The following is a 449,792-nucleotide window of genomic DNA, read 5'->3' on the forward strand; positions in this document are numbered from 1 at the left end:
CGTAGTGACCCTGTACTGATCTGGCGCGGGACGCGACGCGCTCTGCGCGTCGCCCCACACGTTGCTGCGCAACGCGTGGGCCCCTCCCTTTGCCGGCCTCTCCCCGCCCCTGTCGGGGCAGCCCCTCAACAGAGGGGCTTGATCCTCCAGATGCATCACGGGAGATCCGCGCGGTGCGATGCGCGGCGGGAATCACGCCGTAGTGACCCTGAACTGATCTGGCGCGGGACGCGACGCGCTCTGCGCGTCGCCCCACACGTTGCTGTGCAACGTGTGGGCCCCTCCCTTTGCCGGCCTCTCCCCGCCCCTGTCGGGGCAGCCCCTCAACAGAGGGGCTTGGTCCTCCAGATGCATCACTGAGATCCGCGCGGTGCGTGGATGCTGTTCCTGCTGGCAGGCTCATCCACGCATGACGTGGATCTACCGGGGATATCCGTGCGGACGCTGCGGGTTACCATGTACGCATCACCTGCTGGAGCTTTTCCCCATGACCGCTGAAATCCTCGTTCCCGTTTCTTTCGGCGAGCTGCTGGACAAGATTTCGATCCTGCAGATCAAGTCCGAGCGCATCAGCGACGAGGGCAAGCTGGCCAACGTGCGCAGGGAGCTGTCGGCGCTGGAGCAGACCTGGATGGCACACCCGGCGGCCGTGAAGGACATCGCCAGGCTGCGTGCCGAGCTGAAGGTGGTCAACGAGCAGCTGTGGGAGATCGAGGACGACATCCGGCTGAAGGAGAAGGCGCAGGCGTTCGACCAGGGCTTCATCGACCTGGCGCGCAGCGTGTACCTGCGCAATGACGAACGCGCGCGCATCAAGAAGGCGATCAACCTCGCACTGGGCTCGGCGTACGTGGAGGAGAAGTCCTATCAGGATTACGCGCAGCGCGTGTAATCCCGGGCGGCCTGCCGCTCACCCCAGGTGGTCGGCGACGTAGCGTTCGAAGGCAGCGATACCGTCTTCCACGGTGATCAGTTCCATCACATCGTCGAACTCGATCTTGGTGCCCCACTTCAGATCGGTGGCCTGCTTGGCGAGGTATTTGCGTGCCGCATCGTCGTAGCGGTCCACGCAATAGCGACGATCCGAGTACGGGCCGCTGCGGTTCGGATTGCTGGCCGCATGCAGGCCCAGCACCTTGGCGCCCATCGCGTTGGCGATGTGCATCGGGCCGGAATCGGGCGTCATCACCAGGTTGGCGCGGGCCAGCAGGGCGGGCAGCTGCTTCAGCGTGTCCTTGCCTACCAGGTCCAGCGCCGGCGTGTGCAGCTGTGCCTGGATGGCGTCGGCCATGCTGCGCTCAAGTTCGCTGCGGCCACCGCACAGCACCACCTGCCAGCCGCGCGTGACCGCGTGGTTGGCCACGGCGGCGTAGCGGTCGGCGTACCAGTTGCGGCGCACGTGGCTGGAGCAGGGCGAGATCATCAGCACCGGGCGACCATCGTCGCGCCACTGCGCGGCGGCCCACTCATATGCCGACTGCGGCACGGCCAGGTCCCAGCTGACCTCGGTCTGGCGCACGCCCAGCGGTTCGCAGAAGCTGCCGATGGCATCGAGCACATGGATGCCGGGACGGTCGGGAATGCGTTCGTTGATGAAAAGCCCATGCAGGTCCTTCGAGCGGCTGCGGTCGTAGCCGATGCGGCGCTCGGCCGGAATGAAGGCCGACAGCAGGTTGGCGCGGAACGCGACCTGCATCTGCAGCAGCGCTTCGAAGCGCCCCGGCGGCAGCTGCCTGCGCAGTTCCTTGACCCCGGCCATGCCGCTCTTCTTGTCGTAGGCATGGAAGGTGACGCCGGGCAGGCCGTCGAGCAGCTTGTGGCCGACCTTGTCGATGATCCAGTGGATCGGCGTGTCCGGGCGCGCGGCCTGCAGGGTACGCACCAGGGGCACCACGTGGGTGACATCGCCAAGTGCGGACAGGCGCAGGAGGCACAAGGAGGAGGACGCTGATGCCATGTGTTGTTAGACTCAATGAAATGGTCGCATTCGACGCCAATGAAGCGCTGACGCCATGCCGCGAGGGTCGCGGCATCGGGGCCATTCTGTTCGACCGCGAGCGGCTGCGGCAAGCCGAGATCGGCCTGTTCTCGCCCCAGCACTGGGGCAGCAGGGCCCGGCCGGTGGGCGAGGGCGGCCGCGGCAGCGCCTGGTTCGTCGATGCGCCGTTCGGTGCCAGCGTGCTGCGCCACTACCTGCGCGGCGGCATGGCGGCCCGTATAAGCCATGACCAGTACCTCTGGCGCGGATCGGACCGGACCCGCAGCTTCGCCGAATTCCGCCTGATGCGCGCCCTGCGCGAGAAAAAGCTGCCGGTGCCACGGCCGATCGCCGCGTTCTACATGCGCGAGGGCCTGCGCTACCGGGCGGCGATCCTGATGGAGCGGATCGAGGGCGTGCGCTCGCTGGCCGACCGCGCACTGGTGGCCGGCCGGGGGGCTCCCTGGGAGGAGACCGGGCGCCTGATTGCCCGTTTCCATCGTGCCGGCCTGGACCATGCCGATCTCAACGCGCACAACATCCTGTTCGATGGCAGCGGCCATGGCTGGCTGATCGATTTCGACCGCGGCGTGATCCGCATCCCAGCGACCGCCTGGCGCGAGCGCAACCTCAAGCGCCTGCTGCGCTCGCTGATCAAGCTGCGCGGCGAGCGCAGCGTGGAAGACGTGCAGAAGGACTACGCGCGGCTGCGCCGTGCCTATGACATGGCCTGGAACCGGGGCACCTGATGGACTGGGCGTTGCGTTTCCTCGGCGTCGGCAATGCGTCGGCGGTCGAGCTGGGGTCGCCGATGTCGGTGATCGAGCGCGATGGGCGTCCATGGCTGACCATCGATTGTGGTGGCGAAGGACTGACCGCGTTCAAGGCGCACTACGGGCAGATGCCGCAGGCGCTGTTCGTCACCCATGTGCACCTGGACCACGTGGCCGGCTTCGAGCGCCTGTTCGTGGATACCTTCTTCAATGCGCACCGGCGCGGCAAGGTGCGCCTGTACGTGCCCGCCACGGTGGTGCCGCTGCTGCACAAGCGCATCGGGGATTACCCGAACGTGCTGGCCGAGGGCGGTGCGAACTTCTGGGATGCCTTCCAGCTGATCGTGGTGGGCGAGGCGTTCTGGCACGAGGGCGTGCGCCTGGAAGTGTTTCCGGTGCGCCACCACTGGCCGGAGACGGCCTATGGCCTGCGCCTGCAGGGCGCGCTGACCTGGAGCGGCGATACCCGGCCGATTCCGGAGATGCTGGCACGCTTTGCCAGTGACAACGAACTGATCGCTCACGATTGCGGCCTGCACGGCAATCCCTCGCATACCGGCGTGGACGATCTGGAGCGTGAGTACAGCGCCGAACTGCAGGCGCGGATGATGCTGTACCACTACGCCAGCGCGGCCGATGGTCTGGCGCTGGCTGCGCGTGGGCACCGCGTGGCGCAGCCGGGGCAGTGCGTGCCGCTGGCGAGCCCGACCGCCCCGCACGTGCTGGTCCAGGACCCGCCGTGAGCGGTACCGGCCAGCCCGCAGATGCGGCGTTGGCTGCCGGGCTGGAGGCGCTGGAGCGCGCACTGCATGCGCCGCAGGTGCGTGCCGACCGCGAGCAACTGGCCGCATTGCTGGATGAGGATTTCAGCGAGATCGGCAGCTCCGGCCAGTGCTACGACCGTGCGGCCGCGCTGGTGGAGATTCCGCTGGAGCGTGCCCAGGTGCAGATCGAATCGGAGCAGTACGCCGTCTGGCTGCTGTCGCAGGACCTGGCCCAGGTGCGCTACCGCAGCCGCCATCACCTTGATGGGCAGCTGCAGCACTGGGTGCTGCGCAGTTCGCTGTGGCGCCGGCACGGGGACAGATGGCGCATGGTGTTCCACCAGGGCACGCCCGAGGCAGGGTAGCGCGGCGCCATGCCGGGCCAAGAATGCGAAGCCGGGGTCAGATCCCTTTGCCATGCAAAGGGATCTGAGCCCAGTGCGGAAAAGGCGGTGGCCCCGCCGGCTGACCTCGGCGCCCGCGTCGATCGATACCGTTGCTGCCTTCCGGCCCTGGCGGGGTTTTCGACCTAGCGTCGCGAGGGGCCGACGGGGCCACCATAGAGACGTTGGCCGCCCGGTGGGCGGCCAGTTCACGGATCAGGGGAAACAGCGCGCGGCGCGCCGGAGACCACAGCCGGACTGCACATCGGGCTGGCCGATGGCAGACGCGCATTCTAGCGCAGACGGGCCCATCGACGCCAGCTTCATGCACTGAATCGGCTGTAACCCGCTCCCGGCGGCAGCGGCCGGTACCCACCCCCGTTGCTAGAATGCCGGCCAGGAGGAACGACCTCCCCCACATCGGGAACCAATGACCAGGACGGCCTGGCCCTACCAAGAGGAGGGCCGTCATGGCCTGGATCTATCTGTTGTTTGCCGGCCTGCTGGAAATCGTCTGGGCCGTGTCCATGAAGCAGTCCGAAGGCTTCACCCGGCTCACCCCCACCGTAGTCACCATCATCGGCATGATCGCCAGCTTCTGGTTGCTGGCGGTGGCCATGCGCAGCCTGCCGCTGGGAACCGCCTATACGATCTGGACCGGCATCGGCGCGGTCGGGGCGTTCGTGGTTGGCATTGTGTTCCTGGGCGAGCAGGTCAGCCCGATGCGGATCGGTGCGGCGGTGTTGATCGTTTCCGGCCTGGTGCTGATGAAACTCTCCAGCAGCTGAATTTATTTACTCATGGCGGGGAATGGATTCTCCGCCACACGCAGCAATATGCATTTTCGGCAAAACCATTTTGTCCGCCCCTGTTATTTGACGCACGTCATAAAAATAGCGCGCGTGATTCACATGCCGCTGGCACCGTCGGTCGCACAGTGCCGCCATTCGTCGGGCGAAATCGGGGAGTTTTCGGCTTGACGGACGCGCTGGCGCACCTGTCCCCGGGTGCGATCGCGTGAAGATGTGAAGATTTTCAGGAGTTAATGCCTTCAGGCCTTGTTCCCGTTCGGGGAGCCGGGGTGGGCCGCATTGTCTCCAAAAAACCTGCCAGCTGTGCCATCCGGTCTTTTCATGGAGATTTACCGATGAACCGCATTTACCGTCTGGTTTTCAATCATGCCCTTGGGGTAATGCAGGTTGCTTCGGAGGTCGCCCAGAACCCCGGCGGAAGCGCGGTCAGCGCAGGGCGGGTGCCGCGATTGCGGGCGCACCAGCTGGCGGCGGCTTTGGCCGCCACACTGGCCAGCGGATCGGCATTCGCAGCGTGCACCGGCACCACAACCGTAAACTGCGACAGCACCACCAGCATCAACAACTACTCCAACGCGACCAACGGCCTCACGCTGAACATCGACGCGGGTGCATTGCTGCGTACGCCGCCGATTGTAGGCGGCGGCAACGCAGCAACGCTGACCGGCGACAACGTGACGGTCAACAACAATGGCACGATCGATCCGAGCTCGATCATCCTCGCCTCGCCCGGCCTGGTCATCGGCAATGGTTCTGCCAACAACAGCGCGATCGTCGTCAACAACAACGCCAGCGGACAGATCAAGGGTGTCGTCAACATCGCAACGCTGTTGGGCTTCGGTGGACAGGCGCTGGTGGCACAGAATGTCAACGGCACCACCACCATTAACAACGCCGGCCTGATCAGCACGTCGCTGATCGGTGCAGGCAGCGTTTCCGACGCGACCACGGTGGTGACCTATGGTGGTGCAGCCGCCAATGTGACCAACACAGGCACCATCGACGGACGCGTCGGCCTGGGTGCTTCTGGCGGTAACACGTTCCTCAATGCGGGGGCGGTCAGTGGCAGCGTTCACCTGGGTGATTCAACCGGCGGCAACACCTTCACCGCAGTGTCGGGTTCCAGCGTTGTGAGCGGCGGCGGCAGCGCTCTTGCCGGCGTGATTACCGGTGTCACCGGGGTAAAGGTTGCGGCTGCGGGATCGGTCGACGCCGGTACCGGCAGTGGTGCGGCCAACAACACGCTGGTGTTGCAGAACGTCGTCAGCGGTCCGGGGTCCGGCACCGGCGGAGCGGTGACCACGCTGGGCTGGAACCAGTACCTCAACTTCCAGAAGCTCACCGTCAACAGCGGCACCTGGAACCTGCAGGGGGCGTGGGCGGGTGCGGGTACGACCACGCTCAATGATGGCCTGGTCAATTTCAACAATGCCGGTTCCTTCGGCACAGGGCTGTTCACCGCCAACGGCGGTGCCATCGCCTCTGCCACGGCCGGTCTGAACCTGGCCAACGCTTTCAGCCTTGGTGGCAATCTGTCCCTGGCAGGGACCAATGCGTTCAGCCTGGGGGGCTTGCTGTCCGGTACTGGCGGGCTGACGGTCAACAACACCGGCATCGTTACTCTCGGCGGCGCAAACCTGTTCTCCGGCGGCGTCAACCTCAATGCCGGCGGCCTGGTACTGGGCAATGCCGGTGCACTGGGCAGCGGCAACCTGACCGTGGGTGGCAGCGCTTCACTGGATACGACGGCGGGCTTCACCCTGGGCAACAATCTGGTGATCAATGGCGGGGGCTCGCTGAACCTGCTCGGCAGCAATGCGTTGTCATTGAACGGTTCGATCTCCGGTGCCGGCAACCTGACCAAGAGCGGCGCCGGCACCCTCACCTTGAACGGCGCCAATGCGCTGACCGGCAGTTTCAACCTGGCCGGAGGCGCGTTGGCGCTGGGCGCGGGCGGCAGCCTGTCACCCACCGGTGCGATCACGGTCGGCGTCGGTACCACCCTGGACCTGTCGGCGGCCGCCAACCAGACCATCGGTTCGCTGGCGGGCCTCGGCGGTTCGGTCAACCTGGGCAGCCACACGCTCACCCTCGCGGGGCTGGGCGATACCAGCTACAGCGGCACGTTCGCCGCAGGCACGGGTGGCCTGGTCAAGCTGGGCACCGGCGTGCAGACCTTGTCGGGCGTGAACAACCTCAGTGGCGGCGTGGCACTCAACGGCGGCGGCCTGCTGCTGGGCAATGCTGCTGCGCTGGGCAGCGGTGCGCTCAGTGTCGGCGGCAACGTGACGCTCGATGGAACCACGGGGGCGCTTGCACTGGCCAACGCGGTCAACCTCGGTTCGGGTGCCAGCCTCAATCTGCTCGGCAACCAGGCGTTGACGTTCAACGGCGTGATCGGTGGCGCCGGTGGCCTGGTCAAGAGCGGTGCGTCGTCGCTGACGCTCAATGGCGCCAACACCTTCGGCGGCGGCGTGGCGTTCAATGCCGGCAGCCTGGTGCTGGGCAACGCTGGAGCACTGGGAACCGGTGCGCTGAATGTTGGTGGCGTGGTGTCGCTCGACACCAGCGCGGCGCTTGCGGTCGGCAATGGCATCACGCTGGGCGCGGGTGGCTCGCTCAATGTGCTGGGCTCGAACGCATTGACGCTGGGCGGCGCCATCGGTGGCACCGGCAGCCTGGTCAAGAACGGTGCCGCCACGCTTACGCTGGGTGGCGCAAATACCTTCACCGGCGGCCTGGCGATCAATGCCGGCAAGGTTGCGGTGGGCAGCGGCGGAAGCCTGGCCGCCGGCGGTGCGGTCAGCCTGGCCGGCGTTGGCGCGGACCTGGACATCTCGCTCGGCGGCAACCAGACCATCGGCGCGCTGTCCGGTATTGCCGGCAGCACGGTGACGCTGGGCAGCAGCACGCTCACCTTCGGTGATGCCACCAACCAGACGTTCGCGGGCGTGATCGGTGGTACCGGCGGCCTGGTCAAGCAGGGCACGGGCATCCAGACGCTGAGCGGCGCCAACACCTTCAGTGGCGGCGTGAATCTGACGGCGGGCGGCCTGCTGCTGGGCGACAGCAGTGCGATCGGCAGCGGGGCGTTGACGGTCAGCGGCAACGGTTCGCTGGATACCACGGCAGCGTTGAACCTGGGCAATGCGATCAACCTCGGCGCGGCCCTGACCCTGCCGGGCAGCCAGAACCTGGCCCTGGCCGGCAACATCACGGGCACCGGCAGCCTGGTCAAGAACGGCGCGGCGACACTGTCCTTGAACGGTACCAACACCTTCAGTGGTGGACTGAACGCAAACGCTGGCGCCCTGCTGCTGGGCAACAGCGGCGCACTCGGCACGGGGACGCTGGGCATCGGTGGCAACGTCTCGCTCGACGGCAGTGCGCCGCTGAACCTGGGCAACAACGTGGCACTGGGTGCAGGCGCCGCGTTGTCGCTGCCGGGTTCGCAGTCGATCACGCTGGGTGGGGTGGTGTCCGGTGCGGGCAGGCTGGTGAAGAACGGTGCCACCACCTTGACCCTCAATGGCGCCAACAGCTTCGGCGGCGGGCTGACCGTCAACGGCGGCGGCCTGCTGCTGGGCAATGCCGGCGCGCTGGGCACCGGTGCATTGTCGGTGGGGGCCAATACCACGCTGGACAGTTCGGTGGCGCTGGACCTGGCCAACAGCGTCAACCTCGGCGCCGGTGCGGTGCTGGATCTGCTGGGCAGCCAGAACGTGTCGCTGGGGGGCGTCATCAGCGGCACCGGCGGGCTGGTCAAGAACGGTGCGGCGACACTGGGGTTGAACGGCGCCAATACGTTCAGCGGGGGCGTCGGGATCAACGCGGGCGTACTGCAGCTTGGCAACGCACAGGCGCTGGGTACCGGCCAGCTGGACGTGGGCGGCAACGCTTCGCTGGATGCCACTGCGGCGCTTTCGGTGGGCAACACCCTCGGCCTCGCCGCCGGCGCCAACCTCACCGTGCTGGGCAGCAATGACCTGACGCTGACCGGTCCGGTGTTCGGCGCCGGCGGGCTGATCAAGGATGGCGCGGCGCGCCTCACGCTGTCTGGCGCCAACACGTTCGGGGGTGGCACCACCGTCAACGCCGGCACGCTGGCGCTGGGGGCCGGTGGCAGCCTTGCCGCGGCCGGTGCGGTGGATCTTGCCGGTGCCGGTGCGACGCTGGACATCTCCGCAGCCGGTGCCGCGCAGACCATTGGCGCACTCAACGGCGTCGCAGGCAGCCAGCTGGCGCTGGGCGCGCAGTCGCTGACCTTTGGCGGCGCCGGCAACGGCAGCTTTGCCGGCGTGATCGGTGGCACTGGCGGCCTGGCCAAGACGGGTACCGGCGTGCAGACGCTGTCCGGTGCCAACACCTTCAGTGGCGGTGTTGCACTCAACGCGGGTGGCCTGATCCTCGGCAATGCCAGCGCGCTCGGCACCGGTGCGCTGGGCATCGGTGGCACTACCACGCTGGACAGCACGGTGGCGTTGAACCTGGCCAATGCAGTGAACTTCGGTGCGGGCACGCAGCTGACGCTGGGCGGCAGCAACGATGTCACGCTCGGTGGCGTGGTGGCCGGCAATGGCAGCCTGGTCAAGAACGGTACGGGCCTGCTGACCCTCAACAACACCAACACCTTCGGTGGCGGCCTGACCCTGAACGGTGGTGGCCTGGTCGTCGGTGCGGATGGTGCGCTTGGTACCGGCGCGCTGGCGGTGAATACCAGCACCACGCTGGATGCGGGCGCGGCAGTGACGCTCGGCAATGCGGTCACGCTGGGCTCGGGCGTTGCACTGACGGTGCCGGGCAGCAATGCGCTGACGCTGTCGGGCGTGGTCGGCGGCAATGGCAGCCTGATCAAGAACGGCGCTACCACGCTGACGCTGTCCGGTGCCAACACCTACACCGGCGGTACCACCATCAATGCCGGCACGCTGGCGCTGGGCACGGGCGGCAGCCTGGCCGCGGCGGGTGACGTCACGTTGGGGGCGGGCGCCGGCTTCGATATCTCCGGTGCCGGCAGCAGCCAGACCATCGGCGCACTCAATGGTCTGGGCGGCAGCACGCTGGCGCTGGGCGGAAACTCATTGACGTTCGGTACGGCCGGCAACGCCGCGTTCGACGGCGTGATCAGTGGCGGCGGGGGGCTGGTCAAGGTGGGCGCGGGCGTACAGACGCTGTCCGGTGCCAACACCTTTGGCGGCGGCGTGACCCTCAATGCAGGCGGGCTGGTACTCGGCAATGACGCGGCGCTGGGCACCGGTGCATTGACGGTCGGCGGTGCTGCCACGCTGGATACCACCGGCCTGGCAACGCTGGCCAACAACATCGCGCTCAACGCCGGGCTGACTGTGCTCGGGACCAACGCACTGACGCTCAACGGCGTCCTTTCCGGTGCCGGCAGCCTGACCAAGAACGGCAGCGCGACGCTGACCTTGAATGGCATCAACAGCTATACCGGTGGCACCAACATCAACGCCGGCACGCTGGCGCTGGGGGCCGGTGCCAGCCTGGCGGCGAGCGGTACCGTGAACCTCGCCACAGGTGCCACGCTGGATCTGTCTGCCGGCAGCGGCACGCAGGTGTTCGGAACCCTGGTCGGCAACGGTACGGTGAACCTCGGCGCCAACTCGATCGAAGTCGGCGGCGCCACCAATGGCACCTTCAGTGGCTCGATCGCAGGCACGGGTGGCCTGACCAAGGTCGGTACGGGCATCGAGACGCTGACCGGTGCCAACACCTACAGCGGCGGCACCTTCATCACTGCCGGTACGCTGGCGATTGGTCCGGGCGGCAGCCTTGCAGCCACCGGCGCGGTGACGCTGAGCGCTGCAGGCACCGGCTTCGATATCTCCACCGCAGGTGCCAACCAGACCATCGGCTCGTTGAACGGCGTGGCGGGCTCGACGGTGAGCCTGGGTGCACAGACGCTGACACTCGGTGGTGTGGGCAACAGCCTCTTCGATGGCGCGATTTCCGGCACCGGTGGCCTGGTCAAGAATGGCGCCGGCGTCCTCACGCTGGGAGGCGCCAATCTGTTCAGTGGTGGCGTCGCACTCAACGGTGGTGGCCTGGTGGTCGGCAACAACGCTGCGCTCGGCAGCGGTGCGCTGGCAGTGGGCGGCAACGCGACGCTGGATGCATCGACAGGCGTCAACCTGGCCAACAACATCGGGCTCGCAGCGGGCGCGAACCTCGACCTGCTTGGCAGCCAGGCGCTGACACTGGGCGGTGTGATTTCCGGTACCGGCGGCCTGGTCAAGGACGGTGCGGCCACCGTGACCCTGAGCGGTGCCAACACCTACACCGGTGGTACCACCATCAACAACGGCACGCTGGCGATCGGCGCGGGTGGCAGCCTCGCCGCGACCGGCGCGGTGAACCTGGCCGGTGCCGGCACGTTCGACATTTCGGCGGGCAACCAGGCCATCGGCTCGCTGGCCGGCGTCGCCGGCAGTACGGTGGCGCTGGGTGGCAGCACGCTGACCCTGGGCGGCAACGTGGACAGCACCTTCAGCGGTGCGATCAGTGGCAACGGCGGTCTGGTCAAGAACGGCGCAGGCGTGCAGACGCTCAACGGCGGCAGCACCTTCAGCGGCGGCGTAACGCTCAACGCCGGCGGCCTGGTGGTCGGCAACAATGCTGCGCTGGGCACCGGTGCGGTGACGGTCGCAGGCGCTGCGACGCTCGATTCGAACACAGCGGTCACCCTCGCCAACAACTTCACCCTCAACAACGCGTTGACCGTCCTCGGCAGCAACAACCTCACCCTCAACGGCAACCTGAGCGGCACCGGCAGCCTGACCAAGGAGGGAGCCGCAACGCTGACCCTGAACGGCACCAACACCTACACCGGTGGCACCAACATCAACGCCGGTACATTGGCACTGGGTGCTGGCGCGAGCCTGCACGCCAGTGGCATCGTCAACCTGGCCTCGGGTGCGATCTTCGATCTGTCGGCGGGCAGCGGCACGCAGCAGTTCGGCACACTGGTCGGCAACGGTACGGTGAACCTGGGGGCCAACACGCTGACGATCGGTGATGCCAGCAATGGCACGTTCAGTGGTTCGTTGGCCGGCTCGGGTGGCCTGATCAAGGAAGGCTCGGGGACCCAGACGCTGACCGGCACCAACACCTTCACCGGGGGTACCACCATCAACGCCGGCACGCTGGCGATCGGCGCCGGTGGCAGCCTGGCGGCGACCGGTGCGGTGAACCTGGCCAATGCCGGTACCACCTTCGACATCAGCGCGGGTGGTGCGCAGGCGATCGGTTCGCTGGCAGGCGTGGCGGGTTCGACCGTTGTGCTGGGCGGCAGCACGCTGACCCTCAATGGCGTGGGCAATACCACGTTCGCCGGCACCATCGGAGGGGCCGGTGGCCTGGTAAAGAACGGCGCAGGCATCCAGGGCTTGACTGGCGTCAACGTCTTCACGGGCGGCGTGACCCTCAATGCCGGTGGCCTGCTGCTGGGCAACGACGGTTCGCTGGGCACCGGCGCGCTGACCGTGGGCGGCAACGCCAGCCTGGACGGCACCAGCGCGCTGACCCTGGCCAACACCGTGCAGCTGGCCAATGGCACGCTGACCCTGGCGGGCAGCAACGCGCTGACCTTGAATGGCCCGATCAGCGGCGCTGGCGGCCTGCTGAAAGATGGCGCGGCAACCGTCACCCTGGGCGGCGCCAGCACCTACACCGGTACCACCACCATCAACAGCGGCACGCTGGCGGTGGCGGCCGGTGGCAGCCTGTCCGGTGCCAGCACGGTGAACCTGTCCGGTGCCGGCACGTTGGACATCAGTGCCGGTGGCAGCCAGAGCATCGGTGGCCTGGCCGGCGTGACCGGATCCAGCGTGGTGCTGGGCGGTGCGACCCTGACCACCGGCGGCAACAACGGCAGCACCACCTTCGGCGGTGTGCTCAGTGGCACTGGTGGCCTGGTGCAGAGCGGCACCGGCACGCTGACCTTGAGCGGCGACAACGTCTATACCGGCGGCACCACCATCAATGGTGGCAGCACGCTGCAGATCGGCAACGGCGGCAGCACCGGCTCGGTGCTGGGCGACATCACCAACAATGGCAGCCTGGTCTACAACCTGGGCACGACGGCAACCGTGGGCGCGGTGGTCAGTGGCAGCGGCGGCCTGACCCAGGCCGGTAGTGGCACGCTGGTGCTGACCGGCAACAATACCTACACCGGCGGTACCACCATCAATGCCGGCGGCACGCTGCAGGTGGGCAATGGCGGTGCGACCGGCGCGATCGTCGGTGACATCACCAACAACGGTGCGCTGGTGTCCAACGTGGCCGGCAACACCTTGCTGGGCGGCACCATCAGCGGCACCGGTGGCCTGACCCAGGCCGGTGCCGGTACGCTGACCCTGACCGGCAACAACACCTATACCGGCGGTACCACCATCAATGCCGGTGGCACGCTGCAGGTGGGCAATGGCGGTGCCACCGGTGCGATCACCGGCAATGTCGCCAACAACGGCAGCCTGGTCTTCGACGTCGCGGGCAACACCACCGTCGGCGGCGCGATCAGTGGCAGTGGTGGCCTGACCCAGGCCGGCAGCGGGGTGCTGACCCTGGTCGGCAACAACACCTACAGCGGCGGTACCACCATCAATGCCGGCGGCACGCTGCAGGTGGGCAATGGCGGTACAACCGGCGCCATCGCCGGCGACATCACCAACAACGGTGCGTTGATTTCCAACGTGGCCGGCAACACCGCGCTGGGCGGCACCATCAGTGGCAGTGGCGGCCTGACCCAGGCCGGCAGCGGTACGCTGCTGCTGACCGGCACCAACACCTACACCGGCGGTACCACCATCAATGCCGGTGGCACGCTGCAGCTGGGCAATGGCGGTGCGACCGGTTCGATCGTCGGTGATGTCACCAACAATGGCACGCTGCTGTTCAACGTGGCCGGCAACACCACGCTGGGCGGCACCATCAGCGGCAGTGGCGGCCTGACCCAGGCCGGCAGCGGCACGCTGACCCTGACCGGCAACAACACCTATACCGGCCCGACCACCATCAACGCCGGTGGCACGCTGCAGGTTGGCAATGGCGGTGCGACCGGTGCGATCGGCGGCAGTGTCGTCAACAACGGCAGCCTGGTGTTCAACGTGGGTGGCAACAGCACCGTCGGCGGCGCCATCAGCGGCAGCGGCGGCCTGACCCAGGCCGGCACCGGCACCGTGGTCCTGGCCGGCAACAACACCTATACCGGCGGCACCACCATCAACACCGGCGGCACGCTGCAGGTCGGCAACGGTGGCGCGAGCGGTGCGATCACCGGCAACGTCAGCAACAACGGCAGCCTGGTGTTCAACGTGGGTGGCAACACCACCGTCGGCGGCACCATCAGCGGCAGCGGCGGCCTGACCCAGGCCGGCACCGGCACCGTGATCCTGACCGGCAACAACACCTATACCGGTGGCACCACCATCAACGCCGGTGGCACGGTGCAGGTCGGCAACGGTGGGGCCAGCGGCGCCATCACCGGCAACATCACCAACAACGGTGGCCTGGTGATCAACACCGGTGGCACCACCACGCTGGGCGGCAGCATCAGCGGCGGCGGCAGCATCGTGCAGGCCGGCCCCGGTGGCCTGAACCTCGGCGGCAACAGTGGTGGCTTCAACGGTACCGGCCAGGTCACCGGCGGCGGCCTGAATGTCACCGGCACCATCGGCGGCCAGTGGACCATCGGCAGCGGTACCACGCTGTCCGGCACCGGCACCATTGGTGGCACCGGCGGTGGCGTGACGGTGTCCAGTGGTGGCGTGCTGTCGCCGGGTAATGGCCCGGGCAACGGCAGCGGCACAGGCAATGGCACCGGCACGATCACCGTGGGTGGCAACCTGACCCTGTCGCCGGGCAGCACGCTGGGCATCGATCTGGGTGCCAGCGGCAGCGATACGGTACAGGTGGGCGGCAGCGCCAACGTGGGTGGCAGCACCGTAAAGGTGAACACCATCTCGCCGAGCACCAGCTACCAGCAGGGCCAGCAGTACACGGTGATCAACGCGGGCGGTGGGGTGAGCGGGCAGTTCGCCTCGGCGAACTCGCCGTCGGCCTTCCTGACCATCACCCCGGTCTACACCGCCAACACCGCCAACCTGCAGATCGACGTGGCGCAGACGGCGGCGTTCACCACCGTGGCCAACACGCGCAACCAGTACAACACCGCTGCGGCGCTGGACAGCCTGCCGCAGAGTGGCGCGGCGCTGGGCCTGTACAACACGGTGCTGCTGTATGACGCCAGCACTGCGCGCAGCGCATTCGACCAGCTCTCCGGCGAAGTGCACGCGGCCAGCCGCGCGGTGCTGCTGTACGACAACTACCTGGAAGAGGGCATCCGCCAGCGCCTGGGCAGTGAGCTGCCGACCGTGCGTGGTGAGCGTGCCTCGGCCTGGCTGGCTGGTAGCGGCAAGGTGTTCAAGCAGGATGGCGATGGCAATGGCGATGAGATCCGTTCCAACCGCAATGCGGTGATGGCGGGTGTGGACTGGCAGCTGGGTGAACACGTGGTGCTGGGTGCGGCGGCCGGCAACGAACGGCTGGATACGCGCCTGTACGATCGCAGTTCGCGCGCCCGCCTGCGCGGCAACACGTTCGGCCTGTATGCACAGGGACAGTGGAACAACGGCTTTGCGGTCGGTGGCAGCGTGTCGCGCGGTGACTACCGCACGCGCACCACGCGTGAAGTGCCTCTGCTGGGCCAGACCCTGTACAGCCGCCAGGATTCGGACGTGACCATCGCCCAGGTCGAAGGCAGCTGGACCTGGACCCATGGCAGGACCCAACTGCAGCCGTACGTGCAGTTCACCCGGCACTGGGTCGACAGTGATCGTGCGCTGGAGCAGGGTGGCAGTGCCGCACTGGTGCTGGAAGGTGGCAAGGACACGCTCAACGTCAGCACGGTGGGCGTGCGGGGCCGCTGGGACGTGGGTAGCGGCGCGCGCTTCCCGGCGCAGCTGACCGTCGGCCTGGGCTGGCAGCATGCATCGGGTGACACCGATGTGGCCAGCCGCAACCGCTTCGCGGTCGGTGGCGATGCCTTCGATGTCTACAGCGCGGTGATGGCACGCAATGCGCTGGTCAGCCAGCTCGGCGTGGCGGTCGGCCTGGGTCGCAACAGCCAGCTGTCGATGTTCGTGCAGGGCCAGCACGGTGATGGCCGCCGCGATGTCGGCGGGCAGATCAACCTGCGGGTAGGCTTCTAAGGGGGGCGGGCCAGCGGTAGATCCACGCGCTGCGTGGATCTACCGGCGCGGAGGGAGTGAGACCTCCCGCGCCACGGTGTCGGCACTGCAACCACCTCGCTCAGTTCGCCGCATCCTGCGTGCGTCGCCGCAATCCGGCGGGCGGGTCGAACAGGCTCGACGGCACCTCATCGAATGTGACCTCGGTAACCCGCAGGCCGCGTTCGGTACGCTGGTTGCCGGTGCGTCCGCGGTAACCCAGCAGCAGGCCCGTGCGGGTATCGATCCACAACGTGCCGGAGGTGGTGCCATCAGGGCCCTGCGCATTGTCATAGCGCCAGCCGGCAGCGAGGCGACCCAGGATGAACTCGCCGGGTGCGGGAGAGCAGCGCCCTCCGATCGTGTGGCATGGGGCGGCAGGATCGTACCAGTAGGGACCACTGGCGTCGGCGACCGGCAGCGTGTAGTTGCCGCGCTCGCTCACCAGCCATGCCCGGCCGCGCTGGCCCTGGGTGGTCAGCCATGCATCGGGCGCATTGTCGCCGCGGAAATCAATACGGATGGCAGGCCCGCGCAAACGGATCTCGACCTCGACCTCACCACCAGGCGAACTTGGACCGAGTGGGCCCAGGCCATAGGCGCGTGCCAGCAATCGCGCCTGTGGAGGTTCGTTGTCAGCAGCGTCCGTGGATTGCGCGGCGACGGCCCAGGTTGCTGCCATCAACAGGCTGGCCAGCAGCACCTGCATGTCAGCGCGCCAGGTTGTTGCTGTCATGCACGGGGCTCTGCATGCGGACGATCGCGTAGGACTCGATCGGCATGCGGCGATGGCCGGTGATCGGGTCCTCGATCAGCATCGAGGCCGGGCGGAAGCTGTCGCCTTCGCTGACCAGGTCTGAAAGACCGGCAATCACCCGGTCGGCAAAGGGAACGATCAGGGGCATCGGATAGGTGACCTTGATCTTGAGGATGTTGGCGTCCTGCACGCTGACGCGGCTGCTGCCGACACGTGCATCGCGGAAGGCAAGATTGTCGTTCGGCAGCGCATAGCGCCCATCGAACTGGCGCTCGCGGAACTCGTTGTACGCCGCGCGGCTGGGTGAAATGACCTCGATCTTCGGTGACAGCAACGGGTTCTTCCACAGCAGGGCGACCTTGGCGCGGGCGGCGACGGCACCGGCGGCATCCGGCGAGGTCGCGTACAGGGGAGCCATTGCCATTTCCAGTGCGCTGCGCATCTCGGAATGATTGACGCCACTGACCGCGCCGGCACGCGCGGCCTGCAGCGTGGCGAAATCCAGCAGCGACTTGGCGCGATAGATCAGGACGAACTGGAAGATGACCAGGATGAGGAAGACGAAGGCCGGAACCACGATGCAGAATTCAATCAGCGATTGGCCCCGCTGCTGGCGGATGGATGTGCGGATGTGCTTCATTGCAACGCCCTCGTGGATGGCGGTGCCGCAGGCGGAGAAGGGCACCATTGGAACGTCTCGCCCAGCACCGGAGCAATATGCCTGAGGCTGTCCACCGGCATTTCCAGCGTCGAGTAGGCGCCGCGGCACCAGGCGCCGCGCCATGGGCGCACGGCCTCGCGCCAGCCAACGGCGCGCTGATCGCGGTCCAGGAACAACAGGTCGAGTGGATACCCCATGGCCAGGGTGTGCACGCTCGAGCAGGGGGTTATCAGCAGGCCTTGCCCAGGCTGGAGTGGCGCGCGCAACAGCAGGCCGCGCAGCCGCTGGTGCCAGCGATCGGCATGCCAGACGCAGCTGAGCAACTGCTGGTGGTCGCGGATCAGGGCGCCGGTTCTCATGTGCGGGGACTCACAGGATGCCCTGCTGCTTCATCTGCAGGAAGATGAAGTAGGCCAGGACGACGAAGATCAGCGGGAAGAAGAACAGCACCAGCGGCAGCATCATCTTCACCGGCGCTTCCAGGGCCAGCTTCTCGGCGCGAAGGAAGCGCTCTTCGCGGCGCTGCATGGCCTGCGAGCGCAGTGTGTCACTCAGGCTGGCACCCACCCGGTCCGCCTGGATCAAAGCGCTGGTGAAGCTGGTCACCTGGGAAATGTCGGCGCGATCGGACATGCGCCGCAGCGCTTCGGCACGCGGAAGGCCGGCGCGCAGATCACGCAACATGCGCGAGAACTCCTGTGACAGCGGACCGGGTGGACCCTTGTCGACGGACTGTTCGATCGCACCGGTGATGTTCAGGCCCGCTTCGACGGCCATGGTGATGAAGTCGAGGAAGATAGGCAGGTCGCGGATCACATGCTTGGAGCGCGCTTTCCGCCGTTCGCCCAGCCACAGCGTGGGATACATCCACCCGAAGGGTGCGCCGAATGCCAGGGCCATCAGCACGGAGCCGACTCCGAACCGGCCCAGCAGGATGATGGTGAGCAACAGGAAGGTACTGGCCACGGCGGCGGAGACGATCCGTGCGCCATACAGTTCTTCCGGTGACAGCACGAAGTCCTGGCCGGCCGACTGCAGGCTGCGATGCGCGCGCTCCAGCTGTGCCGAGGACAGGCGCGGCCCGGCCAGGCGCGTAGCGACCGTAATCAGCGGCCACAGGATGCGCAGCAGCAGCGGCAGCGGATCCTGGTAGTTGCGCTGGTCCACCTCGACCGACTGCACCAGTCCGCGCAGCGCGAATGCAAGCAGCCCAACAGCGGCAGCGGCAAGCAGTGCGACCAGGATGAGCAGGGCGTTCATATATCGATCGTCATGATTTTGCGGCACATGCGGTAGCCGAGGTATTCCAGTACCCCGATCAGGGCCATGACGCACCAGCCGATGAAGGTGTGGAACATGGGGTTCATCGTTTCTGGATAGAACAGCACGAGGAAGCCGACAAGGCCGGCTGGCAGCATCGCCATGACGATGCCCTGCAGGCGCCCCTGCGCGGTAAGTGCCTTGACCTTGCCTTCCATGATGAGCTTGCGCCGCAGCGTTTCGGCGAGCGTGGAGAGGCTCTCGGCGAGATTGCCACCAACCTCGCGCGAAATGCTGACGGCGGCCACGAACAGCTTCACGTCGGCAATGGGCACGCGGGCGGCGAAGTTGTCCAGCGCCTCCTCCGTGCGCACGCCCATGTGCTGCTCGCGCAGTACCAGTGCCAGCTCCTGGGCCAGCGGAGGCAGGCCGTCATGGGCCAGTGCTTCCAGCGCAGGATTGAAGCCGACGCCGGCCTTGAGGCTGCCGGCCAGCATCAGCAGCCCGTCGGGCAACTGCTGCTGGATCTGGTCGAGGCGGCGCTGCTTCAGCCACAGGTAGATCTTGCGTGGCGCTATGGCCAGCAGGATCAGGGCCAGGATCGGCAGCAGCAGGTTGCCGCCGGTGACGATCCACAGCAGCACGGGAATCGCCAGCAGCATCAGGACATTGGTCCTGAACAGCACGCGCGGGTCGACGAACAGGAACATGTCGGCCAGATTGACCCGCGCCTGGTCCATGAAGTTGGCGCGGTAGCGGTCCATGAAGCCGGAGCTGGCACGCGCCAGCAACAGCACCGAGCCCGTCACGCAGGCAAAACACAGCAGGGCGATCAGCAGGATGTCACTCATTCCGCCGTCCCCCGGTACGGAAAATGTCCAGGTCAACGGCGACGCCGCGCTCGGCAAGCTCTTCATAGAACTCCGGCACTGCACCGGTCGCGACGAACTCGCCCACCACCTTGCCATCGCGTCCGGCAGTGGAGCGTGCCTTGAACAGGAACACATCCTGCAGCTGGATGGTTCCGCTTTCCATGCCCGTCAACTCAGTGATGTGGCTGACCTTGCGCGAACCGCAGGGGAAGCGCTTCTGGTGCACGATCAGGTCCACTGCCGACGAGATCTGTTCGCGCACCACCGTCATCGGCAGCTCCATGCCGGACATCATGACCATCACTTCCAGGCGCGACAGCGCCTCGCGCGGATTGTTGGCATGGGCGGTGGTCAGCGATCCTTCGTGGCCGGTGTTCATGGCCTGCAGCATGTCCAGTGCTTCGCCGCCGCGGCACTCGCCGACCACGATGCGGTCCGGGCGCATGCGCAGCGCGTTGCGTACCAGGTCGCGGATGGAAATGTGGCCCTTGCCCTCCATGTTGGGAGGACGCGCTTCCAGGGCAACCAGGTTGGGCTGGACGAGCTTCAGTTCGGCCGCGTCCTCGATGGTGACGATGCGATCGGTATCGGGAATGAAGTTGGAAAGGATGTTGAGCAGGGTGGTCTTGCCGGAGCCGGTGCCGCCGGTGACGACGATGTTGCGCCGTTCGCGCACCGCAACGATCAGGAATTCCAGCATCGGCTGGCTGAGCGAACCGAAGGTGAGCAGGTCCTTTCCTTCCAGCTTGCGCTTGGCGAACTTTCGGATGCTGATGCTCGGACCGCGCAGCGCCACCGGCGGAATGATGGCGTTGACGCGGGAGCCATCCTTCAGCCGCGCGTCGACCATCGGCGAGCTTTCGTCGATGCGGCGACCGAGGGGCGTCACGATGCGCTCGATGGCTGACAGCACCGCGCGGTCACTGGTGAAGACAATGGGGGACCGTTCGATCCGGCCCGCACGTTCAATGAAGATCTGGTCGTGCGCGTTGACCATGATTTCCGTCACCGTCGCATCGTCGATCAGGTCTTCCAGCGGGCCCAGGCCGATGGCCTCATCGAGCACCTCCTTGGCCAGCCTGCGTGGGTTGATCGTCTTGGGCAGCTCGGAGAACTCCCGTTGCATCACCTCATCGATCAGCTTGATCGTGGCGTTGCGCAGCGACTCATCGTCCATGCTGCGCACGTCAAGCCGGCGCAGGTCCATCTGCTTGACCAGCGAGGCATGCAGCTTTGCACGATAGACCGCCATGTCCGGCGGCAGCTGCTCCGGCCGCGCCAGCTGGCGTTCGCTGGATGGCTGCGCCGGTGCGGGTGCCGGTGCGGGCGTGACGTCCACCGGTACATCGTTGGCCGCGCCCGCATTGAAACTTCCAGCATCGGCGAGGGGTTCGGCCGGCGGGTCGTCGTCCACCACCTGCAGCAGGTAGTCGCCGATCTGCACGCGGTCACGGCTGGTGAGCGGGCCACGGCTGCCTTTGACCTGTTCGCCATTCACCAGTACCGGCGAGCGGCCTCCCAGGCTCTCGATGAAGATGCCCTGGTCCTCGCGCTTCAGCGCCGCATGGCGTTGGGCGATGCTCCAGCCCTGCAGCACCACCAGGTTGCCGTCGCCACGGCCGATCCCGCATTCACGGTGCAGGCAGCGGACACGTCGCTGGTCGCGGTTGGGTGTGTCGATGAGGATGTTGAACATGCGACGGCTCCGGTCACTGCACGAAATCTTTGTTCCGGCGCGGCATGGCCTGCTGGCCGCGCTCCTGGATCTGTCGCGCACGCTCCAGGCCATCGAGGTTTTCCTGCGAGCCCGGCGTCACCACGCGCGGAGTAACGAACATCACCAGCTCGGTACGGTTGCCACGGAAGCCATCGGAGCGGAACAGCTTTCCGAGGATCGGGATATCGCCCAGCAGCGGCAGGCGCTTGGCATCCTGCTGCGCGCTGGAGTCGATCAGCCCGGAGATGACGATGGTTTCCCCTGCGTGGACGTTGATTTCCGACTCGGTGCGGCGGGTGGTGAAGCCAGGCACGCCCTGCACGGTCACCGTCGGATCGACGCGGCTGACCTCAGCCAGGATGCGGGTGGAGATGTCCTGGTTGAAGTTGACCAGGGGCTCGATGTCGAGCTTGATGCCGTATTCCTTGTAGTCGACGGTGACCTGGCCGAAGCCCTGCGGAACCGGGATCGGCACTTCGCCGCCGGCCAGGAACTTGGCCTGCCCGCCGCTGCGGGCGCTGAGTTGGGGCGAGGCCAGCAGGAACGCCTTGCCCTTGTTCATCATCAGGTTGATCGCCGAGCCGATCTGCGTGGCGATGCCAAAGAAGGCCTGGGTTCCCTGCAGCTTGTTCGGCAGCAGCACGCCGTTGGCCGGGCTCTGCTCGGGGTTGATGCGGTAGTAGTTGTTGTTGGTGAAATCCTTGACGATGCCCGCCACCGGGCCACGGATGACGTTGTCCCACTGGATGCCGAGTTCTTCCAGCGCATTGGTGTCGAATTCCATGATCTTCACGTCCATCTGCACCATCGGGCGCATGCCCACCGGGTCGGCAGTAGTGAAATTCAACACCGTCGGGTAGATCTTCTGGATCGCATCAATGCGGCTGCCGATGCCCGGGTTGATGTCCTGGCCGGTAATGACCACACGGTCGGCGACCGCATGCACATTGATCTTTTCCACGTCGGCCAGCAGGGTACGGATGGTCTCGGCCAGGCTGACGGCATCGTTCTCGGAGATGTCCACCTGCACCTGCAGCTGCTTGCCGTTCTGCAGCCACAGGTGAACCGTGGTGGAGCCGGGCTTCATGCCCATCATGATCAGGTCGCGCGGGCCGACGTTGGTGACCTCGAGCATCTCGCCACTACCGACGGCCACGCGCTTGAGCCCGCTGGGCAGCGTGTAGACGGCGGCCTGGCCGGCATAGATCCGGGCGCGGGTGGGCAGCGGCACCGCAGGCATGGCCGATGCGCTGGTGCGATAGGCGGGATCGGGAACCGGCGCCGGGAAGGCGCTCTGCCCACCGGGTACCGGTGCATGGTTGGTGTTGGGCTGCGGTTGCGCCTGGACAGCAGGGCGCGGTGCGGCCATGACCGGTACCGGGGTCAGCTGGGTGCCGGTGGTCTGTGCCACGGCCAGCAGTGGCGAGGTGACAACAGCGATGGCCGCAGTGGCGGCGATGAGGCTGCGGATTCCATTATTGCTGCGCATTCGTCGACCCTTTGCCCCCAATGATGAATTGCACGCCAGCACGACCCTGCGTGCCGTTGCCGAGCAGTTCCCTCTGCGTCATGCCACTGAGGCCGAACGCACCACGATCCTCCACCTGGCGAAGCATCACCCGCATCGAACCGGCCTTGGCGGCGACCGTGAGTCGCTGCGCCTGTGCCGGTGTCAGTTCCAGAGTGATGTTCGAATAGCCCTGCTGGTCTTCCGAGGCCGGCGTTTCGCCGACGCGGTTGCCGGTTGCCAGAACGTTGATGTCCTCAAGCAGCGGCAGCACCCGGGCACCGGTCTGTTCCTGCTCGACGGTGAGCAGGATGTCGACGTGATCTCCGGGAGCAATCATGCCGGAGATCGAGTTCGTCTCGTCCACCTGGAGGGTGTAGCCCACGTTGCCCTTGGCGATCACGCGCGAGAACTGGTCGTACAGCGGTACCAGTGCACTGGCACCCAGCGGTGCACCTTCGCGGATCGGCGCGCGCAGCATGCGGCCGCTGTACTCGGACACATTGTCCGGCGTGATCGCATCGGCAGGCGGCAGGTCGGCGGGGACTTCGCGCACTGCAAGGTCGGCAACGGTGACAATGCTGCCCGGCTCCATGTCGGTCTTGGGCACGGCTACCGGCACCATTTCCACCGGCGGAGCGGCACGCTCGTTCACTGCCTTCTGCACGTAGCGCACGGCGACCAGGGCCGCGAACAGGCCGAGCGCGAGGGCGATGATGATGAAGACGACGTTGCGGTTGGCTTTCAGCGGGAGCGCCTTCATACGACTCCCATCGACAGCATATAGGTGAACCCCTGGTACGCCTTGCGCAGTGAATCGATCAGCTCGAGCACGATGTTCGGCTCGGCGACCAGGACCAGGACACCGACGGAAGCGACCACGGCGTACTCGATCAGTGCGGCCCCGCGCTGGCGGCGTAGGGACGTGGGAATGCGTTTTCTCATGGCGGTGGTCTCAGTGCTGCGACTGGTTGACGACAATCGAGGTTCCCTGCTCGTGCCGGTTGAAGGTCATGGTCATTTCCTGGCTGCCCTTGCTGTAGCGGACAACGCACTGCAGCGCGATCATCGAACACCCCGCAGGGCCGGAACTTCGGCTCCAGCCGTCCGCAGGGAGGCGGCTGGCATAGAAGGCATCGGTCTGGAACGGAGACAGCGTGCTTTCCATGGACAGGCTGCGCCCGGGCGTGTCCAGGTAGGTGATGTCATTGATCACCTGCGTCCCGGACGGTTTCGGGAAATCGGCGCCGGCCGCGGCATCGGGCTTGCGCTTGAGCAGGCGTGTAATGCCGATCTGTGACTGGCTGCCACTGCCCTTGGCCGATACCTCGATGGTCACGTAGTACTCGCCGTGTGCGTGGCCGATCACGGTCTTGCCGCCGACCTCGTTGATCACGGTCTGCCCGGGCCATTCGCGGTTGTAGTAGCTGACGATGGACGACACCGGCAATGCGGACGTGAAGCGCGAGATGCGCATGGGCAGGCCGTTGTAGAGCATGTCCTTGGCCACCCACTCGCTCTGCGCGCCCTCGGGCTCGGGAATGTCCGGCCAGGACGCGGCCAGCGCAGGCCAGGCGAACAGCAGCGCGGCCAGTGCCGCCAGCAGGTCAACGCGACGGCGCATAGGCAGGCAACTTGTCGACAGGCACCACGTCGGGCGCGATGTAACCGGGATCAAGCCTGCTCAGCGTCCCGATCATCGGGATGCCGGAGAGGCCGTCAAACGCCTTGGCGATGCCCGCCATGTGCTGGGATGGCACCAGTGGCTTGACCTGCGCGATCACCGAGCGTGACGAGTTGACCTTGAGCCCGGAACCGGCTGCATTCCAGGGGTCGGCCAGCACCACATGGGTGGCCTGCAGCTTCAGGCCCAGCGAATCGAAGGGTTCCAGATAGGCGGCAGCACTGCCGTTGGCACTTTTCAGATCCTGCACATCCAACCGCAGCTGGGCCTGGGTCAGGCCGTTGCGGTTGGGCGGGAACGAACCGAACATCGAGGTCACGTCGCCGATCTTCTTCATCATGCCGCCTGCCGACGTGCTGGTGTAGGAGACCAGGGCGAGGTCACCGCGCCGCACCAGCGGCTGGTTGGAGAAGGTATTCATCAGGACGTCGCCGACGGCGGCATCGCGTGCGCCGGTCTGCGCTTGGCTGACGATGGGATCGTTGGCACGCCCGAAATAGCGGTCGACGGCAAGATCGCGCTGGCGGCCGCTGGCCGGCAGCTTGTAGTCCGGCGATACGGTGGCTTCCCAGGCGATCGCGCGCGCGGCCTGCTGGGTGGCCTGGCGGGCGTGGATGTACTTGGCCAGGATCGGGATCAGCAGGAAGATCGGCACCAGCACGGCGCAGAGCACGGCGACTTCGGTGAGACTCTGGCCGCGCTGGCGACGCGCGCCGCGGAATGGGCGTTCCCTGTCCATGGCTACCTCAGCAGGTCATCGTTGGGAGGACGGTTCGCGCGGTACCTCGAGGTCGCCGCGTTCAAAGGGTTGGCCCACCGTCATGCGCTGCGTGGTCAGGCGGGTGCCATTGCCGTCGAGGGGTTCCTGCTCCAGGACAATGGCGTAGCGGCTCGGCCGGTAGTCGTTCAGTGCACCGGGGGTGAAGCCCCAGCTGGCACCAGCCGACCACACGCACTGGCTGAACCGTCCGTTCTCGTCCTTCCACACGTTGCACGGCTGGCCAGCGACCCTGCGGTTGCCCGCGCGCTGGAAGCCCGGCGAGGCGCTGCCTTCGTCGGCTTCGGCGGCAAAGCGGGTGAGCCCGTCGCTGTCGGCGGGGGACTGGCTACGCTCTCCCGTTGCCAGATCGACCTGCTCCACGCCGGAGGCGCTCTGGGTCTCCTGCAGGCCGGTAGCCTCCAGCCGGAACTGGCAGCTGGTCGCAGGGCCATCGTTGAGCAGGCGCCACTCGCGGGTACGGAACACTTCCTCTTTGCTGGAAAGCCAGGCTTCGTAACGAACGGTTCCCAGGCGGGCGACATCGGCGTCATCCAGTGCGCGGGTCGGCAATCCTGCCGCCTGGCAGTCGCTCAGTGCCTGCTGGTAGCTGGTGCGCGCCGCGTTGCGTCCATCCACCAGGGTTTCGGCAATCTGGTCAAGATGGATGCCCGGCATGTTCCTGGCAGCGGCGGGCTCGCCGTTGTCCGCCGCGCTGCCACAGCCGCTGATCAGCAGTGTGGCGATCGACAGGTGCAAGCGATTGAAAACAGCAAACGTCATGGCATCAAGGCTCCGGCTGCCGCCAAGGCAGCCTTGGTGGTGGCATCGGTCTTGACCAGTCGTGCCTGCCAGTAAGGGCTGAACAGGTTTCCGGTTTCACGCTTGCGGTCATCGCGGCTGAACATGCGCAGCTGCACCGGGCGGTCGAAGAACACCTGCGCGGAGGAAAGTGCGGCGATCTTGTTGTTGGCCATCCTGTCCGGCAGTTCCATCTGCGAGCCGGCCGGGGCGCCGATGCCGGCGCCGGACGTGGTGCGCGCGCTGGTGCCGGCGGTCTCGGCATAGATGGTGAAGACCGGGCCGACCTTGTCGCGGTCACGATCATTCTCGGCGTAGGGCTGCAGTGCCTGCCCGGCCTTGACGTCGTGATAGTCGCGCAGGCCGTTGTAGCCGGTGAAGAAGGCCTTGCGATGCTGGCCATTGGCGAAGCGCACGTTGGCATCCTGGCTGCGGTCGACAATCCACGCCGCGCCACGATTGCGGCGCACCGCTTCGCCATACGGGCGGTAGCGGCGGCGGTCCCAGTCCGAGTACCAGCCGTTGCCGTTGCCGAAGCCGTTGAGGAAGCGCTGGTTGCGATAGCTTTCCACGGCCTGCGCACCGCCCCAGCCGACCGGAATATCGATATCGGAAAGCGGCCATGGCAGCGGAAGCTCGACGGCCATGGTATCCAGCGCTGCCCATCGGTTGTAGTCGACCATGTCGGTGCCGCCGGACTGCACCAGGAAGCCGAGGAAATCATCGCTGCGGCTCTTGCTGAAGCCATCACGCGACTGCATCACCACATTGCGGAAGCGGTCGGCGCCCTGGCGCTGCGTGGCCGAGCCACCGTTGGCGGTACGGGGAATGCTGTAGCGCTGCAGCAGCCGGTTCTCGGCCGTGGCCAGTTGCGTGCCGAGCACCGCGGTTCCGATGGTGCCCAGTTGTGCCTGCGGTGAGTTCCGCTGCAGCACATCCTTGGCGATGGTGTAGCTGTCCAGCCGCGATACGCCCTCGATGACGAGCTGCACCGAGGCGGCGAACATCATGTTGAGCTTGTCGATGGCGATGATGGCCGCCTGCGCGACAGGCTGGAACGTCTGGCGGGTGACCTTGAGAATGCGTTCGGCGACCTTGAAGGCGGTTGCCAATGCCTTGAACACCACGCCGATGTAGGGAATGGCGGAGAGCACATCCAGCGTGGTGCGGATGACGATGGAGGTGGTGTGCATCTGGTTCAGCCACGAATAGAGGCTGATCGTCTGTGCCACGGCCACTTCGTTGGCAACGCGGGCACGGTTCATGTAGGCCGCGTAGTTCAGTGCGCGTGCCTGCTGGATCGCAACGCTGTAGGCGGCGGCGTCAGCCGCATTGACCAACTCCACCTTCTTGTTCACCACCTGCCCTGTGTTGAACAGCAGGACAATCCCGATGCATAGAACCAGAATGAGTGCCAGCCCGAGAACCATTGCTTGGCCGGCGACCGTTCGGTGGCTGGAAACGCCCCGGGCCGCACGGCTTCGTGCCAAAGCCAATGCGCTGCGCATAACGAATTCCTGGGCCGGAGGCCATGGCTGCCCGTCGCGCGCCGCGTGCGGTGCGCGCAGGGAGATTATGCTGGGAGGGCCCTGGCGGCTTCATGCCGCCAGGGCTGGGGTATTACTTGTTCTTGTACGCGTCCATGCCCTTGGTCTTGTCAGCTTCCTGCTGGGCGCTGTTGGCCTGGTTCTTGGCGCGGTTGATCGACTGCGTCGCGCTCTGGCCGGAAAGTTCCTTCGACATGCCTGCCACCTGGCTGCGAACCGTGCCTCCGAAGAAGGTGACGGCTCCGATCGCGGCGATGGCGATCAGCGCGGTGATGATGATGTACTCGGTCATGCCCTGACCGGCCTGCTTACGGGAAAAACGGATGTGACGACGGCTGCGTTCCATGTATTTCCTCCTTGATGGCAGGAATCCTCCCGGGTGTGCGGGATATTCGGCGTGTCCGCTGGGGGATCCTGATTAATGGCAGGGCGAGGTAAAGACAGGAAGCTCACACCCTGGTTCGTCGAAAATTTGTCGCTTGTTCGAGAACGGGGTCAAGCCTATCGACAGAAAATTGACGATACAAGTCAGGTTTTTCCGATATGCAATGAAATATTTGAAAATGTGATGCACATTGCAGATTAACAATTGTCTGCACATAATCACGTCAAATTTGAGCTAGATGCACCGCTTTTCGTTAAGGAAATTAACACTTAACTGACATATTTGTGTCACGCAGGCGGCTTGTGGTGCCGGAATATTGGCGCGCTACAGAGGGCGCGTGCACGGCCTGCTTCTTGTTCGAACGGGATGAGAGATCCGCGTGTTTTTATCTCGTTGCATCCGCGGCAAAACAAATGACCGTGCGGCGCGGAAAAGAAAAAAGCACATGCAGGGCATGTGCTTTTTCCGGAGTGCTTCAACGCAGTAACGTCGTGGTGATATCAGCGCTTGACCAGTTCCACGCGACGATTGGCGCGGCGCCCTTCTTCGGTTGCGTTGTCGGCGACCGGCTGGCTCTGCCCATAGCCTTTCGCGCTCAGGCGTTCGGCTGCGATTCCACCGCCGACAAGACGCGTGCGCACCGACTCCGCACGCGCCTGCGAGAGCGTCTGGTTGTGCGATTGGCTGCCGCTGTTGTCGGTGTGTCCTTCAACGGAAAGGCGAAGCTGTGGGTCGGCCTTCAACAGCTGGGTGACCTGTGCGATCTGCGGTTCCGAATCGGGCAGGATCTCGGCCGCGTCGGTTGCGAAGTTCACCTGGATGGATACCTTGCCACTGCTGTCCAGTGCCTGTTTCAGCGTGTCCGCTTCAATGACCTTGGCCGTGATCTGCACCGGTTTTGTCTCTGCGACGAGCAGGCCGCCGGAGTTTCCACCCGAGCCCAGGTGAATCCAGATATCGCGATCTTCGCGATGGATGACATAGGTTTCTGCGGGTTCGTTGTAGATGTCGCCGATGCCGCCGACATAGGTGGTCGCCGCCTTGCTGTTGCCGATGTCACGCGATGCATCGGCCGGTATGGTGCCGGAGAAAATGCGCTTGCCCCCCAGGGCCTCGACCAGGCTCTGTACATTGCGGCTGAGCTCCAGCTGCGAATAAGGGTGATCGCTGCTGCTCTGCAGGACCGAAGAATGAACCTTGCCTTCAATCCATTCCACGCGATCGCCGGTCCAGAACGGTACGCGATCGAATTCGCTGTCTACGACGTCCTGGCTGGTGTAGCCCTGCGGCAGTCCGAGATAAGGGAAGCTGCCGATCGTTGCCTGCGATACGGGCAGCTCGGCAACATTGAACGCTGCGGCCTTCTGGCTTCCATCCGTGGCCGCAGCCGCCTGCGGTGATGGTTCGGCTGCGGTGCTGGAAGGTGCGGCCGAGGAAGCGCCACCCTCTGCAGGCGCTTCGCCAGCGCGCTTGCAGGCACCCAGTGCCAGTACCAGGCTGGCGGCCAACAGGCTCGCGCGCACTGCGGACATCGTCGATCCGTGCTTCTGCGTCATGAACGCACCTGCTTCATCAGTTCGTTGCAGACTTCGCTGGTGGGCTTGTACTGGCCCTTCTTCCAGGCATCGGTGATCTTCTTCTGTGTCTGCGCTTCGGCCGTGTCATAGGCCTGGTCGAAGCCTGCTTCGGCGCCGAACACGGTTTTTGCCTGTGCCTTGTGGCTTGCGCGCAGCTTGGCGGCCTGTTCCGGGGTTGCGCCGCACGCCAGGGCATTGCCTGCATGCGTGCCTCCCAGTGCGCCGAACTGCGCCGCACCGCCGCCCTGTGCGACTGCGGTGCCGCTGCCGATCAGCAAGGCGGAGGTGATCACTAGCTTCGTCATGAAATACCGCATGTTGATGTTCCTCATCCGGCCCGATAGCGGGCATCAATCCCCTGTGGCCCGAGCATAGCAACAGGCAGTGAGTGCCAGCGTGTCGTTGCATCGCCACGGCACGGCCAGTGGTCAGGGCGTGGACAGGAAGCGCGGGGTGCCACGACGTGGGGCAGATCCTGTCGTTGGACGGCCATCGAACGTGGAAGCGGGACGGTCGACCAGGCATCCCCGCACGACGGAAACCCATTGATGGATCTGGAGCAACAAGCCCCTCTGTTGAGGGGCTGCCCCGACAGGGGCGGGGAGAGGCCGGCAAGGGGAGGGGCCCGAACGTTGCGCAGCAACGTTTGGGGCGAAGCGCGCGCAGCGCACTTCGCATCCCCCGCCAGATAACTGAAAAAGGCTGCCCGAAGGCAGCCTTTTTCAGTTATCTGGCGGAGAGAGGGGGATTCGAACCCCCGAAGCGCGGTTTAGACGCTTACACACTTTCCAGGCGTGCTCCTTCAACCACTCGGACACCTCTCCGGATCCCTGCCATCGGCAAACGCCTCAGCAGGGGCGCAGATTCTAGCGGGCGGCGCGGCCGGACACAAGCACCCCGATCGACGGCGTATCCATGGCCATGGGTGGCGAGGGGGCTGGACAGGCATGGCACAATGGAACATCCGATGGAAAACGGTGGCCTGATGTCCTATCTCGTCCTTGCCCGCAAGTGGCGTCCGAAGCGTTTCGCCGAGCTGGTGGGCCAGGAACACGTGGTCCGTGCGCTCAGCAACGCGCTGGACAGCGGCCGGGTCCACCACGCGTTCCTGTTCACCGGCACCCGCGGCGTGGGCAAGACCACCATCGCGCGCATCTTCGCCAAGTCGCTGAACTGCGAGCAGGGCACCAGCGCCGACCCCTGCGGCCAGTGCGCGGCCTGCCTGGACATCGACGCCGGCCGCTACATCGACCTGCTGGAAATCGACGCCGCGTCCAACACCGGTGTGGATGACGTGCGCGAGGTGATCGAGAACGCGCAGTACATGCCCTCGCGCGGCAAGTACAAGGTCTACCTGATCGACGAAGTGCACATGCTGTCCAAGGCGGCGTTCAACGCGCTGCTGAAGACGCTGGAAGAACCGCCGGAGCACGTGAAGTTCCTGCTGGCCACCACCGATCCGCAGAAGCTGCCGGTCACCGTGCTCAGCCGCTGCCTGCAGTTCAACCTCAAGCGCCTGGATGAAGACCAGATCCAGGGCCAGATGACCCGCATCCTGGCGGCGGAAGCGATCGAGGCCGATGGCAGCGCCATCGTGCAGCTGGCCAAGGCCGCTGACGGCAGCCTGCGCGATGGCCTGTCACTGCTGGACCAGGCGATCGCCTATGCCGGCGGCGCGCTGCGTGAGGACGTGGTGCGCACCATGCTGGGTACCGTGGACCGCACCCAAGTGGCGGCGATGCTCGATGCGCTGGCCGACGGCGATGGCCCGCGCCTGCTGCAGGTGGTAGCCGCGCTGGCAGAGTTCTCGCCGGACTGGAGTGGTGTGCTGGAAGCGCTGGCCGAAGGGCTGCACCGCATCCAGGTGCAGCAGCTGGTGCCGGGCGCTGCCGCGGCGGAAGCTCTGGATGTCGCCGTATTCGCCGAGCGCCTGCGCCCGGAAGTGGTGCAGCTCTGGTACCAGATGGCCTTGAATGGCCGCCGCGACCTGCCGCTGGCACCCAGCCCGCGCGCGGGCTTTGAAATGGCCGTGCTGCGCATGCTGGCGTTCCGTCCGGCCGCAGCGGTACCGCCGGTGCCGAAGGCCGTCGACGGTGCGTTGGGCGGCACGCCGGGTGGCAACGCTGCCGGTGGTGGCGCCGGTACCGGTAGCCACGATGCGACGCCGGCCGCTGCTGCCGCTTCGGGCAGCCCGGCGGTAGCGGCGCAGGCCGCCGCGCCGGTGCAGGCCGCGCCGCGCGAACCTGAACCCGAGCCCGAACCGGCCCCGCAACCGGAACCAGATCCGACGCCGGAGCCCGAGCCGGTTCCGGTGGAAGAGTCCGTGTCGCCGCCGCCGGTGAAGGCTGAGCCACAGGCGCCGGCGCCTGCCGTCACTGCAGAGGCAGGCGACGACCTGCCGCCGTGGGCCACTGACGAAGCCGAGGCGCGTGACGAGGCATTGGCGGCCGAGATGTCCGGCCCGGACGCCGCCATGGCTGCGCCCTGGCACGAACCGCCGGCTCCCGTCGCGGCTCCCAGCGAGCCTGCGCCGCCCGAGCGCCCGTTCCGCGCCGAAGGCATTGCCATTGCGCCGGCCGAACATGCCAAGCCGGCCCCGGCGCATGCCGCCGCGCCGCAGGAAGGTGTCAGCGAGCTGGCCACTGCCGAAGACTGGCTGGACCTGGTCGCCAACAGCGGCCTCAGCGGCCCCTCGCGGCAGCTGGCCGCCAACGCCGCGTTCATCAGCTGCCAGCACGGGACCTTGAAACTGGGCCTTTCGCCCGGATTTGAATACCTGCGCTCGGAGCGCGCGCTGGCTGCCTTGGGCGAGATGCTGCAGAAGGCCCTCGGCCAGGCGCCGAAGATCGTGGTCGAGACCGTGGAAACCGAACACGTTCCGGCCGAGACCCTGCATCAGCGGGCCGACCGCCAGCGTGGCGAGCGGCAGCAGGTGGCAGAGGCCGTTTTCATGGACGACCCGGAAGTGCAGGTGCTGATCCAGCAGCACGGTGCCCGGGTTGTTCCCGATTCCATCCGTTCTTTTGACGAGTAAGACACCATGCGCGGAAACATCGCCCAACTGATGCAGCAGGCCCAGAAGATGCAGGAAAACCTGCAGAAGGCCCAGGAAGAAATCGCCAAGATCGAAGTGACCGGCAGTGCCGGCGGCGGCATGGTCAGCGTGACCCTGACCGGTGCCAAGGAATGCCGCAAGGTGCGCATCGACCCGTCGCTGACCAGCGACCCGGAGATGCTGGAAGACCTGATCGCCGCCGCCTTCAACGACGCTTCGAACAAGATCGACGCCGAGTCGAAGTCGAAGATGGGTTCGGCCACCGCCGGCATGCAGCTGCCGCCGGGCATGAAGCTGCCGTTCTGATTGCCAGCGTGGCACCCGTGCAAGCGGGTGCCACAGAATCTGTAGCTGTCGAGCCTGCTCGACGCCATGAAAGCATGCCGCCGTGTCCGCACCCCTGCTTGAACAATTGATCGACGCACTGCGGGTGCTGCCTGGCGTGGGCCAGAAGACCGCACAGCGCATGGCGTACCACCTGCTCGAGCGCGAGCGCGAAGGTGGCCAGCGACTGGCCGAAGCCCTGGCGCTGGCGGTGGAGCGCATCGGCCACTGCGCGCAGTGCCGCGACTTCAGCGAAACCGAGCTGTGCCCGACCTGTGCCAACAGCAGCCGCGAGCGCAGCCAGCTGTGCGTGGTCGAATCGCCGGCCGACCGCCTGGCCATCGAAAACGCCACCGGCTTCCGCGGTGTCTACTTCGTGCTGCAGGGCCGGCTGTCGCCGCTCGATGGCATCGGCCCGCGCGAGCTGGGCCTGGAGCAGCTGGAGCAGCGTCTGGCCGAAGGTGAGGTGCAGGAGCTGATCATCGCCACCAGTGCCACCGTCGAAGGCGAAGCCACCGCGCACTACCTGGCGCAGCTGGCGCGCGCGCGCAAGGTGCAGCCCAGCCGCCTGGCGCAGGGCCTGCCGCTCGGCGGCGAGCTTGAATACGTTGACCGCGGCACGCTGTCGCACGCGTTCGGCACGCGCAGCGAATTCCGCGATTGAGCGCCACCCGGGCATCGCCCGGCGCGGCCGGCCTACAATGCGGAAGACACTCCCGCCGAGGCCGACCATGAGCAACGAAACCCTCTTCAGCAAGATCATCCGTCGCGAGATCCCGGCCACCATCGTCTACGAGGACGACGAGGTGCTGGGCTTCAAGGACATCGCACCGCAGGCGCCGGTGCACGTACTGTTCATTCCGAAGAACGAGATCATCCCGACCCTGGACGACCTGCAGCCGTCGCAGGCGCACCTGATCGGGAAGCTTGCCCTGGCTGCCGCCGAATATGCGCGCCGCGAAGGGTTCGCGCAGGACGGCTACCGCATCGTGATGAACTGCCGCGAGGATGCCGGGCAGACCGTGTTCCACATCCACATGCACCTGCTGGCCGGTGCGCCGCTGGGGCATTTCGGTACGCCGGGGCGCTGAGCGCCCGGCATCCACCATTGCCCGCAGTGGATCCATGCGATGCGTGGATGAAAAAAAGGCCGCCCGAAGGCGGCCTTTTTCGATCACGCATGGCCGGTGGCGATCACCACCAGCCCCAACGGCCGTAACCACCCCAGTACGGGCCATACGGGCCCGGGCCCCACGGGCCATAGGGGTAGGGCACCACATCGACCTGGCGCTGTTCCGGCCACAGGTAGATCACATCGGCCGACAGCTTCGGCAGGCGATAGTCGTACTCCCCGATGCGGGTGTTCTGGTAGCCGTCGATCTTGCCGATGAAGGTCACGTCGCGGCCGGCTTCAAACACGGCCGGGTCGTAGAAGCCGGCGCGGCAGGCAATGAAGCGGCCGTCGCTGGCGTCGGACGAGGTGGTGTTCGGGCGGCCACTGGCGTTGAGGGGGCGCGAGATCATCTGGAAGCAGGTCTCGCCCTGGCCGGGCTTGGTCTCAATGATGCGACCACCCCATCGGACCGGCGTGCCGACCTGCTGGGTGGCGACCGAGTCGCGCGGGGAGACCAGGCTGAACTGTCCCTGCAGCGGCTTGGGGGCCGTGGCGCAGGCCGACAGGGCCAGCGTGGCCACAGCGGTGAGGAGGAACTTGGTGTTCATGGGGAGGCTCCGGAAGTCGGGCGATGCCTGCGCAGGTCCCGCAATAATGAAGCGAGGTCGGTGCAAGTTCCAGCGTAACGCGCGTCGGCGAAACGCTGGCTGAGTGCCAGCAGGGCGGGGTCGGGGCGCACGGCGTGTACCCGTCGTGACCAGTCGCATGCCGTCTCGTGGGGTACGCGGGCCAGGCCAAGGCGTGCATAGCGCCGCCCCAGCCGGTGCCAGGCGCGCAGCAGCGGGTCGCGCTCGCGCTCGCCGCGGGCCAGCAGCCAGGCCATCCATGCCAATGCCAGCAGTGCGGCGACCACGAAGCCGGCCACCAGCTGCGCCGGCCCGAGATCATCCAGCCCGAACGGCCTGAGCAGCTGCTGCTGACGGCGTGCGTCGAAGGAAAGCACCAGGTCGTTCCAGCCACGGCGCAGCCAGTCACCCATCTGCCCCAGCTGCAGCCAGCGCTGCTGCAGCGGGGTGTCCGTGCCGGCCTGCAAGCGGTCGTCCAGCGTGTCCAGGATGCGTTCCGGTGCCACGGCCGCAGTCGGGTCCACCCGGACCCAGCCGCGCTGGGGCAGCCAGACTTCGGCCCAGGCGTGGGCGTCCATGCGCCGCACTACCCAGTAGTCCCCGATGCGGTTGCGGGTGCCACCTGCGAAGCCGGTCACCACCCGGGCCGGAATGCCGGCGTTGCGCATCAGCACCACGAAGGCCGAGCTGAAGTGCTGGCAGAAGCCGGCCTTGTAGTTGAACAGGAAATCGTCGACCGGATCGCGCCCGGCCACCGGGGTATCGAGCGTGTAGGAGAAGTCGCGGGTGATCCACTGCAGCGCTCGGCGGACGATGGCTTCGTCATCGTTGCCGGCCTCCTGCCGCCATTGCCGTGCCAGCTGGGCGGTGCGCGGATTGAAGCCGGGGGGAAGCTGCAGCGCGGCACGGCGCAGGTAGGGCGACAGATCGGTGTCGAACCGTTGCGGAGGCGCCGAATGCAACCGCCAGCGGCTGAGCGCGGACAGCGTGCGGTCGCTGCGCAGGCTCATGTCCGCATCGAAACTGCTGCCTTCCGGTGCGCGGCTGGGCAGGTCCAGGGCCACCAGCAGGCGACGGTCGGTGGGTTCGTAGTCGATCTGGTAGTCCCATCCCTGTGCGGCGGCTTCGACCACGGGGGCGGGGCGCCGGGCCGTCGCGCGATCGCGGCTCCAGCGGTGGCCATCGAAGGAAGTCAGCACCGGGCCGCGCCAATAGCGCTGCGCGGGCTCGGGCACCGCGCCGAAGAACTGCACGCGCAGCGCCGGGGTGTCGTCGGCCATCAGGTCCAGCCATTGGTCCGGCGCCATGCTGTCAGCCAGGCCGGGTGTACCCACCGCTCGTTCGGGTACGCCCCACAACGGCGTGGACAAGCGCGGGAACAGCCAGAAGCAGGCCAGTGCCAGCGGCAGGCCGATGCCAAGCAGGCGGCCGACGCCGCGCAGTTGACCGTGCAGTGGCAGGCGTGGGCTGCGGCCCTCGTCCTGGGCCAGGCGTTGCAGGGCCAGCAGTGCGGCAACCGCGGCCAGCGCAGCCAGTCCCGTGGTCAGCGGGCCCTGGTCGAGCAGGAAGGCCGCGAACGGCGAGAACAGCGCGAAACCGAGCAGGCTGCGCGCATCACGCAGGTTGCGCAGTTCGCTGGATTTGATGGCCAGCATCGCCGCCAGCAGCGCACAGCCGGTATCACGCCCCGGCCGCACCATGCCCATCTGCCAGACAATGGTGGCGAGCATGGCCAGCACCAGCAGCAGGCGCACCGGCATCGGCAGCACCCGCCGCCAGGAAAGCGCAGCGGTCAGCACGGCGGTGATCGCGATCACGACGGCCAGCACCGGCGGCAGCTGCAGCAGCAGTGGCAGCAGTGCCAGCGCTGCGCTGGCCAGGGTCCAGCTGCGGGCGTTGCGATCGAGCAGGACGGCAGGCTCAGTCATGGGGCATCAGCGCCAGTGCGCGCAGGCACAGGTGGTGGTGGCTGGCGCCCTGGCCGGGCCCGAACGGGGGATGGGCTGGAAGCAGCAGCGTGTAGCGCCGGCCTTCGCGCTCGGCCATGTCGACCCAGCGTGCCAACCGCGCGATGCGTGCTTCATGGCCCAGCGGCGCCAGCGTGCGCCAGTCCAGCACCACTTCGATGCCGATCGGCTTCTCGTATTCGCGTACCAGCAGGCTGTCGCGGCGTGCCGAGTGTTTCCAGGCAATGCTGCGCGGGGCGTCGCCGGCACGATAGGGGCGCAGCTGGTGCAGCTCTTCGCCACTGGCATGGGCGCGGGTGTGCAGTGGATCGCTGCCACTTTCCGGAAGGGGTGGTGCCAGTGCCTCGGCCAGTGGATAAACCAGCAGCGGCTGCTCCGGCCACACCCACGACCATGCCCGCACCAGCCCCAGCGGCTGCGTGCTGGACAGGCGGATGCGCGGCAGTTCCAGCCAGCCGCGGCGCTCGCTGGGGACATCCAGCTCCACTTCGCCGCGACCGTGTGCAGGCAGTGCGACCCACGCCTCGCTTGCGCCCAGCTGCAGGTGCAGCCCGTGGCGCGCGCGCGGGTCGCGCAACGACAGGTCCACGCGCAGGCGCAGGGGGTGCTCGGCCGGAACCGGCTCGGCGGAGATTGCATCGATCTGTATGCCGGACAGCTGCAGGTGCGCGGCAATGGCGCTGGCGATCGCTGCTGCGGCCAGCAACAGTGCCAGCAGCAGGGCCGGGTTGTTGTTGTAGTTCAATGCGCCCAGCAGCATCGCCGACAGCAGGGTGGCGACGAACAGGCCGAAGCGCGTCGGCAGTACATAGATGCGATGGCGATCCAGTCGCTGCGGCAGGGCTTCGGGCCTGCGTGGGCGTGCCAGCAGCTGCATGCGTGCCCAGCGTGTGGCCACCTTCAGTCCACCGCGACGGTCTGCAGGATCGCCCGCGCCAGTGCCGGCCCGGAGCTGGATTCGGCCTCCGCCACCAGGCGATGGCCGGCCACTGCCACGAACAGGGTCTGCACGTCTTCGGGCACCACATGCCCGCGGCCGAGCAGCAGTGCATGCGCCCTGGCGGCACGCAGCAGGGCCAGCCCGGCGCGCGGTGACAGGCCCACGCGTACGCCGGCATGCTGGCGGCTGCGGGTCAACAGTGCCTGCACGTAGTCGATCAGCGCGTCGCTGGCGTGTACCTGGCCAACGGCTTCACGCAGCGCACGCACCTGGGTGTCATCCAGCTTCGGCACCGCGCGGGCGATCAGGTCGCGGCGATCGCTGCCACGCAGCAGCTCGCGCTCGGCCTGCACGCTCGGGTAGCCCATCGCCAGCCGCAGCAGGAAACGATCGAGCTGCGAATCCGGCAACGGGAAGGTGCCGGACAGGTCGACCGGGTTCTGCGTGGCGATCACGAAGAATGGATCGGGCAGTGGATGCGTCTGTCCATCCAGGGTGACCTGCTGCTCGGCCATTGCCTCCAGCAACGCACTCTGCGTGCGCGGCGGTGCGCGGTTGATCTCATCGGCCAGCAGCACGTGGGTGAACACCGGGCCGGGGTGGAACTGGAACTGGCGGCTGCCGGCCTCGTACACCGATACGCCCAGTACGTCCGCCGGCAACAGGTCGGAAGTGAACTGCACGCGCTGGAAGCTGAGGCCGAGGCTGCTGGCCAATGCATGCGCCAGCGTGGTCTTGCCCAGCCCAGGCAGATCTTCGATGAGCAGGTGGCCGCCGGAAAGCAGGGCGACAAAGGCCAGCCTGACTTCCGGCACCTTGCCCAGTACCAGTGCGTTCACCTGATCCTGTGCCTCCCGCAGGGCCTGGCGCAGTTGATCGGTTAGCATGCTGGGATTGGGGGACGAGGCTGGCATGATCGTCTCAGGTCTGGAATCCACTCGATTATCCATAGAGCAATGCAAGGCGAACAGCGCGCGCGGGCAATATTTCTCTGGTTATGGACGCTGATCACAGCGGCCAAGCTGGTGGTGGCTGCACGCCTGCCGCTGTTCGTCGATGAGGCGTTCTATTGGCAGGAAGGCCAGCACCTGGCTGCTGCCTATTCCGACCTGCCGGGGTTGACAGCATGGCTTGCACGCCTGGGCGTGGAAATCGGTGGCCATCACGTGCTCGCATTGCGCCTGCCGTTCCTGGCCATCGGTGCGTTGCTGCCGTTGCTGGTGGTGCGCATCGCCACGCGCTGGTTTGGCAACGTCGCAGGGTGGCAGGCGGGCAGCCTGACCCTGCTGATGCCGCTGTCGGCCACGCTGGGCCTGCTGGCCGTGCCGGATGTGCCGATGGCGCTTGCGGCGGTGATCTGCCTGCACGCCGGTGCGCGCCTGCTGCACAACGTGGATGCGTCGTCGGCGATGAAGCTGGCGCTGGGCCTGCTGATCGGTGCGCTCAGCCACTACCGTTTCATTGGCGTCATCGGTGTCGGCTTCATTGCGCTGCTGGCGCTGCCGCAGGGCCGCCGCATGCTGGCCGACCCGCGCGTATGGGTGGCGCTGGCGGTGGGTGTACTGGCCTGGCTGCCGTTGCTGGCGTGGAATGCGGACAACCATGATGCCGGCCTGAAGTTCCAGGTGGTCGAGCGCCACCCGTGGACGTTCGAGTGGGAAGGGCTGTGGTTCCTGGTGATCCAGCCGATGCTGGTGACGCCGATCCTGTGCATCGCGATGTGGAAGGTCGCCCTGGCGGGTACCCGCAGCGGTGGTGGTGTGCGGGTGCAATGGCGCTATTTCGGCCTGGTGGGCGGGGTGTCGACGCTGGGCATCTTCCTGCTGGGCTTCTTCACCGATGTCGAGCGGATCAGTTTCCATTGGCCGTTGCCGGGCTACCTGGCGCTGCTGGTGGCCGTGCCGGTGGTCCTCAACGGCTGGCCACGCTGGCTGCGCCGCACCGGCTGGTGGCTGGCAGCTGCAGGCACCGTACTGGCTTTCGGCTACTACCTGATGGCGTCCACGCCGGCGCTGCGCGAGCAGATGGCCGGCAGCAAGTACTACCCGCGCAACTTTGCCGGCTGGCAGCCGCTGGCCGTGGCGGTGCGCGACGAACTGCGGCAGATGCCGCCGGGCACGCGTGTGCTGGCGGGCAACTTCAAGGTCGGTGCCGAACTGGGCTTCCAGCTGGGCAACGGTGATATCGAGGTGCTGCCGCACCCGCTCAACGACAAGCATGGGCGGACCGCACAGCTGGCACAGTGGGGCCTGCTGCACGAAGGCCCGCGCAGTGCGCCGATGCTGCTGGTGCTGTCACCCAGCGACCAGCGCTACCGCGATCTGCTGGCGCGCTATCACGCGATCTGCGAGCAGGTGGGGCCGTTGCCGGCGCCGCGCGTGGTCAGCAGCGATCATGGTTTCCAGCGCTTCCTGCTGTTCCGGCTGCCGGTGCAGCGCGCGCAGGGGCCCTGCGTGACGCCGGCAATGGCCTGGCTGGATGCACCGTCCAACGGTGAGAAGGTCTCCGGAACGCTCGCCATCAAGGGCTGGGCATTCAAGGATGGGGTGGGGTTGGCGCGCATCGAAGTGCTGGTCGATGGCCATTCGATTGGCGATGCGCGCTACGGGCGCATGTTCGACATCCGCCACACCTGGCCGGACAGCACCGATCCGCAACATCCGGCGGTGGGCTTCGACGCATCGCTGGATACCACCACGCTGGCGCCGGGGCGGCATTGGCTTGGCCTGCGCCTGCACGGCCGCGACGGCAGCGTGGAGGCGTGGCAGGAGCAGCCGTTCGAAGTTCGTTGAGGTCCCCTGGTCCTGTAGAGCCGAGCCGATGCTCGGCTGCTTCTGCTACAGATGGCGGGCAGCCTAAAAAAAAGACGGCCGAGCAAGGGCTCGGCTCCACCGTTCACGGCACCGCGAATCCAGCCCTGCGCAGCAGGCCGCACACCGCGATCAGTGGCAGGCCGACCAGCGCGGTCGGGTCGCGGTTGTCGATTGCCTCGAACAGGCTGATGCCCAGGCCCTCGCACTTGAAGCTGCCGGCGCAGTCCAGCGGCTGCTCGGCGGCGACGTAGCGGATGATTTCCTGCGGGTCCAGCACGCGGAAGCGTACTTCGGTCAGATCCAGGGTGGCGAGGGATTCTCCATCCCGCCTGAGACTGATTGCCGTGTGAAAGCGCACCGTCTGTCCGGACATTGCCGCCAGCTGCGCACAGGCCGCCTCCGCCGTGCCCGGCTTGCCCAGCGGCTGGCCGTTCAGGTCGGCCACCTGGTCCGAGCCGATCACCCAGGCGCCCGGATGGCGGGCGGCCACGTCGGCGGCCTTGACGGCGGCCAGGCGCGTGGCCAGGGCCAGCGGGGTCTCGGCGCCCAGAGGGGTTTCATCCACGTCCGGGCGTGCGCAGTCGAAGGGCAGGCCCAGCCGTTCCAGCAGTTCGCGACGGTAGCGGGAGGTGGAGGCCAGGACCAGTGACATGTGACAATACCGGGGCAGGGCGCGGCAGTCTGGCCCCTCCACGGCGCCAGCGGCAAGTCCTGCAGGGCGGGCATTTGACAGCGGGCGGTGCGATCCTTAGTATTCAGCGGCTTATGTCCGCGAACGTGCCCGAAACGCTGGATGCCTGGCGGATGGTTGTAGCGCGAAGGCGCTTCGACGGTCAGGTCTCCCTGGCTGAATTGACCCGCCTGCAGGGGTTGGTCGCAGATACCGACGGCGAGTGTGTCTACTCGCTTGAATTCGGTCGCGACGACGTCTTGCGGGTATCCTATGTGGAACTGACCATCGACACCGCGCTGCCGCTGACCTGTCAGCGCAGCATGCAGCGATTCCTGTTGCCGGTGAAGGTGACCCAGAGGCTTGGCCTGATCCGCGACGAGGACGAGGAATCGTCCCTGCCGGAGGAATACGAGGCGTTGCTGGTGCCGGAAGACGGCCAGCTGCGTCCGCTGGATCTGGTCGAGGACGAATTGGTGCTGGCGGTGCCCGTGGTGCCGCTGTCGCCCGACGGTGAAGCAGTCGACAAGGACTGGGCACCGAGCGAAGAAGAAACGAAGAAGGCCAACCCGTTTGCGGCGTTGGCAGCACTGAAGAAACAATAGCAGCCGGATTGTCGTCGGCGGCTGCGGCGAAAGCGAAAGTGTGCTGGGCGCTGGCGTCCTGCGCGACGATACGACGAAGCAAATCGAACCGAGTTTGGAGCAATCCCATGGCTGTGCAGAAATCCCGTGTCACCCCGTCCCGCCGCGGCATGCGTCGTGCCCACGACGCCCTGAGCGCCAAGCAGCTGTCGACCGACCCGACCACCGGCGAAGTGCACCTGCGTCACCACATCACTGCCGACGGTTTCTACCGCGGCAAGAAGGTCATCCAGACCAAGACCTCGGCCGTCGAAGAAGATTGATGTGCCGGGAAGGCCGCTGCCTCCGGGCAGCGGCCTTTGCCTTCTTTCCCGGGCGTGCCGGTGATCGGCGGCCCGCGCAACAGGAAACATGATGAGCAAGCGGATCTATTCGAGGATCGCGGGCACCGGTAGCTATTTGCCGGAAAAAGTCCTGACCAACGCCGACCTGGAAAAAATGGTCGAAACCTCGGATGAGTGGATCCAGTCGCGCACCGGCATTCGTGAACGGCACATCGCGGCCGAAGGCGAAACCACCAGCGACCTTGGCTACAACGCCGCCCTGCGCGCGCTTGAAGCCGCAGGCATCGATGCCTCGCAGCTCGACATGATCGTGGTCGGCACGACCACCCCTGATCTCATTTTCCCGTCCACCGCGTGCCTGATCCAGGCCAAGCTCGGTGTGGCCGGGTGCCCCGCCTTCGACGTCAACGCAGCCTGTTCCGGCTTCGTGTTCGCGCTGGGCGTGGCCGACAAGTTCATCCGCTCCGGCGACTGCAAGCACGTGCTGGTGATCGGCACCGAAACGCTGACCCGCATGGTCGACTGGAACGATCGCACCACCTGCGTGCTGTTCGGCGATGGCGCCGGCGCCGTCGTGCTCAAGGCCGACGAAGACACCGGCATCCTCAGCACCCACCTGCATGCCGATGGCAGCAAGAAGGAACTGCTGTGGAACCCGGTCGGCGTTTCGACCGGCTTCAAGGACGGCGCCAACGGTGGCGGCACCATCAACATGAAGGGCAACGACGTGTTCAAGTACGCCGTCAAGGCGCTGGACTCGGTCGTGGACGAGACCCTGGCTGCCAACGGCCTGGACAAATCCGACCTGGACTGGCTGATCCCGCACCAGGCCAACCTGCGCATCATCGAAGCCACCGCCAAGCGGCTGGAGATGTCGATGGACCAGGTCGTGGTGACCGTCGACAAGCACGGCAACACCTCCTCCGGCTCGGTGCCGCTGGCGCTGGATGCCGCGGTGCGTTCGGGCAAGGTCGAGCGTGGCCAGTTGCTGCTGCTGGAGGCCTTCGGCGGCGGCTTCACCTGGGGTTCGGCCCTGCTGCGCTATTGATAGTGCAAGTTACGACAATGTGAAGTCTTGTCGTTACGGCCCCTCCGGGGCCGTAACGCGTTTAAGGAGGACCTGTCATGGTTGAGCCCATCGTCATCGAAGGGCAACGTGCCTGGCTGAAGCAGTACGGCAAGGGAAGCCGGGCAATGGCCCTGGGCCTGCTCAATTTTGTTGCGCGCCGTTTCCATCTGGATGCGCTGCGCCCGCCGCCGCACCGCGGTGGCGACGCCGCACGCGAAACCGAGGCCCGCCGCCTCGCGGAACTGCAGGCGCAGGGTGTGAACGTGCCGGACGTACTGGGCACCGGTCATGCCGCGCTGGTGATCGGCGACAACGGCAGCTCGTTCAACACCTGCCTGCGCGAAGCCGACGAAGCCGGTCGCGATCAGCTGGTGATGGCGGCGATGCTGGCCATTGCTGAAGCTCATGCCCGCGGCGCCTATTTCGGGCAGCCATTGCCGCGCAACCTCACATGGGATGGCGAGAAGGTCGGCTTCATCGATTTCGAGGAAGATCCGCTGGAAGTGATGGATCTGTCCGAAGCGCAGGCCCGCGACTGGCTGATGTTCGGCTACGGCGTGGCCAAGTACTACGCCGACCGCCCCGGGCACCTGCAGGCGATGATGGCCGAGGCGATGGGTGACGTTCAGGCACCGGTGCGCGAGCACGTGCATGCGGTCAGCGGCCGCCTGCGCAGCCTGGCCCGGGTCTGCATGAAGCTGGGCCGTTCGGCGCGCGCGCTGGCCCATTCCATCTTCATCGCCCACGGCGCCAGCACCGCCGGCGTGTTGATGCTGGTGGGCCTGTGCGTGGATTTCCTCGCCGACGGCGACCTGGACGTCCTGCAGCTGTTCTGCTGAGGCTGATAGGGGTCAGATCCCTTTTCCGCAGGAAAAGGGATCTGACCCCGTTGCGCTTGCCCGGCCATTCACCATACGCGTGCATACGCGCACGTACAGACGACACGGCATGTTCCCCCTTATCATGGCCCGCTTCGATTGCAACAAGCGGATGACCGCGTGACCGTATCCACCCTCGCTTTTGTCTTCCCCGGCCAGGGCTCGCAGTCTGTGGGCATGGTGGCCGAGCTGGCCGAACTGCACCCACAGGTGCGTGAAGCCTTCACCGAGGCATCCGATGGTGCCGGCGTCGACCTGTGGGCGCTGTCCCAGGGCGGCCCGGAGGAAATGCTCAACCGTACCGAATACACCCAGCCGGCCCTGCTGGCCGCGAGCATCGGCGTGTGGCGCGCCTGGAACGCCGTGGGCGGTCCGCGCCCGTCGGTATTGGCCGGCCACAGCCTGGGCGAGTACACCGCCCTGGTTGCCGCAGGCGCACTGAGCCTGCATGACGGTGCGCACCTGGTGCGCCTGCGCGGCCAGCTGATGCAGGAAGCCGCACCGGCCGGTGTCGGCGCCATGGCCGCCGTGCTCGGCGCTGAAGACCAGCTGGTGCTGGACGTCTGCGCCGAAGCGGCAGGCAGCCAGGTGGTGGTGCCGGCCAACTTCAATTCGCCGGGCCAGATCGTGATCGGTGGCGACGCCGACGCGGTCGACCGTGCGCTGGCGCTGCTGGCCGAGAAGGGCGTGCGCAAGGCGGTCAAGCTGGCCGTCAGCGTGCCCTCGCACACCCCGCTCATGCGCGAAGCCGCCAACCGCCTGGCCGAAGTGATGGCCGGCCTGTCCTGGCACGCGCCGCAGCTGCCGGTGGTGCAGAACGTCGACGCCCAGGTGCACAGCGGCATCGACGCGATCCGCACCGCGCTGGTCCAGCAGCTGTACCAGCCGGTACAGTGGACCGGGTGCGTGCAGGCGCTGGCTGCCCGTGGCGTCACCCGGATCGCCGAGTGCGGCCCGGGCAAGGTGCTGACTGGCCTGGTCAAGCGCATCGACAAGGCCATCGACGGCCGTTCGCTGGCCACGCCGGGCGACTTCGAAGCCGCCCGCGAGGCATGGTCGGCCTGATCCCCCCTGTTCCTGCCGACCGTACCGGTGGCCGCGGCAAGCGGCACGGGTGCGGCGGTCGCCCCAGCCTGAGGAAAACATCATGAGCAAGCCCCTGCAGGGTGAAATCGCACTGGTCACCGGCGCCAGCCGTGGCATCGGTGCCGCCATCGCCGATCTGCTGGCCGCCCAGGGCGCCACCGTCATCGGTACCGCCACCACTGAATCCGGCGCTGCCGCGATCGGCGAACGCCTGGCCGCCCACGGTGGTCACGGCCGCGCGCTGAACGTCACCGATGCCGCCGCGCTGGACAGCGTGCTCGATGGCATCGCCAAGGAATTCGGCCCGATCTCGATCCTGGTCAACAATGCCGGCATCACCCGCGACAACCTGCTCATGCGCATGAAGGACGAGGACTGGGCGTCGATCATCGACACCAACCTGACCAGCGTGTTCCGCACCAGCAAGGCGGTGATGCGCGGCATGATGAAGGCGCGCAAGGGCCGCATCATCAACATCGCATCGGTGGTGGGCGTGACCGGCAATGCCGGCCAGGCCAACTACGCCGCGGCCAAGGCGGGCATCATCGGCTTCAGCAAGTCGCTGGCCAAGGAAATCGGTTCGCGCGGCGTCACCGTCAATGTTGTCGCACCTGGCTTCATCGACACCGACATGACCAAGGCGTTGCCGGAAGAAGCGCGCACCGCGCTGATCAACGACATCGCCCTCGAACGCCTGGGGTCGCCGGAAGACATCGCCCATGCGGTGGCCTTCCTGGCCAGCCCGGCTGCCGGTTACATCACCGGCGAAACCCTCCATGTGAACGGCGGCATGTACATGCCGTAAGCAAGGGGCGCAGGGATTGCGCCGCAAGTGGTTGATCTGCGGAGGTTTTTGCTGCAATGCATGGCCGCGCCGGTTTCCACTACACTATCCCACGGCCATCGCCTTTGATGGCGACCACTTTTGAACCACAACTCCATCTGGAGCGAGATCCCATGAGCACCATCGAAGAACGCGTCAAGAAAATCGTCGTCGAACAGCTTGGCGTCAAGGAAGAAGAAGTCACCAACAGCGCATCGTTCGTCGATGACCTGGGCGCTGACTCGCTGGACACCGTCGAGCTGGTGATGGCCCTGGAAGAAGAATTCGAGTGCGAGATCCCGGACGAAGAAGCCGAGAAGATCAGCACCGTGCAGGCCGCCATCGACTACATCAAGGCCCACGTCAAGGCCTGATGTCAGACGGCAGTGCGCGCGCGGGCCCACGCTCGCCGCGCACCGCACCCCATGGGGCCGCAGTTGCGGCCCCGTGTGTTTGAGCATCACACCGAAGCAAACCGAGTTGCCCGTTGAAATCAGCCGGGTCAGGAGAATCAGCAATGAAGCGTCGCGTCGTCGTAACCGGCCTGGGTATCGTCTCGCCGTTGGGCAATGATCTGGCCAGCAGCTGGGAAGGCATCACCCACGGTCGTTCGGGCATCGGTCCGCTGACCAACGTTGCGGATGCCTATCTGGATCGGTTCACCACCAAGATTGCCGGTGAGGTCAAGGGATTCGACATCACCGCCGACAATGAACTGTTCGGCAAGTTCCGGGTCAGCGGCAAGGATGCCAAGAAGATGGACCCGTTCATCCATTACGGCCTCGGTGCCTCGTTCATGGCCCTGCACGACTCGGGCCTGGAGATCACCGACGCCAATGCCGAGCGCATCGGCGCCATCGTCGGCGCCGGCATCGGCGGCCTGCTCGGCATCGAAGAGCAGACCATCGAGTTCCACGAGGGCAAGAAGATCTCGCCCTTCTACGTGCCCAAGACCATCATCAACATGCTGCCGGGCCAGCTGAGCATCATCACCGGCCTGAAGGGCCCGTCGTTCTCGGCGGTGTCGGCCTGCGCGACCTCGAACCATTCGATCGGTACCGCGATGCGCATGATCCAGTACGGCGACGCCGACGTGATGGTGGTTGGCGGTGCCGAACGTGGCTCGTCGCCGACCGCACTGGGTGGCTTCTGCGCGATGAAGGCCATGAGTACCCGCAACGACGCCCCGGAACAGGCCTCCCGCCCATGGGACAAGGACCGTGACGGCTTCGTGCTGGGCGACGGCGCCGGCATCCTGATCCTGGAAGAGTACGAGCACGCCAAGGCGCGTGGCGCGAAGATCTACTGTGAACTGGCCGGCTTCGGCGCCAGCTCCGACGCGTACCACATGACCGCACCGAGCGAGAACGGCGAAGGCGCCGCGCGCTGCATGGCCATGGCCATGAAGGACGCGGGCGTGACCCCGGAACAGGTGGGCTACCTCAACGCGCACGGTACCTCCACGCCGCTGGGCGACCTGGGCGAGACCATGGCGATGAAGACCGCCTTCGGCGACCACGCCTACAAGATGATGGTCAGCTCCACCAAGTCGATGACCGGCCACCTGCTGGGTGCTGCCGGCGGCGTGGAAGCGATCTTCTCGGTGATGGCACTGCAGGACAACGTCATCCCGCCGACCATCAACCTGCAGCAGCCGGGCGAAGGCTGCGACCTGGACTACGTGCCCAACGAAGCACGCCAGGCCAAGGTCGACGTGGTGATGTCCAATGGCTTCGGCTTCGGCGGCACCAACGGCACGCTGGTCTTCAAGCGCGTCTGACCGAGTTGTAGCGTCGGGCCATGCTCGACGCCGCGTTCTACGGAGCCGCCGCAAGGCGGCTTCCGTGCATCTGAACCCCAGAACTGGCTGCCATGACCCACGCACCGCTGATCCACCCGCTGCCGCACCCGATCGATCTGCTGGCCCTGCAGCAGCATGACCCGGCGCGCTTTCCGCTGCTGATGGAATCCACTGCCTCGGGCACCGCGCAGGGCCGCTGGAGCCTGCTGCTGGCCGCGCAGGGCGATGGCCTGCGACTGGATGCGGATGGCCAGGTGCGCGACCAGCACGACGCGGTGCACGCCGGCAGCTTCCTGCAGGTGCTGGACCGTGCCTGGCAGCGCGAACGCCTGCCGCATGACGGCAGCCACAGCCTGCCGTTCCGCGGCGGCTGGGCGTTGATGCTCGATTACGAAGTGGCCAGCCAGATCGAACCGGTGCTGCCGGCGCGTGCGCGCGAGGACGGCCGCCCGACCGCGCTGGCGCTGCGCTGCCCGGCCGCGGTGCTGCATGACCATCACAACGGCGCCAGCTTCGTCATCGCCGAGGCCGGCGAGCAGGCGTTGCTGGATGCGCTGGTGGCACTGGCCTCGGCCGCGCTGCCCGAGGCCGGGCAGGGCTGGCAGCCGCCGCAGGCGGTGGGCGAGGATGCGCCGCAGCGCTTCACCGACGGCGTGCGTCGGGTGATCGAGTACCTGCGTGCCGGCGACGTGTTCCAGGTGAACCTGTCGCGGCGCTGGAGCGCGCAGTTCGCTGCGCCGGTCAGCCCGCAGGCGCTGTACGCGCAGCTGCGCCGTGCCAATCCGGCACCGTTCGCCGGCCTGTTCAGCGCCCACGGCCGCCATGTGGTCAGTTCCTCGCCGGAGCGGCTGGTGTCGGTGCATGCCGGCCACGCGCAGACCCGTCCGATTGCCGGTACGCGTCCGCGCTTCGAGGGGGACGATGATGCCGCACGCATCCAGGAGCTGGTCGGCCACCCCAAGGAGCGCGCCGAGCACGTGATGCTGATCGACCTGGAGCGCAACGACCTGGGCCGCATCTGCATGCCCGGTACCGTGGTGGTCGACGAGCTGATGACCGTGGAGAGCTACGCGCACGTGCACCACATCGTCAGCAACGTCAGCGGCCACCTGCGCCCGGAGGTCACCCCCGGCGAGGTGATCGCCGCCACGTTCCCGGGCGGCACCATCACCGGCTGCCCCAAGGTGCGCTGCATGCAGATCATCAGCGAGCTGGAGCAGGTGCCGCGTGGTGCCTACACCGGCGCGTTCGGCTGGCTGAACCGCGATGGCGACCTGGACCTGAACATCCTGATCCGCACCGCCGAAGTGGATGGCCACCAGGTCAGCTTCCGCACCGGCGCCGGCATCGTGGTCGATTCGGACCCGGACAGGGAACTGGACGAGACCCGCGCCAAGGCCCGCGGCCTGCTGCGCGCGCTCGGCCAGCAGGGCTGATCCGGTCGGGGTCGGATCCCTTGCGCACCGCGCGAGGGCTCTGACCCCCGCAGTCATGCCGCCGGGCGTTCATCCACGCATGGCGTGGATCTACTGATCGACCGTTGGTCGGCACGCAGGCGCCACCCCGGTCATGACCCCAATCCATCGGCACGGTATCCTGCACGACGGAATCGAGTTCAGAGGTAGTCCATGGCGCGAGCCAAGCGCGGGTGTCTGTTCGTGGTAACGCTGGTGGTGGTGCTGGCCGCCGTCGTGGCCGGCGCGGGCGCGTGGTTCTTCTACCAGCAGACCCGCTTCGCCGACGCCCCGATCACCCCGACCGCCGAGAGCGTGGTCATCGCCAGCGGCGATGGCATGAACAGCGTGCTGCGCAAGCTGCGCGATGCCGGCGTGGACGAGGGCCAGGACACCCAGTGGCAACTGCTGGCGCGCCAGCTCGATGCGGCCGGCAAGCTGAAGGTGGGCGAGTACGCGCTCAGTGGCGAGCTGACCCCGCGCGAGCTGTTGCTGCGCATGCGCGCCGGCAAGGTGCTGCAGCACCGCGTCACCATTGTCGAGGGCTGGAACATCCGCCAGCTGCGTGCCGCACTCAAGCGCGCCGAGCCGCTGCTGCACACCACCGATACCCTGGATGACGCCGCGTTGATGCAGCGCCTTGGCTTCGGTGGCCAGCACCCGGAAGGCCGCTTCCTGCCGGAGACCTACGTTTACCAGCGTGGCGACAGTGATCTGGACGTGCTCAAGCGCGCCCACGCCGCAATGGAAAAGGCGCTGGACGAAGCCTGGGAAAGCCGCGCGCCGGACCTGCCGATCAACACGCCCTACGAACTGCTGACGCTGGCGTCGATCATCGAGAAGGAAACCGCGCTGGCCAGCGAGCGCCCGCAGATCGCCGGCGTGTTCATGCGCCGCCTGAAGATCGGCATGCGCCTGCAGACCGACCCGACCGTGATCTACGGCATCGGTGCCGCGTATGACGGCAACATCCGCCGCCGCGACCTGACCACCGATACGCCGTACAACACCTATACCCGTGCCGGCCTGACCCCGACCCCGATCGCCATGCCCAGTCGCGACGCGCTGATGGCCGCGGCGCAGCCGGCCGCCGGTGATGCGCTGTACTTCGTCGCCGCGGGCGACGGCAGCGGCGCGCACGTGTTCTCGCCCAGCCTGGACCAGCACAACGCCGCCGTAGCCCGCTACCTGCAGCAGCTGCGCCAGCAACGTACCCAGGAGACCCCGGCGCAATGAGTCCCGCGCTGCTTCGCCACCCGCGTTTCGTCAGCCTGGAAGGCGGCGAGGGCGCAGGCAAGACCACCGCCATCAATGCCATCCGTGACTGCCTGCGACGCCACGGCCACGAGGTGGTACTGACCCGCGAGCCGGGCGGTACGCCGCTGGCCGAGCGCATCCGCGGCCTGGTGCTGAAGCCCGATGCCGAGATCGCCGCCGAACCGCTCAGCGCCGAAGCCGAGCTGCTGCTGGTATTCGCCGCGCGCGCGCAGCATGTGCGCCAGGTGATCCGGCCGGCGCTGCAGCGCGGCGCCTACGTGCTGAGCGATCGCTTCACCGATTCCAGCTACGCCTACCAGGGCGGTGGCCGCGGGCTTGACCCGCAGTGGATTGCCGACCTGGAGCGCCGCGCGGTCGGCCTGCTGCCGGGCCTGACCCTGCTGCTGGATGTGGACGTAGCGGTCGGTCGCGCACGCGCCAATGGCCGCGACCTGTGGCCGGACCGCATCGAGAGCGAGCAGGACGATTTCTTCCAGCGCGTGCGCGCCGTGTTCCGCAGCCGCGCACAGCAGGACCCGCAGCGCTTCGCGCTGATCGACGCCGGCCAGGTGCAGGAACGCGTGGCCGCCGATGTGGTCGCACGTATCGAGCGTTGGCTGCAGGACGGGGAGGGCGCATGAGCACGTTTTCGCCGTGGCAGCAGCGCGCGTTCGACCAGACCGTGGCTGCGCTCGACGCCGGTCGCCTCGGTCATGGCCTGCTGATCTGCGGCCCGGCCGGGCTGGGCAAGCGCGAGGTCGCGCTGGCGCTGGCCGACCACGTGCTGGCGCAGGGTGATGCAACGCACGCCACGCGTACGCGCCAGCTGATCGCCGCCGGCACCCATCCGGACCTGCAGCTGGTCAGCTTCATTCCGAACAAGAGCGGCGACAAGCTGCGTACCGAGATCGTCATCGAGCAGGTGCGCGAGATCACCGACAAGCTGGCGCTGACCCCGCAGTACGGCGTGGCGCAGGTGGTGATCGTCGATCCGGCCGATGCGATCAACCGCTCGGCGGCCAATGCGCTGCTGAAGACCCTGGAAGAGCCGCAGCCCGGCCGCTACCTGTGGCTGATCAGCAGCGACCCGGCACGCCTGCCGCAGACCATCCGCAGCCGTTGCCAGCGACTGGAATTCAAGCTGCCGCCGCAGCACGAAGCACTGGCCTGGCTGCAGCAGCTGGGCCACAGTGAAGCATCGGCGCGCGAAGCGCTGGAGGCCGCCCGCGGCCATCCCGGCCAGGCCGACAACTGGCTGCGCGAAGACGGCCTGAGCCTGCGCCGCGAAGTTGGTCGAGATCTGGAACAGCTGGCCGCCGGCAAGACCGGCGCGGTGGAGCTGGCGCAGAAGTGGTGTGGTGATGACAACGCGGCGCTGCGCCTGCGCTTCGCTGCCGACCTGGCGCTGGCCCAGGCCAGCACCGATGCCTTGACCACGCCGGAGCGATTGCACAAGCTTGCAGCCTGGTTCGATGCGGCCAACCGCACCCGCGACCTGCTGCGCACCACGGTGCGTGCAGACCTTGCGGTGGTCGAGTTGCTGCTGGCCTGGAACAAGGTGAACGAGCGGCCTGCCGCAAGGGGAAATCGATGAGTGCCAGCAACGCCCGCCAGGGCATCCTGTCCCTGGCTGTGAAGGACAAAGCCGCGCTGTACAGCGCGTACATGCCGTTCGTGAAGAATGGCGGCATCTTCGTGCCCACGCCCAAGCGCTACTTCCTGGGCGACGAGGTGTTCCTGCTGCTGACGCTGCCCGATTCCAGCGAGCGCCTGCCGGTGGCTGGCAAGGTGATCTGGGTGACCCCGGCCGGCGCGCAGGGCAACCGTACCGCCGGCATCGGCGTGCAGCTGGCCGACGGTGCTGAAGGCGAGGGCGTACGCCACAAGATCGAGACCCTGCTGGCCGGGCTGACCGGTTCGGACAAACCGACCCATACGATGTGATTCCGGTAGCGTCGGGTCATGCCCGGCTGCGTGCCCCGAAATGCCCGTGAACACGACTGTGAAAAACTGTTGACGGCCTCTGAAAAGCCCCTATAATGAGCGGCTCAGCAACACACCGGGCGGTTAGCTCAGCGGTAGAGCATTGCCTTCACACGGCAAGGGTCACAGGTTCGATCCCTGTACCGCCCACCATGTTGCAGAACGAAAAAAGCCTCCAGCAATGGGGGCTTTTTTGTTGCCTGCGATCCAGCAGGATCAGCCGGAAGCGCACACCCTTTCAGCCGTGCCGCTCCAGCAGCTCGCGCGCGATCATCGCCGTAGCATCCAGCAGGTCGTGGCCGCTGCCGGCCTGCACCACCACCGCCAGCAGAGTCCGGCCCACCTCGGCATTGCCGCTGGTCAGCTCCATCTCTGCTTCAAAGCACAGATCGGCCAACCATTCGTTGGCCTGTTGCAGCCCGCGCTTGCGGACGCGGCGGAACTCCGCGAGCAGCTTCGCCTGGCCGGCCTCCTGCTCGCCATCGGCCAGCAGGCCGATGGCACCGCCGTGCGCCGCGCGCCAGATGGCCGGTAGCGGGCGACCGTTCGCGTCCACCACGTCCGCCGAGAACTGCGCGCAGTACATTTCGTAGCGCTTGCCCGCTGTGCTGCGGGGCACGATGCCGGCTTCGGCGAGCAGGCGTTCGGCTTCATCCAGTGTGCTGAACTTCAAGCGCAGCAGTGCAGGGCGGCTCAGCTGTTGCGCCAGCGCGTGTTGGTTGGCCGCGAACCAGACGTTCCAGCCCACGGTTGCGCGGCCTTCCAGTGCGGCCTTGAAGTACTCCAGGTGTTCGGCGTCCATTGCGGTCTCCTGCGCTCCCTGCGCGATTGTAGCGGCAGCACATCCGGGCCGGTCAGGCATCGCCGCTGAAGAGGCAATGATGCGCCTCGCGCACCAGCTGTCGTGCGGCCACGATCAGTCCGTCGATATGGAAGGCGCCCAACTGTTCGTCCGGGCCGCCTTCGTTGCGCGCATGATCGGCGGCCTGCAGCAGATCGAGCAATGCGCCGAGCCCGGATAGCGAGCGGCGCAACGAAGCGTGATTGCTGGCGCCGAGGGTGAGGCTGATGCATGGCTGTCCGTCATCGCCGTCAGCATGGTTGATCGCATTGAGACGGGCGAAGAAAGTGGGCAGCTGCGCGGGCAAATTCTGTGCGTTCAGGGCGCACTCGATCTCGCGTGCGAGGTCTTCCGGCACATCGGTTGCGACGTCGCCGATCAGGGTGTGCAGGCGGGGATGGACGGCGGTGCGGTTGGTCATGGCGAAACCCTCACTGGCGTAGGGCCACCTTCAGGAGTGAAGGTGGCGGACGGTGCGGGTTGGCGTACCAAGGCAAACAAGCTTCAGGGGAGAAGAATGCCTGGCGGATCTGGCGATCCCCACGCACCGGCCGCCATTGAAGGCAGTCGGTGCATTCTCTCTGCTGCGATTGTTCCTGCAGCCCCTAAATCTTGTTTGTTTATTCGAGACGCCAATCCCGGCCAAGGCGTCTTGCCTCGGCGCGGCGATCTTCAAGCCGGGCAATCACATCGGTCTGTAAGGAAAATTCTCAACTGTCCCTAGGCAGGCCAGATGTTTCCCAATGTGTGCAGTCCAGCACCCGCGAGTAGTGCGGCCCATCACTGATGGCGCACATCGCCGCACCTGCCGACCGTGCACGAGACGACTCCACAGCGGAGCCACCACGGCAATCGCGTCACCCCGCGCGGCGGAGGCGGGACCATGCCACGCATGGAGCCAGAGGGTTCCATCCCTGTGCTGTCCCACCGCCTTGGGCAGGCGTAGTCTCAGCCCATTGCCGTGCCCATCCACCCCGGAGTACCACCATGCCGCTCGCCCGCATCGATCTTCGCAAAGGTAAATCCGCCGACTACCTGCAACGCGTCGGCGAAACCATCTACCAGGCCATGCGCGCGGTGGGCGTGCCGGAAAACGACCGTTTCCAGATCTTCCAGGAACACGCGCCCGGCACGCTGATCTACGACCCCGGCTACCTGGGCGTGGACCGTACCGATGACTTCATCTGCATCCAGATCACCTGGAACGAAGGGCGCACGCTGGAGCAGAAGAAGGCGTTGTACCTGGGCATCGCCGACGGCCTGCATGCGGCGGTGGGCATCCGCCGCGAAGACGTGTTCATCAATCTGGTGGAAGTGAAGAAGGAGAACTGGTCGTTCGGGAACGGTCAGGCGCAGTACGTGAGTTGATGCGGGTGCGCTGCGCTGTTTCTTTAGGGCGTGCCAAGGCGCTGTGCTACTTGGCGAGCGGACGGGATTCGTGAATCAGCATCCTGGCGCTTGCGCCACGAAGCGGTGCGATGTCTTCAACCGTGCTGATCTGGACGCGGTAGCGACGTCGCGCCTGCAACGGCAGCAGCGCGACATGGAGTCGATAGGCCCCGTCGCTGCCTCGTTGGGTCTGAGCGTAGTTCAGTCCCGCATCGCGGTGCCAGTCTGGCAGTGGCTGGCCAGATTGCGACTGTGCGATCTGGTAGGCGTCGGGGCTTGCCAGCGACTGCCACGTGCCGCCGGACCATTGCTGAAGTCCGACGCGTAAAGGAATGTGCAGGTCGCGCGGAGAAGCAGCATCTGGCGATGGGGAGAGGTGCTGCAGATCCAGCTCCACCGCATATGTAAGGTAGCTGGCAAAATTGCGCGCCGTGGTTTCGAACTCGAACTGCACCTGCTGGCCGGGCGTGTCCACGGCGATGGGCTGTGAGAGTTCCAGCGGCTCTGGCGGTGGGGGCGGCCCCTTGTCGGCGCAGGCGGCAAGCAGCGCGGTCAGGCCGAGCAGGCTGATGCGCAGCCGGTGTGTGATTCGGGTGGTCATGCCGATCCCTCTGGCTCCTTGCCGTGGCCATCTGAACCCTAACGTTGGCGAGGCGGGGCCTGCAAGCGCAGGGACCGCGGTGCGTTGCATTCACATGTCGCCGCTGGAGGCGAACCCCTGCGTCACCGTGTCGCAGGGGCCAAACCCTGAACGGGGTCCAAGGTTGGCCATGGCCCCGTAGAATGGCGGCGTGCGCCGTTCTGCTCTCCACCGCCGGTTCCAGGCCCTGGCATGGCTTGCCATGCTGCTGGTGCTGCTCGCCCCGCTGGTAAGCCGCTGGCTGGCGCATGGTCACGTGGCTGCCGCTGCGCCGGTGGCAGCCATGGACCATGCGATGCACGCAGAGCATGCACAGCACGCGATGGAAGGGCACCACGACCATCACGCGATGGCGATGCCGCACGGCGGGGCCACGAAGAAGCCGCCCGCCGATCCACATGCCGATCATGAGATGGGCGTGGACTGCGATTACTGCCTGATCGCTGCACGGCTGATCACCCTGCTGGTGGCGGCCGTGCTGCTGTTGGCGCCGATGGCACCGGTGTGCCGCGCACTGCGCGGCGCGGTGCGGGCGTTGCCGCAACGGATCAGCGGCACATTGGGCGCGCGTGGGCCGCCGGCCTTGATGGCCGCCTGAGCCGCACGCGCGCTGCATTGAACGTTCTTCCATGAGGTTGCCGGCCACGGCCGGTGCCCGCACGCGCGTGTCTGTCCCTTTCTGATTGCTGCCCTGCCATTGCGGGGTGGCCTTGCATGCCGTGAAAAAATGAAAACGAACCCCAACTCCGCGCGCCTGCGCCGGGCGACGCTGCCTGTCCTGTGCGCGTTGCTCCTGCACACCACCCCCGTACTTGCCGCTGACGCGGCCCCACCGACCACGCTGGATACCGTGCGGGTGGTCGATACCCGCAGCGGTGAACTGTCGTCCACCGCCAGCGCGGGCTCTGCGTTGGGCCTGAGCGTGTTGCAGACACCGGCCAGCCTGACGGTAATTTCGCGCGAGCAGCTGGAGCAGCGCGGCGACAGCAACCTCAACGATGCGATCAGCCGGGCGGGTGCGATCAGTGCCATGCCGCATCCGGGCAATGGCCTGAGTGCGCTGTCCAGCCGCGGCTTCACCGACGGTGCCTCGGTGATGCGGCTGTACGATGGGCTGCGCCAGTACGGCGGCGTGGGCATCACGTTCCCGTTCGATACCTGGTCGATCGAGCGCATCGAAGTGCTGCGCGGCCCGGCCTCGGTGATCCATGGCGACGGGGCGATCGGCGGCGTGATCAACATCGTGCCGAAGAAGCCCACGCGCGGCGCCATCGAGAACCAGATCAGCATGACCGTGGGCAGCGAGGACACCGCGCGGCTGGGCTTCGGCAGTGGTGGCGCGCTGACGCCTGAGCTGGCCTATCGGGTTGATGTGAGCGGCAACTACAGCGGTGGCTGGGTTGATCGTGGACGCAACAGCGACGCGACTTTCTCCGGTGCGTTGCTGTGGCAGCCACGTGCGGATCTGCAGCTGACGCTCACCCATGCGCAGGGCTACCAGCAACCGATGCGCTACTTCGGCACGCCGCTGGTCGAGGGCCGCCAGCTGGAGGCGCTGCGCCACCGCAACTACAACGTGGACGACAGCGAGATCCGCTTCCGCGACCGCTGGACCCAGCTCGATGCACTGTGGACACCGAACGCAAACGTGGAATGGCGCACGCGCGTCTACCAGATCGACAGCCAGCGCGATTGGCGCAATGCCGAGGCCTATGTCTACAACCGCGCTACCGGCCTGATCGATCGCTCTGGCAATACCGAGATCACCCACAACCAAGACCAGACCGGACTGACCTCGACGCTGCGCGTGCAGGGAATGGCGGGTGGCCTGCAGAACAGCTTCGCGGTGGGCCTGGACGCGAACCGCGCGCACTTCAAGCACACCAACAACACCTATGCCGGCAGCTCGGGCCCGGTCGATCCGTTCGATCCTGTCCCGGGCCAGTTCGCCAGCGACGCGCCGAACCTGCCGCGCTACCGCAACCTTGCCGAGCAGTACGCGCTGTTCGTGGAAGACCGGCTGGCGCTGAGCGAGCGCTGGTCGGTGCTGGGTGGCCTGCGCCACGACCGCGCGCGCATCGATCGTACCGATCTGATCAGTGGCCAGAATGCGTTCTCGAAGACCTACAGCAGCACAGGCTGGCGTGCGGGTACGGTACTCGCGCTGCAGCCGACGCTGAGCCTGTATGCGCAGTATTCGCAGGCGGCGGACCCGGTCAGTGGCCTGCTGATGATCAGCCCGGCCAACGGCGCCTTTGACCTGGCCAAGGGCCGGCAGATCGAGGTTGGCCTGAAGCAGGCCTTCGACGGTGGCGAGTGGACGCTGGCGGCATACCGCATCCGCAAGACCGGGCTGCTCAGCCGCGATCCGCTGGTGCCGGATCGCCGCGTGCAGGTGGGCGCGCAGACCTCGCGCGGTATTGAAGCGTCGTTGAACTGGAACTTCGCGCCGCGCTGGTCGCTCGATGCCAACGCGACGGTGCTGAAGGCCGAGTTCGAGGACTTCCTGGAAACCACGGGTTCGCCGGCGGTGCTGGTATCGCGCGACGGCAACGTGCCGCCGAACGTGGCCGAGCGCCTGGCCAGCGTGTGGCTGAGCTGGCAGTTCGCACCGGACTGGAGTGCGGCGGGTGGCGTGCGTTACGTCGGCAAGCGCTACGCCGATAATGCCAACACGCTGGAGTTGCCCGGTTACAGCACCACCGACCTCGCCCTGACCTGGCAGGCGGCACCGCGCACTCAGCTGTCCGCGCGGTTGTTCAACGTGTTCGACAAGGCGTACTACGCCACCGCGTACTACACCAGCACGCAGTGGCTGCTGGGTGCGGACCGGCGCGTCGAATTCACCGTCGACCATCGCTTCTGAGGGCGCTGGCGATGACGCTGCGATCCACCGCCAAGCGCTGGACCTACTTGGTGCATCGCTGGCTGGGCATCGGCGGATGCCTGCTGATGCTGCTGTGGTTCGTCAGCGGCATGGTGATGCTGTTCATTGGCTACCCGAAGCTGACGCCCGACGAGCGGCTGGCGGCGTTGCCGGTGCTGGATGAGGCCCGCGACCTGCAGGGGCTGTCGGTACTGCCTGCCGCCGTGCAGGCCGAGCCGGAGGCTGTGGCGTTGACCACGCTGCGTGGAGCGCCTGCCTATGTGGTGCGAAGTGGCAGCAACGTGGGCGCCTGGTCTGCCGTGACCGGCCAGGCGCTGCTGCCGGTGTCGGCACAGCGCGCCGAAGCATCCGCTGCGCAGTTCGCGGGCGGCCAGGCCTTCGTGGGTGCGATGCGCGTGAATGAGGATCGTTGGACGCATTCGCGTGCACTGGACGCGCATCGGCCGCTGTATCGGGTGGAGGTGGGCGGCGCGCAGCCGGGCGACCTGTATGTGTCCTCGCGTACCGGTGAAGTGGTGCTGGACGCCCCGCATGTGCAGCAGCGCTGGAACTATGTGGGCGCCTGGCTGCACTGGCTGTACTTCCTGCGCATGCAGTCGGTCGACCCGGTGTGGACGTGGGTGGTGATCGTGCTGTCCGCACTGTGCACGGTGGCGGCGATCAGCGGCATCGTGGTGGGCGTATGGCGCTGGCGTTTCCGTGGGCACTATCGTTCCGGTGCGAAGACGCCGTACGTGGAGTCGTGGATGCGCTGGCACCATCTGATCGGATTGTGTGCTGCGGCCTTCGTGTTCACCTGGATCTTCAGCGGGCTGATGTCGATGAATCCGCTGCAGGTGTTCAGCAGCCCGGCGGATGCGACGAATGCCGAGCGTTATCGCGGTGCGGTGGTGGCGCTGGATGATGCGCTGGCCCAGCCGCAGGCGTTGCTGGCCTCCGCGGCACGGGCGGGGTTTGCGCCGGTGGAGATCCAGTGGCGGCGTATCGATGGCCAGCTGTTTGCGGTGCTGCTGGACGGGCAGGGCGGTACGCGCATCGTCTCGCGCGTAGATGGGCAGCTGCAGCTTGCGAAGCAACTGCCGGTGGCGTGGCTGCAGCAGCGTGCACCGGTGTTGGGCACCGCACCGCTGCGTGCATTCACGATCCTGCATACACCGGATGCCTGGTTCTATCCCCGCGCGCCTGAGGCGATGAACGGTGCGGCGGTGCGGCGCTTCCCGGTGGCGGTGGCCGACTTCGGCGATGAACACGCCACGCGGGTGTACATCGATCTGGCCACCGGCGATCCGTTGCTGATCCTGGGCCATCGCGAACGCGTCGGCCGCTGGCTGTTCTACTTCCTGCACAGCTGGGACCTGCCGGGCATGCTACGGCAGGAGAACACGCGGCTGGGCGTGCTGTTGCTGCTGAGCGTCGCGGGTACGGGGCTGTGCGCGACTGGCGTGGTGATCGGCTACCGTCGCCTGCGGATGAAATTCGGCCGGCCGCGCCAGCGAAGGGGATGATGGCGGCCGGTCTCGCGTGGTGATACGCCCGTGCGTGATGATCGTTGCCACAGTCATTGTCATCCGCCTTCGCTATGATGGGTCGATCTGAAGTGGGTACGCATATGGAAGTACGACTCACGCGCGAGCAGGTACTCGCGCTTGCGCCGGATGCGGCGTCGGCCAAGGCCGGCGGCGGCCTGGCCATCGATGGCAAATGGGGCCTGCTGGGTGCCGATGACGAGGCGCTGTGGGGCGAATGCCAGGGCAGCGGTTCCAAGCCCTACCAGACCCAGGTGGACCTGGCCGCGCTGGTCAGCCGGTGTTCCTGCCCCAGCCGCAAATTTCCCTGCAAGCACGGGCTGGCCCTGCTGCTGTTGTATGCCGCCGGCAACCCGCGCTGCGTGCCACAGGCGCGACCGGCGTGGGTGGACGAATGGCTGAACGGACGCCGCGACCGCGCCGCGCGCAAGGAGGCTGCCGTGGAGGCGGCCGCTGTTGCGCCGCCCCCGGATGCGCAGGCGCAGGCCGCGGCTACCGCCAAGCGCGAGCAGGTGCGCTGGGGCCGCATCGAAGCCGGTGCAGCCGAGCTGCAGCGCTGGATTGCCGATCAGTTCCGCCATGGCCTGGCCAACCTGCCCGCCGATTTCCACGCGCAGGGCCAGACCATGGTCGCGCGCATGATTGATGCGCAGGCGCCGGGGCTGGCCAGCCAGCTGGAGGCTGCGCTGGGCGAGGGCATACCGGGCCTGGCTGGCCTGGGCGAACTGGGCGCGCGGCTGGGGCTGCTGCAGCTGCTGACCCAGGCCGTGGCACGCCGTGCGCAGTACGAACCGGCGCGACTGGCCGACCTGCGCGCCGCGCTGGGCTGGCCGGTAGACCGCGAGGCGGTGCAGCGCGATGGCGAGGCGGTGCACGACCGCTGGCACGTGCAGGGGCAATGGCTGCTGGAACAGCCGGGCAACCTGGTCGAGCGCCGCGTCTGGCTGCATGGGCTGGACAGCGGGCGCAGTGCGCTGGTGCAGGATTTCAGCCACGGCGGTCGCGGCTGGCAGGAACAATGGCGCACTGGCAGCGTGCATGCGGCGCGGCTGCATTTCCATGCCGGTAGTGTGCCGCTGCGTGCTTTGGTGAGCGAATTCGAAGCGGCCCGCGCTGAAACCACCACGCCCCGCACCGATACCTTCGACGCGGCCTCGCAGGCGTACGCGCGCAACCCCTGGTTGCCGCAGGTGCCGATGCGCCTGCAGGACGTCCACATCGCCCATGACGGCACGCAGTGCTGGCTGCAGCATGCCGAAGGCGCGCTGCCGCTGCAGCTGCCGGGCCTGCAGGCGTGGGCGTTGATGGCGTTTGCCGGTGGCCATCCGGTGTGCGTGATGGGTGAGTGGGACGGCCAGGTGCTGTTGCCACTGTCGGCATGGAATGCGCGCGACGAGCGCTGGGAAAGGAGTGCCGCATGAACCAGGCCTGGTTGAAGCCGGCGTTGCTGGGCATTGACCGCCCGCAGGTGATTGCCGTGGGTGGCGCGCTGGATGTGCTGCTGCAGGCGGTAGCCGATGCGGACGAACCGGCATTGGCCTACAGCCGCCAAGTGGGCGTGCTGGCCGCCTGCGAGCGCGCCGCCGTGCGCACGGCCGCAGCGGTGAGCGTGCCGCCACCAGTGGCGGATGACCCGCTGCAGCTGGCGGCCGACCACCCGTGGGTTGCGTTGCTGGCCACGGTGTTCCAGCCCGGCCAGTTCTCGCCTTGGGGCAAGCGGCTGCGGCTGCAGGCCTGCGCGCAGCTGGCCGCGCACGGCCGGCACCTGCCGGTGGCGGTGCTGCCACAGGCGCTGGAGGCAGGCGCGCGCCTGGCCGTGCTGCGCGAGGCGCTGCGTGCGGTGCTGGGGGTGCGCGGTTACTGGCTGGCGGCCTGCAATCCGGAGTGGCGCTATGCGTCTGCACCGCTGGAAGCGCAGGCCAGCGCGGAGGAGGTCGAGCAGGTCTGGAACGAGGGCAGCAGCGAGGCACGCCTGGCCGTGTTCCAGCAGCAGCGCCTGGAGGATGTAGCGGCGGCGCGTACGCGGTTGCAGGACAGCCTGAAGGAACTGCCCGCACGCGAGCGTGCCGCGTTCGTGGCCGCGCTGCAGGCGGGCCTGGGCGCGGACGATGCGCCGCTGTTGCAGGCCTTGTTGAAGGACCGCAGCCGCGAGGTGCGCGCGCTGGCCGGGCCGATGCTGGCGCGACTGCCCGACTCGGCGCACGCGGCATACCTGCAGGCGCAGATGGCGGCGTTGCTGCAGCAGTCGCGCAGCGGCCTGCTGCGTCGCCTGGCGTGGACGCTGGAGGCGCCGGCCACGCTTGACCCGGGCTGGGCCGAAGCGGCGATCGACGGCAAGCGGCCCAACGGCGAAGTGCTGGGCGAGCGGGCCTGGTGGCTGTACCAGCTGGCGCGCCAGCTGCCGCTGGCCTGGTGGTGCCGCACGCTGGAAAAGCCGGCCGCCGAGGTCGTGGCCTGGGCGCGCGAGGGCGACTGGTACCAGGCGTTGCTGCGCGCGTGGCTGGAGCGCGTGGATGCCAGCGAACCGGAGTGGGTGGAAGCGCTGGTCGCGCTGAAGGAAACCCATGCGCGCAAGAGCGAGCTGCTGGCGTTGCTGCCTGCGGCGCAGCGCGAGCGGTACTGGCCGGCCAAGCTGCAGGACCTGATCGCACAGGGCGTGCTCGATGATGTGCTGGACAGCACCGGCGCGGCACAGTCGTTGAGTGCGGCCTATTCGCAGGCGCTGGCCCCCAGCGTGGGCGCACTGTTCGGCGATGAACGCCTGCGCTACGACTACCTGCTGCGCGACCGCCTGCTGGAACTGCTGGCGGTGCTGCATCCGTCCACGCTGGCCGGCGTGCAGATCGCCGAGCCGCCGGCCACGGCCACCGACGCGATGCTGCACTGCGCGCAACAGGCGCGTGCGCTGCTGGCCCTGCGCCAGGCCCTGTATTCCCCCTTCTGATCGAACCCCTTACACACGGAGCCACCATGACCACTGCCGTCCTGCGCCAGCACGCCGAACACCAATACGCCGAGGAACTGGAGGAGCTGCGCCGCCAGGACAACCGCCAGCGCCCGGCCAACTGGACGATGTCGCCGTGGGCGGTCGTCACCTATCTGGTGGGTGGCACGCTGGACAACGGCTTCGTGGTCAGCCCCAAGTACATCGGTGACCGCCGGCTGATGGAAATCGCCGTGGCCACCATCGCCACCGACCGCGCGCTGCTGCTGTTCGGCGTGCCGGGCACGGCCAAATCCTGGGTGTCCGAGCACATGACCGCGGCCATCAGCGGTGATTCGACCCTGCTGGTGCAGGGCACCGCCGGCACCAGCGAAGAGCAGATCCGCTACGGCTGGAATTATGCGCAGCTGCTGGCCAACGGCCCCAGCGAAAAGGCCCTGGTGCCCAGCCCGATGATGAACGCGATGCGCCTGGGCAAGATCGCCCGCATCGAGGAACTCACCCGCATTCCTGCCGACGTGCAGGATGCGCTGATCACCGTGCTTTCGGAAAAGACCCTGCCGGTGCCCGAGCTGGGCAGCGAAGTGCAGGCCGTGCGCGGCTTCAGCGTGATCGCCACGGCCAACAACCGCGACAAGGGCGTCAACGAGCTGTCGAGCGCACTCAAGCGCCGCTTCAACACGGTCATCCTGCCGGTGCCGTCCCGCGAGGAAGACGAAGTGGCCATCGTGCTCAAGCGCGTGGGTGAACTGGGTACGGCGCTGGACCTGCCGGCCGAGCCGCCGGCGCTGCAGGAAGTGGCGCGCGTGGTGCGTATCTTCCGCGAGCTGCGCAACGGCGTCACCGAGGATGGCAAGTCGAAGCTGAAGAGCCCGACCGCTACGCTGTCCACCGCCGAGGCCATCTCGGTCATCAACAATGGCATGGCGCTGGCCGGCCACTTCGGCGATGGCGTGCTGCGCCCGGCGGACATGGCCGCTGGCATGATCGGCACCATCGTCAAGGACCCGGTGCAGGACGCGCTGGTGTGGAAGGAATACCTGGAGACGGTGGTGAAGGAACGCAGTGAGTGGAAGGATCTGTACCGCGCCTTCCGCGAACACGCCTGAGCAGGCCCGCGCCGATGAGTGAAGGGACTTCCCTGTTCGGCATCCGTCACCACGGCCCGGGCTGCGCGCGCAGCCTGCTGGCCGCGCTGGACGCGTTGCAGCCGGACTGCGTGCTGATCGAGGGTCCGGCCGGTACCGAGGACCTGTTGCCGCACGTGCTGGATGCGGCCATGCAGCCCCCCGTGGCCCTGCTGTCCTACCGCGTGGACGACCCGCAGCTGGCGGTGTTCCATCCGTACGCGCTGTACTCGCCGGAATGGCAGGCCCTGCAATGGGCCGCGCGCAATGCGGTCGAGGTGCGCTTCATGGACGTGCCACCGGCGTTGTCGCTGGAGTGGCTGGAGCAGGCGCGGCAGGCGCCGCCGCAGGACGAGGATGCCGAGGATGCCGAGGCAGACGATGCTGCTGAGGCCGCCGCCGAAGAGGCCGCCGAGGAGCGCCCGGCCGATCCGCTGGACTGGCTGGCACGGGTCGCCGGCCACGCCGATGGCGAGGCCTGGTGGAACCACATGGTGGAGGAACGCGGCGATGGCCAGGGGCTGTTCGAGGCGATTGCCGAAGCGATGACCGCGCTGCGCGAACACACCCTGGATTATCCCGGCCGCCGCGGCGAGCAGGAAGCGATGCGCGAGGCGCACATGCGCGCGGCACTGCGCGCGGCAAGCAAGAACTTCAGCCGCGTGGCCGTGGTCTGCGGCGCGTGGCACGTGCCGGCGCTGCAGCCGGCGGCGCTGCGCGCCAACAGTGCGGCTGCCGACAACCGCCTGCTGAAGGGCCAGAGCCGGCGCAAAACGCAGAGCACGTGGGTGCCGTGGACCTACCGCCACCTGAGCGCAGGCAGCGGCTACGGCGCCGGTGTCGATGCACCGGGCTGGTACGACCACCTGTGGCGCAATGCCGGGGTGCATGGCCAGCGTGCGGTGGGCTGGTATGCGCGGGTGGGCCGCCTGCTGCGCGAACACGGCCTGGACTGTTCGTCCGCGCATCTGATCGAGGCGACACGCCTGGCCGATACCCTGGCGGCCCTGCGCGGGCGCCCGGCGCCTGGCCTTGAGGAGATCGGCGAGGCCAGCCGCAGCATCATCTGCAATGGCGACGATGCGCCGATGCGGTTGATCCGCGAGCAGCTGCTGATTGGCAATGCGCTGGGCCAGGTGCCTGACGGCGTGCCGGTGGTACCGCTGCAGCGTGACCTGGAAGCGCAGCAGAAGCGCCTGCGGCTGAAGCCCGAGGCACTGGAAAAGACCCTCGACCTGGACCTGCGCAAGGACAACGATCTGGCCCGCAGCCACCTGCTGCACCGCCTGCGCCTGCTGGGCATTGAATGGGGCCGGTTGGCGCGCTCCGGCCACGCTGCACGTGGCACCTTCCACGAACTCTGGCAGCTGGCCTGGCAGCCGCATTTCCTGGTGGCGCTGGTGGAAGCCAGCCGCCATGGACAGACGCTGGTGGATGCGGCGTCGAACCTGGCGGTCAGCCAGGCACGCGCAGCGGCTGACCTGCCGGCGTTGTCCGAGCTGGTCGACCAGGTGCTGCTGGCCGATCTGCCGCAGGCCGTGCAGGCCATTGCGGCCGAACTGGAAGCGCGCGCGGCCACCGATGCCGATCCGCTGGCCCTGCTTGGCGCGCTGCCGCCGCTGGCCAACATCCATCGCTATGGCAACGTGCGGCAGACCGAGGGCGTGCAGGTCGCGCACCTGTTTGACAGCATGCTGGAACGCGCGGTGATCGGCCTGTCGCTGGCGCTGACCGGACTGGACGAAGCACGCGCGGAAGCGGCCCGCGAGGTCGTGCTGGCTGCCGAGCGGGCGATCAGCCTGCGCGACGATGCCGACGGCCGCGATGCGTGGCGGCAGGCGCTGCGCCGGGTCGCGCTGTCGCAGGCCAGCACGGCACTGCTGCGTGGTGTCAGCCTGCGCCTGCTGTTCGATACTGGCGCGCTGGACGCCGGCACCGTGCACACCCAGTTGCAGCAGCAGCTCTCGCCGGGTGCCGAGCCGCTGCAGGCCGCGCAGTGGCTGGATGGCTTTCTCAACCGCAACGCTACCGTGCTGCTGCATGACGATGCGGTGTGGCGGATGATCGATGACTGGGTGGTGAGCCTGGATGAAACCCAGCTGGTGCGCGTGCTGCCGCTGGTGCGGCGCACCTTTGCCGCGTTCGAGGCGGCTGACCGCCGCGACCTGGGCACCCGGGTTGCGCGGGCCACTGTGACGAAGGCGGTGGCCAGCGAAGCCCCGGACTGGAACCTGGCACGCGCCGAGCGCGCGCTGCCGATGCTGCGCGAACTGTTGGGGATTGCCGGATGAGCACGCCAGACGACCTGTCCAATGACACAGTGGGCCAGCTGCCCACCACGCGCGAACAGCGCTGGCGGCTGATCCTGGGCCAGCAGGCCGATGGCAGCTGCGGCGCACTGCCCAAGCCCCTGCAGGGCATCGACCAGGCGCTCTCCGCGCTATACGAACCGGAGGGCCAGGGCGGCCTCAACCGGCGCGGCGGGCGAGGTGGATCGGCGCCGAACGTGGCGCGCTGGCTGGGCGACATCCGCCGCTACTTCCCTTCCTCGGTGGTGCAGGTGATGCAGCGCGATGCCCTGCAGCGGCTCAACCTGACCCAGATGCTGCTGGAGAAGGAAATGCTGGAGCAGGTGCAGCCGGACGTGCACCTGGTGGCCAACCTGATCGGCCTGGGCCAGGTCATCCCGGCGGAGACCAAGGACACCGCGCGCATGGTGGTGCGCGCGGTGGTCGACGACCTGCTGCGGCGGCTGGAAGAGCCCATGCGTTCGGCGGTGACCGGTGCACTGGACCGTACCCGCCGCAACCGCCGGCCGCGCCTGGCCGAGATCGATTGGCACCGCACCATCCGCAGTAACCTGCGGCACTGGCAGCCGGAACTGCGCACGGTGGTGCCACAGGAACTGGTGGGTTATGGGCGCAAGGCGCGCAAGCCGCAGCGCGAGGTGCTGCTGTGCATCGACCAGAGCGGCTCGATGGCGGCTTCGGTGGTGTATTCGAGCATCTTCGGTGCGGTGATGGCCTCGCTGCCGGCAGTGTCCACGCGGCTGGTGGTGTTCGACACCGAAGTGGTGGACATGAGCGAGCAGCTGGACGACCCGGTCGATCTGCTGTTTGGCGTGCAGCTCGGCGGCGGCACCGACATCCATCGCGCGGTGAGCTATTGCCAGGGGCTTATCCGCGAACCACATGGCGCGATCCTCGTGCTGATTTCCGATCTTTACGAAGGTGGAGTGGAGGACAAGCTGCTGGCGCGTGCGCACGAGCTGGTGGAGTCGGGCGTGCAGTTCATCGTGCTGCTGGCGCTGAGTGATGAAGGTACGCCGTCCTACGACCAGCAGCTGGCAGGCAAGCTGGCCGCGTTGGGCGTACCCTCGTTCGCCTGCACGCCCGATGCGTTCCCCGGCCTGATGGCTGCTGCCATCCGACGCGATGACATCAACCAGTGGGCCGGCGCCAATGGCCTGCTGGCGACCCGTGGCCGCTGACGCGGCGCAATGACCGAACCCGATTGGATTTCATCGCATGACCCCCGCTGTCCATCACCGCCTGCGTATTGCCGGCGACCAGTACACCCGCCAGAAAGTGGTCGACCAGCAGTTCCATGAGTGCGATTTTTCCGGTGCCGACCTGACCGCCACCGAGTTCATCAACTGCAGCTTCTACGATGCCGACAGCCGCAGCGGCTGCCGCTTCAATGGCGCCACATTGAAGGAGGCCAGCTTCCGCAGCTGCGACATCAGCATGTGCCACTTCAACTTCATCAAGGCGCTGGGCCTGGAGATCAGCGAGTGCCGCGCGCAGGGTGCGGATTTCAGCAACGCCAGCTTCATGAACCAGATCACCACGCGCAGCTGGTTCTGCAGCGCCTTCATCAAGAAGTCGAACCTGCGCTATGCCAATTTCTCGCGGGTCACGCTGGAGAAATGCGAACTGTGGGAGAACCGCTGGGACGGTGCAAACGTCAGCGGCGCCAGCTTTGCCGGCTCGGACCTGTCCGGTGGCCAGTTCGAGGGAATCGACTGGAACAGCGCCAACTTCACCGACTGCGACCTGACCAATTCCGATCTGGGCGAGCTGGACCTGCGCAGCACCAACCTGCGTGGCGCCACGCTGGATGTCCAGCAGGTGGCGCTGTTGATGCAGCGCATCGGCATCACGGTGGTGCCGTAGGCATCAGCCGGCGTACGCCACCCAGCCCTTGAAGCTGAAGCCCGCATAGAACAGCTCCACATCGTCGAAGCCGGCCTCCTGCAGCAGCGTCACTTCCTGTTCGGGGGCCAGCAGCGGCAGCCGCTCGGCAATGGCGTCGATCGCGCGCTGTGCATCGGCGTGGGCAACGCCGGAGGCTTCGGCGAACGCGGCGTAGCGCTGCAACCAGCGCAGCTTGCCGGCCGGATCCTGCGGCACGCTGTGGTGGGCCACCACCAGCGGCGCACCGGGCTGCAGGCGCCTGTGCAGCTCCCGCAGCGTGTGCAGGCGCTGCGCGCCGTCGAGGAAGTGCAGGGTCAGCAGGCAGCTGGCACCATCGAAGCGCACGTCGGGGGCATCGTCGATGTAGCCTTCCAGCAACTGCACGCGCGACATCAGCGGGCCCAGTGTCTGTTCGGCCAGGGCCAGCATCGGTGCAGCCGGGTCCACGCCCAGCAGCTGCCAGCCCGGCTGCGCCTCGGCAAATGCCTTCAGCTCCAGCCCGCCACCGGCGCCCAGCACCAGCACGCGGCCCTGCGCAGGAACGTGTTCGGCCAGCAACAGGCGACTCATCTGCTGCAACGCGAGGAAGCCCGGCACCTGGCGCAGCGGGCCCTCGGCATAGCGGGCAACGGCCTGCGGATCGGAGAACGAAGACATGCGTGCATTCCTGCAACAGGGACATACCACTGTACCGTGGCATGCAAGTGCCTTTGCCGCGGGTCGCTCCTGCCTGCGCTGACCGGCTTGCATCCAGCTCAGCGCAACGCCCGCGCCAGCACCTGCCAGATCCTCGGGTCCTGGCACTGCGAGACGTTGAAGCGCAGATAGTCGGCCGCGCGCTGCGACTGGCTGAACGCGTTGCCCGGCGCCAGCACGATGCCCTCGCGCAGGCATTGCCGCGCCAGTGCGGCGGCGTCGCGGCCGTCGGGCAGCTGGCACCACAGGAACAGGCCGGCTTCCGGCTGCAGCCATGGCGTGATGCCCAGCGCCTGCAGTTTCCGCAGTGTGTGCCGGCGTGCATCGGCCAGGCGCGAACGTATCGACTGCATGTGGCGGCGGTAACCGCTATCGGTCAGCGCGATGTGCATCAACTGCGCGGCCAGATGGCCGCCGCCAAAGCTGGTCGCCAGCTTCAGGTCGGTCAGTGCTTCTATCCAGTCGTGGCGCGCAGCGATGTAGCCGCAGCGCGACGCTGCCGACAGCGTCTTGGAGAAACTGCCGACGTGGATCACCCGTGACAGTCCATCGAGCGCGGCCAGCCGCGGTGCCGGCTGCAGTTCGAAGTCGGCGAAGATGTCGTCCTCGACGATGATCAACTCGCTGCGTTCGGCCAGGCCCAGCAGGCGGTGCGCGGTGTTGGCCGAAAGCACCGCGCCGGTCGGGTTGTGCAGGCCGGAATTGGTGATGTACAGCCGCGGCGAATGCGCCTGCAGGGCTTGCGCGAACGCCTCCAGGTCCGGGCCGCTGTGCGTGTACGGCACGCCGATGGCCTGCACCTGGTGCGCCTTGAGCAGCGCGTGGTAATTGAAGTAGCTCGGGTCATCGACCAGCACGCAGTCGCCGGGCTTGAGCAGGAAACGGCAGAGCAGATCGACCGCGTGCGTACCGGATTCGGTCAGCAGGATCTGCTCCATCGGTGCATCGATGCCAAGCGTGGCGCTGCGCCTTTGCAGCAGCTGGCGCAACGCGGGCAGCCCGAGCGGACCGGCGTAGTCCACGAGTTGCATGGCATCGGCACGCGCCAGCCGGCGCAGGCCGCGGCGCACGCCATCGTGATACAGCCAGTCACTGGGCATCCAGCCGCACCCTGGCTTGAGATCGCCCGCGGGCGTTTCCAGCGATTGCCGTGATACCCACAGCGGATCCACCGCGCGATCCAGCCGCGGCTCCATTTCAGCCAGCGCCAGCGGTGCGGCCGGGCCACTGACGTAGAAGCCCGAGCCTGCGCGCGCACTGATCAGGCCTTCGGCCGCCAGGCGCTCGTAGGCCTCGACCACGGTGGAGACTGAAACCCCCATGGTCGCCGCCTGCGCACGTACCGAAGGCAGGCGGGAGCCGGGGCCATCCACCCGTGCACTGATGCGGGTGCGGACGGTCTGGATGACCGATTCGATGCGGGTGAGCGGGCGCGGCATGGTGGAACCGTAGTGGAAGTGTGGGCAGTACAGTTACTTGCGGCTGTACTGGATTGTAGCTGGGGTCGTTCCGCGCCGGATGCTTCCATACAGCTGCAGCCGGGCATCGTCCGGCACCTTCAGGAGTACAGGCGTGGAACGGTCGGCGAGTGGTTGGATCAATGGCTTCATCGGTGTGGTGATCTTCGCCGGCTCATTGCCGGCCACCCGCCTGGCGGTGCTGCAGCTGGATGCCGGGTTCGTCACCGCCGCACGCGCCACCATCGCCGCGGTGCTCGGTCTGGGGCTGCTGCTTCTGCTGCGCCAGCCATGGCCGCGGCGCGGCGACCTGCCGGGGCTGGTGGTGGTCAGCCTCGGCGTTGTGGTCGGCTTCCCGCTGCTGACCGCGCTCGCGCTGCGTCACGCGTCGTCGGCGCACACCATCGTGTTCCTTGGCCTGCTGCCGTTGAGTACAGCGGTGTTCGGCGTGCTGCGCGGTGGCGATCGGCCGCGCCCGGCGTTCTGGCTGTTCTCGTTGCTGGGCAGTGCCTGCGTGGTCGGCTATGCCGCGCGCAACGGAATCGAAGCCTCGTTGCAGGCCGACCTGCTGATGCTGGCGGCGATCGTGGTGTGCGGGCTGGGCTACGCGGAAGGTGGTCGGCTCGCCCGTCATCTGGGCGGCTGGCAGGTGATCAGCTGGGCACTGCTGCTGGCGTTGCCGGTGATGCTGCCGCTGACGGTGCTGATGCGCCCGGCCTCGTTCACCGCGGTCGGTGCCTCGGCGTGGTGGGCACTGGGCTACGTGGCAGTGTTCAGCATGCTGATCGGCTTCCTGTTCTGGTACCGCGGGCTGGCCCAGGGCGGCATCGCTGCCGTCGGCCAGCTGCAGCTGCTGCAGCCGTTCTTCGGCCTGGCCCTGGCCGCGCTGCTGCTGCACGAGTCGGTCAGCCTCAGCATGGTGCTGGTGACTCTGGTCGCGGTGATCTGCGTCGCCGGCGCGCGCCGCTTCATCCGCTAGGAAAAAGGGGACGGAGGGGATTAAGTCGTTTCAGGCACAGCAGGACCAATTACGACTTAATCCCCTCCGTCCCCTTTTCCGGGCGGAAAAGGTGCGCAACGGCGTAGTCGATGAACACCCGCAAGCGTGCACTGGGATGGCGCCCGCCGGGCCACAGCAGCGAGAACTGCCCCTGGTGCGTGGGCAGTGTGGGCAGCACCTGTTGCAGGCGGCCATCGGCCAGCGCGTCAGCGGCGAGGAAGTCAGGCATCCAGGCCAGGCCCATGCATCCGATCGCAGCGGCCAGCACGGCCTCCATGTTGTTGCAGGTCATCGCCGTGGGAAGGCGCGCCCCGGCGTCGCCTTCGATGCCGGGCAGCTGCCACGGATGCAGCTTTCCGGTGGTGGGGTAACGGAAGCGCAGCGCGGTATGTATGCGCAGGTCGCCCACATCGCCGGGCGTTCCATGCATCTGCAGATAGCCCGGCGCCGCACAGAGGATGAAACGAAAACCCCCCAGCCGCCGTGCGGTCAGGCTGGAATCAGCCAGTTCGCCACTGCGTATCACCGCATCCAGGCCTTCGCTGACCACATCGACGATGCGGTCGTTGAAGTCCAGTTCCAGCTGCACCTGCGGATAGCGTTGCTGGAAGCCGGGCAGCACCGGCAGCAGGAAGCGGTAGCCGATGGTGGGCAGGCCGATGCGCAGCAGCCCGCTGGGGGCGTGCTGTCGCTGCGCCAGGTCCGCCTGTGCTTCGGAAAGCTCGTCCAGCGCACGCCGGCAGCGTTGCAGCAGCAGTTCGCCTTCGTCGGTGAGATGCACGCGGCGGGTGGTGCGCTGGAACAGGCGCGTGCCGAGTTCCTGTTCAAGCCGGGCGATGCGCTTGCCGACGGCCGAGGCTGACAGGCCGAGTACGCGGGCGGCACCGACAATGCTGCCTGACTCCGCGGTGCGGACGAAGGCGAGCAGGGCGGAGATGGAGTCCATGCTTGGATGATTGCGGAACATCTCGCCGCAATCAACGTCCACCGAGCCTGTTTTTCTGGAATAGCGGCCTGTCCATCATCAATGCCCCTGATGGATGGAGGCCCGCATGGCCCCGGATTCGATGCTCCCTGTACCTGTCCGCGCGCAGCAGCGCTGGGCGCTGCTTGCGGTCTGCCTGGCCGCGCTGGCGTTGCCGTTGTCCTTCTCTGCCGGTGCAGTCGCGGTGCCGGCGCTGGCCCGTTCCGCGGCGGCATCGCCCACCGCGCTGGCCTGGGTGACCAACGCCTTCATGCTCACCTTCGGCAGTCTGTTGCTCGCTGCGGGCGGCTTGGCCGATCGATATGGCCGTCGGCGGCTGTTCCTGCTGGGCACGGCGGGCTTCACCACCGCCACCGCCGCCGTCTGCCTTGCTCGCACGCTGCTATGGCTGGATCTGGCGCGCGGGTTGCAGGGCGTTGCCGCGGCGGCGGCGCTGGCATCCGGCACGGCGCTGCTGGCACAGGCCTGGCAGGGGCCGGCGCGTGCCCGTGTCTTCGCCCTGCTGGGCACCACGTTCGGCATGGGGCTGGCGTTGGGGCCCCTGCTCGCGGGCCTGCTGCTGCAGACATTGGGATGGCGCAGCGTGTTCGCCGCGGGCGGTGTGCTCACGTTGGTGGCCTTCGGCCTGGGGGCACGCGCGTTGCCTGAAAGTCATGGCGAGCGCCGACCGCTGGATATCGACGGCATGCTGATTTTCAGCCTGACGCTGGCGGCGTTGACCCTGGCGCTGCTGTGGCTGGGCGAGTTCGGCCTGCATGCCGCGCGCGTGCGGCTGGCGCTGCTGGTGACGCTGCTGTTGGGCGGGGTGTTCGTCTTCATCGAACGGCGGCACCCCTCACCGTTGCTGGACCTCTCACTGTTCTCACAACCGGCGTTCCTCGGTGTCCAGCTGCTGCCGGTGGCGACCTGCTTCGGCTACGTGGTGCTGCTGGTCGTGTTACCTGTGCAACTGCTGGGCGTGCATGGCCAGAGCGCGACGCTGGTGGGACTGCAGATGCTGGCGCTGTCCGCGCCGATGCTGGTCCTGCCGATGCTGGCCGCGCGTTGGGCGGAGCGCGTGGGAAGTGCGCGGCTGTGCACGCTGGGTCTGCTGGTGTGTGCCGCCGGCCTGTACCTGTTGTCGCGGCAGGCGTCGCACCCGTCGCCCTTGCAGTGGGTGCCGCTGCTGATGCTGGTCGGCGCAGGCACGGCTTTGCCGTGGGGGCTGATGGATGGACTGTCGGTGAGCGTGGTACCGGTGCAACGTGCCGGCATGGCCGCAGGCATATTCGGAACCGTGCGGGTGGCCGGCGAAGGCATCGCGTTGGCCGCAGTCACTGCCTTGCTTGCGCTGCTGATCGGCCGTCAGCTGCAGGGCGCGTCGCCGGCATCGCTGGTGCGTGCCGGTGCCTATCTGGCCACGGGGGCGCGGGAACAGGCGCAGGCACTGCTACCGACGATGAGCCGCATGCAGCTGCAGCACGCCAGTAGTGATGCGCTGGCGACACTGCTGCGCGTACTGGCGCTGCTGACCGCCGCCTGTGCCGCCGTGTTGCGCCTGTTGCTGCGGAAAAGGACAGGTGCCTTGGTCGGGAACTTGGTGTAGCTGGCTCATCGCCGCCTCCGCCGTCATCCCGTTGTCGTGTCCCGCTCACGCCGCCTATGCCCACCCGGGCCTAGTGTTGATCGTCCCCGTCCCCCACGGAGACCCGCCATGTGGCTGCTCGACCATCTCTGGCCCAGCCGTCGACCCCTTCCTCCCCCGGTCGAGGACGCGCCACAGGCACCGTCACGCCGGCCCTGGCTGAAACGCCCGGCGCGGGCCGGGCGCAGCGGCATGGCGCCCTGGCAGAAGGTGGCCACGCCACCGCGGCGCATGCGCCACTAGCCGGTGCGGTCTGATGGGTGGTTGACCCCATCGCTGACCGGGATCACCCCCAGCGCGAACGGGTCGATGCCCTCCAGGCAGGCCACGTTGTAGCCGTACTGGTCGGGGTTGGAGCGGCGCCGGTGATGGGTGTAGATGCCGCACACCCCGCAGAAGTAGTGCTCGGCCACATGGGTGTTGAACTGGTACTTCTGCAGGTGATGCTGCCCGCGCACCACCTGCAGGCCCTGGCGGGGGACGCTGGCGGCGATGGCACCCCGGCGCCGGCACATCGAGCAGTCGCAGCGGCGCGGGTCGACGATGCCGTCCGGGAGGTCCAGCAACAGCTCGACCGTGCCGCAGTGGCAGGTGGCGCGGTGCTGGGGTTGGACCGGAACGCCGGCCACGGAAGTGATGCCCATCGTTGCTCCTGTGAGGTGAACCTGGCCGCATGGACCGCCGCAGACGGTGCGCCGCGGTCCCTGAACGGGCCGTAGATGCCACGGTGAACCCGCTTGTGGCTAACTATGCGGCTTCGGGACCGCGACAGGATGCCAGTGAGAGCCGCAGGACGTTGGATGACAGGAAGTGCCATGGCGCTGGCAGCGTTGTGGGTGACCGGGCTGCTGGCCTATCAGATGCCGGGGCCGGGCTGGCTGGCCAATGGCATTGCGGTGCTGTGGCTGCTGGTTGCGCTGTGGGCGTCGTGGCAGGTCGCGCGTGGCCGTGGCCATCGTCGCCTGGGCATGGCGTTCGGCGCGTCGCTGGCGCTGGCCGGCCTGTGGTGGCTGCTGCTCACCCCGCGCCAGGACCGCGTCTGGGCCGATGACGTGGCCCAGCGCCTGCACGTGGTGTCCTTCGACGGGCGCCACGTGGTGCTCGACAACGTGCGTGATTTCACCTGGCGCAGCGAGACCGACTACGACGCGCACTGGGTGCGCCGCGCGTACGACCTGGACCAACTCCGCTCGGCCGATCTGGTGCTGTCGTACTGGATGGGCCCGGCGATCGCCCACACCCTGATCTCGTTCGGTTTCGAGGATGGGCGCCACGTGGTGTTCTCGCTGGAGATCCGCAAGGAACGCGGCGAATCGTTCTCGGCGCTGGGCGGCTTCTTCCGCAAATTCGAGATGACCCTGGTGGCCGCGGAGGAGACCGACATCATCCGCACCCGCGCCAACGCGCGTGGCGAGGATGTCTACCTGTACCGCCTGCACGGCATGGACCAGGCGCAGCTGAAGCAACTGTTCGCCGCGTACATCGCGCAGGCGCGCGAACTGGATGCGAAGCCGGGCTTCTACAACACTCTCACCAGTAACTGCACCACCATCGTCTTCGATCTGGCCCGCCACATCGCGCCGCGCCTGCCGCTGGACTACCGCCTGCTGCTGTCCGGCTACCTGGCCGAATACGCACAGGAGGTCGGCGCGCTCACGCCGGGCGTGCCTTATGCCGAACTGCATGACAAGGGCCGCATCACCCAGCGTGCGCTGGACCTGGGCAGCGGCGACCACTTCTCCACCGTGATCCGCCAGGGCGTGCCCGGCACCGAGCAGGACCCGCAGTAATGACCCGACTCTTCCTGATCCGCTGGCAGCGCGCGCTGCCGGTGTTGTTCGCCGCCTTCCTGCTGCTGGGCAGCAGCGGCTGCGCGATGGTGACTGTCAAGCAGGTGAAGTCCAGCGATTCGCTGGTGAACAAGCGCGCCGATGTGCTCAACACCGGCAAGCTCAGCCCGGCCGCGCGCGAGACGCTCAGCGCGGCGGGCCTGGATGAGTCGCAGTGCGAGAAGGACTTCCTGGTCTGCCGCAGCACGTTGTTGATGACCGATGACCTCAACGTCGAGCAGCGGCTGTCGGCGCTGTCCGAACTGTGGGTGAAGGCCGCACTGGCGCTGACGCCGAAGAAGACCGCCGCCGGCGATCCGCCGATGAGCGATGCGGCGCTGGATGCCTGGCTGGAAGCCGCGCGCTATGCCTATGCCTACCTGTTCTACAGCGGCCGCTCGCCGTCCGACCGCGCCTTCGAGGACCGGCAGACGCAGGTGCGCGACTACTACAACTACGCCGCCGAGAAGGCGGCGGTGGTGCTGTTCGTGCGCGCGCGTGCAGCGGCACTGGCCGGCGAGGACTATACGAAGCCGATCTCGGTCGGCAGCTGGTCGCTGGCCTCCAACTACCAGCAGTTGAACCTGAAGAGCATTCCGGCGCAGCTGGTGCCGGCCGGCACGGTCAGCTTCGTCGGCCTGCGCAGCACCTATCGCCGCGATGGCTTCGGTGCCGAGCTGGTGATGGTGATGGACCCGCCCAAGCTGGTCGCGCCGGTGATCGCGGGCGATGGGCCGAAGGCGGAAACAGCGGCGGATGATGCTGACGACGAGCGCCGTGGCCGCCGCCATCGGCATGACGATTCGGTGCCGGAATTCAGCGAGATGTCCTCGATCAACGTCACCGCGCTGCTGCGTTTCGAAGGCAGCAGCCTGGAAGACGTGATGCGCACGCGCCGGGTTGAACTGGACGCCTATTCGCCGGAGGCCACTGAACGCATCACCCTGCACGGCGAACAGGTGCCGCTGGCCGGCAATTTCACCGCTGCCTACGGCCTGTGGCTGGCGCAGAGTGGCTTCGCCCGGCAGTCACTGCGCACCCTGTTCGGCATGAGTGAGGGCATCGGCGAACCGCACATCTACCTGATGCAGCCGTGGGACCCGAACCGCCGCATCATCTTCATGCTGCACGGCCTGGCCAGCAGCCCGGAAGCCTGGGTGAACCTGGCCAACGAGATCATGGGCGACCCCGAGCTGCGCCAGCAGTTCCAGGTGTGGCAGGTCTACTACCCGACCAATGCACCGATCGCGCTGAACCGCTACGAGATCGCCAACGCGTTCAATGACACGCTCAAGCACTTCGACCCCAACGGCAGCACACGCGCATCGAAGGACATGGTCTATATCGGCCACAGCATGGGCGGCGTGCTCGCGCGGCTGTTGGTGAGCGACTCGGGTGATGTGCTGTGGGATGACCTGCTGGCCAACTATGACCTGAAGGGCGAGCGGCTGAAGCGGGTGCAGGCCAAGCTGGGGCCACTGCTGCATTTCAAGGCGCAGCCGAACGTGGAACGCGCGATCTTCATCGCCGCGCCGCACCAGGGCACGGATATCGCAGGCAACAAGGTCGGGCGGCTGATCGGGCGCCTGGTACGCCTGCCGCTGACCATTCTCGGCAAGTTCGAGGACGTGTTCATGGCGCTGGCACAGGCCGAGCAGCAGGTCGACGGCACCGCCAAGCCGAAGATTCCCAACAGCATCGACAACCTCAAGGCCAGCGATCCGTTCGTGAAGGCCGCCGCACAGCTGCCGATCGAAGCGGGCCTGAAGTACCACTCGATCATCGCCCAGCGCAAGCCGGAGCTGCCGGTGGAGAAGTCCGATGACGGGCTGGTGCCGTACTGGAGCGCGCATCTGCCGGGCGCGCTGTCGGAGAAGGTGATCATTTCCGGCCACAGCGTGCAGGAGACCCCGCAGGCCGTGCTGGAAGTGCGCCGCATCCTGCATCGGGATATCGATGATGTGGGAGCCGGTACACGGTAATGCCGGCCTCTGGCCGTCGCCATCATGGGATTCCCGCGTGCGCGGAGGTTGCCGGCCAGCGGCCGGCACTACCGGAATCCGGCGGCGCTACACCCGCCGCGCGATCACTGCGGCCAGCACCGCCAGACCGAAGGTGATGGCCAGGCACAGCAGGTAGCCGGTGTGCGGCGCGCTTTCCACGAACATGGCGAACAACGCGCCGGACACCGCCAGCGCGGTGGTCACCGACAACGCCTCGCTCAGCTGCAGCGCCGAGGTATTGGCACCCTGCTCATGCGGTGCTGACAGCGACAGGGTCAGCACCGACAGGCTGGCGTAGATCATGCCCATGCCGAAGCCGGTGACGGCCCAGCCGACCAGCGCGACCGGCAGCGGCATCGGGTTGAACAGCACCGACAGCGTTGCGGCGATGCCGAACGTCATCATCACCGTGCCAACGCGCAGCAGCTGCTGGCGTGACCAGCCACGCTGCTGGTGGCCCTGCAGCCATGAACCGGCGAACCAGCCCAGCGCACCGAGGCTGAGCACGGCGCCTGCCCAGCTGGGCGAGAGCCCGCGTTCGCGCTGCAGCAGCAGGGGCAGATAGGCCTCGCAGGCGAAGAACGCCGCTGCAGCAATGCCGCGCAACGCGATCACGCTGGGCAGGCCGCGGCGCAGGATCAGGGTTCCGGCCGGCAGCAGCCGATGCACGCAGAACAGCAGCGCCAGCATCGCCACGCCGATGCAGAGCAGGGCGGCCATGCCCTGTTGCTGGCCGCCGACGTAGAGCAGTAGTGCGGCCAGTGAGGCGCCAGAGGCCCAGCGCACCACGTTGCTGCGTTCGCCATCGTTGCAGACCGCAACGGGAGGTTGCATGCGCGCCAGTGCCGGGCGCAGCAGCAGTGCGGCCGGTATCGCCAGCAGTGGCACTGCCAGGAATACCCAGCGCCAGCCCAGGTGCTGCACCATCAGGCCACTCAACGCCGGGCCGACCATCGAGGGCACCACCCAGCCTGCGGAGAACGCCGCGAACACCTTCGGCCGCAGGTGTTCGGGGTAGCTGCGGCCGACCATCACGTACAGCGAGACCGAAATCGCGCCCGCGCCCAGGCCCTGCATCAGGCGCCCGGCCACCAGCATGCCCATGCGCGTCGCAAAGCCGGCCAGCAGCAGGCCCAGCACGAAGCAGCCCAGGCCGTACCAGAGTGGCCGCGCGGGGCCGTGGCGATCGGCCCAGCGCCCGGCCAGGGTCATGCCGATCACACTGGTGGCCAGGGTGCCGCCAAAGGCCAGTGCGTACAGGCGCAGTCCATCGAGTGCTTCGGCCACGGTGGGCATCGCGGCCGCGACGGCCAGTGCTTCGAAGGCGTGCAGCGCGACCAGTGCGACCATGCCGATGGTCGTGGCGCGGTAGCGCGCGGACAGGATCGAGCTGTCAGCCGGCAGGTGGGTGTCGGCGGGAGAGAGGGTCGGGGTCATACGGGTCAGGTGCAGGCCGCGCTTGTCAACGGGCGGCGAAGGTAGCAGCATGCCACCTCAACTGTAGTTGAGGTCAAGCAATGGCATCCCAGGAACTCAGCGTTGGCGAGGTCTCCCAGCGCAGTGGCGTGGCCGTTTCCGCACTGCATTTCTACGAGCGCAAGGGGCTGATCAGCAGCCTGCGCACCTCGGGCAACCAACGTCGTTACAGCCGGGACGTGCTGCGCCGGTTGGCGGTGATCCGCGTGGCGCAGCGGGTGGGCATGCCGCTGGAAGCAGTCGGCCGTGCCTTCGAAAGCCTGCCTGACGGACGCGCACCGACCAAAGCGGATTGGGCCAGGCTGTCCGCGCGCTGGCGCACCGAGCTGGAAGAGCGCATCCACATGCTGCAGCTGCTGCGCGACGAACTGACCGGCTGCATCGGTTGTGGCTGCCTGTCGCTGCAGCATTGCCGCCTGGCCAATCCCGGCGACGTCCTCGGCGAACGCGGCGACGGCCCGATGCGCTGGGAGTGAGCGACAAAAAGGGGACGGAGGGGATTATGTCGTTTGTGCACTTGCGACTTAATCCCCTCCGTCCCCTTTTTCTTACCAGACCGTGATCGTCTCGCCGCTCTGGATGCCTTCCACCGCGCGCTGGAAGGCCAGTGCCGCGCGCTGTGCGCTTACCGCCTCGAAGCCCGGGAAGTAGGGGCCGTAGGCGGCCATCGATTCGATCAGTACGTTCGGGCTGACCACGTTGATGCGCAGGCCGCGCGGCAGCAGCTCCAGTGCGGCTGCGCGCACGAAGCCTTCCAGTGCGGCATTCACCGAGGTGGCGTTGACGCCGTCGCGGATCGGTTGTGCGCTGACGATGCCGCTGGTCAGGGTGATCGAGCCGCCGCTGTTGAGATGATGCTGCGCGGCCAGTGCCAGCCTCACCTGGCCCAGCAGTTTGTCCTGCAGGCCGAGGTTGAACTGCGCCGGCGTCATCTGCTGCAGCGGGCCGAAGTGCAGCTTGCCGGCGGTGGAAATCACCGCATCGACCGGGCCGGTACGTGCGAACAGTTCGGCGACGCTGGCGTCATCGGTCAGGTCCACGCGCAGTTCGCCGCTGCTGCGGCCGGCGGCGAGAATCTGATGCTGTTGGCCGAGCTGGCGGGCGACTGCCTGGCCGAGGGTGCCGCTGGCACCAACGAGGAGGATCTTCATGGCCGTTCCTTGCGTAAGGGAGTGAGCGCAGTCTGCGCCCTCACAATGGGGTTAGGTAAGCGGCGTATGATTCGCAGATTCCTAACTAAGGATTAGTAATGGATACCCTTCGATGCATGCAGGCCTTCGTTGCCGTGGCCGAGCGTGGCAGCTTCGCCGGCGCCGCCGAACAGCTGCAGGTCTCGGCGGTGATGGTGGGCAAGTACATCCAGCAGCTGGAGGCGCATCTGGGTACCGCGCTGCTGCAACGGAACACCCGCCGCCAGCGCCTGACCGAAGCCGGCAGCGCCTATCTGGCCGGATGCCGGCAAGTGCTGGAGCAGGTGCAGCAGGCCGAGGCCGATGTGGCCGGTCTGCAGGTACAGCCGCGTGGCCTGCTGCGGGTCAGTGCGCCGACCACCTGGGGCAGCTGCGTGCTGGCGCCGCAGCTGGCCGGCCTGCTGCGCGCGCAGCCGCAGTTGAACATCGAACTGGATCTGAGCAACCGCCGTGTGGACCTGATCGAGGACGGCTTCGACGTGGCGATCCGGGTCGGGCCGTTGCCATCGCAGGAGGTGGTGGCGCGGCCGCTGCCGCCGTATGCGATGAGCCTGTGCGCGGCGCCGTCTTACCTGCGCAGGCGCGGCACGCCACGCACGCCGGCGGACCTGCAGGGGCATGATTGCCTGAGCCATCTTGCCTGGCGTGGTGGCCATGGCTGGCAGTTGGCCAACGGTGAACAGGTGGATTGGGAGGCGCGGCTGACCTGCAACGACGGGTTCGCGCTGCGCGAAGCCGCCGTGGCCGGGGCCGGGTTGGTGTTGCAGCCCACCGCGCTGTTGGCGGGGGAGATCGCAGCAGGGCGCCTGAAGCCGCTGCTGCGCGACTACCTGCCCGAACCGCGACCGATGCATCTGATCTACCTGCCGGATCGACGGCCGCGCCCGCGGCTGCAGTGCTTCGTCGATTTCGTCATGGCCACATTTGGGCAATGAGCATCCACGCCATGCGTGGATGATGGTAGGTGCCGACCGTTGGTCGGCACACATCGGGATCAATCATTCGCCGCAGACAATTCCTGCCCGCGCACCTGCGCAGCACGCAGCGCGTTGTCCACCAGCACTTCGAAACCTCCGGCCTGGAAGCTCTCGATCGCGGCCTGGGTGGTGCCGTTCGGCGAGGTCACACGGCGGCGGAGCTCGGCGGGGCTTTCGCCGGCTTCATCCAGCATGCGCGAGGCGCCCAGCAGGGTCTGCACCACCAGCGTGCGCGCGGCGTCGGCCGGCAGGCCCTGGGCAATGCCCGCCGCTTCCATCGCTTCGGCCAGCAGGAACACGTAGGCCGGCCCGCTGCCGGACACGGCAGTGACCGAATCCATCAGCGCCTCGCGCTCGATCCACACGGTACGGCCGGCACTGGCCAATACCTGTTCGGCCTGCGAGCGCTGCTGTGCATCCACCGACGGCGTGGCATACAGGCCGGTCACGCCGGCGCCGAGCAGGGCCGGCGTGTTGGGCATTGCACGCACCACCGGCAGGTTGCCGCCCAGCCAGCGTTCCAGCTGCGCGCTGGTGATGCCGGCGGCGATCGACACCACCAGTGGCCGGCTTGCCTGGGCCAGTGCCTGCAGCGACTGGCAGACCTCGCGCAGCACCTGTGGCTTCACCGCCAGCAGCCAGGTGCGGCCCTGTGCGGCGGCATCGGCGGCATTGTCGTGCACCTGCACGCCGAAATCGGTGGCCAGCGACTCGCGCAGTGCTGCAACCGGTTCGGCCACGTGGATGTGTGCGGCGGGCACGCCCTGGCGGATCAGGCCAGCGATCAGGCTGCGCGCCATGTTGCCGCCGCCGATGAAGGTGATGGAATCAGCTGTCATGAAACTCTCCTTGCAAGATCAGGCCGGGCGAGGACGCGCGCCGAACAGGGCGGTGCCGATGCGCACCAAAGTGGCGCCCTCGGCGATGGCGTCGGCGTAGTCGCTGCTCATGCCCATCGACAGCGTGTCGACCTGCGCGTGCTGGGCGGCCAGCGACTGGAAAAGTGTGCGCATGCGCACGAACGCATCCCGACGGCGTTCCGCCTCGGGCCATGGCGCGGGAATCGCCATCAGGCCACGCAGGCGCAGGGTGGGCTCGGCGGCAATCGAAGCGGCCAGCACCTCGACATCCTCCGGCGCACAGCCGTGCTTGCTGGATTCATCGTCGATGTTGACCTGGATCAGCACATTCAGCGGACCACGCGCTGCCGGGCGATGGCGCGCCAGCGCCGTCACCAGCTTGGGCCGGTCCACGCTCTGCACCCAATCGAAGTGGGTGGCCACGGCCTCGGCCTTGTTCGACTGCAGGTGGCCGATCAGGTGCCACTCCAGCGCCAGGTGCTGCAGCGCCTGCATCTTGGCCAGCGCTTCCTGCACATAGTTCTCGCCGAAGGCCTGCTGGCCCTGCGCGGCCAGCGCAGCCACGGCCTCGGCCGGTTGGGTCTTGGAAACGGCCAGCAGGCGCGGATCGGCCCGGCCGGCCGCCTCGGCGGCGGCATGCAGGTTGCTCAGGATCTGGGGCAGGGGAGTGGCCACGTAACGCGTTCCGTTGAATCAGGAGGCTATACTGCCGCCCGGGGAAAGATCCTTCCAGTCGAAGCCGTTATTGGGGAGTAGCCGCTCATGGATATCGCCGAACTGCTGGCGTTTTCCGTAAAGAACAAAGCGTCCGACCTGCACCTGTCCGCAGGCCTGCCGCCGATGATCCGCGTGGACGGCGACGTTCGCCGGATCAACATCCCGGCCCTGGACCACAAGCAGGTCCATGCGCTGGTGTACGACATCATGTCCGACAAGCAGCGCCGCGATTACGAGGAATTCCTCGAAGTGGACTTCTCCTTCGAGATCCCGTCGCTGGCGCGCTTCCGTGTGAACGCGTTCAACCAGAACCGTGGCGCCGGTGCGGTGTTCCGTACCATTCCGTCCGAGGTGCTCACCCTCGAGGACCTGGCCTGCCCGCCGCTGTTCCGCGAGGTGATCCAGCAGCCGCAGGGCCTGATCCTGGTGACCGGCCCCACCGGTTCGGGCAAGTCGACCACGCTGGCGGCGATGATCGACTACATCAACAAGAACGAATACGGCCACATCCTCACCGTCGAGGATCCGATCGAATTCGTGCACACCTCGCAGAAGTGCCTGATCAACCAGCGCGAAGTGCACCGCGATACGCATGGCTTCAACGAAGCGCTGCGCTCGGCACTGCGTGAGGACCCGGACATCATCCTGGTGGGCGAACTTCGCGACCTGGAAACCATCCGCCTGGCACTGACCGCCGCGGAAACCGGCCACCTGGTGTTCGGAACCCTGCACACCAGCTCGGCGGCCAAGACCATCGACCGCATCATCGACGTGTTCCCGGCCGGCGAAAAGCCGATGGTGCGTTCGATGCTGTCCGAGTCGCTGCGTGCGGTGATCTCGCAGGCGCTGCTGAAGAAGGTTGGCGGCGGTCGTACCGCAGCGTGGGAAATCATGGTCGGCACCCCGGCCATCCGCAACCTGATCCGCGAAGACAAGGTGGCGCAGATGTACTCGGCCATCCAGACCGGCCAGCAGTACGGCATGATGACCCTGGACCAGCACCTGCAGGACCTGGTCAAGCGCAGCCTGATCACCCGCAACCAGGCCCGCGAGTACGCCAAGGACAAGCGCCTGTTCGAGTAAGGCGGGACAACCACGGGCGGCGTGCACCAGTGCGGCGCCGTCCCCGTGCCGTTTCCTCCACCGACCGTTTCCTGGTACATGCCCTCTTGGGAGCCCGCCGTGAACAGCACCGCGACCACCATCGATTTCACTTCGTTCCTCAAGCTGATGGCGCACCAGCGCGCCTCGGACCTGTTCATCACGGCCGGCATGCCGCCGGCGATGAAGGTCAACGGCAAGATCTCGCCGATCACCCAGACCCCGCTCACGCCGCAGCAGAGCCGCGACCTGGTCCTCAACGTGATGACCCCGGCGCAGCGCGAGGAATTCGAGAAGACGCACGAATGCAACTTCGCCATCGGCCTGTCCGGCGTCGGCCGCTTCCGCGTCAGCTGCTTCTACCAGCGCAACCAGGTCGGCATGGTGCTGCGTCGCATCGAGACGCGCATTCCGACCGTGGAAGAACTGAGCCTGCCGCCGATCATCAAGACGCTGGCGATGACCAAGCGCGGCATCATCCTGTTCGTCGGCGCCACCGGTACCGGTAAATCGACCTCGCTGGCAGCGATGATCGGTTACCGCAACCAGAACTCGACCGGCCACATCATCACCATCGAAGACCCGATCGAGTTCGTGCACAAGCACGAGGGCTGCATCATCACCCAGCGCGAAGTCGGCATCGATACCGACAGCTGGGAAGCCGCGCTGAAGAACACCCTGCGCCAGGCGCCGGACGTGATCATGATCGGCGAGGTGCGTACCCGCGAAGGCATGGATCACGCCATCGCGTTCGCCGAAACCGGCCACCTGGTGCTGTGCACCCTGCATGCGAACAACGCCAACCAGGCGATGGACCGCATCGTCAACTTCTTCCCGGAAGACCGCCGCAACCAGCTGCTGATGGACCTGTCGCTGAATCTCAAGGGCGTGGTCGCGCAACAGCTGGTGCCGTCGCCCGATGGCCGCTCGCGCAAGGTGGCGATGGAGATCCTGCTGGGCACGCCGCTGGTGCAGGACTACATCCGCGACGGCGAGATCCACAAGCTGAAGGAAGTGATGAAGGACTCGGTCCAGCTGGGCATGAAGACCTTCGACCAGAGCCTGTTCGAGCTGTACCAGGCCGGCGAGATCAGCTACGAGGACGCGCTGCGCTACGCCGATTCGCAGAACGAGGTGCGCCTGCGCATCAAGCTCAGCCAGGGCGGCGACGCACGTACCCTGTCGCAGGGGCTGGACGGCGTGGAGATCTCCGAGATCCGTTGACCTGGCCGGCATCGGTCGTGGCTGGATTGATGAATTCCGGTCATGACCGACTGCGGCCGGGCTGGCTCAATCCAGCGCCACCACAGGCGTATCGTCATCACTCCCCCTCTGGAGCACGACGATGCAGACACGCGAACTGGGCCGCAGTGGCCTGAAGGTTTCCGCCCTCGGCCTGGGCTGCATGGGCCTGACCCATGCCTACGGTCAGCCGGTGGAGCAGGGCCAGGGCATCGCCCTGCTGCAGGCCGCCGTCGAGCGCGGCGTGACCTTCTTCGACACCGCCGAGGTGTATGGTCCGTACACCAACGAAGACCTGCTCGGCCGGGCGCTGGCGCCCTACCGCGACAGGCTGGTGATTGCCACCAAGTTCGGATTCAAGGGCGCGCGCACCGATGACGGCCTGGACAGCCGCCCCGAGAATATCCGTGCCGTTGCCGAAGCCAGCCTCAAGCGCCTGCGCACCGACCATATCGACCTGTTCTACCAGCACCGCGTCGACCCGAACGTGCCGATCGAGGATGTGGCTGGCACCGTGCGCGACCTGATCGCCGAAGGCAAGGTCGGCCACTTCGGACTGTCCGAGGCGAGCGCTGCCACCGTGCGTCGCGCGCATGCGGTGCAGCCGGTTGCCGCCGTGCAGAGTGAGTACTCGCTGTGGTGGCGCGAACCGGAGCGCGAGTTGTTGCCGACGCTGCAGGAGCTGGGCATCGGCTTCGTGCCATTCAGCCCGCTTGGCCGCGGCTTCCTCACCGGCACGATCAACGCCGACACCACCTTCGATGCCAACGATTTCCGCAACAGCGTTCCGCGTTTCGAAGTGGAGGCGCGCCGCGCCAACCAGGCGCTGGTGGATCGCATCAGTACGATTGCCGCAGCACGGGGCGCGACGCCGGCGCAGGTGGCGCTGGCCTGGCTGCTGGCACAGGCGCCGTGGATCGTGCCGATCCCAGGCACCACCAAGATCCATCGCCTGGAAGAAAACCTGGGCGCGGCCGACCTGCAGCTGGCACCGGAGGAGCTGCAACGCATCGCACAGGCGCTGGACGAAGTGTCGATCGTCGGCGAGCGCTACAACGCGCAGCGTGCCGCCCAGGCCAAGGGCTGATCACCAGCTGGGTGCGGACCGTTGGTGGTGGGTGCGGACCGTTGGTCCGCACGCCTTGCCCCTCACCCCAGCGGCCCGCGCAGCGCATCAAGCACCGTGCGCATCGCCACGGTGACGTGGCGGCGCGACGGGTAGTACGCGTAGTAGCCATCGAAGTGCGGGCACCAGTCGTCCAGCACCGACTGCAGGCGGCCATCGTCCAGCATCGGCTGCACCTGGTCTTCCGGCAGCCAGGCCAGTCCGCTGCCGGCCAGCGCAGCGGCGCGGGTCATGCCCATGGTGTTGAACGTCCATTGCCCGCCAACGCGCACACTCAGTTCGTTGCCATCCTGGCCGAAATCCCACGGCATCAGTCCCCCATGCGTAGGCAGGCGCAGGGTCACGCAGTTGTGCTTGGCCAGGTCGTCCGGATGCTGCGGCACCACGTGCTGGCGGAAGTAGCTGGGTGCACCGACCACGCGCATGCGCAGCGGCGGGCTGATCGGCACCGCGACCATGTCGCGCGCCAGGCGCTCGCCGAGGCGGATGCCGATGTCGTAGCGCTCGGCGACGATGTCGGCCAGGCCATAGTCGGTGGTCAGTTCCACCTTCAGGTCCGGATAACGCTGCAACAACGGCGCCAGCCGCGGCCAAGCGATGTACTCGGCGGCATGGCCGGTGGCATTGATGCGGATGGTGCCGGCCGGGCGTTCGCGGTACTCGGCCAGTGCGGCCAGCCCGTCCTCGATCTCGGCCAGGCGTGGGCCCAGGGTGTCGAGCAGGCGGGCACCGGCTTCGGTGGTCGATACGCTGCGGGTGGTACGGGTCAGCAGGCGCACGCCCAGGCGCTGTTCCAGGCCGCGCATGGCATGGCTGAGCGCGGACTGGGACACGCCCAGCTGGGCGGCGGCCCGGGTGAAGCTGCCCTCGCGGGCAACGTGGACGAAGGCCTGCAGGTCGTTGAGGTTTTCGCGGGGCATGCTGGAATGATACGGCCGGGCTGCGCCCGGCACCTGCCGAAGCAACGTCAACGGCCACGTCAACTTCAAAAACTGGCTATCCGTGAGATGGCGGGGTGGGCCCGGTTGAGGGGGACGCCGTAAACCCATCCATGAGGGCTTGGTCGCGGCATCCATGCCGCTCACACCCCCTCAACCGGACCCACCCCGCCTTCGACAGTTGGCTGCGGCCTGTCGGGCGAGGCGGGGTCGGACGTTTGGGTGTGTCGATTTCTGCGTCTGTGGTTCGTCGAATGAATGACTTCAACGGGAGCTGCACATGAGCACTGACACCAAGCCGAAAGGCCCGGCCTCGTATTTCCCCTCCATCGAGAAGACCTACGGGCAGCCGGTGGCGCACTGGTTCGGGTTGCTGGCCGGGAAGAAGGGCCTGAAACACATGGAACTGGTCAGCTTCCTGAAGAGTGAACATGGCTTGGGCCATGGCCATGCCAACGCACTGGTGGCTCACCATCTGGCCGGCAAGGGCTGAGCAGCGCCGAGCCCGGGGCAGTGCGAGGCGCATTCAGCTGAACGATTTCATCTGCAACTGTCATGCAGATCGTGTCTAATACCGCTCCCCACCTGCTGTTCCCCCACCGCATGTCCCTTCCTTCCCATGGCCCCGCGCCGTGCGACGACGCTGACGGCCACCTGGTCACCGCCGGTCCGCTGACCCCGCCGCCCGACAGTGCTGGCACCACCGCCGACGAAAAAGCGCTGCGTCACTCGATCGCCGAGGACGTGCAGGGCATGGTGCTGGCCACGATGGTGGCCTCGCTGGGCCTGGCCATCTTCGCCAAGGGCGGGCTGATGATCGGCGGCATGGCGGGCATGGCCTTCCTGCTGCACTACGCGATGGGCTGGAACTTCGGCCTGGTGTTCGTGCTGGTCAACCTGCCGTTCTATTGGGTGGCGCTGCGGCGCATGGGCTGGGAATTCACCCTGAAGACCTTCGCTGCGGTCACCGCCTGTGGCGTGCTGACCGACCTGCTGCCGCGCTGGATCGACTTCTCGCACATCAACCCGCTGTATTCGGCGATCGTCGGTGGTGCCTTGTCCGGCCTCGGCATCCTGTTCTTCATCCGACACCGCGCCAGCCTTGGCGGCATCGGCATCCTGGCGGTATACCTGCAGCGCACCCGAGGCTGGAGCGCCGGCAAGGTGCAGATGTCCTACGACGCCTGCCTGATGGTGGCCGCGTTCTTCGTGCTGTCGCCATCGAAGGTGCTGTACTCGGCCATCGGCGCGGTGGTGCTCAGCCTGGTGCTGATGTTCAACCACCGCCCCGGCCGTTACATGGGCGTGTGACCGTTCAACGGGGTTGCCGGCCAGCGGCCGGCACTACCGGCATCCACGCGCGGAGATCCCTCAGCGGACGGCGGCCTGCAACCACGGCGGCGACAGCGTCAGCAGCCGCGCATGCACCGGGCAATCCTCGGCGTGCGCGCCGGGCAGGTAGCCCAGGCTCATCAGGAACTCGCCGGTGATCTCGCCACCGGTGAAGCGGAAGGTCTTCTTGAACAGCTTCACCCAGTCGGCCTTGCTGCGCGGGTGATGCGCATCCAGCCACGCCGCGAAGCTGCCATGACTGGCCCGCAGCTGCTGGATCACCTGCGCGTTGTGGATGGCGGCCAGTACCTTCAGCCGGTTGCGGATGATGCCCGCGTCCGATAGCAGGCGCTCGATGTCCTGCTCGGCATAGGCCGCCACGCGGTCGACATCGAAGCCGTCATAGGCCGCGCGGAAGCCCTCGCGCTTTTTCAGGATCGTCTCCCAGCTCAGCCCGGCCTGGTTGATTTCCAGCACCAGCCGCTCGAACAGTTCGCCCTCGTCACGCTGCGGGAAGCCGTACTCGTTGGCGTGGTAGTAGTCGTGCACCGGATGGCCCGGGGCGATGAGGCAGTAGCCGCTCATGGGGAAGACTCGCTGGATTCGGGTTCGGGATCGATGGCCACTGCGGGGCGCCCACCAATGGACAGCATCGGCCAGCGCGGCGGTTCAAGAGTGAGTTTGCCATCACGCAGCGCCTGGTTGATCGCCTCGGCCTGGCCGCTGGCGGTGCCGAACAGCGAACCGGCCCGGCGCCAGTGGTTGTCCCTGCCACGTGCGTACAGCACGCAGTCCGGCCCACGGATGGTGTACAGCTCGCACAGCAGCACGTCGGTGTTCCCGTCGCCATCCAGATCGCGATGCACGATCAGGCAGTCGCGCTCGCTCTGGGCGCAGGATTCGCCATCGATCGCGCGCGTGGCCAGTGCCTGCCACCAGTCGTCCGGTGGCGAGCTGGATCCCTTGGCCAGCTTCAACGCGCGCTGCAGGGCGACGACGTCCTGCGGCCCCTTGTCGAGGCGCTGGCCGTCATCCCAGCGCGAGGTACGTGCCAGCGCGGCAGCGATCACCTGTGGCGCGTTGGCATCGGCGGTGATGGCTGGATCACGCTGCAGTTCGCGCAGCGCCCGCACGCCGCGGTGGCCAAGATCGAAGCGCAGCACGTTGACGTCACTGCTGGTGATCGCGGGCGGGTCGGCACGCAGGCGCGCCAGCTGGCTGGACAGGGTCAGCCGCACCGGGTCCAGCAGCGGCGAGTTGCCCAGCAATGCCAGTGCCAGCACCGCCCAGCACATCCAGCGGTTGACCGGCTCCAGCATCTGCAACCAGCGGCGCTGCCGGCGCAGCACCGCCAGCGCGTAGCCCACGGCATAGCCGGCCACGGCCACTGCGACGAGTACCGCCCAGAACCGGTCCACGGTCCAGCCGTACTGCACCACGCGCAGCCCCAGTGCGTACAGCGCCAGTGCGGCGTAGACCGGCAGCGCCAGCAGGCTGGCTTCAACCAGACGGCGCAGCACGACGGGGTAGGGCGCGGTGTCGTCCCCCTGCTGGTAGACCGCATTGGTGAACGTCAACAGCAACAGCGACAGCACCAGCAGCAGGCTGGCGGCCGAGCGGGTCTTCCACAGCGGTTCCAGCCCGGTAAGCGGCAGGCTCAGCACGAACAATACGGCGATGAACGAGAGCAGCGGCAGCAGTCCGCGGCAGATCGCGAACAGCACCTGGCGGGTGATCTGGATCGCGCGGTGCTGGGTGCGCCCGATCAGCACGCCGAACCCGGCCAGGCTGCCGGTAGCCAGCGCAATGAAGGCATCCTGGCGGAATAGGTCGCGGAAGACGGTGACCTCCAGCAGCTGGAACAGCGCCGCCCACAGCCACAGCAGCAGCCAGGTCAGCCCGGTGAACAGTGCCGCCAGGGCGAGGGTCAAACCGTTCTGCCAGGCGCGCTCGAACAGCTCGGGGTAGCTGGCGCGCCAATGCCCGTGCTGCAGCTGGAACTGCCACCAGGGCAGGGCCACGAACACCGCCACGGCGATGCCCAGGGTCAGTGGAAACTGCAGCGCGCTCGACTCCAGCGCGGTCTCGCCAGTGAGGTTCCAGCCGATCCAGGCGGCCAGCGCCAGCACCACCGCCGAGCCGAGCACGGCCTGCAGCCACAGGCGGCGCTGGCCCAGGTCGACCAGGCTCAGCGCCACCGCGCTGGGAATGGCCAGCACCCAGGCGTACCAGCAGTAGCGCCAGCCGATATCGCGGAACGGCCACGCATCGGACAGTTCCTGCGCGGCATACAGCATCAGACCCTGCAGCAGGGCAATCAGGACGATGGCGCCGCGTGCCGGCAGGGTCAGGGGCGATGAAGACTGCATCGATGACCTTCCATGGCAAAGCACCATCCTAGCCCATCGCGGTTCGCCGCCTTTGCGCGACCATCCCGCCCCCAGCAGGTAGAATGGGACCATGCCTGTAACGCCGACCTCCCTCGCCGATCACCTCCTCGTCGCGCTGCCGTCGCTGCTCGACGCGACCTTTGCCCGCAGCGTCGCGCTGATCTGCCAGCACGACGAGAACGGGGCGATGGGCGTGCTGGTCAACCAGCCTTCCGAGTACACGCTGGGTGAAGTGCTTGCACAGATGGACATCACCACCGGTGACGGCGACCTGCAGGCGCGCATGGTGCTCAACGGCGGCCCGGTGCATCCCGAGCGCGGCTTCGTCATCCATGACGACGCGCGCGCGTGGGATTCCAGCCTGATCGTGGGTGACGGCCTGTACCTGACCACTTCGCGCGACATCCTTGAAGCGATGGCGCGTGGCGAAGGCCCGGCCAATGCCGTGGTCACCCTCGGCTGTGCCGGTTGGGGCGCAGGGCAGCTGGAAAGCGAGCTGTCCGAGAACAGCTGGCTGACCGTGCCGGCCGATGCCGAGCTGGTGTTCCAGCTGCCACTGGAGCAGCGCTGGCAGGGTGCGGCCTCGCGCATCGGCGTGGACCTGTTCCGGCTGACCGACTACAGCGGCCATGTCTGAGCCGGCCACGCCCGTACCGGCTCCTGCTGCCCCGGCGATCCGCCGTGACGGCACCGTTCTGGGTTTCGACGTCGGCTCGCGGCGGATCGGCGTGGCCATCGGCAGTGCCTTCGCTGCGCATGCGCGCGCGGTGGCGGTGGTCGATGTGCACGGCAATGGCCCGGACTGGACCGCGATCGAACGCCTGCTCAAGGAATGGAAGCCCGACGGCCTGGTGGTCGGCGACCCGCTGACCCTGGACGGCCAGGACCAACCCAACCGCAAGCGCGCGCAGGGCTTCGCCCGCCAGCTGCGGGAACGTTTCAAGCTGCCGGTGGTGATGATCGACGAGCGTTCCAGCTCGGTCGAGGCCGCCCGCCGCTTCGCCGTCGAGCGCGCCGAAGGGCGCAAGCGCCGCCGTGATGCGGCCGCGCTCGATGCCGTGGCCGCGGCGGTGATCATCGACCGCTGGCTGTCGTCCCCCGACGACGCCACCCCCATTCCCTGACTGCCCGACACCGCCATGACCGCCCAGCAAATCGATGCCTCCGGACGCCTGCGCCACCTGCTGACCCTGGAGGGCCTGCCGCGCGGGACCCTGCTGCAGCTGCTTGACCGGGCAGGTCAGATCCGCGATGCCGCAGTCGGCCGCGTCGGCAACAAGCGCCACGTGCTGGCCGGTTCGGCGGTGTGCACGCTGTTCTTCGAGCCGTCCACGCGCACCCGCAGCTCATTCCAGCTGGCCGCGCAGCGCCTGGGCGCCGATGTGCTCAACTTCGATGCCTCGACCTCGTCCACCCGCAAGGGCGAAACCGCCTGCGATACGCTGCGCAACCTGGAAGCGATGGGCGTGCGCGGCTTCGTGGTGCGCCACCCGGAGGATGGCGCGGTAGCCGCACTGGCAGAAGCGGCGGGCGAGGGCACCGCACTGATCAACGCCGGTGACGGCCGCAGCGCGCACCCGACCCAGGGCCTGCTGGACATGCTGACCCTGCGCCAGGCCAAGGGCCCGGATTTCTCGAAGATGAAAGTGGTGATCGTCGGCGACGTGAAGCACTCGCGCGTGGCCCGCACCGACCTGCATGCGCTGCGCACGCTGGGCGTGGGTGAGATCCGCGTGTGCGGCCCGCAGTCGCTGCTGCCGGACGATGAGACCCTGAAGGGCTGCGTGGTCGGCGATGATTTCGACGCGATGCTGGAAGGCGTCGACGCGCTGATGATGCTGCGCCTGCAGCGCGAGCGCATGGAAGAAGGCCTGGTGCCGTCGCTGGAGCAGTACCACGCCCAGTACGGCCTGACCCGCGAGCGCCTGGCGCGCGCCGGCAAGGATGCCGCGGTGCTGCACCCGGGCCCGATCAACCGCGGCGTGGAAGTGACCGACGACGTGGCCGACGGCCCGCAGTCGTGGGTGCTGCGCCAGGTCGCCAACGGCGTCGCCGTGCGCATGGCCGTGCTGGAAACCCTGCTGGGCTGACCACCCGCTCTGGTAGGTGTCAACCTTGGTTGACACACTTGCCGCGCGGCTTGTCCGCGCACCGCTCTGGTAGATGCCAACCTTGGTTGGCACTATCCATCCGCGCCCAAGTTGTCGAGCGGATCACACGAAGCCCCAAGCTCCCATTCGCACCATGCATGGGGATATTGCCCAAGCCGCGTCGCCAGTCCGGCCCTGATCGGATTTCCCATCAGGTACATCGCACGCCGGTGCAACGATTCGTCAGAGCGGATCGCATGATCGTGATAGCAGGCCTGCCAGAAGCGCCCGACTCGCCCCAGCAACCGGTTTGCCTGCTGGGCTGTGCGCGACTTGAAACGCTTCATGACGGTTTCCAGCGTTCCCGCACGTAGTTCGACCAGCCAGTGGATGTGGTCGGGCATGACCACGTACGCAATCGAGCGGGTGAAGCCTTCCTGATCCAGTCGCTGGAATTCGCGGACTGCCAAGGCGGCCGCTGCGGCGTTGGTGAAGAGCGGCGCGCGGTCATGGACGACGGCGGTGAGGATATAGCTGAGGCCGATGCTGGAGCGACGACCGAGCAGGAGACGTGTGTTCTGCATGGAGCAAGCATGGACGGGCCTGCTTCCAGTGAACATCGGGGAATGGGTTGGTTTCAGGTAGGCCAGTGCCAACCAAGGTTGGCAACTGCCAGGGCAGTCAATGCCAACCAAGGTTGGCAACTACTGAAGCTGCGGCTCAGCGCTTCTGCGCGAACAGCCATGCCCACATCGCCGGGTCGGCGTAGGTGGCGTCCCAGGCATTGTGGTTGCCGTCCGGGTACTCGGTGTAGCGCACGTCGCGTGCAGCGGCGCTCCGGAATGCGGCGTGCAGTCTGCGATCGTCGTCCGGTGGCACTACATCATCCAGCGCACCGTGGAAGATCCAGATCGGCGTGCCTCTCAGGCGCTGGGCGATGGCCGCATACGGATCGGTTTCCTGGGCGACCTGCTCGACGAACAGGGTCGGGCGCACCGCGCGTGGCGCCAGCACCGCGCCGCACACGGGCACGATCGCGGCGAAGCGCCCGGGGTCATCCAGCGCGATGTTCCAGCTCCCATAGCCGCCCATCGACATCCCGGTCAGGTACTGCCGTGAGGGATCGGCACCGAACTCGGCGATGGTGGCGTCCAGGGCGGCCAGCGCAACGCGGTTGTTGCGCCCGCTCCATTCCTGGTGGCCCGGCACCTGGGGGAATACGGCCAATGCGGGGAAGTCGGCCGCGTGCCTGCGCAGGTGCGGCCCCAGCCCCGCATGGGTCTGCTTGACACCGTCGCCGCCACGCTCGCCGGAGCCGTGCAGGAACAGGATGACCGGGAGTCTGGTGGGAGCGGTGGCCTGAACGCCGGCCGGAATGAACACCTGGTAGTAGGCGGTCTCGCCGTCCACCTTCACTGCGCGGCCCTCGAAGCGGCCGCGCGCGCTGTCCGGCAGCGAAGTGCAACCGCTCATCATCAGAAAGGCCAGCAGCAGCAGCCAGCGCGACATCGATCGGACCATGGGATTTCCCGGGGCGGCAGGGTCAGCTGCATCCTAGCCCGCCGCAGGTCAACGCGGCATCGTGCGGCGCGTCACTCCGGTCGCGGGAAACTGGCAATGATGTCCAGCTGCTCCTGCGCTTCGGCATTGCCCTCGGCGGCGGCCGCCTGCACCTGCGCGATGTCCGGATGCAGCACCACCAGCAGCGGGTTCTCGCAGACCGGGCAGGCGTACTCGGTGGCGTCCTCGTCCAGCTCCATCTCCATGGCACGCGAGCTGCCCTTCCATTCGCAGGCCGGGCAGGTGTGCTGCTGGTCGCGCCAGCCGGGCTGGAAATAGTTTTCGATCGTTGTTGCCATGGGTGTTCCAGTTGGGATCGGACCCTGCAGGGTTCAGTGCAGCAGCACCAGCGTGGCCAGGCCGAGGAAGGTGAAGAAGCCCATCGAGTCGGTCACGGCGGTCAGGAAGATGCCGCTGGCCAGCGCCGGGTCGAAGCCGAAGCGTTTCAGGGTCAGTGGCACCAGCACGCCGGCCAGTGCGGCGAACAGCAGGTTGCAGGTCAGCGCGATGGCGATCACTGCCGACAGCCCGGGCGAGTGGAACCAGGCCAGCACGATCAGCCCCAGCACGGAACCCAGCATCACGCCGTTCAACAAGGCGACCCGCACCTCCTTCCACAGCAGCGTGCGTGCGTTGGACGCGCCCACCTGGCCCAGTGCCAGGCCGCGCACCATCAGCGCCAGCACCTGGGTACCGGCATTGCCGCCCAGGCCCGCCACGATCGGCATCAGCACGGCCAGCGCCACCAGCTTGTCGATGGTGCCTTCGAAGTGGCCGACCACGCTGGAGGCCAGGAAGGCGGTGCACAGGTTCACCGACAGCCACATCAAGCGTCGGCGCATGGCGCGCCAGACCGGGCTGAACAGGTCTTCGTCCTCGTCCAGGCCGGCGGCGCCCAGTGCCTGGTGCTCGGCCTGGCCACGGATGATGTCGACCACGTCATCGATGGTGATGCGGCCGATCAGGATGTTGTTGTCGTCCACCACCGGCGCGGAGATCCAGTCATGGTCGGAGAACTGGCGGGCGACCTCCTGGTCGCTCTCGCCGACGTCAATGGCCGGCTGCTCGTCGTCGATCAGGCGGTTGATCGGGGTGGTGTCCTCGTGGGTCACCAGTGCCGCCAGCGACACCCGGCCGAGGTACTGATGGCGCCGGCTGACCACGAACAGGTGATCGGTATGGTCCGGCAGTTCGCCGCGCAGGCGCAGGTAGCGCAGCACCACGTCGACATTGACGTCGGCGCGCACGGTCACCACGTCCGGGTTCATCAGGCGGCCGGCGCTGTCCTCGGGATAGGACAGCACCTGCTCCAGGCGCTCGCGGTTCTCGCGGTCCATCGACTTGAGGACCTCGTCGATGACCGTATCGGGCAGGTCTTCGACCAGGTCGGCCAGGTCGTCGATGTCCAGGTCTTCGACCGCGGCGATGATCTCGTCCGGGTCCATGTCCGCGAGCAGGCTCTCGCGCACGTCTTCGCCGACGTGGACCAGCACCTCGCCGTCATCTTCCGGATCAACCAGGCCCCACACCACCTCGCGCTTGCCCGGCGGCAGCGATTCAAGCAGGTTGCCGATCTCGGCCGGGGCCAGGGTGTTGACCAGCCGACGTACCGGGCCCAGCCGGCCGCTGTCCAGTGCATCGGACAACATCCGCAGTTGGCGCGCAGTCTTGTCGTGGCGTACAGCTTCAGCCATCGCAGCTCCCGCGGGATAAGAAAAGCCGCGATCCCGGCAAGGATGCGGCAACAGGGGTGTTCAGCGCGTCATTATCGCAAGGGGATGTTTCAGCGCATAGCCGCCGGGTGGCGGTAGTGCCGGCCGCTGGCCGGCAACCTCTTGGCCTTCAACGAGACGGGGCCAGATCCCTTTTCCCGCGGAAAAGGGATCTGACCCCAGGCGTGCATGCCCGGCGAGCGGGTGGTGTCAGGGCGTATCGGCCACCAGCGCCAGCCAGCGTTCGATGGCGCGGCGGTCGCGCGCGGCCAGCAGCTTCGGGGCACGGGCGCGCAGCGCACCCAGATCGGCTTCGCGGATGGCACGGCGCACCTCCAGCAACGTACCGGGATGCAGGCTGAACTCGCTCAGGCCCAGCGCCAGCAGCAACGGGGTCATCCGCGCATCACCGGCCATCTCGCCGCAGACCGCCACCGGAATGCGGTGGCGTGCGCCGGTCTCGATCACCATCTGCAACAGCCGCAGCACCGCCGGGTGCAACGGTGAATACAACTCACCCAGCGCCTCGTTGTTGCGGTCGGCGGCCAGCAGGTACTGCACCAGGTCGTTGGTGCCGATCGACAGGAAATCGACCAGATCGATGAAACTCTCCAGCGCCAATGCCGCCGCCGGGACTTCGATCATCGCGCCCAGCGGCACGTGCTCGGACACCATATGGCCTTCGCTGCGCAGCTGTTCGCTCAGCTTGAGCATGCGCCGGCGCACCGCCAGCAGTTCCTCGCGGGTGCTGACCATCGGCACCAGCACGCGCAGCTTGCCGTAGGCCGAGGCGCGCAGGATCGCGCGCAGCTGGGTGTCGGCCACCTTGGGCCGTGCCAGCGACAGGCGCACGCCGCGCAGGCCCAGTGCCGGGTTCTCTTCGTTGCTCAGGGTCAGGCCGGTACGATCGGCCTTGTCCGCACCCAGGTCGAGCGTGCGGATGGTCACCGGCCGGCCGCTCATGCCCAGTGCGGCATCACGGTAGGTCTGGAACTGTTCTTCTTCGTCCGGCAGCTCGTTGCGCTGCAGGAACAGGAATTCGGTGCGGTACAGGCCCAGCCCCTGCGCGCCCAGCGCATGCGCCTGGGTGACGTCCTCCAGCGATTCGGCATTGGCCAGGAGGGCAATGTCGACCTGGTCGCGGGTACGGCTGGGCTTGCTGCGCAGGCGGCCAAGCTCGCGCTGCTCGCGCGCGTGTTCCTTCAGGCGTGCGCGGTAGTCACGCAGGTTGTCGGCCAGCGGGTTGACGGTGATGCTGCCGTCGGCACCGTCGATGATCAGCACGTCGCCGTCGGCGACGCGGCTGAGCAGTTGCGGCACATTGACGATCAGGGGCAGGTGCAGGCTGCGCGCCAGGATCGCGCTGTGCGACAGCGCGCTGCCGGCGGCGGTGACGATGCCGACCACGCCCTGCGCCTGCAGCTGCGCCAGTTCGGATGGGGCGATGTTGTCGCAGACCAGGATCTCGCCGGCCAGGCCCTTCATCACCGGCGGGCGTTCGGGTTGCAGGAAGGCGTGGATGCGGCCGATCACATGGTCGAGATCGTCCATGCGGCTCTTCAGGTAGGCATCGTCCATGCCATCGAAGACCTTGGCCAGGCGGTCACGCTGCAGGCGCAGCGCGTAGCCGGCACTGTACGGGCCGCTGCGGATCAGTTCGTCCAGGCCATACAGCAGCTCGGGGTCGTCCAGCAGCAACGCGTGCAGGTCGAGGAACTCGCCCACTTCCTGGTTCAGTGCGCCATGCAGGCGCTGACGCAGTTCGTGCATTTCCGTACGCGCGGCATCCAGCGCACGGTGCAGGCGGGCCAGTTCGGCCTCGACCTGGTGGGCGGCCACGCGTTGCTCGGCCACTTCCAGTGCATGCGGCAGCCGCACGCGCGCCCGGCCCATCGCCGTTCCGCGCGCCGCGCCATGGCCGGCCAACAGCTGTACCGGCCGTTGGCCGGAAGGGAGCTGGCCGGCGCGTGCGCGTGGCACGCTCAGCTGTCCTCGTCGAAGCGGCGTTCGAACAGGCCCACCACCGCCTCCATCGCGGCGGCTTCATCTTCGCCGTTGATGCGCACGGTGACCGGAGTGCCCTGGCCGGCGGCCAGCAGCATCACGCCCATGATGCTCTTGGCGTTGATCTCACGGCCCTTGGCGGCCATGGTCACGTTGCAGCGGAACGGCGCCAGGGTCTGCACCAGCTTGGCGGTGGCCCGGGCATGCAGGCCCAGGCGGTTGCTGACGGTGAGTTCTCGTTCAAGCATCGTCGACTATCGCTCCATTACGGGTACCCGCCGCGGCTGTGGCGGGCAGTTGATCCAGTCCCTGTTCCGGATAATTCATCACCCGCAGCAACATCGGCAGGCTCAGTGCCGACACCCGGCGAACCGGGGTCCCCAGCCGGGCCAGCTGCCCTGCAAGGTTGGCGGGGCTGGCGCCGTACAGGTCGGTCAGGATCAGCACGCCCTCACCACTGTCGACCCGCCGCAGGGCGGCCGAGGCGAGCGGGAGCAGGGCGTCCATGTCTGCGTCGAACGGTACTTCGAAAGCTTCGGTTTTCAGCGGCAATTGCCGCAGGAGCCGGGTCGCCACGTCAAGCAGGGCGGTCCCGACCCCGGGATGTGTTACGAGGAGAATGCCACAGGTCATTACTGCACGTTAACAGGTCAAGGTGAATCGGCGATAGCAGCAGATGAGGGGCACTGTGTCCCGTATTCAGCGTTATCGGGGTCAGAGCCCTTTTCCCCTGGAAAAGGGATCCGACCCCATGCGTTTTTCGATGCCTGGCAGCGATTCATCCAGGCATGGTGTGGATCCATCGTGTCGACCAAGGTCGACACCTACCAACAGCGCACGGAATCTGTCAGAGGCGGGGCGGTGTGGGTAGGCAGGACCGTTGGCGCCATCGAGCCCCCATGGGTGAGGGCGCTTTGCTTGCGAAGCACTGCTTCGCAAGCGCCCGAACGCCCAGCCGCCAGCGGCTGGGCCGGACCCCGGAGGGGGGTTCACGGCGTGTCCTGCCTACCCACACCGCCCCGCCATCCCACGGAATGCCGCTTTTGCTGTTGCTGTTGCTGTTGCCGGCCAGCGGCCGGCACTACCGACGGGTGTCGGGCGCAGCCCGGCCGGCCACCCTCAATCCTGTTCGCGGTGGTACGTCGCCACGTCCTGCCAGCCCATCTCGCGGGCATGCCGGGCCATGCGCTCGGCCAGGAACACCGAGCGGTGCTTGCCGCCGGTGCAGCCGAACGCCACGGTCACGTAGCTGCGGGTGCCATCACCCAGTTTCGGCAGCCAGGTATCGAGGAAATCCATCAGCTGGGCCAGGTAGCGCTGCACGTCCGGTTGCGCTTCCAGGTAGTCGCGCACACCCGGTTCGCGGCCGCTGAGCGCACGCAGGTCCGGGTCCCAGTGTGGATTGGGCAGCACCCGCGCATCGAACACGAAGTCCGCCTCGGCGGGTACACCGCGCTTGTAGGCGAATGATTCGAACAGCAGCGACAGGCCGGTGGCATGGTCCATCGCGAACTCGGTGATGATCCGCCGCCGCAGTTGGTGCACGTTGAGGTTGCTGGTATCGATCACCGCATCGGCCTCGCGGCGCAATGGCGCGGTCAGCTCGCGCTCGCGGGCGATCGCCTCGGGCAATGACAGGCCCAGCTGGCTCAGCGGATGGCGGCGGCGGGTGTCGGCATAGCGCTTGAGCACCGTTTCGTCGCTGGCCTCGAAGAACAGCACCTTCACTTCCACGCCGGCGTCGGTGGCCAGCTGCCGCCAGTCGCCCAGCTGGCTCAGGTCGGCCTGGCCGCGCACGTCGATGCCCACCGCCAGCCGGCGCGGCGCGCTGCCATCGTGGTTGGCCAGCAGGCTGCGCACGAAGTCCGGCAGCAGGTGGATCGGCAGGTTGTCCGAGCAGTAGTAGTCCTGATCCTCGAAGGTCTTCAGGGCGACGGATTTACCCGAGCCGGACAGGCCGCTGACGATGATCAGGGTCGGGGCGGAGGGGGTGGCGGTGCTCATGGACAGGCTCTTCGAGGGGCAGGGGAATCAGGGTGTTCGCCGTTCCAGCAGATTGCTGTGGCGGGCGATGAACATCGCTGCCGGATCAATGCCCTTGGTGCGCAGGATGTGCAGGCGGGTGGCGGCTTCGGTCAGCACGGCCAGGTTGCGGCCGGGCATCACCGGCAGGGTGATCAGCGGAACGTCGAGGTCCAGCACATGGCGGGTGCCCGAGTCGCCGGTCAGGCGCTCGTAGCCATGCGGGGTGGGTTCGGTCATCGGCTTGGTCAGGTGGACGATCAGCCGAAGGTACTTGTTCTTCTTTACAGCCGTGTCGCCGAACATCTCGCGCACATTCAGCACGCCCAGGCCGCGCACTTCCAGCAGGTCCTGCAGCAGTTCGGGGCAGGTGCCGTCGAGCACGTCCGGGGCGATCTGGGTGAATTCGGGCGCATCGTCGGCCACCAGGCGATGGCCGCGGCTTAGCAGCTCCAGCGCCAGCTCGCTCTTGCCCGACCCGGCCTCACCGGTGATCAGCACGCCGATGGAATAGATCTCCATGAACACGCCATGCAGGATCACCCGCGGCGCCAGCGTGCGCGCCAGGTGGTAGGACAGGTGGTTGAGCAGTTCGTGGCCGCGCTTGGGCGACAGCCACAGCGGTGTACCGGATTCATCGGCGGCCGCGCGCAGGTCTTCCGGGCACGCCTGGTTGCGGGTCAGCACCAGCGCCAGCGGATGCGACTGCATGATCTTCTCGATGGTCTCCCAACGCTGGCGGGGTTCCAGCGCGTCCAGCCAGGACAGTTCCTCGGTGCCCAGGATCTGCACCTTGTTGGGATAGATCGCATTGAGGTAGCCGGCCAGCGACGGACGCCGCGAGACCGTGTTGCCGGCCTCCAGCTCGCGTTTCTCACCGGATTTGCCAGCGGCCCAGCGCAGCCCCAGCCGCTCGCGCTGCTGTTCGAACAGTTCACGGGCGGTGATGCTGGTATTCATGCGGCACTCGCAGGTGGGGTCATCTCCAGCGCCTCGCGCAGCGCCCGGGCATCGCCGGCTTCGCGCAGGGCCTGGCGGATGTCCGGTGCGGAAAACAGCTCGGCCAGCTCGGACAGCAGCATCAGGTGCTGGTGGGTGTAGTGGGCGGGGACGGCCATCGCGAACACCAGGTCCACCGGTTCGTCGCCGCCGAAATCGACCGGGGTCGCCAGTCGCAGCAGGGCGCCACGGGGGCGGTCCAGGGTCGGCGCGCGGCCGTGGGGGATGGCGATGCCGTGGCCGATCGCGGTGCTGCCCAGGGCTTCGCGCTGGCACAGGTTCAGATAGATCTGTTCGGCGTTGGCCTGGCGGCAGGCCAGCAACCCGGCGGCGGCCTGCAGGACGCTGTCACGGTCGGTGGCCGTGCAGAGCTGGGTCTGCACGGCCGCCAGGAGGTCAGTCAGGGGCATGTCTGCGGGGAACGGTGGCGATCAGCCACCATTGTCGCCCACCGGCAGCGGTGCGTGCTGCTGTTTTTTCTCCTTGTGCTTGATGACCAGGCGGTCAAGCTTGTCCGCGAGCAGGTCGATCGCGGCATACATGGTCTGGCCGCCGGCCTCGGCGTGCAGGGTCTGCCCCGGAATGTTGAGGCTCGCGTCGACGTGGTGTTCGGTCTTCTGCAGCTTGAGGGTCACCCGCGCTTCGCAGTGCTGGTCGAAGTGTTTTCCGATCCGGGCCAGCTTCTCCTCTACATAGGACTGCAGGGCCGGGGTGACTTCGACGTCTTTGCCAAACGTTTCGATGCGCATCGGGTTTCTCCTGTGTTCGGATGTGCCAATGAACCTCTCCGCCGGGCGCGGCGGCGCGTCAAGCGATTCTGACCCTTTCGTGCGAGGCGGAAATGTTCATGGCTTCACGATACTTCGCCACGGTGCGTCGCGCTACTGGAATTCCCGACGATTTGAGCAGGTCAGCCAGCTTGGCGTCAGAAAGCGGCTTGCGCGGGTTCTCGTCGTCGATCAGGCGGCGGATCATCGCCTGGATGGCCGTGCTGGACGCCTCGCCACCGCCTTCGGTATCGATACCCGAGGCGAAGAAGGCGCGCAGCGGCAGGGTGCCGCGCGGCGTGCGCACGTGCTTGCGGGCGATCGCGCGCGACACCGTGGATTCGTGCAGGCCCAGCTCGGCGGCGATCTCGCGCAGGGTCAGCGGGCGCAGCGCCTGCTCGCCGAATTCGAGGAAGCCGGCCTGTTGCAGGATCAGGCTGCGCACCACCCGCAGCAGGGTTTCGCCGCGCTGCTGCAGGCCCTTCAGCAGCCAGCGCGCCTCCTGCAGCTGGCCGCGCAGGTAGCCGGCGTCGGCCTCGCCACAGCGGCGGATCAGCTGTTCGTAGCCACGGTGGATCACCACCTTCGGCCCGGCATGGGCCGCCAGCGCTGCGCGCCAGATGCCGTTCTGCCGCCACACCACCACGTCGGGCACCACATAGGTGTCCTGCGACAGCGGCGCGATCTGCGTGCCCGGACGCGGGTCCAGCGAGCGCAGCAGCGCGACCGCCGTCTCGACCTCGTCCAGCGGCTGTTTCAGTTCATGCGCCAGCCCGGAGACGCCACTGCGCGGCAGCCGTTCCAGCGGGCCTGCGGCAATCTGTCGCGCCAGCGCCAGCCCCGGCGTGTCGGCAGGCAACACGTCCAGCTGCAGCTGCAGGCACTCGCCGAGCGTGCGCGCGGCAACGCCGACCGGGTCGAAACGCTGGATGCGATGCAGCACCGCGAGGATTTCATCCTCACCGGCATGGACCGCCGGCAGCAGGGTTTCGGCGATGGTGGCCAGCGGTTCGCGCAGGTAACCATCGTCGTCCAGCGCATCGATCAGTGCAGCGCCGATGCTGCGGTCATGCGTGGAAAGATGCGACAGGTGCAGCTGCCACAGCAGGTGGTCGGCCAGCGTTTCGGTTTCCGCCACGCGCTCGGCGGCACTGCCGGTGTCATCGTCATCGTCGAAGCTGCCACCACTGCCGGCGGCACTCCAGTCGAGTTCGGCCGGCGCCCAGTCGTCGCCGTTGTCGGTGCGTTCGGCGGGCGCGTCGGCATCGGTGCTGTCGCTGGCCTCATTGGCGGCACTGCTGTCGTTGCTGTCGGCCCAGTCCAGCAGCGGATTGCTCTCCACGGCCTGGGCGATTTCAAGCTCCAGCTCGGTCGTGGACATCTGCAGCAGCTTGATCGCCTGCTGCAGCTGGGGCGTGAGCACCAGCTGTTGTCCCAACGATGTCTGCAGCCGAGTCTTCATGCCTGTGCCGAACGGAAGGAAAGGGACCCGGCGCCTGCGGTCACAGCTTGAAGGAATCCCCAAGGTAGACGCGACGTACGTCGGCGTTGTCCAGGATCGCCTCCGGCGAGCCCTGGGCCAGCACGGTGCCCTCGGCGAGGATATACGCGCGGTCGCAGATTCCCAAGGTCTCGCGCACGTTGTGGTCGGTGATCAGCACGCCGATGCCACGCTGCTTGAGATGGGTGACGATGCGCTGGATTTCACCCACCGAGATCGGGTCGACACCGGCAAACGGTTCGTCGAGCAGGATCAGGCGCGGCTGCGCGGCCAGTGCGCGGGCGATCTCGCAGCGACGACGTTCGCCACCGGACAGGCTGGCGCCGAGCTGGTCGGCCACATGGCCCAGCTGCAATTCGTCGAGCAGGCTGTTCAATTCGCGTTCGCGGCCGGCCGAATCCAGGTCTTCGCGAAGCTCCAGTACCAGGCGGAGGTTGTCGGCCACCGTCAGCTTGCGGAACACCGACGGCTCCTGCGGCAGGTAGCCCACGCCCTGCTTGGCACGGGTGTACATCGGATCGCTGGTGATGTCCTTGCCGTCGAGCACGATGCTGCCGGCATCGGCGGCGACCAGGCCGACGATCATGTAGAAGCAGGTGGTCTTGCCGGCACCGTTGGGGCCGAGCAGGCCCACCACTTCACCGGCGTCGAGGGTCAGCCCGAAGTCCTTCACGACTTCGCGCTGCTTGTAGCGCTTGCGCAGGCCCTTGGCGACGAGCATTACTTCTTGCTCCCGGCCGGCTTGGCCGACGTGCTGGCCGGCGCCGCCGCCTTGGGCGTGGCCGCCGGCTGTGCCGCCGCGTTCTTGTTCTTCGGCGGAATGACGGTGCGCACGCGGCTGCCATCGCCACCGGAATTCATTTCGCCGCTACGGGTGTTGTAGACCATGCGCTGGCCGGCATTAGTGCCGCGCGCGCTGGTGACCTTGTAGTTGCCGGTCAGGGTGATGATCTCGGTCTTGATGTCGTAGTCGATGCGATCAGCCACCGCGTCCATCCAGGTGCCATCGTCGAGCTGCTGCTTCATCGTGGCCTGCTTGCCGGTGAACACCGCACGCACGGCCTCGCCGTCCTTCAGGTAGATCTCGGCTTCGGACGAGCGGATGTCCAGCGAGCCCTGGGTGACGGTCACGCCCTGCGAGAGCACGGTCTTGCCATCGCCGGTGAGCACGCCCGACTGCGCGCCGGAGTCGATGTTCATGTTCTCGTTGCGGTCGGTGGACTTGGCAAAGGCAGCGCTGGGAACAAGGAGACCGAGCGCGAGTACGGCTGCAAAGGGAATCTTCATCGGGGTCCGTTCTACCGGTGGGGCCGCCCGGGAAACCGGGGGCGGATGGGTGGGCTGCCTGCCTTGCGCCTGTCCGGGGACGTCGCAGGAGGGCGGCGGAATCAGCGTCGGGGCGTGTAACGGCCCTTGGACTGGCTGAGGAAATGATACGTGTTGTTCTTCGAATCCACCTCGAAGCCAACGCCGGACTGTTCCATGCCGGGGCGGGTCATGGTGACCAGCGCATCGGTGCGGGCACGGTTCTCCTTCGGGAACACGTCCAGGTGGTCGGTGCGGAAGGTGGTCGGCACCACGCCCGGATCGGCCGGGCTGTCGCCGGCGACATTGCCGCGCAGCTTCATCTGGTCGCCCTTGGCGCTGAGCCAGCCCGTCTCGGCACGCAGGGTCCAGTGCTTGCCATCCTTGTCCGGCATCTCGAACAGCGGCGTGGCGATGTTGATGGTCTGGTCGCCACGCTGGCGCTCCAGCAACGGTGCGCGCAGGGTGGTCGATTCCTTGCCGTGCTCATCCAGGGCGACGACCTGGAAGTCGTGCAGGACGTAGTCCACGCCGACATCCTGGCCGGCAGTGGCCGGACCCTTGTCGCGGTTGCGCAGGGCCGCCCAGCTGCTGAGCAGGGCCGCCAGCAGCAGGCCGATGCCGAGCAGGGTGCGCCAGTTCAGGCTCGGCAGGTTCATGCGCCGAACCTCGCCAGGACCGCGTCCACATGTCCCTGCGCGGCCAGCAGGATGTCACACAGCTCACGGGCTGCACCACGTCCGCCATCGGCGCGGGTCTGCCAATGCACGCGCTCGGCGATCCACGGGTGGGCGTTGGCCGGCGCCACCGCCAGGCCGACCGCGCCCAGCGGTGCCAGGTCCGGCAGGTCGTCGCCCATGAAGGCCACCTGCTCCAGGCCGATGCCGTGCTGCGCACACAGCGCCTGCACGCTGGCCAGCTTGTCGCCCACGGCGATCTGGGTATCGATGCCGAGGTCGGCGCCGCGCCTGAGCGCGGACTGGCTGTTGCGCGCGGTGATCAGCACGGGGTGGATGCCGTGCTGCTGCAGCAGTTTCAGGCCCAGGCCATCCTGCACGAAGTACGCCTTGCTCTCGTTGCCGTCCTTGTCGTAGTACAGCCGACCGTCGGTGAGGGTGCCGTCCACGTCGAAGCAGGCCAGGCGGACGCGGGCCGCGGCGGCATGCAGGTGGGCGGGGAAGGCGGGCAGGGGGGACCAGGGCATCAGGGTGGCAGGCTCGGTGGATTCGGGTTGGGACGGTACAGACTGAATGGGGTCTACGGACTGTCGGTTAAACCACCCGGGCCCGCAACAGGTCATGAATGTTCAGGGCACCGACCGCCCGGCCCTGGTCGTCAACCACGATCAGGCCCGTGATCTTGTGGGTCTCCATCAGCCGGGCAGCCTCCACCGCCAGCTGGTCGGCGCCGATGGTACGTGGGTTGCGGGTCATCACATCGGCGATCTTCGCGGTGCGCACGTCCAGCGCGCTGTCCAGCGCCCGGCGCAGGTCACCGTCGGTGAACAGGCCGATCAGCACACCGTCGGCATCGACCACGGCGGTCATGCCCAGCCGCTTGCGGCTCATTTCGACCAGCGCCTCGCTGAGGCTGGCGTCGGCCCCCACGCTGGGCAGGTCCTCCCCGGTGTGCATGACGTCGGTGATATGCAGCAGCAGGCGGCGGCCGAGGCTGCCGGCCGGGTGCGAGCGGGCGAAATCGTCGGCGGTGAAGCCGCGTGCGTCGAGCAGGGCCACGGCCAGCGCATCGCCCATCGCCAGCGAGGCGGTGGTGCTGGAGGTCGGCGCCAGCGCCAGCGGGCAGGCCTCGGCCGGCACGCTGACGTCCAGGTGGATATCGGCGGCGGTGGCCAGGCTGGACTGCGGGCGGCCGGTCATGGAAATCAGCACGTTGCCCTGGCGCTTGAGCACCGGCAGCAGCATCAGCACTTCGTCCGATTCGCCCGAATAGGACAGCGCCAGCACCACGTCGGCCTCGGTGATCATGCCCAGGTCACCATGGCCGGCTTCGCCCGGATGCACGTAGAACGCGGGAGTGCCGGTGGAGGCCAGCGTAGCGGCGATCTTGCGGGCGATGTGCCCGGACTTGCCCATGCCGGTGGCGACCACCCGGCCGCGGCTGGCCAGGATCGCCTGGCAAGCCTGCTGGAAGGCCTCGCCGAGGCGGTCGGCCACGGCATCCAGCGCCTGCCGCTCGATCTCGAAGACGCGGCGGCCGCTGGCGACCAGGCCGGCAGGGTCGACGGAACGGGGGGGCAACAGGGATTCGGCCATGCGGACGCCACGCAGCGGAAGTAGAATGGAGGCACATTTTATTAGGAAAGCCCGTTGGACGCCGACACCATCCGCAACCTGATCGAAACCGGCCTGCCCGGCGCCCGCGCCGACGTGCAGGGCGACGATGGCGTGCATTTCGAAGCGACCGTGGTCTGCGAGGCCTTTGCCGGCAAGATGCCGCTGGCCCGCCACCGGATGGTCTATGCCACCCTGGGCGACCTGATGGGCGGCGCGATCCACGCGCTGGCGCTGAAAACCGTGACCCCGGCCGAAGCCGGCTGAACCGCAGAAGATCCCGAATACATGGCCAAGATCGTTGTGACCGGCGGCGCTGCGCTGCACGGTGAAGTGAGCATCTCCGGCGCCAAGAACGCCGTCCTCCCCATTCTCTGCGCGACCCTGCTGGCCGATGCGCCGGTGGAGATCACCAACGTGCCGCACCTGCACGATGTGGTCACCACGGTGAAGCTGCTGGGTGAACTGGGTGCCAAGGTCACCATCGACCAGGGCACGCTGTCGCGCGGCAGTGCGATCGTGGTCGACCCGCGTCCGGTCAACCAGCATGTTGCCCCGTACGAGCTGGTCAAGACCATGCGCGCCTCGATCCTGGTGCTGGGCCCGCTGCTGGCCCGCTTCGGCGCGGCGGAAGTGTCGCTGCCCGGCGGCTGCGCGATCGGCTCGCGTCCGGTCGACCAGCACATCAAGGGCCTGCAGGCGCTGGGCGCCGAGATCGTGGTCGAGAACGGCTTCATCAAGGCCACGGCCAAGCGCCTGAAGGGCGGCCATTTCACCTTCGACATGGTCAGCGTTACCGGCACCGAGAACGTGCTGATGGGCGCGGTGCTGGCCGAAGGCACCACCATCCTCGACAACTGTGCGATGGAACCGGAAGTGACCGATCTGGCGCATTGCCTGATCGCGCTGGGCGCGAAGATCGAAGGCCTGGGCACTGCCCGCCTGGTCATCGAAGGCGTCGAGCGCCTGTCCGGCGGCCGCCATGAAGTGCTGCCCGACCGCATCGAGACCGGCACCTTCCTGGTGGCTGCGGCGATGACCGGCGGCAAGGTCACGGTCAACCGTGCGCGCCCGAACACCATGGACGCGGTGCTGTCCAAGCTGGTCGAAGCCGGTGCGAAGATCGAGACCACCGACGACACCATCACCCTGGACATGCAGGGCAAGCGGCCGAAGGCGGTCAACCTGACCACCGCGCCGTACCCGGCGTTCCCGACCGACATGCAGGCGCAGTTCATGGCGCTCAACTGCGTGGCCGACGGCGTCGGCGTGATCAACGAAACGATCTTCGAAAACCGTTTCATGCACGTCAACGAGTTGCTGCGCCTGGGTGCGGACATCCAGGTCGAAGGCCACACCGCCATCGTGCGGGGCAGCGAGCACCTGAGTGGCGCACCGGTGATGGCCACCGACCTGCGTGCCTCGGCCTCGCTGATCCTGGCCGGCCTGATGGCCAGCGGCGAGACCACCATCGACCGCATCTACCACCTTGACCGTGGCTACGAGAACATCGAAGAGAAGCTGTCTTCGCTCGGTGCCACCATCCGGCGCGTGCCATGATCCTGCGCGGCAAGTTCAGCCCGCGTCGCAAGGCGCTGCTGGCGCTGGTGCTGATCGTGCTGGCGTGGCTGGGCTACGCCTGGTACGCCAACATCGCCATCACCCAGGGCATCGAGCAGAAGGACATGGACTGGAATGGCGATGGCACGGTCTCGCGCGACGAGATCATCGAGTCGTTCTATGCGGTTGCGGTGAATGACAGCCAGGACGGCAACCGCCATTGCCGCACCTTCGTCTGGCGCAGCACCGGCGAGCAGATCCGCGTGGACTGCCGTACCGAGTTCAAGCCGGCGGCGGCCGAAGAAAAGAAGTAAGAAAAACGCCCGCGAAAGCGGGCGTTTTCTTTTCGCGGGGCCTGGGGTCGGAGCCCATCCCCGAGGGAATGGGATCCGACCCCGGCACTCAGTTCATCGCCTTGATGGTCAGGTCCAGTGCATCGCGGTCGTTCTCCCGCTGCAGCATGCGCGCCGGCACCGGGAACTCCGGCACGATCCAGGCGATCAGCTCCTTGTTGCCGTCGGCACGCGAGACCTTGGTCGCTTCGTAGCTCTTGCCGCCCACGGTGATCGACTCCTTGCCGATCACGCGGTAGGTCATGTTCTTGATGCGGCCTTCGTCGACCATGCGATAGGTCAGCGGCTTGCCGGCGGCGAGGTCACGGGCGATCGCCAGGTTGATCAGCAGCGCGTCCATGTCACCGGATTTCAGTGCGATAGGTCCAGCGCGGTCCGGCTTGATGTCGCCGGTCCAGGTGGCCTGGTTGCTGGTCCAGTTGTAGTTGGCCTGCACGTTGCGCTTCTTCACCAGCAGCGCCGAACGGTCCTGGCTGCTGAGCGGGCGCAGCTGGCCGCGCACTTCTTCGAACACGGTGCTCTGGCTCAGGTCGGCCAGCTGGTTCTTCACCTGCAGCGTGTAGCGCCACTTGTTGGCACCCTCGCTGCTCAGCGTCATGCTGCCATTGGCCTGCATGCCCATGTAGCTGGCCAGGTAATCGGCCTTGAACGGCTGCAGGGCCATGGCCGGCAGGCTGGCCACCGACAGCGCGGCTGCAGCGATCCAGGTGAGGGGGCGGGTCAGGGTGCTCATGCTCAGACTCCTTGGTATTCGATCAGGCGCAGATCGACGCGGTCTTCGCCGTCTTCGCGTTGCAGGATGCGCACCGGGGTGGGGACACCGTTGGCGATCCAGAGGATGGTTTCGTTGTTGCCGCCGTTGGTCCGGTAGACCCGCAGCGCGTTGTAGGACAGGTCGCCGACCTCGACGTTCTCGGTCTGCGGCGCGGCCTGGTAGTCGTGCTGGCGGACCTTGCCCATGTCCACGTAGCGGTAGTGCATGGTGGCACCCGGACGGGCATCCCGCATGATCGCCAGGTTGATCAGCAGGGCGCTCTGGTCGCCCGGCTGCAGCGGAATCGGCTGCGCACGCTTCTTCTCGACGTCGCCGGTCCACTGCGCGGTACCGGCCTGCCAGTTGTACGTGCCGACCGCCTTCTTGCCCAGGAACAGGCCCTTGCGCACCGTGCTCTGGCTCAGCGGTGCATAGGCGCCGGCGCGCTCCTCGAACACCGTGCTCTGCTCGATGTTCAGGCCCAGCACGCTGGCAAAGCCGCGGCGGCCGACCACCTGCATGTCGACCCGCCACTGGTTGCCGCCGGTATGGGTGACCTGCATGCTGGCGTCGCCGGCCTCCTTGCCTTTGTAGAAGGCCTGGTAGGTGGCGCTGAACGGCTGCAGCGGCGGCGGTTCCCACGCCAAGGCCGGCAGGGCCGGGGCCGCCGCTTCGGCCGGCGGTTGCACCGCTGGCACCGGCGCCGGAGCCGGCGAGGCGGCAGGCGCCTGCGCCTGGCCCCAACCCACGCCGGGGAGCACGACAAGCGACAGCAGCAGCGAAGTGGACAGCAGGGTCGTGGTCTTCATGGAAGAGAGGAGCCGCAGGAGGTGGGCAGGATGCCAGCCCCGCAGTCAGCGGGGCGTGTGCGTGGGCGTTACCGGTTCAGGTTCCCGGCGGAATCTAGGGCCAGCGGGCTAAACAGGGGGTGACCGTCCAGTTGCGGCTGGCCCTCCCGTTCAGTCAGGCGGCCGGCGCACAGCAGCTGCAGCGTGGCGATCAGCAGGGGATGCTCCACCGCCAGCACACGCGCGGCCAGGGTGTCCGCGTCATCGCCGGGCAGCACCGGTACCCGCACCTGGGCCAGCACGGCGCCGGCGTCCAGCTCGGGTACGACCAGGTGCACGCTGGCACCGTGCTCGGCATCGCCTGCATCCAGTGCCCGCGCATGCGTGTCCAGCCCCTTGTGCAGCGGCAGCAGCGACGGGTGGATGTTGACCAGGCGGCCATTGAAGCGCTGCACGAAGGCGGCGCCGAGTATGCGCATGTAGCCGGCGCAGACGATCCAGTCCGGTGCGACCGCGGCCAGTGCGTCGCCCAGTGCCTGCTCGTAGGCGGCGCGGTCGTCGAATTCCTTCGGCGCATGCGCCCAGCGCAGGTTGGCGCTGACCCGCTGCAGCGCGGCGGCGGCCGGGCGGTCGGAAAATACGCCGACGACCTCGGCGCGCAGGCGTCCCGCAGCGATGGCATCGAGGATGGCCTGCAGGTTGCTGCCGCGGCCGGAGGCAAGCACGGCAATGCGGGTGGGCGCGGTCATTGCGGGGTACTCCGGCGGATCAGCGGCCAGGTCAGCAGGCTGCCCACGGTGGCCATCAGCATGTCGGCATGGGCGTCCCACATGTCGCCCTGCTGCCCGTTGTAGGCCTCGGCGGCGTCCGGCGACAGGGCGAGCGCGATGGCCCATTCGAACCACTCGTAGACCAGGCTGGCGCACATCACCGTCATCACCGCCAGGGCGAAGGCCTGGCCGCGGCGCAGCGCCGGCCAGGCGTGACGTGCCAGCTGCAGCAGTGCCGGCGTGAAACAGACGCCGAACAGGAAGTGGATGAGGCGGTCGAAATGATTGCGCTGCCAGCCGAACGCCGCATTCGGCGACCAGCCGATCAGCGCCTGCGTCCACGCGTCGTAGGGAACGTTCGAGTACAGCCAGCGGGCGGCCACACAGTGCAGCGCGATGAAGCCGCAGATCGCGATGAAGGCACCGTTGCCCAGCCAGCCACCCCGGCGGTCGACCCACAGCAGGGCGCCCAGGCCGATCACGGTCAGCGTGCTGTGCAGCGCCTGCTCGGTGGGCCACAGCGGCTGGATCCAGCTGACCGCGAATACCGCCAGTACGGCAGCGAAGGCCAGCTTCTTGGGGCGCGAGACACGGAAGGCGCTGGGTGAAGCGGTCGTGGGGAGGGCAGGCGCGGACATGGGAAGTCGATCAGGAAAGGGCGGGGCGTCTGCCGGGAAGTTCAGACGCGGAGATGGTCGCCGCGGTCGAACAGGGCGGCCATGTCAGGCTTGGACAGGAACACCCAGGCATAGGCGGTCAGGGCCATGCCCAGCGGGCCGGCCAGCACCGCCAGCCAGGCCGCGCGCTGGCACCAGGCCAGCCCGGTGCGGCGCGACAGCAGGCGCGCGGTGTGCAGCTGCACGAAGCCCAGCGCGGCAGCCAGCGCTGAAACGACGCCGTACACGGTGGCCAGTACCGCGCCATCGTCCAGCCCGCGCGAGCTGGCAACCAGGCCGATGAAACCGAGGAAGGCCAGCGCGGCCATCCAGTGGAAAACCGCCAGCGCGTAGAACAGCACCTTCAGCGTCTGCAGGTGGCTGCCCAGCTGAAGGTGCGCCAGGGTCTGCTGCGGCAGCGGCGGCGGTGCGCCCGGGCTCGTCATGCCGCCGTGCCCGCTGTGTCGAACGCGGCCTTGACCTGCGGACGCAGCAGCGTGATCAGGCTGAGTACTCCCAGCACGGTACCGATCGGCGTGAACAGACAGGCCAGCCCGGCCACGATCAGGCACAGCAGGTAGCGGCGGCGGCGGGCCAGGCAACGGCCGGCGTAGGCCACGAACGCGCCCAGGGTGACGCCACCGAACACGATGACACAGCCGATCACGACGAACATCCAGCCGAACACGCGCTGTTCGGCCGGCGACGAGGGCTGGCCGCCGGAGTTCATCGGCAGGTTGCCGGTGAGCGCGGTGACGCCGAGCACGATGTGGACGATGAAGATCAGCGAGAACAGCGCGATCAGGCCGCCGACCACGTAGTGCGCGATTGACAGCATGCGCAGGTGGTCGGCGTCCTGGGGGCTGAACGCCGGTACCGCCGTCGTTGGCGGCGGCACGGGGGTAGGGGGCAGCGGGGGCATTGCGTCCATGCGGGCTCCTCGGGGCCGGGTTCAGCCGATGTGGACGCGCTCGGCGCCTTCAGCAGTGACCACCTGGCCGATGGTCCAGTGGTCCAGGCCCTGCGCCTTGACCGCCTCGGACACGGCGGCGACCTGGTCGGCTGCCACGATCAGCACGAAGCCGATGCCGCAGTTGAAGGTGCGCCACATCTCGCTGTCGGCCACGGCGCCTTCCTTCTGCAGCCACTGGAACACCGGCGGCAGGGTCCAGGACGAGGCCTGGATGTCCAGGCCGAGGCCGTCGGGCACCACGCGGATGATGTTCTCGGTCAGGCCGCCACCGGTGATGTGGGCCATGCCGTGGATGGCCTCGCCGTGCGACTTCAGCAGTGCCAGGATCGGCTTCACGTACAGGCGGGTCGGTGCCATCAGCGCGTCGACCAGCTTCACGCCGCCCTCCAGCTCCAGGTCGGCCGGGCGGCCGGCGCGGTCGTAGATGCGGCGCACCAGCGAGTAGCCGTTGGAGTGCGGGCCGGACGAGGCGATGCCGATCAGCACGTCGCCGGCGGCCACGCTGGCGCCGTCCTTCAGCTCGCTCTTCTCGACCGCGGCGACCGTGAAGCCGGCCAGGTCGTACTCGCCCGGGGCATACATGTCGGGCATTTCAGCGGTTTCGCCGCCGATCAGCGCGCAGCCGGCCTCGGTGCAGCCGTTGGCGATGCCGCCCACGACCGCTGCGGCGGTGTCGATGTCCAGCTTGCCGGTGGCGAAGTAGTCCAGGAAGAACAGCGGCTCGGCACCCTGCACCAGCACGTCGTTCACGCACATGGCGACCAGGTCGATGCCGATCGTATCGTGGCGGTTCAGCTGGTGGGCCAGCTTCAGCTTGGTGCCCACGCCATCGGTACCCGACACCAGCACCGGCTCGCGGTACTTGTTGGACAGGTCGAACAGGGCGCCGAAGCCGCCCAGGCCGCCCATCACTTCCGGGCGGAAGCTGCGCTTGACCAGGGGCTTGATCCGCTCGACCAGCGCGTTGCCGGCGTCGATGTCGACACCCGCGTCACGGTAGGTGAGGGGGGAAGGGGCGGAAGACGGGGTGTTGGTCACGGGCGTCGGCGCTGGCAGGGGTTGAATGAGCGATTTTAACAGGCCGCATTGGCGCAAAGGCCGTATTCGGGCAACAATTCCCCCGGATTCGTCGAGCCAATGGATGTCCTGATGCGCCGCAGCCTGATTCTGACCCTGCTCCTTGCACTGAGCCTGCCGGTGGCCACGATGGCCCAGAGCGGCCTGCGCACCGAGGGAGATGTCGCCACCGCTTCGGGGGCCTACGAGGCCGAAGTGCCCGTCAACAGCCAGGCCGAGGCCGATCGCAACGGTGCCCTGGCCCGTGCCCTGAGCGTGGTGCTGGGCAAGCTGTCCGGCGACCGCAACGTGATGTCACGCCCCGGCGTGGTGCAGGCGCTGCGCAATGCCAAGGACTACGTGGCCAACTACGACTACAAGCAGGACCAGAGCGTGGGTGCCAGCGGCGCACCGAGCTTCCGGACCCTGCTGGTGGCCCGCTTCCGCGAGGATGACGTCGATTCGCTGGTCTCGGCGCTGGGCCTGCCGCTGTGGCCGCAGCCGCGACCGAAGCCGGTGCTGTGGCTGGCCGTCGACGACGGCAGTGGCCCGCGCCTGGTCAGCGTGCAGCAGGCCAATGCCGCCCGCCCGCTGCTGAACCGCGCCATCGAGCGGGGTTACAAGCTGGGCCTGCCCAGCGGCGGTGCTGCCGAACAGGCCCTGGCCGGTGCCATCTGGCGCCAGGACAGCGCGGCCGTGGCCCGTGCCTCCTCGCGCTACTCGCCGCCGATGCAGCTGATCGGCAAGCTGTACCGCGCCAACGGTGGCTGGCAGGCGGACTGGGTGTTCGTCGACAACGGCCGCGAACTGAACAAGTGGACCAGCAAGGACGCCAACGCCATGCGCGCGATGGCCGCCGGTGCCGACGGTGCCGCCGATGCGCTGGTCAAGCGCTATGCCAAGGCCGGCGTGGCCGTCGGCCAGGCCGGCACCTACCGCCTGGTGGTGACCGGCATCAACAGCGCCGATGACTACCTGCGGCTGGCCGCTGGCCTGCGCGAGGTGCCGGTGGTGCGCAACGTCACCCCGCTGCACGCCTCGGCCGGCCAACTGGAGCTGAGCGTGGAGATGACCACCGGCCTGGCCGGCTTCAACCGCATGCTTGGCGACAACGGCGTGCTGGTGCCAAGCGCGCCGCTGCCGGCCCTGCCGACCCCGATCGATGACACCACCGGTGCCCCGGTGGCCGCGCCGGTCAGCAACGAGTACCGCCTGCGATGATCCTGAGCCCGGAAGCTGAAATCGCGCAGTTCCTGCGCCGGCTGAAGTACATCCTGTTCGCCGGCCTGATCGGCTGGGTGGTGTGGCTGCTGGCGCCGATCCTGACCCCGTTCGTGCTGGCACTGGCGCTGGCCTGGCTGGGTGACCCCCTGGTGGACCGCATCGAGGCCACCGGCCGCTCGCGCATGACCGGCGTGGTGCTGGTGTTCGCAGCGATGGTGCTGGTGATCGTGGCACTGCTGCTGGTGCTGGTGCCGATGATCGAGCGCCAGATCACCACCCTGATCGCGGCCGCGCCGCAGGCGCAGGCGTGGCTGATGCAGACCGGCATCCCCTGGTTCGAGCACAAGACCGGCCTGGAAGTGATGCAGTGGCTGGATCCGGACCGCCTGATCGAATGGGTGCGCAGCCATTGGCAGCAGGCCGGCGGCTTCGCCACCACGTTCATGGGCTACGTCTCGCGTTCGGGCTTTGCGATGGTGACCTGGGTGGTCAACATCCTGCTGCTGCCGATCCTGGCGTTCTACTTCCTGCGCGACTGGGACAAGCTGGTCGAGCGGGTGGCCTCGGTGATTCCGCGCAACCAGATCGGCACCATCAGCGCGCTGGCGCGTGAATCCAACGAGGTGCTGGGTGCGTTCATCCGTGGCCAGTTCCTGGTGATGCTGGCGCTGGGCGTGATCTACGCCGGTGGCCTGTCGCTGGTCGGCCTCAAGCTGGGCCTGCTGATCGGCCTGATTGCCGGCCTGATCAGCTTCATCCCGTACCTGGGCGCGACCACCGGCGTGCTGATGGCGGTGATCGCCGCGTTGGTGCAGGCGCAGGGCTTCGACCTGAAGCTGCTGATCCTGGTCGGCGTGGTGTTCACCGTGGGCCAGCTGCTGGAAAGCTACGTGCTGACCCCGCGCATCGTCGGCGACAAGATCGGCCTGCACCCGGTGGCGGTGATCTTCGCGGTGATGGCCGGCGGCCAGCTGTTCGGCTTCCTCGGCATGCTGCTGGCGCTGCCGGTAGCGGCGGTGACCAACGTGCTGCTGCGCTATGCCCACCAGCGCTATCGGCAGAGCGAACTGTACGTGGGCGAGAAGCCGGCGATCGTGCTTGATGGCGTGGTCGACGCGCCCCATATCATCGTTCCGGACGACAAGGGCCCCGACCTGAAGTGATGGGTGTGCCGCAACTGCCGCTGGCCCTGCATTACCCGCGGGACCAGCGCCTGGAGACCTTCATCGGCGCGCCGGATGGCGCGCTGGCGCAGCTGCGCGCGATCGCGGTTGGCGCCAGCCACGACTGGGTCTACCTGGAAGGTGCGGCGGGAACCGGCAAGACCCACCAGGCGCTGGCGATGTGCTCCAGCGCCGAGCAGGCCGGACGGTTGCCGACGTACGTGCCGCTGGCCAGCGCCGCCGGCCGTGTCCGTGCGGCGCTTGATGGGCTGGAAGCGCGCGAACTGGTGGCGCTGGACGGCCTGGACGAGGTTGCCGGCAACCGCGAGGATGAGATCGCGCTGTTCGATTTCCACAACCGTGCGCGCGCTGCGGGCGTGACCGTGCTGTACACGGCACAGAAGGCGCCGGGCGAACTGGGCTTGGTGCTGCCGGACCTGCGCTCGCGGCTGGGCCAGTGCGTACGCGTGCTGCTGCAGCCGCTGGATGAGGAAGGGCGGGCGGCCGTGCTGCGCGAGCGTGCACTGCGACGCGGCCTGGCCATCGACGAAGCGGCCATCGAGTGGCTGCTGTCGCACACCGGCCGTGAGCTGGGTGGATTGATCACCCTGCTGGACTGGCTGGACCGCGAATCGCTGGCGGCGAAGCGGCGGATCACCGTGCCGTTCCTGCGCCAGGTGCTGGAAGAAGGCCGGCCTCGTTACTGAGGGATGTTGTTCGGCAGGGCTGCGCCCTGCACCCGCGGTAGTGCCGGCCGCTGGCCGGCAACGTCAACGTCAACGGCAGAAGTGGCTTCCTGAGGGGGGCGGGGTGGCTCAGGTTGCGGGGGACGGCGCAAGTACGTCCCTGTAGCCTCGGTCGCGCCATCCATGGCGCTCACGCCCCCGCAACCTGAGCCACCCCGCCTTCGACAGGTTCCCGCGGCTGTTGGTGGGTGTCGACCTTGGTCGACACCCGAGCAAGCGCAGCGAAGCGACCCGCTTTTGCTTTTCTTTCTTTCTTCCGTGGCTGGACGCGCACGGAAACTGTCAGAGGCCGGGCGGGTGGGCCATGCAAGGGCGTTGGCGCCATGGATGGCGCCATCGAGCTTACAGGGGTGAGGGCGCTTTGCTTGCGAAGCACTGCTTCGCAAGCGCCTGAACGTACAGCCGCCAGCGGCTGGGCCGGGCCCCGGAGGGGTACTTGCAGCGTCCCCTGCATGGCCCACCCGCCCGGCCAAGCACGCGATCCGCTCTACGCGACCAACCACGAGGGGCTCAGCCGTTCGCCGCCAACTCCGCATCCAGCGCGCGCAGGCGATCCACGGTGCCGACGTCGGTCCAGCGCCCGCGATGGTGCTGCCCGGTCATCAACCCCTGCGCCATGAAGTGCTTCTGCAGCGGCACCACCGAGAACTTCGGTGGCAGCCGCTCGCTGCCCGGCGCATCGCCGATCACCGCGCGCCAGTCGGCCACGATCGAAGGACGGTACAGGCCGATGCCGGCATAGGTCAGGCACGGTCCTTCGCGATCGTGGTGCAGGAACCCCTGTGCATCCAGGCGGTAGTCACCATTCGGGTGCTGAACCGGATTGTCGACCAGCACCAGGTGCGCCTGGCCCTGCGGCTCGCGCGGCAGCGTGGCGAAATCGAAATCGGTCCAGATGTCGCCGTTCACTACCAGGAACGGGGCATCGCCCAGCACCGGCAGGGCGTTGAGGATGCCGCCGCCGGTTTCCAGCGGGGTCTGCCCTTCGTACAGGAAATGCAGGCGCAGGCCCCACTGGCTGCCATCGCCAAGCGTCGCCGGGAACTGTTCGGCCAACCATGCGGTGTTGACCACCACCTCGCGCACGCCGAGTGCGGCCAGGCGTTCCAGGTGCCAGACGATCAACGGCTTGCCAGCTACTTCCAGCAGCGGCTTGGGCGTGTGCAGGGTCAAAGGGCGCATGCGCTCGCCGAGGCCGGCGGCAAAGACCAGTGCCTTCATCGGGCCACGCGCATCGGTGCACCCAGCTCGGCCAGCGCCGGCTTGATGCGGTCGTCCAGCAGCTGCTGCAGCGGTGCCAGCTCGCGGTAGCGCGGCAGCACTTCATCCAGATAGGTGATGAAGCGCGGTGCGTCGTCGAGGTAATGGCCCTTGTTGTCGCGGTAACGCAGCCGGCAGAACAGGCCCAGGATCTTCACGTGGCGCTGGATGCCCATCCAGTCGGCATCGCGCAGGAAGGTGGCGCGGTCGGGCACCGGCAGGCCGGTGTCGCGGGCGCGCTCGTGATACTGCGCCAGCCATTCGTCCACGCGTTGCAGTGGCCAGCTCAGGAAGGCGTCCTTGAACAGGCTCACCGCATCGTAGGCGATCGGGCCGCGCACCAGGTCCTGGAAATCCAGCACTGCGGGGCCATCGTCGACCGGCATCAGGTTGCGCGGCATGTAGTCGCGATGGGTCATCAGCTGGGCCTGGCCCAGCGCGTTGTCCATCAGGCGGCGATGCACCAGCTGCAGGCCTTCGATCTCGCCGCAGTCCAGTTCAAGGTTCAGGTGGCGCTGCAGGAACCATTCGTCGAACAGGCCGGCATCGCGCTGCAGCAGTGCTTCGCCGAACTGGCCGAAGTCGGCCGGCACCGGGATCGCCTGCAGGCGCAGCAGCTGCTCGATCGAACGACCGAACCATTCGTCAGCGTTGCGCTCGTCGAGGATCCTGGCCAAGGTCGGGCCGCCGAGATCTTCCAGCAGCAGGAAGCCGGCATCCAGGTCCTGCGCGAGCAGCATGGGCACGCGCAGACCGTTGTCGTGCAGCAGGCCGCGCATGCGCAGCCACGGCCGCGGATCTTCCAGCCCCGGCGGGGCGTCCATCACGATGTGGCTGCCGCGCGTGCTGGTGGCGCGCCAGTAGCTGCGCATGCCGGCGTCAACCGAAGCGCGTTCGACCACCGCGTTGGCATCATCGAGCTGGGTACGGGCCCACTGCAGGCGCTGCGCGCTGCGCTGGGGATCGGAGGCGGGTTCGGTCATGCGGGCATATCCGGGCGCGCCGGGCGCGCCAACGTCGGCAACAGGAAGGGAAGGGGGAGCGGCGTCAGCGGCGACCGCTGAACAGGCGCAGGACGGCCAGCACGGCCACCGCGCCCACCACCGCGCCGAGGAAACCGGCCGGTTCGCCGGGGGCGTACCAGCCCATGTACTGGCCGAACCAACCGGCCAGCAGGGCACCAAGGATGCCCAGCACGATGGTCAGCAGGCAGCCCATGCGGTTGTTGCCGGGCATGAAGAAACGCCCGAGCAGGCCGACGAAGAAGCCGACCAGCAGGATGTACAGCCAGCTGCTGCTGCCGAACAGACCATTCATGCGCGCGGATTCCGCTTGAGTGTGGACGCAGCCTAGCAAGGCCAGGCTGCGTCCGTCACGAGTGCCGGATCAGCAGCAGCCGTGGTCGCCGTGGCGGGTGCCGCTGTCGGCAGCCACCGGCGAGCCGCTGGTCTCGCCGCGCAGGCTGGCGGCGTAGTGCTCGCTGATCACCTTGGACACGCAGGCGGTGACCTTCTTGCCCATCGGAATGTGCAGGAACTCGTTCGGGCCATGCGCATTGGAGTGCGGGCCGAGCACGCCGGTGATCATGAACTGCGCGCCCGGGAACTTCTCGCCCAGCATGCCCATGAACGGGATCGAGCCGCCTTCGCCCATGTACATCGCCGGCTTGCCGAAGAAGGCCTGGCTGGCGTCGTCGATGGCCTGGGTCAGCCACGGCGCCATCGCCGGGGCATTCCAGCCGGTGGAGGCCTTTTCCAGGTCCAGGGTGACCTGCGCGCCGTTCGGCGGGTCGCGCAGCAGTGCTTCCTTCAGCAGCTCGCCGCAGGTCTTGCCATCGGCGGTCGGCGGCAGGCGCAGCGACAGCTTCACCGAGGTCTGCGGACGCAGCACGTTGCCGGCCGATTCCAGCGGCGGCATGCCACCGACGCCGGTGACCGACAGCGCCGGGCGCCAGGTGCGGTTGAGCACCAGCTCGGTCAGGTCCTCGTTCATGGGGCGCAGGCCGTCGACCATCGGGAACTTCTCGAAGATCTCGGTATCCACCACTTCGGCGGCACGCTTGGCCTGTTCCAGGCGCTCGGCCGGGATCTCCACGTTCATGCCGTCGATCAGGATGCGGCCGGTATCCTGGTCCTCGATGCGCGAAAGGATCTGGCGCAGCAGGCGGAAGCTGGACGGGATCACGCCGGAGGCATCGCCGGAATGCACGCCTTCGTTGAGCACCTTCACGGTGAAATTGCCGCCGGTCAGGCCGCGCAGCGAGGTGGTGCACCACAGCTGGTCGTAGTTGGCGCAGCCCGAATCCAGGCAGACCACCAGCGACGGCTTCCCGATGCGGTCGGCCAGGTGGTCGACGTAGGCCGGCAGGTCATAGCTGCCGGACTCTTCACACGCTTCGATCAGCACCACGCAGCGGGCGTGCGGCAGGCCCTGGGCCTGCAGTGCCAGTACCGCAGCCAGCGAGCCGAAGATCGCGTAGCCGTCGTCCGCACCGCCGCGGCCATACAGCTTGTCGCCGCGCAGGACCGGGGTCCACGGGCCGAGGTCGTCGTCCCAGCCGGTCATTTCCGGCTGCTTGTCCAGGTGGCCATAGAGCAGGATGGTGTCGTCGCCGGTTTCGGCGCCGGTAGCCGGAATTTCCAGGAAGATCAGCGGGGTACGGCCTTCCAGGCGCACCACTTCAACCTTCAGGCCGGGCAGCTGCTGGGCCTTGGCCCAGTTCTCCATCAGGGTGACCGCCTGTTCCATGTAGCCGTTCTGCACCCAATTGGCGTCGAACATCGGCGACTTGTTGGGAATGCGGATGTAGTCGACCAACTGCGGGACGATTTCGCTGTCCCACTTGTCATTGACGAATTGGCCGAGCTTGGCGCTGTCCATCTGAAACTCCGGTTGCATGGGCTGATCCGGCCATTCTACGCCTGTGCCGCGGGTAGGGTTTTTCCTACATCACGTCGGGTATTTGGCTGGCTTACGGAAATCCGGGAAACCGATAGGCTGTGCACATGTGGTGACGGACACTGTTCCTGCCGACGGGATTGCCGGTCGGGGCGGCCAGAATCACAGGGAGATACACGTCGTGCCTTGGTTTGTCGTGTTGAGGGCGCTGGTGCTGGTAGTGGGGATCGCTGGGGCGCATGCCGCCGAACCGATCGACATCAACCGCGCCGATGCCCAGGCGCTGCAGCAGGGATTGACGATGGTCGGAGCCGCCAAGGCCGAGGCGATCGTCGAGCACCGGCGCAGACACGGCCCGTTTCATCGCGTCGAGGACCTGACGCAGGTGAAGGGGATAGGGAAAGCGATCGTCGAACGGAATCGACAGCGGATCACCGTAGGCAACAGGTTGTTGCCGGCGGATCCGGTACCCGGATCGGTACCGGTGCGGACCGTACCCAGGCGCTGACAGCAGGAATCGTCGGAACCGGCAGGAGGCTGGTTCACCGGTCACGGACAGGAAGGCTGTGACCACCGACCGCCGCAGGACGCGGCACCAATCACCAGGATGGTGGCATCACAGACCTGTGGAAGGGGCTGAGATACAAACAGGACAGACGCGGCCGCGTGCAGGATGCAACGCTACCCCCACAGCGCAGGATGCGAGGGGGCGGCAGCAGGCCGACAAGGACGTAACGATTGCCCGGTACGACACATGGCTGTGTCGCCGGGCAATTTCATTTCCGGCGCTTGGTTTTGCCGCGGCCACCACGGGCCGATGGTGTACGGTGGCCGCTCCGCATGGAAAGGACCCCGCTGGATGCTTGCGCACCGCCCCACGACCCTGATGCTCGCCCTGGCACTGACCCTGCCACTGCTGGCCCATGCCGCTGCGCCGACGCCGACAGCCAAGCCTGCGGCCGAAGCCAGCACCGCTGAAGTGCGCGGACCGACCGACCTGAAGCCGGGCGAGTACCTGTGGCATCCGGAAATCTCACCGACCGGCCCGATCGTGCTGGTGGTCAGCCTCGATGAGCAGCGCGCCTACGTGTACCGCAACGGCATCGCCATCGGCCTGACCACGATCAGCTCGGGCAAGGCCGGGCACGAGACGCCGACCGGCGTGTTCACCATCCTGCAGAAGGACAAGGACCACAGGTCCAACCTCTACAACAGCGCGCCGATGCCCTACATGCAGCGGCTGACCTGGGATGGCATCGCCCTGCATGGCGGCAGCCTGCCCGGGCATCCGGCCTCGCATGGCTGCGTGCGCCTGCCGCAGGCGTTCGCGCAGAAGCTGTTCAGCGAAACCCAGCGCGGCGATACGGTGGTGGTGGCCGACGCCAAGAGTTCGCCGATGACCCTGGCCTATCCTTCGGTGCTGGCCCCGGTCAACGCGCGCGGCCAGGCTTTGCCGGAAACCGAGGGCGGGGCCCCGGCGCAGGCCTGGTGGGACGACAGCGCAGCCCCGGCCGGGCAGGTCGGCATCCTGGTCAGCCTGCATGACCAGCGCCTGTACGTGCTGCGCGATGGCGTGATGATCGGCGAGTCGCCGCTGAAGGCCGACGCCCTGCCCGCATTCCAGGGCACCACGCTGTTCGTGATGGGGCAGGGCTACAGCGATACGCCCAGCCCGCTGGACGTGAACCAGCGCCTGCACCAGTGGACGGCCTATCCGCTGCTGGGCCAGGATCGTGCCCAGGCCACCCCGGACCTGCTGGCCACGCCCTCGTTGCCAATGGCGCTGCCGGCCGATTTTGCCCGCCAGCTGTACCAGGTGCTGGTGCCGGGCACGACCCTGCTGGTGACCTCGTTGCCGGCGGTCCGCCCAAGCCCGGCTGAATCCGGAATGCAGCCGGTCTTGGAATCCGAGCCGCCAGGGTCCACCCTCAAGGGCAACTGAGTCCCCTCGTTGTGCCCATGACTGCATCCCGCCTGTGCCGGCTGGCCGCGTTCGGCCTGCTGGCGACCTCGGCCAGCGCCCCGGCGCTGGCACAGACGCCCGCCCTTGCCACCAGCGCTGATGATCTGGCTGCCTTGCTGTCGCGCAGTGCGCCCAAGGCTGACCGCCACGTGTTGCAGCTGGCGGCGCACGCCATGCGCTGTGCGTTGCAGCGTCCGGAGCTGGGCATCAACGGTGATCGTCTCAGCGTGATCGATTATTCGCGGCCGTCCACCGAGCCGCGCCTGTGGGTGTTCGACCTGGCCCACCAGCGCCTGCTGTTCGAGGAATGGGTGGCGCATGGCCGCAACAGCGGCGAGAACCGCACCCAGCACTTCTCCAACCGCGATGGGAGTTTCATGTCCAGCCTCGGCGCGTTCACCGCGCAGGAGACCTACATGGGCGGTAATGGATATTCGCTGCGCCTGGCCGGGCTGGAGCCGGGCTTCAACGACCGTGCGCGCGAACGCGCGATCGTCATCCACGGTGCGCCGTACGTGAACCCGGCCACCGCGCAGCTGCAGGGGCGCTTGGGTCGCAGCCTGGGTTGCCCGGCGGTGCGCCTTTCGGTGGCCAAGCCGCTGATCGATGCGTTGCGTGGCGGCACGATGGTGTTTGCTTACTACCCTGACCAGGATTGGCTGAAGCACTCGCAGCTGCTGGCCGGCGGATGCGGTGGCCAGGGCACGCTCGCTACGCGGTGATGCATGATGGCGCGTGGCGTGATGCAATGCGCCGATGAACGTCGACTCCCAGTTGCACACTCCGAGCCAGGTCATTTCCAGCCTGGACTATCGTCGCGAACGCTGGCGGAATGGACTTGGCTGGACCCGCGAGATCCTGCGCCTGCCCGCACAGGGTGATGACTGGGCGCTGCGCCTGTCGGTGGCCGAGATCGAGCAGGACGCTGCGTTCTCCACCTTCCCCGGCGTGGAGCGAGAACTGGTGCTGCTGCAGGGCAATGGCGTGCGCCTGCGTTTCGAGGATGGCCGCGTGGCCCAGGTGCTGCCGCCGCACGGGCGGGTGCGCTTTGCCGGTGAAGAAGCGCTGCACGGTGAACTGGTCGATGGCACCACCCACGACTTCAACCTGATGTGGAAGCGCGAGCTGCTGCAGGCCGAACTGCTGCACCGGCCGCTGGTGGGATCGATGTTCTTCTTCTGCGAACCGGGCGTTGCGTGGGCGCTGCATCTGCTGGCCGGACAGGCGCAGTTCGGTGCCGATAGTGGCCTGCCGGCGCTGCAGGCGGGAGACACCGCGTGGTTGGCGGCGGGCGAGAGGCAACGGCATGCGCTCAGCGGTGGTGGCGAGTTGTTGGCGATACGGGTGAGCGCGGCGGGGGCATGATTCCTGGGCGCCGGTGGGCGCCATCCACGCATGGCGTGGATCTACTGCTGTGCGGTTGCCACCATGCCTGGGCACGCCGTCATGGTGCGGCTGTGGTTGGGGTCAGAGCCCTTTCCTGCGGAAAGGGAACCGACCCCGACGGTTCGTTCAATACACATCGCGGCGGTAACGACCGGCCAGCAGCATCGCTTCCTTGCCTGCGGTACCCAGCACCCGCTCGATCACTGCATCCACGCCCGGGGCCATGCCCTGCAGGCTGCCGCAGACCAGGATCGTCGCGCCTTCATCGACCCACTGCCGCAGCGTCGCCGCTTCGGCCTGCAGCCGGTCCTGCACATAGCGATGCGCGCCGCCGTCGCGGCTGAACACTGCATCCAGCCGTGCCAGCGTGCCGCTGGCCAGCATCGCCTGCAGTTCTTCGCCGAAATGGAAGTCGTGCGCGGCGGTGCGCTCGCCGAACAGCAGCCAGGTGCGGCGCGCGCCGCGCTGGGCACGTTCGTGCAGGTGCGCGCGCAGGCCGGCGATGCCGGTGCCGTTGCCGATCAGCAGCAGCGGTACATCGGCGGGCACGCCATGGAAATTGTCGTTGCGGCGCAGCCGCAGTTGCACCGGTTCGCCGATGGGCGCGTGGTCGCACAGCCAGCCGCTGCCGATGCCGGGTGTACCGTCGGCGCGCAGTTGGCGGCGCACCAGCAGCTCCACCGCGCCGTCGGCCATCACCGAGGCGATCGAGTACTCGCGATGCGGCAGCGGTTGCAGGGTTGCCAGCAGTGCGGGCAGATCACCCGGGGGAACCAGCGAGGGCAGATGCGAGCGCTCGATACGGGCCAGCAACGCCTGCCCGTCATCCAGCATGGTGTCTGCATTGAAGCCCTGTGCATCGAGCCAGGCGCGCGCGCTGTGGCGTGGGTGCTGCGGGCCGATCTCGGCGATGTCGCCGGCCTGCCACTGCACATCGACGCCAGGCGGTGGCTGCAGGCGCACCCAGTACACCGGGCCGCCGGGGCTGCCCGGATTCAGATGCTGGCGTTGCAGCAACGTCCACGGCTGATACTCGGCCGGGCTCCAGTCGGGCAGTTCAGTGGCGCCTCCGCCAAGTTGTCCCAGCAACTGCTGCCAATGTCGCAGCGCCGCCGGATCGGCATTGTCGACCTCGATCGCATCGAACAGCGGGTGCGCGCCATGCTGGCGCAGCCACTGGTCCAGCTGGTGGCCGAATCCGCAGAAGTGGCCATAGCTGCGGTCGCCCAGCGCGAGCACGCCGTACTGCAGATGCTGCAACGGAGGCGGCGTGGCCATCACCCCGCGCAGGAACGGCAGGGCGTGGTCGGGCGGATCGCCTTCGCCGGTGGTGCTGGCAATGAACAGCGCGCGCTGGCTGTCGGCCAGCAATGCGGCGTCGACCTCATGCAGCCCGCGCACACGCACCGGCACGCCGGCACCACGCAGGGCCTCGGCACTGCGTCCGGCCAGTTCGCGGGCAAAGCCGGTCTGGCTGGACCAGACCAGCAGGAGCGGTGCGGTATCGGCGGACGCCGCGTCATCGCGCGGACGAGTGCGCCACCACAGGGCTGCGCAGGCCAGCGCGTACAGCGCGGTGGCGATGATGGCGATCTGCGATTGCCGTGCCGGCGGTGCGCCCTGCCACCAGGCTTCGCCGAGGTGCAGGCGCAGCAGCGCCCAGGCGATCAGCGCCAGTACGATCAGTACAAGTGTGTTGCCGAGCCACGCACGCGATGGCCGAGTGCTCATGCGTCCTGCCCGTCGAGCAGGCGCTGGAAGGCGCTGCTGAGAAATTCCTGCGGGGCGTCTGCGGTGCGTTGCAGGTAGCGCGCGGCCAGTCCTTCGCGCTCGGCCAGCGCCATGCCCTGTTCGCGACCCAGCACGGTCAGTGCGGTAGCCCAGGCATCGGCGTGCATGGCGTCGTCGGCCACGACGGTGACCGCTGCGGCGACCTGCTGCACCGGCCTGCCCGTACGCGGGTCGAGGCTGTGGCTGTAGGCCTCGCCATCGGCCTGGTACTGGTGCCAGCGATCGCCCGAAGTGGCCACCGCCTTGCCGTCCAGCGCCAGCACCCGTGGCGGGGTTTCGGTGTGCACATCCTCTTCCGGTGCGGATTCCACCAGCACGCGCCACGGTTGGCCGTCCGGTTTTCTGCCGTAGCCGGCCAGTTCGCCACCCACTTCGATCAGCGCCGCCCCAATCCCTTGCCTACGCAGCCAGGCGGCGACGTGGTCGACGCCGAAGCCCTTGGCGATCGCAGAGAGATCCAGTTCCAGCCGGCCCGGTTGCAGCAGCGCATCATCCTGCCACTGCAGGCGCTGCCAACCGCAACGCTCACGGGTGGCCTGCAGGGTAGCGGCGTCGGGCTGGCGGCGTTCACCGGCCTGTGCACCGAAGCCCCACAGTGCAACCAGCGGACCGATGGTGGGATCGAAGGCGCCGTCACTGGCGGCAGCGATGGCCTGTGCGCAGGTCACAACGTGGCGGGTCTCCGCCGGCAGCACGCACCATTGGCCAGCGTCGGCGCGGTTGTAGCGGCTCAGATCCGAGCCGGGCTCCCAGGTGCTCATCTGCGCGACCACGTCGTCCAACCGCGCCTGGATGCCGGCGTGCAGCGGGTGCAGGTCGCGCTGGCGCGACGCGACCAGCGACACGCTCCAGGTGGTGCCCATGGTGGTGCCACCGAGGCGGGCGATGTCGAGATGGGAATCGGTCATGGTGATGCGTTGCGGTGGCGATGCCGGGGAATGCCCGGCATCGCGGTCCACATTACTGCGGCAGCACTTCCAGCGTGGCGACGTAGCTCAGGCGGCGCTTGGCGGCCTGCTTCACCGACGTCTTGTTGTCCTCGGTGCCGGTCTCCAGCCAGTACATGCCGGCTTCCGGCCAGGTCACCTTGATCTCTCCCTTGGCATCGCTGGTCAGCTTCAGCTCGTCCTGCGCGTTGCGGTAGCGGGTGGCGCCACGCACGATCTCGAACTCCAGGCCGGCGGTCGGCTTGCCATCGACCAGCACGCGGAAGGTGGCTTCCTCGCCGGCGAACAGGTCATTCGGGTGGCCGACGGCGACCAGCTCGATGCCACGGTTGGTCGGCTTCAGCGCGGTGTCGTTCGGCGCACCGTTGGTGACAAAGGTCTCCACGCGGCCGATCGACTGGCTCACTTCCAGCTTCTTCGCGTCCTTCGGCAGTTCACCGAAGGTAGCCACGCTGCCGCGCCAGCGCTTGCGCTCGCCGTTCTGCTCGTACGTGGCGAACAGGCCGTCATTGACCGACGCGATGCGGTAAGTGCCCGGCTGCTTCAGTTCGATGTCGAACACGCTGCGGTACTTGCCGGTCGACGCGTTCTGCGGTTGCACGGTGCTGCCGTCCGGCGCGGTGATCACCAGCGATTCCAGGCGCAGCGGCACGTGGTTGAAGTAGAACAGATCGTTGGAGACCGCACCGTCGACGGTGATCCACGGCGCGTTGCCGGCGATCACGGTCTGCGAGGGCAGCAGCCAGGCCTTGTGGGCCAGGGCGGAGAAGGGAAGGGCAGCGGCCAGGGCGGCGGCGAGGACGAGCGTGCGCTTCATGCGGAAGACTCCAGTTGGAAGGGGTCGGATCCCTTTCCAGCGGAAAGGGCTCTGACCCCGAGGGATAGGGCGATGGGGTCAGAGCCCTTCCTGCGGAAGGGATCCGACCCCGGCTCAGGCAGTTATGGTTTGACGGCGAGGGTGACTTGGCCCAGTTCGGTGGCGCCCTGCGCCTTGCCGTTCTGCGCGGCGGTGGCCGGCCAGGTGAAGGGGATCTTCAGCAGTTCGCGGCCACCGACTTCGCGCACCGCTTCCACCACCAGGGTGTAGTTGCCCGGGGCCAGTTGCTTCAGTGCCGGCTGCCTGTCGTTGAACGACAGCGCGTGCTTGCCGGCCGGGCGGGTCGGGCCGGTCACGCCGTCCACCGGCACCTGCAGGGTGCGGCCGCTCTTGCGCCACCACTGGCGCAGGTCCGGCAGCCATTTGGTGCCGTGGCCTTCGCTGTTGCTGGTCTGCTGGTACCAGACCGACAGGTTGGCCGCGACCTTCTGGTCGGCGCCTTCCAGCCACACCGCCACGTACGGGCGGTGGTACTCGGCCACGTTGAGCTTGGGCACTTCGACGTTGATGTCGAGGGTGGTGGCGTACGCCGGCGAGGTGGCCAGCAGGCCGCTGAGGGCGATGGTCAGGGTGACGCGCATGGGGCGGCTCCGGAAACGAAGGAAAGTCAGTGGATCAGCAGCAGGGCGATCAGCAGCGGAATCATCAGGCCGAGGCCGACCAGCGGCCAGGTCATGCGCCGCTGGCGTGCATGCAGGTGCAGCAGGAACAGGCCGGTGATGCAGAACACCAGGCAGGCCACGGCGAACAGGTCCAGGAACCAGCCCCACGCCGGGCCCGCGTTGCGGCCCTTGTGCAGGTCGTTGAGGTAGGACACCGCGCCGCGCGAGGTTGATTCGTACTCCACCGCGCCGGTCCCGCGATCGATGCTCAGCCAGGCGTCGCCGCCGGGGCGCGGCAGCGACAGGTAGATCTCCTCGGCCGACCACTCTGCCGGGCGCCCGCCGATGGCGATGCCCAGCTGCGTGTCCAGCCAGTGCCGGGCCGGGCGCGGAATCGGTGCATTGCCGTTTTCGCGCGTGCCGAGCTGGCCGAGCAGATCGGCCGGCAGTTCCAGATGCTGGTTCTGCACCTGGGGTTTGGCTTCGATCTTCGCGGCGTGGTTGAGGGTCAGGCCGGTCACCGCGAACAGCAGCATGCCGATCAGGCACACCGCCGAGCTGATCCAGTGCCACTGGTGCAGCGTCCGCAGCCAGAAGCCACGGTTCTGTTGCTGCGCCACGGTGGAAGAGGCAGGACGGCTCACGGCACGGTTCGAGGCGGACGGGGACTGCCCATTACATCATTGATGAGAATAGCTCGCAATTGCGTGTCGTTCTGTATCGCTGGAGGGCGATTGCCGGCCAGCGGCCGGCACTACCGATCGGTAGATCCACGCCACGCGTGGATGAAGCGGTGCCGACCAAGGTCGGCACCCACCGGGGCCGGGCGCGGCGATCAGAACTTCGCGTTCAACGAGATCCAGTAGCTGCGGCGCTGGTCCTTGGTCGCGTAGTCGTCCACGCAGTTGAACTCGCTCTGGCTGATCAGCAGGCACGACTGCGAAACGAAGTCCTTGTCGAACAGGTTGTTGACCCGTGCGTTCACCGTCAGCCATGGCGTGGCCTTCCAGCTGCCACCGAGATGGAAGATGGTGTAGTCCTGGTAGTAGCGGGTGTGGCTGGCGCCGTTGGCGTCCAGCAGCGTGTCGCGGTAGCGGTCGTAGCGGCCTTCGCCGATCAGCGACAGGCTGATCGCTTCGTTGACCTGCCAGTTGAGGCTGGCATTGGCCATGTGCCTGGCCGGCATCGTGCCGCTGATCGGCAGGCCCTTCTGCGCGCCGCTGGTCTGCTCGCTCCTGGTCCAGGTGTAGTTGCCGCGCAGCTGCAGGGTGTCGAGCAGGTCGACATGCGCGGCCAGTTCGGCACCGCGGGTCTCGGCCTTGTCGATGTTCACGCTCTGGGTGAACGTGCTGTAGCCCAGTGCCGCCCAGCCCGGGCCGATGTCCACGCAGTAGCCGCTGCCGGCGCGGGCTACTTCGCAGTTCGCAAAGGTGCCGCCGCTGGCGATCTTGTCTTCGAACGTGTTGAAGAAGCCGGTGACGTTGAAGCCCCAGCGCTGGCCTTCATAGTAGGCGGCCAGTTCGTAGTTGGTGCTGGTTTCAGGCTTGAGGTTCGGCGAACCGACCAGTGGCAGCACGCCCTGGCCACCGAAGCCGGTGATGCCCGGGAACAGCTGGTCCGGACGCGGGGTCTTGTAGCCGGTGCTGACGCCGCCCTTGAAGGTCCACGCATCGCTGGCATTCCACACCAGGTAGCCACGCGGACTGACATGGCTGCCGAATACGTTGTGGTCGTCGTAGCGCAGGCCGAAGGTGGCGGTGAGGGTGTCGGTCAGCGCCCAGTTGTCCTCGGCGAACAGCGCCCACATGCGGTGCATCTGCTTGACGTTGCTGCGGTAGCCGGCGCCATCCATGCCGAACACACCGTCGACCATGTCAGTGTCGTTGTACTGGCCGCCCACGGTCAGCGTGTGCGCGCCGAAGTCCAGGTCGAGCATCGTGTCGAGCACGTAGCCTTCCAGTTCCATGGTGCGCAGCGGGCGCGGCAGGAACGCCTGCAGGCGCGCCATCTCGCTCGGGTTGAGGGCAACCAGGGCGTTGCCGCGGCCGGCCGCACAGTTGTTGGCAGCACCGGTGCGGCGGCAGACGTCATTCCATAGCGTCTGCAGGTTGGCGCGCTCTTCCAGGGTCAGCGGCAGCGAACGGCCCAGGTTGCTGCTCTTGCTGTGGGTCAGCGAGGTCTGCCAGGTACCGAAGCTGTAGCGGCCCTGATGGGTCAGCGACAACTGGTCGCGTTCGTAGCGCTGGTAGGCGGTGTAGCCCACGCGCGGCTGCACCACGCGACGGGTGACGGTACCGCTGCCGTTCGGGTTGGGAATGACGGCATTGCCGACGCGCCACAGGCTGGCCAGGCTGTCGAGGGTGCCGGTCTGGCCTTCGCTGTTGTCGAACTTCTGCCGCGACACGTCGTAGTCCAGCCACAGTTCGTGATCGTCGTTGATGCGGACGTCCAACCGCACGCCGCTGTTCCAGTTGGTGTTGGCCACCGACTTGCCACCACCGCCGAAGCCGATGCTGCGCTCCCACAGGGTGCCGTCGGGCAGGGACAACGCATCCCATTCCGGGTTGGAAGCCTTCGCGTCGTAGTAGCTGCCGCGTACTGCCAGGCTGAGGCGCTCCTTCAGCAAAGGGCCGCTGAGGTAGAGGTCGGTGGTGCGTGCATCGCCGAACTGGTCGTCCTGCTGCACGGTGAAGCCCTGGCTGACCGAACCGTGCCAGCTGTCCTGGTTGCGGCGGGTGATGATGTTGATGACACCGCCCATCGCGTCCGAACCGTACAGCGTGGACATCGGCCCGCGCACGACTTCGATGCGTTCGATCGCGTCCAGCGGGGGCAGGTAGGCGAACTGGCCGCCACCGAAGTTGTTCGGATAGATCTGGCCGACATTGCTCTGGCGGCGGCCGTCGATCAGCACCAGGGTGTACTCGGACGGCAGGCCGCGCATCGACACGGCGGCGCGGCCGTTCTTGTCGGTCGCTTCCAGGCCGACGTCGATGCCTTCGACGTCGCGCAGCGCATCGACCAGGCTGGTGTACGGGCGCTTGCTCAGTTCCTCGCGGCTGACCACGCTGATGCTGGCCGGGGCATCGATCACCTTCTGCTCGAAGCCGGCGGCGGTGACCACCACCTTGTCCAGCGTCTGCGGCGCGCCTGCGGCGTCACCGTGGGCGAAGGCGGGGCTGGCGAAAGCCGCCAGCACGGCGCTGGTCAGCAGGGTACGGGACAGGGACGAACGGACACGATGGCGCTGGGCCATGGCAGTTACCTCGAAGGATGCAGGGTGGCGCGGTGCCGTGCGCGAAGGGCGCGGCAGGCACGGAAGGGCCGGTCAGGGGCGGCAGGGATGAAGCAGGCAGCGGCGTGCAGGCGCGACCGCGCAGGCGGTCACGTCGGGCCGTGGATCAGGCGAGCGGCGGCGCCTGGCCGCGTTGCTGACGGCGCCCGGGCGCATCGGCCCAGGGCGTGTCCGGAGCGGCCAGCGGCCAGTCCGGGCGCACGCCGGGCATGGCCGGCATGGCGGGTACGAGGTCGAGCTCAGTGCGCAGCCAGTGGCTGGCCAGCAGCAACGGCGGGCGTGCCTTCTCGGCCGCCTTCACCGGAGCGGAGGCGCAGCGGCGCAGCTTGGCCGGCGCCTCTTCCTGCAGGGGTGTTTCGCCGCCACGTTCTTCCAGTGGCATCTGCACGGCCATTCCGGCCTGGGCCTGTGGCAGCAGCGGCAGGGTGCCCAGCAGCAACGCCAGCATTGCCACCCACGCCAGCAGGCTGGCCAGCGCAGGACGCTGGCCGCGCATGGCGGTGCCCATCTTGCGATGGATGAGTGGGCGAGGGCGAAGCGGGCGCAGCAAGCGGGGGTTCCCTGGGGCTGCCGGCAGCGGCCGGCATCAACGGGGCGTGATTGTAATGAGAGCTGTTAGCTGTTGCAAATGAGAATGATTGCCAAAATGTCGCAGGCCGGCCCGGCAAGGCTCAGACTTCGCTCCAGCGCCGCAACAGGTTGTGGTACACGCCGGTCAGCTGCAGGACCGCCTCGGCGTCGCCGCCGGTCTGCCGCAGGCGCTCGATCGCGCCATCCATTTCCCACAGCAGGCGGCGCTGCACATCGTCGCGGATCATGCTCTGCACCCAGAAGAACGAGGCCACGCGCGCGCCGCGGGTGACCGGCCGCACCTGGTGCAGGCTGTTGGACGGATACACGACCAGGTCGCCGGCCGGCAGCTTCACTTCGTGCTCGCCGTAGGTATCGCTGATGATCAGCTCGCCGCCTTCGTATTCGTCCGGCGCCGACAGGAACAGGGTGCAGGAGATGTCCGAACGCAGCTGTTCGCCATTGGCCAGGTTCATCACCGCGCCATCGACGTGGTAGCCATAGGTGCCGCCACCGCTGTAGCGGTTGAAGCGTGGTGGCAGGTACTTCAGCGGCAGCGCGGCACTGAAGAACAGCGGATGCCGGGCCAGCGCGACGAGGATGATCTCGCCCAGTTCGCGGCGCAGCGGCGAAGCCTCGGGCAGCTGCTGGTTGTGCTTGGCCTGTGCGCCCAGATGCCCCACGGTTTCGCGGCCATCGGTCCAGTCGGCGGCGTCGAGGCGGCGGCGGAAGTCGGCGACCTGGTCGGCGCTGAGAATGTCGGGGATGTGCAGCAGCATGCGGGACTCCTCAGAGGGACGGCGGTGCGACCAGGGCGCGCACCTGTGGATGCGGTGACGCGGCCAGCTCCGGCACGATGTGCGCCATGAATGCCGGGCTGCCGTGCGCCAGTGCGAGCCGCAGCCAGTGCACGGCCTGCTCGACCTGGCCGGCCTGCAGCAGGATCGAGGCGTAGTTGGCCTGGCCGCGGAAATCACCGGCCTCGGCCGCGCGCTGGTACCAGGCCAGCGCCGCCTGCGGATCGGGTGCGGTATCCAGCCCGTCTTCGAGGTGGCGGGCCAGCAGGTTCATCGATTTGGCGTGGCCCAGGTGCGCGGCACGGGTGTACAGGGCCAGTGCCTGCGCGCGGTCCTGCGCAATGCCGCGGCCGGTGGCCAGCAGGTTGGCCAGGTTGTACAGGCCCCAGTCCAGGCCGGTGTCGGCCGCGCGCCGGTACCACACCGCCGCCAGCGCCAGGTTGACCGCCGTGCCGTGGCCCAGCTCATGGCAGCGGCCGAGCATGTTCATCGCCATCGGCGCGCCGTTGTTGGCGGCGGTTTCGTACCAGAGCAGCGCCGCCGAGGCGTCCTGTGCGGTGCCTTTGCCTTCCATGTGCATCTGCGCGAGCAGCAGCTGTGCATCGACCTGCCCAGCCTGCGCAGCGTCGCGCACGCGTGCGAACGCGGCCTGCGGATCGTGCTGCAGCAGCTCGGCCAGGGCGTCGCTGTCGATGGGGGTACGGGTTGCCATGGGGTGAGTATCGCCGGAAACAAAAACGGCGGCAGGAGAGCCTGCCGCCGTGGTGGAGCGAAGCTACATCAGAACTTCACGTTCAGTGCCAGGGTGGTCGAGCGACCCGGGGCGATGCTCGCGTAGTGCGAGGCATAGGCCTTGGTGAAGTAGGTCTTGTCGGTCAGGTTCTGCACGTTGAGCTGCAGGCTGATGTTGTCCTGGATCGCGTAGCTGGCCATCGCGTCGAAGCGGGTGTAGCTGGCGATCCACTTGGTGTTGGCGACATCACCGTACTGCTTGTCCGAGTAGAACGCACCGGCACCGACGGTCAGGCCGATGGGGAAGCGGTAGGTGGTCCACAGGTTGGCGCTGTGCTTGGCGGTGTTCGGGAATACGTTGCCGTTGTACGGCGAGGGCACGTAGACGTTGGACGGGCAGGTGCGGCCGACCGGTGCACCACAGACGAAGCCGTTGTCCTTCAGTTCCGAGTCCAGGTAGGTGTAGCCGCCGTACAGGCTCCAGGCGTCGGTCAGCTGGCCGGTGAAGCCCAGCTCGAAGCCGTTGATTTCCTTCTTGCCGGCATTCTGGCTGGTGCCGTTGTCGACCGTCACGCGCGCGTTGTTCATCACCGTGTGGAAGATCGCCGCGGTGAGGTTCAGGCGCTGGTCGAACAGGTCCCACTTGGTGCCCAGCTCGAGGTTCTTCGTATCCTGCGGCTTGAGGTCGGCCACGGCGGCGCTCAGGCCGTCCGAACCATCACCACCGTCCATGCCCGGCGGAGTCGAGGAGGTGCCCCACGACAGGTAGATGCTGCCGTTGGCGGCCGGCTTGAACACCACGCCGGCCTGGTAGTTCAGGAAGTCGTTGCTGTTGCGCACGCGGGTCGGTGCCTTGCCGGCCACCGGGGTGGTCAGGGTGGTGCGGAAGTCGTCGTAGCGCAGGCCGAGGTTGATCATCCACTGCTCATTGAGCTCGATGGTGTCGAACACGTAGGCCGAGGTGGTCCTGGTGCGCTGCTCTACGTCCAGTGCATTGTCGCTGCGGTACACCGAATGGGTGGCCGCCCACGGATCGCGCGGGTTCGGATTGGCGAAATCGGTGCAGTTGTAGCCGGTGGCCGCGCCGGTGGTCGGGCACTTGCTGTTGCCGGTGAGCGGGTTGCTGGTGCCCGGGGTCATCAGATAGCTGCCGCGGGTCATCTTCTCGTCGCTGTATTCCACGCCCGCGCTGTAGCTGTGCTTGAGCGCACCGGTCTGGAAGGCACCGGTCAGGCCCAGCTGGTCGGCGAAGCTCTTGACGTCGACGGCACGGCTGTTGGTCCGGCGCCACAGGGTGCCGTAGTTGTTCGGGTTGCCCTGGCTGTCGTCAGGCTGGGTCCACAGGTAGTCGTTGCTGGTGTTGCCCAGGCGCGCGATGTTGCGCAGCTTGTGGCCGCCGAAGTCGTAGCTGGCATCCAGGGTGCTGATGTCGGCGCGGGTACGCTGGAAGTCACGGTCGACCAGGCCGTAGTAGTTGTTGCGGTCCGGCACCATCGGGCGGCCGTCGACCCACTTCGAGGCCGGCGCACCGTTCGGGTTGCCATACGGGAAACCACCCGCATCGGGCAGATCATCGCTCTGCATGTGGTAGTGGCTGGCGATCAGCTGGGCCGGGCCGTTCAGGCCGAACGCGATCGACGGCGCGATACCCCAGCGGCTGACATTGGCGGCGTCACGGCCAGCGATGTCCGATTCGTGCTTCATCAGGTTCAGGCGCGCGGCGATGCCATCGCCCAGCACGTAGTTGGCGTCCACGGTGCCGCGCGCGTAGCTGTCGGTGCCGATGCCCATGCTGGCGCTGGTCTCGTTCTTCAGCTTCGGCGTCTTGCTCACAAGGTTCAGGCTGCCACCGCCGGAATCACGGCCGCCGTAGGCCGAGCTCGGGCCCTTGACTACTTCCACCTGCTCCAGGTCGAAGATCTCGCGGGTCTGCGAGCCGACGTCGCGCAGGCCATCGACGAAGACGTTGCTCTGCGAATCGAAGCCACGGATGAAGGGGCGATCACCGGTCGGATTGCCGCCTTCGCCGGCACCGAAGGTGATGCCCGGCACCATGCGCAGCGCATCCTGCAGGTTGGTCGCACCGGTTTCGGCGATCAGCTTTTCCGAGACGATCGACACCGACTTCGGGGTGTCCAGCAGTTCAGCGGTGAACTTCGGCGAGGACGGATTGAACCAGCTGCCGCGCACCTGCACCTTGTCCAGCTCGGTGGCCTTGCGGGAGGAGGCTGCGTCAGCGCTGTCGGCCGCCTGTGCGGCCAACGGCGCGAAGCCGGCGGCCAGGGTGGCGGTGGCGAGCAGGGAAACGCGCGGGGCGCGCTTGCGGGACGTGATGTGGGTCATGGCTTGGGTGGTAGTGGCTGGGATCGGAAAGGGGCGAGGGCCGAAGCGCAGACAGCGCGACGGCATGTAGAGGGCGTCTTCTGTAGAGCCGAGCCGATGCTCGGCTGGGCGGCGGACGACTCCAGGCGCACGGCAATGGCCGCAGGGCGCCTCAGCTGGCGTGCGGTGCGGGCGGTGCGTGGCCGGGGTTCAACCGCAGTGCGGGATCGTGCAGCTGCCAGTGCAGGGCATCGGAGCGCCACAGCGGAACATGCGCGACCAGGGCGGCGCGCGGGGGAGCCAGTCCGGTACAGGGCGTTGTGCCCTCGCCATCCAGCGGCGGCTCCGGTGCTGGCACCGCATGGCGCGGGCACTCGTCCGCCGGCGGGGCCGGCATCGGCATAGCCTGCTGAAGATCTTCAGCGTGTGCCTGCCAGCCGTAGGTGGCGGGTCCATCGCGCCCTTCGTGCAGGGCCGACCAGCCCAGCAGCAGCGTCAGCAGCAGGGCCACAGCCAACGGCCACCCATGGCGGGCAAGCTGGCACAGCGTGGCGGCGGGCGCGGGCAAAGCCATGGCGCAGGGGACGGAGTCGTTACGAAGATGTTACGTAGGATAACATCAACGATAATGATTCGCATATGCGCGGGCGAACGAGCAGTCTGGAGGCCCGGGGAGGCCCCTGAACGCCTCTCAGCGCGCTCCGCTGGCTTCCACCCCTGGGCGGAGTCGCCGGCGCCCGAACGCCGCGTCAATCGCGGTCGTCGCGGGTCCAGACGGCGTCGTGTTCGCGCTTCACCGGGAACTTGGGTACCGGCGTATAGGCCGGGGCGCACAGGGCGCGGCCATCGCGCACGTCGAAGCGCGCGCCGTGCAGCACGCATTCCACGCTGCCTTCGTCGGTGTTGAACTCGCCCGAGGACAGCTCGAACTCCTCATGCGTGCACTGGTCTTCCAGCGCGTACAGCTCGCCGTCGAGGTTGAACACCACGATCGGCGTGCCGGTCACTTCGTCGAACACGCTCTTCATTTCACCGGGCAGCAGCTCGTTGCCGGCACACACGAAGGTCCAGGTATCGCTCACGCGGCGGCTCCGGCCAGTGGCTTTTCCAGGACCTCGAAGCGCAGGTCGTCGCGCTTGGGGATTCCGAAGCGTTCGTCGCCATACGGGAACGGCTTCTTGATGCCGGTACGCTGGTAGCCGCGGCGCTCGTAGAAGGCGATCAGTTCGTCGCGTACGTCGATCACCGTCATCTGCATCACCGGCACCTTCCATTCGCGTGCGGCGTGCGCTTCGGCGGCGTCCATCAGCTGCTTGCCGACCCCGCCGCCCTGCTGGGCAGGATCGACCGAGAACATGCCGAAGTAGCCGTTGCCGTCGACGTCGGCAACGTGGGCGCAGGCCACAAGAACGCCTTCGCGCTCGGCCAGCAGGATGGTCGAGCGCGGGCGGTCGAGGTCGGCCTGGATGCCTTCGGCGTCGATGCGGGCGCCATCCAGCAGGTCGGCTTCGGTGGTCCAGCCAACGCGGCTGGCGTCGCCACGGTAGGCCGAGGTGACGAGGGCGATCAGGGCGGGGATGTCGGCCGGCGTGGCGGCGCGGAAGGTCAGGGTGCTCATGGCCCCATTCTAGGTGGGGCGTGGGCGGGCGCAAATGGGGGAGTGGGGTCAGATCCCTTTCGCAACGCGAAAGGGATCTGACCCCGGCATCTACTGACTCAACGGCAGGCCATGGACCGACTGGCACGGGCCCGGAATCGGCAGATGCTCGGGGTCAGATCCCTTTGCGCAGCGAAGGGCCCTGACCCCCTGCTACCAGGAGCAGCCCATGCCAAGGCCACGGCGCATCGATGCGCCCGGATATCCGCAACATGTCGTCCAGCGCGGCAACAATCGCCAGCCCGTGTTCTTTGCGGATGGCGACCGCGTCGCCTACCTGCGCCTGCTGTGTCATCACGCAGACCAGCAGCACTGCCGGGTCCACGCTTATGTGCTGATGGACAATCACGTCCATCTTCTGGCAACGCCTGATCTCTGCGGCGGGCTGTCGCGGATGATGCAGGCCGTGAACCGGACCTACGTACGTCGGGTGAATGATCGGCAGGGCCGCACCGGCACGTTATGGGAAGGGCGCTTCCACTCCACGGTGGTGGATACGGATCGCTATCTGCTGGCCTGCCAGCGCTACATCGAGCTCAACCCGGTTCGGGCGGGGAAGGTGGCGCATCCCGGTGACTATCGCTGGTCGAGTTATCGTGCCAATGCGCGTGGCAGGCCCAATGCGCTGCTCGAGCCGCATTCGGCATTTGAGCTGATGGGTTCTGATGCGGATGAACGGTGCAGGCGCTATGTGGAGTTCATCGAGGCGGGTATTCCGGCGGGGGATCTGCTGGCGATCCGGCGGGCATTGCAGTCGCAACGGCGGCTGTCGGGAATGCTGGTGGGGTCAGATCCCTTTCGCGTGGCGAAAGGGATCTGACCCCGGTGTGCTGCGGGCGGTATGCCACGTTCATCTGGTCGCGATCCGGCGGGCATTGCGGTCGCAACGGCGGTTGTCGGGAATGCTGGTGGGGTCAGATCCCTTTCGCGTGGCGAAAGGGATCTGACCCCGGTGTGCTACGGGCAGTATGCCGCGTTCATCTGGTCGCGATCCGGCGGACATTGCAGTTGCAACGGCGGCTGTTGGGAATGCTGGTGGGGTCAGAGCCCTTTCGCGTGGCGAAAGGAATCTGACCCCGGTGTGCTGCGGGCGGTATGCCGCGTTCATCTGGTCGCGATCCGGCGGGCATTGCGGTCGCAGCGGCGGCTGTCGGGAATACTGGTGGGGTCAGATCCCTTTCGCGTCGCGAAAGGGATCTGACCCCGGTGTGCCGGCTCAGCCCAGCAGCTTGCGTACCTTGGTCAGCGCGGTCATGAAGCGCTCGATCTCGGCGTGCGTGTTGTAGAACGCCAGCGAGGCACGGCAGGTGGCGGCGACGCCGAAGTACTGCAGCAGCGGGTGTGCGCAGTGCTGCCCCGAGCGCACGGCCACCCCTTCCAGGTCGAGCAGGGTGGCCAGATCGTGCGCATGCGCGCCATCGATCAGGAACGAGACCACGGCGGCCTTCTCCGGCGCTTCGCCGATGATGCGCAGGCCGTCGACGCGGCGCAGCTCCTCGGTGAAGTGCGCCAGCAGTTCGGCTTCGCGGGCTTCCACGTTCTCCTGGCCGAGCTGCTGCAGGTAGTCGGCGGCCACGCCCAGGCCGATGAAACCGGCGATGTTCGGGGTGCCGGCTTCGAACTTGTGCGGGGCATCGTTGAACACGGTGCCGTCGAAGCTGACTTCCTTGATCATCTCGCCGCCGCCGAGGAACGGCGGCATCGCGTCCAGGTGCTCGCGGCGCGCCCACAGCGCACCAGTGCCGGTCGGACCGCACATCTTGTGGCCGGTGATGGCGTAGAAGTCGCAGCCGATCGCGGCGACGTCGACCTTGCGGTGCGGCACCGCCTGCGAGCCATCGACCACGGTGATGATGCCGCGCTTGCGCGCTTCACGGCAGATCTCGCGCACCGGATTGACCGTGCCCAGCACGTTGGAGACATGGGTGACCGCCAGCAGCCTGACCTCCGGGGTCATCGCCGCACGCAGCGCATCCAGGTCCAGCGCGCCATCGGGCGTGATCTCGGCCACGCGGATGGTGGCGCCGGTACGTTGCGCGACCAGCTGCCACGGCACGATGTTGGCATGGTGTTCCATGCGCGTGATCAGGATCACGTCGCCGGCCTTCAATCGCGGCAGCGCCCACGAGTAGGCCACCAGGTTGATGGCGAAGGTGGTGCCGCTGCACAGCACCAGGTCGCTGGCGCGCACGTTGAGGAAGCGTGCCAGCTTGTTGCGTGCGCCTTCGTAGGCGTCGGTCGCTTCGCTGCCCAGTGCATGCACCGCGCGGCTGACGTTGGCGTTGTAGCGGCGGTAGAACTCATCCACCGCGCCGATCACCTGTACCGGCTTCTGGCCGGTGTTGGCGTTGTCGAAATAGACCAGCGGCTTGCCGTGCACTTCACGCATCAGCAGCGGGAAGTCGAGGCGGACGCGATCCCAGTCCGGGGCGCCGGTGCGTTCTTCGATCGGGCGTGGCGTGGACAGGTTCATGCCACACCCGCCTCGGCCAGGGCCTTGTCCAGGCGGCGTGCCAGCTGCTCGCGCAACGCGTCCGGCAGGATCTTCAGCGGTTCATGGCAGAACGCAGCGCTCAGCAGTGCCTGCGCCTGGACCTGGGGCAGGCCACGCGAGCGCAGGTAGAACAGCGCATTGGCATCGAGCTGGCCGACGGTCGCGCCGTGCGCGGCCTTCACTTCATCGGCGTCGATCACCAGCGTCGGCTGGGTGTCGATCTCGGCATCGGCCGACAGCAGCAGGTTCTTGTTGGACAGGTTCGCGTCGGTGCCGTCGGCGCCTTCGCGGATCTGGATGCCGCCATGGAACACCACACGGCTGCGGTTGGCGGCAACGCCGCGCCACAGCAGCTCGCAGGCGGTATCGCGCGCGATGTGGTCGATGCCCAGGCGGGTCTCGACGTGGCGGCGGCCATTGCCGAGCAGCACGCCGTTGGCGGTCAGCCGGGCGTTGTCGCCTTCCAGGCGCACGTTCAGTTCGTGGCGGCTGAGCGCGGCGCCCAGTTCCAGGTCCACGCGGTGGTACTGCGCGTCGCGGGCCAGCACCGCGTCGGTACGCAGGAAGCTGGTCTGGCGGGCGCTGCCGGCCTGCACGCGGGCGTGCTTGAGTACGCCATCGCGGGCGACGTGGGCATGCAGCACGGTGTTGTCCAGGTGGGCGGAGTCACCCACGCTGAAGCGGTGCTCGACCACGCCCAGGCTGGCGCCGGCGCGCAGTTCGATCAGGTGGCGATGGTGCCAGGCCAGGTCGGCTTCGCCGGCGACGCTGGCGAATACCAGCTGCAGCGGCGTTTCGACCTGCACGCCTTCATCCACGCGCAGCACGACGCCTTCATCGGCCAGTGCGGCGTTGAGCCGGGCGAAGATCTCTTCGCTGCGCTCGTAGCGACGGCCAAGGAAACGCACGGCGTCTTCGCCAGCGGCCAGCGCGGCCGACAGCGGCTGCAGCTGCACGCCGGACGGCAGGGCCTGCACATCGCTCAGCGCGGCATCCAGGCGGCCGTTGACGAACACCAGGCGCGGCGCCGGGATGTCGTCCAGCAGCGCGGCGTCCAGCGCCGGGCCCTGCAGCGGCGCTGCAGCGAACGCACGGCGTTCCAGCTGGCGCAGCGAGGTGTACTTCCAGGCTTCATTGCGGGCGGCGGGCAGGCCGTCGCGCAGGGCTGCATCCAGCACTTCGCGGCGCGCATCGCTGCCACAGAAGGCCTTGGCCATGGAGTCAAGCAGGGCGCTCATCAGACCGCCGCCTCGGGCACGACCCGGTCCTTCAGGAAATCGTAGCCGTGCGCTTCCAGCTCCAGCGCCAGCTCGGGGCCGCCGCTCTTGACGATGCGACCATCGGCCAGCACGTGCACCACGTCCGGCTTGATGTAGTCCAGCAGGCGCTGGTAGTGGGTGATGACCAGGAACGAACGGTCGGCGCCGCGCAGTGCGTTGACGCCGTCGGCCACGCTCTTCAGCGCGTCGATGTCCAGGCCCGAGTCGGTCTCGTCCAGGACCGCCAGCTTCGGTTCCAGCACGGCCAGCTGGAAGATCTCGTTGCGCTTCTTCTCGCCGCCGGAGAAGCCTTCGTTGACGCCACGGTGCAGCAGTTCGTCCTTCAGGTGCAGCACGGCCAGCTTCTGCCGCACCAGCTTGAGGAACTGCATGGAATCGAGTTCTTCTTCGCCGCGCGCCTTGCGCTGGGCGTTCAGTGCCGCGCGCAGGAAGTAGGTGTTGTTCACGCCCGGGATTTCCACCGGGTACTGGAACGCCAGGAACAGGCCGGCGGCGGCACGTGCTTCCGGGTCCTGCTCCAGCAGGTCGACGCCGTCGAACTGCACGCTGCCTTCGGTCACTTCGTAGCCGTCGCGGCCGGCCAGGACGTTACCCAGGGTGGACTTGCCGGCGCCGTTCGGGCCCATGATGGCGTGCACCTGGCCGGGCTTCACATCCAGCGACAGGCCCTTGAGGATTTCCTTGTCGCCGATGCGGGCGTGGAGGTTTTCGATCTTCAGCATGGTGGGGGTTTCCGTGGGGCGGGCCAGGGCCCGCCGGTAAAGAGAATGCGTTTGCGAGGGGCAGGGGCGGGCGGTCAGCCCACCGAACCTTCCAGCGAGACTTCCAGCAGCTTCTTGGCTTCCACCGCGAACTCCATCGGCAGTTCGCGGAACACCTGCTTGCAGAAGCCGTCGACGATCATCGACACCGCGTCTTCCTGGCTGATGCCACGGGCGCGGCAGTAGAACAGCTGGTCATCGGAGATCTTGGAGGTGGTGGCCTCGTGCTCGACGGTGGCGCCCGGGTTCTTCACCTCGATGTAGGGGAAGGTGTGGGCGCCGCACTGCTTGCCGATCAGCAGCGAATCGCACTGGGTGTAGTTGCGCGCGCCATCAGCATTGCGGTCCACGCGCACCAGGCCGCGGTAGGTGTTCTGACCGCGGCCGGCGCTGATGCCCTTGCTGACGATCTTGCTCTTGGTGCGCTTGCCGACATGGATCATCTTGGTGCCGGTGTCGGCCTGCTGGCGGTGATGGGTCAGCGCGACGGAGTGGAATTCACCGACCGAATCGTCACCCAGCAGCACGCACGAGGGGTACTTCCAGGTGATCGCCGAGCCGGTCTCGACCTGGGTCCAGGTGACCTTGCTGCGCGCGCCACGGCATTCGGCACGCTTGGTCACGAAGTTGTAGATGCCACCGACGCCGTTCTCGTCGCCCGGGTACCAGTTCTGCACCGTGGAGTACTTGATCTCCGCATCTTCCAGCGCGACCAGCTCGACCACCGCGGCGTGCAGCTGGTTCTCATCGCGCATCGGCGCGGTGCAGCCTTCCAGGTAGGAAACATAGGCCTTGTCCTCGCACACGATCAGGGTGCGCTCGAACTGGCCGGTGTGGCCGGCGTTGATGCGGAAATAGGTGCTCAGTTCCATCGGGCAGCGCACGCCCTTGGGAATGAACACGAAGCTGCCGTCGGAGAACACCGCCGAGTTGAGCGCGGCGAAGTAGTTGTCACCGACCGGCACCACGGTGCCCAGGTACTGGCGCACCAGCGCCGGGTGTTCCTTGATGGCCTCGGACATCGAGCAGAAGATCACGCCCTTCTCGGCCAGTTCCTTGCGGAAGGTGGTGCCCACGGATACCGAGTCGAACACCGCATCCACCGCCACGCCGGCCAGCTTGGCGCGCTCGTGCAGCGGCACGCCCAGCTTGTCGTAGGTGTCGAGCAGTTCCTTCGGCACATCATCCAGCGAGGCGTACTTCGGGCCCTTCGGCGCGGAGTAGTAGCTGAGCGCCTGCAGGTCGATCGGCGCGATCTCCAGCTTGGCCCAGTCCGGCATCGGCAGGGTCAGGAAGTGGCGGTAGGCATCCAGGCGCCACTGCGTCATCCACTCCGGCTCGTCCTTCTTGGCCGACAGGGCACGGATGGTGTCCTCGTCCAGACCCGGCGGCAGGGAGTCCGACTCGATCTCGGTGATGAAGCCGGCCGAATACTTGCGGCCGAGCTGCTCGTGGATCTCGCGGTTGGGGGTGTCGCCGTGGGCGACGTTTTCGATGGTTTCGGTGGCCATGGGGGGGCTGCCTACGGATCAGGAGACGACGTCGACAGCGATGGTGCGGCGCTGTTCGTCATCGGCAAGGGGGAGAGGGGGCAGGATCTGCGCGAGGGTGACATCGCGCAGGGCCTCGGAGACCACGTCGTTGATCAGCCGCCAGCTGCTGCGCGCGCCGCACTTGGGCGCCATGCCGCACTGGTGGTGGTCGTGGCTGCATTCGGTCAGGGCCAGTGGCCCTTCCATCGCTTCGACCACTTCGAACAGCGAGATCTCGATGGCCGGGCGGGTCAGGCGGTAGCCGCCACGGACGCCACGCAGGCCTTCGACCAGGCCGGCCTGGGCCAGTGGCTTGAGCACCTTGCTGACGGTGGGCGGCTCCAGACCGGTGAATTCGGCCAGCTCGGTGGCACTGAGCACTTCGCCCGGACGGGCGGCCAGCACGGTCAGCACGACGGTGGCGTAATCGGTGAGTTTGGTGACGCGCAACATGGGGATGCGAGTGGTTCTTAAAGCGGACTGAAATTGTACGCTTTTATTCGCCACCATCCAAGCCGGGCATTCAGCCGGCGCTTGGGCCAGGCCGGGAGGACACACCGCGGCCGTTGCCGGGGCGCAATGCTGCGCCAACGGGGTGATTTTCGCAATCACCCGGAATGGGCGAGAATCCCCATTCCATTCGCTGCAAACAGCCCGCGCCGATGCCGAAGAAGATCCAAGCCCGCAAGTCCGCCATCCATGGCAACGGCGTGTTCGCCGTGGCCCCGATCAAGCAGGGCGAGCGCGTGATCCAGTACAAGGGCCTGCTGCGCAGCCACGGTGATGTCGATGCCGATGACAGCGGCGACGTCGAAAGTGGCCATACCTTCCTGTTCACCCTCAACGATGACTGGGTGATCGACGCCAACTACAAGGGCAACGACGCGCGCTGGATAAACCACAGCTGCGACCCGAACTGCGAGGCGGTGATCGAGGAGGACGAGGACGGCGACAGCCGGGGCGACAAGGTGTTCATCGAGGCACTGCGTGATATCAAGGCCGGCGAGGAGCTGACCTACAACTACGGCATCACCCTGGCCGAGCGCCACACCGCCAAGCTGAAGAAGATCTGGGAGTGCCGTTGCGGCTCGCCCAAGTGCACCGGCACGATGCTGCAGCCCAAGCGCTGATCGGTACCGGGTAGTGCCGGCCGCTGGCCGGCAAGGCGCAATCCAGGTGCCGGCTAGCGGCCGGCACCACCCGGCGGCTCTCCACCTGCCGTGCACGACAGGGTCACCGCCGCGCAAGGGCCGTTCTTCCATTCTGTGGGCTCCCCCAACCGGAGTGCCTCCATGGCAGAGCGATTGAAGGGCAAGCAGATTGCCATCCTTGCCACCCACGGCTTCGAACAGTCTGAACTGATCGAACCCAAGCGTTTGCTGGAAGCGGAAGGGGCGCGCGTCAGCGTGGTCTCGCCCGCAAAGGAAGCGACGATCAAGGGCTGGAAGGAGAAGAACTGGGGCGACGCCGTCGCGGTGGATATCCCGTTGGATGAGGCCGATCCTGCACGCTTCGATGCGGTGGTTCTGCCCGGCGGGGTCATCAATCCGGACACACTGCGCACCGATGATGCCGTACTGGCCTTCATCCGTTCAGTGGATGAAGCCGGCAAGCCCGTGGCGGCGATCTGCCATGGCCCGTGGCTGCTGATCAACAGCGGCCTGGCCGATGGCCGCGAGCTGACCTCCTGGCCTTCCCTGCAGCAGGATCTGGCGAACGCGGGTGCGACATGGCGCGATGCCGAGGTGGTGGTCGACGGCAACGTCATCACCAGCCGCAAGCCGGATGACATTCCGGCTTTCAGCGAGGCGGTGGTAAAAGCGCTTGCCGCCTGATGCGCTACCGGTAGTGCCGGCCGCTGGCCGGCAGATGCAGTGACGTGCTGCCGGCCAGCGCCCGGCACCACCTCATTTGCCCAGCAGGCCTGCCGGTACCAGGTTGCCCAGGTTCTGGTTGAAAGTGACCACCAGCTTGCCGTTCTTCACCTGTGCCGACTGCACCTGCAGGGCGCCGAGCACCCCGGCCACGGCCGGGTCCAGCTTGTAGATCGGTTCGCGCTGGGCGTAGTCGCTCAGCCACGCATTGAGCAGGCCACGGGTGCGCGAGTCGAGGCGGCCGCCCTGGTTGGCCGGGGTGAAGTCATCCACGCTCGGCTGCTGCAGGTGAAAGCCCTGGGTCTGCGCGTCGTAGCGCAGGCCGCTGCTGAGCTTCACCGTGCCCAGTCGGGCCGGGTTGCCGCCGGCGGTGGCCAGCGCGACGTCCATGCCCAGGTTCAACCGTTCGCCGGCCGGAAGGCTCAGCTGCGGATGGCTCATGGTCAGGGCGATCAGGCCGCCGAGGGCGTCCTGGGTGCGCGGGAAGCTGCCATCGAGGTACTGCTGCACGTCGCTGGCGCCCACCGACAGTTCGCGGCCGGAAATGGAGGGAGCCGCCTGTGCACCGATCGCAGCGGCGATCAGCACGGTGGAGGCCGCGAGGCGGGTCATCAGGGAACGCAGGCGCATGTCGGTGACCGGTGGGAAGCAGATGGATGGATCAAAGAGTAGCCGCGCAGGCTGAATCGCGCGTGCATGCCGCTGCAACGGTTCAGTCCAGCGTTGGACGCAGCTGTGCCGACTGGATCTGCCAGGCGCTGCCGTCGCTGCTGGGCTGCACGCGGTACCAGCCGCCGAAGCGGAACGTGCCATTGGCGGTGACCGCACGGATCTGCACAGGGACTTCAAGCAGCCGCGGTGGCTGCCGGTCATCTCGGGCGATCGGGGTATCGCTGTGCAGGCGCAGCGTGCGCAGGTCCTGCAGCTGCCGCAGCGCGGCGTCGTCTGCATGCCGCGGGTCGCCGGGTGGGATCGTCCAGGCAGCATCGCTGGCGGCGCGGTCGCGGTTGAGCAGTGCGGCGACGTAGCGGTTGAGCATCGTCGACGGCGGCTCTGCGCCGTCGTCGACGGCGGACAGCAGCGTCATATCGCTCGCCTGCAATGCTGCGGGACCGGGGCCGGTACCGGTGTCCGCTGCTGCGGCGACGGGAGCGGACGCTGCCGTGATGTGATCATTCGTCTGTGCCGCCGGGCGTGAACAACCCAGCAGCACCAGTGGTGCGATCAGGAACAGGATCCTGCGCATGCCCGCCTCCTCCCCGAGGCAACCTGGAGGGCGGCAGTGTATCGGTTGCGCCGCTATCAGCGGGAGGAGGGCAGCTGCTCCAGCGCGTCCAGCGCCGGCAGGACCTGGCCGGCGATGGCGGCCAGTGCGTGGCCGTCGGTCTCGGCGTGGCGCTGTACGATGTCGCGCAGCAGCTGGGTGGCGATCACCAGGGTCGCGCGCTCGTCGCCACTGATGCCGGCGGTACGCGGGGCCGCTTCCAGCAGGCGCATCAGGTCGCGGCCGGCGCGGTGTTCCAGTTCGATGGTGCAGCGCCCGGTGCACTGCAGCCCGTCCTTTTCGATCGGGGTTACCGAGATCCGGTAGCGGGTGGAGGGGCTGGCCATGAGGGTGTGCTCGCCGTAGCTGTGGAGGATGTGCCCACCATAGGCAAGGCCACGGCTGGCGGCGACGGCCGGCGCTGCACGCAGTGTTCCACCCGGTACGTTCCGCGCCCTTTGCGGAGCACCGGCAGCCAATGCTGGCGGGCCTGTACGGGGATTGCCGGGGCCGCGGCAACGCTGTGTTGCGGGGTGTGGTGCGGACAAAAAAAAACGGGACGGCCAGAGCCGTCCCGTCGGAATCCGCGTTGGGGCGCGCGCTTACAGCGCGGCGTCCTTCAGCTTCTTCAGCGGACGCACCTTCAGCTTGGTGGTGGCCGGCTTGGCAGCGAACCACTGCTCTTCCTTGGTGAACGGGTTGATGCCCTTGCGCTTCGGCTTGGCCGGCACATTGACGGTGGTGATCTTCAGCAGGCCCGGCAGGGTGAACGAGCCAGCGCCCTTCTTGTGCACCGAGGAGGCGACGGCGCTTTCCAGCGAGGCCAGCACAGCGCGGACGTCCTTGGCGATGACGCCGGAGGCTTCAGCGATGTGTGCAACCAGGCCGGACTTGGTCAGCACTTCCTTGATCGGCTTCGGAGCGGCCGGCTTGGCGGCTGCCTTCGTCGCGACTTTCTTCACTGCCTTCTTCGGGGCAGCCTTCTTAGCGGTCTTTGCCATGGTTTCCTGTTCCGTGAACGGTTGGTTGTGTGGTCGGCGCCGAACCCCGTCGGCAAGCGCAATGTAGGGCAACTCTCGGGCGCCGCCAATAGCCCGAAGCGCGGAAAGTGCATGTTTTTTCATATCCAGGCCGATTCAGTACATGGCCGGCGGTGGGGGGCGGGGGCGCTGCAGCGTGCGCGATGGCTGCTGCCTGCCCGTTGCTGGAATGTGCGAAACCACTGAAAACAAGGGAAAAGTCCGCGTCAGTCTGGCGAAGAAGTGACCAGCTGTCCGATGTCCGGCGGACGTGCGGCATGCGGCGGAGCGACGCAGGGCTAACGCGTCCCGTGCGAGAGTGGCCGTTCATCACCGCCACGCAGGAGCAGCACATGGGAATCTCGCGACACGCCACCGCGCACTGGGAAGGCGATCTGAAGTCGGGCAAGGGACAGCTGAGCACGCCGCAGAGCGGGCTGCTGGACAAGACCCGCTACGGTTTCAACAGCCGCTTCGGCGACGAGAAGGGCACCAATCCGGAGGAGCTGATCGCCGCCGCGCACGCCGGCTGTTTCACCATGGCGCTGTCGGCCAAGCTTGGTGAGGCCGGCTTCACCCCGACCTCGCTGGACACCGAGGCCAAGGTCGATCTGTCCCTGGAGGGCGGCCCGCAGCTGTCGCAGATCCGGCTGAAGGTGAAGGCCGTGGTGCCGGGCATCGACGCCGCACAGTTCCGTGCCATTGCCGATGACGCCAAGCAGAACTGCCCGGTGTCCAAGGCGCTGAGCGCGGTGCCGATCAGCCTGGAAGCCGAACTGGGCTGAGCCACGGTAGTGCCGGCCGCGGGCCGGCAACCGCATGATGCCGGGGTCCATGTAGCAGCCGGCCAGCGTTATGGCGGCCTTCCTGGTCCCCACCCTCCGGGCCGTCGCGTCCGACGTTGGCAGCGGCTCCTGCCGCTGCCTTCGGCTCTACCACCCGCCAGCGCGATCACCAATCAAGGGTGCCGGTAATCACCGTCTGCACCTGCCCGCCCGACCAGACCTCGCCGTCTTCATCGACCCGCAGGGTCAGGCGCGCGTCATGGCCGACTTCGCGGCCCTGGCTGACTTCGAACGGTGCACGGCCTCGGGGCAGCGCATCGCGCAGGTCCAGCCACGCGGCCAGCACGGCATTAGCCGCGCCGGAGGCGGCGTCCTCGAAGCGGCGGCCATTGCCGACGAAGGCACGTACTGCAAGATCGAAGCCTTCGCCGCCATCGCTGAAGGCGTAGGCAAACACGCCCATGCTGTCGGTGGATTCGGCCAGAGCCGCGACCGCGTCCCAGTCCGGGCGCAGTGCGCGCAGTGCCGCTTCATCGGCCACCTGCACCACCCACCAGCTGCGCCCGCCCTGCATGCGCGCCGGCGGCAGCGAGCCCAGCGGCCAATCCTTCAGCGCCGCCTGCAGGCGCGGGTCGGTGGCCTCGGCGATCTCCGCCAGCTGCGCGCGCGGGGTGCGGATGGCAATGCGCTGCTGCGCGCCCTCGCCGCTCACGCGCAGCGGCAGCGCACCGGCGATGCCGTCCTGCACGAGCACGCCGTCGACTGGCGCGGCCAGGCCCGCCTGCAGCACCGCATGCGCGGTGCCGACGCTGGGATGGCCGGCGAACGGGACCTCCTTCTGCGGGCTGAACATGCGCAGCCGGTAGCTGGCGCCTGCGACCTGCGGCGGGAACACGAAGGTGGTCTCGGGCAGGCGCGTCCAGCGCGCAATGGCCTGCATGCTGGCATCGTCCAGGCCTTCGGCATCAAGCACCACGGCCAGCGGATTGCCGGCACCGGCGCGCGGGGAGAACACATCCAGCTGCAGGAAACGGCGGGTGGACATCGGGCGGGACTCCAGTAGACAGGCGGCATAGCGTAGCGCGGGGCACAAAAAAGGGGACGGAGGGAATTAAGTCGCTTGTGCCCCAAGTGCCATAAGCGACTTAATTCCCTCCGTCCCCTTTTTTCGTGCGCTACCAGCGAAGGTGGCCGTCGATGACCGGCTGCACCTGGCCGCCGATCCAGACCGTGCCCTGCGCGTCGACCTGCACCTGCACGTGGCCATCGCGGCCGACTTCGCGGCCCTGGCTGGCCACGTAGTGGCCCTCGCGGCCGGGCAGGGCGTTGCGCTGCCGCAGCCAGGCAGCGATCAGGGCATTGGCGCTGCCGGTGACCGGATCTTCCGGCACGCTGGCCGCATCGGCGGGGCAGAATGCGCGCACCACACGGGTGTGGTCGGTACCGGCTTCGTCGGCGAATACGGCCACGCCGGTGGCCTCGGTGGCAAGGCTCCAGTCGCGCAGGGCGGCCATGTCCGGCGCCAGGCCGCGCACAGCGGCGGCATCGCGCAGCGGCAGCAGCCACCAGCGCGCGCCGTTGTCCCAGAGTTCGGGCACGTGCCCGTTGGCGGCTAGGGCCAGCAGTGTTTCGGGTGCCGCATCTGCGCCAGTCGCCAGTTGCCGCGCCGGTGGGCTGGCCAACTGGATCTGGAGTGCCTCGGCCGGGCCGCTCACCCGCACGGGCAGCACCCCCGCCGCGCACTGCTGCAGCAGGGCGCCGTCGCGAGGCTGGGCCAGGCCGCAGCTCACCGCCGCCCAGGCCGCGCCGACGCTCGGGTGGCCGGCGAAGGCCAGCTCACGGGTCGGGGTGAAGATGCGGATGTGGTAGTCGGCGCCGGGCGCGCTGGGGCGCAGGAAGAACACCGTCTCGGACAGGTTCAGCCAGGCGGCCAGGGCCTGCATCTGCTCGCCGGAGAGCGCATCGGCGTCCAGCAGGGCACCCAGTGGATTCCCGGTTCCGGGGCGGGAGGCGAAGACATCGAGCTGCAGGTAACGGAGGAGGGCCATCTACGGGGATATTGCGCTTAGAATCAAAGGTTCCGCCCCCGAGGGCGGCTTCCCCACATTCTACATAGCCAATCCATGTCAGCTTCCCCCCTTGTCGATCGTTGGATCGTACTGAAGTTCGGCGGCACCTCGGTGTCGCGTCGTCACCGCTGGGACACGATCGGGAAGCTGGCGAAAAAACGCGCGGAAGAGACCGGCTCGCGCGTGCTGGTGGTGGTGTCGGCGCTGTCCGGGGTCACCAACGAACTGACCGCGATCGCCGATGGCGCGCCGGACAGCCGCGATCGCGTGGCCGCGCTGGTCGAACGCCATGAAGGCTTCCTGGCCGAACTGGGCCTGGGCCGCGAAGTACTGGCCGAGCGCCTGGCGGCACTGCAGGGCCTGCTCGACGACCCGCGTGCGGCCACCCGTCCGCTGCAGTGGCAGGCCGAAGTGCTGGGCCAGGGCGAACTGTTGTCGTCCACGCTGGGCGCGGCCTACCTGCACGCCTCGGGCCTGGACATGGGCTGGATGGATGCCCGCCAGTGGCTGGACGCGATGCCGCCGCAGCCGAACCAGAGCGACTGGTCACAGCGCCTGTCGGTGAACTGCCAGTGGCGTGCCGACGCGGAGTGGATGCAGCGCTTCCGCGCGCAGCCGACCCGCCTGCTGATCACCCAGGGTTTCATCTCGCGGCATGCCGATGGCGGTACCGCCATCCTCGGCCGTGGTGGCTCGGATACCTCGGCGGCGTACTTCGGCGCGCTGCTCGGCGCCAGCCGCGTGGAAATCTGGACCGATGTGCCGGGCATGTTCAGTGCCAACCCGAAGGATGTGCCGGACGCGCGCCTGCTGACCCGCCTGGACTACTACGAGGCGCAGGAAATCGCCACCACTGGTGCCAAGGTGCTGCATCCGCGCTCGATCAAGCCGTGCCGCGATGCAGGCGTGCCGATGGCCATCCTCGATACCGAGCGTCCGGAACTGCCGGGCACCAGCATTGACGGCAGTGCTGCACCGGTACCAGGCGTCAAGGCGATCAGCCGCCGCAACGGCATCGTGCTGGTGTCGATGGAAGGCATCGGCATGTGGCAGCAGGTCGGCTTCCTGGCCGATGTGTTCAACCTGTTCAAGAAGCATGGCCTGTCGGTGGACCTGATCGGTTCGGCCGAGACCAACGTCACCGTGTCGCTGGACCCGTCCGAGAACCTGGTCAACACCGATGTGCTGGCCGCGCTGTCGGCCGACCTGTCGCAGATCTGCAAGGTGAAGGTGATCGTGCCGTGCGCGGCGATCACCCTGGTCGGCCGTGGCATGCGTTCTCTGCTGCACAAGCTGTCGGACGTGTGGGCCACCTTCGGCCGCGAGCGCGTGCACATGATTTCGCAGTCGTCCAACGACCTGAACCTGACCTTCGTCATCGACGAGGCCGATGCCGATGGCCTGCTGCCGATCCTGCATGCCGAGCTGATCGACAGCGGTGCGATGCCGGTGGAAGAAACCGAAGTGTTCGGCCCGCGCTGGCGCGAGATTGCCGGCACCGTGCGCCCGCGCGGCACGCCGTGGTGGCGCGGCCAGCGTGCGCACCTGCTGCAGCTGGCCGATGCCGGTACGCCGCGCTATGTCTACCACCTGCCGACGGTGCGCGCCCGCGCCCGCGCGCTGGCCGCGATCAAGCCGATCGACCAGCGTTACTACGCGATCAAGGCCAACAGCCACCCGGCCATCCTGCAGCTGCTGGAAGCCGAGGGCTTCGGGCTGGAGTGCGTCTCGTACGGCGAGCTGAAGCATGTGTTCCAGCACCTGCCGGAGCTGTCGCCGCGGCGCGTGCTGTTCACTCCCAGCTTCTGCCCGCGCAGCGAGTACGAGGCGGCGTTCGCCCTTGGCGTGACCGTCACCGTCGACAACGTCGAAGCGCTGCAGCGCTGGCCGGACCTGTTCCGCAGCCGCGAGCTGTGGCTGCGCGTCGACCTGGGGCGTGGCGAAGGCCACCATGCCAAGGTCCGCACCGGCGGCAAGGAGTCCAAGTTCGGCCTGCCGATCGCCCGCGTGGACGAGTTCGTGCGCGCGGCCACCGAGCTGGGCAGCCGCGTGGTCGGCCTGCATGCGCACCTGGGCAGTGGCGTGGAAACCGCGCAGCACTGGCGCCTGATGTGCGATGAGCTGGCCGGCTTCGCCCGCCGCATCGGCAGCGTGCACACCATCGACATCGGTGGCGGCCTGCCGATTCCGTACAGCGACGAAGACGAGCCGTTCGACCTGGACGCCTGGGCCGAGGGCCTGGCCGAGGTCAAGGCGCTGCACCCGGCATTCCGCCTGGCGATCGAGCCGGGCCGCTACCTGGTGGCCGAATCGGGCGTGCTGCTGACCCATGCCACCCAGGTGGTGGAAAAGGACGGCGTGCGCCGCGTGGGCCTGGATGCCGGCATGAACACGCTGATGCGCCCGGCGCTGTACGACGCCTGGCACGACATCGAGAACCTCAGCCGCCAGGGTGGTTATGCCGAAGCGGCGTTCGATGTGGTCGGCCCGATCTGCGAATCCAGCGATGTGTTCGGCAAGCGCCGCAAGCTGCCGGTGTCGACCGCGCCGGACGACGTGATGCTGATCGCCGACGCCGGCGCGTACGGCTATGTGATGGCCAACACCTACAACCAGCGGATGCTGCCGCGCGAAGACGTGATCGAATGACCACCGCGCGCGCCCTGCACCCGCCCACCGACACGCCCCGCGCCATCGCGCGGGCCCGTGCCTGACCGGATACACCATGACTGCTTTCGACAAACACCAGGTTTCCCGCTTCCGCTTCGTCCGCTGCGAATTCGCCGCGGATACCGGCGTGGCCAGGCTGGTCTACGCCTTTGATGACGGCCCGGAGATGGTGGAAACCATCACCGTGCCCGGCGCCCCGTTCGTGCTGGACGAAGCGCGTAGCGCCGCCGTGCAGCGCGCGCTGCAGCTGCTGCACCTGATCGCCGGTGTCAGCTACTACAAGGCCGGCGTACCGGATACGGTCAGCATCGACAGCTACAGCATCGATGCCGATACCGCCGCGCTGGTGGAGACCATTTACCTCAACGGCCTGGGCGAATTCGCCTACCGCAACGGCCTGAACCTGCGCGGCCGCTTCCGGTTGCCGGTGCAGGGCGTAGCTGCGCAGGCGCCGGCGCTGGGCCTGCAGCCGCACGCGCTGGTGGCCATCGGCGGCGGCAAGGATTCGCTGGTCAGCATCGAAGCGCTGCGCCGTGCCGGCGTGGACGAGACCGTGACCTGGATCGGTGGCTCGCAGCTGATCCGTGCGTGCGCCGAGCGCACTGGCCTGCCGACCTTGAACCTGGGCCGCACGCTGGCACCGGAACTGTTCGAGTTGAACCGCCAGGGCGCCTGGAACGGCCATATCCCGGTGACGGTGGTGAACTCGGCGATCATGGTGCTGGCCGCGTTGCTGCACGGCGTGGACCAGGTTGTGTTCTCCAACGAGCGCTCGGCCAGCTACGGCAGCCAGATTCCAGGCACCGGCGAAGTGAACCACCAGTGGTCCAAGGGGTGGGCCTGCGAGCAGGCCTTCGGTAGCCATGTGCAGAAGTACGTGGCGGCGGACCTGCAGTACTACTCGCTGCTGCGCCCGATGTCCGAGCTGGCGGTGGCCCGCCAGTTCGCCAAGAGTGACTTCTACGACGCGCATTTCTCCAGTTGCAACCGCAACTTCCACATCCTCGGCGAGCGCCCGGTGAACCGCTGGTGCGGCGTCTGCCCGAAATGCCATTTCGTGTTCCTGGCGCTGGCCCCGTTCATGCCCAAGACGCGCCTGGTGCGCATCTTCGGCCGCAACCTGCTGGACGATGCCGAGCAGGCCGGTGGCTTCGATGCGCTGCTGGAATTCCAGGACCACAAGCCGTTCGAGTGCGTGGGCGAAGGCCGCGAATCGCGTGCGGCGATGGCGACCCTGGCACAGCGCCCGGAGTGGAAGGAAGACGTGCTGGTGAAGCGCTTCTGCAACGAGATCCAGCCGCAGCTGGATGCCGCCGAATTGGAACTGGCACCGCTGCTGCAGCTGCAGGGCGAGCACCGTGTTCCAGCTGCGCTGTGGGAACGGGTGCGTGAAGATTTCGAAGCTTGAAGGAAAGCGCGTCGCGCTGTGGGGCTGGGGCCGTGAGGGCCGCGCCGCGTTTGCGGTGCTGCGCGCGCGCCTGCCCACGCTGGCATTGAGCCTGTTCTGCCCGGTGTCCGAGGTCGAGGCGGCGCGTGCGGAAACGGAGGGCGCGCTGGACGTGCGTGGCGAGCCTTCCGCTGAAGCGCTGGCCGCGTTCGACGTGGTGATCAAATCGCCCGGCATCAGCCCCTACCAGCCGATCGCGATGGCGGCTGCAGGGCAGGGCACCAGCTTCATCGGTGGCACCGCGCTGTGGTTCGCCGAACACGCGGCCGACGATGGCATCGTGCACGACACCGTGTGCGTGACCGGTACCAAGGGCAAGAGCACCACCACCGCGCTGGTTGCGCACCTGCTGCGTGCCGCCGGCCATCGCACCGGCCTGGTCGGCAACATCGGCCTGCCGCTGCTGGAAGTGCTGGATCCCCAGCCCGCGCCCGAGTACTGGGCGGTGGAACTGTCCAGCTACCAGACCGGTGAGGTGGCACGCAGTGGCGCCCGCCCGCAGGTGGCGGTGGTGCTTAACCTGTTCCCGGAACACCTGGACTGGCACGGCAGCGAACAGCGTTACATCGAAGACAAGCTGCGGCTGGTGACTGAAGCTGCACCGCGCATCGCTGTGCTCAACGCCGCCGATCCGCACCTGGCCGCGCTGTCGCTGCCCGACAGCGAAGTGGTCTGGTTCAACCAGCCGCAGGGCTGGCACATGCGCGGCGACATCGTGCATCGCGGTGAGCAGGCCGTGTTTGATACCTGCAACACGCCGCTGCCAGGCCGCCACAACCGCGGCAACCTGTGCGCGGTGCTGGCCGCGCTGGAAGCGCTGGGGCTGGATGCCGTAGCGCTGGCACCGGCGGTGCAGGACTTCCGTCCGCTGCCCAACCGCCTGCAGCGCATCGGCATGGCCGATGGCCTGACCTACGTCAACGATTCGATCAGCACCACGCCGCATGCCAGCCTGGCCGCGCTGGAGTGCTTCGCCGGCCAGCGCATCGCGCTGCTGGTGGGGGGGCATGACCGTGGCCTGGACTGGACCGATTTCATGCAGCACATGGCGCACGATGTGCCGCCGGTGGAGATCGTGACCATGGGCAGCAACGGCCCGCGCATCCACGCGATGCTGCAGCCGTTGGCCGACGCCGGTCGCTTCGGCCTGCATGCGGCGGGCGATCTCGCCGAGGCGATGGCCTTGGCGCGCGCCGCGCTGGGCGAACAGGGCGGGGTGGTGCTGCTGTCGCCGGGTGCACCGAGCTTTGGTGCGTACCGCGACTACGTGGCGCGTGGCCGTCATTTCGCCGAGCTGGCCGGCTTCGATCCGGACAGCATCAGCGCGATTCCGGGGTTGGGCATCGGGTAAGGGGTCGGATCCCTTTCCGCAGGAAAGGGCTCTGACCCCATCGTGCATTTATCATGCAGGCATCCCCGGACGGACCCGGATGCCCGCATGTGCACCTTCATCACCGTGTTCCTGCCCACGTCATTGCCGCACGACGCGGCCGCCGCGGTCTTCACCCGTAGCGGCCGGCGCCTGTTCGCGCAGGCATCACCGAGCCTGCAGGCGGCGGTGGGCCCGGATTGGCAGCCGTGGCTGAGTGCCGCGCACTGCGATTGCGGCACCGCGCTGGCCTCGACGAGTGTGCAGCCGGAATGGAAGGGCGATGCCGAACGTTGGCGGAAGAAGGGCTGGAGTGAGGCCAGGATCGCTCGCGCGCTGTCCGAGCAGTTGGCGCGGCATGAACAGGATCAGCAGGTGTGCCGCGATAGAGCTCTTGCCGACGCCGGCCAATGGCTGCAGCGCATTGATGCCCTGCTGGGTGTGGGTGCGGCGCGTATCGGACTTCTGGTGCGTGTTTACGACGGCTCTGTGGGGGGCCGGCAGCCGAAGCCGCCGGAACATCATTGGTCGCGGGATCAGCTCGCCGCGGCGGATCTGTTGGCGTTCGCGCCCGGCACGTTGCACTGGATCGAACGCGGGTGAGAGCGCCATCCACGCATGGCGTGGATCTACTGTAGAGTCGAGCCCATGCTCGGCTGGGTTTCAATCCTCGTCCTGGTCGATGAACGCGTAATCGCGATCAATCATTTGTTGCAGGTAGGCGTCGAAGCTGGGCGCGATCACCGCGTAGCTGTCCGGATCGTGCAGGTAGCGCACCACCTGGCCGACCGTGCCGCCCGACCCCGGGTCGAAATCCAGGTACAGCATCGACGTGCCGCCGTTGTTCATGCAGTGCGAGAAGCACAGGCGGCGGTTCATCGGCAGATCGGCGTCGATGCCCTCACCCAGGATCTCCGGTTCGTCATCCAGCCACTCTTCGTAGATCGAACGGATGCTGTCGTCCCACTGCTGCTGGTCTTCGAAGATCTGTGCGACCGAGCGCAGGTAGTACGGATAGTCGCCGACATCGGAGCCGAGCATCAGCACGCACACCTCGCCGCCTGGATACTCGCGGAAATGGGTGCCATCCACGCGCGACAACAGTTCCATCAGGCTGTCAGGGACCTGTGGCCACTGCGCCCGCAGGCGCTGTAGGTCTTCGACAGTGGCACCCTGTACCCACGCCCATTGCGGAGCATCCTCGGCGGGCAAGCGCGGAATCAGGCCAGACAGAAAGCGATCAACAAGGGTCATCGGAAGATGCCAAGAGCAGGGCAGGCACAGCCGGCTTCGCGCATCGAGGCCGGCCGTGCGGCGCGGCGTATCAGCGTACCACCTGGAAATCGATGATGTCGTAGACCGATGAGCCGTACTTGCCATGCGATTCCAGGGAGATCGCGATGCCGAGGTCCTCGATGAAGGCACGAACACTGCGATCGCCGTCGACCTTGCACTCCAGCCGGATCGCATCGCCAGAAAGCGAGGCTGATACATCGCGTGCCGGGAAGCGTTCTCCGATCACGCAGGACAGCGTGGTGGTGAGTGGCTTGGAAGTGCTGCGTTCCGGATAGAAGACCATCGTCGTCTCTGCGCGGAACCGGCTGCCGGGTGTCCACGCTGCGGGAAGATCCTGCTTCAGCGACCGGGTCTGCAGGGTCATCGCAGCGTCGCGCATGGATGCCAGCTGGAAGAGATTTGCCTTTGACAGCCGATGCATGGTGAACGAGGTGTAGTCCTCGGTGATCTTCAACAGGCCGTTGTCGGCCACCATCGTAATGGTGGTCGGAGTAGTGGAGGGGGCCCTTCCCTTGATCCGGTAGCGGTAGGTCAGCGATGTGAACCGGGGGGCCAGCAACGGGTTGTCCACGCCATCAACAACAGCCTTGATAACCGGCACATCTTCCAGTTGCCGGCCGGCCGCCTGCGGCTGCGGGCGATCGGCAGCGGGTACGTCGGGGCGGAGCTGGGCCATGACATCTGCATCTACCGCCCCTTGCAGCGAACATCCCACCATGGTCCTGCCGCCGCTGGATTCCACCATCAGCACCCGTTCCAGAAGCATGCGTCCGGAGGCAATGCCGCCGCGATTGGAAGTGGGCAGCCACTGATCGCCTGCGCGGACCTCGCTACGGGCATGCATTCCGCGATCGCCCTGCAGGCGCTCGGCATGTTCGATCAAGGGCGACAGGTGCTTGACAACCGTGTCCAGTGGCGCATCGAAGGTGAACCCCCAGCTCATATAACGACCCAGGACGCCCAGGTCCGACGTGTTGTCGAAGTAGGTGGCGACCGGCGGGCCGCCGATGCGGGGTCCGCCACGGAGCTGGACCTCGTTGGTGGTCTCGGAACGATCCTTGGTCTCGATCCAGTTGATCGTGCCTGTCCCACCCAACGATGCGTGCGCGGCCCATGCATCTGCGTGCGTGTGCAGGCTGGAGAAGAAGCTGGCGTCGCAGCGGCTGAACGCGGTGAAAGTCTCGTCCAGCGGACTGGCGCTCAGCTGGGCAGCAGGCAGCAGAAGGGCAAGCGAGGCAAGCGAAGTGGAACCCAGGTTTTTCACGAAACGGGACATCCTTGTTGGGGAAGGGGGGGGCACACAGCTGGACACTAGCTATCGGCCTGTTCGTCTGGATCTGAAGTGGGGGCTGCATTGCGTGCTTCGGCTTCACGCCGGCCCCGTACACTCCGGGTTCCCTCTCGGTGGAGCAGGCGCATGAATCGTTGGCGATGCGGTGTGGCGGTGATCCTGGGGCTGGCGGCGATGCCGGCGTGGGCGGCGATGAAGACCCAGCCGGTGGAATGGAAACACCAGGGCACGACCTTCAGTGGCGTGCTGGTCTATGACGACGGCGACAACGACAAGCGCCCGGGTCTGGTGATGGTGCCGAACTGGAAGGGCGTGAACGAATCGGCGGTCGAAAAGGCCAAGCAGCTGGCCGGCGATGATTACGTGGTGCTGGTGGCCGATGTCTACGGAAAGGGCGTGCGGCCGAAGACCGATGCCGAGGCCGGGCCGGTGGCAACCAAGCTGCGCAATGACAGGCCGCTGCTGCGCGCACGTGCGCTGGAGGCGGTGAACGTGCTCAGGGCGCAGGCGGGCAAGGTGCCGCTCGATGCCGGCCGGATCGGCGCGGTGGGCTTCTGTTTCGGCGGCACCACGGTGCTGGAACTGGCCCGTGCCGGTGCGCCGCTGGCCGGTGTGGTCAGCCTGCACGGTGGGTTGGGTTCACCGCTGCCGGCGCAGGCCGGTGGCAGCCATCCGTCGGTGCTGGTGCTCAACGGCGCCGACGACAGGAGCGTGACTGCCGAGGACATCGCTGGCTTCCAGAAGGAAATGGACGCGGCCAAGGTCGATTGGGAGTTCACCAACTACAGCGGTGCCGTGCACTGCTTCGCCGAGCGCGATGCCAACAGTCCGCCGGGGTGCCAGTACAACGAGCGGGCGGCGAAGCGCGCGTGGAAGGCGCTGGATGAGTTCTTCGAGGAACGCTTCGAGAAAAGTTGATTCGTGCAGTGGTAGTGCCGGCCGCTGGCCGGCAACCTCATGATGCTGCGGATGTCATCGGGAATGCCGGCCAGCGGCCGGCACTACCGATGCTTCAGTGCCGACCAACGGTCGGCACCCACCGGAATGCCGGTTTGGTGGGTGCCGACCGTTGGTCGGCACACCTCAGCCGGTCAATGCGAGCGCTGCACCGCGTAGCGGGCCAGGCCGCGCAGGGCGGCCACGGCATCGTTGTCGCCCAGGCCATCGAGCGCGCGCTCGGCGGCTTCGGCATATTCCTCTGCACGCGCGCGGCTGTACTCCAGGCCGCCGGTGGCGCGGATCGCGGCCAGCACTTCCGGCATGGCCGAGGCGTCACCGTCCTGCACGATGGTGCGCAGGCGCTCGCGGGTGGCGTCGTCGGAGTGGGCCATCGCGTGGATCAGCGGCAGCGTGGCCTTGCCCTCGGCGAGGTCGTCGCCCAGGTTCTTGCCCAGCTCCTCGGCGTTGGCCGAGTAGTCCAACACGTCGTCGGCGATCTGGAACGCGTAGCCCAGGTGCATGCCGTAGTCGAACAGGGCCTGCTGGGTCGCTTCATCCACGCCGCTGGCCAGCGCGCCCAGGCGGGTGCCGGCGGCGAACAGCACCGCGGTCTTGCGCTCGATCACGCGCAGGTAGGCGGCTTCGTCGGTGTCCGGGTTGTGTACGTGCAGCAGCTGCAGCACTTCACCCTCGGCGATGCGGTTGGTGGCGTCAGCCAGGATCTGCATCACCGGCATGCGCTCCAGCTCGACCATCAGCTGGAAGCTGCGCGAGTACAGGAAGTCGCCGACCAGCACGCTGGGCGCGTTGCCCCACAGTGCGTTGGCGGTGCTGCGGCCACGGCGCAGGCTGGATTCGTCCACCACGTCGTCGTGCAGCAGGGTGGAGGTGTGGATGAACTCGATGATCGCCGCCAGCTGGTGGTGCTCCGGGCCGGCCTGGCCGACTGCATGGCCGGCCAGCATCACCAGCATCGGGCGCAGGCGTTTGCCGCCGGCGGAAATGATGTGGTCAGCGATCTGGTTGATCAGCACGACGTCCGAGGACAGCCGGCGCCGGATCAGGGCGTCGACGGCGGCCATGTCGGCCGCGGCAAGCGACTGGATCTGGGGCAGGCCCAGGGCGGGACGGGTGTCTTCGGTGATGGTCATGCGATCAGGCTTTCAGGCTCACCACCGATTATAGGCGCTGGCCGTGAATTCGGGCGCAAACCGGCCCGAGCGGCAATTCCAGCCCGGCCTGCGCGGCCCTCCGCGTGAATACGTATGCAGGTTGCGCCATGCCTGGGAGCCCGCCGCTAAGCTTGCCGGATCAGGATTTCGGCCCGCTGCCGGCGGGTCCCGCATGCCCGGAGGGGGGCTGTCGATGTCGCACTATCCATGGTGGCGCGGAGCCGTCATCTACCAGATCTACCCGCGCAGTTACCTTGATGCCAACGGCGATGGCGTGGGCGATCTGCCCGGCATCATCCAGCGCCTGGACCACATTGCCGCGCTGGGCGTGGATGCGATCTGGATCTCGCCGTTCTTCAGGTCGCCGATGGCCGACTTCGGCTACGACATCGCCGATTACCGCGATGTCGACCCGCTGTTCGGCAGCCTGGACGACTTTGACCGCCTGTTGGCCAAGGCCCACGGCCTGGGCCTGAAGGTGATGATCGACCAGGTGCTGAGCCACACCTCGATCGAGCATGCGTGGTTCCGCGAGAGCCGCCAGGACCGCAGCAATCCGAAGGCCGACTGGTACGTCTGGGCCGACCCGCGCGAGGATGGCACCCCGCCCAACAACTGGCTGTCGCTGTTCGGCGGCTGCGCCTGGCAGTGGGAGCCGCGCCGTGAGCAGTACTATCTGCACAACTTCCTGGTCGACCAGCCGGACCTGAATTTCCATCACCCGGACGTGCAGCAGGCGACCCTGGACAACGTGCGCTTCTGGCTCGACCGCGGCGTGGATGGCTTCCGCCTGGATGCGATCAACTTCTGCTTCCACGACGCACAGCTGCGTGACAACCCGGCCAAGCCCGCCGACAAGCGGGTGGGGCGCGGCTTCAGCCCGGACAACCCGTACGCCTACCAGTACCACTACTACAACAACACGCAGCCGGAGAACCTGCCGTTCCTGGAGCGCCTGCGCGCGCTGCTGGACGAATACCCGGGGGCGGTCAGCCTGGGCGAGATCTCTTCGGAAGACTCGCTGGCCACCACGGCCGAGTACACCCGCGATGGCCGCCTGCACATGGGCTACAGCTTCGAGCTGCTGGTGGACGACTACAGTGCGGCCTACATCCGCGATACGGTCTCGCGCCTGGAAGCAGCGATGACCGAAGGCTGGCCGTGCTGGGCGGTGTCCAACCACGATGTGGAGCGCGCGGTCAGCCGCTGGGGCGGCCACCCCGCCGACCCGCGCCTGGCGCGGATGCTGGTGGCGATGCTGTGCTCGCTGCGCGGTTCGGTCTGCCTGTACCAGGGCGAGGAGCTGGGCCTGGCCGAGGCCGAGGTGCCGTTCGAGGCCCTGCAGGACCCCTATGGCATCACCTTCTGGCCGAATTTCAAGGGCCGTGACGGCTGCCGTACCCCGCTGCCGTGGACCGATGCACCGCTGGCCGGCTTCACCACTGGCCAGCCCTGGCTGCCGATCCCGGCCGAACACCGGGCCGCGGCGGTCGTCGTGCAGGAGCGCGACCCGCATTCGGTGCTGGCGGCGTTCCGCGCGTTTCTGGCCTGGCGGCATACCCAGCCGGCCCTCCTGCATGGCAGCATCAGATTTCTTGAAAGCGCCGAGCCCGTGCTGCTGTTCGAGCGTATGCTTGCAGATGAAACCCTCCTGCTGGCCTTCAACCTGTCGGCCGAAGCGGTGAGCCATCCGCTGCCGCCGGGCAACTGGCAGCAGGTGGTGGTACCGGGCCCGGATGCGGGCACGGTGCAGGGCAATGAACTCCAGCTGCCGCCACGCGCGGTGTATTGCGCCCGACGCAGCTGACCGTTTTCTCCGGTGGCGGTACTTGCGGGGACGGGGCCGAAGCGCCCCGTCCCTTTTTTGTGGCTGGGCCTTGCCGACCAGCGGCCGGCATCCGCGCAAAGGAAAACCCGCTGCCTGCGCAGCGGGTTTCCGGTCCTGCTCCCTGTTTTCTGTTGCCGGCCAGCGGCCGGCACTACCGGGTCCGGGCTGCCGGGCAGGGCCCGGCGCTGCCTCAGAACTTGTAGTTCACGCCCAGCATGTAGGTGCGGCCCCATTCGATGTACTCCAGCGGGCGGTCCTTGCTGCCGGCGTAGGTGCGGTACGGCTCGTTGGTCAGGTTGCTGCCCTGCAGCAGCAGGGTCAGGCCACGCAGGGCGCTGCTGTCGCTGAAGGTGTAGCTGACCTGCGCATCGGTCACGTTTTCGCCGACGACATAGCGCAGGCTGCGGTTGCCGTTGAAGTTGCCGATCTCACCGATGAAGTCCGACCGCCGGCGCTGGCTGACGCGTGCTTCAAAACCGCTGCGCTCGTAATAGGCAGTGAAGTTGTACACGCGCTTGGACAGGCCCGGCAGGCTGATCGGGTCACTGCCCACGCTGGAGGCGCTCTCCGGATCCAGGATGGTGATGTCGCTCTTGTTGAAGGTCGCGCTGGCCTGCAGGCCGAAGCCACGCAGGCTGTCGGTCAGCATGTCCAGCGGGAACGATGCGGTCAGTTCCAGGCCCTTCAACGTGCCGCCCTTGCCGTTCTGCGGCGCGGAGAAGGTGCCGGTGGTCAGCACCGGCGCGGTCATGCCCGGCGGCGGCACGTAGCTGCCCAGCAGCGCGGTGAAGTCGTAGTTGTCCACCGATTGGGTATAGACGTAGCTCTTCAGGTCCTTGTAGAAGATCGCGGCAGCCACGTAGGCCTTCTCGCCGAAGTACTTCTCATAGGACAGGTCCAGCGCGGTGGCGCGCCACGGATCCAGCAGCGGATTGCCACCACTGCCGCCCGGCCGGCCGGTGCCGGTATCCACGCCGAACTCCAGGCCGGCGCGCATCTGGTCCACGCGCGGGCGCGCGACCTGCTTGGCGGCGGCGAAGCGCAGCGTCTGCTGGTGGGGGAACATGAAGGCCAGGTTCAAGCTCGGCAGCCAGTCGTTGTAAGCGCGGCCGTTCGAATACGGCTGCACGTTGTTGCCGGCTGACTGCGAGCTGTCCCAGTAGCGCGAATCCGAGCTCTGGTCGGTGTGCTGCATCTGCACGCCGATGTTGCCGCGCACGCCCACTTCACCGATGTCGGTGTTGATGTTCAGGCGCGCCCAGGCGGTGGTGATCTTCTCTTCGACCGTCCACGACTTGGGGATCAGGTAGTCCAGGTTGTCGACCGGGTTGAAGGTCATGTAACGACCCACAGCGGCCGGTACGTTCCAGGCCGGGATGGTGCCGAGGCCGGCGAAGCCCAGGTCCACCGGACGGTACTGCAGGTCCGAGGCGATGTTGGCATCGCCCTGTGCGCCGAGCAGGATGTTGCCTTCGGACTGGGTCTTCACCTTGCGGCGGTCGGCATAGTTCACGCCGATGTCGATATCCGGTGCCCACGAGGCGATGGCATCAGGAAGGGCGATGGTGGCAGCCAGCTTGCCGCCCTTCAGGCGGTCTTCCACCTGGGGCACCTTGCCGTAGCCGGAGCCGTAGATCGTGTTGGTCAGGAACAGCGCATCGGGGTTGGAGTAGTTCAGGCCCGGGGTGATCTGCGAGAAGCCGTCCTGGCGGATCGACACGCCGACCGTATCCAGTTGCGGCATCGGGGTCAGCTGCAGGTTGTTTTCCAGGTTCAGCTCGTCGCGCGTGGCCTTGGAGTAGTTCAGGTCGGCGACCAGCTTGACGCCGCCGAAGTTGAACTCGTTGTTCCAACCGAACGCATCGATCTTGTCCTTGCGCTTGTTGTACATGCCGCGCACCAGCGGATACACGCCGCTGGCGGCGCCGCCGGTGAACGAGCCGTTGGCGTTGACCTGCGGGTTGCTGACCAGCAGGCCCGGGGTGTAGTTGCCGTTGTAGTTGCTGAGGTTCAGCTCGAACTGGTTGGCGGTGTCGATCTGCTCGGCTTCGGTGTGGAAGGCATCGAAGGTGCTGGTCCAGCTGTTGTTCGGGCGGAACTGGATCGTGGCCATCACGCCGTCGCGCTTGTTGTTGCCGGTGCGGCGCAGCGCCTTGATGCCATCGGAGAAGTAGGTGCCGGCACCCACGCCCGGGCGGTCGCCCTTGTCGGTGTGCTCGGTGGTCCACGGCTCGTACAGGCCGACCTGGTTCTCCTGGATCGGCATGTCGCTGTGCGCATAGCCGATGGCGATGCCCAGGGTCTTGTCCAGGAACTGGTCGATGTAGCTGGCGCTGAAGCGGTTGCCGTACGGATCGACATTGGCGGCGCGGCCCAGCGAACTCTTCTGGTAGCGGCCACTGACCGCGATCACGCGCTCGCCGAAGCTGAGCGGGCGCGCGGTCTGCATGTCGATGGTGCCCGACAGGCCCTGGCCGACCAGCGCCGCGTCCGGGGTCTTGTACACCGTCACGCCGTTGACCAGCTCGGACGGGTACTGGTCGAACTCGACGCCGCGGTTGTCGCCGGTGCTGACCACTTCGCGGCCATTGAGCAGGGTGGTGGCGAAGTCCGGCGACAGGCCGCGCACGCTGATCACCTGCGCACGCCCGGCCACGCGCTGGGCGGCCAGGCCGGGCAGGCGCGAGATGGATTCGGCGATGCTGACGTCGGGCAGCTTGCCGATGTCTTCAGCGGAGATTGCCTCGACCACCGAGGTGGCGTCCTGCTTGACCGCGATCGCGCTCTCGATGCCGCGGCGGATGCCGGTGACCTGCACCGTATCCAGGTTGGTGGCGGCGGTGCCGGCCGGCGTGGTGGTGTTCTGCGTGGACTGTGCCGACGCCAGCGTCGGCGCCAGGACAACGGCCAGCGCGATGCTCAGCGCGCTGCGCTTGTGGTTCAACATTTTCCCCTCCCAGGCAATGTTGCAGATCGATTTGTGAGCGTTCCGGCGGGGCCGAGAACGTGCGACGCGGTGGCCGCTGTCGTCGCCGCTATGGTAGGCAGCGCGTTCTTCGCGGGAATCACCCTGCATACGTATTCAATGGCGTCTGCAGGGTTGTAATCGCTTTCAGGTGCCTTGTTCGGTAGAGCCGAGCCCATGCTCGGCTGCGTTTCGGTGCTACGCACCGCCGCCCGAGCATGGGCTCGGGCGCTACGGGAGCGCAGGTAGGAAAACGTTCAGTGGATGGGCGTGAAGCGAATGGCCTGCCCACCGCCCGGTGCCAGCACCAGCGTCAGTGCATCGGCACTGGTCACCTCGCGGGTTTCGCGTGCGAACGCGAACGGGTTGCTGCGGAAATCAGCGCCTTCACCATCGCGGTAGATCTCGGCGCGATAGCGCACGCCTGGCTCCAGGAAGCCCAGCGGTACCGGCAGCACGCGGCCGTGTTCGTCGGTGATGCTGCCGAGGAACCAGTCGCGGCTGTTGCGGTCGCGGCGCACGATCGTCACGTAGTCACCCACTTCGCCATCGAGCACGCGGCTCTGCTCCCAGTCCACCGCCACGTCCTCGATGAAACGGAACGCCTCGCGATGCTGCAGGTAGTGTTCGGGCAGGTCCGCGGCCATCTGGATCGGGCTGTACAGCACCACGTACAGGGCAAGCTGGCGGGCCAGCGTGCTGGGAATGGCCTGGCCGTGGCGGCCCTTCAGGCTGAGGATGCCGGGGGTGTAATCCATTGGCCCGGCCAGCATGCGGGTGAACACCAGGTTGACCTCATGCTCCGGCGGGTTCGGCGGCTGGCCCCAGGCGTTGTATTCCATGCCGCGCGCGCCTTCGCGTGAGATCCAGTTGGGATAGGTGCGGCGCAGGCCGGTATCCTTTATCGGCTCATGCGGGTTGACCGACAGGTGCCGGCGCGCGGCTTCCTGCACCACCTTCAGGTGGTGGCGGGCCATGAACTGCCCGTCGTGCCACTCGCGCCACAGTGGGCCCCCGGCCGGATTGCGGCGGTCGACCTGGCCGTCGTCGCAGACGTAGCCGGTCTTGAACTGGTCCACGCCCAGCCGTGCATACAGGTCCAGCGCGGCACCCAGCTGGTCCTCGTAGTGCTCGATGGCGCAGCCGGTTTCATGATGGCCGATCAGGTGCACGCCCTTCTTCAGGCCATACGCCGTCAGCGCTTCAATGTCGAAATCAGGCGTGGCGCGGGTGAAATCGAAGTCGTAGCCATTGCCCACCCACATGCCATCCCAGCCCGGGTTCCAGCCTTCCACCAGCACGCCGCGGAAGCCGTGCGCGGCCGCGAAGTCGATCACCTTCCTGGTCTTGGCGGTGGTGGCCGCGTGCTTCGGTCCGGTTGCCCAGCTCTCGTTGTCCAGGTGCATCGACCACCACACGCCCAGGTACTTGGCCGGCTTCACCCAGCTCACATCGCCCAGCGCGTTGGGTTCATTGAGGTTGAGGATCAGGTCCGATTCGACCAGGCCACCGGCACGATCGGCGATCTGCAGCGTGCGCCACGGCGTGGCGAAGGGCAGGGTGCGGCGTACCTTCCAGCCTTCGGCCGAGGGCGACAGCTGCGCGCGCAGGCGCTGCCCCTCGGTGCGCCGCAGCCACATGCCGGCATAGTCCACCAGCGCGGCCTCGTGGATCGCCAGATGCAGGCCATCGCGGCTGCGCAGGGTCATCGGCGTATGCACCAGCGGCACTTCGCGCAGCGGCGTGCGCTGATACAGGTATTCGTAGTGGATCGGTTCGCCGGCGGGAATCCACCAGGCGGTTGATTCGGGCGCGATGGCGAATTCGGTCAGTTCGTCATCGATGATGGCTTCGCGCAGGTTCGGTTGCTCAGGGAACACATAGCGGAAGCCAAGGCCATCATCGTAGACGCGGAACACCACATCCAGCCGCCGCTTGCGGCCGGTGGTTTCAGTCAGCTGCACGGTCAGCTCGTTGAAGTGGTCGCGGGTGAGCCGGCGCTCGCCCCACGGCTGCTCCCAGGTGTCGTCGACGCTGCGCCGCTGCTGGCCCAGCAGGGCGAAATCGCGGTCCAGGCGACCGTCGCGCAGGGCAAAGCCAAGCTTCGAATCCTCCACCACGGTGTCGCCCAGGCGCTCGACACGGTAGCGGGCGGTGCCGCCGTCCAGCAGCAGACTGACCTTCAATACCTTGCCCGGCGATTCGACGCTGGCCACCTGCGGCGTGGCCTGTACCAGCGTGGACCACCCGATCAGGGCCAGCCCAAGCATGTGCGCGAACACCGCGCGTACAGCAGTGGATGACATCGGCAATTCCCCTCCCAAGGCGCCGTTGGCAGACCCGGACCATAAGCCAGCGCGGCGGGCGCGCCACCGCGCGATGCCATGAATACGTATGCAACTGGACGCAGCCGACAGCCCCGCGTCTACCATGGGGCCCAGGCACCTTGAGGGAGGGGCCGCGCCCGCCCGCCGGCAACGACGGTGCGGACCTACAACGCGTGCAGAGAGGGAGGGAGGCCGACGGGCGCAAGCCGGTCCGCCGCTTCGATGCTGAAGATCATTTGCCTGACCGCTGCCCTGGGGGCAGCGCTGGGATCGACCGCGCAGGCGGCCGACCTGCAATTCGACGGTCGCCATGCGCGCGCCGAAGCCGCTGCCAAGGGCAGCTTCGTGCTGCATGCGCCGAAGGGCGCAGTGCAGATCGCAGCCGCACCGATGCGCAGCCAGACCGGCAGCGTGATGTTCGATGCCCTGTTCGCGCTCGCCCAGCAGGAGATGTCCCAGGACCGCGTGGACGCGATCCGTGATCCGGCGTTCGACGAGGGTCGGCCGGTCCCGTGCGAGTGCTTCCAGACCGGTGCACGCTGGCCCTATGTGTGGACCCGTGATGTCAGCTTCGCCGCCGACCTGGCGCTGGCGCGGCTGGACCCGCAGCGCACCCGGCAGTCGCTGCAGTTCAAGCTGTCGGCAGCCCGTGACGGGCGTACGCCCGGCCTGTTCGTGGCGCAGGACACCGGTTCCGGCGGCAGCTGGCCGATCAGCAGTGATCGCGTGGTGTGGTTCCTGGCGGCACGCCATCTGCTGGAGGACCGAGCGTTTGCCGATCAGGTCTGGCAGGCGCTGCAGGGCACGCTGGCGCAGGACCGCGCGATGGTGTTCGACGCGCAGATGGGTCTGTACCGCGGCGAGACCTCCTTCCTGGACTGGCGCGAGCAGACCTATCCAGACTGGACCCGCGAGGACGTGCGTTTCATCGGTGATTCCTACGCACTGTCCACCAACGTGCTGCACTACCAGGCACTGCGCCTGGCCGAACGCCTGGCCGGGCAGCACGGCGATGCCCGCGCGACCGACTACAGGGCCTGGGCCGATGCGTTGGCGCAGCAGATCAATGCGCGCTTCTGGCGCGAGGATATCGGCCAGTACATGAGCTACATCGGCGAGGCCGCGCACCCGGTGCCGTACGCCAAGGTCGATCTGCTCGGCCTGTCGCTGGGCATCCTGGCCGAGGTGCTGCCGCCCGAGCGCGCGCGGCGTGCGCTGGCGGCGTATCCGATGGGCCCGGCCGGCAGCCCGGTGGTGTGGCCGCAGGAGGCGCAGCAGCCGATCTACCACAACCGCGCGATCTGGCCGTTCGTCAGTGCCTATTCGCTGCGCGCGGCGCGCCAGCTGGACGATGCACCGCGCATCGCCGCCGAGATCCGCTCGCTGATGCAGGGCGCCGCGCTGGCCGGTTCCAACATGGAGAACTACGAGCTGGTCAGCCAGGCGGTGCATGTTGAAGAGGGCGTGCTGAGCGGCCCGGTGGTCAACTCCGAACGCCAGCTGTGGTCGGTGGCCGGCTATCTGTCGATGGTGGTCGAGGGCGTGTTCGGCGTGCAGGACGATGGCCGCGTGCAGCCCAAGCTGCCGGCCGTGCTGGTGCCCGAACTGTTCGGCAATCAGCGCCGCATCTCCCTGGAGGCCGATGGCAGGCGTTATGTGCTGGAGCGACCGAAGCAGGTGGGTGATGGCCTGCTGGTGGCGGGCAAGGTGAAGACCCGTGGCGCCACCACCACCGTGCAGCTGGTGCCCGCCGCAGCGGCGCCACGCAGCGCGGCGACGACGGCCGGCGCAGATGCGCGCGCACCGGCCACGCCGGCCGCACCGCAGGTGCAACGCAAGGGCAGGGGCTGGAATGTCGTGGTCGCTGCCGGCCAGGTGCTGTGGCAGGACGGCCGGGCGCTCGCCGCCAGCAATGGCCTGGCACGCATCGGTGACGATGGCCTGCAGCATTGCCTCAGCCTGACCCGGCGCGACGGTGCAATTGAATCGCTGCACAGCCCGATGGTCTGCGTCGGTCCGCAGCAGCGACTGAAGGGTACGCAGCGCTGGCAGTTCACCTCCGCCAGGGCCGGGCAGGTGCGCCTGCGCCTGCAGTACCGGAATCCGAACGGGCCGATCAACACCGGCGTCACCGCTGCGGTGAAGCAGCTGGTGCTGCAGTGCCCGGGCCAGCCGTTGCAGCGGCACACCGTCACCCTGCCGCACAGCGTGGCCGTGCAGGACTCGACCTCGGCGACATTCACGGTGCCCAAGGGCCGATGCACGGTCACGCTTGAAGAAGGCTTCAACATGAGCGCGCTGCAGCACTTCGCGCACTACACCGGGGGCAAGGGCGGACGCGATGGCGTGCTCAACCAGGCCCAGGTGCAGGCGCTGATGGTGGCGCCGGTGGCCGCGGCAGAGGGCGCACGATGAATCGTACCGCCAAGCCGCAGCTGTCGTTCTGGCAGATCTGGAACATGTGTTTCGGCTTCCTGGGCATCCAGTTCGGCTTCGCCCTGCAGAACGCCAATGCCAGCCGCATCTTCGAGACGCTGGGCGCGGACATCGACGCGGTGCCCGGGCTGTGGATCGCCGCGCCGCTGACCGGCCTGCTGGTGCAGCCGGTGATCGGTTACCTGTCCGACCGCACCTGGACGCGCTGGGGGCGCCGCCGTCCTTATTTCATGATCGGAGCGGTGCTGACCACGCTGGCGCTGCTGGTGATGCCGAACTCGCCGACGTTGTGGATCGCCGCCGGCACGCTGTGGGTACTCGATGCTTCGATCAACGTGTCGATGGAGCCGTTCCGCGCCTTCGTCGGCGACCAGCTGGCGCCGCGCCAGCGTCCGGCCGGTTATGCCATGCAGAGCTTCTTCATCGGCGTGGGCGCCATCGTCGCCAGCTTCCTGCCGTTCATCCTGGCCCACTTCGGGGTCGCCAATACGGCCGCCGCAGGTGAGGTGCCTGATACCGTGCGCTATGCGTTCTACTTCGGCGCGGTGGTGCTGTTGGCGGCAATCACCTGGACGGTGGTCAGCACCCGCGAATACTCACCGGCGGAGCTGGCCGGTTTCGATGACGCCGAACCTCCGGCACGTCACGCAGCAGCGCCGATCAGCGGCCCGGCGCCCTGGGTGCAGGTGGCCGGATGGCTGGGGCTGGGCGTACTGCTGGCGCTGCTGATCACCTGGCGGCAGGGCGACCGGATGCTGTACGTGCTGGCCGGCCTGTGTGCCGGCTATGGCCTGCTGCTGGCGCTCGCGCGTACGCTGCCGGCCACGCACATGCTGGCCGCCATCGTCGGCGACCTGCGCGCGATGCCGGTCACCATGCGTCGCCTGGCGTGGGTACAGTTCTTCTCGTGGTTCGCGCTGTTTGCGATGTGGATCTACACCACCGCCGCGGTGGCTGGCGCCCACTTCGGTTCGACTGAACCAGAGTCGGCGGCCTACAACGAGGGCGCCAACTGGGTGGGCGTGCTGTTTGGCGCCTACAACGGGTTCGCCGCGTTGGCGGCGGTGCTGATTCCACTCATGGTGCGTGCGATCGGCCTGCGCTGGAGCCACCTGGTCAACCTGTGGCTGGGCGGTGCCGGCCTGGTCTCGCTGATGTTCATCCGCGACCCGCACTGGCTGCTGCTGTCGATGGTCGGCGTCGGTTTCGCCTGGGCGTCCATCCTCTCGCTGCCGTATGCACTGCTGTCCGACAGCGTGCCGGCATCGAAGATGGGCGTGTACATGGGCATCTTCAATTTCTTCATCGTGATCCCGCAGCTGGTGGCGGCCAGTGCACTCGGCTTCGCCCTGCGCACGTTGCTGGGCGGCCAGCCGATGCATGTGCTGGTGCTGGGCGGCTGCAGCCTGTTCATTGCCGGCCTGTGCGTGTTGTGGGTTCCGTCCCGTCCGGAGGTGGTGTGATGCGTGCTGCGTTGTCTGTTGCTGTTTCCTTGATGCTGCTGGCCGGCCATGCGGCGGCCGCGCCGCGCCCGGACTATGTGGGCACCACCGAACCGTTCGCCAGCGATGCGGTGTACTTCGTGGTCACCGACCGCTTCGTCAACGGTGATCCGTCCAACGATCACCGTGACCAGGGCGGCGTGCACCGCACCTTCGATATTCCGGTGCCATGCCCGGACAAGGTGGACGGCAACATCGGCTATCTCGGCGGCGACTTCCGCGGCGTGCTCGACAATGCGCAGTACATCCGCAACCTCGGCTTCGGCGCGGTGTGGATCACGCCCATCGTCGACAACCCGGACGAGGCCTTTACCGGCAGCAAGCCGATCAGCTGCACCAGCACGCTGACCGACCGCGGCAAGACCGGCTACCACGGGTACTGGGGCATCAACTTCTACAAGCTCGATGAGCACCTGCCCAGCAAAGACCTGGATTTCGCCGGGCTGACCAAGGGCCTGCACGGTGCCGGCTTGAAGGTGGTGCTGGACATCGTAGGCAACCACGGTTCGCCGGCCTGGACCATGCCGACACGGCAGCCGCAGTTCGGGCAGATCTTCGACAAGGACGGAAAACTGATCGCCGACCACCAGAACCTGCCGCCGCAGGAACTGGATCCGAAGCACAACCCGCTGCACGCGTTCTACAACAGCATTGGACCGGTCGACAGCAAGGACGGCTCGATCTTCGATGGCAACCTTGCCGAGCTGTCCGACTTCAACCAGGACAATCCGGCGGTGATGGACTACCTGGTCGGTGCTTACCTGCAATGGGCCGCTCAGGGCGTGGATGCGCTGCGCATCGACACCATCGGCTGGTTGCCGCACCCGTGGTGGCATGCCTTCGTCAAGCGTATCCGCGCCGAGCACCCGGGCATGTTCATGTTCGGCGAAGCGTTCGATTACGATGCCGCGCGCATTGCAGAGCACACCTGGCCGGCCAACGCCAACGTCAGCGTGCTCGACTTCCCGTTGCGCGGTGCGCTGGAGCAGGCGTTCGGCACCGCCGGCAAGGGCTTTGAAACCCTGGCCGAGCCGCTGCACCTGAGGGGGGGGGCGTATGCCAACCCGTACGAGCTGATGAGCTTCTACGACAACCACGACATGCCGCGCCTGCAGGCCAGTGACAACGGCTTCATCGATGCGCACAACTGGCTGTTCACCGCGCGCGGCATTCCGGTGGTCTATTACGGCTCGGAGACGGGCTTCATGCGTGGCCGTGCCGAGCATGCCGGCAATCGCGCTTACTTCGGCCAGCCGCGTGTGGATGCTGCGCCGAAGAGTCCGATCTTCGCGCCGCTGCAGCGTATCGCCCGGCTGCGCGCAGCCACTCCGGCGCTGCAGCGCGGCCTGCAGGTGAACGAGCGCCTGCAGGGTGATGAGGCGGTGTTCTTCCGCGTGCTGCAGCATGGCGAGGTGGCGCAGACCGCGCTGGTGCTGCTGAACAAGGGCGACAGTGCGAAGACCTTCACCGTGGCGCGGTACGTCCAGGCGGGCCGCTGGCGTGATGCGCTGGACGGCGGTTCGTTGCAGGTGGATGCTTCCCTGAAGGCCGAAGTGCCGGCGCACGGGGTGAAGGTGTACGTGCTCGATGCCGCCGTGCAGCAGCCGGCGCTGCAGGCCGAGCTGGACAAGGCGATGGCCGACCAGCGGGCGCGGGACGTGCGTCTGGGGCGGTAGTGCCGGCCGCTGGCCGGCAACCCATGAATCCATGGCACCTTCAGGTGCCGGCCAGCGGCCGGCACTACCGGGGTGACCATATCCGGCACAATAGGCCCCCCCTCACGCCCCGCCGTATCGCCATGACCGACCTCGCCCCGCAGACCCCGATCGAAACCCTGCTGAAGGCGGCGATGGACGGGTCGGTGCCGATCCGCGCCTTCATGGAGGCCTTCGTCGCCTCCGAGGTGGTACTGCTGACCGGCAGCCTGGTGACCCCCGATGGCAGCGGCTTCGACCCGCTGCTGTTCGACAAGCAGGGCACCCTGCACGTGGCCGTGTTCACCGATCCGTCGCGGGTGGGCATCTACAGCCAGCAGGCCGAACACCAGATCCGCTGGCGGATGCTGGACGTGCTGCGCCGCGTGCCGGGTGGCTACGGCGTGGTGATCAACCCGGGCACTTCGCTGGGCTTCGAGATCTCGCCCAGCGGCGTCGGCGAGATCCTGAAGGACTTCGCCCAGGGTTGATTGTCATGTAGAGCCAAGCCCATGCTCGGCTGCCGTTCGCGCAATGCCGGATCAGTCGAGCACGGCTCGATACTACAGAGAGCTTCCCTTCGGGCACCGTACGTGATCCCCTTTGGACTACATCGGGATCGAGGCACTCTCCATGGAATTCAGCGAATCACCCGCCGACGCACCGGCACGATCACGCCATTCCCGCTCCGCACTGGTCTTCCTGTTCGCGGCCATCGTCGCCGCACTGGTGTTCATGCCTGTTCTGCGTGCGGTGGGCATGGTGCTGTGGCCGGTGTTCGCCATTGCCTGGCTGATCAACCTGGGGGCGGCCTGGCATCTGGGCCAGTGGGCGCGCCAGCAGGGCCGTCCGGCGTGGGCATTCGGGTTGCCGGCGGTGCTTGGCACCGTCGCCTCGATCGTGGTCTTCGTGCTGCTGGCGTTGCTGGGGCCGAAGGCCCCGGTGCGCTGAACCTTCGCGGTTGTCGTGGACGGTGTGCGGGGCATGGCTCGGCACTACAGCAAGGCCAAGCCAAGCCCGCACGCGTCGCGCGGAGCACCGGCACATCGGCCGGCGCCCCGTTGCTTCACATCGTCACTTTGCGCCGGTTGTCATCGCTCACCCGGTCGATCAGCTTGTTGTAGGGATCGAAGCCTGCTTCGTCCGGCTTTTCATCCACCGTCACCGTGATCTTCGGCGCGGCGCTGGTGATGTGGTGGCGCTGCAGGTACAGCACCTTCTGGTCGCGTTCCTTGCCCGACGGCCCGGTGGCGAACACGCCGATCTCGACCCAGTCATCCATCTTCGCGTCGCTCTCCCTGCCCTTGCCATCGGCGTACTGCTTGGCGGCATGCAGGTCCAGGGTCACGTCGTAGCGGCCGTCAGCACGTTTGCGGGCGCTGGCGGCCATCACCCGGTTGTCGTAGAAGCTGATCTTCTCGAACAGGTCGGTGACCAGCTGCTGGCGGTCGGCCGGGGTCTCGGCGCGGATGTAGCCCAGCAGCTCGCGTGAGGTGGTGTACGGCGGCTGCTGGTAGCCCTTGTCCTGCAGGAAGCGCTTCAACGCACGGTTCAGCGCCTGCTCGCCGATTTCCTCGCGCAGGCGGTAGAACACCAGCGAACCCTTCTGGTAGTGGATGTACTGCTGGTTTTCCACGCGTTCCAGCGGCTGTTCCTCGATGGCTTCGCCACCGCGGCCGGACAGGTAGCCGTCCAGTTCGCGCTTGAGGAACTGGCGCATGTGCTGGCGGCCGTATTCCTGCTCCATCACCATCAAGGCCGAGTACTGCGACAGCGATTCGGACAGCACGGTCGCACCCTGCACGTTGGCGCCGATCACCTGGTGCGCCCACCACTGGTGCGCGATCTCGTGCGCGGTCACGTAGAACACGTAGTCCACCTTGTCCGGGTCGCGCAGGTCGGCGATGAAACCGATGGCCTCGGAATAGGGGATGGTGTTGGCGAACGACTGCGCGAAGCGGGCATAGCCCGGGAATTCGATGATGCGTACCTGGCGGTGCTGGTACGGGGTGAAGTTCGCCTCGTAATAGGCCAGCGACTTCTGCACCGCCTCGATCATCCGGTCCACGTTGTAGCCGTGCGCCGGATCGAAGTAGACCTCGATCGGGATGTCCTTGTACTTCGCCTTGCGCACCTCCCAGCGTGCCGATAGATAGGCATAGAAGTTCAGCATCGGCCGGTCCATGGCGTAGCTGAAGCAGCGCCGGCCGTTGACCGTGGTCTCGCGCTGCAGGTAGCCCGGGGCCAGCGCTACCTGGTCCGGTGCGGTGCAGACCGTGGTGCGGAAGTCGAGCCAGTCGGCATCATTGGCAATGTACGTGTTGGCACGCGCGGCGTCGTCCTCCAGCCTGGGCATGCGCCGCGGCTCACCCAGGCCGCGCTTGCGCCGCTCGTTGCGGTCGCTGATCTCGGCGCCCTCGTTGTAGCCGAACGAGGGCAGCACGCGGCTGTTGAAGAAGGTGCCGTTGTCCACGATGTTACTCGGCGCCAGCCCGGCGGTGATGCCGTTGGGTTTCTGCATCACCCGGAAATGCACGCTGCGGGTTTCGCCCGGCTGCAGCGGCTTCTGCAGGCGGTAGATGCGGTAGCCGAGATCGGCATCGTGCAACGACAGCGTCTGCCCACCCAGGTCGACGTCGACCAGCTGCTTGTCATCGCCTATCGAGACATGCACGTCCTGGATCGGCGTGGCATGGGTATTGCGCACCGTCCAGTTCGCATCGATCACCATCGACTGCGATTCCGGGAACAGGTCCACGCGGTTGTCCACCGCCACGATGCGCGGCTGCGGCTGGGTGCGGTACTTCGACAGCTCGCGCTCGTAGCGGGCCTGCAGGTCCAGCTGCTGGTCGGGCGAGATGAACTCGTTGCGGATATTGGTGCTCCAGTACAGCCAGCTGCCCACGCCGGCGAAGGCCAATGCCGCAAGTCCGGCGAAGACGCCGGTCGGGCCGCGCAGGCGGCGGCCGGCCAGGGCCAGGCGCTGGCGCAGGCCCTGGCTGACACCGCGCACCCAGAGCGCCGATGCCAGGCACATCAGGGTCAGCAGGAACAGCGCCCAGTAGCCCTGGAATGCCAGCTGCCCCGGCAGGAAGTGGCCGTAGCCGTTCATGTCCGAATAGGGAGCGTTGGGCCAGCCACCGAAGGTGTACAGGTTCTGCGTGTAGTCCAGCATGCCGAGCACGCCCTGGCCGATCATCACCACGATCAGCAGCGCGTAACCGACGAACTTGTTGTTGGTGAGCACCTGCAGCACCAGTGCCAGGCCTCCCATCAGGATGTAGATCACCGAGTCCAGCGCCAGGCTGCGCAGGTACAGCAGCGGCTCCAGGTGGGTGTAGCCCTTGACCAGCTGCACGCCCATCGCCGCCAGTGCACCGGCGGCCTGGAAGCAGATGATCACTGCCAGCAGTGCGGTGAACTTGGCCAGCAGCGGTACCCAGTTCGGCACCGGCATGGCATCGGTCACTTCGTTGATGCGCGCGCTGCGTTCCTTCCACACCAGCTCACCGGCGAAGAACAGCACGATGATCACCAGCAGCCAGCTGAAGGCCCCCTGCAGGCCCATGATCATCTGCGAGGTGACCGGCCAGATCGAGGTGCCGTACAGGGTCTGCCGGAACAGCGCGTTGGGCAGGAAATTGGCCAGGCCCAGCACCAGCAGCACGATGAACGGCACGCTGCGCAGGACGCCGCGCGTGTCGAAGCGCACCTGGCGCAGGAACTGTTGCCACGCGGTGGTCGCGCTGAATGCCGGTACCACGCGCGGCAACGGGGTGCGGTTGGGCCGGAGGGCGGCGGCGTCGGCAACCGGCTGCGCCTGCCGGCGGCCCCAGCGACGACGGCCGCTGCCGCTGCGCTCGGTGCGGAACAGGGCGAACGTGGCGGCGAACAGCAGCGCCGTCACGCCCAGCCACAGGGCACGGTTGGCCAGCAGGTAGCCCGCCAGGCCGGGAACGCCGCTGTTGTGCTCGGCGGTGGACCAGTAGCGGATGGTGCGCGACAGGGCGCGCATGCCCAAAGGCTCGCTGAGCACCGCCAGCCAGGTGTTGTCGATGTCGCGCAGCACCGCCGCGCTGGCGCCGAACAGGACCAGGTAGGCCACCAGCCCGATGTAGACCCACAGGATTGAACGCGTGACCGCTGCCAGCAGTGACAGCAGCGCGGTGGTGAACAACAGGTTGGGAATGACGATGACCGCAAAACTCCAGGCATAGCCCTGCCAGCTGATCGGCCCCATGCGCTCGGCGTCCACCCAGGGCATGAACGGTGCCAGCCAGAGCCCGAAAGCGACCAGCAGGTAGAACAGCAGGCCGGTAGCCAGGGCGGCGGCGATGCGGCCGGCCAGGTAATCGCGGCGTTGCACCGGGCTGGCGAAGATCAGCTCGGCGGTGCCCAGTTCGAAGTCACGCAGCAGCGCATTGCTGACGAACAGGGCGGTGACCAGCATGCCGAGCAGGGTGAAGATGCCCAGCATCTGCGCGATCACGGTGGGCGCGTTGCTGTGCACGTTGCCGCTGCCACCACCGATCTGTACGGCGTCGCTGGACGCAGCGGCGAAGGCGAGCAGGGCGAACAGCCCGGCCAGCAGCCACAGCAGCGGGGAACGCAGCTGCTCGCGCAGCTCGAAACGGAAGAAATCGAGGATCATGGCGTGCTCCGCTCAGGCTGCTGCGCGAGCACGGGCCTGCAGGCGCAGGCGCTGGAAGTACACGTCTTCGAGGTCGGGAGCCACGGCCGTAAAGCCGTCGCCGGGGTCGTTGGCGCTGTGCACATGGATCACCGGGCGGCCACCGACCAGACGGGTCGACAGCACCACGTAGCGCGCTTCATGGTCGGCCAGCTCCGAAGGATCGACCTGCTTGCGCCAGACCTGGTGCTGCAGGGCGTTGATCGCTTCGCTGGGGCGGCCGGTCAGCAGCACCTGGCCCTTGTTCATGATCGCCATCGTCGGGCACAGGTCGGTCACGTCCTCGACGATGTGGGTGGACAGGATCACCGCTACGTTCTCGCCGATCGCCGCCAGCAGGTTGAGGAAGCGGTTGCGTTCCTCCGGGTCGAGGCCGGCGGTGGGCTCGTCGACGATCACCAGCCGCGGGTCGCCCAGCAGCGCCTGGGCAATGCCGAAGCGCTGGCGCATGCCGCCGGAGTAGGTGCCCAGCTTGCGCTTGCGGGCATCCCACAGGTTCACCTGCTGCAGCAGCCCATCGACCACCTCGCGGCGCTGCGCGCGTTGGGTCAGGCCCTTGAGCACTGCGAAATGCTCCAGCAGGTCCAGCGCGCTGACTTTCGGGTACACGCCGAAATCCTGCGGCAGGTAGCCCAGCCGACGGCGCACGGCGTCCTTGTCACGCAGCACGTCGATCGGCGCCTCGCCCGGAATGCTGAGCGTCACCGTGCCGCTGTCGGCCTCCTGCAGGGTGGACAGCGTGCGCATCAGCGAGGACTTGCCGGCGCCGTTCGGGCCGAGCAGGCCGAACATGCCCCGCGGGATGTCCAGGGTGACGTAGTTGAGGGCATGCACGCCGTTGGCGTACGTCTTGGACAGCGAGTCGATCTTCAGCATGCGACGTACACCTTTCCATGGGCAATGTCTGCGCGTTATCCGCGCTACCGCCTCCGTGCGCATCCGCCGTTGGTCATGGGGGGAGAATCCCGCCGTCGTGCGTTGGCCAGCGCGCCGGCCCAGCGGCGCCTTACCCGCGCAGGGATGATTCGCGCACCACCAGCTTCACCGGGATGCTCTGGCTGTCCACCGGCTGCCGGCCGATCAGCGCCAGCAGGCGTTCCACCAGCAGCTGGCCGGCCTGCTTGGTGTCCTGCTGCACCGTGGTCAGCGCGGGGGATACCGAAGCGGCCAGCGGGATGTCGTCGAAGCCGGTCACCGCCACGTCCTGCGGCACCCGCAGCCCGGCCTCGCGCAGGGCGCGCATCGCACCGATGGCGATCAGGTCGCTGGCCGCGCAGATCGCATCGATCGGCTCGCCGCGCGCCAACAGGGCCTGGCAGGCTTCCTGGCCGGAGGCTTCAGTGGTGATCGCATCGTGCTGCAGCGCCGGTTCGGGGGCCAGGCCGTGGTCCTGCAGAGCCGCGACGTGGCCGCGGTAGCGCTCCTGGAATTCGGGGTAGTGGCTGGAGGCATGGCCGAGGAAGGCGATGCGGCGGCAGCCCTGCTGCAGCAGGTGGGTGGTGATGTCATGCCCGCCCTGGAAGTTGTCGCTGCCGATCGAGACACCGGGCTGGCCGGGCAGGGCGGCGCCCCAGCGCACGAAGTGCGTGCCCTGTTCGACCAGCCGCTGCAGGCGGTCGCGCGATTCGTGATAGTCGCCGTAGCCGAGCAGGATGATGCCGTCGGCCTTGTTGCTGTCCTCGTAATCGGCCTGCCAGTCGGTGGACAGCTGCTGGAACGAGACCAGCAGGTCCTGCCCGTGCAGGGCGCAGGCGCGGGTGATCGAGCCCAGCATCGAATGGAAGAACGGGTTGATCAGCGAGTCGTCGTTGGTCGGGTCCTCGAAGAACAGCAGGGCCAGCGTGCCGGCATTGCGCAGGCGCAGGCTGGAGGCATTCTTGTCGACCTTGTAGTTCAGCTCGCGGGCAATGCGCAGGATGCGCTCACGGGTCTCGGCGTTGACCATCGGGCTGCCACGCAGGGCCCGCGACACGGTCGGCTGGGAGACCCCGGCCAGGTGGGCGATGTCCAGGGAGGTGGCTTTGCCTTTGATCGTCATGTGTGGGCGGAGCGGGCATGTGGGAGGTGCCCGGGCATGATGCCATGCGCAGACGCGAATGCTCCTCCGGGCGTCGGCCTGGGCGCAGGTAAGTTATTGCCGGACAAGGAAATCAGCCTGATCCTTCGGTGCGGTCGGGGTCTCCTGACCGGGCGGAAGGCGGCGGCAATGGTAAGATGCGTCGTTCTCGCATTCCCCCAAATTTCACCAGGGGCGGCTCAGCGTACTGCACCCCGCCCGGGGCTGTGCTATCACTGGCGGTCTGCCCCTGGACAACGGACGAAGGTACCTATGGCGCGCGGCATCAACAAAGTCATCCTGGTCGGCAATCTCGGCAACGACCCGGACGTGAAGTACACCCAGGGCGGCATGGCGATCACCCGCATCAGCCTGGCCACCACCAGCGTCCGCAAGGACAAGGATGGCAACCAGCAGGAGCGCACCGAATGGCACCGCGTGGTGTTCTTCGGCAAGCTCGGCGAGATCGCCGGCGAGTACCTGCGCAAGGGCAGCTCGGTCTACGTCGAAGGCAGCCTGCGCTACGACAAGTACACCGGCCAGGACGGCGTGGAGAAGTACTCCACCGACATCATCGCCGATGAAATGCAGATGCTGGGCGGCCGCGGTGAAGGCGGTGGCGGTGGTGGTGGCAACTACGGCGGCGATCGTCCGCAGCGCCAGCAGGCGCCGCGCCAGGAGTATGGCGGTGGCGGCGGTGGCCAGCGTGGCGGCCAGGGCGGTGGCTATGGCAACCAGGGCGGCAACCAGGGCGGGGGTTACGGCAACCAGGGCGGCAACCAGCGCCCGCAGCCGCAGCAGGCGCCGCCGATGGACGACTTCGCTGACGACGATATTCCGTTCTAAGCGTATCTTCCGTTTATCCCGACAAGGGCTCCTGGCACGCGTGCCCGGGGCCCTTCTCGTTACAGGCGACGTGGCAGGATCCCATTGCCCGGCGGCAGGATGCGGACGTTCGTCGACCTCGTCACCGATTGCCGAACATTCCCTGGTCCAGCAGGCAGTCAATGAACGCGCCCAGCAGGGCGGGGCGATGCCGCCTGTTCGGGTAGTAGAGAAAAAGCCCGGGCCGCGAGACCGACCAATCCGCCAGTACCCGCACCAGCAGTCCCTGTGCCAACAGTTCGCCCACACCATCCTGTTCGAAGTGATAGGCGATTCCAAGGCCGGCCAGGGCCGACGCAATCCCGATGTCAGCGTGATTGGTGACGACAGGACCGTCCACGGCGACCTCGAGGTGGCGACCTCGCTTCTTGAACTCCCATCGGTACTGCCTGCCATCGCTCTGCAGCCGCCAGTTGATGCAGGCGTGATCCTGCAGTTCCGCCGGAGTTCGCGGTGTTCCGCGGCGTGCCAGGTAATCCGGTGACGCCACGGCCACCATGTTCAGGTCCGGGGTGAGGCGGATGGCCACCATGTCCTTCTCGAGCTGACCACCCACGCGGATGCCCGCATCAAACCGGCCACTGACGATGTCGCTGAGCGCGTCGTCGACCACGATGTCGACAACGACATCAGGGTAGGCCTGGTGGAAGCGGGCAAGCCGCGGGGCAATCAGTGTTCTCGCGGCGATGCCCAGCGTATTGATTCGCAGGGTCCCGTTGATCCGTCCGCTGGCTTCGCTGGTTTCAGCGACCGCGACGGCCAACTCCTGGAACAGCGGCGCGATGCGCGCGTACAGTCGCCCGCCGCTTGCCGAGGGCGCCACGCTTCGTGTCGTGCGATTGAGAAGGCGGGTGCCGAGACGGCCTTCCAGTTGGCGGATGGTCTGGCTCAGGGCCGAGGGCGATACCCCCAGATGTTCCGCCGCCCGCGCGAAGCTCTGACGTTCCACTACCGCCACGAAGGCCTTCAGTTCAGCGAACTCGGATCCGCGCATTATGTGAGATTCTTGACATAACCCATTCGGATTATAGGGCATTCACTTAACCGACCTGCGTGCACATCCTGAGCGCCTGACCACTGCAGGAGCCAGGAATGAATGCGTTGACCCTCCCAGAACCCATTGCCGCGTACTTCGCGGCCGAACATGACCCTGAACTGCTGGCGCGTTGTTTTGCCGCCCAGGCTGTGCTGAAGGACGACGGGCACACCCTCGTCGGCGTCGACGCCATCAAAGCCTTCCTGGCCGAGGCATCGGCCAAATACAGCGCCACCAGCGTGCCGAGCGCCATCGAACGGCAGGAGAAACACCACGTTGTCCGTGCCATCGTGAGCGGTAACTTCCCCGGCAGTCCGATTCTGCTGAGCTACCGTTTCGAACTGGAACGGGGCCTGATCGCATCGCTGGAGATCACGGCATGAGCTTCGATCTTCAACTCGGTGGCCTGCGGGCCGTGGTGACCGGCGGCACGGCCGGTGTGGGGGCGGCCGTGGTCAGGACCCTCGCCGAGGCCGGGGCCAGGGTAATGACGTCGGCGCGCAGCCTGCCGGCACGCCCGGTGGAAGGAGTCGCCTACGTAGCCGCCGATCTGTCGACGGCCGAGGGCACCGGCATTTTCGCCCACGCCGTGCTGCAGGCATGGGGCGGCGCAGACATCCTGGTCAATGTGCTGGGGGGATCAAAGACACCTGCCGGTGGCTTCGCAGCGATCAGTGATGCGCACTGGCTTGCCGAGCTGAACCTGAATCTGATGCCGGCGGTCCGCCTGGATCGTGCCTTGCTGCCATCCATGCTCGCGCAGAGCGCTGGCGTGATCATCCACGTCAGTTCGATCCAGCGCATGCTGCCTCTGCCGGAGTCCACCACCGCCTACGCCGCCGCCAAAGCGGCACTCACGACCTACAGCAAGTCGCTTTCACGAGAGGTCACCCCCAAGGGCGTGCGGGTGCTGAGCGTAGCGCCGGGCTGGATCGAGACAGAAGCATCCAGGGAATTTGCAGAACGGATCGCTGCGGAAGCGGGAACCGACTATGAAGGAGGCAAGAAGGTGGTCATGGACTGGCTCGGCGGGATTCCGGTGGGACGGCCCGCGGCACCGCAGGAGGTGGCCGATCTGATTGTGTTCCTGGCGTCTCCCCGGTCGGCGTCGATTGCCGGAACGGAGTATCGGATCGACGGCGGCACGGTTTCGACCCTGTAGCCAACAGGCGTCGTCCTGCTCCCACCGCCAGAAGGAAAGCCCCGCTCACGCGGGGCTTTTGTTTTCCAGGTCGGTTGCGGAGTTGTGCCTCGCAGCATTGATTTTCGTGCACTGCGACTTGCAAACACACAAATTCCTCCCCTATGGTGCAATCGATTGCATTGCAGTGAATCCTCAGTGTTTGATGTCGGTTGGGAGGCCGGCAGGTGGATGTCCATCCATTCGATCAGACCGGCTCCGGCGACGGGCCTCACGCGGCGTGATGCGTTGCGCATGGCGGTTGCTGGAGGCGTAGCCCTGGGTACTGCGGGAGCGTTGCCTGCATTCGCCGCCACCGCAGCGCTCAAGGGCAACCTGAAGCACTCCGTCGCACGCTGGACCTTCCCGCAGCTGTCGGTCGCCCAGCTCTGCACGACGGTGAAGCACATCGGCTTCGCCGCCATCGACCTGGTCGGCCCGGAAGACTGGCCCACGCTGAAGGCGAACGGCGTCTACAGCTCGATGTGCAATGGCGCGGAGCTGGGCCTGACCAAGGGCTTTGCCGGCCGCGAATTCCACGACCCGCTGGTGGAGCGCTACACGCGGCACATCGACCTGGTCGCCGATGCCGGTTACCGCAACCTCATCTGCTTCTCCGGCAATCGCAACGGCATGGACCCGCAGGACGGCATGGCCAATGCCGAGGCGGGCCTCAAGCGCATCCTCGGGCATGCCGAGAAGCGCGGCGTGGTGCTGGTGATGGAGCTACTGAACTCCAGGGTCGATCACCACGACTACCTGTGCGATCACTCGGCCTGGGGCGTGGAGCTGTGCCAGCGGCTCGGCTCGGACAACTTCGGCCTGCTCTACGACATCTACCACATGCAGATCATGGAGGGCGACATCATCGCCACCATCGGCAAGCATCACGCCTGCTTCAAGCATTACCACACTGCAGGCGTGCCGGGCCGGAACGAGATTGGAGACCAGCAGGAGCTCCACTATCCGGCCATCTGTCGCGCGATCCGCGACACCGGTTTCAAGGGGTATCTGGCGCAGGAATTCACGCCTGCAGCGCCCGATCCCGTTGCCTCATTGCGCGAGGCGATCCGCCTCTGCGACGTCTGAAACGATATCCACCCAGGTGAGAGACCATGGCAGATAATCACTACGACGCCATTGTTGTTGGCTCGGGAATCAGTGGCGGTTGGGCAGCGAAGGAGCTGACCGAGAAGGGCCTGAAGGTCCTGATGCTGGAACGCGGGCGCAACATCGAGCACGTCAAGGACTACGTCAATGCGATGAAGGAAGCGTGGGACTTCCCGCATCGCAACCGGCCGACGCAGGCGATGAAGGCCGCCTTCCCGGTGCTGATGCGCGACTACGGCCTGGCCGAGAACCTGGAAGGAATGTGGGCCAACGAGCAGGACTCACCCTACATCGAAACCAAGCGCTTCGACTGGTTCCGTGGCTACCACGTAGGCGGGCGCTCGCTGATGTGGGGCCGGCAGAGCTATCGGTTTTCCGACCTGGACTTCGAAGCGAACCTCAAGGATGGCATCGCCACCGACTGGCCGATCCGCTATGCCGACATCGCGCCGTGGTACGACCATGTAGAGAGGTTCGCCGGCATCGCCGGCACGCGCGAAGGACTGGACGTGCTGCCGGACGGCGAGTTCCTGCCGCCGATCCCGTTGAACATCGTCGAGAAGGACGTGGCCGCGCGGATCAAGAAGGCCTTTGGCGGAACGCGGCACATGATCCACTCGCGCACCGCCAACATCACCCAGCCGATGCCCGAGCAGGGGCGCGTGAACTGCCAGTACCGCAACAAGTGCATCCTGGGCTGTCCCTTCGGTGCCTATTTCTCGACCCAGGCGGCGACGCTGCCAGCGGCGATGAAGACCGGCAACCTGACCTTGCGGCCGTTCTCGATCGTCAAGGAAGTGCTCTACGACAAGGATCGCAAGCGTGCGCGCGGCGTGGAGGTGATCGATGCCGAGACCGGGCAGACCTACCAGTACACCGCCAAGGTCATCTTCCTCAATGCATCGTCGTTCAATTCGACCTGGCTGCTGATGAACTCGGCGACCGATGTGTGGGAGGGGGGACTGGGTTCTTCGTCGGGCGAGCTAGGGCACAACGTGATGGACCATCATTTCGGTGCGGGCGCCTCGGGCCGGGTCGAGGGCTACGAAGACAAGTACTACTTCGGCCGCCGTCCGTGCGGTTTCTACATTCCGCGCTTCCGCAACGTCGCGGCCGACAAGCGCGGCTACCTGCGCGGGTTCGGTTACCAGGGCGGTGCCAGCCGCACCGGCTGGTCGCGCGAGATCGCCGAGCTCAACATCGGTGCCGACCTGAAGGAGGCGCTGACCGTACCGGGCGACTGGCGCATCGGCATGACCGGGTTCGGTGAAATGCTGCCGCACCACGACAATACGATCCGCCTGGACCACGACCGCAAGGACAAGTGGGGGCTGCCGGTGCTGGCGATGGACGTGTCCATGCGCGCCAACGAACTGGCGATGCGCAAGGACATGGCCGCCGATGCTGCCGAGATGCTGGAGGCGGCTGGCGTCAAGGACGTGAAGATGCACGACCACGACTATGCCCCGGGCAAGGGCATCCACGAGATGGGGACCGCACGCATGGGACGTGACCGGAAGAGCTCGGTATTGAACGCGCACAACCAGGTCTGGGATGCGCCCAACGTCTATGTGACCGACGGTGCCTGCATGACCTCCAGCGCCTGCGTGAATCCTTCGCTGACCTATATGGCGCTGACCGCGCGCGCGGCCGACCACGCGGTACGCGAACTGAAAGCGGGGAACCTCTGATGGATCGCCGCGAACTGTTGAAGATGATCGTTGCCGCCACCGGCGCGGCCATGGTCGGCCTGCCTGCGCTCGCGCAGGGAAACGCCGCTGCGGCACCGGTGAAGACCCTGTTCTCCGATGCCGACATCGGCACGCTGGACGAGATCGCCGAGACCATCCTGCCGCGGACCCGGACGCCAGGGGCGAAGGATGCCGGCGCTGGCCTGTTCATGGCGACCTTCGTCAGCGATTGCTACACCGCCCGGCAGCAGGCAACGTTCCGGGCAGGCCTGGTCGATATCGACAAGCGCGCCGGCGGCCGGTTTGTGGCGCTTGCGCCGGAAGCCCGCACCCAGTTGCTGCGAACGCTGGACGCCGAAGCCAAGGCGCGCTCTGCCGACGTGACCGAGACCGGTACGCCTGAAGAGGGCGAGGCGATGCCGCATTACTTCACGATGATCAAGCAGCTGGCCATCTTCGGCTTCTTCACCTCCAAGGTCGGGGCGACCGGCGTGCTGCAGTACGTCGCGGTGCCCGGCCGCTACGACGGCGACCTCGCCTATGTCCCCGGTACGCCCGCGTGGGGGACCAGCTGATGGACACCACCCTGATGATCCGCCCTGCGTTGATCACTGTTGGCCTGCTGGCCGCTGCATCTGCATTCGCGCAGGACAGTGCCGACGCTGCGCGCGACCCGAAGAAGACCGAAGTGTGGACCCCCGTGCCCGCTGTCGTGGCCACGCCGCCAGGCAAGGCCCCCTCCGACGCGATCGTGCTGTTCGATGGCAAGGATGTCTCCGCGTGGGAATCGGAGCAGGGCGGACGCGTGCCCTGGAAGGTTGCCGGGGGCGCCATGACCGTCGTTCCGGGCAGCAAGGGCATCCGCACCCGGCAACGCTTCTGCGATGTCCAGCTGCATGTGGAGTGGCGCACGCCCACTGACACGAAGGGCTTCGACGGCCAGAACCGGGGCAACAGCGGGATCTTCCTGCAGGAACTGTATGAACTGCAGGTGCTCGACAGCTACAACAACCCGACCTATGCCAATGGCCAGGCGGGCTCCATCTACAAGCAGGCCATGCCGCGGGTGAATGCCTCGCGCGCGCCGGGCCAGTGGCAGGCCTACGACATCATCTGGAAGGCACCGCGCTTCTCGGTGGGCGGTGGGCTTGTGTCGCCCGCGCGCATCACGGTGCTGCACAACGGCGTGCTGGTGCAGGATGACACCGTGCTGGCAGGCAAGACCGAGTACATCGGGGCGCCCTCGTATTCGCCCCATGCGTGTGCGCCGCTCTATCTGCAGGAGCATGACTCCAGGGTCAGTTACCGCAACATCTGGGTGCGCGAGCTGTAGTGGCATGCGGCTGGCGTGGCCGCCGGCCGCTTACTTCGCCAGGTAGCTGGCGATATCGTCGATCTCCTGCTGTGACAGCTGGGAGAAGGGCGGCATCAGGCCGCCGCCCTTGCTGATCTTTTCCTTGATCTGTGCAGGTGCCATGCGCTTGCCGATGTCGGTGAGTGCCGGGAACGCGCCCGGCATGCCCGCGCGATCGGCGCCGTGGCAGGCCACGCAGTTCGCGGTGTAGAGCTTTGCTCCCGCAGCCGGGTCGCCCTTGCACCAGGCGGCTGTCGCAACACTCATGCCGCTCAGGGCCACCGCCATTGCCAGGATCATTTTCATGTGGGGCTCCTTGATGCGTCAGCGCCGCGCACGGGCAGGCGTATTGGTGGTCAGGTGTTCACGCAGATAGTCGGCGCCGGCCTGGACGACCTTGGCCGGCTCGCGTGGCTGGTCGTGCTCGATGATGTACCAATGCACGCCAGCGACCGCCGCAGCAGGCAGGATCGCGTTCCAGTCCAGTACGCCCTGGCCCACCGCAGCGAATCCGCCTTCGTCTTCGGCCTGGCCCTTGAGCGCATTGTCCTTGGCGTGTACCGCGAATACGTGGCCGCGGAACTTCCCCAGCATCACCGCCGGGTCCAGGCCCGCACGCGCAACCCAGGCCAGGTCCAGCTCGGTCTGCAGGTCGGGGCCGGCGGCGGCGAACAGCAGTTCCAGCCCGGTCCTGCCATCGAAGTCGACCAGCTCGAAGTCGTGGTTGTGATAGGCCAGGCGCATGCCCTTGCCGCGCACCTGTTTCGCGATCCGGCCCAGTTCCTGTCCCAGGGCGGTCCAGCCGGCGGCATCGCTCGGGCGTTCCTTCCTGTCCAGGTACGGCACCACCAGCGTGGTGTTGCCGATCGACCGGTTGAAGGTCACCACCCCATCCAGGTTGCTGCGCAGCTCGGCCAGCGGCACATGCGATGAAATGGCCTTGATCGAATACCGGTCCAGCAGCTGCTTCAGTTCCGCGGCACTGACGTTCTGCGTGCCGACGGTTTCCACCGCGTGCACACCGGCATCGTGGACGATCTTCAACTGTTGCTCGAGCGAGCCGGCATCGCGCAGGGTGTACATCTGCACTGCGATCGGCTTCTGCGCGCTGGCGGCTTCGACTGCGAAGGCGGGCAGCGCCGCGAGCAGCAGGACGAGGCTTGCACTTCGACGGACAAGGGCTTTCATCAACAGATCCTCCCGGGATTCAACCGATGGTGGTCCAGGCGCGTGACCTGGCCGATGCAATGACGCGATCAACGATCCGCGCCGAACGCATGCCGTCCTCGAAGGTGGGCAGGCCCTGCGGCCGCTCGCCGTCGATGGCGCGATAGGTGTCGGCGACAAACGCCTCGAAGCACTGGGCGTAGCCCTGCGCGTGCCCGGCCGGCAGCGCCGACAACCGGCGCTGTTCGGCAGTGCCCGCGCCGGGCCCGCGCACGAAGATTTCCTCGCGCTGGTCGGGCAGGCCGATCCACAGCCGCTCGGCGTCCTCCTGGTCGAAGGCGATGCTGGCGTTGGCGCCGTCGATCTCGAACCAGAGGCGGTTGCGGCGTCCGGCCGAAACCTGGCTCACCGTCAACGACGCCAGCGTACCGGCGCCGGTCCTGAACATCGCCGTCGCCACGTCCTCGCTCGCGACCGCCTGCGTCGCGCCGTTCGCTGCCGGTGTGCTGAAGCTCTGGCCGGTGACGGCGCTGCGTTCGGCGATCACCGTGGCAAACGCCGCGTTCACTTCGGTGAAGCGCTCGCCACTGACCCATTCGACCAGGTCGCACCAGTGCGAACCAATGTCGGCGAACACGCGCGAGGTGCCGCCCAGCGCCGGGTCCACGCGCCAGTTGTTGCTGGCCGGGTCCAGCAGCCAATCCTGCAGGTAACTGCCATGGATCAGGTGCAGCGGCCCCAGGTCACCCTGGGCGATGCGTGCACGGGCCTCGCGCACCACCGGGTGGTAGCGGTAGACGAAGGGGACGGTGGCAACCAATCCGGTCGAGGCGGCCAGTACCGCCAGCGCCTGCGCATCGTCCAGCGTCGTCGCCAGCGGCTTCTCGCAGATCACGTGCTTGCCGGCTTCCAGCGCAGCCTGTGCCATGGCGCGGTGCAGATGGTTGGGCGTGCACACGTGCACCACCTGTACCTGCGGATCGGCGATCACCTCCTCGATATCCCGGTAGGCGCGCGGGACATTCCAGGAGTGCGCTGCCTCATGCGCGCGCTGCGGTGACGAGGCGGCCACGCCGCGTACCTCGGCGCCGGCGAGCAAGGCCGCGCGGCGGTGCACGACGCCGATCATGCCGGTGCCGACGATGGCGATTCCAAGCTTGGGCATCGACGGGGATCCTCAGGGTGTGGAGGGCGCGGCCGCAGCCGCCGGCCGGTCGCGGAACAGCAGCAGGAAGGCGACCAGCACCACCAGCGCAACAGCGGCCGGGAACAGCCAGATCTGCTGCCAGTCGGGACCGGCCTCGGTGGTGAAGTGCTCCACCACCGCGCCGGACAGGAAGGTGCCGATCAACATGCCCACGCCATAGGTGGCCAGGGTGATGAACCCCTGTGCGCTGCTGCGCGCGGCAGGGCCGGCATGTGCATCGGTGTAGATCTGGCCGGTGACGAAGAAGAAGTCGTAGCAGATGCCGTGCAGCACGATGCCGATCACCAGCAGCGGGAAACCGCCACCTGCATCGCCGAAGGCGAACAGCGCGTAGCGCACCACCCAGGCGGCCATGCCGACCGCCAGCATGGTTTTCACCCCCAGCCGAACGAACAGGAACGGCATGGCCAGCATCAGCAGCACTTCGGAAACCTGGCCCAGCGACTGCAGGCCCGCCGCGCCGCGCACGCCGAGGTCGTTGAGATAGGGATTGGTGAAGTTGTAGTAGAACGACAGCGGGATGCAGATGGCGATGGAGGCCAGGAAGAACACCAGGTAGGCGCGCGACTTCAGCAGCCGCAGCGAATCCAGCCCCAGGATCTGCCCCAGCCCGGCATCGCGCTGCTGCGCCAGTGGCGGTGTGTGCGGCAGGGTGAACGCATACAGCCCGAGCACCAGCGACGCCGCCGCCGCCATCCGGAACGTCAGCTCAAGCCGATGCGCCTGTTCCCAGCCCAGCCAGCCGATCAGCACGCCCGCCACGATCCAGCCGATGCTGCCGGCCACGCGGACCAGCGGGAACTGCTTCTCGGGTGATTGCATGTGCCGCATGGCCACGCTGTTGGCCAGTGCCAGGGTCGGCATGAACAGCAACATGTAGCCCATGACGCACGCAGAGAACATGCTGAAGCTGGTTGCCGTGGACGCCAGCCACATCAGCGCGGCACCGGCCAGATGCAGTACCGCAAGAATGCGCTGCGCCGCGAAGTAGCGATCCGCGATCAGCCCGACCAGGAACGGCGCCACGATGGCACCGATCGACTGGCTGAGGAACGCGGTCGCCACCTGGCTCGCGCTGGCCTGCAGCGGGCCCTGCACCAGGTAGGTGCCCAGGGTGACGAACCACGCCCCCCAGATGAAGAACTGCAGAAACATCATCGCGCCCAGGCGCGACATGGCGTGCGTCATGGCTTGCCCTCCCGGGGCGGTCTTGGCTCAGATTCCCAGCATGCGGTGCAGTGATGCGGCGTCGGTGCCACTGTCGGCGAAGTCATCGAAGGCGCGTTCGGTCACGCGGATGAGGTGGTCGCGGATGAAGGCGGCACCCTCGCGCGCGCCGTCTTCCGGGTGCTTCAGGCAGCACTCCCATTCCAGTACCGCCCAGCCGGGGAAGTCGTACTGCGCGAACTTCGAGAAGATCGCCTTGAAGTCGATCTGGCCGTCACCGGGTGAACGGAACCGGCCCGGACGGTCGATCCAGTCCTGGTAGCCGCCGTACACGCCGCTGCTTGCGCTGGGGCGATGTTCCGCGTCCTTGACGTGGAAGATGCCGATGCGCGCGTGGTAGCGGTCGATGAAACCGAGGTAATCCATCTGCTGCAGCAGCAGGTGGCTGGGGTCGTACAGGATCTTCGCGCGGGGATGGTGGTCGACCTCATCGAGGAAGCGCTCGAAGGTCGCACCATCGTGCAGGTCCTCGCCCGGGTGGATCTCGAAGCACAGGTCAACGCCGCAGGCATCGAACGCATCCAGGATCGGGCGCCAGCGACGGCCGAGTTCGGCGAAGGCTTCTTCCACCAGTCCCGGCGGGCGCTGCGGCCAGGGGTAGAAGTAGGGCCAGGCCAATGCACCGGAGAACGTGGCATGCGCGGTCAGCCCCAGGCGCTGGCTGGCCTGCGCCGCCAGCCGCAGCTGCTCCACCGCCCAGGCCTGGCGGGCGGCCGGGTTGCCGCGCTTGTCCGGTGGCGCGAATCCGTCGAACAGGCTGTCGTAGGCAGGATGGACGGCAACCAACTGCCCCTGCAGGTGGGTCGACAGTTCGGTGATCTGCAGGCCGTGCCCGGCCAGCATGCCGGCAATGTCGTCGCAGTACGCCTGGCTGCGCGCCGCCTCCGCCAGGTCGAACAGGTGGGGCGCGGAGGTGGGGACTTGTACGCCAGAATAGCCCAGACCCGCGGCCCATCCGGCCAGCGTGTCCAGCCGATCAAAAGGAGCTGTGTCGCCGATGAACTGCGCCAGGAACAGCGCTGGACCCTTGAGCGTCTTCAACGTGATTCGCCCTCGATGCAATCGATTGCATTATCCTAGCAGGGGCTTACGCAGGACCTGTTGTGCAGTGCACAGCGGGCAGGAGGACTAACGCCATGGCCACCATCTACGACATCGCAAAACACGTCGGCGTGTCCGCCGGTACGGTGTCGCGCGCGCTTTCCCGGCCGGACAAGGTGCTGCCGGCCACCCGCGCGCGCATCGAGCAGGCCGCCGCCGCACTGGGCTATGTGCCCAACACGGTGGCGCGCACGCTCAAGACCCAGCGCAGCGGCAAGATCCTGGTCACCGTCCCGGACATCGCCAATCCGTTCTTCGCGCAGATCCTGCAGGGGGCGGAGGAGGCCGCGCAGGCGGTGGGCTATGCGGTCCTGCTGGGCGATACCCAGCATCAACCCGACCGCGAGGAGCGCTACGCGCAGATGCTCCGGCGCAACGAGGCCGACGGCATGATCGTGCTGGGCCATCGCCTGCCACCGACCGCGCGCGAGATCGTCGAGCAGCGCGGCGCCGCCGCACCGGTGGTCAACGGCTGCGAGTTCGACCCCGCGCTGGGCATCCCCAGCGTCCACATCGACAACGCCGCCGCCGCACGCGCGGTGATGGAGCATCTGTACGGGCTGGGACACGAACGGATTGCGGTGGTCGGCGGGCCGCCTGACAACCCCCTGCACCAGCAACGGCTGGAAGGGGTCCGCGCGGCCGGCAAGGCGCGTGGCCGCCTGCGCCAGCTGAGCATCGTGCCGGGTGACTTTTCCGTGGAATCCGGCCATGCAGCGGCGATGGCGCTGCTGGATGGCACGGCCGCGCCGACCGCGGTGTTCTGCTTCAGTGACCAGATGGCACTGGGAACCCTGGCCGCTTGCCGGGACCTGGGCATCCGCGTGCCGGACGAGCTGTCCGTAGTCGGCTTCGATGATCTGGCGTCCTCCCGCTACCTCACGCCCCCGCTGACGACCATCCGGCAGCCGATGCGGGAGATTGGCGAGCGTGCGGTCAACCTGCTGCTCGCCATCATCGAGCACGTCGATGTGCCGCTTCAGCAGACGCTGGAGTTCAGCTTCAAGCTGCGTGGCTCGACGGCTGCGCCCCGCCCCGGGTAACCACGGGAGCGGGAGGGGCAGCGGCAGCGGCCCGCGCGATATCGCGCAACCTTGATCCCGAATTGACGCAAAGCTGTCAGACTCATCGCAGGCAGCCCGGCAAGGGCCGTAGCACCAGGTGCGATCGCGCAAGGGGGTCGGCAATGCCATTCTTCACCGATTCGGCGGAAGGCGCGGTCGAAGGCATTGGCGCGGCACGTCGCATCGGCTGGATGCGTTTCGTCGGCAATGGGCTGGGGGCGATCCCCATCGCTTCGATCATGCTTGAACGCCATGACGGCGGGCTGGCCTGGGTCCTGCTGCTGCTCAACGCGCTGGCGTGGCCGGCACTGGCACTGCGGCTGACCCAGCGCTCCCGCCAGCCGGCGGTCGTCCAGTTCCGTTGCATGGTGGCCGACTCCTTCTTCGGCGGTGGCTGGATCGCCTTCATGGCGTTGAGCGCGGTGCCCAGCGCACTGTTCGCCGCGCTGCTGGTGGCCGACAAGATCGCCGCCGGTGGCGTGCGCCTGGCGATGCGCGCCACGCTGGCCCTGCTGCTGGGCTTCGCACTCACCTGGTGGTTGCTCGGCTTCCCTTACCAGCCGGTCACCTCGCAGCGCACGATCGTGCTGAGTGTCCCGTTCCTGTTCGTGTATGGCATCGGCCTCAGCATTCTCAGCTGGCAGCTGGCGCGCCGGGTCAAATCGCAGAACCGTCAGCTGCAGCGGCTCAGCCGGATGGACCCGCTGGTCGAGCTGGCCAACCGTGGCTTCCTGATCCTGCGTGCGCAGCAGGCGCTGGACCGGGCACAGGGCCAGGGCGGTTTTGCCTGCCTGCTGATGCTCGATGTGGATGATTTCAAGCGCATCAATGACTCGCATGGCCACCGCGCCGGTGACGAGGTACTGCGGCATATCGCGGCGACATTGCGCACCTTTGCCCGGCCCGGTGATACGCCCGCGCGGCTGGGGGGCGATGAGTTCGTGGTGCTGCTGCGCGACTGCGCACCCGTCGATGCGATGCACGTGGCCGAGCGGGTGCGCCTGCACCTGCTGGAGGCCGCGCAGCAGGCCACGCCGGGCGTGGAGTTCAGCGTCAGTATCGGCATTGCCGCCACACCGCGTGGCGGCAGTGTCGAGGACTGGTTGGCACTGGCCGACCGCGCGCTGTACCACGCCAAGCGGCAGGGCAAGAACACGGCCAGCTACGGCGAGTGAGTGCGGCACCGCCGCCGCCGAACGAGGGTGAAATGCCCGTTCATCCTGCACGCGGAATCGGCATGCCAATCCTCTACCATGGGCCACCCCGCCCGGACGCGCTCCCATGCAAGACGCTCTCGTTGCCCAGCCCAAACCCCCCATTCCAAGGATCGCGGCGTGGCTGATGATGCTGCTTGGCATGTGGCTGGCGCTGAAGCTCGGCCTGGTAGTGACCCTGCTGTCCGGCCTGCTGGTGTTCCAGCTGACGCACGTGCTGGCCTCCACCGTGGAGGGCAAGCTGCCGCCGGGGCGGGCACGGGCGATCGCAGTGATCGTGCTGTCGGCGATCATCATCAGCGGGCTGGTACTGGCCGGCATCGGCGTGGCCTCGTTCTTCCGCAACGAGACCGGCGGCCCGGACGCATTGCTGGCGCGCCTGATGGAGATCCTCAACACTTCGCGGCACCAGGTGCCGGCGCTGCTGCAACCCTACATTCCCGAAGACATGCCGGCGTTGCGCGCGGCGCTGAACGACTGGGCCGCCGAGCACCAGCGGCAGCTGGGCGTGGCCGGTACCTCGGTGGTACAGGTCGGTGTGCGCGTACTGATCGGTATGGTGCTGGGCGCGATGATCGCGCTGTATGACGAACTGCCGCTGCCGAAGATGGGCCCGCTGGCGCAGGAGCTGGTCGGGCGCACCAGCCGCCTGGCCACCGCGTTCCGCCAGGTGGTGTTCGCGCAGGTGAAGATCTCGCTGCTCAACACCGTGTTCACCGCCATCTTCCTGCTGGGCGTGCTGCCGTTGTTCGGCGTGCACCTGCCGCTGTCCAAGACCTTGGTGCTGATCACCTTCCTGGCCGGCCTGCTGCCGGTGGTGGGTAACATCATTTCCAACACGATCATCGCCATCGTCGCGCTGTCGGTCTCGTTCTATGTGGCGGTGGCGGCGCTGCTGTACCTGATCGTGATCCACAAGCTGGAGTACTTCCTCAACGCGCGCATCGTCGGTGGCGAGATCCAGGCGCGTGCCTGGGAGCTGCTGCTGGCCATGCTGGTGATGGAGGCGGCCTTCGGCCTGCCGGGCCTGGTCGCCGCACCGGTGTTCTATGCCTACGTGAAGCGCGAACTGGTCGACCAGCGCTGGATCTGACGCGGCGGGGCATGACGTAATTTGCCCCGATTCGACAACCCGTGCGGCCTTTGTCGGTGCGTTCGCGGCGGGCGCGGTATACCCATGGCAACGATTGATCCGGTAGCGGCTTGGCGCCTGTGCAGGCGGCCGCTACAGTGTTGTGCACTACAGGGGAAATGTGCATGGCCCGCAAGGCGTCGCCCATCGGATTGCGGACCTGGGTCTGGATCCTGGCCGGGCTGTTCGTAGTCTGTACGCTGCCATTGATGGCCATCGCGCTGGTGCAGGGCACGCTGCGCTTCACTGCCGCCGAGGACAACCTGGTCAGCCTGCGCCAGTTGCGGCAGACCTTCGACCTGGCCAACCTGGTGTCGGCCGAGCGCGGCCCCGCCAACAGCCTGCTCGGGGCCAACACGGCCGATGCGGGCGAACAGGCCCGGCTGGCGGCGGAGCTGGCAGTCGCGCGCAAGCGGGTCGATACCGCCCTGCAACGCCTGGACACCGTGTTCAACGCTGACCCGGGCGTGGTCGACGAACACGGGCTGCTGGCCGATGCGCAACGTCGCCTGCAATCGGCGCGGGCCGCGGTGGACCGGGTGGCGGCACAGCCGCATGGCGCGCGCCAGGTGGAGGACGTGGAGCGCGCGATCAGCAGCATGTTCGCCGTGGTTGATCGCCTGCACGTGCTGAGCTCGGCGCAGATCAACGTACTGGTCAGCGCCGACCGCGAAGCAGCGATTCCGGCGATGCAGGGCCAGGTGCTGATCGACCTGCGCGAGCATGGCGGCCGCCTGGCCTCGAACGTGATGGCGCCGGTGGCGGTACCGGGGGCCTGGCGTGACGAACAGGTGCGGGCGGCATTGCAGACCGAAGGCCGCCTGCTGGAGCTGTGGCGGCTGGCAGGCAGCCATGAAGCGGTGTTCCGCAGTGATCCGGCGCTGTCCTGGCATTGGGACATGGCGCGCCGGCAGTTCTTCGGCGAATCGCTGCCGATGATCGAACAGTTGATCGAGGATGGCCGGCGCGGCGTGCCGCCGCCGTGGACCTCCGCCGAATTCACCACCCGCTACGTGCCGACCCTGCGGTCGCTGGAAGCGCTGCGGGACGGCTACCTGAGCGTGTCCATCGCCCGTTTCGAGCGCACCCGCAATCGCGAAGCGACGCGCCTGGTGGTGCTGGTGGCGACGGTGCTGGGCACGCTGGTGGTGCTGGGCGTGGCGCTGCGCATCGCGCATCTTCAGATCCTGCGGCCGCTGCTGCAGGCGCAGAAGCAGGTCATCCAGATCGCCTCGGAAGCGCCCGGCCCGGAGCAGCATGTGACCCACCCGCTGGCCGAGATGCAGCGCCTGTTCGATGCCATCGAAGTGCTGCGCGAGAAGTCGCGCGAGCGCTCGGCATTGACCAGCGAGCTGCGCCAGCTGGCCGGCACCGATGAGCTGACCGGGCTGTTGAACCGGCGCGCGCTGGACGAGTTGGTGCAGCAGCGTCATGCCGACGGTGGCAACAGCGCGGTGGTGATCCTGCTGGACGTGGACCGCTTCAAGGCGATCAACGATGGCCACGGGCATGATGCCGGTGACGAAGTGCTGGTGCAGGTGGCGCAGCTGCTGCAGCGCCACCTGCGCCGCAGCGACAGCATTGCCCGCTATGGTGGCGAGGAGTTTCTCGTGTTGCTGGCCGACGGTGATCTGGCCGGTGGCCGCCAGCTGGCCGAGTCGCTGCGGGTGGCGCTGCAGCGGCTGGACATCGCCCTGGTCGGTGGCAAGGTGCTGCGCGTCACCGCCAGCTTCGGTGTGGCCGAGGGCGGCACCGATGCGCTGGGCTGGCGCACCCTGCTGCGTGCCGCCGACGCGGCCATGTACCAGGCCAAGGCGCAGGGCCGCGACCGCGTGCGCGTGGCCGGCGGCGGCCGCAACGCACGTTGACGGCACCCATCAGCCGATCTGCGCATGCACGCGCCGCAGCGTGCGCGCAATCATCCGGCGCGCGATGGGACGCGGCACCGAGAGTCCACGCCAGCGCAGCGCACCCACGCGGAAGGTGGCGCTGGCAGTGGCCAGCACCTTGCCGGCCGGGTCGGTCAGCCAGCCGCGGGTGAAGGCGATGCTGCCCTTGCTGTGCTCGACTTCGCCCCAGCCGATGATCCGCCCGGGCCGTGCGGGGCTGACGAAACTGGTCTTGGATTCGACCGTGACCGCGATGCGGTTGGCAGGCAGGGTGGCGTAGATCGCTGGCCCCATGCAGTCGTCCAGCATCGCTGACAGGAAACCGCCCTGCACGTTGCCCATCGGGTTGGTGAGCACCGGCCCGGCCTCGAACTCGACCTGGATGCGGCGCAGTGCATCGTCGTAACCGACGAAGCGCCAGCCGAGCAGGGTGCCGGCCTGGGAGCGTGGAAGATCACCGTTGACCACGCTGTAGAAGATCGATTCGGGATTCATCGTGGAGCCTCGCGGGGGAGAGGGGAGAAAAAGAACTCACTGCGGTAGCGACAACAGGGCCAGCACGAATCCGATGACCGACAGCAGCACCACCGCGGCGCCGGCGGGCACCGGTGTACGCGCACCGGTGCGTCGCCGCACGCCGGAAGCGACCAGGACCGGCGGCAGGGTGGCGACCAGGCAGAACAGCTGGAACGCCAGCAGCTGCGGCAGTGCGAAGTGACCTCCGAAGAAGATCAACCAGGCCAGCATCACGCCGGCACCGGCCAGTGCGATCCAGGCAGCGCCGACCACGCGGATGAGTGCCATCAGCAGCACCTGCATGCGGGGGTCGATCTGTGCCCACGGCCTGTCCACGGCCTGGCCGTGGTAGGGCATGAAGTCGGAGCGTTTCAGATAGGCCGCAGCAAACAGGCAGACAATGAAGAACGCCAACAGGTAGCAGCCGAACGCGAGCCAGGCGGACAGGTCCATGTGGAGGCCATGCGGTTGCGGAGGAAAGGCCGCGTTTGTACCGGCAGCCATGCCGGTCGCGCCACGGGGTTGCGCGATTCTGGGGCAGCACGCCGTTAGGGGCGTGTCGCGGCTTGCAGGGCCGTTCCTCCATCTGCCGTTAACGCCAGTGTGGTGGTGAGGAATGCGTCACGTACGCGCCATGCGCTCTATCTCGTTTCCTGTGAAGAGGCCGCAACTACCCCTCCACGCCCAGGTCACCGCGCTGCGCAGACGCTGGGATTCCATTCCATGAAGGACGACGCCATGACCCAGCTCACCCTGCCCGAACTGGCCAGGAAAATGGCCGGCATTGATTTCAGCCTGCTGCAGACCCACGCCGGTGGAGAGATTGCCGGCCGTCCGATGAGCAACAATGGCGACGTGGACTATGACGGTGACAGCTGGTTCTTCACCACCGAAGACACCGACATGGTGCGCGAGATTGAAGCTGACCCCGCCGTTGCGCTGGGTTTTTCCGGCAGCAAGTCGCTGCTGGGCAAGCCGCCGCTGTTCGTGCACGTGCAGGGCAGGGCTGTGCTGGTGCGCGACCGGGCCACGATGAGCCAGCACTGGGTGAAGGACCTGGAGCGCTGGTTCGAACAGGGCGTGGATACACCGGGACTGGTGCTGATTCACGTGCGCGCCAGCCGCATCCACTACTGGGATGGCGAGGACGAGGGCGAAATCGTGATCTGACCGGAACCGCGCAGCGCCCGGCGCATCGCGTTCCAGGGTCAGCAGCGCGCAGGGTGTGCTGCCGGATCCTCAAGGTTGGCCAGTTCCGGTGCCAAGGCGTGCTCCACCGCACGCCGCAGCAGTGCCGGTGCGACATAGTGCCGGTGCCCGGCGTCGATCAGGGCCATGTACATGCCGCCGAACGCATTGAGGGTCTGCACGCGTGAGCCCAGGCTGATCTCGACATGTCCATCGCGATGCCGCTGCACGCGCACGCTGCTGCGGAAACGCAGGTGCCGATCGTCGGCGCCGAGCAGGACTTCGGCGTCGTTGTCCTGCGTATCGATGTGCGAATCCAGCACCGGGAATCGACCAGCGAACAACCGGCTGCGATCGGTCGACAGCAATGACGACACCGGGCATCCCAGCGGCGACGTGCGCAACCGCAACGGTGCCACCAGTCGGTTTCGCAGCGCCATCAGCTGGCCTACGCCGCTGGGTGGATTGCGCAGGAAGCCCTCCAGTACGTCGGCCAGCAGCGCCGACGCGGAACGGTGGAGCACCTGCGAGGGTTCCAGGCACAGGGTGGTCAGGTCCTGGTAGTGGCTGTGCGGCAGCGCTGTGGTCAGCAGGCCATCGGTGGGCGCGGGCCGTGAATGGATGGGATAGGCCGGTGTGGCACGTTCGACGAACCCGCGCAGCGGCCGCATGGGGATGCGGCGCAGCGGGCCGAGCAGGGCACGGGTACGCGCGCACAGGTGTGCGCACACGCTGGGAGGTGCCGCCTGCAGCGACAGCTGCAACAGCGGTGCCGCCGCAAGCGAGGTGCACGAAGGCCAGTACGATTCCGGAAGCACCTCGGTCAGGCTGGGGATATCGGCGGCATTGCGCTCCACCTGCGCACGGGTCTGCTCGCTCATTCGGCCTGCCAGTTCATCGCTGTGGCAGGACAGCGCAAACAGCGCCGGATGTGCAGGATGGTTCGACGCGAACTGGTGCCAGGTGCCGCCGCCGAAGCGCACGGTAAACAGGCAGTCCGGTGGGATGCGGACGCGCCGAAGCGTGCGCGCGAAGGCACCAGGACCTGCTGCCAGCTGCGCGTCGGAGGCGGTAGCGAAACGCAGCTCGGCTCCCGCGCTGCCGGCGATGGCGGTGAACATGCGCGGGCCTGCATGGCGATGAAACGGGTGGCCACCGGCACCGACGGTGAAGCTGTACAGCGAGGAGGCATCCCCGTGCTGCAGGTGCATGCCACCCAGTCGCGCCGAAGGTTCATCCAACGCATCGATGAAGGCCGGGTGGTGGCGCTGACGCTGGCCGGCGTCACTCACCAGCGCGTCGCCGGCACCGATGCCGAGCTGCGCGATCAGGGTGACTTCGGTCGGACTGCCGCCGTCCTGTGCCGGAAGCTGCACTGCTGGAAACGAACGGCGATCGCGGGTCGAACCAGGCATGGTCATGCTCCTTGGCGGGGCGGATCAGCGGGCGGGGGACTTGCGGCGGGCGCGGGCTTCACGCTTGAGCGGGCCGCCGACCGGGCAGACTTCGGCCGCCCACGAGAACAACGTGTTGGCCAAACGGTCGGGTACCTGCCTGAAGTACACGAACTGGCCGCGTTTCTCGCGTTCGATCAGTCCGGCTTCCTCGAGGATGCGCAGGTGGCTGGACAACGCCGGCTTGCTGAAGTCGAAGCGCTCGGCCAGCTCGCCCGCGCTGAGCTCGCCGGCGCTGAGATAGGCCAGGATCTGCCGGCGGGCGGTGGAGGCAAGGGCTTCGAAGATGCGGTCCATGGAGAGTTAGTTAACTAATTCGTTAATTCATGTTGCTCCCGCAGCTTAGGACTGTCAAGCCATGACCCATTGCGCGGCGCGCCCGGGCTTTGCCATCCTCCCTGCTGTTTTCCGTAGCGTGGAATCCCGATGCGTCCTGCGTTCTGGCTGGCTTTGGCCCTGCTGCCCACCCTGGCGGTGGCGCAACCCGCGCGTACTCCCAAGGCCAAGGCCCCGGCGCAGGATCCCTTCAGCGAGTTGTTCGATACCGCCTGCATGCAGCACATCGGCGCGCCGGCGCGGTTGCAGTCGCTGATGGAATCCAACGGGCTGTCACCGCTGCAGCCTGCCGAAGCGGCAACGTTGCTGCAGGGGCAGTCGGGCGTGGCCTGGATGGTGCCGCTGGCCAGCGGCCGTTATGCGGTCAGCTGGGCCGACGATGGCACCTGCTCGGTGTATGCGGAAAAGGCCGAAGCGGCGGTGGTGCAGAAGGGCTTCGCACGGCTGGTGCAGGCGGCACCGAAGCCATTGCAGGCGCGCTCGCTGCCGGGCCGTGGTCCGCTGTCGGCCGACCAGGTGGCGATCCAATACGGCTGGGCCACGCCGGGGCAGGCCAAGCTGCAGGTGCGCTTCCGGCTGGTGACGCGGCAGGCGGCCGAGGCCGGCGTACAGGCGATGGCCTCGGTGACGCCGGGGGACGCGATGCTCGAACCCGCGGCTCCCACCCGATAACGCCTGCCGGGGCCCGCGCCCAGCCGGTGGACCATGCTCGCGATTCAGCCTTTCACGCAGGATGTGGTATATCGTTTATCGATAAATCCACCCTGGGGCGGCGAGGCCACCCCAATGCCGGAGGCCGCTTGACCGCTCGTCCCGCCCGCGCCAGACCCGCGCGAGGCTTGTTCACCCTGGCCCAGGCCGCCGTACAGGCCGTCCGGGCGATGTGCTGGCTGGGCATCCTGGCCGCACTGCTGGCGGTGCCACTGGTCGCCCATGACCGCCGCTGGCTGCTCGACAGCGTGCATGACGCCGAGGCCGCCGCCGCGCATGGCAACGACCTGTTCCTGCACTTCTGCCTGGGCCTGGGCGCGATCGTCGCGCTGCTGGTGCTGTGCCTGCTGTTCCTGCGCCATCTGCTGAGGCTGCTGAAGTCGGCGGCGCGCGAGCGGCCGTTCACCCATGCCAATGCACAGCGCCTGCAGCGCATGGCCTGGCTGATGCTGGCAATGGAACTGCTGTCGATCCTGATCGGTGCCTACGCGGCCTGGATGGGCCCGGATTTCACCTGGATGGAGGTGGGCGGCGGCATGTCGATCACTGGGCTGGTGGCGGTGCTGATGCTGTTCGTGCTCGCACGCGTGTTCGCCGTGGGCGCGGCGATGCGCGATGACCTTGATGGTGTCATCTGATGGCGATCGTCATCACCCTGGACCGCATGCTGCAGGCACGGGGCATGACCCTGTCCGAGCTGGCCGGGCGCATCGACATCACCCTGGCGAACCTGTCGATCCTGAAGACCGGCAAGGCGCGAGCCATCCGCTTTTCCACGCTGGATGCGATCTGCCGCGAGCTGCAGTGCACGCCCGGCGACCTGCTTGGGCATGACCCGGCGCAGGCGCAGGATGCCGACTGAGTGGACGCCCTTTTCCCTTACCCACTGACGAAACGGACCTGAAATGGAATGGTTGGCTGACCCCTCGATATGGATGGGCCTTGCAACCCTGGTCGTGCTGGAGATCGTTCTCGGCATCGACAACCTGGTGTTCATTGCGATCCTTGCCGACAAGCTGCCGCCGCACCAGCGCGACCGCGCGCGGGTGATCGGCCTGGCGCTGGCACTGCTGATGCGGCTGGTGCTGCTGGCGGCGCTGGCCTGGATCATGAAGTTGACCGAGCCGCTGGTGACCTTGTTCGACCACAGCTTCTCCGGGCGCGACCTGATCCTGCTGGGCGGTGGCCTGTTCCTGCTGTTCAAGGGCACCATGGAACTGCACGAACGGCTGGAAGGCCGCGAGCATCACGAGGATGGCAAGAAGGTCTATGCCAGCTTCGCGATGGTGGTGGCACAGATCGTGGTGCTCGACGCGGTGTTCTCGCTGGACTCGGTGATCACCGCCGTCGGCATGGTCGACAACCTGGGCGTGATGTATGCGGCCGTGACCATCGCCATGGCGCTGATGCTGCTGGCCAGCAAGCCGCTGACCCGCTTCGTCAACAAGCATCCCACCGTGGTGGTGCTGTGCCTGGGCTTCCTGCTGATGATCGGCTTCAGCCTGGTGGCTGAAGGCCTGGGCTACAAGATCCCGAAGGGCTACCTGTACGCAGCGATCGCTTTCTCGATCCTGGTCGAGGCGTTCAACCAGTGGGTGCGTTTCAACCGTGAGCGCAACGAGCGCCGCCAGCCGTTCCGCCAGCGCACCGCCGATGCCGTGCTGAGGATGCTGGGCGCGCGTCCAGCGAACGGCCACGAGGACGAAGGCGTGGACGAGCAGGTGGACGCCGACGAGCGCCTGCAGCCGGCGGAGCACGAAATGATCCGCAGCGTGCTGGGCCTGGCCGATCGTCCGGTGTCCAGCGTGATGACTGTGCGTGCCGACGTGCAATGGATCGACCTGGCGCGTGGTCAGGAGGATGTGGTGGCGCGCCTGGTGGCCTCGCCGCATACGCGCCTGCTGGTCGGCGACGGTGACCTGGACAGCCTGCGTGGCGTGGTGCAGAGCCGGGACGTGCTGGCCGACCTGCTGCAGGGCAAGCCACTGCAGCTGGAGGGCAACCTGCGCGAACCGCAGTACGTTCTGTCCACTGCCAGTGCGCTGCAGGCGCTGGAACTGATCCGCCAGCATCCGGTGCCGCTGGCGGTGGCGGTGGACGAGTACGGCAGCGTGGAGGGCCTGGTGACCGCCAACGACCTGCTGGCGGCGATTGCCGGTGACCTGGTCGATACCCAGGACGAGCGCTATGGCGTGGTGGCGCAGGGCGAGGATCAATGGGAGGCCGATGGTGCGCTGACCCTGGACGACCTGCAGCGTTTGGCGGGCGTGTCGCTGCCCCGCAGTGCCGACTACATGACCATCTCGGGTCTGGTGCTGGAGCAGCTGGGCCGCCTGCCGGACGTCGGCGACGCGGTGGAGGTGGCCGGCGTGCGCATCACCGTGCTGGCAATGGAGAAGCGCCGTATCGCCCGCCTGCGGGTGGAGCGCCTCGACGGAATGGCCTGACCGCCTGTTGTTGTAGAGCCGGGCCCATGCCCGGCTGCGTGTTGAGAAGCCGAGCATGGGCGCGGCTCTACACAACACGACCCGCAGCCGTCACCATGGCGGGCCCGCTTTCTGTCATGGATGGTTGCAGTGCTGAGTACGATCGGTTTGTTGATGGGCCTGTATGTGGCCTGGCGCCTGTTCTGGCCGCTGCGCATGCCCATCGGGTTGAAGGTCGTGCTGTCGCTGCTGGTGGTGGCCATGGCCGTGCAGCTGCGCATCGTGGCCACCTTCTGGGGCACGATGGCATCGCCGGAAATCCCGAAGATGGCCATCGCCGTCCTGGCCACCGGCTCCACGGCGGTGCTGCTGCTGGCGTTGCTGATGCTGGTGCTGGATGTGGGCCTGCTGCTTTCGCGCCTGCTGCGTTGGCCGCGCATCGTATCGGCCCTGCGCGCCTCGAAGCTGCGGCCGTTGGCCGGCCTGCTGGCGCTGCTTGTGAGTGGCTATGGCATCAGCCAGGGCATGGCCGTGCCCCAGCCCAGGCAGATCGACGTGGCGATCAAGGATCTGCCTGCTGCGTTCGACGGCTATCGCGTGCTGCAGCTGACCGACATCCACGCCAGCCGCCTGCTGACCGGCGACTGGGTGCGCAGGGTGGTGGACGAGAGCAACGCGCTGAAGCCGGACCTGATCGTGATCACTGGCGACCTGATCGACGGCAGCGTCGAGGCCCGCCGTGACGACGCGCGCCCGTTGGCCGATCTGCAGGCGCCGGACGGCGTCATTGCCATCACCGGCAACCATGAGTACTACGCGCAGTATCAGCAATGGATGCAGGCGTTCCGCGCGCTGCGCATGCAGGTGCTTGAGAACAGCCACCTGCAGGTGCGGCGCGGCGACGCGGCGCTGACCATCGCCGGTGTCACCGATCCGGTGGCCGCACGCTACGGCCTGCCGCTGCCGGATCTGGACGCTGCACTGGCCGGTGCCGATCCCTCTGCACCGGTGATCCTGCTTGACCACCGCCCGCGCAACGCGCGCGAGGCGGCGGCGCGCGGGGTGAAGCTGCAATTGTCCGGGCATACCCATGGCGGGCAGATCATTGGCATGGACCAGCTGGTGAAGCGGGCCAATGGCGGTTTCGTGTCCGGCCGCTACGACGTGGAGGGGATGACGCTGTACGTGGGCAACGGCGCGGGCCTCTGGGCCGGTTTCCCGGCGCGCATCGGCGTGCCTTCGGAGATCACCCTGATCACGCTGCGCCGCGCGCCTTGACCTGATGTGGGGTCAGATCCCTTTGCCTTTGGCAAAGGGATCTGACCCCGGCCCGTCAGGCCGCCCGCAGCGGCGGCCGCGCATGCGCACTTCGACGCAGGGCCTGCGCCCGCTTGGCGATCCAGCGCACCACGAAGGCGGTGAACAGCAGCGCCGACGGCACCGCATACCAGAAGTTGCCGGGCACGCGCTTGAAGTACGAGTAGGTGAACACCGCCGCGATGATCCACATGCCGGTGACGTGCAGGCGACGCCAGGCGGTGGGTCCCATGCGCCGGGCGAGCCCCCGGTGCGAGGTGATGGCCAGCGCCAGGATGGCGATGTAGCCCACCGTGCCCGGGAGGTTGGCCAGCGCGGAGCGTGCTGGCCAGAACGCCGGGTTGAGGATGCCGAAACTGGTGATGGCGACTGCGTGCAGCAGGTGCGAGAACGCGAAGGACAGACCGATGATGCGCCGTTCACGCAGCAGGAACCGGGTGAACGGGCCGGGCAGCAGGGTGGCGAAGGAGGATGCCGTGAATGCCGCCAGGAACAGCAGGAACGATGTGCGGGCGGTGAGCCGGATCGCCGCGCGGCTCCCTTCGGCTGCATCGGGATACAGGGCGAAGGCGGTCAGTGCGAACGCGATCAGGACCACGGCGATGGCTACGAACAGGCGCCAGCCGTGCAGGAAGGAAATGTTGGAAGCAGCCATGATGAGACCTCGAAGTAGGGGGCGGGTAGTGCCGGCCGCTTGCCGGTCAATGAACGGGTAGTGCCGGCCGCTGGCCGGCAACCTCAGAAAGCAGGCAATGCAACCAGCACCCCCGCCGTGCACAGCTCGCCAAGAACGGGCACGCAGGCAGCACGCAATGCGTCCGTTGCCACGTCATGTGTTTCGGACAGCGCCTGCAGTGCCTCATCCACACGCGCGCCGTCGTCACCGAAGACCGAAAGCAGCGCGTAGGCCAGCGGTGACGGTTGCTCGACCTTCAGGCTGAAATCGGCGCGGCGCTGGATCACCAGCAGCGTGGGAGCTGCGCCCAGCACCGGTTCCAGCCCCTCGTCTTCATGCACCGGCCACCGGTACCCAAGCACCCGCACCAGCGGCGAAACCGCCAGCACATCACTGTCCTCGGGTACGCGCTGCAGCAGACACCCAGCGCCACGCGCTTCAATGTGCAGCGACTGCTGCGTGCTCTCGTAGTGCGCCAGTTCCGCCGCCCAGCCCGGCAGTGCCAGCGTGTCCTGTACTGCCAGCCAGGCCGCGAACTCGCCGGCGATCCGCGGGAACAACGGGGTCTGGCAGGCGTGGTGGGCGTAGTAGTGCGCCACGGTGTCGCGCCAGCGCGACGTGCCCAACTGCTGTTGCAGTCGCGGCAGGCTGCCGGCCAGCAGGGTGTCCAGGCTGTCGATGCACAGGCGGCGGTATACCGCCAGCCTGCGCGCCTCCACGCCATCGGGTGCGGTCTTTGCAGGGTCCCGCACATGATCGGCCCAGCGCCGTTGCAGGGTAGCCAGCGGCTCAGCCATGGGCCACCTCCGGCCAACGTGCCTCAGCCTGTGCCTGGCGGATCTGCGCGACCTCGGCCAGCAACCCGGCCAGCGGCGGGAAGTTGAAGTCGCGCTCGAGCAGCGTGGGACGCACGCCCACCCGCATGTAGGCCTCGCGCAACAGCGCCCAGACCACGCCTTTCACCGGCGCACCATGGGTATCGATCTTGAAGCCGTCGTCTTCATCGAAGTGGCCCGCTACGTGCAGCGAGGCGACACGGTGGGACGGCACGTGGGCCAGGAATTCGAAGGCGTCGTAACCGTTGTTGCAGGCATTGACGAAGACGTTGTTGACGTCCAGCAGCAGGTCGCAGTCGGCTTCGGCGAGCACGGCGTTGATGAAGTCGATCTCGCTCATGTCCGCGCCGGCAACGGCGTAGTAGGAAATGTTCTCCACGGCGATGCGCCGGCCCAGCATGTCCTGCACCTGGGCGATACGGCCGGCGACATGGTGAACGGCCTCGGCGGTGAACGGCAGTGGCAGCAGGTCGTAGACATGGCCACCGGCGGCGCAGTAGCTCAGGTGTTCGCTGTACAGCTGCACCTGATGCAGGTCGAGGAAGGCACGGGTCTGTGCCAGCAGGGTGCGGTCCAGCGGATCAGGACCGCCAAGCGACAGCGACAGGCCGTGGCAGGTCAAGGGGTGGCGCTCGCTGAGTTGGCGCAGCGCGTTGCCGTGTGCACCGCCGACGCCGATCCAGTTGTCGGGGGAGACTTCGAGGAAGTCGATGGCACCGGCCGGCATGGCCAGCAGTTCGTCGATCAGGCCACGGCGCAGGCCAAGACCGGCGGCATGGGTGGGCAGGGGCAGGGACATGGCGGATGCTCCACAGAGAGCGCCGCCTTGAAGGCGGCGCCGGGTGAACGTCGATCAATCGGCAACGCGGGAGAACAGGCCCTTCGGCATCGGCTTGCCGTTGGCGGTGTAGACGCTGCGCAGGTAGTCGTGCGCTTCCTGCTCGCTGATGTAACCGTCGTGGTCGGTGTCGATGCGGTCGAACTCGGCGGCACGCTTGGCGGCCACAGCGTTGAATTCGGCACGCGAGACCTTGCCGTCGTGGTCGCGATCAGTGCGGGCAAACGAGGCGTCGCCGCACTTGCCTTCGCCACACTGGCCCTCGGCCACCTTGGCCTTGCCGGCGGGCTTGCCGGTGGTGGCCTTGTTGGCCCCGCACTTGCCTTCACCGCACTTGCCTTCGGCGGCGGCGCTCATGGCCACCGCGCTGATCGCCAGCGGCTGGATCGCCGCGGCCTGGCCGGCCAGCAGCAGGCCACCGGCCAGGGCGATGCCGATGGCACCGATGCGCGGCAGGCGGGAGGAAGAGGTGTTCTTGGTCGAGATGGACATGGTGGTGACTCCTTGGGAAAGCACGCGGGGCGTGCGGGATGGACGCCGCCGAAGAGGCGACGGAAAGCGAAACGCGCGGGAACAGGGGAGTCGGCTCAGGCGGCGCGGCGACAGCGCAGCAGATGGCCCAGCAGCAGCACACCGCCGAGCAGGGCACCGCCGAAGCCGATGCCGGGCAACAGCGCGGCAACCGGCAGCAGCAGGGCGATCAGGCTGACGCCCCAACCCAGGCCGTCATTGCGTGCCGTGGCACGGCCGGACCCGGCCAGCAGCCGGTCCACGCTGAGTGCGCCACCGCCGTTGAGGATCAGTGGCAGCAGCATGGCCAGGAACAGCAACGGCAGCTTGAAGTTGCCGTAGCCCTGGTCGGTGATCGCATAGCCCTGCCAGAGTTCACCCAGGCCGTTCCATTGGTCGGGCCAGTGCACGGCGGCGATGGCAACGATGGTGAGTACCCAGAACACGTAGGCCACCGAGCGCGTGGCCAGGCCGAGCAGCAGCATCACCGCACCCACCAGTTCCAGCCACGTGGCCAGCTGCCAGTTCAGCGACGCGGGCAGTGTGGAGAACGGGAACGGGAAGCGGCCTTCCAGGTCGGCGAACCAGTTCTGGCCGCCCAGCTTCTCGCGGCCGGATTCAAAGAACTCCCAGGCCAGCAGGGTGCGCAGCGCCAACGGCGAGAGCCAGCGGCCGACGGCGTCCAGGCGGGGCGTATACACGGAAGAAGCGGTGCTGATCATGGTGGTGTCCTGCGGGCCAGTGGTCGATGGAAGCCATTCCAGGCGGCGCAGGTATCGGCAACGTGTGCCGTTGCCCGGGGTTTTGTCAGCGACTGTGGCCGCGGCCGGGGTTTCGTACAGTCAGATACAAAGACGATGCGCTGATGCGCATCGGGGCGTTGCGCGCCCGCGTGCGGGCAGCGATATCCACCCGAAAGCGCCCGGCCAGGACCGGCGCGCGAATGTATCCCACTGTAGAAACCCGCCTGCGCCCTACAGTCCGGTACAACTCCGCGCTGCGGAGAAACAGCGCCGATACACCGGCAGGCGGAAATGGCCACTCCCAACTCCGGAGTGCCCCCCATGATCCGTACCTGCTTGCTGGCCGCCGCTCTCGCCCTTGCCGCCGCCGCCCCTGCCTTCGCTGCCCGGGCCGATACCGCTGCACCGCCCACCGTCATCCTGGTGCACGGCGCGTTCGCTGATGGCTCCAGCTGGAGCAAGGTCATCAGCACCCTGCATGACTGGAAGCTGCCGGCGGTGGCCGTGCAGAATCCGCTCACCTCGTTGGCCGACGACGTCGCCGCCACCCGTCGTGCGATTGCCGCTGCGCCTGGCAAGGTGGTGCTGGTCGGCCACAGCTGGGGTGGCACGGTCATCACCGAAGCGGGCAATGACCCGAAGGTGCAGGCGCTGGTGTATGTGGCGGCGTTCGCACCGGATGCAGGGCAATCATCGGCGCAACAGGGCGAAGGCTTCCCGGTCGGTCCGGGCCTGGCCCGCCTGCAGGAAAGGGACGGCTACCTGACGTTGCCGGCTGACGCTGTCGCCCAGGACTTCGCGCCGGACGTGATGAAGAAGTCGGCCGCACTGCTGTACAGCACGCAGGTCCCGTTGAAGGCCAGCGCGCTGGGCGAAGTAGTGAACGTTGCGGCGTGGCGCAGCAAGCCGAGCTGGTACGTGCTCAGCCGTGACGATCGCATGCTGTCGCCGCAGCTGCAGGCCGCCACCGCAAAGCGCATTGGCGCGCAGCTGCAATCGATCGGCAGCAGCCATGTGTCGCTGCTTTCGCATCCGGCGCAGGTGGCCGACAGTATCCTCGAAGCGGCGGGGGTGAAGCCGGCGGAACTGCCACTGGCCGAGCAGGGGGGCTGAGCGATGGCCGGCCTGCGTGCGTACGTGCTGCCGTTGCTGATGGGCGTGCTGGGTGGGGCTGCGCTGTTGATGGCCTGGCCCAGCCCGGAGGCCGATGCGCAGCCGGCACAGGCCGTTCCCGCCGCCGGGTTCGACGGTGGCGGGCCCTGGCACAACAGCCCGCCGCTCACACTGGAGCAGTTGCGGGGGAAGGTGGTGCTGGTCGAGTTCTGGACCTACACCTGCAGCAACTGCCTCAACGTGGCGCCGTATGTCCACCAGTGGCATGCGCGCTACGCGTCGCAGGGCCTGAGGGTGATCGGCGTGCATACGCCGGAGTTCGCCTATGAAGGGCTGCCTGGCAACGTGCGCAAGGCCATCGCACGGTTGGACATCGCCTGGCCGGTGGTGCAGGACAACCAGTACCGGATCTGGAACGCCTGGGGCAACCGCTTCTGGCCCGCACTGTACCTGCTCGACCGGCAGGGGCGGGTGGTCTACCGCCATTACGGCGAGGGCGACTACGCACGTACCGAAAGCGAGATCCAGCGCCTGCTGGCCAACCCCTGAGCCGCGCTACCATGGCCGCACCGCGCGGCCTTGACCTTCGTCCTCATCGAGAACGCAATGAACCACGTACCGCACATCCTGGTCGTCGACGATGACAGCGAGATCCGCCAGATGCTGGCCGATTACCTGCAACGCAACGGCCTGCGCGTGAGCCAGGCCGACGGTGGCCGGGCCATGCGCGCGCTGATGGATACCCATGCCGTGGATCTGGTCGTGCTGGACGTGATGATGCCGGGCGAGGACGGACTGAGCCTGTGCCGCAACCTGCGCGCCGGCAAGCATCGTGCGGTGCCGGTGGTGCTGCTGACCGCCCGCGACGACGAAACCGACCGCATCATCGGCCTGGAAATGGGCGCTGATGACTACGTGACCAAGCCCTTCTCTTCGCGCGAACTGCTGGCACGCATCAATGCGGTGATCCGCCGTACCCGGATGTTGCCGCCGAATCTGCAGGTGAGCGAAGCCGGTCGCCAGCTGGCCTTCGGCGAGTGGCGCCTGGACACCACCGCACGCCATCTGCTGGATGCACAGGACACCGCGTATCCACTCAGTGGCGCCGAATTCCGCCTGTTGCGCGTATTCCTCGATCACGCCAATCGGGTGCTCAGCCGCGACCAGCTGCTCAGCCTCACGCAGGGCCGCGATGCCGAACTGTTTGACCGCTCGATCGACCTGCTGGTCAGCCGCGTGCGGCAGCGCTTGGGTGACGACGCACGCGAGCCGACCTACATCAAGACCGTGCGCAGCGAAGGCTATGTGTTCAGCGTGCCGGTGCAGTTGCTGGGGCCGGACGAATGAACGCCACCGCACGCCGCCCACGCTGGCCGCGCACGCTGTCGGCGCGGCTGCTGCTGGTGCTGCTGGGCGGACTGGCGCTGGCCCACGCACTGTCCTTCGGCCTGCTGTTCTTCGAACGCTACCAGTCCACCCGCAGCATGATGCTGCGCAACCTGGACGAAGACGTGGCCGTGAGTGTCGCGCTGCTGGAGCACCTGCCCGCGGACCAGCGCGATGCCTGGGTGCCGCGGCTGGAGCGGCGCACCTACCGTTACCTGCTGCGCCCGGCCGCGGCCGGACCGGGGCTGCAGACCGATCGTGCACGCCAGGTCACGGCGATCATCAATGACAGCCTGCAGCACCGCTATCCGTTGCAGGCGCGCCAGGTGGCTCGCCTGCCGGAGCGGTTCGAGGTGGAACTGCGCCTGCACGACGGCACTCCCTTGACCATTGAAGTCACCCCGTCGGGCCTGCCGCTGGCGCGCTGGCTGCCCGCCGTGCTGCTGGTGCAGCTGGCGCTGCTGCTGGTGTGCGCGTGGCTGGCGGTGCGCCTGGCCATGCGCCCGCTGCAGCAGTTGTCGCATGCGGTGGAGCATCTGCAGCCGGGCAAGGACGGGCCTGCACTGCCTGAAGATGGCCCGGCCGAAGTGGGCGGCGCAGCAGCCGCTCTCAACGCACTGCAGGCACGCATTCGTGGCCATGTCAGTGAACGCCTGCAGATCCTGGCCGCGATCTCGCATGACCTGCAGACCCCCATCACGCGCATGAAGCTCCGGGTGGAGACCCTGCCTGAAGACAGCACCCAGCAGCGGCTGCTGGCCGACCTCGACCACCTTGGGCAACTGGTGCGCGAGGGTGTGGCCTATGCGCGCAGCAGCCACGTCGCCAGTGGCGCGCCGGTGTCGATGGACCTGGGCGCGTTCCTGGCCAGTGTGGTCGGCGATTACGAGGACATGGGCAAGCCGGTCAGTGGCGGAGCACCCGCTGGACTGGTCGTGCAGACCTGGCCGCAGCCGCTGCGCCGGGTGGTCGGCAATCTGGTCGACAACGCGTTGCGTTACGCCGGTGCCGCCGAGATCGAGGCGGGCCGCGATGAGGCCGGAAGGGTGTGGATCGGAATTTCCGACCGTGGCCCCGGCATTCCCGAAGACCAGTTGCAGGCAGTGCTGGCACCGTTCCACCGGCTGGAAAGCTCGCGCAATCGCGATACCGGCGGCACTGGCCTGGGCCTGGCCATCGCGGTGCAGCTGGCGCAGTCGCTGGGCGGCTCGCTGCGGTTGCGCAACCGCGAGGGTGGCGGGCTGAGGGCTGAGCTGCAGCTGCCGGGGTAACGGGCGGGGTCGGATCCCTTTGCGGGAGCGGAGGGCTCTGACCCCGATGTGGGATCTGTGACGTTCCTGCACGGCCTTGGGATCGGCGATCATCTGCAGGGAGTGTCGAAACCAGGAAACACGCAATGCAGGGAACGCAGCATTCAATCCAGCGCCCGCGCCACGTCGCGCTGCTGGTCGGTCTGCTCGCGCTGGCGGCCTGCCAGCGCACACCGGACGCGCCGACCGTGGCACCCGCAGCGGGCACACCGCCTGCCGCCCCGGCCACCGCAACAGACCTCTCTCCGCTGCTCGACGCCTTGCCGACCTGCGCGCTGGACGGCTGGTACATCGATCAGCAGACCGGGCGCCCGGCCCATCCCTGGTTGGCGGCGAACGCGCCGAAGCCCTGCAAGGAGGACGGGGAGAACGAGATCGCCACGTTCTGCGTGCAGGGGCAGTGGAAGGGGCTGCCGGTGGAAGAGGTGATCCTGCCGACGATGACATTCGTTTCGTTCCGTGGGGCCAGGATCGGCCTGCCGCTGGAGAAGGCACGTCCCATCGTCCGCCAGCGTTTCGGCCAGGACTTCCCGGGTGGTGCGGCTTACGAGGCGGGCCGCGAGCCGAAGCTGATGGCCGATCCCGAAGATGCGCAGGGTTCGTGGCTGCTGTGCAGCACCCCGGAACTGGGCCACGACGTGGACAGCGAGGGAAGCATCAGCTATTCCGGCATGAACCTGCCCTACGACCACGACGGTTGCAGTTACCGCTACAGCCCGGTCGACTTCTGCGATGCGCGGCACCGCGCAGCCATCGAAGATGCCCTCCAGCATCAGAAACCCAATTTCAACCGGCACTACCTGCTGGTACAGGTCGATGATCGTCCGGAGTATTTCCAGCGCACGCTGGTGCTGGTCGATACCCGCACGGGCAGGGCGACGCCACTGCCGTTCGATGCCTTCACCGGGCCGGCGGGAAAGGGCGGTGATGCTACCGGCTACGGGACACTGGAGACGGGCGTGGACCGGCAGCAGTTCTGCCTCGATGGCGCGTTGCTGGTCTACCGCGTGTTCGAGGAAGGGCGCTTCTGCTTCGGTTTTGACGGTGAGCGCTTCACCGGCCATGAAACCCAGTACATGCAGGCAGCGGATGGCCGATGACCGGTATTTCACCCGGGCCATGACATCCTGCCCCGAACCTGCGCAACCGGGACCGAGGCTGTTGAAGGCGAACACGCAATGACCGCGGCGCGGCAGCGCTCGATGTGGGTGGCGGGCCTGTCCACGGTAGTGGAGTGGTACGACTTCACCCTGTACCTGTATTTCGCCACGGTGCTGTCGCGGGTGTTCTTCGGCGGCGGCGAACACGCGCTGCTGGTCACCCTGGCAGGCTTCGCGGTGTCCTACCTGATGCGCCCGCTGGGCGCGCTGTGCTTCGGCCACCTGGGCGACCGCCTGGGCCGGCGCTGGATGCTGCTGGCTTCGATGGCGTTGATGGCGGCGGCGATGCTGGCCACTGCGTTGCTGCCGACCGCGGCCACCGCAGGTACCACGGCGGGCGTGCTACTGCTGGTATTGCGCTGCGTGATGGCGTTTTCGGTGGGCGGTGAGTACACCGGCGTGGTGGCGTACCTGCTGGAAAGCGCACCGGCGCGGCGGCGTGGCCTGGTGACCTCGCTGGCCTCGGCCGCCAGTGAAGTAGGCGCACTGCTGGCGGTAGCGATCTCGGCGGTCACCGTGGCGCTGCTCGCGCCCGCGCAGCTGGACAGCTGGGGCTGGCGTATTCCGTTCTTCGTCGGCGCTGCGCTGGCACTGGTGATCCTGGTCGCGCGCTCGGGCATGCACGAATCGCCTGAGTTCGAACGCCAGCGCCGCGAAGGCAGCATTCCTGCCACGCCGCTGCGGCATGTGCTGCAGCACCACCCGCTGGCGGTGGCGCGCACCTTCGCGATCTCGGCCTTGGGATCGATCACCTACTACGTGGGCATCACCTATGTGCCTGCGTTCCTGCACGCGCAGGGCCACGATGAGGGCGATGCACTGTGGCTTTCGACAATTGCGGCGGTGGCAGTGATTGCGATCACGCCGCTGTGTGGCGCATTGTCCGACCGCGTCGGGCGGCGGCCGATGCTGCTGGGCCTGACCCTGCTGGCAGCGTTGTTGCCGCTGTCCCTGTTCGCCTGGATGGCACAGGCGCCGCCGTTGGGCATTGCGCTGGCGGCGGTGCTGCTGGCCTGCGTGGCCGGCGGCGTGAGCGCGGTCGCGGCCCCGGCCACGGCCGAGCAGTTCCCCGGCGAAGGGCGGGTGAGTGGGCTGGCACTGGGGGTGACCATGGCCACGGCCTTCTTCGGCGGGGCAACGCCATGGCTGGCGCAATGGTGGGTGGAGCGCAGCGGCTGGGCAGCAGCGCCAGGCGCGATGATCGCGCTGGTGGCGGTGCTGGTGCTGCCGGTGCTGTGGACCCTGCCCGAGACGGTCCCGGGCAGGGCCAAGCGCTAGCGGGTCAGACCTTCAGGGTCTGCTCGATGTCGGCCAGCACGGCGGCCGCATCCACGCCGATGGCAATCGACTGCACCACGTGGCCGTCCCACACGCTGGGGCCGAACGCCAGGCCTTCCGGCTTGGGAATGGTCATGCCGCGGGCGACGCCGTCGGTGGCCACGCGCACGCTGGCGCGCTCGAACTGGAACAGCTCCGGACGGGTCAGCGCGATGCAGGCGCAGCAGTCGTGCACGACCATGCCCTTGTGGCCGGCCTGCAGGTAGAAGTCCACGTAATCCTGCGACAGCGCACGCACCAGTTCGGCATCGGCACCGCCGATGGCGGCCAGCTTGTCCAGACCGTCACGGTCCATTTCCACGCGGGTGGTCACGTCCAGGCCGATGGCGGTGACCGGCCAGCTGGCAGTGAACACCACGTCGGCCGCTTCGGCATCGCCCCAGATGTTGGCCTCGGCGGCCGGGGTGATGTTGCCGTTGACGTGGAACGCGCCGCCCATGATCACCACGCCGCGCACCAGGCCGGCGATGTCCGGGGCCTGCTGCAGGGCCAGCGCGAGGTTGGTCATGCGGCCGACCGCGACCAGGGTCACTTCGCCCGGATGGGCGCGGACCAGGTCGATGATCAGCTGGTGAGCGGGGCGCGCGTCGGCGGCCACGTCCAGTTCGGTCGGCACCGGGTGGTTGCCCAGGCCGTTGTGGCCGTGGATGTGCACCGGCCAGGCTTCCGGGGTGGCTTCCGGCTGCAGCGGGCCACCGGCACCGCGCGCGACCGGGGCGGCGAAGCCCCAGGCCTGCTTCAGGTACAGCGCGTTGTGCGTGGTCGACTCCACCGAGGCATTGCCGAAGGTGGTGGTGACGCCGATCAGGTCAATCTGGGCGTGCTTGTGCAGGTACAGCAGGGCCAGGGCGTCGTCGACGCCCGGGTCGGTATCGAAAATGACTTTCAGCATGTTGTTGTTCTTCTTCTTCCGTGTGGTGCGGGGGGCGCCGGCGGCCTGGAAGCAGGCAGGCGCGCCCTGCATTGTCCCATCTTCATGACGGGCAGGGCCATTGCCGGGCTGGCAGGCCCATAATGCCCTCCAGTCCAGGCATGGAGCCGCCGAATGTTGATCGTTGCCCTTCTGCTGGTCCTGCTGGTGCTGGGCCTGAACGTGGCGGCTACCGTGGTGATCGTCAGGCGTGATGGCCTGTCGGCGGGTGGCCGCGCGGTGCAGCTGCTGCTGGTCTGGCTGCTGCCGCTGGTCGGCGCCATCCTGTGCCTGGCAGTGGCCACGGCCGGTGGCTCGGGCAGCCGGGGGGATGGCGGCGGAAGCCATGACACCTCCGTTGGCTATTCCAGTGACAGCCACAGCCATCACAGCTACAGCAGCTCCGACTGCAGCAGTGATGGTGGTGGGGGGGACGGCGGCAGCTGCGGTGGCGATTGATCAGACGTTTCGGGATGCCGGCCAGCGGCCGGCACTAACCCGCCGAGGTCACGTCCCGGTAGTGCCGGCCACTGGCCGGCAACCTCTTCCCCTCAGCCGCCGCCTTCGGCGGGCAAGCGGCCACGGCACGTTCAGCAGCCCAACCAAGGTCACGTCCCGGTAGTGCCGGCCGCTGGCCGGCAACCAAATCCGCTCAGCCGCCGCCTTCGGCGGGCAAGCGCCCACGGCACGTTCAACAGTCCAACCAAGGGCACGTCCCGGTAGTGCCGGCCGCTGGCCGGCAACCACATCCGCTCAGCCGCCGCCTTCGGTCGGCAAGGGCGCCGGCACGTTCAACAGCCCGCCTGCCGCCACATAGGCGGCCAGGGCCTGGCCCTGGCTGAGCAGATGGCGTTCCATGGTGCGTTCGGCGGCCTGCGCGTCGCGGCGGCGGAAGCACTCCATCAGCTCGCGGTGCTCGGCCAGCGATTGCGCGGTGCGCCCTGGGGTCAGCAGCTGGCGGCCGCGATGCATCTTCAGGATGCGGTGCAGGTCGTGGGTGATGCGGATCAGCCACGGGTTGCCGGCGTAATGCTGCACGGTTTCGTGGATCAGGTGGTTGTTGCGGTAGTACTCGGCGATGTTGCCCTCGGCCGCCGCCGCTTCCATCGCCGCATGCAGGGCCTCCAGCTGTTGCACGCCGGCATCGTCGATGTGCCTCACCGCCTCGTGTGCGCAACGGCCTTCCAGCATGGCCATCACCGGGAACAGCTGGTTGAGGTCTTCCAGCGTCAGCCGGGTGACCCGGCTGCCACGACCGGCATCGATCTGCACCAGGCCTTCGGCTGCCAGCAGCTTCAACGCCTCGCGCAGGGGCGTACGGCTGATACCCAGTTCCTCGCACAGCGCGGGCTCGTCGATCCACTCGCCCGGCGGCAAGCGGTAGTCATAGATGCGCTCGCGCACGTGTTCGGCCACCTCTTCGTACAGAGGCGCGCGCTTCTTCGGTGACCGCGGGGCAGGGGCAATGGCCATGCGCAGAGTGTAACGCCAGGTCGCGCCGGCCAGCGGCCGGCACGACCCGATGGCGGTTACATCCAGCCCGGCACCACGAACACCACCCAGGCCAGCAACGGCCCCAGCGCCACCACCAGACCGCTGTACACCAGGAAGCGACGGAACAGGCTCTCGCGCTCTTCCTTGGCTGCCGAAGCCACCACCAGTGCGCCATTGGTGGAGAACGGGCTGACATCGACGATGGTGGACGACACCGCCAGCGCGCAGATCACGCCAGCGGCGCTGAGGTGACCCTGCATCAGGAACGGCACGGCCAATGGAATCGTTGCGCCGAGCACCGCGGCCGACGAGGCGAATGCAGAGACGATGCCACCCACGTAGCAGACCAGCAGTGCACCCAGCAGCGGGATGCCGATGTCGGACACGCCATTGCCGATGAAGTCCACCGCGCCGGCATGTTCCAGCACGCCGATGTAGGTCACCACACCGCAGATCAGCAGCACGGTGGACCAGCTGATGCCATCGACCGCGCCCTTCTGGCTTTGTGGCGACAGCAGTGCCAGCGCGACAGCCACGGTGATCGAGACCAGGCCGACGTTGAGGTTGTAGATCAGCGCGGCCACGCCCAGGCCGAGCAGGCCGATCAGGGTGAACAACCGCTCGCGGGTCAGGCTGACCTCATCCAGTGCCGCCGGATCGTTGGACAGGGTGCCGCCGCCCGCCGCGACCAGCGCGCCATGGCCTTCGATCGCGAACTGGCGCGAGGATGCCTGCGGGCCACCTGCCATCGCCAGCTCGGCATTGCCGATCGTTCCCGCTGCCGTGATCGAACCGCGACGCAGCAGGGCGATGCCACCGAAGGCGAAGAAGCAGATCGTCGCCATCATGAAGTTGAAGCCCAGGCTGGTCAGGAACACCGCCATCTCGGTCACTTCCAGCCCGGCATTCTGCACCACTCCATTGGTGATGCTGCCGTACACGCTGATGGGCGAGAAGCCGCCGGCCTGCGCACCATGGATGACCAGCAGGCCCATCATCAGTGGATTGATGTTGTACTGCTTGGCAAAGCGCAGGGCGACCGGGCCGATGATCGCGACCGCGGCCGGGCCCAGCGCACCGAACGCGGTCAGGACCGCGGTGATCACGAACATCACCCACGGAATGGCCACGATATGGCCGCGTACCGCTTTCACTGCCCAGTGCACCAGCAGGTCAATGGTGCCGTTCTTCTGCGCGATGGCGAACAGGTAGGTGATGCCGACCAGGGTCAGGAACAGATCGCCGGGAAAGCCGGCCAGGACCTCTTTGCCGCCCATGTCGACCCACAGCCCCCCGATGATGAAGGCCAGCGCGAAGGCGACCGCGCCCATGTTGATCGGCATCGCGGTGGCGACGATGAACATGATCACCAGACCGATGATCGTTGCGATTTGTGGACTCATGCGCCCTCCCAGACACGTGACTCACGTACAGCGCGGATGGAGACCCGCCATCCCGGGGTAAGGCGACGTACGGCGTGTTGCGTGATACGTACTGCTCGAACCCGTTACTGCAGCCGTTCCAGCGCGCTGCGGACCCAGGCCGCGGCGCCTTCAAGGCTCTGGAACTCTTCCACCGCGCGCACCTCGCAGCACGGATAGGCCGGCGCGACCATGCGCGCCAGCGCGTTGCCCGGGCCCAACTGCAGGAATACCCGCGCGCCGCGCTCGAAGGCCTGGCGCATCACCTGCGCCCATTCGATGGTCTGCGCCAGTTGCAACGAAAGCGTGTTGACTGCCGTTGCGCGGTCCCGCACCGGTCGCGCATCGATGCCGGCCAGCAGCGGCAGGCGTGGGGCCTGCAGTGGCGATGCATCGAGTGCGGCAGCGAACGGTGCGACCGCCGCCGCCAGCAATGGTGTGTGTGCGGGCACGCGCACCGGCAGCAGACGGATGTCCGCGCCCTGCGCCCGCGCTGCATCGGCCAGCCGCTGCAACGAGGCGTGCGTGCCGCCCACGATGAAATGGTCCTGCCCGTTGGCGATGGCCACGTGCGCACCGTGCAGATCGCACAGCGGCTGCAGTACATGGCGTTCCAGGCCAAGCACCGCCTGCAGGCCTGCATCGGCGGGGCTGGCGCTGTCCATCAATCGCGCGCGCTGCGCCGCAAGGGCAAGGCAGGTGGCCGCATCGAAGCTGTCGGCAATGGCGTGCGCGGCGAGCTCGCCGATGCTGTAGCCAGCGATCAGCGTCGGCGCTGGCACGCAGTCGCGCAGTCCTTGCCACTGCGCCAGGCTGGCCGTGCACAGCAGCGGTTGTGCCTGCGCATTGTCGAAGCGGTCTTCGGCCCCAGCGGCGGAAAATACATCGCGTCCGAGCACCGTGCTGGCCAGATCAAGGATGTGGCGTGCGGCCGGAAGATCGCGCACGCGTTCGAACATCTCCGCGTGCTGGACGCCTTGGCCGGGGCAGAGCAGGGCAAGGCTCATGCGACCTCCTGCTGCAGCAGGAACCAGGCACAGGCCAGCAGGTCGGCACTGCCGCCGGGGCTCAGCCGGCGTGCGACGAATCCATCACCGATGCTGTGCAGGCGTGCCTGCCAGCCGGGTACGAAGGCGCCACCGGCATCGAGGAAGCCTCGCGCCTGTTGCTGGGCCCAGCACAGGCCGTTGGCGCCGCCACGGTGCAGCAGGTTGAGGTCATCCACGCACGCGATCAGCTGCACCAGGGTCTGGCACATCGCGGCCTCGCGTGGCAGGTCGCTGGCCAGCGCGTGGCGCAGTGTAGGCAGTGCCACCTCGCGCAGCAGCGGGTAGCCGGCGGCCGCTTGTTCGCGCACACCCTGCACGCCGTGCCGTGCGCGCGCGCGCTGGCCAGGGCTGTTCGCATCAAGTGGTGCGCCGGCGAGCTCGGCAGCCCAGCGGCGCACTTCCTGGCAGACCTGCTCGGCTGCGATGGCACCGCCCGCGCGGCCCCGACAGGCAGCGGAAGCCGCGACCAGCAGGCCAAGGCTGAAGACCGCGCCGCGATGAGTGTTGATGCCGGCGGTCGCGCGCAGCATCGCGATTTCGGCGGAGATGCCACACCGGCGCAAGGCATTGAAGTCCGCCTCGGCTGCACCGAGGCAGGCCACGGCGATGAAGTAGTGGCGCAGCGTGAACAGGCTGCGCAGGAACGTGCCGGCGTCCATGTCGTGGTGGCTGCCGCTGTCGAAGGGGGTGACCAACCCTGGCTTGGGTGCAAGGGCCAGTTCGGCGTGCAGGCTGGCGATGGCGAGGCGCCCCAGACGCGCGCTGTCCACGGCAGCTGGCCTGACCGCCGGTTGCACGAGGGCGTTCACGCGCTCACTCCGGTGGAGGCGAACAACGCATCACGTAGTTCCAGTGCGGCACCATTGAGGCGCTTGACCAGTACCTCGCGGCTGCGCCCGGCGTATTCGCGCCAGTTCACCGCGCCACCATCCACCAGGCACAGTTCGCCATCGACCCGATGCCCGAAGGCGCTTTCCCAGTGCTGCAGGCGCTCGACCAGCAGGTCGGCCTGGCGCGCGTCGCCCACCTGCCACAGCAGGTCGATGTCCGAGCGTGCGTGCACATAGGGCAGACCGCTGAGGTGCTGCCAGGCGAAGGCGCCGAACACGCGGGCCGGTGCAAGCCGCAGCATTGCCTGCAGTGCCGCCTGCCAATCAGCCGGAACGCCGCCGGCGAGAATCTGATCCAGGGCAGGGGGAGGCTGCAGGTGCTGGATGTCCTGCAGGGCCACGCGCAGCGCCAGCCGTTGCTTGCCTTCGCCTGGCGGCAGCGGCACCCCCAGGCGAAGCCGCGGGTCGGGATCATCCGCCGCACTGCGTGCCACCATGGCTGGCAGGCCCTGTGCGAACCATGCTGCCAGGCGCGGTTCGTGTCCAGTCACGTCAGCCCGCCAGTCGGCATCGGCCGACAGCCAGGCCAGCGTGTGGCGGGCGGGCCGCTCAGGCATCGCCGTGGGCCACCGCAGTCGAAACCGCTGCCGCCAGGGCGCGACCGCCGCGCTGTGCGCCGCGTGCGGCACGTCGGTCGCCTTCGGCGGGTGTGCGCAGGGCCTGCAGCAGGTGCTGGGAAAGATCGCCTTCCCACAACGAGTCCACCGCACCCATCGCCACGTAGTTGGCGACGCCCGGCGCGAATACCGGCGAGCTCTGGCTGAGCGCCTGCAGCTTCTCCAGCGGTTGCTTGGTCACCCGCGCCATTGCGCGCAGGTCCATCACCCGCACCTGTGCATCGGGCAGGGCGTGGATGTGGTCGGCCATCAGGCCGAATGAGAGGAAGCCGCCACTGACGGATTCGCCGTAGACCAGGGTGATCAGGCGCGCACCACGGCGGCGTGCCAGATCGAGCGTCTGCGCGAGATGCGCAAAGTAACCATTGATGCCCAACAGTTCGTCGCGCCGCGCCAGGCGCTGTCCGGCGGTATCCACCAGCATCACGATCGGTCGCTGTGGATGTGCGCCGGTGCTGGCAAGCACGGTTTCGGCCAGTGCCAGTGCGTGGTCCACGCCGACTTCAAGTTTGTCGGCGGTACCGATCACGGTCACCTCGCCATCCTCGGTGGTGGCGCTGCCGGTCAGCACCGAATCGTTCACCGCAATGGCATGCCCATGCGGGAACAGGGCATCGAGCAGGTTCTGCAACGGCATGCTCATGGCAGGCTCCGGTCGGCGGTGGCGATGAGGAACTCATCGGTGTCGAGCAGCGGTAGTCGCTCGGGGGCTGCGATGCCTTGGCGGGCCCAGATCTCCAGGCCATCGCGGCAATCGCCCCAGGCCTGCACGCGCGCCTTCAATGCCGCATGGCGTTCCTGCAGCGCAGCCAGTGCAGTATCCGGATCGGTGCTACTGGTATCAGGCTGAAGCGCGTTGCTGGCCGCCTGCGCGAAGGCCTCGATGGCATCCGGCACCAGCACCTGTGCCTGGTCGATCAGGTAGCGGTGCTTGCCTCCCGTTACGCGCCAGACCAGCGCGCGATCGCGGGAATCGAACTCTTCCACGCCGCGCACGGTTTCGATCACTTCCGGGCCGGACAGCGACAGGCGCCCCTCTTCGGACATGATGACCGTGCTGCAGCAGCGGGCGACGATGCCCATGCCGCCGAAGGCGCCGTTGCCGCTGCCGATCAGCGCGATCACCGGCACACCCGCTGCACGCGCGTCCAGGGTGGCGCGCATGATCTCGGAAATGGCGATGAGCCCTGCATTGGCTTCGTGCAGGCGCACACCACCGGTGTCCAGCAGCAGAAGCACGCCTTCGGGATGTGTTTCGGCTGCGCGACGCAGCAGCCCGGTCAGTTTGGCACCGTGCACTTCGCCCACGCCGCCGCCCATGAATTCACCCTGCTGCGCGGCCAGCAGCACGCGTCGGCCACGCAGCGTGGCTTCGCCGACAACGACGCCGTCGTCGAACGCCGCGGGCTGGTCGAGCTGTGCCAGGTGCGGGCTCATCATCCGCCGCGCCGGGCCGAGGAATTCCCTGAAGGAACCGGCATCGACCAGGCTGGCGATACGCTCGCGCGCATCGGCTTCGTAGTAGCTGTAGCGCTGCGTCCGGTTCATCGTGGATCTCCAGCACGCAGGGTTTCCACGGCTTGGTCCAGGCGCAGGCTGACCACCGCCGGGGTGGCACCGGCATCGTTGATCGAGATGCGTACATCGCGTAGCGGATGACGCTGTGCGAAGTCGTTGATCACCGCTTGCCACACGCTGCCGAAGCCCTTCGCGGCGGTGATGATGCGCACCGTCATCGCGCCTTCCAGCGCAGCGGGTTCCAGCAGGATTTCCAGGTTGCCCGAGGCCAGCACGCCGACCAGCACCGCTTCGCGCGGGAACTGCACCGCAGTGTGTCCTTCGAATCGATAGTCGAGGGTTTCCATGCTCAGCCCCTTACCAGTTGCGGAAGCGCTTGGGCGGGTCGTACAGACCGCCGGACCAGCGCACCAGGTCCTTCACCGAACGCGCCGCCAGCAGGTCACGGCTGGCATCGCGCACGGAGATGCCAAGGTCATCGGGACGGCGGATCACGCCGCGGTCGCGCAGGTTTTCCACCATCGCGCGGTCGCGGCCCAGGCCCACGGCGGTATAGCCGGCCACGCCGCGGATCGCCTGTTCGCGTTCCTCAGGGGTGCGGCACAAAAGCAGGTTGGCGATGCCTTCTTCGGTCAGCACATGGCTGACGTCGTCGCCATAGATCATCACCGGCGGCAGCGGCATCTGCGCGCGCTCGGCCAGTTCCCAGGCATCGAGCCTTTCGACGAAGGCCGGTGCCATGTGCTCGCGGAAGGTTTCCACCATCTGCACCACCAGCTTGCGCCCGCGTGGCATTTCGCCCGGGCGCGCAGCCTGTTGCCCGGCCTTGATCCAGGCCTCGCTGGCATGGCGGCGGCCGCGTGCGTCCGAGCCCATGTTCGGTGCACCGCCGAAGCCGGCGATGCGGTCACGGGTGGCAGTGGAACTGTTGCCCTGTAGGTCGATCTGCAGGGTGGAGCCGATGAACATGTCACAGGCATACAGGCCGGCGGTCTGCGAGAACGCGCGGTTGGAACGCATCGAGCCATCGGCGCCGGTGAAGAACACATCACCTCGCGCGGCGATGTATTTCTCCATGCCCAGTTCCGAACCGAACGAATGCACCGATCTGACGAAGCCCGATTCGATCGCCGGAATCAGTGCCGGGTGGGGGTTCAACGCCCAGTGCTGGCAGATCTTTCCCTTCAGCCCGAGCGATTCGGCGTAGGTGGGGAGCAGCAGTTCGATGGCCGCCGTATCGAAGCCGATGCCATGGTTGAGGCGGTTCACGCCGTACTCGGCGTAGATGCCCTTGATCGCCATCATCGCCATCAACACCTGGATCTCGGAGATCTGCGCCGGGTCGCGGGTGAACAGCGGTTCGATGTGGTTCGGCTTCGGCGCCTGCACCACGAAGTTGACCCAGTCAGCGGGAATGTCGACGCGGGGGAGGGCGTCGACGATCTCGTTGACCTGGGCGATGACGATGCCGCCACCGAAGGCAGTGGCTTCGACGATCACCGGCGTGTCTTCGGTGTTCGGGCCGGTGTACAGGTTGCCGTGCCGGTCTGCGGCCTGCGCGGCGACCAGGGCCACGCGCGGGGTCAGGTCGATGAAGTAGCGGCCGAACAGTTCCAGGTAGGTGTGGATGGCACCGATCTGGATGCGCCCTTCAGCCACCAGGTTGGCCAGGCGCACCGACTGCGGGCCGGAGAACGAGAAGTCCAGTTTCGAAGCGATACCACGCTCGAATACATCCAGATGCGAGGGCAGCGACAGCACCGACTGCACCATGTGCAGGTCGTGCACGCGGGCCGGATCAAGATCGGCCAGGGCCTGGGCGAGGAAATCGGCCTGCTTCTGGTTGTTGCCCTCCAGGCAGACCTTGTCGCCGGGCTCCAGCAGTGCATGCAGCAGCTCGCCTACGTCGCCGGCGGCGACCTCGCGTCCCCGGGCCCACGGCGCGGCACGTTCCAGGCGGGCCTGGCGACTGCGTTCCAACGTATCCCAGCTCGGGTTCATTGACCGGCTTCCGACGGGTGTTGGAATAATTACGGCATAATTACGGCGTAGGGTGCAACCTGCAGTGCAGCAAAAGGAAAGGCCCGCACGGAGACGGGCCCATTCAGGTAGCCCACGACCGTGGTCGTGGCGGAGGGCGTGCCGACCAACGGTCGGCACCCACCTTGCACCCGTCGTTTGCTCAGAACTTCCAGCGCAGGCTGGCCGACACGAAGCGCGGCTCGCCGAAGTTGTTGTAGTCCAGGTTGGCCCAGTAGGTCTTGTCCAGCGCGTTGCGCACGCTCAGCGTCGCGGTCCAGTTGTCGCTGATGCGGTAGTTGGCGTTGAACTGCACCAGCGAATACGCCGGCTGGTTCACCGTCACCGTGCCGCCGAGCGGGTAGGCGATGTTGTAGCCCTGCACCCGGCTCTGCCACTGCAGGCCACCGCCGATGCTCAGTCGCTCCAGCGCGCCGCGCAGCTGCAGCTGGGTGTTGAGCTGCAGCAGGTCCTTGGGCGGATTGGCGTACAGCAGGTCGGTGGCGGCGCGGGTCACCTTGACGCGGGTGTAGCCGGCATTGACCGTCCAGCCCGGCAGGATCTCGCCGTTGACGTCCATCTCCCAACCGCGCGCCTTGGTGCCGTTGATGCCGATATAGGCCGAGCTGCCGTCGCTCAGCGTACCTTCCGGCACGCTCATGTCACGCACCGCGTAGTTGTCCTGCTTGGCCTCGAACACCGCCGCATTGGCGGTCAGGCGGCCATCGAACCACTGCGTCTTGATGCCCGCTTCCAGGTTCGAGCCCTGCACCGGTGCCAGCAGGTTCTCGTTGCGGTCCTTGTAGTTCTGCGGATTGAAGATCTCGGTGTAGCTGGCATAGGCCGACACGTTCGGGGTGATCTCGTAGACCAGGCCCACGTACGGAGTGACCTCATCGCTCACCTTGTATGCACCGCTGGTGCCGGTATAGGCGCCGGCAGCGTTGTACGAGCGGCTGAGCGTTTCCCAGCGGCTCAGGCGCGCACCGGCAATCAGCGACAGCGGCTCGGCCAGGCGCAGGCGGGTGGCCAGGTAGACGCCGCTCTGCGTGGTCTTGGCCACGCGGCGTGCGCCGGTGCGGGTGTAGGTCACTTCGGAGATGTCGCCGTTCCAGTTGAACACGTTGGGGATGTAGTAGCAGCGCTCACGCCCGCAGGTCGCCCAGTCGCCCGGGAAGTTCAGCGCCACGGTATTGGTGGTGCCTTCCAGGTCCGACCACTGCGCGCCGACGGTGAGGTCGTGGTCGCGGCCGAACAGCGGGAAGCTGCCGGTCAGGTAGGCATCGACATTGCGGCGGGTGTCCTTCGAATCACCGGCGGCCGCGCGCAGGTAGATGCCCGCGCCGGTCACCGGGTCCGGGTTGCCGGTGCCGTACAGGCGCACGTTCTGCACGTTGCCGCGGGTGTAGGCGGTGTTGATCTTCAGCAGCCAGTGGTCGCCGAAACGCTGTTCCAGGTTGGCGAAGGCGGTATTGCTTTCGCGCTTCCAGTAGCTCCACTTCGGCGACAGGTTGGTCGAGCGCGCCAGATGGGCGAAGTTGCCCTGGTTGTCGAAGAACGCCACGGTGCCCCAGGTCGAACCGGTCGGGTTGTTGTCCTGGGTCTGGTAGCCGACGGTAACCGTGGTGCTGTCGGTGACATCGCCTTCCAGCACCGCCATGCCGGCCATCTTGTTTTCCTTGTAGCGGTCGTAATACAGGCCACGATCGGTGTAGGCGGCGACCACGCGGCTGCGGAAGCGGCCGTCGGCGGTCAGCGGCGCGGTTACGTCGGCTTCCATGCGGCGGTAGTCCCAGCTACCGGCGCTGACCGCGAACGACGCGTCGAATTCCTTGCCGGGGCGCTTGCGCAGCAGGTTGACCGTGGCCGACGGCACGCCGGCGCCGCTGAGCAGGCCGTTGGCACCGCGGATCACTTCGATGCGGTCGTAGAAAGCGGTGTCGTACTCCTGGTTGGTCGAGCCGCTGTAGGTGGGAATGCCGTCGACCTGGAAGTCGGTGATGGCGAAGCCGCGCGCGTAGTACAGCGGGCGTTGCGTGTCATAGAAGGACACGCTGACGCCGGTCACGTTGCGCATCACATCGTTGATGCTGAACAGCGATTCGTCCTGCAGGCGCTGCAGGCTGATCGCGGTGGCCGACTGCGGGGTTTCCTGCAGGGTGATCGGCAGGCGCGTGGTACTGGCCGGCGGCGCCGACTGTTCGGCACGCACGCTCACCCGGTCCAGGGTCTTGGCGTCGGCAGCGCCATCAGTGGCGGCGAACGCGCTGGGCGCGGCCAGCAGGGTCAAAGACGAAAGCAGGGCAGCCGGCAGCAGCGCGCGGCGGGGCAGGCGGTTATCGAAGGTCAGGCACATGGTGGGCTCGAAGCGTGGAGGCGGGGAGGGGCGGCAACAGTCGTCCAGCACCCGGGGCGGCGGCTTCGGGCACGGTCAGGTCCGTCTGGGGCGAGGCGCGGTCACTGCGCAGGACGCAAATGTAAATAATTCTTAACAACATTACAATTCGCGTCATTGTGCGCAGGGTTCCCGGCACGGGGCATCGCTTTCTGTAAAGCCGAGCCATGCTCGGCTGCTTTTTGCCGGAGCCGAGCATGGGCTCGGCTCTACAGGCGGTAGCCTGCACAAACGCAAACGGCCACCCGAAGGTGGCCGTCCGTCTGCATCGAAGGGAACCTGCGGGCTTACAGCGCCTGCAGTTCCTCGTTGGCGTTGCGCTTTTCCTTGGCCGGCGCCGGAACCGCCGCCGGAGCGGGCGATGCCGCGTTCGCGTCCACCGGCACCTCCAGGTAGGGCAGCTGCAGGGTCTGGCTGGTCAGCGTGCGGATCTCGTTGACCAGCGCGGCGCTGTCGTTGAGCTTGCGCCCGTACGACGGCACGATCTCGCGCAGGCGGGTTTCCCAGCCGGCCTTCATCTGCTCCGGGAAGGCCTTGGCCATCAGGTCAAGCATGATCGGCGGCGAGGTCGACGCGCCCGGCGACGCGCCGAGCAGGGCGGCGAGGGTGTGGTCCTTGTCGGTCACGATCTCGGTACCGAACTGCAGCACCGGGCCCTTCAGCGGATCGCGCTTGATGATCTGCACGCGCTGGCCGGCGGTGACCAGCTTCCAGTCACCCGGCTTGGCATTGGGGAAGTACTTGACCAGTTCGGCCTGGCGGTCGGCATCGTTCAGGCGCGCCTGTCCCATCAGGTACTGCACCAGGTCCAGGTTGTCCTTGCCCACTTCCAGCATCGGGCCAACGTTGTTGTGGGTGACCGAGGAATACAGGTCCCACCACGAGCCGTGCTTGAGGAACTTGGTGCTGTACAGCGCGAACGGCCCGAACAGGACCACCGGCTTGCCGTCCAGCTTGCGTGCATCCAGGTGCGGCACCGACATCGGCGGCGAACCGGTTTCGGCCATGCCGTAGGCCTTCACCCCATGGCGCGAGGTCACGTCCTGGCCCTGGAAGGCGAGGAACTGGCCGCCGACCGGGAAGCCGGCGTAGTCCTTCGATTCCGGAATGCCCGACATCTGCAGCAGCTTCAGTGCGGCGCCACCGGCACCGATGAACACGAAGCGGGCGTGGGTGGTGGATTCGGTGCCGGCCTTGAGGTCCTTCACCGTCACGTTCCAGCTCTTGTCGGCGTTCTGCCGCAGCGCGCTCACTTCATGGTTCAGGTGCAGGCTGAAGTTCGGGCTGCGCTGCAGGCCGGCGGTCAGCTGGCGGGTGATCACGCCGAAGTTGACGTCGGTGCCCAGCGGCATCCAGGTGGCGGCAACCTTCTGCTTCGGGTCACGGCCTTCCATCAGCAGCGGGGCCCACTGCTTGATCTGGGCCGGATCCTCGGAGTACTGCATGCCGTAGAACAGCGGATTCCTGACCAGGGCCTGCTGGCGCTTGTGCAGGTAGGCGATGTTGTCATCGCCCCAGACGAAGCTCATGTGCGGGGTCGGGTTGATGAAGTCGCTGGGCTGGCTCAGCCGGCCCTCCTTCACCTGATGCGACCAGAACTGGCGCGAGACCTCGAACGATTCGGCGATGCCGACCGCGCGCTTGGTCTCGATGCTGCCGTCGGGCAGTTCCGGGGTGTAGTTCAGTTCGGCGAACGCCGAGTGGCCGGTGCCGGCGTTGTTCCAGCCATCGGAGCTTTCACCGGCGACGCCGTCGAGGCGTTCGTAGACCTGGATGTTCCAGTCCGGCTGCAGCTCCTGCAGGTAGGTGGCCAGGGTGATGCTCATGATGCCGGCGCCGACCAGCACAACATCGACGGGCTTGTCGTTGCTGGCGGCAGGCACCGAGCGCTGGGTCAGCGGCCAGTACAGGAACAGCGCGGCGGCCAGCAACAGCAGCACGAGCAGGGCGAGAAGAGCCTTGCCAAATTTCTTCATGGGGGCGGGATCGTTGGCGGAGGGGAAGGGGTCAGGATGCGCGTGGGGCAGGGAAAGGGCGTGAAGAAACAACGCCTTGCATCATCCACCGATGATTCTAACCGGATCCGGTCCTTTTTTGATGCAACGCAGCATCCGACGTTTCGCGGCGCTGCCACATGGGCGGCAGGCGATGCCCGGCGACAGTGGGATCAGACCAGTTCAAGGATCTCGTCGCCAGCCTCATCGACCCCGCCGGTCGGGCGCCAGCCCAGGCGGCGGTAGAAGCCGTGCGAGCGCGAACGCGGGTCAGCCGAGCAGGCCAGGAACAGCCGCCGGTGGCCGGCATCGCGGGTCAGGCTGACCACTTCCTGCAGCAGCTGGCGGCCGATGCCGCGGCCCTCGTAGTCCGGCAGCAGGGCCACCACCAGCACCTCGCCGCTGTCGCGGTCGGCGAAGCAGTAGCCGGCCATGCGCTCGCCCTCCCAGGCGACGCGGCCGATCGAATCGCCCTGGGCGATGCCGGCCGCCCAGCTGTCCACAGTGATGCCCAGCTGGGCCAGCTGCTCGGCGCTGAAGGCGTTCTCGCGGGTGCGCCCACGCAGGTCGATGCAGGCAGCGGCATCCTCGGGGCGGGCGTCGCGCAGGTACACGGGCATGCCGGACATCCTTGTAATGGTCGGCCCGCCAGTATCCGCATCGCGCATGGACCCGGTGTGTAGGCTTGATGGAGATCCGATGGAGCCCCGAAAAAGGGGACGGAGGGGATTAAGCCGTATTTGCCTTGGATGTCGTATTGGCCTTAAGCGACTTAATTCCCTCCGTCCCCTTTTTGCGCTGCGCGTCAGCGCTTGCGCCGGATCAATGCCGAGGATGCATCCAGCACGGCGCGGGTCAGCAGGGCCATGGTCTGCACGTCGCCCTTCCAGTGCTGCCAGTACAGCGGCACGTCTTCCCACGCGCGCTGGCGTACGTAGACCAGTCGCCCGGCATCCAGGTGCCGCTTGACCAGCGGCAGCGGATTCATCGTCCAGCCCATGCCGCCCAGGTTGGCCTGCACAAAGGCGCGGGTGGAGGGGATCCACCAGGTCGGTGCGGTGCTGGGCAGGTCATCGCCGGCCATGCGCCGGGCGAAGCGCGACTGCATGTCGTCCTTGCGGTTGAACACCAGAACCGGTGCCTGCGCCAGTGCCTGCGCGGTCACGCCCTTGGCGAAGTGGCGTTCGCGGAACTCGGGGGTGCAGGTCGCTGCATAGCGGATGCTGCCCAGCGCGTGGATCTGGCAGCCCTGCACCGGCTCGTCCAGCGTGGTCACCGCACCCAGCACCGTGCCCTGGCGCAGCAGTTCGACGGTGTGGTCCTGGTCCTCCACGCGCAGGTCCAGGGTGGTCCCGGTGCCCTGCGCGAACTGCGCCGCGGCCTGCGGGAACCAGGTTTCCAGGCTGTCGTGGTTCACCGCCACCGGGATGCTGGCCTGGGGCAGGTCCTCATCCGCCAGGCCCATGCGGTGCAGCGCATCGTGTTCGAGCAGGGCGGTCTGCTCGGCCAGCTGCACCAGCAACTGGCCCTCGGCGGTCGCGGTGGCCGGGGTGCCACGCTTGACCAGCAGGCGGCCGATCCGGTCCTCCAGTGCCTTGACCCGCTGCGAGATGGCCGAGGGCGTGACATTCAGCGATTGCGCGGCGCGGTCGAAGCTGCCTTCGCGGATCACCGCGGCCAGGGCGCGCAGCTGGGCGTGATCGATGCGCATCGAATTAAGCTCCCCTAATGTTGGTTTAGGAAGTTTAGCTCGTCTTTTCCATGTTGCGGCGCGACAATGGCGCCCGTTCCGGTGCTGTCCGCCTTCGCGAGGCACCGTCCCCCAAGCAATACAAGGCAGTGAATCCCATGTTCTCGGTCATCTCCGCCAGCACCGGCCTCGGTGCCTGGTTCTCTGGTGCAGCCACCGGCATCGGCCTGTTCGCCGTGGTCGGCGCCCAGAGCGCCTTCATTCTGCGCCAGGGCATCCTGCGCAAGCACATCGTGCCGGTGGTCGCCACCTGCGCGGCCATCGATGCCATCTTCATCTTCGCCAGCGTGGCCGGCCTGCGCACGCTCACCTCGGCGCTGCCGTGGCTGACCACCGCCGTGCTGTGGACCGGTGTCGCGTTCCTGGCCTGGTATGCGATGAAGTCGGCACGCCGTGCGATCGCCGGCGGCGGTGGCATGGGCGAGGCCGACAGCGACGACGGCAGCCGCCGCGCGGTGCTGATGGCCGCGGTCGGCTTCTCGCTGATCAACCCGCACTTCTGGCTGGACATGATGGTGATCGGCTCCATCGCCGAGAACTTCGGCAATGCCCGCATGGCCTTCGCTGCGGGCGTGGTCACAGCCAGCTGCCTGTGGCTGACCGCGCAGGGCCTTGGCGCACGCCTGCTGGCGCCGCTGTTCACCAAGCCCAGCACCTGGCGCGTGCTCGACGGCACCATCGCCGTGATCCTCAGCATCCTGGCCCTCATGTTGGCGGTGCGCGGGGTCCACTGACCCGGCGCACGCCCCCCGAACCCACGTCCTGACTCTCTCTCCAAGGTAGTGGCAACGACGGCACCGGCAACGGTGCCGTCGTCTTTTCCGGCTCTGGCGGGAAACCCATTGCCCTGCCTAGAATCGGAGACCAGGACAAGGTGTCCACAGGAGCAGGGGAAGGATGCACAGGACGATTCTGGCGGCCGCACTGGCCGTCATCGGGGGCGTTGCCGCAGGCAGCGCGGGGGCGGTGGATCTGACGCAGTACCTGCGGCGGGAGACCTTCACCGACATCAAGATCTCGCCGGGGGGCGAGTACGTAGCGGCAACGGTGCCGAGGGAGGACAGCACCGCGATCGCGATCCTGCGCCTGAAGGACAAGGAGGTGGTCGGCAGTTTCTGGCCGCCCAGCCGCAACCACGCGCAGGAATTCGATTGGGTCAGCAACGAGCGCCTGTTGATCGGCCTGGCCCAGAAGTGGGGCTCGCTCGACCAACCCAATCCCACCGGCGAACTCTATGCCATCGACGCCAACGGCAACCGTGGCGAGCTGCTGGTCGGCTATCGCGTCGAAAGCAAGGGCCCGGGGACCCGCATCCAGCCGAAGAAGGTCGAAGCAGTGGCCGCCTTCCTGGCCGACGACCTGCCGGGCGACGAGCGCAACGTGCTGGTGACCGTATGGCCGCTGGCCGAGGATCCGTACACCCGCGTAGATCGCATGGATGTGACTACGGGTCGTCGCTCGCGGGTGGCGTCCTCGCCGGTACGGCGCGGCGAGTTCACCACCGACGGCGCCGGCGAAGTGCGCTTCGTGCATGGCTCGGGCAGCGACAACATCAACAAGCTGTACTTCCGCGAACGCAGCGGCGACAGCTGGAAGCTGATCAACGACGAGGCCGTCAGCAAGCGCATCGAAACCGCCCTCGGCTTCTCGGCCGATGACAGCCTGGCCTATCTCAACGTCGAGCAGACCCAGGGTCCGGACGCGATCGTCAGCTGGAACCCGCAGACCGGCGAGCGTGCCACGCTGCTGCGCGACGAGGTGGTCAATCCGTATCGCATCATCCATCGGCCCGGCACCCACGTGCCGGTGGGCGCGCTCTATCTGGGCGATACGCCGCGTACCCGGTTCTTCGACGAGAAGTCGCCGGAGGCGCGCCTGTACCGCAGCCTGGAAGCCGCCTTCGGAGGGCCGGTCTACATCACCTCCAGCACCCGCGATGGCCGTGTCGTGCTGGTGGAAACCTGGTCGGGCTCGAACCCGGGCGATTTCTACGTCTACGACACGGTGGCGCGCAAGGCTGACCACCTGATCAGCCGCAGCGACTGGATTGACGTGGACCGCAGTGCCAGCGTGAAGCCGATTGCACTGAAGGCGCGGGACGGGCTGCCGTTGCATGGCTTCCTGACCCTGCCGGCCGGCAGCAACGGCCGCAACCTGCCGATGGTGGTGATGCCGCATGGCGGTCCGTTCGACATCTTCGATTCCGGCCAGTACGACCGCGAAACCCAGATGCTGGCCGCCGCCGGGTATGCGGTGCTGCAGGTCAACTTCCGTGGGTCGGGCAATTACGGCCGGGCCCACACCCAGGCCGGTGCGCAGCAGTGGGGCGCGGCGATGCAGGACGATGTCACCGATGCCACCCGCTGGGCAATCAGCGAAGGCATCGCCGATGCTCGTCGCATCTGCATCTATGGCGCCAGCTACGGGGCCTACGCGGCGATGATGGGGGCCGCCCGCGAACCCGGGCTGTATCAGTGCGCGGCCGGCTATGTGGGGGTCTACGACCTGCCGATGATGTACACCCGTGGCGATATCCAGGACCGCGGCTCAGGCGTGACCTACCTGCGCGAATGGCTGGGTGATCCGGCCAAGCTGGGCGCGGTGTCGCCGGTGAACCTGGCCGAACGGATCAAGGTGCCGGTGTTCCTCGCGGCCGGTGGCGAAGACAAGCGTGCGCCGATCCAGCATACCGAGCGCATGGAAGCGGCGCTCAAGCGCGCCGGCACACCGGTGGAAAGCCTGTACTACAAGACCGAAGGCCACGGCTTCTACACCGAGGCGCATCGCAGCGAGTACTACGACAAGCTGCTGGCGTTCCTGGCGCGCAGCCTGGGGGGCAAGACCGCGACGACCGCGCCCGTGGCCGGCAAGGACAAGGCGCCCTGAGCTGACAGGGCGGCGGATGAATTTTCCGCCGCCCTGGTCTTCGGCACGCGGGACTTACTTCACCCCGTGCATCATCTTCTTCAGCAGCGGCGCGGCGATGAAGGCCACCAACGCGCAACCCAGGCCGATCCACATCAGCAGCCAGAACAGGTGCGCGTAGGCACCGGCGGCAGCCACCATGTCCAGCGATTCGCCTTCCGGCACCTCGATCGCGGCCAGCTTGCCGAACAGCGCGGCCAGCGTTTCCGAGAATGCGGTGGCCAGGAACCAAGTGCCCATCATCAGGCTCATCACCCGCGGCACGGCCAGCTGGGTCACCGCCGACAGGCCGACCGGCGAGAGGCACATCTCGCCGCTGGCCAGCAGGAAGTAGGCCAGCACCAGCCACCACACGCTGGCCATCTCGCCGGTGGCGCCCACCTGCTGTGCGGCCAGCGCCAGCGGCACGAACGACAGCGCGCCGATCACCAGGCCCCAGGCCGACTTCACCGGCTTGCCCGGTTCCCAGCCGCGGCGGTCCATCCACGTCCACAGCGCGGCGAAGGCCGGAGCGAGCAGCACCAGGAACAGGCCGCCGAGGTAGGTCAGCGAGCCGGCGGTCTGCGGAATCACCAGGCAGTCGCGCACCAGCAGCACCAGCATCAGTACGACGATGGCGGCGAAGAACGTGCGCGGCGCGGCCGAGCCCGGGCGCCGTTCCGACAGGCGCGCGCTGACCACGAAGCCGAGCGGTGCCAGCAGCAGCGAGAGGATCGACCACGGCAGCGGCGTGCCGCCGGTGATCACCAGCGAGGGCACGATGTCCTTGGTCAGCAGGCGGTCGGTGAAGGTCACCCACGAGCCGTAGGACTGCTCGTACATCGTGAAGAACACCAGCGCCATGAAGATCAGCACCATCAGCGCGATCATCTGCTGGCGCTGCACCGGCGTGCATTTCGTGCCGGTGAACCAGGCGAACCAGACCAGCACGCCGCCCAGCACCACCAGCATCAGCATCAGCGCCAGGCTGATTTCACCGCCCAGCGCGAACGCGCCGTTGCCGGCGGCCCACATCAGCCATGCCACCGGCAGCACGCCGAGCACCGCGCACAGATAGATGAGCCATTCGCGTGGCAGGCCCAGCACCTTCTGCTTCAGCGCCGCCGGTTGCGGCGGTTCGGCATGGCCCTGCAGGTACTTCTGGCCCCACAGGAACATCGCCAGGCCGGCCAGCATGCCGATGCCGGCCGCACCGAAACCGTACTTCCAGCCGTAGGCCTCACCGAGGAAGCCACACACCAGGGACGAGAACAGCGCGCCGAGGTTGATGCCGGCGTAGAACAGCGAAAAGCCCGAGTCGCGACGCGGGTCGTCCTTGGCGTACAGCTTGCCGACAATGGTGGAGATGTTCGGCTTCAGGAAGCCGACGCCCATGATGATCAGCGCCAGCGACAGGTAGGTCACCGCCAGCGCCGAGGTGTCGCGCACCACTTCGCCGTTCACCCGGTACGCGGCGTGGCCCTCGAAGGCCATGCCGAGGTGGCCGAGTACCAGCAGGATGCCGCCGAACAGCACTGCCCGGCGCATGCCCAGCCAGCGGTCGGCCAGCATGCCGCCGAACACCGGGATGCAGTACACCAGGCCACCGTAGGCACCGAGCAGGTCCAGGCCGGCCTTGTCGCCGAACAGGTGGTATTTGGTCAGGTACAGCAGCAACAGCGCCTTCATGCCGTAGAAGGAGAAGCGCTCCCACATTTCAGTGAAGAAGCAGACGTAGACGCCCTTGGGGTGGCCCAGGAAGTCGTCGGAAGCAGAGGCGGCAACGGTCATCGACGGCGGGGACAGCGGAAAGGGCGCGATTATAGGCCTCTGGGCCTGGGCAGGCAGCCGCCGGTGGATCCACGCCATGCAGGGATGGCGCTCCCCCGGCGGCCACCGCTCACAGGTATCGCAACCAAGGCAGATCGCGCCTTCGCGCTTTGAACCGCGCGAAGGCCCGCGTCGGGGGGTACAGCACCACCGCCAGCGCACAGGCCACCAGCAGCAGGCCGCTGACCGAATCCAGGGCATACAGTTCGCCATGGGTCGGTCCCCAGGCCGCCAACGCGGCCAGGTACAGCCCCTTCAGTACGTACAGGTGCAGCAGGTAGAAGAACATCGGCGCGGCGCCGATATCGGACAGCGGGCGCAGCGCACGCGCGAGGGGCGGCCATTCGTACAAGCGCAGCAGCAACAGCCCCACGCCCAGGGTCAGCAACAGGAACTGCAATGACGGCGGGTACTTGGTGACGTTGAAGATGCTCAACCACGTGCGCAGCGTAGTGGTCTGGTACGACCAGGGAGCATCCCCATACTGGTTGGCGAACCGCAGCAGCGCGAACAGGGCCAGCGCGCCGACGCCTGCCCACAGCAGCCAGCGCTGGCGCTGCTCCGGCGCGCGCGCGCGGCCGAACCAGGGCCCCATCAGATAACCCAGCGCAATCACCCCGATCCACGGCAGTACCGGATAGGAGGTGCGCAGGCGCAGCGCGCCGGCCTCGATCCAGTCGCGCTGGTGCAGCACTTTCCACAGCACCGCCAGCAGGCCGTTTCCTTGCACCCGAAGGCCGTCGAACAGGTTGTGCCCGGCCACCACCGCGATTGCCAGCATCAGCAGGGCCGGGCGTGGCAGCCATAGCAGCCCGGCCAGCGCGATCATGCTCAGCCCGATGGCCCAGATCACCTGCAGGTACAGCGTTTCCGGCGGCAGCTGGAAGGTCCAGGCGAAATTCACCAGGGTCAGTTCCAGCACCACCAGGAACAGCCCGCGCTTGAGCAGGAACGCAGCTGTGGCCCCGCGCGGATCCGCCTGGCGCTGGCCGTACAGCCAGGCCGACAGCCCGGTCAGCAGCACGAACACGGGGGCGCACAGGTGGGCCAACAGACGGCAGGCGAACAGCGCAGGGGAGACCGTCGCTGCGTCCATCGGGTCGCTCACCTGGTGCTGCAGGAAGAAGGTCTCGCGCACGTGGTCCAGCAGCATCAACAGCATCACGGTGCCGCGCAGCTGGTCGATGGAGGCCAGGCGGGTAGTGGGGGAAGGGGCCACGTACGAAGTTCGGTCGGCGTGGCAGGATATAACATAACAATTGCGTCTTTCCAGCGCGTGCTGAGCTGTTCCGACGAGCGCGCGCGTCGGCTCAGGGCAGGCAAACCGAGGGGCTCCAGCCCAGCGCCTCGTCGTAGTGGACCTGGATCGCTCGCAGGCTCCCGTCGGGGTTGGCCTTCAAGCAGAATCGGGCGCTGTGGTGTTGCGTGGCGCCGGTCCTGGTGGCCGACAGCGATACGTCGTACAGGCGTCCGGGCTGCAGCGGCATCGCCGTCTGCCTTGTAATGGCGTTGGCTGGCACTTCTCCGTAGACCACGCAGGCTCCGGGGGGAAGTGGGATTGATGCGGGATGGGCAAAGTAGAAAGACCATTGCCGCCGCAGCGGTGGAGTAATTGCGTCATGCACCTCCACACCAAACACCTCTGGAGTTTTACCGATACGCTTGCGCTCCTTCTTGGGTAGTCCGAAACAAGGTTTGCCGGCGTGGTCGGTGATCTCGACTGCGCCAATGCGGCTCCAGGCAGATGCGTAATCGCAAAGCGGCATCAGGCAGGTCAGGGTCACGACAGCTACGACCGGTGATTTGATCGGGCGGATCCGCAGTGGGTTGTTCATCGGGCGGCTCAGCGTCATCGGTTCAGATCATGAACACGATGCACGGGGCGTTGAGGCACTTCAAACGATGATGGCTGGAATGCTGCAGTACTGGTTGGCCTGGCCCCTGCAGGACAAAGAGACCGCGAGGCCCGGCAGCCCTCCGGGATGTGCCTCACGCGCTTGATGCGTTGGCCGAGTTTGGCCAGAAACGACTATCTCACTGCCGACCTGGCCGCAACCCTCCCGAACCGCACTGGACTTGCCGCCTCCTGAACGCTAGCGTGCAGGGGATTTTTTGCCAGCAGGGGCTCCCATGAACCACGACGCTGCGCCCAAGCAGCTCACCTTCCGCGCAGTGGCCCTGGCCATCGTGCTGGCGGTGGTGCTGTCGGCCGCAAACGCCTACCTCGGTCTGTTCGCAGGCCTGACCATCGCCACCGCCATTCCCGCCGCGGTGATTTCAATGGGCGTGCTGCGCCTGCTGGGCGGTGGCTCCATCCTCGAGAACAACATCGTGCAGACCGGCGCCTCGGCCGGTTCATCGATCGCCGCCGGTGTGATCTTCACCATCCCGGCGCTGGTGATCATGGGCTACTGGCCGGACTTCAAGTACTGGTGGGTGCTGGGCATCGCCGGCCTCGGTGGCCTGTTGGGCGTGCTGTTCTCGGTGCCGCTGCGCCGTTCGATGATTGTCGAAGACCCGCTGCCGTTCCCGGAAGGCAAGGCTGCGGCCGAAGTGCTCAAGGCCGGTGAAAATCCGGGCCCGGGCCTGAAGATCCTCGGCCTGTCGGCGGTGATCGGTGCCTTCGTCAAGCTGGCCGCGGAAAGCGGCATGCGCCTGATTCCCGATGCCTGGGCCACCTCGGCCTACGTCGGCAGTTCCAAGGTCACCGCCTTCATCGGCACCAACCTGTCGCCGGCACTGCTGGGCGTGGGCTACATCGTCGGCCTCAACGTCGGCATCGTGGTGGTGTCCGGCTCGATCCTGACCTGGCACATCGCCATTCCGATCTACCAGGCGTTCTTCATGAACACCGATCCGGCACTGGCCGCGTCGGTTGCCGCTGCCTCGTCCACCGAGGCAGCGTTCGCCATCTGGGGCGCGAAGATGCGCTACCTGGGCGTCGGTGCGATGCTGATCGGTGGCATCTGGACCCTGATCTCGCTGCGCAAGTCGCTGCTCAACGGTGTCAAGAGCGGCTTTGCCGCCGCCCGCAAGAGCGGTGGCCCGGTGCTGGCGCACACCGAGCGCGACCTGCCGATGAAGTGGATGCTGGTCGCCCTGGTGGTGTTCGTGCTGCCGCTGCTGGCCCTGTACCAGGCCATCGTCGGCCAGTGGCACGTGTCCATCCCGATGACCCTCATCATGATCGTCGCCGGCTTCCTGTTCGTTTCGGTCTCGGCCTACCTGGCCGGCCTGATCGGCTCGTCCAACAACCCGGTTTCGGGCATCACCATCTCCACCATCCTGTTCGCTTCGGCCGTGCTGGTGGTGCTGCTGGGCAAGGATGGCCTGCAGCCGGTCGGCGCCTTCGGCGCGCCGCTGGGCGCGGTGGCCGCGATCATGATCGGCGCGGTGGTGTGCTGTGCTGCAGCGGTCGGCGGTGACAACCTGCAGGACCTCAAGGCCGGTTACATCGTCGGTGCCACCCCGTGGAAGCAGCAGCTGATGCTGGGCATCGGTGCGTTCTCGTGCGCGCTGATCATGGCCCCGGTGCTGAACCTGCTGGCCACCGCCTACGGCATCGGCGTGAAGTCGGAGCTGCACCCGAACGCGCTGGCCGCGCCGCAGGCCAACCTGATGGCCTCGGTGGCCAAGGGCCTGTTCGGTGGTGAACTGCCGTGGACCTTCATCGGCATCGGTGCCGTGGTCGGTGCCGCCATCATCGCGTTCGACAGCTGGCTGAAGTCGCGCAACGCCCGCTTCCGCGTGCCTGTGCTGGCCGCCGCCATCGGCATCTACCTGCCGCTGGAACTGATGGTGCCGATCTTCCTCGGCGGCCTGATCGCCTACCTCGTCGAGCGCTTCCACAAGGTGCGTGCCGATGACGAAGAAGGTCGCGACCGCGTGCACAAGCCGGGCGTGCTGTTCGCCGCCGGCCTGATCACCGGTGAGGCACTGATGGGCATCGCCATCGCGATTCCGATCGTGGTGAGCAGTCGCGCCGACGTGCTGGCCGTGCCGTTCCACCTGCCGGGCGCACAGTGGATCGGCCTGGCCGTGCTGTTCCTGGTCGGCTGGCTGATCTACCGCACCGGCAAGCGCGCCATGGCGTAAGGGTTGGGGTCGGATCCCTTCCCGCAGGGAAGGGCTCTGACCCCGGGTTGACAGCGTCTGGGGTCAGAGCCGATTCCGTCGGAATCGGATCCGACCCCGGTGTCCCCACAAACCGCGCCACGGCGCGGTTTGCTTTTTCTGGCGGCGGGGCCGCGCCCCACCGGCAGCCATGACCGATGGCCTTGGCAGCCCCGGCCGCACGGGCCTACCATCGGTTTTTTGCCGTCCTGCGGAGACCCCGATGAAACTGCGTCATGCCCTGCTGCCACTGAGCCTGCTGGCCGCCCTGCCCAGCGTCGCCGCTGCCCGTGGCCTGGAAGTCCGCGACATGGTGGCCATGGACCGCGTCTCAGCGCCGGTACTGACCGCTGACGGCGGCACCGTGGTGTTCGCCAAGCGCAGCGTGGATGCCAACCTGAAGGCCTCCACCGCGCTGTACGCGCGCAACCTGCGTACCCGCGACGCAGCACCGCCGAAGCAGATCACCCCGGCCGGCTGGAACGTCAATTCCGCTTCGCTGTCGGCCGATGGCCAGACCGTGTATTTCCTCAGCGCCAGGAACGGCAGCCAGCAGCTGTACGCGCAGCCGGTCAGCGGCGGCGCCCCGCGCCAGCTGACCGACTTCCCGGTCGACGTGGACAGCTACCACGTGTCGCCGCAGGACGACCGCGTGCTGTTCAGCGCCGGCGTGTTCCAGGCCTGTGCCTCGGACCTGGCCTGCACCGAGAAGAAGCTCAAGGACGTCGCCGGCGCCAAGGCCAGTGGAAAGGTCTTCGATTCGCTGTTCGTGCGCCACTGGGATACCTGGAACGACGGCCGCCGCAACACCCTGTTCGTCGCGCCGCTGCCGGCAGCCAAGGCCGGTCCGGTCAAGGGCGCTTCCGCGCTGAGCGCCACCATCGACGGTGATGCCCCGTCCAAGCCGTTCGGCGGCAATGATGATTTCGCGTGGTCGCCGGATGGCGCCAGCGTGGTCGCCAGCATCCGCGTGGCCGGCAAGCAGGAGCCGTGGTCGACCAACTTCGACCTGTACCGCTTCGACGCGGCGGGCAAGCAGGCGCCGGTCAACCTGACCGCCTCCAACCCGGCCTGGGATGCCGGCCCGGTGTTCAGTGCCGACGGCAAGACCCTGTTCTACCGCGCGATGAAGCGCCCGGGCTTCGAGGCTGACCGCTTCGGCCTGATGGCGATGGACCTGGCCAGTGGCAAGACCCGCGAGATCGCCCCGCAGTGGGATCGTTCGGCTGGCGGCATCACCCTGTCCGCCGACGGCGCCAGCATCTACACCACGGCCGATGACCTCGGCGAACACCCGCTGTTCCAGATCGACGTGGCCAGCGGCAAGGCCACCAAGCTGATCGGCGACGGCAGCGTGACCTCGGTGGATGTGGCCGGCAACAGCGTGGCGATCACCCGCAACAGCCTGAAGAGCAACGATCAGGTGCTGGTTGGCTTGCTGCCGGCCGCGGGCGAAGCCATCGGCGAGCTGCGCGCGCTGACCCCGGCCGCTGGTGAGGTGCTCAAGGATGTCAGCTTCGGCGACTACGAACAGTTCGAGTTCAAGGGCTGGAACAACGACACCGTGCATGGCTACGTGGTCAAGCCGCACAACTACCAGGAAGGCAAGTCGTACCCGGTCGCGTTCCTGATCCACGGCGGCCCGCAGGGCAGCTTCGGCAATGGCTGGAGCTACCGCTGGAATCCGCAGACCTACGCGGGCCAGGGCTATGCGGTGGTGATGATCGACTTCCACGGCTCCACCGGCTACGGCCAGGCGTTCACCGATGCGATCAGCCAGCACTGGGGCGACCGCCCGCTGGAAGACCTGCAGAAGGGCTGGGATGCGGCGCTGAAGAAGTATTCCTTCCTCAATGGTGACAAGGCCTGTGCGCTGGGCGCCAGCTACGGCGGCTTCATGGTCAACTGGATTGCCGGCAACTGGAACGGCCCGTTCAAGTGCCTGGTCAACCATGACGGCGTGTTCGACCAGCGCATGATGGGCTACGCCACCGAAGAACTGTGGTTCACCGAGTGGGAGCAGGGCGGTACGCCGTACCAGAAGGCGGCGAACTACGAGAAGTTCAACCCGGTCAACCACGTGGCGGACTGGAAGAAGCCGATCCTGGTCATCCACGGCCAGCAGGACTTCCGCATTCCGGTCGAGCAGGGCCTGGCCGCGTTCACCGCTGCCCAGCGCCAGGGCATCGAATCGAAGTTCCTGTACTTCCCGGATGAAAACCACTGGGTGCTGAAGCCGAACAACAGCATCCTGTGGCATGACACCGTCAATGCCTGGCTGAAGCAGCACATCGGCAACTGATGGTTGCGGCGCCGCCCTCCGGGGCGGCGCTTCTGTTTCACCATCTGCTTTACCGGTGGGTGCCGACCGTTGGTCGGCACACCTTCCTGATCTGCCGCCACCAGCAGCCGGCCAGCGGCCGGCTCTACCAGAGCGCCTGCATGCCTTCGACTGCCCTGATCCAGAACGACATCGTCGTCTTCGGTTTGATCGCCGCCACTCTTGGCGCCGTGTTCTGGACCGCCTCGCGCGAGCAGGGGCTGTGGAAGCGCTTCTATACGTTCGTGCCAGCGCTGCTGCTGTGCTACCTGATTCCCGGCATCTACAACACCGTCGGCCTGATCGACGGCCAGAACACCAAGCTCTACAACCCGATCGCGCGCGACATCCTGTTGCCGGCGGCGCTGATCCTGCTGACCCTGGCAGTGGATATCAAGGGCATCCTGCGGCTCGGCCCGAAGCTGGTACTGATGTACCTGGGCGCCTCGGCCAGCATCATGCTCGGTGCGGTGGTGGCGTTCCTGGTGATGCGCGCGATCCATCCCGACACCGTGGCCGGCGATACCTGGGCCGGCATGGCGGCACTGGCCGGCAGCTGGATCGGTGGTGGTGCCAACATGCTGGCGATGCGCGAAGTGTTCGACGTCAACGCGACCACCTTTGGCCAGTTCGCGGTGGTCGATGTCGGCGTCGGTTACGTGTGGATGGCCGCGCTGATCTTCCTGGCAGGACGTGCAGCGAAGATCGATGCACGCAGTGGCGCTGATACCTCGGCCATCGATGAACTGAAGGAGCGCATCGCGCGCTTCCAGGCCGAGCACGAACGCATTCCCAGCCTGACCGACCTGATGCTGATCGTGGCGGTGGCCTTCGGCGGCGTCGGCCTGTCGCATGCGATCGGTGCGCCGCTGGCGGCCTGGTTCAAGGCCAACGTCAGCTGGGCGTCGCAGTTCAGCCTGGACGCGCCGTTCGTGTGGGTGGTGGTGCTGTCGACCACGCTGGGCCTGAGCCTGAGTTTCACCCGCGCACGCAACCTGGAAGGGGCGGGTGCATCGCGGCTGGGTTCGTTGCTGCTGTACTTCCTGATCGCCTGCATCGGCATGCAGATGGATCTGCTGGCGCTGCTGGATCGCCCGTGGCTGTTCCTGCTTGGCCTGATCTGGATTGCCGTGCACATCGTGCTGCTGTGGTGCCTGGGCAAGCTGCTGAAGGTGCCGTTCTTCTATTTCGCCGTCGGTTCGCAGTCGAACATCGGTGGCCCGGCCTCGGCGCCGGTGGTGGCGGCCGCGTTCCATCCGGCCCTGGCGCCGGTGGGCGTGCTGCTGGGCACGATGGGCTATGCCACCGGCACCTACCTGGCCTACATCGTCGGCATCACCCTGCGCGCACTGGCCGGGCAGGGCTGATACGGCGACGGGGTGATGGGGTCAGATCCCTTTTGCGACGCAAAAGGGATCTGACCCCGGTTCCCGGTGAATCACGCCACCGGCAACCCGCGTTCGATCAACCATGCCTTCGCGTCTTCGGCGTCCTGCTCGAACCACGCCTGGGTAGATCCCAGCCGATACGTATACCCCCAGGCATCCATGTCGGCCATCAGCCGCTGGCTGCCGACGCCGGGCAGCTGCCCGGCCAGCACGATCTGCAGGTAGCAGGTCGCGTCTTCCTCGGCCACCGAGTCGGTGGCATCGGTATGCACCTGCGCCCGCCGCTCCGGCGGCAGTACGATCAGGTGGCAGGCCTCATGCAGCATCGAGTGCACGGGCGTGTCATCGCGCACGTAGACGTTGCTGGCGATGATGCCCGCCTCGGGCTCGCCCCAGTAGCTGCCGGGAATCGGCTCGCCGGCGGCCACGTGGTGCAGCCGCAGGCCATGCGCGGCGAGCAGGCACTGCGCATCGGCGAAGGCGATGTCGCCCACGCAGGTGATGTCCACGGCGGTTGTCGTATCGGTCATGCGGGTCAGGCAGCCCCGCCCATGCAGGCACGGGCGGGGCAGGGGATCAGGGTTTGTCCGGGCCTTCCGGCAGCGCCACGGAGATGTCCAGCACATCGTGCTGGCCATCCTTCACCAGGTCGACCTTCACCGCATCGACGTCGATGTTCACGTACTTCTTGATCACTTCCAGCAGCTCGCGCTGCAGCAGCGGCAGGTAGTCCGGGCCACCACGGTGGCTGCGTTCCTGCGCGATGATGATCTGCAGGCGGTTCTTGGCGGTTTCGGCGGTGGTCTTCTTCGCTTTGAGGAAATCAAACAGGCCCATGCTTACCCTCCGAACAGCTTGCTGAAGAAGCCCTTCTTCTCGACGTTGGTGAAGCGCATCGGGCGTTCTTCGCCGAGGATGCGCGCGACGGCGTCTTCATAGGCCTGGCCGGCAGCGGATTCGACATCCAGGATGACCGGCTCGCCCTTGTTGGAGGCGTTGAGCACGTCGCCCGATTCCGGAATCACGCCGATCGCCTTCAGGCCGAGGACTTCCTCCACGTCGGCGATGCTCAGCATCTCGCCGCTTTCCACGCGCAGCGGGGTGTAGCGGGTCAGCAGCAGGAAGGCCGGCACGTCCTGGCCGGATTCGGCCTTGTGGGTCTTCGAATCGAGCAGGCCGATGATGCGGTCGGAGTCGCGCACCGACGACACTTCCGGGTTCACCACCACCACCGCGCGGTCGGCGAAGTACATCGCCAGGAAGGCGCCCTTCTCGATGCCGGCCGGGGAGTCGCAGATGATGTAGTCGAAGCCGTCGGCGGCCAGGTCCTTCAGGACCTTGCCCACGCCTTCCTGGGTCAGTGCGTCCTTGTCGCGGGTCTGCGAGGCCGCCAGCACGTACAGGTTGTCGAAGCGCTTGTCCTTGATCAGGGCCTGCTTGAGGGTGGCTTCGCCGTGCACGACGTTGACGAAGTCGTACACCACGCGGCGTTCGCAGCCCATGATCAGGTCGAGGTTGCGCAGGCCGACGTCGAAGTCGATCACCGCCACCTTCTTGCCGCGCCGCGCCAGGCCGCAGGCCAGGCTCGCGCTGGAAGTGGTCTTGCCGACGCCGCCCTTGCCGGAGGTGACTACGATGATTTCAGCCAAAGGACTTCTCCTGGTTCTGCATGAGTTTGGTGCTGCGTCAGTCCAGCGCAGCGATCTTGATCTGGTCCTGTTCCAGCCACACCTGGACGGCCTTGCCGCGCAGGTTGTCCGGAACATCGTCCAGTACCTTGTAGTGGCCGGCAATGGCCACCAGTTCCGCATGGAAATCACGGCAGAAGATGCGTGCCGCGGTGTTGCCCTGGGCCCCTGCCAGCGCGCGGCCGCGCAGGGTGCCGTAGATATGGATGCTGCCATCGGCGATGACCTCGGCGCCGGCGCCGACAGTGGCCATCACGGTCAGGTCGCAGTTTTCCGCGTACAGCTGCTGGCCCGAACGCACGTTGCCCAGCTGCATGCGGCCCGGCTGCGGTGCAGCGGCGTCGGCCACCTTGGCCACCGGCGTCGCCGGAGCTGGCTTCGGTTCGGCACGGGCTGCCCGGCGCGGTTCCGGTGCGGGCGGCGGCGGGGCCGGTTCGCCCTCGGCACGCTCGTACTGCGCGCGGAACTTGGCCAGCAGCGGCAGGCCGAGCTGCTGGGAGAGCAGGTCGACCGCGCTGGTGCCGTAGGCCAGCGCCACCGGCAGCACCCCGGCGCTGCGCAGGCCGTCGACCAGCGCCTGCGCGGTGGCCACGTCCGGCACCTGGCTCAGGCCGCCGAAGTCGAGGATCACCGCGGCGCGGCCGAACAGCTTCGGGGCGCGGGTCACGCGCTCGCGCATTTCCTGCACGAGGCGTTCGACATCAAGGGTACGGATGCGCAGGTTGGCGATGCCCACCTGGCCGATCTTCAGTTCACCGGCCTGTTCGTAATCGAAATTCACCGCCACGCTCAGGTCCCCGTCGGCCGCTGTGCCTGCGCCGGCAGCTGCCGGGCGCGTGTCCATGCCACATCCGGCAGCTTGTCGCCGTAGGTCTCCTGGACCCACGGGTAGCTGCACAGTTCCTTGGCCAGCATGCTGGCGCGCACATCGACCTGCGGCATGGTGTTCTGGCCCAGCTCGCGGAAGCCGAAGCTGCCGTGGAAGAGCAGGGCGGCATCGGCGCCATGGTCGAGGAAGACTTCGCAGGTCATCTGCGGGTAGCGCAGCTCGGCGAAGCTCTGCGCGTCGGCGTAGAACGCACGCCCGACGCCACCGCCACGACGGCGGCTGGCGACCACGATGCGGTCGATATAGAAGAACGGGGTGTCCAGCTGCTGCTTGAACCAGGCGAAATTGCTGCTGTCGTGCTGGCTGTCGCTGCCGAAGCCGATCAGGAAGCCGGCCAGGTTGCCGTCGCGCTCGGCGACGCGGAAATACTCAGCGGTTTCATAGAACAGGCGCAGGCGGGCCGCATCCAGGGGAAGGATGGCCAGGCCAGCGTTGTTGTTCAAAGCCAGGACGGAATCGAGCTCGTGCTCGCGCACGTCGCGGATGACAATCGACATTGTGACTCCGTGGGGTAACGCGGTTGGTCCATCAAGGGACCCTGCGCACGATTATTGCATGCCCGGGGTGGGCTGCGGCATGAACAGGCGACCGGGCAGGCATGACTTCCGTGGGGTGCGGTGCGCAGGCGCGGCCCGTAGAGTGCTGGCATGTTGGGAGTCCTCAGCCATACCCGCGTCCTCCGCCTGGCCGGCCTGTTCACCTGGGTCATGGTCGGCCTGCCCCTGGCGTACTCGCAGTTCGAGAACCTGCACAGCCGCGGTGACATGGGTGGCTGGGCGATCCTGTTGTTCGTCGCCTACCTGTCCTTCGGCACGGCCTACTACTGGTTGACCCGTATCCTGCGCAGCGACAGCCACACCAGCTGGCTGGACCGCGGCCTGCTGCTGTTGCTGACGGTCTCGGCGCTGGGGGTCAGTTTCCTCAGCGGTTCGGGCCTGGGCAGCATCCTGATGATGGTCGCCGCCGGGGTCATTCCGTGGATGCTGTCGGTTCGGCTGGGGGTGCTGTGGCTGCTGGTCAGCCAGCTGGCGGTGGCGCCGGTCTATTACCTGCTGCTGCGCTTCCCGCTGTTCGAAGCGGTGATGCAGTCGCTGCTGTACGGCGGCTTCTCCATGTTCATCTTCGTGACCAGCCTGGTTGCACGGCAGCAGACCGAGGCCCGCGACGAGCAGCGCCGGCTCAATTCGGAGCTGCGTGCCACCCGCGCCCTGCTGGCCGAGAGCGCGCGGGTCAACGAGCGCACCCGCATTTCGCGCGAGCTGCACGACCTGCTGGGCCACCAGCTGACCGCGCTGACCCTGAACCTGGAGGTCGCCGGCCACCTGGCCGAGGGCCAGGCGCTGGACCACGTGAAGCGCTCGCACGCGCTGGCCAAGCTGCTGCTGGGCAATGTGCGCGAGGTGGTCAGCCAGCTGCGCGAGACCGGCGCGATCGATCTGGCCGCGGCGCTGCGCCCGCTGACCGAGAACGTGCCCTCGCTGGACATCCAGCTGGAGATCGAGGATCCGTTGAACGTGGAAGACCCGCAGCGGGCCCACGTGCTGCTGCGCTGTACCCAGGAGATCATTACCAACGCGGTGCGCCACGCCGGCGCCCGCCACCTGTGGATCAAGGTGTACCGTGAAGCCCCCGACCGGGTGGTGGTGGAGGCCCGCGACGACGGCGTCGGCGCGGATATGGTCAATGTAGGCAATGGCTTGCGCGGCATGCGCGAGCGCCTGCAACAATGTGGTGGCCAGCTGCAGATCGAAACCCGTCCCGGAGAAGGCTTCCGGCTGCGGGCGACGGTGCCGGCAACGGTGCTGGTGGCGGCCCTTACCAAGGTTCCTGAAGGAGTGCGTTGATGATTCGCGTCTGCCTGGTCGACGACCAAACCCTGGTGCGGCAGGGAATCCGCTCCCTGCTGGCGCTCGACGACGGCATCGAGGTGGTGGCCGAGGCCGGCGACGGCCGGCAGGCGGTCGAGCTGATACCGCAGGTGCGCCCCGACGTGGTGCTGATGGACATGCGCATGCCGGTGATGTCCGGTCTGGAGGCATTGCAGGTGCTGTCGCGGCAGGAACAGCTGCCGCCGACCATCATCCTCACCACGTTCGACGATGACCAGCTGGTGCTGGCCGGGCTCAAGGCCGGTGCCAAGGGCTACCTGCTCAAGGATGTCACCCTGGCGCAGCTGGTCGGTGCCATCCGTACCGTGGCCGACGGCGGTTCGCTGGTGCAGCCGGCGGTGACCCAGCGCCTGCTGTCCGGCCTGGAGCACATGCGCAACGAGTTCGTCAGCCTGGACCGCCCGGACCCGCTGACCGACCGCGAGACCGAGATCCTGCGGCTGATGGCCAGCGGCTTCTCCAACAAGGAGATCGCCAATTCGCTGGGCGTGGCCGAAGGCACCATCAAGAACCACGTGTCCAACATCCTGTCCAAGCTGGGCGTGCGCGACCGTACGCGTGCCGTACTGAAGGCATTCGAACTCCAGCTGGTCTGAAGAAAATCGTTCAAGTACAAAGACTTGGGTCGTAGTTACGGGTTCCTGCCAAGGTTGCCCCCTACTTGCCGGGTAGCGGTATGCGTTACCCTTCGAATTCTTTGTCCATACAAATACGCAGCCGGCAGGGAAACCGGTGCGCCAATCCCGATAAACAATGCCCGCGAAGCCTGCTAGGATTGGCGCTTCGCTTCAATCAACCCGGCCGTGGGATCGGCCCCGGAGACTCTCTGAATGACCCGTATTATCGAGTTCCTGATCGCCTTGGGGATCGTGGCTGGCCTGTTCGTCATCATTGGCGTATGTCTGCCGGGCGAGCGTCACATCACCGAAAGCATCGAGACCAACCGCAAGATGACGATCGTGTACGACACGGTCAGCAGCCTGCGCCGCTTCAAGGACTGGAACCCGCTGGTACTGCGCGATCCCGCCGTTGAACTGAAGCTGTCCGGCCCGGCCTCCGGTACCGGTGCCACCCTCGACTTCACCTCCAAGGACCTGGGCACCGGTTCCTGGAAGATCACCGAAGCCGAAGAGAACAAGCGTGTTGTGATCGCCATCGAAGACGCCACCAAGGGTCACGACAAGGTCACCACCTTCAACCTGGAGCCGACCGGCAAGGGCGGTCGCAACGTCAAGATCACCCAGGACTACTCGGTGAAGTACGGCTTCGACCTGTTCGGCCGTTACGCCGGCCTGTATGTCAGCCGCCAGATCGGCGATGACATCAAGCTGGGCCTGTCGCGCATCGCCAACATGCTCGCAACCGTGCCGAACGTGGACTACCGCACGCCGGAAGCCCCGCTGACCGACCTGGCCATCGTTGAAGTGCCGGCCGAGAACCTGCTGGTGGTCAACGCCGGCAACGTGGACCGCGGTCAGGACACCATCACCAAGTCCATCAAGGACAACCAGGAGTGGATCAAGCGCGTGATGGAGGCCAATGGCCTTGAAGCCGCCGGCCCGTTCCGCATCATCACCACCGACTTCGGCCAGGAGAAGTACGCCTTCGACATCGCCCAGCCGGTGAAGAAGAAGGGTGCTGAAGGTGCTGCTGCCGACGAGCTGACCGTCAAGATCGACGGCGGCGCTCCGGTCAAGTACGTGCACGTTGCTCCGCACCGTTCGGCGCATGCGGCCTACACCGGCCACATGGCGGGTCTGGACGTGGCCCGCAACGGCCTGCGTGCCTGGGCCGTGACTTCGGGCAACGAAGTCATCGACCGCCCGTACGAAACCTGGAAGGACGGCATCGACAAGTCGTTCACCCCGGATGCGACCTACGACATCTACTGGGCCGTCAAGTAAGCCTCGGCTGACCCATGTAGTGTTGGACACGAAAACGCGCCGCTCATTGCGGCGCGTTTTTTTTGATCCGGCGCCCGGCAAGGGGCGCTGCGCAAGGAGCCCCCATGTTCAATCTCGAACGTCGTGCACGTAAGCCGTCCCTGCTCGCCTGCCTGGGGGCGCTGCTGGCCGCTGCCTCGATCGGCCTGTCCGCCTACGCCTCGCATGGCGTGGCCGATCCGCTGGCGCAGCAGCACCTGAACATGGCGGCGCTGTACGCGTTCGCGCATGGTGCGGTACTGGTGGCACTCGGGCCGCGCGCGCACGGGGCGATCGCACACCTGGCGCTGTACGTGCTGCTGCTGGGTGTGCTGTTGTTTTCAGGCAGCCTGGTGGGCGGGGCGCTGTGGCAGTGGCCGACGCGGATGGCGCCGATCGGTGGCACCAGCATGATGGCCGGCTGGGTGGTGCTGGCGATCAACGCGTTGAGGCGGTGACGGCAATCCGGGTACAGCCGAGCATGGCTCGGCACGACATGGGGGCGTTGCGCGGCAGCTGCTGTAGAGCCGAGCCATGCTCGGCTTCGAGCGAAGCGGCCCGCTTTTGTCTTCGCTCTCTCGTTCCATTCCGCGTGCGGGCGCCACGAGGGGCTCAGCCGTTGGCCGGCCTCCAGCACCAGTGCCAGGGTTCGTAGACGATGCCGTGCGGGTTGTCGCGTGGGTAGCTCATATGGAAGCCATGCCCGCCGGCATGCACCTGCAGCCAGGCGAACGCGTCGGTGGCTTCAAATGATTCCTCGGCCGGGGCGTCGCCCGGTGTGCCGATGTCCAGCGCGTGGCCGCTGTGGTGTTCGCTGAACCCCGGCGCTGCATTGACCTTCAGGATCTCCGTCACGCTCAACCCACGTGCCAGCTTCCGCTCGAAGATGCCCAGCTGGTAGGCATGGCTGCGGAATCCGGAAATTGCGTCGAGCGCGATGCCCTCCCGTGCCGCGTGCAGGCGCATCCGCCGCCATCCCTGCGCGGCGCCACGGCGCAGCCACAGCGGGCGGCCGAAGCGGTCACGGCCGGCGAAGTGCAGCAGGCACGGTTCGGGCTCCAGTGGCAGGCCGCTGTCGTCGGCATAGCGCTGTGCATCCAGGCCCAGTTGCTGCAGGCGTTGCTGCAGCCCGGCCAGCGGCAGCCACTGTTCCTGCAGCGCAGCGCCGAACGGACGTGCCGCCGCTGCATCGAGCAGCGCCAGTGCGTCCTCGGCCCCGGGCTCGCGCGGCAGGCGTGGCACCAGCGAATGCACGCCATGCGTCGTTACCGCCGCCAGGTAGCGGCCATCGCGCTTGCGCCGCAGCACCCACTGTGCCTGCGACAGCAGGCGGGCATCCAGGTTGCTTCGTGCGCGCAGCAGGTGGGCGGGCCACAGCTCGATGGCCTCGGTATTGATCAGCAGGGGCGCGCGTCGTTGCATCGCCGCAGCTTACCGCCGAGGCGCCGGTGCGGCCACCTTGCGCAGTGCGTCCAGCAGCACCTGCGGCCGCTCCAGGCTGAGCAGCAGCGTGCTGCCATCGCTGACCGGCAGGGCGAGAACGCGCGTGCGGTCGGTGACCAGCGCGAACCCCTTGCCGCCGCCCTGCAGGCGGAAGTGGCCGGAATAGAAGCCCGGCATCGCATAGCCATTGGTCTTGAAACGAATGCCATAGCGGCGGTCACGCTGCAGGTCGACCACCTCGGCCTGGTCCAGCCGCAGCTGTGCCACCGGAACGCGGCGGCGGTACATCGTCGAGCGCACGTCCAGCACGTCGTCGGCCAGTTCCACCCGGCGGCGGAAGAACGCCGCGCCCAACCCGATGCCGAGCGCGGCGATCACCAGCAGGCTCCAGGCGGCACTGCCGCCCATCCGGAACCAGGGCGGCGACAGCGTCACTTCGATCCAGGGCGCCGTGGCCGGTGCCTTGTACAGCTGCGCATACAGGCAGGCCACGAAGGCGGCGAGCAGGGGCAGCACGATCCACAGCACGCGCAACGGCGAACTCTCGGCCACCTCGTACTGCTTTGGATCGCTGGCACCCATGGCTCAGGCCTCCTTCTTGAATACCAGCATCGCCGGGCGCATCGGTGCGGGGATGATGATGTTGACCAGCTCCCAGCCCAGTTGGCCCTGGCGGCTCAGTTCGCTCTGGATGTCCTCGGCCTTGAGCTGGCCCATCATGGACGTCTTGACCTCGATCGTCTGGTAGCTCCAGCGCTTGCTCATTCCTTGTCCCCCGAAGATGGCGTGGGTTTCGGCAGGCGTCCTGCCTTGCGCAGGGCGTCGCGCAGCACGTATTCGATCTGTGCGTTGAGGCTGCGCAGCTCGTCGTCAGCCCAGCGTTGCGCGGCGGCCAGGACGTCGGCATTGATGCGCAGCGGGTAGGCTTTCTTCTCACTCATGCAAGCTCCTGGCGGGGTGGTGGGGCACCCCGTTGCGAGGGTGGTTCAGTACAGCGAACCGGCGTTGACGATCGGCTGGGTACCGCGGTCCGAGCACAGCACGGTCAGCAGGTTGCTGACCATGTGCGCCTTGCGTTCTTCATCCAGCTGCACCACGCCGTTCTTCTGCAGTTCGGCCAGGGCCATTTCAACCATGCCCACCGCACCGGCCACGATGCGCGTGCGTGCGGCGATCACCGCGTTGGCCTGCTGACGCTGCAGCATCGCCTGGGCGATTTCGGCGGCGTAGGCGAGATGGCTGATGCGTGCGTCGATCACCTGCACGCCGGCGTCGGCCAGGCGTTCGGCCAGCTCGTTCTTCAGGTGCTGGGAGATCTCGCTGGCATGGCTGCGCAGGGCCAGCTGGCCATCTTCGTGCTGGTCGTAGGGATAGCTGGTGGCCATCGCACGCAGCGCCGATTCGGACTGGATGTGCACGAAGCTCTCGTAGTCGTCCACGTTGTAGACGGCCTCGGAGGCGTCGACCACCTGCCAGACGATCACCGCGGCGATCTCGATCGGGCTGCCGTCCAGCTCGTTGACCTTCAGCTTGCCGCTCTCGAAGTTGCGCACGCGCTGGCTGACCCGGCGCTTGGCAAAGAAGGGGTTGTTCCAGCGCAGGCCGTTGTCCTTCACCGTGCCCACGTACTTGCCGAACAGGCTAAGGACCGCCGCCTGGTTGGGCTGGATGGTGTACAGACCGGCCAGGATGAACACGCCCAGCGCCACCAGCAGGGCGCCCAGCAGCATCAGCAGCAGGCTGGGCGAGCCGGTGCTGGCCTTGGCTGCCACGCCCACCACGAACAGGGCGGCGCCGGCGAGGCCGACGAGCAGGGCGCCGACCAGCGTGCCGAGGCCGTTGAGGGAAGACAGCGACTTCTCTTTCATGGCGGTACGTCCTTGAGGGTTCAAATTTAAGATATCAAAGTGATATCACCTGTCCACTACCGTTCGTCGGATGCCATGGTCAGGGTGCCCGGCCAGCTAGAATGCCCTCCCGCCTTCACATCGCTGCTGGAACCGCCATGGCCAAGCTTGGAACGCCGTTGTCCCCCTCCGCCACCCGCGTGCTGCTGCTGGGCTCGGGCGAACTCGGCAAGGAGGTGGCCATCGAGCTGCAGCGGCTGGGCGTGGAGGTGATCGCCGCCGATCGCTATGCCGACGCCCCGGCCATGCAGGTCGCGCACCGCTCGCACGTGATCGACATGCTCGATGCGATGGCGCTGCGGGCGCTGATCGCCCAGGAGCAGCCGCACCTGGTGGTGCCGGAAATCGAGGCCATCCACACCGAGACCCTGGTCCAGCTGGAACAGGAGCAGGGCCTGCGGGTGATCCCGACCGCGCGCGCCGCACGCCTGACCATGGATCGCGAAGGCATCCGTCGCCTGGCCGCCGAAACCCTGGGACTGCCGACCTCGCCGTACCGCTTCGTCGATACCGAGGCGGAATACCGTGCTGCCGTCGCCGCCATCGGCCTGCCGTGCGTGGTCAAGCCGGTGATGTCGTCCTCGGGCAAGGGCCAGAGCACCCTGCGCAGCGAGGCGGACATCGCCCCGGCCTGGGACTACGCGCAGACCGGTGGCCGCGCCGGTGCCGGCCGCTGCATCGTCGAAGGCTTCATCGATTTCGATTACGAGATCACCCTGCTGACCGTCCGCCATGCCGGTGGCACCTCGTTCTGTGCGCCGATCGGCCATCTGCAGAAGGACGGCGACTACCGCGAAAGCTGGCAGCCGCAGCCGATGTCGAGCGCGGCACTGGCACGTGCCGAGGAGATCTCACGTGCGATCACCGATGACCTCGGCGGCTGGGGCCTGTTCGGCGTGGAGCTGTTCGTGAAGGGCGACGAAGTGTGGTTCAGCGAAGTGTCGCCGCGCCCGCACGACACCGGCCTGGTGACGCTGGTATCGCAGGAGTTGAGCGAGTTCGCGCTGCATGCGCGCGCCATCCTCGGCCTGCCGATCTCGGTGATCCGCCAGAGCGGCCCGTCGGCGTCGTGCGCGCTGTTGGCACACGGCGAGGGCGTGCCGTACTTCAACAACGTCGCCGCTGCATTGCAGGTGCCGGATACTGCCGTACGCCTGTTCGGCAAGCCGAGCGTGCATGGCCATCGCCGCGTCGGTGTCACCCTGGCGCGCGCGGAAACCATCGACGAGGCGCGCGCCATCGCGCGAGATGCCGCCGACGCCATCGGCGTCGAACTGCGCCCGTAAAGCAAAAAGGGGACGGAGGGGATTAAGTCGTTTGTGCCACAAACGACTTAATCCCCTCCGTCCCCTTTTCAGGGCCGTCGACTCTACCGCACGTCCACCCACACCAGGTGGTGGTCGCTGCCGTCGGCGATCTTCGCTTCCGGGCTTTCATTGGCCGGCCAGAAGATACCGCTGCCGACATATTCGAAACCGGTCGAGGGCAGTACGTAGTCCAGGCGCATGGTGCCGGACTTCGGGCCGAAATCGCCGGTGGCATGGAACGGTGCGCCCTTGCGCTCGATGCCCTTGGCCGCATAGGCCAGGCTGGTCTGCTCGCCACCGACGCTGCGCGGGGTGGGGTAGCGCAGCACGCGGGCGTTCTCGATCAGTTCGACGATCGCCTCATGGCGGCCATCGCCATCGACCGGGTCGTTGTTGAGGTCGCCGAGGATCACGAAGCGCGCGTCCTGGGCCAGGCCGCCGCACTGACCCTTGTCGTCGCACAGCCATGGCTTGTCACCCTTGGACAGGTATTCCTGCCACAGGCGCAGTTCGTCATGGTTGCGCGCCGCGTTGCGCTTTTCCGGGCCGCCGAACACCGGCGGGGTCGGGTGCGACACCAGCGCGTGCACCACGCCGGCCGGGGTCTTCACCGGCACGTCCCAATGCGACTTCGACGACAGGCGCAGCTGCGACCACACATGGTCGTTGTAGAAGCTCTGGCCGGTACGTGGATCGACCGGTCGGATCGCGCCCGGCATCGCGCTCCACTTCAGCAGCTGGAAGCTGCGCACCCTGGCTTCGTCGATCGGGTAGCGCGACAGCACCAGCATGCCGTACTGGCCCGGGTGCAGGCCGTAGCCCCAGGCATCGTTGCCGCGGCTGCGGCCTTCGCCACCGACCACGCCGTTGTTGTCCAGGTCCAGGCCGCTGGGCACGCCGGTGTTGACCGGTGCCAGATAGCGGTAGGCGAAGTGCAGCGGCTTGCCGCCACCGGGCTGGGCGACCTCCAGGTAGCGCTTCTGGAACAGGTCGGCGGCGCGATGGGCGTCGTCGAAGTCGAATTCGTTCAGCAGCACCAGGTCCGGGCGCACCTGCTGCAGCACTGCGGCGATCTTGCGCGCGTGTTCGCTGTCGCCTTCCAGCTCCTTGATCAGGCCACCGGCGTCATCGGAGTACAGCGAGGTGTTGTAGGTGGCCAGGCGCAGCGCAGCGGACGGCTTTTCGGTCATCGCAGGGGACGTGGCGAAGGCAGGGGCGGTGGCGCCGCAGAGCAGGGCCAGGGCGAGGATCAGGGGATGGCGGCGGGTCATGTTCATGGGCCGTATTGTGCACCCGGCCCGGTGTCAGCGGTTTGTCAGCGCCCGTCCAGATCCTTGTCGAAATCGTGCCAGCGGCGGCCATCGTAGGCTTCCAGCGGATGGAAGCGGCGCTTGTAGTCCATCTTCTGGTGGCCGCGGATCCAGTAGCCCAGATACACGTGCGGCAGGCCCTCGCGGCGTGCCCACTCGATCTGCTGCAGGATCGCGAAGGTGCCCAGCCCGCGCGTGGCGTGGTCCGGGTCGAAGAAGGTGTAGACCGCCGACAGGCCGTGCTCGGTGACGTCGGTCACCGCTACCCCCAGCAGCTGGCTGGGCTGGCCGTCGTGGCCGGGCAGGCGCATCTCCATGAAGCGGGTGTGCGACCAGCTGCCGATCAGGAACTGCTCGAACTCGTGCGGGCCGTGGTCGTCCATGCCGCCGTTGGCATGGCGGTGGGTGAGGTAGCGGTGGTACAGCGCGAACAGGTCATCGCGGGCGGTGGCGGCGGTGATCCGCACCTCCAGGTCGTCATTGCGGGTGGCACAGCGGCGCTGGCTGCGGTCCGGGGCGAAGCGGGCCACCGGGATGCGCACCGCCACGCAGGCCTGGCAGTGCGCGCAATGCGGCCGGTAGACCAGGTCGCCGCTGCGGCGGAAGCCCCAGCTCAGTGCCAGTGGATAGAGCGCGCCGAGGCGGCGGTCGTTCGGGTCCAGCACCAGGTCGCGTGCCACCCGGTCCGACCAGTACCCGCAGGGGTGCTCGCCGGTCTGGAAAAGTCGCAGTTCGTCGTCTCTGTCGCCATGTATCGCCATGGGCACAGCATAGCCCCAGGTTGTCGCAGTGGCGGCGACTGTCCGCCGGATGAATGGAATCGGCAGTAGCGTCAACCGACGTCGCGCCCGGGCGTTGTTGTCCCCCGAGGGTGAAGTGATCACCCCGACGCTGTTCCCATCCCCAGGAGTGACCTCATGATCCGTACCCCCCTGCTGCTGGCCCTGCTGCTTGGCACCTCCGCATCCGGTATCGCGCTGGCGGCCGACACCCCGGCCACGCCGGCACCGCGCCCGGCCAAGCTGGATACCAACGGTGACGGCGTGATCGACCGCAGCGAGGCGGCCGCCAACCCGCGCCTGGCCGCGAAGTTCGACGAGCTGGACAAGAACAAGGACGGCAAGCTCTCGCGCGACGAGCTGCCGCGCTGGCAGCATGGCCGTCGTGGCCACGGCGGTGAGCGCTGGGCCGCGCTGGACGTCAACAAGGATGACCGCATCAGCCGCGAGGAAGCCAAGGCCGATCCGCGCCTGGCCGCGCGCTTCGACCAGCTTGATCTGAACAAGGACGGCTACCTGGACAAGGCCGACCGCGAGCTGCGCATGAAGCAGCATCGTGATGCCTGGTTCGCCGCCGCCGACACCAACAAGGACGGCCAGCTGAGCAAGGCCGAGTTTGATGCGGCCAAGGGCCCGATGCATGGTGGCCCGCGCCATGGCGGTCCGCGCGACGGCGGCGCACCGAAGCCGCAGCGCTGAGGGTCAATGCAGTGATGACGACAACGCCGGCGGCACTGCCGGCGTTGTCCGTTACAAGCGGCCGCTGCGCATCAGCGAGTACGCCACAAGCGCAATGACCATCAGGTTCATGGCGATGATGGCGGTGCGGCCGTACATCGATTCGAACTTCCAGTTGATGCCGGTTCGCCCGCGCCGCGCCGAATCGCGCGCGATCATCGGCGCCATCACCCGCTGCAGCGTCACCAGGCACTGGTAGTTGACCACGCCCAACCCGACCGCCAGCACCGTCAGCTGCGTCCAGACCGGTGCCTGCAGCACCACAGCCAGCAGGATCGCCAGGCACCAGAACATGCCGGTGGTGATGTTGAGGTAGAGGAAGCGGCGCACATCGGCCCGCTCTGCCGCAGTTTCGGTGTACGACATCAGGAAGCGCCCGCCGAGGTAGCTGCCGATCGCGCCACCCACCACGCCGCCGATCACCGCCCCCCAGCTTTCGGCCGGCAGCACATGCAACTGGCCCAGGGTGGCGGTCAACGAGCCCATCGCGGTTCCACCGGCAACGCTGGCGCCGCCGAGGCCGAGCTTGCTGCCGCCGATGCCGACGCCGGTGCCGAGCAGCACCGCTGCACTGGCGGTGCCGGGCGCGGCCACCAGCACCATCGACACCACGGCGGTGGCGAATGCAGCGCTCGGCGCGCTGCTGCGGGCGAATTCACCGAAGCGCTGCAGCAGGCCTTCGCGCACCAGGGCACGTGCACGCGACAGGCGCTTGCGCACGGCTGCATCGCTGAGCCCGAGCAGGTCGGCGACCTGTTGCGAGCGCTGTCCCTCGCGGTAGTACAGCAACAGCACTTCGCGGCTGTCGGCGGGCAGGGTGGAGATGATGTCCTCGGCGGCGATCTCTTCCTCCACCCGCTGCAGGCGGTCAGCCGCACCTGGGGCCGGGTCGGCGGCCATGCCCATCGCCACCTCCGCGGCCTCGCCGGTCAGCGGCCGGCCGCGTTGCGCACGCAGCCAGTCGCGGGCCAGGTTGCGGGTGATCTGCCGCAGCCAGGGCAGGAAGCTGGTCGCGCTGCGCAGCTGGTGCAGCTGCTGCCAGCCCTTCACGAAGGCCTCCTGGGCGATGTCCTCGCTGGCCTGGCGGTCGCGGGTGATGGCCAGGGCGATGGCGGTGACCGTGTTCTGGCAGGCCAGCACGATACGGCCGTAGGCATGCTGGCAACCGCTGGCGGCGGCGGGCAGTTCGCGTTCCAGGGTCTGGTCGATCGATGCGGCGAACGTCGTCATGGCGGCGGCTCTCCTGCTGGGATTGTGTCCCATGACGGAGCCGCGCGCCCAATGTGACCGACTTCCTGTGCTGACAAAAAAGGGGACGGAGGGGATTAAGTCGTTTGTGCCACAAACGACTTAATCCCCTCCGTCCCCTTTTTGCAGTTGCCGGCCAGCGGCGGGTACGACCCTTGGGTTATTTCGATGGCTGGATACGGACCCGGACTTCTTCCTCTTCCGCTGCGGCCTGCGGGGCCGGTTGCGCCTGCTGCGGCTGGGCCTGCGGGGCAGGGGCCGGTGCTGCCGGGGCCGGGGCACCGCGATGGCGCAGGCCGATCACCAGCGCCACGCCGGCGATCACCACCAGCAGGGCGATGCGGATGCGCCAGGCCCAGCTGCGGCCGCCGCTGCCCTGTTCCGGCGTGTCGCGGAAGGCGAACTCGGCGGTCGGATGGTCGCGGCGGGTGGTGTCGAGCAGGCGTGCCTCACGCAGGATCTCGCGTGCACGCGGCTGGTCGTCGGCGCGCACGATCCATACCGCCGGGTAGGTGTTGGCGTTGCCGAGGTCGGTATAGCTGAACTGGCCGCGGCGACGGGTCTTGTACGAGCGCCCGTTGGTCACCTTGACGTCGATGCCATGCCCGCGCAGGAGCTCGGCCACGCCTTCGACGGTTTCCACGCGCTGGCTGCTGAAGATCTGGCGCATGGGTTTACTCCTTGGCCGGCACGGCGGCCGCGGCAGCCTGGTCGGGAACCACGCGGATCAGGCCCTCCTGCGCGGTGCTGGCCACCAGCACACCATTGCGGGTGAAGAACTGGCCGCGGGCCAGGCCGCGCGAATCCTGCGCGCTGGGGCTGTCCAGCGAGTACAGCAGCCAGTCGTCGGCACGGAACGGGCGGTGGAACCAGATCGCGTGGTCGAGCGAGGCCATCTGCACGTGCGGGTGGTAGTAGCTGATGCCGTGCGGGAACGTCGCCGTGCCCAGCAGGTGGAAGTCCGAGGCATAGGCCAGCAGGGCCTGGTGCAGTTCCGGAGCATCGCCGACCGGCTCGCTCAGGCGCAGCCACACCTGGTGGTAGGGCGGGCGCTTGGGCGGGTTCAGTTCGTCGCGCGGGTAGACGTGGCGGAATTCGAACGGGCCGCCGCGCGACAGCCAGCGCTGCACCTTGATCGGCAGCCGCTCCAGCACTTCGGCCGGCAGCGGCCGGTTCGGTTCGATGTCTTCCGGCTGCGGCACTTCGGGCATCTTGTGCTGGTGCTCGGCGCCGGTCTCGGCCTGCTGGAACGATGCCGCGCAGAAGAAGATTACCTTGCCGTGCTGGATCGCGGTGACCCGGCGCACCGAGAAGCTGCCGCCGTCGCGGGTACGGTCCACGTCGTAGACGATCGGGTGGTCGATGTTGCCGGCGCGCAGGAAATAGGCGTGCAGCGAGTGCACGTGGCGGCCGTTGTCGACCGTGGCCTGTGCCGCGGCCAGCGCCTGGCCCAGCACCTGCCCGCCGAACACGTACTTGGTGCCGATGTCGCGGCTCTGCCCGCGGAACAGGTTGTCCTCCAGCCGCTCCAGCGTGAGCAGGTCGATCAGCTCGGAGACGACGGGTTCGGGCGTGTCGTTCAAGGGGGCGGCCACAGCAGTGAAAGAGGGCCTGATTATACCGGTCAGGGGTCAGATCCCTTTCGCCCGGCGAAAGGGATCTGACCCCGGGCGGGGCAACCGCTATTTGCCCAGCCGGGCTACCAGGGCCTGCAGGGCGTTCTGTGCGTCCGGGGCGAACCAGGCCTCGACGAAACGGTCGAGCTGGATCAGGTCCGGCTGCAGCGCCACGTGCAGGTCGGCGCGGGCGATGGCGCGGGTCAGCAGCATCGGCTGGCGCGGCTGCCTGAGCAGGTCCTGCAGCCAGGCAATCGCGCGTGCCACCACCAGGTCCCCCTCTGCCAGCTCATCCACCAGGCCGATCTGCACCGCCTGTTCGGCCGGTACCAGCGAACCGGTGGTCAGCAGCACGCCGGCGCGGTGCACGCCCACCGCACGGCGCAGCAGGCGCTGGATGCCCTCCGGCGCGATCAGGCCCACCTGCACCTCGTTCAGGCCGATGGCATATGGCCGCGACGGATCGGCGCTGCGGGCCATCACCCGGTAGTCGCAGCACAGGGCCAGCACGCAGCCGCCCGCCGGGGCGTGGCCGGTGATCGCCGCGACCACCGGGATGCGGCTCTCGGCCAGCGTGCGTACGGCGCCAAAGAAGGCGTTCCAGGTGTCCAGCAGCTTGTGCTTGTCATCGCCATGCGAGAGCAGGTGCGGCACGTCCATGCCGCCGGTGAAGATGCGCTCGCTGCCCGACAGCACGATGCCGTGCGCGTCTTCGGCCATGGCCAGCTCGATGGCATGGATCAACTGCCGGCACAGGTCGGTGTCCAGTGCGTTGACCGGCGGCCGCGCCAGGCGCAGTTCGCGGATGGGGCCATGGTTGATCACCTCGATGAGCGTCGTCATGCTGCGGTCTCGTTGCGAAGAAGGAACCTGGGCGATGATAACCAAACCATTCGTTGGCGTACTGTGGCTTCTGTGTGCGGCCGCAGCATCGGCCTCGGCGGCGGAATCGGGCTGCGTCACGGTGGATCAGGGCTGGGCGCGGTTGCCACCGAATCCGGCAATGCCGATGACCGCTGGCTACGGCGTCATCCACAACGGCTGCGGCAAGGCGGTGGTGATCACCGGCGCGACCAGCAGCAGCTTCAATGATGTGTCGCTGCACGAAACCACGATCACGGATGGGGTCAGCCGGATGCGCGCGATCGAGCGCCTGCCGCTGGCGCCGGGTGCACGTGCCGAGCTCAAGCCCGGTGGCCTGCACCTGATGCTGATGCAGGGCAAGGGCGCGCTGAAGGAGGGGCAGGCGGTGCCGCTACGGCTGCAGCTGGAAGGCGGCGGCGAAGCAAGTGCGACGCTGGCCGTACGCAAGGCTGCGCCGTAGCGGGATGGTCGTGCCGGCCGCTGGCCGGCAGCACGGGCAATGCCGGCCAGCGGCCGGCACTACCACAGGGCCTTACGACCAGTCGTACGAGAACAGCACGGTGCGGCTTTCCGGCTCGTACAGCATCTCGACCGCGTCGGCGCCGGTGGCGCAGAGGATCGTGTAGTTCCGGCCGCTGGCCGGCACGATCAAAGGGCCTTACGACCAGTCGTACGAGAACAGCACGGTGCGGCTTTCCGGCTCGTACAGCATCACGATCGCATCGGCGCCGGTGGCGCACCAGTTGTAGCCGGCTACGCCGGCCACGGCGAAGAACTTGTTGCCGTTGCGGGTGATGATCACCGTTTCGGCATCGTCCGCAGCGTTTGGGTCATCGGCAGCGTCGGTGAAGCCCAGTTCGAAGGCCGCGGGAATCTCCGCGGTCTCGGTCCAGTTGCCGAAGCCTATCGGTCCGCCCAGCGTATCCAGGTAGTCGCGTTCGCTGGCCTCACCCTTGCCGTAGCGCGAGTAGCAGGCGAGACGGCCGTGCGCGGCATGGTAATCGCGGGCCTTGGCGTAGCTGTCGCGCATCTGCGCGATGTGCTCCTGCGCATCCTTGTCCTGCACCGCCTCGCCGATGAAATAGCCCTCATTGCCGAGGAAGCGCATCTCGTTGCCGGCGGTCAGTTCGAAGGCGATCCAGTTGGTGCCGGTGAAATCGTTGTGGTGTTCTTCGGTGGTCTCGCCGATGCAACCGTCGTACGGCTCGATCGGGCACAGCATCGTCGCCACCTGGCCGGCCAGTTCCGGCCGCAGCACGCCCAGGTCAATCTTCAGCAGCGGCAGCAGGTGCTGGCCGAGCCAGGCCTGGTCAGCGGGAAAGACGTCGGTGGGGAAGGGGACCATGCCGGGCAGCAGGTCGCGCAGTTCAGTCTGGTGGATCATGTCAGTCCATTGAATGGGATCGGTAGTGCCGGCCGCTGGCCGGCAACCTCATTGCAGCCAAAGCGTGCCGACCAAGGTCGGCACCTGCCAGGGCGCGTCAAGTGGAGGCGCTGCGGATCGCCTCCGGCAGCGGCGCGCTCTTGCCGGTCTGCGTATCCATCCACACCACCACCACGTTGCCGTCGGAATACAGCTTCGACGCGTCCTGCTGGTCGACGATGCGGTGGCCGATGGTCACGCTGCTGTTGCCCAGGCGCTCGACGAACAGCTCGACCAGTATGTCGTTGGGCCACACGATCGGCAGCCGGTAATTGACGTTGGTCGCGGCCACCACCGGTGCGATGCGGTCGGTCATCGATACGCCGTCCACGCCCAGCATCCAGCGCACGCGCGCTTCTTCCAGGTAGGAAATGTACTTGGCGTTGTTGACGTGGCCCATGCTGTCCATGTCACGCCAGCGCACGCTGATCGGGATGCGGGCCAGGATCTTGTGTTCGCTGCTCATCAGGCGTCCTTCTTCTTCGATGTGCTCTTGCTGGCCTTGCCGGTGCTCTTGGCGGCCGCGGCCTTCTTGGCAACCTTGGCCGGCTTCTCAGGCTTCACCTTGCGTGGCGGGCGGGCGTCGGGCTTGTCGGCCACGGCGGCCGGCTGTTCCGGGCGCGCGCTGGTGGACGGCAGCATGCGCGCCAGGAACTGGCCGGTATACGACTGCGGACAGGCCGCCACGTCTTCCGGCGTGCCGGTGACCAGGATGGTGCCACCGCGGTGGCCGCCTTCCGGACCCAGGTCGACGATCCAGTCGGCGGTCTTGATCACGTCCAGGTTGTGCTCGATCACCACCACCGTGTTGCCTTCGTCGCGCAGCTTGTGCAGCACGCCCAGCAGCGCTTCGATGTCGTGGAAGTGCAGGCCGGTGGTCGGTTCGTCGAGGATGTACAGGGTGCGGCCGGTATCGCGGCGCGACAGTTCCTTGGACAGCTTCACGCGCTGTGCTTCACCACCGGACAGCGTGGTCGCGCTCTGGCCCAGTTTGATGTAGCTCAAGCCGACGTCGACCAGGGTTTCCAGCTTGCGTGCGATCGACGGCACCGGTTCGAACAGCTTCAGTGCATCCTCGACGGTCATTTCCAGCACGTCGTTGATGTTGAAGCCCTTGTACAGGATCTCGAGCGTCTCGCGGTTGTAGCGCTTGCCATGGCAGACGTCGCAGGGCACGTACACGTCCGGCAGGAAGTGCATCTCCACCTTGATCAGGCCGTCGCCCTGGCAGGCTTCGCAGCGGCCACCGCGCACGTTGAAGCTGAAACGGCCCGGCGAATAGCCACGCGCACGCGCTTCGGGCACCTGTGCGAACAGTTCGCGCAGGGGGGTGAACAGGCCGGTGTAGGTGGCCGGGTTCGAACGCGGGGTGCGGCCGATCGGTGACTGGTCGATGTCCACCACCTTGTCGAACAGGTCCAGGCCATCGATCTCCTTGTACGGGGCGATCGGGTGCGAGGAACCGTTGATCTCGTTGGCGGCCAGCGAGAACAGGGTGTCGTTGATCAGGGTGGACTTGCCGGAGCCGGACACACCGGTCACGCAGGTCAGCAGGCCCGACGGAATCGCCAGGTCCACACCCTTGAGGTTGTTGCCGCTGGCCCCGCGCAGGTGCAGGGTCATCTTCGGGTTCGGCTTGTGCCGGCGCGCGGGGATCTCGATCGCGCGCTTGCCCGACAGGTACTGGCCGGTCAGCGAGCGCGGTGCCTCCAGGATGTCCTGCAGGGTGCCCTGGCCGACGATCTCGCCGCCATGCACGCCCGCGCCCGGGCCGATGTCCAGCACGTAGTCGGCCAGGCGGATCGCATCCTCGTCATGCTCGACCACGATCACCGTGTTGCCGAGGTCGCGCAGGCGGGTGAGGGTGCCGAGCAGGCGCTCGTTGTCGCGCTGGTGCAGGCCGATCGACGGCTCGTCGAGCACGTACATCACGCCGACCAGGCCGGCGCCGATCTGGCTGGCCAGGCGGATGCGCTGTGCCTCGCCACCGGACAGGGTGTCGGCCTTGCGTTCCAGGGTCAGGTAATCCAGGCCCACATCGACCAGGAAGCCCAGGCGCTCACCGATTTCCTTGACGATCTTCGCGGCGATCTCGCCACGCCAGCCCGGCAGGCTCAGTTCGCTGAAGAATTTCAGCGCCTCGTCGATCGGCAGCACCACCAGCTCCGGCAGCGGGCGGTCGGCCACGAACACGTTGCGTGCCGCTTTGTTCAGGCGCGCGCCATGGCATTCCGGGCACGGCTGTTCGCTGATGTACTTGGACAGCTCTTCGCGCACCGCCGGCGATTCGGTTTCCTTGTAGCGGCGCTCGAGGTTGGGAATGATGCCCTCGAAGCGGTGCTTGCGCTGGGTGCGGCCACCGGCTTCGGTGAAGTAGGTGAAGGTGATCGCCTCATCGCCGCTGCCGTACAGCACGGCCTGCTGCACGTTCTGCGGCAGCGAGTTCCATGCCGCGTCGACGTCGAACCGGTAGTGCTTGGCCAGCGAGGCGATCAGCTGGAAGTAATAGGCGTTGCGACGGTCCCAGCCGCGCACCGCGCCGGCGGCCAGCGACAGCTCGGGATGCACCACCACGCGCGAAGGATCGAAGAATTCGGCCATGCCCAGGCCGTCGCAGCCGGGGCACGCGCCCATCGGTGCGTTGAACGAGAACAGGCGCGGTTCCAGCTCCGGCAGCGAGTAATCGCAGACCGGACAGGAGTACTTGGAGGAGAACAGCGTCGGCGAAGCGTCGGCACTGTCCAGGCTCTGCACCGAGGCCATGCCGTCGCCCAGCTTCAGCGCGGTTTCGAAGCTCTCGGCCAGGCGCTGCTTGATGTCCTCGCGCGGGCGGAAGCGGTCGATCACCGCCTCGATGGTGTGCTTCTGGCGCAGCGCCAGCGGCGGCACCGCATCGATTTCATGCAGCTCGCCGTCCACGCGCACGCGCACGAAACCCTGCGCGCGCAGCTGGTCGAACACCTGGGCATGCTCGCCCTTGCGGTCGCGGATGACCGGGGCCAGCAGCATGTAGCGCTGTTCCGGGTCCAGGGTCAGCACCTGGTCGACCATCTGGCTGACCGTCTGCGCCTCCAGCGGATAGCCGTGGTCCGGGCAGCGCGGGGTGCCGACGCGGGCGTACAGCAGGCGCAGGTAGTCGTAGATCTCGGTGATCGTGCCGACCGTCGAACGCGGGTTGTGCGAGGTCGACTTCTGCTCGATCGAGATCGCCGGGGACAGGCCCTCGATGTGGTCCAGGTCCGGCTTTTCCATCACGCTCAGGAACTGGCGCGCATAGGCCGACAGCGACTCGACATAGCGGCGCTGGCCTTCTGCATAGATGGTGTCGAACGCCAGCGAGGACTTGCCCGAGCCGGACAGGCCGGTGATCACGATCAGCTTGTCGCGGGGCAGGTCGAGGTCGAGGTTCTTCAGGTTGTGCGTCCGCGCGCCGCGGATGCGGATGAAATCCATCGCCATGGGGGATCCGGTTGTGGGGGCGTTGGCTGGGTGCCGGGCCAGCAGGGAACGGCAATCGGTCAGCCTACCGAGGTGACCAGATGGGGGCAATGGGCGACAATGCCAGCCCGATGTCTCATCTGGTGAGACAGGCCGTCAGGCAGGGGTCAGATCCCTTTTCACGGGGTGAAAAGGGATCTGACCCCGTTCCGGAGCCGTCCTCCCGCGGCATTCGGGGGTTGACTTGACCCGCGCCCGCTGATCTGCGTACAATTCCGCTCCTGTCCGCCCTCGATGGCGGCAGCTCAGACCACAATAACTACAGAGGAAGGCCTGGTCATGTACGCAGTACTGGTCACCGGCGGTAAGCAATACCGCGTGGCGCAGGGCGAAAAGCTCCGCATTGAAAAGCTCGAAGTCGAAGTCGGCAGCGAGATCAAGTTTGACAACATCCTGATGCTGGGTGACAGCGACGGCGTGAAGCTGGGCGATGCGCTGAAGGGCGCTGCCGTCACCGCCAAGGTCCTGTCCCAGGGTCGTGCTGACAAGGTCCGGATCATCAAGTTCCGTCGCCGCAAGCACCACATGAAGCGTCAGGGTCACCGTCAGTACTACACCGAAATCGAGATCACCGGCATCGCCGGCTAAGCATCAGGAGAAGCAGTCATGGCACATAAAAAGGGCGTAGGCTCCTCGCGCAACGGTCGCGACTCCAACCCGAAGTACCTGGGCGTCAAGATCTTCGGCGGCCAGGCCATCGAAGCCGGCAACATCATCGTGCGTCAGCGCGGCACCCAGTTCCACCCGGGCACCGGCGTTGGCCTGGGCCGTGACCACACCCTGTTCGCCCTCGTGGACGGCAAGGTGGAGTTCTCGGTCAAGGGCGCCAAGAAGCGTCGCACCGTCAGCATCGTCTCGGCCGACGCCTGATCCAGGCATCGCCGGCACCCGTGCCGCGGCATGGCCGTGCTGGATGAAGAGCACGCTGCATGGAGAGCCCCGCTTCGGCGGGGCTTTTCGTTAGAGTTGAAGCAAGACCGGCTGGGCCGGGTTGCCGGCCCGCGGCCGGCATGACATTCAAGGTGGCGGCCAACAGGTCGCGCCCATCGCAGGCATCGAAACAATGAAACTGGTAGACGAAGCAGAAATCGAAGTGTTCGCCGGCAACGGCGGCAACGGCTGCATTGGCTTCCGTCGCGAGAAGTTCATTCCGCTCGGCGGCCCGGACGGCGGCGACGGCGGTGCGGGCGGCAGCGTGTACATCCGCGCCGACGAAAACCTGAACACCCTGGTCGACTTCCGCCATGAGCGTATCTTCAAGGCGCAGCGCGGCGAGAACGGCATGGGCCGCCAGGCCTATGGCAAGGGCGGCGAAGACCTGACCATCACCGTGCCGGTCGGCACCGTGGTCATCAACGTTGCCACCGATGAAGTCATCGGCGACCTGACCCAGCACGGCGACCGCCTGCTGGTGGCCAAGGGCGGTCGCGGTGGCCTGGGCAACATGCACTTCAAGAGCTCGACCAACCGCTCGCCGCGCCAGGCGCTGCCAGGCGAGCCGGGCGAAGAGCGCACGCTGAAGCTGGAGCTGAAGCTGCTGGCCGATGTCGGCCTGCTGGGCTTCCCCAACGCCGGCAAGAGCACCCTGATCCGTGCCGTTTCGGCGGCAACGCCGAAGGTGGCCGATTACCCGTTCACCACGCTGTACCCGAACCTGGGCGTGGTGAAGGTGGAGAACCACCGCAGCTTCGTGATCGCCGACATTCCGGGCCTGATCGAAGGTGCTGCGGACGGCGCCGGCCTGGGTGCGCAGTTCCTGCGCCACCTGCAGCGCACCCGCCTGCTGCTGCACCTGGTGGATATCTCGCCGATGGAAGGCGGCGTGGAGGGCATTTCGCCGGTGGAGCAGGTGCGTGCGATCGAACGCGAGCTGGAGAAGCACGATCCGGAGCTGCTGAACAAGCCGCGCTGGCTGGTGCTGAACAAGGCTGACCTGATGTTCGAAGACGAGGCGCAGGCCGCGGCCGAGCAGATCGTCGCCGAGCTGGGCTGGAAGGAGCCGTGGTTCCTGGTTTCCGCGCTGGGCCGCGAAGGTACCTTCCCGATCATGAGCCGGATCATGGCCTTCTTCGATCGCCAGAAGGAAGACGAGCTGGAAGCCCGCAACGCGCAGTGATGCCGTTGTGGTTCCATGCGGAAAACCCGGCTTCGGCCGGGTTTTTTGTTGTTGGGGTCAGATCCCTTTTTCGCTGGAAAAGGGATCTGACCCCGGGATCGCAGGCAACAAAAAACCCGGCCGGGGCCGGGCTTTTGTCTGCTGCCCAACCCCGAAGGGCAGGGCGGCAACGCCGGATCAGGCGGCCTTGAGGGCCTTGATGCGGTCGTTCAGGCGGCTCTTGTGGCGAGCAGCCTTGTTCTTGTGGATCAGGCCACGCGCGCTGAAGCGATCCAGGATCGGCTGGGCAACGGCGAAGGCGGCTTCGGCGCCGGCGGCATCGTTGGCGTCCAGCGCCTTGATCACTTTCTTGACAGCGGTGCGCAGCATCGAGCGCTGAGCCACGTTGCGCGCGTTGCGCACGACGGTCTGCTTGGCGCGCTTCTTGGCGGACTTGATATTGGCCACGGTGGTGGTTTCCTGAAAAAATCGGTGTTATGGGAACAGCAAGCTAGCTAGTATGATGGCCCGAGAAATGCACGTCAAGTCGATTGTCAAGAGGGACGCTGAGTGAGTTCACCGAAGATGTTGCGGGGCCTGCTGTCGTTCAGCAGCATGACCATGGTCTCGCGGGTTCTCGGACTTGTCCGGGATCAGGTGATCACTACCACGTTCGGCACCAATGCGGTTACCGATGCGTTCTGGGTTGCCTTCAGGATACCCAATTTCCTGCGCCGGTTGTTCGCGGAGGGGTCCTTCTCCACCGCCTTCGTGCCGGTGTTCACCGAGGTGAAGGAGACCCGCAGCCACGCCGAACTGCGTGAGCTGATGTCCCGGACCGCCGGCACCTTGGGCGGGGTGCTGATGCTGGTCACCGCCCTGGCGCTGATCTTCGCGCCGCAGCTGGCGGTGGCATTCTCAAGTGGTGCTGATACCGACCCGGTCAAGCAGACCCTGCTGGTCGACCTGTTCCGCCTGACCTTCCCGTTCCTGCTGTTCGTGTCGCTGACCGCGCTGGCCGGCGGTGCGCTGAACAGCTTCCAGCGCTTCGCGATGCCGGCGCTGACCCCGGTCATCCTCAACCTGTGCATGATCGCCGGTGCGCTGTGGCTGGCGCCGCGGCTGGGCGGCACCCCGGAGAAGCAGATCCTGGCGCTGGGCTGGGCGGTGCTGGCGGCCGGTCTCCTGCAGTTGCTGTTCCAGCTGCCCTCGCTGAAGGGCATCAACCTGCTGACCCTGCCGCGCTGGGGCTGGAACCATCCGGGCGTGCGCAAGGTGCTGACGCTGATGGTGCCGACCCTGTTCGGTTCGTCGGTGGCGCAGATCAACCTGCTGCTGGATACCCTCATCGCGGCCAAGCTGACCGACGGCTCGCAGTCCTGGCTGTCGCTGGCCGATCGCTTCCTGGAGCTGCCGCTGGGCGTGTTCGGCGTGGCGCTGGGCACGGTGATCCTGCCGGCGCTGGCCCGCCACCATGTCAGCACCGACCGCGAGGGCTTCTCGCGCTCGCTGGACTGGGGCCTGCGCATGACCCTGCTGATCTCGGTGCCGGCGATGCTGGGCCTGGTGCTGCTGGCCGAGCCGCTGATCGCCACGCTGTTCCAGTACCGCCAGTTCACCGCGTTCGATACCCGCATGACCGCGCTGTCGGTATACGGCCTGAGCTTCGGCCTGCCGGCGTTCGCGCTGCTGAAAGTGGTGCTGCCGGCGTTCTATGCGCGGCAGGACACCAAGACCCCGGTGCGTGCCGGCGTGGCCGCGCTGGTGGCCAACATGGTGTTCAACTTCGCGCTGCTGGCCGTGCTGTACCAGGTGATGGTGCCCGACGCGCTGAAGGCGCAGGGCGTGATGGCGGCGATCGGCAAGCAGCCGGGCCTGCACCTGGCGCTGGGCATTGCCAGTGCGCTGTCCAGTTACCTGAACCTGGGCCTGCTCTGGTACTGGCTGGGCAAGACCGACGTCTACCAGCGGCGGCCGGGCTGGGGCGGCTATCTGGTGCGGCTGGGGGTGGCCTGCGTGGCCATGGTCGGCGTGCTGCTGGCCCTGCTGCACTGGGTCCCCGACTTCACCGGCATGGACAAATGGCACCGTATCGGTGGCCTGATGCTGCTGGTCGGCGGCGGCGGCGCGACCTACGCGGTGGCCATGCTGGCGATGGGCTTCCGCCCGCGCGACCTGCGCGGGCATTGATCGCGGTCCGTGGCGGCTATACTTCAGGGTTACACCATTGAAGCGGCGGCCCCGGTCGGGCCGGAACGAGAGTTGATGAGCAGGCTGTTCAGAAGCGTCGAGGGCGGGGAGCTGTTCCCCAACGGAAGCGTGGTCTGTATCGGTGCATTCGACGGCCTCCACCTGGGCCATCGTGCGCTGGTCCGCCACGCGGTTGCCCGCGCGCGCGCCTTGGGCGTGGCCGCAGTGGCCGTGGCATTCGAGCCGCTGCCGCGTGAATTCTTCGCCCAGGGCACGCCGCCGCCGCGGCTGACCCTGGCGCGCAGCAAGGTCGAGATCCTGCGCGAGCTCGGCGTCGATGCGATCGGCCTGCTGCGTTTCGACGCGGCGATGGCGGCGATGCCGGCCGAGACCTTCGTGCGCCGGTTGCTGGTGCACCGGCTGGGCGCCCGCGAAGTGTGGATCGGGCCCGAGTTCTGCTTCGGCAACCGCCGCCGCGGTGATCTGGCACTGCTGCAGGAGATGGGCGCCGAACTCGGCTTCACCGCGGGCGAGATCGAAGCGGTGGACCTGCATGGCGAGCGCATCTCCAGCACCCGCATCCGCCAGCTGCTGCAGGAGGGCGATTTCGCCCGCGCCAACGACCTGCTCGGCCGCCCCTACGCGATCAGCGGGCGGGTGGTGCGCGGGCGCCAGCTCGGCCGTACGCTGGGCTTCCCCACCGCCAACCTGCGCTTCCCGAAGACCCCGGCACTGTCGGGCATCTACGCGACCTGGGTGCACGGCGTGTTCGACCAGCCCTGGCCTTCGGTGTCCAGCTTCGGTACGCGGCCGACGGTGGAGGGCGTGGAGCCGCTGCTGGAAGCCCACCTGTTCGATTTCCAGGGCGACCTGTACGGCCGCCACATCGACGTGGAGTTCGTCGCCAAGCTGCGCGACGAAGAGAAATTCAATGATCTGGCGGCGCTGACCGACCAGATGCACCGCGACGCCGAACAGGCGCGCGCCATCCTTTCCGAACATAGATTGCGAGCCACTGCGTGAGCCAGGACTACAAGACCACCCTGAACCTGCCAGCCACCGAATTCCCGATGCGCGGCGACCTGCCCAAGCGCGAGCCGGGCATTCTGGCGCGGTGGGAAGAGCAGGGGCTCTACCAGCAGCTGCGCGACAACGCCGCCGGCCGCCCGCTGTTCGTGCTGCATGACGGCCCGCCATACGCCAACGGCCGCATCCACCTGGGCCACGCGGTCAACAAGATCCTGAAGGACATCATCGTCAAGTCGCGCTACCTGGCCGGCTTCGATGCGCCCTACGTGCCGGGCTGGGACTGCCATGGCCTGCCGATCGAGATAGCGGTCGAGAAGAAGTGGGGCAAGGTCGGCACCAAGCTTGACGCCGTCGAATTCCGCCAGAAGTGCCGCGAGTTCGCCGAAGAGCAGATCAACATCCAGCGCGTGGACTTCAAGCGCCTGGGCGTGACCGGTGACTGGGACAACCCGTACAAGACCCTGAGCTTCGATTTCGAAGCCAACGAGATCCGCGCGCTGGCCAAGGTCGTGGCCAACGGCCACCTGGTCCGCGGCGCCAAGCCGGTGTACTGGTGCTTCGACTGTGGCTCGGCGCTGGCCGAGGCCGAGATCGAGTACCAGGAAAAGGAATCGCCGGCGATCGACGTGGCCTACGCCGCACGTGATGCGCAGGCCATCGGCCAGGCGTTCGGCGTGAGCGTGCCGGCCGACGTCGAAGTGGCCGTACCGATCTGGACCACCACCCCGTGGACGCTGCCGGCCTCGCTGGCGGTGTCGCTGGGCGCGGAGATCCGCTACGTGCTGGCCGAAGGCCCGGCCCACAACGGCAAGCGCCGCTGGCTGGTGCTGGCCGCGGCCCTGGCCGAGCGCGCGCTGCAGCGCTATGGCGTGGACGAAGTGGTGCTGCACGGTGAAACCACCGGCGCTGCGCTGGAAAACCAGCTGCTGGCGCATCCGTTCTACCCGGAGCGCGAGATCCTGGTGCTCAATGGCGACCATGTCTCCGACGAGGACGGTACCGGTGCGGTGCACACCGCCCCCGGCCACGGCCAGGAAGACTTCGTGGTCAGCCAGAAGTACGGCCTGCTGGACAAGTACAACGCTGGCCAGGTCACTCCGATCGACGGCCGCGGCGTGTACCTGGAATCGACCCCGCCGGCCGGTGACGTGGTGCTGGCGGGCCAGCACCTGTGGAAGGCGCAGGAGGCCATCGTCGGCGTGCTGCGCGACAACGGTTCGCTGCTGGCGTTCCATCCGATCCGCCACAGCTACCCGCACTGCTGGCGCCACAAGACGCCGGTGGTGTTCCGCGCCACTCCGCAGTGGTTCATCTCGATGGACAAGGCCAACCTGCGCAACGATGCGCTGGCCGCCATCGACACCGTCGGCTGGTTCCCGACCTGGGGCAAGGCGCGCATCCAGAGCATGGTCGACGGTCGCCCGGACTGGACCATCTCGCGCCAGCGCACCTGGGGCGTGCCGATCGCACTGTTCACCCACCGCCAGACCGGCGAGATCCATCCGCGTTCGGTGGAGCTGATGCAGCAGGTCGCCGACCGCGTCGAAGCCGAGGGCATCGACGTGTGGTATTCGCTGGACGCCGCCGAACTGCTCGGTGCCGACGCGGCCGACTACGAGAAGGTCACCGACATCCTCGACGTCTGGTTCGATTCGGGCGTGACCCATGAAGGCGTGCTCGCCGCGCGTGGCTTCGGCAAGCCGGCCGACCTGTACCTGGAAGGGTCCGACCAGCACCGCGGCTGGTTCCAGTCCTCGCTGCTGACCGGCGTGGCGATCGACAAGCGCGCCCCGTACAAGCAGTGCCTGACCCACGGCTTCACCGTGGACGAGCACGGCCGCAAGATGTCCAAGTCGCTGGGCAACGGTATCGAGCCGCAGGACATCATGAACAAGCTGGGCGCGGACATCCTGCGCCTGTGGATCGCCTCGGCCGACTACAGCAACGAGATGTCGCTGTCGCAGGAGATCCTCAAGCGCAACGCCGACGCCTACCGCCGCCTGCGCAACACCGCGCGCTTCCTGCTCGGCAACCTGGACGGTTTCGACCCGGCGCTGCACCTGCAGCCGCTCGAGCAGATGGTCGCGCTGGACCGCTGGATCGTGCATCGCGCGTGGGAGCTGCAGGAGAAGATCAAGGCGGCCTACGACGGCTACAACATGGCCGAGATCGTGCAGCTGCTGCTGAACTTCTGCAGCGTGGACCTGGGCTCGCTGTACCTGGACGTGACCAAGGACCGGCTGTACACCATGCCGACCGATTCGCACGGTCGCCGTTCGGCCCAGAGCGCGATGTACCACATCGCCGAAGCGTTCACCCGCTGGGTGGCGCCGATCCTGACCTTCACCGCCGACGAGCTGTGGGGCTACCTGCCGGGCGAACGCGCCGGCCACGTGCTGTTCACCACCTGGTATGACGGCCTGGCGCCGTTGCCGGCCGATGCCCAGCTCAATGCCGCCGACTTCGACCAGCTGCTGGCCGTGCGCGAGCAGGTGGCCAAGGTGCTCGAGCCGATGCGCGCCAACGGTGCGATCGGTGCGGCGCTGGAAGCGGAGATCACCATCGCCGCCAGCGAAGAACAGGCCGCGCGCTGGCAGCCGCTGGCCGATGAACTGCGTTTCCTGTTCATCAGTGGCGACGTGCAGGTGCGCCCGGCGACCACCGACGAGGTGTTCGTCAGCGCCCAGCCGACCACCAAGGCCAAGTGCGTGCGCTGCTGGCACCACCGCGCCGACGTCGGCAGCAACGCCGACCATCCCGAGCTGTGCGGCCGTTGCGTGAGCAACGTGACCGGCGCCGGCGAAGTGCGGAGCTGGTTCTGATGGCCGCGCCCCGTCCGCATCCGAACGCCCTGGTCTGGCTGCTGCTGTCGGTGGCCATCATCGGCCTGGACCAGTGGTCCAAGGCCTGGGTGCTGTCCAGCCTGCCGGAGTTCCAGCCGGTGGTGGTCATCGACGGCTTCTGGAACTGGTACCGCACCTACAACACCGGCGCGGCATTCAGTTTCCTGAGCGACGCGGGTGGCTGGCAGAAGTACTTCTTCACCGCGCTGGCGATCGCCATCAGCGGGCTGATGGCGTGGTGGCTGCGCGGCACCGCCCGCGGCAACTGGAAGGCCGCGGTGCCGTATGCGCTGATCATCGGTGGCGCCATCGGCAACGTGATCGACCGCCAGGTGCACGGCCACGTGGTCGACTTCATCCAGTGGTACGTGGGCAGCTACACCTGGCCCTCGTTCAACATCGCCGACTCGGCCATCGTGGTGGGTGCCATCGGCATCGCGCTGTTTGGCCTGTTCGACGGCAAGTCCGCCAAAAAGGCGGATAATGCCAACCCGAAACCGTAAGCCGGCTGCCGCCGGGAGACTGAACTGATGGATGTGCTGCTCGCCAACCCGCGTGGTTTCTGTGCCGGTGTCGATCGTGCGATCGAGATCGTCAAGCGCGCGATCGAAACGCTGGGCGCGCCCATCTATGTCCGCCATGAAGTGGTGCACAACCGCTTCGTGGTCGACGACCTGAAGCAGCGCGGCGCGATCTTCGTCGAAGAGCTCGACGAGGTTCCGGACAACAACACCGTGATCTTCAGCGCGCATGGCGTGTCCCAGGCCGTGCGCCAGGAAGCCGAGCGCCGTGGCCTGAAGGTGTTCGACGCCACCTGCCCGCTGGTGACCAAGGTCCACTTCGAGGTCGCCCGCCACTGCCGTGCCGGCCGTGACGTGGTGCTGATCGGCCACGCCGGTCACCCGGAGGTGGAAGGCACCATGGGCCAGTGGAACCGCGAAGCCGGGACCGGGCAGATCTACCTGGTCGAGGATGTCGAGCAGGTCGCGACGCTGCAGATCAACCAGCCGGAAAACTTCGCCTACACCACCCAGACCACGCTGTCGGTGGATGACACGCGCGGCATCATCGATGCGCTGCGCGAGCGGTTCCCTGCGATGCAGGGCCCGAAGAACGACGACATCTGCTACGCCACGCAGAACCGCCAGGATGCTGTGCGCGACCTGGCCAAGCGCTGCGACCTGGTGCTGGTGGTCGGTTCGCCGAACAGCTCCAACTCCAACCGTCTGAGCGAGCTGGCCCGCCGCGAAGGCGTGGAGTCGTACCTGATCGATGGTGCGCACGAGATCGACCCGGCATGGGTGGCAGGCAAGCAGCACATCGGCGTGACCGCCGGCGCCTCGGCGCCGCAGGTGCTGGTCGATGGCGTGCTGGCGCGCCTGGCCGAGCTGGGCGCCACCGGCGTGGGCGAGCTGGACGGCGAACCGGAATCGATGGTGTTCGCGCTGCCGAAGGAACTGCGCCTGCGCCTGGTCGACTGAGCGCGGAAGGACGTCTGCAGGGTACGGCCCGCCACTACCCGGTGTGGGTGCGAACCGAAACTGATCTGGTGGGTGCGAACCTTGGTTCGCACGCCTTTGGCATGGCCGGGTGGGCGCACCGCCCATGACCTTTGGCCATGGGGCCGGCCATCGCACAGGCCTAGCATCGGAGGATTCCCCGTTGTTGGAAACTGCCTGATGAAGACCCGAGCCCTGGCGATGTCGTTGCTGTTCGCGCTGGCGGCCACGCCTGCACTTGCGCAGACCTCGCCACCGGCCAACGCGGCAGCCCCAGGACTGCTGCGCATCGATGTGGACGCGCGCGATCTGGCCCGGCGCATCTTCAAGGTGACCGCCACCGTGCCGGCCACGCCCGGCCCGATGACCCTGCTGTACCCGCAGTGGATTCCCGGCAACCATTCGCCCACCGGCCCGATCGACAAGCTGGCCGGCCTGCGCGTGACCGCCAACGGCAAGCCGCTGGCCTGGCAGCGTGACCAGTACAACGTCTATGCGTTCAAGGTGGACGTGCCGGAGGGCGTGAGCGAGATCGTCGCCCACTTCGATTTCCTGTCCTCGCAGGGCGGCAGCCAGGGCCGGGTGGTGATGACCCCGGAAATGCTCAACCTGCAGTGGAACGCCAACTCGCTGTATCCGGCCGGCATCGACGCGCGCCAGCTGCAGGCGCAGGCCAGCGTGACCCTGCCCAGGGGCTGGTCGTTCGCCACTGCATTGGAGACCGCGCGCCGCGACGGTGACACCGTGGTGTTCAAGCCGATCTCCTATGACCATCTGGTCGATTCGCCCTTGTTTGCCGGCGAGCACTACCAGCGCATCGATCTCGATCCGGGCGCGAAGGTGCCGGTGCACCTCAACGTGTTTGCCGACGACGCCAAATCGCTGAAGCCGAGCGAGGCGCAGATCACGATGCACCGCGCGCTGGTGCAGCAGGCCGACAAGCTCTACGGCGCGCGGCACTACAACCACTATGAGTTCCTGCTGGCATTGACCGACCGCCTCGGCGGCATCGGCCTGGAGCATCACCGTTCCAGTGAGAACAGCGCCGACCCGGGCTACTTCACCGAGTGGGACAACAACGCGTGGATGCGCGATCTGCTGCCGCACGAGTACACCCATTCCTGGAACGGCAAGTACCGTCGCGGCGCGGATCTCGCCACCGCCAACTTCAACACGCCGATGGGCGACAGCCTGCTGTGGGTCTACGAAGGCCAGACCCAGTTCTGGGGCCAGGTGCTGGCGGCGCGTTCAGGGCTGTGGTCGACCGCGCAGGCGCGCGACATGCTGGCCAACGTGGCCGCGACCTATGACCGTGGTCGCCCGGGCCTGGCCTGGCGGCCGCTGCAGGACACCACCAATGACCCGACCATCGCGCAGCGCCGCACGCTGCCTTACCGCAACTATCAGATGAGCGAGGACTACTACTCCGGCGGCCAGATGCTGTGGCTGGAAGTGGAGGGCAAGCTGCGCGAACTGAGCGGCAACCGGCGTAGCCTGGATGACTTCGCACGTGCGTTCTTCGGCGTCGGCAACGGCGACTGGGACGTCAACCCGTACACCTTCGACGACGTGGTCGCGACCTTGAACGGCATAGCGCCGTATGACTGGGCGACGTTCCTGCGCGGGCGCCTGGACGGCCACGGTTCGTTGACCGGCGGCCTGGAACTGGCGGGCTGGAAGCTGGTCTACCGCGATACGCCGAACGATGCCTACAAGGCGCAGGAAAAACGCGCCAAGGCGGCATTGCTGGCGTACTCGCTGGGTGCGACCGTGCTCGACAGCGGCGTGGTCGGCGACGTGATCTGGGACAGCCCGGCGTTCAATGCTGGCCTGGCGCCGGGCATGAAGCTGATTGCCGTTGGCGGGCGCGAGTACAGCAGCCAGCGCTTGAAGGATGCGGTAGCTGCGGCGGCGAAGGACAAGGCGCCGATCGTACTGCTGGTGAAGCAGTTCGACCGCATCGAAACGATGAACATCGCCTACCACGGTGGCCTGCAGTACCCGGTGCTGGAGCGTATCGCCGGCAAGCCTGACCGCCTTGCGGACCTGTGGAAGGCACGATGAAACCGCGCGCCCGCGATGGCGTGATCCTGTTGATGGCGATCCTCGCCATCCTCGGTGCGTTCCTGCACGGCGACGGGCGCTGGCTGCATTGGCTGGCCAAGCCGACCACCACGCTGCTGATCGCTGGCATCGCCTGGCGCGTGCATGATCCAGCGCAGCCGTTCTACCGACGCGCGGTGCTGGCTGGCATGCTGCTGTCGTGCGTGGGGGATATCGCGCTGATGTTGCCGGTGGATGCGTTCGTGCCGGGGCTGGTCGCGTTCCTGCTGGCGCACCTCTGCTACATCGTCGCCTTCCGCGATGGCCTGCGTGCCGGGCGTGGCCTGCTCGCCGCCAGCGTCCTGCTCGGTGCGTTCGCTGTACTCAATGTACTTGGTCTGTGGCCGCACCTGCCCGCACCGATGCGCATTCCGGTGCTGGCATACGTGGTGGTGCTAGCCTCGATGGCGGTCCTGGCGCTCGCACGCCAGTGGCGGCGACCGCACACCGATGCAATGGATGCCAGCAGCTCCCGCTGGGCGGCCGCCGGTGCGCTGCTGTTCGTCGCCAGCGACTCGCTGCTGGCCTGGGACCGCTTCGCCGGCGGCCTGCCACTGGCCAGCCTGCTGGTGCTGTCCACGTACTACGGCGCGCAGTACGCCATCGCCCGCTCCGTGAAACAGCAAAAAGGGGACGGAGGGGATTAAGTCGCAGACGGCACCAAGGCACAAACGACTTAATCCCCTCCGTCCCCTTTTCGCGTTGACTATCGGAGGGTCGCGTTGCCGGAACGGCCTTGTGCGTCGAAAGAGAGGCGTGCGGACTGGCGATCACCGGCGACTTCGTCCGGCAGCCAGACCAGAGTGCCACCCTTGCGCACGATCACATAGACGTGGCCGACTTCACCGGGAGTGCCCATCAATGCGTTGCGCTGTGCCTGCAGTGCCTGGGCCACGCGCGGCACCGCCTCGAAATCGATGTTGGCCAGCGCCGTGCTGCTGCGGCGCAGGGTGATGGTGGGCGCGAAGCGCTGCGGATTGACCGGGTCGCCCTTGCGCCACTGGCCGCGTTCGAAGTGGTAGCTGTCCACGCGCGACGGCTGCTGCGGATCCACCAGGTCCAGATTGATCCGGCCATCGTCGTAGAAGTGGATGCTGTGGAATACCGTCAGCCGGTGCCCGGCCAGCGCAGGCATCTGTTCCAGTGCCTGGCGGGCGGCCAGCAGGTAGTCCGCATCGAACAACCGGTTGTTGCGTTCGGGCACCGGCGGCAACCGCGGCTCGGTCATCGGCGCGAGCGAAGCGGGCCTCTCGCGCGCTGGCGGCATGGCGATCGGCGCGCTTGCGCTGTTGGCCTGCACCGAATGGCCCAGTGTTTCGCCCAGCGTCTGCAGGGCTCCGCCAGCCACGGCGACGCCGGCCAGCACCAGCAACACCACGGAGAACACCAGCCGGGTCGAGGGCGGCTGCTTCATACACTCTCCAGGCGAACGTTGCGGCGATCTTCCGGGTCGTACAACAGCGTGACCCGCTCGCGCGGAAGATTGGCCAGCTCGATCAACGGGATGAAGCGGCGCACGCTCACCTGCTGCACGCCACCTTCGCGGTCGATGTATTCCAGCTGGAACTCCACCTGCGGCTGCTCGTTGAGATAGGTGCCGGTCTGGCGCAGCTTCAGCACCTTCGCATCCACGCCGATGCCGCGATACTTCAGCGCGTCACCGCGGGCGTCGGCCTGCAGCAGCCGGCCGAGCAGGCGCAGGCCCAGCGCGTAGCCGCACAACACCAGCGGGCACACCAGCAGCGGATGACCGAGCGACAGGAAGGTCCAGCCCAGTCCCTCACTCTGCAGCCGATAGGCGGCCACATAGGCACTGGCCACCGCCACGATGCCGATCGCTGCGCCGACACCACGACGCCAGAGGCTGGCGACATCCAGTTCGGGCTGCGCCCCCTCCAGCACCACGTTGGGGAACGCGCCCGGCATCCGGCTCAGGCGTACCTCGATACGCTGGCCGGCAACGAAACGCTGCAGTTGCGGCTTGCTGTCCACCACCAGCATCTGTTCGTTGATGGGCGTGCCGGACAGGTTCTGGAAGCCCAGCTGCAGCTTCCACTGCGCGAAGCCGCGCACGTGCACGCCGGTCGGCTCGGCCTGTTCGATCAACGCGTCGCGCGGCTCACCGCCGGCCAGGGTGGTGCGCACCCGATGCAGCGCGCGCGGCGGGCCCAGCAGCAGGTAGTGCAGGAAGGCGAGCAGCAGGGCCAGCCACAGGATCACCGACAGCGCGAGCAGCAGCAGGGCCAGCCATGGCGCGCTGCGGTCGGCCAGTTGCACCGGCCACGACGTGCCGACATAGAGGATGCAGGGGAAGGGCAACGCGAAGAACAGCAGGAACGCGCCCCAGAACCAGAGATAGGCCTTCATGGGGTGGTGGGGAACCGATGGAACAGGGCGCGTAGGGTACTACGCTCAGCGGATCTGCAGGGTCAGCAGGAAGTAGCGGCCGAGCGGATCGTCCAGCCCCGGCATCTGGCCACCGTTGCCGACCAGATAGTTCACCGGTTGCGTGTCGAGCACGTTGTGCACGTCCAGCGCGGCGACCACGCGCGGCCCCAGGCGTCGTGCGAGATGCAGGTTCCAGCGCAGCTGCCGGGGGTTCATGCAGTGGTTCTGCTCGCGCTGTTCCTCCGGGCATTCCGCACCGGGCAGCCAGGCGCGCGTGCGCCCCACCTGGTTGCCGCGCAGGGCGATGTCCCAGTTGCTGTTCTGCCACTGCACGTTCAGCACGGCGGCCATCGTCGGCGTGACATGGCCGCGCAGGTCCACCGTTGCATCATGGCCACGTTCGCGGCGCAGTTCCTGCTGCTTCAGCGCATCGAGCGAGAACAGCCACTGGCCGGTGTTGCCGGTATCGATGTGGTACTCCCCGCGCAGTACAAAGTTGCGCGAGGTGGTGCGGCCGATGTTGTCGAAGGACAGGCGCAGGTTGCTCAGGTGGCCGTCCTCGTCCAGCTCCCAGGTGCCGGGGTTCCACACCGCGTCGGCCGGTTGCAGGGCCAGGATCTCGTTGCGCAGTTCGACGATGTTGTGGGTGAGTGACAGCGAGAACGTATCGGTCGGCGTCCAGGTCGCGGCCAGGGAATGGCTGCGCGACCGCTCGGCCTTCAACGCATCGTTCTCCACCACGTCCACGGTGACGCTGCAGCGCCCGTTGCCGCTGCTCTGCGCGCAGTCGGGCAGGGCGCTGGAGGCCGGCAGCTCGATCGCACCGAAGTAGCCCGGGGGACGCCGCTGTTCGAACAGGCTGGGCGCACGATAGCCGCGCCCGCTGGCAAGCAGGAAGGACCACTGGGGCGTGGGGCTCCAGCGCACGCCCACGCGGGGCGAAAAGGCCTGGTAGTCGCCGTCGCGGTCCCAGCGTGCGGCCAGGTCCATGCGCAGCGTGTGCGCCAGGGGCAGGCCGAGTTCGGCGTAGGCGCCGCCACTGCGGCGCGCCAGGTGGCGCTGCTCCTGCGGCAGGCCCAGCGCCAGGTCACCCTGGCTCAGCAGGGCGTCGGGATGCGAGGTCCAGCGCTCCTGGCGCAGGTCGATGCCGGTGGCCAGCTGTGCAGCACCGCCGGCCAATGGCATCAGCTCCCGCTGCATGCCCCACCAGCCCTGCCACTGCTCGGTGCGCCCGCGATTGCGGATCGACGGGAACAACTGCTCGGCCGCGCCCGCCGGCAACGAGGTGAAGCCGGGCAGGAAATCCAGTGTCTCGGCGACCCGCAGCAGGGGCTCGGCGCGCACGGTGCCCGACGTGGACAGGCTGACATCGCTGCGTTGTGCGCTGATGCCGGCATCCCAGCTGCGCCGGCCCTGGTCGCGGCCAATGCCGAAGGTGACGTCGGCGTCGGTGGCACGTACATGCGGACGCACGTTGCCGGCTTCGCGCAGCACGCTGTTGAAGGTGAACCCGTACAGGCCGATGGCAACGGCGGTTGGACCAAGGTCGAAGCGTTGCCGGTTGTGGCTGGCCCGCGCCTCGGCGTAGGCATAGCGACCTTCGCCGCGCTCATGCCGGTAGCGCAGGTAGGCCGAGGCGGTATCCGAGGCCGGTTGCAGCGAGCGTGGTCGGGCGCTGTCGAACCAGCAGGCACCATCGCGCCGCGTCAATGGGCCTTCGCAGCGTTCTGCCGGCCAGTAGCGTCCATCGCGGAACGCGCCGATCAGGTACTGCGAGGTTTCCGCATGCCATTGGCGGCGATCACCGGCCACGTGGTCGATGCGGTGCAGGTCGATGCCGGCGAACCAGCGGTCCCCTCCGTCGCGCACGCCGCCGGTGGCCGCCTGCACGCGATACTGGCCAGCGTCGCCGCGCCCGCTCAGGCCGGTCTGCAGCATGGCTTCCGGGCCGTCAGCCTGGTCGCGCAGGATGATGTTGACCACGCCGGACATCGCGTCGGCGCCATAGATGGCCGAGGCGCCGCCACGTACCAGCTCGATGCGTTCGACGAAGCTGAGCGGAATTCCCCCAAGATCGGTGAGCCCACCCTGTTCCAGCGACACCATGGGATAGCGTGGCAGGCGACGGCCATTGACCAGGAACAGGGTCGCACGCGGGCCCATGCCGTCCAGGCTGGTGGTGGTGGCCGCACCCACCGGCAGGTACTGCGAATCGCCACTGCGCGAGGTGCTCATCGCCGGGTGGCCGTTCATGCCCGGCAAGTGCCGCAGCAGGTCGAACAGGCTGCCGTAGCCGCTGCGCAGGATGTCATCGCGGTCGATGATGGTGACCGGCAGCGTGGTCTGCACGGAGGTGCGCGGCAGCCGGCTGCCGGTGACATGGATCGGCGCCAGTTCCACCTGCGGCGGCGCGTCGGCGGATTTGTGTGGCGAACGTGCTGCGGGCGTGGCGCGTGCCGCGACCGACGGTGGCGATGGCGGCGCGGGGCGGGTGCGGCGGACGACGAATCCGCCAGCAGGCGTACGCAGGATGTTCACCGGCATGCCCGCGACCAGTTCCTTCAGGGCCGCGGCCGCATCGCGGTGGCCACGGGTGCCGGCCGTGCGCAGGCCATCCAGCTCACGCGCATCGAACAGCAGGGCAATGCCGCTCTGTCGCGCCCATTGCTGCAGGGCCGGCGCCAGCGGGCCTGAGCCAACATCGACCTTCAGGGTGCCCGCTTGCTCGGCCGCAGCGGCGGACGGCAGCGCGGGGATGCCCAACGCGAGGCAGAACAGGGTGCGGAGCAGCAGCCCCCCCTGCAGCGCGCCCGGTACTGCCATCACCGCAGGCCTCCTCAGTACGTGCGGCGCAGTTCCAGCGCGCCATCCGGTCGCGTCTGGCCGGCCACCGACCAGCCCAGTTCCAGTGCCGACAGCAGTTCCTGCGCGTCGCCGGCACGGAAGGTGCCGCTTACCGCCAGGCTGGCGATCTCCGGATCGGCGATCACCAGCGGCGTGTGGCCGTAGCGGTTCATGCGTTCGACCACGATCGACAGCGGTGTGGCATCGAACACCAGCTGTCCCTGCAGCCAGCCTTCAGCGGCGGCATTGGACGATAGTGCCGGACCGGGCTGGATGCGGCCCGACGGCAGTACCTGCAGTTGCTGGCCGGGCGCCAGGGTGTGCTGGGTGCCCCCGTTGCTGACTTCCACCGCACCTTCCAGCAGTGCGACTTCGACCAGGCCATCATGCAGGCGTTCCACCTGGAAGGTGGTGCCGATGTCGCGGATGGTGCTGTCGCCGGCGCGCAGCTGCAGGGCCTTGCCCGACGGTGCGACCTGCAGCTGCAGGCGGCCACGTTCCAGCACCAGGTTGCGATGGCGCCAACCGAAACGGGCGTGCAGGGTGGTGCCCGCATCCAGCGTGGCCACGCTGCCATCGGCCAGCGTCTGCAGCCGGGGCTGGTGGGAATCGTTGGCGTAGCGCAGCGGCGTGGGGTTGCCGTCGACGGCAATCATCCAGCCGATCCCGATGGCCAGGCAGACGCCTGCGGCAGCGGCCACTGCCGGCAGCCAGCGACGCGGCGCCGGCAGTGCCGCACGTGCCGCGGCGGTGCGCAGCCACGGGTCGGCGGCCAGTTCCTCGCCCTGCTGGAACAGGGTCTCGGCCTGGACCCAGGCAGTAACATGGGCCGGGTCCTCGGCCAACCAGTCCTCGAACGTCTCGCGCTCGCCCGGCGTACAGTCCGGAGCCTCCAGCCGCGCCACCCAGGCGCTGGCGCGTTCGAACAGCTGCGTATCTTCCCTGGGCCTGGCGTGACTCATCCGTTGTCCCTGTCGTTGTGCAGCGGATCCGTTCCGAGTTCCTGGCGCAGGCCCTGCAGGGCGCGGGCGATGTGTTTTTCCACGGTCTTGGCAGTAATTCCACAGTGCCGCGCGATCTGCGTGTAGCTCATGCCGGTGATCCGGTTGAGCAGGTACACCTCGCGCGCGCGCTCGGGCAGCTTGAACAGGGCCTGCCGCAGCAGGGACAGCATCTGCCCGGACTCGGCCTGGCGCAATGGATCGGGCGACGTGCTGGAAGGCTCGTTGCCGCCATCATGTTCGGCGAGGGACAGATGCGGCCGCGACTGCGACGAACGGCCGCGGTCTGCCAGGCGGTTGCGGGCGATACGATACAGCAGCAGCCGCAGCTCGTCGGCACTGTGCGCGCGATAGCGGATCAGCCGCTCCATGCAGTCCTGCGCGATGTCCTCGGCATCCTCCGGCCCGACACCGCGCGTGCGCAGGAACGCACACAACGGCGCGCGTTCCTCCCGCACGAACGCAATGAACGCGTCCGCCGGCGCGGACAGGTCCGGCGCGCGATGGATCAGAGGAGAGGGGGCGGACAGGGCTGGCCTCGGACGTCGGTGGCGGGTACGTCTTCGAGTTTTACGCGACGATGACCGGATGGGGAAGAGTGTGCGTGGCCCACGAATCCATTGTGAATGCGTTCATGTTTCGAGGGGCGCTGCACTGGGGGAGGGCGCACCGTCCGGACGTTGAACTTTCGACCCGTGCGTTGCGGGTGGAGAGAGAGAACACATGAAGCATTCGAAGTTGAGCCTGGCCCTGGCAGCGTTGCTGGGCATCACCGCCATGGCGGCGGTTGATGACGTCATGGCAATGAATTATCACGTGCAGGACGATCGCGTCTTCCTCAGCGGCGGCGTAACCGTTGCCGATGTGGTGGCGCTGCCCGCGCTGCTGGCCAAGGCGCAGGCCGAAGGACGCCCGATCCGCGAAGTCGTGCTGCGCACGTCCAACGGTGGCGCGCTGATCGCCGGCGAGTGGCTGCAGGCGGTGATCCGCACCCAGGGCCTGGACACGATCGTGTCCGGCCACTGCATTTCGTCCTGCTCGATCATGCAGTCCGGCGGCGTCAACCGTTATCTCGGCGGCGACCTGCCGCTGGTCGATTCGGTGCAGATCCATGCCGCCAGCAGTGGTGGCAGGATCACCTACGCACCGTCGCCGCGCATGACCCAGATCTACACCGGCAACTATGGCGGCGGCATGGATGCCGGCCTGCTGCACAAGGCCATGTATGAGGTGGTGCAGCCCAATGGCCTGCTGGTGTTCCGCGACCCGGCGCGCACCACGGGTACATCGGTCACCTTCGATCCGGATGGCAGCGGCAGCAAGCTGGAGACGTTCCCTGGCCAGGACATCCGCGGCAACAACATCATCAACACGGCAGGCTATCGCGATCCGGGCGACACCCTGCATGTGACCAGCAACGTCAGCGGCGACATCAATCCGGGCTACCTGCGCACCGCGCGCCAGTTGCAGGCCTTCGTCGACGACGATTTCGCGCGCTGGAACACCGACTGGGCCAGCACCTACATCAACTACGCGGTGAGCCTGTACAACGTCTCCACGCGGGGGCCGAACGGCATCGGCACGCAGTCGCTGCAGCAGCTGCTTGCCAACCCCGACCTCCAGGACGAACTGCGCGGCCAGCTGCGGCTGGCCGATCTGGATACCTCGACCCTGGCCAACTCCGCCGGCGTGATCCGTGTCAGCAATGGCGCCACCTGGCGCACCGCCGAAACCACCGGCGCCGATTTCATGCTGGTCGACAACGGCACCATCGCGCTGGAGGGCGGCGCGCTGCGCACCCCCGAGCTGCGGGTGATGCCGGGCAGCATCGTGGTTGGCCACGGTGATATCGCATCGGTCGGCACCGACAGCGATGCCTTGCTGGATGGCACCGGCCCGTCCTGGCGCGAAGACGGCTTCAACCGCCTGCGCGTGTTTGGCACGCTGATGCCGCGTGGCGGTGATCTGGTGACCCACGGCTACGTCAACATCATGCCCGGCGGGCAGGTGCTGTTCGATGTTACCGAGGCCGGTGGCACCGGCAGTGGCCGCCTGCGTGTCGGCAGCTTCTACGATGGCGGTGCCGAAGAGGGGGCGCTGGTGATCGCGCAGGGCGCACACCTGGCGTTGAACGTCGCCCAGGGCTTCTATGCCGGCACCTACCGCCGCGATCTGGTGGAAGGGCCGATCTACCAAGGCGGTTTCCAGGATGCCGTGCGACTGGGCGACACCGGCTACAGCGCCAGCATCACCGCGGGCGAAGTATTCCGCCCGCGCCACAATTCGCTGCTCAGCTTCAACGTCAACCAGACGACCGACGGGCTGTGGCTGACCGCCAACCCGGGCTTCGATCAGCTGGGCCTGTTTGCCAACGGCACCTCCGGCGATGGACTGGGGCGCGCGCTGGCAGCCGCATCGGATCGCCAGGACAGCGGCCTGAAGTCGCTGCTCGGCGCGCTGCAGTTCACCGACCGCGATGTGATCGCACAGCAGGCCGGCGCCCTGCGCGGTGATGCACATGCCAGCCTGCGCCTGGCCGACAATGCACTGCTGGGCAGCATCGGCAACGTGGTGCAGCAGCACCAGGCAGCGATGCGCAGTGGCGGCGATGCCGATGGCCTGGCCTCGCAGGCGGCGCAGTCGGTCTCGGCGCAGCCGGGCATGCGCCATGGCAGCCTGTTCAACCAGCTGGCCATGCATCTGGTCGAGCCGGCCGGCGGGGCTGCTGGCGACGGCCGCGCGGCGGGCGGCAGCCGTGGCCTGTGGGCGCGCGGTTTTGCCAGCCATGGCCGCATCGATGCCGACGGTGGTGTGGCCGGCCTGAGCCATAACATCGGCGGCATCGTGGTCGGTGCCGACACGCGCGTGGCCGATGACCGCGTCACCCTCGGCGTCAGCGTGGCCGCCGCGGATATGTCGACCAAGGCCAGCGATGGCTCCGGTTTCAGTGGCGACGTGCGCGCGCTGGATGTGGGCGGCTACCTGGATGCGACCTATTCGCGTGGCTACCTGTCGGCGGCCGTGCGCTACACCGACCTGCGCCACGATACCCGCCGCAGCCTTTCGGCCATCGATGGCCTGCAACAGCCGCTGCGTGCCCGATACAGCAACGACGCGATCTCGGCGCGGGTGGAGCATGCGTTCTCCTTCACCACCGGCAAGGGACTGGTGATCCAGCCGCTGCTGCCGGTGGTGGATTACGCGCGGACCTCGGCCACCCGCTTCAACGAAGGGCAGGGCGCTGGTGCGCTGGCAGGACGCAGCGGCAGCCTGGAGAGCATCCGCGTGGGTGCCGGCCTGCAGCTGTTCAAGACCTTCGAGGGCAACAACGGCGAGCGCATCACCCCGCGTGCCCGCGTGGTCTGGCAGAAGGAGCTGGGCGACTCGCAGGCGCGCTATAGCACCGGTTTCGCCGCGGCCCCGGACCTGGTGTTTGGTGCCAGCAGCCAGGCCGTGGGCGAGCAGGTACTGGCCTGGAACGTGGGCGTGACCAGTCGCGCCAGCGAGCGCCTGTCGATCATGGCCGACTACGTGGGTGAGCGCCGCGACGGGCAGATCCAGAACGGCGTGATGCTGGGCCTGGGCTACCGGTTCTAAGCGGTACCCGGCCCCGGCGATATGCGTATCGCCGGGGCCATCCCATCAGGGCAGGTGCTGCGGTATGGTCGGCAGGGAAATCCAGCCAGGCCCCGTCATGCAGATCGCCGTCTTCAGTGCCCGCCCCTACGATCGTCGTTTCCTCGACGAGGCCAACCAGCGCGATGCGGCCGGGCAGGGCTTTGCATTCGTGTATTTCGATGCCGCGCTGGACGTGCATACCGCTGCGTTGGCACAGGACTGCGCCGCCGTCTGCGTGTTCGTCAATGACCGCCTCGACGCGCCGGTACTGCACGCGCTGCATGCGCTGGGCGTACGCGCCGTACTGCTGCGCTGTGCCGGCTTCAACAATGTGGACCTGGCCGCCGCGAAAGCGCTGGACCTGTTCGTCGCACGGGTGCCGGCCTATTCCCCCGAAGCCGTGGCCGAGCACGCGCTGGCGCTGGTGATGACGCTCAACCGGCAGACCCATCGCGCCTACAACCGCGTGCGCGAGGGCAACTTCATGCTCGATGGCCTGCTCGGGCGCACCCTGCATGGGCGCACGGTCGGCATCGTCGGCACCGGCAAGATCGGCCTGGCCACCGCGCGCATCTTCAAGGGCATGGGCTGCACCGTGCTGGGGCACGACCCGTATCCATCGCCGGCCTTCGCCGGCGTGGGAGACAGGGTTGGTCTGGATGAACTGCTGGCGCGGGCCGACATCGTCTCGCTGCATTGCCCGTTGACGCCCGATACCCAGCACCTGATCAATGACGCCTCGTTGGCGCGGATGAAGACCGGCGCGATGCTGGTCAACACGTCACGCGGCGCGCTTGTGGACACTCATGCGGTGATCCGCGCGCTGAAATCGCGGCGGCTGGGTCATCTGGCCATCGACGTCTACGAGCAGGAAAGCGCGCTGTTCTTCCAGGACCTTTCCGGCGAGATCATCGACGACGAGGCCTTCCAACGCCTGATGACCTTCCCCAACGTGCTGGTGACCGGCCACCAGGGCTTCTTCACCATGGAGGCGCTGCAGGAGATCTCGGCGATCACGCTGGAGAACCTGCGCGATTTCGCCGCTGGGCGCGCCTGCGTCAATGCGGTGGGTACTGGCTGATAATGCGGCCAGGTAGGCCACCGACGATGCCTGCAGAGGGAGTAATACATCCATGACCCACACGACGTTCAGGGCCATCATGAAGTGGATCAATCTGGCGGTCGCGCTGCTGATCATCCTGCTGGCGACGCGTTACCTGTGGAGCCGGGCCACCAGCGGACAGCTGGGCGGCATGCACGACGTCGCCCTGGTCGGGCTTTCGTTGTTCTGCGTGTTTTTCGGGGTGCTGACCGTGCAGTCGATCCGCCGCGCCAGGGGCAGGCAGGGGGAGCGCCAGCAGGCTGACCTCGATTGACCTGCTGATCGCCACCCCCTACAATTCCCTGCTAGGCCGGAATAGCTCAGTTGGTAGAGCGGCGCATTCGTAATGCGTAGGTCGCAGGTTCGACTCCTGTTTCCGGCACCAGTTGTAGAAAAGCCCCGGCCTTTGGTCGGGGCTTTTTGTTTGGGCTGTGCTGGCGCCGGCCCAGGGCCCGCGCCAGCGTCCGATGGAACCGCGGGCATGTACCTGCTTGGTCGGGGTTAACATTGCCAAGGTGTATTGCTTGCGGCGCTGGACCGGGCAACACAGTTTCAATAAACGGCGGATCTCATGAAGAAGATCGTGCTGAGTCTGATTGCGTGCGTCGTTCTTGCCGGCTGTGCAACCCGCCAGATCAGCTCCGAACAGGCGCAACCGGTGCCCGCCGAGCGGGTTTTCGCCTTCAATGGGATCGGTGACACTGCTTCCGGACAGGTAATTGTTACGCGCGACGTTGGCGCGGTTGGTGGGGCGTGCCCGCTTGCACTGTATATCGACGGCACCCTGGCAGCCCATCTGCAGCGGGGAGAGTCTGTCTCGCTGCCTGTTCCCGCCGGGAATCGCATTGTCAGCGCAAGTTTCGCAGGCAAAGGTCTCTGTTCGTGGGGGGATGAATCGGCGCATAGGCGAGAGATTTCCCAAATGGTCACGGCGGGTGGCAGAACCAAGATCCGTCTCGCGTTGGCCCATGATGGCGTGATTCAGATCGGTCCGACCGCGTTCTAGGCGCGCTCCACGCAAGGCGAGCAGGTCCATCAACAGAACGCCCCGGCCCTCGCGGGGGCTTTCTGTTTCTGCCCAAGGAACAGGGTTGGTCGGCAACGTCACCGATCGAAACGCGCCTTCATTTGCGTCCAGCGACCACCGCATCCTGTGCCAGCCACCACGCCAGCTGCCGGAGATAGCCACCCGCTGCTCCCGCCGATGCACCGATCAGCAGGCGTGCGAGCACCCTGATTCCGCGCCCGGCCCGCTCCCGCACCCAAGGCAGGACCGCCACCACCTGCGCACCCAGCAGCAGCATCAGCACGTCCAGCCCCAGCGCATCCACCACCGGCAACAACGGCAGCAGATCCGGATTGCAGGCGAGCACGATCACCAGCGCGGCACCCAGCACGGCCATCAGGCGGCGCCCGGCGGGCAGGGTGGTCCAGTGCAGCAGTCGGTTGATCAGGTGCATGGCATTCCTTGTGTCATGTGCCGGAATCCTCATCAGGCTTGATCGGCCGCACCGGCTGCCGCAGCACGGTTTTCAACCGCGCCGCGTCGGTCCTGCGCGGGTCGCTCAGGTAGATCTCATGATGGGGGCCGGCGAAGGTGTAACCCAGTGCGGGCATCACTTCGTCATGCAGATGCGCCAGGACGGGGCCTTCGTCGTCGTAGGCGCCCACGTGCAAGGTCTGCAGGCTGGGGCCCTCGGCAAGGATTTCATGGCGGAGGCTGGGCGGCGCATCCCCCAGCTTCGTGCGCGCCTTGCTGATCGCGGCCTGCCACTGCGTAGGGCCGATGCCCTCGGGCGTGCGGATCATTACGGTCCAGGCCCACTCATCCTTGCGTCGCGCGATGAAGCTGGCCGGATCCTCGGCGCGCCACAGCGCCTCCAGCGGTGGCACCACGTAGTCGCGCCCTTCGGCCTTCAGCGCGAACTTCAATGCATAGCTCACCGAATACAGCCACTGCACGGCCTGCAGGTAGGCGGGGGCCGTGTTCGGGTCGCCGCGACCATCGACCATCACGTAGGGCAGGGGCGGCACATCGACCGGTACGAACCTGCCGGCGGGCGGTTGATAGAGCGCCCGGTCGCGCTTCTTGAAGTCGATCTTGTCCATCGGGGGCTTCCTCCTGTGCAGAGCATCCCACGCCAGGCACCCGCCAGTACGCTGAACCGGTTCAGGTGACTTTGCCGAACGAGGGCGAATGGCCCCACGAGCGCGCGGGGCCGGCACGCAGTCCTGGGTCATGGGCCCGTCACACCTGCGCGGTGCGACAACGTGTCGCAGCCAGAATCGGGCCTTTCCTGCGCTCGATCAATGTCAATGCCTTTCTTAAATGGTGGGTGACGGCCTAAAATTGAAAGGCTGACTCGACCCCACCTCCCTGCCTGTCTTCCGGACCGGTGGGACCGGCTTTTGGCCGGAACAGGCAGGGACGGGGAACGGCATTCCCTCGCAATTGGATCGACCGATGATTCCGTTGAAAACCCTTGGGCGCTGGTTGCGCCCGGGCCTGCTGCTGTCGTTGCTGGTGATGCTCACCGGTTGCGATGCGGTGGCCATCCTCAGTCCGAAGGGCCAGATCGGCCAGGATGAGAAGACCCTGCTGATCACGGCCACCGTGCTCATGCTGCTGGTCGTCATCCCGGTCATCATCATGACCCTGACGTTCGCGTGGAAGTATCGCGCCTCCAACACCAAGGCCCGTTACGAGCCGAAGTGGTCCCACTCGACGGCGATCGAGGTGGTGGTGTGGTCCATTCCCTGCATGATCGTGCTGGTGCTGGCGGTCCTGACCTGGCGTTCGTCGCACGCACTGGACCCGTATCGTCCGCTGGATTCGGACGTCAAGCCGGTCACCATCGAGGCGATCTCGCTGGACTGGAAGTGGCTGTTCATCTATCCGGAAGAGAAGGTGGCGGTCGTCAACGAAATCAAGTTCCCGGTCAACACGCCGCTGAACTTCAAGATCACGTCCGATTCGGTGATGAATGCGTTCTTCATCCCGCACCTGGGCAGCATGATCTACTCGATGGCTGCGATGGAGACCAAGCTCCACCTGATCGCCAACGAGACCGGCGAATTCCCGGGCATGTCCTCGCACTACAGCGGCGCGGGCTTCGCCAAGATGCACTTCACCGCCTACTCGGTCACCGATGCCGAATACCGCCAGTGGCTGGACCAGGTCCGCGCCGGTGAGCAGACCCTGGACAAGGCCTCGTTCAAGGCGCTGGGTGAAGCACGCAACGCCGAGTGGTATCCGGTCACCTACTTCGGCAAGACCGAAGAAGGCCTGTTCGACTGGGTCATCGCCAAGCACATGGGCGACAACAAGCATTACGGCATGAAGCACTCGCATGCTGGTGCCGCCGCTGCCGATGCCGCCACCCATGAAGCGCACGAGGGCCATGCCCCCAGTGACGCGCATGATTCCAAGGAATCGGGTGAAAACCTGGATGCCAACGAACACGAACACGCAGGCCATGCCGGCCACGCGGGTTCGGGAGAATGAACATGTTGGGAAAACTCTCTCTTGAGTCGATCCCCCACGATCCGATCGTCCTGACGACGTTGATCGGCGCGGTTCTTGGTGGCCTGGGCGTCGTCGCCCTGATCACCAAGTTCAAGCTGTGGGGCTATCTGTGGAAGGAGTGGTTCACCTCGGTGGATCACAAGAAGATCGGCGTGATGTACCTCATCGTCGCCTTCGTCATGCTGCTGCGCGGTTTCTCCGACGCCATCATGATGCGTACCCAGCAGGCCATCGCCGTCGGTGGCTCCGAGGGCTACCTGCCGCCGCACCACTACGACCAGATCTTCACCGCCCACGGCGTGATCATGATCTTCTTCGTGGCGATGCCGCTGATCACCGGCCTGATGAACCTGGCCGTGCCGCTGCAGATCGGTGCGCGCGACGTCGCGTTCCCGTTCGTCAACTCGCTCAGCTTCTGGCTGTTCGTGTCCGGTGCGGTGCTGATCATGCTGTCGCTGTGGATCGGTGAGTTCGCTGCCACCGGCTGGCTGGCATTCCCGCCACTGTCGGGCATCGAATACAGTCCAAGCGTCGGCATGGACTACTACATCTGGGGTCTACAGGTCGCAGGCCTGGGTACCACGCTGAGCGGTATCAACTTCTTCATCACCATCCTGAAGATGCGTACCCCCAGCATGAAGCTGATGCAGATGCCGGTGTTCACCTGGACCGCCCTGGTGACCAACGTGCTGATCGTCGCTGCCTTCCCGGTGCTGACCATCACCCTGGTGCTGCTGACCCTGGACCGTTACCTGGGTACGCACTTCTTCACCAATGACGGTGGCGGCAACGCCATGCTGTACATCAACCTGATCTGGATCTGGGGTCACCCGGAGGTGTACATCCTGGTCCTGCCGGCGTTCGGTGTGTTCTCCGAAGTCATCGCGACCTTCTCGCGCAAGGCGCTGTTCGGCTACAAGGGCATGGTCTACGCCACCGCCTGCATCGGCGTGCTGTCGTTCATCGTGTGGCTGCACCACTTCTTCACCATGGGCTCCGGTGCCAACGTCAATGCCTTCTTCGGCATCACGACGATGATCATCTCGATCCCGACCGGCGTGAAGATCTTCAACTGGCTGTTCACCATGTTCCGCGGCCGCGTGCACTTCACCACCCCGGTGCTGTGGACCATCGGCTTCATGGTCACCTTCGTCATCGGCGGCATGACCGGCGTGATGCTGGCGATCCCGGCCATCGACTTCGTGCTGCACAACAGCCTGTTCCTGATCGCCCACTTCCACAACGTCATCATCGGCGGCGTGGTGTTCGGCATGTTCGCCGGCATCACCTACTGGTGGCCGAAGATGTTCGGCTTCCGCCTCAATGAGTTCTGGGGCAAGTGCGCGTTCTGGTGCTGGTTCATCGGCTTCTACGTGACCTTCATGCCGATGTACGTGCTGGGCTTCATGGGCATGACCCGTCGCCTGCAGAGCACGGTCAACCCGGCCTATGAGCCGCTGCTGCTGATCGCCGCCGCAGGTGCCTTCATCGTTGGCGCCGGCATCCTGTGCCAGATCATCCAGGTGGCCGTCTCGATCCGCGACCGCAAGAAGACCGTCGACCTGACCGGCGACCCGTGGGATGCCCGTACGCTGGAGTGGGAAACCTCTTCGCCGCCGGCCTTCTACAACTTCGGCACGCTGCCGGAAGTCACCGAGCTGGACGATTTCTGGGAGCGCAAGCAGCGCGGTGAAGCCTGGCCGAAGCCGGCCAAGTACACCGACATCCACATGCCGCGCAACACCGGCACGGGCGTTGTCATCGGTGCCTTCAGCCTGGTGTTCGGCTTCGCGATGATCTGGCACATCTGGTGGCTGGCCATCGTCGGCTTCGTCGGCATGATCGCCACGTTCATCTACCGCACCTTCGACCAGGACGTGGACTACTGGGTCCCGGCCGCCGAGGTGGAACGCATCGAGAACGAACACCGCAAGCACCTGGAAGCCCAGGGCCTGGTGAAGTCGGAGCTGAAGGCATGAGCACCAATACCTCGACCCTGAGCCACGGGCACGCCGCGCACGCGGCGGCCCATGGCCATGACGACCACGAGCACCACGACACCGGCGGCAACACCGTCTTCGGTTTCTGGGTGTACCTGATGAGCGACTGCCTCATCTTCGCCTCGCTGTTCGCCACCTACGTGGTGCTGGCAGGCGGTACCGATGGTGGCCCGACCGCGAAGGACCTGTTCGAACTGCCGTTCGTGGCGTGGGAAACCGCGCTGCTGCTGACCTCGTCGCTGACCTTCGGCCTGGGCATGATCGCCATGCACCGCAAGCAGGTTGGCCAGATGTTCCTGTGGCTGGCGGTTACCTGGCTGCTGGGCTTCGGCTTCATGTGCATGGAAGTCTATGAGTTCCAGCACCTGATCCATCAGGGCTACGGTCCGGACCGCAGTGCCTTCCTGTCGGCGTTCTTCGCCCTGGTCGGCACCCATGGCCTGCACGTCAGCGCCGGCCTGCTGTGGCTGCTGGTGATGTTCGTGCAGCTGAAGAAGTACGGCCTGACCCCGACCAACAAGACCCGCATGGCGTGCCTGAGCCTGTTCTGGCACTTCCTGGACCTGATCTGGATCGGCGTGTTCTCCGTCGTCTACCTCAATGGAGCGCTGTAATGGCACATGACAACCACGCACACGACCACGGCACCGGCGGCGAAAGCCACGGCAGCGTGAAGTCGTACCTGATCGGCTTCGTGCTGGCGGTGGTGCTGACCGTCATCCCGTTCTGGATGGTGATGTCGGGTGATTTCTCGCGCACCGTCAACGGTGTGGTGATCGCGGTCACCGCGGTGCTGCAGATGCTGGTCCACCTGGTGTTCTTCCTGCACCTGGACCGCTCTTCGGAAAGCCGCTGGAACGTCAACGCTGCGGCCTTCACCGTTGTGGTGATCGGCATCATCGTGATCGGCACCCTGTGGGTCATGCACAACATGAACGTGCACATGATGCACTGACGTCCTCGCGACGTTGCCACGCAGAAAGGCCGCCCTCGGGCGGCCTTTCTGTTTGCTGTGGTTGCGCGTTTCGTGCACCCACCAGGCTGGTAGTGCCGGCCGCTGGCCGGCAATTACGCGAAGCCGGCCAGCGGCCGGCTCTACCAGGAGATCCACGCCATGCTTGGATGGGGTCAGAGCCCTTGCCTGTGCAAGAGATCCCACCCGGCATGGCCGGCACAGGGTGGTAGTGCCGGCCGCTGGCCGGCAATTACGCGAAGCCGGCCAGCGGCCGGCTCTACCAGGAGATCCACGCCATGCGTGGATGGGGTCAGAGCCCTTGCCTGCGGCAAGGGATCCGACCCCGGACCTGGCGCCTCACCCCACCCGGCGCAGGAATTCCTCGGCGTCCATCGGTCGGCCCAGGTGGTAACCCTGCAACTGATCACACCCCAGTTCGCTCAGGTACTCGCGCTGCGCCTGCGTCTCCACGCCCTCGGCCACCACCTGCAGCTGCAGGGTGCGGCCCAGCGCGATGATCGACGAGACGATGGCGGCGTCCTCGTCATTGCGCTCCAGGTCGTGCACGAACGCACGGTCGATCTTCAGTTCGGTGGCCGGCATGCGCTTGAGGTACAGCAGGCTGGAATAGCCGGTGCCGAAATCATCGATGGCGATGTGCACGCCCATCGCGGTCAGGTCGTTGAGAATCGCGAGGCTGGCATCGACGTCCTTCATCGCCGTGGTCTCGGTGATCTCCAGGGTCAGCCGCGCCGGTTCGATCCGGTGCCGGTGCAGCACCTCGCGCACGCTGTCCAGCAGTGCCGGCGAGGCGAACTGCAGCGGCGAGAGGTTCACCGCCATCGACCATTCCGTATGCCCGGCCTGGTGCCATGCCCGCAGCTGCGCACAGGCGCGGTCCAATACCCAGTCACCGATCGGCAGGATCAGGCCGCTGCGCTCGGCAATGGGGATGAACACGTCCGGCGCCAGCAGTCCCAGCTCCGGGTGCTGCCAGCGCAGCAGCGCTTCGGCCCCGGTGGCCGGTGCGCCGGCGGCAGGGAACTTGGGCTGGTAATGCAGGATCAGTTCGTCGCGGGCGATGGCCTTGCGCAGGTCCTGCAGCAGGCGCAGCTGGCGGTTGGCACTGAGCTGCATCGAGGGGGTGAAGAAGGTGTAGCCGTTCCGCCCGGTTTCCTTGGTGTGGTACATCGCCGCATCGGCGTGGGCCATCAGCTCGCGCTCGTTGCCGGCGTCATCCGGGTACAGGGCAATGCCCAGGCTGGCGCTGACCTGCAGTTCGGCCGCATCCAGCAGGAACGGTTCGCCGGCCGCGGCGATGATGCGCTCGGCCACCACCACCGCATCATCGGGAATGTCGATGGCCAGCACGATCACGAACTCATCGCCGCCGAGGCGGGCCAACGTATCCTGCGGTCGCAGCTGGCCGCCGATGCGCTGTGCCACCGCCACCAGCAGGCGGTCGCCGAGCTGGTGGCCGTACGCATCATTGACCGCCTTGAAGCCGTCCAGGTCGCAGAACATCACCGCCACTGCATGGTTGCGGCGCCGCGCCTTCTCGATGGCCTGCTCGATGCGGTCCTGCAGCAGCATGCGGTTGGGCAGCTGGGTCAACGGGTCGTGCAGCGCGGCCTGGATCAGCTTGTCGTTGGCGTGCGCCAGCGAATCGGCCAGCAGACCGGTGCGCACGCGCATCTGCCGGTCGAACAGAGAGGCGACCAGGGCGATGCCCAGCGTGGCCACGGTGGTGACGATCACCAGCACCGCCAGCCAGCGCGTGTCGATGCCGCCACTGCCGACGGCGCCACAGATGCTGCCTTCGGGGAAGCGCGCCGCCGCCATGCCGGTGTAATGCATGCCGACGATGGCCAGGCCCATCACCAGCGAAGCAAGCGCGCGCAGCAGCAGGGTGTTGCGCCGCTCGGCGCGCAGGCGGAAGGCGATCCACAGTGCGGCGCCGGCGGCACCGATGGCCACCGCGATGGAGGCGGCAAACCAGCCCGGGTGGTAGTCGATGCCCGGCTGCATGCGCATCGCCGCCATGCCCAGGTAGTGCATGGTGGCGATGCCCAGGCCCATCAGCACGGCCCCGGCCAGCAGCCGGCGCCACGGCAGGCTGGGCCGCGACACCAGCCACAGCGCATAGGCCGAGGCGCCGATCGAGACCGCCAGCGAGTACAGGGTGATGCCAAGGTCGTAACCCACCGGAATCGGCAGGTCGAAGGCGAGCATGCCGATGAAGTGCATCGACCAGATGCCCAGGCCCATGGCCGCCGCGCCGCCGGCCAGCCACCAGCGGGCCACGCGACCCTCGGCCGTGGCCAGGCGCCCGGCCATGTCCAGCGCCGTGTACGAAGCAAGAATGGCCACCAGCAGGGAGATGATGACCAGGCTCTGACTGTAGCTGCCAGTCATGATGAATCCAGTGGGGGAGGGAGGGGCGCCCGCAAGGCGCACGCCCGCGACCCCTATCGGCGCAGGTGGGCAGGACTTGAGTGATCGCAGCACCTGCGACCCGGCTCGGCTATCCTGCCACGCCTGTTCCCGTTGCTGGAAATCATCCGATGGCAAAAGCCCGCACCGCCTACGTCTGCAATGAATGCGGCGCCGAATTCAGCAAGTGGCAGGGCCAGTGCACCGAGTGCAACGCCTGGAACTCGCTGTCGGAGATCGTGCTGGAAAGCGCGGCGGCGGCCAAGGCGCCGGCTTCGCGCCGGGCCGGCTGGGCCGGCAAGATCGACCCGCCGAAGATCACCGCCCTGAAGGACGTGGAGCAGACCGAGCATCGCCGGGTCTCCACCGGCATCGGCGAGTTCGACCGGGTGCTGGGCGGCGGCCTGGTCGAGGGCGCGGTGGTGCTGGTCGGTGGCGATCCGGGCATCGGCAAGTCGACCCTGCTGCTGCAGGCGGTGGCGAAGATGGCGGCCGAACTGCCGGTGCTGTACGTCACTGGCGAGGAATCGCTGGCGCAGGTCGCCGGCCGCGCGCACCGCCTGGAGCTGCCGCTGGACGGGGTCAACGCGCTGGCCGAGACCGGGGTCGAATCGATCCTGCAGCATGCGTCCAAGGCCGGCCCGCGGCTGATCGTGGCCGACTCCGTGCAGACCCTGTGGACCGAGAGCCTGACCGCTGCGCCGGGATCGGTCAGCCAGGTGCGCGAGAGCGCGGCGCGGCTGGTACGGTTCGCCAAGGAGACCGGCACCGCCGTGTTCCTGGTCGGCCACGTGACCAAGGAGGGCGGCATCGCCGGCCCGCGCGTGCTCGAGCACATGGTCGACGCGGTGCTGTATTTCGAGGGCGAGAGCGGCAGCCGCTTCCGCCTGCTGCGCGCGTTCAAGAACCGCTTCGGTGCGGTCAACGAACTGGGCGTGTTCGCGATGGGCGACAAGGGCCTGAAGGAGGTCTCCAACCCATCGGCGATCTTCCTGTCCGGCGGCAGCACCCATCAGCCGGGCAGCTGCGTGATGGTCACCCGCGAGGGCACCCGGCCGCTGCTGGTGGAGGTGCAGGCGCTGGTCGATGCGTCGCCGCTGTCGAATCCGCGCCGTGTCGCGGTCGGCCTGGAGCAGAACCGCCTGGCCATGCTGCTGGCGGTACTGCATCGCCACGGTGGCGTGCTGGTCGGCGACCAGGACGTGTTCGTCAACGTGGTCGGTGGCATCCGCGTGCAGGAAACCGCCGCCGACCTGCCGGTGCTGCTGGCCGTATTGTCCTCGCTGCAGGACCGGCCGCTGGCGGAAAAGACGATTGCGTTCGGCGAGGTGGGCCTGTCCGGTGAGATCCGACCGGTGCCCAATGGCGAAGACCGCCTGCGCGAGGCCGCCACCCATGGCTTCAAGCGCGCCATCGTGCCCAAGGCCAATGCGCCCAAGGGCGGATCGGTGAAAGGCATGGAAGTGATCGCGGTGGAGCGCCTGTCCGAGGCCATCGACGCGGCGTGAGGCATGGGGGGCTGCTGCGGGGCCTGCCTCTACATACGTCATATACGGCAACGGTCAGGCTGGCTGTGCTAGTTTTTCCCGCTCGACGAAGGCGCCCTCTGGCGCCTTTCCGTGCCCAGGAGTAAACGATTACATGCAGGACACCGCGCTCACCGCCCCCAACGCCGAGATCCGTCGTGCCGGGGTCGATCTCAATGGACTGATGACGGTGCTGGGCAAGCACCTGTATTCCACCCCGGTGGTGGCGCTGCGTGAGCTGGTGCAGAACGCGCACGACTCGATCATCCGCCGCCGCATCGAGCAGCCCGGCGTCGAGGTGCCTTCGCGCATTTCGGTGCAGGTCGATGCCGGTGCCGGCGTGCTGCGCATCACCGATACCGGTGCCGGCCTGACCCGCCAGGAGATCCACGACTACCTGGCCACCGTCGGCGTCGGCTATACCCGTGGCCTGCGCCAGGGCGGCGAGGATGATGAAGGCCTGATCGGCATGTTCGGCCTCGGCTTCCTGTCGGCCTTCGTGCTGGCGCGCCGGGTCAGCGTGCGTACCACCTCGTACCAGACGCCGGAGCTGGGCCATCTGTACGTGTCCAGCAATGCCGAGCAGTACACCGTCAGCGAAGTGCCGGCACGTGCGGTCGGCACCGAGGTGGAACTGGAGCTGCATCCGGACTTCCTGCCGCTGGCCAACGAGGCGCGCCTGCACGAGGTGCTGGGCCGCTACTGCGCGCTGCTGTCCGAACCGATCTTCATCGGTGCTGCGACCGAAGCGCTCAACCCCGAGCCGCCGCCGTGGCGGGGGCAGGGTGACGTGGCCGTGCACCCGGTGCAGGCACGCCGCCAGGCACTGCAGTTCGCCGCGCGCTTCGAGCACGATTTCGAGCCGATCGTCACCGTGCCGCTGCGTGCCGACGGCAACAGCGATGCCACCGGCCTGCTGTGGGTGCAGGATGGTGCCACCTATGGCACCAGCGACAACCGCAACCTGTCGGTGTTCGTGCGCGGCATGCTGCTGGATGACGATGCCCGTGACCTGCTGCCGCCGTGGGCTGGCTTCATCGGCGGGGTGATCGAATCCTCGCGGCTGACTCCCACCGCCAGCCGCGAAGACCTGCAGCGCGATGACCAGTACCGCGCTGTGCAACATGCCTTGCTGGAGGCGCTGATCGATGGTCTGGCCGACGTTGCGCGGCAGCAGCCGGAGGCGTGGCGACGCGTATTGAGCCGCCACAACGAGGCGCTGCTGGGCGCGGCGCTGTGCGATGACCGCCTGTTCGACCTGCTGATGGAGCATGTGCGCGTGCCGACCTCGCAGGGCGACCTGCCGGCCAGTGCCCTGCCGGCGCGCGGTGCCGTGCATGTCATCCTCGACAATGGCGGTGGCTTCGAAGAGATGCTGTTCCGCGCGATGGGGGTGCCGGTCGCGCATGGCCATCGCTACGCGGTGGTGCCGTTCCTGCGGCGCTGGGCCCAGGCCAAGGGCCTGCGCCTGGTTGAACTCGGCACCGAGCAGGGCAATCGCGCACTGTTCCGCAGCGATGACAGCCTCGACGACGCGCAGCTCGCATGGCTGCGCGAACAGCTGGGTGATGGCGAGCAGCTGCTGCCGGCGCGTTTCAGCCCGGAAGCACTGCCGGTGGTGGTGGTGCCCGACCGCGAGGCCGAACTGAAGCAGCGCCTGGAAGACGACGAGAACGACAAGCGCGTTTCGATGGCGGCGCTGCGCCTGGCGCGCCAGTTCACCGCACGCATCGAATCGCGCGCACCCTCGCGGCTGTACCTCAACCTCGACAACCCGGCGGTGCAGGCGCTGCTGCGCGCCCAGCGCGAGGGCCACCCGCAGGCCGAAGCGGCGGCACGCCTGCTGCGCTCGCTGAAGATCATCGTCGCTGCGCAGGGCCGTCCCTTGGCCCGGGCAACGACCGCCACGCAGGGCCCGGATCTCAACGGCGCCTTTACCGATATCGCCGGTGCTCTGCAGCAGATGCTGCGCTGAGCACCGCGCCCTCTCATCCAGCCTTCGCTAGACAGGAGTACTTACCCCATGGACATCTGGAACTGGGTCGAAAAACTGCAGGGCGACCTGCGCCAGGCCGGCCAGGCGCAGAACGCGCACCTGCTGAACCGCCTCGCCGACGAGGTCAGTGAACTGCAGATCGACCGCGTCGATGCACTGCTGCCCGAAGCACGCGCACTGGGCAAGGCGCTCGACAACCCCTGGGTCGACGTCTACGTCGGCCACTGGGCGCTGCGCAACCGCGTCGGCAACCGTGTTGAAGGCGAGAGCGCACTTGGCGAAGCCGTTGCGCTGTTCGAGCGGGCACACCGCGAAGACACCCTGGAATGCCCGCAGTCGATCTGCGTGACCCAGGACCTGGCCGCCTGCTACGGCAACATCGATGGCCCGGGCTGGGTGCCCGAGCGCATCGAGGTGTGCGACGAGACCCTCGGCCGCATCGATCCCAGCTGGGCCTGCTTCCAGTGCCTGAGCTGCGAGAAAGCCGATGCGCTGCTCGACGATGGCCGTGGCCAGGAGGCGCTGGATTACCTGCAGGCGCAGGCCGACGCCGTGGAGGCCTGTGGCAAGGAAGTGTTCGACAGCTTCCCGGAGATGCAGATCAAGATCCTGCTCGCTGTCGGCCGCGCCGACGAGGCACTGGCGCTGATCGAGAAGCGCGAAGCCGAAGTGGCCGCCTCCGGGGAGTACGAGCCGGCCAACTGCACGGTGCCGCGCCGCTTGTCCAAGGCATGGGCGTTGGCCCAGCTGGGCCGCGACGAAGAAGCGCTGCAGCAGCTGGTGCCGTGGAGCGAGCTGACCCCGAATTACTGGCGGCTGTGGGCGAACACCGCCGCAGCGCTGTGCCAGCGTGACCCTGCGCGCAATACGTGGGACCTGGGCACGCGCTTCAACACGATCATCGAGCACTTCGCCCGGGTCGGATCGCATCGCCTGCTGATCGAAGTGGCAGCGCTGAGCCTGGAGCTTGCCCTGCAGCGTGGTGCGCGCTGGGTGGCGCTGCGCCAGCTGGAACTGGCCCGCACCCATCTGGCGCAGCTGCGCCAGGACCGGGGGGCGGCAGCGCTGGTGGCCGGCCTGGCGGCACGCATCGATGCATTGCCGGATGTCGCACCGCTGCCGGTGCCGGCCGGCGAGCTGCTGGCATGGCTGGACGCGCAGAGCGAACAGAACCAGGCGCGCGACCCCGAGCGCGAGGCGCAGTGGTTGCTGCAGGCGCAGGCGCAGCTGCCCGATGACGAGGCCTTGGCCGAGATGGCCGCCTCGGCGCTGAGCGCCTGCGGCGCGCAGGCCGAGGCGCGAGCGCTGTTGTGGCGGTTCGTACGCAGCCATGCGCAGAACGATGGTCCCGCAGCCTACACGCTGATGCGCTGGCTGGCCGAGCAGGGGGACGACGACGGCCTGCGCCAGCTGGCCGAGGTCTACCGCAGCAGCGTGCCGGTGTTCGCGCACTGGTGCGACGTGCAGCGCGCACGCCGGGTGTCCGACTGGCCGGCGCTGGAGCAGGCGGCCCGATCGCTTCTGGAGCTGTCTCCGGGCTCGCACGGCGCGCGCGGCACGCTGGCGCGCATGTACATGGAAACCGGCCGCTTCAGCGAGGCCCAGGCCTGCTATGCGCAGTTGGTGGAGCTGCTGGACGAGCCGAACGCCGCGCATTGGGACCACATGAGTGCGGCCAGCGCGGCGCGCGACTGGGACGCGGTGCGCCGCTCGGCCGCGGCGATTGGCATGGAGCTGTCCAGCCACGAGGGCGTGGTCGAGGAACCGTGGGGCTGGGTGATCATCCGCAGCGAAGAGAACGGCGAGCCGATGGAGTACTACGCCCGCCGCAGCGGACCGGTGACCGCGCGCATCGTCGAGAATGCGCCGTCCAACCGCGCCCAGCAGGTGGGCGACTGGGTGGTGTTCGATGCCGCACTGGTGCATCCGGCACCCGAGGAGGAGGAAGCGCGCGAGCATTTCATCCCGACCTATGCGCAGGTGCATGTGCTGGAGCGCGGCGGCTTCGCCCGCAGCTGGATGATCGATGGCGCGCACCCGGGCGAAGAGGCGTGGAATGCCTTCGTCGAGGCGGCCGAAGCGCAGGGTTGGAAGGTGTGGTCGCACAGCCGCCCGGACTACACCGTCACCGACCCCGATAGGGAGGAGGGCACGCTGCCCGGCCTGCTGTTCACCGTCGCCCAGCCGCAGGACCATGCGCCGCTGGCGCTGCACCGCTTCCTCCAGCAGCACACCGCGACGTGGCCGCATCCGCATTGCTGGCTGCGCCTGGCTGAAGCCTGTGACCAGGATCGCCAGCCGCATCTGGACGTGATCGAGCGTTACGGGCTGTAAGCTGCACGCTCCTGTAGAGCCGAGCCTGCGCTCGGCCCACGCGGAAAGCAGCCGAGCATGGGCTCGGCTCTACAACGGATCATCATCACCCCCAGGGAATGGAATACATGCGAAAGACAGGGATGTTCGTGATCGCCGGGCTGCTGCTGGCCCCCACCGTGCAGGCCGCACCGGCCTGCCAAGAGCCCATGGCCGTTGCCCGTGCCTTCTTCGAAGCCACGACCGACAATGGTGACCTGCTGGAGCCACCGCCCGCGCTGGTCAGCCCGGCGTTCGGCAAGGCACTGCGTGGCGAGCGTGCCTGCCAGCAGCGCGAAGAGGGCATCTGCACGATCGATTCCGACCCGTGGCTGGATGCGCAGGACGGCGACATTGAAACCCCGGTGCGTTACCGCTGGAAAGAGGCCTCGGCCACTGCCGGCCAGGTCGAGATGCGCTATGCGGTATGGAAGAAGGCCTACGTGACCCGTCTGCCGATGGTGCGCCAGGGCCAGGGCTGCTGGCAGGTCGATGACATCCTCACCAACAGCGGCCGTTCGGTGCGGAAGATCCTGGCGCAGCCGGTGCCCTGACCGGCGGCAGCATCCACGCAGGGTGCGGTCCAGTTGCCGGCCAGCGGCCGGCACTACCAGGTGATGTTGGGTGGGTGCCGACCGTTGGTCGGCATGCCTTTATCGCGAATGCCCGAACACCAGTTCGATCACGAACTGGCTGCCGAAGAACGCCAGCAGCAGCAACAGCATTGCCGCCAGCGTCCAGTGCACCGCCTTCATGCCGCGCCAGCCGTAACGACGGCGTCCGACCAGCAGCACGCCGAACACGATCCACGACAGCACGCTCAGCACGGTCTTGTGCACCAGCTTCTGCGCCAGCAGGTCGTCGACGAACAGCACGCCGGTGACCAGGGTCAGGGTCAGCAGCGCGAAGCCGACCGTGATCACCCGGAACAGCAGCGATTCCAGGTCGGCCAGCGGTGGCAGCGCGCGCAGCCACGGGCGGAACTCACGGCGGCGCAGCGCGCGTTCCTGCAGCCACAGCATGATCGCCAGCAGCGCGGCGATGCTCAGCGTGGCGTAGGCCAGCAGCGCCAGCCAGGCATGGCTGGCCAGGCGCCAGCCCAGCACCTTGCTCGGCTCGTGGCCGTAGCCGTGATAGGCCAGAAGCAGTACCGCGGCCAGTGGGAACACCACCACGCCCAGCGCCGACATGCGGCCGCGCGCGCCCACCAGCGAGGTCAGCCAGGCCATGCCCAGGCCGACCAGCGACAGCGCGGCGAAGAAGTGCATGTCCGGCCCGCCGTTGGTGCGCATCGCCACCATCACGTGGTAACCGCCATGCAGCAGCATCGCTGGCAGGGCCGGCCACAGCCAGGTGGGGGAGCCGGTGCTTTCATCGCGGCCGAGCGCGCGCACCAGCAGGGCACTGGCAGCCAGGTAGAGCAGGACGGCGATGAGAACGATTGTCATCGTTGCAGTTTCGCATACCCCTGTGATGCTGGCGACGGCCCGGTGGTCGCAGTCCGGGCGGACAGCCGGACCCGTTATACTGTCTGCCTTATTGTCCCCCGCTTTCAGACAGGTTGCGCCGCATGTTCGAGTCCCTGACCCAGCGCCTTTCCGGCACCATCGAGCGCCTGCGTGGCCGCGGCCGCCTGACCGAGGAGAACATCCGCGAGGCGACCCGCGAAGTACGCATCGCGCTGCTCGAAGCCGACGTCGCGCTGCCGGTGGTGCAGGCCCTGATCGAGCGCATCAAGGTGCGCGCGGTTGGCCAGGAAGTGCTGAAGTCGCTGACCCCGGGCCAGGCCCTGATCAAGGTCGTGCGCGACGAGCTGACCGCGGTGATGGGTGCCGAGGCCAGCGACCTGAACCTCAATGTGCCCGCTCCGGCGATCATCCTGATGGCGGGCCTGCAGGGCGCCGGCAAGACCACCACGGTGGGCAAGCTGGCCAAGCACCTGAAGGAAAAGCGCAAGAAGAAGGTGATGGTGGTCTCGGCCGACGTCTACCGTCCGGCCGCGATCGAGCAGCTGAAGACCCTGGCCGAGCAGGTGGGCGTGCTGTTCTTCCCGTCCAGCGCCGACCAGAAGCCGGAAGCCATCGTCCGCGCCGCCATCGACGATGCCCGCAAGTCGTTCGTCGACGTACTGCTGGTCGATACCGCCGGCCGCCTGGCCATCGACGAAGCGATGATGGCCGAGATCAAGGCCCTGCACGCTGCCGTGAACCCGGCCGAAACCCTGTTCGTGGTCGACGCCATGACCGGCCAGGACGCGGCCAACACCGCCAAGGCCTTCGGTGATGCGCTGCCGCTGACCGGCGTGGTGCTGACCAAGACCGACGGTGACGCCCGTGGCGGTGCCGCGCTGAGCGTGCGCTACATCACCGGCAAGCCGATCAAGTTCGTCGGTGTCAGCGAAAAGCCGGAAGGCCTGGACGTGTTCCATCCGGACCGCATCGCCAGCCGCATCCTCGACATGGGCGACGTGCTGTCGCTGGTCGAGCAGGTGGAGCAGCAGGTCGACAAGGACAAGGCCGCCAAGCTGGCCGAGAAGGTCGCGAAGGGAAAGAAGTTCGACCTGAACGACATGCGCGACCAGCTGGAGCAGATGCAGAACATGGGCGGCATCGGCGGCCTGATGGACAAGCTGCCGGGCCTGGGCAACATCCCCGACCACCTGAAGCAGCAGGTCAGCCAGGGCAAGGAAGTGCCGCGCATGATCGCCATCATCAGCTCGATGACCAAGAAGGAACGGCGCAACCCGAACCTGCTCAACGGCTCGCGCCGCGCGCGCATCGCCAAGGGTTCGGGCGTGACCCCGGCCGACGTCAACAAGCTGATGAAGCAGTACATGCAGATGGAAAAGATGATGAGCAAGATGGCCGGCGGTGGCATGAAGGGCATGTTGCGCAGCATGAAGGGCATGATGGGCGCCATGGGCGGCCGCGGCATGCCGTTCCGTTGATGACGGCCCCGTCCGCAGTGTGATGTAGCGCCCGAGCTCACGCTCGGGCGGCGGCGCGCAGCAGCAGGCTCGACTCTTCCCCTGTCCCGCGCGCACCATGGGGGCCTGTCCGAAACGATGGGCCGTCATGCAGAGTTCCGCTGTAACTTCCCGCGTCGAGGCGTTCTGCCGGCGCTTTGGCATTTCCGTTCCGATCCTGCTGGCACCGATGGCCGGTGCCTGCCCCGTACCGTTGTCCGCCGCGCTGGCCAATGCCGGCAGCATGGGGGCGATGGGCGCGGTGCTGTCGTCGTCGGCCGATATCGGTCGCTGGATGGAGGACTTCCGCGCGACCTCCACCGGCCCGGCGCAGGTGAACCTGTGGCTGCCGGACCCCGCACCGAGCCGTGATGTCGCTGCCGAGGCCGCCAGCCGCGCTTTCCTCGCGCAGTGGGGCCCGGACGTGCCGGCCAGCGCCGCCGACGCCACGCCTGCCGATTTCGAAGAACAGTTCGCTGCGTTGCTTGCGGCACGCCCGGCGGTGGCGTCGACCATCATGGGCGTGCTGCTGCCGCGCCACGTGCAGCAGCTGAAGGACGCCGGCATTGCCTGGATCGCCTGCGCGACCACCTTGTCCGAAGCGCGTGCCGCACAGGACGCCGGTGCCGACGCCGTGGTGGCGCAGGGCATGGAGGCCGGTGGCCATCGCGGTGCGTTTGATCCGGCAATGGCCGAACGCCAGCTGGTCGGGCTGTTCGCGCTGTTGCCGCGCCTGGCCGATCACCTGCAGATTCCGGTGATCGCTGCCGGTGGCATCGCCGATGGCCGTGGCATTGCTGCCGCACTCACCCTGGGGGCCAGCGCCGTCCAGATCGGCACCGCCTTCCTGCGCACGCCCGAGGCGGCGATCGCGTCGGCGTGGGCCGATGGGCTGGCCGCCAGCGAACCGGAAGATACCTGGCCGACGCGCGCGTTCAGCGGCCGCCTTGGCCGTGGCCTGGCGACCGCGTATGTTCGCGCCGCTGCTGCCGAAGGCGCCCCTGCGCCGCGCCCGTACCCGGTGCAGCGTGGCCTGACCGCGCCGATGCGCAAGCAGGCCGTGCAGGAAAATCGCCTGGCGGCGATGCAGGCCTGGGCCGGGCAGTCGGCGTGGATGGCGCCTGCACAGCCGGCCGCCGACGTGCTGCGCGGCATGTGGGAACAGGCGCAGGCGCTGCTGCGATGAGGGTCACCTGCAATGGCCAGCCGGCGCAGGTGGCGGACCTGCTGCCGGCGCTGGTGAACTACGGCCACTTCACCTCGCTGCAGGTGCGTGGTGGTGCAGTGCAGGGGCTGGACCTCCATCTGGCGCGGCTGTCGCAGGCCACGCGCGAACTGTTCGGCAGCGAACTGGACACGGTGCAGGTGCAGGCGTGGATGGCGCAGGCGCTGCGGCAGGCCGGCCTGGCCGATGCCTCGCTGCGGGTGACGGTGTACTCGCGCCGCTTCGATTTCCGCAATCCGCTGGCGGCCGTGCCGGTGGACGTGCTGGTGGCAGTTTCAGCGCCGGTGGCCCTGGCCGCGCCCAAGCGCGTGCGCAGCGTGGCCTGGCAGCGCGAAATGCCGCAGATCAAGCATGTGGGCACATTTGGCCTGTTTGCCGAGCGGCGCGCGGCGATGGCGCAAGGATTCGACGATGTGCTGTTCGTGACCGCCGATGGCGACGTGAGTGAAGGGAGCACCTGGAACCTGGCCGTGCACGATGGTGAGCGGCTGCTCTGGCCACAGGCGCCTGCCCTGCGCGGGACGGCCGAAGCGCTGCTGAAGCGGCATTGGCCGGGGCCTCAGGTCACTCAGCCGCTGCCGCTGGCCGATCTGGCCGGCGTGAAGGCGGCTTTTGCCTGCAACGCCAGCGGCCTGTGGGCGCTGGAGGCCATTGACGGGCATGTCCTGCCCGGCTCGCAGGCGCTGGCTGAACAGGGCAGGGCGGTGCTGGCGGCGGTGGCCTGGCAGCCGCTTTCCTGAACGAGGCGCGTGGTTGCCGATCGCTGGACATAGCCGGACGCTACCTTGAAGCGTTGCAGCCGGTAGCGCCGGGCCATGCCCGGCGGATGCGTCCGCAGCGAACAACACTCAGGAGTTTCAATCAGATATGGGTATGGTCACCGAGCAGCATCGCGCGGTAGCGATGCACGCAATCAAGGTCATGGGCTCTGAGGGGCGGCCCAAGGTCCAGGCCTTTCACGATGATCATCGCCTACGTTCAGTCGATATCCTCACGACGTTCAGCTCTCCGGAAGCAGGGCTGAAGTCCATCTCGTCCATCGGCCTATCGGATTCTGGGTTACGTCATGCGGAGGGGCACGAACTGGAAACGCGCGTCGAGCTGTGTGCGTGTGCAGAACAGGACGCGCTGCATTGGGACAACGTCGTCGCCTCGACGGCTTTCGCGATCATGCGCGATCGTGCGGCGGTGCAGCCTGGTAGCGTGATTCCCGACATCCTGCAGGACTACTTCCCGTCGACCCGGATGCCGCACGTCTATCTGGTGCCGCCCTTCTTCTGGAATGACGCCAGGTTCCCGGGGCTGCAGTTCCCGCCGGTTGCCATCAACTGGCTGCAGTGCATCGCCATCCACGAATCCGAGCGGCAACTTGTCGAGCGGATTGGCGGCGATGCATTTGACGACCTGCTGCAGCGGCACGAGGTAGATGTGCTGGACATGCATCGGGCGCCGGTAGCGGGAGCGCTCTGACGCTATCGCCCCGGGAATCTTGGAGGGGCGGTCGGAGGTTGATCACTTTGCTGAACGAAAGTGGCGAGGCATAGCACTGCGCTACCGTGAAGATGGATACAGCCCGGGGTTGGCTCGGCCGGGCTCTGCCGCTATAATCGCCCGCTTACCTCGCCATCCTGGCGACTGGGCAATAGGAAAAACACCATGGTCAAGATTCGACTGACCCGCGGCGGCGCCAAGAAGCGTCCGTTCTACCACATCATCGTCACCGACGTGCGCAGCGCGCGCGACGGCCGCAACATCGAGCGCGTTGGCTTCTACAACCCGGTTGCCCAGGGCGCCGAGAAGCGCATCGAGCTGGACCTGGCCCGCGTTGACCATTGGGTCAAGAACGGCGCCCAGCCGACCGACAAGGTCCGCAACCTGATCAAGGAAGCGACCAAGTCCCAGGCCGCTGCGGCCTGATCCTGACGGGCCACGCTTCGGCGTGGCCCTCTTGGTTGAAGCAGATGAAAGATATCGAGCGCCGCATCCTGCTGGGCAGGGTTGTCGGCGCTTTTGGTGTGCGCGGCGAAATCAAGCTCGAGTCCTGGACCGAGCCACGTTCCGCCATTTTCCGTTACCAGCCGTGGATCGTGCGCAGCCCGTCCGGCGTGGAAACCACGATTGAAGGCGTGCGTGGCCGCGACAGCGGCAAGCACCTGGTCGCCCGTTTCCCCGGCGTCGAGGACCGCGATACCGTCGAAGCGATGCACGGCACCGAGATCTACGTGGCCCGCAGTGCATTGCCGCCACCGAAGCCCGATGAGTACTACTGGGTGGACCTGGAAGGCCTGGACGTGAAGACCACCGAGGGCGTTGCCCTGGGCCAGGTCTCGCACCTGTTCAGCACCGGCGCCAACGACGTGGTGGTGGTCCGCGGTGACCGCGAGCGGATGATTCCGTTCGTGCAGCCGGACTTCGTCAAGTCGGTCGACTTCGAGGCCAACCTGGTCGTGGTCGACTGGGATCCCGAGTTCTGAGCGTGAGCATGCGTTTCGACGTCATTACCCTGTTCCCCGAGTTCCTCGCCCAGTCCGCCGGACTGGGCGTGGTCGGGCGCGCGCAGGAGAAGGGGCTGTTCAGCCTGCACGGCTGGAACCCCCGTGATTACGCCGAAGGCAACTACCGCCGCGTGGACGACCGTCCGTTCGGAGGTGGCCCGGGCATGGTGATGCTGATCGAGCCGCTGCAGGCCTGCCTGCAGGCGATCCGTGAGGCCGATCCGACCCCGGCGCGGGTGATCTACCTCAGCCCGCAGGGGGCGCCGCTGACCCAGGCCAAGGTGCGGGAACTGGCGGCGCTGCCGCGCGTGGTCCTGCTCTGCGGCCGCTACGAGGGCATCGACGAGCGTTTCCTGGAGGCCAATGTCGACGAGGAGATCTCCCTCGGCGACTACGTGCTGTCCGGGGGGGAACTGGGCGCGGCGGTGATCATCGACGCCGTGGCCCGCCTGCAGGACGGTGCCCTGAACGACGCCGAATCGGCGGCGCAGGACAGCTTCGAGGGCGACCTCGGCCTGCTCGACTGCCCGCATTACAGCCAGCCGGCCCAGCACCCGCTGGGTGACGTGCCGGACGTGCTGCGCTCGGGCAACCACGCGGCCATCGCCGCCTGGCGCCGCCAGCAGTCGCTGCTCCGGACCGCCGAGCGGCGCCCGGACCTGCTGGATGAACAGGCACTGGGCAAGGCCGACCGCAAACTGCTGGAGCAGGGCCGTCAGGCCCGGAACCAGAAGGCCAGCCCCTAGCGCAGGGTCGGCTTTATCGGCTATCATGGCCAATTCCCGTCGACCCTGGTCGGCGCGCGCAGTACCCAAAACAAACGTGCAGCACAGTCCGGTGACTGCATGAGCCTACGTTGTCGATACGACACGCCCACCCGAACAAGAATCGGTGTAACCCATGAGCAAGCTGAACAAGTCCATCGTCGCGGAATTCGAATCCGCCCAGATCACCCGTGAACTGCCGAAGTTCAGCCAGGGCGACACCGTTGTCGTCAACGTGAAGGTGAAGGAAGGCAGCCGCGAGCGCGTGCAGGCCTACGAAGGCGTCGTCATCGCCACCAAGAACGCCGGCCTGAACTCCTCGTTCACCGTCCGCAAGATCTCGCACGGCTACGGCGTCGAGCGCGTTTTCCAGACCCACAGCGCCATCATCGACTCGGTCGAAGTGAAGCGTCGTGGTAAGGTCCGCGCCGGCAAGCTGTACTACCTGCGTGGCCTGGAAGGCAAGGCTGCCCGCATCAAGGAAGACCTGGCTGCCGCTGCTGCCGCCAAGGCTGCCCGTCTGGCCGACAAGGCCTGATAAACAACTTCGGTTGTTGCCGCGACGGCCACCTTCGGGTGGCCGTTTGCGTTTCCGGCATCGCATCGGCCACGATCAGGTGATGAACGACATCAACCTTCGCTATCCGGCCGTGATCCAGTCGGCGTTGCGCTTTCTCGACGACAAGGGGCTGGCACGCGTGCAATCGGCGCCGTTGCTGCATCGCCTGTTGTGGCGCCTGGGCATCGCACTGCCGCCACCGATCCTGGCCGGCTTTGGCACCAACGCGTTGGTGCAGGGCCTGCTGTTCGGGCTGTTCTGGACCGCGCTGATGTGGCTGATGCTGTGGCAGGGCAGCGAACGTCCGCTGGTGCTGTTGCTGGTGGCCGGTCTGGTGGCCGGCGCGCTGTTCGGCCTTGTGATGGCGGCGCTGATGCGCTCGCTGCGCCGCCACCGCAAGCTGCCGGATTGGCGCCAGTTCCGGGCGCGGCAGGCGGACTGAGCCGATGGCGCACTGCGCCGTGACCGCTGGCTACGGGCCGCGCTAGGCTGCGGTTTCATCCCGATGGACGTGCCGTGCGATGCCTGCCAAGCGAACCGCACCTTCCACCGCGCCCACGCTGTTGTCCGGCGGCAACCCCCGGATCGCCAAGGGCGAGGGCGATGCTCCGGTGCAGGCATACATCGCCGCCATGCCGGACTGGAAACGCCCGGTCGGCGCACAGCTGGATGCGTTGATCGAACGCGCCGTACCCGGCGTGCACAAGGCGGTGAAGTGGAACTCGCCGATGTATGCGGTGGCGCCGGGCGAAGGCTGGTTTCTCAGCTTCCATTGCTTCACCCGCTACATCAAGGTGGCGTTCTTTCGTGGCGCGGTGCTGAAGCCGATGCCGCCCGAGCCGTCCAGGAGTGCCGATACGCGCTACCTGCATATCGCACAGGATGGCGCGCTGGATGAGGCACAGTTCCTCGACTGGGTGCGCCAGGCCGCCGCGTTGCCCGGCGAGCGCATGTAAGCCCACCGTTCTGATTCCTTTCCCGACGAGAACCGCTGATGGCCACGCACGCGCCGAACCCTGACGATGCCGGAACCCCGGCGACCGAACTGATCGATGCACGCATCGCCGAGCTGGGAGACTGGCGCGGCGAAACGCTGGCACGCGTGCGTGCATTGATCCATGAAGCGCTGCCGGACGTGCAGGAAGCCTGGAAGTGGCGCGGTACACCGGTGTGGGAGCACAACGGCATCCTGTGCACCGGCGAAACCTACAAGCAGGTAGTGAAACTGACCTTCGCCAACGGTGCGGCGCTGGCGGACCCGAAGGGCCTGTTCAACGCCAGCCTGGAGGGCAACACGCGGCGTGCGATCGACATCCATGAAGGTGCGATGCCGGATGCCGCTGCGTTCAAGGCGCTGCTGCGCGCAGCGGCGGCGTTCAATGCGGCGAAAAAGAAGAAGCGCTGACCGTCTTCTGTAGAGCCGAGCCCATGCTCGGCTGACAGGCCTGTGCGGACCAACGGTCCGCACCCACCTCACCGTGGCGGTGCTGACTCCAGCGCGGCATCCGGGTCGGCCACCGGCGACGGCGGACAGGCCGGAATCTCCGACGGCGTCGCCAGTTCTTCGGCATGCGAGGGCTTGCCCATCATCTTCGCCTTGCGCCAGCCGCCCCAGCGGTAATACGCCAGCGACAGCAGCATCGACACCAGCGAGCTGACCGGGAAGCTCCACCAGATTGCATCGGCGCCCCAGTACGGCTGCAGCAGTTCGGCGAACGGCACGCGCACGCCCCACAGCGAGCCGGCCAGGATCAGCAGTGGCGGAATCACCGCGCCGGTGGAGCGCACCACGCCGGAGATCACGAAGCTGACGCCGAAGAACAGGAACGAGCCGATCACCACATGGTTGAGGTGGCGGGCGATGTCCAGCGCCTGGCTGGCCGGCGGCAGGAACAGCGCCAGCAGCTGGCGATCGAACACAACCAACGGCAGGATCAGCGCGCCGGTCAGCAGGAAGTTGAACAGCACGCCCTGGCGTGCGGTACCGCGCACGCGGTCCCAGCGCTGCGCACCGACGTTCTGTGCGGCCATCGAAGAACACGCCGCACCGATCGCCATCGCCGGCATCTGCAGGTAGTTCCACAGCTGCAGGGACGCGCCGTAGCCCGCGGCGGTGTCGGTGCCGTACTGGTTGACCATGGTCATCAGCAGGATCACCGACAGCGAGATCAGCACCATCTGCAGGCCCATCGGCACGCCCTTGACCACCAGCGCCTTGAGGATGGTCATGTCGAGCTTGAACAGGCGCAGGTCGGCGCGGCCCAGCCACAGGGTGTGGCGCTTGTGCCGCATGTACAGCAGCAGGCCGGCCAGCGACAGCGTCTGCGCGACCAGCGTGGCCCAGGCCGAGCCGGCGATGCCCAGCGCGGGGAAGGGCCCCATGCCGAAGATCAGTACAGGGTTCAGCACGATGTCCAGTGCCACCGATACCATCAGGAAGCGGAACGGCGTGCGCGAATCACCGGCACCGCGCAGGGCGGCGGTGAGGAAGGCGAACGCGTACAGCGTCGGCATCGCCAGGAAGATGATCTGCAGGTAGGCCTCGGCCAATGGCAGCGAGGCGGCCGGCGTGCCCATCGCCGCCAGCAGCGGATGGGCCATGAACCAACCGGCGATGGCGATGATCACCGACAGGCCGATGAAGAAGGTGGCACTGGTGCCGACCACGCGCCGCGCCTGCGCGATGTCGCGCGCGCCGATCGCCTGTCCGATCAGGATGGTCGAAGCCATGCCGAAGCCGAACACCGAGCCGATCAGGAAGAACATGATGTTGTTGGCGTTCGCGGTGGCGGTCAGTGCCGCCTCACCGAGGAAGCGCCCGACCCAGACCGCATTCACCGAACCGTTCAGCGACTGCGCGATGTTGCCTGCCAGGATCGGCAGGGAAAACAGCAGGAGATTGCGGCCGATCGGGCCGGAGGTCAGGTCAAGCGGCGCTTTGGCCATGGAGTGGTGATCGAATCCCGGGAGGCGCACACTAGCACCAAGCCGGTTTGCGGGATGTGGCAATGCATCAACGACTGCAGGTGAAGTGGAGCCTGGCGCTGGCCTTGATCAGCGTCGTACTGGCCGCATGTTCGACAGGTGACCGGCTGGGCGATACCCAGGTGCGGCCCACCGACCGGCCCGAGTGCCTGGTCGGCAGCCAGCGCCAGGATCTTTCTGCCGGCGTACCCACCCTGATCGGGGGCAGCGGCTGCCGCACCGACCCCGACAACCCGCGTCCCCTGAACAAGCGAACGGAGTAGTCCCTGCCGATGACCGAGCTTTCCCCGCTGCCGCCCAGTGTCCGCCTGGACATCTGGCTGTGGGCGGCCCGTTTCTTCAAGACCCGCAGCCTGGCCAAGCAGGCCATCGAGACCGGCAAGGTCAGCGTGGCTGGGCAGCGCCCGAAATCCTCACGCGCGGTGCGCGTCGGCGAGCAGCTGCAGGTGGATCGCGGCGAGGAGCATTTCGAGATCCAGGTGCTGGGGCTGAGCGATCAGCGCGGGCCGGCGCCGGCGGCGCAGCAGCTGTATGCCGAGAGTGAGGCCTCCAGGGCCCGCCGCGCCGAGCAGCGGGCGCTGCGCATCGCCGCACGCGATGGTTTCCAGCCGCCGGAGCACAAGCCGGACAAACGCGCACGGCGGTTGATCCGCGCGCTCGGCGATATCGACGCGTTGTAAGTTGCAGGGCGCCAGACCGGGTCCGGCGCCCCCTTGGCTCAGCGCTTGCCGCCCAGCAGGCTGCCGCCGATCTTCAGCAGATCGCCCACGCCGAGCTGGCCGTCACCGTCCTGGTCCAGCACGCTGCCAAGCAGGCCGCCGGCAAGGCCGCCCTGTTGCTGCACCTGCTGCTTTTCCTGGCCGAGGGCCTGGCTGAGCGAGCCGGCATCGGCCTGGCCACCACCAAGGCGCTGGGCGAGGAAAGCCATCACGATCGGTGCGAGGATCTGCAGCAACTGGCTGGTACGGCCGCTGTCGAGCTGGGTGGCCTGGGCCAGGCCGGTTTCCACCTTCTGCTGGCTGCCGCCGAAGATGTGGCCGAGGATGCCGGCACCGTCGCTGGCGGCGCCACCGCCACCGCCGCCCAGTACCGAGCCGAGCACGCTGCCCAGGTCCAGGCCGCTGTGGTTGTTCTGCAGTGCACCGAGCAGCGCCTGTGCGCCCTGCGGCTGCGAGGCGTTGTTGCCCAGCGCGCCCATCAGCACCGGTAGCGCGGCACTGATCGCACCGGACGCCTGAGTATCGCTGATGCCGAGCTGCTGCGATACCTGCTGCAGCGGGGCGCCCTGCAATTTGGCGAGAAGTTCGTCGGTCAGGCTCATCTGCGGAATCCTTGATTGGGGTTGGGCGTGCAGAAGGTACGACGCAGACCGTTAAAACGGCGACGCCGCCTCACGGGGAGGCGGCGTGGCGTTCACGGTGCAGGGCGATCAGAGCTCGATGTCTTCGGCGCCCGGGGTCGCGGTGGGGAAGTCCGCTTCCGGCTGGGCCGGCTTGAACGGATCCGACGGCTGGCTGGCCAGCGCCTTCAGCGCCGCGGCAACACCAGCGCCATAGGCCGGGTCGGCCTTGCTGCAGTTGTCGATGTGGCGCTGCTTGATGAAGTCCGGCGCATCGCCCAGGGCACGGGCGGTGTTGGCGAACAGTCGCTCCTTCTGTGCCTGGTTGTAGCTGCGGAACAGCGCACCGGGCTGGCTGAAGTAGTCGGCGTCGTCCTCACGGAAGTTCCAGAAGTCGGCGTCGCCCCGGATCTTCATCGGCGGTTCGCGGTACTGCGGCTGTTCCTGCCACTGGCCGTAGCTGTTGGGTTCGTAGTGCGGCAGGCCGCCGTAGTTGCCGTCCACGCGCATCGCACCGTCGCGGTGGTTGCTGTGCACCGGGCAGCGCGCCGCGTTCACCGGAATCTGGTGGTGGTTCACGCCCAGGCGGTAGCGCTGCGCATCGGAGTAGGCGAACAGGCGCGCCTGCAGCATCTTGTCCGGCGACGGGCCGATACCCGGCACCAGGTTGCTCGGCGCGAACGCTGACTGCTCCACGTCCTGGTACCAGTTGACCGGATTGCGGTTCAGTTCGAACTGGCCCACTTCGATCAGCGGGTAGTCGCTCTTCGGCCACACCTTGGTCAGGTCGAACGGATGGATGCGGTAGGTTTCCGCCTCCAGTTCCGGCATGACCTGGATGAACAGTTTCCACTTCGGGAAGTCGCCCTTCTCGATCGCGGCGAACAGGTCGCGGCCGTGGCTTTCGCGGTCATGGCCGACCAGGATCTGCGCCTGCGCGTCGGTCAGCGATTCGATGCCCTGCTGGCTGACGAAGTGGAACTTCACCCAGAAGCGCTCGCTGTCGGCGTTGGTGAAGCTGTAGGTGTGCGAGCCGAAACCGTGCATGTGGCGGAAGCTGCGCGGAATGCCGCGGTCGCTCATCACCACGGTCACCTGCAGCAGGGCTTCGGGCAGCAGCGTCCAGAAATCCCAGTTGTTGCGTGCGCTGCGCAGGTTGGTATGCGGGTCGCGCTTGACGGCCTTGTTGAGGTCGGCGAACTTGCGCGGGTCGCGCAGGAAGAACACCGGCGTGTTGTTGCCGACCAGGTCCCAATTGCCTTCTTCGGTGTAGAACTTCAGGGCGAAGCCGCGGATGTCACGCTCGGCGTCGGCGGCGCCACGCTCGCCGGCCACCGTGGTGAAGCGGGCGAACATCTCGGTCTGCTTGCCGACCTTCTCGAACAGCTTGGCGCGGGTGTACTTGCTGATGTCGTGAGTGACGGTGAAGGTGCCGAATGCGCCCGAGCCCTTGGCGTGCATGCGGCGCTCGGGAATGATCTCGCGGTTGAGGTTGGCCAGCTTTTCCAGCAGCCACACGTCTTCCATCAGCAGCGGGCCACGCGGGCCGGCGGTCTTGCTGTTCTGGTTGTCCACCACCGGCGCGCCGAAGGCCGTGGTCATCGGCGTGACCGGTTCATCGCCGTGCTTCTGCTTCGGGGTAGTGCTCAGCTCGCGCTGCTGCTGGGCGCCTTCCGCAGGCGACGGCGCGGTGTGATACGGACATTTCGGGCTGTTGTTATCGGACTGGCTCATGGCTGGCTCCTGCGGGTGAAGACGGGATGGAACATCTTCACTCGACTTTAGCTAGGGCCAGATGAAATGAATAATCGAATGATCCGTTCAGTTTGATAGTTTCTGTCAATTGAAACGAAGAATAAGATTTGCCAGATCTTTCGATAGGCCTCCCGCGTGGCGGCGGGAAGCCAGGGGTGCGTGCTGCGGTTACAGCAGTGCTTTCAGTCGGTACAGCGCTTCCAGTGCCTGCTTCGGCGTCAGTTCGTCCGGATCGATGGCGGCCAGTGCTTCCTGTGCCTTGTTCGACGGCGCCGCGAACAGGCCGAACTGCTGCGGTGCATCCAATGCCTGCGGCGCCAGCTCGGCGGCATGGCTCTCACCGCCGCGCTGTTCCAGCTCGGCCAGTCGACGGCGCGCCTGCGCCACGGTGGCGCGCGGCAGGCCGGCCAGTGCGGCCACCTGCAGGCCGAAGCTGCGGTTGGCCGGGCCGTCCTTAACGGCGTGCATGAACACCAGCGCTTCACCGTGCTCGACGGCATCCAGGTGCACGTTGGCGATGCCGCTGCGGCCGCCCTCGTGCTGCTCGTCGGCCAGCGCGGTCAGCTCGAAGTAGTGGGTGGCGAACAGCGTGTAGCAGCGGTTCTGGTAGGCCAGGTGGCGGGCCACCGCGTCGGCCAGCGCCAGGCCGTCGTAGGTGGACGTGCCACGGCCGATCTCGTCCATCAGCACCAGCGAATGCGCGGTGGCGTGGTGCAGGATGTAGCTGGTCTCGGCCATCTCGACCATGAAGGTCGACTGCCCGCGGGCGAGGTCGTCACCGGCGCCGATGCGGGTCAGGATGCGGTCGATCGGGCCGATCAGCGCCCGGCTGGCCGGCACGAAGCTGCCGATGTGGGCCAGCAGCACGATCAGCGCGTTCTGCCGCATGTAGGTCGATTTACCACCCATGTTCGGACCGGTGATGACCAGCATGCGGCGGTCCGGATGCAGATCCAGATCGTTGGGTTCGAACGGCTGCTCGCGCACCGCCTCGACCACCGGATGGCGGCCACGCTCGATCTTCAGGCACGGTGCCGTTTCAAGTTCCGGCCGCGACCAGTCCAGCGCCTGCGCGCGTTCGGCGAAGGCGGCCAGCACGTCCAGTTCGCTCAGCGCAGCGGCGCACTGCTTCAACGGTTCCAGCTGTTCGCCGAGGGTGTCCAGCAGCTGCTCGTACAGGTACTTCTCGCGCGACAGCGAACGGTCGCGCGCGGACAGCACCTTGTCCTCGAATGCCTTCAGTTCTTCGGTGATGTAACGCTCGGCATTGGTCAGCGTCTGGCGGCGGGTGTAGTGCACCGGCGCGCGATCGGACTGGCCCTTGCTGATTTCGATGTAGTAGCCGTGCACGCGGTTGTAGCCCACCTTCAGGGTGGGAATGCCGCTGCTCTCGCGCTCGCGCAGTTCCAGGTCAACCAGGAACTGGTCGGCATGGGTGGACAGGCGGCGCAGCTCGTCCAGCTCTTCATCGAAGCCATCGGCCAGCACGCCGCCGTCGCTCAGCTTCAGTGGCGGCATTTCGGCGATGGCGCTGGCCAGCAGCTGTGCGCACGCGTCGTGCTCGCCCAAGGCGGCATGCAGTGCCTGCAGGCGCGGTGAATCCAGCGGCGCCAGCACTTCGCGCACCGCCGGCAGCAGGCCCAGGCCATCGCGCAGGGTGGAGAAATCACGCGGGCGCGCCGAACGCAGTGCGACGCGGGTCAGGATGCGTTCCAGGTCGCCGAGGCGGCGGAACTGTTCGCGGATGTCGGCATCGCTGCCGCGATCGATCAGGGTTTCCACCGCATGGTGGCGCTGCACCAGCACCTCGCGCAGGCGCAGCGGGCGGTGCAGCCACCGGCGCAGCAGGCGCCCGCCCATTGGCGTCACCGTGCTGTCGAGCACGCCCAGCAGGGTATTGCGGGTATCGCCGTCGACGCGCGTATCCAGTTCCAGGTGGCGGCGGGTGGCGGCGTTCATCGCGATCGCCTCGGCGGCGGTTTCCATCGCGATCGAGGTCAGGTGCGGCAGGCGCTGCTTCTGGGTTTCCTCGACATAACCGAGCAGGGCGCCGGCGGCGGCGGTGGCACGTGGCTTGTCATCGATACCGAAGCCGCTCAGATCGTGCAGCTTGAAGAAGTTCAGCAGCTGGCGGCGGCCGCTGTCCGCGTCGAACAGCCACGGCGCACGGCGGCGCACGCCGGTGCGGTGGCGCAGGAAGTCGGGCCAGTTCTCCTCGTCGGGCACCAGCAGCTCGGCCGGCTCCAGTCGGGCCAGTTCGGCTTCCAGCGCGTCGTCGGTCTCGACTTCATTGACCAGGAAGCGGCCACCGGCCAGGTCGGCCCAGGCCAGGCCGTAGCCCTGCTTCGTGCGCGACAGCGCCATCAGCAGGGTGTCGCGGCGTTCGTCCAGCAGCGCTTCGTCGGTCACGGTGCCGGGGGTGACGATGCGCACCACCTTGCGTTCGACCAGGCCCTTGGCCAGCGCCGGGTCGCCGATCTGCTCGCAGATCGCCACCGACTCGCCCAGCGCCACCAACCGCGCCAGGTAGCCTTCATAGGCATGTACCGGCACGCCGGCCATCGGAATCGGCGCGCCGCCGGAGCTGCCACGCTGGGTCAGGGTGATGTCGAGCAGGCGCGCGGCCTTGCGCGCATCGTCGTAGAACAGCTCGTAGAAGTCGCCCATGCGGAAGAACAGCAGCAGGTCCGGATACTCGGACTTGGCTGCGAAGAACTGCTTCATCAGCGGGGTGTGTTCGGCGGACTTTTCTTTGGACATGGGGCTCGTGAATCCGGGGCGTCCGTTCGCGCCGGAGGGCAGCGGCAACGGAGCGGGTACAGGGCCGTCCATGGTAACTGCTGGGGCACAGGGCTGCCGCCACCGGTGGCAGGCGGGTACCGCACAGCGACGAGGTCAGGCCGGGACCAGGGTGATCTGCCGGTGGCTGGCGAAGATATCCATCACGATCTCGAAGTAGGTTGGGCCCTCGCCCTGTTGCAGGGCGTCCAGCTGGCGCGCAATGGTCCGCGTGTTGAAGGTGCCCGGGGCTTCCAGCTTGGACTGCAGCCACTGGCATGTGGTAGTTCGTCCCAGTGCGGCGCGGCTGTGCTCGATATCACTCCAGATCACCGTGGCCCGCTCATGGCCGGCCAACACGCCATAGACGCCATGCAGCAGATCATCCAGGGCGTCCAGGCTTGGCCCGAGCTGCCAGTCCTCGCCGGCCATGAACACGCGGTTGATCTCCGCATACAGGCTGGGGATGTCGTGAATGGCACAGCCTTCGATCTGCAGGATGAGCGTCATATGTCGACTGTAGCGTTGTTCCCTGTGCGTTGGACATGGCTGAGCGCCGGATGCTTTGGGGACCCATGCTGGGGTTTGGCAAACTTCTTTGCTGAGTCAAGTGCTCGGCACTCCCGTCGTGGCGCGCGCCGGTTTGCAGGGAAGAAAACGACGTGACCCATCGCCAATAGCAGGGCCATCAGCTGGTAGAGAGTTCGCCCGAAGTCTTCTTCTTCATTGATTGGTGCCATCGGCAGCAGGACCCCCTCGGGCGCGTTCAACTTCCACTGTCAGTGATGACTGGCTGGGTGATGGAAATAGATTCTCCTCCTGTATCATCGGCAATAAAGGTCTGGAAAATTGTTTCTGGGATGGTCAGTAACGTTGTATCTGCGTCTCCGGTGAGGTGGGGGGAGTTTGATCTGTCCCCGTTGTGAGCAGGGTGAGGTGTTGAAAGCTCAAGTAAAGGAGCGCGGCGTTCAGATATTTGTCTGCGACGAGTGCGATGCCGTGTGGTTCTCCTTCGCTGCTATAGGGGTCTCTCCGTTCAGAGACCTTGAGCGGTATCTTGAGGAAATTTCCGTCGCCCCGTCCTGGGAGTCAATTTCCGTGGACAGGCATGAGTAGAAAGTACGCAGTTTCCATGCACTCCTCGATCGTATTGCCTCAGCGCAGCGCGTGGGTCCGTGCAGCATGGGGTGACCTTCCCGTCTCCTACTTCCAGAGCGACGAGAATCTCAATGACTGCGGTTTTATTGACTTGAAGGTCAATAAGTGGGAGATCAGTGGCAGTCGATTGTAATGGGGTCTGGACCCCTTCATCAGGGTTGAAATACTCAAGGGTCGGGGCCCTGCGATGGCAGATGCCAGATTGCAGCCCTGACGGTAGTCGCGAAGCAGCGCGTTGTTCCTCTGGACAGAAGGGTGCCGGGATCGATGGGCTTCATCCTCCCCCTCCGTGCATCAAGTGACGGTTTCTGCGGTCACGACTCGCGAGCGCTGCGTGATGACTGCGATTGATGTGCTCGTGCATTGATATGCCCGGCAGGAATAACCACCTCCATTAAGTGTGTCCTTCACACCTGTCTGCATAGTTCCAGAGATTTGGATCGATACAATAATATCGACCCATAAAGTTTCCCCGCGCTGCGCCGCCATCGATCGTACGGCCATGATCAAGGGAATTGAGATGCTCGCCTTACGCAACCTCCGAGTGGGATCCCGGCTGGGTGCCGGGTTTGGATTGCTGCTGCTGTTCATCGTGGCCATCGTTGGCCTGGCGCTGTACGGAAATCACCTGAAGTCCGCCCAGTTCGAGAAAGTGGTGGACGTCAACATGGTGAAGATGCGGCTGTTGAACGACATGCTGGATACCAACAACGCGGTGTTGATGCACCGCCGCCTGATGGTGATCAAGCGCGGCGAGGATTTCGACAGGGATTATCAGAAGGCGCAGGAGCTGTCGCAGACCTACGACGGTATCTGGGCCAGGTACATCAGGATTCCGCGCGACGCGACCGGCGATACCCTGGTGGCGAAAATCGACGCGGCACGCAAGGCCACCGACGCCTCCACCCGGCGTCTTCACGAGCGCATGAAGGCCGGGGATTTCGACGGCGCGGCCAAGGAACTGCTTGCCGAGCAGGGGCTGGCAACCGCGTGGAACGAAGCGATCTCGACCCTGCTGCGGCATCAGGAGACACTGACCGAGCGCAGCCGCGAGGAATACCGTTCAACCGAATCCTGGACCGGCACGCTGTCGATCGTGTTCGGCGTGTTGAGCCTGGTACTGGGCTCGCTGGCCGCCTGGGCCATCACCCGCAGCCTGACCCGCCCGCTGGAAGGCGCGGTGAAGCTGGCCGACGGCATCGCCAATGGGCGGCTGGACAACAGCATTGACGCCTCCGGCAACGATGAGGTCACGCAGCTGCTCAGGTCGATGCAGCGCATGCAGGCGCAGTTGCAGTCGGTGATGGCGGCGCAGGGCGAGTTGGCCCGCCAGCACGATGCCGGCAGCCTCAGCTATCGCATGGACGAGAGTGCCTTCCCTGGTGACTACGGGCGCATGGTGCACGAGACCAACGCGCTGGTCGGCTCACACGTGCAGGTACAGAACCGGCTGATCGAAGTGATGAAGCATTACGCCCGTGGCGACCTGTCGGTGGACATGGATCCGCTGCCGGGCGAGAAGGCGGCGATCACCCAGGCAATGGACGAGACCAAGACCAGCCTGTCGGCGATCAACAGCGAGATCCGCCGGCTGGCGACGGCCGCGGCGGCGGGCGACTTCAGCCTCCGCGGCGATGAAGATCGCTTCGCCTACGATTTCCGCGACATGGTGGCCGGGCTCAATCGCCTGATGCAGACCACCGACCAGAACCTGGTGCAGGTGTCGAGCCTGCTGCAGGCGATCTCGCGCGGTGACCTCACCGTACGCATGCAGGGCGACTTCCACGGCGTGTTCGCCCGCATGCGCGATGACTGCAATGCCACCGTCGATCAGCTCAAGCAGATCGTCGGGCGCATCCAGGCCAGCGCGTCCAGCATCAATCTGGCGGCAGGCGAAATCGCCTCGGGCAACACCGATCTGTCGCGGCGCACCGAGCAGCAGGCGGCGAACCTGGAAGAGACGGCGGCGTCGATGGAGGAACTGACCTCCACCGTGAAGCAGAACGCCGAGCACGCCCGCCAGGCCAACCAGCTCGCCATCGGTGCGCACGGTGTCGCCTCGCAGGGCGGCGAGGTGGTCGGCCAGGTGGTCACCACGATGTCGGCCATCGAGGCCTCGTCGAAGAAGATCGCCGAGATCATCTCGGTCATCGATGGCATTGCCTTCCAGACCAACATCCTGGCGTTGAACGCGGCGGTGGAAGCCGCGCGTGCCGGCGAGCAGGGCAGGGGCTTTGCGGTGGTGGCCAGTGAGGTGCGCACGCTGGCACAGCGCTCGGCCGGTGCGGCCAAGGAGATCAAGGGCCTGATCGAGGATTCGGTTGGCAAGGTCGCCGATGGATCGGCCCTGGTCCGACAGGCAGGCACCACGATGGGCGAGATCGTTGCTTCCGTGCAGCGCGTGACCGACATCATGGCCGATATCTCTGCTGCCTCGCAGGAGCAGAGCTCGGGCATCGAACAGGTGAACCAGGCGGTGGTGCAGATGGACGAGACCACGCAGCAGAATGCGGCACTGGTGGAAGAGGCCAGTGCTGCGGCGCGTTCCATGGAGGAGCAGGCGAACCTGTTGGCCGAGGCGGTTTCGGTGTTCCGCACCGGCGCGGTAACGGCGGCTGCAGCCGTGCGTCCGGCCCTGGCTGCGGTGGCCGCGAAGGTCACCCCGGTGCGCAGGGCGGCAACGCTGTCGCCGCGCATCGAGCCGACACTGGCGGCCAATGCCGGGGGGTGGGAAGAGTTCTAGCAAAGGGCAATGCCGGCAGGGAGACGGCGCCCATCACGCTGGCTGATCGTGATGGGCGCGGATTTTCTTCCTGAACGCGCGATGGCCGATGAGGCCGCGGACACGCGCATTTCACTTCCGGTTGCCAGCCGCGGGAGGACACTTGCGCCATACCGGAACCTAGGAGATGGCCATGAAGACCTCGACCCGATTGCTTGTGCTGGGCACCCTGCTGGCGGCTTCGTCGGTGGCCGGCGCGCAGACCTATGGTCCGCGTGATGAAGGACGCCGATTCAACGATGGCAGCCGCGTGGTCTGCAAGAACGTGGAAGTGCAGCGCAACTCGCGCGATCCGAACCGCATCGCCGGTACGGCCACTGGCGCGGTGATCGGCGGCCTGCTGGGCAACCAGGTGGGCGGCGGCAATGGCAAGAAGCTCGCTACCGTGGCCGGTGCTGTTGCCGGTGGTGCGGCGGGCCGCCAGATCCAGGGCAACAGCCAGCAGAAGAATGGCGACCGCGTGGTCGAGCGCCGCTGCGAACGCGTCTATCGCTGATCAATCGCCGACGGCCCCCGTTTTTCCCCTTCCACATGGCAGTACTCGAACGCCGGCCTCGCGCCGGCGTTCTTCATTGCAGGAAAAGGGGACGGAGGGGATTAAGTCGTAATCCCCCAACCGGCCGCTTACGACTTAATCCCCTCCGTCCCCTTTTTTGCGAGGAGGCGCCAGGTGGCGAGGCTGCCGTAGAGCAGCAGCAGGACGGTGAGGGTGATCAGTTCGTGGCAGACTTCGGCCAGGCTGGCGTCCATCTGGTTCAGGCGCACCATCAGGTTGATGCCGGAGGTGGTCGGCAGCAGCTGCGCCAGCCAGACCAGCGGTTGTGGCGTCATCACCGAGGGCCACGACAGGTTGGCGAGGAAGAACAGCGGGATCGAGGTGGCGATGATGTACTGGAAGGCGCGTTCGCGGGTGCGGAAGAAGCTGCCGACGAACAGGCCGAAGGCCACCGTCGCCGCGATGAACAGCGTGCCACCCAGCAGCTGGCCCAGCGGGTTGCCTCCGCGTGGATAGTCCTGCACCCAGGCAGTGAACCCGGCATACCAGAACAGACCGAACAGGCCGATCAGGCCGAAGCCCAGTGCCATGCCGGCCAGGGTCGGCAGGTCGAAGCGCAGGCGCCGGCCGAGCGCGAGGCGGCGGCCGCCGAGCAGGACGCCGATGCCCATCAGCAGCGTCTGGTGCACGATCAGCTCGGCCACGCCGGGAACGATGGCGCTGCCATAGCCTTCCTGCGTGTTGTACAGGGGGCGCTGCACAAGCGTGACCGGTGGTGCCTGCGGTGCGCCCATGAAGGCGGCCTGGCCGACCACGGCATCACGCCCGAACGCACCCAGCGCGTCAGCCACGCTGCCCAGCACCCAGCTGGCGCGTCCCAGGTAGGCACCGTTGCCAAGCAGTACCAGCTTGGCCGGGTGGCCGCGCAGGATGTCGCGCTCCAGATTGGCCGGGATCACGACGATCCCCTCGGCATGGCCGGCTTCCAGCTGCCGGCGTGCGCTGTCGACGTCCGCGGGTTGACCGACCACGCGCGCAACGCGCAGTGCGTCGAGCTTGCGCAGCAGCTCGCGGCTGGTCGCGCTGTGGTCTTCGTCCACCACCAGCACCGGCAGGTTGCCGGCCACCTGGTGCCGGTAGGCGGCTGGATAGAAGAACGAGTACAGGATCACCGCCCCGACCATCACCACGATCGCGTAGCGGTCGCAGAGCACTGCCATCAGGGTCTGCCGCAGGCTGCGCCAGAGTGCGCTCATGCGTCGGCCCCTGCGGGCTGTGCGGCGGCAGGTGTGCGCGCAAAGGCGATCAGGCGCAGGCCGCCGACGCCTCCTGCCACCACCGCCATCAACAACAGCGTGGCCAGCGGCCACACCGAAACCTGCAGCGGCGAACCGATGAACTGCTGCTGGGTCTGCAGCTTGATGTAGGCGCTGAGTGGCAGCAGTTGATGCCAGATGCGGGTGAACAGAGGGCCGTCCAGCACCGGGAAGGTGGCGCTGGAGAAGGCCAACGCGGTGCCGATGCTGAGGCCGACTGCGGACAGCGCGGTACCCATGTCGCGGGTGACGCCGACGAAGAACAACGCGTAGGCGGCCGTGGCAAGGTAGAACAGTGGCTGTGCGAGCAGCAGCAGGAGCACGCTGCCGGCCACGCCGTCACCGCGCAGCCAGGCCAGGTAACCGATGCCGAGCGCGCCATACAGCGAGAACAGCAGGATGTATGGCGCGACCTTGCCGGCAATCGCCGGCCATGGCGTGCGGCCCAACGAGGCGGGCAGGGTGCCGTCGCGGATCTCGCGGCCAAGGCTGCCGGCCACTGCAAGTGCCAGTACCAGCGACAATACCGCCGGGAAGATCAACGGCAGCAGGAACAGCTCGTAGCTGCGTGCCGGGTTGTACAGAATGTCCGACTGCACCGCGATGGGTGCCGCGCGCAGCTTGCCCGGGCCGACCTGCAGGCCGATGCGCTCGCGCAGCAGGCGCGCGTTCCAGGCCGAGACCGCGTCGCCGATATCGCGCGACGCGGACTGGCCGGTGGTCATGTAGGTGGCGTTGTAATAGGCGAACACCGTGCCCTGGCGTCCACGCAACGCCTGCCGGGTGACATCGCGCGGCACCAGTACGATGGCGAACACATCCAGCCGACGCAGCTGCGAACGTGCGTCTTCCAGGTCCACCGGCTGGCTGGCGACGCGCACGCCGGGACTGGCGTCGAGCATGCGCAGCAGCAGGCGGCTGTCACTGCTGTGGTCGAGGTCGACCACCGCGATCGGGATGTCGCGCATCACCGAAGGCGTGAACATCCACGCCATCACCACCAGCATCAGCAGCGGCAGCACGGTGACCAGCAGCAGGTCGGCGCGGTTGCCGCGCAGCGACTGCAGCTCGCGCCGCCAGCTGGCGGCGAAGCCGCCGCGGCCGGGGCTCAGTGCTGGGGCCATGCGAACAGCACGCTCATGCCGGGGCGGAAGCCCTCGATGCGGCGTACCGGGCGCACCCGCACCTCGAAGCTGCGGACGTCGTAGCCGGACGACTGGCGGGTGGTACGCCAGGTTGCATAGTCGCCGGCCGGATTGATGAAGTAGACCTCGAATTCGCCGTCCAGGCCGAGCGCCGGCACGCTGCCCTGCAGCTTGCTGCCGACCTTCAGGCCCTGCATCTGCGATTCGCGCAGGTTCATGGCGACCCACATGCGGTCGATGTCGACCAGGGTGAACACCGGGTAGCCGGCCGGCACCAGTTCGCCCGGGTCGGCCATGCGCTTGTTGATTTCGCCGGCCACCGGCGCGCGCCCTTCCACTTCGACACGCGCGGCGTTGACTTCGGCCACCGCGCCCTGTGCCTGTTGCACCTGGCCCTGCGCGGCACGCTTGTCCTGCTCGCGCGCGCCGGCCAGGGCCATGTCGTACTGCGCGCGCGCGGCACGGGCCAGCTCACGCGAACTGGTGGCCTGGGCATGCGCTTCATCACGCTTCTGCCGGGTCATCACCCCTTCGTTGAACAGGTTCTGCACGCGCTGGTAAGTGGCTTCAGCCAGCGTCGCACCGGCTTCGGCCCGCTTCCAGTTCGCTTCGGCGGCGCGGATGTCTTCGCTGCGCGCGCCTTCGTCGGCCTTGTCGGCCACTGCCTGTGCGGCGGCCAAAGCGCCGTGCGCCTGCTGTTCCTTGGCGGCCACTTCGGGGCTGTCGAGCAGGAACAGCACCTGCCCGGCCTGCACGCGGTCGCCCTCGCGCACCTTCAGTTCGGCCACGCGCGCGGTGATCTTGGCGGCCACGTTGATCGTGTCCGCATCGGCCATGCCCTGGATCTGGTCGGCCGGGCTGCGCCAGGCCAGCCACAGGCCGAGCACCACCACGACCAGCAGCACCACTACCAGGATCGGTCCCAACCGGCGCTTGCCCGGGGGCGTCGTCGCATCGTCGTGCAGCACATCACTCATGGTCGATCACCTCGTCCGCCCGCCGCCGGAACTCTTCGAAACGGTCCATCTGTCCACTGATCTCCAGCAACTGTGCCAGCGCAATATCGTATTGGTAGGCGGCCTGTGCGCGCTCGACGCGGGCGCCACCCAGGCCGAGCCGCGCGTCGATCACATCCAGCGAAGTCGCCTGGCCTTCGCGGAACGCCAGCTCCTGCAGGCGCAGGTTTTCCTGTGCCTGGGCGATGCTGCTGTCGAGCAGCACGTACTGCTGGCGTGCGGTTTCCAGCTCGTTCCAGGCCTTGCGCACACCCAGCGCGACCTGGTTCTCGGCCTCGCGCAGGCCCGCTTCGGCCTGGTCCTGCTGCGCACGCGCGGCGCTGATCTGCGCCGGCCGCGAGTTCGGCGACAGAAAGGTGTACTTCAGGCCGATGCCGAACGCCCAGTCTGGATCGGTTAGCATCTCGTCGCGGCGACGGAAGTCGTACTGGCCGAAGGCGAAGATCTGTGGTTTCAGCTTGGCCTGCTGCACGCGCACGCCCTGTTCGGCCTGCGCCACCATCGCCCGCAGGCGCGCGATCTGCGGCTGCCGCGCCTGCGCGGTGCGTTCGAAGCTGGCCACCGGTTCCAGTGGCACGCGCTGCACGAACAGCGGCGACACCGGCTGCACCTCGCCGCCACTGCGCAGCAGCGTGGCCAGTGCGGCCTTCAGCGTGGCCAGGTCGTTCACTGTCTTCTGGTATTCGCGCTCGGCCTTGTCGCGGGCCACGGTGGCCTGCAGGCGCTGCGCGCGGGTGGCGAAGCCCTCGCGTTCCAGCTTCTCTGCGTCGGACAGGTGGCGGTTGAGGCCATCGCGCACATCGCGGCGCACGTCCACCGCCTGCTCGGCCAGGCGCTGGCCGAAATAGGCCTGGGCCAGCTGCACGGTCAGCGATTGGCGTTGTGCTTCGCGCTCGGCGCTGGCCTGTTCGTGGGCGGCACTGGCCGCACGTTGCGCGGCCGGAATCACGCCGCCGGTGTACAGCGGCAGTACTGCAGTCACCACCGGGCGGGTACGCCAGTCGCGTTCGGTGAACGACAGCGGCGAGTCGATGCCAAAGGCCTCGGCCACCGGAGCCAGCGAACCCAGGGGCAGGGTGAGCGTCTTCTGGAACTGCAGCCGGCGCACTTCGCCGGTGATCTCCGGCAGGCGCAGCAGGCGGGTCGCGTCCTGCAGGTCCTGCTTGTTGCGCACGGCGGCGTCGGCAGCGGCCAACGCATCGGAGACCTGCTCCAGGCGTTGCCGTGCCTGTTCCCAGTCCAATGCCGGTGCGTTGCTGGTGGGCTGCGCGGCGGCAGCGAATGGCAGGCAGGCTGCCAGCGCCAGCGCGGCCTTCGCGCGGTGCATCCTTGTACGTCGGCCGATCACGCCCATGCCGTCCCAGTAGTGAAGAAGTGCGCAAACGGTAGTGCGTGCAGCGTGAAGCCCGGGTCTGCGATCATCGGTTTGTCCTCAACGAAGGGTGCCTCTGGCCGCAGTGCGCAGTGCCTGGGTGATGTGCTGCAGCGTGCTTGAGCGCACGGCGGCATGCTGCCAGTACAGCGGCACATCGAGCCAGCGGCGGGGTTCCAGTACCACCACGCGGCCGGCGCGCACGGCGGGCGCGACCAGGGTTTCCGGAGCCATGCCCCAGCCGAGTCCGCACGCGGCGGCTTCGACGAAACCGGTGGAGGAGGGCAGGTAGTGTAGCGGCGGCTGCAGCCGCGCGCGGGTCAGGCGCCGCACGAAGCGCCACTGCAGTTCATCTTTGCGGTTGAACACCAGCATCGGTGCGTGCGCCAGGGTTGCGGCCTGCATGCCATCGCGGAAGTACTGGCGGGCGAAGCCGGGCGAGGCGATGGCGTGGTAGCGCATCGCGCCGAGCGGGTGCACGTTGCATCCCTTCACCGGTTGGCTTTCGGCGGTGACCGCGCCGAGCACGCTGCCATCGCGCAGCAGCTGCAGAGTGTGGTCCTGGTCGTCCATGCGCAGGTCGAACAGATAGCCGTGGCGCTGGTGCAGGTCGGCGATGGCCGGCACGAACCAGGTATCAAGCGAGTCATCGTTGACCGCCAGGGGGATCGGCGTGTGCGCAGCGTCGCTGCCACGCTCGGGTAGCAGCTCGGCCAATGCCTCGGCCTCCAGCGCCTGCATCGGTCGCACCCGGCGCAGTAGCGCTTCACCCGCGGCGGTCGGCCGGCAGGGTGCCTGGCGCACCACCAGTACCTGCCCGAGCCTGTCCTCCAGGGCCTTGATCCGCTGCGACAGTGCTGACGGGCTGATCGACAGGCGGCGTGCCGCAGCCTCGAAGCTGCCTTCCTCCAGCACCGCGGCAAACGCGGCCAGTTGCGGGTGTACCAGGTCCATGCCGGTGCCTCTTCAGTTTTCCTGCACAGGATAAAGAAAAATCAGTTTGTCTAATCAAGGCGGTTGGCGGCACCCTGCGCGTCCCCTCGCTGCCTGGCCTGTCCCGATGTGGATTGCCGCTACCGCCGCCGGCCTGTTCGCAGGTGCCGGCCTGATCATCGCCATCGGCGCGCAGAATGCATCCGTGCTGCGCCAGGGCCTGCAGCAGCGCAATGTGGGGACGGTAGTGCTGGCCTGCGCCGGCGCGGATATCGCGCTGATCCTTGCTGGCGTTGGCGGCATGGGCGCGCTGGTGCTGCAGTGGCCGCTGCTGCTGCAGGTGCTGCGCTTCGGTGGTGCGGCCTTCCTGTTCTGGTATGGCCTGCGGGCGGGGCTGCGCGCGTGGCGCGGTGGCAGTGCCCTGGCCGCCGCCGAGGCGCAGGGCGGCAGCGGACGGCAGGTACTGCTGACCTGCCTGGCGTTCACGCTGCTCAACCCGCACGTCTATCTGGATACGGTGGTGCTGCTGGGCAGTCTGTCCACGCGCTACCCCGGTGACCTGCGCTGGGCGTTCGCCGCCGGTGCCTGCGCCGCCAGCGTGGCCTGGTTCTGCACGCTGGGCTATGGCGCGCGCCTGTTGCAGCCGGTGTTCCGCAGGCCGGGCGCCTGGCGGGTGCTGGATGCCGCCGTGGCGGTCTTCATGTCCTGCCTCGCCACGCTGCTGCTGTTGCGCCCGCTCTAGGCCGCGTCCACCGCGCACTGCGGGGTTTCGCCGGGGCGCAGGGTCAGCACGCGCACGCCGCTGCGGGTGACCGCCACGGTGTGCTCGAACTGCGCCGACAGCTTGCCGTCGCGGGTGTAGACCGGCCATTGGTCCGGCTGCTGACGGATGGCCGGCTTGCCCTGGTTGAGCATCGGCTCGATGGTGAACACCATGCCTTCTTCCAGCACCATGCCGGTGTTGGGATGGCCGTAATGCAGGATCTGCGGTTCCTCGTGCATCTGCTGGCCGATGCCATGGCCGCAGTATTCCTTCACCACGCTGTAGCCGTGGCTGCGCGCGTGGCGGGCGATGGCGTGGCCGATATCGCCCAGGCGCGCTCCCGGGCGCACCGCAGCGATGCCTTTCCACATCGCCTGGTAGGTGGCCTGCACCAGCCTGCGCGCGGCGTAGTCGACCTCACCGACCAGGTAGGTGGTGCTGGAGTCGGCGATGTAGCCGTTCTTCTCCAGGGTGATGTCGAGGTTGACGATCTGGCCGTTGCGCAGCACGTCGGTGGTGCTGGGAACGCCGTGGCAGACCACGTTGTTGATCGAGGTGTTGAGCACATACGGGAAGCCGTACTGGCCCTTGCTGGCCGGCCGCGCCTGCAGCTCATCGACGATCATGCGCTCGACGAAGTCGTTGATCTCCATCGTGCTGCGTCCCTGCAGCGGCAGCTGGTCGAGCGCGGCGAATACCTGCGCCAGCAGGCGCCCGGATTCGGCCAGCAACGCGATTTCGTGCGGCTGCTTGATCATCGTCATGTCAGGCCCGGCCGGGCGCCAGCGCCTGCGGCTGCACCCCGGCTGCCCGCAGTTCGCTGGCGACGATGTCCTGGAAGCTCAGCGTGGGGTTCATCTCGCACAGCATGCCGACCCGGATCCAGAAGGTGGCCTGGGCGTTGATCGAACGGCTGGAGACGGTGCAGGCACGGCGCAGCTGGTCGTGCAGGGTGTCATCAATGTTGACGATGCCCATGGGCGGTCCTGGCGGAATGGATATACGAAGCATATATGTTCCGTATATCCGCCTCAAGCCCGCATCGTTCAGTCCACGTGGGTGGCAAAGCGCAGTCGGTTGCCGTCCGGGTCACGCAGGAGCATCTCGCGGCTGCCCCATCCGGTGTCGTGCGGTGGCTGCTCGATCGGTACGTTGGCGGCACTGAAGGCGCGGTGCAGGGCGTCGACGTCTTCAACGATGAAGTACACCGCGCCGCCGACCTCACAGTCGCCGCTGTGTTCGGTGAGGAAGATCGTCTGGCTGTCGCGGGTGAGCTGGGCGAACAGCGGGAAGCCGGGTTCGAAGCGGTGTTCCCAGTCGACCACGAAACCCAGCCCCTGCACGTAGAACGGCAGGGTGGTGTCGGCATGGCGCATGCGCAGTTGCGGGATGACGGTCTGGGGCATCGCGAGGCTCCGGGGCGGGAGTCCAGTGTAGTGCCGGCCGCTGGCCGGCATCCCGGCGAGCCTGGGAACGATGAGGTTGCCGGCCAGCGGCCGGCACTACCGAAGCCACGCCGGCCAGCGGCCGGCACGACCGGCGCGGTCAGCAGGCGGTCGGCACGGCGGCCATCGCCGCCAGCAGTTCGCGATTCACCTGCTGGTGCCGTGCCTGCCACATCGGCAGATCCTCGGCGCTGACGTCAGGTTGACCATCCAGCGACGACAGCCAGCGCTTGAAGCGGCTCTGGTAGTTGGCCAGCGACACTTCGCCGGTGATGTCGCTGCCGACCAGGCCGCCGGCGCGCAGCGCTTCGATCACCACCAGTGCGTGTTCCAGCTGGAAGCGGCCCTGGTCCCAGTTGCTGCGGGCGACGTCCTCGGCGAACACATCCTTGTCGATCGACAGGTAGGTCGGTTGCGGCGACTTGGCCTGCTCGGCGGCGAATGCGGCAACCAGTGCCTCCGGGTGCTCGAACCGTCGGAATGCACGGCCGCTGCCGAGGCGGTGGCCCCAGCCCACGTCCACATCCATGCACCAGTAAGTCAGGCGCCCGCCCATCAGGGGGCGCCAATGGTTCTCCCAGGCGTGGCCCAGGCCGATGTCACTGGAGGTGATGCCGAGCACATGGATGTGCGAGATCTGCGGCAGCTTGCTGGCCGCGTTCACCCACGACCCGCAGTGCATGCCGAACGGGAAACGCATGTTGTCCGGATGGTTGTCCAGCACCACCAGCTGGAACGGCTGGTGCGCGCGCATGCGACGCAGCAGCGGCAGGCTGAGGTGGTGGAAGTCGCCACTGCCGAGCATCACCGTGCCGAGCTGGGCCGGCAGCGGTGCCAGCACTTCAGCGGCGAAACGGTCCAGGGTTGAAGTGCTGCAGGCGAAGCGCAGCGGATCGTGCCACTGCGGCAGCGCCAGGGTCTGCGCCTGTGGCAGCGGCAGTACGCCACCGTCCAGGTCCAGGATCAGCGGAAAACGCGACGACATCGTTCAACCGCCTCCATCAGGTTCGCCCTGCAGGTACGGGGCCAGCTTGCGCAGGGCAGCGCGCAGCAGCGGGGAGCGGGCGTGGATCGCGTGCCGGGTGGAGGTGAAGCGGGCGCCCAGCTCGGCCTTGATCCGCGAGTCGGTCCAGCCGGCCACGTAGTGGCTCAGGCCGTGCTGCAGCGCGTACTCGAGGTTGTGCATCCAGCTGACCGCGTACAGGTTGTGCTCGCGTGATTGCGGGTAGGCCAGGCCGATGTACTTGTCCACCAGCTTTCCGGCGTGGATGTAGCACAGGTTCCAGCCGATCAGCAGACCCTGGTGGCGGTACAGGAACATCCGTCCCTGGCCCTGGCTGTCGGCCAGCAGGTGTTGGAAGTAGGGCAGGTCGAGCTGGTCGAAGTGCACCGCGCTCTGCGCGAACACGCCCAGGTACAGCGCGTACAGTTCGGCCTGCAGTCGCGGGTCTGCGAGGGCCGGATCGCCGGTGCCGATGCAGTCGATCTGCAGGCCATCGCGCGAGCGCAGCTTGCGCCGGATGTTCTTGCGGCGCGAGGACGACAGGCGTCCGAGATAGCCATCGATCGAATCGAAATCGATCGCCACCCAGGCCAGCGGCATGCCTTCCAGTTCGACGAAGCCGCGTGCCAGCAGCGCCTGCAGGAAGGCGCTGCTGTGTGCATTGGCCGCGTCGTCCAGCAGCGGCGAATCGATTGCCAGGTCCTTGACCACCAGCAGCCGGGAATCGCCGATCGCGTGACGCGTCACGTCCTCGGCCAATGCCTCTGGTGCGACGTGCGCGGGCAACGGGGTGTACTCGGTGCTGGTGGCACCGACGAAGCGGGTCTTCCAGGTGATCCAGGGCCGCCACAGGCGCGACAGCGGCAAGCCAAGCAGCTTGCCGCGCAGGTCGTCGTCCATCGTGGTGGTCAGGTCGAGCGGCGCACGGAAGGTCGGCAGGCCGCTGGGAAGCAGGCCTGCCTCGAATCCAAGCGGCGGGTGGGCCAGGAAGCCCTCCAGCAGCGCGGCCGGTTCCAGCGCGGTGCTGGATGCGCGTGACGTCATCTCCATCGGCACGGGAACCGGCAGCGCATCGACCTCAGCCCTTGGCCTTGGTCAGCGCCTGGTCGAGCAGGGTGATCGCCAGGTCGATCTCTTCGTAGCTGATGTCCAGCGACGGCGCGAAGGTGATCACGTTCTTGTACCAGCCACCCACGTCGAGCACGAGGCCCATGCGCTTGCCGTCGTGCAGGAGGTCACCGGCCAGGCCGATGTCGACCATGCGGTCCAGCAGTTCCTTGTTGGGGGTGTAGCCGTCGGTCTGGCAGATCTCGGCGCGCAGGGCCAGGCCCAGGCCGTCGACGTCGCCGATCTCCGGGTGACGCTTCTGCAGGCCACGCAGGCCGTCCAGGAAGTACGCGCCCTTCTCCGGCACGGTGCGCTCGTAATCCATTTCCTTGCCCAGCTTCAGCACTTCCAGGCCGAGGCGGGTGCCCAGCGGATTGGAGTTGAAGGTGGAGTGGGTGGAGCCCGGCGGGAACACGGTCGGGTTGATCAGTTCTTCGCGCGCCCACAGGCCCGACAGCGGGTTCAGGCCGTTGGTCAGCGCCTTGCCGAACACCAGCACGTCCGGGGTAACGCCGAAGTGCTCGATCGACCACAGCTTGCCGGTGCGCCAGAAACCCATCTGGATTTCATCGACGACCATCAGGATGCCGTACTTGTCCAGCACGCGCTTGAGGCCAGTGAAGAAGTTGCGCGGCGGGATGACGTAGCCGCCGGTGCCCTGGATCGGCTCGACGTAGAACGCGGCGTACTCGGCCTGGCCGACCTTGGGATCCCACACGCCGTTGTACTCGCTTTCGAACAGGCGCTCGAACTGCCACACGCAGTGGTCGGAATACTCGTCCGGGGTCATGCCCTTCGGGCGACGGAACGGGTACGGGAAAGGGATGAACATCGCGCGCTCGCCGAAGTGGCCGTAGCGGCGGCGGTAGCGGTAGCTGGAGGTGATCGACGAGGCACCCAGGGTGCGGCCGTGGTAGCCGCCCTCGAAGGCGAACATCAGGCTCTTGCCGCCGCGCGCGTTGCGCACGATCTTCAGCGAATCTTCAATGGCCTGCGCGCCGCCGACGTTGAAGTGCACGCGGCCGTCGAGGCCGAACTTCTGGTGCATGTCCACGGCAATGGTCTTGGCCAGCTGCACGCGGGTCGGGTGCAGGTACTGGCTGGCGACCTGCGGCAGGGTGTCGATCTGGTCCTTCAGCGCGTCGTTCAGGCGCTTGTTGCTGTAGCCGAAGTTGCAGGCCGAGTACCACATCTGCAGGTCGAGGTAGGGCACGCCCGCACCATCGAACATGTAGCTTCCTTCGCCGCGCTGGAAGATCTTCGGCGGGTCGACGTAGTGGACGGTGTCGCCGAAGGAGCTGTAGCGGGCTTCGTCGGCCAGCAGCTGCGCGTCGGAGGCAGCCGCGTCGGCGTTCTTGTCAAAAATGTTCATGCAGTTCGGTTCCGTGAAGGACGTTCGAAAGGGGTGACGGGGGAGCGCGCCTGGAAGGGAGTGCTCAGGCGGTGGCCAGCAGCAGGGGCAGTGCGGCGGGCTGCGGGCTGGCGTCGAGGCGACGTGGCTGCAGCAGGCTGCCATCGAGCAAGCGCGGCAACAGTGCGATTGCATCGTGGAAGGCATCGATGGCGGCATGCTCGATGCCGGCCTTCGTGCAATGGGTGATCAGGCGGCGCTTGGCGAACACGAAGTCGGCATCTTCGGAGACGCAGAAATCCGAGCTGCCATCGCCGATCATCAGCACGCGTGGTGCTTCGTCGACACGCGCCTGCGCGGCGCAGGTGCACTTGCAGGTACCACTGCGGCATCCTTCGGCCTGGTAGGGCGACTCCAGTTCCCAATGGTCTTCGCACCAGCGCAGGTGGTTGGCCACCACCGGCAGTCGCGACAGGCCGTGGTTGGCGAGGATGCGGTGGATCGCATAGTCCAGCCCGTCGCTGACGATGCGCAGCGGCACGCCCAGCTGTTCGGCGCGGCTGACAAAGGCGGCGAAGCCCGGATCGATCTGCACCTGGTCCAGGTGCGCGTCGAGCGTGGCCGGGTCCAGCTTCAGCAGCCGCACCTGGCCCTGCATGCATTCACGCGAGCCGATCTTTCCCGCCTTCCACTGGTCTTCCAGTTGCTGCCAGCCCGGCTGGCCGTACTTCTCCAGCAGCGAGTCGATGACATCTTCGAGGCTGATGGTGCCATCGAAGTCACACAGGATGCTCCAGTGCATGGGCAGGTCCGTCGATGAAAGAAACGTCCGGCACGATGCCGGGGCAGGCTCAATGTAGGCAGGCAGCCTTTCTCGTTCCTTTCCTGTTGAAAGCCTGCACCGCCGGGTGGGGAAAGTGTTCAGGAATCGAGCGTGCTGAATGGGCGTGATGCCGTGAAAACCGCGCTTTCAGGGCTGCGCAGCGGCCAGCGCCCGCAGGATCTGCGCGGTCTCTTCCCGGGTCTGCCAGGCGCTGTTGCCGAGGGTCAGCATGCGTGCGGCGAAGTCGCGCGCGTTCGGCATGTCGTCCTGCGGCACGATGCCACGCAGGTAGGCGTAGTCGGGCAGGGCATGGATGAACATGCGGCTGGCACCGAGGCCGCGCGGCCACAGTTCGTCCAGTGCGGCATCGCGCGCGCGCTGGCTGGGCAGCAGCAGCATCAGCATCGGCCAGGTGCCGCCGGTGCCGGCCAGGCCATCGACCACCTCCACCGCCGGCAGCTGTGCCAGCTGCACACGCAGCTGCAGTGCGCGCAGGCGCCCGGCCTGCAGGAACGCAGGCAGCCGCCGTGCAGCGTGGGCGCCCACGTTCTGCCGCCACTGGCTGACCCGGTGCTGCGGGATGTCCAGCGGGAAAATGTCTCCGACCGCGTCTTCCAGATCGCCGCGTTGCAGGGCGCTGCGCAGCGGATTGCCGTACACCAGCGACAGCAGCGAGGGGCGGTAACAGGCGGCAAGACCCAGCAGCTGCACGCTGCGAAGCAGCTCCCAGCGCAGGCTGAAACGTACCTGTTCGGCGGCATGTTCGGCCAGCGCGGCGCGCAGCTCGTCATCGCGGCTGACCAGCAGGCCGCCTTCATGCAGGCTCAGCCCCTTGCCGGCGGCCAGGCTGAAGAATCCGATGTCGCCACGCAGGCCCACGCTGCTGTTGCCGACCCGTGCGCCCAACGCCTGTGCGGCATCTTCGATCACCCAGGCGCCGGCGCCGCGTGCGACCTCGCAGGCCCGTTCGACATCGGCGATGCGCCCGCCGAGGTGGGTGGGCAGGATCGCCAGCGTCCGTGCGTCGGCCAGGCGCGAGAGCTGTGCCGGATCAAAGTCGAAATGGCCACGCCGGGTATCGCACAGCTGCACGCGCAGGCCGAGGCTGTGCACCGCGATCGGCACCAGCGGACAGGTATAGGCCGGCAGGATCACGGTATCGCGCTTGGGCGCGCGCTTGCGCAGGGTGCGCAGTGCGATCAGCAGCGCGTGGGTGCCGGAACAGGTCAGCTGCAGCGGCGGTGTGCCGAGCTGGGTGGCCAGGATGTCGCGCAGGTCGCCGCCGCCGGGAAGGAAGTCGCTGGCCTGCATCGGCAGGCCAGCGGTCGGCGGCAGTTCGCGCGCGAACAGGCTCATCGCAGCCCGCTCACGAAGTGCTGTCGGCGGGGCTGTGCGGATCATCCGCTTCGGCGCGGCCGAGGCAGACGATGCCAGCCACGATCAGTACCGCACCGACAAGGTGATGCAGGGTCAGCGGCTCTTTCAGCAGCCAGGCCGACAGCAGCAGCACACTGATCACCTCCAGGTGCGAGGCCGCGAACGCCGGGCCGATCGGCGCATGGCGCAGCAGGCTCATCCAGGTGAAGAACGCGCCGACGTAGCCGAGGACCGCGCCGTATACCCACGGCTGCGACAGTACGCGCAGCAGCCACGCGGTGTTGGCCTCGACCGGCAGCGCGGCGTCACCGGCGTACTTGAAGCACAGCTGGGCCAGCGTGTCGAAGGCCATCAGCAGGGGAAAGCCGATCACATACAGGCGCCTCATGAGCTGGCCCCTACCACCGCCACGCCCGCCGTGACCAGCAGCATGCCGGTCACCCGCAATGGCGTGAGCTTTTCGCGGAACAGGATGCGGCCGGCGATCATCAGCGCGACGATGTTGATCGAGCCCAGCAGCACGCCCTTGGACAACGGCACCAGCGACAGGAACGCGATCCAGGCAACGAACTCAAGCACGTAGCAGGCGATGCCGATCCACAGCCAGGGACGGCTGAGCATGTGTTTCCAGCGTTGCAGTCCTTCGCCATCCTGCGGGTCGCTGGCGGCGGCCTTGAAGGCGAGCTGGCCACCGGTATCGAGCACCACATTGGCCAGCCACAGCAGCGTGGCGAGTGCCCCCATCTCAGGCCACCGCCTTGAGCACGCCGCTGCGTTCACCGATTTCGGTGAAGAAACGCGCGCTGCGGCGGATCACCTCGCGGCGTTCGCGGTCGATCGTGATCATGTGGTAGCTGTCTTCCAGCACCACCAGTTCCTTTGGGCCGCTGACCCTCGACATCACCAGTTCGGCGTTGCCCATGCTGGCCACGTCGTCTTCGCGGGCGTGCATCACCAGGCACGGTGCGGTGACCTGGTGCAGGTGGCGGCGGGTCCAGTTGCTCAGGGCGCGCATCTCGGCCAGCGCGTGCCAGGGGTTGCCCGGCAGGCCGGCCGCGGCGCTGTCGCCGGACAGCATGGCGGCACTGACCTGCGCACGCAGGCGCTCGTCACGCAGGCCATAGGGCGGTTCTTCCATGAACATGCGGTCGCGGCCGATGTTGAAGCGCTTGAACCACGGCAGCAGGAACGACAGGCGGGCCACGGCGGGAATGTTCCAGCCGTCGTAGCGGAAGGTGGCGCCATACACGCCGACGCCGGACACCCATTCGGGGCGGCGTGCAGCCAGCGCCAGCGCCAGTACTGCGCCCATCGACAGGCCGCCGACGAACAACTGGTCGACCTTGCCACGCAGGCTCGCCGCTGCATCTTCCACGCCCTGGTACCACTGTTCCCAGGTGGTCGCCAGCAGGTCATCCACGGTGCCGCAATGGCCGGGCAACTGCACGCCGTGTACGGTGAAGCCGGCGTTGTTCAGGCCCTTGCCCAGCATGCGCATTTCCGCCGGGGTGCCGGTCAGGCCGTGGACCAGCAGCACGCCCTGCGGGCCACCGGGGAGGAAGAAGTCGTGCGATTCGGTCACCTGGCGGCTCCGGGACGGCAGTGGGGATGGTCAGGATCGCAAGCGCGATTTTCGCCAGCCTTTCAGCGCCCCGGTACGGGTCAGGGGGCCTTCAGCAGCGGCAGTGTGATGGCGACCTTCAGGCCCCCACCGGCGCGGTTGAGGAAGGTCAGGCGGCCGCCGGAATGCTCCACCGCTTCGTGCGCGATGGCCAGGCCCAGGCCGGTGCCGCTGGCTGCGGTGCCAGGCGCTCGGAAGAAGCGCTCGCCCAGCCGTGGCATCACGTCCTCGGGCACGCCGGGGCCGTTGTCCTCCACGTACAGTTCGACGTCATTGTCATCCAGCGCATGCACGCCGACCGTGACGGTCGCATCGCGGCCGGCATAGCGCAGCGCGTTGTCGATCAGGTTGTCCAGTGCTTCCTGCAGCTGGGCACCGTTGCCGAGCACGCGCAGCGGGTGGGGGCTGCCGCGGTAGCCCAGATCGATGCCATCGCGGATCGCTTCGGGCACGCGCATGCCGACCCACTGCGGCACCAGCTCGCACAGGTCCAGTGCCTCCACGGTATCGGGCACGGTCTGCGCCCGGCTCAGTGCGAGCAGCTGGGTGCTGACCCGGGCGGTGCGCTGGTTGAGCCGGCGGATGTGCTGCAATGCCTCGCGCACCGTGTCCGGGTCGCCATGTGCCAGTGCCTGGTCCACGTGCAGGGCCATGCCGGCCAACGGCGAGCGCAGCTGGTGCGCGGCGTCGGCGATGAAACGGTTCTGCAGCGTGATCATTTCCGCCTGGCGCGCGAACAGATCGTCGATGGTGCTGATCAGCGGCTGGATCTCTTCGGGCACGTCGGCATCGGAGATCGGTGCCAGTTCGCCGCGGCGCTGCGCCAGGCGGGTCCTCAGCGGGGTCAGGATGCGCAGGCCATGGGTCACCCCGAACCAGACCAGCGCGGCGGTGCCCAGCGCAAGCATGGTCATCAGCGGGATGATGATCATCAGGATCTCGCGCGCGCGCTGGCGTCGTTCGGCCATGCTTTCGGCCACCGTCACCGCCAGCTGGTCCTGCGGATCGTTCATCGCACGCGTGCAGACGGTGGCCATGCGCACCGGCTGGCCGTTGAGAATGCCATCGTACAGGGTGGGGTCCACGCCGGTGCATTCCTGCGAAGGCGCGTAGGCACTGAAATCCGCATTGCCGCTGAGTGTCCCCTGGCGGCTGCTGTCCACGTTGAAATAGCGATGGCCGTCGGGCTCGTATTCGATCAGGAAGCGCGCCTGCGGAGACAGGTCGCTGGTCACCGGCATGGTGCTCAGCATCTGCGCGAACGAGTGCGTGTCGTCGATCAGGTTACGGTCGTGGATGCGGTTGGAATAATCCAACGCAACGTAATAGGCCAGGATCGTATTGAAGGTAAGCAGGCCCAGCATCGGCAACGCCAGGAAGGCGAGCAGGCGCCGGCGCAGGCTGGGGGGGCCACTGATCACGGGGCGCTGTCGTCCTGCGCGTCTTCCAGCATGTAGCCCAGTCCGCGCACGGTGCGGATGCCCATGCCGCCGGGCTGCAGCTTGCGGCGCAGGCGGTGCAGGGCGATGTCCAGGCCGTTGTCGGTCAGGTCCTGGCCCCAGTCGCACAGCGCCTCCACCAGCTGTGCGCGCGAGACGATGCGCTCGGCGCGTACCGCCAGTGCCGACAGCAGGCCGAACTCGCGTGCGGTCAGTTCCAGCGACTGGTCGTCGATCCACACCCGATGCCCGGCCAGATCGATGCGCAGGCGGCCGATGCGCAGGTCCGGGTTGCCATTGCTGGTCACGCGGCGCAGCTGTGCGCGCACGCGGGCTTCGAATTCGTCCAGTGCGAATGGCTTGACCAGGTAGTCGTCGGCACCGAGGTCGAGCACGCGCACGCGTTCGGCCAGGCCGTCGCGGGCGGTCACCACCAGTACCGCCAGGCCATCGCCGCGCTGGCGCAGGCGCTGCAGCACGTCGCGGCCATCCAGCTGCGGCAGGCCCAGGTCCAGCACCAGCAGCGCGTATTGGGTCGAACCCAGCGCGGCGTCGGCGTGCGCGCCGTTGTCGACGTGGTCGACCACATGCCCCTGCCGGCGCAGCGAGGCGCACAGGCCGGAGGCGATGTCCGGGTCGTCTTCAGCAATCAGAACGCGCATGCGCGGGGAGCTCCTGTAACGGTCGGGCCCAGCGGGTGGACGGGGCGGGCCTCTCGGCTGCCGAGGGTAGCCGCAAACCGGGTGAAGGTGGAGCGCGCCGGCACCTCCCGGCACCGTCGCGCTGTCCCGCCATTCAGTCCTGCAGGCCCGGCTCACCCAGTGCCAGCGGCACCCGTGAGCCGTCCAGCAGGCCGCGGCTGAGCCTGCCATCCTCGATGAACAGCAGTTCGCCGTTCTCGCCGTTCTTGATGCTGCTGTCGATGGCGATCACGCGGTCGCCGTGGAAGCTGCTGACGTGTGGCATCGAGGTATGGCCAACCACGATGCGCGTGAGCTGCAGGCGGTCGAGCACGGCCTGTACCCCCGCGGTGTCGAGGCGGCCATCGAAGTAGCCGCGGTACCAGATCGGGCTGGTCTTGCCGTCATACAGCGGTGCGGTGGCCGGGTCGGCCTTCACTTCGGCCTTGGGCAGGCCCAGAGAGGCCTGATAGGCCGCATTGGTGCGTGCCGGGTCCAGCGCCAGCTGCACCGCTTCGGGCGAGATGCCGCCATGCAGGAACAGGGTATCGCCGATCTTCAGCAGCACCGGGCGGGTGCGCAGCCACTGCCCGATCACCGAGTCGGCGCCATACAGTTGCGGGTAGCTGCGGCCCAGCAGCTGGGCGCTGCGCAGGTACTTCGGGTTGATGTAGCGCAGGTCGTCGTACAGCACCATGGTTTCGTGGTTGCCTAGCACGAAGTGCACTGCGCCACCGGCGGCGGCGGCCTGCTGCTGCAGGCCGTACAGCAGCCAGAACGCCTCGGTCACCTGCGGGCCGCGGTCGAATACATCGCCAGCGATGACCAGCGTGTCCTTGCCCAGGGCCCAGCGATCCTGCGCGTCGATGACCTGGTGGGCACGCAGCAGGCGCACCAGCAGCCCGTACTGGCCATGGATGTCCGACAGCGCGACGATGCGCGGCGCGGCCGGCAGCACGGAGACCGAGGCCGCATTCGGCGCGGCCACGTGCACGGTGTGTTCGTAGCCACAGCGCGGCGCGATATCGGTGCCCGTCGTGTTGATGGCCAGCGAGCGCGACTCGACCTTGTCGTCGCAGATCCACTTGGCCTGCAGCTGGTCGCCCTGGCGGAATACATAGGGGCCATCGGCCTGCACGTGGTCGGCGGGCGCGGCAACCTCGCGGGCCTGCGTGGTTGCTGTGGCGCAGGCCAGCAGCGGCAACAGCAGGGCGGTCAGCAGGAAAGGGCGATAGCGCGGCATCGGCGGCGTCCGGCGGCGGAAACCTCCGATGCTAACCGGCGCGGCCGGATCGTGGTGTGCGCGAATGGGCGGACCAGGCGCCGCGCCGGTCGTCCTTGAGCTTGCGCACGCGGGTGGCGGCGGCCTGCAGCGGCTGACCGTCGCGCCCGTGTGGCCGCATGTAGGGCAGTGGTCGCCGCGTGCTGGATTCGATCAACTGCGAATGGGCTTCACCGGCGCTGAAGCGATGGCGTTCTCCCCACTGGCGTAGCGCGACCAGCAGCGGGAACAGTTCCTGGCCGGCGTGGGTGAGCACGTATTCCTGGTAGGCCGAGCCATCGGAGGCCGGTTGCAGTTGCAGGATGCCGGCCTCGACCAGCCTGCGCAGGCGATCGCTGAGGATGTTGCGCGCCGCGCCGAGGCTGCGCTGGAAGTCGCCAAAGCGCGTGACGCCGTCGAAGGCATCGCGGATCACCAGCAGTGCCCAGCGATCACCGAGCAGGTCGGCGCTGCGGGCAACGGGGCAGGGACTGTTGGCGTGCATGCTGTGGCCTCCGTATGTGGTTGCAGTTTAAAACCAATGACGATAGCCTGCATCAAGTTTCAAATTGCAACTACATCATGAGCGCATCGATGTCCCGCCCATTGCTGACCCTGCTCGCGGTCGCGGCCGGCGCCAGCGTTGCCAACGTCTATTACGCGCAACCGCTGCTGGATCGGCTGGCACAGGCCTTCGCACTGGACCGTGCCGTGGCGGGCGCAGTGTTGGCGGCAACCCAGGCCGGCAGTGTGCTGGCATTGCTGGGCCTGCTGCCGCTCGCCGATCGCGGTGACCGGCGACGCCTGCTGCGGATGCAGTTGATCGCGCTGGTGCTGGCCCTGCTGTGGCTGGCAGCGGCACGCACGGCCGGTTGGCTGTTGTCGGGCATGCTGCTGGCCGGGCTGTTGGGCACCGCGCTGACCCAGGGCTTGATCGCCTATACCGCCACGCTTGCGCCGCCCGAGCAGCGCGGGCGCCTGGTGGGCGTGGTGCAGGGCGGCGTGTTCATCGGCCTGTTGCTGGCGCGCGTTGTATCGGGCGCGGTCGCGGCCACCGTCGGCTGGCGGGCGGTCTATCTGCTGTCGGCAGCGCTGATGGCGGCCCTGGCCGTGCTGCTGTGGCGGCGTCTGCCGGCGGTGCCGGTGCCGGCGGTACCACCGCGCTGGCGCGAACTGCTGGGTTCGATGCTGGGCATGCTGCGCCGGGGCCGCGCGCTGCGCGAGCGTGGGCCGCTGGCATTGCTGCTGTTTGCTGGCCTCAACGTGTTCTGGGCGGCGGTGCCGCTGCCGCTGTCGGCGCCGCCGTTGCAGTGGTCCACCGCGGCCATCGGCGCACTGGGCCTGGCCGGCGTAGTGGGCGCCTTGATGGCGGCGCGGGTCGGGCACTGGATGGACCGCGGTTTCGCCGGTCGGGTCAGTCTTGGCGCGTTGCTGCTGATGCTGGCCGCGTGGTGGCCGCTGCTGGGCCTGCCGCAGTCGCTGTCGTTGCTGCTGCTGGGCGTGATCGTGCTCGACCTCGGTGGGCAGGCACTGCACGTATCGAACCAGGCGCTGCTGCTGCGTGCACCGGCAGAACAGCATGGACGCCTGGTGGCGTTGTACATGCTGTTCTATGCAGTGGGCAGTGGTGCCGGTGCGGCTGCCGGGCCCTGGATGCAGGCCCGGCATGGCTGGCCTGCGGTGTGCCTGCTGGGTGCAGGCATCGCGGCACTGGCGCTGCTGTGGTGGGCAGCATGGCGGGTGGTGGCGTCCAATGCATCGGCTGGGGGGCGAACCGGTAGAGTCGACTGTCGGTAGAGTCGACTGTCAGTCGACTGCTCTTCGCCCCGCGTGCGAAAAATCCCGCGCTGCGTGCGATAGTCGACCAGCGGTCGACTCTACCTGTCCTGTCGTCATCGCTGCAGTGCACGCCGTCCCGGTGCTTCCTCAAGGTCCGCGCTGGCCACTACCACGCGGTTGCGGCCGCTGCGCTTGGCCTCGTACATCGCCGCATCGGCCCGTGCCATCAGCCGCTCGTAGTCCGGGTGGCCGTCATGGCCGGCTACGCCGATGCTGGCGGTCAGTGCCAGTACCTGGCCGTTGGCCAATGCCACCGGTGACTGCGCGATCTGCCGCCGCAGGCTTTCGGCGATCACCGCGGCCTGTGATTCGCTGGCCGCGACCAGCACCACCACGAACTCCTCGCCGCCATAGCGGAACAGGTAGTCACTGCCGCGGGTCAGCTGGCCGAGCAGGCCGGCGACGTGCTGCAGCGCGCGGTCCCCGGCGTCGTGGCCGTGGCCGTCGTTGATCGCCTTGAAGTGATCCAGGTCGAGCAGCAGCAGCGAGAACGGCGTGCGGTTGCGCGTGGCCAGCTCGATCTCCCGGCGCAGCACGGTAGGCAGGAAGCGGCGGTTGAGCAGGTTGGTCAGCGCATCGCTGCCGGCATCCAGCTCGCCGATGCGCTCGAACAGCAGCGTCATCAGGGTGCGGATGGCGGCCAGGTCCTCGCGGATGGCCGGCAGCACCGCCAGTCGTTGTGCCGGGGCATCGTTGCTCGCCCGCTGCAGGTTGCTGTCGATGCGGGCCATCAGCTGGCCGACCTGCCGGGTCTCGCTGCTCTCGCCGAAGCTGGGGATGCCCTTGTGGGTGAACCACAGGCCGAACTCGGAAGTGGCCAGGCTGGCGCTGTCGCTGGCCTGTACGTGGCCAGCGAGCGCGTAGAGCAGGGCGTTCTCCCAGTCCAGCAGCAGTGCGCGCTGGCGTTCGCGTTCGGTGCCGACGTTCTGCACCAGCGAGAACAGCCGGTACGCAGCATCGGCGCGGGTCGAGCGCTCGCGTGCATTGGTATAGGCCAGGGTCATGCCTTCCATGGCGATGTCCATGATCGCGCTGAGGCAGTCGATGGCGGCGAACGCAGTGGCACTGTCGGGCGCGTCGTCGTGCAGGCGCACGAACAGTTCGTGCTTGAGCACGCGCGCGCCGCGGGTGACCAGGTCGACCGGAATACCGACCCGGGCATGCACATCGCCGATCACCCGCTGCGAGGCAACGGCGCCGGCAATACCGTCGGCATTGGTGGTCAGCAACTGCACCAGCCAGCGCTGCATGGCCGGCTGCAGGCGCTGCTTGACCTGATCGTGGGACAGGAAGCGGCGTGCACGCCCGTCCTGCAGCAGTACCTCGTAGAAGCGTTGGGCCAGCGCCGGCGGGGCATCGGCGGCGGCGGCGTGCAGCAGCGCGGTGGCGGCAGGGCCGGCCTGTTGCAGGCAGTGCTGCCAGGCCTCGGCCAGCGGTTGGCTGGCATCGTCCAGTTGGGGTGGTTCCACGTCGATCTCTGACTGCGTACGGCAAACCACGGGTATCGGCCGCGGTGGCGCACGGTTGATGGCGGGTTGGCCGGTCAGTTTATGCGCGATGCAGGGTTGCACGGCGCGCAAAGCACGTCGGCGCCGCGGCGGCAATGAGTGAACGCATTTGAGAATCACTCGCATTGATGGGAGAATGCGCGCACGGATCGGCCCGCAGGCGACTGCAGCGACGCTCCGCCTCCCCCTCGTCGTTGCCTCAAGCCCTTTGCCAGAGGCCCCGTTGCCCTGCCAGAAGGTCCAGATCATGTCTCCTGCCGTTGTCCTTTCGCCGCGCCCGCTGGCGCTCGCCGTTGCCGCCCTGCTGGCGGGAAGCGCCCTGACCGCCCAGGCCGAAACCGATGCCACCGATATCGACACGGTGCATGTCACCGCCTCGCAGATTGCCCGCCAGGCACTGGGTACCTCGACCATCACCGCCGAGGACATCGCCAAGCGCCCGCCGGCCAACGACATCGCCGAGCTGTTGCGCACCATGCCGGGCGTCAACCTCACCGGCAACAGCGCCTCGGGCCAGTACGGCAACAACCGCCAGATCGACCTGCGTGGCATGGGGCCGGAAAACACCCTGATCCTGGTCGACGGCAAGCGCATCGGTGCGCGTGACGCCGTGCGCATGGGCCGTAGCGGTGAGCGCAATACCCGCGGTGATACCAACTGGGTGCCGGCGGAAATGATCGAGCGCATCGAAGTGCTGCGCGGCCCTGCGGCGGCACGCTATGGCTCCGGTGCGTCCGGCGGCGTGGTCAACATCATCACCAAGCGCCCGACCGGCGACCTGACCGGAGCGGTCGACCTGTATGGCCTGGTGCCCGAGCACAGCGCCGAAGGCGGCAGCGAGCGCGTCGGCCTGCAGCTGAGCGGGCCGATGACCGACACCCTGTCGTTCCGCCTGTACGGCAACCTCAACAAGACCGACGCCGACTCACTGGACCTCAACCGCCAGTACGCCACCAACCCGAACGCGGTGCCACCGGCTGGCCGCGAGGGTGTCAAGAACCGCGACGTCAACGCGTTGCTGCGCTGGGACATCACCACCGACCAGGTGGTGGAGTTCGAAGCCGGCACCAGCCGCCAGGGCAACATCTACGCCGGTGACCGCGCGGTCAGCACTACCGGTACCTCGACCGGCGTTGACCTGGCGGCGCTGGCCGAAGGCGAAGCGGAAACCAACCGCATGTACCGCAACACCGGCGCGATCACCCATCGCGGCCGCTGGGGCGACGTGACCTCGCGGGTGACCGCCGCGGTGGAAGCGGTCAACAACTCGCGCATCAATGAAGGCCTGGCCGGTGGCCCGGAAGGCAGCTTCAACGGCACCGACTGGTCGACCTCGCGCCTGCGCAACTACCAGCTGGATGGCGAAGTGAGCTTCCCGACCTCGCTGGGCAGCGCCGAGAACATCTGGACGCTGGGCTTTGAATACCTGGACAGCCGCCTGACCGACCCGTACTCGATGAGCCAGTCCAGCAGCAGCGGCGGCGGTATCCCGGGGCTGTCGGCCGATCGCGCGCGGGGCAAGGCCGACGCGCAGACCACCGCAGTGTTCGTCGAAGACAACATCTACCTGGGTGAGCGCTGGATCGTCACCCCGGGCCTGCGCTTCGACCACCACAGCCAGTTCGGCAACAACACCAGCCCCAGCCTCAATGCGCAGTTCCGCATCAACAGCGACTGGGTGGTGAAGGGCGGCATCGCCCGCGCGTTCAAGGCGCCGAACCTGTACCAGTCCAATCCGGACTATCTGTACTACACCCGTGGCAACGGCTGCCCGAATGCACTGCCGAGCCTGGGTGCCGGTTGCTACATGCGCGGCAACGCGGACCTGAAGGCGGAAACCAGCCTGAACAAGGAACTGGGCATCGAGTGGGCACCGCAGAGCGGCTGGCAGGCCTCGTTGACCTACTTCCACAACGACTACAAGGACAAGATCCAGGCCGGCTACACCCAGGTTGGCCTGACCGCCGACTCCAAGGGCCGCATCTTCCGCTGGGAGAACGCGCCCAAGGCGATCGTGCAGGGGCTTGAAGGCAACCTGGTGATCCCGCTGCTGGGCGAGCAGGGCAACCGCCTGAAATGGAGCAACAACTTCACCTACATGGTGGAAAACGAGAACAAGAGCACCGGCCAGCCGCTGTCGGTGATCCCGAAGTACACCGTCAACACGATGCTGGACTGGCAGGCCACCGACAAGCTGTCGGTGCTGCTGACCGGCACGTTCTACGGCAAGCAGGAACCGGCCACCGCCAACATCAACAATGATCCGCGCTGCACCGGCAGCTGCGATCCCTCGATCGCGCTGCAGGACCGCGGTGCCTACAACATCTGGGGCGTGAGCGCGCGCTACAGGGTGACCGGGACCGTCAGCTTCGGCTTCGGCGTGAACAACCTGGCCGACAAGCGCCTGTTCCGCGAGGCCAACAGCAGCGATGCCGGTGCGGCGACCTACAACGAACCGGGCCGCGCCTACTGGGCCAGCCTGCGCTTCGGGTTCTGACCGCACGCGGACGCCGGTCCGCTGCGGTCGCCAGGCCAGGCCTGGCGCTGCCGGCCACGCTCCGGTAGCGCCGGGCCTTGCCCGGTGAGGGATCGCCTGGGCTGCAATGTTATAAACACCGTAATAGTCTCCCCCGCCAGCACGGCGTAGCCTGCACCGCATCGCAAAGGAGCTGTTGCCATGGGCCACGACCACGATCACCTGCCATCCCAGATCCGCCACGAGAAACCCTTGTGGTGGGCGCTCGGCCTGACCTCCACCTTCCTCGTCATCGAGGTGGTGGGCGCGTTCTGGACCAACAGCCTGGCGCTGCTGTCCGACGCGGCACACATGGCCACCGATGCACTGGCACTGATGATTGCGCTGGTCGCGGTGCGGTTGAGCCGGCGCCCGCCGGACGCGCGCCGCACCTACGGCTATGCACGCCTGGAAGCGCTGGGCGCGATGATCAACGGCGCCATGCTGTTCGTGGTCGCCGCCTACATCCTGTGGGAGGCGATCGGTCGTTTCCGCGAACCGCAGGAGATCGCATCTTCGGGCATGCTGGTGATCGCCGCCGCAGGCCTGGTCATCAACCTGATCTCGATGCGCCTGCTGCAGGCCGGCAGCGGCGAGAGCCTGAACGTGAAGGGCGCCTACCTGGAAGTGTGGGCGGACATGCTTGGCTCGGTGGCGGTGATCGCCGGTGCGTTGTTGATCAAGTGGACCGGCTGGAAGCCGATCGACCCGATCCTGGCGGTGCTGATCGGCCTGTGGGTACTGCCGCGCACCTACGTGCTGATGCGCGAGGCGATCAACGTGCTGCTGGAAGGCGTGCCCAAGGGCATGAACGTGGCCAAGGTGCGCGACAGCCTGTCCGGTCATGCTGCGGTGCTGGACGTGCATGACCTGCATGTGTGGGCGCTGGCCTCCAGCACGCCGGCGCTGACCGCGCACATCGTGATGCGCGACGGCACCGACGCCGATGCGCTGCGCCGTGAGCTGGGCGGGCGCCTGCACGATGACTTCGGCATCGAACACGTGACGCTGCAGATCGAAGCGGACCACTGTGGTGAAGCCTGCGCTGGACCGGCGTCGGCAAAGGGCGGCGCGCAGCAGGGCCATGAAGGCCACGACCACGGTGAGGACGCGCAGGGCCATCGCGGCCACGTGCATCATTGAATGAAAATGAAAGCCGCACCGGGGAATGCCCGGTGCGGTCATTCGTCGCGTCGCGAGGCCAGCCGATCCGCCAGCCGGGTCGGTTCCGGCAGCCGGTAACCGCGCAGCGTGCGCTGCACCCAGTCCAGCGCGGTATCGGCACTGACCCGATGGCCGCCGGCCACGAACAGCGGCTTGCAGCGCACCTTGCTGCGCAGCACCCAGCCCAGTTGTTCGTCGCCATCCTGCAGCGGCGCATGTGCACCGGCCTCGGCGCCCGGTTCGACGAACCGGCCCACCAGCTTTGACTTGGCCACGCCGATGCTGGGCAGGTCGGTGACCACGCCCAGATGCGCGGCCACGCCCAGCCGGCGCGGATGGCTGATGCCATGGCCATCGACGAACACCAGGTCCGGCGTGCGCGGCAGCAGCGCCAGCGCGGCCAGCAGTGCCGGCAGCTCGCGGAAGCTGAGCAGACCGGGGATGTAGGGCATCACCGTGGGGATGCGCGCGATCTCCTGCGCCACGGGCTTCAGCGTCTCCACGTCCAGCAGTACCGCCGCGGCGCGGGTGATGGCGCCGTCGTCTTCAAAGCCAACATCCACCCCGGCCAGCCAACGGACGTCGCGTGGCAGGCGGTCCTGGCGCTCCACGCGGCCGGCCAGCTGGAGCTGCTGCGCGCGTGCCGCGGAGACGCTGCCTTCCCAACATCCGGGATCGATCACCGTATTCATCGGTCACAGCATCGCACGGGCGGCGCCACGGCCCGGTGAGCGGCGGCCGGGCTACAATGGCGGCCTGCCTTTCCTCGCGTTGGAGACCCTGCAGTGACCCGTAAACTCGTACTGTTGCGCCATGGCCAGAGCCAGTGGAACCTGGACAACCGCTTCACCGGCTGGGTCGATGTCGACCTGACCGAGCAGGGGCGCCGGGAAGCGGCCGCCGCCGGTCGCCTGATGCGCGAGGAAGGCCTGCAGTTCGACGTCGCCCACACCTCCGTGCTCAAGCGTGCCATCCACACCCTGCAGGGTGCGCTGGCCGAGCTGGAGCAGGACTGGCTGCCGGTGAACAAGTCCTGGCGCCTCAACGAGCGGCACTACGGCGGCCTGCAGGGGCTGGACAAGGCCGAGACCGCGGCCAAGCACGGCGAAGAGCAGGTCAAGGTCTGGCGCCGTTCGTACGACATCCCGCCGCCGCCGATGGACCTGGAAGATCCGGGCCACCCGATCCATGACCGCCGCTACGCCGGTCTGGACCGCAACGCGCTGCCGGGCACCGAGTCGCTGGCCACCACCCTGGACCGCGTTCTGCCGTACTGGCACGACGCCATCGCGCCGCAGCTGAAGGACGGCAAGACCGTGCTGGTCACCGCCCACGGCAACTCGCTGCGCGCGCTGTACAAGTACCTCAACAATGTCTCGCGCGAGGAGATCCTCGAGCTGAACATCCCGACCGGCATCCCGCTGCTGTTCGAACTGAACGACGACCTGACCGTGCAGTCGTTCCGCTACCTGGGCGACCCGGAAGCAGCGCGCAAGGCCGCCGAAGCCGTGGCCAACCAGGGCAAGGCGAAGTAAGAAGCACAAGGCCGGCGCAAGCCGGCCTTCGCTTTTGTCGAGCCGAGCCCACGCTCGGCCGGCGCTGTCGCAACCCGGTAGAGCCAACCCATGGGGGCTGCATCAGCCAGCTACGAGGGATCCATGCGGCGCACCTTCGGCGGCCGCAACGCGGCAATGTCGATGACGTGTTCCTGGCATATCACCTGATAGTGCGTGAATGGGCCCGGGTAACTGACATCGGCAAAGGTGGCATGGTCCAGATAATCGAGGAACTTCGAACGGCTGTAGCGGCGGAACAGGTTGCCGCTCCAGGTTTCGGCGTCGTCCCAGCTCTGGTAGGACTCGTTGTGCACGGCGTAGCTGATGTAGTGGTCCCAGATCAGCTCAAAACGCTGCGAGTGGGGCATCACCTCTATCGCACGCGCATCATCGATTGAACGTCCATGAGCGAGCTCCACACGGGAGGGCTTTCCGACCACCAGGCCTTCCTCGACGACCAGGCGCAGACGATTCGCTTCCGGCTCGCCGATGCCCGCCAGGAACAGACACTCACAAGCGTCGATGGCCTGCAGCAGCGCAGCTTCGTCCATGGTCATGAAGTCCAGTGATCGCGGAAGCCAGAGCATAGCGGCATGCAGACGGAGCCGCGCCATGCGCTCGTGACCTTTGGCCGGTCCCCAGCGTCGCTCCCGCGGCTACCCTGTGAAATTACCCGCAGGAGAGCCTCATGAACGTCCGCAACCTGGTCCCGCTGGGCCTGACCATCGCCATCGCTGCCTCACTGGCGGCCTGTGGCAAGAACGAAACCGCCCCGGCGGCCAGTGCCGACGCCAAGCCGGCCTTCGACCTGTCGCAGATCAAGACGCCGCTGATCTCGCTCAACAGCGCCGACCTCGATCCGGCCATTCCGGCCTGTACCGACCTCAATGGTTTCGTCAACAGCAAGTGGCTGAAGGCCAACCCGGTGCCGGGCGACCAGACCACCTGGGGCAGCTTCGAGATCCTGCGCGAGCGCTCGCTGGAAGTGCAGCACGCGCTGGTGCAGCAGGCCGCCGCCAGCCAGGCCAAGGCGGGCTCGGTGGAAGCGAAGATCGGTGACATCTGGAAGACCGGCAACGATGAAGCGAAGATCGAAGCTGCCGGCCTGGCGCCGCTGCAGCCGCAGCTGGACAAGATCACCGCGCTGAACGACACCGCCGCCATCACCCGGTACCTGCGCGACAGCCAGGCCGAGGGCAAGGGCGTGCTGTTCTCGCTGTTCGCCAATGCCGACTACAAGGATTCGGCCAACGTCATCGCCTACGTCGGCCAGGGTGGCCTGGGCCTGCCGGAGAAGGGCTACTACTTCGACGATGCGCAGGCCAAGATCCGCGACGCCTACGTGGCCTACATCGCACAGGTGCTGACCCTGTCCGGCGTGGACGCGGCGCAGGCCGCCGAGCAGGCGAAGGCCGTGATGGCCTTCGAAACCCGCCTGGCCAAGGCCTCAATGTCGCGCATCGAAATGCGTGACCCGGCCAAGCGCTACAACCCGCTCAGCGCGGCTGAGGCCGACAAGCTGACCCCGAACTTCAGCTGGACCGCGCTGTTCGAGACCCTCAAGGTGCCGGCCGCGCAGAAGTTCTCGCTGGCCCAGCCGGGCTTCTTCGCTGAAATGGACAAGATGCTGGCCGATGTGCCGGCCAGCACCTGGCAGGCCTACCTGCGCTTCCACACCATCGACGATGCCTCGCCGTACCTGAGCAGCCAGTTCGAGAAGGCCAACTTCGATTTCTATGGCACCACCCTGCGTGGCCAGAAGGAAATGCAGCCGCGCTGGAAGCGCGTGCTGGAGTCGGTCAACGGTGGCATGGGCGAAGCCCTGGGCCAGCTGTACGTCGACGCCGTGTTCCCGGCCGAGTCGAAGGTCGCCATGCAGCACCTGGTGGAAAACCTGTCGCAGGCGCTGAAGGCGCGCCTGGAGCAGCTGCCGTGGATGGGCGAAGAAACCAGGAAGAAGGCCCTGGAGAAGTGGGCCAGCTTCACCCCGAAGATCGGTTACCCCGACAAGTGGCGTGACTGGGCGGGCCTGCAGACCAACGGCGACAGCTACCTGGGCAACATGCAGGCGGCGCGTGCGTTCAACTACCGCTACATGCTGGACAAGATCGGCAAGCCGGTGGACAAGACCGAGTGGGGCATGACCCCGCAGACCGTCAACGCGTACTACAACGCCACCAAGAACGAGATCGTGTTCCCGGCGGCGATCCTGCAGGCACCGTTCTTCGACGCCAAGGCCGATCCGGCGCTGAACTACGGCGGCATCGGTGCGGTCATCGGCCACGAGATGATGCACGGCTACGACGACTCGGGCAGCCAGTTCGCCGCCAACGGCAACTTCGACAACTGGTGGACCGACGCCGACCGCAAGGCCTTCACCGAGCGTACCGACCAGCTGGTCGCGCAGTTCGACGGCTATGAATCGGTGCCGGGCGTGTTCGTGAAGGGCAAGCTGACCCTGGGCGAGAACATCGGCGACCTCGGCGGCCTGACCGTGGCCTACGACGCGTTGCAGATGGCGCTGAAGGAAGACCCGAAGGCGAATGTCGAAGTGGATGGCCACAGCCAGGACCAGCGCTTCTTCATGAACTGGGCCACCGTGTGGCGCCGCAACTTCACCGATGGTGAGCTGCGCGTCCGCCTGAACACCGATCCGCACGCCCCGGCCAACTTCCGTGCCAACGGCGCACCGTCGAACATGCCGTCCTATGCCGCTGCATTCCAGTGCAAGGCCGGCGACGCGATGGTGCGTGCCGACGACAAGCGCGTGGTGATCTGGTAATCGATCACCCGTGACTGCGTGATGCGAAAGGCCCGGCGAATGCCGGGCCTTTTGTCTTCCAGGCCGGTAGCGCAGCGCCGACTGGTAGAGTCGACTGTCAGTCGACTATCGCGCGCAGCGCGGGATTTTCGCGATCTGGACGAAGAGCAGTCGACTGACAGTCGACTCTACCGACGGGTCGTTTCACCTTCCGGAAGATCTCAGGCCAGCTCCGGCTCCCGCGCCAGCATGCGATGGAAGCGCTGCAGCACGTAGGGATCCACCAGCCCTCCAGACTGCGAATCGATGATCCGCAACGCGGTTTCGTGCTCCATCGCGTCGCGGTACGGGCGCACGCTGGTCATCGCATCGTAGGCATCGGCGATGGTGACGATGCGCGCGCCCAGCGGGATGGATTCGCCGCGCAGCCCATCGGGATAGCCGCTGCCATCGAAGGCTTCGTGATGGGCGCGGATCAGCCGCGCCACGGGCGCGGCGTCGCTGCGGCCGGTGGCCAGGAAGATGTGCTCGCCGCGCACCGGATGCTCACGCATGATCGCGCGCTCCTCATCGGTATGCCGGCGCGGTGCCAGCAGTACGTCGTCGGGAATGCCGATCTTGCCGATGTCGTGGAAGCGCGCGGCCAGGCCGACCTGCGCACAGGCCTCGTCGTCGAGATCGCAGTGCGCGGCCAGCCGCTGCGCGAACAGGCCGACGCGGTCGCAGTGATGGCGGGTGTAGGCGTCGCGCATCTGCAGCGACATCGAGAGGGCATCGATCAGGCAGGCCTGCGCGTGCAGCAGGTCGGGGGCGGGTACGGCGTCAGGAAACATGGTCATCCGCCCGCACCGGGTGGGGACCGGTGCGGGGTGTTCGGGGGGCGATCAACCCGGGGCGAGGGTGGTCAGGAGGGCGCGGGCCGCGTTGAAGCGGTCTTCCGGCAACGGCAGCGGGTGCTTGATGCGCAGCTTGTCGGGCCCTTCCATGGCGTACAGGTTCGGTTGCTTCTGGATCAGCTGGATCACCGCCATCGGGTCGATGTTCGGCTTGGATTCGAACACGATGCGGCCACCATTTTCGCCCAGGTCCAGCTTGCGGATGCCCAGCGTGTTGGCCTTCAGCTTCAGCTCGGCGATGGCGAACAGGTGCTTGGCCGCATCCGGCAGCAGGCCGAAGCGATCGATCATCTCCACCTGCAGTTCGCGCAGCGCATCGCTGTCGCGCGCGCTGGAAATACGCTTGTACAGGGTCAGGCGGGTATGCACGTCCGGCAGGTAGTCTTCCGGGATCAGTGCCGGCACATGCAGTTCGACCTCGGCACCACGCACTTCCTCGCCGGCATCAAGGTCGGGCAGCTTGCCCTGCTTGATGCTGCGCACCGCGCGCTCCAGCAGCTCGGTGTACAGGCTGAAGCCGACCTCGGCCATCTGCCCGCTCTGGTCCTCGCCGAGCAGTTCGCCGGCACCGCGGATTTCCAGATCGTGCGTGGCCAGGGTGAAGCCGGCGCCCAGCTCGTCCATCGAGGCGATCGCTTCCAGGCGCTTCTCAGCGTCGGGGGTGATCGCGCGGCGGTCGGGCGTGATCAGGTACGCGTAGGCGCGGTGGTGCGAACGTCCGACGCGGCCACGCAGCTGGTGCAGCTGGGCCAGGCCGAAACGGTCCGCACGGTTGATGATGATGGTATTGGCGTTGGGCATGTCGATGCCCGACTCGATGATCGTGGTCGACAGCAGCACGTTGAAGCGCTGCTTCTGGAAATCCAGCATCACCTTTTCCAGCTCGCGCTCGGGCATCTGCCCATGGGCGATGCCGATGCGCGCCTCCGGCACCAGCTCGGACAGCTCGCGCTGCATGCGGCCGATGCTTTCCACGTCGTTGTGCAGGAAATACAGCTGGCCACCACGCGCCAGCTCGCGCTGGAAGGCTTCGCGCAGCAGCGCGTTGTCCCACTGGGTGATGAAGGTCTGCACCGCCAGCCGGTTCGGCGGCGGCGTGGCGATGATCGACAGGTCGCGCAGGCCGGCCATGGCCATGTTGAGCGTGCGCGGAATCGGTGTGGCGGTCAGGGTCAGCAGGTGCACGTTGGCGCGCAGCGCCTTCAGCGCTTCCTTCTGGCGTACGCCGAAACGCTGCTCCTCGTCGACGATGACCATGCCCAGGTCCTTGAACTTCACGTCCGGCTGCAGCAGGCGATGGGTACCGACGATCACGTCGATGGTGCCGGCGGCGACCTTTTCCAGCTCGGCCTTGATTTCCTTGGTGGTCTTGAAGCGCGACAGCACCTCGACCTTCAGCGGGTAATCGGCGAAGCGGTCGCGGAAGTTGCGGTAATGCTGTTCGGCCAGCAGCGTGGTCGGCACCAGCACAGCCACCTGCTTGCCGGCACTGGCGGCCGCAAAGGCCGCACGCACCGCCACCTCGGTCTTGCCGAAGCCGACGTCGCCGCAGACCACGCGGTCCATCGGCTGGCTGCTGGCCAGGTCGCGCAGGGTGGCGTCGATCGCGGCCAGCTGGTCCGGGGTCTCCTCGAACGGGAAACCGGCCGCGAACGGCTCGTACATCGCGCGGTCGACCTGCAGTGCCAGGCCGGCACGCGCCTGGCGGCGGGCCTGGATCTCCAGCAGTTCGGCGGCGACGTCGCGTACTTTCTCGGCGGCCTTGCGCTTGGCCTTGCTCCACTGCTCGCCACCGAGCGAATGCAGCGGCGCGGTTTCCGCCGACGCACCGGAATAGCGGCTGATCAGGTGCAGCTGGGCGACCGGCACATACAGGCGGTCGCCCTTGGCATATTCGATTTCGAGGAACTCGCCGGGCATGCCGCCGACGTCCATCGCGATCAGGCCACGATAACGGCCGACGCCATGATCCTCGTGCACGATCGGCGCGCCCTCGGTCAGTTCACCGAGGTCGCGGATGATCGCTTCCGGCTCGCGGCCGGCACGGCGCGTGCGCCGGGTGCTGCCGGCGCGCTCGGGGAACAGCTGGCGCTCGGTCAGCACCGCGATGCGCGGATCGTCCAGCGCGAAGCCATCCTCCAGCGGTGCCACCGCGATCGCGAAGCGCGCGTCGTCGGCGAGGAAGCTGGGCAGGTCGGCCACCACCGGCGGCTTCAGCTCGGCGGCCTGCAGCACTTCCAGCAGCGCCTCGCGGCGGCCGGGTGAATCGGCGGCGATCAGTACCCGGCCCGGATAATGGCCGAGGAAGGATTTCAGCGCATCGCCAGCGGGGGCTTCGCGCGCGGCCACCGGCAGCGGGGGCAGCGGCTGGTCGCCCAGCGCGTGCGCGTCGGCGATGCGCGCATGGTCAGCCGACCACACCTCGATGCGCGGGGCATCGTTCAGGCGCTCGCGCAGCAGCTCCGGCGACAGGTACAACGCCGACGGCGGCAGCAGCGGGCGCTCCACATCATGGCGGCGCTGCTCATAGCGGTCCGCAGTCTGCGCCCAGAACGCGACGGACGCTTCATACGCACCGGCACAGACCACCGGCAGGCTGCCGCTGGGCAGGTAGTCGAACAGGGTTGCGGTGCGTTCGAAGAACAGCGGCAGGTAGTACTCGACGCCGGCCGGCGCCAGTCCGGACTTCAGGTCCTGGTACAGCGAACTGCGCCGGGTATCGACATCGAACCGCTCGCGCAGCGTGGCCAGCACGCGGGCGATGCTGGCTTCATCCATCGGCACTTCGCGGCCGGGCAGCATGTGCACCGCCTCGACCTTGTCCAGCGAACGCTGGCTTTCCGGGTCAAAGGCACGGATCGAGTCGATGTCCTCGTCCAGCAGTTCCACCCGCAGCGGCTCGTCGGCACCCATCGGGTACACGTCGAGCAGGCCGCCGCGCACAGCGAAGTCGCCCGGGTCCATCACCTGCGGCACGTTGCGGTAGCCGGCGCTTTCCAGGCGGCGCTTCTCGGCTTCCAGGTCCAGGCGCTGGCCGACCTTCAGGTCGAAGCTGCCACCGATCACGTAGCTGCGCGGGGCCAGCTGCTGCAGCAGGGTCTGCACCGGCACGATCACCAGGCCACGCTTCAGCGCGGGCAGGCGGTGCAGGGCGGCCAGGCGCTGCGAAATGATGTCCGGATGCGGACTGAAGCGGTCGTAGGGCAGGGTTTCCCAGTCCGGGAAGGCGACCACCGGCAGGGCCGGATCGCCGCCGAGCAGGGTGTGCAGGTCGGCTTCGAGCTGGTTGGCACCGTGGTTGTCACGGGCGATCACCAGCAGCGGGGCGTCGTGCGCACGCGCGGCCTGGGCAAGGTACCAGGCCAGGGCGGTCGGCGAGGCGGGGGCGCGCCACCAGGCGCGGAGCTGGCCGGCGCGCGGCAGCGGCGGGGCGGGGTATGAGGTACGCGACATGGACCCCGGATTTTAGCAGAAGCCCGATCGAAGCCCGGTGGGTCGTGCCGGCCGATTGCCGTCAGCCTCATGTGCCGTTGGGGTAACGCAGTTCAGGCCAGCGGCCGGCACTACCGGCAGGCGTCGCCGGGCGGGGCCCGGCGCATCTGTCAGTTGTCCAGCTCCAGCACCATCCGCACCAGGCCTTCGGCACCGGCCGGGTGCGGGACCGGCTTGAAGCCCAGCGAGGCGGCCAGCTGTTTCATCGGCTCGTTCTCGGCGGCGACGTCGCCGTACAGGCGGTCCAGGTACTTGCCGCGGCCCCACTTCACCAGCTTGCGCATCAGCTGCCGGCCCAGGCCCTGGCCAATGAGGAAGCGGCTGATCAGGATCGCGTACTCGGCTTCACGGGTGCCGGGGATGATCGAGGCCCGGGCGACCGCGCCGACCACCGCTTCGCCAGCAGGCAGGGATTCGGCTGCGACCAGGGTGATCTCGGTCTTGGGATTCGGGTGGGTCAGGCGCTGGGTGGTTTCCGGCGAAAGCTCGGTCACCGCCTGCAGGAAACGATCACGGATTTCTTCCGGCCCGAACAGGCTGAACGCCGCTTGCAGCGGTGCGCCATCTTCCGGGCGGATGGGGCGGATCAGCAGCTCGTGGCCGCTGGGAGCCTTGAAGATCTCATGCCAGGGCGGCATGCGGTTGCGAGTGGCCATACCGGGTGATTCCTTGGTGGTCCATCGATTGTGGCATCACCGGGGCTGCATTCCGTGAACGAAAGGCTCACGGCGGTACAGCCTCGTGAAGGCCGTCATTCGGGGGCTTTGAGCCAATCCAGGCGGGTGCTGGCCCCCGGTTCGCCCAGGTGCTGGCGCAGCGCCGGCAGGGCCGGGCCGACCACCCGGTCGAACTGCCACGACGGGTTGAGCAGCAGCATGCCGCTGCCGTTGAGGCGCAGCGGCGAGTCGTCCGGGCGCACCAGGAACTCGATCGTCATCGCCGATTTCACCGGCAGAGCGGTGGCCTTGCGCAGGAAGTGCAGGATGGTGCGGCGCTGCTTGATCGGGAACCACACCGCGCAGGTCGCCTGCGGCCAGCGCGCCAGGGTCTCGGCCAGGGCGGCCAGAACGGCCTGGTACTCGGCGTCCTGGGCCTCGTACGGCGGGTCGATCAGCACAAGACCACGGCCGATCTTGCTGCCGTTGAACTTCGGCGGCAGCAGCGAGCGCAGCAGGGCATAGCCATCGCCAGCGCGCACATCGACGCGGCTGTCATGGGCGAACAGGGCCTTCAGCGTGGCCGTTTCGGCTTCCTGCAGCTCGCAGACCGCCATGCGGTCCTGCGCGCGCATCGCCTGTGCGCTCAGCAGCGGCGAGCCCGGGTAGTTGGTCAGCGCGCCCACCGGGTTGTCGGCCTGCACCGCCTTCAGGTAGCGCTCGACCACCTCCGGCAGCCTGGGCTGGGCCATCAGCCGCATGATCCCGGATTCGGCCTCCAGGGTCTTGCGGCTCTCTTCGCTGGCCAGCAGGTAGCGGCCGGCACCGCCGTGGGTGTCGAGCACGAAGAACGGGCTGTCCTTGCGCTTGAAGCTGTCGATCAGGGCCAGCTGCACGATGTGCTTGAGCACATCGGCGTGGTTGCCGGCGTGGAAGGCGTGGCGATAGTTCATGGGCGGCAGTGTACGGGGCGGCGGCCGCAGCGGCTATGCTGCGCGCCATGACAGCTCCCGTTGCCCATGTCCTGGTGGTCGAGGACGAAGCCGCCATCGCCGAAACCGTGCTCTATGCGCTGCGCAGCGAAGGCTATGCCGCCAGCCACTGCCTGCTGGGCGGCGAGGCCCTGCAACGGCTGCAGGCCGGCGATATCGACGTGGTGGTGCTGGACGTGGGCCTCCCGGACCTGGGCGGTTTCGAGGTCTGCAGGCGGCTGCGTGCGCAGCCCGGGCCGGCGGCGCAGCTGCCGGTGATCTTCCTGACCGCCCGCAACGATGAAGTGGACCGCGTGCTCGGCCTGGAACTGGGCGCCGACGATTACATGACCAAGCCGTTCTCGCCGCGTGAGCTGGTGGCGCGGGTGCGTGCGCGCCTGCGTCGCGTGGCACCGGTCGTGGCAGCCCCCGGCGCAGATGCGGGCTGGCAGGAACATGGCGCCTTCGCCATCGACCGCGAAGGCCGGCGTATCCGCTTCCGCGGCCATGCGCTGGACCTGACCCGATACGAGTACGCGTTGCTGGAAGCGCTGCTGCAGCGCCCCGGTGCCATCCTCAGCCGCGCGCAGCTGATGGACCGGGGCTGGGACAGCAGCGCCGACAGTGCCGACCGCACCGTCGACACCCATGTAAAGACGTTGCGCGCCAAGCTGCGTGCGGCTGGTGCCAGCGACGACCCGATCCGCACCCACCGTGGCCTTGGCTACGCGCTGGAGGTCTAGCCGATGCGCCTGGTACTGAAGCTGTTCCTCGGCTTCTTCCTGATCACCGGCATCGCCGCGTTCTTCGTGATGCGCGTATTCGTCAACGAGGTGAAGCCCGGTGTGCGCCAGGCGATGGAATCGACCCTGGTCGATGCGGCCAACGTGCTGGCCGAGATGGCCGCCGCCGACGTCAAGGACGGCACCATCCGCAGCGGCAGCTTCACCCGCAACCTGGCCAAGGCGCGGCAGCGCGACCTGAAGGCGATGGTCTGGCGTTTTCCCAAGCGATCGCTGGATTACCGGGTGACCATCACCGATGCCAGGGGCATCGTCATCTACGACTCGCTGGGCCGCGACCTCGGGCGTGACAATTCGCGCTGGAACGATGTCTACCGCACCCTGCGTGGCGAGTACGGCGCCCGCTCCAGCCCGGAAATACCAGGCGAAGAAGGCGATACGGTGATGCACGTGGCGGCGCCGGTATACGACCCGGCCGATGGGCGCACCCTGATCGGCGTGCTCAGCCTGGCCCAGCCCAACCGCAGCATCGATCCGTTCATCGCCGCCAGCCAGCGCGCCATCATCGAGCGCGGCGCCTGGTTGATCGGGCTGTCGGCGCTGGTCGGCGTGCTGGTGACGATGTGGCTCACCACCGGCCTCGGCCAGCTCAGCCGCTATGCACGCGCGGTCAGCGCCGGCGAACCGGTGCCACCGCCACGGCGCCGCCGCGACGAGATCGGCGACCTGGGCCAGGCGCTGGAAACCATGCGCCGCAAGCTGGAGGGCAAGGCCTATGTCGAACAGTACGTGCAGTCACTGACGCATGAAATGAAGAGCCCGCTGGCGGCGATCCGCGGTGCCGCCGAGCTGCTGCAGGAGCCGCTGCCCGAGGCCGACCGCGTGCATTTCGCGCGCAGCATCGTCGACCAGCAGGAGCGGCTGACCGAGACCATCGACAAGCTGCTGGCGCTGGCCGAAGTGGAACAGCACGGCTGGCTGCAGACCCGCGATCCGATCGCGCTGCCAACGTTGCTGGCCGATGCGGCAGCGGCGGCGCAGGTGCGTGCGCAGGCGGCCGGCGTGCAGGTCAGCATCGGCAGCGCGCCCGACCTGCGCGTGCAGGGCGATGCCTATCTGCTGCGGCAGGCGTTGCACAACCTGATCGACAACGCCATTGCCTTCTCACCGCCCGGCGCGGACATCGCACTGCAGGCCGAGGTGGACGGGCAGGGCGTGCGCCTGCAGGTGGCGGATCGCGGTGCCGGCATTCCCGACTACGCGCGCGAACGGGTGTTCGAACGCTTCTATTCGCTTGCCCGCCCCGGCAGCGGCCGGCGCAGTTCCGGCCTGGGCCTGCCGTTCGTGCAGGAGGTCGCGCGCCTGCACGATGGTCGCGCCAGCCTCGACGCGCGCGACGGCGGTGGCACCGTGGCCAGCCTGTGGCTGCCGTTGTCAGTGCCGGGCCAGCGTCCGCGCCGCTGACTTCACACTCGCTTCAACTTCGCCACAAACCCTGCTCACCGCAGCGGTCCATCCTGCAGCCCTCTCCAACGAGGATGGACCATGAAATCCCTGAAGATGCTGCTGAGGTTCGCCATTGTCGGCGGGCTGATCCTGTTGTTGCTGGTGCCGCTGATGATGATCCGCGGGGTCATCACCGAGCGCAGCCAGTACCGCGACGAGGCCTTTGCCCGGGTGGCCGACAGCCGTGCCGGCACGCAGCAGCTGGTGGGCCCGGTACGGGTGGTGCCGTGGGTGGAACGCAAGCAGGTTGAACTGGTTGACCCGCTGGGCGTCAAGAAGACCGAGATCCAGGTGACCGAGGGCCACTGGCTGCAGATGCCGGCGTCTCTGGAGGTGGGCGGCGAGATGCTGCCGAGCCAGCGCGAGGTCGGCCTGTTCAAGGTGCCGGTGTACAGCTGGAATGGCCAGTTGAAGGCGACTTTCGCCGAAGACGACTATCCGGTGAAGAACGGCCGCACCTATGGCCAGCCCTATGTGGCGCTGGGGGTTTCCGATGTGCGCGGCCTGGTGGGCACGCCGAACCTGCGGGTGGACGGCAAGCAGCTGCGGTTGCTGCCCGGTGTAGGCGTGGCCAGCGAAATCGGACGTGGCCTGCATGCGCCGGTGAGCGGTTTCGCCGCGGATCAGGGCGGCGCGCTGGCCGCCAGCACCGTTGAACTGGAGCTGCGCCTGGATGGCAGCCGCATGCTGTCGGTGGTGCCGGTGGGCGATGACACCCGGATCGCGCTGCGGTCGAGCTGGCCGCATCCGTCGTTCAGCGGCGCCTTCCTGCCCAACGAACGGCGTGTCGATGCACAGGGCTTCGAAGCACGCTGGGCGGTGTCCTCGCTGGCCTCCGATGCACAGCGCCAGCTGCGCAGCGAGGGGACGATCGATTCGCAGGCCGTGACGGTGTCGCTGGTCGATCCGGTCGATACCTACACCCAGGCCGACCGTGCCTCGAAGTACGGCGTGCTGTTCGTGGTGCTGACCTTCGTCGGCTTCATCCTGTTCGAACTGATCAAGTCGCTGCGCATCCATCCGCTGCAGTACCTGATGGTCGGCCTGGCGCTGGCGATCTTCTTCCTGCTGCTGATCAGCCTGTCCGAGCACATCGCGTTCTGGAAGGCCTACCTGGTCTCGGCCGTGGCCTGCATCGGCCTGCAGGCGGTGTACCTGGCCAACGTGCTGGGCCACTGGAAGCGCGGCCTTGGCTTCGCTGCGCTGCTGACCGTGCTGTACGGCGCGCTGTATGGCCTGCTGGTGTCGGAGAACAACGCACTGCTGATGGGATCGCTGCTGCTGTTCGTGATCCTGGCGCTGGCGATGTGGGTGACCCGCCGGGTCGACTGGTACGCGCTTGGCGCAGACCTGAAGTAAGGAGCACGCCATGAGCTGGCGCCAGGGATTGCGGCAACGGGCGCGGCAGGGCATTCCGGCCCTGCTGGAAGTGGATGCACTGCTGCAGGCACATGGCGTGCTGGCGGCCCTGCCGGGGGCACGGATCGCCCCCGGTCTGGTCCGCTTCCAGCTGGCCGCGGTGACCTGCGAGGGATTGCAGGGCAAGGGCCTGGCCTGGTTGCAGGGCGCGCGGCAGGGACGCGGTGCGCTGGCGGGGAGGGTGCCGCGCTACCGGCCATGGAAGGCCGGGGCGGAAGCACTTGCGGAAATCGGCATCGGTGGCCTGCCCGATGACTGGCCCGCGCATGCGGCGGTGTATGGCTGCAGCAGCATCGACCGGCGGCACTGGTTGCTGCTGCTGCCGGAGCGGGCGCAGCTGTGGCTGGGGTGGAGTGGGTGAGGTGGTTTGGCAGATGCGACCCAACCACTCTTCTGTGGGGGCGAACCCTGGTTCGCACGCTTCCGCGCCGCCCATGACCGATGGGACGGTATCGCGGCGCCGCTGCTGGCTAGACTCGATGGGTTGATGAGCAGGCCGGAAGGCAGGGGTGCGACTTGTTGAAGTGGGGCGTGCTGGCCGTAGCGCTGGCGATGGGTGGCAATGCAGCGGCGCAGCAGCGCGAGACGGTGGACCTGGACATGGTCAGCCGCATCCGCCAGGAGGCCTTCCACCGTTCGCAGGTGATGGACACCTTCAGCTATCTCACCGAACGCATCGGCCCGCGGCTGACCAACTCCCCGGCGATGGGCCGCGCCAACGCGTGGACCCGCGGCAAGTTCAACGAATGGAAGCTGGACAACGTCCACGACGAAGCGTTCGATGACTTTGGCCGTGGCTGGGAGTTCACCTCGGCCAGCGTGGAAATGCTGGGTGACCGTGTGCAGCCGCTGCATGCACTGCCCAAGGCCTGGACGCCGGGCACCAAGGGGCCGGTTGAAGGCGAGCTGGTGCAGGTCGAGATCAAGAAGCCCGAAGACATCGAAAAGTACCGCGGCAAGCTGCGCGGCAAGATCCTGCTGCTGGGCGAGGCGCGCGAGTACAAGCGCGGCACCGAGCCGGATTCCCATCGGCATGACGCGACCTCGCTGGAAGGCCTGCAGGCGTTCACCCTGCCCAAGGACCAGGACGCCACCGCCGAGCGCGCCAAGCGGGTCAAGGAGTACCAGGAACGCCAGCAGCTGGCGACCAGGGTCAATGCGTTCTTCGTCGAAGAAGGGGCGCTGGCCTCGATCAGCATCAGCAGCTGGGACAACGGCATCATCCGCGTTGCCGGTGGTGGTTCGCGCAAGGCCGGCGAGCCGGTCGGCATCCCCGAGCTGGCGATGATCAGCGAGCACTTCAACCCGCTGGTGCGCGCGCTGAAGGCCGGGCAGACCGTGCGCCTGCGCGTGGATGTGGCCGCGCGCTTCACCGATGACGCCGACCAGCCCGGCTACAACACGCTGGCCGAGATCCGCGGCAGCAGCAGGCCTGATGAAGTGGTGATGATCGGCGCGCACCTGGATTCCTGGCACAGCGGCACCGGCGCGGCCGACAACGCCGCAGGCGTGGCGGTGATGATGGAGGCCATGCGCATCCTCAAGGCCACCGGCGCCAGGCCCAAGCGCACCATCCGCGTGGCGCTGTGGAGCGGCGAGGAGCAGGGCCTGATCGGCTCGCAGGCCTATGTGGCCAAGCATTTCGGCCGGTTCCCGGAGCCCACCGACCCGGCGCAGAAGGCGCTGCCGGCGTCGCTGCGCGAGCCGACCGGTGCACTGCAGAAGACCCGCGATTACAGCAAGTTCCAGGTCTACTTCAACATGGACAACGGCTCCGGCCGCTTCCGGGGCATCTACGCCCAGGAAAACCTGGCGGCGATGCCGATCTTCGAAGCCTGGCTGGCGCCGTTCCATGACGTCGGCGCCACCACCGTGGCGACCCGCAACACCGGCAGCACCGACCACATCAGCTTCGACCGCATCGGCCTGCCGGGCTTCCAGTTCATCCAGGACCGGCTGGACTACTTCACCAATGTCCACCACAGCCACCTGGACACCTGGGACCACGCCGAACCGGAAGACCTGAAGCAGGCCGCAGCCATCGTCGCCTCGTTCGCCTACAACGCCGCGATGCGCGAGCACCCGTTCCCGCGCAAGGTGGAACCGTAAAAGGGGACGGAGGGGATTAAGTCGCATCTCCCCTCCGTTTCCCGGTTGCAGTGCCCACGGGCTGGGCAATCGCGACTTAATCCCCTCCGTCCCCTTTTTCCGTCGGGGGCGGCGGGCTGGTAAAATCGGGGGATTCCCGTTCCTCGAGCCGTCCATGACCTGCCGCACCCGCTTCGCCCCCAGTCCCACCGGCTACCTGCACATCGGTGGTGCCCGCACCGCGCTGTACTGCTGGCTGGAGGCCCGCCACCGTGGCGGCGAGTTCGTGCTGCGCATCGAGGACACCGACCGTGAACGCAGCACCCAGGGTGCGATCGACGCCATCCTGGAGGCGATGGAGTGGCTGGGCCTGGACTACGACGAAGGCCCGATCTATCAGACCGACCGCGTCGCCCGCTACCGGGAAGTGGCAGAGCAGCTGATCGCCGACGGCAAGGCCTACTACGCCTACGAAACCCGCGAAGAGCTGGACGCGATGCGCGAGGCCGCCATGGCCAGGCAGGAAAAGCCGCGTTACAACGGCGCTGCACGCGAACTGGGCCTGCCGTACAAGGACGACCCGAACCGCGTCATCCGCTTCAAGAACCCGCTGGAAGGTACGGTGGTGTTCGACGACCTGATCAAGGGCCGCATCGAGATCGCCAACAGCGAGCTGGATGACATGGTCATCTTCCGCCCGGACGGCTACCCCACCTACAACTTCGCGGTGGTGGTGGACGACTGGGACATGGGCATCACCGAGGTCATCCGCGGCGACGACCACATCAACAACACCCCGCGCCAGATCAACCTGTACGAGGGCATTGGTGCGCCGGTGCCGAAGTTCGGCCACATGCCGATGATCCTGGACGAGCAGGGCGCCAAGCTGTCCAAGCGCACCGGTGCGGCCGACGTGATGCAGTACAAGGACGCCGGCTACCTGCCCGACGCGCTGCTGAGCTACCTGGCCCGCCTGGGCTGGTCGCACGGTGACCAGGAGCTGTTCAGCCGCCAGGAACTGATCGACCTGTTCGACGTGAAGGACTGCAATTCCAAGGCCTCGCGCCTGGACATGGCCAAGCTGGGTTGGGTCAACCAGCACTTCCTGAAGACCGAGGACGTGGCCGCCATCGTGCCGCACCTGGTCTACCAGCTGCAGAAGCTGGGCCTGGACGTGGCCGCCGGCCCGGCCCCGGAGGATGTGGTGATCGCCCTGCGTGAACGCGTGCAGACCCTGAAGGAAATGGCCGAGAAGGCCGTGGTCTGGTACCAGCCGCTGACCGCGTACGACGAAGCGGCGGTGGCCAAGCACCTCAAGGCCGGTGCCGAGGTAGCGCTGGGCAAGGCCCGCGAGCTGCTGGCAGCGTTGCCGGAGTGGACCGCCGAGTCGGTGGGCGTCGCCCTGCACGACGCGGCCGCAGCGCTGGAGATCGGCATGGGCAAGGTCGCCCAGCCGCTGCGCGTGGCCATCACCGGCACCCAGGTCAGTCCTGACATTTCCCATACCGTTTACCTGGCCGGCCGCGAGCAGGCCTTGAAACGCATTGATGCGGCCATCACCAAGGTAGCAACGGCCTGAGGCATCCTTGCCAGGCCCGAACCGGAGAACACGCATGCCCGCCAAGACCGCCACTGCCTGTACCGCCCCGCACCACCACGTCCACGACGCATCGGATTTCGTGGCGGTGGTCGAGCGTGTCTCGCGCGAACGCGGGCTGCGCCTGACCCCGATCCGCGCCAACGTGCTGAAGCTGATCGCCGAGGCCGGCAAGCCGGTCAAGGCCTACGAGCTGCTGGAATGGGTGCGCAACGGCAAGGGCGTGGGCGCCGATGCCCCGCCCACCGTGTACCGCGCGCTGGACTTCCTGATGGCCAATGGCTTCGTGCACAAGCTGGAATCGGTCAATGCCTTCGTGGCCTGCCACCATCCCAGCAGTGCCGCGCATTCGGTGCCGTTCCTGATCTGCAACAGCTGCCACAGCGCGGTGGAACTGGAAGACCGCGAGATCGTCACCCAGCTGGAGAAGCGCGCCAAGGAGCTGGGCTTCCAGCCGCAGGCACAGACGCTGGAAGTGCATGGCCTCTGCGCGCGCTGCGCCGGCTAACGCAACGGTAGGGCCGGCCGCTGGCCGGCATTTTGGAAACGGGGTCAGATCCCTTTGCCAGTGGCAAAGGGATCTGACCCCGTTTCATACCGGTGCGGCAGGGCCTGCGTCCTAGTCCATCGGCTTGGACCGGGTATCCACCCGCACGATCACCGACATCCCGGGCCGCAGCTGCTTTGCCAGCTTCTGATCCCTGTTGATCGATATCCGCACCGGCAGCCGCTGCACCACCTTGGTGAAGTTGCCGCTGGCATTGTCCGGGCGCAGCACGCTGAATTCCGACCCGGTCGCTGGGGCGATCTCCTGCACGCGGCCCCGCAGCACCTGGCCCTGGAACGCGTCCACCGAGAACGTCGCCGGTTGGCCGATCGCCATGCCCCAGGTCTGGCCTTCCTTGTAGTTGGCCACCACCCACAGCGTGTCAGGTACCAGGAACAGCAGCTGCGAACCGGCAGCGACGTACTGGCCCACGCGTACGCTGGCTTCGCTGATCTGGCCGTCGCGTGGTGCGTGGATCACCGTGTTGGCCAGGTCGATGCGGGCCAGTTCCAGCTGCGCCTGCGCGCTTTCCACCTGCGCTTCCAGGCTCTTGCGCGCGACCTGGGTCGACACCAGCGTTTCCTCGGCGATGCGGATCTGCGCCTGCGACTGTTGCACGCTGGCCTGTGCCGACGCCTGGGTGGTGCGGAACTTGTCGCGGTCGTTGATGGACACCAGCTGCTGCGCCGCCAGTTCCTCGTAGCGTTTCAATTCATTGCGCGAACGCTGCAGTTCGGCCTGGCCAGCCGACAGCGTGGCGCGGGCGGAGGCGATCTGCGCGCGGTTCTGCGCCTGTGACTGGTCCGAGTTGGCCAGCGCCGCGCGCGCGCTGTCCAGCGTCGCCTGCGCCTGGGCCACGCGCTGCGCATAGATGCGGTCATCGATGCGCAGCAGCGGCTCGCCCTGCTTCACATGCTGGAAATCCTTCACCAGCACTTCGGTCACATAGCCGTTCACCTGCGGCGCCATCACCGTGATCTGGCCGCGTACATAGGCGTTGTCGGTCACCATCACGCTGCTGGTGAACGGCCACAGGTGCCAGGCGCGCAGGATCAGCGCAATGCCCAGCAAGGCCACTACCACCATCACCACCACGCTGCGGGCGCTGGGCTTGAGGTACTTCGGCGCGACCGCAGGTTCTACCGGCGTGGCCGCGGGCGCCGCGTCGGTCGGCGGCGGTGGGGTGAGGTTGTCGGTGTCGTCGGGGCGGGGCGGGACGGGAGGCATGGGAGGACTCAACGGGACGCGGCCGGCGTGGACGCGGTGGAAAGGGCGGGGTGGCGCTTGCGCCATTGCTTGAGCACGGCGGTGCGCAGCGACAGCAGCAGCAACCAGCACAGGAAGCCGATCGCCAGCCAGCCGCTCAGCGTGAACACGTCATTGAAGCCACGCACGTTGGCTTCGCGGCGCGTGGTCTGCGCCAGCTGCGCGCTGCCCTGCGCACTGCGCAGCACCGGGTCGGTGATCTGCGCAGCGTACAGCTGCTGCTGGATGCGCAGCCGTTGCGCGACCACCGGATCGGCCGGATCGAGCTGGCTGGTCAGCGCGCTGGAATACAGCTGCTCGCGATGCAGCTGGAAGGTCCCCAGCACCGCCGAACCTGCCAGGCCACCCAGGGTCTGCGTGATCGACAGCGTCACCAGGAAGGTGATCATGTGGTCGACGCCCTGTTTCAACGCGGCGGAGATGCCGAGCATGATCAGCGGGCCCATGAACATGCCGGCACCGACCGAGGCAAGGAACTGGCTGGCGTAGAAGTCGTGCGGCCGGTCCAGGCTGGTGCGGTGCTGGTCGAAGAACGCGGCGGCGCCCAGCAGCAGGATCGCCATCAGCAGCTGCGCGATCAGCCGCTTCGGTCCGAAGGTGAGCGAGGCGCCGGCGATGCCGACGATCACCCCGGCCAGGATCACTACGAACAACGGCCGCATCTGGTCAGGCCCCATGCCCAGCGTGCGCATCAGGTTGACCACGCCGTAGGACTGCTCGGTGGTCAGGAAGCGGATCAGGAACGCGCCGACGATGAAGTGCAGCACCGGCAGCTTCGACAGCCAGCGGATCTGCAGCAGCGGATTGCGCCGGTAGTGTTCGATGATGAAGGCGGTGGTGGACAGCACGATCGAGGCGACCAGCGCCCAGCCCAGCCATGGGGTGTTGAGCCACCAGCGCGTGTAGCCCTGCGCCAGTACGATCACCAGCAGCGCGACCGCCGGCGCGAGCAGGGCGAAAGTGAGGAAGTCCAATGGCTCGAACGCCTTTACCTGGATGCCCGGCGGCAGCTTCAGCACCACCACTGCCGCGAACGCGCACAGGGCCAGGCCGGCTTCGAAGGAGTACAGCTGGTGCCATTGGCCGGTATCGACCAGGCCTGGTGAAACGATCCAGGCGATCGGCACCGCCAGCTGCGACAGGCCGACACCGACCACCAGGAGATTGCCGGTGAATCGGCGCGGCAGCGCCTGCAGCATGTACAGCGTGCCCAGTGTGGAACAGGCCGCACCCGCGAAGCCGCTGGCGGCTCGGGTCAGCATCGTGGTCTCGAAGCTGCCGACGAACAGGTGCAGCACCGCCAGCGCCGCATACAGGCCCAGGCCGATCTCGGCGAACAGGCGGATGCCGTACTGCTGGCGGAACTTGAAGGCCAGCAGGTTGGCGGTGACATTCACCATCGCATACGCGGCCACCAGCCAGCTGCCCTGGGTCGGAGTGAGCGCCAGCTGGCCCTGCAGGAACGGCAGGTTGGCGGTGACCAGCGCATTGCCGAGGCCGCCGGTGATCGCCACCAGCAACGATACCAGCGCATAGGCCGCGCGCCGGTACGGCGGGTGCCAGGGCATCGACGCCGAGCCGGGCATGGTCGGCTTCTCATGCTCCTCCCAATCCGGAACCGGCTTCAGATACGGCTGGACCATCAACGGGCCTCGCTGGCAGCTCCCTGGAGACCCCCACGCAGCAGCTGCAGGGCACGCCCGGCCAACTGGGCGCGCTCGTCGCGGGTCTTGCCGCGCAGGGCCGCACCCAGCATGCCCGAGATCAGTGAAATATCCGTCTTTTCCAGGTCGTCACGGCACAGCCCGGCGGCCTTGGCGCGCGCGATCGGTTCCTCCAGCAGGTCGCGCACGGTCTCGCGCGCGGCGCGCATGGACGGCACGTCCGAATCAACCGCACGCCAGTAATCGGCCAGTGCCGGCGAATCGATGATGCGCTGGGCCATGCCCTCGAACACCTCGAACAGGGCGTCATCGCGGTCACCGAGCTGTTCGACCTGGCGCCGGATGCGGTCGACCGTGCGCTGCAGCAGCGCCTGGATCAGCGCGGTGCGGTCGGGGAAGTTGCGGTACAGGGTGGCGCGGCCCACCTGGGCGCGTTCGACCACCAGATCCAGCGGGGCGGTGACGCCATGTTGGCCGAAGACATGATCGGCGGCGTCGAGGATGAGGGCACGGCGGGCAGCAGCATCGGCACGTTGAGCGGTCATGGAATTATTTTCGGACAAAAGTGTCCGATTGGCGAGACTTTGAGTGACGGGATTGTCCGGTTGTTGTCGTACGCACACCTTTGTGACGGATGCGTGATGGCGTGGGACGGAATGAAAACGGGGGCCCGAAGGCCCCCGTTCAATGCGGTGGTGCCAGAGCCCTTTCCTTCGGAAAGGGATCCGACCCCGCCGTGCGCGATCAGAAGAACGCGCGGATCCCGAATGCGACTCCACGGCCTGGCAGCGGCGAGTAGTCGCGCAGCAGCGAGGCATGCGGGCGCACTTCGCGGTTGGTCAGGTTGCTGCCATCCAGGAACACCTCGTAGCTGTTGCCCGCGTTGCGATCCCAGCGGTAGGCCAGGTGCGCGTCGACCAGCGTGTAGCCGTCGCTCGGGGCTTCGTTCTGGGCAACGTCCTTCTGGCGGCTGTAACGCACCGCACCGACCGAGGCGCGCCAGCCGTCCTTCGACCAGCGCAGGTCGGCACCCACGCGGGCCGGGGCGATACGCGGCAGGTAGCCGGTGTTGGCCAGCTCCACGTTGTAATTGTGGTTGTGGTCGCCGTGCGGCACGGCGATGTCGAGGTTGCGGCTGCCGCTGCCATCCAGCTTGGCCTTCACATAGTCACCGAACAGGCGCAGATCCCAGTCACCGGCGCCACCCTCGAACAGGTGCACCAGCGCTTCGGCCTCGGCGCCGCGGAACACCGCGTCCTGCTGGGTCCAGGCGCGGACCGGCAGGCCTTCGGTAACACCGGTGTCGGCGAGGTAGATGAAGTCCTTGAACTTCGTCTGGTAGACCGACGCGGAGAAGTCCAGGCGATCGCTGTGGGTATGGATGCCCAGTTCGACGCGCTGGCCGCGCTCGGTTTTCAGGTTGGCGTCGCCGATCTCCAGCGAGCGGGTGGCGATGTGCGCGCCGGCGGCGTACAGCTCTTCGTTGGTGGGTGCACGCTCTGAGCTGTCCACGCCGATGCGCAGGTCAACGGCATCGTTGAGCTTCCAGATACCGGCGGCAGACAGGTTGGTGGCACCGAACGTGCGGCGACGGTAGTCACCGGTCGGGTCCAGCTTGACCTGGTCGTGGCGGCCACCCAGTTCCAGCTTGAACGGGCCGAACTGCTTTTCCTGCAGCACGAACAGGCCGATGTTCCTGGTGCCGGTATCCGGTACGAACGCCTCTTCGCCCTTGGCGCCGAAATCGCTGTTGCCGAACTGCAGGCCGAACGCGCCGTCCCAGCCGCCGATCTGCTGCTGCACGGCTTCCAGGCGCGCTTCGATACCACGGTTGGTGAAGCGCGTCGACGGCGTGCCGGCCTCCAGCTCCACGTGCTCGTAGTCGGTGTAAGCCACGCGTGCGTTGATGTTCTTCAGGAACGAGACCGGGTTGTAGATGCCGGCCTTGGTCTCGAAGCGGTTCTGCACCATGTCGATGCGCACGTCATGCTCGTCGCCGCCTTCCTCTTCATCGCCGTGGTCGTGACCGTGGTCATGGCCGTGGTCATCACCATCGGCATGCACGTGCGCGCCATTGGGAATGCCGTAGTTGGTGCGATAGGTGCTGGCCGACACACCGAAGTAACCACCGTCGCCCAGCCACGTTGCGCCGACGCCGCCGGCGCGGGTGCGGATCGAACTGTTGTCCAGGCGGCCGCGGCGCGGTTCTTCGCCCTCGGCTGCATCGTGATCATGGTCGTGATCGTGATCGTGGTCATGGTGGTCTTCAAGGCTGTCGATCACCGCGTAGCCGGGAATGCGGTAGTCGTCGCCATTGCGCACCAGGCCATCCACGTGCAGCACGACGTTGCCGCTGACACCATCGAGGCGGAACATGCCGCTGCGCTCATTGTTCACCGAGTTGCCGCGCAGCTCGGCGCGACCGCTGAGCGGGCGCTCCGGCAGTTCGCGCGCGATGCGGCCATCCACCACATTGACCGCACCACCGATGGCGCCGCTGCCGAACAGCAGCGTGGCCGGACCCTTCAGCACTTCGATCTGGTCGGCCAGGAACGGCTCGATGCTGGTGGCATGGTCGGCGCTGACCGTGGAGGCGTCCATGTTGCCCATGCCGTTGGACAGCACGGCAACGCGCGGGCCTTCCTGGCCGCGGATGATCGGGCGGCCGACGCCGGGGCCGAAGAAGGTGCTCTGTACGCCCGGCAGCTTGGCCACGGTATCGCCCAGGGTGCCGGCCTTCTGCTCGTCCAGGCGCTCACCGGCCAGCACGTCCACCGGGCGCGCCAGGGATTCGGCATCGCCCTGCAGCGGCGACGCGGTGACCTGTACCGAGGAGAGTTCGGTCAGGTGGCGGTCACGGTGGGAGGTGTCCTGGCCGGCTGCAAAGGCGACGGACGGCAACAGGGCGGCGAGGGCCAGGGCCAGGGAATGCGGCTTGAGCCGAGGGGTGTGGGCGGGCATGGGCAGGTCCTTTGTTACAATGTATCAATCGCAGGGCGCACGAATCCCGTCGAGGGGACAGGGGGAGGGAAAACCGTGCGGTTCGGAGAGGGATGTTATATTATTCCATAACGATTCGCCGACCCTGCTGGAAGTCATGTCCCTGTCCTCACGCCTGCGCCACCTGCTCGACCGTTTCGGTGCCACTGGTTCGATGCTGTGCGCATTGCATTGCGCGGTGATTCCCGTGCTGCTGGCGGCGGCGCCGTCGCTGGGCCTGTCGTTCTGGCTGAGCGATGGCGTGGAACAGGCGCTGGTGGTGTTCGTGACCCTGCTCGGGCTGTTCAGCCTGGTCTGGGGCTATCGCCGCCACGGTGCGCTGCGTGCGCTCGGCTTCCTGATCCCCGGCCTGGTCGCGCTGTGGGCCGGCGTGCTGTACGACCCGCTGCACCACAATGCGGTGCCGCATGCGGTGGTGATGACCATCGGCGGCCTGCTGGTCGGCGTTGCCCACCTGGTCAACCTGCGCCTCAACCACGGCCACGTGCACGACGCAAGCTGCGCGCACTAGGCACGCCGTGATAGGATTTCCGATCGTGCGCGGGGGCGCCCAGCAAGGCGGCCCCGCCGAACCCGTGTCAGTACGGGGTAACCAGATTTCACACTTGAGGAGTTGAAGACATGGGTAAGGGTGACCGCAAGACCGCCAAGGGCAAGCGCTACAACGCCAGCTACGGCAACGCCCGTTCGCACACCGCGAGCAAGGTCGCCGTAGGCGCCGCCGCCCCGGTTGCCAAGAAGACCGTGGCCAAGGCTCCGGCGAAGAAGGCCGTGGCGAAGAAGGCCGTCGCCAAGGCCTGATCAGGCCGACCGACCGGTCCAAGGAAAACGCGGCGCCTGGCGCCGCGTTTTTTTATGCGCGTTCCTGCAGGGCCGAGCCCATGTTCGGCTGGCGTAATGCAGCCGAGCATGGGCTCGCTCTACAGGGAATTCAGCGCAAGGTCTGCTTCAGCGTTTCCGGATTGCCATCGTTCGGCGCGGCCGGCACCTGCAGCAGGTGGGCCAGCAGCGGGTAGACGTCGACATTGTCGAAGCCGTCGATCACCAGGCCCTGGCGGAACGACGGGCCGCTGGCCACGAACACCGCACGCATCGACGGCAGGGCATTGTCGTAGCCGTGCGAGCCACGGTCCTGCTTCGCGCGCTTGGCGATCTTCTCGCGGTGCAGCGCATCCCAGCCTTCATCCATCGCACAGACGATGGCCGGAACCCGCGGATGCGTGCCGTAGTGCCAGCGCGCCGGCAGGTTCTCCTTCTTCCAGCACTCGTAGTGCGCATGGCGGCCGAGCAGGGCGCGTTCGGCCTCAGCCTCACGACCGGCCACTGGCGCGAAGCCCACCGACTGGCCCTGGCTGACGTTGCGCGCGATGGACGGGTCGGCCATCGATTCGGTGGCGATCACGTGGCCGTCGGCGACGCTGGCCATGCCGTGGTCGGACACCACGATCACATTGGTGGTGGCGGCCAGGCCGCGCTGCTGCAGGCCGTCGAGCACCTGGCCGACGATCAGGTCGGCGCGTGCGATGGCGTCGGCGTACTGCTTCGACCCGGGGCCGTAGTTGTGCCCGGCCTTGTCCACGTGCTCCATGTACAGCGTGGTCAGTCGCGGGGCATCGGCGTCGGTCTGTGCCAGCCAGTCGAGCACGATACCGGCACGCTGCTCCAGCGGTTCCTTGCCGTCGTAGATGCGCCACTGGCTGGGGCGCACACCACGGATTTCCGATTCACTGCCCGGCCACGACGTCGTGGCGGTGCGCACGCCGGCGTTCTCGGCGCCGACCCAGATCGGTTCACCGCCCCACCAGGCACTGGTGGTGACGGCCTCGCGGTTGCTCAGCTCGAAACGGCCCAGCGCTTCATCGTCCATGCTGTTGTTGACGATGCCATGGTGGTCCGGTCGCAGGCCGGTGACGATGGTGTAGTGGTTGGGAAACGTCAGGGAAGGATAGGACGGTGTCATCCAGCGGGCGCGCACGCCGCCGTCGATCATCCGCTGCAGGTTCGGGGTCAGCCCGCGGTCCAGCGCATCGGCGCGCAGGCCGTCGATGGAGATCAGCAGCAGCTTCGGCGGTGCGGCCGATGCGACGGACGTGGGAACGGAGGCGGTAGGGGCAGGCGCAGTGGTGCAGGCAGCCAATGGCAGCAGCAGCGCCAGCGAACAGGTCAGGCGTACGGAAGTCATCCGTGCATGATAAGCCGGTGCAATTACCGGCCCAAGACACGGCGCGCCAGGATCGCCCGGGGTCAGATCCCTTTTCCACGGGAAAAGGGATCTGACCCCGATGTTCAGGCGAACAGCGGGGCCTGGCGTTGTTCCAGCCGCAGCAGCGCGGCCTTGGTTTCCAAGCCACCGCCGAAACCGGTCAGTGCACCGTTGCTGCCGATCACGCGGTGGCAGGGCAGGATGATCGGCAACGGGTTGCGCCCGTTGGCCGCGCCCACCGCGCGGGTCGCGCTGGGCTGTCCCAGGTGTTGCGCCAGTTGCAGGTAGCTCCAGGTCTGGCCGAACGGAATCAGCGCCAGCGCCTGCCACACGCGCAGCTGGAACGGCGTACCACGCGGCGCCAGCACAAGGTCGAAGCTGTTGCGCTCGCCGTGCAGGAACTGCAGCAGCTGCTCGCGTGCTTCCGGCAAGGCATCCGGTGCGTAATGCCAGTCATCACGCCCGCGCGCGGGGTGGCGGTTCTCCGGGAACAGCACGTGTGACAGGCCACGCTCGTCGCCGGCGATGGTCAACACGCCGATCGGGCTGTCGAAACGATCGAACAACAGTGTCATGTCGGTTCTCCAACGAATGTGCCGGACAGGTGCCACAGGTGCAGCACGGCGTAGGCGCGCCAGGGACGCCACGGTTGCGAGCGCGCTTCGGTTGCGCGTTCGCTCAGGCGCTGGCCCTGCGCGTGGCCGAGGACCTGCTGCAGTACAAGATCGCCGGCCGGGAAGGCATCGGGCTGGCCGAGGCCACGCAAAGCGATGTACTGCGCGGTCCATGGGCCGATGCCGGGCAGTGCCACGCAGCGGGCAACAAACTCTTCCAGCGCCTGGCCGGGCCCGAAGTCGAGCTGGCCGCTGGCGCAGGCGGTGGCCAGTGCACGCACGGTCGCGGCGCGGCTGCGCGGCAGGCCGATTGATTCCAGAGGCGCCTCGGCCAATACCTCGGGTGCCGGGAACTGGCGATCAAAGTCGGACGACATGCCCGGCAGGTGCGCGCCATAGGCATCGACCAGCCGCCGCGCGAAGGTAGTGGCGGCGGCAACAGTAACCTGCTGGCCGAGCACGGCGCGCACGCCCACTTCGAAGCCATCCCAGCCGCCGGGCACGCGCAGCCCCGGGCGCTCGGCGATGCCGCGCGCCAGCAAGGGTTCCTCACCCAATGCGGCGTGCACCTGCTGCAGGTCGGCATCCAGATCAAACACGCGACGCACGCGGCGCACGATGTCCGGGATCAGGCGCGGATCCACCGCACCCAGCTGCAGGCGCAGCTCCGGGCGCTTCGGGTCGGCAGTGACGCGCAGCAGGGTGGGGCGCTCCGGCGTGCCCAGCACGCGCTGGTAGCTGTCCTCGCCAATCAGTTCGATGCCGGGCAGGCTGCGCTTGCGCAGGAACGCCAGCATGCGCGGGAAGTCCAGCGGTGGACGGTAGCCCAGGCGCAGCACCAGGCCGCCATCGTCGGCGGCCAGCGGTTGATGCTGGCGGCGCAGTGCGGTGGGGGCCATGCCGCAGCCCTGCAGGAATGCGGTATTGAAGCGGCGCAGGCTGTTGTATCCGGCGGCCAGTGCGACGTCGGTCACCGCCAGCGTGGTCTCGGTCAGCAGTTGCTTGGCCAGCAGCAGGCGATGGGTGGCGTGGATCTGCCCGGGCGTCGCGCCCAGGCGTTCGACGAACAGGCGCTGCAGCTGGCGCGCGCTGAGGCCGAGCTTCGTAGCAAGATCGGCCACCGGCTGCTCCTGCAGGAAGCCGCCGTGGATCAGGGCCAGGGCGCGCTGTACGGTCTGCCCGGCCAGTGCCTGCTGGGCCTGTGGTGCCAGCTCCGGGCGGCAGCGCAGGCACGGGCGATAGCCGGCGGCGGCGGCGGCAGCGGCGGTCGGGTAGTAGGTGATGTTGCGCGGCTTCGGGGGCGGTGCGGGGCAGACCGGGCGGCAATAGATGCCGGTGCTGCGCACGGCGGTGAAGAACACGCCGTCGAAACGTGCGTCGCGGGCCAGGCGGGCGCGGTCGCAGGCGGCGGTGTCGAGGGCGAGGGCGGTGTCCATGGCGGCAGTCTAGGCGGGTGCGGGCGGGGATACTCGCCACATTCGGACATGGATGCTGAAGGGGGTCACGCCGGGCTGCGCCCGGACCCGCGGTAGTGCCGGCCGCTGGCCGGCAACAGCAACAGCAGAAGCGGGATTCCTGTGGGATGGCGTGGTGGGTCCGGTGGCAGGGGACGCCGTGAACCCCCAGACCGGCCCAGCCGCTGGCGGCTGTGCGTTCGGGCGCTTGCGAAGCAGTGCTTCGCAAGCAAAGCGCCCTCACCCCTGGGGACTTGGTCGCGGCATCCATGCCGCTCGCACCCCTGCCACCGGACCCACCACGCCTTCGACAGGTTCCTGAGGCCGTTGGTAGGTGTCTACCTTGGTCGACACGCTTTCCCAAGGGTCAGAAGGGGTTCAGTGCCACGCGCTGAATGCGCGGCCTGGACGGGTAGACTGTGGCTCTTGGTCCCATGAATCCCGGTTGCCCGATGTCCGCCAAATTCCGCTGGTTGCCCCTGTTGTGCCTGGCCCTGGCGGGCTGCAGTCAGCTGGAGAATCCGGGCAACGTGACCGCTGCCGACAAGGCAGCGCGGGCGCCGGCCAGTGATGGCGAGAACATGGTTTCGATCAATGCCGCCGACGCGCCACCGGCACCGGCACCACCGCGCAGCCAGGCGGGTCGGCCGTGGCCGCAGGCGCAGCTGGAAAATGGGCGTGCGTGGGTCAGTTGCAGCACGGAATATGCGGGCGATGCCGGCGACGGTGCCGAACTGGAAGGGCTGCAGCGCGAGCAGATCACCCAGGCCCTGGCGCCGTGTGCCGAGCGTGGGCTGATGCGCGTGCGTTACGCCGGCAAGATCAATCCGGGCTTCGCCGAAATGATGTGGCGGTTGGCGGTGGTCGCTGACGAACTGAAGATCCACAAGCGCATCCTCGACCTGGACTCCAGTGGTGGCCAGGTGGAGTCGGCGATCGTGGCCGGTGACAGCATCGGTGAATCGGGCTGGACCATCTGGGTGCGCGAAGGCTCCATCTGCCACAGCGCCTGCGTGTTCGTGCTGGCTGCCGGTGACAACCGCCTGCTGTCGGGCAAGGTCGGCATCCATCGCATGATGCGGATCAGCTCCAAGGCCACCTCGCGCGCGGAACTCAACCGCGAGCTGCACGAGGTCTACGACAACGTGAAGGATTACCTGCAGCGCAATGGCGTGGCGGTGGGCGTGGCCGATCTGATGATGACCGTGCCCAACCGCAGCCTTCGCCTGCTGACGCCGGATGAGCTGCGCCAGTACGGCCTGGATGGCACCAACGCGGTGCAGGACGATCTGGAACGGATCAAGCAGATGCGCGCCTGCGGCGATGACTTCGTGCAGCGCAAGGACGCGTTCCTGATCGCCTTCGACCAGCAGTGCAAGCGCGACGGCGCCGACATGGAATCGATCAACAGCTGCGGCCAGGCCCTGAAGCAGCGCTTCGGTTTCCCGGATGCGGTATGCCCGGACGAAAGCCCGCTGTCGGAGATCGATGTGGCGACGCTGCCACCGGCACCGTCGGAGCCGCCGCCGGTGGCCGAGCAGCCGCCAGCGAACACCGCCGCGCCCGCCGCGCAAGCTGATGCGGCAGCGGTGGAGGGCAACGCTCCGGCACGCTGACGGCGTAGTCACCGCGCTGGCGTAGACTGCGGTTCTCTCCAGAAAACCGGCGGTGTCCATGAAGCGCGTGCTCCTGCTGCTGTCCCTGCTGCCCCTGACCGTGTTGGCGCAGGCCCCTGCGCCGGCCACGCCCGCACCGGCCCCGGCACGCCCGGCACCAGCCTCGCCGGCAGCTGCGAAGCCCGCTACCGCCGGTTCCCCTGCGTTGACCGCTGCTCAACAGGCGCAGGTGCAGAAACAGGACGCGGAAATGGGCGCCGCCGCAGTGAAGGCAGCGCAGCTGGTCGACGCCAACCGCGCCGGCGAATTGTGGGATGGCGCTTCGGCCGTCGCGCGTCGTGCGGTGCCGAAGGCCGCTTTCGTCAGCCAGTTGGCCGCCGAGCGTACGCGCCTGGGTGCGCTGGCCGGGCGTGGCCAGCCGACCCTCACCCGGGTCAAGTACAGCGCCGGTGCAGCAGTGCCGGAAGGGCTGTACATCAACGTCAGCTTCCCGACCCGTTTCGCCAACAGCGCACAGCCGGTGCGCGAGCTGGTCTCGTTCCGTTTCGACGAGGACCAGGTGTGGCGCCTGGCCGGTTACAGCCTGCGCGCGTCGGCACCCTGAGGAGGTGAATGATGGCAACTGAACTGACGATGCTGGCCTGGTCGGTACTGCTGGGCTTCGTGTACATCTTCGCCACCTCCACGGTGGTCACCCGCGAGCGCGGGATGAAGTGGAATGCTTCGGCACGCGATGGCGATGCAAAGCCGCTCAGCCCGCTGGCCGGCCGCCTGCAGCGCGCGCAGGCCAATTTCCTGGAGACCTTCCCGTTCTTCGCCGCCGCCGCCATCGCAGTGGTCGTGGCCGGGCGCGGCAACGACACCACGGCGCTGGCCGCGCAGGCCTACTTCTGGGCGCGCGTGGTCTATCTGCCGCTGTATGCCGCGGGCGTGCCCTACGTGCGCAGCCTGGTGTGGCTGGTGTCGCTGTTGTCGATCCTGGCGCTGGTGTTCGCACTTCTGTAAGTCGGCCTGATCCAGATCAAGGCCGCTCAGGCGCGCGGCGCTATGCTGGCGCGGACTGGATCAACGGCAGGAGGCGCGCATGCGCAGGATGGACGTGGTGGTGGTCGGCGCCGGACCGGCAGGTCTGTGCTTCGCGCGCGCGCTGGCCGGCAGCGGGCTGCAGGTCGGGCTGGTCGAAGTGCAGCCGCGCCAGGCGCTGGCCGAGGCCGCCTTTGATGGCCGTGAGATCGCGTTGACCCATGCCTCGCGGCAGAGCATGGAGCAGCTGGGGCTGTGGCAGCGCCTGCCGCACGCTGAAATTGCTGATCTGCGCGATGCCAGGGTGATGAACGGCGGCTCGCCGTTCGCGCTGACCTTCGCCAGCAGCCAGGTCGACGGCCAGCCGCTGGGCTGGCTGGTACCCAACCATCTGATCCGTCGCGCCGCGTGGGATGCCGTGCAGGGCCAGGACGGCCTGGAGCTGTTCGACGGGCGCAAGGTGCTGGGCGTGCAGGCCGATGCGCAGGGCCACGTGGTCAAACTCGATGACGGCAGCCAACTGCATGCGCGGCTGCTGGTGGCCGCTGACAGCCGCTTCTCCGCCACCCGCCGCATGCTCGGCATCGGTGCGCAGATGCGCGACTTCGGCAAGTCGATGCTGGTGTGCCGCATGCAGGTCGAGCGCGACCATCACCACACCGCCTGGGAGTGGTTCGGCTACGGCCGCACGATGGCGCTGCTGCCGCTCAACGAGGGCCAGGCATCGGCGGTGATCACGCTGCCGCCGCGGCAGATCGAGGCGCTGCTGGCGATGGACGAGGTAGCCTTCGGTGAGGCCATCAGTGCCTGCTTCGAACACCGCCTGGGCCGGATGCAGCCGGTGGCCACGCCGCAGGCGTATCCGCTGGTGGGTGTGTACGCGGATCGCTTCGTCGGCGAGCGTTCTGCGCTGATCGGTGATGCCGCGGTGGGCATGCATCCGGTCACCGCGCATGGCTTCAACCTGGGCCTGGCCAGCGCACAGCGGTTGGCGCAGGGCATCATCGCGCAGCAGCGCCGTGGTGCCGACATTGCCGCCGCCGGCATGCTGGCCAGTTACCAGCGTGGTCATCGGCTGGCGTCGCGGCCGCTGTACGAGGCCACCAATGCGATCGCCAGCCTGTACACCGACGACCGTCGCCCGGCGCGCCTGCTGCGTGCGGCCGGCCTGCGCCTGGCGCAGGGCGTGGCACCGTTCAGGCAGCTGATTGCCTCGCACCTGACCCAGCGCGTGGCCTGAACAGCTTCAGATCAGCCTGCAGCCAGCACCCGGATCTGGCTGTCGGCGAATTCGACCACCTGGCCTGCGCGGATCTTGCAGGCCTTGCGCAGTTCCACTTCCCCGTCCACCCGTACCTGGCCCTCGCTGATGACCATCTTGGCCTCGCCGCCACTGGTGACCAGATCGGCCAGCTTGAGCAGCTGCTTGAGTTCGACGTAGTCACCGTCGAGGTCGAATTCGAGAATCTGCATGGAGCGGGGTTCCTGGAGAAGAGGGCGCAGGCCAGCGGCCGGGCCGGGAAGAGGGCGCGTATTGTGCGCCAGCACGGGCCCGACGGCACGTGTGAGGAAAGCTGTATGCCTCGTTCAGCATCAATGCGGTATCATTCCGCTCTGAGCGAGTGAAATCTCCTCCGACCGAGCAGCGCCAGGGCACGCGATAAGAAGGGCGCCCAAAGCGCGGACCATCACCTTTTTTATCGCACTGCCAGGAAGACGGCAGTGCCTTCGGAGTTCCCCATGTCCCAAGATTCCCAAGCGCCGCTGCAGTTTGCGCAGCTCGGCCTGTCCGAGCCCGTGATGCAGGCCGTCACCGCCATCGGCTACGAAACCCCGTCGCCGATCCAGGCCGCCACCATCCCGGCGATGCTGGAAGGCCGCGACGTGCTGGGCCAGGCCCAGACCGGTACCGGCAAGACCGCTGCCTTTGCACTGCCGGTACTGTCCAACATCGACCTGCAGCAGATCAAGCCCCAGGCCCTGATCCTGGCGCCGACCCGCGAGCTGGCCATCCAGGTTGCCGAGGCGTTCCAGTCCTATTCGTCGAAGATCCCCGGCTTCCGCGTGCTGCCGGTGTACGGCGGCCAGCCCTACGGCCAGCAGTTGTCGGCCCTGCGCCGCGGCGTGCATATCGTGGTCGGTACCCCCGGCCGCGTGATCGATCACCTGGACCGCAGCACCCTGGACCTGTCCGAGCTGAAGACGCTGGTGCTGGACGAAGCCGATGAAATGCTGCGCATGGGCTTCATCGACGACGTCGAAGCGGTGCTGAAGAAGCTGCCGGAGCAGCGCCAGGTGGCCCTGTTCTCGGCCACCATGCCGCCGCAGATCCGCCGCATCGCGCAGACCTACCTGCAGGACCCGGTGGAAGTGACCATCGCGGCCAAGACCACTACTTCGGCCAACATCCGCCAGCGTTACTGGTGGGTGAGCGGCATGCACAAGCTGGACGCGCTGACCCGCATTCTGGAAGTCGAGCCGTTCGACGCGATGATCATCTTCGCGCGGACCAAGGCCGGCACCGAAGAACTGGCCAGCAAGCTGCAGGCGCGTGGCCTGGCCGCTGCCGCCATCAACGGTGACATGCAGCAGGCCCAGCGTGAGCGGACCATCGCCATGCTGAAGGAAGGCAAGCTGGACATCCTGGTCGCCACCGACGTGGCCGCGCGCGGCCTGGACGTGGAGCGCATCAGCCACGTGCTGAACTACGACATCCCGTACGACACCGAAAGCTACGTGCACCGCATCGGCCGTACCGGTCGTGCCGGCCGCAGCGGCGAGGCGATCCTGTTCGCCACCCCGCGCGAGAAGGGCATGCTGCGCCAGATCGAGCGCGCCACCCGCCAGCCGATCGAAGAGATGCAGCTGCCGAGCGTGGAAGCGGTCAACGACACCCGCATCAACAAGTTCACCTCGCGCATCAGCGAAACCCTCGGCGCCGGTGGCCTGGACTTCTACCGCCAGCTGCTGGAGCGCTTCGAGAACGAGCAGAACGTGCCGGCCATCGAGATCGCTGCCGCGCTGGCCAAGCTGCTGCAGGGCGATACCCCGTTCCTGCTGCAGCCGCCGGTGCGTGCCCCGCGCGAAGAGCGCGCACCGCGCGAGCGCTTCGACCGTGGTGACCGCCCGGAACGTGGTGATCGCTTCGACCGCAACGAACGGGGTCCGCGCTTCGAGCGTGGCCCGCGCCGTGACGACGCCGAAGGTGGTTTTGAACAGCGTCCGCGCCGTGAGGTTCCGCCGCGTGGTGCACCGGAGCAGGGCATGGAGACCTACCGTATTTCGGTCGGTCACCAGCATGGCGTGAAGCCGGCCAACATCGTCGGCGCCATTGCCAACGAAGCCGGCCTGGAAAGCCGCTTCATCGGCCGCATCGACATCCACGACGACTTCTCGCTGCTGGACCTGCCGGCACAGATGCCGCCGGACGTGCTGTCGCACCTGCAGAAGGTCTGGGTGTCCGGCCAGCAGCTGCAGATGCGTGCGCTGGCTCCGGGTGAAGACACCAACCCGGCCCCGCGCCCGTTCAAGCCGCGCTTCGACAAGCGTGGCCCGGGCGGTCCGGGTGGCCCGCGTCGTGGCGGCCCGGGCGGCCAGGGTGGCGACCGCGGCGGTGACCGCGACAGTCGCCCGCCGCGTCGTGACGGCTTCAAGCCGCGCGGCCCGCGCAGCTTCTAAGCCGCACCCGCAGCCGTCCACACCACCGCCAGCCCCCGGGCTGGCGGACAGAAAAAGGGGACGGAGGGGATTAAGTCGTATCTGGCTGGTCATGCGCCTGTGCCAAGAACGACTTAATCCCCTCCGTCCCCTTTTTCGCATGGCCCACACATTGCCGGTCCTAGGCTGAGCCGGTTCCTAAGGAGGTTGTCACCGCAGCACATTCAGGGGGATCCGGGATGGGTAGGAGTGGCACGGACCAACACAGCCGGCGGGTGCCGATGACCCGGGGGCTGGGACTGCGATTTGCGCTGTTGACCGGCATGGCGATCGGACTGGTCGCACTGTCCGCCCTGATCCAGGAACTGCAGGCGGCCTCTACTGCCTGGATCGCCGGCCAGGGCTACTGGTCGCGTGGCCAGCAGGATGCCACTGCCGCACTCAGTCGCTACCTGGCGCGTGGCGATGCCGAGGACCTGGACGACGCACGCCAGGCCCTGCAGGTGCCGTTGGGCGATCTGCAGGCGCGACTGGCGCTGGAACAGGCCGAACCGGACGAGGAGAAGGCCAGGCAGGGCTTCCTGCAGGGCGGCAATGCGCGTGCCGACATCCCACGCCTGGTGTTCTCGTTCCGCTACGCGCGCGACATCGGTGCATTCCGCGAAGCGAGCGCGTTGTGGCGGCAGACCGATGGCGACCTGATGGCGCTGCAGCGACTGATCGATGAACTGCAGCTGCGGCACGACGGCAACCTGGTGCCCGTTGCCACACGCGACCGCTACCTGCAGCAGCTGCGTGACCTGGACCAGCGGATGAAGGTGCAGAGCCAGGCGTTCTCGCAGGCACTGCTGCGGATGGCGACGCTGGTGAGGCTGGCCACGTTGATGGTGGCGGGCCTGTCGGTGCTGGCGATCAGCCTGATGGCGGTCGCCCTGGCGCGCCGCGTCGGCAAGGACCTGACCGAACACGAGAGCCGTTTCCGCGCGGCGTTCTACCAGGCCAACGTCGGCATGCTCAAGCTCGATGCCGAAGGCAAGGTGATCGAGGCCAACCAGGCGATGGCCGATATCCTCGACCATCGTCGTGACATGCTGCTGCAGCTGTCGCTGGGCGACCTGCTGATGGACGGCGAGCTGGTCATCGATGGGGTGGGCCGCATCGATTGGGACCGCCAGCTGCGCCCGAGCGAACTGCGCTTCCGCCGTCGCGATGGCAGCCTTGTCTGGGGCCGCTGGAGCGGCACCGGCGTGCGCAGCACCGGCGGTGGCCTGTCGGTGTTCGCCATCATCGAAGACGTCAGCCAGAACCATGCACTGGCGCGCGAGATCGAGCACCACGCCAGCCACGACCCGCTGACCGGCCTGATCAATCGCCGCGAGATCGAACGGCTGCTGGAACGCGCGCTGCTGCAGGTGCGCAGCGAAGGTGGCACGCACGCGCTGTGCTACATCAACCTGGACCATTTCAAGCTGGTCAACGACAGCTTCGGTCACGCCGCCGGCGACCAGATGCTGCGCAGCTTCGCCGACTACCTGGTGGCGGCGGTGCGCGATGGCGACTGGGTGGGCCGGCTGGGCGCGGACGAGTTCGCCGTGTTCCTGGCCCATGCCGGGCAGGACGAGGCCAAGCGCGTGCTGCAGCGGGTAATCCGCAACCTGGGGCAGGCGACGTTCCCGGTCAGCGAAGGCAGCCCGCAGCTGAGCTGCAGCATCGGCGTGGTCGAGGTCAGCGCCGATGCGCCGGATGTGAACTGGCTGATGAGCGCCGCCGACAGCGCGTGCTATGCGGCCAAGCAGGCCGGCCGCAACCGCGTGCACTGCTTCAACGAGAACCGCATGGCGCTGGAGGAACGGCGCCAGGAAGCCGAGCGGCTGCAGGGCGTCAGCCTGGCCATGGCCGAAAACCGCATGGTGTTGTATGCGCAGCGCATCGCCCGCGTCGGCGATCCCTCCTACCTGCACTACGAGGTACTGGTGCGCATGCGTGGCAGCGATGGCAGCCTGCACCTGCCGGGCCAGTTCATGCCGGCGGTGGAGCGCTATGGCATGGCCGTGGCGCTGGACCGGCACGTGCTTGGCCTGCTGTTCCGGCACCTGCAGGTGTGCCCGGCACACGTGCGGCAGCTGGGCCTGTGCAACGTCAACGTTTCGGCGCAGTCGATCGCCGAGCCCGGCTTCCTCGCCTTCGTCTGCGACCTGCTGGAGCGCAACCGCGCGCTGGCCTCCAAGCTGTGCTTCGAGATCACCGAGACCGCTGCGATCAGCAACCTCAGCCAGGCGCGTGCCTTCATCGATGCAGTGAAGGCGCGTGGCTGCCGGATGGCGTTGGACGATTTCGGTTCCGGGCTGTCCTCGTTCGGCTACCTGCGCCAGCTGCCGGCCGACATCCTGAAAATCGACGGGGCCTTCGTGCGCGACATGGATACCGATCCGGTCAGCCATGCCACCGTGCGCGCGATCAGTGAACTGGGGCGCGAGCTGCAGATGGAGGTGGTGGCCGAATGGGTGGAGACTGCCGACGTCGCCGCCGCGCTGACCCGGCTTGGGGTGCAGGGCCTGCAGGGTTATGCGGTCGAGCGGCCGCAACCGCTGGAGCGGATGACCCTGGCCGACCTGCGGCCGGTGCGCCTGGTGGCGGTGAAAGGTCCGCCCGCCGCTGGCTGAACGCCCGTCGGCGACTTTGGTCTACACGTGGGCTGCAGCCGCGGCTGCGATAATGCCCGGCAGGGGCGACGCGCAGTGGGCGCGGGCGTAAGCAGGAACAGGACGTGGCGTGGGCGGCAGGCAGGGGCAGTACGGAACGGGAGCGGTGCTGGTCGTGCTGCTGGTGTGGTTGGCAATGCCGTGGCCGCTGTCGGCGGCCGTAGCCGAAGCCGGGCGTGACTACCTGCTGGTCGGTGCGGCGACCGATGAACCCACCCCGCATCGCGCATGCACGCCGGAGATGCTGGCGGGGCCACGGCAACAGGTGCAGGTGTCCGCGCCAGCGGGCGGCTGGTCGGGCCAGCCGCAGGCACTGGACGTGTTCAATGTGTTCGCGGGCGAAGTCCGCGTGCAGCATGGGGATCGCGAAATCTGCGGCAACATGCACGATGCCCGTACCCGTGATTCCCGGTTCCGCGCAGGCATCGGCCTGGTCGCGGTGCCGCCGGCGGGCAGCCATGAACCGTTCCTGGTGTCATGGCAGACGCCGCTGAAGGCGCGCTGGGTACCGACCCTGCGGCTGGGCGCGCCCAGTCCCGTGCAGCAGAACGATACCGCCCGCCTGCTGGTGCGCGCGGCCTGCATCGCCGTGGCAATCGCACTGGCGTTGTCGGCCCTGATGGCCTTCCTTACCACCCGCGACCGCAGTTTCCTGGTCTACATCGCCGGTACCGCCGTGCTGGTGCTGTGGCAGGCCATTCTCGGCGGGCTGAGCGGCTACCCCGAGCCATGGCTGCCGGTGGGTGAGCGCAGCGCGTGGTGGCTGCTGTCGTTGACCGCTGCATCCCAGGCGCTGGTGCTGCCCGCGTTGTGGCGACTGAACGGCGGCGACCGCCTGCTGCCGCGATCGCGCCCGGTGCAGCTGCTGGCGCTGTGGGGATTGCTGGCGCTGGCCGCGTGGGTGCCCTGGCTGCAGCGGGACAGCCTGGCCTGGGTGGCGCAGGGCCTGCAGGTGTCCTACCTGCTGGGCTGCGGCCTGGCATTGATGGCCGGGGTGTGGGCATGGCTGCGCGGCGACCGCTGGGCGCAGGCGGGGTTGGCGGCGCTGGCACCGATGCTGGTGTTGATCCTGGCCGACGCCTGCCGCGCTGCGTGGTTGCTGGAGTACCGCGTGGAGGCACTGCAACTGTCGGTGACCTGGCTGCTGATGATGGCTGCCTATGCGCTGAACCAGCGGCTGGGCCGCCTGCGCCAGCAGCGCGATGAACTTCGCCAGCTGGCCGAGACCGATGGCCTGACCGGTCTGCCCAACCGCCGTGCCGGGCTGCAGCAGCTGGCACGGCATCTGGAACGGGTTGATCGCGAGCGCGGCCCGCTGGTGATCGGTTTCCTCGATATCGACCTGTTCAAGGACATCAATGACCGCCATGGCCACGCCGTGGGTGACCAGGTACTGGTGGCGGTGGCACGTGCATTGCGTGCCGCGGTCCGCAGCCAGGACCAGGTGGTGCGGATGGGCGGCGAAGAGTTCCTGCTGCTGATGCCGGGCATGCCGCGCGAGGCGGCATCGGCGCGCCTGGATCGCCTGCGCCAGCACCTCACCGAGGCGGCCCGGGCGCTGCAGGTGCCCGGCCTGGAGGTCACCGCCAGCATCGGCCTGGCGCAGTGGCGGCCGGGCGAGGACGATCTCGCCGCGCTGCTGCGCCGGGCCGACCATGCCATGTACGTGGCCAAGCGTGCCGGCCGCAACCGGGTATTCGACGGCGAAGAACTCGATCCGCCGGCCCCGGCATGAAGCGCAGCGGGCGGGGATGCCCGATAATAGGGCGATGACCACCCGACTCAACAAACATATCGCCGACACCGGCTTCTGCTCCCGCCGCGAGGCCGATCGCCTGATCGCCGCCCGCCGGGTCACCGTCAACGGCCATCCGGCCGGCACCGGCGCGGTGGTGGGCGAGGAAGACCAGGTGCTGGTCGACGGCCAGCCGCTGCGCGCGCGCGTGGCCCGCAAGCCCGGTGCCCGCCGCCATGTCTACATCGCGCTGAACAAGCCGGTCGGCGTCACCTGCACGACCGAGACCTCGGTCAAGGGCAACATCGTCGACTTCGTCGGCCATGAACAGCGCATCTTCCCGATCGGCCGCCTGGACAAGGAGTCCGAAGGCCTGATCCTGATGACCAGCAACGGCGACATCGTCAACCAGATCCTGCGCGCCGAGAACGGCCACCAGAAGGAGTACCTGGTGGCGGTGAACAAGCCGGTCACCGACGAGTTCCTGCGTGGCATGGCCCGTGGCGTCCGCATCCACGACCAGATGACGCTGCCGTGCAAGACCTCGCGCATCGCCAAGTTCGGTTTCCGCATCACCCTGCAGCAGGGCCTGAACCGACAGATCCGCCTGATGGCGGCCGAGTTCGGCTATCGGGTGACCCAGTTGCGTCGCGTGCGCATCGACAACATCAAGATCGGTGCGCTGAAGCCGGGCCAGTGGCGCAACCTGACCGATCAGGAGCTGCAGGGCCTGCTGCCGAGGCAGCTGGACTGGTAAACGGCTTCTGTAGAGCCGAGCCCATGCTCGGCTGCTCTTTTGTCCGGGTGCAGCCGAGCATGGGCTCGGCTCTACATCAGCTAGACTTCGCGGTGACCTGCCGGAACGTGACGCTGCATGATCAAGCCCGACAAGCCTGCCAATGAAGCCCTTCGGCTTGAGGCGCTGTACCGCTACCGTATCCTCGATTCGGAGCGTGAAAAATCCTTCGACGACCTGGTGGTGATCGCCAAGGCGGTCTGCGGCACCTCGATGGCGGCGGTGACCCTGATCGACGTCGAGCGGCAATGGTTCAAGTCGATCCAGGGCATCGATGCGGCAGAAAACCTGCGCAGCGAATCGATGTGCGGCCACGCGATCCTGCAACCGCAGCAGGTCATGGTAATCGAGGACGCGCTGCAGGACATCCGCTTCCACGACAATCCGGTGGTGGTGGGCGATCCGCACATCCGCTTCTATGCGGGCGCGCCGCTGATCAGCTCCGATGGCCTGCCGCTGGGCACGCTGTGCGTATTCGATGCGCAGCCACAGCACCTGGCCAGCGACAAGGCTGAAGCGCTGGCGGCGCTGTCGCGGCAGGTGATGCTGGTGATGGAACTGCGCCGCTTCGCGCTCGACATCCAGAAACACATGCTGGAGCGCGATGACTACGAGCGACTGCTGTCTGAGTACCAGGACGTACTGCTCGCGCAGAATGCCGACCTGGCCGAACAGAGCCGCACCGACGCGTTGACCGGCCTGCCGAACCGCCGTGCGATGGCGGCAGCGCTGGAAGAGGCGGTGGCGGTGAACGGAGACCAGCCCGGGGGGGCCTGCGTCGCGCTGCTGGACATCGACCATTTCAAGCACATCAATGATTTCCAGGGCCACGCCACCGGTGACCGCGTGCTGGCCGAACTGGGCGTGCTGCTGCGTTCGCATTTCGCCGGTCGCGGCATGGCCGCGCGCTATGGCGGCGAGGAATTCGTGGCGGTGATGCCGGCTACCGACCTGCGCACCGCCGAACTGCAGTGCGAGTTCCTGCGCCTGGCCGTGGCTGATCTGCCGCTTGGATTCCCGGTCACGATCAGTATTGGTGTGGCCCAGCACCAGCCCGGTGAAAGCGTGGATGACACGCTGGCACGTGCCGACAAGGCGCTGTACCGGGCCAAGGGCAATGGCCGCAACCGGGTGGAACGGGCGGGCTGAAGCCCTGCATGCAGTAGATCCACGCCATGCGTGGATGCTTTTGCCGATTGGATCACGCCGTGTCGCGGCCTGTGCGATTGCGCCCGGCGAAAATGCCGCTCCTGTTCCCACGGACGCCGACCATGCTGCAGACCCTGGCCATCGCCCACTATCGCTCGCTGCACGGGCTCGTACTGCCGTTGCAGCAGTTGAACGTGGTGACCGGTGACAACGGCAGTGGCAAGTCCAGCCTGTACCGTGCCCTGCGCCTGCTGGCCGAGACCGCGCAGGGCGGCGTCGCGGCGGTGCTGGCCCGCGAAGGCGGGCTGGGCTCGGCGCTGTGGGCGGGTCCGGAAAAGATGGACCGTCGGGTTGCTGCCGGCGAAATCCCCCTGCAGGGCGGCCCACGCCAGGAATCGGTGGGATTGAAGCTGGGCTTCGCCACTGACGAATTCGGCTACGCCATCGATCTGGGCTACCCGCCGCCCAGTCGATCGGCCTTCGCACTGGACCCGCAGATCAAGGCCGAGGCGATCTGGGCCGGCCCGTTCCTGCGCAGCGCCAACCTGCTGGTCGACCGTCGTGGAGCGATGGTGCGGCAACGCCATGCGCGCGGCTGGGATCTCGTGGATGACCGGTTGTCGCTGTTCGACAGCCTGTTCACCCAGGTCGGCGATCCGCAGCGCCTGCCGGAAACCATCGCCCTGCGCGAGTACATCCGGCGTTGGCGCTTCTACGATCATTTCCGCAGTGATGCCGATGCCCCGGCGCGGCAACCGGCGATGGCCACGCGCACGCCGGTGCTGCATCACGACGGCCGGGATCTGGCGGCGGCCTGGGTCACCATCCTCGAGATCGGTGACCCGGTGGCGTTGGCACGCAGCGTCGACGATGCGTTCCCGGGCGCCACGGTCGGCTTCGAGGAGCTGGATGGACGCTTGGCGCTGCGTTTCCACCAGCCTGGGCTGCTGCGGCCCTTGTCGATGGCCGAACTGTCCGACGGCACGCTGCGCTTCCTGCTGCTGGCCGCTGCGCTGCACACGCCGCGTCCACCGCCGCTGCTGGTGCTCAACGAGCCGGAGACCAGCCTGCATCCGGACCTGCTGCCGGCGCTGGCGCGGCTGATCATCGCAGCCAGTGCGCGCAGCCAGGTATGGGTGGTGTCGCACGCCAGCCGGCTGATCGCGGCGCTGGAACAGGCGCCAGGGTGCCATTCGCTGCATCTGTACAAGGAACAGGGCCGCACGCTGTTGAGCGGGCAGGGCCTGCTGGATGCACCTGCATGGCACTGGCCGCAGCGTTGATACGGGCATCCACGTCATGCGTGGATGCACTCAATCGGCGATGTTGCGCGCCTCGGCCGTGCCAAGAATCTCCGGATGCTGCACCGGCTTGCGGCGGTTCAGCAGCGGATGCAGGAACACGGCGCCTACGATGATCGCCACGCCGAGGTAGAACCACGGGGTGACTTCGTGCTGCTCGCGCAGCAGCACCACCGCCAGCACCACCGCATAGACCGGCTCCAGGTTGGTCACCAGCTGCACCGTGTAGGCGCTCAGGTGGCGCAGTGCGACCAGGGCCAGGGCAAACGGCAGCAGCGTGCAGAACCCGGCCAGCACCAGCAGCAGGATGCCGTCGTGCAGGTCCGGGACCACCCACAACGGGCTGGCCAGCGCAGGCAGCAGGTAGGGCATCAGCGGCGCCAGCAGGGTCAGGGTGAGGGTGCCCGCACCCAGCTCCAGCGCGGTGACCGTGAGCGGATCGGCGTGGCTGACCATGCGCTTGTTGAGCGAGCCGAACACTGCCACCAGCAGCGCCGAGATCGCGCCGATCAGCACACCCAGGCGCATGCCGTCGGGCACGCCACCGACCACCAGCGCGACACCCGGCAGCACCGCCAGGCCGAACGCCAGTTCACGCAGCTGGAATGGCCGCTTGGCCACCCACGGTTCGATGATCGAGGTGAACACCGGCGCCAGCGCGATGCAGGTGGCGGCCACCGACGCATTGGCCAGCTTTACCGCGCCGTAGAACGTCAGCCAGTGCAGGGCGACCAGGGCGCCGATGCCGGCATAACCGGCCACCAGCCGCACTGGCAGCGTACGCAGTCCACGCCAGACCCGCGGCAGCAGCGCCAGCATCGCCGTCACCAGCAGCATGCGCCACCACACCAGCGGCAGTGCGGGCAGGGTGATCAGCTTGCCGAGGATGGCGGTGACGCCCCACAGCAGGACACAGAAGTGAATCTGCCACAACGCTTTGCGGGTGTCGGGTGTGCTCATCCGCCTATTGTGCGGCAATCGCACGGCCGCCGGCGATGCCTGTGGCATGCTCGCGGAAACTCCCCAGGGGAACCCCGCAATGGCTGCCAACCGTTCCGCCCAGCGTGCATGGGCAGCGCTGACTGCACTGATGGCGGCCACCTCGTTGCTGCTGCAATACCTGTTGCTGCTGCATGGCCCCGGGGCGGCTGCCGGGGTCGGCATGGCGACGCTGCGCTTCGTTGGTTACTTCACGATTCTCAGCAACCTGGCGGTGTGCCTGGGATGCGTCTGGCTGATCCGTGCGGGTGTGCTGAACGCGACTGTCGCCGCGGTGATCGCGTTGTGCATCGGGGTGACCGCGTGCATCTACGTGCTGGCGTTGCAGGGGCTGTGGCAACCCACCGGGCTGCAATGGTGGGTCGATGCCGGCCTGCACTACGCTGTGCCGGCGCTGTACCTGCTGGGGTGGTGGTGGCTGCTGCCGCATGGCGCGCTGCGCTGGCGCGCACTGGGCGGGGTGCTGCTGGTACCGCTGGTGTACCTGGGCTGGGCGATGCTGGTGGCCGAAGTGACAGGACAGGCGCCGTATCCGTTCCTCGAACTGCAACGCCTGGGGCTGGCGGCGTTCCTGCTCAACGTGCTGCGCGTTGCGAGCGTGTTCGTGGTGGGGTGGACCCTGCTGTGGGGGCTGGACCGCTGGCGCTGTCGATGAGGCGCTGCAGGGCCATCGCTGCCGCCGGGTTGCGCGCTTTGCCTGCGCCGATGCACAGCAGGTAGACCTCGCGCGGGGCCTCCGCAGCGGGCCCGGCCAGGCAGGGCAGGTCATCCACTGGTTCACCGCGTGACCAGCGGCGTGCGCGTTCGGCCCAGCGTTGCTGCACGGGCGCCGGCAGGCCCTCGTTCAAGCGGGCCTGGCTGCGCTTGATCCGCGCATAGACGAAGCCGGCACTGACATCACCGTGCAATGGCGCCTCGTCGCTGTCCTCGATCACCAGCGCCACGCCATGGCGGCGGGCGGCGTCGACCAGTGCCGGGCCATGTGCCTCGGCGTTGCGGACCTCCAGCGCATGCTGCAGCGGCACCCCGTCCAGCTGCTTAGGCAGCTGTGCCATCAGCGCCTCCAGTGCATCGGCGTCGGCCGGGTGGCGCGGATCGAACTGCCACAGCAATGGGCCGAGCCGGTCACCGAGCGCCAGTGCCGCCTGCAGGAACGGTGTGGCCGCTTCCACGGTGCTGGACAGGTCGCGTCGCTGCACCAGGTAGCGCGGCGCCTTCATCGAGAAGCGGAAACCGTCGGGTGTCTGCGCAGCCCATTGCGCGCACTGGGCCGCAGTTGGCGTGCGGTAGAACGTGCCGTTGATCTCGATGCAGCGCAGGGTGCGGCTGGCGTGGGCCAGTTCCTCCCGCTGCGGCAGGCCTGCTGGATAGAACACACCGCCGCGCCATCCGGGAAACACCCAGCCGCCGATGCCGCAGCGGATCTCTGCCTGCCGGCCGGCCGTGGTCACTGGCCGTGGTCCGTGCGCCACGGGTCGTAGCTGCCGAACCACCACAGGTAGCCTTCCGGGTCGGCGCAGGCGTAGCCGCGTCCGCCATAGTCCTGGTCGGCGATGTCGATGACGATGCGGGCACCGGCGGCCTTGGCCCGCGCGTAGTGCGCATCGGCATCGGTGACGATCACGCAGGCGCTCTGGGTCTGGCGTCCGCCGACCTCGTCAGGCAGGGCAGCGTGTTTGCTCCACGCACTCTGGTTGCTGGCCGAGCCCAGCATGATCATGCCGCTGCCGAAGGTGAGCTGCGCATGGAAGACCGTATCGCCATCGGCGTAGACGGCCTGGGCATGGAAGCCGAAGGCGCGCTGCAGCCAGTCGATGGCGGCCTGCGCGTCGCGATAGCGCAGGCACGGAATGATCGTGGAGCCGCTGCTGGGTTGGCCGTTCTCGCCCATGACACCCCTCCTATGGCACAGGGCAGGATGCGCCGCCGGACGTTACCATCCCGCGAAACCCCGGTGACGGCCTGCACATGGCCGCCACCCCTGTTCGGAGATCGTGCTGGATGAAACCCTGGATCGGAGGAGCCGTGCTGCTGGCGTGCACGACCATGGCGAGCGCGGCGACCCCGCCGCCGCTGCAGGACCTGGATGCGACCGTCGAGCGCGTGCGCGCGCAGTTCGACGTGCCCGGCATTGCCGTAGCGGTGGTCAAGGATGGCGAGGTGGTGCTGGAGCGCGGCTGGGGCGTGCGCGAGCAGGGCAAGCCGGAACCGGTGCAGGCCGATACGCTGTTTGCCATTGCGTCCAACACCAAGGCGTTCACGGCCACCTCGCTGAACCTGCTGGCGGAAGAGGGCAAGTTGAAGATGGACGACAAGGTGATCGACCACCTGCCGTCGTTCCGCATGTCCGACCCGTTCGTGACCGGGCAGATGACGATCCGCGACCTGCTGTCGCATCGTAGCGGCCTGAGCCTGGGCGCCGGTGACCTGCTGTTCTGGCCAACCACGTCCTACAGCAACGCCGAAGTAGTGCAGCGGCTGGGCAAGGTGCCGCTGAAGGGCGGCTTCCGCGAAAGCTATGCCTACGACAACATCCTGTACGCGGTCGCCCAGCAGGTGATCGAGCACGTCTCGGGCGTGAGCTACCAGCAGTTCCTGCAGACCCGCATCTTCGACAAGGTGGGCATGGCCGGCACGCGCTACAACGCCGACCACCTGAAGCCGGGTGACACGGCGGCGGTCGGCCACGCCAAGTACGATTTCAAGGACCTGCGCACCGTCGCACCGCTGACCTGGTCGAACAATGCCGGCGCCGGTGGCATTTATTCCAGTGCGCACGACATGGCGCGCTGGATGCAGGTGCAGCTGGCCGAAGGCAAGCTGGCCGACGGCACTGCGCTGTTCAGCGAAAAGAGCCAGCAGCAGATGTGGCGGATGATCACCCCGCAGTCGATCCCGGCGCCGAGCGTGCCGGAGCTGGCACCGGCACGGGCCAACTTTGCCGGCTATGGCGAAGGCTGGAGCCTGAGTGACTATCGCGGCCGGAAACTGGTCTGGCACACCGGTGGCTGGCCGGGCATGGTCTCGCGCTTGACCCTGGTGCCGGGCGAGAAGCTGGGCGTGGTGGTGCTGACCAACCAGGAAGTGGGCGCGGCGTTCAACGCGATCACCCTGAGCGTGCTTGATGCCTATCTGGGCGGCGACAAGCACGACTGGGTGGACGCCTATGCCAAGGCCGTGGCCAAGGGCCAGGACAAGGCCGACGAGGCCTGGGCCAAGCATCAGAGCGCGCGCGACAAGGGCAGCAGGCCGTCGCTGCCGCTGGCCGGCTACACCGGCACGTTCCGCGACCGCTGGTATGGCGACATGCAGGTCAGTGCCGCAGGCAAGGGCCTGCGCCTGCGCTTCATGAAGACCGCGCAGCTGAACGGCCGCCTGGAGCACTGGCAGCACGACACCTTCATCGTGCGCTGGGATGACCGCTCGCTCAACGCCGATGCGTTCGTGAACTTCAGCCTGGACCCGGACGGCAAGGTGCGCGAGGTGCGCATGCAGTCGATCTCCGACCTGACCGATTTCAGCTTCGATTTCCAGGACCTGCTGTTCACCCCGGTCAACGAATGAAGGTAGTGCCGGCCGCTGGCCGGCAACCTCATGATCTTCCGAAATGCCGCAAGGGTGCCGGCCAGCGGCCGGCACTACCGGAGCGGCGGCGATCATCGGCTGGCGTACACATCCGGCGTGGGATACTTCGCCGCTTGCAAGAGGCGAGGGAGTGCGATGTTCCGTTGGTTTGAATCCCTGATCCCGGTGTTCCCGCCCGTGGATGGGCGCATGCCACCGCGCAAGGTGCTGCCGTTCTACCTGCACTACCTGCGCCCGGTGTGGCCGGTGCTGCTGGCGACCCTGATCGCCGGCCTGCTGCTGGCGCTGGTGGAAGTGGCGATGTTCGATTACCTGGGCCGCATCGTCGACATGGTCGCCGAGCAACCGGGGGCCGATTTCTTCAAGCGCCATGCCAATGAACTGGGCTGGATGCTGTTCATCACGGTCATCGCGCGGCCGATCCTGGTCGGCCTGCACAACCTGCTGGTCAACCAGGCGATCGTGCCCGGCCTGAGCAACCGCTCGCGCTGGCTGATGCACAACTACGTGGTGCGGCAGAGCCTGAGCTTCTTCCAGAATGACTTCGCCGGCAGCGTCGCCAACCGGGTGATGCAGACCGGTACCTCGCTGCGCGAGTCGGCGGTGCAGATGGTCGACTCGCTCTGGTACATCGTGGTCTACACCGGCACCGCGCTGTACCTGTTCGCGCAGGCGGACTGGCGGCTGATGGTGCCGCTGATCCTGTGGCTGCTGGCCTATGCGGTGATCATGGTCTACTTCGTGCCGCGCGCGAAGGAACGGGCCTGGATTGCGTCCGAAGCGCGTTCCAAGGCGATGGGCCGCATCGTCGATGGCTACACCAACATTCCCACGTTGAAGCTGTTCGCCCATGGCGGGCGCGAGCAGGCCTATGTGGCCGAATCGATCCAGGAACTGGCGGTCAAGCACCGCGCGCAGACCCGGGTGACCACCGGCATGGACCTGACCATCGCCATCGTCAACGGTTTCCTGATTGCCGGTACCTGCGGGCTCGCGCTGTGGTTGTGGAATGGCGGCCACATCACCGTCGGTGCGATCACGCTGGCGACCGGCCTGGTGATCCGCATCCACAACATGTCCGGCTGGATCATGTGGACCATCAATGGCATCTTCGAGGACATCGGTACGGTGCAGGACGGCATCACCACCATCGCCCAGCCGCTGACCGTGCAGGACCGCGAGGACGCGGTGCCGTTGCAGGTGACCCGCGGTGGCGTGCACTTCCAGGACATCCACTTCCACTATGGCAAGAAGGGCGGCGTGATCGCAGGCCTGGACCTGGTGGTGAAGCCGGGCGAGAAGATCGGCCTGGTGGGTCCTTCCGGTGCCGGCAAGTCGACCCTGGTCAACGTGCTGCTGCGCCTGTACGACCTGGAAAGCGGCCGCATCCTGATCGACGACCAGGACATTGCCTACGTCACTCAGGAAAGCCTGCGCCAGCAGATCGGCGTGGTCACCCAGGACACCTCACTGCTGCATCGCTCGATCCGCGACAACCTGCTGTACGGCCGTCCGGACGCGACCGATGAGCAGTTGCGCGCTGCGGTGGCCAAGGCGCGTGCCGAAGCCTTCATCGACACGCTGGTGGATGGGCAGGGGCGTCGTGGTTACGACGCACATGTCGGCGAGCGTGGCGTGAAGCTGTCAGGTGGCCAGCGCCAGCGCATCGCCATTGCCCGCGTGCTGCTGAAGGATGCCCCGATCCTGGTGCTGGACGAAGCGACCTCGGCGCTGGACTCGGAAGTGGAAGCGGCGATCCAGGACAGCCTGGATGAGCTGATGGGCGGCAAGACGGTGATCGCGATCGCGCACCGGCTGTCGACCATCGCACGCATGGACCGGCTGGTGGTGATGGACCAGGGCCGCATCGTCGAGACCGGCAGCCACGCCGAACTGATCGCCGCCGGTGGCCTGTACGCGCGCTTGTGGGCGCGACAGACCGGTGGTTTTGTGGCCGCCGATCAATGATTGCTTTCGGGGTCGGAGCCTTCTCTGCGAGCAGGATCCGACCCTGGCCACGTATGCCTTGGGGTCGGATCCCTTTCCGCAGGAAAGGGCTCTGACCCCAACGTGTTTCCGGAGACCTGCATGATCCGACCCGTACGCTCCTTGTTGCTGGCACTCATTCTGGCCACCACGGCCGCAGCCGCGGCGACGACACCGGTGCAAGGCGACCAGCTCGAGCAGGTCGTCCTGCTAAGCCGCCACAACCTGCGCGCGCCGGTGGTGGCGTCGGGCGCCCTTGCCCATGCCACGCCGGAACGCTGGCCACGCTGGGACGTAGGCCCCGGCGAGCTGACCACCAAGGGCGGCGTGCTGGAGGTCTACATGGGGCGCTACATCGGCCAGTGGCTGCGCCAGGCGCAATTGTTGCCGGCGTCGGGTTGCCCGCAGCCGGCTGACTTCCACGCCCATGCCAACAGCCTGCAGCGTACCCAGGCCACCGCGCAGTTCTTCATTGCCGGTGCGTTTCCGGGCTGCCATGTTGCGGTCGAACAGCGCATGGCGCTGGGGACGATGGATCCGCTGTTCGACCCGGTGATCCACAACGATGACGCGGCATTCCGCAAGCGCGCGCTGGCGGCAATGCAGCAGGCGCTGACAGCATCGGATCTGGCACCCGCACTGTCCGTGGTGGAGGAAATCACCCGTTACCCGCAGTCGGCGGCCTGTACGGGGCGCAGCGACTGTCATCTGGTGCTGGGCGACACGACCTTCAATGCGGAGCCGGGCAAGGAGCCACGCGCTTCGGGTTCACTGGCACTGGCCAGCGGTCTGGTCGATGCCCTGCTGATGGAGCATTACCAGGGAAGTGGCGTTCCGCGCGAAGGTTGGGGCCGCTTGAACACGGAAGGCCAATGGCTGGCGTTGGCGCAGATCCGCAACCGCTACCAGGACATCCTGTTCGGAACACCCGCGGTGGCGCGTGACGTGGCCGCTCCGCTGCTGGCGCGCGTGGATGCGTCGTTCGGTGATCCGGCGTCGCCGAAGGTGATCCTGCTGGTCGGCCATGATTCCAATATCGGTTCGGTGCTGGCGGCGATAGGAATCGGTGACTACAGCCTGCCAGGCCAGTTCGAGAAGACGCCGATCGGTGGCCTGCTGCAGTTCGAGCGTTGGCGTGACCGCCAGGGCGGTGGCGAGCGGTTCCGCCTGGCCTACGTCTATCCGACCACCGCGCAGCTGCGCGATGCCGTGCCGCTGACCGAGGCGCAGCCGCCGGGACGCGTCGCACTGCCCTTGCCGGGCTGTGACCGGCAGGGCTGCAGCCGTGCGCAGTTCCAGCAGCTGCTACAGCGGGCCCGTCGCTGAAACAGGGGGCTATCGCGGCGGCGTGCGCACGATGCCCTGCGCAGCCATCAACGTAAGGTCGCCGCCCAGCCGTGGGGAACGGAACGGTCCGCGTGCATGCGCGGCATCGAACAGGCCGCCATCGGGTGAGCGCAAGCGGTAGAACTCGACCCAGCCGCTGGCCTGCAGGGGCAGCTGTGCAACGCCGGTGTGTTCGTTGAACCATGCAGGGTCCTTGCTGCCTTCGATGACGCGGCGGGCAAGGCGGTCAATGGCGCGATCCCTGCTGGCGTACCAGTCCTGGCCGCGCAGCCGTGCCAGCTCGGCCATCATCACCAGCGGCGCCAATGCGTAGTCGTGGTAGTGCAGGGCGCGTTGCCCGCGCGCCATCTCCAGCGGCAGGCTGCCATCGTCCTGGATGTCATCGACGCCCTTCTGGAAGGCGGCGTGGCCGGCTTGCCACAGGGCATCGTCGTCGGTGGCCAGTCCGGTGGCCAGCACGCCCAGACCGCCCCAGTAGTAGTGGTTGTTGCGGCGCCGTTTCGGATTGTTCCAGTACGCCAGGTTGGCCCGGGCCAGCCTCTGCAACCACGGATCGATGCGCGCGCGCTGCCGGGCATCTGTCTGGTCGTGCACCTTCAGGTAGGCCATCGCTACCGCATCGAGCATCCACTGCCGCATGTAGAACGACTGGTTGTTGTTGACCCGGATCATCTGCCCGAGCATGGCGCCGTCGTCGGCCCACGCGCCCAGCCAGTTCAGCGTGCACTGTGCGGCTGCCGGGTCACCGTCGCGCAGGTAGTCGTCGCTCATGCGCGCCACGTCGGCGGCATAGCGGTCCAGCGGCGCAGTGGCGTCCTTGTTCTGCTGGCGAAGTGCCGGGTCGATCACCGAACCGGCCTTGTCGGTGTAGTAGCCCAGGGCACGGATGTCGGGCTGTCCCGCCGGTGGCGGCGGGCAGGCAGCGTAGGCAGGAGTGCTGGCCAACAGCGCGGGCAGCAGCGCAAGACGCAAGAGGGGGAGAGACATGGACGCCGGCGGAAGGGGGAACCTGGCGAAAGATGCGCCCGGAGTTGTTCGCCAGGTGTGAGGTCACGCACGCCCGATGTGCAACGGTTCAGGACCGGAGCGGCTCCAACGTGGCGGGAAGGATGCGTTGCCCTGTAGGCGACGCGTGCCCTTCTGGGCTGCGGGGTTGCGATGTAGTCTGCGGGTGATTCACCTACTCTGGAGATCGACCATGAAAATCACGGACTTTCTGGTAATGGATCACTATGGCGACCAGATCGACGCCGATCCCCATGGCAACAACATTGCATTCTGCTGTTTCGACTGCGGGCATCCCATACTGGCCGTCGCGCTGGAGAACCAACGTGGGTTTGATGAAGTGCATCCGGCGGCATGCCGGGGCTGCAAGGTGAAGTACTTTCTTGATATCCGCAGCAATGCCGGGAAGCTGTACATACACCGGATGTGAGGCCGTCGGGCGCTTCAAACAGAACGGCCCGGGAAGCCCGGGCCGTGAGGTGCTGCCAGAGCCGCGGGGCATTCAGCCCCGCAGCCGATCACTCGATCGGCTGGTCCAGCATCAGCTGGCGTGCGAAACGCACCGGCGGTGCGCCGTAGGACAGTACCTGGTCGTGGTACGCCTTCAGGTTGAACTTGTCGCCCAGCTTTTCCTGCACCGCCTTGCGGGTGTCGAAGTGTTCCTGCGCACCCACGAAGTAGGTCGGCAGCTGCGCCGAGGTCAGCTGCGCGCGCACCCACTTGCCGGCCGCTTCGCTTTCCTGCTGGAACGCGTCGTGGGTCATCAGGTGCATCGCCTTCTCGCGATCCCAGTTGTCCACGTGCACGCCCTGGTCGAGGATCGCGTTGGAGATCGTGCGCAGGTAGAACTTCAGCTGCACCAGGTGGAACAGCGGGTCGTTGTCGAGGTAGCCCTGCTCCTGCATCATGCGCTCGGTGTAGACCGCCCAGCCTTCGGCGAACAGGCCCGAACGCAGCACCGCACGCAGGGTGGAGGGGAACTTGGCCGAATGCCAGCCCTCCAGGTAATGGCCCGGGGTGCCTTCGTGGATGCTCAGCAGGTGGATCATGCGCGAGTTGTATTCACGCAGGAACGAGTCGACCTGCTTCTCGTTCCAGTCGTCCGGAATCGGCGACACGGCGTAGAAGGTCTTCAGGTTCTTGTCCAGCGGGCCCGGAGAATCGCAGTAGGCCACGGCCACGCCACGCTGAAATTCCGGCATCAGGATGATGTCCACCGGCGCATCGGGCAGGGTCACCAGGTCGTGCTCGCGCACGAACGCGGTGGACTGCTCCAGCGCGGCCTTGGCATCATCGACCACCTTGTCGCGCGCCGGCTTGTCGGCGTAGGCCAGTTCCAGTGCGGCCTCGATCGCCTTCTGCTGCTGCTCGTCGGTCGGCTGGGCCGGCATCTCCGGCGCACCCGGCTTGTCCTTCAGTACGGTCTGCGCGATGCCGTACATGTCCTCGCGCACGCGCTTGAGTTCGGCGCGTGCACGCTCACCGATCTCCTGGCGCGACAGCGAGGAGCTCAGCGCGAACTTCAGCTTCTGGTCGTACTTTTCCGCACCAATGCGGAAGTCGCCCTTGGCGTTCGGCACCAGGGTCTTGTCCAGCCAGGTCTGCTGCTCGTCCACGGCCTTCTTCAGGCCGTCGATGGCGGCCTGCAGGCGCTGCTGGTCGGCCTGCGGCAGTTCGCCGATGTGCGGGGTGATGAAGGTATCGACGATGCTGAGGATGCCCTTGTTCTGCTTGGCCACCGTCTCGGCATGGATCTTCGGAACGCGGGCCGGATCCAGGTTCTCGCGTGCCTGGGCGAAGATCGCCGGCAGCTTTTCCATGCGCGCGGTCGCCGACTTCAGGCGTTCCGGCAGCGGTGCGAACTCCCGGGCCATCAGGCCATAGATCGCGCTGCCGGCGATGCCGTTGTACAGCTGCGGGTCCCACTTGCCGGACTGGAGCACTTCGGCGTTCCAGATTTCCGACTGCAGCTGGTTGCGCAGGATCGCCGCGTCCACCTGGTTCTCGCGGCCCAGCTTGGCCACCTCGATCTTGTCCAGCTCGCCCAGCAGCGCCTTGTAGGCGGCCACGGTCTTCTGCTGGCCGGCGGCGCTCAGGTCGTCCAGTTCGCCGTCGTAGCGGTGGTCACCGATCTGGGTGGCGCTGACCGGCGACCGCTGCATCCAGGTGTCCAGGGCGCGCTTGGACAGATCGGCGAAGGCGGCATCGACCGCCGCGTCACCGGCCTGCTGGCTGGTGGCCGGGGTGGAAGCGTTGGTCGGGGCGTCGGCAGGCTGGCAACCGGCCAGCGCAGCGACCAGGGCGAGGGCAAGAAGATGCGGGCGCATCGGCATTCCTGTACGGGGTCAAACCCTGAGCATAGGGCCCCGTCGCTGCTTTGTCCCCGTGCCATAGGATTACCATGGGCGGTTTCAAGGACCCTCCAAAGGAGCGCAGGACATGGAATACCAGGGAAGCTGCCATTGCGGCAGGATCGCATTCACCGTACAGGCCGAGGCGCCGATCAGCGACGTCATCGACTGCAACTGCTCGATGTGCCGCCGTCGCGGCAGCCTGCTGTGGTTCGCCCCGCGCGAGGCGTTCCAGCTGGCCACCGATCCGGCTGACGTGGCCACCTACCACTTCAACAAGGCGCATATCGACCACCACCACTGCCGCCAATGCGGTATCGCCCCCTACAGCGAAGCGATCGATCCGCGTACTGGCACACCGATGGTGGCGGTGAACGTTCGCTGCGTGCCGCAGGTCGATCTGGCCGGTCTTTCGGTGACCTCCTACAACGGAGCCGCGCTGTGAGGCCGCTGTGCGCGTGGACGCGCACGCTGGCAGTGCCGGTGCTGCTGTTGGCACTGGCAGCCTGCGCCAAGAACGGTGAGCGCGCTGCAGAGGCGGGCGCGACCGCGGCCGATGCCGCTGTTGCTTCGCCGGAAGGCGCATTCCTGGCCTACGAACATGACGTGCAGGTGCAGTTGGAGGCGGCGCAGATCGCACCGCGCATCCAGCAGATCGCCCAGGCCTGCCAGAGCGCGAAGTTCGGCGACTGTGCAGTGTTGCAGGTCGACCAGCGCGGCGGCGAGCAGCCCAGCGGTGAAGTGAAGGTGCGCATCGCGCCGAAGGGCACCGAGCCGCTGATCGCGATGGCCGGTGAGGGCGGCACGCTGCAGTCGCGCAACACGCGCGCGGAGGACCTCGCGCAGGAAGTAGCGGACACCGCGCTGACCAAGTCCCGGCTGGAGAAGGAACACGCGCGGCTGTTGTCCTACCAGGACCGCAAGGACCTGAAGATCGAGGACCTGATGGCGATCACCACGCGGCTGTCGGAGATCGAAGCAGGCGTCGAGCAGGCCAACAAGGATGCCGCACAGCAGCGTCGGCGCATCGATACCCAGCTGGTGACGATCCACTTCGACACCACCTCGGGCCAGCGCAGCCGCAGCGAGATCGGCGAGGCGCTGAGCGAGTCGGGCAGCATCCTCAGCGGCAGCATTGCGTTCCTGATCCGCGCCGTCGCCGCGTTGCTGCCGGTAGGTGTGCTGGCCCTGGTCGTGGCCTGGGGTGTGCGGGCGTGGTGGCGTCGCCGCCGTCGCACGCTGCCGCCCACCCGCTGAGGTGACGGCTGATGCCGGCAGGGAGCCGGCGTCAGCCCTCGTCGGTCTCGTACTCGACGAACACATCCAGCTCCAGCGCCAGTTCCTGCACCGCGTCGCGCACCTTCTGCGCGGTGCTTTCATTGCCGACTTCCACTTCCAGTTCGTGGATGCCCGGGCCGATGTCATCGGACAGCCCGGCCGAACTGGAATCGTCGTCGTCCATGTGTGGCATCAGGTCGTCAGTTTCCTCGACATGTTCGATGCCCTCCAGGCCGAGCAGCAGGTCGCTGATGGCGCGGGCGTCGTCTTCGGTTCCGGTGATGCGCAGTCGCAGCATGGCCATGGCGTAGGTACGTTGTGGAGTTGCCTGCAGCCTAGCCAGCGCCGGGCAAAGAACGGGTGAGGGCGCAGTCAGGCGCGTGTGGCCGGGCGTCCGAGCAGGCTGTCCGGCAATGCGGGAATCGGCGTGCGTTCGTCCTGCGCCTGCTCCAGCAACCAGTCGATGAACAGGCGTGCGGCCGGGCTCGGCGGTTGTCCTTCGGCATGCACCACGTGATACGCATAGCGCGCCTTCAGCGCCGGGCCGGGCAGGCGTACCACCTCGTAGCGCTGCAGGTAGGGCTGCGCGATGTGGGTACGTGCCAGCACCGCGCCCATGCCGTACACCGCTGCACGCATCGCATCGGTGCTGTCGGCGAAGGTGTGCATCGGCGGCAGCGGCGAGGGCGGGCGCACGCCGGCATGACGGAACCAGTCGCGCCAGCCCTGCGGCGACAGGTCGGTCAGCAGCGGCAGGTCGGCGATGCGCGCCGGATCGACCAGTGCTTCGACCCCGGCCAGCGCCGGCGAGGCCACCGGGAACAGGTAGTCGTCCATCAGGTGCTGCGCACGCAGGCCCGGCCACTGGCCCAGACCGTAGCGGATGCCGACTTCCGGCCCATTGTCGTCGTAGCGATCCAGGCCGCTGCCGGTGTGCAGCTCGATGCGGATGTGCGGATGGGCCTGGGTGAAGCGCGGCAGCCGTGGCAGCAGCCAGCAGTAGGAGAGCGAGCGCAGCGTGGTGATCCGCAACGGCACGCTGTCGGCATCCGGCTGCAGGTGATGGGCGACGGCCGCGACATCGGTGAAGGCGGCGCTGGCGGCGTCGGCCAGTTGCCGGCCCTCGGCGGTCAGGCGCACGCCGCGGGCGTGGCGCAGGAACAGGCGTACTTCCAGCACTTCTTCCAGCCGGCGCACATGGTGGCTGACCGCGCTGGCGGTCAGGTGCAGCTCCTGCGCGGCCTGGGCGAAGTTCTGGTGGCGCGCGGCGACCGCGAACACGGCCAGTGCGGGGAGCAGGGAAGGGCGTAGCTGCATGTCGAGCCTCAAACCATATTTGTGGCTGGCAGCGATACTACGCGCTTGTGCGGCAGGCGTCTGCGCCCGATCCTGTCTGCCTTGACGAGGAATTGACGATGGACGGAGGCGAGGCATGAATGCGGTCCCACAGGCAGCCGAGCGCGACTGGCGCACACCGCTGGAGTTGACCCTGCTGGGCGCCATCTGGGGCTGCTCGTTCCTGTTCATGCGGGTGGCGGTGCCGTCGTTCGGCCCGTTCGCGCTGGTCGAGGTGCGGCTGGTGCTGGGCGCGCTGGTGCTGCTGCCGTTCCTGTGGCGTGCCCGCGCGCAGTTCCCACCGCGGCGCTGGCTGTGGCTGGCACCGATCGGGCTGATCAACTCGGCGCTGCCGTTCGTGCTGTTCGCCTACGCGGCCGAGCGAGCCCCTGCGGCGATCGGCGCCATCTGCAATGCGATGACCGTGCTGTTTGCCGCGCTGATCGCCTTCCTGTTCTTCGGCGAGAAGATCGGCATGCGCCGCGCGGGCGCGTTGCTGGTCGGCTTCGCCGGCGTGGTGGTACTGGCCACGGCCAAAGTCTCGGGCCTGAGCATCGGCACTGCAGTGCTGGCTGGTGCGGCGGCCTCGCTGCTGTACGGCCTGGGCGTGAACCTGGTGAAGCGGCACATGACCGGCCTGCCCTCGGCGGCGGCCGCTGCTGCAACGCTGTCGTGTGCCTCGCTGTGGATGTTGCCGATGGCGGTGACCCACTGGCCGCAGGCGGCGATTCCGCTGAAGGCGTGGGGCGCGGCGATTGCCTTGGGCGTGGCCTGCACCGGGATGGCGTTCCTGATGTTCTACCGCCTGATCGGTCGTATCGGCCCGTCGCGGGCGTCGACGGTGACCTACCTGATTCCGCTGTTCGGCGCGGCGTTTGCGTGGTTGTTCCTGGGTGAGCCGGTGACGGTGCAGATGTTGATTGCCGGTGTGTTGATTCTGGGGAGCGTGGCGGTGAGTCAGAAGGGCTGAGCGCGCCGACGCACTGGTAGTGCCGGGCGCTGCCCGGCAGCTCTTTTCCACGCCTGCGGAGAGGTGTCACTTTCTTTGCTCGTGCAAAGAAAGTAACCAAAGAAACACGCCGCCAGGCCGCGAGCCGGTGCTGCGCACCGGTGCCCTGCGCTCCTCGGCCCGTCGAGGGACGGCGCGGGAACTCGCTGCGCTCAGACACCCGCGCCTCTTCGCCCTCGCCAGACCTGCGGTGCTCGGCTCGCTCAAGGCGGACTGGAAGGTCAAGATCAACAGCAAAAGCATCCACGCATTGCGTGGATCTTCTGGATGCAGCTGTGGCCTTTGAACTGGGTCCGCCTTGAGCGACCCGAGCATCGCAGGGGAATCAGGGGCGAAGAGGTGCCGATGTCCTGTAGAGCCGACTGCTAGTCGGCTGCCTTGTGCACACCGTCCCCTGATTCACCGAGAAGCGCAGGGGACCGACGTGCGAAACACGGCGGCTCGCGACCTGGCGGCGCGTTTCTTTTGGTTACTTTTCTTTGCGTACAAAGAAAAGTAACGCTCATGAACAGTGAAGCACCTTCAGCACGCGTCACGCGCAGGAAACCATCAGCGAACCGGCACCGGAATATTGCACAGATCGATATGCCCGGCCGGGCGCTTGTAGAAATCATCCACGCGATTGCGCCGCGCCTCCACCGTATCGGCGAAGGTCTTCGAGTCGGTACGCAGTACCTGGATCGGCGTGCGCTCGGCTGCCGGCACGTCGCTGGCGCGGCGGATCGACACGATCGGCGTGCGCAGTGTCGGGTCGGTGTAGAAGCCCATCGGCGCCGGCCCGCGCGGCGTCGCGCTGAGCAGCTCCATGCCCTTCAGCACGCGACCGACCAGGGTGATGTTGCGGTCCAGTTGGCGCGGCGACTGTCCGGTCACCACGTACAGTTCGGCACCGATGCTGCTGTCTTCCTCGTTGCTGCGGCCCGCGCCCAGCATGCCGTAGCAATGTGCCAGCCAGGCCTTGCCGGCCTGTGGGTCCTGGCCGACCGGGAAGCCGTCGACAAAACCGGTCTGCGCGGCCCAGCCATCGCGGTCCGGCAGCACGGTGACCTTCAGGCCGGCGCTGGCGCGCTCGAACTCGGCCGGCAACTTGCGCGCGGCGCTGCCGAACGGCTTGGCCTTGGCTGCGTCATCGGCGTCGGCATCGCCGAACTGCACCACGAAGTTGTCCTGCGAGCGGTAGATGCTGGTGCCGTCCCAGAAATGCTCGTGGGCGAAGGTCTGGATGTTGGCGACATGGCGCGGGGCGAACTGCGGTGCCAGCTCGATGATGACCCGACCGGCCGGCAGGTCCATGTACAGCAGGTTGGCCGGGTCCGGGGTGCGCCAGTCGCTGGCCGCCGAGGCGTCGAGGATCTGCTGAGGGCTGCGGTAGGGCGTGGCCGCGCTGGCCAGGGCGGGCAGCAGGCAGGCCAGGGCGAGGGCGGTCAGGGCAAGGCAACGGCGGTGCGGCATGGGAACCCCGGAACATGAACGAGGCTTCGATTCTGCGCGAGCCGCGCAGCGGCGCCAACCGGGAGAGTGACTAACGACACATTCGCTATACCGAACTTCGCACTACTGTGGACTTCAACGTAGTGGAGGGCCGGTCATGTCCGAGGACGATGTCCACCTGAAGAAGTTCCAGAAGGAGCTCAGCGCCGGAACGGTGTCGCTGGCCCTGCTGGCGGTGCTGGCCCGGGCCGGGGAGCCGCTGTACGGCTACCTCATTGCCAAGGAGCTGGAGCGGGTGGGCGAGGGCGTGCTGAGCGGCAAGCAGAGCGCGCTGTACCCGGTACTGCGCAACCTGGAGGGCGCCGGCCTGCTGGAAAGCCATGTGGAACCTTCCAGCAGCGGGCCGCCGCGGCGCTACTACCGCATCAACGAACGTGGCCGCGAGGTGCTGGCGCAGTGGCGCCAGGCCTGGCAGGCCACCCGCGATTCCGTCGATTCCGTGTTGGAGGGGGTACCGCAATGAACGACCCGAGCCTGGCAGGCCGCGCCCTGCCTACGACCATCCCGCAGTACCTGGCGCAGCTGCGCGCGGCGCTGGAAGGTGCCGATCCGGCGATGGTGCAGGACGCGCTGTACGACGCCGAGGAATACCTGCGCTCGGAGCTGGCGGCGCAGCCCGGCCGCAGCGAGGCCGAGGTGATCGCCGATGTTGCCGGCAGCTATGGCGCGCCGGACGAAGTGGCCGAGATCTACCGCGAGACCGAAGTGACGGTGAACCGCGCGCTGCGTACGCCGCGTGCGGATACCGCGCCGATGCTGCGTGCAGCGGCGGAAGCCAGTGGCGTCGAGCCGGCCGCACCGCCGCAGGCGCCGGTGCAGCGTTCGCTGCTGGCGCGCTTCTTCGGCGTGGTGACCGATCCGCACACCTACGGTGCGCTGTTCTACATGCTGCTGTCGCTGGCCACCGGCATCTTCTTCTTCACCTGGGTGGTGACCGGCCTGTCATTGTCGCTGGGCCTGCTGATCCTGATCATCGGCATTCCGCTGACCGTGCTGTTCTTCGGCTCGGTGCGCGGGCTGGCGCTGCTGGAAGGACGGCTGGTGGAAGCGCTGCTGGGCGAGCGCATGCCGCGCCGCCCGCGTTACACCGACCGCAGCCGCACCTGGCTGCAGCGCATCGGCGACATGTTCACCGATGGCCGTACCTGGCTGACGCTGTTGTACTTCGTGCTGATGCTGCCGCTGGGCGTGATCTACTTCACCATCGCGGTGACGCTGCTGTCGCTGTCGCTGAGCCTGATCTGGGCGCCGGTCGCGGCGATCTTCAGTGGTGACATCCCCGGCGTGTACATCAACGACGTGAATGTGCTGCCGATGGCGGCCTCGCCGCTGGTGGCGATCGCGGTTGCTGCGGCGGGCGCACTGCTGCTGGTGCTGACGATGCACCTGGCACGCGGCATCGGCAAGCTGCATGGGCTGATTGCCAAGAACCTGCTGGTGCGGCTGTAAGCGGGCGCACATGCTTCGGCAGGTGCCAACCTTGGTTGGCACAAGCCATCAGCGTCGGGACGTTTGGTGGGCTTTGCTTTGGCAGGTGCCAACCTTGGTTGGCACGATCCATCAGCTGCAGGGATTCACGGTAGAGCGCCAACCAAGGTTGGCATCTACCAAAGCGTACCGACCAAGGTCGGCACACGCCAGAGGCGAGTTACCCCGCCTTGCGCCGCAACGGGGTGACGTTGCTCTTCTTCTTCGCGGCCTTCGCCGCCGGGGCTTCGGCATGCGCGGCGAAGAAGTCGCGCACCTTCGGGTACACCACCTCGCGCCAGCGACGGCCGCTGAAGATGCCGTAGTGGCCGGCACCTTCGACGATGAAATGCTCACGGCGGTCCGCAGTGATGCCGGTGCACAGCGCCTGCGCGGCTTCGGTCTGACCAAGGCCGGCGATGTCGTCCAGCTCGCCTTCGATGCTCAGCAGCGCGGTATCGCGGATCGCCGACGGATCGACCTTCTCGCCGTTGACCACCCACTCGCCACGCGGCAGCAGGAAGTCCTGGAACACCACGCGGATGGTATCGAGGTAGTACCTGGCCGGCATGTCCAGCACCGCGTTGTACTCGTCGTAGAAACGACGGTGCGCGTCGGCGTCTTCCAGGTCGCCCTTGACCAGGTCGGTGTAGAAATCCCAGTGCGAGCTGAAGTGGCGGCTCGGGTTCATCGACAGGAAGCCGGCGTGCTGCAGGAAGCCCGGGTACACGCGGCGGCCGGCACCCGGATAGCTGGCCGGCACGGTGTGGATGACGTTGTTCTCGAACCACGACAGCGGGTTCTGCGTGGCCAGGTTGTTCACTGCGGTCGGGCTGCAGCGCGCATCGATCGGGCCACCCATCATCACCAGCGTGCGCGGCGTCGGTTCACCACGGCTGGCCATCAGTGAAACCGCGGCCAGCACCGGTACGGTCGGCTGGCACACGCTCACCACGTGCAGGCGTTCGACGCCGAGGTGGCGGATGAACTCCTGGATGTAGGCGATGTAGTCATCCAGCCCGAACTCGCCTTCGCTGGCCGGCACCATGCGCGCGTCGACCCAGTCGGTGACGTACACGCGGTGGTCGCGCAGCAGCGTGCGCACGGTGTCGCGCAGCAGCGTGGCGTGGTGGCCGGACAGCGGCGCCACCACCAGCACGAACGGCTGGTTGAGCATGGTGTGCAGCTGGTCGGCTTCATTGCTGTGGCGCTTGAAGCGCAGCAGCTTGCAGAACGGCTTGCTCACTTCCTCGTGCACGACGATCGGCACGCGCTCGCCATCGACGTCGATTTCGTTGATGCCCCACTCGGGCTTCTCGTAATCCTTGCCGATGCGGTGGAAGAGTTCATTGACCGCCGCCAGGCGATCAGCACCGGGCATCTGCGACCACCAGTGGCCCTGGTTGGCGAAGAACCTGGCGTTGGCCTGGGCCTGGTGCACCCAGGGGGCGAGCAGGTTGCGGGTCAGTTCGTGCAGTTGATAGAGCATGACGACCGAATATGTATGGTCATATGTTGCCGCGCAGCATATCCCATCCAGGTGTCCCGCAGGTTAAGTCGGCTGAAAATAATGAATCCGGATTCACATCCGTTCCAGCGCGGCCGCATCGCCTGCCAGGGCGGGGCCTAGCCAGCAGTGCGACCCTACCGGCTGCAGGCCCTGGCGGGCCAGCGTGCGGCGGTACCAGCGCGCCGGTCGGGCCTGGAAGCCGTCGTGGTCGCCTTCGAACGCGTCCTCGGCGGCGAAGGTCTCCAGGAAGGCCACGCCGCCGGTCAGCTCGGCCACGCCGGCCAGTCCTGCACGCAGCTCGCGGTCGGGCACGTAGTGCATCACGTCCGAACACACCAGCAGGTCAACCGGGGCACAGGGCCGCAGCCAGGCGAAGTCGCCGAAGCGGGCCAGGTGCAGGTTGCGGGTCCTGCCGTAGCGGCGCACAGCGTACTCGCTGCTGTCGAAGCCGAGATATTCGACCTTCGGACGCAGCTTCAGCAGCGGCGCGCGCCAGGCGCCTTCACCGCAGCCGATATCCAGCACGCTGCGGATCGGCCGCTCCAGGTAGTACTCGGCGCTGGCCACGGCCAATGCCACCTTGCGCGCCAGGCGGGCGCTGCCGCCGATGTCGGCACGGCGGTACCAGCGTTGGAAGTAGGCGGCGTCGTAGGTCTTGTCCATGGGGCAGTGCGCGATCGGGGAAAACGGCGCCTATCGTACGGTGTTGCGGCGCGCCATGCGTCGATGTGTCGCGGCGCGCGTGCCTGCGGCGGCTTCGCCACGGCATGCGAGAATGGCCGCCAACCTACGCCAGCCGCCGGAGCGAGCGCATGCAGAGCTACTACTGGGTCAAGACCTTCCACATCGTGTTCGTGGTGGCGTGGATGGCCACGGTGTTCTACCTGCCGCGCATCCTGGTGAACCTGGCCGAGACCGCGGGCCAGCCGGCGGTGACCGAGCGCCTGCAGCTGATGGGCCTGCGCCTGTACCGCTTCGGCCACTCGATGTTCGGCCTGGCGTTCCTGCTCGGCCTGGTGCTGTGGCTGGGCTACAAGGTCATCCCCGATTTCCCGACCATGGTGGCGCCGGGAGCTGCCGGCTGGCTGCACGCCAAGCTGGGGCTGGTGGTGGTGCTGCTGGTGTACTTCGGCTGGACCGGCCGCCTGCTCAAGGGCGTGGCCAAGGGCCGGGCGCTGCCGTCGTCGCGCGCGCTGCGCTGGATCAACGAGATCCCGCTGCTGGCGTTCATTCCGATCGTGTGGCTGGTGCTGGCCAAGCCGTTCTGAGGCGGGGTCACCTGCGTCCGGTAGATCCACGCCATGCGTGGATGCTGTCAGGGCGCAAACGAAGGAGCCGGGCAAATGCCCGGCTCTTTCATTTCTGCAATCACCTCGTGTTGCCGGCCAGCGGCCGGCACTACCGGGCTTAGGCCGCTTCGTACGTGCCGTAACTGCGCAGGCGCGTGTAGCGCTGTTCCAGCAGCTGTTCGGTGGACAGCTTGTCCAGCGCGTCCAGTTCGTTCAGCAGCACGGCCTTCAGGCGCTTGGCCATCTGCGTCGGGTTGCGGTGGGCGCCACCGGTCGGCTCGCGCACGACCTTGTCGACCAGGCCGAGGCTCTTCAGGCGCGGCGCGGTCAGGCCCAGCTGTTCGGCCGCTTCCTTGGCCTTGCCCGCGTCCTTCCACAGGATCGAGGCGCAGCCTTCCGGGGTGATGGTCGAGTACACCGCGTATTCCAGCATCACGGTGCGGTCGCCCACACCCAGTGCCAACGCACCGCCGGAGCCGCCTTCACCGATCACGGTGCAGATGATCGGCACCTTCAGCTCGGCCATCTCGATCAGGTTGCGCGCGATCGCTTCGGACTGGCCGCGCGACTCGGCGTCGATGCCCGGCCAGGCGCCGGCGGTGTCGATCAGGGTCAGCACCGGCAGGCCGAAGCGCTCGGCCATCTTCATCAGGCGCAGTGCCTTGCGGTAACCCTCCGGCTTGGGCATGCCGAAGTTGCGCTTGATCTTTTCCTTGGTGTCGCGGCCCTTCTGGTGGCCGATCACCATTACCGCGCGGCCATTGATGCGGGCCAGGCCGCCCATGATCGCCTTGTCGTCGGCGAAGGCGCGGTCACCGGCCAGCTCCTGGAACTCATCGAACATGACGCGGAGGTAGTCGGCGGTGTACGGGCGCGACGGGTGGCGGGCCAGCTGCAGCACCTGCCACGAGGTCAGGTTGCGGAAGATCTGCGCGGTGCGCATGCGCAGCTTGTCCTGCAGCGCGTGCACTTCCGCCTCGACATTGACCGCCGGCCCGGCACTGGCGTTGCGCAGCTCCTGGATCTTGGCTTCCAGGTCGGCGATGGGTTGCTCGAAGTCGAGGTAGTTCGGATTCATCGGAAGCCGTCGTGTAAAGAAGGGGGGAATTCTAGCCGAATGCGTGCAAACCACCCGTACGCCTTCGTCTGGAAGGCGACGGTAGCGCAGCCGGGCAGGGGGCGCCAGTCAGCTCAGGGCACCACCAGGGCGCTGCGGCCCATCAACTGGCTGCGCTGGGAGACGAAGTCGTTGTAGGCCTCGTTGGCTTCCCGGCCAAGGCCGCTGCCCAGGGTGGCAGTGGCCGAGGTGAAGGCCATCTGCGCGGCGAAATCCTGCTTGCGCAGGGCCTTCTGTTCATCGGCGGTGGTGGCCTTCAGCCAGCGCGCGTAGACCTCGCGCAGGGGCGCGGCGTGGGCCTCGAAGGCCGGCACCAGCGCCGGCAGGCTGGCCGGGGCCGGTTCCAGGCTGTAGGCCGGGGCCACGTAGCCACCTGGTTGTTCGCGCTTGAACGCGCCGGGCTCGCCCATGCCTTCTTCCACGTAAGCGATGAAGTCGGGAGCGGTGAACACCTTGGCCACGATCTGGCCGCCGCTGGAATCAACGTGGGCCACCACCTTTTCCTTGGGGAAGGGTTCGCGCACGCCGTAGGTCCAGGTCTTGTCGATGAACAGGTCGTGGCGCTTCTCGAACGGGCCTTCGAAGTCGACGCCGCCGAGCTGGATACCGCTGTTGCCGACGCCGAAGTTCTTCACCTTGCTCTCGTCGGTGACGTAGATCTCGCGGGCGATCACGTACTCGCTGAGGGTCGGATTGATCAGCCCGCCACGACCGTCGACGTAGACGATGAAGCGCACATCACCGAGCTTGTCGGTATGCAGGCGATGCTCGCCGACAGCGAGCGAGACCGGGCGCGAGCCCTGTGCGGCCACCGGCAGGTCCTGGCCGTCGATGCTCAACGCCAGCGGCGTGTCGGTCGGGTTGTCGATCTGGAACTCGATCTTCGACGGGGAGCAGGCGGCCAGGGCCAGTGCGGCAGCGAACGGGAACAGCAGGGTCTTCATCGGCAATCGTCCTTGATACTTGGAACGGGGAAACAGGGGAGACAGGACAGCGAGGGAGCCAGCCTCAGCTGGCCCATGGCGGGCTGTAGCGCACCTTCAGCGTGCGCACGGCCGGGTCGGCGCGCAGCGCCTCCATCAGCTTGGAATCGATGCGTACCGCGCTCTGCCCGGACACATCGAGCATGCCGGCGACGCCGCCGTGCGGCCCCTTCAGCAGCAGGTCCAGGCGCAGTGGCGTCCGTCCCGGGCGATGGCGGTCGAGCAGCGCATCGATGCGCTCCCAGACCGGGCGCTGCTGGCGCAGGTCCAGGCGCAGCGACAGCCGCGTGGCGTAGTTGGCGCAGACCTCATCGAAGTCCCAGCACTGGCGGATGCGCAGCGCGAAGCCGCCGTTGAACTCGTCCTCGCGCAGGCCGCCCTTGACCACCAGGATGCGGTCCTTGGTCATCAGGTGGCCGAACTCGGCCATCGCGTCGGAGAACGCGCTGCACTCGACGCGGCCACGTCCGTCCTCAAGCTGGATGAAGATCTGGCTTTCGCCCTTGCGGCGCACGCCGACCACCTGGCCGGCCAGCACCGTCTGCACTTCCGGGCGCCAGCGCTTTTCGCCGCCGCCGCCACCACCGCTGTTGGCGCTCCAGATCTTCTCCACCGAACCCAGGTCATTGCCGACCAGGTCGCGCACATCGTCGCGCCAGGGATCGAACGGGTGGCCACTGAGATAGAAGCCCAGCGTGTCGCGCTCGCCGTTCAGGCGCTGCAGCAGCGGCCACTCCTCGGCTTCGGGCAGGTCCAGCTGGATCGTGGTCGCGCTCGGGTCCGGGCCACCGAACAGCGAGTTCTGTCCCGAAGCCCGCTCGCGGGCCATCTGGTCGGTAGCCTTGATCACCTCCGGCAGCTGCAGCATCAGCGAGGCACGGTTGCGGCCGAGCTCGTCCAACGCACCACAGTTGATCATCGCTTCCAGCGTGCGCCTGTTGAGCTTGGCCGAACCAACGCGCGTGCAGAAGTCGAGCAGGTCCTTGAACGGGCCGCCCTTCAGCCGCTCCTCGACCACCGCCTCGCAGGCACCCTGGCCGACGCCCTTGATCGCCCCGAGGCCGTACTGGATGGTGTCCGGCGTCACCGCTTCGAACATGAAGGCCGACTGGTTCACCTTGGGCGGCAGCACGGTCAGGCCGAGGTTGCGCACCTCGTCGAGGAAGCCGACCACTTTGTCGGTGTTGTCCAGATCGGACGACAGCGTGGCCGCCATGAACTCAGCCGGGTAATGGCGTTTCAGCCAGGCGGTCTGGTAACTGACCAGCGCGTAGGCAGCGGCGTGCGACTTGTTGAAGCCGTAGCCGGCGAACTTCTCCATCAGGTCGAAGATTTCGTCGGCCTTGGGGCCATCGACGCCGCCCTTGGCTGCACCTTCGCGGAAGATCTCGCGGTGCTTGGCCATTTCGGCCGGCACCTTCTTGCCCATCGCGCGGCGCAGCAGGTCGGCGCCGCCCAGCGAGTAGCCGCCGACGATCTGCGCCATCTGCATGACCTGCTCCTGGTACACCATGATGCCGTAGGTGTCCTTCAGGATGGCTTCGGTGCGCGGATCGGGATAGATGATCTCTTCCTGGCCGTGCTTGCGCGCATTGAAGGAGGGAATCAGGTCCATCGGGCCGGGGCGGTACAGCGACACCAGCGCGATCAGGTCTTCGAAACGGTCGGGGCGCGCGTCCTTCAGCAGGCGGCGCATGCCGGAGGATTCGAACTGGAACACCGCGCCGGTATTGCCGTTGGCGAAGATGTCCCTGTAGGTGGGCGTGTCGTCCAGCGGAATCGCGGCGATGTCCACCGGCGGGATGCCGGCGCGCTCATGGCGCTTGTTGATCGCCTTCACCGCCCAGTCGATGATGGTCAGCGTGCGCAGGCCCAGGAAGTCGAACTTCACCAGGCCCACTTCTTCCACGTCGTTCTTGTCGAACTGGGTGACCGGGTTCTTGCCGAGGCCGTTCTCGTCGTGTTCGGCGTACAGCGGGCAGAACTCGCTCAGAGGCTCGGGCCCGATCACCACGCCACCGGCGTGCTTGCCGGCGTTGCGGGTCAGGTCTTCCAGCTGCAGCGCCAGGTCGATCAGGTCGCGGACATCGTCCTCGGTCTCGTAGCGCTGGATCAGTTCGGCCGACGCCATCTCAGAGCTCGGGCCTTCCTTGCCCTTGCCCAGCGCATCTTTCAGGTGGATGCCCAGAATGTTCGGGATCAGCTTGGAGACGCCGTCGACCAGGCCGTACGGGAAGCCGAGCACGCGGCCGGAGTCGCGCACCACCGCCTTGGCGGCCATGGTGCCGTAGGTGATGATCTGGCTGACGCGCTCGCGCCCGTACTTGCGGGCGACGTAGTCGATCACCTCGTCGCGGCGGTCCATGCAGAAGTCGATGTCGAAGTCGGGCATCGACACGCGTTCCGGGTTCAGGAAGCGCTCGAACAGCAGGTTGTACGGCAGCGGGTCCAGATCGGTGATCTTCAGCGCCCACGCCACCAGCGAACCGGCACCCGAACCACGGCCGGGGCCGATCGGAATACCCTGGTTCTTGCCCCACTGGATGAAGTCGGCCACGATCAGGAAGTAGCCCGGGAAGCCCATCTTGATGATGGTGTTGAGCTCGAATTCCAGGCGCTCGAAATACTCTTCGCGGGTCTTGCCCGGCGCCAGCGGATTCTTCTCCAGGCGCTCTTCCAGGCCATCGCGCGACATCTTCTGGATCCAGGTGTCCAGCGTCTCGTCGTCCGGGACCGGGTAGTTGGGCAGGAAGTAGGTGCCCAGCCGCATCTCGATGTTGCAGCGCTCGGCCAGCGCCAGCGTGTTGTCGATCGCATCGGGGATGTCGGCGAACAACGCGCACATCTCCTCGGCCGACTTCAGGTACTGCTGGTCGCTGTATTCGCGCGGGCGCTTGGGGTCGTCCAGCACGCGGCCGGTGGAAATGCACACGCGCGCTTCGTGCGCGCTGAAGTCCGACGGCGACAGGAAGCGCACGTCGTTGCTGGCCACCACCGGCAGGCCACGCTGGCCGGCGGCCATCAGCGCGAACTGGTTGAAGGTTTCCTCGCCCTCGCGGCCGGTGCGCGTCAGCTCCAGGTGCAGGCCATCGCCGAACACGCGCTGCCAGTCGGCCAGCTGCTGCTCGGCCAGTTCATGCTTGCCGTCCAGCGCCAGGCGCCCGGCCAGGCTCTGCCGCCCGGCCAATGCGAACAGGTTGGCGTTGCCGGCCTTCAGCCAGTCCGGGTGCACGGCCACGCCGCCCTCGGGGCGATGGCCTTCCATCCAGGCGCGGGTCAGCAGCCGCGACAGGCTCAGGTAACCCTCGCGGTCGCGGCACAGCAGGGTCATCCGCCACGGGTCCTGGCCTTCCTCGGCGATCAGCACGTCGGCACCGGCGATCGGCTTGATGCCCACGCCTTCGGCGGCCTTGTAGAACTTGACCAGGGCGAACAGGTTGTTGAGGTCGGTCACCGCCAGCGCGGGCAGGCCGAGTTCGACCGAGCGCGACAGCAGGTTGGCCTGCTTGGCCTTCTTCGGGTCCGCCTGGTCCGGTTTGGCCGGCACACGGATGGTGGAGTCCGCCAGCGAGAACTCGGTGTGGACGTGGAGATGTACGAAGCGGGAGTTGGACATGCCGGACCAGGTTGGAGCGCGCGGGCCCCGGGTGCTGACGGACGATCGTCGCCGGGGTCGGGAAGCGCTGGAATGCCCGGTCAGGGTAGCGAGGGCAGGGGGTTGCCACAAGGCTTGACAGGGGCACGGCGTGGCGCCGGATTCAGGCGTGCGGGAGGCCGCCTTCTGTAGAGCCGAGCCCATGCTCGGCTGTCCACAGCAGCCGAGCATGGGCTCGGCTCTACAACTCCAGCAGGCTCAGGCGATGGCCGCCGCCTGCGTCAGGCCCAGGCACTCACGCACCGGGGCGAAGCTGCGCCGGTGTTCCATGCAGGGGCCGTGCTCGCGCAGGGCGGCCAGGTGGGCCGGGGTGCCATAGCCCTTGTGCTGTTCGAAGCCGTACTGCGGGTGGCGGGTATGCACGTCCTGCATGTAACGGTCGCGCGAGACCTTGGCCAGGATCGAGGCGGCCATGATCGCGCGGTCGATGCCATCGCCGCCGACCAGCGCCTGCGCCGGCAGCACCAGGCCCTTGGGCACCACGTTGCCATCGATGCGGGCGAAGCCGGCCACATGGGCAACCGCTGCAACGACGTCACGCATGCCCTGCAGGGTGGCCTGGTAGATGTTCAGGCGGTCGATGGTGTCCACGTCCACCAGCACCACGTGCCAGGCCAGGGCACGCTCGATGATGCGGTCATGCAGCTGTTCGCGGCGGGCCGCCGTCAACTGCTTGGAATCGTCCAGGCCGTTGATGCGTGGCCGTGACGGATCGAATACCACCGCCGCCACCGCCACCGGCCCGGCCAGCGGGCCACGTCCGGCCTCGTCGACGCCAGCGACCAGGCGTTCCGGCTCGACCACCGTCGCGCCGTCGAACAGGGCCAGGCTGGCCGCTGCGGCGTGACGGCGGCTCATGCCTGCGCCTGGTCGCGCATCAGCAGTTCGCCGACGGCATCGGCGGCACGCGCCGAAGCATTGCGGCGCAGGCGCTCGTGCAGTCGCACGTACGTGTCCTGCAGGTCGATCACCCGCTGCGGGTGGTCGAACCATTGCTGGATGGCCGCGGCCAGCCTGTCCGGCGTGCAGTCGTGCTGCATCAGCTCCGGCGCCAGGTCCTGGCCGGCCAGGATGTTGGGCAGGGCGAAGCGGTCGACCTTGATCAGGCCCAGCGCCTTGACCAGGCGATAGGTCAGTTCGTTGACGCGGTAACCGACGACCATCGGCCGCTTCACCAGCATGGCTTCCAGGGTCGCGGTGCCGGAGGCCAGCACCACCACGTCGGCGGCGATCATCGCGTTGCGCGCCTGGCCATCCAGCACGTGCGAGTAGGCCACCGGCAACGCCGAGCGCGACAGCTGTTCTTCGATCAGCTGCCGGCAGGCCGGGTTGGCGGCAGGCACCACCACATGCAGGCCCGGAATGCGTTCAGAGACCTGCCAGGCGGCTTCGAAGAAGGGTTCGCCCAGGCGCGAGATCTCGCCCAGGCGGCTGCCCGGCAACACCGCCAGCACCTTGGCCGAGGTCGGCAGCCCGAGCGCGGCACGGGCTTCCTCGCGGTTGCCCTGCAGCGGAATGTCATCGGCCATCGGGTGGCCGACGAAGCGTGCGTCGATGCCGTGCCTGGCATAGATCGGCGGTTCCATCGGGAACAGGCACAGCACCAGATCCGCGCTGCTGCCGATCTTCTCGGCGCGCTTCTCGCGCCAGGCCCAGACCGAGGGACTGACGTAATGCACGGTGCGCACGCCGCGTTGCTTCAGCCAGCGCTCGATGCCCAGGTTGAAGTCGGGTGCGTCGATGCCGATGAACACGTCCGGCTGCCATTCCAGGGCGCGCTGGCGGAACGCCGAGCGCAGCTTGAGCAGCCGCGGCAGGTGGCGCAGCACTTCGGTCAGGCCCATCACCGCCAGCTCGCTGGCATCGTGCCAGGTCTGGCAGCCGGCGCTGCGCATGGCATCGCCGCCAATGCCGGCGAACTCGGCATTCGGGAAGCGCGCCTTCAGTTCACGCACCAGGCCCGCACCGAGCAGGTCGCCGGACGCTTCGCCGGCAACCAGCGCGATCCGCAACGGGCGCTCGCTGAGCACCCGCTGTGCGGGAACGCTGCCGGCCATCGAGGCCAACGGAATCACCGCGGCGCCGGCCGCCGCCTGGCCGGTCGTGCTGCTCATCGCAGCAAGGGCCTCTCGGCGTGCTCGATGAAGTCCAGCATGGCCTTCACGTCATTGCTGTCACGCGCCTGTTCGGTCAGCTGCTGCTTGGCTTCGGCCAGCGGCAGGCCGGCCACGTACAGCGTGCGGTAGGCCCGCTTGATGGCCGAGATGCGGTCGGCGTCGAAGCCGCGGCGCTTCAGGCCTTCGCTGTTGATGCCGCGCGGGCGGCCCAGCGAATCGGTACCGACCATGGTGAACGGCGGTACATCGCCATTGGTCAGCGCGCCCATGCCGAGGAAGGCATGCGCACCGATGCGGCAGAACTGGTGGGCACCGGCGAAGCCGCTGATGATCACGTAGTCGCCCACGGTCACGTGGCCGGCCAGGGTGGTGTTGTTGGAGAACACGCAGAAATTGCCGACATGGCAGTCGTGCGCCACGTGCGTGTAGGCCAGCATCCAGTTGTCGTTGCCGATGGTGGTGATGCCGCCGCCGCCGCCGGTGCCACGGTTGAGCGTGACGAACTCGCGGAACACGTTGCGGTCGCCGATCACCAGTTCGGTGCGCTCACCGGCGAACTTCTTGTCCTGCGGCTCGCCACCGATCGCGGCGTGGCCGACGAAGCGGTTGTCGCGGCCGATCCGGGTCGGGCCGTGGATGCTGCAATGGGGGCCCACCACCGTGCCGGCGCCGATTTCAACATCGGGGCCGATCAGGGTGAAGGCGCCCACCTGCACATCGTCGGCCAGGCGCGCGGCCGGATCGATGACGGCGGTGGGGTGGATCCGCGGTGCGTTGTCAGTCATTGCTGCCTCCAGTGGATCAGCCCTTGGCGCCGGCGCACATGACCTCGGCCGACGCGACGACTTCGCCGTTGACCTTGGCTTCGCCGTAGTACCAGCCCATGTTGCGGATCAGGCGCTTCATCTGCACGTCCAGCATCAGCACGTCGCCGGGCACGACCTGCTTGTTGAAGCGGGCGTTTTCCACCTTGACCATGTAGAACAGCTTGGACTGCGCATCGCGGCCGAGCGTGAGCTGGGTCATGACGCCGCCGGCCTGCGCCAGCGCTTCGATGATCAGCACGCCGGGCATGATCGGGCGGCCCGGGAAGTGGCCCTGGAAGAACGGCTCGTTGATGCTGACGTTCTTCTGCGCCAGGATGCGCTTGGCCTCGACGTCGAGTTCAAGCACCCGGTCCACCAGCAGGAACGGGTAGCGGTGCGGAAGCAGTTCCTGGATCTGGCAGACATCGATCGGAAGCTGCAGCGAATCGTTCATTCTTTCTCCTTGCCAGCAGCCAGGACGCGGCGAGCCAATGCGTCCAGCTGCTTGAAGCGCGCGGCGTTCTTGCGCCACGTGCGGTTGTCGGTCAACGGGGTGCCGGACGAGTACTCGCCTGGCTCATGGATGGAGTTGCGGACCACCGACTTGCCGGTGATCACGACCTTGTCACAGATTTCGAGGTGGCCGACCACGCCAACGTGGCCGCCAAGCAGGCAGTAGCGGCCGATCTTGGCGCTGCCGGCGATGCCGGTGCAGCCGGCGATGGCCGAATGCGCGCCGATCTGCACGTTGTGGGCGATCTGCACCAGGTTGTCCAGGCGCACATCCTCGTCCAGCACGGTGTCTTCCAGCGCGCCGCGGTCGACGCAGGTATTGGCGCCGATCTCGCAATCGTCGCCGATGCGGACGCCGCCGAGCTGCGGCACCTTGATCCACTTGCCAGCGTCCATCGCCAGGCCGAAACCGTCGGCGCCGAGCACGGCACCGGGATGCACGCGCACGCGCTTGCCCAGCGTGACCCGGGTGACCAGGGTCACGCGGGCGATCAGTTCACAGCCGGCATCCAGGCTGCAGTCCTCGCCGATCACGCTGCCGGTGCCGATGATGCAGTTCTCGCCGACCACGCTGCGCGCACCGACCGAAACGAACGGGCCGATATGGGCGCTGGCGGCCACCTGGGCGCTGGGGTCGATGACGGCGCTGGGGTGGATGCCCGGTGGGCGGGTCGGCGCGATGTCGAACAGCGCGGCGATCTTGGCGAACGCGGTGTACGGGTCCTTGGCGACGAGCGCAGTGCCCGGGGCGGCCTCGGCGTCGTCGGCACGCAGGACCACCAGCGAGGCCTGGCTGTCGGCCAGCTGGGCGCGGTAGCGCGGGTTGGCAAGGAAGGTCAGCTGGCCAGGGCCGGCATGGGCGAGGGTGGCCACGCCATGGATGGCGGTGGCGGGGTCGCCATGGACCTGCAGGCCGAACTGCTCGGCGAGTTGCTGGGCGGTGTAGGTGGGAGTATTCACGGCGGGAGTTTAACGTGTGACGCCATTTCGGTCATGCGGGGGCAGGGCTTGGCGCCTGCCTGGTACGGGCGGGAGGCGGCGGGTGGCCCTGGCCAGGACACGCAAAACCCCCTCCATGGTGCTCGATGGCGCCATCCATGGCGCCAACGGTCCTGTCCAGGGCCACCCGCCGCCTCTGGACAATTTCCCGCGAGCGCGGCCAAAAGCCCGTGCCGTGCAGTGTCATCTGCAAAACGAAAACGCCGGGCAGAGCCCGGCGCTTCGCACCCCGTCTGGTGGAGAGCCCCCCTTTGTTAAGGGGGGCGCGCCAGCGGCGCGGGGGATAGGTGAAATGCGCGGGCAATTCACCGGAGGTGGATCAGTTCTGGGGAACAACGTTCCTCAGAACTGGCCACCGAACGTGAATTGCAGACGCTCGATCTTGTCATCGTCTTCCTTCTTCAGCGGGAAGGCGTAGCTGATCGAGATCGGGCCGACCGGGGCGCGCCACAGCAGGGCCACGCCGGTGGACACGCGCAGCTCGTTGGCCTTGAAGTTCTGGGTGCCATTGTAGACGTTGCCGAAGTCGACGAAGGCCGACACGCGTGCCGACGGGCTGTCGAACAGGCGCGGGAAGTAGGCTTCGACCGAACCGACGGTCTTCAGCGAACCACCCAGCGGCTGGCCTTCCGGATAACCGGTGGTGACTTCGCGCGGGCCGAGGGTGTTGTCCTCGAAGCCGCGCACCGAGTTGGTGCCACCGGCGTAGAAGTTCTCGAAGAACGGCAGGCCGCTGGCGGTGACGGTGCGGGTGGTGCCATCCGGATTGGTCAGCGTACGGGTGTAGTCGTTGCCGTAGGCATCGCCGTAGCCGATTTCCGCGCGGGTGTTGATCACCAGCGACGGCATGATCGGCCAGTACTTGCTGATCTGGTAGTTCAGCTTGTAGTACTCGATGGTCGAACCCGGCAGCGTGGTTTCCAGGCCGATGCGCTGGTAGGTGCCGCGGGTCGGCATGAAGTAGTCGTTGCGCGAGTCGCGCGCCCAGCCCAGCTCGGTGCGCCAGGCGTGGAAGGTGCGCTGACCGACCGCGTTGATGTAGTCGATGATCGACTGCGGGGTCGAGCCCTGGTAGGTGGTGATCTGGTTGCTGTCGATGCCGAACATCAGCGAGACGGTATCGGTCTCGGTCAGCGGCACGCCGAACACCACCTGCGCCGAACCATTGGTGCTGTTGTACTGCGCGGTATTGAAGTCGGAGTAGTCCAGTTCGCGCCAGGACAGGTTGTAGCCCAGCGACACGCCGTCATCGGTGAAGTACGGGTTGGTGTAGCTGAAGCCGTAGCGCTGCAGGTAGCTGCTGCGCGAGGCTTCGACCGACACGCGGTTGCCGCCGCCGAGGAAGTTGTTCTGCGACAGCTGCACCGAGGTGGTCATGCCGTAGGACTGCGAGTAGCCCAGGCCGAACACGAAGCTGCCCGAGGTGGTTTCCTTGACGTTGTAGACGACGTCGACCTGGTCGTTGCTGCCGCTGACGGCCGGGGTCTCCACTTCCACCGATTCGAAGTAGCCCAGGCGCTGCAGGCGGATCTTGGAGCGGTCGATCGCGGCCTGCGAGTACCAGCTGTTCTCGAACTGGCGCATTTCGCGGCGCATCACCTCATCGGAGGTGCGGGTATTGCCACGGAACAGGATGCGGCGCACCGACACGCGCGGGCCGGGCACGACCTGCATGTTGATGGCGACGGTCTGCTCGGCGCGGTTGGTGGTCGGGATCGGGTTCACCTTGGCGAACGCGTAGCCGATGTTGGACAGCGAATTGGTGATGGTGTCCGAGCTGAATTCCAGCAGGGCACGCGAGAACGTGTCGCCGGACTTCTGGATCACCATGCGCTCGACGTCCTCCTGCGGGAGGATGGTGTCGCCGCTGACCTTGATCTCGGAGATCTTGTACTGCGCACCCTCGGTCACGCCCGCAGTCAGGAACATGTCGCGCTTGTCGGGGCTGATCGAGACCTGGGTGGAATCGATGCTGAAATCGACGTAGCCGCGGTCCAGGTACCAGGAGTTGAGCTTTTCCAGGTCACCGGACAGCTTTTCCTTGGAGTACTGGTCGTCACGGCGGTACCACGACGCCCAGTTGTGCTCCTTGGACTCCCAGGTCTCCAGGATGTCCTTGCTCTCGAACTTTTCGGTGCCGACCAGGTTGACGTGGCGGATCTTGGCCGCCTTGCCTTCCTTGATGGCGATGGCGATGTCCACGCGGTTGCGGTCCAGCGGGCTCACCGTCGGGGTGATGTCGACGTTGTATTTGCCACGGTCGTTGTACTGGCGGCGCAGTTCCTGGGTCACGCGGTCCAGGCTCAGGCGATCGAAGGTGCCGCCCTCGGTCAGGCCGATGTCGGACAGGCCCTTGAGCAGCTGGTCGGACTTGATGTCCTTGTTGCCGGTCACGGTCAGCTTGTTGATCGCCGGACGTTCCTTGACGGTCACCACCAGGATCGTGCCCTGGCGGTCCAGCTGCACGTCTTCGAAGAAGCCGGTCTTGTACAGGGCGCGGATCGTCTCGCCGACCTTGTTGTCGGTGACCGTCTCGCCACGTTCCACCGGCAGGTAGGTGAATACCGTGCCCGAGCTGATGCGCTGCAGGCCATCGACGCGGATGTCGCTGACAGTGAAGGGCTCGGCTGCCTGGGCCAGGGCGGGAGCGCCGGTGACGGCGGCGAGGGCGAGGGCCAGCAGGCGGCGATTGGGGAGTCGCGTCATGTCACGTCCGGTAGGAAGGTCGATTTCATTGGTGCGGGATGCCGACGCTGTAGACGGCAACAACATGGAAAAGTTCATCGCGGGACCAGGCCGAGGATGTCGTTGTAGAACGCCAACCCCATCAGCCCGGCCAGCAACGCCAGGCCGATGTATTGGCCGGCGGCGATGGCACGCTCGCTCAGCGGGCTGCCCTTGACCAACTCGATAAGGTAATACAGCAGGTGGCCGCCGTCCAAGATCGGGATCGGCAGCAGGTTGATGATGCACAGGCTGAGGGACAGCAGGGCAAGGAACTGCAGGAACCAGTCGAGGCCGCGCTTGGCCGAGACATTGGCCACGCGGGCGATGGTGACCGGCCCGGAAACGTTCTGAAGCGAGGCCTTGCCGGTGACGATGCGGCCCATCATGCCCAGCGAGTCGGCCGCCAGGCGGCCGGTTTCGCGTACCGCGACGGTGACCGAGTCCAGGGGGCCGTAGCGCAGGAGGGTGTCGTAGGGGGGGCTGAACTTGGTCGGGAACTGAACGCCGATCTGCCACGTGGGGCCGCCCTTGGCGTCCTGGCCCTTGCGTGGCGTCACTTCCAGCGCCAGGCGCTCGCCGCCACGCAGGACCTCGATCATGCCCGGGCCACCGGCACGGCCCAGCGCCTGGATCTCGCCGATCACCTGGTCGGCGCCGTCGATGCGCTGGCCGTCAATGGCCACGATCAGGTCGCCCGGCTGCAGTTGCCCGGCCACCACGGAGTCCGTGGTGAGCGACTCGACCAGCGCGGGCTGCAGCCACGACTGCCAGTACATGCCAGCCAGGATCGGCACCCGCCGCTCATCGAAACCCGGCGGCAGCTGCGACAGCGGCAGCGTGCGCGTGCGCACCTGGTCGGCCGTATCCAGCACTTCCAGCTTCACGTCGCGGCGGTCCATCGCGGCCGCGGTCAGTGCCATGCTGGCCTCGCCGAGGGTGACTACCTGGCGGTCGTCCACGCGCAGCACGCGGTCGCCGCTGGCCAGGCCGGCACTGGCGGCGATGCCGCTGACGCGGCCGACGGTGGGCGAGTAGTCCTGCTTGCCGATCACGAACATCGCCCACAGCAGGAGGATGCACAGCAGCAGGTTGGCGATCGGGCCGGCGGCAACGATCGCGATGCGCTGCCAGACGGTCTTGTGGTTGAAGGCCTGGCCGCGCTCGTGCGGGTGGACTTCGACCTCGCGTTCGTCGAGGAACTTCACGTAGCCACCCAGCGGAATGGCGGCGATGGCGAACTCGGTACCATGCCGGTCGCGGCGCGACCACAGCGGCCGGCCGAAGCCGACCGAGAAACGCAGGATCTTGACCCCGCACAGGCGCCCGACCCAGTAATGCCCGAACTCGTGGAACGTGACCAGCAGCCCGAGGCTGACAATCATCCACCAGACCGATCCGATGAAGTCAGTCATGCAGGCTCACAGTGGCGGGCAGGGGCGGCGGCGTCATGCTGGGCGAGGCGGTCGTTCAGGCGGCGTCGATGGCGTTCAGGGTGAGCTGGCGTGCCCGCTGGTCGGCGGACAACAGGACCTCCAGTGTATCGGCTGCTTGCGTCGGCAGTGTTGAAAGAGCGTTAGCAACCAGCGCCGGGATCGTCAGGAAACCGATCCGGCCCTGAAGAAACGCTGAAACCGCCTCCTCGTTGGCAGCATTCAGCACCGCCGGTGCGGTGCCGCCGGCCTGCATGGCCTGCCAGGCCAGGGCCAGGCAGGGGAAGGCGTCGGTGTCCGGGGCCTCGAAATCCAGCCGGCCCTGGGCCAGCAGGTCCAGCCCGGCCACGCCCGATTCGATGCGCTGTGGCCAGCCCAGGCCAACGGCGAGGGTGGTGCGCATGTCCGGCAGGCCCATCTGCGCCAGGGTCGAGCCGTCGACGAACTCGACCAGCGAATGGACCAGGCTCTGCGGGTGCACCAGCACTTCGATGCGTTCACCGGGCACGCCGAACAGGTGGTGGGCCTCGATGACTTCCAGGCCCTTGTTCATCAACGTCGCCGAATCGACCGAGATCTTCGGTCCCATCGACCACTTCGGGTGGGCAACGGCCTGGGCCGGGGTGACCTGGGCCAGTTCGGCGCGGCTGCGGCCACGGAACGGGCCGCCGGAGGCGGTCAGCAGGATCCGGCGCACGCCGGCGCCGTCGACGCTGGCGTCGCGCGAGCGCAGGCACTGGAAGATGGCGCTGTGTTCGCTGTCGATCGGGATGATTTCGGCGCCGGCACGTTCGGCGGTACGGGTCAGCAGTTCGCCGGCCAGCACCAGCGATTCCTTGTTGGCCAGCAGGATGCGCTTGCCGGCGGCGGCCGCGGCCAGGGTCGAGGACAGGCCGGCAGCGCCGACGATGGCCGCGACCACGGTATCGCAGGCGTCGCTGGCGGCCAGCTGGTCCAGCGCGGCATGGCCGGCATGGGCTTCGGTGGCCAGTCCGGCGTCGCGCAGGCCGTCACGCAGTTCGGCGAACAGCGATTCGTCGGCGATCACCGCGTGCGCGGGCTTGTGCTGGCGGCACAACGCCAGCAGCCCCTGCACCTGGCGTCCGGCGGCGAGCACGGTCGCCTGGTAGCGCTGCGGGTGGCGGGCGATCACGTCCAGCGTGGAGGCACCGATCGAGCCGGTGGCGCCGAATACGGCGACCCGGCGCAGGTCTGCAGCAGCATTCATGGTCAGAACCCGAAGATTTCCTTGCCCAGCGCGAACACCGGGACGGCGGCGAGGACGCCGTCGACCCGGTCGAGCACGCCGCCATGGCCCGGGATCAGGTGGCCCGAATCCTTGGCGCCCGCGTGGCGCTTGATGAGGCTCTCGAACAGGTCACCCAGCACCGAGGCGAACACGGCCACGACCGCGGTGATCAGCAGGCCCGGCAGGTGTGCGGTATCGATCCCGGCCAGCCAGCCCAGGCCGACGGCCACGGCGACACCGGCCAACAGGCCGCCGAACAGGCCTTCCCAGGTCTTGTTGGGGCTGATCCGCGGGGCCAGCTTGTGCTTGCCGAAATGGCGGCCGGCGAAGTAGGCGCCCGAGTCGGCCGCCCACACCAGTGCCAGTGCAGCCAGCAGCCACAGGTGGCCCTGCTTGCCCGGCGGATCGCCACCGGCATGGATCAGCACCAGCGCGGCCCAGGCGGGCACGATGGCAAGCGTGCCGGCCAGCATCTTCAGGATGCGCGAGGGCGCCGACGGCTGTGCACCGAAATTGAAGAAGCGCAGCCAGACCAGCGCGGCCAGCCACCAGGCAACGCCGGCCAGCGTGGTTATCTGGAACAGCACCAGCGTACTGCCATCGGCCCAGACCAGCAGCACCATCAGCAGCAGGTTCAGCACCAGAAGTACGGTGCGTGCCAGGGTGTCTTCGATACCGGCCAGCTTCAGCCATTCCCACAGGCCGATCAGCAGCACCGCAGCGGCGGCGGCGGCCAGCCATTGCGTGGGCAGCAGCAGGATCGCCGCAATGGCAACCGGCGCCATGATCAGCGCGGCGAGGACTCGGGTCTTGGTCATGGGCTGGAAGTCTCGGTGGCCAGTGCGGCAATCTGGGCGCTGGTCAGGCCGAAACGACGCTCGCGGCCGGCATAGGCGTCCAGCGCCTGCTGCAGCTGCCCGGCATCGAAGTCCGGCCACAGGGCCTCGGTGAACCACAGCTCGGTGTAGGCCAGCTGCCACAGCAGGAAGTTGCTGATGCGGGTGTCGCCGCCGGTGCGGATGAACAGGTCCGGCGGCGGCAGGTCGGCAAGGGCGACCTGGCTGCCCAGCAGCGATTCGTCGATCTGCTCGGGCAACAGGCGACCGGCCGCCACTTCGACGGCCAGGGCGCGCGCGGCGCGGGCGATGTCCTGGCGGCCGCCATAGCTGGCCGCGATCGACAGGGTCAGGGTGGTGTTGTCGGCGGTGCGCTGTTCGGCCAGCTGCATGCGGCTGACCAGCCCGGCACCGAAGCGCTCGCGTTCGCCGATGAAGCGTACGCGCACGCCGCGCCGGTGCAGCTCGTCCACCTCGCGGTCGAGCGCGCCGAGGAACAGCTTCATCAATGCATCCACTTCCTCCTGCGGCCGGCCCCAGTTCTCGCTGGAGAAGGCGAACAGGGTCAGCGCCGGAATGCCCAGTTCAAGGCAGCGCTCGATGGTGCGGTTGACCGCGCGCGCGCCGGCACGGTGGCCGATCACGCGGGGGCGACGGCGCTGCTGTGCCCAGCGCCCATTGCCATCCATGATGATGGCAATGTGGCGGGGCAGGGCGGCCGGTAACGGAGGCGGGGCTGAAGGCATCGACTTCAGACCGACAGCAGTTCTTTTTCCTTGTCGGCGACGACCTTGTCGACGTCCTTGATGTTGGCGTCGGTCAGCTTCTGGATGTCGTCTTCGCCGCGCTTCTTCTCGTCTTCGCTGATCGCCTTGTCCTTGACCAGCTTGGCGATTTCCTTGTTCGCGTCCTGACGGATGTTGCGGATCGCGATCTTGGCGCCTTCACCTTCCTTCTGCACCTGCTTGGCCAGCTCCTTGCGGCGCTCTTCGGTCGGCGGCGGCATGTTGATGCGGATCGCGGTGCCGAGGGTGTTCGGGGTGAACTCGGCGTTGTAGAGACCCTTTTCGATCTCCTTGATCATGCCCTTGTCGAACGGCGTGACCAGCAGCGAGTGCGCGTCGGCGTTGGAGATCGAGGCAACCTGGTTCAGCGGGGTGCTGGCGTTGCCATAGGCACTGACCGTCACGCGGTCCAGCAGGGCAGGCGTGGCACGCCCGGTCCGGATGGAGGTGAGGGTGTGCTTCAGAGCGTCGATGCTCTTGGCCATGCGCGTCTGCGCGTTGTTCTTGATGTCGTTGAGCATCGCCCGGTCCTGGATGTATCTGGAATCGGGCGATTATAGGCGAATACGGGACGCTGCCGGGCCTGAATCGGCCCGATCGCCGCTTTGCGCTCAGGCTCAGGCCGGGTCGCGGCCCTGGACCAGGGTGCCGATGTTCGCGCCGTTGAGGATCTTCAGCAGCTCGCCCGGCTGGCCCATGTCGAACACGCGCATCGGCAGGTCGCTGTCGCGGGCCAATGCGAAGGCCGCCGTGTCCATCACTTCCAGGCCGCGGCGGATCACTTCGTCGTAGCTCAGGCTGTCGAAGCGGACCGCATCGCTGTGCTTGTTCGGGTCCTTGTCGTACACGCCATCGACCTTGGTGGCCTTCAGCAGCAGATCGGCGCCGATCTCGATCGCGCGCAGGGCGGCGCCGGAATCGGTGGTGAAGAACGGGCTGCCGACGCCGGCGGCGAAGATCACCAGGCGGCCCTTTTCCAGGTGGCGGATGGCGCGGCGGCGGATGTAGTCCTCGCACACGTCGTTGATCTTGATCGCGCTCATCACGCGGGCCTTGGCGCCCAGCTTCTCGAGGGCATCCTGCATGGCCAGGGCGTTGATGACCGTGGCCAGCATGCCCATCTGGTCGCCGGTGACCCGGTCCATGCCGCCGGCGGCCAGGCCGGCGCCGCGGAAGATGTTGCCGCCGCCGATCACCAGCGCCACTTCGGCACCGGCCTGCTGGGCTTCGATGACCTCGCGGGCCAGGCGATTGATGACCTTCGGGTCGATGCCGTAGTCCTCGTCTCCCATCAGCGCCTCCCCGGACAGTTTCAGAAGGATGCGGCGATAGGCGAGCTTGGACATGAGGACCTCGGGTGCGTGGAAATCGCGGGCGATTCTACGCGCATGCGGCGTCGTGCCAAAGTGTTTTGTGCACTGCGGCGCAGAATCCGGTCGTTCGCCGCGGTCAAACGGGGCTTCCCGTTCAGCCCAGCTCGGCGCTAGCGGTGGCCGACAGCTCGTCGTGGCCGAGGGCACCTGGCGAGCGGGCGATCACCCGGTTGCGGCCCAGGTTCTTGGAGCGGTACAGCACGTCGTCGGCTGCGCGCAGCAGGTCCTGCACGTCGGCGAAGCGCTCGTAGCCACCCTGGGTGGCCACGCCGGCGGAGAAGGTGACGAACAGCGGCCCGCCCTCCAGCTCGGCCATCGGCGTGGCGACGATATTGGCCAGCACCCGGCGGATCACGTCCAGGGCCACGCTTTCGCTGGTGTTTGGCAGCAGCGCGACGAATTCCTCGCCGCCGAAGCGGGCGACGGTGTCACTGTTGCGCAGCTGGCCCTGCAGCTTGCCGGCGAAGGCGCGCAGTACCTCGTCGCCGGTCAGGTGGCCGTGGGCGTCGTTGATCTTCTTGAAGTCGTCCAGGTCGATGAAGGCCACCGACAATGGCCAGCCCTGGCGGCCGGCGCGCAGGAATTCCTGCTCCAGCACCGCTTCCAGCTGGCGGCGGTTGAGCACGCCGGTCAACGCGTCACGATGGGCCTGGTCGGCGAGGCGCTTGGCGCGCGCCTCGAACTCGTCGGCGCGGCGTCGTGCCTGGTCGGCGTCCTGCAGTTCGCGCAGGTTGCGCAGCGTGGCCAGCTCCTGCGCGTGATCGATCAGCTCGCGCACCCGCGCCGGGGAATTGAGGCCGGCATCAAACAGGCTGGCGATGTCGGGCAGGGCTTCACTGATGCGGGCGAGGACCTGGTCGAAGCGCGCGCTGTCCAGCTCCAGGCGGTCGTGCACCTGCTGCAGGGCGCGCTCACGCGCGGCGTCGGCGTCGCTGTCCAGCCAGATGTCGGCCACCGCGCCGGACAGCTGCACGCAGGCCTGGAACGGCGATTCGGCGGCGTCCTCGTCCTCGCTGTGGCTGATGCTCTCCACCAGGTAGCGGGGCAGGCCCCATTGCTCGGCCACCCACGCGCCGACTTCGGCATGGCTGCAGCCCAGTTCCTCGCGTTCGCGGGCGACCAGGTCGATGTTGTCGCGTGCCTCGCGCAGCAGCGGCAGGTAGCGCTCCGACTCGGCCTGGGCCAGGCACAGTACGCCCAGGTCCTGCAGCAGGCCGGCCAGCATCAGTTCTTCCAGCCGGCGCAGGCCGCGCGCCTGGCCCAGCTGGCTGGCAGCCAGGGCGCTGAGGATGCTGCGCTTCCACGCGCGCTGGCGCAGGTCGTGGTCGGCGCCGGTGCCGCCGGTCAGGCCCTGGGTGACGGTGAAGCCGAGGGCGAGGCTGATCGTGGCGTTCAGGCCCAGCATGGTCAGCGCCTGGCCGAGGTTCTCGATCCGGCGGCGGCTGGCGTAAAGCGGCGAATTGGCGATGCGCAGCATGCGAGCGCTCAGCGCCATGTCGATGGCGATGATGTCGGCAGCGGTGGCGATGTCCGCTTCCGGGTCCTGGGCCAGTTCGATGATGCGCAGGGCAATACCGGGTGGCGAAGGCAGGTTGCGGCAGAGCGCCAGGGCAGCTGTCAGCTCGGGAGGCATGTCGGGTCGTTCAATTCCATTAGGACAAGAATACCTAGGAATGCATCACAGTCCGCGATTTTCGTTCCTGCTAAATGACTGTGGATTCCCTGCGCCGAGTATCGGCTTGATTCGCGCGCAACGCAAAGGTGCCGGTTGTGCGCACCAACGGTGCGCACCCACCGGTGGGCCACGGGTTGATCCCTGGGTCCATGCATAAAAAAAGAGCCGCGGTTTCCCGCGGCTCCTTCTGGTCGCTTCACAGTCGGAAGGCTGGAATCAGACCTGCATCGCCTTGGCAACTTCGGCGGCGTAGTCTTCCACCACCTTCTCGATGCCTTCGCCGACGATCAGCAGCTTGAAGCCTGCCACGTCGGCGCCGGCGGCCTTGACCACCTGCTCGACGGTGGTGTCGCCCAGCACGTAGGTCTGGCCGTACAGGGTCACGTCGCTGACGATCTTGTTGATCTTGCCGCTGATGATCTTTTCCAGGATGTCGGCCGGCTTGGCCTTGTCCTTATCGGTCATCTTGGCCAGCTCGATTTCCTTTTCCTTCTCGACGAACTCGGCCGGGACGTCCGCAGCCTTGTTGTGCGGCGGCTTCAGCGCGGCCACGTGCATGGCCAGGCCACGGGCCAGCTCGACGTCGCCGCCGATCAGGTCGACCAGCACGCCGACCTTGCCGTTGGTGTGGACGTAGGCGCCGATGTTGCCGGTGGTGTCGACCTTGACCATGCGGCGGATCTGGATGTTCTCACCCAGGGTCTGCACGGCGGTGGCGCGGGCTTCCTCGACGGTGCGGCCGTCGGCCAGCGTGGCGGCCTTCACGGCTTCGACGTCGTTGGCGCCCGATGCCAGGGCAGCAGCGGCGACGGCGTTGACGAAGGACTTGAAGTTGTCATCGTTGGCGACGAAGTCGGTTTCCGAGTTGACTTCGACCAGCACGGCCTTGCCGCCGTCCTGGGCCAGGCCCAGGCGGCCTTCGGCGGCCACGCGGTCAGCCTTCTTGTCGGCCTTGGCGGCGCCGGACTTGCGCATGGCTTCAGCAGCGGCGTTGATATCGCCGTTGGCTTCGGTAAGCGCCTTCTTGCATTCCATCATGCCGGCGCCGGTGCGCTCGCGCAGTTCCTTGACCAGGGAAGCAGTGATTTCCACGGGATTACCTCACGAAAGAAAGGGGTTGGGCCGGCATGGTGGCCGGCCCGTGTGACACGGTCCTGTCACGCGCCGATGGCTGCGTGCAGGGAGGGTGGACGCCGGGCGTCCACCCGGGGCCTGGATCAGGCCTGGGCGTCGTCGCCCTTCTTGGCAGCCTTCTTGGCCGGAGCGCGGCGGGCCGGCTTCTCTTCGCCTTCAGCAGCGGCTTCAGCGAATTCTTCCTCGCGCACCGAAGCGGCGTGCGGGGCAGCCGCCTTGCCTTCCAGCACGGCGTCGGCAGCGGCGCGGGCGTACAGCTGCACAGCGCGGATGGCGTCGTCGTTGCCCGGGATGGCGTAATCAACCAGTTCCGGGTTGTAGTTGGTGTCGACCACGGCGATGACCGGGATGCCCAGCTTCTTGGCTTCCTTGATCGCGATGTCTTCGTGGCCGATGTCGATCACGAAGATGGCGTCCGGCAGGCGGTTCATGTCCTTGATGCCGCCCAGCGAGGCTTCCAGCTTGTCGCGCTCGCGACGCAGGCCCAGCACTTCGTGCTTGACCAGCTTCTCGAAGGTGCCGTCGGTTTCACCGGCTTCCAGTTCCTTCAGGCGGGCAACCGACTGCTTGACGGTACGGAAGTTGGTCAGGGTGCCGCCCAGCCAACGCTGGTTCATGAACGGCATGCCGCAACGCTCGGCTTCTTCCTTGATGGTTTCGCGGGCGCTGCGCTTGGTGCCCAGGAACAGGACGGTGCCGCGCTTCTGGGCAACCGACGAGATGAAGTTCATCGCGTCGTTGAACAGCGGGACGGTCTTTTCCAGGTTGATGATGTGGATCTTGCCGCGGGCGCCGAAGATGTACGGAGCCATCTTCGGGTTCCAGTAGCGGGTCTGGTGGCCGAAGTGGACGCCGGCTTCCAGCATCTGACGCATGGTGACCTGGGGCATTGCAATACTCCTGATATGGAACCAGCGATTCCGCCCGCGGGGATAGGTATGCGGGACGCGTGGAAGCGCGATCGGTTCCGGGGTTGGGCTTCCCTGTTGCCTCCGTGGCCGAACTCCTTGCGGAGCACCCCGGCACGGATGGGGGCAGCAGGTGTGGATTCACCGGTGACGTCCGGTGTGGACGGGTTCGCGCGCACGCTGGCGGCAGGAATCCGGTCGATTATAGCCCGCTGGGGGCGCTTGCTGCAATTGCAGGGTCAGTTGCGGCCAGATCGACCTCGCGGCCGTCCTGCAGGCGTGCCTGGAAGCGGCCGCCTGCATAGCCATCGGCGCGGGCAGGCAGGGGCCAGCGGCGTTCATGGCCCGCCAGAATGTAGCCGGCCAGGCCAGCCGTCAGCAGCGTTGCCTGGCCGTCCGCCGTGATGAAGCGCAGATCGTGCAGGCGGCCGTGCAGGGTACCGGCATTGCTGAGTCGCAGTACGGCCAGAGACCCGTGGGCCTCGACGCGGCCCAGCAGCCGGGCCTGCAGTGCTGGCCCCGCTGGGCCGCGGAACAGCGGCAGCGAATAGCGCGGCAACCCCGGCAACGTCGGTGCCAGTACGACCCGATAGGCCTGTTCAGCGGCCGCCGCTGCCGGATCGCCCGGCAACAGCCAGACGCGCTGGGTGCTGCCGGGGGCCAGGTCCAGCCGCGCCGGGCTGACCCGGATCTGGTCGCTGGGGTGCAGTCGTTCGGCGTCCAGCTGCTGATCCCACGCCAGCACCTGCACCTGGCCCTGCCAGCGGCCGGGCCCGGGGTTGTGCAACCACAGTTCGGCGCTGCCGCCCTGGGCCGGCAGCTGCAGGGTGGTCGGCAACAGCTCCAGCGCTGCGGCAGGCAGTGCCAGCAGCAGTGCCAGCAGGATCAGCAACGCGCGCATCAGTAGATAAGGGTCACGGAGGGTGTTGCGTTCTCGTCCGTCGCCGGTGGTGCGAGCTCGCGGACCTGGCGCGGCGCCTGGGGTGCGTCACTGCGCTGGTGCGGTGCCGGGCAGCGGATGCCGCCGCCATCGTCGCTGCAGGATTCAACCACGGTCAGCCAGATCTGCAGGGGGCTGCTGGGTTCGGCCCATGCCGGCAGGCTGGCGACCAGCATCGCCCCGATCAGGAATGTGCGAACCACCTGCCATCCACCATGCTGAAAGACTTGCTGCGCGGTATCGGCGGGATGTGCTGGAACTGTAGCGCCGAGCCGGCGCTCGGCACGGCCTTCGTCCGGTGGGTGCCGACCGTTGGTCGGCACGCCGGTCAGTAGGTGATCGTCACCGTCACCAGGTCGTTGTAGGTGCCGGCCGGCGGCTGGCCACTGACCGGCGGCACCCGGCCATGGATGGTCAGCTGCTGCGCGCTGCCGGTACCGGTGCCGCTGGCCGTGTCGACGGTCAGGGTATTGCCCCAGCGCAGGCTCCGCGCCGAGTCCCGGTAGAGCTCGTAGGCGAGGTAATAGGTGCTTCCGCCGAGGGTGGTGGCCATGCGCCGGGTGGTGGTGGCAGTGGGATTGTTCTGGCCGTTGTCGAGGCCGACCTGGAAGGCAGTGTTCTTCAGGCAGGTCAGGGTGAGGGTGGCGGTCCGGTCGATGTTGGCCGGAATGCCGCCGGTGACGTTGCCGAAGTCCATGGTGGTGGTGACGTAGCTGCCACATTGCGGCAGCACGTTGGCGGTGGCGGTGAAGCTGAAGGCTGCACTGGCGCTGTTGGTGCCGGTGGCGCCGCCATTGCAGGTGGCGGGCACGGTGGCGGTACCGAGCAGGACTTCGTTCCAGGCCCAGGTCAGGACCACGTTGGCCCCGCTGAAGGTGCTGCTGTACGCGCCGGAGGCCAGGATCTGGTTGGCCGGGATCTGCCCGAACAGCTGTATGGACTGCGCACCGCTGCCGCCCGTCACCAGCGGCACGTTGTAGGTCATGGTCAGTTCCTGCGCAGGTGGCGTGCCGCGCGGCACCAGTCCGGTGACCTGGCCGAAGCTGGCGTTGTTGTACAGCTGGAAATTCAGGGTGTCACTGCTGGAGGTGGCCATCGTGCGGAAGGTGGAACTGCTGCCGCCGCCACTGCCTGCGCCGATGCCCACGCAGACGCGCACGCCGGTGGTGGCCAGCAGGCTCAGCGCGGCGGTGGTGCAGGTCACCGTGATGTTGAGGTTGGCCGTACTCGGGCCGGGTGCATTGCTGTTGATGTTGCCGAACGGCAGGGTCGGATTGGCGACCGCCGTGCAGACCGCGGTGGCACCGGCGGGCGCCGCTGCCAGCAGGCCGGCCCAGAGCAGCAGGACGAGCAGCAGCACCCTCATGGCGCCACCTCCGGGATGCACTGCTGCGGCGCCGGCTTCGGCCGTGCGCCGGACGCCACCACCTTGGGCAGGTCCGGCACTTTCACGCGGCAGGGGCCGCGGCTGGTGGTGACGTACAGCACGCTGCCGGCGGCAACGTCTTCCAGATAGAGCAGGCCGTCGTAGCCGACCGTGGCCTGGCGGCCATCGGGCAACCGCACCTCGCTGCCGACCTCCAGAGGCTGGCCGTCCATTGCCAGCAGGGTCAGGCTCAGTGACGGCCGCGAGCGCAGCTGGAAGGTCACGCGGGTGCCGGCGCGCTGGCGCGGGGTCACCCAGTCCTCGATGCGGTCGGCGCGCATGTCTTCGGGCAGGTCCAGGGTGTCGATCGAGACCCGGTTGCGCTGCCAGGACAGCAACGGACTGACCAGCAGCAGGCCGCGATCATCGGTGACGCCGATCAGGCGGTTCTCCAGCCGCACCGGGACGCCGCCCACCCCATTGGTGCTGATCACCGCGAACGCATCGGACACCTCGCGCGTGGCGAAGGTGTGCCCGCCCATCCACACCAGGCTGCCGCTGGCGCTGGCGTAGGCATAGTTGAGTCCACCCTGGCGCAAGGCGCCGAACGAGTAGCGACCGACATCGTTGAGGATGCCGACCTCGGCCAGGCCGCCGTTGCCGTCCTCGCCGTGGCGCAGCTGCGCGCGCCAGCCGACGCCGCCGGCGCTGCCATCGCCCGGCACTGGCTGGGTCACGTCCGCCACCCAGCTCTGGCTGTCGCCGTTGCGCTGGCTCGAAAGGCTGGCCTGGCGGTTGTTGCCCAGGCTGGCAGTCACCGACAGGTAGATGCTGCGGTCGTCGCTGCGGTCCAGGTTCTGGTTTACCGAAAGATAGGCCGACCAGCGCTGGCTCCAGGTACGTGACCAGAACAGGCTGGCATAGCGGTTGTCGTCTCCATCCGGGTAGCGCAGGCGCAGATAGCTGGCGCTGAGCGTGCCCAGCCGCAGCAGGTCCAGGCCGAGCGTGGCCTGCTCGCTGATGCTCGGCGGCAGGTTGCCCTGCAGCGCGCCGAGGTCGCGGTAGTCGCCGTGGCTGCGTACGCTGCGCAGATTGATGTTGAAGCGACGGTTGTTCCAGCTGTAGCCCAGCGCCCATTGCCCACCCTGCAGGCCGTGGTAGCCGCTGTGCGCATAGGCGGCATTGAACACGCCAGCGGCGCCGAGCAGCCACCAGCCACCGACACCGGCCTGGGCCAGGCCGCCGCCGCCTTCGGCATGCGCCTCGCCGGTGAACGTGTCGGTGACACCGCCGCGCCAGCTGGCACTGGCCACCGTGCGATCGTCATAGGCGAAGGAGCGCTGGCCAAAGTCCTCGCGCAGGTGGCCGACGCCGGCCGACCAGTCCGAAAGGCCCCTGGCCAGCAGCTGCTGGGTGCCATAGAAACTGAAATCCAGCGTCTGCATGCGGCCGAACGCATCGGTCACCACCACCTGCGCGTTACCGGTGCCGCTGATGCCGGGCTGCGCCGCCAGCTGGAAGGGCCCGACCGGCACCTGGCCGCTGTACTGGCGCAGGCCATCGACATACAGCTCGACCGTGGAGGGCACCACCGCCTGGCCGAGGAAGCTCGGCGTGGGCGTGAGCACGCGGTAGGGCTGCAGGCCGTAGTTGCGGCCGATCTGCAGGCCGCCCAGGCGAACCGGGCGGGTCCAGTCGACGAAGCCGCTGTAGAAGTCACCGACCTCCAGCGTGGTTGCACTGTCCGGGAAATCCAGGCTCCAGCGTGTGTCCAGACGCACGCTCTCGCCGCGCCAATGGCGGTCGCCGGGTTGCTGGTAGCGGCGGCTGATGGCGGTGTTTTCGAAGGTGCCGTTGCCGATGCCGAACACGCGCAGCTCCGCGCTCAGGCTGAGGTTGCTGAGCGTGTCCACCCGGCTGCCGTAGACGTCGTAGTTGAGCAGCGCGCCGGGCGAGGCGTTGCCGGTGGGCGCGCGCGTCTGCGGGCGGCTGAGCACGGTGGTGGGCAGGATGAGCTGGTCCAGCGGCACGTCCAGTGCCAGGGTCTGCATGTGCGCGTCATAGCGCACCACCGCACCGCTGATCTGGTCCAGGTAGACCGGCGCATCGCCGCTGGCGTTGAAGCCAAGCTGGCGCAGCACTTCGGGGCTGGCCTGCAGCCGGCCGCGGTTCTCGGTGAATGGCAGCAGGCCGCGCGGGGTGCTGTTGAGCGACACATCCAGGTACAGCGCCTGGCTGGCGGTCAGCGGGGTCGGGGGAGGCAGGATGGCATCGGCCGACACGCCGGATACATCAACGGCCGCCACGCCGGACACATCGGCGGCCTCGGTCGCCGCGGGAGCCAGGGCCGCCAACAGCGCGCCCATCAACGCCTCAGCGAGCCGGTGGGGGCGACAGTGGCGTCTGTTCCGACTCGCCATTGAGCTTGGCCGTGATCTGGTCGTTGTCGCGGTCGATCGCCGTGCGTTCGATCGGCCAGCGCATCACCTGGCCCGGCAGCACGTAGCCCAGCAGCCCGGGATGGACAATGCGCGGGCGCGCGGCGCTGCCCAGCGCAAGATCGGCGATCTGTGCGTAGCTGTCGCCCGTATTGGCGACTTCCACGCCATTGCGGCCGTCCGCCAGTTTCACCAGGCGCGCCTGCAGCCGTGGGGCCAGGCGGCCGGCCGAAGGCTGCACGAACACCGGGATCGAATAGCGCAGCACGAACTGCATGCCCTCGGCACGGGTGGCCAGGTCGGGTACCTCGTCCACGATCAGCCGGTAGTGCCGCTGTGCAGGCGGTGGCTCGCTGTCCGGACGCATCACCCGCACCAGCTGCTGCTGGCCGGCGGCCAGTTCCTGCATCGGCGGCGTGGCCATCACTTCATCGGTGGGCAGCAGCTGTTCCTGGCCGTCCTGCTGCACCCAGCGGAACACGCGCACCTGCAGCGTCACCGGTGAGGTGCCGCTGTTGGTCAGCCACAGCTCGCCGGCACGCTGGCGGGCTTCCAGCTGCAGGCTGGTCGGGGCGACCTGCAGGCTGGTGGCGCCGGCACCGGCGGGGGCCAGCAGGTACAGGGCGAGCAGCGCCACGCCGGTGGCGCGCCACGGGCGGGGTCCGGCCATGCGGGCGTGCTCCATCAATAGGTGATCGTGGCGGTAACCGTATCCAGGTAGTTACCGGTGGCCGGGTTGTTGGTGCTCAGGTTCAGGATCTGGCCATAGACGATGTAGGGCACGGCCAGGCCAGTGCCGATGCCGGCCTGGGTATTGGTGCCGGTTGTGGCGCCCCAGACCAGGGTATGTGCGGCATCCTGGTAGAGCTGGTAGCCGACATAGTTGTTGGCGGTCACCGCGGCATTGGTGTTCTTCATGCGCCGGGTGGTGACGTCGTTGGCGGTGCCGGCGTTGGCGCCCGCGTTCAGCGCAATCGTGTAGGGCGTCAGTGCCGAGCACTGCGCGGTCACCGTACCCTGGCCCAGGGTGGGCGTGGCGGTGGTCGAGGCCGCCGTGCCGAAGTCGACGTTGGTGGCGGCCGCCGCCGTGATGGTGCAGGCCTTGGTGACCACCAGGGTGACGTTGAAGGTGGTGGTGTCGGCGGCCAGCGCCGGGCTGGACAGCAGGAGCCCGGCCATGACCCATGTCAGCGGGGATCGAACTGGGGATCGCATGGACAACCTCCCTGACCCGAAGGTCCGTTGAACAAGGCGAAGACGGCACGTTCGGCGCCGCTTTGACGACTGTGGGTCCAGCTTAGGAGGCGTAAGTGTCTGTAATCCGTGATAAATAGGCAGGCGCAAGAGTGGAGGCCATCACGCTTTCACTTTCCTTGCCGGAATCGTGCATGGCCCGGATCGCCAGTTGGGCGGCGTTCGTTCAGATTGCGGCCGGATCGGCGATAATGGGTGCCATGAGCGTGAATCTGAAAACCCCGCAGGAAATCGAGATGATGCGCATCGCCGGCCGCCTGGCCAGCGAAGTGCTCGACATCGTCACCCCCCACGTCAAGCCCGGTGTCACCACCGAGGAACTGGACCGCATCTGCCACGACCACATCGTGAACGTGCAGGGTGCCATTCCGGCCAACGTCGGCTACCGCGGCTTCCCGAAGACCGTGTGCACCTCGGTCAACAATGTCATCTGCCACGGCATCCCCAGTGAAGGGAAGGTGCTCAAGGATGGCGACATCATCAATATCGACGTCACCGTCATCAAGGACGGCTGGCACGGCGACACCAGCCGCATGTACTTCGTCGGCACCCCGTCGGTGATGGCCCGCCGCCTGGTGGAAACCACTTACGAAGCGATGTGGCGCGGCATCCGTGCGGTGCGTCCGGGCGCCACCCTGGGCGACATCGGCCATGCCATCCAGAGCTACGCCGAAGGCGAGCGTTTCAGCGTGGTGCGCGAGTACTGCGGCCACGGCATCGGCAAGGTCTACCACGACGAGCCGCAGGTGGTGCATTACGGCCGCCCGGGCCAGGGCCTGGTGCTGCAGCCCGGCATGACCTTCACCATCGAGCCGATGATCAACGAGGGCACCCGCTACAACAAGGTGCTGCCGGATGGCTGGACCGTGGTGACCAAGGACCGCAAGCTGTCGGCGCAGTGGGAGCACATGATCGCGGTCACCGAGACCGGCGTGGACGTGCTGACCCTGTCGCCAGGCGAGTCGCAGGTTTCCTGAAGATGCTGCCGGCGAGTTCGCTGCTGGACACGCCGGCCGCGTCGCTCAACGACCCGGATTGGGCTGCTGCCGCGCGCCAGGCGCTGCAGCAGGCCGACGCGCGCCTGTACCGCCGCTTCGACCAGGGCGACAACATCGAGCGCCTGCTGGCGTTGCGCGCGCGCGCTGCCGACCATCTGATCCGCCTGGCCTGGCAGCGCTGCCTGCCGGCCGACAGCGGCCTGTCGCTGTTCGCGGTCGGCGGCTATGGCCGCGGTGAACTGTTCCCGCGTTCGGACATCGACCTGCTGGTGTTCGGCGATCCGCCGGCACAACTGGCGCACGAGGCGGCATTGGCGCGCCTGTTCGCGCTGCTGTGGGACTGCGGATTGGCTGTCAGCCATGCGGTGCGTTCTGCATTGCAGTGCCGGGAGGCGGCGGCTGACCAGACCGTGCTGACCGCGCTGATCGAGGCGCGCCCGATCCTGGCCGATGATGCTGCGCGCCGCGCGCTCCGCGAGGCGATCGACGACCGCGAACTGTGGCCGGCACGCGCCTTCTTCCTGGCCAAGCTGGAAGAGCTGCGCAACCGCCACCAGCGCTTCGGCGATACCGCCGACAACCTGGAGCCGGACCTGAAGGATGGCCCCGGCGGCCTGCGTGATCTCAATACGCTGGGCTGGATGGCGTTGCGTGCCTTCGGCGTGCGCGACCTGGAGGCCCTGGTCGGGCTCGGCCACCTGGGCGCCGACGAAGCCGCGGCGTTGAAGCGCGAACGTGCAGTGCTGGCGCGGTTGCGCTTCGGCCTGCACCTGGTCGCGCGCCGTCCGGAAGAGCGCCTGCGTTTCGATTACCAGAAGACCCTGGCCGCGCGGCTGGGCTTCGAAGACGATGCCGAGAACCTCGGCGTCGAGAAGATGATGCAGGGCTTCTACCGCGCCGCGCTGGTGGTGCGCCGGATCAGCGACCGGCTGCTGCAGCGCTTCGAGGAACAGTTCGACGGCGAGGCCCAGCCGGAGCCGCTGACCGTGGGTTTTTCCCTGCGCCGTGGTTACCTGGCCGCCAACGAGGCCGACTGGCCGCGCGGCGACATCGGCCAGGTGTTCGCCCTGTTTTCCAGCTGGGCCAACAACCCGCAGGTACGCGGCCTGCATTCGCTCACTGCGCGTGCACTGGCCGAGTCGCTGCCGCTGCTGCCGGCCTATGACCAGGCCGATGCCGATGCACGCGAGCAGTTCCTGGCCCTGCTGCGCGGCCAGCGTCCGGTCGATACGCTTTCGCGCATGGCGCGGCTGGGCGTGCTTGGCCAGTGGATTCCCGCGTTTGCCCAGGTCAGCGGGCGCATGCAGTTCGACCTGTTCCATGTCTATACGGTCGACCAGCACACGCTGATGGTCCTGCGCAACATCGGCCAGTTCGCCAGCAGCCGCGCCGACGAGCGCTTCTCGATCGCGCACGAAGTGTGGCCGCGCCTGCGCAAGCCGGAACTGCTGCTGCTGGCCGGCCTGTTCCATGACATCGCCAAGGGCCGCGGCGGCGACCACTCGGAGCTGGGTGCGGTGGACGCGCGCGCGTTCTGCCAGGCGCATGCGCTCAGTGGCACCGATACCGAGCTGGTGGCATGGCTGGTCGAACAGCACCTGCGCATGTCGGTGACCGCGCAGAAGCAGGACATCGCCGATCCGGTGGTGATCCATCGCTTCGCCACCCTGGTCGGCAGCCGCGACCGCCTGGATTACCTGTACCTGCTGACCTGTGCCGACATCGCCGGCACCAGCCCGAAACTGTGGAATGCCTGGAAGGACCGCCTGCTGGCCGATCTGTACTTTGCCACCCGGCGCGCGCTGCGCGAGGGGCTGGAGCACCCGGTACCGGCCGCCGAGCGCGTGGCCGAGGCACGTGACAGCGTGCGCGCACTGGTGCGCGAGCAGGGTTACGACGATGCCACCATCGACCGCCAGTTCGCGGTGATGCCGGATGAGGGCTTCATCCGCCTGCGCCCCGAGCAGCTGGCCTGGCAGGCCGCCGCACTGGTGCCGGTGAAGCAGGGCCAGGCGCTGGTGAAGGTGCGCCGGATCAGCGTCGACGACCCGGCGCTGGAAGTGTTCGTGCACTCGCCCGACCGTGATGGCCTGTTTGCCGCGATCGTGATGACCCTGGACCGCAAGGGCTACGGCATCCATCGCGCGCGCGTGCTGGACGGTCCGGCCGACACCATCTTCGATACCTTCGAAGTGAACCCGGCCGACACCTTTGCCGATGGCAGCAGTGCCAACCTGGAAGCGGCGCTGCGCGAGGCACTCAGCGGTGACCTGTCGCGCCTGCGGCCGTCGCGCCGGGTGGTACCGCGGCAGCTGCGGCACTTCCGCTTCGCCCCGCGCATCGAGTTCCGCGATGAACCGGGCGCAACCCGTTTTGCCCTGGTCGCCCCCGACCGTCCCGGCCTGCTGGCCGATGTGGCGTTCGTGCTGCGCAACCAGGGCCTGCGCGTGCATGATGCGCGCATTGCCACGTTCGGCGAACGCGCCGAAGACACCTTCGTGATCAGTGACGAACACGACCTCCCCCTGACTGAACCTGCCCGGCAGCAGCTGCATGACGCGATGCTGGCCTGCCTGGACCCTGATCGAAACGCCGGAGACCCCGCCTGATGGCCACCAAGCCCGCCAAGAAGACCGCCGCGACCCCCAAGAGCGCAGCGGCCCGGAAACCCGCTGCTGCCGCACCGGCCGCGAAGAAGACCCCTGCGCCGAAGAAGGCCGCTGCGGTGAAGGCCCCGGCGAAGAAAACGGCTGCAGTGAAGCGTGCTGTGAAGAAGCCGGCCCCGGCCAGGAGCGCCGAAGCCGTCCGCGCCGAAACCATCGCCCGCAAGTCGCTGCGCAAGCCGTCGGCACCAGGCGTGGAAGAACTCAAGTTCGGCATCGAGAGCGCCTTCGAGCGCCGCGCCACCTTGACCCTGCACGAGCTGGAAGGGTCGACCAAGCCGCTGGTCAACCGCGTGATCGACGGCCTGGAGAGCGGTGAGTTCCGCGTCGCCGAGCCGGACGGCCAGGGCGGCTGGAAGGTCAATGAGTGGCTGAAGAAAGCCGTGCTGCTGTATTTCCGCGTCAACGACATGGCGGTGGTCGATGCACGCCCGGCGCCGTTCTGGGACAAGGTCGAATCGCGCTTCGCCGGCTATGACGAAGCGAAGTTCCGCCGTGGTGGCGTGCGCGTGGTGCCGGGCGCGATCGCCCGCCGCGGTACCTACTTCGGCAAGGACGTGGTGCTGATGCCGAGCTTCACCAACATCGGCGCCCATGTCGGCGAAGGCACCATGGTCGACACCTGGGCCACCGTCGGTTCCTGCGCGCAGATCGGCCAGCACTGCCATCTGTCCGGCGGCGCCGGCATCGGTGGCGTGCTGGAGCCGCTGCAGGCCAGCCCGACCATCATCGAGGACCACTGCTTCATCGGTGCGCGTTCGGAAGTGGTGGAAGGCGTGGTGGTCGGCCACCACAGCGTGATCGGCATGGGCGTGTTCCTCAGCCAGAGCACCCGCATCTACAACCGTGCCACCGGCGAGGTCACCTACGGCTACATTCCGCCGTACAGCGTGGTGGTGTCCGGCTCGCTGCCGAGCAAGGACGGTACCCATTCGCTGTATTGCGCGGTGATCGTCAAGCAGGTTGATGCCAAGACCCGCAGCAAGACCAGCGTCAACGACCTGCTGCGCGGCCTGGCTGACTGAAGATGACGGCGCCGGAGGATCTGGCGCAGTCCGCGATCTACCAGCATCCGTCCGACACCCTGTTCGGGCGGATGCTGCCGCGCCTGCTGCACGCTCCACGCTGGACCCGGCTGCGCCGCGCGCTGTCGCGGCGCTGGCCGATGCCGGCGCTGGTAAGCGATGTGCGCGACGTGGTCTACGTGAGCTGGTGGGTCGACGTACGCCAAGCGCCGATGCCACCACCAGGCCATCACTACGTGGTCCATGCCGGACGCACGCCCTACACCATCCTCAGCTACCGGCACGGCCACTTCGGGCCCGCGCTGGCCGGGCCGCTGCGCTCGCTGATGCCGTCTCCCCGGCAGAGCAACTGGCGCTGGTACCTGCGTCGTGACGACGATCGGGACGGGACGCCGGTGGTGCTGTTTGATCGCAACGTGACGGACCAGCTGGCCTTCGTCGCCGGCGCGCGCGCTTTCAGCGATGCCATGCAGCCGCATCTGTCGGTGCGCTTCGCGCACGTGGTGCGCGCCGATGGCGGTGGGTACACCCTGATCGAGGGCGGGCAGGGCAGTGCGCCGGCGCTGCACCTGCAGTGGCAGGGCGCTGCGGGCTGGGACGATGCCGGGTGGGCGGCGGCCTTCGGCGGCCACCAGGCCCTGCTGCGCTTGCTGACCTGCCAGGACGAGGCCATCGCCCGCACCTGCGACCAGCGCTGGGCCAGCACCCGCATTGCCCTGCCGGTGGACATCGCGCAGCTGCAACCGCTGCAGCTGGAAGGCGAACAGCAGTGCCCGCGCCTGCAGGCGATGGGCGTGGCGCTGCACGAGGGGCTGGCCTTCCAGCTGCCAAGGGTACCTTTCCGGGTCGTGTCCGAGCGCCTGTTGTGAGATTCTGGCCCTCTGTTTTCCAGCATCACAGATGGCCATGAGCACCACTGTCTACGGTTTGAAGAACTGCGATACCTGCAAGAAGGCGACCAGGTGGCTGGACCGCTTCGGCGTGCCGTACACCTTCGTCGACTACCGCGACAACAAACCCAGCCCGGAAATGCTGTTGGCGTGGGCCGCGCAGCTGGGTGGCCTGGCCGCGATGGTCAACAGGTCCTCCACCACCTGGCGGCAGCTGCCGGACAACCGCAAGGCCGCCGATTCCGAGGCCGAATGGAAGCTGCTGCTGCGCGAGTACCCGCAGCTGATCAAGCGCCCGCTGGTGGTCACGGCCGATGGCACGGTCAGCCAGGGCTTCAGCGACAACGGCTTCAAGGCCCGCTTCGGCGTGGGTGACGCATGAGCGCGGTGCTCGACCTGACCTGCGAGCTGATCGCGCGGCCCTCGGTGACGCCCGATGATGCCGGTTGCCAGGCGCTGCTGGCGGCACGCCTGAAGCAGGCCGGGTTCCAGTGCGATCACCTGCGGCTGGGTGAGGTCGACAACCTGTGGGCGACCCACGGCCAGGGCGCGCCGGTACTGGTGCTGCTGGGCCATACCGACGTGGTGCCGACGGGCCCGCGCGAGGCCTGGGCCAGCGATCCGTTCAGCCCGCAGATCCGCGATGGCGTGCTGTATGGCCGTGGCGCCGCCGACATGAAGGGCAGCGTGGCGGCGTTCGTGGTGGCCGCCGAGCAGTTCGTTGCCGCGCATCCTGATCATCCCGGCACGCTGGCGGTGCTGCTGACCAGCGACGAGGAAGGCGACGCCATCGATGGCGTGCGCCACGTCGCACGCCTGTTCGCCGAACGCGGCCAGCGCATCGACTGGTGCATCACCGGCGAGCCGTCCTCGACTGCGACGCTGGGTGACCTGCTGCGCGTGGGGCGTCGCGGCAGCCTGTCGGCCAAGCTGCGCGTGCAGGGCGTGCAGGGCCACGTGGCGTATCCGGAGAAGGCACGCAACCCGATCCACCAGGCGGCGCCGGCCCTGGCCGAGCTGAGTGCGCGGCGCTGGGATGACGGCTACGAAAGTTTCCCGCCGACCAGCCTGCAGGTCTCCAACATCCATGCCGGTACCGGTGCCAACAACGTGATTCCCGGCGAGCTCGAGGTGGATTTCAACATCCGCTACAACCCGCACTGGGATGCACCGAAGCTGGAAGCGGAGATCACCGCGCTGCTGGAAC

At 67.3% G+C, this 449,792-nt stretch carries 418 protein-coding genes, 3 tRNA genes, 1 other RNA gene and 1 pseudogene (1 of these 423 running past the window's edge); 190 read left to right on the plus strand and 233 right to left on the minus strand.

Annotation, left to right across the window (positions count from 1 at the left end; translation table 11 throughout):
* Positions 1-487: 487 nt before the first annotated feature.
* Positions 488-892, plus strand: a complete 405-nt coding sequence (locus AC5P8F_RS00005; protein ID WP_014646159.1) for a DUF6165 family protein — start codon at positions 488-490, stop codon at positions 890-892.
* Positions 893-910: 18 nt separating this feature from the next.
* Here AC5P8F_RS00005 and AC5P8F_RS00010 read toward each other — a convergent pair whose 3' ends face one another.
* A complete protein-coding gene (locus tag AC5P8F_RS00010; RefSeq protein ID WP_495227515.1) occupies positions 911-1,957 on the minus strand; it encodes a glycosyltransferase family 9 protein in 1,047 nt (348 codons plus the stop codon).
* A gap of 20 nt (positions 1,958-1,977) precedes the next feature.
* On the opposite strand from AC5P8F_RS00010, the gene AC5P8F_RS00015 reads away from it, so the two are divergent.
* Genes AC5P8F_RS00015 through AC5P8F_RS00025 form a run of 3 tightly spaced genes read left to right on the plus strand, consistent with a single transcriptional unit; the run spans position 1,978 to position 3,880 of the window.
* A complete protein-coding gene (locus tag AC5P8F_RS00015) occupies positions 1,978-2,727 on the plus strand; it encodes a 3-deoxy-D-manno-octulosonic acid kinase (protein ID WP_032958195.1) in 750 nt (249 codons plus the stop codon).
* A complete protein-coding gene (locus tag AC5P8F_RS00020) occupies positions 2,727-3,494 on the plus strand; it encodes an MBL fold metallo-hydrolase (RefSeq protein ID WP_014646162.1) in 768 nt (255 codons plus the stop codon). The genes AC5P8F_RS00015 and AC5P8F_RS00020 overlap by 1 nt, the downstream gene beginning before the upstream one ends.
* Positions 3,491-3,880 (plus strand): nuclear transport factor 2 family protein, encoded by a 390-nt coding sequence (locus tag AC5P8F_RS00025; RefSeq protein ID WP_049440697.1) that lies wholly within the window; start codon positions 3,491-3,493, stop codon positions 3,878-3,880. The genes AC5P8F_RS00020 and AC5P8F_RS00025 overlap by 4 nt, the downstream gene beginning before the upstream one ends.
* Positions 3,881-3,970: 90 nt before the next feature.
* Here the strand turns inward: AC5P8F_RS00025 and ffs are convergent.
* Positions 3,971-4,067, minus strand: an RNA gene (gene ffs / locus AC5P8F_RS00030) — signal recognition particle sRNA small type.
* Positions 4,068-4,368: 301 nt separating this feature from the next.
* Between ffs and AC5P8F_RS00035 the strand changes: the two genes are divergently transcribed.
* Complete coding sequence (locus AC5P8F_RS00035) at positions 4,369-4,686, plus strand: DMT family transporter (RefSeq protein ID WP_005415486.1); 318 nt, start codon at positions 4,369-4,371, stop codon at positions 4,684-4,686.
* A gap of 359 nt (positions 4,687-5,045) precedes the next feature.
* Positions 5,046-15,938: an autotransporter-associated beta strand repeat-containing protein gene (locus AC5P8F_RS00040; protein ID WP_495227516.1), complete on the plus strand. Its 10,893-nt coding sequence runs from the start codon at positions 5,046-5,048 to the stop codon at positions 15,936-15,938.
* 100 nt (positions 15,939-16,038) lie between these two features.
* Here AC5P8F_RS00040 and AC5P8F_RS00045 read toward each other — a convergent pair whose 3' ends face one another.
* From AC5P8F_RS00045 to AC5P8F_RS00125, 17 genes are all read right to left on the minus strand, one after another.
* Positions 16,039-16,692, minus strand: coding sequence for a hypothetical protein (locus AC5P8F_RS00045; protein ID WP_239683822.1), 654 nt, complete (start codon positions 16,690-16,692; stop codon positions 16,039-16,041).
* Positions 16,667-17,353, minus strand: coding sequence for a TadE/TadG family type IV pilus assembly protein (locus AC5P8F_RS00050; protein ID WP_032958205.1), 687 nt, complete (start codon positions 17,351-17,353; stop codon positions 16,667-16,669). The genes AC5P8F_RS00045 and AC5P8F_RS00050 overlap by 26 nt, the downstream gene beginning before the upstream one ends.
* Positions 17,350-17,733 (minus strand): DUF192 domain-containing protein, encoded by a 384-nt coding sequence (locus tag AC5P8F_RS00055; RefSeq protein WP_032958206.1) that lies wholly within the window; start codon positions 17,731-17,733, stop codon positions 17,350-17,352. Before AC5P8F_RS00055 ends, AC5P8F_RS00050 begins: the two co-directional genes overlap by 4 nt.
* A 10-nt stretch (positions 17,734-17,743) precedes the next feature.
* Complete coding sequence (locus tag AC5P8F_RS00060) at positions 17,744-18,634, minus strand: type II secretion system F family protein (RefSeq protein WP_014646167.1); 891 nt, start codon at positions 18,632-18,634, stop codon at positions 17,744-17,746.
* Positions 18,631-19,485, minus strand: a complete 855-nt coding sequence (locus AC5P8F_RS00065; RefSeq protein WP_014646168.1) for a type II secretion system F family protein — start codon at positions 19,483-19,485, stop codon at positions 18,631-18,633. Before AC5P8F_RS00065 ends, AC5P8F_RS00060 begins: the two co-directional genes overlap by 4 nt.
* Complete coding sequence (locus AC5P8F_RS00070) at positions 19,478-21,202, minus strand: TadA family conjugal transfer-associated ATPase (protein ID WP_495227517.1); 1,725 nt, start codon at positions 21,200-21,202, stop codon at positions 19,478-19,480. The genes AC5P8F_RS00065 and AC5P8F_RS00070 overlap by 8 nt, the downstream gene beginning before the upstream one ends.
* Before the next feature lie 13 nt (positions 21,203-21,215).
* A complete protein-coding gene (locus tag AC5P8F_RS00075) occupies positions 21,216-22,712 on the minus strand; it encodes a type II and III secretion system protein family protein (RefSeq protein WP_014646170.1) in 1,497 nt (498 codons plus the stop codon).
* A complete protein-coding gene (cpaB, locus tag AC5P8F_RS00080; protein ID WP_014036170.1) occupies positions 22,699-23,493 on the minus strand; it encodes a Flp pilus assembly protein CpaB in 795 nt (264 codons plus the stop codon). Before cpaB ends, AC5P8F_RS00075 begins: the two co-directional genes overlap by 14 nt.
* Positions 23,490-23,675: a hypothetical protein gene (locus tag AC5P8F_RS00085; protein WP_049440694.1), complete on the minus strand. Its 186-nt coding sequence runs from the start codon at positions 23,673-23,675 to the stop codon at positions 23,490-23,492. Before AC5P8F_RS00085 ends, cpaB begins: the two co-directional genes overlap by 4 nt.
* Positions 23,676-23,685: 10 nt before the next feature.
* On the minus strand, positions 23,686-24,354 hold the full coding sequence (locus AC5P8F_RS00090) for a hypothetical protein (RefSeq protein WP_014646172.1): 669 nt from the start codon (positions 24,352-24,354) through the stop codon (positions 23,686-23,688).
* Positions 24,338-25,153 carry a TadE/TadG family type IV pilus assembly protein gene (locus AC5P8F_RS00095; protein ID WP_014036173.1) on the minus strand — a complete coding sequence of 272 codons (816 nt, stop codon included), beginning with the start codon at positions 25,151-25,153 and terminating at the stop codon, positions 24,338-24,340. Before AC5P8F_RS00095 ends, AC5P8F_RS00090 begins: the two co-directional genes overlap by 17 nt.
* A 15-nt stretch (positions 25,154-25,168) precedes the next feature.
* Positions 25,169-25,954 (minus strand): hypothetical protein, encoded by a 786-nt coding sequence (locus AC5P8F_RS00100; protein WP_014646173.1) that lies wholly within the window; start codon positions 25,952-25,954, stop codon positions 25,169-25,171.
* Positions 25,951-27,480 carry a pilus assembly protein TadG-related protein gene (locus AC5P8F_RS00105; protein ID WP_321210539.1) on the minus strand — a complete coding sequence of 510 codons (1,530 nt, stop codon included), beginning with the start codon at positions 27,478-27,480 and terminating at the stop codon, positions 25,951-25,953. The genes AC5P8F_RS00100 and AC5P8F_RS00105 overlap by 4 nt, the downstream gene beginning before the upstream one ends.
* Positions 27,481-27,592: 112 nt before the next feature.
* Positions 27,593-27,865 (minus strand): hypothetical protein, encoded by a 273-nt coding sequence (locus tag AC5P8F_RS00110; RefSeq protein WP_014036176.1) that lies wholly within the window; start codon positions 27,863-27,865, stop codon positions 27,593-27,595.
* Between the two features lie 539 nt (positions 27,866-28,404).
* Positions 28,405-29,436, minus strand: a complete 1,032-nt coding sequence (locus AC5P8F_RS00115; protein WP_032958215.1) for an OmpA family protein — start codon at positions 29,434-29,436, stop codon at positions 28,405-28,407.
* Positions 29,437-29,456: 20 nt separating this feature from the next.
* Positions 29,457-29,786, minus strand: a complete 330-nt coding sequence (locus tag AC5P8F_RS00120) for a hypothetical protein (RefSeq protein ID WP_126411778.1) — start codon at positions 29,784-29,786, stop codon at positions 29,457-29,459.
* 426 nt (positions 29,787-30,212) lie between these two features.
* Positions 30,213-30,305 (minus strand) — tRNA-Ser (locus AC5P8F_RS00125).
* A gap of 143 nt (positions 30,306-30,448) precedes the next feature.
* Here AC5P8F_RS00125 and dnaX point away from each other — a divergent pair.
* The 4 genes from dnaX to AC5P8F_RS00145 all read left to right on the plus strand — a co-directional run bounded on the left by dnaX (position 30,449) and on the right by AC5P8F_RS00145 (position 33,951).
* Positions 30,449-32,515, plus strand: a complete 2,067-nt coding sequence (gene dnaX, locus AC5P8F_RS00130; RefSeq protein ID WP_495227518.1) for a DNA polymerase III subunit gamma/tau — start codon at positions 30,449-30,451, stop codon at positions 32,513-32,515.
* A 6-nt stretch (positions 32,516-32,521) separates the two neighbouring features.
* Positions 32,522-32,842 (plus strand): YbaB/EbfC family nucleoid-associated protein, encoded by a 321-nt coding sequence (locus AC5P8F_RS00135; RefSeq protein ID WP_005408298.1) that lies wholly within the window; start codon positions 32,522-32,524, stop codon positions 32,840-32,842.
* A gap of 82 nt (positions 32,843-32,924) precedes the next feature.
* The gene (gene recR / locus AC5P8F_RS00140) at positions 32,925-33,524 is read left to right on the plus strand and encodes a recombination mediator RecR (RefSeq protein WP_049441038.1); all 600 of its coding nucleotides are present in this window, start codon (positions 32,925-32,927) and stop codon (positions 33,522-33,524) included.
* A 67-nt stretch (positions 33,525-33,591) separates the two neighbouring features.
* Positions 33,592-33,951, plus strand: a complete 360-nt coding sequence (locus tag AC5P8F_RS00145; protein WP_014646179.1) for a histidine triad nucleotide-binding protein — start codon at positions 33,592-33,594, stop codon at positions 33,949-33,951.
* A gap of 103 nt (positions 33,952-34,054) precedes the next feature.
* On the opposite strand, the gene AC5P8F_RS00150 is transcribed toward AC5P8F_RS00145, so the two are convergent.
* The 4 genes from AC5P8F_RS00150 to AC5P8F_RS00165 are packed head-to-tail and all read right to left on the minus strand — an operon-like array spanning position 34,055 to position 38,421.
* On the minus strand, positions 34,055-34,582 hold the full coding sequence (locus AC5P8F_RS00150) for a Slp family lipoprotein (protein WP_014036182.1): 528 nt from the start codon (positions 34,580-34,582) through the stop codon (positions 34,055-34,057).
* Complete coding sequence (locus AC5P8F_RS00155) at positions 34,579-36,528, minus strand: transglutaminase TgpA family protein (protein ID WP_134966797.1); 1,950 nt, start codon at positions 36,526-36,528, stop codon at positions 34,579-34,581. The genes AC5P8F_RS00150 and AC5P8F_RS00155 overlap by 4 nt, the downstream gene beginning before the upstream one ends.
* Positions 36,521-37,444, minus strand: a complete 924-nt coding sequence (locus tag AC5P8F_RS00160) for a DUF58 domain-containing protein (RefSeq protein ID WP_495227595.1) — start codon at positions 37,442-37,444, stop codon at positions 36,521-36,523. The genes AC5P8F_RS00155 and AC5P8F_RS00160 overlap by 8 nt, the downstream gene beginning before the upstream one ends.
* Positions 37,445-37,467: 23 nt before the next feature.
* The gene (locus tag AC5P8F_RS00165) at positions 37,468-38,421 is read right to left on the minus strand and encodes an AAA family ATPase (RefSeq protein WP_032958559.1); all 954 of its coding nucleotides are present in this window, start codon (positions 38,419-38,421) and stop codon (positions 37,468-37,470) included.
* 42 nt (positions 38,422-38,463) lie between these two features.
* Between AC5P8F_RS00165 and AC5P8F_RS00170 the strand changes: the two genes are divergently transcribed.
* Entirely contained in the window at positions 38,464-40,299 is a 1,836-nt protein-coding gene (locus AC5P8F_RS00170; protein ID WP_049441029.1) for a glycosyltransferase family 39 protein, read from the plus strand.
* Between the two features lie 103 nt (positions 40,300-40,402).
* Here the strand turns inward: AC5P8F_RS00170 and AC5P8F_RS00175 are convergent, their stop codons facing one another.
* A complete protein-coding gene (locus AC5P8F_RS00175; protein WP_111205519.1) occupies positions 40,403-40,972 on the minus strand; it encodes a Maf family protein in 570 nt (189 codons plus the stop codon).
* 113 nt (positions 40,973-41,085) lie between these two features.
* Between AC5P8F_RS00175 and AC5P8F_RS00180 the strand changes: the two genes are divergently transcribed.
* The 14 genes from AC5P8F_RS00180 to AC5P8F_RS00245 all read left to right on the plus strand — a co-directional run bounded on the left by AC5P8F_RS00180 (position 41,086) and on the right by AC5P8F_RS00245 (position 52,422).
* On the plus strand, positions 41,086-41,595 hold the full coding sequence (locus tag AC5P8F_RS00180) for a YceD family protein (protein ID WP_049404889.1): 510 nt from the start codon (positions 41,086-41,088) through the stop codon (positions 41,593-41,595).
* 107 nt (positions 41,596-41,702) lie between these two features.
* A complete protein-coding gene (rpmF, locus tag AC5P8F_RS00185) occupies positions 41,703-41,897 on the plus strand; it encodes a 50S ribosomal protein L32 (protein WP_004154640.1) in 195 nt (64 codons plus the stop codon).
* A gap of 91 nt (positions 41,898-41,988) precedes the next feature.
* On the plus strand, positions 41,989-42,966 hold the full coding sequence (locus tag AC5P8F_RS00190; protein WP_014646186.1) for a beta-ketoacyl-ACP synthase III: 978 nt from the start codon (positions 41,989-41,991) through the stop codon (positions 42,964-42,966).
* Positions 42,967-43,043: 77 nt separating this feature from the next.
* Positions 43,044-43,826, plus strand: a complete 783-nt coding sequence (locus AC5P8F_RS00195; protein ID WP_046429200.1) for a BUD32 family EKC/KEOPS complex subunit — start codon at positions 43,044-43,046, stop codon at positions 43,824-43,826.
* 159 nt (positions 43,827-43,985) lie between these two features.
* Positions 43,986-44,930, plus strand: coding sequence for an ACP S-malonyltransferase (fabD, locus tag AC5P8F_RS00200; RefSeq protein ID WP_032958546.1), 945 nt, complete (start codon positions 43,986-43,988; stop codon positions 44,928-44,930).
* Between the two features lie 82 nt (positions 44,931-45,012).
* Positions 45,013-45,756, plus strand: coding sequence for a 3-oxoacyl-ACP reductase FabG (fabG, locus tag AC5P8F_RS00205; protein WP_005408312.1), 744 nt, complete (start codon positions 45,013-45,015; stop codon positions 45,754-45,756).
* Between the two features lie 152 nt (positions 45,757-45,908).
* Positions 45,909-46,148, plus strand: a complete 240-nt coding sequence (acpP, locus tag AC5P8F_RS00210; RefSeq protein WP_005415509.1) for an acyl carrier protein — start codon at positions 45,909-45,911, stop codon at positions 46,146-46,148.
* A 143-nt stretch (positions 46,149-46,291) separates the two neighbouring features.
* A complete protein-coding gene (gene fabF / locus AC5P8F_RS00215; RefSeq protein ID WP_046429205.1) occupies positions 46,292-47,554 on the plus strand; it encodes a beta-ketoacyl-ACP synthase II in 1,263 nt (420 codons plus the stop codon).
* Between the two features lie 92 nt (positions 47,555-47,646).
* Positions 47,647-49,011 (plus strand): aminodeoxychorismate synthase component I, encoded by a 1,365-nt coding sequence (locus tag AC5P8F_RS00220; RefSeq protein ID WP_495227519.1) that lies wholly within the window; start codon positions 47,647-47,649, stop codon positions 49,009-49,011.
* A 192-nt stretch (positions 49,012-49,203) separates the two neighbouring features.
* A complete protein-coding gene (gene mltG / locus AC5P8F_RS00225) occupies positions 49,204-50,265 on the plus strand; it encodes an endolytic transglycosylase MltG (RefSeq protein WP_495227520.1) in 1,062 nt (353 codons plus the stop codon).
* Positions 50,262-50,927: a dTMP kinase gene (gene tmk / locus AC5P8F_RS00230; RefSeq protein WP_329890386.1), complete on the plus strand. Its 666-nt coding sequence runs from the start codon at positions 50,262-50,264 to the stop codon at positions 50,925-50,927. The genes mltG and tmk overlap by 4 nt, the downstream gene beginning before the upstream one ends.
* Positions 50,924-51,880: a DNA polymerase III subunit delta' gene (locus tag AC5P8F_RS00235; protein ID WP_046429215.1), complete on the plus strand. Its 957-nt coding sequence runs from the start codon at positions 50,924-50,926 to the stop codon at positions 51,878-51,880. Before tmk ends, AC5P8F_RS00235 begins: the two co-directional genes overlap by 4 nt.
* Entirely contained in the window at positions 51,877-52,230 is a 354-nt protein-coding gene (locus AC5P8F_RS00240) for a PilZ domain-containing protein (RefSeq protein ID WP_005412452.1), read from the plus strand. Before AC5P8F_RS00235 ends, AC5P8F_RS00240 begins: the two co-directional genes overlap by 4 nt.
* 117 nt (positions 52,231-52,347) lie before the next feature.
* Positions 52,348-52,422: transfer RNA gene (locus tag AC5P8F_RS00245), tRNA-Val, on the plus strand.
* 85 nt (positions 52,423-52,507) lie between these two features.
* Here the strand turns inward: AC5P8F_RS00245 and AC5P8F_RS00250 are convergent.
* Together AC5P8F_RS00250 and AC5P8F_RS00255 are read right to left on the minus strand one after the other, a co-directional pair.
* Entirely contained in the window at positions 52,508-53,071 is a 564-nt protein-coding gene (locus AC5P8F_RS00250; protein WP_111205523.1) for a hypothetical protein, read from the minus strand.
* A 52-nt stretch (positions 53,072-53,123) separates the two neighbouring features.
* Positions 53,124-53,531 (minus strand): hypothetical protein, encoded by a 408-nt coding sequence (locus tag AC5P8F_RS00255; protein WP_111205524.1) that lies wholly within the window; start codon positions 53,529-53,531, stop codon positions 53,124-53,126.
* 566 nt (positions 53,532-54,097) lie between these two features.
* Between AC5P8F_RS00255 and AC5P8F_RS00260 the strand changes: the two genes are divergently transcribed.
* The gene (locus AC5P8F_RS00260) at positions 54,098-54,478 is read left to right on the plus strand and encodes a tautomerase family protein (RefSeq protein ID WP_074726395.1); all 381 of its coding nucleotides are present in this window, start codon (positions 54,098-54,100) and stop codon (positions 54,476-54,478) included.
* A gap of 46 nt (positions 54,479-54,524) precedes the next feature.
* Here AC5P8F_RS00260 and AC5P8F_RS00265 read toward each other — a convergent pair whose 3' ends face one another.
* Positions 54,525-55,100 carry a hypothetical protein gene (locus AC5P8F_RS00265; protein WP_111205525.1) on the minus strand — a complete coding sequence of 192 codons (576 nt, stop codon included), beginning with the start codon at positions 55,098-55,100 and terminating at the stop codon, positions 54,525-54,527.
* Positions 55,101-55,341: 241 nt separating this feature from the next.
* Between AC5P8F_RS00265 and AC5P8F_RS00270 the strand changes: the two genes are divergently transcribed.
* From AC5P8F_RS00270 to smqnr, 9 genes are all read left to right on the plus strand, one after another.
* Positions 55,342-55,737: a DUF2946 family protein gene (locus tag AC5P8F_RS00270; protein WP_057495159.1), complete on the plus strand. Its 396-nt coding sequence runs from the start codon at positions 55,342-55,344 to the stop codon at positions 55,735-55,737.
* A gap of 129 nt (positions 55,738-55,866) precedes the next feature.
* On the plus strand, positions 55,867-58,005 hold the full coding sequence (locus AC5P8F_RS00275; RefSeq protein WP_495227521.1) for a TonB-dependent receptor: 2,139 nt from the start codon (positions 55,867-55,869) through the stop codon (positions 58,003-58,005).
* Positions 58,006-58,016: 11 nt separating this feature from the next.
* On the plus strand, positions 58,017-59,531 hold the full coding sequence (locus AC5P8F_RS00280) for a PepSY domain-containing protein (RefSeq protein WP_495227522.1): 1,515 nt from the start codon (positions 58,017-58,019) through the stop codon (positions 59,529-59,531).
* A 104-nt stretch (positions 59,532-59,635) separates the two neighbouring features.
* Entirely contained in the window at positions 59,636-60,973 is a 1,338-nt protein-coding gene (locus AC5P8F_RS00285) for an SWIM zinc finger family protein (protein ID WP_495227523.1), read from the plus strand.
* A complete protein-coding gene (locus AC5P8F_RS00290) occupies positions 60,970-62,496 on the plus strand; it encodes a DUF5691 domain-containing protein (protein ID WP_495227524.1) in 1,527 nt (508 codons plus the stop codon). Before AC5P8F_RS00285 ends, AC5P8F_RS00290 begins: the two co-directional genes overlap by 4 nt.
* Positions 62,497-62,522: 26 nt before the next feature.
* Positions 62,523-63,605: an ATP-binding protein gene (locus AC5P8F_RS00295; protein WP_495227525.1), complete on the plus strand. Its 1,083-nt coding sequence runs from the start codon at positions 62,523-62,525 to the stop codon at positions 63,603-63,605.
* Between the two features lie 14 nt (positions 63,606-63,619).
* Positions 63,620-65,914 carry a DUF5682 family protein gene (locus tag AC5P8F_RS00300; RefSeq protein WP_495227526.1) on the plus strand — a complete coding sequence of 765 codons (2,295 nt, stop codon included), beginning with the start codon at positions 63,620-63,622 and terminating at the stop codon, positions 65,912-65,914.
* Complete coding sequence (locus AC5P8F_RS00305) at positions 65,911-67,113, plus strand: vWA domain-containing protein (RefSeq protein WP_495227527.1); 1,203 nt, start codon at positions 65,911-65,913, stop codon at positions 67,111-67,113. The genes AC5P8F_RS00300 and AC5P8F_RS00305 overlap by 4 nt, the downstream gene beginning before the upstream one ends.
* 37 nt (positions 67,114-67,150) lie before the next feature.
* Positions 67,151-67,798, plus strand: a complete 648-nt coding sequence (smqnr, locus tag AC5P8F_RS00310) for a SmQnr family pentapeptide repeat protein (protein WP_481445175.1) — start codon at positions 67,151-67,153, stop codon at positions 67,796-67,798.
* Between the two features lie 3 nt (positions 67,799-67,801).
* On the opposite strand, the gene AC5P8F_RS00315 is transcribed toward smqnr, so the two are convergent.
* Complete coding sequence (locus AC5P8F_RS00315; protein WP_049441007.1) at positions 67,802-68,476, minus strand: class I SAM-dependent methyltransferase; 675 nt, start codon at positions 68,474-68,476, stop codon at positions 67,802-67,804.
* 98 nt (positions 68,477-68,574) lie between these two features.
* Positions 68,575-69,954 (minus strand): aminotransferase-like domain-containing protein, encoded by a 1,380-nt coding sequence (locus AC5P8F_RS00320; RefSeq protein ID WP_069117551.1) that lies wholly within the window; start codon positions 69,952-69,954, stop codon positions 68,575-68,577.
* A gap of 133 nt (positions 69,955-70,087) precedes the next feature.
* On the opposite strand from AC5P8F_RS00320, the gene AC5P8F_RS00325 reads away from it, so the two are divergent.
* Positions 70,088-70,951 carry a DMT family transporter gene (locus AC5P8F_RS00325; protein ID WP_495227528.1) on the plus strand — a complete coding sequence of 288 codons (864 nt, stop codon included), beginning with the start codon at positions 70,088-70,090 and terminating at the stop codon, positions 70,949-70,951.
* Between the two features lie 49 nt (positions 70,952-71,000).
* On the opposite strand, the gene AC5P8F_RS00330 is transcribed toward AC5P8F_RS00325, so the two are convergent.
* Positions 71,001-71,918, minus strand: a complete 918-nt coding sequence (locus tag AC5P8F_RS00330; protein WP_262093201.1) for a LysR family transcriptional regulator — start codon at positions 71,916-71,918, stop codon at positions 71,001-71,003.
* Between the two features lie 106 nt (positions 71,919-72,024).
* On the opposite strand from AC5P8F_RS00330, the gene AC5P8F_RS00335 reads away from it, so the two are divergent.
* Positions 72,025-73,542, plus strand: a complete 1,518-nt coding sequence (locus tag AC5P8F_RS00335; RefSeq protein WP_197620920.1) for an MFS transporter — start codon at positions 72,025-72,027, stop codon at positions 73,540-73,542.
* A 278-nt stretch (positions 73,543-73,820) separates the two neighbouring features.
* On the opposite strand, the gene AC5P8F_RS00340 is transcribed toward AC5P8F_RS00335, so the two are convergent.
* On the minus strand, positions 73,821-74,225 hold the full coding sequence (locus AC5P8F_RS00340; protein WP_014646209.1) for a GFA family protein: 405 nt from the start codon (positions 74,223-74,225) through the stop codon (positions 73,821-73,823).
* A 171-nt stretch (positions 74,226-74,396) separates the two neighbouring features.
* Here AC5P8F_RS00340 and AC5P8F_RS00345 point away from each other — a divergent pair, with 171 nt between their 5' ends.
* Entirely contained in the window at positions 74,397-75,371 is a 975-nt protein-coding gene (locus AC5P8F_RS00345; protein WP_495227596.1) for an Lnb N-terminal periplasmic domain-containing protein, read from the plus strand.
* A complete protein-coding gene (locus AC5P8F_RS00350; protein WP_014646211.1) occupies positions 75,371-77,392 on the plus strand; it encodes an esterase/lipase family protein in 2,022 nt (673 codons plus the stop codon). Before AC5P8F_RS00345 ends, AC5P8F_RS00350 begins: the two co-directional genes overlap by 1 nt.
* Positions 77,393-77,479: 87 nt before the next feature.
* Here the strand turns inward: AC5P8F_RS00350 and AC5P8F_RS00355 are convergent, their stop codons facing one another.
* Complete coding sequence (locus tag AC5P8F_RS00355) at positions 77,480-78,901, minus strand: MFS transporter (protein WP_049441002.1); 1,422 nt, start codon at positions 78,899-78,901, stop codon at positions 77,480-77,482.
* Between the two features lie 29 nt (positions 78,902-78,930).
* Between AC5P8F_RS00355 and soxR the strand changes: the two genes are divergently transcribed.
* Positions 78,931-79,365, plus strand: a complete 435-nt coding sequence (gene soxR / locus AC5P8F_RS00360; protein WP_021202603.1) for a redox-sensitive transcriptional activator SoxR — start codon at positions 78,931-78,933, stop codon at positions 79,363-79,365.
* 72 nt (positions 79,366-79,437) lie between these two features.
* Here the strand turns inward: soxR and AC5P8F_RS00365 are convergent.
* Positions 79,438-80,067 (minus strand): annotated as a pseudogene (locus AC5P8F_RS00365) (short chain dehydrogenase); the annotation flags it as partial.
* A 71-nt stretch (positions 80,068-80,138) separates the two neighbouring features.
* Between AC5P8F_RS00365 and AC5P8F_RS00370 the strand changes: the two are divergent.
* Positions 80,139-81,014, plus strand: a complete 876-nt coding sequence (locus AC5P8F_RS00370) for a LysR family transcriptional regulator (protein WP_014646215.1) — start codon at positions 80,139-80,141, stop codon at positions 81,012-81,014.
* Between the two features lie 59 nt (positions 81,015-81,073).
* Here the strand turns inward: AC5P8F_RS00370 and proC are convergent, their stop codons facing one another.
* A complete protein-coding gene (gene proC / locus AC5P8F_RS00375) occupies positions 81,074-81,895 on the minus strand; it encodes a pyrroline-5-carboxylate reductase (RefSeq protein ID WP_014646216.1) in 822 nt (273 codons plus the stop codon).
* 18 nt (positions 81,896-81,913) lie between these two features.
* Positions 81,914-82,591, minus strand: coding sequence for a YggS family pyridoxal phosphate-dependent enzyme (locus AC5P8F_RS00380; RefSeq protein WP_495227529.1), 678 nt, complete (start codon positions 82,589-82,591; stop codon positions 81,914-81,916).
* Positions 82,592-82,678: 87 nt separating this feature from the next.
* On the opposite strand from AC5P8F_RS00380, the gene AC5P8F_RS00385 reads away from it, so the two are divergent.
* The 3 genes from AC5P8F_RS00385 to AC5P8F_RS00395 all read left to right on the plus strand — a co-directional run bounded on the left by AC5P8F_RS00385 (position 82,679) and on the right by AC5P8F_RS00395 (position 86,063).
* Positions 82,679-83,716: a type IV pilus twitching motility protein PilT gene (locus tag AC5P8F_RS00385; protein ID WP_004147099.1), complete on the plus strand. Its 1,038-nt coding sequence runs from the start codon at positions 82,679-82,681 to the stop codon at positions 83,714-83,716.
* Between the two features lie 78 nt (positions 83,717-83,794).
* The gene (locus AC5P8F_RS00390; RefSeq protein ID WP_042358565.1) at positions 83,795-84,958 is read left to right on the plus strand and encodes a PilT/PilU family type 4a pilus ATPase; all 1,164 of its coding nucleotides are present in this window, start codon (positions 83,795-83,797) and stop codon (positions 84,956-84,958) included.
* A gap of 121 nt (positions 84,959-85,079) precedes the next feature.
* Positions 85,080-86,063: an aldo/keto reductase gene (locus AC5P8F_RS00395; protein ID WP_049405029.1), complete on the plus strand. Its 984-nt coding sequence runs from the start codon at positions 85,080-85,082 to the stop codon at positions 86,061-86,063.
* Between the two features lie 62 nt (positions 86,064-86,125).
* Here AC5P8F_RS00395 and AC5P8F_RS00400 read toward each other — a convergent pair whose 3' ends face one another.
* The gene (locus AC5P8F_RS00400; RefSeq protein WP_014646219.1) at positions 86,126-87,022 is read right to left on the minus strand and encodes a LysR family transcriptional regulator; all 897 of its coding nucleotides are present in this window, start codon (positions 87,020-87,022) and stop codon (positions 86,126-86,128) included.
* 298 nt (positions 87,023-87,320) lie between these two features.
* Here AC5P8F_RS00400 and AC5P8F_RS00405 point away from each other — a divergent pair, with 298 nt between their 5' ends.
* Positions 87,321-87,533 carry a DUF4287 domain-containing protein gene (locus tag AC5P8F_RS00405; RefSeq protein WP_014646220.1) on the plus strand — a complete coding sequence of 71 codons (213 nt, stop codon included), beginning with the start codon at positions 87,321-87,323 and terminating at the stop codon, positions 87,531-87,533.
* A 110-nt stretch (positions 87,534-87,643) separates the two neighbouring features.
* The gene (locus tag AC5P8F_RS00410) at positions 87,644-88,351 is read left to right on the plus strand and encodes a YitT family protein (protein ID WP_014036228.1); all 708 of its coding nucleotides are present in this window, start codon (positions 87,644-87,646) and stop codon (positions 88,349-88,351) included.
* A gap of 60 nt (positions 88,352-88,411) precedes the next feature.
* On the opposite strand, the gene AC5P8F_RS00415 is transcribed toward AC5P8F_RS00410, so the two are convergent.
* Together AC5P8F_RS00415 and AC5P8F_RS00420 are read right to left on the minus strand one after the other, a co-directional pair.
* A complete protein-coding gene (locus AC5P8F_RS00415; RefSeq protein WP_111205534.1) occupies positions 88,412-88,957 on the minus strand; it encodes a DNA-3-methyladenine glycosylase I in 546 nt (181 codons plus the stop codon).
* Positions 88,954-90,741, minus strand: coding sequence for a DUF4153 domain-containing protein (locus AC5P8F_RS00420; RefSeq protein ID WP_495227530.1), 1,788 nt, complete (start codon positions 90,739-90,741; stop codon positions 88,954-88,956). The genes AC5P8F_RS00415 and AC5P8F_RS00420 overlap by 4 nt, the downstream gene beginning before the upstream one ends.
* 91 nt (positions 90,742-90,832) lie before the next feature.
* Here AC5P8F_RS00420 and AC5P8F_RS00425 point away from each other — a divergent pair, with 91 nt between their 5' ends.
* From AC5P8F_RS00425 to AC5P8F_RS00435, 3 genes are read left to right on the plus strand one after another with little or no spacing between them, the layout of a single operon-like run.
* The gene (locus tag AC5P8F_RS00425) at positions 90,833-91,399 is read left to right on the plus strand and encodes a YqgE/AlgH family protein (protein WP_014646224.1); all 567 of its coding nucleotides are present in this window, start codon (positions 90,833-90,835) and stop codon (positions 91,397-91,399) included.
* A complete protein-coding gene (gene ruvX / locus AC5P8F_RS00430; protein WP_049440988.1) occupies positions 91,392-91,886 on the plus strand; it encodes a Holliday junction resolvase RuvX in 495 nt (164 codons plus the stop codon). Before AC5P8F_RS00425 ends, ruvX begins: the two co-directional genes overlap by 8 nt.
* Positions 91,887-91,901: 15 nt before the next feature.
* Complete coding sequence (locus AC5P8F_RS00435; protein ID WP_014646226.1) at positions 91,902-92,852, plus strand: aspartate carbamoyltransferase catalytic subunit; 951 nt, start codon at positions 91,902-91,904, stop codon at positions 92,850-92,852.
* Positions 92,853-92,944: 92 nt separating this feature from the next.
* Here AC5P8F_RS00435 and AC5P8F_RS00440 read toward each other — a convergent pair whose 3' ends face one another.
* From AC5P8F_RS00440 to AC5P8F_RS00520, 17 genes are all read right to left on the minus strand, one after another.
* Entirely contained in the window at positions 92,945-93,436 is a 492-nt protein-coding gene (locus AC5P8F_RS00440) for an REP-associated tyrosine transposase (protein ID WP_014646227.1), read from the minus strand.
* Between the two features lie 136 nt (positions 93,437-93,572).
* Entirely contained in the window at positions 93,573-94,373 is an 801-nt protein-coding gene (locus AC5P8F_RS00445; protein ID WP_262094732.1) for a carboxylesterase family protein, read from the minus strand.
* A gap of 71 nt (positions 94,374-94,444) precedes the next feature.
* Positions 94,445-94,711, minus strand: coding sequence for a hypothetical protein (locus AC5P8F_RS00450; protein WP_032958486.1), 267 nt, complete (start codon positions 94,709-94,711; stop codon positions 94,445-94,447).
* A 33-nt stretch (positions 94,712-94,744) separates the two neighbouring features.
* Positions 94,745-96,106, minus strand: coding sequence for a magnesium transporter (mgtE, locus tag AC5P8F_RS00455; RefSeq protein ID WP_008266103.1), 1,362 nt, complete (start codon positions 96,104-96,106; stop codon positions 94,745-94,747).
* A 228-nt stretch (positions 96,107-96,334) separates the two neighbouring features.
* Positions 96,335-98,104 carry a phosphoenolpyruvate--protein phosphotransferase gene (gene ptsP, locus AC5P8F_RS00460; RefSeq protein ID WP_032958484.1) on the minus strand — a complete coding sequence of 590 codons (1,770 nt, stop codon included), beginning with the start codon at positions 98,102-98,104 and terminating at the stop codon, positions 96,335-96,337.
* Positions 98,105-98,106: 2 nt separating this feature from the next.
* Positions 98,107-98,376 (minus strand): HPr family phosphocarrier protein, encoded by a 270-nt coding sequence (locus AC5P8F_RS00465; protein ID WP_005408385.1) that lies wholly within the window; start codon positions 98,374-98,376, stop codon positions 98,107-98,109.
* Positions 98,369-98,761 (minus strand): PTS sugar transporter subunit IIA, encoded by a 393-nt coding sequence (locus AC5P8F_RS00470; protein WP_032958481.1) that lies wholly within the window; start codon positions 98,759-98,761, stop codon positions 98,369-98,371. Before AC5P8F_RS00470 ends, AC5P8F_RS00465 begins: the two co-directional genes overlap by 8 nt.
* 486 nt (positions 98,762-99,247) lie before the next feature.
* The gene (gene rapZ, locus AC5P8F_RS00475; RefSeq protein WP_014646231.1) at positions 99,248-100,132 is read right to left on the minus strand and encodes an RNase adapter RapZ; all 885 of its coding nucleotides are present in this window, start codon (positions 100,130-100,132) and stop codon (positions 99,248-99,250) included.
* Between the two features lie 27 nt (positions 100,133-100,159).
* Positions 100,160-101,110, minus strand: coding sequence for an HPr(Ser) kinase/phosphatase (gene hprK, locus AC5P8F_RS00480; protein ID WP_005408388.1), 951 nt, complete (start codon positions 101,108-101,110; stop codon positions 100,160-100,162).
* Complete coding sequence (locus tag AC5P8F_RS00485; protein ID WP_495227531.1) at positions 101,107-101,559, minus strand: PTS sugar transporter subunit IIA; 453 nt, start codon at positions 101,557-101,559, stop codon at positions 101,107-101,109. The genes hprK and AC5P8F_RS00485 overlap by 4 nt, the downstream gene beginning before the upstream one ends.
* A 21-nt stretch (positions 101,560-101,580) precedes the next feature.
* Positions 101,581-101,898 (minus strand): ribosome hibernation-promoting factor, HPF/YfiA family, encoded by a 318-nt coding sequence (gene hpf, locus AC5P8F_RS00490; protein WP_005415556.1) that lies wholly within the window; start codon positions 101,896-101,898, stop codon positions 101,581-101,583.
* Positions 101,899-101,956: 58 nt separating this feature from the next.
* Positions 101,957-103,378 (minus strand): RNA polymerase factor sigma-54, encoded by a 1,422-nt coding sequence (locus AC5P8F_RS00495; protein WP_014646233.1) that lies wholly within the window; start codon positions 103,376-103,378, stop codon positions 101,957-101,959.
* Between the two features lie 40 nt (positions 103,379-103,418).
* Positions 103,419-104,138, minus strand: a complete 720-nt coding sequence (gene lptB, locus AC5P8F_RS00500) for an LPS export ABC transporter ATP-binding protein (RefSeq protein WP_005415558.1) — start codon at positions 104,136-104,138, stop codon at positions 103,419-103,421.
* On the minus strand, positions 104,138-104,704 hold the full coding sequence (lptA, locus tag AC5P8F_RS00505; protein ID WP_032959333.1) for a lipopolysaccharide transport periplasmic protein LptA: 567 nt from the start codon (positions 104,702-104,704) through the stop codon (positions 104,138-104,140). Before lptA ends, lptB begins: the two co-directional genes overlap by 1 nt.
* A gap of 101 nt (positions 104,705-104,805) precedes the next feature.
* Positions 104,806-105,381 carry an LPS export ABC transporter periplasmic protein LptC gene (gene lptC / locus AC5P8F_RS00510; RefSeq protein ID WP_014646235.1) on the minus strand — a complete coding sequence of 192 codons (576 nt, stop codon included), beginning with the start codon at positions 105,379-105,381 and terminating at the stop codon, positions 104,806-104,808.
* On the minus strand, positions 105,378-105,926 hold the full coding sequence (locus tag AC5P8F_RS00515) for a KdsC family phosphatase (protein WP_014036245.1): 549 nt from the start codon (positions 105,924-105,926) through the stop codon (positions 105,378-105,380). Before AC5P8F_RS00515 ends, lptC begins: the two co-directional genes overlap by 4 nt.
* Positions 105,927-105,993: 67 nt before the next feature.
* Entirely contained in the window at positions 105,994-106,995 is a 1,002-nt protein-coding gene (locus AC5P8F_RS00520; RefSeq protein WP_014646236.1) for a KpsF/GutQ family sugar-phosphate isomerase, read from the minus strand.
* 54 nt (positions 106,996-107,049) lie between these two features.
* Here AC5P8F_RS00520 and AC5P8F_RS00525 point away from each other — a divergent pair, with 54 nt between their 5' ends.
* From AC5P8F_RS00525 to AC5P8F_RS00535, 3 genes are read left to right on the plus strand one after another with little or no spacing between them, the layout of a single operon-like run.
* Complete coding sequence (locus tag AC5P8F_RS00525; protein ID WP_005408396.1) at positions 107,050-107,280, plus strand: BolA family protein; 231 nt, start codon at positions 107,050-107,052, stop codon at positions 107,278-107,280.
* A 21-nt stretch (positions 107,281-107,301) separates the two neighbouring features.
* A complete protein-coding gene (murA, locus tag AC5P8F_RS00530) occupies positions 107,302-108,573 on the plus strand; it encodes a UDP-N-acetylglucosamine 1-carboxyvinyltransferase (RefSeq protein WP_014646237.1) in 1,272 nt (423 codons plus the stop codon).
* A complete protein-coding gene (locus AC5P8F_RS00535) occupies positions 108,570-108,887 on the plus strand; it encodes a hypothetical protein (protein ID WP_032957609.1) in 318 nt (105 codons plus the stop codon). Before murA ends, AC5P8F_RS00535 begins: the two co-directional genes overlap by 4 nt.
* Before the next feature lie 88 nt (positions 108,888-108,975).
* Here the strand turns inward: AC5P8F_RS00535 and AC5P8F_RS00540 are convergent, their stop codons facing one another.
* The 7 genes from AC5P8F_RS00540 to purM form a co-directional block, all read right to left on the minus strand.
* A complete protein-coding gene (locus AC5P8F_RS00540; protein ID WP_014036249.1) occupies positions 108,976-109,659 on the minus strand; it encodes a DUF3108 domain-containing protein in 684 nt (227 codons plus the stop codon).
* Between the two features lie 2 nt (positions 109,660-109,661).
* Positions 109,662-110,489 (minus strand): DUF3108 domain-containing protein, encoded by an 828-nt coding sequence (locus tag AC5P8F_RS00545; protein WP_049405384.1) that lies wholly within the window; start codon positions 110,487-110,489, stop codon positions 109,662-109,664.
* A 68-nt stretch (positions 110,490-110,557) separates the two neighbouring features.
* Positions 110,558-111,217: a phosphoribosylglycinamide formyltransferase gene (gene purN, locus AC5P8F_RS00550; protein ID WP_049441056.1), complete on the minus strand. Its 660-nt coding sequence runs from the start codon at positions 111,215-111,217 to the stop codon at positions 110,558-110,560.
* Positions 111,214-111,876 carry a DUF2238 domain-containing protein gene (locus tag AC5P8F_RS00555; protein WP_136191704.1) on the minus strand — a complete coding sequence of 221 codons (663 nt, stop codon included), beginning with the start codon at positions 111,874-111,876 and terminating at the stop codon, positions 111,214-111,216. Before AC5P8F_RS00555 ends, purN begins: the two co-directional genes overlap by 4 nt.
* A 41-nt stretch (positions 111,877-111,917) precedes the next feature.
* On the minus strand, positions 111,918-112,340 hold the full coding sequence (locus AC5P8F_RS00560) for a hypothetical protein (protein ID WP_014646242.1): 423 nt from the start codon (positions 112,338-112,340) through the stop codon (positions 111,918-111,920).
* Complete coding sequence (locus AC5P8F_RS00565; RefSeq protein ID WP_032957615.1) at positions 112,337-112,825, minus strand: hypothetical protein; 489 nt, start codon at positions 112,823-112,825, stop codon at positions 112,337-112,339. Before AC5P8F_RS00565 ends, AC5P8F_RS00560 begins: the two co-directional genes overlap by 4 nt.
* Before the next feature lie 21 nt (positions 112,826-112,846).
* Positions 112,847-113,905: a phosphoribosylformylglycinamidine cyclo-ligase gene (gene purM, locus AC5P8F_RS00570; protein WP_014646244.1), complete on the minus strand. Its 1,059-nt coding sequence runs from the start codon at positions 113,903-113,905 to the stop codon at positions 112,847-112,849.
* A gap of 99 nt (positions 113,906-114,004) precedes the next feature.
* Here purM and AC5P8F_RS00575 point away from each other — a divergent pair, with 99 nt between their 5' ends.
* From AC5P8F_RS00575 to hda, 3 genes are read left to right on the plus strand one after another with little or no spacing between them, the layout of a single operon-like run.
* A complete protein-coding gene (locus AC5P8F_RS00575; protein ID WP_495227532.1) occupies positions 114,005-115,144 on the plus strand; it encodes a DUF2066 domain-containing protein in 1,140 nt (379 codons plus the stop codon).
* Positions 115,141-116,310, plus strand: coding sequence for an AI-2E family transporter (locus AC5P8F_RS00580; RefSeq protein ID WP_014646246.1), 1,170 nt, complete (start codon positions 115,141-115,143; stop codon positions 116,308-116,310). Before AC5P8F_RS00575 ends, AC5P8F_RS00580 begins: the two co-directional genes overlap by 4 nt.
* Positions 116,310-117,017 carry a DnaA regulatory inactivator Hda gene (gene hda, locus AC5P8F_RS00585; RefSeq protein WP_014646247.1) on the plus strand — a complete coding sequence of 236 codons (708 nt, stop codon included), beginning with the start codon at positions 116,310-116,312 and terminating at the stop codon, positions 117,015-117,017. The genes AC5P8F_RS00580 and hda overlap by 1 nt, the downstream gene beginning before the upstream one ends.
* A 549-nt stretch (positions 117,018-117,566) precedes the next feature.
* Here hda and murU read toward each other — a convergent pair.
* From murU to AC5P8F_RS00605, 4 genes are all read right to left on the minus strand, one after another.
* Positions 117,567-118,277: an N-acetylmuramate alpha-1-phosphate uridylyltransferase MurU gene (murU, locus tag AC5P8F_RS00590; RefSeq protein WP_164077012.1), complete on the minus strand. Its 711-nt coding sequence runs from the start codon at positions 118,275-118,277 to the stop codon at positions 117,567-117,569.
* Complete coding sequence (locus tag AC5P8F_RS00595; protein WP_111205814.1) at positions 118,274-119,299, minus strand: aminoglycoside phosphotransferase family protein; 1,026 nt, start codon at positions 119,297-119,299, stop codon at positions 118,274-118,276. Before AC5P8F_RS00595 ends, murU begins: the two co-directional genes overlap by 4 nt.
* 64 nt (positions 119,300-119,363) lie before the next feature.
* A complete protein-coding gene (locus AC5P8F_RS00600) occupies positions 119,364-119,633 on the minus strand; it encodes a GlsB/YeaQ/YmgE family stress response membrane protein (protein ID WP_005415577.1) in 270 nt (89 codons plus the stop codon).
* Between the two features lie 69 nt (positions 119,634-119,702).
* Positions 119,703-121,196, minus strand: a complete 1,494-nt coding sequence (locus tag AC5P8F_RS00605; RefSeq protein WP_032957377.1) for a M20 family metallopeptidase — start codon at positions 121,194-121,196, stop codon at positions 119,703-119,705.
* Positions 121,197-121,395: 199 nt separating this feature from the next.
* On the opposite strand from AC5P8F_RS00605, the gene AC5P8F_RS00610 reads away from it, so the two are divergent.
* From AC5P8F_RS00610 to AC5P8F_RS00625, 4 genes are all read left to right on the plus strand, one after another.
* Positions 121,396-121,722: a ComEA family DNA-binding protein gene (locus AC5P8F_RS00610; RefSeq protein WP_014036262.1), complete on the plus strand. Its 327-nt coding sequence runs from the start codon at positions 121,396-121,398 to the stop codon at positions 121,720-121,722.
* A gap of 351 nt (positions 121,723-122,073) precedes the next feature.
* On the plus strand, positions 122,074-123,156 hold the full coding sequence (locus AC5P8F_RS00615; protein WP_049405600.1) for a L,D-transpeptidase: 1,083 nt from the start codon (positions 122,074-122,076) through the stop codon (positions 123,154-123,156).
* Between the two features lie 17 nt (positions 123,157-123,173).
* Complete coding sequence (locus AC5P8F_RS00620; RefSeq protein WP_032957373.1) at positions 123,174-123,899, plus strand: murein L,D-transpeptidase catalytic domain family protein; 726 nt, start codon at positions 123,174-123,176, stop codon at positions 123,897-123,899.
* 34 nt (positions 123,900-123,933) lie between these two features.
* Positions 123,934-124,542 (plus strand): HutD/Ves family protein, encoded by a 609-nt coding sequence (locus tag AC5P8F_RS00625; protein ID WP_495227533.1) that lies wholly within the window; start codon positions 123,934-123,936, stop codon positions 124,540-124,542.
* A 147-nt stretch (positions 124,543-124,689) separates the two neighbouring features.
* Here AC5P8F_RS00625 and AC5P8F_RS00630 read toward each other — a convergent pair whose 3' ends face one another.
* The 13 genes from AC5P8F_RS00630 to AC5P8F_RS00690 all read right to left on the minus strand — a co-directional run bounded on the left by AC5P8F_RS00630 (position 124,690) and on the right by AC5P8F_RS00690 (position 138,114).
* Positions 124,690-126,294, minus strand: a complete 1,605-nt coding sequence (locus AC5P8F_RS00630) for a sulfite reductase subunit alpha (protein ID WP_049441067.1) — start codon at positions 126,292-126,294, stop codon at positions 124,690-124,692.
* Entirely contained in the window at positions 126,291-127,262 is a 972-nt protein-coding gene (locus tag AC5P8F_RS00635) for an FAD:protein FMN transferase (protein WP_329768667.1), read from the minus strand. The genes AC5P8F_RS00630 and AC5P8F_RS00635 overlap by 4 nt, the downstream gene beginning before the upstream one ends.
* A gap of 52 nt (positions 127,263-127,314) precedes the next feature.
* The gene (locus tag AC5P8F_RS00640; protein WP_069117509.1) at positions 127,315-128,118 is read right to left on the minus strand and encodes a DUF4198 domain-containing protein; all 804 of its coding nucleotides are present in this window, start codon (positions 128,116-128,118) and stop codon (positions 127,315-127,317) included.
* A gap of 122 nt (positions 128,119-128,240) precedes the next feature.
* Complete coding sequence (locus tag AC5P8F_RS00645; RefSeq protein ID WP_005408420.1) at positions 128,241-128,759, minus strand: DUF2271 domain-containing protein; 519 nt, start codon at positions 128,757-128,759, stop codon at positions 128,241-128,243.
* A 26-nt stretch (positions 128,760-128,785) separates the two neighbouring features.
* Entirely contained in the window at positions 128,786-129,424 is a 639-nt protein-coding gene (locus tag AC5P8F_RS00650; RefSeq protein ID WP_014646258.1) for a PepSY-associated TM helix domain-containing protein, read from the minus strand.
* A 191-nt stretch (positions 129,425-129,615) separates the two neighbouring features.
* Positions 129,616-132,036, minus strand: a complete 2,421-nt coding sequence (locus tag AC5P8F_RS00655; protein WP_495227534.1) for a TonB-dependent receptor domain-containing protein — start codon at positions 132,034-132,036, stop codon at positions 129,616-129,618.
* Between the two features lie 145 nt (positions 132,037-132,181).
* Positions 132,182-132,583, minus strand: a complete 402-nt coding sequence (locus tag AC5P8F_RS00660; protein WP_075077025.1) for a hypothetical protein — start codon at positions 132,581-132,583, stop codon at positions 132,182-132,184.
* A 163-nt stretch (positions 132,584-132,746) separates the two neighbouring features.
* Positions 132,747-133,424, minus strand: coding sequence for a Fe2+-dependent dioxygenase (locus tag AC5P8F_RS00665; protein WP_495227535.1), 678 nt, complete (start codon positions 133,422-133,424; stop codon positions 132,747-132,749).
* Positions 133,425-133,434: 10 nt separating this feature from the next.
* Entirely contained in the window at positions 133,435-134,154 is a 720-nt protein-coding gene (locus AC5P8F_RS00670; RefSeq protein WP_014646262.1) for a tetratricopeptide repeat protein, read from the minus strand.
* A 68-nt stretch (positions 134,155-134,222) separates the two neighbouring features.
* Positions 134,223-136,517: a TonB-dependent receptor gene (locus AC5P8F_RS00675; protein WP_495227536.1), complete on the minus strand. Its 2,295-nt coding sequence runs from the start codon at positions 136,515-136,517 to the stop codon at positions 134,223-134,225.
* A 151-nt stretch (positions 136,518-136,668) separates the two neighbouring features.
* Positions 136,669-137,070, minus strand: coding sequence for a hypothetical protein (locus tag AC5P8F_RS00680; RefSeq protein ID WP_041863144.1), 402 nt, complete (start codon positions 137,068-137,070; stop codon positions 136,669-136,671).
* Between the two features lie 175 nt (positions 137,071-137,245).
* On the minus strand, positions 137,246-137,578 hold the full coding sequence (locus AC5P8F_RS00685; protein ID WP_014646265.1) for a non-heme iron oxygenase ferredoxin subunit: 333 nt from the start codon (positions 137,576-137,578) through the stop codon (positions 137,246-137,248).
* Positions 137,575-138,114 (minus strand): GNAT family N-acetyltransferase, encoded by a 540-nt coding sequence (locus tag AC5P8F_RS00690; protein ID WP_069117492.1) that lies wholly within the window; start codon positions 138,112-138,114, stop codon positions 137,575-137,577. Before AC5P8F_RS00690 ends, AC5P8F_RS00685 begins: the two co-directional genes overlap by 4 nt.
* A gap of 208 nt (positions 138,115-138,322) precedes the next feature.
* Here AC5P8F_RS00690 and AC5P8F_RS00695 point away from each other — a divergent pair, with 208 nt between their 5' ends.
* Entirely contained in the window at positions 138,323-138,973 is a 651-nt protein-coding gene (locus AC5P8F_RS00695) for a transposase (protein ID WP_495227537.1), read from the plus strand.
* Positions 138,974-139,369: 396 nt separating this feature from the next.
* Here AC5P8F_RS00695 and AC5P8F_RS00700 read toward each other — a convergent pair whose 3' ends face one another.
* The 5 genes from AC5P8F_RS00700 to AC5P8F_RS00720 all read right to left on the minus strand — a co-directional run bounded on the left by AC5P8F_RS00700 (position 139,370) and on the right by AC5P8F_RS00720 (position 144,673).
* On the minus strand, positions 139,370-140,626 hold the full coding sequence (locus tag AC5P8F_RS00700; protein ID WP_046429365.1) for a cysteine desulfurase: 1,257 nt from the start codon (positions 140,624-140,626) through the stop codon (positions 139,370-139,372).
* Entirely contained in the window at positions 140,623-141,885 is a 1,263-nt protein-coding gene (gene sufD / locus AC5P8F_RS00705) for a Fe-S cluster assembly protein SufD (protein WP_495227538.1), read from the minus strand. Before sufD ends, AC5P8F_RS00700 begins: the two co-directional genes overlap by 4 nt.
* On the minus strand, positions 141,885-142,649 hold the full coding sequence (gene sufC, locus AC5P8F_RS00710; RefSeq protein ID WP_329768361.1) for a Fe-S cluster assembly ATPase SufC: 765 nt from the start codon (positions 142,647-142,649) through the stop codon (positions 141,885-141,887). Before sufC ends, sufD begins: the two co-directional genes overlap by 1 nt.
* 74 nt (positions 142,650-142,723) lie before the next feature.
* Positions 142,724-144,199, minus strand: coding sequence for a Fe-S cluster assembly protein SufB (sufB, locus tag AC5P8F_RS00715; protein ID WP_134808589.1), 1,476 nt, complete (start codon positions 144,197-144,199; stop codon positions 142,724-142,726).
* Between the two features lie 18 nt (positions 144,200-144,217).
* Entirely contained in the window at positions 144,218-144,673 is a 456-nt protein-coding gene (locus AC5P8F_RS00720) for an SUF system Fe-S cluster assembly regulator (RefSeq protein WP_005408436.1), read from the minus strand.
* A gap of 209 nt (positions 144,674-144,882) precedes the next feature.
* Here AC5P8F_RS00720 and AC5P8F_RS00725 point away from each other — a divergent pair, with 209 nt between their 5' ends.
* Together AC5P8F_RS00725 and AC5P8F_RS00730 are read left to right on the plus strand one after the other, a co-directional pair.
* Positions 144,883-145,350: an SET domain-containing protein gene (locus AC5P8F_RS00725; protein WP_012479369.1), complete on the plus strand. Its 468-nt coding sequence runs from the start codon at positions 144,883-144,885 to the stop codon at positions 145,348-145,350.
* Between the two features lie 162 nt (positions 145,351-145,512).
* Positions 145,513-146,055 (plus strand): type 1 glutamine amidotransferase domain-containing protein, encoded by a 543-nt coding sequence (locus tag AC5P8F_RS00730; RefSeq protein ID WP_032957815.1) that lies wholly within the window; start codon positions 145,513-145,515, stop codon positions 146,053-146,055.
* Between the two features lie 72 nt (positions 146,056-146,127).
* On the opposite strand, the gene AC5P8F_RS00735 is transcribed toward AC5P8F_RS00730, so the two are convergent.
* From AC5P8F_RS00735 to AC5P8F_RS00750, 4 genes are all read right to left on the minus strand, one after another.
* Positions 146,128-146,724, minus strand: coding sequence for a YceB family lipoprotein (locus AC5P8F_RS00735; protein ID WP_014646273.1), 597 nt, complete (start codon positions 146,722-146,724; stop codon positions 146,128-146,130).
* An 82-nt stretch (positions 146,725-146,806) separates the two neighbouring features.
* Positions 146,807-147,340 (minus strand): hypothetical protein, encoded by a 534-nt coding sequence (locus AC5P8F_RS00740; protein ID WP_032957813.1) that lies wholly within the window; start codon positions 147,338-147,340, stop codon positions 146,807-146,809.
* A 56-nt stretch (positions 147,341-147,396) separates the two neighbouring features.
* Positions 147,397-147,705 (minus strand): DUF3861 family protein, encoded by a 309-nt coding sequence (locus tag AC5P8F_RS00745; RefSeq protein WP_014646275.1) that lies wholly within the window; start codon positions 147,703-147,705, stop codon positions 147,397-147,399.
* A gap of 255 nt (positions 147,706-147,960) precedes the next feature.
* Positions 147,961-148,359, minus strand: coding sequence for an HU family DNA-binding protein (locus AC5P8F_RS00750; RefSeq protein ID WP_010483539.1), 399 nt, complete (start codon positions 148,357-148,359; stop codon positions 147,961-147,963).
* Between the two features lie 371 nt (positions 148,360-148,730).
* Here AC5P8F_RS00750 and AC5P8F_RS00755 point away from each other — a divergent pair, with 371 nt between their 5' ends.
* Positions 148,731-149,162: an OsmC family protein gene (locus tag AC5P8F_RS00755; RefSeq protein ID WP_014646276.1), complete on the plus strand. Its 432-nt coding sequence runs from the start codon at positions 148,731-148,733 to the stop codon at positions 149,160-149,162.
* A 166-nt stretch (positions 149,163-149,328) separates the two neighbouring features.
* On the opposite strand, the gene AC5P8F_RS00760 is transcribed toward AC5P8F_RS00755, so the two are convergent.
* Both AC5P8F_RS00760 and AC5P8F_RS00765 read right to left on the minus strand, forming a co-directional pair.
* Positions 149,329-150,207: a PhzF family phenazine biosynthesis protein gene (locus tag AC5P8F_RS00760; protein WP_053496181.1), complete on the minus strand. Its 879-nt coding sequence runs from the start codon at positions 150,205-150,207 to the stop codon at positions 149,329-149,331.
* Positions 150,208-150,337: 130 nt separating this feature from the next.
* Positions 150,338-151,210, minus strand: coding sequence for a PhzF family phenazine biosynthesis protein (locus AC5P8F_RS00765; RefSeq protein ID WP_014646278.1), 873 nt, complete (start codon positions 151,208-151,210; stop codon positions 150,338-150,340).
* Between the two features lie 75 nt (positions 151,211-151,285).
* Here AC5P8F_RS00765 and AC5P8F_RS00770 point away from each other — a divergent pair, with 75 nt between their 5' ends.
* From AC5P8F_RS00770 to AC5P8F_RS00785, 4 genes are all read left to right on the plus strand, one after another.
* Positions 151,286-153,880 (plus strand): bifunctional aspartate kinase/diaminopimelate decarboxylase, encoded by a 2,595-nt coding sequence (locus AC5P8F_RS00770; protein ID WP_014646279.1) that lies wholly within the window; start codon positions 151,286-151,288, stop codon positions 153,878-153,880.
* A 76-nt stretch (positions 153,881-153,956) separates the two neighbouring features.
* On the plus strand, positions 153,957-155,309 hold the full coding sequence (murL, locus tag AC5P8F_RS00775) for a UDP-N-acetyl-alpha-D-muramoyl-L-alanyl-L-glutamate epimerase (RefSeq protein ID WP_014646280.1): 1,353 nt from the start codon (positions 153,957-153,959) through the stop codon (positions 155,307-155,309).
* Positions 155,290-156,699: a UDP-N-acetylmuramoyl-L-alanine--D-glutamate ligase gene (murD, locus tag AC5P8F_RS00780; RefSeq protein WP_495227539.1), complete on the plus strand. Its 1,410-nt coding sequence runs from the start codon at positions 155,290-155,292 to the stop codon at positions 156,697-156,699. The genes murL and murD overlap by 20 nt, the downstream gene beginning before the upstream one ends.
* Positions 156,700-156,786: 87 nt before the next feature.
* Positions 156,787-157,320: a hypothetical protein gene (locus AC5P8F_RS00785; RefSeq protein WP_495227540.1), complete on the plus strand. Its 534-nt coding sequence runs from the start codon at positions 156,787-156,789 to the stop codon at positions 157,318-157,320.
* 60 nt (positions 157,321-157,380) lie between these two features.
* Here the strand turns inward: AC5P8F_RS00785 and AC5P8F_RS00790 are convergent, their stop codons facing one another.
* Complete coding sequence (locus tag AC5P8F_RS00790) at positions 157,381-157,971, minus strand: SMI1/KNR4 family protein (protein WP_049441098.1); 591 nt, start codon at positions 157,969-157,971, stop codon at positions 157,381-157,383.
* Between the two features lie 70 nt (positions 157,972-158,041).
* A complete protein-coding gene (locus AC5P8F_RS00795) occupies positions 158,042-159,277 on the minus strand; it encodes a hypothetical protein (protein WP_495227541.1) in 1,236 nt (411 codons plus the stop codon).
* Positions 159,278-159,430: 153 nt separating this feature from the next.
* Here AC5P8F_RS00795 and AC5P8F_RS00800 point away from each other — a divergent pair, with 153 nt between their 5' ends.
* On the plus strand, positions 159,431-160,222 hold the full coding sequence (locus AC5P8F_RS00800; RefSeq protein ID WP_495227542.1) for a dienelactone hydrolase family protein: 792 nt from the start codon (positions 159,431-159,433) through the stop codon (positions 160,220-160,222).
* Positions 160,223-160,395: 173 nt separating this feature from the next.
* Here AC5P8F_RS00800 and AC5P8F_RS00805 read toward each other — a convergent pair whose 3' ends face one another.
* Positions 160,396-161,394, minus strand: a complete 999-nt coding sequence (locus AC5P8F_RS00805; RefSeq protein ID WP_005408451.1) for a polyprenyl synthetase family protein — start codon at positions 161,392-161,394, stop codon at positions 160,396-160,398.
* A 214-nt stretch (positions 161,395-161,608) separates the two neighbouring features.
* On the opposite strand from AC5P8F_RS00805, the gene AC5P8F_RS00810 reads away from it, so the two are divergent.
* Positions 161,609-163,222, plus strand: a complete 1,614-nt coding sequence (locus AC5P8F_RS00810; protein ID WP_495227543.1) for an alpha-glucosidase family protein — start codon at positions 161,609-161,611, stop codon at positions 163,220-163,222.
* A 211-nt stretch (positions 163,223-163,433) separates the two neighbouring features.
* On the opposite strand, the gene AC5P8F_RS00815 is transcribed toward AC5P8F_RS00810, so the two are convergent.
* Positions 163,434-166,190 carry a TonB-dependent receptor gene (locus tag AC5P8F_RS00815; protein WP_495227544.1) on the minus strand — a complete coding sequence of 919 codons (2,757 nt, stop codon included), beginning with the start codon at positions 166,188-166,190 and terminating at the stop codon, positions 163,434-163,436.
* A gap of 275 nt (positions 166,191-166,465) precedes the next feature.
* Complete coding sequence (locus tag AC5P8F_RS00820; RefSeq protein WP_481443832.1) at positions 166,466-168,520, minus strand: glycoside hydrolase family 97 protein; 2,055 nt, start codon at positions 168,518-168,520, stop codon at positions 166,466-166,468.
* A gap of 237 nt (positions 168,521-168,757) precedes the next feature.
* On the opposite strand from AC5P8F_RS00820, the gene AC5P8F_RS00825 reads away from it, so the two are divergent.
* The 5 genes from AC5P8F_RS00825 (at position 168,758) to AC5P8F_RS00845 (ending at position 175,118) form a co-directional block, all read left to right on the plus strand.
* Positions 168,758-170,950, plus strand: a complete 2,193-nt coding sequence (locus tag AC5P8F_RS00825; protein ID WP_481443830.1) for a glucosidase family protein — start codon at positions 168,758-168,760, stop codon at positions 170,948-170,950.
* Complete coding sequence (locus AC5P8F_RS00830; RefSeq protein ID WP_111205831.1) at positions 170,947-172,434, plus strand: MFS transporter; 1,488 nt, start codon at positions 170,947-170,949, stop codon at positions 172,432-172,434. The genes AC5P8F_RS00825 and AC5P8F_RS00830 overlap by 4 nt, the downstream gene beginning before the upstream one ends.
* The gene (locus AC5P8F_RS00835) at positions 172,434-174,149 is read left to right on the plus strand and encodes an alpha-amylase family glycosyl hydrolase (RefSeq protein WP_495227545.1); all 1,716 of its coding nucleotides are present in this window, start codon (positions 172,434-172,436) and stop codon (positions 174,147-174,149) included. The genes AC5P8F_RS00830 and AC5P8F_RS00835 overlap by 1 nt, the downstream gene beginning before the upstream one ends.
* Positions 174,150-174,271: 122 nt before the next feature.
* Positions 174,272-174,658 (plus strand): SseB family protein, encoded by a 387-nt coding sequence (locus AC5P8F_RS00840; RefSeq protein ID WP_032960680.1) that lies wholly within the window; start codon positions 174,272-174,274, stop codon positions 174,656-174,658.
* Between the two features lie 142 nt (positions 174,659-174,800).
* Entirely contained in the window at positions 174,801-175,118 is a 318-nt protein-coding gene (locus tag AC5P8F_RS00845; RefSeq protein ID WP_111205859.1) for a hypothetical protein, read from the plus strand.
* A 115-nt stretch (positions 175,119-175,233) separates the two neighbouring features.
* Here AC5P8F_RS00845 and AC5P8F_RS00850 read toward each other — a convergent pair whose 3' ends face one another.
* The 3 genes from AC5P8F_RS00850 to AC5P8F_RS00860 all read right to left on the minus strand — a co-directional run bounded on the left by AC5P8F_RS00850 (position 175,234) and on the right by AC5P8F_RS00860 (position 180,895).
* Entirely contained in the window at positions 175,234-178,818 is a 3,585-nt protein-coding gene (locus AC5P8F_RS00850; protein WP_495227546.1) for an ABC transporter permease/M1 family aminopeptidase, read from the minus strand.
* Positions 178,819-178,830: 12 nt separating this feature from the next.
* The gene (locus AC5P8F_RS00855; RefSeq protein ID WP_495227547.1) at positions 178,831-179,733 is read right to left on the minus strand and encodes an ABC transporter ATP-binding protein; all 903 of its coding nucleotides are present in this window, start codon (positions 179,731-179,733) and stop codon (positions 178,831-178,833) included.
* A 130-nt stretch (positions 179,734-179,863) separates the two neighbouring features.
* Positions 179,864-180,895, minus strand: coding sequence for a substrate-binding domain-containing protein (locus AC5P8F_RS00860; RefSeq protein WP_049441119.1), 1,032 nt, complete (start codon positions 180,893-180,895; stop codon positions 179,864-179,866).
* 291 nt (positions 180,896-181,186) lie between these two features.
* Between AC5P8F_RS00860 and AC5P8F_RS00865 the strand changes: the two genes are divergently transcribed.
* Positions 181,187-181,759: a single-stranded DNA-binding protein gene (locus AC5P8F_RS00865; RefSeq protein WP_043034165.1), complete on the plus strand. Its 573-nt coding sequence runs from the start codon at positions 181,187-181,189 to the stop codon at positions 181,757-181,759.
* Between the two features lie 121 nt (positions 181,760-181,880).
* On the opposite strand, the gene AC5P8F_RS00870 is transcribed toward AC5P8F_RS00865, so the two are convergent.
* On the minus strand, positions 181,881-182,792 hold the full coding sequence (locus tag AC5P8F_RS00870) for a LysR family transcriptional regulator (RefSeq protein ID WP_049404958.1): 912 nt from the start codon (positions 182,790-182,792) through the stop codon (positions 181,881-181,883).
* 98 nt (positions 182,793-182,890) lie between these two features.
* Here AC5P8F_RS00870 and AC5P8F_RS00875 point away from each other — a divergent pair, with 98 nt between their 5' ends.
* From AC5P8F_RS00875 to AC5P8F_RS00900, 6 genes are all read left to right on the plus strand, one after another.
* The gene (locus AC5P8F_RS00875) at positions 182,891-183,217 is read left to right on the plus strand and encodes a nuclear transport factor 2 family protein (RefSeq protein WP_069117468.1); all 327 of its coding nucleotides are present in this window, start codon (positions 182,891-182,893) and stop codon (positions 183,215-183,217) included.
* Positions 183,214-183,996 (plus strand): SDR family oxidoreductase, encoded by a 783-nt coding sequence (locus tag AC5P8F_RS00880; RefSeq protein WP_075076561.1) that lies wholly within the window; start codon positions 183,214-183,216, stop codon positions 183,994-183,996. The genes AC5P8F_RS00875 and AC5P8F_RS00880 overlap by 4 nt, the downstream gene beginning before the upstream one ends.
* 210 nt (positions 183,997-184,206) lie before the next feature.
* A complete protein-coding gene (locus AC5P8F_RS00885) occupies positions 184,207-185,103 on the plus strand; it encodes a TIM barrel protein (RefSeq protein WP_197606134.1) in 897 nt (298 codons plus the stop codon).
* 26 nt (positions 185,104-185,129) lie between these two features.
* Positions 185,130-186,815 carry a GMC oxidoreductase gene (locus tag AC5P8F_RS00890; RefSeq protein ID WP_046429409.1) on the plus strand — a complete coding sequence of 562 codons (1,686 nt, stop codon included), beginning with the start codon at positions 185,130-185,132 and terminating at the stop codon, positions 186,813-186,815.
* Entirely contained in the window at positions 186,815-187,390 is a 576-nt protein-coding gene (locus AC5P8F_RS00895; protein WP_014646300.1) for a gluconate 2-dehydrogenase subunit 3 family protein, read from the plus strand. Before AC5P8F_RS00890 ends, AC5P8F_RS00895 begins: the two co-directional genes overlap by 1 nt.
* Complete coding sequence (locus AC5P8F_RS00900; RefSeq protein WP_046429464.1) at positions 187,390-188,148, plus strand: 3-keto-disaccharide hydrolase; 759 nt, start codon at positions 187,390-187,392, stop codon at positions 188,146-188,148. The genes AC5P8F_RS00895 and AC5P8F_RS00900 overlap by 1 nt, the downstream gene beginning before the upstream one ends.
* Positions 188,149-188,178: 30 nt before the next feature.
* On the opposite strand, the gene AC5P8F_RS00905 is transcribed toward AC5P8F_RS00900, so the two are convergent.
* The 5 genes from AC5P8F_RS00905 to AC5P8F_RS00925 are packed head-to-tail and all read right to left on the minus strand — an operon-like array spanning position 188,179 to position 192,811.
* Entirely contained in the window at positions 188,179-188,475 is a 297-nt protein-coding gene (locus AC5P8F_RS00905) for a c-type cytochrome (protein ID WP_014646302.1), read from the minus strand.
* Between the two features lie 18 nt (positions 188,476-188,493).
* Positions 188,494-189,357: a sugar phosphate isomerase/epimerase family protein gene (locus AC5P8F_RS00910; protein ID WP_495227548.1), complete on the minus strand. Its 864-nt coding sequence runs from the start codon at positions 189,355-189,357 to the stop codon at positions 188,494-188,496.
* Between the two features lie 19 nt (positions 189,358-189,376).
* The gene (locus AC5P8F_RS00915; protein WP_495227549.1) at positions 189,377-190,501 is read right to left on the minus strand and encodes a Gfo/Idh/MocA family protein; all 1,125 of its coding nucleotides are present in this window, start codon (positions 190,499-190,501) and stop codon (positions 189,377-189,379) included.
* Between the two features lie 12 nt (positions 190,502-190,513).
* On the minus strand, positions 190,514-191,731 hold the full coding sequence (locus AC5P8F_RS00920; protein WP_014646305.1) for a nucleoside permease: 1,218 nt from the start codon (positions 191,729-191,731) through the stop codon (positions 190,514-190,516).
* A 27-nt stretch (positions 191,732-191,758) separates the two neighbouring features.
* Complete coding sequence (locus AC5P8F_RS00925) at positions 191,759-192,811, minus strand: sugar phosphate isomerase/epimerase family protein (protein WP_049441133.1); 1,053 nt, start codon at positions 192,809-192,811, stop codon at positions 191,759-191,761.
* A gap of 95 nt (positions 192,812-192,906) precedes the next feature.
* On the opposite strand from AC5P8F_RS00925, the gene AC5P8F_RS00930 reads away from it, so the two are divergent.
* The 4 genes from AC5P8F_RS00930 to AC5P8F_RS00945 all read left to right on the plus strand — a co-directional run bounded on the left by AC5P8F_RS00930 (position 192,907) and on the right by AC5P8F_RS00945 (position 198,149).
* Entirely contained in the window at positions 192,907-193,914 is a 1,008-nt protein-coding gene (locus tag AC5P8F_RS00930; protein WP_046429416.1) for a LacI family DNA-binding transcriptional regulator, read from the plus strand.
* A 143-nt stretch (positions 193,915-194,057) separates the two neighbouring features.
* Positions 194,058-195,110 (plus strand): sensor domain-containing diguanylate cyclase, encoded by a 1,053-nt coding sequence (locus AC5P8F_RS00935; protein WP_014646308.1) that lies wholly within the window; start codon positions 194,058-194,060, stop codon positions 195,108-195,110.
* A 106-nt stretch (positions 195,111-195,216) separates the two neighbouring features.
* Positions 195,217-196,242, plus strand: coding sequence for an AI-2E family transporter (locus AC5P8F_RS00940; RefSeq protein WP_032961540.1), 1,026 nt, complete (start codon positions 195,217-195,219; stop codon positions 196,240-196,242).
* Between the two features lie 164 nt (positions 196,243-196,406).
* Positions 196,407-198,149, plus strand: a complete 1,743-nt coding sequence (locus tag AC5P8F_RS00945) for a GGDEF domain-containing protein (RefSeq protein WP_111205860.1) — start codon at positions 196,407-196,409, stop codon at positions 198,147-198,149.
* Positions 198,150-198,158: 9 nt separating this feature from the next.
* On the opposite strand, the gene AC5P8F_RS00950 is transcribed toward AC5P8F_RS00945, so the two are convergent.
* Positions 198,159-198,665: a PaaI family thioesterase gene (locus AC5P8F_RS00950; protein WP_046429424.1), complete on the minus strand. Its 507-nt coding sequence runs from the start codon at positions 198,663-198,665 to the stop codon at positions 198,159-198,161.
* Positions 198,666-198,701: 36 nt separating this feature from the next.
* Positions 198,702-199,139 carry a hypothetical protein gene (locus AC5P8F_RS00955; protein WP_046429425.1) on the minus strand — a complete coding sequence of 146 codons (438 nt, stop codon included), beginning with the start codon at positions 199,137-199,139 and terminating at the stop codon, positions 198,702-198,704.
* Between the two features lie 285 nt (positions 199,140-199,424).
* On the opposite strand from AC5P8F_RS00955, the gene AC5P8F_RS00960 reads away from it, so the two are divergent.
* Positions 199,425-199,856, plus strand: a complete 432-nt coding sequence (locus AC5P8F_RS00960; RefSeq protein WP_046429427.1) for a pyridoxamine 5'-phosphate oxidase family protein — start codon at positions 199,425-199,427, stop codon at positions 199,854-199,856.
* A 38-nt stretch (positions 199,857-199,894) separates the two neighbouring features.
* Here AC5P8F_RS00960 and AC5P8F_RS00965 read toward each other — a convergent pair whose 3' ends face one another.
* Entirely contained in the window at positions 199,895-201,289 is a 1,395-nt protein-coding gene (locus AC5P8F_RS00965) for a DUF2867 domain-containing protein (RefSeq protein ID WP_495227550.1), read from the minus strand.
* Positions 201,290-201,313: 24 nt separating this feature from the next.
* Entirely contained in the window at positions 201,314-201,625 is a 312-nt protein-coding gene (locus tag AC5P8F_RS00970; RefSeq protein ID WP_004147836.1) for a metalloregulator ArsR/SmtB family transcription factor, read from the minus strand.
* 129 nt (positions 201,626-201,754) lie between these two features.
* Here AC5P8F_RS00970 and AC5P8F_RS00975 point away from each other — a divergent pair, with 129 nt between their 5' ends.
* The 5 genes from AC5P8F_RS00975 to AC5P8F_RS00995 all read left to right on the plus strand — a co-directional run bounded on the left by AC5P8F_RS00975 (position 201,755) and on the right by AC5P8F_RS00995 (position 206,079).
* Positions 201,755-202,336 carry an NMCC_0638 family (lipo)protein gene (locus tag AC5P8F_RS00975; protein WP_032960801.1) on the plus strand — a complete coding sequence of 194 codons (582 nt, stop codon included), beginning with the start codon at positions 201,755-201,757 and terminating at the stop codon, positions 202,334-202,336.
* Positions 202,337-202,545: 209 nt separating this feature from the next.
* Complete coding sequence (locus AC5P8F_RS00980; RefSeq protein ID WP_041864087.1) at positions 202,546-203,013, plus strand: DUF2975 domain-containing protein; 468 nt, start codon at positions 202,546-202,548, stop codon at positions 203,011-203,013.
* The gene (locus AC5P8F_RS00985; RefSeq protein ID WP_012479411.1) at positions 203,013-203,237 is read left to right on the plus strand and encodes a helix-turn-helix domain-containing protein; all 225 of its coding nucleotides are present in this window, start codon (positions 203,013-203,015) and stop codon (positions 203,235-203,237) included. Before AC5P8F_RS00980 ends, AC5P8F_RS00985 begins: the two co-directional genes overlap by 1 nt.
* A 43-nt stretch (positions 203,238-203,280) precedes the next feature.
* Complete coding sequence (locus tag AC5P8F_RS00990; protein ID WP_053494605.1) at positions 203,281-204,822, plus strand: TerC family protein; 1,542 nt, start codon at positions 203,281-203,283, stop codon at positions 204,820-204,822.
* Positions 204,823-204,942: 120 nt separating this feature from the next.
* Positions 204,943-206,079: a metallophosphoesterase gene (locus AC5P8F_RS00995; protein WP_262093229.1), complete on the plus strand. Its 1,137-nt coding sequence runs from the start codon at positions 204,943-204,945 to the stop codon at positions 206,077-206,079.
* A gap of 55 nt (positions 206,080-206,134) precedes the next feature.
* Here the strand turns inward: AC5P8F_RS00995 and AC5P8F_RS01000 are convergent, their stop codons facing one another.
* The 5 genes from AC5P8F_RS01000 to AC5P8F_RS01020 all read right to left on the minus strand — a co-directional run bounded on the left by AC5P8F_RS01000 (position 206,135) and on the right by AC5P8F_RS01020 (position 209,700).
* Positions 206,135-206,773, minus strand: a complete 639-nt coding sequence (locus tag AC5P8F_RS01000) for a ferric reductase-like transmembrane domain-containing protein (RefSeq protein WP_014646319.1) — start codon at positions 206,771-206,773, stop codon at positions 206,135-206,137.
* An 83-nt stretch (positions 206,774-206,856) separates the two neighbouring features.
* Positions 206,857-207,591 (minus strand): HvfC family RiPP maturation protein, encoded by a 735-nt coding sequence (locus tag AC5P8F_RS01005; protein ID WP_111205843.1) that lies wholly within the window; start codon positions 207,589-207,591, stop codon positions 206,857-206,859.
* Positions 207,584-208,429, minus strand: a complete 846-nt coding sequence (locus AC5P8F_RS01010) for an HvfB family MNIO-type RiPP peptide maturase (protein WP_046429440.1) — start codon at positions 208,427-208,429, stop codon at positions 207,584-207,586. The genes AC5P8F_RS01005 and AC5P8F_RS01010 overlap by 8 nt, the downstream gene beginning before the upstream one ends.
* 54 nt (positions 208,430-208,483) lie before the next feature.
* Complete coding sequence (locus tag AC5P8F_RS01015) at positions 208,484-208,960, minus strand: HvfA family oxazolone/thioamide-modified RiPP metallophore (protein ID WP_014646322.1); 477 nt, start codon at positions 208,958-208,960, stop codon at positions 208,484-208,486.
* Positions 208,961-209,055: 95 nt separating this feature from the next.
* Positions 209,056-209,700, minus strand: a complete 645-nt coding sequence (locus AC5P8F_RS01020; RefSeq protein WP_046429441.1) for an HvfX family Cu-binding RiPP maturation protein — start codon at positions 209,698-209,700, stop codon at positions 209,056-209,058.
* Positions 209,701-210,042: 342 nt separating this feature from the next.
* Here AC5P8F_RS01020 and AC5P8F_RS01025 point away from each other — a divergent pair, with 342 nt between their 5' ends.
* The 6 genes from AC5P8F_RS01025 (at position 210,043) to AC5P8F_RS01050 (ending at position 215,968) form a co-directional block, all read left to right on the plus strand.
* Positions 210,043-210,834 carry an alpha/beta fold hydrolase gene (locus AC5P8F_RS01025; RefSeq protein ID WP_014646324.1) on the plus strand — a complete coding sequence of 264 codons (792 nt, stop codon included), beginning with the start codon at positions 210,043-210,045 and terminating at the stop codon, positions 210,832-210,834.
* Positions 210,835-210,837: 3 nt separating this feature from the next.
* The gene (locus AC5P8F_RS01030) at positions 210,838-211,383 is read left to right on the plus strand and encodes a redoxin family protein (protein ID WP_014646325.1); all 546 of its coding nucleotides are present in this window, start codon (positions 210,838-210,840) and stop codon (positions 211,381-211,383) included.
* 57 nt (positions 211,384-211,440) lie between these two features.
* Positions 211,441-212,181, plus strand: coding sequence for a response regulator (locus AC5P8F_RS01035; RefSeq protein ID WP_032960784.1), 741 nt, complete (start codon positions 211,441-211,443; stop codon positions 212,179-212,181).
* Positions 212,178-213,491 (plus strand): sensor histidine kinase, encoded by a 1,314-nt coding sequence (locus AC5P8F_RS01040; protein WP_495227551.1) that lies wholly within the window; start codon positions 212,178-212,180, stop codon positions 213,489-213,491. The genes AC5P8F_RS01035 and AC5P8F_RS01040 overlap by 4 nt, the downstream gene beginning before the upstream one ends.
* Positions 213,492-213,616: 125 nt before the next feature.
* Complete coding sequence (locus AC5P8F_RS01045; RefSeq protein WP_111205846.1) at positions 213,617-214,630, plus strand: hypothetical protein; 1,014 nt, start codon at positions 213,617-213,619, stop codon at positions 214,628-214,630.
* Between the two features lie 78 nt (positions 214,631-214,708).
* The gene (locus tag AC5P8F_RS01050; RefSeq protein ID WP_495227552.1) at positions 214,709-215,968 is read left to right on the plus strand and encodes an MFS transporter; all 1,260 of its coding nucleotides are present in this window, start codon (positions 214,709-214,711) and stop codon (positions 215,966-215,968) included.
* A gap of 4 nt (positions 215,969-215,972) precedes the next feature.
* On the opposite strand, the gene AC5P8F_RS01055 is transcribed toward AC5P8F_RS01050, so the two are convergent.
* A complete protein-coding gene (locus tag AC5P8F_RS01055; RefSeq protein WP_049441242.1) occupies positions 215,973-216,920 on the minus strand; it encodes a nucleoside hydrolase in 948 nt (315 codons plus the stop codon).
* Positions 216,921-217,073: 153 nt separating this feature from the next.
* Here AC5P8F_RS01055 and AC5P8F_RS01060 point away from each other — a divergent pair, with 153 nt between their 5' ends.
* Positions 217,074-217,397 carry a hypothetical protein gene (locus tag AC5P8F_RS01060; RefSeq protein ID WP_197621323.1) on the plus strand — a complete coding sequence of 108 codons (324 nt, stop codon included), beginning with the start codon at positions 217,074-217,076 and terminating at the stop codon, positions 217,395-217,397.
* Positions 217,398-217,691: 294 nt separating this feature from the next.
* Here the strand turns inward: AC5P8F_RS01060 and AC5P8F_RS01065 are convergent, their stop codons facing one another.
* From AC5P8F_RS01065 to AC5P8F_RS01125, 13 genes are all read right to left on the minus strand, one after another.
* On the minus strand, positions 217,692-218,411 hold the full coding sequence (locus tag AC5P8F_RS01065) for a GntR family transcriptional regulator (RefSeq protein ID WP_495227553.1): 720 nt from the start codon (positions 218,409-218,411) through the stop codon (positions 217,692-217,694).
* 56 nt (positions 218,412-218,467) lie between these two features.
* Positions 218,468-219,835: an SLC13 family permease gene (locus tag AC5P8F_RS01070; protein ID WP_197621617.1), complete on the minus strand. Its 1,368-nt coding sequence runs from the start codon at positions 219,833-219,835 to the stop codon at positions 218,468-218,470.
* A gap of 104 nt (positions 219,836-219,939) precedes the next feature.
* A complete protein-coding gene (mdcH, locus tag AC5P8F_RS01075; RefSeq protein ID WP_197606256.1) occupies positions 219,940-220,860 on the minus strand; it encodes a malonate decarboxylase subunit epsilon in 921 nt (306 codons plus the stop codon).
* A complete protein-coding gene (gene mdcB / locus AC5P8F_RS01080; protein WP_197606258.1) occupies positions 220,857-221,711 on the minus strand; it encodes a triphosphoribosyl-dephospho-CoA synthase MdcB in 855 nt (284 codons plus the stop codon). The genes mdcH and mdcB overlap by 4 nt, the downstream gene beginning before the upstream one ends.
* Positions 221,708-222,349, minus strand: a complete 642-nt coding sequence (gene mdcG / locus AC5P8F_RS01085; RefSeq protein WP_495227554.1) for a malonate decarboxylase holo-[acyl-carrier-protein] synthase — start codon at positions 222,347-222,349, stop codon at positions 221,708-221,710. The genes mdcB and mdcG overlap by 4 nt, the downstream gene beginning before the upstream one ends.
* Positions 222,342-223,046: a biotin-independent malonate decarboxylase subunit gamma gene (mdcE, locus tag AC5P8F_RS01090; RefSeq protein ID WP_169411659.1), complete on the minus strand. Its 705-nt coding sequence runs from the start codon at positions 223,044-223,046 to the stop codon at positions 222,342-222,344. The genes mdcG and mdcE overlap by 8 nt, the downstream gene beginning before the upstream one ends.
* A gap of 2 nt (positions 223,047-223,048) precedes the next feature.
* Positions 223,049-223,957: a biotin-independent malonate decarboxylase subunit beta gene (locus tag AC5P8F_RS01095; protein ID WP_197606262.1), complete on the minus strand. Its 909-nt coding sequence runs from the start codon at positions 223,955-223,957 to the stop codon at positions 223,049-223,051.
* Positions 223,954-224,274, minus strand: coding sequence for a malonate decarboxylase acyl carrier protein (gene mdcC / locus AC5P8F_RS01100; protein ID WP_134808613.1), 321 nt, complete (start codon positions 224,272-224,274; stop codon positions 223,954-223,956). Before mdcC ends, AC5P8F_RS01095 begins: the two co-directional genes overlap by 4 nt.
* Before the next feature lie 10 nt (positions 224,275-224,284).
* Positions 224,285-225,928: a malonate decarboxylase subunit alpha gene (gene mdcA, locus AC5P8F_RS01105; protein WP_075076128.1), complete on the minus strand. Its 1,644-nt coding sequence runs from the start codon at positions 225,926-225,928 to the stop codon at positions 224,285-224,287.
* Positions 225,929-226,109: 181 nt separating this feature from the next.
* A complete protein-coding gene (locus tag AC5P8F_RS01110) occupies positions 226,110-228,302 on the minus strand; it encodes a TonB-dependent siderophore receptor (protein WP_075076127.1) in 2,193 nt (730 codons plus the stop codon).
* 326 nt (positions 228,303-228,628) lie between these two features.
* A complete protein-coding gene (mqo, locus tag AC5P8F_RS01115) occupies positions 228,629-230,317 on the minus strand; it encodes a malate dehydrogenase (quinone) (RefSeq protein ID WP_197621618.1) in 1,689 nt (562 codons plus the stop codon).
* Positions 230,318-230,508: 191 nt separating this feature from the next.
* Complete coding sequence (locus AC5P8F_RS01120) at positions 230,509-230,955, minus strand: GNAT family N-acetyltransferase (protein ID WP_495227555.1); 447 nt, start codon at positions 230,953-230,955, stop codon at positions 230,509-230,511.
* Between the two features lie 185 nt (positions 230,956-231,140).
* Positions 231,141-232,046 (minus strand): LysR family transcriptional regulator ArgP, encoded by a 906-nt coding sequence (locus AC5P8F_RS01125; RefSeq protein WP_049441179.1) that lies wholly within the window; start codon positions 232,044-232,046, stop codon positions 231,141-231,143.
* Positions 232,047-232,183: 137 nt separating this feature from the next.
* Here AC5P8F_RS01125 and AC5P8F_RS01130 point away from each other — a divergent pair, with 137 nt between their 5' ends.
* Both AC5P8F_RS01130 and AC5P8F_RS01135 read left to right on the plus strand, forming a co-directional pair.
* Entirely contained in the window at positions 232,184-232,819 is a 636-nt protein-coding gene (locus AC5P8F_RS01130; protein WP_005415673.1) for a LysE/ArgO family amino acid transporter, read from the plus strand.
* A gap of 163 nt (positions 232,820-232,982) precedes the next feature.
* A complete protein-coding gene (locus AC5P8F_RS01135; RefSeq protein ID WP_142234412.1) occupies positions 232,983-234,971 on the plus strand; it encodes an alpha/beta hydrolase family protein in 1,989 nt (662 codons plus the stop codon).
* A 54-nt stretch (positions 234,972-235,025) separates the two neighbouring features.
* On the opposite strand, the gene AC5P8F_RS01140 is transcribed toward AC5P8F_RS01135, so the two are convergent.
* The 3 genes from AC5P8F_RS01140 to AC5P8F_RS01150 all read right to left on the minus strand — a co-directional run bounded on the left by AC5P8F_RS01140 (position 235,026) and on the right by AC5P8F_RS01150 (position 238,672).
* Positions 235,026-236,780, minus strand: a complete 1,755-nt coding sequence (locus tag AC5P8F_RS01140; RefSeq protein ID WP_049441185.1) for a peptide MFS transporter — start codon at positions 236,778-236,780, stop codon at positions 235,026-235,028.
* Positions 236,781-236,889: 109 nt separating this feature from the next.
* Positions 236,890-238,038, minus strand: a complete 1,149-nt coding sequence (locus tag AC5P8F_RS01145; RefSeq protein ID WP_126411830.1) for an acetyltransferase domain-containing protein — start codon at positions 238,036-238,038, stop codon at positions 236,890-236,892.
* Between the two features lie 91 nt (positions 238,039-238,129).
* Entirely contained in the window at positions 238,130-238,672 is a 543-nt protein-coding gene (locus AC5P8F_RS01150; RefSeq protein ID WP_227863628.1) for a hypothetical protein, read from the minus strand.
* A gap of 277 nt (positions 238,673-238,949) precedes the next feature.
* Between AC5P8F_RS01150 and AC5P8F_RS01155 the strand changes: the two genes are divergently transcribed.
* The 3 genes from AC5P8F_RS01155 to AC5P8F_RS01165 all read left to right on the plus strand — a co-directional run bounded on the left by AC5P8F_RS01155 (position 238,950) and on the right by AC5P8F_RS01165 (position 244,619).
* Positions 238,950-240,914: an OPT family oligopeptide transporter gene (locus AC5P8F_RS01155; RefSeq protein WP_014646348.1), complete on the plus strand. Its 1,965-nt coding sequence runs from the start codon at positions 238,950-238,952 to the stop codon at positions 240,912-240,914.
* Between the two features lie 241 nt (positions 240,915-241,155).
* On the plus strand, positions 241,156-243,234 hold the full coding sequence (locus tag AC5P8F_RS01160; protein WP_032961353.1) for an alpha/beta hydrolase family protein: 2,079 nt from the start codon (positions 241,156-241,158) through the stop codon (positions 243,232-243,234).
* Positions 243,235-243,374: 140 nt separating this feature from the next.
* A complete protein-coding gene (locus tag AC5P8F_RS01165; protein ID WP_046429580.1) occupies positions 243,375-244,619 on the plus strand; it encodes a DUF819 family protein in 1,245 nt (414 codons plus the stop codon).
* A gap of 71 nt (positions 244,620-244,690) precedes the next feature.
* On the opposite strand, the gene AC5P8F_RS01170 is transcribed toward AC5P8F_RS01165, so the two are convergent.
* From AC5P8F_RS01170 to AC5P8F_RS01190, 5 genes are read right to left on the minus strand one after another with little or no spacing between them, the layout of a single operon-like run.
* Positions 244,691-245,170 carry a hypothetical protein gene (locus AC5P8F_RS01170; protein WP_032961355.1) on the minus strand — a complete coding sequence of 160 codons (480 nt, stop codon included), beginning with the start codon at positions 245,168-245,170 and terminating at the stop codon, positions 244,691-244,693.
* 46 nt (positions 245,171-245,216) lie between these two features.
* On the minus strand, positions 245,217-245,477 hold the full coding sequence (minE, locus tag AC5P8F_RS01175) for a cell division topological specificity factor MinE (protein ID WP_005408532.1): 261 nt from the start codon (positions 245,475-245,477) through the stop codon (positions 245,217-245,219).
* A gap of 2 nt (positions 245,478-245,479) precedes the next feature.
* Positions 245,480-246,289: a septum site-determining protein MinD gene (minD, locus tag AC5P8F_RS01180; protein WP_005415682.1), complete on the minus strand. Its 810-nt coding sequence runs from the start codon at positions 246,287-246,289 to the stop codon at positions 245,480-245,482.
* A gap of 37 nt (positions 246,290-246,326) precedes the next feature.
* Positions 246,327-247,172, minus strand: a complete 846-nt coding sequence (gene minC / locus AC5P8F_RS01185) for a septum site-determining protein MinC (RefSeq protein WP_046429497.1) — start codon at positions 247,170-247,172, stop codon at positions 246,327-246,329.
* Complete coding sequence (locus AC5P8F_RS01190; protein ID WP_014036357.1) at positions 247,118-247,714, minus strand: GNAT family N-acetyltransferase; 597 nt, start codon at positions 247,712-247,714, stop codon at positions 247,118-247,120. Before AC5P8F_RS01190 ends, minC begins: the two co-directional genes overlap by 55 nt.
* A 150-nt stretch (positions 247,715-247,864) precedes the next feature.
* Here AC5P8F_RS01190 and AC5P8F_RS01195 point away from each other — a divergent pair, with 150 nt between their 5' ends.
* The 4 genes from AC5P8F_RS01195 to AC5P8F_RS01210 all read left to right on the plus strand — a co-directional run bounded on the left by AC5P8F_RS01195 (position 247,865) and on the right by AC5P8F_RS01210 (position 251,486).
* Positions 247,865-249,061, plus strand: a complete 1,197-nt coding sequence (locus AC5P8F_RS01195) for a sensor histidine kinase (protein WP_032961359.1) — start codon at positions 247,865-247,867, stop codon at positions 249,059-249,061.
* Positions 249,061-249,702: a response regulator gene (locus tag AC5P8F_RS01200; RefSeq protein WP_006424175.1), complete on the plus strand. Its 642-nt coding sequence runs from the start codon at positions 249,061-249,063 to the stop codon at positions 249,700-249,702. Before AC5P8F_RS01195 ends, AC5P8F_RS01200 begins: the two co-directional genes overlap by 1 nt.
* 234 nt (positions 249,703-249,936) lie before the next feature.
* Positions 249,937-251,010: a polyketide cyclase gene (locus tag AC5P8F_RS01205; protein WP_495227556.1), complete on the plus strand. Its 1,074-nt coding sequence runs from the start codon at positions 249,937-249,939 to the stop codon at positions 251,008-251,010.
* Positions 251,011-251,114: 104 nt separating this feature from the next.
* Positions 251,115-251,486 carry a DUF423 domain-containing protein gene (locus tag AC5P8F_RS01210; RefSeq protein ID WP_014646356.1) on the plus strand — a complete coding sequence of 124 codons (372 nt, stop codon included), beginning with the start codon at positions 251,115-251,117 and terminating at the stop codon, positions 251,484-251,486.
* 154 nt (positions 251,487-251,640) lie between these two features.
* Here the strand turns inward: AC5P8F_RS01210 and AC5P8F_RS01215 are convergent, their stop codons facing one another.
* Genes AC5P8F_RS01215 through AC5P8F_RS01235 form a run of 5 tightly spaced genes read right to left on the minus strand, consistent with a single transcriptional unit; the run spans position 251,641 to position 254,339 of the window.
* Positions 251,641-252,450 (minus strand): M15 family metallopeptidase, encoded by an 810-nt coding sequence (locus AC5P8F_RS01215; protein WP_495227557.1) that lies wholly within the window; start codon positions 252,448-252,450, stop codon positions 251,641-251,643.
* 9 nt (positions 252,451-252,459) lie between these two features.
* Positions 252,460-253,053 carry a PH domain-containing protein gene (locus AC5P8F_RS01220; protein ID WP_014646358.1) on the minus strand — a complete coding sequence of 198 codons (594 nt, stop codon included), beginning with the start codon at positions 253,051-253,053 and terminating at the stop codon, positions 252,460-252,462.
* Positions 253,054-253,056: 3 nt separating this feature from the next.
* On the minus strand, positions 253,057-253,236 hold the full coding sequence (locus AC5P8F_RS01225) for a DUF4177 domain-containing protein (RefSeq protein ID WP_014646359.1): 180 nt from the start codon (positions 253,234-253,236) through the stop codon (positions 253,057-253,059).
* Positions 253,233-253,412, minus strand: a complete 180-nt coding sequence (locus tag AC5P8F_RS01230) for a type II toxin-antitoxin system antitoxin (protein ID WP_014646360.1) — start codon at positions 253,410-253,412, stop codon at positions 253,233-253,235. Before AC5P8F_RS01230 ends, AC5P8F_RS01225 begins: the two co-directional genes overlap by 4 nt.
* Positions 253,413-253,457: 45 nt before the next feature.
* The gene (locus AC5P8F_RS01235; RefSeq protein ID WP_014646361.1) at positions 253,458-254,339 is read right to left on the minus strand and encodes an SPFH domain-containing protein; all 882 of its coding nucleotides are present in this window, start codon (positions 254,337-254,339) and stop codon (positions 253,458-253,460) included.
* Positions 254,340-254,476: 137 nt separating this feature from the next.
* Here AC5P8F_RS01235 and purT point away from each other — a divergent pair, with 137 nt between their 5' ends.
* A complete protein-coding gene (purT, locus tag AC5P8F_RS01240) occupies positions 254,477-255,664 on the plus strand; it encodes a formate-dependent phosphoribosylglycinamide formyltransferase (RefSeq protein ID WP_495227558.1) in 1,188 nt (395 codons plus the stop codon).
* Positions 255,665-255,747: 83 nt separating this feature from the next.
* Here purT and AC5P8F_RS01245 read toward each other — a convergent pair whose 3' ends face one another.
* On the minus strand, positions 255,748-256,962 hold the full coding sequence (locus AC5P8F_RS01245) for an endonuclease/exonuclease/phosphatase family protein (protein WP_495227559.1): 1,215 nt from the start codon (positions 256,960-256,962) through the stop codon (positions 255,748-255,750).
* A 38-nt stretch (positions 256,963-257,000) separates the two neighbouring features.
* Complete coding sequence (locus AC5P8F_RS01250; RefSeq protein ID WP_100449614.1) at positions 257,001-257,756, minus strand: arginyltransferase; 756 nt, start codon at positions 257,754-257,756, stop codon at positions 257,001-257,003.
* A gap of 156 nt (positions 257,757-257,912) precedes the next feature.
* Here AC5P8F_RS01250 and AC5P8F_RS01255 point away from each other — a divergent pair, with 156 nt between their 5' ends.
* Positions 257,913-258,473: an EF-hand domain-containing protein gene (locus tag AC5P8F_RS01255; RefSeq protein ID WP_126411831.1), complete on the plus strand. Its 561-nt coding sequence runs from the start codon at positions 257,913-257,915 to the stop codon at positions 258,471-258,473.
* A 51-nt stretch (positions 258,474-258,524) separates the two neighbouring features.
* Here the strand turns inward: AC5P8F_RS01255 and AC5P8F_RS01260 are convergent, their stop codons facing one another.
* The 4 genes from AC5P8F_RS01260 to AC5P8F_RS01275 form a co-directional block, all read right to left on the minus strand.
* Positions 258,525-259,742 (minus strand): RNA polymerase sigma factor, encoded by a 1,218-nt coding sequence (locus AC5P8F_RS01260; RefSeq protein WP_445392237.1) that lies wholly within the window; start codon positions 259,740-259,742, stop codon positions 258,525-258,527.
* Between the two features lie 178 nt (positions 259,743-259,920).
* Positions 259,921-260,430 carry a pathogenicity-like protein gene (locus AC5P8F_RS01265; protein WP_227863630.1) on the minus strand — a complete coding sequence of 170 codons (510 nt, stop codon included), beginning with the start codon at positions 260,428-260,430 and terminating at the stop codon, positions 259,921-259,923.
* A gap of 4 nt (positions 260,431-260,434) precedes the next feature.
* Positions 260,435-261,355, minus strand: coding sequence for an acyl-CoA thioesterase II (gene tesB, locus AC5P8F_RS01270; protein WP_005408551.1), 921 nt, complete (start codon positions 261,353-261,355; stop codon positions 260,435-260,437).
* A gap of 87 nt (positions 261,356-261,442) precedes the next feature.
* A complete protein-coding gene (locus tag AC5P8F_RS01275) occupies positions 261,443-262,219 on the minus strand; it encodes an enoyl-CoA hydratase/isomerase family protein (RefSeq protein ID WP_014646368.1) in 777 nt (258 codons plus the stop codon).
* Positions 262,220-262,253: 34 nt separating this feature from the next.
* On the opposite strand from AC5P8F_RS01275, the gene AC5P8F_RS01280 reads away from it, so the two are divergent.
* Positions 262,254-262,700, plus strand: a complete 447-nt coding sequence (locus tag AC5P8F_RS01280; protein ID WP_041863160.1) for a copper chaperone PCu(A)C — start codon at positions 262,254-262,256, stop codon at positions 262,698-262,700.
* 198 nt (positions 262,701-262,898) lie between these two features.
* On the opposite strand, the gene AC5P8F_RS01285 is transcribed toward AC5P8F_RS01280, so the two are convergent.
* The 3 genes from AC5P8F_RS01285 to uvrA form a co-directional block, all read right to left on the minus strand.
* Positions 262,899-263,624 (minus strand): hypothetical protein, encoded by a 726-nt coding sequence (locus AC5P8F_RS01285; RefSeq protein ID WP_014646370.1) that lies wholly within the window; start codon positions 263,622-263,624, stop codon positions 262,899-262,901.
* Between the two features lie 97 nt (positions 263,625-263,721).
* Positions 263,722-264,129, minus strand: a complete 408-nt coding sequence (locus AC5P8F_RS01290) for an acyl-CoA thioesterase (protein WP_032956469.1) — start codon at positions 264,127-264,129, stop codon at positions 263,722-263,724.
* Entirely contained in the window at positions 264,129-267,122 is a 2,994-nt protein-coding gene (gene uvrA / locus AC5P8F_RS01295) for an excinuclease ABC subunit UvrA (protein ID WP_495227560.1), read from the minus strand. The genes AC5P8F_RS01290 and uvrA overlap by 1 nt, the downstream gene beginning before the upstream one ends.
* A gap of 318 nt (positions 267,123-267,440) precedes the next feature.
* On the opposite strand from uvrA, the gene rplU reads away from it, so the two are divergent.
* The 3 genes from rplU (at position 267,441) to cgtA (ending at position 269,277) form a co-directional block, all read left to right on the plus strand.
* Positions 267,441-267,749, plus strand: a complete 309-nt coding sequence (gene rplU / locus AC5P8F_RS01300) for a 50S ribosomal protein L21 (protein WP_005408557.1) — start codon at positions 267,441-267,443, stop codon at positions 267,747-267,749.
* An 18-nt stretch (positions 267,750-267,767) separates the two neighbouring features.
* A complete protein-coding gene (gene rpmA, locus AC5P8F_RS01305) occupies positions 267,768-268,031 on the plus strand; it encodes a 50S ribosomal protein L27 (protein ID WP_005408558.1) in 264 nt (87 codons plus the stop codon).
* Between the two features lie 193 nt (positions 268,032-268,224).
* Entirely contained in the window at positions 268,225-269,277 is a 1,053-nt protein-coding gene (cgtA, locus tag AC5P8F_RS01310) for an Obg family GTPase CgtA (protein WP_014646373.1), read from the plus strand.
* A gap of 177 nt (positions 269,278-269,454) precedes the next feature.
* On the opposite strand, the gene rpsT is transcribed toward cgtA, so the two are convergent.
* Positions 269,455-269,724: a 30S ribosomal protein S20 gene (gene rpsT, locus AC5P8F_RS01315; protein WP_005408560.1), complete on the minus strand. Its 270-nt coding sequence runs from the start codon at positions 269,722-269,724 to the stop codon at positions 269,455-269,457.
* A gap of 117 nt (positions 269,725-269,841) precedes the next feature.
* Here rpsT and murJ point away from each other — a divergent pair, with 117 nt between their 5' ends.
* From murJ to AC5P8F_RS01350, 7 genes are all read left to right on the plus strand, one after another.
* Positions 269,842-271,446, plus strand: coding sequence for a murein biosynthesis integral membrane protein MurJ (gene murJ / locus AC5P8F_RS01320; protein ID WP_032956397.1), 1,605 nt, complete (start codon positions 269,842-269,844; stop codon positions 271,444-271,446).
* Between the two features lie 75 nt (positions 271,447-271,521).
* A complete protein-coding gene (locus tag AC5P8F_RS01325) occupies positions 271,522-272,469 on the plus strand; it encodes a bifunctional riboflavin kinase/FAD synthetase (RefSeq protein ID WP_014646375.1) in 948 nt (315 codons plus the stop codon).
* The gene (gene ileS / locus AC5P8F_RS01330; protein WP_111206925.1) at positions 272,466-275,297 is read left to right on the plus strand and encodes an isoleucine--tRNA ligase; all 2,832 of its coding nucleotides are present in this window, start codon (positions 272,466-272,468) and stop codon (positions 275,295-275,297) included. The genes AC5P8F_RS01325 and ileS overlap by 4 nt, the downstream gene beginning before the upstream one ends.
* Positions 275,297-275,821: a signal peptidase II gene (gene lspA / locus AC5P8F_RS01335; protein WP_014646377.1), complete on the plus strand. Its 525-nt coding sequence runs from the start codon at positions 275,297-275,299 to the stop codon at positions 275,819-275,821. The genes ileS and lspA overlap by 1 nt, the downstream gene beginning before the upstream one ends.
* A 27-nt stretch (positions 275,822-275,848) precedes the next feature.
* Entirely contained in the window at positions 275,849-276,799 is a 951-nt protein-coding gene (ispH, locus tag AC5P8F_RS01340) for a 4-hydroxy-3-methylbut-2-enyl diphosphate reductase (protein ID WP_005408565.1), read from the plus strand.
* A gap of 198 nt (positions 276,800-276,997) precedes the next feature.
* Positions 276,998-278,881 (plus strand): M61 family metallopeptidase, encoded by a 1,884-nt coding sequence (locus AC5P8F_RS01345; protein ID WP_346601144.1) that lies wholly within the window; start codon positions 276,998-277,000, stop codon positions 278,879-278,881.
* On the plus strand, positions 278,878-279,567 hold the full coding sequence (locus AC5P8F_RS01350) for a lysoplasmalogenase family protein (RefSeq protein ID WP_169410923.1): 690 nt from the start codon (positions 278,878-278,880) through the stop codon (positions 279,565-279,567). The genes AC5P8F_RS01345 and AC5P8F_RS01350 overlap by 4 nt, the downstream gene beginning before the upstream one ends.
* Positions 279,568-279,626: 59 nt before the next feature.
* Here AC5P8F_RS01350 and AC5P8F_RS01355 read toward each other — a convergent pair whose 3' ends face one another.
* The 5 genes from AC5P8F_RS01355 to AC5P8F_RS01375 are packed head-to-tail and all read right to left on the minus strand — an operon-like array spanning position 279,627 to position 285,644.
* On the minus strand, positions 279,627-280,334 hold the full coding sequence (locus AC5P8F_RS01355; protein ID WP_049441217.1) for a hypothetical protein: 708 nt from the start codon (positions 280,332-280,334) through the stop codon (positions 279,627-279,629).
* Positions 280,331-281,287 (minus strand): hypothetical protein, encoded by a 957-nt coding sequence (locus AC5P8F_RS01360; protein ID WP_346601143.1) that lies wholly within the window; start codon positions 281,285-281,287, stop codon positions 280,331-280,333. The genes AC5P8F_RS01355 and AC5P8F_RS01360 overlap by 4 nt, the downstream gene beginning before the upstream one ends.
* Before the next feature lie 45 nt (positions 281,288-281,332).
* Positions 281,333-284,131 (minus strand): TonB-dependent receptor plug domain-containing protein, encoded by a 2,799-nt coding sequence (locus tag AC5P8F_RS01365; RefSeq protein ID WP_495227561.1) that lies wholly within the window; start codon positions 284,129-284,131, stop codon positions 281,333-281,335.
* A gap of 14 nt (positions 284,132-284,145) precedes the next feature.
* Positions 284,146-285,114, minus strand: coding sequence for a FecR family protein (locus AC5P8F_RS01370; protein WP_495227562.1), 969 nt, complete (start codon positions 285,112-285,114; stop codon positions 284,146-284,148).
* The gene (locus tag AC5P8F_RS01375) at positions 285,111-285,644 is read right to left on the minus strand and encodes an RNA polymerase sigma factor (protein WP_075076110.1); all 534 of its coding nucleotides are present in this window, start codon (positions 285,642-285,644) and stop codon (positions 285,111-285,113) included. Before AC5P8F_RS01375 ends, AC5P8F_RS01370 begins: the two co-directional genes overlap by 4 nt.
* 232 nt (positions 285,645-285,876) lie before the next feature.
* Here AC5P8F_RS01375 and AC5P8F_RS01380 point away from each other — a divergent pair, with 232 nt between their 5' ends.
* The 5 genes from AC5P8F_RS01380 (at position 285,877) to AC5P8F_RS01400 (ending at position 290,879) form a co-directional block, all read left to right on the plus strand.
* Complete coding sequence (locus AC5P8F_RS01380; protein WP_495227563.1) at positions 285,877-288,750, plus strand: autotransporter domain-containing protein; 2,874 nt, start codon at positions 285,877-285,879, stop codon at positions 288,748-288,750.
* A 97-nt stretch (positions 288,751-288,847) separates the two neighbouring features.
* Complete coding sequence (locus AC5P8F_RS01385) at positions 288,848-289,852, plus strand: 2-hydroxyacid dehydrogenase (RefSeq protein ID WP_495227564.1); 1,005 nt, start codon at positions 288,848-288,850, stop codon at positions 289,850-289,852.
* Positions 289,853-289,904: 52 nt separating this feature from the next.
* Positions 289,905-290,147: a hypothetical protein gene (locus AC5P8F_RS01390; protein ID WP_495227565.1), complete on the plus strand. Its 243-nt coding sequence runs from the start codon at positions 289,905-289,907 to the stop codon at positions 290,145-290,147.
* Between the two features lie 35 nt (positions 290,148-290,182).
* Positions 290,183-290,258: transfer RNA gene (locus AC5P8F_RS01395), tRNA-Thr, on the plus strand.
* Positions 290,259-290,444: 186 nt separating this feature from the next.
* Positions 290,445-290,879: a putative periplasmic lipoprotein gene (locus AC5P8F_RS01400; protein ID WP_197604525.1), complete on the plus strand. Its 435-nt coding sequence runs from the start codon at positions 290,445-290,447 to the stop codon at positions 290,877-290,879.
* Between the two features lie 118 nt (positions 290,880-290,997).
* On the opposite strand, the gene AC5P8F_RS01405 is transcribed toward AC5P8F_RS01400, so the two are convergent.
* Together AC5P8F_RS01405 and AC5P8F_RS01410 are read right to left on the minus strand one after the other, a co-directional pair.
* Positions 290,998-291,333: a hypothetical protein gene (locus AC5P8F_RS01405; RefSeq protein WP_111205798.1), complete on the minus strand. Its 336-nt coding sequence runs from the start codon at positions 291,331-291,333 to the stop codon at positions 290,998-291,000.
* Positions 291,334-291,346: 13 nt separating this feature from the next.
* Positions 291,347-291,982: a GyrI-like domain-containing protein gene (locus tag AC5P8F_RS01410; RefSeq protein ID WP_262093241.1), complete on the minus strand. Its 636-nt coding sequence runs from the start codon at positions 291,980-291,982 to the stop codon at positions 291,347-291,349.
* Between the two features lie 355 nt (positions 291,983-292,337).
* On the opposite strand from AC5P8F_RS01410, the gene cyoA reads away from it, so the two are divergent.
* Genes cyoA through cyoD form a run of 4 tightly spaced genes read left to right on the plus strand, consistent with a single transcriptional unit; the run spans position 292,338 to position 296,354 of the window.
* Positions 292,338-293,378, plus strand: coding sequence for a ubiquinol oxidase subunit II (gene cyoA / locus AC5P8F_RS01415; RefSeq protein ID WP_014646391.1), 1,041 nt, complete (start codon positions 292,338-292,340; stop codon positions 293,376-293,378).
* A 2-nt stretch (positions 293,379-293,380) separates the two neighbouring features.
* Positions 293,381-295,378, plus strand: coding sequence for a cytochrome o ubiquinol oxidase subunit I (gene cyoB / locus AC5P8F_RS01420; protein ID WP_032956371.1), 1,998 nt, complete (start codon positions 293,381-293,383; stop codon positions 295,376-295,378).
* Positions 295,375-296,013: a cytochrome o ubiquinol oxidase subunit III gene (gene cyoC, locus AC5P8F_RS01425; protein WP_014646393.1), complete on the plus strand. Its 639-nt coding sequence runs from the start codon at positions 295,375-295,377 to the stop codon at positions 296,011-296,013. The genes cyoB and cyoC overlap by 4 nt, the downstream gene beginning before the upstream one ends.
* Positions 296,013-296,354 carry a cytochrome o ubiquinol oxidase subunit IV gene (gene cyoD / locus AC5P8F_RS01430; protein ID WP_005415725.1) on the plus strand — a complete coding sequence of 114 codons (342 nt, stop codon included), beginning with the start codon at positions 296,013-296,015 and terminating at the stop codon, positions 296,352-296,354. The genes cyoC and cyoD overlap by 1 nt, the downstream gene beginning before the upstream one ends.
* A 357-nt stretch (positions 296,355-296,711) precedes the next feature.
* On the opposite strand, the gene AC5P8F_RS01435 is transcribed toward cyoD, so the two are convergent.
* Positions 296,712-298,769 (minus strand): putative bifunctional diguanylate cyclase/phosphodiesterase, encoded by a 2,058-nt coding sequence (locus AC5P8F_RS01435; protein ID WP_111205796.1) that lies wholly within the window; start codon positions 298,767-298,769, stop codon positions 296,712-296,714.
* A 149-nt stretch (positions 298,770-298,918) separates the two neighbouring features.
* Between AC5P8F_RS01435 and radA the strand changes: the two genes are divergently transcribed.
* The 4 genes from radA (at position 298,919) to AC5P8F_RS01455 (ending at position 305,215) form a co-directional block, all read left to right on the plus strand.
* Positions 298,919-300,295 (plus strand): DNA repair protein RadA, encoded by a 1,377-nt coding sequence (gene radA / locus AC5P8F_RS01440; RefSeq protein ID WP_014646395.1) that lies wholly within the window; start codon positions 298,919-298,921, stop codon positions 300,293-300,295.
* A gap of 133 nt (positions 300,296-300,428) precedes the next feature.
* On the plus strand, positions 300,429-302,288 hold the full coding sequence (locus AC5P8F_RS01445; protein ID WP_049441477.1) for an ATP-binding protein: 1,860 nt from the start codon (positions 300,429-300,431) through the stop codon (positions 302,286-302,288).
* A gap of 48 nt (positions 302,289-302,336) precedes the next feature.
* Positions 302,337-304,643, plus strand: coding sequence for a tetratricopeptide repeat protein (locus tag AC5P8F_RS01450; RefSeq protein ID WP_495227566.1), 2,307 nt, complete (start codon positions 302,337-302,339; stop codon positions 304,641-304,643).
* A 107-nt stretch (positions 304,644-304,750) separates the two neighbouring features.
* Positions 304,751-305,215 carry a YqhG/Tai3 family protein gene (locus tag AC5P8F_RS01455; RefSeq protein ID WP_049441566.1) on the plus strand — a complete coding sequence of 155 codons (465 nt, stop codon included), beginning with the start codon at positions 304,751-304,753 and terminating at the stop codon, positions 305,213-305,215.
* Positions 305,216-305,314: 99 nt separating this feature from the next.
* Here the strand turns inward: AC5P8F_RS01455 and AC5P8F_RS01460 are convergent, their stop codons facing one another.
* Positions 305,315-306,109: a cytochrome C assembly family protein gene (locus tag AC5P8F_RS01460; protein ID WP_049441480.1), complete on the minus strand. Its 795-nt coding sequence runs from the start codon at positions 306,107-306,109 to the stop codon at positions 305,315-305,317.
* Positions 306,110-306,231: 122 nt separating this feature from the next.
* Here AC5P8F_RS01460 and ffh point away from each other — a divergent pair, with 122 nt between their 5' ends.
* The 11 genes from ffh (at position 306,232) to AC5P8F_RS01515 (ending at position 314,074) form a co-directional block, all read left to right on the plus strand.
* Positions 306,232-307,608: a signal recognition particle protein gene (gene ffh, locus AC5P8F_RS01465; RefSeq protein WP_005408591.1), complete on the plus strand. Its 1,377-nt coding sequence runs from the start codon at positions 306,232-306,234 to the stop codon at positions 307,606-307,608.
* Positions 307,609-307,735: 127 nt separating this feature from the next.
* Complete coding sequence (locus tag AC5P8F_RS01470; RefSeq protein WP_046429548.1) at positions 307,736-308,812, plus strand: NAD(P)H-dependent flavin oxidoreductase; 1,077 nt, start codon at positions 307,736-307,738, stop codon at positions 308,810-308,812.
* Positions 308,809-309,591: an aminotransferase class IV family protein gene (locus AC5P8F_RS01475; protein WP_049441481.1), complete on the plus strand. Its 783-nt coding sequence runs from the start codon at positions 308,809-308,811 to the stop codon at positions 309,589-309,591. The genes AC5P8F_RS01470 and AC5P8F_RS01475 overlap by 4 nt, the downstream gene beginning before the upstream one ends.
* Positions 309,592-309,718: 127 nt before the next feature.
* Positions 309,719-310,321: a suppressor of fused domain protein gene (locus AC5P8F_RS01480; protein WP_049441482.1), complete on the plus strand. Its 603-nt coding sequence runs from the start codon at positions 309,719-309,721 to the stop codon at positions 310,319-310,321.
* A gap of 186 nt (positions 310,322-310,507) precedes the next feature.
* Complete coding sequence (gene rpsP, locus AC5P8F_RS01485; protein WP_005415733.1) at positions 310,508-310,768, plus strand: 30S ribosomal protein S16; 261 nt, start codon at positions 310,508-310,510, stop codon at positions 310,766-310,768.
* A 44-nt stretch (positions 310,769-310,812) separates the two neighbouring features.
* Positions 310,813-311,325 (plus strand): ribosome maturation factor RimM, encoded by a 513-nt coding sequence (gene rimM / locus AC5P8F_RS01490; RefSeq protein WP_010483256.1) that lies wholly within the window; start codon positions 310,813-310,815, stop codon positions 311,323-311,325.
* Between the two features lie 8 nt (positions 311,326-311,333).
* On the plus strand, positions 311,334-312,092 hold the full coding sequence (gene trmD, locus AC5P8F_RS01495; RefSeq protein WP_046429552.1) for a tRNA (guanosine(37)-N1)-methyltransferase TrmD: 759 nt from the start codon (positions 311,334-311,336) through the stop codon (positions 312,090-312,092).
* Positions 312,093-312,246: 154 nt separating this feature from the next.
* Positions 312,247-312,648, plus strand: coding sequence for a 50S ribosomal protein L19 (rplS, locus tag AC5P8F_RS01500; RefSeq protein WP_005415736.1), 402 nt, complete (start codon positions 312,247-312,249; stop codon positions 312,646-312,648).
* Positions 312,649-312,730: 82 nt separating this feature from the next.
* Positions 312,731-313,111 (plus strand): DUF6404 family protein, encoded by a 381-nt coding sequence (locus tag AC5P8F_RS01505; protein WP_049441483.1) that lies wholly within the window; start codon positions 312,731-312,733, stop codon positions 313,109-313,111.
* 79 nt (positions 313,112-313,190) lie between these two features.
* Positions 313,191-313,625: a DUF1801 domain-containing protein gene (locus AC5P8F_RS01510; protein WP_032956352.1), complete on the plus strand. Its 435-nt coding sequence runs from the start codon at positions 313,191-313,193 to the stop codon at positions 313,623-313,625.
* 38 nt (positions 313,626-313,663) lie between these two features.
* Positions 313,664-314,074 carry a DUF1801 domain-containing protein gene (locus AC5P8F_RS01515; RefSeq protein WP_049441485.1) on the plus strand — a complete coding sequence of 137 codons (411 nt, stop codon included), beginning with the start codon at positions 313,664-313,666 and terminating at the stop codon, positions 314,072-314,074.
* A gap of 68 nt (positions 314,075-314,142) precedes the next feature.
* On the opposite strand, the gene AC5P8F_RS01520 is transcribed toward AC5P8F_RS01515, so the two are convergent.
* Positions 314,143-315,615: an MATE family efflux transporter gene (locus tag AC5P8F_RS01520; RefSeq protein ID WP_049441487.1), complete on the minus strand. Its 1,473-nt coding sequence runs from the start codon at positions 315,613-315,615 to the stop codon at positions 314,143-314,145.
* A 62-nt stretch (positions 315,616-315,677) separates the two neighbouring features.
* On the opposite strand from AC5P8F_RS01520, the gene AC5P8F_RS01525 reads away from it, so the two are divergent.
* Both AC5P8F_RS01525 and AC5P8F_RS01530 read left to right on the plus strand, forming a co-directional pair.
* Entirely contained in the window at positions 315,678-315,917 is a 240-nt protein-coding gene (locus tag AC5P8F_RS01525; protein WP_014646407.1) for a hypothetical protein, read from the plus strand.
* 9 nt (positions 315,918-315,926) lie between these two features.
* Positions 315,927-316,334, plus strand: coding sequence for an RNA-binding S4 domain-containing protein (locus AC5P8F_RS01530; RefSeq protein ID WP_014646408.1), 408 nt, complete (start codon positions 315,927-315,929; stop codon positions 316,332-316,334).
* A gap of 38 nt (positions 316,335-316,372) precedes the next feature.
* Here AC5P8F_RS01530 and AC5P8F_RS01535 read toward each other — a convergent pair whose 3' ends face one another.
* From AC5P8F_RS01535 to AC5P8F_RS01550, 4 genes are all read right to left on the minus strand, one after another.
* Positions 316,373-316,975: a DUF937 domain-containing protein gene (locus AC5P8F_RS01535; RefSeq protein ID WP_014646409.1), complete on the minus strand. Its 603-nt coding sequence runs from the start codon at positions 316,973-316,975 to the stop codon at positions 316,373-316,375.
* Between the two features lie 108 nt (positions 316,976-317,083).
* The gene (locus tag AC5P8F_RS01540; RefSeq protein ID WP_126411849.1) at positions 317,084-318,727 is read right to left on the minus strand and encodes a catalase; all 1,644 of its coding nucleotides are present in this window, start codon (positions 318,725-318,727) and stop codon (positions 317,084-317,086) included.
* Positions 318,728-318,916: 189 nt separating this feature from the next.
* Positions 318,917-321,508: a DNA mismatch repair protein MutS gene (gene mutS, locus AC5P8F_RS01545; protein ID WP_049441490.1), complete on the minus strand. Its 2,592-nt coding sequence runs from the start codon at positions 321,506-321,508 to the stop codon at positions 318,917-318,919.
* A gap of 135 nt (positions 321,509-321,643) precedes the next feature.
* On the minus strand, positions 321,644-322,036 hold the full coding sequence (locus AC5P8F_RS01550) for a barstar family protein (protein ID WP_126411850.1): 393 nt from the start codon (positions 322,034-322,036) through the stop codon (positions 321,644-321,646).
* Between the two features lie 1,168 nt (positions 322,037-323,204).
* Between AC5P8F_RS01550 and AC5P8F_RS01555 the strand changes: the two genes are divergently transcribed.
* Complete coding sequence (locus AC5P8F_RS01555; RefSeq protein ID WP_329768398.1) at positions 323,205-325,427, plus strand: methyl-accepting chemotaxis protein; 2,223 nt, start codon at positions 323,205-323,207, stop codon at positions 325,425-325,427.
* Between the two features lie 166 nt (positions 325,428-325,593).
* Positions 325,594-325,962, plus strand: a complete 369-nt coding sequence (locus tag AC5P8F_RS01560; RefSeq protein WP_014646414.1) for a glycine zipper 2TM domain-containing protein — start codon at positions 325,594-325,596, stop codon at positions 325,960-325,962.
* A gap of 128 nt (positions 325,963-326,090) precedes the next feature.
* Here the strand turns inward: AC5P8F_RS01560 and AC5P8F_RS01565 are convergent, their stop codons facing one another.
* The 5 genes from AC5P8F_RS01565 to AC5P8F_RS01585 all read right to left on the minus strand — a co-directional run bounded on the left by AC5P8F_RS01565 (position 326,091) and on the right by AC5P8F_RS01585 (position 331,765).
* Positions 326,091-327,218, minus strand: coding sequence for an ABC transporter permease (locus AC5P8F_RS01565; protein WP_046429611.1), 1,128 nt, complete (start codon positions 327,216-327,218; stop codon positions 326,091-326,093).
* A complete protein-coding gene (locus AC5P8F_RS01570) occupies positions 327,215-328,402 on the minus strand; it encodes an ABC transporter permease (protein WP_046429612.1) in 1,188 nt (395 codons plus the stop codon). The genes AC5P8F_RS01565 and AC5P8F_RS01570 overlap by 4 nt, the downstream gene beginning before the upstream one ends.
* Entirely contained in the window at positions 328,387-329,400 is a 1,014-nt protein-coding gene (locus AC5P8F_RS01575) for an HlyD family secretion protein (protein ID WP_049419414.1), read from the minus strand. The genes AC5P8F_RS01570 and AC5P8F_RS01575 overlap by 16 nt, the downstream gene beginning before the upstream one ends.
* Entirely contained in the window at positions 329,393-330,793 is a 1,401-nt protein-coding gene (locus tag AC5P8F_RS01580; protein ID WP_014646418.1) for a TolC family protein, read from the minus strand. Before AC5P8F_RS01580 ends, AC5P8F_RS01575 begins: the two co-directional genes overlap by 8 nt.
* Before the next feature lie 78 nt (positions 330,794-330,871).
* Positions 330,872-331,765 carry a LysR family transcriptional regulator ArgP gene (locus AC5P8F_RS01585; RefSeq protein WP_049441496.1) on the minus strand — a complete coding sequence of 298 codons (894 nt, stop codon included), beginning with the start codon at positions 331,763-331,765 and terminating at the stop codon, positions 330,872-330,874.
* Positions 331,766-331,871: 106 nt separating this feature from the next.
* Here AC5P8F_RS01585 and AC5P8F_RS01590 point away from each other — a divergent pair, with 106 nt between their 5' ends.
* On the plus strand, positions 331,872-332,486 hold the full coding sequence (locus AC5P8F_RS01590; protein ID WP_049441497.1) for a LysE/ArgO family amino acid transporter: 615 nt from the start codon (positions 331,872-331,874) through the stop codon (positions 332,484-332,486).
* On the opposite strand, the gene map (AC5P8F_RS01595) is transcribed toward AC5P8F_RS01590, so the two are convergent.
* The 15 genes from map (AC5P8F_RS01595) to AC5P8F_RS01665 form a co-directional block, all read right to left on the minus strand.
* On the minus strand, positions 332,483-333,265 hold the full coding sequence (gene map / locus AC5P8F_RS01595) for a type I methionyl aminopeptidase (protein WP_049441570.1): 783 nt from the start codon (positions 333,263-333,265) through the stop codon (positions 332,483-332,485). The genes AC5P8F_RS01590 and map (AC5P8F_RS01595) overlap by 4 nt on opposite strands.
* A 7-nt stretch (positions 333,266-333,272) precedes the next feature.
* Positions 333,273-333,485 (minus strand): ParD-like family protein, encoded by a 213-nt coding sequence (locus tag AC5P8F_RS01600; protein ID WP_014646422.1) that lies wholly within the window; start codon positions 333,483-333,485, stop codon positions 333,273-333,275.
* A gap of 68 nt (positions 333,486-333,553) precedes the next feature.
* Positions 333,554-333,913: a bleomycin resistance protein gene (locus tag AC5P8F_RS01605; protein WP_329768400.1), complete on the minus strand. Its 360-nt coding sequence runs from the start codon at positions 333,911-333,913 to the stop codon at positions 333,554-333,556.
* A gap of 139 nt (positions 333,914-334,052) precedes the next feature.
* On the minus strand, positions 334,053-334,937 hold the full coding sequence (locus AC5P8F_RS01610) for an arginase family protein (protein WP_046429619.1): 885 nt from the start codon (positions 334,935-334,937) through the stop codon (positions 334,053-334,055).
* A 3-nt stretch (positions 334,938-334,940) separates the two neighbouring features.
* Positions 334,941-336,005, minus strand: coding sequence for a GNAT family N-acetyltransferase (locus AC5P8F_RS01615; protein ID WP_329768007.1), 1,065 nt, complete (start codon positions 336,003-336,005; stop codon positions 334,941-334,943).
* Positions 336,006-336,033: 28 nt separating this feature from the next.
* Positions 336,034-337,434: an aspartate aminotransferase family protein gene (locus AC5P8F_RS01620; protein WP_014646426.1), complete on the minus strand. Its 1,401-nt coding sequence runs from the start codon at positions 337,432-337,434 to the stop codon at positions 336,034-336,036.
* Between the two features lie 64 nt (positions 337,435-337,498).
* On the minus strand, positions 337,499-338,215 hold the full coding sequence (locus AC5P8F_RS01625; RefSeq protein WP_329768008.1) for an MtnX-like HAD-IB family phosphatase: 717 nt from the start codon (positions 338,213-338,215) through the stop codon (positions 337,499-337,501).
* A gap of 168 nt (positions 338,216-338,383) precedes the next feature.
* A complete protein-coding gene (locus tag AC5P8F_RS01630) occupies positions 338,384-339,592 on the minus strand; it encodes a DegT/DnrJ/EryC1/StrS family aminotransferase (protein WP_014646428.1) in 1,209 nt (402 codons plus the stop codon).
* Positions 339,593-339,602: 10 nt separating this feature from the next.
* Positions 339,603-340,001, minus strand: a complete 399-nt coding sequence (locus tag AC5P8F_RS01635; RefSeq protein WP_049441504.1) for a DMT family transporter — start codon at positions 339,999-340,001, stop codon at positions 339,603-339,605.
* Positions 339,998-340,357 (minus strand): EamA family transporter, encoded by a 360-nt coding sequence (locus AC5P8F_RS01640; RefSeq protein WP_414611937.1) that lies wholly within the window; start codon positions 340,355-340,357, stop codon positions 339,998-340,000. The genes AC5P8F_RS01635 and AC5P8F_RS01640 overlap by 4 nt, the downstream gene beginning before the upstream one ends.
* A gap of 1 nt (position 340,358) precedes the next feature.
* On the minus strand, positions 340,359-341,195 hold the full coding sequence (locus AC5P8F_RS01645) for an alpha/beta hydrolase (RefSeq protein ID WP_014646431.1): 837 nt from the start codon (positions 341,193-341,195) through the stop codon (positions 340,359-340,361).
* Between the two features lie 80 nt (positions 341,196-341,275).
* Positions 341,276-342,655 carry a sensor histidine kinase gene (locus AC5P8F_RS01650; protein WP_049441505.1) on the minus strand — a complete coding sequence of 460 codons (1,380 nt, stop codon included), beginning with the start codon at positions 342,653-342,655 and terminating at the stop codon, positions 341,276-341,278.
* Positions 342,652-343,335, minus strand: a complete 684-nt coding sequence (locus AC5P8F_RS01655) for a response regulator (RefSeq protein WP_014646433.1) — start codon at positions 343,333-343,335, stop codon at positions 342,652-342,654. Before AC5P8F_RS01655 ends, AC5P8F_RS01650 begins: the two co-directional genes overlap by 4 nt.
* 133 nt (positions 343,336-343,468) lie before the next feature.
* Entirely contained in the window at positions 343,469-344,596 is a 1,128-nt protein-coding gene (locus AC5P8F_RS01660) for a metallophosphoesterase (protein WP_414611938.1), read from the minus strand.
* Positions 344,597-344,627: 31 nt separating this feature from the next.
* Positions 344,628-345,119 carry a winged helix-turn-helix transcriptional regulator gene (locus AC5P8F_RS01665; protein ID WP_495227567.1) on the minus strand — a complete coding sequence of 164 codons (492 nt, stop codon included), beginning with the start codon at positions 345,117-345,119 and terminating at the stop codon, positions 344,628-344,630.
* 89 nt (positions 345,120-345,208) lie between these two features.
* On the opposite strand from AC5P8F_RS01665, the gene AC5P8F_RS01670 reads away from it, so the two are divergent.
* Positions 345,209-346,411 (plus strand): MFS transporter, encoded by a 1,203-nt coding sequence (locus AC5P8F_RS01670; RefSeq protein WP_495227568.1) that lies wholly within the window; start codon positions 345,209-345,211, stop codon positions 346,409-346,411.
* 95 nt (positions 346,412-346,506) lie between these two features.
* On the opposite strand, the gene AC5P8F_RS01675 is transcribed toward AC5P8F_RS01670, so the two are convergent.
* On the minus strand, positions 346,507-347,922 hold the full coding sequence (locus AC5P8F_RS01675; RefSeq protein ID WP_495227569.1) for a GGDEF domain-containing protein: 1,416 nt from the start codon (positions 347,920-347,922) through the stop codon (positions 346,507-346,509).
* Between the two features lie 286 nt (positions 347,923-348,208).
* On the opposite strand from AC5P8F_RS01675, the gene AC5P8F_RS01680 reads away from it, so the two are divergent.
* Positions 348,209-350,458, plus strand: a complete 2,250-nt coding sequence (locus AC5P8F_RS01680) for a TonB-dependent siderophore receptor (protein ID WP_495227570.1) — start codon at positions 348,209-348,211, stop codon at positions 350,456-350,458.
* Between the two features lie 180 nt (positions 350,459-350,638).
* Complete coding sequence (locus AC5P8F_RS01685; protein WP_014646439.1) at positions 350,639-351,619, plus strand: cation diffusion facilitator family transporter; 981 nt, start codon at positions 350,639-350,641, stop codon at positions 351,617-351,619.
* Positions 351,620-351,657: 38 nt separating this feature from the next.
* On the opposite strand, the gene nfi is transcribed toward AC5P8F_RS01685, so the two are convergent.
* Positions 351,658-352,332, minus strand: coding sequence for a deoxyribonuclease V (gene nfi / locus AC5P8F_RS01690; RefSeq protein ID WP_495227571.1), 675 nt, complete (start codon positions 352,330-352,332; stop codon positions 351,658-351,660).
* Positions 352,333-352,425: 93 nt separating this feature from the next.
* On the opposite strand from nfi, the gene gpmA reads away from it, so the two are divergent.
* Positions 352,426-353,175, plus strand: a complete 750-nt coding sequence (gene gpmA / locus AC5P8F_RS01695; protein ID WP_014036448.1) for a 2,3-diphosphoglycerate-dependent phosphoglycerate mutase — start codon at positions 352,426-352,428, stop codon at positions 353,173-353,175.
* Between the two features lie 110 nt (positions 353,176-353,285).
* Here gpmA and AC5P8F_RS01700 read toward each other — a convergent pair whose 3' ends face one another.
* Positions 353,286-353,747 carry a hypothetical protein gene (locus tag AC5P8F_RS01700; protein ID WP_234413139.1) on the minus strand — a complete coding sequence of 154 codons (462 nt, stop codon included), beginning with the start codon at positions 353,745-353,747 and terminating at the stop codon, positions 353,286-353,288.
* A 137-nt stretch (positions 353,748-353,884) separates the two neighbouring features.
* Between AC5P8F_RS01700 and AC5P8F_RS01705 the strand changes: the two genes are divergently transcribed.
* Positions 353,885-355,978, plus strand: coding sequence for a M13 family metallopeptidase (locus tag AC5P8F_RS01705; protein WP_046429631.1), 2,094 nt, complete (start codon positions 353,885-353,887; stop codon positions 355,976-355,978).
* A 200-nt stretch (positions 355,979-356,178) separates the two neighbouring features.
* Here the strand turns inward: AC5P8F_RS01705 and AC5P8F_RS01710 are convergent, their stop codons facing one another.
* From AC5P8F_RS01710 to AC5P8F_RS01725, 4 genes are all read right to left on the minus strand, one after another.
* Entirely contained in the window at positions 356,179-356,796 is a 618-nt protein-coding gene (locus tag AC5P8F_RS01710; RefSeq protein WP_014646442.1) for an HD-GYP domain-containing protein, read from the minus strand.
* 45 nt (positions 356,797-356,841) lie between these two features.
* The gene (mfd, locus tag AC5P8F_RS01715; RefSeq protein ID WP_495227572.1) at positions 356,842-360,306 is read right to left on the minus strand and encodes a transcription-repair coupling factor; all 3,465 of its coding nucleotides are present in this window, start codon (positions 360,304-360,306) and stop codon (positions 356,842-356,844) included.
* A 149-nt stretch (positions 360,307-360,455) separates the two neighbouring features.
* On the minus strand, positions 360,456-361,001 hold the full coding sequence (locus tag AC5P8F_RS01720) for a GNAT family N-acetyltransferase (RefSeq protein ID WP_014646444.1): 546 nt from the start codon (positions 360,999-361,001) through the stop codon (positions 360,456-360,458).
* Between the two features lie 95 nt (positions 361,002-361,096).
* Positions 361,097-361,954 carry a 23S rRNA (adenine(2030)-N(6))-methyltransferase RlmJ gene (locus AC5P8F_RS01725; protein ID WP_495227573.1) on the minus strand — a complete coding sequence of 286 codons (858 nt, stop codon included), beginning with the start codon at positions 361,952-361,954 and terminating at the stop codon, positions 361,097-361,099.
* A 35-nt stretch (positions 361,955-361,989) separates the two neighbouring features.
* Between AC5P8F_RS01725 and creB the strand changes: the two genes are divergently transcribed.
* The 7 genes from creB to AC5P8F_RS01760 all read left to right on the plus strand — a co-directional run bounded on the left by creB (position 361,990) and on the right by AC5P8F_RS01760 (position 369,833).
* Entirely contained in the window at positions 361,990-362,715 is a 726-nt protein-coding gene (gene creB, locus AC5P8F_RS01730) for a two-component system response regulator CreB (RefSeq protein WP_080376403.1), read from the plus strand.
* Between the two features lie 3 nt (positions 362,716-362,718).
* Positions 362,719-364,179, plus strand: coding sequence for a two-component system sensor histidine kinase CreC (gene creC / locus AC5P8F_RS01735; RefSeq protein ID WP_046429643.1), 1,461 nt, complete (start codon positions 362,719-362,721; stop codon positions 364,177-364,179).
* An 81-nt stretch (positions 364,180-364,260) separates the two neighbouring features.
* Complete coding sequence (gene creD, locus AC5P8F_RS01740; protein WP_049441519.1) at positions 364,261-365,580, plus strand: cell envelope integrity protein CreD; 1,320 nt, start codon at positions 364,261-364,263, stop codon at positions 365,578-365,580.
* A 10-nt stretch (positions 365,581-365,590) separates the two neighbouring features.
* Positions 365,591-366,001, plus strand: a complete 411-nt coding sequence (locus AC5P8F_RS01745) for a hypothetical protein (RefSeq protein ID WP_164077456.1) — start codon at positions 365,591-365,593, stop codon at positions 365,999-366,001.
* Between the two features lie 155 nt (positions 366,002-366,156).
* Complete coding sequence (locus AC5P8F_RS01750) at positions 366,157-367,749, plus strand: M20/M25/M40 family metallo-hydrolase (protein WP_495227574.1); 1,593 nt, start codon at positions 366,157-366,159, stop codon at positions 367,747-367,749.
* Positions 367,750-367,903: 154 nt separating this feature from the next.
* Positions 367,904-369,307 (plus strand): glutamate--tRNA ligase, encoded by a 1,404-nt coding sequence (gltX, locus tag AC5P8F_RS01755; RefSeq protein WP_197557007.1) that lies wholly within the window; start codon positions 367,904-367,906, stop codon positions 369,305-369,307.
* Positions 369,308-369,341: 34 nt separating this feature from the next.
* Positions 369,342-369,833 carry a Fur family transcriptional regulator gene (locus tag AC5P8F_RS01760; protein ID WP_004150412.1) on the plus strand — a complete coding sequence of 164 codons (492 nt, stop codon included), beginning with the start codon at positions 369,342-369,344 and terminating at the stop codon, positions 369,831-369,833.
* Between the two features lie 111 nt (positions 369,834-369,944).
* Here the strand turns inward: AC5P8F_RS01760 and AC5P8F_RS01765 are convergent, their stop codons facing one another.
* From AC5P8F_RS01765 to AC5P8F_RS01780, 4 genes are all read right to left on the minus strand, one after another.
* On the minus strand, positions 369,945-371,099 hold the full coding sequence (locus tag AC5P8F_RS01765) for an HlyD family secretion protein (protein WP_495227575.1): 1,155 nt from the start codon (positions 371,097-371,099) through the stop codon (positions 369,945-369,947).
* Between the two features lie 8 nt (positions 371,100-371,107).
* Complete coding sequence (locus tag AC5P8F_RS01770) at positions 371,108-372,781, minus strand: MFS transporter (protein ID WP_032956775.1); 1,674 nt, start codon at positions 372,779-372,781, stop codon at positions 371,108-371,110.
* Entirely contained in the window at positions 372,781-373,347 is a 567-nt protein-coding gene (locus AC5P8F_RS01775) for a TetR/AcrR family transcriptional regulator (RefSeq protein WP_014646454.1), read from the minus strand. Before AC5P8F_RS01775 ends, AC5P8F_RS01770 begins: the two co-directional genes overlap by 1 nt.
* Before the next feature lie 199 nt (positions 373,348-373,546).
* Positions 373,547-375,763 (minus strand): TonB-dependent receptor, encoded by a 2,217-nt coding sequence (locus AC5P8F_RS01780; protein ID WP_495227576.1) that lies wholly within the window; start codon positions 375,761-375,763, stop codon positions 373,547-373,549.
* Positions 375,764-375,899: 136 nt separating this feature from the next.
* On the opposite strand from AC5P8F_RS01780, the gene AC5P8F_RS01785 reads away from it, so the two are divergent.
* Both AC5P8F_RS01785 and AC5P8F_RS01790 read left to right on the plus strand, forming a co-directional pair.
* Positions 375,900-376,313, plus strand: coding sequence for a MerC domain-containing protein (locus AC5P8F_RS01785; RefSeq protein ID WP_049441523.1), 414 nt, complete (start codon positions 375,900-375,902; stop codon positions 376,311-376,313).
* A 110-nt stretch (positions 376,314-376,423) separates the two neighbouring features.
* Positions 376,424-376,603, plus strand: a complete 180-nt coding sequence (locus tag AC5P8F_RS01790) for a 30S ribosomal protein THX (RefSeq protein WP_004150462.1) — start codon at positions 376,424-376,426, stop codon at positions 376,601-376,603.
* A gap of 130 nt (positions 376,604-376,733) precedes the next feature.
* Here the strand turns inward: AC5P8F_RS01790 and AC5P8F_RS01795 are convergent, their stop codons facing one another.
* The 3 genes from AC5P8F_RS01795 to AC5P8F_RS01805 all read right to left on the minus strand — a co-directional run bounded on the left by AC5P8F_RS01795 (position 376,734) and on the right by AC5P8F_RS01805 (position 380,055).
* Positions 376,734-377,984: an alkaline phosphatase family protein gene (locus AC5P8F_RS01795; RefSeq protein WP_046429675.1), complete on the minus strand. Its 1,251-nt coding sequence runs from the start codon at positions 377,982-377,984 to the stop codon at positions 376,734-376,736.
* Positions 377,985-378,088: 104 nt separating this feature from the next.
* On the minus strand, positions 378,089-378,580 hold the full coding sequence (locus AC5P8F_RS01800; RefSeq protein WP_005408696.1) for a methylated-DNA--[protein]-cysteine S-methyltransferase: 492 nt from the start codon (positions 378,578-378,580) through the stop codon (positions 378,089-378,091).
* The gene (locus tag AC5P8F_RS01805; protein ID WP_014646458.1) at positions 378,577-380,055 is read right to left on the minus strand and encodes a DNA-3-methyladenine glycosylase 2 family protein; all 1,479 of its coding nucleotides are present in this window, start codon (positions 380,053-380,055) and stop codon (positions 378,577-378,579) included. The genes AC5P8F_RS01800 and AC5P8F_RS01805 overlap by 4 nt, the downstream gene beginning before the upstream one ends.
* A gap of 470 nt (positions 380,056-380,525) precedes the next feature.
* On the opposite strand from AC5P8F_RS01805, the gene AC5P8F_RS01810 reads away from it, so the two are divergent.
* The 4 genes from AC5P8F_RS01810 to ubiM all read left to right on the plus strand — a co-directional run bounded on the left by AC5P8F_RS01810 (position 380,526) and on the right by ubiM (position 383,952).
* Complete coding sequence (locus AC5P8F_RS01810) at positions 380,526-381,689, plus strand: COG3904 family protein (protein WP_041863185.1); 1,164 nt, start codon at positions 380,526-380,528, stop codon at positions 381,687-381,689.
* A gap of 58 nt (positions 381,690-381,747) precedes the next feature.
* Positions 381,748-382,293 carry a DUF4019 domain-containing protein gene (locus AC5P8F_RS01815; protein ID WP_346601123.1) on the plus strand — a complete coding sequence of 182 codons (546 nt, stop codon included), beginning with the start codon at positions 381,748-381,750 and terminating at the stop codon, positions 382,291-382,293.
* An 11-nt stretch (positions 382,294-382,304) separates the two neighbouring features.
* Complete coding sequence (locus AC5P8F_RS01820) at positions 382,305-382,694, plus strand: MAPEG family protein (protein ID WP_046429692.1); 390 nt, start codon at positions 382,305-382,307, stop codon at positions 382,692-382,694.
* A gap of 79 nt (positions 382,695-382,773) precedes the next feature.
* Positions 382,774-383,952: a 5-demethoxyubiquinol-8 5-hydroxylase UbiM gene (gene ubiM / locus AC5P8F_RS01825; protein ID WP_346601122.1), complete on the plus strand. Its 1,179-nt coding sequence runs from the start codon at positions 382,774-382,776 to the stop codon at positions 383,950-383,952.
* 11 nt (positions 383,953-383,963) lie between these two features.
* Here the strand turns inward: ubiM and AC5P8F_RS01830 are convergent, their stop codons facing one another.
* Positions 383,964-384,185 carry an RNA-binding S4 domain-containing protein gene (locus AC5P8F_RS01830; RefSeq protein WP_014036469.1) on the minus strand — a complete coding sequence of 74 codons (222 nt, stop codon included), beginning with the start codon at positions 384,183-384,185 and terminating at the stop codon, positions 383,964-383,966.
* 267 nt (positions 384,186-384,452) lie between these two features.
* On the opposite strand from AC5P8F_RS01830, the gene AC5P8F_RS01835 reads away from it, so the two are divergent.
* The 6 genes from AC5P8F_RS01835 to AC5P8F_RS01860 all read left to right on the plus strand — a co-directional run bounded on the left by AC5P8F_RS01835 (position 384,453) and on the right by AC5P8F_RS01860 (position 394,034).
* The gene (locus AC5P8F_RS01835) at positions 384,453-386,390 is read left to right on the plus strand and encodes a DEAD/DEAH box helicase (protein WP_262224931.1); all 1,938 of its coding nucleotides are present in this window, start codon (positions 384,453-384,455) and stop codon (positions 386,388-386,390) included.
* A gap of 218 nt (positions 386,391-386,608) precedes the next feature.
* Positions 386,609-389,032 (plus strand): putative bifunctional diguanylate cyclase/phosphodiesterase, encoded by a 2,424-nt coding sequence (locus AC5P8F_RS01840; protein WP_049441529.1) that lies wholly within the window; start codon positions 386,609-386,611, stop codon positions 389,030-389,032.
* 109 nt (positions 389,033-389,141) lie between these two features.
* Positions 389,142-390,806 carry a sensor domain-containing diguanylate cyclase gene (locus tag AC5P8F_RS01845; protein ID WP_049441532.1) on the plus strand — a complete coding sequence of 555 codons (1,665 nt, stop codon included), beginning with the start codon at positions 389,142-389,144 and terminating at the stop codon, positions 390,804-390,806.
* A gap of 34 nt (positions 390,807-390,840) precedes the next feature.
* Positions 390,841-391,563: a pseudouridine synthase gene (locus tag AC5P8F_RS01850; RefSeq protein WP_049441533.1), complete on the plus strand. Its 723-nt coding sequence runs from the start codon at positions 390,841-390,843 to the stop codon at positions 391,561-391,563.
* 117 nt (positions 391,564-391,680) lie between these two features.
* On the plus strand, positions 391,681-392,751 hold the full coding sequence (locus AC5P8F_RS01855) for a GGDEF domain-containing protein (protein ID WP_329768023.1): 1,071 nt from the start codon (positions 391,681-391,683) through the stop codon (positions 392,749-392,751).
* A 122-nt stretch (positions 392,752-392,873) separates the two neighbouring features.
* Entirely contained in the window at positions 392,874-394,034 is a 1,161-nt protein-coding gene (locus tag AC5P8F_RS01860) for an AAA family ATPase (protein WP_014646469.1), read from the plus strand.
* 30 nt (positions 394,035-394,064) lie between these two features.
* On the opposite strand, the gene AC5P8F_RS01865 is transcribed toward AC5P8F_RS01860, so the two are convergent.
* Positions 394,065-395,012 (minus strand): DMT family transporter, encoded by a 948-nt coding sequence (locus tag AC5P8F_RS01865; protein ID WP_014646470.1) that lies wholly within the window; start codon positions 395,010-395,012, stop codon positions 394,065-394,067.
* A gap of 79 nt (positions 395,013-395,091) precedes the next feature.
* Between AC5P8F_RS01865 and AC5P8F_RS01870 the strand changes: the two genes are divergently transcribed.
* Positions 395,092-395,706, plus strand: a complete 615-nt coding sequence (locus AC5P8F_RS01870; RefSeq protein WP_049441536.1) for a Pr6Pr family membrane protein — start codon at positions 395,092-395,094, stop codon at positions 395,704-395,706.
* On the opposite strand, the gene AC5P8F_RS01875 is transcribed toward AC5P8F_RS01870, so the two are convergent.
* Together AC5P8F_RS01875 and AC5P8F_RS01880 are read right to left on the minus strand one after the other, a co-directional pair.
* On the minus strand, positions 395,627-396,502 hold the full coding sequence (locus tag AC5P8F_RS01875; RefSeq protein ID WP_111206628.1) for a DUF72 domain-containing protein: 876 nt from the start codon (positions 396,500-396,502) through the stop codon (positions 395,627-395,629). The genes AC5P8F_RS01870 and AC5P8F_RS01875 overlap by 80 nt on opposite strands.
* The gene (locus tag AC5P8F_RS01880) at positions 396,499-396,942 is read right to left on the minus strand and encodes a VOC family protein (protein WP_014646472.1); all 444 of its coding nucleotides are present in this window, start codon (positions 396,940-396,942) and stop codon (positions 396,499-396,501) included. The genes AC5P8F_RS01875 and AC5P8F_RS01880 overlap by 4 nt, the downstream gene beginning before the upstream one ends.
* A gap of 110 nt (positions 396,943-397,052) precedes the next feature.
* Here AC5P8F_RS01880 and AC5P8F_RS01885 point away from each other — a divergent pair, with 110 nt between their 5' ends.
* The 3 genes from AC5P8F_RS01885 to agp all read left to right on the plus strand — a co-directional run bounded on the left by AC5P8F_RS01885 (position 397,053) and on the right by agp (position 401,948).
* Positions 397,053-398,615, plus strand: a complete 1,563-nt coding sequence (locus tag AC5P8F_RS01885; RefSeq protein ID WP_142234450.1) for a serine hydrolase — start codon at positions 397,053-397,055, stop codon at positions 398,613-398,615.
* Positions 398,616-398,771: 156 nt separating this feature from the next.
* Positions 398,772-400,604 carry a multidrug efflux ABC transporter SmrA gene (gene smrA, locus AC5P8F_RS01890; RefSeq protein WP_032956816.1) on the plus strand — a complete coding sequence of 611 codons (1,833 nt, stop codon included), beginning with the start codon at positions 398,772-398,774 and terminating at the stop codon, positions 400,602-400,604.
* 120 nt (positions 400,605-400,724) lie between these two features.
* Positions 400,725-401,948 (plus strand): bifunctional glucose-1-phosphatase/inositol phosphatase, encoded by a 1,224-nt coding sequence (gene agp / locus AC5P8F_RS01895; protein ID WP_346601120.1) that lies wholly within the window; start codon positions 400,725-400,727, stop codon positions 401,946-401,948.
* Positions 401,949-401,957: 9 nt separating this feature from the next.
* Here the strand turns inward: agp and AC5P8F_RS01900 are convergent, their stop codons facing one another.
* Positions 401,958-402,956: a polysaccharide lyase gene (locus AC5P8F_RS01900; protein ID WP_169412265.1), complete on the minus strand. Its 999-nt coding sequence runs from the start codon at positions 402,954-402,956 to the stop codon at positions 401,958-401,960.
* A 211-nt stretch (positions 402,957-403,167) separates the two neighbouring features.
* On the opposite strand from AC5P8F_RS01900, the gene AC5P8F_RS01905 reads away from it, so the two are divergent.
* Positions 403,168-403,404, plus strand: a complete 237-nt coding sequence (locus AC5P8F_RS01905; RefSeq protein ID WP_046429698.1) for a hypothetical protein — start codon at positions 403,168-403,170, stop codon at positions 403,402-403,404.
* 88 nt (positions 403,405-403,492) lie between these two features.
* On the opposite strand, the gene AC5P8F_RS01910 is transcribed toward AC5P8F_RS01905, so the two are convergent.
* The gene (locus AC5P8F_RS01910; protein ID WP_346601119.1) at positions 403,493-405,301 is read right to left on the minus strand and encodes a DUF885 domain-containing protein; all 1,809 of its coding nucleotides are present in this window, start codon (positions 405,299-405,301) and stop codon (positions 403,493-403,495) included.
* A gap of 112 nt (positions 405,302-405,413) precedes the next feature.
* On the opposite strand from AC5P8F_RS01910, the gene AC5P8F_RS01915 reads away from it, so the two are divergent.
* Both AC5P8F_RS01915 and AC5P8F_RS01920 read left to right on the plus strand, forming a co-directional pair.
* Positions 405,414-405,770, plus strand: a complete 357-nt coding sequence (locus AC5P8F_RS01915; RefSeq protein WP_014646478.1) for a GFA family protein — start codon at positions 405,414-405,416, stop codon at positions 405,768-405,770.
* Positions 405,767-406,582, plus strand: a complete 816-nt coding sequence (locus AC5P8F_RS01920) for a DUF4349 domain-containing protein (RefSeq protein ID WP_032956827.1) — start codon at positions 405,767-405,769, stop codon at positions 406,580-406,582. Before AC5P8F_RS01915 ends, AC5P8F_RS01920 begins: the two co-directional genes overlap by 4 nt.
* 31 nt (positions 406,583-406,613) lie before the next feature.
* Here AC5P8F_RS01920 and AC5P8F_RS01925 read toward each other — a convergent pair whose 3' ends face one another.
* The gene (locus AC5P8F_RS01925; RefSeq protein ID WP_005408721.1) at positions 406,614-406,907 is read right to left on the minus strand and encodes a hypothetical protein; all 294 of its coding nucleotides are present in this window, start codon (positions 406,905-406,907) and stop codon (positions 406,614-406,616) included.
* 68 nt (positions 406,908-406,975) lie between these two features.
* Positions 406,976-407,920 carry a LysR substrate-binding domain-containing protein gene (locus tag AC5P8F_RS01930; protein WP_014646480.1) on the minus strand — a complete coding sequence of 315 codons (945 nt, stop codon included), beginning with the start codon at positions 407,918-407,920 and terminating at the stop codon, positions 406,976-406,978.
* Between the two features lie 115 nt (positions 407,921-408,035).
* Here AC5P8F_RS01930 and AC5P8F_RS01935 point away from each other — a divergent pair, with 115 nt between their 5' ends.
* On the plus strand, positions 408,036-408,908 hold the full coding sequence (locus AC5P8F_RS01935; RefSeq protein WP_164076962.1) for an EamA family transporter: 873 nt from the start codon (positions 408,036-408,038) through the stop codon (positions 408,906-408,908).
* 588 nt (positions 408,909-409,496) lie between these two features.
* On the opposite strand, the gene AC5P8F_RS01940 is transcribed toward AC5P8F_RS01935, so the two are convergent.
* Positions 409,497-410,399, minus strand: coding sequence for a peptidylprolyl isomerase (locus AC5P8F_RS01940; protein ID WP_075075656.1), 903 nt, complete (start codon positions 410,397-410,399; stop codon positions 409,497-409,499).
* A gap of 136 nt (positions 410,400-410,535) precedes the next feature.
* Here AC5P8F_RS01940 and AC5P8F_RS01945 point away from each other — a divergent pair, with 136 nt between their 5' ends.
* Entirely contained in the window at positions 410,536-410,901 is a 366-nt protein-coding gene (locus AC5P8F_RS01945) for a PadR family transcriptional regulator (protein WP_004150914.1), read from the plus strand.
* A complete protein-coding gene (locus AC5P8F_RS01950; RefSeq protein ID WP_046429710.1) occupies positions 410,898-411,887 on the plus strand; it encodes a sensor domain-containing protein in 990 nt (329 codons plus the stop codon). Before AC5P8F_RS01945 ends, AC5P8F_RS01950 begins: the two co-directional genes overlap by 4 nt.
* 199 nt (positions 411,888-412,086) lie before the next feature.
* Here the strand turns inward: AC5P8F_RS01950 and AC5P8F_RS01955 are convergent, their stop codons facing one another.
* Positions 412,087-413,394: a polyhydroxyalkanoate depolymerase gene (locus AC5P8F_RS01955; RefSeq protein WP_014646484.1), complete on the minus strand. Its 1,308-nt coding sequence runs from the start codon at positions 413,392-413,394 to the stop codon at positions 412,087-412,089.
* A 93-nt stretch (positions 413,395-413,487) separates the two neighbouring features.
* Positions 413,488-414,078 (minus strand): class I SAM-dependent DNA methyltransferase, encoded by a 591-nt coding sequence (locus tag AC5P8F_RS01960; protein WP_014646485.1) that lies wholly within the window; start codon positions 414,076-414,078, stop codon positions 413,488-413,490.
* A gap of 149 nt (positions 414,079-414,227) precedes the next feature.
* Here AC5P8F_RS01960 and AC5P8F_RS01965 point away from each other — a divergent pair, with 149 nt between their 5' ends.
* Positions 414,228-414,683, plus strand: coding sequence for a CopD family protein (locus tag AC5P8F_RS01965; RefSeq protein WP_014646486.1), 456 nt, complete (start codon positions 414,228-414,230; stop codon positions 414,681-414,683).
* Positions 414,684-414,822: 139 nt separating this feature from the next.
* Here AC5P8F_RS01965 and AC5P8F_RS01970 read toward each other — a convergent pair whose 3' ends face one another.
* The 24 genes from AC5P8F_RS01970 to AC5P8F_RS02085 form a co-directional block, all read right to left on the minus strand.
* Entirely contained in the window at positions 414,823-415,782 is a 960-nt protein-coding gene (locus AC5P8F_RS01970) for an acetyl-CoA carboxylase carboxyltransferase subunit alpha (RefSeq protein ID WP_014646487.1), read from the minus strand.
* A gap of 113 nt (positions 415,783-415,895) precedes the next feature.
* Positions 415,896-416,765, minus strand: a complete 870-nt coding sequence (locus AC5P8F_RS01975; protein ID WP_014646488.1) for a hypothetical protein — start codon at positions 416,763-416,765, stop codon at positions 415,896-415,898.
* A 64-nt stretch (positions 416,766-416,829) separates the two neighbouring features.
* On the minus strand, positions 416,830-420,420 hold the full coding sequence (gene dnaE, locus AC5P8F_RS01980; RefSeq protein WP_014646489.1) for a DNA polymerase III subunit alpha: 3,591 nt from the start codon (positions 420,418-420,420) through the stop codon (positions 416,830-416,832).
* A 237-nt stretch (positions 420,421-420,657) separates the two neighbouring features.
* Positions 420,658-421,317 carry a ribonuclease HII gene (rnhB, locus tag AC5P8F_RS01985; protein WP_014646490.1) on the minus strand — a complete coding sequence of 220 codons (660 nt, stop codon included), beginning with the start codon at positions 421,315-421,317 and terminating at the stop codon, positions 420,658-420,660.
* Positions 421,314-422,516, minus strand: coding sequence for a lipid-A-disaccharide synthase (lpxB, locus tag AC5P8F_RS01990; protein WP_134967132.1), 1,203 nt, complete (start codon positions 422,514-422,516; stop codon positions 421,314-421,316). The genes rnhB and lpxB overlap by 4 nt, the downstream gene beginning before the upstream one ends.
* Positions 422,517-422,569: 53 nt before the next feature.
* Complete coding sequence (lpxA, locus tag AC5P8F_RS01995) at positions 422,570-423,361, minus strand: acyl-ACP--UDP-N-acetylglucosamine O-acyltransferase (RefSeq protein WP_014646492.1); 792 nt, start codon at positions 423,359-423,361, stop codon at positions 422,570-422,572.
* 16 nt (positions 423,362-423,377) lie between these two features.
* Positions 423,378-423,836 carry a 3-hydroxyacyl-ACP dehydratase FabZ gene (fabZ, locus tag AC5P8F_RS02000; protein WP_005415845.1) on the minus strand — a complete coding sequence of 153 codons (459 nt, stop codon included), beginning with the start codon at positions 423,834-423,836 and terminating at the stop codon, positions 423,378-423,380.
* Positions 423,833-424,855: a UDP-3-O-(3-hydroxymyristoyl)glucosamine N-acyltransferase gene (gene lpxD / locus AC5P8F_RS02005; protein WP_014646493.1), complete on the minus strand. Its 1,023-nt coding sequence runs from the start codon at positions 424,853-424,855 to the stop codon at positions 423,833-423,835. Before lpxD ends, fabZ begins: the two co-directional genes overlap by 4 nt.
* 381 nt (positions 424,856-425,236) lie before the next feature.
* Entirely contained in the window at positions 425,237-427,600 is a 2,364-nt protein-coding gene (bamA, locus tag AC5P8F_RS02010) for an outer membrane protein assembly factor BamA (RefSeq protein ID WP_049441550.1), read from the minus strand.
* 74 nt (positions 427,601-427,674) lie between these two features.
* Positions 427,675-429,033, minus strand: coding sequence for an RIP metalloprotease RseP (gene rseP / locus AC5P8F_RS02015; RefSeq protein ID WP_049441551.1), 1,359 nt, complete (start codon positions 429,031-429,033; stop codon positions 427,675-427,677).
* Positions 429,034-429,088: 55 nt separating this feature from the next.
* Positions 429,089-430,279, minus strand: coding sequence for a 1-deoxy-D-xylulose-5-phosphate reductoisomerase (locus AC5P8F_RS02020; protein ID WP_049403801.1), 1,191 nt, complete (start codon positions 430,277-430,279; stop codon positions 429,089-429,091).
* A gap of 2 nt (positions 430,280-430,281) precedes the next feature.
* Positions 430,282-431,118, minus strand: a complete 837-nt coding sequence (locus AC5P8F_RS02025; protein ID WP_014646497.1) for a phosphatidate cytidylyltransferase — start codon at positions 431,116-431,118, stop codon at positions 430,282-430,284.
* Positions 431,115-431,882, minus strand: coding sequence for a polyprenyl diphosphate synthase (uppS, locus tag AC5P8F_RS02030; protein WP_032956844.1), 768 nt, complete (start codon positions 431,880-431,882; stop codon positions 431,115-431,117). The genes AC5P8F_RS02025 and uppS overlap by 4 nt, the downstream gene beginning before the upstream one ends.
* 5 nt (positions 431,883-431,887) lie before the next feature.
* Positions 431,888-432,442 (minus strand): ribosome recycling factor, encoded by a 555-nt coding sequence (frr, locus tag AC5P8F_RS02035; RefSeq protein ID WP_014646499.1) that lies wholly within the window; start codon positions 432,440-432,442, stop codon positions 431,888-431,890.
* A 96-nt stretch (positions 432,443-432,538) separates the two neighbouring features.
* Positions 432,539-433,267: a UMP kinase gene (pyrH, locus tag AC5P8F_RS02040; RefSeq protein WP_014646500.1), complete on the minus strand. Its 729-nt coding sequence runs from the start codon at positions 433,265-433,267 to the stop codon at positions 432,539-432,541.
* A 121-nt stretch (positions 433,268-433,388) separates the two neighbouring features.
* On the minus strand, positions 433,389-434,927 hold the full coding sequence (locus tag AC5P8F_RS02045; protein ID WP_495227577.1) for an HDOD domain-containing protein: 1,539 nt from the start codon (positions 434,925-434,927) through the stop codon (positions 433,389-433,391).
* A 258-nt stretch (positions 434,928-435,185) separates the two neighbouring features.
* A complete protein-coding gene (gene tsf / locus AC5P8F_RS02050) occupies positions 435,186-436,061 on the minus strand; it encodes a translation elongation factor Ts (protein WP_032956847.1) in 876 nt (291 codons plus the stop codon).
* 125 nt (positions 436,062-436,186) lie between these two features.
* Positions 436,187-436,993, minus strand: a complete 807-nt coding sequence (gene rpsB, locus AC5P8F_RS02055; RefSeq protein ID WP_005408748.1) for a 30S ribosomal protein S2 — start codon at positions 436,991-436,993, stop codon at positions 436,187-436,189.
* Positions 436,994-437,213: 220 nt separating this feature from the next.
* On the minus strand, positions 437,214-437,912 hold the full coding sequence (locus AC5P8F_RS02060) for a fimbrial biogenesis chaperone (RefSeq protein ID WP_014646503.1): 699 nt from the start codon (positions 437,910-437,912) through the stop codon (positions 437,214-437,216).
* A complete protein-coding gene (locus AC5P8F_RS02065) occupies positions 437,912-438,154 on the minus strand; it encodes a hypothetical protein (RefSeq protein ID WP_495227578.1) in 243 nt (80 codons plus the stop codon). Before AC5P8F_RS02065 ends, AC5P8F_RS02060 begins: the two co-directional genes overlap by 1 nt.
* A gap of 125 nt (positions 438,155-438,279) precedes the next feature.
* The gene (locus AC5P8F_RS02070; RefSeq protein ID WP_164076959.1) at positions 438,280-439,317 is read right to left on the minus strand and encodes a Csu type fimbrial protein; all 1,038 of its coding nucleotides are present in this window, start codon (positions 439,315-439,317) and stop codon (positions 438,280-438,282) included.
* Entirely contained in the window at positions 439,314-441,683 is a 2,370-nt protein-coding gene (locus tag AC5P8F_RS02075; protein WP_495227579.1) for a fimbria/pilus outer membrane usher protein, read from the minus strand. The genes AC5P8F_RS02070 and AC5P8F_RS02075 overlap by 4 nt, the downstream gene beginning before the upstream one ends.
* A 7-nt stretch (positions 441,684-441,690) precedes the next feature.
* Positions 441,691-442,440 carry a fimbrial biogenesis chaperone gene (locus AC5P8F_RS02080; RefSeq protein ID WP_049441557.1) on the minus strand — a complete coding sequence of 250 codons (750 nt, stop codon included), beginning with the start codon at positions 442,438-442,440 and terminating at the stop codon, positions 441,691-441,693.
* Positions 442,440-442,970, minus strand: coding sequence for a Csu type fimbrial protein (locus tag AC5P8F_RS02085; RefSeq protein ID WP_032956855.1), 531 nt, complete (start codon positions 442,968-442,970; stop codon positions 442,440-442,442). The genes AC5P8F_RS02080 and AC5P8F_RS02085 overlap by 1 nt, the downstream gene beginning before the upstream one ends.
* A 230-nt stretch (positions 442,971-443,200) precedes the next feature.
* Here AC5P8F_RS02085 and map (AC5P8F_RS02090) point away from each other — a divergent pair, with 230 nt between their 5' ends.
* The 6 genes in view from map (AC5P8F_RS02090) to dapE are tightly spaced (at most 31 nt apart) and all read left to right on the plus strand, a layout consistent with a single transcriptional unit that may run on beyond the window.
* Entirely contained in the window at positions 443,201-443,986 is a 786-nt protein-coding gene (gene map / locus AC5P8F_RS02090) for a type I methionyl aminopeptidase (RefSeq protein ID WP_005412748.1), read from the plus strand.
* A 20-nt stretch (positions 443,987-444,006) separates the two neighbouring features.
* Positions 444,007-446,616, plus strand: a complete 2,610-nt coding sequence (locus tag AC5P8F_RS02095) for a [protein-PII] uridylyltransferase (RefSeq protein ID WP_445978323.1) — start codon at positions 444,007-444,009, stop codon at positions 446,614-446,616.
* Positions 446,616-447,695 (plus strand): 2,3,4,5-tetrahydropyridine-2,6-dicarboxylate N-succinyltransferase, encoded by a 1,080-nt coding sequence (dapD, locus tag AC5P8F_RS02100; RefSeq protein ID WP_014646511.1) that lies wholly within the window; start codon positions 446,616-446,618, stop codon positions 447,693-447,695. Before AC5P8F_RS02095 ends, dapD begins: the two co-directional genes overlap by 1 nt.
* Before the next feature lie 2 nt (positions 447,696-447,697).
* Positions 447,698-448,564, plus strand: a complete 867-nt coding sequence (locus AC5P8F_RS02105) for a hypothetical protein (RefSeq protein WP_049441561.1) — start codon at positions 447,698-447,700, stop codon at positions 448,562-448,564.
* Between the two features lie 31 nt (positions 448,565-448,595).
* Complete coding sequence (locus AC5P8F_RS02110) at positions 448,596-448,967, plus strand: arsenate reductase (protein WP_014646513.1); 372 nt, start codon at positions 448,596-448,598, stop codon at positions 448,965-448,967.
* Positions 448,964-449,792: the 5' portion of a succinyl-diaminopimelate desuccinylase gene (dapE, locus tag AC5P8F_RS02115; protein ID WP_049403828.1), read on the plus strand. 299 nt of this gene lie beyond the right edge of the window; 829 of the gene's 1,128 nt are visible here — the first part of the coding sequence; the start codon lies at positions 448,964-448,966; its stop codon lies off the right edge, out of view. The genes AC5P8F_RS02110 and dapE overlap by 4 nt, the downstream gene beginning before the upstream one ends.

This window comes from Stenotrophomonas sp. YJH_SMC_69 (assembly GCF_059370495.1).

Bases quoted from the DNA above. Each gene is read 5' to 3' on its own strand.
- AC5P8F_RS01170 (WP_032961355.1), bottom strand. From the start codon at position 245,170: ATGACCGATACGACAACCGCCGTGGACATCACCTGCGTGGGCGACATC.
- fabZ (WP_005415845.1), bottom strand. From the start codon at position 423,836: ATGAACGATTCGCTGCAGCTTCCGATCGATGTCTGCCAGATCCAGGAA.
- AC5P8F_RS01560 (WP_014646414.1), top strand. From the start codon at position 325,594: ATGGCCATGAAGACCTCGACCCGATTGCTTGTGCTGGGCACCCTGCTG.
- AC5P8F_RS01065 (WP_495227553.1), bottom strand. From the start codon at position 218,411: ATGGCCATTGCCCCTGCCCCGCGGTCACCGAAGAAGCGCGCGCCTCTG.
- AC5P8F_RS00120 (WP_126411778.1), bottom strand. From the start codon at position 29,786: ATGACGAAGCTAGTGATCACCTCCGCCTTGCTGATCGGCAGCGGCACC.
- cyoD (WP_005415725.1), top strand. From the start codon at position 296,013: ATGGCACATGACAACCACGCACACGACCACGGCACCGGCGGCGAAAGC.
- AC5P8F_RS00905 (WP_014646302.1), bottom strand. From the start codon at position 188,475: ATGAAAATGATCCTGGCAATGGCGGTGGCCCTGAGCGGCATGAGTGTT.
- AC5P8F_RS00060 (WP_014646167.1), bottom strand. From the start codon at position 18,634: ATGAACGCCCTGCTCATCCTGGTCGCACTGCTTGCCGCTGCCGCTGTT.
- AC5P8F_RS01590 (WP_049441497.1), top strand. From the start codon at position 331,872: ATGTGGATTGCCGCTACCGCCGCCGGCCTGTTCGCAGGTGCCGGCCTG.
- AC5P8F_RS02045 (WP_495227577.1), bottom strand. From the start codon at position 434,927: ATGCCTCCCGAGCTGACAGCTGCCCTGGCGCTCTGCCGCAACCTGCCT.
- AC5P8F_RS01005 (WP_111205843.1), bottom strand. From the start codon at position 207,591: ATGGCTGAGCCGCTGGCTACCCTGCAACGGCGCTGGGCCGATCATGTG.
- AC5P8F_RS00830 (WP_111205831.1), top strand. From the start codon at position 170,947: ATGAATCGTACCGCCAAGCCGCAGCTGTCGTTCTGGCAGATCTGGAAC.
- AC5P8F_RS00720 (WP_005408436.1), bottom strand. From the start codon at position 144,673: ATGTTGCGCGTCACCAAACTCACCGATTACGCCACCGTCGTGCTGACC.
- AC5P8F_RS01515 (WP_049441485.1), top strand. From the start codon at position 313,664: ATGGCCACGCACGCGCCGAACCCTGACGATGCCGGAACCCCGGCGACC.
- AC5P8F_RS01505 (WP_049441483.1), top strand. From the start codon at position 312,731: ATGAACGACATCAACCTTCGCTATCCGGCCGTGATCCAGTCGGCGTTG.
- AC5P8F_RS00135 (WP_005408298.1), top strand. From the start codon at position 32,522: ATGCGCGGAAACATCGCCCAACTGATGCAGCAGGCCCAGAAGATGCAG.
- AC5P8F_RS00075 (WP_014646170.1), bottom strand. From the start codon at position 22,712: ATGCGCAGCAATAATGGAATCCGCAGCCTCATCGCCGCCACTGCGGCC.
- AC5P8F_RS01455 (WP_049441566.1), top strand. From the start codon at position 304,751: ATGCGAAAGACAGGGATGTTCGTGATCGCCGGGCTGCTGCTGGCCCCC.
- AC5P8F_RS00435 (WP_014646226.1), top strand. From the start codon at position 91,902: ATGACCGCCCAGCAAATCGATGCCTCCGGACGCCTGCGCCACCTGCTG.
- AC5P8F_RS00065 (WP_014646168.1), bottom strand. From the start codon at position 19,485: ATGAGTGACATCCTGCTGATCGCCCTGCTGTGTTTTGCCTGCGTGACG.
- AC5P8F_RS00870 (WP_049404958.1), bottom strand. From the start codon at position 182,792: ATGCGCGGATCCGAGTTCGCTGAACTGAAGGCCTTCGTGGCGGTAGTG.
- AC5P8F_RS00395 (WP_049405029.1), top strand. From the start codon at position 85,080: ATGCAGACACGCGAACTGGGCCGCAGTGGCCTGAAGGTTTCCGCCCTC.
- AC5P8F_RS00580 (WP_014646246.1), top strand. From the start codon at position 115,141: ATGATCCTGAGCCCGGAAGCTGAAATCGCGCAGTTCCTGCGCCGGCTG.
- AC5P8F_RS00890 (WP_046429409.1), top strand. From the start codon at position 185,130: ATGGCAGATAATCACTACGACGCCATTGTTGTTGGCTCGGGAATCAGT.
- AC5P8F_RS01385 (WP_495227564.1), top strand. From the start codon at position 288,848: ATGCAGATCGCCGTCTTCAGTGCCCGCCCCTACGATCGTCGTTTCCTC.
- AC5P8F_RS00630 (WP_049441067.1), bottom strand. From the start codon at position 126,294: ATGAGCACTCGGCCATCGCGTGCGTGGCTCGGCAACACACTTGTACTG.
- AC5P8F_RS00825 (WP_481443830.1), top strand. From the start codon at position 168,758: ATGCTGAAGATCATTTGCCTGACCGCTGCCCTGGGGGCAGCGCTGGGA.
- AC5P8F_RS00730 (WP_032957815.1), top strand. From the start codon at position 145,513: ATGGCAGAGCGATTGAAGGGCAAGCAGATTGCCATCCTTGCCACCCAC.
- AC5P8F_RS01900 (WP_169412265.1), bottom strand. From the start codon at position 402,956: ATGTCTCTCCCCCTCTTGCGTCTTGCGCTGCTGCCCGCGCTGTTGGCC.
- AC5P8F_RS00900 (WP_046429464.1), top strand. From the start codon at position 187,390: ATGGACACCACCCTGATGATCCGCCCTGCGTTGATCACTGTTGGCCTG.
- AC5P8F_RS00085 (WP_049440694.1), bottom strand. From the start codon at position 23,675: ATGAGAAAACGCATTCCCACGTCCCTACGCCGCCAGCGCGGGGCCGCA.
- AC5P8F_RS01200 (WP_006424175.1), top strand. From the start codon at position 249,061: ATGATTCGCGTCTGCCTGGTCGACGACCAAACCCTGGTGCGGCAGGGA.
- sufB (WP_134808589.1), bottom strand. From the start codon at position 144,199: ATGGCCACCGAAACCATCGAAAACGTCGCCCACGGCGACACCCCCAAC.
- AC5P8F_RS00805 (WP_005408451.1), bottom strand. From the start codon at position 161,394: ATGACCATCACCGAAGACACCCGTCCCGCCCTGGGCCTGCCCCAGATC.
- AC5P8F_RS00965 (WP_495227550.1), bottom strand. From the start codon at position 201,289: ATGCCTGGTTCGACCCGCGATCGCCGTTCGTTTCCAGCAGTGCAGCTT.
- AC5P8F_RS01030 (WP_014646325.1), top strand. From the start codon at position 210,838: ATGGCCGGCCTGCGTGCGTACGTGCTGCCGTTGCTGATGGGCGTGCTG.
- AC5P8F_RS00815 (WP_495227544.1), bottom strand. From the start codon at position 166,190: ATGTTGAACCACAAGCGCAGCGCGCTGAGCATCGCGCTGGCCGTTGTC.
- AC5P8F_RS00315 (WP_049441007.1), bottom strand. From the start codon at position 68,476: ATGTCTTCGTTCTCCGATCCGCAGGCCGTTGCCCGCTATGCCGAGGGC.
- fabG (WP_005408312.1), top strand. From the start codon at position 45,013: ATGAGCAAGCCCCTGCAGGGTGAAATCGCACTGGTCACCGGCGCCAGC.
- AC5P8F_RS01955 (WP_014646484.1), bottom strand. From the start codon at position 413,394: ATGCTCTATCAACTGCACGAACTGACCCGCAACCTGCTCGCCCCCTGG.
- AC5P8F_RS00920 (WP_014646305.1), bottom strand. From the start codon at position 191,731: ATGACGCACGCCATGTCGCGCCTGGGCGCGATGATGTTTCTGCAGTTC.
- AC5P8F_RS00240 (WP_005412452.1), top strand. From the start codon at position 51,877: ATGAGTGCCAGCAACGCCCGCCAGGGCATCCTGTCCCTGGCTGTGAAG.
- AC5P8F_RS02060 (WP_014646503.1), bottom strand. From the start codon at position 437,912: ATGCGCGCGTTGCTGATCCTGCTGGCACTGCTGCTGGCACTGCCTGCC.
- AC5P8F_RS01865 (WP_014646470.1), bottom strand. From the start codon at position 395,012: ATGAGCACACCCGACACCCGCAAAGCGTTGTGGCAGATTCACTTCTGT.
- AC5P8F_RS01710 (WP_014646442.1), bottom strand. From the start codon at position 356,796: ATGACCATGTTTCCTGACGCCGTACCCGCCCCCGACCTGCTGCACGCG.
- AC5P8F_RS01885 (WP_142234450.1), top strand. From the start codon at position 397,053: ATGAAACCCTGGATCGGAGGAGCCGTGCTGCTGGCGTGCACGACCATG.
- AC5P8F_RS01975 (WP_014646488.1), bottom strand. From the start codon at position 416,765: ATGAAGACCCTGCTGTTCCCGTTCGCTGCCGCACTGGCCCTGGCCGCC.
- AC5P8F_RS01665 (WP_495227567.1), bottom strand. From the start codon at position 345,119: ATGCACGCCAACAGTCCCTGCCCCGTTGCCCGCAGCGCCGACCTGCTC.
- AC5P8F_RS00935 (WP_014646308.1), top strand. From the start codon at position 194,058: ATGCCATTCTTCACCGATTCGGCGGAAGGCGCGGTCGAAGGCATTGGC.
- proC (WP_014646216.1), bottom strand. From the start codon at position 81,895: ATGACAGCTGATTCCATCACCTTCATCGGCGGCGGCAACATGGCGCGC.
- AC5P8F_RS01260 (WP_445392237.1), bottom strand. From the start codon at position 259,742: ATGACGACGTTCGCCGCATCGATCGACCAGACCCTGGAACGCGAACTG.
- AC5P8F_RS01510 (WP_032956352.1), top strand. From the start codon at position 313,191: ATGCCTGCCAAGCGAACCGCACCTTCCACCGCGCCCACGCTGTTGTCC.
- AC5P8F_RS01800 (WP_005408696.1), bottom strand. From the start codon at position 378,580: ATGACACTGTTGTTCGATCGTTTCGACAGCCCGATCGGCGTGTTGACC.
- AC5P8F_RS00595 (WP_111205814.1), bottom strand. From the start codon at position 119,299: ATGACCGAACCCGCCTCCGATCCCCAGCGCAGCGCGCAGCGCCTGCAG.
- acpP (WP_005415509.1), top strand. From the start codon at position 45,909: ATGAGCACCATCGAAGAACGCGTCAAGAAAATCGTCGTCGAACAGCTT.
- AC5P8F_RS01060 (WP_197621323.1), top strand. From the start codon at position 217,074: ATGTTGATCGTTGCCCTTCTGCTGGTCCTGCTGGTGCTGGGCCTGAAC.
- hpf (WP_005415556.1), bottom strand. From the start codon at position 101,898: ATGCGCATCGAAACGTTTGGCAAAGACGTCGAAGTCACCCCGGCCCTG.
- AC5P8F_RS00785 (WP_495227540.1), top strand. From the start codon at position 156,787: ATGTGCACCTTCATCACCGTGTTCCTGCCCACGTCATTGCCGCACGAC.
- AC5P8F_RS00105 (WP_321210539.1), bottom strand. From the start codon at position 27,480: ATGCGCAGCGCATTGGCTTTGGCACGAAGCCGTGCGGCCCGGGGCGTT.
- dnaE (WP_014646489.1), bottom strand. From the start codon at position 420,420: ATGTCCAACTCCCGCTTCGTACATCTCCACGTCCACACCGAGTTCTCG.
- AC5P8F_RS01520 (WP_049441487.1), bottom strand. From the start codon at position 315,615: ATGGCCAAAGCGCCGCTTGACCTGACCTCCGGCCCGATCGGCCGCAAT.
- AC5P8F_RS01725 (WP_495227573.1), bottom strand. From the start codon at position 361,954: ATGAACTATCGCCACGCCTTCCACGCCGGCAACCACGCCGATGTGCTC.
- AC5P8F_RS01810 (WP_041863185.1), top strand. From the start codon at position 380,526: ATGTCCGCCAAATTCCGCTGGTTGCCCCTGTTGTGCCTGGCCCTGGCG.
- AC5P8F_RS00485 (WP_495227531.1), bottom strand. From the start codon at position 101,559: ATGCCCCTGACTGACCTCCTGGCGGCCGTGCAGACCCAGCTCTGCACG.
- mdcA (WP_075076128.1), bottom strand. From the start codon at position 225,928: ATGAACCCGAGCTGGGATACGTTGGAACGCAGTCGCCAGGCCCGCCTG.
- AC5P8F_RS00625 (WP_495227533.1), top strand. From the start codon at position 123,934: ATGAACGTCGACTCCCAGTTGCACACTCCGAGCCAGGTCATTTCCAGC.
- AC5P8F_RS00740 (WP_032957813.1), bottom strand. From the start codon at position 147,340: ATGCGCAGGATCCTGTTCCTGATCGCACCACTGGTGCTGCTGGGTTGT.
- AC5P8F_RS01770 (WP_032956775.1), bottom strand. From the start codon at position 372,781: ATGGTCCAGCCGTATCTGAAGCCGGTTCCGGATTGGGAGGAGCATGAG.
- AC5P8F_RS01605 (WP_329768400.1), bottom strand. From the start codon at position 333,913: ATGCCCCAGACCGTCATCCCGCAACTGCGCATGCGCCATGCCGACACC.
- rplS (WP_005415736.1), top strand. From the start codon at position 312,247: ATGAGCAAGCTGAACAAGTCCATCGTCGCGGAATTCGAATCCGCCCAG.
- AC5P8F_RS01820 (WP_046429692.1), top strand. From the start codon at position 382,305: ATGGCAACTGAACTGACGATGCTGGCCTGGTCGGTACTGCTGGGCTTC.
- tmk (WP_329890386.1), top strand. From the start codon at position 50,262: ATGAGTCCCGCGCTGCTTCGCCACCCGCGTTTCGTCAGCCTGGAAGGC.
- AC5P8F_RS01780 (WP_495227576.1), bottom strand. From the start codon at position 375,763: ATGCCCGCCCACACCCCTCGGCTCAAGCCGCATTCCCTGGCCCTGGCC.
- AC5P8F_RS01960 (WP_014646485.1), bottom strand. From the start codon at position 414,078: ATGGACAAGACCTACGACGCCGCCTACTTCCAACGCTGGTACCGCCGT.
- AC5P8F_RS00680 (WP_041863144.1), bottom strand. From the start codon at position 137,070: ATGGCTTTGCCCGCGCCCGCCGCCACGCTGTGCCAGCTTGCCCGCCAT.
- smqnr (WP_481445175.1), top strand. From the start codon at position 67,151: ATGACCCCCGCTGTCCATCACCGCCTGCGTATTGCCGGCGACCAGTAC.
- AC5P8F_RS01135 (WP_142234412.1), top strand. From the start codon at position 232,983: ATGCACAGGACGATTCTGGCGGCCGCACTGGCCGTCATCGGGGGCGTT.
- AC5P8F_RS00045 (WP_239683822.1), bottom strand. From the start codon at position 16,692: ATGACAGCAACAACCTGGCGCGCTGACATGCAGGTGCTGCTGGCCAGC.
- ffh (WP_005408591.1), top strand. From the start codon at position 306,232: ATGTTCGAGTCCCTGACCCAGCGCCTTTCCGGCACCATCGAGCGCCTG.
- AC5P8F_RS01040 (WP_495227551.1), top strand. From the start codon at position 212,178: ATGAACGCCACCGCACGCCGCCCACGCTGGCCGCGCACGCTGTCGGCG.
- AC5P8F_RS00265 (WP_111205525.1), bottom strand. From the start codon at position 55,100: ATGACCACCCGAATCACACACCGGCTGCGCATCAGCCTGCTCGGCCTG.
- AC5P8F_RS01015 (WP_014646322.1), bottom strand. From the start codon at position 208,960: ATGTCCATCTCGACCAAGAACACCTCTTCCTCCCGCCTGCCGCGCATC.
- rseP (WP_049441551.1), bottom strand. From the start codon at position 429,033: ATGACTGACTTCATCGGATCGGTCTGGTGGATGATTGTCAGCCTCGGG.
- AC5P8F_RS01925 (WP_005408721.1), bottom strand. From the start codon at position 406,907: ATGGCCATGCTGCGACTGCGCATCACCGGAACCGAAGACGACGCCCGC.
- AC5P8F_RS00055 (WP_032958206.1), bottom strand. From the start codon at position 17,733: ATGAGAACCGGCGCCCTGATCCGCGACCACCAGCAGTTGCTCAGCTGC.
- minE (WP_005408532.1), bottom strand. From the start codon at position 245,477: ATGGGCCTGTTTGATTTCCTCAAAGCGAAGAAGACCACCGCCGAAACC.
- mqo (WP_197621618.1), bottom strand. From the start codon at position 230,317: ATGAAGAAATTTGGCAAGGCTCTTCTCGCCCTGCTCGTGCTGCTGTTG.
- AC5P8F_RS01325 (WP_014646375.1), top strand. From the start codon at position 271,522: ATGAGCAGGCTGTTCAGAAGCGTCGAGGGCGGGGAGCTGTTCCCCAAC.
- cgtA (WP_014646373.1), top strand. From the start codon at position 268,225: ATGAAACTGGTAGACGAAGCAGAAATCGAAGTGTTCGCCGGCAACGGC.
- AC5P8F_RS00295 (WP_495227525.1), top strand. From the start codon at position 62,523: ATGACCACTGCCGTCCTGCGCCAGCACGCCGAACACCAATACGCCGAG.
- AC5P8F_RS00765 (WP_014646278.1), bottom strand. From the start codon at position 151,210: ATGGCCCTCCTCCGTTACCTGCAGCTCGATGTCTTCGCCTCCCGCCCC.
- mdcG (WP_495227554.1), bottom strand. From the start codon at position 222,349: ATGCCTGAGCGGCCCGCCCGCCACACGCTGGCCTGGCTGTCGGCCGAT.
- AC5P8F_RS00660 (WP_075077025.1), bottom strand. From the start codon at position 132,583: ATGGGCACCGCCATGCGCGGCCAGCGTCCTGCGCTGGCCAGCCTGCTG.
- AC5P8F_RS00385 (WP_004147099.1), top strand. From the start codon at position 82,679: ATGGATATCGCCGAACTGCTGGCGTTTTCCGTAAAGAACAAAGCGTCC.
- ubiM (WP_346601122.1), top strand. From the start codon at position 382,774: ATGCGCAGGATGGACGTGGTGGTGGTCGGCGCCGGACCGGCAGGTCTG.
- AC5P8F_RS01850 (WP_049441533.1), top strand. From the start codon at position 390,841: ATGACCACCCGACTCAACAAACATATCGCCGACACCGGCTTCTGCTCC.
- creB (WP_080376403.1), top strand. From the start codon at position 361,990: ATGCTGCGCGCCATGACAGCTCCCGTTGCCCATGTCCTGGTGGTCGAG.
- AC5P8F_RS00945 (WP_111205860.1), top strand. From the start codon at position 196,407: ATGGCCCGCAAGGCGTCGCCCATCGGATTGCGGACCTGGGTCTGGATC.
- AC5P8F_RS01670 (WP_495227568.1), top strand. From the start codon at position 345,209: ATGTCCCGCCCATTGCTGACCCTGCTCGCGGTCGCGGCCGGCGCCAGC.
- AC5P8F_RS00875 (WP_069117468.1), top strand. From the start codon at position 182,891: ATGAATGCGTTGACCCTCCCAGAACCCATTGCCGCGTACTTCGCGGCC.
- AC5P8F_RS01655 (WP_014646433.1), bottom strand. From the start codon at position 343,335: ATGCGCGTTCTGATTGCTGAAGACGACCCGGACATCGCCTCCGGCCTG.
- AC5P8F_RS01530 (WP_014646408.1), top strand. From the start codon at position 315,927: ATGACCGAGCTTTCCCCGCTGCCGCCCAGTGTCCGCCTGGACATCTGG.
- AC5P8F_RS00770 (WP_014646279.1), top strand. From the start codon at position 151,286: ATGTCAGCTTCCCCCCTTGTCGATCGTTGGATCGTACTGAAGTTCGGC.
- AC5P8F_RS00095 (WP_014036173.1), bottom strand. From the start codon at position 25,153: ATGGACAGGGAACGCCCATTCCGCGGCGCGCGTCGCCAGCGCGGCCAG.
- rnhB (WP_014646490.1), bottom strand. From the start codon at position 421,317: ATGAGCCGCCGTCACGCCGCAGCGGCCAGCCTGGCCCTGTTCGACGGC.
- AC5P8F_RS00330 (WP_262093201.1), bottom strand. From the start codon at position 71,918: ATGGACTCCATCTCCGCCCTGCTCGCCTTCGTCCGCACCGCGGAGTCA.
- AC5P8F_RS00470 (WP_032958481.1), bottom strand. From the start codon at position 98,761: ATGACCTGTGGCATTCTCCTCGTAACACATCCCGGGGTCGGGACCGCC.
- mdcH (WP_197606256.1), bottom strand. From the start codon at position 220,860: ATGAGCCTTGCCCTGCTCTGCCCCGGCCAAGGCGTCCAGCACGCGGAG.
- lptA (WP_032959333.1), bottom strand. From the start codon at position 104,704: ATGAAGATTCCCTTTGCAGCCGTACTCGCGCTCGGTCTCCTTGTTCCC.
- AC5P8F_RS00345 (WP_495227596.1), top strand. From the start codon at position 74,397: ATGGCGCTGGCAGCGTTGTGGGTGACCGGGCTGCTGGCCTATCAGATG.
- AC5P8F_RS00645 (WP_005408420.1), bottom strand. From the start codon at position 128,759: ATGCGCGTCACCCTGACCATCGCCCTCAGCGGCCTGCTGGCCACCTCG.
- cyoA (WP_014646391.1), top strand. From the start codon at position 292,338: ATGATTCCGTTGAAAACCCTTGGGCGCTGGTTGCGCCCGGGCCTGCTG.
- AC5P8F_RS00440 (WP_014646227.1), bottom strand. From the start codon at position 93,436: ATGCAGAACACACGTCTCCTGCTCGGTCGTCGCTCCAGCATCGGCCTC.
- AC5P8F_RS00145 (WP_014646179.1), top strand. From the start codon at position 33,592: ATGAGCAACGAAACCCTCTTCAGCAAGATCATCCGTCGCGAGATCCCG.
- AC5P8F_RS01930 (WP_014646480.1), bottom strand. From the start codon at position 407,920: ATGCAGCTACGCCCTTCCCTGCTCCCCGCACTGGCCGTGTTCGCGGTC.
- AC5P8F_RS00175 (WP_111205519.1), bottom strand. From the start codon at position 40,972: ATGTCACTGGTCCTGGCCTCCACCTCCCGCTACCGTCGCGAACTGCTG.
- AC5P8F_RS00160 (WP_495227595.1), bottom strand. From the start codon at position 37,444: ATGCAGCTGCTGGCACGCCCACGCAGGCCCGAAGCCCTGCCGCAGCGA.
- AC5P8F_RS01830 (WP_014036469.1), bottom strand. From the start codon at position 384,185: ATGCAGATTCTCGAATTCGACCTCGACGGTGACTACGTCGAACTCAAG.
- AC5P8F_RS00760 (WP_053496181.1), bottom strand. From the start codon at position 150,207: ATGTCCACCCGCCGTTTCCTGCAGCTGGATGTGTTCTCCCCGCGCGCC.
- AC5P8F_RS01190 (WP_014036357.1), bottom strand. From the start codon at position 247,714: ATGTCGATTGTCATCCGCGACGTGCGCGAGCACGAGCTCGATTCCGTC.
- AC5P8F_RS00035 (WP_005415486.1), top strand. From the start codon at position 4,369: ATGGCCTGGATCTATCTGTTGTTTGCCGGCCTGCTGGAAATCGTCTGG.
- AC5P8F_RS00465 (WP_005408385.1), bottom strand. From the start codon at position 98,376: ATGCTTGAACGAGAACTCACCGTCAGCAACCGCCTGGGCCTGCATGCC.
- AC5P8F_RS01120 (WP_495227555.1), bottom strand. From the start codon at position 230,955: ATGCCCGTGTACCTGCGCGACGCCCGCCCCGAGGATGCCGCTGCCTGC.
- AC5P8F_RS00960 (WP_046429427.1), top strand. From the start codon at position 199,425: ATGACCCAGCTCACCCTGCCCGAACTGGCCAGGAAAATGGCCGGCATT.
- AC5P8F_RS00285 (WP_495227523.1), top strand. From the start codon at position 59,636: ATGGAAGTACGACTCACGCGCGAGCAGGTACTCGCGCTTGCGCCGGAT.
- AC5P8F_RS00520 (WP_014646236.1), bottom strand. From the start codon at position 106,995: ATGGCCGAATCCCTGTTGCCCCCCCGTTCCGTCGACCCTGCCGGCCTG.
- AC5P8F_RS00235 (WP_046429215.1), top strand. From the start codon at position 50,924: ATGAGCACGTTTTCGCCGTGGCAGCAGCGCGCGTTCGACCAGACCGTG.
- AC5P8F_RS00410 (WP_014036228.1), top strand. From the start codon at position 87,644: ATGTCCCTTCCTTCCCATGGCCCCGCGCCGTGCGACGACGCTGACGGC.
- AC5P8F_RS00165 (WP_032958559.1), bottom strand. From the start codon at position 38,421: ATGCCAGCCTCGTCCCCCAATCCCAGCATGCTAACCGATCAACTGCGC.
- trmD (WP_046429552.1), top strand. From the start codon at position 311,334: ATGCGTTTCGACGTCATTACCCTGTTCCCCGAGTTCCTCGCCCAGTCC.
- AC5P8F_RS01910 (WP_346601119.1), bottom strand. From the start codon at position 405,301: ATGCGCCCGCATCTTCTTGCCCTCGCCCTGGTCGCTGCGCTGGCCGGT.
- AC5P8F_RS00320 (WP_069117551.1), bottom strand. From the start codon at position 69,954: ATGCCGCGCCCGCTCACCCGCATCGAATCGGTCATCCAGACCGTCCGC.
- sufC (WP_329768361.1), bottom strand. From the start codon at position 142,649: ATGCTGAAGATCGAAAACCTCCACGCCCGCATCGGCGACAAGGAAATC.
- AC5P8F_RS01445 (WP_049441477.1), top strand. From the start codon at position 300,429: ATGCAGGACACCGCGCTCACCGCCCCCAACGCCGAGATCCGTCGTGCC.
- AC5P8F_RS01460 (WP_049441480.1), bottom strand. From the start codon at position 306,109: ATGACAATCGTTCTCATCGCCGTCCTGCTCTACCTGGCTGCCAGTGCC.
- AC5P8F_RS00880 (WP_075076561.1), top strand. From the start codon at position 183,214: ATGAGCTTCGATCTTCAACTCGGTGGCCTGCGGGCCGTGGTGACCGGC.
- AC5P8F_RS01475 (WP_049441481.1), top strand. From the start codon at position 308,809: ATGAGGGTCACCTGCAATGGCCAGCCGGCGCAGGTGGCGGACCTGCTG.
- fabF (WP_046429205.1), top strand. From the start codon at position 46,292: ATGAAGCGTCGCGTCGTCGTAACCGGCCTGGGTATCGTCTCGCCGTTG.
- AC5P8F_RS01705 (WP_046429631.1), top strand. From the start codon at position 353,885: ATGAACGTCCGCAACCTGGTCCCGCTGGGCCTGACCATCGCCATCGCT.
- mgtE (WP_008266103.1), bottom strand. From the start codon at position 96,106: ATGGCTGAAGCTGTACGCCACGACAAGACTGCGCGCCAACTGCGGATG.
- AC5P8F_RS00495 (WP_014646233.1), bottom strand. From the start codon at position 103,378: ATGAAGACTCGGCTGCAGACATCGTTGGGACAACAGCTGGTGCTCACG.
- rpsP (WP_005415733.1), top strand. From the start codon at position 310,508: ATGGTCAAGATTCGACTGACCCGCGGCGGCGCCAAGAAGCGTCCGTTC.
- AC5P8F_RS01835 (WP_262224931.1), top strand. From the start codon at position 384,453: ATGTCCCAAGATTCCCAAGCGCCGCTGCAGTTTGCGCAGCTCGGCCTG.
- AC5P8F_RS01450 (WP_495227566.1), top strand. From the start codon at position 302,337: ATGGACATCTGGAACTGGGTCGAAAAACTGCAGGGCGACCTGCGCCAG.
- AC5P8F_RS01245 (WP_495227559.1), bottom strand. From the start codon at position 256,962: ATGAACATGACCCGCCGCCATCCCCTGATCCTCGCCCTGGCCCTGCTC.
- AC5P8F_RS00155 (WP_134966797.1), bottom strand. From the start codon at position 36,528: ATGACTGAGCCTGCCGTCCTGCTCGATCGCAACGCCCGCAGCTGGACC.
- AC5P8F_RS01685 (WP_014646439.1), top strand. From the start codon at position 350,639: ATGGGCCACGACCACGATCACCTGCCATCCCAGATCCGCCACGAGAAA.
- AC5P8F_RS00790 (WP_049441098.1), bottom strand. From the start codon at position 157,971: ATGACCCTTGTTGATCGCTTTCTGTCTGGCCTGATTCCGCGCTTGCCC.
- uvrA (WP_495227560.1), bottom strand. From the start codon at position 267,122: ATGGCGATGGATTTCATCCGCATCCGCGGCGCGCGGACGCACAACCTG.
- AC5P8F_RS00255 (WP_111205524.1), bottom strand. From the start codon at position 53,531: ATGACCAACCGCACCGCCGTCCATCCCCGCCTGCACACCCTGATCGGC.
- AC5P8F_RS01070 (WP_197621617.1), bottom strand. From the start codon at position 219,835: ATGAGTCCACAAATCGCAACGATCATCGGTCTGGTGATCATGTTCATC.
- AC5P8F_RS00270 (WP_057495159.1), top strand. From the start codon at position 55,342: ATGCTGCTGGTGCTGCTCGCCCCGCTGGTAAGCCGCTGGCTGGCGCAT.
- AC5P8F_RS01760 (WP_004150412.1), top strand. From the start codon at position 369,342: ATGCCCGCCAAGACCGCCACTGCCTGTACCGCCCCGCACCACCACGTC.
- AC5P8F_RS01970 (WP_014646487.1), bottom strand. From the start codon at position 415,782: ATGAATCCGAACTACCTCGACTTCGAGCAACCCATCGCCGACCTGGAA.
- AC5P8F_RS00695 (WP_495227537.1), top strand. From the start codon at position 138,323: ATGCCAAGGCCACGGCGCATCGATGCGCCCGGATATCCGCAACATGTC.
- creC (WP_046429643.1), top strand. From the start codon at position 362,719: ATGCGCCTGGTACTGAAGCTGTTCCTCGGCTTCTTCCTGATCACCGGC.
- cpaB (WP_014036170.1), bottom strand. From the start codon at position 23,493: ATGAAGGCGCTCCCGCTGAAAGCCAACCGCAACGTCGTCTTCATCATC.
- AC5P8F_RS01215 (WP_495227557.1), bottom strand. From the start codon at position 252,450: ATGCAACGACGCGCGCCCCTGCTGATCAATACCGAGGCCATCGAGCTG.
- cyoC (WP_014646393.1), top strand. From the start codon at position 295,375: ATGAGCACCAATACCTCGACCCTGAGCCACGGGCACGCCGCGCACGCG.
- AC5P8F_RS00150 (WP_014036182.1), bottom strand. From the start codon at position 34,582: ATGAACACCAAGTTCCTCCTCACCGCTGTGGCCACGCTGGCCCTGTCG.
- AC5P8F_RS01025 (WP_014646324.1), top strand. From the start codon at position 210,043: ATGATCCGTACCTGCTTGCTGGCCGCCGCTCTCGCCCTTGCCGCCGCC.
- AC5P8F_RS01195 (WP_032961359.1), top strand. From the start codon at position 247,865: ATGTTGGGAGTCCTCAGCCATACCCGCGTCCTCCGCCTGGCCGGCCTG.
- AC5P8F_RS01625 (WP_329768008.1), bottom strand. From the start codon at position 338,215: ATGCACTGGAGCATCCTGTGTGACTTCGATGGCACCATCAGCCTCGAA.
- AC5P8F_RS00110 (WP_014036176.1), bottom strand. From the start codon at position 27,865: ATGGAACGCAGCCGTCGTCACATCCGTTTTTCCCGTAAGCAGGCCGGT.
- rimM (WP_010483256.1), top strand. From the start codon at position 310,813: ATGAAAGATATCGAGCGCCGCATCCTGCTGGGCAGGGTTGTCGGCGCT.
- minC (WP_046429497.1), bottom strand. From the start codon at position 247,172: ATGGACACGCGCCCGGCAGCTGCCGGCGCAGGCACAGCGGCCGACGGG.
- AC5P8F_RS00615 (WP_049405600.1), top strand. From the start codon at position 122,074: ATGCTTGCGCACCGCCCCACGACCCTGATGCTCGCCCTGGCACTGACC.
- AC5P8F_RS01660 (WP_414611938.1), bottom strand. From the start codon at position 344,596: ATGCCGCGCTATCGCCCTTTCCTGCTGACCGCCCTGCTGTTGCCGCTG.
- AC5P8F_RS01110 (WP_075076127.1), bottom strand. From the start codon at position 228,302: ATGTGCCTGACCTTCGATAACCGCCTGCCCCGCCGCGCGCTGCTGCCG.
- lptB (WP_005415558.1), bottom strand. From the start codon at position 104,138: ATGCTCGTCGCCAAGGGCCTGCGCAAGCGCTACAAGCAGCGCGAAGTC.
- AC5P8F_RS00545 (WP_049405384.1), bottom strand. From the start codon at position 110,489: ATGAAGACCACGACCCTGCTGTCCACTTCGCTGCTGCTGTCGCTTGTC.
- AC5P8F_RS01610 (WP_046429619.1), bottom strand. From the start codon at position 334,937: ATGTCGTCGCGTTTTCCGCTGATCCTGGACCTGGACGGTGGCGTACTG.
- purT (WP_495227558.1), top strand. From the start codon at position 254,477: ATGGCCAAGCTTGGAACGCCGTTGTCCCCCTCCGCCACCCGCGTGCTG.
- AC5P8F_RS00405 (WP_014646220.1), top strand. From the start codon at position 87,321: ATGAGCACTGACACCAAGCCGAAAGGCCCGGCCTCGTATTTCCCCTCC.
- AC5P8F_RS01000 (WP_014646319.1), bottom strand. From the start codon at position 206,773: ATGGCTGCTTCCAACATTTCCTTCCTGCACGGCTGGCGCCTGTTCGTA.
- lspA (WP_014646377.1), top strand. From the start codon at position 275,297: ATGGCCGCGCCCCGTCCGCATCCGAACGCCCTGGTCTGGCTGCTGCTG.
- AC5P8F_RS00600 (WP_005415577.1), bottom strand. From the start codon at position 119,633: ATGAATGGTCTGTTCGGCAGCAGCAGCTGGCTGTACATCCTGCTGGTC.
- ispH (WP_005408565.1), top strand. From the start codon at position 275,849: ATGGATGTGCTGCTCGCCAACCCGCGTGGTTTCTGTGCCGGTGTCGAT.
- AC5P8F_RS00340 (WP_014646209.1), bottom strand. From the start codon at position 74,225: ATGGGCATCACTTCCGTGGCCGGCGTTCCGGTCCAACCCCAGCACCGC.
- AC5P8F_RS02070 (WP_164076959.1), bottom strand. From the start codon at position 439,317: ATGAGGGTGCTGCTGCTCGTCCTGCTGCTCTGGGCCGGCCTGCTGGCA.
- AC5P8F_RS00565 (WP_032957615.1), bottom strand. From the start codon at position 112,825: ATGGACGCAATGCCCCCGCTGCCCCCTACCCCCGTGCCGCCGCCAACG.
- AC5P8F_RS01230 (WP_014646360.1), bottom strand. From the start codon at position 253,412: ATGAGTGAGAAGAAAGCCTACCCGCTGCGCATCAATGCCGACGTCCTG.
- AC5P8F_RS00020 (WP_014646162.1), top strand. From the start codon at position 2,727: ATGGACTGGGCGTTGCGTTTCCTCGGCGTCGGCAATGCGTCGGCGGTC.
- AC5P8F_RS00910 (WP_495227548.1), bottom strand. From the start codon at position 189,357: ATGAAAGCCCTTGTCCGTCGAAGTGCAAGCCTCGTCCTGCTGCTCGCG.
- AC5P8F_RS00100 (WP_014646173.1), bottom strand. From the start codon at position 25,954: ATGACGTTTGCTGTTTTCAATCGCTTGCACCTGTCGATCGCCACACTG.
- AC5P8F_RS01950 (WP_046429710.1), top strand. From the start codon at position 410,898: ATGAACGACCCGAGCCTGGCAGGCCGCGCCCTGCCTACGACCATCCCG.
- AC5P8F_RS00940 (WP_032961540.1), top strand. From the start codon at position 195,217: ATGCAAGACGCTCTCGTTGCCCAGCCCAAACCCCCCATTCCAAGGATC.
- AC5P8F_RS01435 (WP_111205796.1), bottom strand. From the start codon at position 298,769: ATGACTGGCAGCTACAGTCAGAGCCTGGTCATCATCTCCCTGCTGGTG.
- AC5P8F_RS00420 (WP_495227530.1), bottom strand. From the start codon at position 90,741: ATGCAGTCTTCATCGCCCCTGACCCTGCCGGCACGCGGCGCCATCGTC.
- uppS (WP_032956844.1), bottom strand. From the start codon at position 431,882: ATGCCTTCAGCCCCGCCTCCGTTACCGGCCGCCCTGCCCCGCCACATT.
- AC5P8F_RS00350 (WP_014646211.1), top strand. From the start codon at position 75,371: ATGACCCGACTCTTCCTGATCCGCTGGCAGCGCGCGCTGCCGGTGTTG.
- AC5P8F_RS01570 (WP_046429612.1), bottom strand. From the start codon at position 328,402: ATGGCCCCAGCACTGAGCCCCGGCCGCGGCGGCTTCGCCGCCAGCTGG.
- AC5P8F_RS00835 (WP_495227545.1), top strand. From the start codon at position 172,434: ATGCGTGCTGCGTTGTCTGTTGCTGTTTCCTTGATGCTGCTGGCCGGC.
- AC5P8F_RS00450 (WP_032958486.1), bottom strand. From the start codon at position 94,711: ATGGCAACAACGATCGAAAACTATTTCCAGCCCGGCTGGCGCGACCAG.
- AC5P8F_RS00220 (WP_495227519.1), top strand. From the start codon at position 47,647: ATGACCCACGCACCGCTGATCCACCCGCTGCCGCACCCGATCGATCTG.
- AC5P8F_RS00275 (WP_495227521.1), top strand. From the start codon at position 55,867: ATGAAAACGAACCCCAACTCCGCGCGCCTGCGCCGGGCGACGCTGCCT.
- AC5P8F_RS01720 (WP_014646444.1), bottom strand. From the start codon at position 361,001: ATGGCCACTCGCAACCGCATGCCGCCCTGGCATGAGATCTTCAAGGCT.
- AC5P8F_RS01615 (WP_329768007.1), bottom strand. From the start codon at position 336,005: ATGGAGATGACGTCACGCGCATCCAGCACCGCGCTGGAACCGGCCGCG.
- mutS (WP_049441490.1), bottom strand. From the start codon at position 321,508: ATGTCCAAAGAAAAGTCCGCCGAACACACCCCGCTGATGAAGCAGTTC.
- AC5P8F_RS00005 (WP_014646159.1), top strand. From the start codon at position 488: ATGACCGCTGAAATCCTCGTTCCCGTTTCTTTCGGCGAGCTGCTGGAC.
- AC5P8F_RS01345 (WP_346601144.1), top strand. From the start codon at position 276,998: ATGAAGACCCGAGCCCTGGCGATGTCGTTGCTGTTCGCGCTGGCGGCC.
- AC5P8F_RS01050 (WP_495227552.1), top strand. From the start codon at position 214,709: ATGACCGCGGCGCGGCAGCGCTCGATGTGGGTGGCGGGCCTGTCCACG.
- AC5P8F_RS00250 (WP_111205523.1), bottom strand. From the start codon at position 53,071: ATGGACGCCGAACACCTGGAGTACTTCAAGGCCGCACTGGAAGGCCGC.
- AC5P8F_RS01235 (WP_014646361.1), bottom strand. From the start codon at position 254,339: ATGAAAGAGAAGTCGCTGTCTTCCCTCAACGGCCTCGGCACGCTGGTC.
- AC5P8F_RS00955 (WP_046429425.1), bottom strand. From the start codon at position 199,139: ATGGACCTGTCCGCCTGGCTCGCGTTCGGCTGCTACCTGTTGGCGTTC.
- AC5P8F_RS01370 (WP_495227562.1), bottom strand. From the start codon at position 285,114: ATGAGTCACGCCAGGCCCAGGGAAGATACGCAGCTGTTCGAACGCGCC.
- gltX (WP_197557007.1), top strand. From the start codon at position 367,904: ATGACCTGCCGCACCCGCTTCGCCCCCAGTCCCACCGGCTACCTGCAC.
- bamA (WP_049441550.1), bottom strand. From the start codon at position 427,600: ATGACGCGACTCCCCAATCGCCGCCTGCTGGCCCTCGCCCTCGCCGCC.
- AC5P8F_RS00700 (WP_046429365.1), bottom strand. From the start codon at position 140,626: ATGAACCTGTCCACGCCACGCCCGATCGAAGAACGCACCGGCGCCCCG.
- AC5P8F_RS00305 (WP_495227527.1), top strand. From the start codon at position 65,911: ATGAGCACGCCAGACGACCTGTCCAATGACACAGTGGGCCAGCTGCCC.
- AC5P8F_RS00515 (WP_014036245.1), bottom strand. From the start codon at position 105,926: ATGCCCTGGTCCCCCCTGCCCGCCTTCCCCGCCCACCTGCATGCCGCC.
- AC5P8F_RS01635 (WP_049441504.1), bottom strand. From the start codon at position 340,001: ATGAGGCGCCTGTATGTGATCGGCTTTCCCCTGCTGATGGCCTTCGAC.
- AC5P8F_RS01790 (WP_004150462.1), top strand. From the start codon at position 376,424: ATGGGTAAGGGTGACCGCAAGACCGCCAAGGGCAAGCGCTACAACGCC.
- rpmA (WP_005408558.1), top strand. From the start codon at position 267,768: ATGGCACATAAAAAGGGCGTAGGCTCCTCGCGCAACGGTCGCGACTCC.
- dapD (WP_014646511.1), top strand. From the start codon at position 446,616: ATGGCCACCAAGCCCGCCAAGAAGACCGCCGCGACCCCCAAGAGCGCA.
- AC5P8F_RS00655 (WP_495227534.1), bottom strand. From the start codon at position 132,036: ATGGCCCAGCGCCATCGTGTCCGTTCGTCCCTGTCCCGTACCCTGCTG.
- AC5P8F_RS00260 (WP_074726395.1), top strand. From the start codon at position 54,098: ATGCCGCTCGCCCGCATCGATCTTCGCAAAGGTAAATCCGCCGACTAC.
- AC5P8F_RS01010 (WP_046429440.1), bottom strand. From the start codon at position 208,429: ATGTCCCTGCCCCTGCCCACCCATGCCGCCGGTCTTGGCCTGCGCCGT.
- AC5P8F_RS00915 (WP_495227549.1), bottom strand. From the start codon at position 190,501: ATGCCCAAGCTTGGAATCGCCATCGTCGGCACCGGCATGATCGGCGTC.
- AC5P8F_RS00390 (WP_042358565.1), top strand. From the start codon at position 83,795: ATGCCCTCTTGGGAGCCCGCCGTGAACAGCACCGCGACCACCATCGAT.
- AC5P8F_RS01035 (WP_032960784.1), top strand. From the start codon at position 211,441: ATGAACCACGTACCGCACATCCTGGTCGTCGACGATGACAGCGAGATC.
- murJ (WP_032956397.1), top strand. From the start codon at position 269,842: ATGTTGCGGGGCCTGCTGTCGTTCAGCAGCATGACCATGGTCTCGCGG.
- AC5P8F_RS00850 (WP_495227546.1), bottom strand. From the start codon at position 178,818: ATGATCCTCGATTTCTTCCGTTTCGAGCTGCGCGAGCAGCTGCGTTCC.
- AC5P8F_RS01225 (WP_014646359.1), bottom strand. From the start codon at position 253,236: ATGAGCAAGCGCTGGAGCTACCAGACGATCGAGGTCAAGACGTCCATG.
- AC5P8F_RS01765 (WP_495227575.1), bottom strand. From the start codon at position 371,099: ATGCCTCCCGTCCCGCCCCGCCCCGACGACACCGACAACCTCACCCCA.
- AC5P8F_RS00070 (WP_495227517.1), bottom strand. From the start codon at position 21,202: ATGTTCAACATCCTCATCGACACACCCAACCGCGACCAGCGACGTGTC.
- AC5P8F_RS02080 (WP_049441557.1), bottom strand. From the start codon at position 442,440: ATGGAGCACGCCCGCATGGCCGGACCCCGCCCGTGGCGCGCCACCGGC.
- AC5P8F_RS00355 (WP_049441002.1), bottom strand. From the start codon at position 78,901: ATGCTGCTACCTTCGCCGCCCGTTGACAAGCGCGGCCTGCACCTGACC.
- AC5P8F_RS02110 (WP_014646513.1), top strand. From the start codon at position 448,596: ATGGCCATGAGCACCACTGTCTACGGTTTGAAGAACTGCGATACCTGC.
- AC5P8F_RS01350 (WP_169410923.1), top strand. From the start codon at position 278,878: ATGAAACCGCGCGCCCGCGATGGCGTGATCCTGTTGATGGCGATCCTC.
- AC5P8F_RS00425 (WP_014646224.1), top strand. From the start codon at position 90,833: ATGCCTGTAACGCCGACCTCCCTCGCCGATCACCTCCTCGTCGCGCTG.
- AC5P8F_RS01400 (WP_197604525.1), top strand. From the start codon at position 290,445: ATGAAGAAGATCGTGCTGAGTCTGATTGCGTGCGTCGTTCTTGCCGGC.
- AC5P8F_RS00930 (WP_046429416.1), top strand. From the start codon at position 192,907: ATGGCCACCATCTACGACATCGCAAAACACGTCGGCGTGTCCGCCGGT.
- hda (WP_014646247.1), top strand. From the start codon at position 116,310: ATGGGTGTGCCGCAACTGCCGCTGGCCCTGCATTACCCGCGGGACCAG.
- murU (WP_164077012.1), bottom strand. From the start codon at position 118,277: ATGAAGGCACTGGTCTTTGCCGCCGGCCTCGGCGAGCGCATGCGCCCT.
- AC5P8F_RS01405 (WP_111205798.1), bottom strand. From the start codon at position 291,333: ATGCACCTGATCAACCGACTGCTGCACTGGACCACCCTGCCCGCCGGG.
- AC5P8F_RS00675 (WP_495227536.1), bottom strand. From the start codon at position 136,517: ATGACCCACATCACGTCCCGCAAGCGCGCCCCGCGCGTTTCCCTGCTC.
- AC5P8F_RS00015 (WP_032958195.1), top strand. From the start codon at position 1,978: ATGGTCGCATTCGACGCCAATGAAGCGCTGACGCCATGCCGCGAGGGT.
- AC5P8F_RS00755 (WP_014646276.1), top strand. From the start codon at position 148,731: ATGGGAATCTCGCGACACGCCACCGCGCACTGGGAAGGCGATCTGAAG.
- AC5P8F_RS00800 (WP_495227542.1), top strand. From the start codon at position 159,431: ATGAATCGTTGGCGATGCGGTGTGGCGGTGATCCTGGGGCTGGCGGCG.
- AC5P8F_RS01130 (WP_005415673.1), top strand. From the start codon at position 232,184: ATGTTCTCGGTCATCTCCGCCAGCACCGGCCTCGGTGCCTGGTTCTCT.
- dnaX (WP_495227518.1), top strand. From the start codon at position 30,449: ATGGAAAACGGTGGCCTGATGTCCTATCTCGTCCTTGCCCGCAAGTGG.
- AC5P8F_RS00535 (WP_032957609.1), top strand. From the start codon at position 108,570: ATGATCCTGCGCGGCAAGTTCAGCCCGCGTCGCAAGGCGCTGCTGGCG.
- AC5P8F_RS00865 (WP_043034165.1), top strand. From the start codon at position 181,187: ATGGCGCGCGGCATCAACAAAGTCATCCTGGTCGGCAATCTCGGCAAC.
- AC5P8F_RS00170 (WP_049441029.1), top strand. From the start codon at position 38,464: ATGCAAGGCGAACAGCGCGCGCGGGCAATATTTCTCTGGTTATGGACG.
- AC5P8F_RS01620 (WP_014646426.1), bottom strand. From the start codon at position 337,434: ATGAACATTTTTGACAAGAACGCCGACGCGGCTGCCTCCGACGCGCAG.
- pyrH (WP_014646500.1), bottom strand. From the start codon at position 433,267: ATGTCCAAGCTCGCCTATCGCCGCATCCTTCTGAAACTGTCCGGGGAG.
- AC5P8F_RS00690 (WP_069117492.1), bottom strand. From the start codon at position 138,114: ATGAGCACCCTGACCTTCCGCGCCGCCACGCCGGCCGACATCCCCGCC.
- creD (WP_049441519.1), top strand. From the start codon at position 364,261: ATGAAATCCCTGAAGATGCTGCTGAGGTTCGCCATTGTCGGCGGGCTG.
- AC5P8F_RS01775 (WP_014646454.1), bottom strand. From the start codon at position 373,347: ATGACCGCTCAACGTGCCGATGCTGCTGCCCGCCGTGCCCTCATCCTC.
- AC5P8F_RS00280 (WP_495227522.1), top strand. From the start codon at position 58,017: ATGACGCTGCGATCCACCGCCAAGCGCTGGACCTACTTGGTGCATCGC.
- mdcE (WP_169411659.1), bottom strand. From the start codon at position 223,046: ATGCCGTTGCAGAACCTGCTCGATGCCCTGTTCCCGCATGGGCATGCC.
- mltG (WP_495227520.1), top strand. From the start codon at position 49,204: ATGGCGCGAGCCAAGCGCGGGTGTCTGTTCGTGGTAACGCTGGTGGTG.
- AC5P8F_RS01045 (WP_111205846.1), top strand. From the start codon at position 213,617: ATGCAGGGAACGCAGCATTCAATCCAGCGCCCGCGCCACGTCGCGCTG.
- AC5P8F_RS01935 (WP_164076962.1), top strand. From the start codon at position 408,036: ATGAATGCGGTCCCACAGGCAGCCGAGCGCGACTGGCGCACACCGCTG.
- AC5P8F_RS00725 (WP_012479369.1), top strand. From the start codon at position 144,883: ATGCCGAAGAAGATCCAAGCCCGCAAGTCCGCCATCCATGGCAACGGC.
- rplU (WP_005408557.1), top strand. From the start codon at position 267,441: ATGTACGCAGTACTGGTCACCGGCGGTAAGCAATACCGCGTGGCGCAG.
- AC5P8F_RS01905 (WP_046429698.1), top strand. From the start codon at position 403,168: ATGAAAATCACGGACTTTCTGGTAATGGATCACTATGGCGACCAGATC.
- AC5P8F_RS00190 (WP_014646186.1), top strand. From the start codon at position 41,989: ATGAGCAAGCGGATCTATTCGAGGATCGCGGGCACCGGTAGCTATTTG.
- AC5P8F_RS01210 (WP_014646356.1), top strand. From the start codon at position 251,115: ATGTTCAATCTCGAACGTCGTGCACGTAAGCCGTCCCTGCTCGCCTGC.
- AC5P8F_RS00950 (WP_046429424.1), bottom strand. From the start codon at position 198,665: ATGAATCCCGAATCGATCTTCTACAGCGTGGTCAACGGTGATCTTCCA.
- AC5P8F_RS01280 (WP_041863160.1), top strand. From the start codon at position 262,254: ATGATAACCAAACCATTCGTTGGCGTACTGTGGCTTCTGTGTGCGGCC.
- AC5P8F_RS01525 (WP_014646407.1), top strand. From the start codon at position 315,678: ATGCATCAACGACTGCAGGTGAAGTGGAGCCTGGCGCTGGCCTTGATC.
- AC5P8F_RS01840 (WP_049441529.1), top strand. From the start codon at position 386,609: ATGGGTAGGAGTGGCACGGACCAACACAGCCGGCGGGTGCCGATGACC.
- AC5P8F_RS01815 (WP_346601123.1), top strand. From the start codon at position 381,748: ATGAAGCGCGTGCTCCTGCTGCTGTCCCTGCTGCCCCTGACCGTGTTG.
- AC5P8F_RS00885 (WP_197606134.1), top strand. From the start codon at position 184,207: ATGTCCATCCATTCGATCAGACCGGCTCCGGCGACGGGCCTCACGCGG.
- AC5P8F_RS00810 (WP_495227543.1), top strand. From the start codon at position 161,609: ATGTCGCACTATCCATGGTGGCGCGGAGCCGTCATCTACCAGATCTAC.
- AC5P8F_RS00605 (WP_032957377.1), bottom strand. From the start codon at position 121,196: ATGGACAGCGCCAAGCTCGGCCAATTCGTCAATGACAAGTGGGACAGC.
- AC5P8F_RS02085 (WP_032956855.1), bottom strand. From the start codon at position 442,970: ATGCGATCCCCAGTTCGATCCCCGCTGACATGGGTCATGGCCGGGCTC.
- mfd (WP_495227572.1), bottom strand. From the start codon at position 360,306: ATGTCGCGTACCTCATACCCCGCCCCGCCGCTGCCGCGCGCCGGCCAG.
- AC5P8F_RS01480 (WP_049441482.1), top strand. From the start codon at position 309,719: ATGGGTATGGTCACCGAGCAGCATCGCGCGGTAGCGATGCACGCAATC.
- AC5P8F_RS01700 (WP_234413139.1), bottom strand. From the start codon at position 353,747: ATGGACGAAGCTGCGCTGCTGCAGGCCATCGACGCTTGTGAGTGTCTG.
- AC5P8F_RS01600 (WP_014646422.1), bottom strand. From the start codon at position 333,485: ATGGGCATCGTCAACATTGATGACACCCTGCACGACCAGCTGCGCCGT.
- AC5P8F_RS01580 (WP_014646418.1), bottom strand. From the start codon at position 330,793: ATGGGCGTGATCGGCCGACGTACAAGGATGCACCGCGCGAAGGCCGCG.
- AC5P8F_RS01360 (WP_346601143.1), bottom strand. From the start codon at position 281,287: ATGAAGGCCTATCTCTGGTTCTGGGGCGCGTTCCTGCTGTTCTTCGCG.
- AC5P8F_RS01055 (WP_049441242.1), bottom strand. From the start codon at position 216,920: ATGCTGAAAGTCATTTTCGATACCGACCCGGGCGTCGACGACGCCCTG.
- AC5P8F_RS00895 (WP_014646300.1), top strand. From the start codon at position 186,815: ATGGATCGCCGCGAACTGTTGAAGATGATCGTTGCCGCCACCGGCGCG.
- AC5P8F_RS00540 (WP_014036249.1), bottom strand. From the start codon at position 109,659: ATGAGCACCCTGACCCGCCCCCTCACCTGGATCGCTGCAGCCGCGCTG.
- AC5P8F_RS01795 (WP_046429675.1), bottom strand. From the start codon at position 377,984: ATGACTTCCGTACGCCTGACCTGTTCGCTGGCGCTGCTGCTGCCATTG.
- AC5P8F_RS00735 (WP_014646273.1), bottom strand. From the start codon at position 146,724: ATGCGCCTGCGTTCCCTGATGACCCGCCTCGCGGCCTCCACCGTGCTG.
- lptC (WP_014646235.1), bottom strand. From the start codon at position 105,381: ATGAACCTGCCGAGCCTGAACTGGCGCACCCTGCTCGGCATCGGCCTG.
- AC5P8F_RS01380 (WP_495227563.1), top strand. From the start codon at position 285,877: ATGAAGCATTCGAAGTTGAGCCTGGCCCTGGCAGCGTTGCTGGGCATC.
- AC5P8F_RS01575 (WP_049419414.1), bottom strand. From the start codon at position 329,400: ATGAGTGATGTGCTGCACGACGATGCGACGACGCCCCCGGGCAAGCGC.
- AC5P8F_RS01355 (WP_049441217.1), bottom strand. From the start codon at position 280,334: ATGAAGCAGCCGCCCTCGACCCGGCTGGTGTTCTCCGTGGTGTTGCTG.
- rapZ (WP_014646231.1), bottom strand. From the start codon at position 100,132: ATGAGCACCGCCACCCCCTCCGCCCCGACCCTGATCATCGTCAGCGGC.
- AC5P8F_RS01945 (WP_004150914.1), top strand. From the start codon at position 410,536: ATGTCCGAGGACGATGTCCACCTGAAGAAGTTCCAGAAGGAGCTCAGC.
- mdcC (WP_134808613.1), bottom strand. From the start codon at position 224,274: ATGGAAACCCTCGACTATCGATTCGAAGGACACACTGCGGTGCAGTTC.
- AC5P8F_RS00415 (WP_111205534.1), bottom strand. From the start codon at position 88,957: ATGAGCGGCTACTGCCTCATCGCCCCGGGCCATCCGGTGCACGACTAC.
- AC5P8F_RS00995 (WP_262093229.1), top strand. From the start codon at position 204,943: ATGGTTGCAGTGCTGAGTACGATCGGTTTGTTGATGGGCCTGTATGTG.
- AC5P8F_RS02075 (WP_495227579.1), bottom strand. From the start codon at position 441,683: ATGGGCGCGCTGTTGGCGGCCCTGGCTCCCGCGGCGACCGAGGCCGCC.
- AC5P8F_RS01540 (WP_126411849.1), bottom strand. From the start codon at position 318,727: ATGAGCCAGTCCGATAACAACAGCCCGAAATGTCCGTATCACACCGCG.
- AC5P8F_RS00050 (WP_032958205.1), bottom strand. From the start codon at position 17,353: ATGAAGCACATCCGCACATCCATCCGCCAGCAGCGGGGCCAATCGCTG.
- AC5P8F_RS00290 (WP_495227524.1), top strand. From the start codon at position 60,970: ATGAACCAGGCCTGGTTGAAGCCGGCGTTGCTGGGCATTGACCGCCCG.
- nfi (WP_495227571.1), bottom strand. From the start codon at position 352,332: ATGAATACGGTGATCGATCCCGGATGTTGGGAAGGCAGCGTCTCCGCG.
- AC5P8F_RS01255 (WP_126411831.1), top strand. From the start codon at position 257,913: ATGATCCGTACCCCCCTGCTGCTGGCCCTGCTGCTTGGCACCTCCGCA.
- AC5P8F_RS01365 (WP_495227561.1), bottom strand. From the start codon at position 284,131: ATGGCAGTACCGGGCGCGCTGCAGGGGGGGCTGCTGCTCCGCACCCTG.
- AC5P8F_RS01160 (WP_032961353.1), top strand. From the start codon at position 241,156: ATGAAACTGCGTCATGCCCTGCTGCCACTGAGCCTGCTGGCCGCCCTG.
- AC5P8F_RS00840 (WP_032960680.1), top strand. From the start codon at position 174,272: ATGACCGACCTCGCCCCGCAGACCCCGATCGAAACCCTGCTGAAGGCG.
- AC5P8F_RS00990 (WP_053494605.1), top strand. From the start codon at position 203,281: ATGGAATGGTTGGCTGACCCCTCGATATGGATGGGCCTTGCAACCCTG.
- AC5P8F_RS00370 (WP_014646215.1), top strand. From the start codon at position 80,139: ATGGATACCCTTCGATGCATGCAGGCCTTCGTTGCCGTGGCCGAGCGT.
- AC5P8F_RS01290 (WP_032956469.1), bottom strand. From the start codon at position 264,129: ATGAGCAGCGAACACAAGATCCTGGCCCGCATCCCGATCAGCGTGCGC.
- hprK (WP_005408388.1), bottom strand. From the start codon at position 101,110: ATGAATACCAGCATCACCGCCCGTGAACTGTTCGAACAGCAGCGCGAG.
- AC5P8F_RS01870 (WP_049441536.1), top strand. From the start codon at position 395,092: ATGGCTGCCAACCGTTCCGCCCAGCGTGCATGGGCAGCGCTGACTGCA.
- AC5P8F_RS00560 (WP_014646242.1), bottom strand. From the start codon at position 112,340: ATGACGAGCCCGGGCGCACCGCCGCCGCTGCCGCAGCAGACCCTGGCG.
- AC5P8F_RS01880 (WP_014646472.1), bottom strand. From the start codon at position 396,942: ATGGGCGAGAACGGCCAACCCAGCAGCGGCTCCACGATCATTCCGTGC.
- AC5P8F_RS01155 (WP_014646348.1), top strand. From the start codon at position 238,950: ATGAACCACGACGCTGCGCCCAAGCAGCTCACCTTCCGCGCAGTGGCC.
- radA (WP_014646395.1), top strand. From the start codon at position 298,919: ATGGCAAAAGCCCGCACCGCCTACGTCTGCAATGAATGCGGCGCCGAA.
- AC5P8F_RS00180 (WP_049404889.1), top strand. From the start codon at position 41,086: ATGTCCGCGAACGTGCCCGAAACGCTGGATGCCTGGCGGATGGTTGTA.
- AC5P8F_RS01550 (WP_126411850.1), bottom strand. From the start codon at position 322,036: ATGACGCTCATCCTGCAGATCGAAGGCTGTGCCATTCACGACATCCCC.
- AC5P8F_RS01680 (WP_495227570.1), top strand. From the start codon at position 348,209: ATGTCTCCTGCCGTTGTCCTTTCGCCGCGCCCGCTGGCGCTCGCCGTT.
- AC5P8F_RS00855 (WP_495227547.1), bottom strand. From the start codon at position 179,733: ATGCTGAAGATCGACTCGCTGTCCAAGACGTACGCCAACGGCGTGCAT.
- AC5P8F_RS01470 (WP_046429548.1), top strand. From the start codon at position 307,736: ATGCAGAGTTCCGCTGTAACTTCCCGCGTCGAGGCGTTCTGCCGGCGC.
- AC5P8F_RS01410 (WP_262093241.1), bottom strand. From the start codon at position 291,982: ATGGACAAGATCGACTTCAAGAAGCGCGACCGGGCGCTCTATCAACCG.
- cyoB (WP_032956371.1), top strand. From the start codon at position 293,381: ATGTTGGGAAAACTCTCTCTTGAGTCGATCCCCCACGATCCGATCGTC.
- AC5P8F_RS02105 (WP_049441561.1), top strand. From the start codon at position 447,698: ATGACGGCGCCGGAGGATCTGGCGCAGTCCGCGATCTACCAGCATCCG.
- AC5P8F_RS01220 (WP_014646358.1), bottom strand. From the start codon at position 253,053: ATGGGTGCCAGCGATCCAAAGCAGTACGAGGTGGCCGAGAGTTCGCCG.
- AC5P8F_RS01125 (WP_049441179.1), bottom strand. From the start codon at position 232,046: ATGCGCATCGATCACGCCCAGCTGCGCGCCCTGGCCGCGGTGATCCGC.
- AC5P8F_RS01390 (WP_495227565.1), top strand. From the start codon at position 289,905: ATGACCCACACGACGTTCAGGGCCATCATGAAGTGGATCAATCTGGCG.
- AC5P8F_RS01275 (WP_014646368.1), bottom strand. From the start codon at position 262,219: ATGACGACGCTCATCGAGGTGATCAACCATGGCCCCATCCGCGAACTG.
- AC5P8F_RS00195 (WP_046429200.1), top strand. From the start codon at position 43,044: ATGGTTGAGCCCATCGTCATCGAAGGGCAACGTGCCTGGCTGAAGCAG.
- AC5P8F_RS02020 (WP_049403801.1), bottom strand. From the start codon at position 430,279: ATGAATGCTGCTGCAGACCTGCGCCGGGTCGCCGTATTCGGCGCCACC.
- AC5P8F_RS00860 (WP_049441119.1), bottom strand. From the start codon at position 180,895: ATGACGATCAAAGGCAAAGCCACCTCCCTGGACATCGCCCACCTGGCC.
- AC5P8F_RS00665 (WP_495227535.1), bottom strand. From the start codon at position 133,424: ATGCTGCTGCACATCCCCGACATTCTCAGCGCCGACCAGGTCGCCGAC.
- AC5P8F_RS01165 (WP_046429580.1), top strand. From the start codon at position 243,375: ATGCCTTCGACTGCCCTGATCCAGAACGACATCGTCGTCTTCGGTTTG.
- AC5P8F_RS01915 (WP_014646478.1), top strand. From the start codon at position 405,414: ATGGAATACCAGGGAAGCTGCCATTGCGGCAGGATCGCATTCACCGTA.
- AC5P8F_RS00575 (WP_495227532.1), top strand. From the start codon at position 114,005: ATGGATGTCCTGATGCGCCGCAGCCTGATTCTGACCCTGCTCCTTGCA.
- agp (WP_346601120.1), top strand. From the start codon at position 400,725: ATGATCCGACCCGTACGCTCCTTGTTGCTGGCACTCATTCTGGCCACC.
- AC5P8F_RS00400 (WP_014646219.1), bottom strand. From the start codon at position 87,022: ATGCCCCGCGAAAACCTCAACGACCTGCAGGCCTTCGTCCACGTTGCC.
- AC5P8F_RS00115 (WP_032958215.1), bottom strand. From the start codon at position 29,436: ATGTCCGCAGTGCGCGCGAGCCTGTTGGCCGCCAGCCTGGTACTGGCA.
- AC5P8F_RS00670 (WP_014646262.1), bottom strand. From the start codon at position 134,154: ATGGCAACCCGTACCCCCATCGACAGCGACGCCCTGGCCGAGCTGCTG.
- AC5P8F_RS00010 (WP_495227515.1), bottom strand. From the start codon at position 1,957: ATGGCATCAGCGTCCTCCTCCTTGTGCCTCCTGCGCCTGTCCGCACTT.
- AC5P8F_RS00750 (WP_010483539.1), bottom strand. From the start codon at position 148,359: ATGGCAAAGACCGCTAAGAAGGCTGCCCCGAAGAAGGCAGTGAAGAAA.
- AC5P8F_RS01855 (WP_329768023.1), top strand. From the start codon at position 391,681: ATGATCAAGCCCGACAAGCCTGCCAATGAAGCCCTTCGGCTTGAGGCG.
- AC5P8F_RS01250 (WP_100449614.1), bottom strand. From the start codon at position 257,756: ATGGCGATACATGGCGACAGAGACGACGAACTGCGACTTTTCCAGACC.
- AC5P8F_RS00090 (WP_014646172.1), bottom strand. From the start codon at position 24,354: ATGCGCCGTCGCGTTGACCTGCTGGCGGCACTGGCCGCGCTGCTGTTC.
- AC5P8F_RS00970 (WP_004147836.1), bottom strand. From the start codon at position 201,625: ATGGACCGCATCTTCGAAGCCCTTGCCTCCACCGCCCGCCGGCAGATC.
- AC5P8F_RS00975 (WP_032960801.1), top strand. From the start codon at position 201,755: ATGCGTCCTGCGTTCTGGCTGGCTTTGGCCCTGCTGCCCACCCTGGCG.
- AC5P8F_RS02025 (WP_014646497.1), bottom strand. From the start codon at position 431,118: ATGACCAAGACCCGAGTCCTCGCCGCGCTGATCATGGCGCCGGTTGCC.
- AC5P8F_RS01585 (WP_049441496.1), bottom strand. From the start codon at position 331,765: ATGGACCTGGTACACCCGCAACTGGCCGCGTTTGCCGCGGTGCTGGAG.
- AC5P8F_RS00040 (WP_495227516.1), top strand. From the start codon at position 5,046: ATGAACCGCATTTACCGTCTGGTTTTCAATCATGCCCTTGGGGTAATG.
- AC5P8F_RS01745 (WP_164077456.1), top strand. From the start codon at position 365,591: ATGAGCTGGCGCCAGGGATTGCGGCAACGGGCGCGGCAGGGCATTCCG.
- rpmF (WP_004154640.1), top strand. From the start codon at position 41,703: ATGGCTGTGCAGAAATCCCGTGTCACCCCGTCCCGCCGCGGCATGCGT.
- smrA (WP_032956816.1), top strand. From the start codon at position 398,772: ATGTTCCGTTGGTTTGAATCCCTGATCCCGGTGTTCCCGCCCGTGGAT.
- AC5P8F_RS01140 (WP_049441185.1), bottom strand. From the start codon at position 236,780: ATGACCGTTGCCGCCTCTGCTTCCGACGACTTCCTGGGCCACCCCAAG.
- AC5P8F_RS00745 (WP_014646275.1), bottom strand. From the start codon at position 147,705: ATGGCCAGCCCCTCCACCCGCTACCGGATCTCGGTAACCCCGATCGAA.
- AC5P8F_RS01285 (WP_014646370.1), bottom strand. From the start codon at position 263,624: ATGATCCACCAGACTGAACTGCGCGACCTGCTGCCCGGCATGGTCCCC.
- AC5P8F_RS00980 (WP_041864087.1), top strand. From the start codon at position 202,546: ATGTGCTGGCTGGGCATCCTGGCCGCACTGCTGGCGGTGCCACTGGTC.
- ruvX (WP_049440988.1), top strand. From the start codon at position 91,392: ATGTCTGAGCCGGCCACGCCCGTACCGGCTCCTGCTGCCCCGGCGATC.
- frr (WP_014646499.1), bottom strand. From the start codon at position 432,442: ATGCTCAACGACATCAAGAACAACGCGCAGACGCGCATGGCCAAGAGC.
- AC5P8F_RS00620 (WP_032957373.1), top strand. From the start codon at position 123,174: ATGACTGCATCCCGCCTGTGCCGGCTGGCCGCGTTCGGCCTGCTGGCG.
- AC5P8F_RS00445 (WP_262094732.1), bottom strand. From the start codon at position 94,373: ATGGTCCGATCGATGTCGCGCTGGCTGCTGCTGCTGGCCTTTCTGATG.
- soxR (WP_021202603.1), top strand. From the start codon at position 78,931: ATGGCATCCCAGGAACTCAGCGTTGGCGAGGTCTCCCAGCGCAGTGGC.
- AC5P8F_RS00635 (WP_329768667.1), bottom strand. From the start codon at position 127,262: ATGACCGATTCCCATCTCGACATCGCCCGCCTCGGTGGCACCACCATG.
- AC5P8F_RS00985 (WP_012479411.1), top strand. From the start codon at position 203,013: ATGGCGATCGTCATCACCCTGGACCGCATGCTGCAGGCACGGGGCATG.
- AC5P8F_RS00640 (WP_069117509.1), bottom strand. From the start codon at position 128,118: ATGAAGCGCACGCTCGTCCTCGCCGCCGCCCTGGCCGCTGCCCTTCCC.
- AC5P8F_RS01860 (WP_014646469.1), top strand. From the start codon at position 392,874: ATGCTGCAGACCCTGGCCATCGCCCACTATCGCTCGCTGCACGGGCTC.
- AC5P8F_RS01940 (WP_075075656.1), bottom strand. From the start codon at position 410,399: ATGCCGCACCGCCGTTGCCTTGCCCTGACCGCCCTCGCCCTGGCCTGC.
- lpxB (WP_134967132.1), bottom strand. From the start codon at position 422,516: ATGGCCGGCAGCGTTCCCGCACAGCGGGTGCTCAGCGAGCGCCCGTTG.
- AC5P8F_RS01565 (WP_046429611.1), bottom strand. From the start codon at position 327,218: ATGAGCGCACTCTGGCGCAGCCTGCGGCAGACCCTGATGGCAGTGCTC.
- AC5P8F_RS00555 (WP_136191704.1), bottom strand. From the start codon at position 111,876: ATGTCCGCGCCTGCCCTCCCCACGACCGCTTCACCCAGCGCCTTCCGT.
- lpxA (WP_014646492.1), bottom strand. From the start codon at position 423,361: ATGACTGACAACGCACCGCGGATCCACCCCACCGCCGTCATCGATCCG.
- purN (WP_049441056.1), bottom strand. From the start codon at position 111,217: ATGACCGCGCCCACCCGCATTGCCGTGCTTGCCTCCGGCCGCGGCAGC.
- AC5P8F_RS01535 (WP_014646409.1), bottom strand. From the start codon at position 316,975: ATGAGCCTGACCGACGAACTTCTCGCCAAATTGCAGGGCGCCCCGCTG.
- AC5P8F_RS01805 (WP_014646458.1), bottom strand. From the start codon at position 380,055: ATGGACACCGCCCTCGCCCTCGACACCGCCGCCTGCGACCGCGCCCGC.
- AC5P8F_RS01785 (WP_049441523.1), top strand. From the start codon at position 375,900: ATGTCCCTGTCCTCACGCCTGCGCCACCTGCTCGACCGTTTCGGTGCC.
- rpsB (WP_005408748.1), bottom strand. From the start codon at position 436,993: ATGCCCCAGGTCACCATGCGTCAGATGCTGGAAGCCGGCGTCCACTTC.
- AC5P8F_RS00845 (WP_111205859.1), top strand. From the start codon at position 174,801: ATGGAATTCAGCGAATCACCCGCCGACGCACCGGCACGATCACGCCAT.
- AC5P8F_RS01020 (WP_046429441.1), bottom strand. From the start codon at position 209,700: ATGATCAGCACCGCTTCTTCCGTGTATACGCCCCGCCTGGACGCCGTC.
- AC5P8F_RS00300 (WP_495227526.1), top strand. From the start codon at position 63,620: ATGAGTGAAGGGACTTCCCTGTTCGGCATCCGTCACCACGGCCCGGGC.
- AC5P8F_RS01555 (WP_329768398.1), top strand. From the start codon at position 323,205: ATGCTCGCCTTACGCAACCTCCGAGTGGGATCCCGGCTGGGTGCCGGG.
- AC5P8F_RS01965 (WP_014646486.1), top strand. From the start codon at position 414,228: ATGCAGAGCTACTACTGGGTCAAGACCTTCCACATCGTGTTCGTGGTG.
- map (WP_005412748.1), top strand. From the start codon at position 443,201: ATGGGTGCCATGAGCGTGAATCTGAAAACCCCGCAGGAAATCGAGATG.
- map (WP_049441570.1), bottom strand. From the start codon at position 333,265: ATGATCAAGCAGCCGCACGAAATCGCGTTGCTGGCCGAATCCGGGCGC.
- AC5P8F_RS01150 (WP_227863628.1), bottom strand. From the start codon at position 238,672: ATGACGCTGAGCCGCCCGATGAACAACCCACTGCGGATCCGCCCGATC.
- AC5P8F_RS00335 (WP_197620920.1), top strand. From the start codon at position 72,025: ATGGCCCCGGATTCGATGCTCCCTGTACCTGTCCGCGCGCAGCAGCGC.
- murA (WP_014646237.1), top strand. From the start codon at position 107,302: ATGGCCAAGATCGTTGTGACCGGCGGCGCTGCGCTGCACGGTGAAGTG.
- AC5P8F_RS01630 (WP_014646428.1), bottom strand. From the start codon at position 339,592: ATGAGCCTGTTCGCGCGCGAACTGCCGCCGACCGCTGGCCTGCCGATG.
- AC5P8F_RS01095 (WP_197606262.1), bottom strand. From the start codon at position 223,957: ATGAACCGGACGCAGCGCTACAGCTACTACGAAGCCGATGCGCGCGAG.
- sufD (WP_495227538.1), bottom strand. From the start codon at position 141,885: ATGAGCGCCCTGCTTGACTCCATGGCCAAGGCCTTCTGTGGCAGCGAT.
- AC5P8F_RS01205 (WP_495227556.1), top strand. From the start codon at position 249,937: ATGACCCGTATTATCGAGTTCCTGATCGCCTTGGGGATCGTGGCTGGC.
- AC5P8F_RS01265 (WP_227863630.1), bottom strand. From the start codon at position 260,430: ATGCGCCAGATCTTCAGCAGCCAGCGCGTGGAAACCGTCGAAGGCGTG.
- AC5P8F_RS01640 (WP_414611937.1), bottom strand. From the start codon at position 340,357: ATGGGGGCACTCGCCACGCTGCTGTGGCTGGCCAATGTGGTGCTCGAT.
- murL (WP_014646280.1), top strand. From the start codon at position 153,957: ATGACTGCTTTCGACAAACACCAGGTTTCCCGCTTCCGCTTCGTCCGC.